This window comes from Prauserella muralis (assembly GCF_003202285.1).
Classification (GTDB): domain Bacteria; phylum Actinomycetota; class Actinomycetes; order Mycobacteriales; family Pseudonocardiaceae; genus Prauserella_B; species Prauserella_B muralis.
This window is the reverse complement of record NZ_MASW01000001.1, coordinates 109,652-557,986: the sequence shown is the minus strand read 5'-3', so window position 1 is coordinate 557,986 and position 448,335 is coordinate 109,652. Positions and strand designations below refer to the sequence as shown.

At 71.5% G+C, this 448,335-nt stretch carries 431 protein-coding genes, 5 tRNA genes, 1 other RNA gene, 4 pseudogenes and 2 riboswitches (2 of these 443 only partly in view); of the genes and pseudogenes, 229 read left to right on the top strand and 212 right to left on the bottom strand.

The window, feature by feature from the left end:
* From BAY60_RS03515 to BAY60_RS03465, 11 genes are all read left to right on the top strand, one after another.
* Positions 1 to 78, top strand: partial view of an ABC transporter permease gene (locus BAY60_RS03515; protein WP_112279365.1) — the final stretch only. Its footprint begins 924 nt before the window's first position; only the last 78 of its 1,002 coding nucleotides appear in the window; its start codon lies beyond the left edge, outside the window; it ends in the stop codon at positions 76 to 78.
* Complete coding sequence (locus BAY60_RS03510) at positions 71 to 1,120, top strand: ABC transporter permease (RefSeq protein ID WP_112279364.1); 1,050 nt, start codon at positions 71 to 73, stop codon at positions 1,118 to 1,120. Before BAY60_RS03515 ends, BAY60_RS03510 begins: the two co-directional genes overlap by 8 nt.
* Complete coding sequence (gene rhaS / locus BAY60_RS03505; RefSeq protein WP_112279363.1) at positions 1,117 to 2,205, top strand: rhamnose ABC transporter substrate-binding protein; 1,089 nt, start codon at positions 1,117 to 1,119, stop codon at positions 2,203 to 2,205. The genes BAY60_RS03510 and rhaS overlap by 4 nt, the downstream gene beginning before the upstream one ends.
* A 66-nt stretch (positions 2,206 to 2,271) precedes the next feature.
* Positions 2,272 to 2,604: an L-rhamnose mutarotase gene (locus BAY60_RS03500; protein ID WP_112279362.1), complete on the top strand. Its 333-nt coding sequence runs from the start codon at positions 2,272 to 2,274 to the stop codon at positions 2,602 to 2,604.
* Between the two features lie 24 nt (positions 2,605 to 2,628).
* Positions 2,629 to 3,795, top strand: a complete 1,167-nt coding sequence (gene rhaI, locus BAY60_RS03495) for an L-rhamnose isomerase (protein ID WP_112279361.1) — start codon at positions 2,629 to 2,631, stop codon at positions 3,793 to 3,795.
* Positions 3,796 to 3,800: 5 nt separating this feature from the next.
* Positions 3,801 to 5,846 carry a bifunctional aldolase/short-chain dehydrogenase gene (locus BAY60_RS03490; RefSeq protein ID WP_112280685.1) on the top strand — a complete coding sequence of 682 codons (2,046 nt, stop codon included), beginning with the start codon at positions 3,801 to 3,803 and terminating at the stop codon, positions 5,844 to 5,846.
* A gap of 13 nt (positions 5,847 to 5,859) precedes the next feature.
* Positions 5,860 to 7,269 (top strand): L-fucose/L-arabinose isomerase family protein, encoded by a 1,410-nt coding sequence (locus BAY60_RS03485; protein WP_112279360.1) that lies wholly within the window; start codon positions 5,860 to 5,862, stop codon positions 7,267 to 7,269.
* Between the two features lie 4 nt (positions 7,270 to 7,273).
* Positions 7,274 to 8,674 carry a rhamnulokinase gene (locus BAY60_RS03480; RefSeq protein WP_112279359.1) on the top strand — a complete coding sequence of 467 codons (1,401 nt, stop codon included), beginning with the start codon at positions 7,274 to 7,276 and terminating at the stop codon, positions 8,672 to 8,674.
* A complete protein-coding gene (locus BAY60_RS03475; protein ID WP_112279358.1) occupies positions 8,671 to 9,405 on the top strand; it encodes a (Fe-S)-binding protein in 735 nt (244 codons plus the stop codon). Before BAY60_RS03480 ends, BAY60_RS03475 begins: the two co-directional genes overlap by 4 nt.
* Positions 9,384 to 10,811, top strand: coding sequence for a LutB/LldF family L-lactate oxidation iron-sulfur protein (locus tag BAY60_RS03470; protein WP_112279357.1), 1,428 nt, complete (start codon positions 9,384 to 9,386; stop codon positions 10,809 to 10,811). Before BAY60_RS03475 ends, BAY60_RS03470 begins: the two co-directional genes overlap by 22 nt.
* Positions 10,804 to 11,412: a LutC/YkgG family protein gene (locus BAY60_RS03465; protein ID WP_112279356.1), complete on the top strand. Its 609-nt coding sequence runs from the start codon at positions 10,804 to 10,806 to the stop codon at positions 11,410 to 11,412. Before BAY60_RS03470 ends, BAY60_RS03465 begins: the two co-directional genes overlap by 8 nt.
* A gap of 114 nt (positions 11,413 to 11,526) precedes the next feature.
* On the opposite strand, the gene BAY60_RS03460 is transcribed toward BAY60_RS03465, so the two are convergent.
* Complete coding sequence (locus BAY60_RS03460) at positions 11,527 to 12,780, bottom strand: IS30 family transposase (RefSeq protein WP_112280684.1); 1,254 nt, start codon at positions 12,778 to 12,780, stop codon at positions 11,527 to 11,529.
* Between the two features lie 65 nt (positions 12,781 to 12,845).
* On the bottom strand, positions 12,846 to 14,246 hold the full coding sequence (locus BAY60_RS03455) for an ATP-binding protein (RefSeq protein ID WP_112279355.1): 1,401 nt from the start codon (positions 14,244 to 14,246) through the stop codon (positions 12,846 to 12,848).
* Between the two features lie 59 nt (positions 14,247 to 14,305).
* On the opposite strand from BAY60_RS03455, the pseudogene BAY60_RS38565 reads away from it, so the two are divergent.
* A pseudogene (locus tag BAY60_RS38565) lies at positions 14,306 to 14,374 on the top strand (hypothetical protein); the annotation flags it as partial.
* A gap of 31 nt (positions 14,375 to 14,405) precedes the next feature.
* On the opposite strand, the gene BAY60_RS03445 reads toward BAY60_RS38565, so the two are convergent.
* Positions 14,406 to 17,180: a sensor domain-containing protein gene (locus tag BAY60_RS03445; RefSeq protein WP_425466460.1), complete on the bottom strand. Its 2,775-nt coding sequence runs from the start codon at positions 17,178 to 17,180 to the stop codon at positions 14,406 to 14,408.
* A 147-nt stretch (positions 17,181 to 17,327) separates the two neighbouring features.
* Between BAY60_RS03445 and BAY60_RS03440 the strand changes: the two genes are divergently transcribed.
* On the top strand, positions 17,328 to 18,491 hold the full coding sequence (locus BAY60_RS03440; protein ID WP_112280683.1) for a beta-ketoacyl synthase N-terminal-like domain-containing protein: 1,164 nt from the start codon (positions 17,328 to 17,330) through the stop codon (positions 18,489 to 18,491).
* A 56-nt stretch (positions 18,492 to 18,547) separates the two neighbouring features.
* Here the strand turns inward: BAY60_RS03440 and BAY60_RS03435 are convergent, their stop codons facing one another.
* Both BAY60_RS03435 and BAY60_RS03430 read right to left on the bottom strand, forming a co-directional pair.
* Complete coding sequence (locus BAY60_RS03435; protein ID WP_112279352.1) at positions 18,548 to 18,982, bottom strand: OsmC family peroxiredoxin; 435 nt, start codon at positions 18,980 to 18,982, stop codon at positions 18,548 to 18,550.
* A 61-nt stretch (positions 18,983 to 19,043) separates the two neighbouring features.
* Positions 19,044 to 19,736 (bottom strand): TetR/AcrR family transcriptional regulator, encoded by a 693-nt coding sequence (locus tag BAY60_RS03430; RefSeq protein WP_112279351.1) that lies wholly within the window; start codon positions 19,734 to 19,736, stop codon positions 19,044 to 19,046.
* 108 nt (positions 19,737 to 19,844) lie between these two features.
* On the opposite strand from BAY60_RS03430, the gene BAY60_RS03425 reads away from it, so the two are divergent.
* Positions 19,845 to 20,297: a nitroreductase family deazaflavin-dependent oxidoreductase gene (locus BAY60_RS03425; protein WP_112279350.1), complete on the top strand. Its 453-nt coding sequence runs from the start codon at positions 19,845 to 19,847 to the stop codon at positions 20,295 to 20,297.
* 146 nt (positions 20,298 to 20,443) lie between these two features.
* Here the strand turns inward: BAY60_RS03425 and BAY60_RS03420 are convergent, their stop codons facing one another.
* The 5 genes from BAY60_RS03420 to BAY60_RS03400 all read right to left on the bottom strand — a co-directional run bounded on the left by BAY60_RS03420 (position 20,444) and on the right by BAY60_RS03400 (position 25,905).
* Positions 20,444 to 20,659, bottom strand: a complete 216-nt coding sequence (locus tag BAY60_RS03420) for a formate dehydrogenase subunit delta (RefSeq protein WP_112279349.1) — start codon at positions 20,657 to 20,659, stop codon at positions 20,444 to 20,446.
* A gap of 20 nt (positions 20,660 to 20,679) precedes the next feature.
* Positions 20,680 to 23,490 (bottom strand): formate dehydrogenase subunit alpha, encoded by a 2,811-nt coding sequence (fdhF, locus tag BAY60_RS03415; RefSeq protein ID WP_112279348.1) that lies wholly within the window; start codon positions 23,488 to 23,490, stop codon positions 20,680 to 20,682.
* A 2-nt stretch (positions 23,491 to 23,492) separates the two neighbouring features.
* Positions 23,493 to 25,040 (bottom strand): formate dehydrogenase beta subunit, encoded by a 1,548-nt coding sequence (locus BAY60_RS03410; RefSeq protein ID WP_112279347.1) that lies wholly within the window; start codon positions 25,038 to 25,040, stop codon positions 23,493 to 23,495.
* Complete coding sequence (locus BAY60_RS03405) at positions 25,037 to 25,519, bottom strand: formate dehydrogenase subunit gamma (RefSeq protein ID WP_112279346.1); 483 nt, start codon at positions 25,517 to 25,519, stop codon at positions 25,037 to 25,039. The genes BAY60_RS03410 and BAY60_RS03405 overlap by 4 nt, the downstream gene beginning before the upstream one ends.
* 125 nt (positions 25,520 to 25,644) lie before the next feature.
* Positions 25,645 to 25,905 (bottom strand): glutaredoxin domain-containing protein, encoded by a 261-nt coding sequence (locus BAY60_RS03400; RefSeq protein WP_281272705.1) that lies wholly within the window; start codon positions 25,903 to 25,905, stop codon positions 25,645 to 25,647.
* A gap of 94 nt (positions 25,906 to 25,999) precedes the next feature.
* Between BAY60_RS03400 and BAY60_RS03395 the strand changes: the two genes are divergently transcribed.
* From BAY60_RS03395 to BAY60_RS03385, 3 genes are all read left to right on the top strand, one after another.
* Positions 26,000 to 26,899: a hypothetical protein gene (locus BAY60_RS03395; protein WP_112279344.1), complete on the top strand. Its 900-nt coding sequence runs from the start codon at positions 26,000 to 26,002 to the stop codon at positions 26,897 to 26,899.
* Between the two features lie 125 nt (positions 26,900 to 27,024).
* The gene (locus BAY60_RS03390) at positions 27,025 to 29,268 is read left to right on the top strand and encodes a hypothetical protein (protein WP_112279343.1); all 2,244 of its coding nucleotides are present in this window, start codon (positions 27,025 to 27,027) and stop codon (positions 29,266 to 29,268) included.
* A 1-nt stretch (position 29,269) separates the two neighbouring features.
* On the top strand, positions 29,270 to 29,821 hold the full coding sequence (locus BAY60_RS03385; protein WP_112279342.1) for a hypothetical protein: 552 nt from the start codon (positions 29,270 to 29,272) through the stop codon (positions 29,819 to 29,821).
* Here the strand turns inward: BAY60_RS03385 and BAY60_RS03380 are convergent.
* Positions 29,818 to 31,272, bottom strand: coding sequence for an NAD-dependent succinate-semialdehyde dehydrogenase (locus BAY60_RS03380; RefSeq protein ID WP_112279341.1), 1,455 nt, complete (start codon positions 31,270 to 31,272; stop codon positions 29,818 to 29,820). The genes BAY60_RS03385 and BAY60_RS03380 overlap by 4 nt on opposite strands.
* 80 nt (positions 31,273 to 31,352) lie before the next feature.
* Between BAY60_RS03380 and BAY60_RS03375 the strand changes: the two genes are divergently transcribed.
* Positions 31,353 to 31,856: a hypothetical protein gene (locus tag BAY60_RS03375; RefSeq protein ID WP_112279340.1), complete on the top strand. Its 504-nt coding sequence runs from the start codon at positions 31,353 to 31,355 to the stop codon at positions 31,854 to 31,856.
* An 88-nt stretch (positions 31,857 to 31,944) separates the two neighbouring features.
* On the opposite strand, the gene BAY60_RS03370 is transcribed toward BAY60_RS03375, so the two are convergent.
* Positions 31,945 to 33,597: an ABC transporter permease gene (locus tag BAY60_RS03370; RefSeq protein ID WP_112279339.1), complete on the bottom strand. Its 1,653-nt coding sequence runs from the start codon at positions 33,595 to 33,597 to the stop codon at positions 31,945 to 31,947.
* Positions 33,594 to 34,505: an ABC transporter ATP-binding protein gene (locus BAY60_RS03365; RefSeq protein WP_112279338.1), complete on the bottom strand. Its 912-nt coding sequence runs from the start codon at positions 34,503 to 34,505 to the stop codon at positions 33,594 to 33,596. Before BAY60_RS03365 ends, BAY60_RS03370 begins: the two co-directional genes overlap by 4 nt.
* Positions 34,506 to 34,598: 93 nt before the next feature.
* On the opposite strand from BAY60_RS03365, the gene BAY60_RS03360 reads away from it, so the two are divergent.
* Positions 34,599 to 35,111, top strand: coding sequence for a GbsR/MarR family transcriptional regulator (locus BAY60_RS03360; protein ID WP_112279337.1), 513 nt, complete (start codon positions 34,599 to 34,601; stop codon positions 35,109 to 35,111).
* 10 nt (positions 35,112 to 35,121) lie between these two features.
* Here BAY60_RS03360 and BAY60_RS03355 read toward each other — a convergent pair whose 3' ends face one another.
* Positions 35,122 to 35,580: an SRPBCC family protein gene (locus BAY60_RS03355; protein WP_112279336.1), complete on the bottom strand. Its 459-nt coding sequence runs from the start codon at positions 35,578 to 35,580 to the stop codon at positions 35,122 to 35,124.
* 37 nt (positions 35,581 to 35,617) lie between these two features.
* Between BAY60_RS03355 and BAY60_RS03350 the strand changes: the two genes are divergently transcribed.
* Both BAY60_RS03350 and BAY60_RS03345 read left to right on the top strand, forming a co-directional pair.
* Positions 35,618 to 37,585 (top strand): FUSC family protein, encoded by a 1,968-nt coding sequence (locus BAY60_RS03350; RefSeq protein WP_112279335.1) that lies wholly within the window; start codon positions 35,618 to 35,620, stop codon positions 37,583 to 37,585.
* 56 nt (positions 37,586 to 37,641) lie between these two features.
* Complete coding sequence (locus BAY60_RS03345) at positions 37,642 to 37,881, top strand: antitoxin (RefSeq protein ID WP_112279334.1); 240 nt, start codon at positions 37,642 to 37,644, stop codon at positions 37,879 to 37,881.
* A 3-nt stretch (positions 37,882 to 37,884) separates the two neighbouring features.
* Here the strand turns inward: BAY60_RS03345 and BAY60_RS03340 are convergent, their stop codons facing one another.
* On the bottom strand, positions 37,885 to 38,871 hold the full coding sequence (locus tag BAY60_RS03340) for a prephenate dehydrogenase (protein WP_112279333.1): 987 nt from the start codon (positions 38,869 to 38,871) through the stop codon (positions 37,885 to 37,887).
* On the bottom strand, positions 38,871 to 40,100 hold the full coding sequence (locus tag BAY60_RS03335; protein WP_112280682.1) for a M20 metallopeptidase family protein: 1,230 nt from the start codon (positions 40,098 to 40,100) through the stop codon (positions 38,871 to 38,873). Before BAY60_RS03335 ends, BAY60_RS03340 begins: the two co-directional genes overlap by 1 nt.
* A gap of 73 nt (positions 40,101 to 40,173) precedes the next feature.
* Here BAY60_RS03335 and BAY60_RS03330 point away from each other — a divergent pair, with 73 nt between their 5' ends.
* The 3 genes from BAY60_RS03330 (at position 40,174) to BAY60_RS03320 (ending at position 41,248) form a co-directional block, all read left to right on the top strand.
* On the top strand, positions 40,174 to 40,656 hold the full coding sequence (locus tag BAY60_RS03330; RefSeq protein WP_112279332.1) for a tRNA adenosine deaminase-associated protein: 483 nt from the start codon (positions 40,174 to 40,176) through the stop codon (positions 40,654 to 40,656).
* On the top strand, positions 40,653 to 41,138 hold the full coding sequence (locus BAY60_RS03325; RefSeq protein WP_112279331.1) for a nucleoside deaminase: 486 nt from the start codon (positions 40,653 to 40,655) through the stop codon (positions 41,136 to 41,138). The genes BAY60_RS03330 and BAY60_RS03325 overlap by 4 nt, the downstream gene beginning before the upstream one ends.
* Positions 41,139 to 41,161: 23 nt before the next feature.
* Positions 41,162 to 41,248 (top strand) — tRNA-Ser (locus BAY60_RS03320).
* 48 nt (positions 41,249 to 41,296) lie between these two features.
* On the opposite strand, the gene BAY60_RS03315 is transcribed toward BAY60_RS03320, so the two are convergent.
* Positions 41,297 to 41,875, bottom strand: a complete 579-nt coding sequence (locus BAY60_RS03315; RefSeq protein WP_112279330.1) for a helix-turn-helix domain-containing protein — start codon at positions 41,873 to 41,875, stop codon at positions 41,297 to 41,299.
* Positions 41,876 to 41,975: 100 nt separating this feature from the next.
* On the opposite strand from BAY60_RS03315, the gene BAY60_RS03310 reads away from it, so the two are divergent.
* From BAY60_RS03310 to BAY60_RS03300, 3 genes are all read left to right on the top strand, one after another.
* Complete coding sequence (locus BAY60_RS03310) at positions 41,976 to 42,629, top strand: SAM-dependent methyltransferase (protein ID WP_112279329.1); 654 nt, start codon at positions 41,976 to 41,978, stop codon at positions 42,627 to 42,629.
* Between the two features lie 52 nt (positions 42,630 to 42,681).
* On the top strand, positions 42,682 to 43,188 hold the full coding sequence (locus tag BAY60_RS03305) for a DinB family protein (protein ID WP_112279328.1): 507 nt from the start codon (positions 42,682 to 42,684) through the stop codon (positions 43,186 to 43,188).
* A 113-nt stretch (positions 43,189 to 43,301) separates the two neighbouring features.
* Complete coding sequence (locus tag BAY60_RS03300; RefSeq protein WP_112279327.1) at positions 43,302 to 46,157, top strand: PQQ-dependent sugar dehydrogenase; 2,856 nt, start codon at positions 43,302 to 43,304, stop codon at positions 46,155 to 46,157.
* Here the strand turns inward: BAY60_RS03300 and BAY60_RS03295 are convergent.
* Genes BAY60_RS03295 through BAY60_RS03270 form a run of 6 tightly spaced genes read right to left on the bottom strand, consistent with a single transcriptional unit; the run spans position 46,151 to position 51,523 of the window.
* The gene (locus BAY60_RS03295) at positions 46,151 to 46,798 is read right to left on the bottom strand and encodes a hypothetical protein (RefSeq protein ID WP_112279326.1); all 648 of its coding nucleotides are present in this window, start codon (positions 46,796 to 46,798) and stop codon (positions 46,151 to 46,153) included. The genes BAY60_RS03300 and BAY60_RS03295 overlap by 7 nt on opposite strands.
* Complete coding sequence (locus tag BAY60_RS03290) at positions 46,798 to 47,505, bottom strand: SDR family NAD(P)-dependent oxidoreductase (protein WP_245992297.1); 708 nt, start codon at positions 47,503 to 47,505, stop codon at positions 46,798 to 46,800. Before BAY60_RS03290 ends, BAY60_RS03295 begins: the two co-directional genes overlap by 1 nt.
* Positions 47,506 to 47,509: 4 nt before the next feature.
* Positions 47,510 to 48,277: an SDR family NAD(P)-dependent oxidoreductase gene (locus tag BAY60_RS03285; protein ID WP_112279325.1), complete on the bottom strand. Its 768-nt coding sequence runs from the start codon at positions 48,275 to 48,277 to the stop codon at positions 47,510 to 47,512.
* The gene (locus BAY60_RS03280) at positions 48,270 to 49,601 is read right to left on the bottom strand and encodes an MFS transporter (protein WP_112279324.1); all 1,332 of its coding nucleotides are present in this window, start codon (positions 49,599 to 49,601) and stop codon (positions 48,270 to 48,272) included. Before BAY60_RS03280 ends, BAY60_RS03285 begins: the two co-directional genes overlap by 8 nt.
* A 55-nt stretch (positions 49,602 to 49,656) precedes the next feature.
* Complete coding sequence (locus tag BAY60_RS03275; RefSeq protein WP_112279323.1) at positions 49,657 to 50,535, bottom strand: polysaccharide deacetylase family protein; 879 nt, start codon at positions 50,533 to 50,535, stop codon at positions 49,657 to 49,659.
* Between the two features lie 4 nt (positions 50,536 to 50,539).
* Positions 50,540 to 51,523: an asparaginase gene (locus BAY60_RS03270; RefSeq protein WP_170160300.1), complete on the bottom strand. Its 984-nt coding sequence runs from the start codon at positions 51,521 to 51,523 to the stop codon at positions 50,540 to 50,542.
* 151 nt (positions 51,524 to 51,674) lie between these two features.
* On the opposite strand from BAY60_RS03270, the gene BAY60_RS03265 reads away from it, so the two are divergent.
* A complete protein-coding gene (locus BAY60_RS03265; RefSeq protein ID WP_245992295.1) occupies positions 51,675 to 52,703 on the top strand; it encodes a LacI family DNA-binding transcriptional regulator in 1,029 nt (342 codons plus the stop codon).
* Here BAY60_RS03265 and BAY60_RS03260 read toward each other — a convergent pair whose 3' ends face one another.
* From BAY60_RS03260 to BAY60_RS03250, 3 genes are all read right to left on the bottom strand, one after another.
* Positions 52,704 to 54,458: an ATP-binding protein gene (locus BAY60_RS03260; RefSeq protein ID WP_112279320.1), complete on the bottom strand. Its 1,755-nt coding sequence runs from the start codon at positions 54,456 to 54,458 to the stop codon at positions 52,704 to 52,706. It abuts the gene before it with no gap.
* A 111-nt stretch (positions 54,459 to 54,569) separates the two neighbouring features.
* Positions 54,570 to 56,990: a helix-turn-helix domain-containing protein gene (locus BAY60_RS03255; protein ID WP_112279319.1), complete on the bottom strand. Its 2,421-nt coding sequence runs from the start codon at positions 56,988 to 56,990 to the stop codon at positions 54,570 to 54,572.
* Positions 56,987 to 58,222, bottom strand: a complete 1,236-nt coding sequence (locus BAY60_RS03250) for an Hsp70 family protein (RefSeq protein WP_112279318.1) — start codon at positions 58,220 to 58,222, stop codon at positions 56,987 to 56,989. Before BAY60_RS03250 ends, BAY60_RS03255 begins: the two co-directional genes overlap by 4 nt.
* A 257-nt stretch (positions 58,223 to 58,479) precedes the next feature.
* Here BAY60_RS03250 and BAY60_RS03245 point away from each other — a divergent pair, with 257 nt between their 5' ends.
* The 4 genes from BAY60_RS03245 to BAY60_RS03230 all read left to right on the top strand — a co-directional run bounded on the left by BAY60_RS03245 (position 58,480) and on the right by BAY60_RS03230 (position 65,671).
* Positions 58,480 to 59,973 (top strand): IniB N-terminal domain-containing protein, encoded by a 1,494-nt coding sequence (locus BAY60_RS03245; protein ID WP_112279317.1) that lies wholly within the window; start codon positions 58,480 to 58,482, stop codon positions 59,971 to 59,973.
* 95 nt (positions 59,974 to 60,068) lie between these two features.
* Positions 60,069 to 61,871 (top strand): dynamin family protein, encoded by a 1,803-nt coding sequence (locus BAY60_RS03240; RefSeq protein WP_112279316.1) that lies wholly within the window; start codon positions 60,069 to 60,071, stop codon positions 61,869 to 61,871.
* A gap of 169 nt (positions 61,872 to 62,040) precedes the next feature.
* Positions 62,041 to 63,237, top strand: coding sequence for a hypothetical protein (locus BAY60_RS03235; protein ID WP_112279315.1), 1,197 nt, complete (start codon positions 62,041 to 62,043; stop codon positions 63,235 to 63,237).
* 52 nt (positions 63,238 to 63,289) lie between these two features.
* The gene (locus tag BAY60_RS03230; RefSeq protein ID WP_342769741.1) at positions 63,290 to 65,671 is read left to right on the top strand and encodes an endonuclease/exonuclease/phosphatase family protein; all 2,382 of its coding nucleotides are present in this window, start codon (positions 63,290 to 63,292) and stop codon (positions 65,669 to 65,671) included.
* Between the two features lie 23 nt (positions 65,672 to 65,694).
* On the opposite strand, the gene BAY60_RS03225 is transcribed toward BAY60_RS03230, so the two are convergent.
* The 9 genes from BAY60_RS03225 to BAY60_RS03190 all read right to left on the bottom strand — a co-directional run bounded on the left by BAY60_RS03225 (position 65,695) and on the right by BAY60_RS03190 (position 73,100).
* Positions 65,695 to 66,060 (bottom strand): hypothetical protein, encoded by a 366-nt coding sequence (locus tag BAY60_RS03225; protein ID WP_112279314.1) that lies wholly within the window; start codon positions 66,058 to 66,060, stop codon positions 65,695 to 65,697.
* On the bottom strand, positions 66,053 to 68,815 hold the full coding sequence (locus BAY60_RS03220; protein ID WP_112279313.1) for an FtsK/SpoIIIE domain-containing protein: 2,763 nt from the start codon (positions 68,813 to 68,815) through the stop codon (positions 66,053 to 66,055). Before BAY60_RS03220 ends, BAY60_RS03225 begins: the two co-directional genes overlap by 8 nt.
* Positions 68,816 to 68,821: 6 nt before the next feature.
* Positions 68,822 to 69,067 carry a hypothetical protein gene (locus BAY60_RS03215; RefSeq protein ID WP_112279312.1) on the bottom strand — a complete coding sequence of 82 codons (246 nt, stop codon included), beginning with the start codon at positions 69,065 to 69,067 and terminating at the stop codon, positions 68,822 to 68,824.
* A gap of 7 nt (positions 69,068 to 69,074) precedes the next feature.
* Positions 69,075 to 69,335: a hypothetical protein gene (locus tag BAY60_RS03210; protein ID WP_112279311.1), complete on the bottom strand. Its 261-nt coding sequence runs from the start codon at positions 69,333 to 69,335 to the stop codon at positions 69,075 to 69,077.
* Between the two features lie 207 nt (positions 69,336 to 69,542).
* Complete coding sequence (locus tag BAY60_RS03205; protein WP_112279310.1) at positions 69,543 to 69,995, bottom strand: DUF4383 domain-containing protein; 453 nt, start codon at positions 69,993 to 69,995, stop codon at positions 69,543 to 69,545.
* 60 nt (positions 69,996 to 70,055) lie between these two features.
* Positions 70,056 to 70,607 (bottom strand): PIN-like domain-containing protein, encoded by a 552-nt coding sequence (locus tag BAY60_RS38560; protein WP_425466459.1) that lies wholly within the window; start codon positions 70,605 to 70,607, stop codon positions 70,056 to 70,058.
* A gap of 77 nt (positions 70,608 to 70,684) precedes the next feature.
* Positions 70,685 to 71,383: a DUF433 domain-containing protein gene (locus BAY60_RS03200; protein WP_112279309.1), complete on the bottom strand. Its 699-nt coding sequence runs from the start codon at positions 71,381 to 71,383 to the stop codon at positions 70,685 to 70,687.
* Between the two features lie 138 nt (positions 71,384 to 71,521).
* Positions 71,522 to 71,608 (bottom strand) — tRNA-Ser (locus BAY60_RS03195).
* Positions 71,609 to 71,684: 76 nt separating this feature from the next.
* Entirely contained in the window at positions 71,685 to 73,100 is a 1,416-nt protein-coding gene (locus BAY60_RS03190; RefSeq protein WP_112279308.1) for a selenium-binding family protein, read from the bottom strand.
* Between the two features lie 176 nt (positions 73,101 to 73,276).
* On the opposite strand from BAY60_RS03190, the gene BAY60_RS03185 reads away from it, so the two are divergent.
* A complete protein-coding gene (locus BAY60_RS03185) occupies positions 73,277 to 75,130 on the top strand; it encodes a transketolase (protein ID WP_112280679.1) in 1,854 nt (617 codons plus the stop codon).
* Here the strand turns inward: BAY60_RS03185 and BAY60_RS03180 are convergent.
* Complete coding sequence (locus tag BAY60_RS03180; protein WP_112279307.1) at positions 75,120 to 75,614, bottom strand: hypothetical protein; 495 nt, start codon at positions 75,612 to 75,614, stop codon at positions 75,120 to 75,122. The genes BAY60_RS03185 and BAY60_RS03180 overlap by 11 nt on opposite strands.
* A 64-nt stretch (positions 75,615 to 75,678) precedes the next feature.
* Here BAY60_RS03180 and BAY60_RS03175 point away from each other — a divergent pair, with 64 nt between their 5' ends.
* The 8 genes from BAY60_RS03175 (at position 75,679) to BAY60_RS03140 (ending at position 83,780) form a co-directional block, all read left to right on the top strand.
* The gene (locus BAY60_RS03175; protein WP_245992293.1) at positions 75,679 to 76,854 is read left to right on the top strand and encodes a GAF domain-containing sensor histidine kinase; all 1,176 of its coding nucleotides are present in this window, start codon (positions 75,679 to 75,681) and stop codon (positions 76,852 to 76,854) included.
* Complete coding sequence (locus BAY60_RS03170) at positions 76,851 to 77,471, top strand: response regulator (protein WP_112279305.1); 621 nt, start codon at positions 76,851 to 76,853, stop codon at positions 77,469 to 77,471. The genes BAY60_RS03175 and BAY60_RS03170 overlap by 4 nt, the downstream gene beginning before the upstream one ends.
* Positions 77,472 to 77,624: 153 nt before the next feature.
* A complete protein-coding gene (locus BAY60_RS03165; RefSeq protein ID WP_112279304.1) occupies positions 77,625 to 78,437 on the top strand; it encodes an ABC transporter ATP-binding protein in 813 nt (270 codons plus the stop codon).
* Entirely contained in the window at positions 78,434 to 79,225 is a 792-nt protein-coding gene (locus BAY60_RS03160; RefSeq protein ID WP_112279303.1) for an ABC transporter ATP-binding protein, read from the top strand. The genes BAY60_RS03165 and BAY60_RS03160 overlap by 4 nt, the downstream gene beginning before the upstream one ends.
* Positions 79,226 to 80,104 (top strand): branched-chain amino acid ABC transporter permease, encoded by an 879-nt coding sequence (locus tag BAY60_RS03155; RefSeq protein WP_112279302.1) that lies wholly within the window; start codon positions 79,226 to 79,228, stop codon positions 80,102 to 80,104.
* Positions 80,097 to 81,272: a branched-chain amino acid ABC transporter permease gene (locus BAY60_RS03150; protein WP_112279301.1), complete on the top strand. Its 1,176-nt coding sequence runs from the start codon at positions 80,097 to 80,099 to the stop codon at positions 81,270 to 81,272. Before BAY60_RS03155 ends, BAY60_RS03150 begins: the two co-directional genes overlap by 8 nt.
* 2 nt (positions 81,273 to 81,274) lie before the next feature.
* Complete coding sequence (locus BAY60_RS03145; RefSeq protein ID WP_112279300.1) at positions 81,275 to 82,525, top strand: ABC transporter substrate-binding protein; 1,251 nt, start codon at positions 81,275 to 81,277, stop codon at positions 82,523 to 82,525.
* A 133-nt stretch (positions 82,526 to 82,658) separates the two neighbouring features.
* On the top strand, positions 82,659 to 83,780 hold the full coding sequence (locus tag BAY60_RS03140) for a 5-methyltetrahydropteroyltriglutamate--homocysteine S-methyltransferase (protein WP_112279299.1): 1,122 nt from the start codon (positions 82,659 to 82,661) through the stop codon (positions 83,778 to 83,780).
* Positions 83,781 to 83,859: 79 nt separating this feature from the next.
* Here the strand turns inward: BAY60_RS03140 and BAY60_RS03135 are convergent, their stop codons facing one another.
* Both BAY60_RS03135 and BAY60_RS03130 read right to left on the bottom strand, forming a co-directional pair.
* Positions 83,860 to 84,525 carry a potassium channel family protein gene (locus tag BAY60_RS03135; RefSeq protein WP_245992290.1) on the bottom strand — a complete coding sequence of 222 codons (666 nt, stop codon included), beginning with the start codon at positions 84,523 to 84,525 and terminating at the stop codon, positions 83,860 to 83,862.
* The gene (locus tag BAY60_RS03130; RefSeq protein ID WP_425466440.1) at positions 84,518 to 85,885 is read right to left on the bottom strand and encodes a TrkH family potassium uptake protein; all 1,368 of its coding nucleotides are present in this window, start codon (positions 85,883 to 85,885) and stop codon (positions 84,518 to 84,520) included. The genes BAY60_RS03135 and BAY60_RS03130 overlap by 8 nt, the downstream gene beginning before the upstream one ends.
* Before the next feature lie 118 nt (positions 85,886 to 86,003).
* Here BAY60_RS03130 and BAY60_RS03125 point away from each other — a divergent pair, with 118 nt between their 5' ends.
* Positions 86,004 to 86,801: an IclR family transcriptional regulator gene (locus BAY60_RS03125; RefSeq protein WP_112280677.1), complete on the top strand. Its 798-nt coding sequence runs from the start codon at positions 86,004 to 86,006 to the stop codon at positions 86,799 to 86,801.
* A gap of 13 nt (positions 86,802 to 86,814) precedes the next feature.
* Here the strand turns inward: BAY60_RS03125 and gndA are convergent, their stop codons facing one another.
* Positions 86,815 to 88,254, bottom strand: a complete 1,440-nt coding sequence (gene gndA / locus BAY60_RS03120; RefSeq protein WP_112279297.1) for an NADP-dependent phosphogluconate dehydrogenase — start codon at positions 88,252 to 88,254, stop codon at positions 86,815 to 86,817.
* Between the two features lie 77 nt (positions 88,255 to 88,331).
* Between gndA and BAY60_RS03115 the strand changes: the two genes are divergently transcribed.
* On the top strand, positions 88,332 to 89,189 hold the full coding sequence (locus BAY60_RS03115; protein WP_112279296.1) for a helix-turn-helix domain-containing protein: 858 nt from the start codon (positions 88,332 to 88,334) through the stop codon (positions 89,187 to 89,189).
* Between the two features lie 28 nt (positions 89,190 to 89,217).
* Here the strand turns inward: BAY60_RS03115 and BAY60_RS03110 are convergent, their stop codons facing one another.
* Positions 89,218 to 89,436, bottom strand: a complete 219-nt coding sequence (locus BAY60_RS03110) for a hypothetical protein (protein ID WP_112279295.1) — start codon at positions 89,434 to 89,436, stop codon at positions 89,218 to 89,220.
* Positions 89,437 to 89,680: 244 nt separating this feature from the next.
* Here BAY60_RS03110 and BAY60_RS03105 point away from each other — a divergent pair, with 244 nt between their 5' ends.
* The 3 genes from BAY60_RS03105 (at position 89,681) to BAY60_RS03095 (ending at position 92,219) form a co-directional block, all read left to right on the top strand.
* The gene (locus BAY60_RS03105; protein ID WP_112279294.1) at positions 89,681 to 89,932 is read left to right on the top strand and encodes a DUF397 domain-containing protein; all 252 of its coding nucleotides are present in this window, start codon (positions 89,681 to 89,683) and stop codon (positions 89,930 to 89,932) included.
* A gap of 108 nt (positions 89,933 to 90,040) precedes the next feature.
* Positions 90,041 to 90,133, top strand: an RNA gene (gene ffs, locus BAY60_RS03100) — signal recognition particle sRNA small type.
* Between the two features lie 55 nt (positions 90,134 to 90,188).
* Positions 90,189 to 92,219 (top strand): DNA polymerase III subunit gamma and tau, encoded by a 2,031-nt coding sequence (locus BAY60_RS03095; protein WP_112279293.1) that lies wholly within the window; start codon positions 90,189 to 90,191, stop codon positions 92,217 to 92,219.
* On the opposite strand, the gene BAY60_RS03090 is transcribed toward BAY60_RS03095, so the two are convergent.
* Positions 92,216 to 93,073 (bottom strand): N-acetylmuramoyl-L-alanine amidase, encoded by an 858-nt coding sequence (locus BAY60_RS03090; RefSeq protein ID WP_112279292.1) that lies wholly within the window; start codon positions 93,071 to 93,073, stop codon positions 92,216 to 92,218. The two genes, BAY60_RS03095 and BAY60_RS03090, sit on opposite strands and share 4 nt — an antisense overlap.
* A 71-nt stretch (positions 93,074 to 93,144) precedes the next feature.
* Here BAY60_RS03090 and BAY60_RS03085 point away from each other — a divergent pair, with 71 nt between their 5' ends.
* The 8 genes from BAY60_RS03085 to BAY60_RS03050 all read left to right on the top strand — a co-directional run bounded on the left by BAY60_RS03085 (position 93,145) and on the right by BAY60_RS03050 (position 100,601).
* Complete coding sequence (locus BAY60_RS03085) at positions 93,145 to 93,504, top strand: YbaB/EbfC family nucleoid-associated protein (protein ID WP_112279291.1); 360 nt, start codon at positions 93,145 to 93,147, stop codon at positions 93,502 to 93,504.
* A gap of 1 nt (position 93,505) precedes the next feature.
* Positions 93,506 to 94,102 carry a recombination mediator RecR gene (recR, locus tag BAY60_RS03080; RefSeq protein WP_112279290.1) on the top strand — a complete coding sequence of 199 codons (597 nt, stop codon included), beginning with the start codon at positions 93,506 to 93,508 and terminating at the stop codon, positions 94,100 to 94,102.
* A 10-nt stretch (positions 94,103 to 94,112) separates the two neighbouring features.
* The gene (locus BAY60_RS03075) at positions 94,113 to 94,649 is read left to right on the top strand and encodes a uridine kinase family protein (RefSeq protein ID WP_170160298.1); all 537 of its coding nucleotides are present in this window, start codon (positions 94,113 to 94,115) and stop codon (positions 94,647 to 94,649) included.
* A 212-nt stretch (positions 94,650 to 94,861) separates the two neighbouring features.
* Positions 94,862 to 96,544, top strand: a complete 1,683-nt coding sequence (locus BAY60_RS03070; RefSeq protein WP_112279289.1) for an ABC transporter substrate-binding protein — start codon at positions 94,862 to 94,864, stop codon at positions 96,542 to 96,544.
* 9 nt (positions 96,545 to 96,553) lie between these two features.
* A complete protein-coding gene (locus BAY60_RS03065) occupies positions 96,554 to 97,576 on the top strand; it encodes an ABC transporter permease (protein WP_112279288.1) in 1,023 nt (340 codons plus the stop codon).
* A gap of 1 nt (position 97,577) precedes the next feature.
* The gene (locus BAY60_RS03060; protein ID WP_112279287.1) at positions 97,578 to 98,558 is read left to right on the top strand and encodes an ABC transporter permease; all 981 of its coding nucleotides are present in this window, start codon (positions 97,578 to 97,580) and stop codon (positions 98,556 to 98,558) included.
* A 7-nt stretch (positions 98,559 to 98,565) separates the two neighbouring features.
* The gene (locus tag BAY60_RS03055) at positions 98,566 to 99,561 is read left to right on the top strand and encodes an ABC transporter ATP-binding protein (protein WP_112279286.1); all 996 of its coding nucleotides are present in this window, start codon (positions 98,566 to 98,568) and stop codon (positions 99,559 to 99,561) included.
* A complete protein-coding gene (locus BAY60_RS03050; RefSeq protein WP_112279285.1) occupies positions 99,558 to 100,601 on the top strand; it encodes an ABC transporter ATP-binding protein in 1,044 nt (347 codons plus the stop codon). Before BAY60_RS03055 ends, BAY60_RS03050 begins: the two co-directional genes overlap by 4 nt.
* Positions 100,602 to 100,607: 6 nt before the next feature.
* Here the strand turns inward: BAY60_RS03050 and BAY60_RS03045 are convergent, their stop codons facing one another.
* Entirely contained in the window at positions 100,608 to 101,498 is an 891-nt protein-coding gene (locus tag BAY60_RS03045) for an EamA family transporter (RefSeq protein WP_112279284.1), read from the bottom strand.
* 80 nt (positions 101,499 to 101,578) lie between these two features.
* Between BAY60_RS03045 and BAY60_RS03040 the strand changes: the two genes are divergently transcribed.
* Both BAY60_RS03040 and BAY60_RS03035 read left to right on the top strand, forming a co-directional pair.
* On the top strand, positions 101,579 to 102,487 hold the full coding sequence (locus BAY60_RS03040; RefSeq protein WP_112279283.1) for a LysR family transcriptional regulator: 909 nt from the start codon (positions 101,579 to 101,581) through the stop codon (positions 102,485 to 102,487).
* A 31-nt stretch (positions 102,488 to 102,518) separates the two neighbouring features.
* A complete protein-coding gene (locus tag BAY60_RS03035) occupies positions 102,519 to 103,436 on the top strand; it encodes an SDR family oxidoreductase (RefSeq protein ID WP_112279282.1) in 918 nt (305 codons plus the stop codon).
* Here the strand turns inward: BAY60_RS03035 and BAY60_RS03030 are convergent.
* The 3 genes from BAY60_RS03030 to leuA all read right to left on the bottom strand — a co-directional run bounded on the left by BAY60_RS03030 (position 103,427) and on the right by leuA (position 106,806).
* The gene (locus tag BAY60_RS03030) at positions 103,427 to 104,392 is read right to left on the bottom strand and encodes a helix-turn-helix transcriptional regulator (protein ID WP_112279281.1); all 966 of its coding nucleotides are present in this window, start codon (positions 104,390 to 104,392) and stop codon (positions 103,427 to 103,429) included. The genes BAY60_RS03035 and BAY60_RS03030 overlap by 10 nt on opposite strands.
* Positions 104,340 to 104,951 carry a DedA family protein gene (locus tag BAY60_RS03025; protein WP_112279280.1) on the bottom strand — a complete coding sequence of 204 codons (612 nt, stop codon included), beginning with the start codon at positions 104,949 to 104,951 and terminating at the stop codon, positions 104,340 to 104,342. Before BAY60_RS03025 ends, BAY60_RS03030 begins: the two co-directional genes overlap by 53 nt.
* A gap of 70 nt (positions 104,952 to 105,021) precedes the next feature.
* Entirely contained in the window at positions 105,022 to 106,806 is a 1,785-nt protein-coding gene (gene leuA / locus BAY60_RS03020) for a 2-isopropylmalate synthase (protein ID WP_112279279.1), read from the bottom strand.
* A 270-nt stretch (positions 106,807 to 107,076) separates the two neighbouring features.
* Here leuA and BAY60_RS03015 point away from each other — a divergent pair, with 270 nt between their 5' ends.
* From BAY60_RS03015 to BAY60_RS02995, 5 genes are all read left to right on the top strand, one after another.
* The gene (locus BAY60_RS03015) at positions 107,077 to 107,508 is read left to right on the top strand and encodes a hypothetical protein (protein WP_245992288.1); all 432 of its coding nucleotides are present in this window, start codon (positions 107,077 to 107,079) and stop codon (positions 107,506 to 107,508) included.
* Between the two features lie 104 nt (positions 107,509 to 107,612).
* Positions 107,613 to 108,179 carry a YbaB/EbfC family nucleoid-associated protein gene (locus BAY60_RS03010; RefSeq protein WP_112279278.1) on the top strand — a complete coding sequence of 189 codons (567 nt, stop codon included), beginning with the start codon at positions 107,613 to 107,615 and terminating at the stop codon, positions 108,177 to 108,179.
* A 22-nt stretch (positions 108,180 to 108,201) separates the two neighbouring features.
* The gene (locus BAY60_RS03005; protein WP_112279277.1) at positions 108,202 to 108,540 is read left to right on the top strand and encodes a hypothetical protein; all 339 of its coding nucleotides are present in this window, start codon (positions 108,202 to 108,204) and stop codon (positions 108,538 to 108,540) included.
* A complete protein-coding gene (locus BAY60_RS03000; protein ID WP_112279276.1) occupies positions 108,537 to 109,661 on the top strand; it encodes a hypothetical protein in 1,125 nt (374 codons plus the stop codon). The genes BAY60_RS03005 and BAY60_RS03000 overlap by 4 nt, the downstream gene beginning before the upstream one ends.
* Positions 109,592 to 110,371 carry a hypothetical protein gene (locus BAY60_RS02995; protein ID WP_342769740.1) on the top strand — a complete coding sequence of 260 codons (780 nt, stop codon included), beginning with the start codon at positions 109,592 to 109,594 and terminating at the stop codon, positions 110,369 to 110,371. The genes BAY60_RS03000 and BAY60_RS02995 overlap by 70 nt, the downstream gene beginning before the upstream one ends.
* 10 nt (positions 110,372 to 110,381) lie before the next feature.
* Here BAY60_RS02995 and BAY60_RS02990 read toward each other — a convergent pair whose 3' ends face one another.
* A complete protein-coding gene (locus BAY60_RS02990; protein WP_112279275.1) occupies positions 110,382 to 110,972 on the bottom strand; it encodes a nitroreductase family protein in 591 nt (196 codons plus the stop codon).
* Between the two features lie 154 nt (positions 110,973 to 111,126).
* Here BAY60_RS02990 and BAY60_RS02985 point away from each other — a divergent pair, with 154 nt between their 5' ends.
* Positions 111,127 to 112,389 carry an aspartate kinase gene (locus BAY60_RS02985; RefSeq protein WP_112279274.1) on the top strand — a complete coding sequence of 421 codons (1,263 nt, stop codon included), beginning with the start codon at positions 111,127 to 111,129 and terminating at the stop codon, positions 112,387 to 112,389.
* A gap of 2 nt (positions 112,390 to 112,391) precedes the next feature.
* Positions 112,392 to 113,456: an aspartate-semialdehyde dehydrogenase gene (locus BAY60_RS02980; protein ID WP_112279273.1), complete on the top strand. Its 1,065-nt coding sequence runs from the start codon at positions 112,392 to 112,394 to the stop codon at positions 113,454 to 113,456.
* A gap of 58 nt (positions 113,457 to 113,514) precedes the next feature.
* On the opposite strand, the gene BAY60_RS02975 is transcribed toward BAY60_RS02980, so the two are convergent.
* Positions 113,515 to 114,747, bottom strand: coding sequence for an acetamidase/formamidase family protein (locus BAY60_RS02975; RefSeq protein ID WP_112279272.1), 1,233 nt, complete (start codon positions 114,745 to 114,747; stop codon positions 113,515 to 113,517).
* Positions 114,748 to 114,773: 26 nt separating this feature from the next.
* Positions 114,774 to 115,928: a DUF418 domain-containing protein gene (locus BAY60_RS02970; RefSeq protein ID WP_112279271.1), complete on the bottom strand. Its 1,155-nt coding sequence runs from the start codon at positions 115,926 to 115,928 to the stop codon at positions 114,774 to 114,776.
* 127 nt (positions 115,929 to 116,055) lie between these two features.
* Between BAY60_RS02970 and BAY60_RS02965 the strand changes: the two genes are divergently transcribed.
* Entirely contained in the window at positions 116,056 to 116,433 is a 378-nt protein-coding gene (locus BAY60_RS02965; protein ID WP_112279270.1) for a hypothetical protein, read from the top strand.
* Here the strand turns inward: BAY60_RS02965 and BAY60_RS02960 are convergent.
* Complete coding sequence (locus BAY60_RS02960) at positions 116,372 to 117,532, bottom strand: MFS transporter (protein WP_112280673.1); 1,161 nt, start codon at positions 117,530 to 117,532, stop codon at positions 116,372 to 116,374. The genes BAY60_RS02965 and BAY60_RS02960 overlap by 62 nt on opposite strands.
* Positions 117,533 to 117,707: 175 nt before the next feature.
* Here BAY60_RS02960 and BAY60_RS02955 point away from each other — a divergent pair, with 175 nt between their 5' ends.
* From BAY60_RS02955 to BAY60_RS02945, 3 genes are all read left to right on the top strand, one after another.
* A complete protein-coding gene (locus BAY60_RS02955) occupies positions 117,708 to 119,231 on the top strand; it encodes a DHA2 family efflux MFS transporter permease subunit (RefSeq protein ID WP_112279269.1) in 1,524 nt (507 codons plus the stop codon).
* A complete protein-coding gene (locus BAY60_RS02950) occupies positions 119,212 to 119,820 on the top strand; it encodes an acyl-CoA-like ligand-binding transcription factor (protein ID WP_112279268.1) in 609 nt (202 codons plus the stop codon). The genes BAY60_RS02955 and BAY60_RS02950 overlap by 20 nt, the downstream gene beginning before the upstream one ends.
* A gap of 384 nt (positions 119,821 to 120,204) precedes the next feature.
* Positions 120,205 to 120,732: a hypothetical protein gene (locus tag BAY60_RS02945; protein ID WP_112279267.1), complete on the top strand. Its 528-nt coding sequence runs from the start codon at positions 120,205 to 120,207 to the stop codon at positions 120,730 to 120,732.
* Between the two features lie 96 nt (positions 120,733 to 120,828).
* Here the strand turns inward: BAY60_RS02945 and BAY60_RS02940 are convergent, their stop codons facing one another.
* Positions 120,829 to 121,890, bottom strand: coding sequence for an alpha/beta hydrolase (locus tag BAY60_RS02940; protein WP_112279266.1), 1,062 nt, complete (start codon positions 121,888 to 121,890; stop codon positions 120,829 to 120,831).
* Positions 121,891 to 122,015: 125 nt separating this feature from the next.
* Between BAY60_RS02940 and BAY60_RS02935 the strand changes: the two genes are divergently transcribed.
* Entirely contained in the window at positions 122,016 to 122,630 is a 615-nt protein-coding gene (locus BAY60_RS02935; RefSeq protein WP_112279265.1) for an NADPH-dependent FMN reductase, read from the top strand.
* Between the two features lie 47 nt (positions 122,631 to 122,677).
* A complete protein-coding gene (gene dps / locus BAY60_RS02930; RefSeq protein ID WP_112279264.1) occupies positions 122,678 to 123,154 on the top strand; it encodes a DNA starvation/stationary phase protection protein Dps in 477 nt (158 codons plus the stop codon).
* A 61-nt stretch (positions 123,155 to 123,215) separates the two neighbouring features.
* Here dps and BAY60_RS02925 read toward each other — a convergent pair whose 3' ends face one another.
* Positions 123,216 to 125,048 (bottom strand): prolyl oligopeptidase family serine peptidase, encoded by a 1,833-nt coding sequence (locus BAY60_RS02925; RefSeq protein WP_112279263.1) that lies wholly within the window; start codon positions 125,046 to 125,048, stop codon positions 123,216 to 123,218.
* 34 nt (positions 125,049 to 125,082) lie between these two features.
* On the opposite strand from BAY60_RS02925, the gene BAY60_RS02920 reads away from it, so the two are divergent.
* Complete coding sequence (locus BAY60_RS02920) at positions 125,083 to 125,805, top strand: methyltransferase domain-containing protein (RefSeq protein ID WP_112279262.1); 723 nt, start codon at positions 125,083 to 125,085, stop codon at positions 125,803 to 125,805.
* A gap of 298 nt (positions 125,806 to 126,103) precedes the next feature.
* Here the strand turns inward: BAY60_RS02920 and BAY60_RS02915 are convergent.
* The 3 genes from BAY60_RS02915 to BAY60_RS02905 form a co-directional block, all read right to left on the bottom strand.
* Positions 126,104 to 126,177 (bottom strand) — tRNA-Pro (locus tag BAY60_RS02915).
* Positions 126,178 to 126,206: 29 nt separating this feature from the next.
* Positions 126,207 to 127,148: a metallophosphoesterase gene (locus BAY60_RS02910; protein ID WP_112279261.1), complete on the bottom strand. Its 942-nt coding sequence runs from the start codon at positions 127,146 to 127,148 to the stop codon at positions 126,207 to 126,209.
* 116 nt (positions 127,149 to 127,264) lie between these two features.
* The gene (locus tag BAY60_RS02905) at positions 127,265 to 129,391 is read right to left on the bottom strand and encodes a transglycosylase domain-containing protein (RefSeq protein ID WP_245992407.1); all 2,127 of its coding nucleotides are present in this window, start codon (positions 129,389 to 129,391) and stop codon (positions 127,265 to 127,267) included.
* Between the two features lie 291 nt (positions 129,392 to 129,682).
* Here BAY60_RS02905 and BAY60_RS02900 point away from each other — a divergent pair, with 291 nt between their 5' ends.
* Positions 129,683 to 129,979, top strand: coding sequence for a WhiB family transcriptional regulator (locus BAY60_RS02900; RefSeq protein ID WP_112279259.1), 297 nt, complete (start codon positions 129,683 to 129,685; stop codon positions 129,977 to 129,979).
* 4 nt (positions 129,980 to 129,983) lie between these two features.
* Here BAY60_RS02900 and bagB read toward each other — a convergent pair whose 3' ends face one another.
* The 3 genes from bagB to BAY60_RS02885 are packed head-to-tail and all read right to left on the bottom strand — an operon-like array spanning position 129,984 to position 132,399.
* Positions 129,984 to 131,120: an ATPase BagB gene (gene bagB, locus BAY60_RS02895; RefSeq protein WP_112279258.1), complete on the bottom strand. Its 1,137-nt coding sequence runs from the start codon at positions 131,118 to 131,120 to the stop codon at positions 129,984 to 129,986.
* Complete coding sequence (gene bagA / locus BAY60_RS02890; protein ID WP_112279257.1) at positions 131,117 to 132,118, bottom strand: ATPase BagA; 1,002 nt, start codon at positions 132,116 to 132,118, stop codon at positions 131,117 to 131,119. Before bagA ends, bagB begins: the two co-directional genes overlap by 4 nt.
* A gap of 32 nt (positions 132,119 to 132,150) precedes the next feature.
* Positions 132,151 to 132,399, bottom strand: a complete 249-nt coding sequence (locus BAY60_RS02885) for a hypothetical protein (RefSeq protein ID WP_112279256.1) — start codon at positions 132,397 to 132,399, stop codon at positions 132,151 to 132,153.
* Between the two features lie 42 nt (positions 132,400 to 132,441).
* On the opposite strand from BAY60_RS02885, the gene sp36 reads away from it, so the two are divergent.
* Genes sp36 through BAY60_RS02855 form a run of 6 tightly spaced genes read left to right on the top strand, consistent with a single transcriptional unit; the run spans position 132,442 to position 136,544 of the window.
* Complete coding sequence (gene sp36, locus BAY60_RS02880) at positions 132,442 to 132,603, top strand: Sp36 family protein (protein WP_003068074.1); 162 nt, start codon at positions 132,442 to 132,444, stop codon at positions 132,601 to 132,603.
* A 5-nt stretch (positions 132,604 to 132,608) separates the two neighbouring features.
* Positions 132,609 to 133,064 (top strand): RidA family protein, encoded by a 456-nt coding sequence (locus BAY60_RS02875; protein WP_112279255.1) that lies wholly within the window; start codon positions 132,609 to 132,611, stop codon positions 133,062 to 133,064.
* A 3-nt stretch (positions 133,065 to 133,067) separates the two neighbouring features.
* A complete protein-coding gene (locus BAY60_RS02870) occupies positions 133,068 to 133,700 on the top strand; it encodes a hypothetical protein (protein WP_112279254.1) in 633 nt (210 codons plus the stop codon).
* Positions 133,701 to 133,736: 36 nt separating this feature from the next.
* Complete coding sequence (locus BAY60_RS02865) at positions 133,737 to 134,915, top strand: hypothetical protein (RefSeq protein WP_112279253.1); 1,179 nt, start codon at positions 133,737 to 133,739, stop codon at positions 134,913 to 134,915.
* Between the two features lie 40 nt (positions 134,916 to 134,955).
* Positions 134,956 to 135,768 (top strand): NUDIX hydrolase, encoded by an 813-nt coding sequence (locus BAY60_RS02860; RefSeq protein ID WP_425466439.1) that lies wholly within the window; start codon positions 134,956 to 134,958, stop codon positions 135,766 to 135,768.
* Complete coding sequence (locus BAY60_RS02855) at positions 135,765 to 136,544, top strand: MBL fold metallo-hydrolase (RefSeq protein WP_112279252.1); 780 nt, start codon at positions 135,765 to 135,767, stop codon at positions 136,542 to 136,544. Before BAY60_RS02860 ends, BAY60_RS02855 begins: the two co-directional genes overlap by 4 nt.
* Before the next feature lie 102 nt (positions 136,545 to 136,646).
* Here BAY60_RS02855 and BAY60_RS02850 read toward each other — a convergent pair whose 3' ends face one another.
* The 3 genes from BAY60_RS02850 to BAY60_RS02840 form a co-directional block, all read right to left on the bottom strand.
* Positions 136,647 to 137,888 carry an MFS transporter gene (locus tag BAY60_RS02850; protein ID WP_112279251.1) on the bottom strand — a complete coding sequence of 414 codons (1,242 nt, stop codon included), beginning with the start codon at positions 137,886 to 137,888 and terminating at the stop codon, positions 136,647 to 136,649.
* Positions 137,889 to 138,273: 385 nt separating this feature from the next.
* Positions 138,274 to 138,948 carry a Crp/Fnr family transcriptional regulator gene (locus BAY60_RS02845; RefSeq protein ID WP_005441764.1) on the bottom strand — a complete coding sequence of 225 codons (675 nt, stop codon included), beginning with the start codon at positions 138,946 to 138,948 and terminating at the stop codon, positions 138,274 to 138,276.
* Between the two features lie 277 nt (positions 138,949 to 139,225).
* Positions 139,226 to 139,477 (bottom strand): hypothetical protein, encoded by a 252-nt coding sequence (locus BAY60_RS02840; RefSeq protein ID WP_112279250.1) that lies wholly within the window; start codon positions 139,475 to 139,477, stop codon positions 139,226 to 139,228.
* Positions 139,478 to 139,586: 109 nt separating this feature from the next.
* Here BAY60_RS02840 and nth point away from each other — a divergent pair, with 109 nt between their 5' ends.
* From nth to BAY60_RS02820, 4 genes are read left to right on the top strand one after another with little or no spacing between them, the layout of a single operon-like run.
* Positions 139,587 to 140,357, top strand: coding sequence for an endonuclease III (nth, locus tag BAY60_RS02835; protein ID WP_425466438.1), 771 nt, complete (start codon positions 139,587 to 139,589; stop codon positions 140,355 to 140,357).
* Positions 140,354 to 140,962 (top strand): TlpA family protein disulfide reductase, encoded by a 609-nt coding sequence (locus BAY60_RS02830; RefSeq protein WP_112279248.1) that lies wholly within the window; start codon positions 140,354 to 140,356, stop codon positions 140,960 to 140,962. Before nth ends, BAY60_RS02830 begins: the two co-directional genes overlap by 4 nt.
* Positions 140,959 to 141,669 (top strand): NUDIX hydrolase, encoded by a 711-nt coding sequence (locus BAY60_RS02825; protein ID WP_112279247.1) that lies wholly within the window; start codon positions 140,959 to 140,961, stop codon positions 141,667 to 141,669. The genes BAY60_RS02830 and BAY60_RS02825 overlap by 4 nt, the downstream gene beginning before the upstream one ends.
* Positions 141,670 to 141,679: 10 nt before the next feature.
* Entirely contained in the window at positions 141,680 to 142,864 is a 1,185-nt protein-coding gene (locus tag BAY60_RS02820; protein WP_112279246.1) for a MarP family serine protease, read from the top strand.
* 3 nt (positions 142,865 to 142,867) lie between these two features.
* Here the strand turns inward: BAY60_RS02820 and BAY60_RS02815 are convergent, their stop codons facing one another.
* Genes BAY60_RS02815 through nhaA form a run of 3 tightly spaced genes read right to left on the bottom strand, consistent with a single transcriptional unit; the run spans position 142,868 to position 145,585 of the window.
* Positions 142,868 to 143,812 (bottom strand): alpha/beta fold hydrolase, encoded by a 945-nt coding sequence (locus BAY60_RS02815; protein ID WP_112279245.1) that lies wholly within the window; start codon positions 143,810 to 143,812, stop codon positions 142,868 to 142,870.
* Positions 143,813 to 143,833: 21 nt separating this feature from the next.
* Positions 143,834 to 144,364, bottom strand: a complete 531-nt coding sequence (locus BAY60_RS02810; protein ID WP_211330172.1) for a phage holin family protein — start codon at positions 144,362 to 144,364, stop codon at positions 143,834 to 143,836.
* Between the two features lie 12 nt (positions 144,365 to 144,376).
* Complete coding sequence (gene nhaA / locus BAY60_RS02805; protein WP_112279243.1) at positions 144,377 to 145,585, bottom strand: Na+/H+ antiporter NhaA; 1,209 nt, start codon at positions 145,583 to 145,585, stop codon at positions 144,377 to 144,379.
* 204 nt (positions 145,586 to 145,789) lie between these two features.
* Here nhaA and BAY60_RS02800 point away from each other — a divergent pair, with 204 nt between their 5' ends.
* Complete coding sequence (locus BAY60_RS02800) at positions 145,790 to 147,247, top strand: peptide MFS transporter (RefSeq protein WP_112279242.1); 1,458 nt, start codon at positions 145,790 to 145,792, stop codon at positions 147,245 to 147,247.
* Positions 147,248 to 147,317: 70 nt separating this feature from the next.
* Here BAY60_RS02800 and BAY60_RS02795 read toward each other — a convergent pair whose 3' ends face one another.
* A complete protein-coding gene (locus BAY60_RS02795) occupies positions 147,318 to 148,046 on the bottom strand; it encodes a VIT1/CCC1 transporter family protein (RefSeq protein WP_112279241.1) in 729 nt (242 codons plus the stop codon).
* Positions 148,047 to 148,141: 95 nt separating this feature from the next.
* On the opposite strand from BAY60_RS02795, the gene BAY60_RS02790 reads away from it, so the two are divergent.
* Positions 148,142 to 148,618 carry an OsmC family protein gene (locus BAY60_RS02790; RefSeq protein ID WP_112279240.1) on the top strand — a complete coding sequence of 159 codons (477 nt, stop codon included), beginning with the start codon at positions 148,142 to 148,144 and terminating at the stop codon, positions 148,616 to 148,618.
* 44 nt (positions 148,619 to 148,662) lie between these two features.
* Here BAY60_RS02790 and BAY60_RS02785 read toward each other — a convergent pair whose 3' ends face one another.
* On the bottom strand, positions 148,663 to 149,133 hold the full coding sequence (locus BAY60_RS02785; protein WP_112279239.1) for a DUF6319 family protein: 471 nt from the start codon (positions 149,131 to 149,133) through the stop codon (positions 148,663 to 148,665).
* Positions 149,134 to 149,614: 481 nt separating this feature from the next.
* On the opposite strand from BAY60_RS02785, the gene BAY60_RS02780 reads away from it, so the two are divergent.
* The 3 genes from BAY60_RS02780 to BAY60_RS38555 all read left to right on the top strand — a co-directional run bounded on the left by BAY60_RS02780 (position 149,615) and on the right by BAY60_RS38555 (position 152,023).
* Entirely contained in the window at positions 149,615 to 150,442 is an 828-nt protein-coding gene (locus BAY60_RS02780) for a L,D-transpeptidase (RefSeq protein WP_211330171.1), read from the top strand.
* Positions 150,443 to 150,536: 94 nt separating this feature from the next.
* Positions 150,537 to 151,274 (top strand): choice-of-anchor P family protein, encoded by a 738-nt coding sequence (locus BAY60_RS02775; RefSeq protein ID WP_112279238.1) that lies wholly within the window; start codon positions 150,537 to 150,539, stop codon positions 151,272 to 151,274.
* 335 nt (positions 151,275 to 151,609) lie between these two features.
* Entirely contained in the window at positions 151,610 to 152,023 is a 414-nt protein-coding gene (locus tag BAY60_RS38555) for an ATP-binding protein (RefSeq protein ID WP_112279237.1), read from the top strand.
* A 538-nt stretch (positions 152,024 to 152,561) separates the two neighbouring features.
* Here the strand turns inward: BAY60_RS38555 and acs are convergent.
* Entirely contained in the window at positions 152,562 to 154,541 is a 1,980-nt protein-coding gene (acs, locus tag BAY60_RS02765; protein WP_112279236.1) for an acetate--CoA ligase, read from the bottom strand.
* Positions 154,542 to 154,738: 197 nt separating this feature from the next.
* On the opposite strand from acs, the gene BAY60_RS02760 reads away from it, so the two are divergent.
* Positions 154,739 to 155,233: a phosphoribosyltransferase gene (locus BAY60_RS02760; RefSeq protein ID WP_112279235.1), complete on the top strand. Its 495-nt coding sequence runs from the start codon at positions 154,739 to 154,741 to the stop codon at positions 155,231 to 155,233.
* The gene (locus BAY60_RS02755; protein WP_112279234.1) at positions 155,230 to 155,976 is read left to right on the top strand and encodes a Fic family protein; all 747 of its coding nucleotides are present in this window, start codon (positions 155,230 to 155,232) and stop codon (positions 155,974 to 155,976) included. The genes BAY60_RS02760 and BAY60_RS02755 overlap by 4 nt, the downstream gene beginning before the upstream one ends.
* Before the next feature lie 14 nt (positions 155,977 to 155,990).
* On the opposite strand, the gene murQ is transcribed toward BAY60_RS02755, so the two are convergent.
* The 6 genes from murQ to BAY60_RS02725 all read right to left on the bottom strand — a co-directional run bounded on the left by murQ (position 155,991) and on the right by BAY60_RS02725 (position 164,413).
* On the bottom strand, positions 155,991 to 156,956 hold the full coding sequence (gene murQ / locus BAY60_RS02750; RefSeq protein WP_112279233.1) for an N-acetylmuramic acid 6-phosphate etherase: 966 nt from the start codon (positions 156,954 to 156,956) through the stop codon (positions 155,991 to 155,993).
* Between the two features lie 66 nt (positions 156,957 to 157,022).
* Positions 157,023 to 158,036, bottom strand: a complete 1,014-nt coding sequence (locus BAY60_RS02745) for a MurR/RpiR family transcriptional regulator (RefSeq protein ID WP_245992285.1) — start codon at positions 158,034 to 158,036, stop codon at positions 157,023 to 157,025.
* Positions 158,037 to 158,179: 143 nt separating this feature from the next.
* Positions 158,180 to 159,856 carry a serine hydrolase domain-containing protein gene (locus tag BAY60_RS02740; protein WP_112280669.1) on the bottom strand — a complete coding sequence of 559 codons (1,677 nt, stop codon included), beginning with the start codon at positions 159,854 to 159,856 and terminating at the stop codon, positions 158,180 to 158,182.
* Between the two features lie 64 nt (positions 159,857 to 159,920).
* Positions 159,921 to 161,186: an exo-beta-N-acetylmuramidase NamZ family protein gene (locus BAY60_RS02735; protein WP_112279232.1), complete on the bottom strand. Its 1,266-nt coding sequence runs from the start codon at positions 161,184 to 161,186 to the stop codon at positions 159,921 to 159,923.
* Between the two features lie 5 nt (positions 161,187 to 161,191).
* A complete protein-coding gene (locus BAY60_RS02730; RefSeq protein WP_112279231.1) occupies positions 161,192 to 163,000 on the bottom strand; it encodes a glycoside hydrolase family 3 protein in 1,809 nt (602 codons plus the stop codon).
* A 588-nt stretch (positions 163,001 to 163,588) separates the two neighbouring features.
* Complete coding sequence (locus BAY60_RS02725; RefSeq protein ID WP_112279230.1) at positions 163,589 to 164,413, bottom strand: HAD family hydrolase; 825 nt, start codon at positions 164,411 to 164,413, stop codon at positions 163,589 to 163,591.
* A 402-nt stretch (positions 164,414 to 164,815) separates the two neighbouring features.
* Between BAY60_RS02725 and ssd the strand changes: the two genes are divergently transcribed.
* The 8 genes from ssd (at position 164,816) to BAY60_RS02685 (ending at position 170,743) form a co-directional block, all read left to right on the top strand.
* The gene (ssd, locus tag BAY60_RS02720) at positions 164,816 to 165,895 is read left to right on the top strand and encodes a septum site-determining protein Ssd (RefSeq protein WP_112279229.1); all 1,080 of its coding nucleotides are present in this window, start codon (positions 164,816 to 164,818) and stop codon (positions 165,893 to 165,895) included.
* A 21-nt stretch (positions 165,896 to 165,916) separates the two neighbouring features.
* Positions 165,917 to 167,116 carry a TadA family conjugal transfer-associated ATPase gene (locus BAY60_RS02715; RefSeq protein WP_112279228.1) on the top strand — a complete coding sequence of 400 codons (1,200 nt, stop codon included), beginning with the start codon at positions 165,917 to 165,919 and terminating at the stop codon, positions 167,114 to 167,116.
* On the top strand, positions 167,110 to 167,934 hold the full coding sequence (locus tag BAY60_RS02710) for a type II secretion system F family protein (RefSeq protein ID WP_112279227.1): 825 nt from the start codon (positions 167,110 to 167,112) through the stop codon (positions 167,932 to 167,934). Before BAY60_RS02715 ends, BAY60_RS02710 begins: the two co-directional genes overlap by 7 nt.
* Positions 167,928 to 168,683 carry a type II secretion system F family protein gene (locus tag BAY60_RS02705; RefSeq protein ID WP_112279226.1) on the top strand — a complete coding sequence of 252 codons (756 nt, stop codon included), beginning with the start codon at positions 167,928 to 167,930 and terminating at the stop codon, positions 168,681 to 168,683. Before BAY60_RS02710 ends, BAY60_RS02705 begins: the two co-directional genes overlap by 7 nt.
* Positions 168,684 to 168,723: 40 nt before the next feature.
* Entirely contained in the window at positions 168,724 to 168,927 is a 204-nt protein-coding gene (locus tag BAY60_RS02700; RefSeq protein WP_112280668.1) for a DUF4244 domain-containing protein, read from the top strand.
* A 2-nt stretch (positions 168,928 to 168,929) separates the two neighbouring features.
* Positions 168,930 to 169,343: a TadE family type IV pilus minor pilin gene (locus tag BAY60_RS02695; protein WP_112279225.1), complete on the top strand. Its 414-nt coding sequence runs from the start codon at positions 168,930 to 168,932 to the stop codon at positions 169,341 to 169,343.
* Entirely contained in the window at positions 169,330 to 169,839 is a 510-nt protein-coding gene (locus tag BAY60_RS02690) for an Rv3654c family TadE-like protein (RefSeq protein ID WP_245992283.1), read from the top strand. The genes BAY60_RS02695 and BAY60_RS02690 overlap by 14 nt, the downstream gene beginning before the upstream one ends.
* 262 nt (positions 169,840 to 170,101) lie before the next feature.
* Positions 170,102 to 170,743, top strand: coding sequence for a bifunctional DNA primase/polymerase (locus BAY60_RS02685; protein ID WP_112279223.1), 642 nt, complete (start codon positions 170,102 to 170,104; stop codon positions 170,741 to 170,743).
* On the opposite strand, the gene BAY60_RS02680 is transcribed toward BAY60_RS02685, so the two are convergent.
* On the bottom strand, positions 170,707 to 173,316 hold the full coding sequence (locus BAY60_RS02680; RefSeq protein ID WP_112280667.1) for a DEAD/DEAH box helicase: 2,610 nt from the start codon (positions 173,314 to 173,316) through the stop codon (positions 170,707 to 170,709). The two genes, BAY60_RS02685 and BAY60_RS02680, sit on opposite strands and share 37 nt — an antisense overlap.
* 236 nt (positions 173,317 to 173,552) lie before the next feature.
* Between BAY60_RS02680 and BAY60_RS02675 the strand changes: the two genes are divergently transcribed.
* Both BAY60_RS02675 and BAY60_RS02670 read left to right on the top strand, forming a co-directional pair.
* Positions 173,553 to 175,838 carry a sodium-translocating pyrophosphatase gene (locus BAY60_RS02675; RefSeq protein ID WP_112279222.1) on the top strand — a complete coding sequence of 762 codons (2,286 nt, stop codon included), beginning with the start codon at positions 173,553 to 173,555 and terminating at the stop codon, positions 175,836 to 175,838.
* A 248-nt stretch (positions 175,839 to 176,086) separates the two neighbouring features.
* Positions 176,087 to 176,662 (top strand): hypothetical protein, encoded by a 576-nt coding sequence (locus BAY60_RS02670; RefSeq protein WP_146770969.1) that lies wholly within the window; start codon positions 176,087 to 176,089, stop codon positions 176,660 to 176,662.
* Positions 176,663 to 176,675: 13 nt separating this feature from the next.
* Here the strand turns inward: BAY60_RS02670 and BAY60_RS02665 are convergent, their stop codons facing one another.
* Positions 176,676 to 177,428 carry a MerR family transcriptional regulator gene (locus tag BAY60_RS02665; RefSeq protein WP_112279220.1) on the bottom strand — a complete coding sequence of 251 codons (753 nt, stop codon included), beginning with the start codon at positions 177,426 to 177,428 and terminating at the stop codon, positions 176,676 to 176,678.
* 34 nt (positions 177,429 to 177,462) lie between these two features.
* The gene (locus BAY60_RS02660; RefSeq protein ID WP_112279219.1) at positions 177,463 to 178,323 is read right to left on the bottom strand and encodes a S1 family peptidase; all 861 of its coding nucleotides are present in this window, start codon (positions 178,321 to 178,323) and stop codon (positions 177,463 to 177,465) included.
* 374 nt (positions 178,324 to 178,697) lie between these two features.
* Here BAY60_RS02660 and topA point away from each other — a divergent pair, with 374 nt between their 5' ends.
* The 4 genes from topA to BAY60_RS02640 all read left to right on the top strand — a co-directional run bounded on the left by topA (position 178,698) and on the right by BAY60_RS02640 (position 185,569).
* Positions 178,698 to 181,403, top strand: a complete 2,706-nt coding sequence (gene topA, locus BAY60_RS02655; RefSeq protein ID WP_211330241.1) for a type I DNA topoisomerase — start codon at positions 178,698 to 178,700, stop codon at positions 181,401 to 181,403.
* A gap of 113 nt (positions 181,404 to 181,516) precedes the next feature.
* Complete coding sequence (locus tag BAY60_RS02650) at positions 181,517 to 182,116, top strand: hypothetical protein (protein WP_112279217.1); 600 nt, start codon at positions 181,517 to 181,519, stop codon at positions 182,114 to 182,116.
* Between the two features lie 163 nt (positions 182,117 to 182,279).
* The gene (locus BAY60_RS02645) at positions 182,280 to 184,379 is read left to right on the top strand and encodes an MFS transporter (protein WP_170160296.1); all 2,100 of its coding nucleotides are present in this window, start codon (positions 182,280 to 182,282) and stop codon (positions 184,377 to 184,379) included.
* The gene (locus BAY60_RS02640) at positions 184,376 to 185,569 is read left to right on the top strand and encodes a DNA polymerase III subunit delta' (protein ID WP_112279215.1); all 1,194 of its coding nucleotides are present in this window, start codon (positions 184,376 to 184,378) and stop codon (positions 185,567 to 185,569) included. The genes BAY60_RS02645 and BAY60_RS02640 overlap by 4 nt, the downstream gene beginning before the upstream one ends.
* Before the next feature lie 108 nt (positions 185,570 to 185,677).
* Here the strand turns inward: BAY60_RS02640 and BAY60_RS02635 are convergent, their stop codons facing one another.
* Positions 185,678 to 187,372: a hypothetical protein gene (locus BAY60_RS02635; protein WP_112279214.1), complete on the bottom strand. Its 1,695-nt coding sequence runs from the start codon at positions 187,370 to 187,372 to the stop codon at positions 185,678 to 185,680.
* A gap of 136 nt (positions 187,373 to 187,508) precedes the next feature.
* On the opposite strand from BAY60_RS02635, the gene BAY60_RS02630 reads away from it, so the two are divergent.
* The 4 genes from BAY60_RS02630 to BAY60_RS02615 all read left to right on the top strand — a co-directional run bounded on the left by BAY60_RS02630 (position 187,509) and on the right by BAY60_RS02615 (position 190,073).
* Positions 187,509 to 187,585 (top strand) — tRNA-Thr (locus tag BAY60_RS02630).
* Between the two features lie 70 nt (positions 187,586 to 187,655).
* Entirely contained in the window at positions 187,656 to 188,174 is a 519-nt protein-coding gene (locus tag BAY60_RS02625) for a gamma carbonic anhydrase family protein (RefSeq protein ID WP_112279213.1), read from the top strand.
* Between the two features lie 65 nt (positions 188,175 to 188,239).
* Positions 188,240 to 188,680, top strand: coding sequence for an uL11 family ribosomal protein (locus tag BAY60_RS02620; RefSeq protein WP_211330169.1), 441 nt, complete (start codon positions 188,240 to 188,242; stop codon positions 188,678 to 188,680).
* Positions 188,681 to 188,686: 6 nt separating this feature from the next.
* A riboswitch (ZMP/ZTP riboswitch) is annotated at positions 188,687 to 188,775 on the top strand.
* A 29-nt stretch (positions 188,776 to 188,804) separates the two neighbouring features.
* On the top strand, positions 188,805 to 190,073 hold the full coding sequence (locus tag BAY60_RS02615; protein ID WP_112279212.1) for a serine hydroxymethyltransferase: 1,269 nt from the start codon (positions 188,805 to 188,807) through the stop codon (positions 190,071 to 190,073).
* Between the two features lie 78 nt (positions 190,074 to 190,151).
* On the opposite strand, the gene BAY60_RS02610 is transcribed toward BAY60_RS02615, so the two are convergent.
* A complete protein-coding gene (locus BAY60_RS02610) occupies positions 190,152 to 190,670 on the bottom strand; it encodes an inorganic diphosphatase (protein ID WP_112279211.1) in 519 nt (172 codons plus the stop codon).
* Positions 190,671 to 190,820: 150 nt separating this feature from the next.
* Between BAY60_RS02610 and dacB the strand changes: the two genes are divergently transcribed.
* From dacB to folK, 13 genes are all read left to right on the top strand, one after another.
* On the top strand, positions 190,821 to 192,746 hold the full coding sequence (dacB, locus tag BAY60_RS02605; protein ID WP_245992281.1) for a D-alanyl-D-alanine carboxypeptidase/D-alanyl-D-alanine endopeptidase: 1,926 nt from the start codon (positions 190,821 to 190,823) through the stop codon (positions 192,744 to 192,746).
* Positions 192,747 to 192,765: 19 nt separating this feature from the next.
* Positions 192,766 to 193,845, top strand: coding sequence for a zinc-dependent metalloprotease (locus BAY60_RS02600; RefSeq protein ID WP_112279209.1), 1,080 nt, complete (start codon positions 192,766 to 192,768; stop codon positions 193,843 to 193,845).
* Positions 193,842 to 194,855, top strand: a complete 1,014-nt coding sequence (gene tilS / locus BAY60_RS02595; RefSeq protein WP_112279208.1) for a tRNA lysidine(34) synthetase TilS — start codon at positions 193,842 to 193,844, stop codon at positions 194,853 to 194,855. The genes BAY60_RS02600 and tilS overlap by 4 nt, the downstream gene beginning before the upstream one ends.
* 3 nt (positions 194,856 to 194,858) lie before the next feature.
* The gene (gene hpt, locus BAY60_RS02590; protein WP_112279207.1) at positions 194,859 to 195,413 is read left to right on the top strand and encodes a hypoxanthine phosphoribosyltransferase; all 555 of its coding nucleotides are present in this window, start codon (positions 194,859 to 194,861) and stop codon (positions 195,411 to 195,413) included.
* A 153-nt stretch (positions 195,414 to 195,566) separates the two neighbouring features.
* Positions 195,567 to 195,935, top strand: coding sequence for a hypothetical protein (locus BAY60_RS02585; RefSeq protein ID WP_112279206.1), 369 nt, complete (start codon positions 195,567 to 195,569; stop codon positions 195,933 to 195,935).
* Between the two features lie 20 nt (positions 195,936 to 195,955).
* Positions 195,956 to 197,326, top strand: coding sequence for a WXG100 family type VII secretion target (locus tag BAY60_RS02580; RefSeq protein ID WP_112279205.1), 1,371 nt, complete (start codon positions 195,956 to 195,958; stop codon positions 197,324 to 197,326).
* Positions 197,327 to 197,329: 3 nt separating this feature from the next.
* Positions 197,330 to 198,121 carry an ESX secretion-associated protein EspG gene (locus BAY60_RS02575; RefSeq protein ID WP_112279204.1) on the top strand — a complete coding sequence of 264 codons (792 nt, stop codon included), beginning with the start codon at positions 197,330 to 197,332 and terminating at the stop codon, positions 198,119 to 198,121.
* A 79-nt stretch (positions 198,122 to 198,200) separates the two neighbouring features.
* Positions 198,201 to 198,983: an ESX secretion-associated protein EspG gene (locus tag BAY60_RS02570; protein ID WP_112279203.1), complete on the top strand. Its 783-nt coding sequence runs from the start codon at positions 198,201 to 198,203 to the stop codon at positions 198,981 to 198,983.
* Between the two features lie 197 nt (positions 198,984 to 199,180).
* Positions 199,181 to 201,631, top strand: a complete 2,451-nt coding sequence (ftsH, locus tag BAY60_RS02565; protein ID WP_112279202.1) for an ATP-dependent zinc metalloprotease FtsH — start codon at positions 199,181 to 199,183, stop codon at positions 201,629 to 201,631.
* 40 nt (positions 201,632 to 201,671) lie between these two features.
* Positions 201,672 to 202,262, top strand: a complete 591-nt coding sequence (gene folE / locus BAY60_RS02560) for a GTP cyclohydrolase I FolE (RefSeq protein WP_112280665.1) — start codon at positions 201,672 to 201,674, stop codon at positions 202,260 to 202,262.
* A 35-nt stretch (positions 202,263 to 202,297) separates the two neighbouring features.
* Positions 202,298 to 203,101: a dihydropteroate synthase gene (gene folP, locus BAY60_RS02555; protein WP_112279201.1), complete on the top strand. Its 804-nt coding sequence runs from the start codon at positions 202,298 to 202,300 to the stop codon at positions 203,099 to 203,101.
* A complete protein-coding gene (folB, locus tag BAY60_RS02550) occupies positions 203,098 to 203,460 on the top strand; it encodes a dihydroneopterin aldolase (RefSeq protein ID WP_211330168.1) in 363 nt (120 codons plus the stop codon). Before folP ends, folB begins: the two co-directional genes overlap by 4 nt.
* Before the next feature lie 7 nt (positions 203,461 to 203,467).
* Positions 203,468 to 203,965: a 2-amino-4-hydroxy-6-hydroxymethyldihydropteridine diphosphokinase gene (gene folK / locus BAY60_RS02545; RefSeq protein ID WP_112279200.1), complete on the top strand. Its 498-nt coding sequence runs from the start codon at positions 203,468 to 203,470 to the stop codon at positions 203,963 to 203,965.
* 36 nt (positions 203,966 to 204,001) lie between these two features.
* Here the strand turns inward: folK and BAY60_RS02540 are convergent, their stop codons facing one another.
* Positions 204,002 to 204,949 (bottom strand): MerR family transcriptional regulator, encoded by a 948-nt coding sequence (locus tag BAY60_RS02540; protein WP_245992279.1) that lies wholly within the window; start codon positions 204,947 to 204,949, stop codon positions 204,002 to 204,004.
* Positions 204,950 to 205,030: 81 nt separating this feature from the next.
* Here BAY60_RS02540 and BAY60_RS02535 point away from each other — a divergent pair, with 81 nt between their 5' ends.
* From BAY60_RS02535 to BAY60_RS02495, 9 genes are all read left to right on the top strand, one after another.
* Positions 205,031 to 205,492 carry a DUF3180 domain-containing protein gene (locus BAY60_RS02535; RefSeq protein ID WP_112279198.1) on the top strand — a complete coding sequence of 154 codons (462 nt, stop codon included), beginning with the start codon at positions 205,031 to 205,033 and terminating at the stop codon, positions 205,490 to 205,492.
* A 68-nt stretch (positions 205,493 to 205,560) separates the two neighbouring features.
* Positions 205,561 to 207,330 (top strand): DUF6779 domain-containing protein, encoded by a 1,770-nt coding sequence (locus tag BAY60_RS02530; RefSeq protein ID WP_112279197.1) that lies wholly within the window; start codon positions 205,561 to 205,563, stop codon positions 207,328 to 207,330.
* Between the two features lie 93 nt (positions 207,331 to 207,423).
* Entirely contained in the window at positions 207,424 to 208,530 is a 1,107-nt protein-coding gene (locus BAY60_RS02525) for a PrsW family intramembrane metalloprotease (protein ID WP_112280663.1), read from the top strand.
* Between the two features lie 116 nt (positions 208,531 to 208,646).
* Positions 208,647 to 209,573 carry a Rossmann-like and DUF2520 domain-containing protein gene (locus BAY60_RS02520; protein WP_425466437.1) on the top strand — a complete coding sequence of 309 codons (927 nt, stop codon included), beginning with the start codon at positions 208,647 to 208,649 and terminating at the stop codon, positions 209,571 to 209,573.
* Positions 209,570 to 210,484 (top strand): pantoate--beta-alanine ligase, encoded by a 915-nt coding sequence (gene panC / locus BAY60_RS02515; RefSeq protein WP_112279195.1) that lies wholly within the window; start codon positions 209,570 to 209,572, stop codon positions 210,482 to 210,484. The genes BAY60_RS02520 and panC overlap by 4 nt, the downstream gene beginning before the upstream one ends.
* Positions 210,485 to 210,497: 13 nt before the next feature.
* Positions 210,498 to 210,998: an aspartate 1-decarboxylase gene (panD, locus tag BAY60_RS02510; protein ID WP_112279194.1), complete on the top strand. Its 501-nt coding sequence runs from the start codon at positions 210,498 to 210,500 to the stop codon at positions 210,996 to 210,998.
* The gene (locus tag BAY60_RS02505) at positions 210,999 to 211,814 is read left to right on the top strand and encodes a type III pantothenate kinase (RefSeq protein ID WP_112279193.1); all 816 of its coding nucleotides are present in this window, start codon (positions 210,999 to 211,001) and stop codon (positions 211,812 to 211,814) included.
* A 56-nt stretch (positions 211,815 to 211,870) separates the two neighbouring features.
* Positions 211,871 to 213,376 carry a lysine--tRNA ligase gene (gene lysS / locus BAY60_RS02500; RefSeq protein WP_112279192.1) on the top strand — a complete coding sequence of 502 codons (1,506 nt, stop codon included), beginning with the start codon at positions 211,871 to 211,873 and terminating at the stop codon, positions 213,374 to 213,376.
* A 116-nt stretch (positions 213,377 to 213,492) separates the two neighbouring features.
* Positions 213,493 to 213,840 carry a histone-like nucleoid-structuring protein Lsr2 gene (locus tag BAY60_RS02495; protein WP_112279191.1) on the top strand — a complete coding sequence of 116 codons (348 nt, stop codon included), beginning with the start codon at positions 213,493 to 213,495 and terminating at the stop codon, positions 213,838 to 213,840.
* A gap of 76 nt (positions 213,841 to 213,916) precedes the next feature.
* Here the strand turns inward: BAY60_RS02495 and BAY60_RS36975 are convergent.
* Positions 213,917 to 214,024 (bottom strand): annotated as a pseudogene (locus BAY60_RS36975) (AraC family transcriptional regulator); the annotation flags it as partial.
* A 213-nt stretch (positions 214,025 to 214,237) separates the two neighbouring features.
* Here BAY60_RS36975 and BAY60_RS02490 point away from each other — a divergent pair.
* On the top strand, positions 214,238 to 214,861 hold the full coding sequence (locus BAY60_RS02490) for a TIGR03086 family metal-binding protein (RefSeq protein ID WP_112279190.1): 624 nt from the start codon (positions 214,238 to 214,240) through the stop codon (positions 214,859 to 214,861).
* Between the two features lie 42 nt (positions 214,862 to 214,903).
* On the opposite strand, the gene BAY60_RS02485 is transcribed toward BAY60_RS02490, so the two are convergent.
* Positions 214,904 to 215,737 carry a (2Fe-2S)-binding protein gene (locus BAY60_RS02485; RefSeq protein WP_425466436.1) on the bottom strand — a complete coding sequence of 278 codons (834 nt, stop codon included), beginning with the start codon at positions 215,735 to 215,737 and terminating at the stop codon, positions 214,904 to 214,906.
* Between the two features lie 377 nt (positions 215,738 to 216,114).
* Between BAY60_RS02485 and BAY60_RS02480 the strand changes: the two genes are divergently transcribed.
* The gene (locus BAY60_RS02480) at positions 216,115 to 218,667 is read left to right on the top strand and encodes an ATP-dependent Clp protease ATP-binding subunit (RefSeq protein WP_112279189.1); all 2,553 of its coding nucleotides are present in this window, start codon (positions 216,115 to 216,117) and stop codon (positions 218,665 to 218,667) included.
* An 80-nt stretch (positions 218,668 to 218,747) separates the two neighbouring features.
* Entirely contained in the window at positions 218,748 to 221,960 is a 3,213-nt protein-coding gene (locus tag BAY60_RS02475; RefSeq protein ID WP_112279188.1) for an AfsR/SARP family transcriptional regulator, read from the top strand.
* On the opposite strand, the gene BAY60_RS02470 is transcribed toward BAY60_RS02475, so the two are convergent.
* The 5 genes and pseudogenes from BAY60_RS02470 to BAY60_RS02450 all read right to left on the bottom strand — a co-directional run bounded on the left by BAY60_RS02470 (position 221,939) and on the right by BAY60_RS02450 (position 226,369).
* A complete protein-coding gene (locus tag BAY60_RS02470) occupies positions 221,939 to 222,739 on the bottom strand; it encodes an ABC transporter permease (protein ID WP_112279187.1) in 801 nt (266 codons plus the stop codon). The two genes, BAY60_RS02475 and BAY60_RS02470, sit on opposite strands and share 22 nt — an antisense overlap.
* The gene (locus tag BAY60_RS02465) at positions 222,736 to 223,710 is read right to left on the bottom strand and encodes an ATP-binding cassette domain-containing protein (RefSeq protein WP_112279186.1); all 975 of its coding nucleotides are present in this window, start codon (positions 223,708 to 223,710) and stop codon (positions 222,736 to 222,738) included. Before BAY60_RS02465 ends, BAY60_RS02470 begins: the two co-directional genes overlap by 4 nt.
* Before the next feature lie 73 nt (positions 223,711 to 223,783).
* Positions 223,784 to 224,599 (bottom strand): annotated as a pseudogene (locus tag BAY60_RS02460) (SIR2 family NAD-dependent protein deacylase).
* Positions 224,596 to 224,907, bottom strand: a complete 312-nt coding sequence (locus BAY60_RS02455; protein ID WP_112279185.1) for an antibiotic biosynthesis monooxygenase family protein — start codon at positions 224,905 to 224,907, stop codon at positions 224,596 to 224,598. Before BAY60_RS02455 ends, BAY60_RS02460 begins: the two are co-directional and overlap by 4 nt.
* 16 nt (positions 224,908 to 224,923) lie before the next feature.
* Complete coding sequence (locus tag BAY60_RS02450; protein WP_112279184.1) at positions 224,924 to 226,369, bottom strand: M1 family metallopeptidase; 1,446 nt, start codon at positions 226,367 to 226,369, stop codon at positions 224,924 to 224,926.
* 15 nt (positions 226,370 to 226,384) lie between these two features.
* Here BAY60_RS02450 and BAY60_RS02445 point away from each other — a divergent pair, with 15 nt between their 5' ends.
* A complete protein-coding gene (locus BAY60_RS02445) occupies positions 226,385 to 227,149 on the top strand; it encodes an alpha/beta fold hydrolase (RefSeq protein WP_112279183.1) in 765 nt (254 codons plus the stop codon).
* A 97-nt stretch (positions 227,150 to 227,246) separates the two neighbouring features.
* Here the strand turns inward: BAY60_RS02445 and BAY60_RS02440 are convergent, their stop codons facing one another.
* The 6 genes from BAY60_RS02440 to BAY60_RS02415 form a co-directional block, all read right to left on the bottom strand.
* Positions 227,247 to 228,203: a peptidoglycan recognition protein family protein gene (locus BAY60_RS02440; RefSeq protein WP_112279182.1), complete on the bottom strand. Its 957-nt coding sequence runs from the start codon at positions 228,201 to 228,203 to the stop codon at positions 227,247 to 227,249.
* Between the two features lie 56 nt (positions 228,204 to 228,259).
* On the bottom strand, positions 228,260 to 229,135 hold the full coding sequence (locus BAY60_RS02435) for an HhH-GPD family protein (RefSeq protein ID WP_112279181.1): 876 nt from the start codon (positions 229,133 to 229,135) through the stop codon (positions 228,260 to 228,262).
* A gap of 46 nt (positions 229,136 to 229,181) precedes the next feature.
* Complete coding sequence (locus BAY60_RS02430; protein WP_112280661.1) at positions 229,182 to 229,673, bottom strand: beta-class carbonic anhydrase; 492 nt, start codon at positions 229,671 to 229,673, stop codon at positions 229,182 to 229,184.
* A gap of 210 nt (positions 229,674 to 229,883) precedes the next feature.
* Positions 229,884 to 230,225, bottom strand: coding sequence for a HepT-like ribonuclease domain-containing protein (locus BAY60_RS02425; RefSeq protein ID WP_112279180.1), 342 nt, complete (start codon positions 230,223 to 230,225; stop codon positions 229,884 to 229,886).
* Positions 230,222 to 230,740, bottom strand: a complete 519-nt coding sequence (locus BAY60_RS02420) for a nucleotidyltransferase family protein (RefSeq protein WP_245992278.1) — start codon at positions 230,738 to 230,740, stop codon at positions 230,222 to 230,224. Before BAY60_RS02420 ends, BAY60_RS02425 begins: the two co-directional genes overlap by 4 nt.
* A 50-nt stretch (positions 230,741 to 230,790) precedes the next feature.
* Complete coding sequence (locus tag BAY60_RS02415) at positions 230,791 to 231,900, bottom strand: LacI family DNA-binding transcriptional regulator (protein WP_112279179.1); 1,110 nt, start codon at positions 231,898 to 231,900, stop codon at positions 230,791 to 230,793.
* Positions 231,901 to 232,089: 189 nt separating this feature from the next.
* Between BAY60_RS02415 and BAY60_RS02410 the strand changes: the two genes are divergently transcribed.
* From BAY60_RS02410 to BAY60_RS02400, 3 genes are read left to right on the top strand one after another with little or no spacing between them, the layout of a single operon-like run.
* Complete coding sequence (locus BAY60_RS02410; protein ID WP_112279178.1) at positions 232,090 to 233,109, top strand: metal ABC transporter solute-binding protein, Zn/Mn family; 1,020 nt, start codon at positions 232,090 to 232,092, stop codon at positions 233,107 to 233,109.
* Positions 233,110 to 233,925, top strand: a complete 816-nt coding sequence (locus BAY60_RS02405) for a metal ABC transporter ATP-binding protein (protein WP_112279177.1) — start codon at positions 233,110 to 233,112, stop codon at positions 233,923 to 233,925. It begins immediately after the preceding gene.
* Positions 233,926 to 233,930: 5 nt separating this feature from the next.
* The gene (locus tag BAY60_RS02400) at positions 233,931 to 234,824 is read left to right on the top strand and encodes a metal ABC transporter permease (protein ID WP_112279176.1); all 894 of its coding nucleotides are present in this window, start codon (positions 233,931 to 233,933) and stop codon (positions 234,822 to 234,824) included.
* Here BAY60_RS02400 and BAY60_RS02395 read toward each other — a convergent pair.
* Together BAY60_RS02395 and BAY60_RS02390 are read right to left on the bottom strand one after the other, a co-directional pair.
* Positions 234,799 to 236,106, bottom strand: a complete 1,308-nt coding sequence (locus BAY60_RS02395) for an alginate O-acetyltransferase AlgX-related protein (protein WP_112279175.1) — start codon at positions 236,104 to 236,106, stop codon at positions 234,799 to 234,801. The two genes, BAY60_RS02400 and BAY60_RS02395, sit on opposite strands and share 26 nt — an antisense overlap.
* A gap of 151 nt (positions 236,107 to 236,257) precedes the next feature.
* Positions 236,258 to 237,487, bottom strand: a complete 1,230-nt coding sequence (locus BAY60_RS02390) for a DUF445 domain-containing protein (protein WP_112279174.1) — start codon at positions 237,485 to 237,487, stop codon at positions 236,258 to 236,260.
* A 112-nt stretch (positions 237,488 to 237,599) separates the two neighbouring features.
* Here BAY60_RS02390 and BAY60_RS02385 point away from each other — a divergent pair, with 112 nt between their 5' ends.
* The gene (locus tag BAY60_RS02385) at positions 237,600 to 238,520 is read left to right on the top strand and encodes a DivIVA domain-containing protein (RefSeq protein WP_112279173.1); all 921 of its coding nucleotides are present in this window, start codon (positions 237,600 to 237,602) and stop codon (positions 238,518 to 238,520) included.
* A gap of 13 nt (positions 238,521 to 238,533) precedes the next feature.
* Here BAY60_RS02385 and BAY60_RS02380 read toward each other — a convergent pair whose 3' ends face one another.
* The 4 genes from BAY60_RS02380 to BAY60_RS02365 form a co-directional block, all read right to left on the bottom strand.
* Positions 238,534 to 239,985 carry an FGGY-family carbohydrate kinase gene (locus BAY60_RS02380; RefSeq protein WP_112279172.1) on the bottom strand — a complete coding sequence of 484 codons (1,452 nt, stop codon included), beginning with the start codon at positions 239,983 to 239,985 and terminating at the stop codon, positions 238,534 to 238,536.
* On the bottom strand, positions 239,982 to 241,319 hold the full coding sequence (locus BAY60_RS02375) for an MFS transporter (protein ID WP_112279171.1): 1,338 nt from the start codon (positions 241,317 to 241,319) through the stop codon (positions 239,982 to 239,984). Before BAY60_RS02375 ends, BAY60_RS02380 begins: the two co-directional genes overlap by 4 nt.
* A gap of 80 nt (positions 241,320 to 241,399) precedes the next feature.
* Positions 241,400 to 242,194 (bottom strand): DeoR/GlpR family DNA-binding transcription regulator, encoded by a 795-nt coding sequence (locus BAY60_RS02370; RefSeq protein WP_112279170.1) that lies wholly within the window; start codon positions 242,192 to 242,194, stop codon positions 241,400 to 241,402.
* Between the two features lie 178 nt (positions 242,195 to 242,372).
* Complete coding sequence (locus tag BAY60_RS02365; RefSeq protein WP_112279169.1) at positions 242,373 to 242,984, bottom strand: histidine phosphatase family protein; 612 nt, start codon at positions 242,982 to 242,984, stop codon at positions 242,373 to 242,375.
* An 84-nt stretch (positions 242,985 to 243,068) separates the two neighbouring features.
* On the opposite strand from BAY60_RS02365, the gene BAY60_RS02360 reads away from it, so the two are divergent.
* The 8 genes from BAY60_RS02360 (at position 243,069) to BAY60_RS02325 (ending at position 251,777) form a co-directional block, all read left to right on the top strand.
* Positions 243,069 to 243,758, top strand: coding sequence for an HAD family hydrolase (locus tag BAY60_RS02360; protein ID WP_112279168.1), 690 nt, complete (start codon positions 243,069 to 243,071; stop codon positions 243,756 to 243,758).
* On the top strand, positions 243,755 to 245,434 hold the full coding sequence (locus BAY60_RS02355) for a dihydroxyacetone kinase family protein (protein ID WP_112279167.1): 1,680 nt from the start codon (positions 243,755 to 243,757) through the stop codon (positions 245,432 to 245,434). The genes BAY60_RS02360 and BAY60_RS02355 overlap by 4 nt, the downstream gene beginning before the upstream one ends.
* 28 nt (positions 245,435 to 245,462) lie before the next feature.
* Entirely contained in the window at positions 245,463 to 246,497 is a 1,035-nt protein-coding gene (locus BAY60_RS02350) for a 2-hydroxyacid dehydrogenase (protein ID WP_112279166.1), read from the top strand.
* Between the two features lie 2 nt (positions 246,498 to 246,499).
* Complete coding sequence (locus tag BAY60_RS02345) at positions 246,500 to 247,954, top strand: FGGY-family carbohydrate kinase (RefSeq protein ID WP_112279165.1); 1,455 nt, start codon at positions 246,500 to 246,502, stop codon at positions 247,952 to 247,954.
* Positions 247,955 to 248,605 (top strand): class II aldolase/adducin family protein, encoded by a 651-nt coding sequence (locus tag BAY60_RS02340; protein WP_112279164.1) that lies wholly within the window; start codon positions 247,955 to 247,957, stop codon positions 248,603 to 248,605.
* Positions 248,606 to 248,714: 109 nt separating this feature from the next.
* Complete coding sequence (locus BAY60_RS02335) at positions 248,715 to 249,401, top strand: hypothetical protein (protein WP_112280659.1); 687 nt, start codon at positions 248,715 to 248,717, stop codon at positions 249,399 to 249,401.
* Positions 249,402 to 249,472: 71 nt separating this feature from the next.
* On the top strand, positions 249,473 to 251,083 hold the full coding sequence (locus BAY60_RS02330; protein WP_112279163.1) for an SLC13 family permease: 1,611 nt from the start codon (positions 249,473 to 249,475) through the stop codon (positions 251,081 to 251,083).
* Between the two features lie 220 nt (positions 251,084 to 251,303).
* Positions 251,304 to 251,777 (top strand): hypothetical protein, encoded by a 474-nt coding sequence (locus tag BAY60_RS02325; RefSeq protein ID WP_112279162.1) that lies wholly within the window; start codon positions 251,304 to 251,306, stop codon positions 251,775 to 251,777.
* Here BAY60_RS02325 and BAY60_RS02320 read toward each other — a convergent pair.
* Entirely contained in the window at positions 251,703 to 252,077 is a 375-nt protein-coding gene (locus BAY60_RS02320; RefSeq protein ID WP_112279161.1) for a DUF6223 family protein, read from the bottom strand. The two genes, BAY60_RS02325 and BAY60_RS02320, sit on opposite strands and share 75 nt — an antisense overlap.
* A gap of 201 nt (positions 252,078 to 252,278) precedes the next feature.
* On the opposite strand from BAY60_RS02320, the gene BAY60_RS02315 reads away from it, so the two are divergent.
* Positions 252,279 to 253,508 (top strand): sensor histidine kinase, encoded by a 1,230-nt coding sequence (locus BAY60_RS02315; RefSeq protein ID WP_112279160.1) that lies wholly within the window; start codon positions 252,279 to 252,281, stop codon positions 253,506 to 253,508.
* A complete protein-coding gene (locus BAY60_RS02310; RefSeq protein ID WP_112279159.1) occupies positions 253,505 to 254,197 on the top strand; it encodes a response regulator transcription factor in 693 nt (230 codons plus the stop codon). The genes BAY60_RS02315 and BAY60_RS02310 overlap by 4 nt, the downstream gene beginning before the upstream one ends.
* Before the next feature lie 17 nt (positions 254,198 to 254,214).
* Here BAY60_RS02310 and BAY60_RS02305 read toward each other — a convergent pair whose 3' ends face one another.
* The 7 genes from BAY60_RS02305 to BAY60_RS02275 all read right to left on the bottom strand — a co-directional run bounded on the left by BAY60_RS02305 (position 254,215) and on the right by BAY60_RS02275 (position 260,544).
* Positions 254,215 to 255,651, bottom strand: a complete 1,437-nt coding sequence (locus BAY60_RS02305; RefSeq protein WP_112279158.1) for an MBOAT family O-acyltransferase — start codon at positions 255,649 to 255,651, stop codon at positions 254,215 to 254,217.
* A 218-nt stretch (positions 255,652 to 255,869) separates the two neighbouring features.
* Positions 255,870 to 256,838 carry a 23S rRNA (guanosine(2251)-2'-O)-methyltransferase RlmB gene (rlmB, locus tag BAY60_RS02300; RefSeq protein WP_112279157.1) on the bottom strand — a complete coding sequence of 323 codons (969 nt, stop codon included), beginning with the start codon at positions 256,836 to 256,838 and terminating at the stop codon, positions 255,870 to 255,872.
* A gap of 3 nt (positions 256,839 to 256,841) precedes the next feature.
* Positions 256,842 to 258,221, bottom strand: coding sequence for a cysteine--tRNA ligase (cysS, locus tag BAY60_RS02295; RefSeq protein WP_112279156.1), 1,380 nt, complete (start codon positions 258,219 to 258,221; stop codon positions 256,842 to 256,844).
* Positions 258,222 to 258,238: 17 nt separating this feature from the next.
* Positions 258,239 to 258,925, bottom strand: coding sequence for an HAD family hydrolase (locus tag BAY60_RS02290; RefSeq protein ID WP_112279155.1), 687 nt, complete (start codon positions 258,923 to 258,925; stop codon positions 258,239 to 258,241).
* Positions 258,926 to 258,935: 10 nt separating this feature from the next.
* A complete protein-coding gene (gene ispF, locus BAY60_RS02285) occupies positions 258,936 to 259,403 on the bottom strand; it encodes a 2-C-methyl-D-erythritol 2,4-cyclodiphosphate synthase (RefSeq protein ID WP_112279154.1) in 468 nt (155 codons plus the stop codon).
* The gene (locus BAY60_RS02280; protein ID WP_342769766.1) at positions 259,400 to 260,032 is read right to left on the bottom strand and encodes an IspD/TarI family cytidylyltransferase; all 633 of its coding nucleotides are present in this window, start codon (positions 260,030 to 260,032) and stop codon (positions 259,400 to 259,402) included. The genes ispF and BAY60_RS02280 overlap by 4 nt, the downstream gene beginning before the upstream one ends.
* Before the next feature lie 20 nt (positions 260,033 to 260,052).
* On the bottom strand, positions 260,053 to 260,544 hold the full coding sequence (locus BAY60_RS02275) for a CarD family transcriptional regulator (RefSeq protein ID WP_009156479.1): 492 nt from the start codon (positions 260,542 to 260,544) through the stop codon (positions 260,053 to 260,055).
* Positions 260,545 to 260,854: 310 nt separating this feature from the next.
* Here BAY60_RS02275 and BAY60_RS02270 point away from each other — a divergent pair, with 310 nt between their 5' ends.
* Positions 260,855 to 261,400, top strand: coding sequence for a copper chaperone PCu(A)C (locus BAY60_RS02270; RefSeq protein ID WP_245992274.1), 546 nt, complete (start codon positions 260,855 to 260,857; stop codon positions 261,398 to 261,400).
* Between the two features lie 50 nt (positions 261,401 to 261,450).
* Positions 261,451 to 262,821, top strand: a complete 1,371-nt coding sequence (radA, locus tag BAY60_RS02265) for a DNA repair protein RadA (RefSeq protein ID WP_112279151.1) — start codon at positions 261,451 to 261,453, stop codon at positions 262,819 to 262,821.
* Between the two features lie 122 nt (positions 262,822 to 262,943).
* On the opposite strand, the gene otsB is transcribed toward radA, so the two are convergent.
* Genes otsB through BAY60_RS02250 form a run of 3 tightly spaced genes read right to left on the bottom strand, consistent with a single transcriptional unit; the run spans position 262,944 to position 268,497 of the window.
* Positions 262,944 to 265,472, bottom strand: a complete 2,529-nt coding sequence (gene otsB / locus BAY60_RS02260) for a trehalose-phosphatase (protein WP_112279150.1) — start codon at positions 265,470 to 265,472, stop codon at positions 262,944 to 262,946.
* 37 nt (positions 265,473 to 265,509) lie between these two features.
* Entirely contained in the window at positions 265,510 to 266,961 is a 1,452-nt protein-coding gene (locus BAY60_RS02255; protein ID WP_112279149.1) for an alpha,alpha-trehalose-phosphate synthase (UDP-forming), read from the bottom strand.
* Positions 266,962 to 266,985: 24 nt separating this feature from the next.
* Positions 266,986 to 268,497, bottom strand: a complete 1,512-nt coding sequence (locus BAY60_RS02250; RefSeq protein WP_112279148.1) for a threonine/serine exporter family protein — start codon at positions 268,495 to 268,497, stop codon at positions 266,986 to 266,988.
* A 184-nt stretch (positions 268,498 to 268,681) separates the two neighbouring features.
* Here BAY60_RS02250 and BAY60_RS02245 point away from each other — a divergent pair.
* A tRNA-Thr gene (locus BAY60_RS02245) sits at positions 268,682 to 268,754 on the top strand.
* Positions 268,755 to 268,833: 79 nt separating this feature from the next.
* Here the strand turns inward: BAY60_RS02245 and BAY60_RS02240 are convergent.
* From BAY60_RS02240 to BAY60_RS02150, 18 genes are all read right to left on the bottom strand, one after another.
* Positions 268,834 to 270,186 carry a tyrosine-type recombinase/integrase gene (locus BAY60_RS02240; protein WP_112279147.1) on the bottom strand — a complete coding sequence of 451 codons (1,353 nt, stop codon included), beginning with the start codon at positions 270,184 to 270,186 and terminating at the stop codon, positions 268,834 to 268,836.
* Between the two features lie 16 nt (positions 270,187 to 270,202).
* Positions 270,203 to 270,508: a helix-turn-helix domain-containing protein gene (locus BAY60_RS02235; protein ID WP_112279146.1), complete on the bottom strand. Its 306-nt coding sequence runs from the start codon at positions 270,506 to 270,508 to the stop codon at positions 270,203 to 270,205.
* A gap of 166 nt (positions 270,509 to 270,674) precedes the next feature.
* Entirely contained in the window at positions 270,675 to 272,141 is a 1,467-nt protein-coding gene (locus tag BAY60_RS02230) for a DUF3631 domain-containing protein (protein ID WP_112279145.1), read from the bottom strand.
* The gene (locus tag BAY60_RS02225; protein ID WP_112279144.1) at positions 272,141 to 272,575 is read right to left on the bottom strand and encodes an ASCH domain-containing protein; all 435 of its coding nucleotides are present in this window, start codon (positions 272,573 to 272,575) and stop codon (positions 272,141 to 272,143) included. Before BAY60_RS02225 ends, BAY60_RS02230 begins: the two co-directional genes overlap by 1 nt.
* The gene (locus tag BAY60_RS02220) at positions 272,575 to 273,339 is read right to left on the bottom strand and encodes a DNA cytosine methyltransferase (protein ID WP_112279143.1); all 765 of its coding nucleotides are present in this window, start codon (positions 273,337 to 273,339) and stop codon (positions 272,575 to 272,577) included. Before BAY60_RS02220 ends, BAY60_RS02225 begins: the two co-directional genes overlap by 1 nt.
* Positions 273,339 to 273,809, bottom strand: coding sequence for a WhiB family transcriptional regulator (locus tag BAY60_RS02215; protein ID WP_112279142.1), 471 nt, complete (start codon positions 273,807 to 273,809; stop codon positions 273,339 to 273,341). The genes BAY60_RS02220 and BAY60_RS02215 overlap by 1 nt, the downstream gene beginning before the upstream one ends.
* On the bottom strand, positions 273,809 to 274,333 hold the full coding sequence (locus BAY60_RS02210; RefSeq protein WP_112279141.1) for a hypothetical protein: 525 nt from the start codon (positions 274,331 to 274,333) through the stop codon (positions 273,809 to 273,811). Before BAY60_RS02210 ends, BAY60_RS02215 begins: the two co-directional genes overlap by 1 nt.
* A gap of 81 nt (positions 274,334 to 274,414) precedes the next feature.
* Complete coding sequence (locus BAY60_RS02205; RefSeq protein ID WP_112279140.1) at positions 274,415 to 274,840, bottom strand: hypothetical protein; 426 nt, start codon at positions 274,838 to 274,840, stop codon at positions 274,415 to 274,417.
* Positions 274,840 to 275,499, bottom strand: coding sequence for an HNH endonuclease family protein (locus tag BAY60_RS02200; RefSeq protein ID WP_112279139.1), 660 nt, complete (start codon positions 275,497 to 275,499; stop codon positions 274,840 to 274,842). Before BAY60_RS02200 ends, BAY60_RS02205 begins: the two co-directional genes overlap by 1 nt.
* A gap of 24 nt (positions 275,500 to 275,523) precedes the next feature.
* A complete protein-coding gene (locus BAY60_RS02195) occupies positions 275,524 to 275,973 on the bottom strand; it encodes a hypothetical protein (protein ID WP_112279138.1) in 450 nt (149 codons plus the stop codon).
* Positions 275,974 to 276,212: 239 nt separating this feature from the next.
* Entirely contained in the window at positions 276,213 to 278,432 is a 2,220-nt protein-coding gene (locus tag BAY60_RS02190; protein WP_112279137.1) for an FtsK/SpoIIIE domain-containing protein, read from the bottom strand.
* A gap of 15 nt (positions 278,433 to 278,447) precedes the next feature.
* Positions 278,448 to 279,635 (bottom strand): hypothetical protein, encoded by a 1,188-nt coding sequence (locus BAY60_RS02185; protein ID WP_112279136.1) that lies wholly within the window; start codon positions 279,633 to 279,635, stop codon positions 278,448 to 278,450.
* Positions 279,632 to 279,922, bottom strand: a complete 291-nt coding sequence (locus BAY60_RS02180) for a hypothetical protein (protein ID WP_112279135.1) — start codon at positions 279,920 to 279,922, stop codon at positions 279,632 to 279,634. The genes BAY60_RS02185 and BAY60_RS02180 overlap by 4 nt, the downstream gene beginning before the upstream one ends.
* Entirely contained in the window at positions 279,915 to 280,178 is a 264-nt protein-coding gene (locus tag BAY60_RS02175; protein ID WP_146770968.1) for a hypothetical protein, read from the bottom strand. Before BAY60_RS02175 ends, BAY60_RS02180 begins: the two co-directional genes overlap by 8 nt.
* A complete protein-coding gene (locus BAY60_RS02170) occupies positions 280,165 to 280,410 on the bottom strand; it encodes a hypothetical protein (RefSeq protein ID WP_112279133.1) in 246 nt (81 codons plus the stop codon). Before BAY60_RS02170 ends, BAY60_RS02175 begins: the two co-directional genes overlap by 14 nt.
* Positions 280,410 to 280,694 carry a hypothetical protein gene (locus BAY60_RS02165; RefSeq protein ID WP_112279132.1) on the bottom strand — a complete coding sequence of 95 codons (285 nt, stop codon included), beginning with the start codon at positions 280,692 to 280,694 and terminating at the stop codon, positions 280,410 to 280,412. Before BAY60_RS02165 ends, BAY60_RS02170 begins: the two co-directional genes overlap by 1 nt.
* A complete protein-coding gene (locus BAY60_RS02160) occupies positions 280,691 to 280,990 on the bottom strand; it encodes a hypothetical protein (RefSeq protein WP_112279131.1) in 300 nt (99 codons plus the stop codon). The genes BAY60_RS02165 and BAY60_RS02160 overlap by 4 nt, the downstream gene beginning before the upstream one ends.
* A 313-nt stretch (positions 280,991 to 281,303) precedes the next feature.
* A complete protein-coding gene (locus tag BAY60_RS02150; RefSeq protein ID WP_112279129.1) occupies positions 281,304 to 281,609 on the bottom strand; it encodes a hypothetical protein in 306 nt (101 codons plus the stop codon).
* A gap of 138 nt (positions 281,610 to 281,747) precedes the next feature.
* Here BAY60_RS02150 and BAY60_RS02145 point away from each other — a divergent pair, with 138 nt between their 5' ends.
* A complete protein-coding gene (locus BAY60_RS02145; protein ID WP_112279128.1) occupies positions 281,748 to 282,104 on the top strand; it encodes a winged helix-turn-helix domain-containing protein in 357 nt (118 codons plus the stop codon).
* Positions 282,105 to 282,124: 20 nt separating this feature from the next.
* Here the strand turns inward: BAY60_RS02145 and BAY60_RS02140 are convergent, their stop codons facing one another.
* Positions 282,125 to 282,319: a hypothetical protein gene (locus BAY60_RS02140; protein ID WP_112279127.1), complete on the bottom strand. Its 195-nt coding sequence runs from the start codon at positions 282,317 to 282,319 to the stop codon at positions 282,125 to 282,127.
* Between the two features lie 132 nt (positions 282,320 to 282,451).
* Here BAY60_RS02140 and BAY60_RS02135 point away from each other — a divergent pair, with 132 nt between their 5' ends.
* A complete protein-coding gene (locus tag BAY60_RS02135; protein ID WP_112279126.1) occupies positions 282,452 to 283,867 on the top strand; it encodes an NsdA family TPR-like regulatory protein in 1,416 nt (471 codons plus the stop codon).
* On the opposite strand, the gene BAY60_RS02130 is transcribed toward BAY60_RS02135, so the two are convergent.
* From BAY60_RS02130 to BAY60_RS02120, 4 genes are all read right to left on the bottom strand, one after another.
* On the bottom strand, positions 283,827 to 284,705 hold the full coding sequence (locus tag BAY60_RS02130) for a phosphotransferase family protein (protein ID WP_112279125.1): 879 nt from the start codon (positions 284,703 to 284,705) through the stop codon (positions 283,827 to 283,829). The two genes, BAY60_RS02135 and BAY60_RS02130, sit on opposite strands and share 41 nt — an antisense overlap.
* 124 nt (positions 284,706 to 284,829) lie before the next feature.
* Positions 284,830 to 288,348, bottom strand: coding sequence for a hypothetical protein (locus BAY60_RS36690; RefSeq protein ID WP_146770967.1), 3,519 nt, complete (start codon positions 288,346 to 288,348; stop codon positions 284,830 to 284,832).
* Positions 288,349 to 288,771: 423 nt separating this feature from the next.
* Positions 288,772 to 289,044 carry a hypothetical protein gene (locus BAY60_RS02125; RefSeq protein ID WP_146770966.1) on the bottom strand — a complete coding sequence of 91 codons (273 nt, stop codon included), beginning with the start codon at positions 289,042 to 289,044 and terminating at the stop codon, positions 288,772 to 288,774.
* Positions 289,045 to 290,239: 1,195 nt separating this feature from the next.
* Positions 290,240 to 291,409, bottom strand: a complete 1,170-nt coding sequence (locus BAY60_RS02120) for an RsbRD N-terminal domain-containing protein (RefSeq protein WP_146770965.1) — start codon at positions 291,407 to 291,409, stop codon at positions 290,240 to 290,242.
* Positions 291,410 to 291,484: 75 nt separating this feature from the next.
* Here BAY60_RS02120 and ureA point away from each other — a divergent pair, with 75 nt between their 5' ends.
* The 6 genes from ureA to BAY60_RS02085 all read left to right on the top strand — a co-directional run bounded on the left by ureA (position 291,485) and on the right by BAY60_RS02085 (position 298,354).
* A complete protein-coding gene (gene ureA, locus BAY60_RS02115) occupies positions 291,485 to 292,069 on the top strand; it encodes an urease subunit gamma (RefSeq protein WP_112279122.1) in 585 nt (194 codons plus the stop codon).
* Positions 292,066 to 293,742 carry an urease subunit alpha gene (locus tag BAY60_RS02110; protein ID WP_112279121.1) on the top strand — a complete coding sequence of 559 codons (1,677 nt, stop codon included), beginning with the start codon at positions 292,066 to 292,068 and terminating at the stop codon, positions 293,740 to 293,742. The genes ureA and BAY60_RS02110 overlap by 4 nt, the downstream gene beginning before the upstream one ends.
* Positions 293,743 to 293,754: 12 nt before the next feature.
* Entirely contained in the window at positions 293,755 to 295,383 is a 1,629-nt protein-coding gene (locus BAY60_RS02105; protein WP_112279120.1) for an amidohydrolase, read from the top strand.
* A gap of 16 nt (positions 295,384 to 295,399) precedes the next feature.
* On the top strand, positions 295,400 to 296,719 hold the full coding sequence (locus tag BAY60_RS02100) for an MFS transporter (RefSeq protein WP_245992270.1): 1,320 nt from the start codon (positions 295,400 to 295,402) through the stop codon (positions 296,717 to 296,719).
* Between the two features lie 157 nt (positions 296,720 to 296,876).
* Positions 296,877 to 297,587 (top strand): SIS domain-containing protein, encoded by a 711-nt coding sequence (locus tag BAY60_RS02095; RefSeq protein WP_112279118.1) that lies wholly within the window; start codon positions 296,877 to 296,879, stop codon positions 297,585 to 297,587.
* Positions 297,588 to 297,799: 212 nt separating this feature from the next.
* Positions 297,800 to 298,354, top strand: coding sequence for a TIGR03086 family metal-binding protein (locus BAY60_RS02085; protein WP_112279117.1), 555 nt, complete (start codon positions 297,800 to 297,802; stop codon positions 298,352 to 298,354).
* On the opposite strand, the gene BAY60_RS02080 is transcribed toward BAY60_RS02085, so the two are convergent.
* Complete coding sequence (locus BAY60_RS02080) at positions 298,295 to 299,335, bottom strand: sigma-70 family RNA polymerase sigma factor (RefSeq protein ID WP_112279116.1); 1,041 nt, start codon at positions 299,333 to 299,335, stop codon at positions 298,295 to 298,297. The genes BAY60_RS02085 and BAY60_RS02080 overlap by 60 nt on opposite strands.
* Positions 299,336 to 299,469: 134 nt before the next feature.
* Between BAY60_RS02080 and BAY60_RS02075 the strand changes: the two genes are divergently transcribed.
* Positions 299,470 to 300,981, top strand: coding sequence for an MFS transporter (locus BAY60_RS02075; RefSeq protein WP_112279115.1), 1,512 nt, complete (start codon positions 299,470 to 299,472; stop codon positions 300,979 to 300,981).
* 1 nt (position 300,982) lies between these two features.
* Here the strand turns inward: BAY60_RS02075 and BAY60_RS02070 are convergent, their stop codons facing one another.
* Together BAY60_RS02070 and BAY60_RS02065 are read right to left on the bottom strand one after the other, a co-directional pair.
* The gene (locus tag BAY60_RS02070; RefSeq protein WP_112280658.1) at positions 300,983 to 301,816 is read right to left on the bottom strand and encodes an aldo/keto reductase; all 834 of its coding nucleotides are present in this window, start codon (positions 301,814 to 301,816) and stop codon (positions 300,983 to 300,985) included.
* 45 nt (positions 301,817 to 301,861) lie between these two features.
* Entirely contained in the window at positions 301,862 to 302,260 is a 399-nt protein-coding gene (locus BAY60_RS02065; RefSeq protein ID WP_112279114.1) for a hypothetical protein, read from the bottom strand.
* Positions 302,261 to 302,401: 141 nt separating this feature from the next.
* Between BAY60_RS02065 and BAY60_RS02060 the strand changes: the two genes are divergently transcribed.
* Both BAY60_RS02060 and BAY60_RS02055 read left to right on the top strand, forming a co-directional pair.
* Entirely contained in the window at positions 302,402 to 303,295 is an 894-nt protein-coding gene (locus BAY60_RS02060; protein ID WP_211330167.1) for an amidohydrolase family protein, read from the top strand.
* Positions 303,296 to 303,308: 13 nt separating this feature from the next.
* The gene (locus tag BAY60_RS02055; RefSeq protein ID WP_112279113.1) at positions 303,309 to 303,767 is read left to right on the top strand and encodes a MaoC family dehydratase; all 459 of its coding nucleotides are present in this window, start codon (positions 303,309 to 303,311) and stop codon (positions 303,765 to 303,767) included.
* A 25-nt stretch (positions 303,768 to 303,792) separates the two neighbouring features.
* Here the strand turns inward: BAY60_RS02055 and BAY60_RS02050 are convergent, their stop codons facing one another.
* From BAY60_RS02050 to BAY60_RS02040, 3 genes are all read right to left on the bottom strand, one after another.
* Positions 303,793 to 304,665, bottom strand: coding sequence for a PaaX family transcriptional regulator (locus tag BAY60_RS02050; RefSeq protein WP_112279112.1), 873 nt, complete (start codon positions 304,663 to 304,665; stop codon positions 303,793 to 303,795).
* Positions 304,666 to 304,772: 107 nt separating this feature from the next.
* Complete coding sequence (locus tag BAY60_RS02045) at positions 304,773 to 305,093, bottom strand: STAS domain-containing protein (protein ID WP_112279111.1); 321 nt, start codon at positions 305,091 to 305,093, stop codon at positions 304,773 to 304,775.
* Complete coding sequence (locus tag BAY60_RS02040) at positions 305,090 to 306,700, bottom strand: ATP-binding SpoIIE family protein phosphatase (protein ID WP_112279110.1); 1,611 nt, start codon at positions 306,698 to 306,700, stop codon at positions 305,090 to 305,092. The genes BAY60_RS02045 and BAY60_RS02040 overlap by 4 nt, the downstream gene beginning before the upstream one ends.
* Before the next feature lie 108 nt (positions 306,701 to 306,808).
* On the opposite strand from BAY60_RS02040, the gene BAY60_RS02035 reads away from it, so the two are divergent.
* Entirely contained in the window at positions 306,809 to 307,528 is a 720-nt protein-coding gene (locus tag BAY60_RS02035) for a dienelactone hydrolase family protein (RefSeq protein ID WP_245992268.1), read from the top strand.
* A gap of 6 nt (positions 307,529 to 307,534) precedes the next feature.
* On the opposite strand, the gene ligD (BAY60_RS02030) is transcribed toward BAY60_RS02035, so the two are convergent.
* From ligD (BAY60_RS02030) to BAY60_RS02020, 3 genes are all read right to left on the bottom strand, one after another.
* Positions 307,535 to 308,440 carry a non-homologous end-joining DNA ligase gene (gene ligD / locus BAY60_RS02030; protein WP_112279109.1) on the bottom strand — a complete coding sequence of 302 codons (906 nt, stop codon included), beginning with the start codon at positions 308,438 to 308,440 and terminating at the stop codon, positions 307,535 to 307,537.
* A 3-nt stretch (positions 308,441 to 308,443) separates the two neighbouring features.
* Positions 308,444 to 309,862 (bottom strand): non-homologous end-joining DNA ligase, encoded by a 1,419-nt coding sequence (ligD, locus tag BAY60_RS02025; protein WP_112279108.1) that lies wholly within the window; start codon positions 309,860 to 309,862, stop codon positions 308,444 to 308,446.
* A 79-nt stretch (positions 309,863 to 309,941) separates the two neighbouring features.
* A complete protein-coding gene (locus tag BAY60_RS02020; RefSeq protein ID WP_112279107.1) occupies positions 309,942 to 313,151 on the bottom strand; it encodes a S8 family serine peptidase in 3,210 nt (1,069 codons plus the stop codon).
* 273 nt (positions 313,152 to 313,424) lie between these two features.
* Here BAY60_RS02020 and BAY60_RS02015 point away from each other — a divergent pair, with 273 nt between their 5' ends.
* A complete protein-coding gene (locus BAY60_RS02015; protein WP_112279106.1) occupies positions 313,425 to 314,210 on the top strand; it encodes a metal-dependent hydrolase in 786 nt (261 codons plus the stop codon).
* Between the two features lie 19 nt (positions 314,211 to 314,229).
* Here BAY60_RS02015 and BAY60_RS02010 read toward each other — a convergent pair whose 3' ends face one another.
* From BAY60_RS02010 to paaI, 11 genes are all read right to left on the bottom strand, one after another.
* Positions 314,230 to 314,688, bottom strand: coding sequence for a dihydrofolate reductase (locus tag BAY60_RS02010; protein WP_112279105.1), 459 nt, complete (start codon positions 314,686 to 314,688; stop codon positions 314,230 to 314,232).
* Positions 314,685 to 315,482 (bottom strand): thymidylate synthase, encoded by a 798-nt coding sequence (locus BAY60_RS02005; protein WP_112279104.1) that lies wholly within the window; start codon positions 315,480 to 315,482, stop codon positions 314,685 to 314,687. The genes BAY60_RS02010 and BAY60_RS02005 overlap by 4 nt, the downstream gene beginning before the upstream one ends.
* 10 nt (positions 315,483 to 315,492) lie before the next feature.
* Positions 315,493 to 316,635 carry a type III PLP-dependent enzyme gene (locus BAY60_RS02000; protein ID WP_112279103.1) on the bottom strand — a complete coding sequence of 381 codons (1,143 nt, stop codon included), beginning with the start codon at positions 316,633 to 316,635 and terminating at the stop codon, positions 315,493 to 315,495.
* A complete protein-coding gene (locus tag BAY60_RS01995; RefSeq protein ID WP_112279102.1) occupies positions 316,628 to 318,262 on the bottom strand; it encodes an IucA/IucC family protein in 1,635 nt (544 codons plus the stop codon). The genes BAY60_RS02000 and BAY60_RS01995 overlap by 8 nt, the downstream gene beginning before the upstream one ends.
* Positions 318,259 to 319,785 carry an IucA/IucC family protein gene (locus tag BAY60_RS01990; RefSeq protein WP_112279101.1) on the bottom strand — a complete coding sequence of 509 codons (1,527 nt, stop codon included), beginning with the start codon at positions 319,783 to 319,785 and terminating at the stop codon, positions 318,259 to 318,261. The genes BAY60_RS01995 and BAY60_RS01990 overlap by 4 nt, the downstream gene beginning before the upstream one ends.
* Positions 319,782 to 321,401, bottom strand: coding sequence for an IucA/IucC family protein (locus tag BAY60_RS01985; protein WP_112279100.1), 1,620 nt, complete (start codon positions 321,399 to 321,401; stop codon positions 319,782 to 319,784). The genes BAY60_RS01990 and BAY60_RS01985 overlap by 4 nt, the downstream gene beginning before the upstream one ends.
* On the bottom strand, positions 321,383 to 322,375 hold the full coding sequence (gene sbnB / locus BAY60_RS01980; protein ID WP_112279099.1) for a 2,3-diaminopropionate biosynthesis protein SbnB: 993 nt from the start codon (positions 322,373 to 322,375) through the stop codon (positions 321,383 to 321,385). Before sbnB ends, BAY60_RS01985 begins: the two co-directional genes overlap by 19 nt.
* Positions 322,368 to 323,375, bottom strand: a complete 1,008-nt coding sequence (gene sbnA / locus BAY60_RS01975) for a 2,3-diaminopropionate biosynthesis protein SbnA (protein ID WP_112279098.1) — start codon at positions 323,373 to 323,375, stop codon at positions 322,368 to 322,370. The genes sbnB and sbnA overlap by 8 nt, the downstream gene beginning before the upstream one ends.
* A 193-nt stretch (positions 323,376 to 323,568) precedes the next feature.
* On the bottom strand, positions 323,569 to 324,174 hold the full coding sequence (locus BAY60_RS01970; RefSeq protein ID WP_112279097.1) for a TetR/AcrR family transcriptional regulator: 606 nt from the start codon (positions 324,172 to 324,174) through the stop codon (positions 323,569 to 323,571).
* A 14-nt stretch (positions 324,175 to 324,188) separates the two neighbouring features.
* The gene (gene paaK / locus BAY60_RS01965; RefSeq protein ID WP_112279096.1) at positions 324,189 to 325,475 is read right to left on the bottom strand and encodes a phenylacetate--CoA ligase PaaK; all 1,287 of its coding nucleotides are present in this window, start codon (positions 325,473 to 325,475) and stop codon (positions 324,189 to 324,191) included.
* On the bottom strand, positions 325,472 to 325,849 hold the full coding sequence (gene paaI / locus BAY60_RS01960; RefSeq protein WP_112279095.1) for a hydroxyphenylacetyl-CoA thioesterase PaaI: 378 nt from the start codon (positions 325,847 to 325,849) through the stop codon (positions 325,472 to 325,474). The genes paaK and paaI overlap by 4 nt, the downstream gene beginning before the upstream one ends.
* Positions 325,850 to 326,049: 200 nt before the next feature.
* Here paaI and paaZ point away from each other — a divergent pair, with 200 nt between their 5' ends.
* From paaZ to paaE, 6 genes are read left to right on the top strand one after another with little or no spacing between them, the layout of a single operon-like run.
* Positions 326,050 to 328,086, top strand: coding sequence for a phenylacetic acid degradation bifunctional protein PaaZ (gene paaZ / locus BAY60_RS01955; protein ID WP_112279094.1), 2,037 nt, complete (start codon positions 326,050 to 326,052; stop codon positions 328,084 to 328,086).
* Positions 328,083 to 329,024: a 1,2-phenylacetyl-CoA epoxidase subunit PaaA gene (gene paaA, locus BAY60_RS01950; protein WP_112279093.1), complete on the top strand. Its 942-nt coding sequence runs from the start codon at positions 328,083 to 328,085 to the stop codon at positions 329,022 to 329,024. Before paaZ ends, paaA begins: the two co-directional genes overlap by 4 nt.
* Positions 329,021 to 329,305 carry a 1,2-phenylacetyl-CoA epoxidase subunit PaaB gene (gene paaB / locus BAY60_RS01945; protein ID WP_112279092.1) on the top strand — a complete coding sequence of 95 codons (285 nt, stop codon included), beginning with the start codon at positions 329,021 to 329,023 and terminating at the stop codon, positions 329,303 to 329,305. Before paaA ends, paaB begins: the two co-directional genes overlap by 4 nt.
* A gap of 12 nt (positions 329,306 to 329,317) precedes the next feature.
* Positions 329,318 to 330,184: a 1,2-phenylacetyl-CoA epoxidase subunit PaaC gene (paaC, locus tag BAY60_RS01940; protein WP_112279091.1), complete on the top strand. Its 867-nt coding sequence runs from the start codon at positions 329,318 to 329,320 to the stop codon at positions 330,182 to 330,184.
* Positions 330,178 to 330,681: a 1,2-phenylacetyl-CoA epoxidase subunit PaaD gene (gene paaD / locus BAY60_RS01935; RefSeq protein ID WP_170160295.1), complete on the top strand. Its 504-nt coding sequence runs from the start codon at positions 330,178 to 330,180 to the stop codon at positions 330,679 to 330,681. Before paaC ends, paaD begins: the two co-directional genes overlap by 7 nt.
* A gap of 1 nt (position 330,682) precedes the next feature.
* Positions 330,683 to 331,765: a 1,2-phenylacetyl-CoA epoxidase subunit PaaE gene (gene paaE, locus BAY60_RS01930; protein ID WP_112279090.1), complete on the top strand. Its 1,083-nt coding sequence runs from the start codon at positions 330,683 to 330,685 to the stop codon at positions 331,763 to 331,765.
* On the opposite strand, the gene BAY60_RS01925 is transcribed toward paaE, so the two are convergent.
* The 4 genes from BAY60_RS01925 to BAY60_RS01910 all read right to left on the bottom strand — a co-directional run bounded on the left by BAY60_RS01925 (position 331,753) and on the right by BAY60_RS01910 (position 335,370).
* Positions 331,753 to 333,000 (bottom strand): DUF222 domain-containing protein, encoded by a 1,248-nt coding sequence (locus BAY60_RS01925; RefSeq protein WP_245992266.1) that lies wholly within the window; start codon positions 332,998 to 333,000, stop codon positions 331,753 to 331,755. The genes paaE and BAY60_RS01925 overlap by 13 nt on opposite strands.
* Before the next feature lie 549 nt (positions 333,001 to 333,549).
* A complete protein-coding gene (locus BAY60_RS01920; protein WP_112279089.1) occupies positions 333,550 to 334,149 on the bottom strand; it encodes a TetR/AcrR family transcriptional regulator in 600 nt (199 codons plus the stop codon).
* Entirely contained in the window at positions 334,130 to 334,993 is an 864-nt protein-coding gene (locus BAY60_RS01915) for an alpha/beta fold hydrolase (RefSeq protein WP_112279088.1), read from the bottom strand. Before BAY60_RS01915 ends, BAY60_RS01920 begins: the two co-directional genes overlap by 20 nt.
* A gap of 74 nt (positions 334,994 to 335,067) precedes the next feature.
* On the bottom strand, positions 335,068 to 335,370 hold the full coding sequence (locus BAY60_RS01910) for a hypothetical protein (protein ID WP_112279087.1): 303 nt from the start codon (positions 335,368 to 335,370) through the stop codon (positions 335,068 to 335,070).
* A gap of 100 nt (positions 335,371 to 335,470) precedes the next feature.
* Between BAY60_RS01910 and BAY60_RS01905 the strand changes: the two genes are divergently transcribed.
* Together BAY60_RS01905 and BAY60_RS01900 are read left to right on the top strand one after the other, a co-directional pair.
* Entirely contained in the window at positions 335,471 to 336,574 is a 1,104-nt protein-coding gene (locus BAY60_RS01905) for a sensor histidine kinase (protein ID WP_112279086.1), read from the top strand.
* Positions 336,571 to 337,236 carry a response regulator gene (locus tag BAY60_RS01900; RefSeq protein ID WP_112279085.1) on the top strand — a complete coding sequence of 222 codons (666 nt, stop codon included), beginning with the start codon at positions 336,571 to 336,573 and terminating at the stop codon, positions 337,234 to 337,236. Before BAY60_RS01905 ends, BAY60_RS01900 begins: the two co-directional genes overlap by 4 nt.
* Here the strand turns inward: BAY60_RS01900 and BAY60_RS01895 are convergent.
* Positions 337,214 to 338,491, bottom strand: coding sequence for a hypothetical protein (locus BAY60_RS01895; protein ID WP_112279084.1), 1,278 nt, complete (start codon positions 338,489 to 338,491; stop codon positions 337,214 to 337,216). The two genes, BAY60_RS01900 and BAY60_RS01895, sit on opposite strands and share 23 nt — an antisense overlap.
* Before the next feature lie 104 nt (positions 338,492 to 338,595).
* On the opposite strand from BAY60_RS01895, the gene BAY60_RS01890 reads away from it, so the two are divergent.
* A complete protein-coding gene (locus BAY60_RS01890; protein WP_112279083.1) occupies positions 338,596 to 340,686 on the top strand; it encodes an MMPL family transporter in 2,091 nt (696 codons plus the stop codon).
* 21 nt (positions 340,687 to 340,707) lie between these two features.
* Here BAY60_RS01890 and BAY60_RS01885 read toward each other — a convergent pair whose 3' ends face one another.
* Together BAY60_RS01885 and BAY60_RS01880 are read right to left on the bottom strand one after the other, a co-directional pair.
* Positions 340,708 to 341,094 carry a VOC family protein gene (locus BAY60_RS01885; RefSeq protein WP_112279082.1) on the bottom strand — a complete coding sequence of 129 codons (387 nt, stop codon included), beginning with the start codon at positions 341,092 to 341,094 and terminating at the stop codon, positions 340,708 to 340,710.
* Positions 341,095 to 341,170: 76 nt separating this feature from the next.
* Entirely contained in the window at positions 341,171 to 341,626 is a 456-nt protein-coding gene (locus BAY60_RS01880; RefSeq protein WP_245992264.1) for a MarR family winged helix-turn-helix transcriptional regulator, read from the bottom strand.
* Between the two features lie 94 nt (positions 341,627 to 341,720).
* Between BAY60_RS01880 and BAY60_RS01875 the strand changes: the two genes are divergently transcribed.
* Together BAY60_RS01875 and BAY60_RS01870 are read left to right on the top strand one after the other, a co-directional pair.
* Positions 341,721 to 342,689, top strand: a complete 969-nt coding sequence (locus BAY60_RS01875) for a ring-cleaving dioxygenase (RefSeq protein WP_112279081.1) — start codon at positions 341,721 to 341,723, stop codon at positions 342,687 to 342,689.
* Positions 342,686 to 343,297 (top strand): alpha/beta hydrolase, encoded by a 612-nt coding sequence (locus BAY60_RS01870; protein WP_112279080.1) that lies wholly within the window; start codon positions 342,686 to 342,688, stop codon positions 343,295 to 343,297. Before BAY60_RS01875 ends, BAY60_RS01870 begins: the two co-directional genes overlap by 4 nt.
* Before the next feature lie 3 nt (positions 343,298 to 343,300).
* On the opposite strand, the gene BAY60_RS01865 is transcribed toward BAY60_RS01870, so the two are convergent.
* Positions 343,301 to 343,624 carry an ArsR/SmtB family transcription factor gene (locus BAY60_RS01865; protein ID WP_112279079.1) on the bottom strand — a complete coding sequence of 108 codons (324 nt, stop codon included), beginning with the start codon at positions 343,622 to 343,624 and terminating at the stop codon, positions 343,301 to 343,303.
* A 64-nt stretch (positions 343,625 to 343,688) separates the two neighbouring features.
* On the opposite strand from BAY60_RS01865, the gene BAY60_RS01860 reads away from it, so the two are divergent.
* From BAY60_RS01860 to BAY60_RS01845, 4 genes are all read left to right on the top strand, one after another.
* Positions 343,689 to 345,623 carry a heavy metal translocating P-type ATPase gene (locus BAY60_RS01860; RefSeq protein ID WP_245992262.1) on the top strand — a complete coding sequence of 645 codons (1,935 nt, stop codon included), beginning with the start codon at positions 343,689 to 343,691 and terminating at the stop codon, positions 345,621 to 345,623.
* Between the two features lie 146 nt (positions 345,624 to 345,769).
* On the top strand, positions 345,770 to 346,099 hold the full coding sequence (locus BAY60_RS01855) for a hypothetical protein (RefSeq protein WP_211330166.1): 330 nt from the start codon (positions 345,770 to 345,772) through the stop codon (positions 346,097 to 346,099).
* Between the two features lie 52 nt (positions 346,100 to 346,151).
* Positions 346,152 to 346,913, top strand: coding sequence for an Abi-alpha family protein (locus BAY60_RS01850; protein WP_211330165.1), 762 nt, complete (start codon positions 346,152 to 346,154; stop codon positions 346,911 to 346,913).
* Positions 346,914 to 347,142: 229 nt separating this feature from the next.
* Positions 347,143 to 348,399: a DUF445 domain-containing protein gene (locus BAY60_RS01845; RefSeq protein WP_112279076.1), complete on the top strand. Its 1,257-nt coding sequence runs from the start codon at positions 347,143 to 347,145 to the stop codon at positions 348,397 to 348,399.
* 41 nt (positions 348,400 to 348,440) lie between these two features.
* Here BAY60_RS01845 and BAY60_RS01840 read toward each other — a convergent pair whose 3' ends face one another.
* On the bottom strand, positions 348,441 to 349,148 hold the full coding sequence (locus tag BAY60_RS01840) for an alpha/beta fold hydrolase (RefSeq protein WP_112279075.1): 708 nt from the start codon (positions 349,146 to 349,148) through the stop codon (positions 348,441 to 348,443).
* Complete coding sequence (locus BAY60_RS01835; RefSeq protein WP_112279074.1) at positions 349,145 to 349,654, bottom strand: pyridoxamine 5'-phosphate oxidase family protein; 510 nt, start codon at positions 349,652 to 349,654, stop codon at positions 349,145 to 349,147. Before BAY60_RS01835 ends, BAY60_RS01840 begins: the two co-directional genes overlap by 4 nt.
* 81 nt (positions 349,655 to 349,735) lie before the next feature.
* Between BAY60_RS01835 and BAY60_RS01830 the strand changes: the two genes are divergently transcribed.
* The gene (locus BAY60_RS01830; protein ID WP_211330164.1) at positions 349,736 to 350,395 is read left to right on the top strand and encodes a winged helix-turn-helix transcriptional regulator; all 660 of its coding nucleotides are present in this window, start codon (positions 349,736 to 349,738) and stop codon (positions 350,393 to 350,395) included.
* Here BAY60_RS01830 and BAY60_RS01825 read toward each other — a convergent pair.
* Positions 350,392 to 350,763 (bottom strand): glyoxalase superfamily protein, encoded by a 372-nt coding sequence (locus BAY60_RS01825; RefSeq protein ID WP_112279073.1) that lies wholly within the window; start codon positions 350,761 to 350,763, stop codon positions 350,392 to 350,394. The genes BAY60_RS01830 and BAY60_RS01825 overlap by 4 nt on opposite strands.
* Before the next feature lie 148 nt (positions 350,764 to 350,911).
* Here BAY60_RS01825 and BAY60_RS01820 point away from each other — a divergent pair, with 148 nt between their 5' ends.
* Complete coding sequence (locus tag BAY60_RS01820) at positions 350,912 to 351,391, top strand: YciE/YciF ferroxidase family protein (protein ID WP_112279072.1); 480 nt, start codon at positions 350,912 to 350,914, stop codon at positions 351,389 to 351,391.
* 18 nt (positions 351,392 to 351,409) lie between these two features.
* Here BAY60_RS01820 and BAY60_RS01815 read toward each other — a convergent pair whose 3' ends face one another.
* The gene (locus tag BAY60_RS01815; protein ID WP_112280650.1) at positions 351,410 to 352,096 is read right to left on the bottom strand and encodes a hypothetical protein; all 687 of its coding nucleotides are present in this window, start codon (positions 352,094 to 352,096) and stop codon (positions 351,410 to 351,412) included.
* A 48-nt stretch (positions 352,097 to 352,144) separates the two neighbouring features.
* On the opposite strand from BAY60_RS01815, the gene BAY60_RS01810 reads away from it, so the two are divergent.
* Positions 352,145 to 352,654: a mycothiol transferase gene (locus BAY60_RS01810; protein ID WP_112279071.1), complete on the top strand. Its 510-nt coding sequence runs from the start codon at positions 352,145 to 352,147 to the stop codon at positions 352,652 to 352,654.
* 13 nt (positions 352,655 to 352,667) lie between these two features.
* Here the strand turns inward: BAY60_RS01810 and BAY60_RS01805 are convergent, their stop codons facing one another.
* Positions 352,668 to 353,240: an HhH-GPD-type base excision DNA repair protein gene (locus BAY60_RS01805; protein ID WP_112279070.1), complete on the bottom strand. Its 573-nt coding sequence runs from the start codon at positions 353,238 to 353,240 to the stop codon at positions 352,668 to 352,670.
* 300 nt (positions 353,241 to 353,540) lie between these two features.
* Here BAY60_RS01805 and ectA point away from each other — a divergent pair, with 300 nt between their 5' ends.
* The 4 genes from ectA to thpD all read left to right on the top strand — a co-directional run bounded on the left by ectA (position 353,541) and on the right by thpD (position 356,831).
* Entirely contained in the window at positions 353,541 to 354,083 is a 543-nt protein-coding gene (gene ectA, locus BAY60_RS01800) for a diaminobutyrate acetyltransferase (protein ID WP_112279069.1), read from the top strand.
* Positions 354,084 to 354,140: 57 nt separating this feature from the next.
* Positions 354,141 to 355,394 (top strand): diaminobutyrate--2-oxoglutarate transaminase, encoded by a 1,254-nt coding sequence (gene ectB, locus BAY60_RS01795; protein ID WP_112279068.1) that lies wholly within the window; start codon positions 354,141 to 354,143, stop codon positions 355,392 to 355,394.
* 31 nt (positions 355,395 to 355,425) lie between these two features.
* Complete coding sequence (locus BAY60_RS01790; protein ID WP_112279067.1) at positions 355,426 to 355,836, top strand: ectoine synthase; 411 nt, start codon at positions 355,426 to 355,428, stop codon at positions 355,834 to 355,836.
* Between the two features lie 92 nt (positions 355,837 to 355,928).
* Entirely contained in the window at positions 355,929 to 356,831 is a 903-nt protein-coding gene (thpD, locus tag BAY60_RS01785) for an ectoine hydroxylase (protein WP_112279066.1), read from the top strand.
* Between the two features lie 354 nt (positions 356,832 to 357,185).
* Here the strand turns inward: thpD and BAY60_RS01780 are convergent, their stop codons facing one another.
* The 5 genes from BAY60_RS01780 to BAY60_RS01760 all read right to left on the bottom strand — a co-directional run bounded on the left by BAY60_RS01780 (position 357,186) and on the right by BAY60_RS01760 (position 360,682).
* Positions 357,186 to 358,070 carry a hypothetical protein gene (locus BAY60_RS01780; protein ID WP_112280649.1) on the bottom strand — a complete coding sequence of 295 codons (885 nt, stop codon included), beginning with the start codon at positions 358,068 to 358,070 and terminating at the stop codon, positions 357,186 to 357,188.
* Positions 358,064 to 358,555, bottom strand: a complete 492-nt coding sequence (locus BAY60_RS01775; RefSeq protein ID WP_112279065.1) for a DUF6932 family protein — start codon at positions 358,553 to 358,555, stop codon at positions 358,064 to 358,066. Before BAY60_RS01775 ends, BAY60_RS01780 begins: the two co-directional genes overlap by 7 nt.
* 59 nt (positions 358,556 to 358,614) lie before the next feature.
* A complete protein-coding gene (locus tag BAY60_RS01770) occupies positions 358,615 to 359,013 on the bottom strand; it encodes a hypothetical protein (protein WP_112279064.1) in 399 nt (132 codons plus the stop codon).
* Positions 359,013 to 359,699, bottom strand: coding sequence for an OmpA family protein (locus tag BAY60_RS01765; RefSeq protein WP_112279063.1), 687 nt, complete (start codon positions 359,697 to 359,699; stop codon positions 359,013 to 359,015). Before BAY60_RS01765 ends, BAY60_RS01770 begins: the two co-directional genes overlap by 1 nt.
* Before the next feature lie 176 nt (positions 359,700 to 359,875).
* A complete protein-coding gene (locus tag BAY60_RS01760; protein WP_112279062.1) occupies positions 359,876 to 360,682 on the bottom strand; it encodes an SGNH/GDSL hydrolase family protein in 807 nt (268 codons plus the stop codon).
* A gap of 227 nt (positions 360,683 to 360,909) precedes the next feature.
* On the opposite strand from BAY60_RS01760, the gene BAY60_RS01755 reads away from it, so the two are divergent.
* Entirely contained in the window at positions 360,910 to 361,590 is a 681-nt protein-coding gene (locus tag BAY60_RS01755; protein ID WP_112279061.1) for a DUF3159 domain-containing protein, read from the top strand.
* Positions 361,591 to 361,628: 38 nt separating this feature from the next.
* Here the strand turns inward: BAY60_RS01755 and BAY60_RS01750 are convergent, their stop codons facing one another.
* Positions 361,629 to 362,591 carry an N-acetylglucosamine kinase gene (locus tag BAY60_RS01750; protein WP_245992260.1) on the bottom strand — a complete coding sequence of 321 codons (963 nt, stop codon included), beginning with the start codon at positions 362,589 to 362,591 and terminating at the stop codon, positions 361,629 to 361,631.
* Positions 362,588 to 363,604 (bottom strand): SIS domain-containing protein, encoded by a 1,017-nt coding sequence (locus BAY60_RS01745; RefSeq protein WP_112279060.1) that lies wholly within the window; start codon positions 363,602 to 363,604, stop codon positions 362,588 to 362,590. The genes BAY60_RS01750 and BAY60_RS01745 overlap by 4 nt, the downstream gene beginning before the upstream one ends.
* A 144-nt stretch (positions 363,605 to 363,748) precedes the next feature.
* Between BAY60_RS01745 and BAY60_RS01740 the strand changes: the two genes are divergently transcribed.
* The 3 genes from BAY60_RS01740 to BAY60_RS01730 all read left to right on the top strand — a co-directional run bounded on the left by BAY60_RS01740 (position 363,749) and on the right by BAY60_RS01730 (position 366,906).
* Positions 363,749 to 364,507 carry a GntR family transcriptional regulator gene (locus BAY60_RS01740; protein WP_112280647.1) on the top strand — a complete coding sequence of 253 codons (759 nt, stop codon included), beginning with the start codon at positions 363,749 to 363,751 and terminating at the stop codon, positions 364,505 to 364,507.
* Entirely contained in the window at positions 364,507 to 365,928 is a 1,422-nt protein-coding gene (locus BAY60_RS01735) for an MFS transporter (RefSeq protein ID WP_112279059.1), read from the top strand. Before BAY60_RS01740 ends, BAY60_RS01735 begins: the two co-directional genes overlap by 1 nt.
* 111 nt (positions 365,929 to 366,039) lie before the next feature.
* Positions 366,040 to 366,906 carry a hypothetical protein gene (locus tag BAY60_RS01730; protein WP_211330163.1) on the top strand — a complete coding sequence of 289 codons (867 nt, stop codon included), beginning with the start codon at positions 366,040 to 366,042 and terminating at the stop codon, positions 366,904 to 366,906.
* Here BAY60_RS01730 and thiE read toward each other — a convergent pair.
* Entirely contained in the window at positions 366,884 to 367,567 is a 684-nt protein-coding gene (thiE, locus tag BAY60_RS01725; protein WP_112279058.1) for a thiamine phosphate synthase, read from the bottom strand. The genes BAY60_RS01730 and thiE overlap by 23 nt on opposite strands.
* Before the next feature lie 32 nt (positions 367,568 to 367,599).
* A riboswitch (TPP riboswitch) is annotated at positions 367,600 to 367,705 on the top strand.
* Here thiE and thiO point away from each other — a divergent pair.
* The 4 genes from thiO to BAY60_RS01705 all read left to right on the top strand — a co-directional run bounded on the left by thiO (position 367,700) and on the right by BAY60_RS01705 (position 370,316).
* Complete coding sequence (gene thiO / locus BAY60_RS01720; protein WP_112280646.1) at positions 367,700 to 368,827, top strand: glycine oxidase ThiO; 1,128 nt, start codon at positions 367,700 to 367,702, stop codon at positions 368,825 to 368,827. Its footprint overlaps the riboswitch before it by 6 nt.
* Positions 368,827 to 369,027, top strand: a complete 201-nt coding sequence (gene thiS, locus BAY60_RS01715; protein ID WP_112279057.1) for a sulfur carrier protein ThiS — start codon at positions 368,827 to 368,829, stop codon at positions 369,025 to 369,027. The genes thiO and thiS overlap by 1 nt, the downstream gene beginning before the upstream one ends.
* 4 nt (positions 369,028 to 369,031) lie before the next feature.
* Entirely contained in the window at positions 369,032 to 369,799 is a 768-nt protein-coding gene (gene thiG / locus BAY60_RS01710; protein ID WP_112279056.1) for a thiazole synthase, read from the top strand.
* A gap of 88 nt (positions 369,800 to 369,887) precedes the next feature.
* The gene (locus BAY60_RS01705) at positions 369,888 to 370,316 is read left to right on the top strand and encodes a MarR family winged helix-turn-helix transcriptional regulator (RefSeq protein ID WP_112279055.1); all 429 of its coding nucleotides are present in this window, start codon (positions 369,888 to 369,890) and stop codon (positions 370,314 to 370,316) included.
* Positions 370,317 to 370,321: 5 nt separating this feature from the next.
* Here the strand turns inward: BAY60_RS01705 and BAY60_RS01700 are convergent, their stop codons facing one another.
* The 7 genes from BAY60_RS01700 to BAY60_RS01670 all read right to left on the bottom strand — a co-directional run bounded on the left by BAY60_RS01700 (position 370,322) and on the right by BAY60_RS01670 (position 378,204).
* On the bottom strand, positions 370,322 to 371,134 hold the full coding sequence (locus BAY60_RS01700; RefSeq protein ID WP_112279054.1) for an ion transporter: 813 nt from the start codon (positions 371,132 to 371,134) through the stop codon (positions 370,322 to 370,324).
* Between the two features lie 24 nt (positions 371,135 to 371,158).
* Entirely contained in the window at positions 371,159 to 372,022 is an 864-nt protein-coding gene (thiD, locus tag BAY60_RS01695; protein WP_112280645.1) for a bifunctional hydroxymethylpyrimidine kinase/phosphomethylpyrimidine kinase, read from the bottom strand.
* 65 nt (positions 372,023 to 372,087) lie between these two features.
* Entirely contained in the window at positions 372,088 to 373,782 is a 1,695-nt protein-coding gene (locus BAY60_RS01690) for a PstS family phosphate ABC transporter substrate-binding protein (RefSeq protein WP_112279053.1), read from the bottom strand.
* Positions 373,783 to 373,934: 152 nt separating this feature from the next.
* Positions 373,935 to 374,759, bottom strand: coding sequence for a bifunctional hydroxymethylpyrimidine kinase/phosphomethylpyrimidine kinase (thiD, locus tag BAY60_RS01685; protein ID WP_112279052.1), 825 nt, complete (start codon positions 374,757 to 374,759; stop codon positions 373,935 to 373,937).
* On the bottom strand, positions 374,756 to 376,405 hold the full coding sequence (gene thiC / locus BAY60_RS01680) for a phosphomethylpyrimidine synthase ThiC (protein ID WP_211330162.1): 1,650 nt from the start codon (positions 376,403 to 376,405) through the stop codon (positions 374,756 to 374,758). Before thiC ends, thiD (BAY60_RS01685) begins: the two co-directional genes overlap by 4 nt.
* Positions 376,406 to 376,570: 165 nt before the next feature.
* Complete coding sequence (locus tag BAY60_RS01675) at positions 376,571 to 377,497, bottom strand: S1C family serine protease (protein WP_425466435.1); 927 nt, start codon at positions 377,495 to 377,497, stop codon at positions 376,571 to 376,573.
* A gap of 92 nt (positions 377,498 to 377,589) precedes the next feature.
* Positions 377,590 to 378,204 (bottom strand): peptide deformylase, encoded by a 615-nt coding sequence (locus tag BAY60_RS01670; RefSeq protein ID WP_112279050.1) that lies wholly within the window; start codon positions 378,202 to 378,204, stop codon positions 377,590 to 377,592.
* A gap of 128 nt (positions 378,205 to 378,332) precedes the next feature.
* On the opposite strand from BAY60_RS01670, the gene napA reads away from it, so the two are divergent.
* Positions 378,333 to 378,656 (top strand): nucleoid-associated protein NapA, encoded by a 324-nt coding sequence (napA, locus tag BAY60_RS01665; protein WP_112279049.1) that lies wholly within the window; start codon positions 378,333 to 378,335, stop codon positions 378,654 to 378,656.
* Complete coding sequence (locus BAY60_RS01660) at positions 378,653 to 379,351, top strand: LytR C-terminal domain-containing protein (protein WP_112279048.1); 699 nt, start codon at positions 378,653 to 378,655, stop codon at positions 379,349 to 379,351. The genes napA and BAY60_RS01660 overlap by 4 nt, the downstream gene beginning before the upstream one ends.
* Positions 379,352 to 379,498: 147 nt before the next feature.
* Here BAY60_RS01660 and BAY60_RS01655 read toward each other — a convergent pair whose 3' ends face one another.
* From BAY60_RS01655 to moeA, 4 genes are all read right to left on the bottom strand, one after another.
* The gene (locus tag BAY60_RS01655) at positions 379,499 to 381,784 is read right to left on the bottom strand and encodes an AAA family ATPase (protein WP_112279047.1); all 2,286 of its coding nucleotides are present in this window, start codon (positions 381,782 to 381,784) and stop codon (positions 379,499 to 379,501) included.
* Between the two features lie 49 nt (positions 381,785 to 381,833).
* Positions 381,834 to 382,817, bottom strand: coding sequence for a CDP-alcohol phosphatidyltransferase family protein (locus tag BAY60_RS01650; protein ID WP_112279046.1), 984 nt, complete (start codon positions 382,815 to 382,817; stop codon positions 381,834 to 381,836).
* A 4-nt stretch (positions 382,818 to 382,821) separates the two neighbouring features.
* The gene (locus BAY60_RS01645; RefSeq protein ID WP_112279045.1) at positions 382,822 to 383,523 is read right to left on the bottom strand and encodes a phosphatidylserine decarboxylase; all 702 of its coding nucleotides are present in this window, start codon (positions 383,521 to 383,523) and stop codon (positions 382,822 to 382,824) included.
* A gap of 202 nt (positions 383,524 to 383,725) precedes the next feature.
* Complete coding sequence (moeA, locus tag BAY60_RS01640) at positions 383,726 to 384,931, bottom strand: molybdopterin molybdotransferase MoeA (protein ID WP_112279044.1); 1,206 nt, start codon at positions 384,929 to 384,931, stop codon at positions 383,726 to 383,728.
* A 73-nt stretch (positions 384,932 to 385,004) separates the two neighbouring features.
* Between moeA and BAY60_RS01635 the strand changes: the two genes are divergently transcribed.
* The 5 genes from BAY60_RS01635 to groL all read left to right on the top strand — a co-directional run bounded on the left by BAY60_RS01635 (position 385,005) and on the right by groL (position 389,943).
* Positions 385,005 to 385,682 carry a TIGR00266 family protein gene (locus BAY60_RS01635; protein WP_112279043.1) on the top strand — a complete coding sequence of 226 codons (678 nt, stop codon included), beginning with the start codon at positions 385,005 to 385,007 and terminating at the stop codon, positions 385,680 to 385,682.
* Positions 385,683 to 385,688: 6 nt separating this feature from the next.
* Positions 385,689 to 386,288: an AIM24 family protein gene (locus BAY60_RS01630; RefSeq protein ID WP_112280643.1), complete on the top strand. Its 600-nt coding sequence runs from the start codon at positions 385,689 to 385,691 to the stop codon at positions 386,286 to 386,288.
* A 124-nt stretch (positions 386,289 to 386,412) separates the two neighbouring features.
* The gene (locus BAY60_RS01625; protein ID WP_091803293.1) at positions 386,413 to 386,619 is read left to right on the top strand and encodes a cold-shock protein; all 207 of its coding nucleotides are present in this window, start codon (positions 386,413 to 386,415) and stop codon (positions 386,617 to 386,619) included.
* A 76-nt stretch (positions 386,620 to 386,695) separates the two neighbouring features.
* On the top strand, positions 386,696 to 388,111 hold the full coding sequence (locus BAY60_RS01620; protein WP_112279042.1) for a serine/threonine-protein kinase: 1,416 nt from the start codon (positions 386,696 to 386,698) through the stop codon (positions 388,109 to 388,111).
* A 203-nt stretch (positions 388,112 to 388,314) separates the two neighbouring features.
* A complete protein-coding gene (gene groL, locus BAY60_RS01615) occupies positions 388,315 to 389,943 on the top strand; it encodes a chaperonin GroEL (protein ID WP_112279041.1) in 1,629 nt (542 codons plus the stop codon).
* A gap of 76 nt (positions 389,944 to 390,019) precedes the next feature.
* On the opposite strand, the gene BAY60_RS01610 is transcribed toward groL, so the two are convergent.
* Positions 390,020 to 390,229 carry a PspC domain-containing protein gene (locus BAY60_RS01610; protein WP_112279040.1) on the bottom strand — a complete coding sequence of 70 codons (210 nt, stop codon included), beginning with the start codon at positions 390,227 to 390,229 and terminating at the stop codon, positions 390,020 to 390,022.
* A 135-nt stretch (positions 390,230 to 390,364) separates the two neighbouring features.
* Here BAY60_RS01610 and BAY60_RS01605 point away from each other — a divergent pair, with 135 nt between their 5' ends.
* Positions 390,365 to 392,743: a xanthine dehydrogenase family protein molybdopterin-binding subunit gene (locus tag BAY60_RS01605; RefSeq protein WP_112279039.1), complete on the top strand. Its 2,379-nt coding sequence runs from the start codon at positions 390,365 to 390,367 to the stop codon at positions 392,741 to 392,743.
* Between the two features lie 4 nt (positions 392,744 to 392,747).
* On the opposite strand, the gene BAY60_RS01600 is transcribed toward BAY60_RS01605, so the two are convergent.
* The gene (locus BAY60_RS01600; protein ID WP_112279038.1) at positions 392,748 to 393,710 is read right to left on the bottom strand and encodes an o-succinylbenzoate synthase; all 963 of its coding nucleotides are present in this window, start codon (positions 393,708 to 393,710) and stop codon (positions 392,748 to 392,750) included.
* Between the two features lie 77 nt (positions 393,711 to 393,787).
* Between BAY60_RS01600 and BAY60_RS01595 the strand changes: the two genes are divergently transcribed.
* Positions 393,788 to 394,366 carry a type 1 glutamine amidotransferase domain-containing protein gene (locus tag BAY60_RS01595; protein WP_112279037.1) on the top strand — a complete coding sequence of 193 codons (579 nt, stop codon included), beginning with the start codon at positions 393,788 to 393,790 and terminating at the stop codon, positions 394,364 to 394,366.
* A gap of 11 nt (positions 394,367 to 394,377) precedes the next feature.
* On the opposite strand, the gene BAY60_RS01590 is transcribed toward BAY60_RS01595, so the two are convergent.
* The 4 genes from BAY60_RS01590 to BAY60_RS01575 form a co-directional block, all read right to left on the bottom strand.
* Positions 394,378 to 395,277 carry a DUF72 domain-containing protein gene (locus BAY60_RS01590; RefSeq protein ID WP_112280642.1) on the bottom strand — a complete coding sequence of 300 codons (900 nt, stop codon included), beginning with the start codon at positions 395,275 to 395,277 and terminating at the stop codon, positions 394,378 to 394,380.
* Positions 395,278 to 395,432: 155 nt separating this feature from the next.
* The gene (locus tag BAY60_RS01585; protein WP_112279036.1) at positions 395,433 to 396,191 is read right to left on the bottom strand and encodes a DUF4253 domain-containing protein; all 759 of its coding nucleotides are present in this window, start codon (positions 396,189 to 396,191) and stop codon (positions 395,433 to 395,435) included.
* A 230-nt stretch (positions 396,192 to 396,421) separates the two neighbouring features.
* Positions 396,422 to 398,068, bottom strand: coding sequence for a DNA repair helicase XPB (locus BAY60_RS01580; RefSeq protein WP_112279035.1), 1,647 nt, complete (start codon positions 398,066 to 398,068; stop codon positions 396,422 to 396,424).
* Between the two features lie 161 nt (positions 398,069 to 398,229).
* Complete coding sequence (locus BAY60_RS01575) at positions 398,230 to 399,213, bottom strand: ABC transporter substrate-binding protein (RefSeq protein WP_425466434.1); 984 nt, start codon at positions 399,211 to 399,213, stop codon at positions 398,230 to 398,232.
* A gap of 175 nt (positions 399,214 to 399,388) precedes the next feature.
* On the opposite strand from BAY60_RS01575, the gene BAY60_RS01570 reads away from it, so the two are divergent.
* Positions 399,389 to 401,824 (top strand): sensor histidine kinase, encoded by a 2,436-nt coding sequence (locus BAY60_RS01570; protein ID WP_112279033.1) that lies wholly within the window; start codon positions 399,389 to 399,391, stop codon positions 401,822 to 401,824.
* Between the two features lie 20 nt (positions 401,825 to 401,844).
* Here BAY60_RS01570 and BAY60_RS01565 read toward each other — a convergent pair whose 3' ends face one another.
* Positions 401,845 to 402,396: a TetR/AcrR family transcriptional regulator gene (locus tag BAY60_RS01565; RefSeq protein WP_112279032.1), complete on the bottom strand. Its 552-nt coding sequence runs from the start codon at positions 402,394 to 402,396 to the stop codon at positions 401,845 to 401,847.
* A gap of 82 nt (positions 402,397 to 402,478) precedes the next feature.
* Between BAY60_RS01565 and BAY60_RS01560 the strand changes: the two are divergent.
* A pseudogene (locus tag BAY60_RS01560) lies at positions 402,479 to 402,736 on the top strand (nuclear transport factor 2 family protein); the annotation flags it as partial.
* Between the two features lie 4 nt (positions 402,737 to 402,740).
* The gene (gene mdlC / locus BAY60_RS01555) at positions 402,741 to 404,321 is read left to right on the top strand and encodes a benzoylformate decarboxylase (RefSeq protein WP_112279030.1); all 1,581 of its coding nucleotides are present in this window, start codon (positions 402,741 to 402,743) and stop codon (positions 404,319 to 404,321) included.
* Between the two features lie 80 nt (positions 404,322 to 404,401).
* On the opposite strand, the gene BAY60_RS01550 is transcribed toward mdlC, so the two are convergent.
* From BAY60_RS01550 to BAY60_RS01535, 4 genes are read right to left on the bottom strand one after another with little or no spacing between them, the layout of a single operon-like run.
* Positions 404,402 to 405,310, bottom strand: a complete 909-nt coding sequence (locus tag BAY60_RS01550; RefSeq protein WP_112279029.1) for an ABC transporter ATP-binding protein — start codon at positions 405,308 to 405,310, stop codon at positions 404,402 to 404,404.
* A gap of 1 nt (position 405,311) precedes the next feature.
* Positions 405,312 to 406,121 carry an ABC transporter permease gene (locus BAY60_RS01545; RefSeq protein ID WP_112279028.1) on the bottom strand — a complete coding sequence of 270 codons (810 nt, stop codon included), beginning with the start codon at positions 406,119 to 406,121 and terminating at the stop codon, positions 405,312 to 405,314.
* Positions 406,118 to 406,888 carry an ABC transporter permease gene (locus BAY60_RS01540; protein WP_112279027.1) on the bottom strand — a complete coding sequence of 257 codons (771 nt, stop codon included), beginning with the start codon at positions 406,886 to 406,888 and terminating at the stop codon, positions 406,118 to 406,120. The genes BAY60_RS01545 and BAY60_RS01540 overlap by 4 nt, the downstream gene beginning before the upstream one ends.
* A 1-nt stretch (position 406,889) precedes the next feature.
* On the bottom strand, positions 406,890 to 407,915 hold the full coding sequence (locus BAY60_RS01535; RefSeq protein ID WP_112279026.1) for an ABC transporter substrate-binding protein: 1,026 nt from the start codon (positions 407,913 to 407,915) through the stop codon (positions 406,890 to 406,892).
* Positions 407,916 to 408,509: 594 nt separating this feature from the next.
* Between BAY60_RS01535 and BAY60_RS01530 the strand changes: the two genes are divergently transcribed.
* The 6 genes from BAY60_RS01530 (at position 408,510) to BAY60_RS01505 (ending at position 414,550) form a co-directional block, all read left to right on the top strand.
* Positions 408,510 to 411,527, top strand: a complete 3,018-nt coding sequence (locus tag BAY60_RS01530; protein ID WP_112279025.1) for a nitrate- and nitrite sensing domain-containing protein — start codon at positions 408,510 to 408,512, stop codon at positions 411,525 to 411,527.
* A gap of 3 nt (positions 411,528 to 411,530) precedes the next feature.
* Positions 411,531 to 411,989 carry a roadblock/LC7 domain-containing protein gene (locus BAY60_RS01525; RefSeq protein WP_112279024.1) on the top strand — a complete coding sequence of 153 codons (459 nt, stop codon included), beginning with the start codon at positions 411,531 to 411,533 and terminating at the stop codon, positions 411,987 to 411,989.
* A gap of 57 nt (positions 411,990 to 412,046) precedes the next feature.
* On the top strand, positions 412,047 to 412,820 hold the full coding sequence (locus BAY60_RS01520) for a DUF742 domain-containing protein (protein WP_112279023.1): 774 nt from the start codon (positions 412,047 to 412,049) through the stop codon (positions 412,818 to 412,820).
* Positions 412,801 to 413,409, top strand: coding sequence for a GTP-binding protein (locus BAY60_RS01515; protein ID WP_112279022.1), 609 nt, complete (start codon positions 412,801 to 412,803; stop codon positions 413,407 to 413,409). The genes BAY60_RS01520 and BAY60_RS01515 overlap by 20 nt, the downstream gene beginning before the upstream one ends.
* A 114-nt stretch (positions 413,410 to 413,523) precedes the next feature.
* On the top strand, positions 413,524 to 413,943 hold the full coding sequence (locus BAY60_RS01510; protein WP_112279021.1) for a roadblock/LC7 domain-containing protein: 420 nt from the start codon (positions 413,524 to 413,526) through the stop codon (positions 413,941 to 413,943).
* Between the two features lie 4 nt (positions 413,944 to 413,947).
* Positions 413,948 to 414,550 (top strand): DUF742 domain-containing protein, encoded by a 603-nt coding sequence (locus tag BAY60_RS01505; protein ID WP_112279020.1) that lies wholly within the window; start codon positions 413,948 to 413,950, stop codon positions 414,548 to 414,550.
* A 38-nt stretch (positions 414,551 to 414,588) separates the two neighbouring features.
* Here BAY60_RS01505 and BAY60_RS01500 read toward each other — a convergent pair whose 3' ends face one another.
* Positions 414,589 to 416,829, bottom strand: a complete 2,241-nt coding sequence (locus BAY60_RS01500) for a helicase-associated domain-containing protein (RefSeq protein WP_112280641.1) — start codon at positions 416,827 to 416,829, stop codon at positions 414,589 to 414,591.
* Between the two features lie 76 nt (positions 416,830 to 416,905).
* On the opposite strand from BAY60_RS01500, the gene BAY60_RS01495 reads away from it, so the two are divergent.
* From BAY60_RS01495 to BAY60_RS01480, 4 genes are all read left to right on the top strand, one after another.
* A complete protein-coding gene (locus tag BAY60_RS01495; protein WP_112280640.1) occupies positions 416,906 to 417,097 on the top strand; it encodes a hypothetical protein in 192 nt (63 codons plus the stop codon).
* A gap of 98 nt (positions 417,098 to 417,195) precedes the next feature.
* Positions 417,196 to 418,596 (top strand): NAD-dependent malic enzyme, encoded by a 1,401-nt coding sequence (locus BAY60_RS01490; RefSeq protein ID WP_112279019.1) that lies wholly within the window; start codon positions 417,196 to 417,198, stop codon positions 418,594 to 418,596.
* Between the two features lie 89 nt (positions 418,597 to 418,685).
* On the top strand, positions 418,686 to 419,156 hold the full coding sequence (moaC, locus tag BAY60_RS01485; RefSeq protein ID WP_281272712.1) for a cyclic pyranopterin monophosphate synthase MoaC: 471 nt from the start codon (positions 418,686 to 418,688) through the stop codon (positions 419,154 to 419,156).
* Positions 419,153 to 420,109: a molybdenum cofactor biosynthesis protein MoaE gene (locus BAY60_RS01480; protein ID WP_112279018.1), complete on the top strand. Its 957-nt coding sequence runs from the start codon at positions 419,153 to 419,155 to the stop codon at positions 420,107 to 420,109. Before moaC ends, BAY60_RS01480 begins: the two co-directional genes overlap by 4 nt.
* A 172-nt stretch (positions 420,110 to 420,281) precedes the next feature.
* Here the strand turns inward: BAY60_RS01480 and BAY60_RS01475 are convergent, their stop codons facing one another.
* The 4 genes from BAY60_RS01475 to moaA all read right to left on the bottom strand — a co-directional run bounded on the left by BAY60_RS01475 (position 420,282) and on the right by moaA (position 423,704).
* Complete coding sequence (locus BAY60_RS01475; protein WP_112279017.1) at positions 420,282 to 420,926, bottom strand: transglycosylase family protein; 645 nt, start codon at positions 420,924 to 420,926, stop codon at positions 420,282 to 420,284.
* Between the two features lie 427 nt (positions 420,927 to 421,353).
* Positions 421,354 to 422,214, bottom strand: coding sequence for a phosphatidylinositol-specific phospholipase C/glycerophosphodiester phosphodiesterase family protein (locus BAY60_RS01470; RefSeq protein WP_112279016.1), 861 nt, complete (start codon positions 422,212 to 422,214; stop codon positions 421,354 to 421,356).
* Between the two features lie 116 nt (positions 422,215 to 422,330).
* A complete protein-coding gene (locus BAY60_RS01465) occupies positions 422,331 to 422,636 on the bottom strand; it encodes a MoaD/ThiS family protein (RefSeq protein WP_112279015.1) in 306 nt (101 codons plus the stop codon).
* Between the two features lie 3 nt (positions 422,637 to 422,639).
* Entirely contained in the window at positions 422,640 to 423,704 is a 1,065-nt protein-coding gene (gene moaA, locus BAY60_RS01460) for a GTP 3',8-cyclase MoaA (RefSeq protein ID WP_112279014.1), read from the bottom strand.
* Positions 423,705 to 423,809: 105 nt separating this feature from the next.
* On the opposite strand from moaA, the gene BAY60_RS01455 reads away from it, so the two are divergent.
* The 6 genes from BAY60_RS01455 to BAY60_RS01430 are packed head-to-tail and all read left to right on the top strand — an operon-like array spanning position 423,810 to position 428,510.
* On the top strand, positions 423,810 to 424,214 hold the full coding sequence (locus tag BAY60_RS01455; protein WP_112279013.1) for a TOBE domain-containing protein: 405 nt from the start codon (positions 423,810 to 423,812) through the stop codon (positions 424,212 to 424,214).
* On the top strand, positions 424,211 to 424,960 hold the full coding sequence (gene modA / locus BAY60_RS01450) for a molybdate ABC transporter substrate-binding protein (protein WP_112279012.1): 750 nt from the start codon (positions 424,211 to 424,213) through the stop codon (positions 424,958 to 424,960). The genes BAY60_RS01455 and modA overlap by 4 nt, the downstream gene beginning before the upstream one ends.
* The gene (locus BAY60_RS01445) at positions 424,947 to 425,762 is read left to right on the top strand and encodes an ABC transporter permease (RefSeq protein WP_112279011.1); all 816 of its coding nucleotides are present in this window, start codon (positions 424,947 to 424,949) and stop codon (positions 425,760 to 425,762) included. Before modA ends, BAY60_RS01445 begins: the two co-directional genes overlap by 14 nt.
* On the top strand, positions 425,759 to 426,865 hold the full coding sequence (locus tag BAY60_RS01440) for a sulfate/molybdate ABC transporter ATP-binding protein (protein ID WP_112279010.1): 1,107 nt from the start codon (positions 425,759 to 425,761) through the stop codon (positions 426,863 to 426,865). Before BAY60_RS01445 ends, BAY60_RS01440 begins: the two co-directional genes overlap by 4 nt.
* A 5-nt stretch (positions 426,866 to 426,870) precedes the next feature.
* Complete coding sequence (locus BAY60_RS01435) at positions 426,871 to 427,668, top strand: HAD-IIA family hydrolase (RefSeq protein WP_112280638.1); 798 nt, start codon at positions 426,871 to 426,873, stop codon at positions 427,666 to 427,668.
* A 38-nt stretch (positions 427,669 to 427,706) separates the two neighbouring features.
* Entirely contained in the window at positions 427,707 to 428,510 is an 804-nt protein-coding gene (locus BAY60_RS01430; RefSeq protein WP_112279009.1) for a metallophosphoesterase, read from the top strand.
* A 6-nt stretch (positions 428,511 to 428,516) separates the two neighbouring features.
* Here BAY60_RS01430 and BAY60_RS01425 read toward each other — a convergent pair whose 3' ends face one another.
* The gene (locus BAY60_RS01425) at positions 428,517 to 429,365 is read right to left on the bottom strand and encodes an SDR family oxidoreductase (RefSeq protein ID WP_112279008.1); all 849 of its coding nucleotides are present in this window, start codon (positions 429,363 to 429,365) and stop codon (positions 428,517 to 428,519) included.
* Positions 429,366 to 429,487: 122 nt separating this feature from the next.
* On the opposite strand from BAY60_RS01425, the gene BAY60_RS01420 reads away from it, so the two are divergent.
* Positions 429,488 to 429,874: a winged helix-turn-helix transcriptional regulator gene (locus tag BAY60_RS01420; protein ID WP_112279007.1), complete on the top strand. Its 387-nt coding sequence runs from the start codon at positions 429,488 to 429,490 to the stop codon at positions 429,872 to 429,874.
* A gap of 72 nt (positions 429,875 to 429,946) precedes the next feature.
* On the opposite strand, the gene BAY60_RS01415 is transcribed toward BAY60_RS01420, so the two are convergent.
* The 3 genes from BAY60_RS01415 to BAY60_RS36685 are packed head-to-tail and all read right to left on the bottom strand — an operon-like array spanning position 429,947 to position 431,601.
* Positions 429,947 to 430,342: a YccF domain-containing protein gene (locus BAY60_RS01415; RefSeq protein ID WP_112279006.1), complete on the bottom strand. Its 396-nt coding sequence runs from the start codon at positions 430,340 to 430,342 to the stop codon at positions 429,947 to 429,949.
* A gap of 17 nt (positions 430,343 to 430,359) precedes the next feature.
* Positions 430,360 to 431,118: a PhzF family phenazine biosynthesis protein gene (locus BAY60_RS01410; RefSeq protein WP_112279005.1), complete on the bottom strand. Its 759-nt coding sequence runs from the start codon at positions 431,116 to 431,118 to the stop codon at positions 430,360 to 430,362.
* Between the two features lie 48 nt (positions 431,119 to 431,166).
* The gene (locus BAY60_RS36685) at positions 431,167 to 431,601 is read right to left on the bottom strand and encodes a hypothetical protein (RefSeq protein ID WP_146770964.1); all 435 of its coding nucleotides are present in this window, start codon (positions 431,599 to 431,601) and stop codon (positions 431,167 to 431,169) included.
* A gap of 263 nt (positions 431,602 to 431,864) precedes the next feature.
* Here BAY60_RS36685 and BAY60_RS01400 point away from each other — a divergent pair, with 263 nt between their 5' ends.
* Positions 431,865 to 433,517 carry an AMP-binding protein gene (locus BAY60_RS01400; protein ID WP_112279003.1) on the top strand — a complete coding sequence of 551 codons (1,653 nt, stop codon included), beginning with the start codon at positions 431,865 to 431,867 and terminating at the stop codon, positions 433,515 to 433,517.
* A 93-nt stretch (positions 433,518 to 433,610) separates the two neighbouring features.
* Here BAY60_RS01400 and BAY60_RS01395 read toward each other — a convergent pair whose 3' ends face one another.
* The 3 genes from BAY60_RS01395 to BAY60_RS01385 form a co-directional block, all read right to left on the bottom strand.
* Entirely contained in the window at positions 433,611 to 434,642 is a 1,032-nt protein-coding gene (locus BAY60_RS01395) for an NAD-binding protein (RefSeq protein ID WP_112279002.1), read from the bottom strand.
* Between the two features lie 143 nt (positions 434,643 to 434,785).
* Positions 434,786 to 435,754, bottom strand: coding sequence for a R2-like ligand-binding oxidase (locus tag BAY60_RS01390; RefSeq protein WP_112279001.1), 969 nt, complete (start codon positions 435,752 to 435,754; stop codon positions 434,786 to 434,788).
* A gap of 16 nt (positions 435,755 to 435,770) precedes the next feature.
* Positions 435,771 to 436,379 (bottom strand): TetR/AcrR family transcriptional regulator, encoded by a 609-nt coding sequence (locus BAY60_RS01385; RefSeq protein ID WP_211330161.1) that lies wholly within the window; start codon positions 436,377 to 436,379, stop codon positions 435,771 to 435,773.
* 73 nt (positions 436,380 to 436,452) lie between these two features.
* Here BAY60_RS01385 and BAY60_RS01380 point away from each other — a divergent pair, with 73 nt between their 5' ends.
* The gene (locus BAY60_RS01380; protein ID WP_112278999.1) at positions 436,453 to 437,073 is read left to right on the top strand and encodes an HAD family hydrolase; all 621 of its coding nucleotides are present in this window, start codon (positions 436,453 to 436,455) and stop codon (positions 437,071 to 437,073) included.
* On the opposite strand, the gene BAY60_RS01375 is transcribed toward BAY60_RS01380, so the two are convergent.
* The gene (locus tag BAY60_RS01375; protein WP_112278998.1) at positions 437,051 to 437,284 is read right to left on the bottom strand and encodes a hypothetical protein; all 234 of its coding nucleotides are present in this window, start codon (positions 437,282 to 437,284) and stop codon (positions 437,051 to 437,053) included. The genes BAY60_RS01380 and BAY60_RS01375 overlap by 23 nt on opposite strands.
* Positions 437,285 to 437,444: 160 nt before the next feature.
* Here BAY60_RS01375 and BAY60_RS01370 point away from each other — a divergent pair, with 160 nt between their 5' ends.
* A complete protein-coding gene (locus tag BAY60_RS01370; RefSeq protein WP_112278997.1) occupies positions 437,445 to 437,831 on the top strand; it encodes a cold-shock protein in 387 nt (128 codons plus the stop codon).
* A gap of 7 nt (positions 437,832 to 437,838) precedes the next feature.
* Here BAY60_RS01370 and BAY60_RS01365 read toward each other — a convergent pair whose 3' ends face one another.
* The 3 genes from BAY60_RS01365 to BAY60_RS01355 are packed head-to-tail and all read right to left on the bottom strand — an operon-like array spanning position 437,839 to position 440,971.
* Positions 437,839 to 438,336: a DUF2771 family protein gene (locus tag BAY60_RS01365; RefSeq protein ID WP_112278996.1), complete on the bottom strand. Its 498-nt coding sequence runs from the start codon at positions 438,334 to 438,336 to the stop codon at positions 437,839 to 437,841.
* Between the two features lie 10 nt (positions 438,337 to 438,346).
* Positions 438,347 to 440,143 (bottom strand): MFS transporter, encoded by a 1,797-nt coding sequence (locus tag BAY60_RS01360; RefSeq protein ID WP_112278995.1) that lies wholly within the window; start codon positions 440,141 to 440,143, stop codon positions 438,347 to 438,349.
* A gap of 42 nt (positions 440,144 to 440,185) precedes the next feature.
* A complete protein-coding gene (locus tag BAY60_RS01355) occupies positions 440,186 to 440,971 on the bottom strand; it encodes a glutaminyl-peptide cyclotransferase (RefSeq protein ID WP_245992258.1) in 786 nt (261 codons plus the stop codon).
* Between the two features lie 52 nt (positions 440,972 to 441,023).
* On the opposite strand from BAY60_RS01355, the gene BAY60_RS01350 reads away from it, so the two are divergent.
* Both BAY60_RS01350 and BAY60_RS01345 read left to right on the top strand, forming a co-directional pair.
* Positions 441,024 to 441,788 (top strand): DUF3027 domain-containing protein, encoded by a 765-nt coding sequence (locus tag BAY60_RS01350; RefSeq protein ID WP_112278994.1) that lies wholly within the window; start codon positions 441,024 to 441,026, stop codon positions 441,786 to 441,788.
* Positions 441,785 to 444,598 carry a sacsin N-terminal ATP-binding-like domain-containing protein gene (locus tag BAY60_RS01345; RefSeq protein WP_112278993.1) on the top strand — a complete coding sequence of 938 codons (2,814 nt, stop codon included), beginning with the start codon at positions 441,785 to 441,787 and terminating at the stop codon, positions 444,596 to 444,598. The genes BAY60_RS01350 and BAY60_RS01345 overlap by 4 nt, the downstream gene beginning before the upstream one ends.
* Here the strand turns inward: BAY60_RS01345 and BAY60_RS01340 are convergent, their stop codons facing one another.
* Entirely contained in the window at positions 444,599 to 444,871 is a 273-nt protein-coding gene (locus BAY60_RS01340) for a DUF2530 domain-containing protein (RefSeq protein ID WP_112278992.1), read from the bottom strand.
* A 45-nt stretch (positions 444,872 to 444,916) separates the two neighbouring features.
* Here BAY60_RS01340 and BAY60_RS01335 point away from each other — a divergent pair, with 45 nt between their 5' ends.
* The gene (locus tag BAY60_RS01335; protein ID WP_112278991.1) at positions 444,917 to 446,374 is read left to right on the top strand and encodes an NCS2 family permease; all 1,458 of its coding nucleotides are present in this window, start codon (positions 444,917 to 444,919) and stop codon (positions 446,372 to 446,374) included.
* 93 nt (positions 446,375 to 446,467) lie between these two features.
* Here BAY60_RS01335 and BAY60_RS01330 read toward each other — a convergent pair whose 3' ends face one another.
* Positions 446,468 to 447,175: an ArsR/SmtB family transcription factor gene (locus BAY60_RS01330; protein ID WP_112278990.1), complete on the bottom strand. Its 708-nt coding sequence runs from the start codon at positions 447,173 to 447,175 to the stop codon at positions 446,468 to 446,470.
* A gap of 65 nt (positions 447,176 to 447,240) precedes the next feature.
* Here BAY60_RS01330 and BAY60_RS01325 point away from each other — a divergent pair, with 65 nt between their 5' ends.
* Together BAY60_RS01325 and BAY60_RS01320 are read left to right on the top strand one after the other, a co-directional pair.
* Positions 447,241 to 447,897, top strand: coding sequence for a hypothetical protein (locus tag BAY60_RS01325; RefSeq protein ID WP_112278989.1), 657 nt, complete (start codon positions 447,241 to 447,243; stop codon positions 447,895 to 447,897).
* Positions 447,894 to 448,335, top strand: the 5' portion of a protein-coding gene (locus tag BAY60_RS01320) for an isocitrate lyase/PEP mutase family protein (RefSeq protein WP_112278988.1). The gene runs 341 nt beyond the window's last position; the window shows 442 of its 783 coding nt (coding positions 1–442); its start codon is at positions 447,894 to 447,896; its stop codon lies beyond the right edge, outside the window. Before BAY60_RS01325 ends, BAY60_RS01320 begins: the two co-directional genes overlap by 4 nt.

Below are 448,335 nucleotides of genomic sequence, written 5' to 3'. Positions count from 1 at the left end.
GCGATCTCGCTCGACCGCGCCGTGATGCTGCGACTAGCCGAACGTCTCCGCAAGGAGAGGAGCCTGCGCCGTGCGTGAGAAGCTCTTTCGCTGGGAGTCCATCCTCGTGCTGCTGTGCGTCGCGGTGTTCGCGTGGGGCTCGGCCAGCACCCCTGGCTTCGCCGAAGCCGACAACGTCAGCTTCCTGCTGCTCGACTACACCGAGGTCGCGCTGCTCGCACTCGCGCTGCTGCCGATCATCCTCACCGGACAGATCGACCTCTCGGTGGCCTCGATCATCGGCTTCTGCTCGGCGCTGACCGGGGTGCTGTGGAACGCGGGCATGCCCTTCGAGACCATCGTGCCGATCGTGCTGGTGGCCGGTGCCGTACTCGGCTCGCTCAACGCGGCGCTCATCGTCAGGTTCGGGCTGCCCGCGCTCGCCGTCACCATCGGCACGCTCGGGCTCTACCGGGGCCTGGCGTACGTGGTGCTCGGCGACGGTGCGGTGACCGGTTTCCCGGAGAACTACCGCCCGATCGCCGCGGACAACCTGGGTGGCACGTTCCTGCCTTACGCCACGCTGCTGGTGCTGATCGTCGGCGTGCTCGTCGCGGTCGTGGTGCACCACACGCCGGTCGGCCGCTCCCTCTACGCCATCGGGCTCGGGGAGCAGACGGCCCGCTTCTCCGGCATCCGCGTCGACCGCATCAAGTTCACGCTCTACATCGTCTCCGGCGTGCTGTGTGCGATCGCCTCGCTGATCTACACGCTGCGCTACAACAGCGCCCGCGCCGACAACGCCTACGGCATGGAGCTCATCGCGGTGGCCGCGGTACTGCTCGGCGGCGTGTCGATCTTCGGAGGCCGGGGCACCGTGTTCGGCGTCGCGAGCGCCCTGCTGCTGATGGCCGGGCTGCGCAACGTGCTGTTCCTCAACGACGTGACCAACGAGATCCAGAACGTGATCAACGGCCTGCTGCTGATCGTCTCGGTCCTGGTGCCCGTTGTCGCGAACCTGATCCGCAGGCGGCGCAACCCGGCGCCCGCCGCGGAACCGGGACCCCCACCCCAGGAAACCCTGCCAGACCCCGTGGGGGCGACCGCTGCCCACGGTACCCCCGAGGAGGACCAAAGATGATCACCTCACTGCAGAGAAGGAAGCGTGCCGCGCTCGCGGTGACGAGCGCAGGTCTGGTGGCCGCGCTGATCGCAGGCTGCGGTGGCACGACGAAGGGCTCGGACGCCGCGTCCGACAGCGGCGGCTCCGGCACCGAGAAGACGGCCGATCCGAACGCCCCCATCAAGGAGGGCCTGAAGATCGCCTTCCTGCCCAAGGAGATCGACAACCCGTACGAGAACATCGTCGACAAGGGCGGAATCGCCGCGGTCGAGGAGCTCAAGGGCACCGGCAAGGAGGTCGGCCCCTCCGACGCGTCGGCGTCGTCGCAGGTCTCCTACATCAACACGCTGGTGCAGCAGAACCAGGACGCGATCGTCATCGCGGCCAACGACCCGAACGCCGTCGCGCCCGCGCTGAAGGACGCGATGGACAAGGGCATAGCCGTGGTGAGCTACGACTCCGACGCCGCGGTGGACGCCCGCCAGGTGTTCGTCAACCAGGCCGACTCCGAGGACATCGGCCGCTCGCAGATCAAGATGGTCTCCGAGCAGATCGGCGGCAAGGGCAAGATCGCGATCCTGTCGGCGACGCCCAACGCGACGAACCAGAACACCTGGATCGAGTACATGAAGGACGAGCTCACCAAGCCCGAGTACAAGGACATCCAGCTCGTCAAGGTGGCCTACGGTGACGACGACGACCAGAAGTCGTTCCAGGAGACCCAGGCGCTGCTGAAGTCCATTCCGGACCTCAAGGCGATCGTCTCGCCGACCACGGTCGGCATCTCGGCCGCGGCGCGCTACATCTCCTCGTCGCCGTACAAGGGCAAGGTCGTGCTCACCGGTCTCGGCACGCCGAACCAGATGCGCCAGTTCGTCAAGGATGGCACGGTGAAGGAGTTCGCGCTGTGGGACCCGGAGCAGCTCGGCTACCTGGCCGGCTACGCCGCGGCCGCACTGGCCTCGGGGCAGATCACCGGCAAGGAGGGTGAGGTGCTCAAGGCGGGTGAGCTCGGCGAGCGCACCATCGGCAAGAACGGCGAGATCATCCTCGGCCCGCCGACGGTGTTCAACGCCGACAACATCGACGACTACAACTTCTGACGCAGGGCGGGCGGTGGGCGCCCTGCCTGAGCGCCCACCGCCCCCGGCACGGCAAGGGGCTCGCACATGGAACGCCCGACCGCGAGGCGTGTCTGTTTCCTGCTGAAGGTGAAGGCCGACCGGATGGACGAGTACCGGCGGCGGCACGCCGAGGTGTGGCCGGAGATGCTCGCCGCGCTGCGCGAGACCGGCTGGCGGAACTACTCGCTGTTTCTCGCACCGGACGGCCTGCTCGTCGGCTACTTCGAAACCGAGGACCTCGACGCGGCCCTGCGGGGCATGGCCGCCACGGACGTCAACGCCCGCTGGCAGGCCGAGATGGCGCCGTTCTTCGAAAGCCTCGACGGCAGGCCCGACGAGGGCATCGCGCCGCTGACCGAGGTCTTCCACCTCGACTGACACCGACCACCCGGGAGGGACCCAATGACCGACCACTCGGCCGTCAAGGCCGCGCTGCGCACGCAGCACATCGAAACCCCCTCGTGGGCCTTCGGCAACTCCGGAACCCGCTTCAAGGTCTTCGCCCAGGAGGGCATTCCCCGCGACGCCTACGAGAAGATCGACGACGCCGCCACCGTCCACCGGTTCACCGGTGTCGCCCCCAGCGTGGCCGTGCACATCCCGTGGGACAGGGTGGACGACTACGCCGATCTGGCCCGGCACGCCAAGGAGGCGGGCGTAACGATCGGCGCCGTGAACCCCAACGTGTTCCAGGACGACGACTACCGCCTGGGCAGCCTCTGCAACCCGGACCCCGCCGTGCGGCGCAAGGCGCTGGACCACCTGCTCGAATGCGTCGACATCATGGACGTCACCGGCTCGCGGGACCTGTCGGTGTGGCTGGCCGACGGCCTCAACTACCCCGGCCAGGACTCCATCGCCGACCGGCAGGCCCGCCTGGAGGAGGCGCTGGCCGCCGTCTACGAGCGACTCGGTGAGCGGCAGCGGATGCTGCTGGAGTACAAGTTCTTCGAGCCCGCCTTCTACGCCACGGACGTGCCCGACTGGGGCACCAGCTACGCCCACTGCATCGAGCTGGGCGAGCGGGCGCAGGTGCTCGTGGACACCGGTCACCACGCTCCCGGCACGAACATCGAGTTCATCGTCGCGTTCCTGCTGCGCAAGCGCAGGCTCGGCGGCTTCCACTTCAACTCCCGCTTCTACGCCGACGACGACCTGATGGTCGGCGCGGCCGACCCCTACCAGCTGTTCCGCATCATGGTCGAGATCGTGCTCGGCGGCGGGCTCGACGCCTCGGCGGGAGTGGCGTTCATGCTCGACCAGTGCCACAACATCGAGCCGAAGATCCCGGCGCTGATCCGCTCGGTGATGAACGTGCAGGAGGCCACCGCCAAGGCGCTGCTCGTGGACGCCGGCGCGCTGCGGGCCGCCCAGGCCGACGGCGACGTGCTCGGCGCCAACGCCGTGCTCGTCGACGCCTTCTCCACCGACGTGCGCCCGCTGCTGGCCGAGCTGCGCGACGAGATGGGCCTCGACCCCGACCCGATCGCCGCCTACCGCCGCAGCGGCCACGCCGAGAAGATCCGCGCCGAACGTGTTGGCGGCAGCGCCGCCGGATGGGGAGCCTGAGCACCATGACCAGCCAACCGCATCCCGCCGTCGCCGAGCTGCTCGCGCGCTCGCACGAGCTCGGAGCCGACCGGAGGAACACCAACTACGCGGGCGGCAACGCCTCGGCCAAGGGCACCGCCACAGACCCGGCCACCGGCGATGACGTCGACCTGATGTGGGTGAAGGGCTCGGGCGGCGACCTGGGCACCCTCACCGAGGCCGGGCTCGCCGTGCTGCGGCTCGACCGGATGCGCGCGCTCGTCGACGTCTACCCCGGCGAGGAGCGCGAGGACGAGATGGTCGCCGCGTTCGACTACTGCCTGCACGGCAAGGGCGGCGCCGCGCCGAGCATCGACACCGCCATGCACGGCCTCGTCGATGCGCCGCACGTCGACCACCTGCACCCCGACTCGGGCATCGCGATCGCCACCGCCGTCGACGGCGAGGAGCTGACCCGCACGGTGTTCGGCGAGCGCGTGGTGTGGGTGCCGTGGCGGCGGCCGGGCTTCCAGCTCGGCCTCGACATCGCCGCGATCAAGGCCGAGAACCCGCGGGCCATCGGCTGCGTCCTCGGCGGGCACGGCATCACGGCGTGGGGCGCCTCGAGCGAGCAGTGCCGGCGCAACTCCCTGGAGATCATCCGCACCGCCGAGGCCTACCTCGCCGAGCACGGCGATCCGGAGCCGTTTGGCCCGGTGCTGCCCGGCTACGAGCCGCTGCCCGACGCGGACCGGCGGGCCCGCGCGGCCGAGTTGTTCCCCGTGCTGCGCGGGCTCGCTTCCACCGACGCGCCGCAGCTGGGCCACTTCACCGACTCGGCCGAGGTGCTGGAGTTCCTGTCCAGACAGAAGCACCCGGCGCTGGCCGCGCTCGGCACGTCGTGCCCCGATCACTTCCTGCGCACCAAGGTCGCCCCGCTCGTGGTGGACCTGCCCGCCACCGCGCCGCTGGAGCAGGTCATAGAGCGGGTCAGGGACCTGCACGCCACCTACCGCGAGGAGTACGCCGCCTACTACCAGCGGCACGCCACCGCCGACTCGCCGCCGATGCGCGGCGCGGACCCGGCGATCGTGCTGGTGCCGGGCGTGGGCATGTTCAGCTTCGGCCGCGACAAGCAGACCGCGCGCGTGGCGGGCGAGTTCTACGTCAACGCCATCAACGTCATGCGCGGCGCCGAGTCGGTGTCGACGTACGCGCCGATCCCGGAGTCGGAGAAGTTCCGCATCGAGTACTGGGAGCTGGAAGAGGCCAAGCTGCGGCGCATGCCCAAGCCCAAGCCGCTCGCCACGCGGATCGCGCTCGTCACCGGGGGTGGCTCCGGGATCGGCAGGGCCATCGCGCAGCGGCTGGCCGCCGAGGGCGCGTGTGTGGCCGTCGCCGACCGCGACGCCGAGGCGGCCGCGAAGGTCGCCGGGGAGATCGGCAACGCCGACAGGGCGGTGGCCGTGGCCGTCGACGTCACCGACGAGGACGCCGTGGCCGAGGCGGTGGCCGCCACGTCGCTGGCCTTCGGCGGCGTCGACCTGGTGGTCAACAACGCCGGGCTGTCGATCTCCAAGCCGCTGCTGGAGACCAGCACGCGCGACTGGGACCTGCAGCACGACGTGATGGCGCGCGGCTCGTTCCTGGTCTCGCGCGAGGCGGCCAGGGCGATGATCGCGCAGGGCCTCGGCGGCGACATCGTCTACATCGCCAGCAAGAACGGCGTGTTCGCCGGGCCGAACAACATCGCCTACGGCGCCACGAAGGCCGACCAGGCGCACCAGGTGCGCCTGCTGGCCGCGGAGCTGGGCGAGTACGGCATCCGGGTCAACGGCGTGAACCCGGACGGGGTGGTGCGCGGGTCGGGGATCTTCGCCTCCGGCTGGGGCGCCCAGCGGGCCGCCGTGTACGGCGTGCCCGAGGAGGAGCTGGGCGCCTTCTACGCCCAGCGCACGCTGCTCAAGCGGGAGGTACTGCCCGAGCACGTCGCCAACGCGGTGTTCGCGCTCACCTCGGGCGAGTTGTCCCACACCACGGGCCTGCACATCCCGGTCGATGCCGGTGTCGCGGCCGCGTTCCTGCGGTGACGAAGGAGTCCCCATGACGTCCAACACCAAGCGCAGGCCGACGATCGGCCTCGTCGCGGGCGGGCTCGGCGCGTACTGGCCGCAGTTTCCCGACCTGCTGCCGACGCTGAAGCGCTCGTCGGCCTACGTCAGCGAGCGCATCGCGGGCTACGACGCCGAGATCGTCGACGTCGGCTTCATCTCCGACGCCCAGGAGGGCGCCGCCGCGGCGGAGAAGCTGCGGGCGGCGGGCTGCGACCTGATCGTCGGCTTCCTCACCACGTACATGACGGCCACGATGCTGATGCCGATCGCGCAGCGCAGCGGTGCCCCGGTGCTGCTGATCAACCTGCAGCCGACCGAGTCGATGGACCACGCGAGCGTCGACACCGGGCAGTGGCTGGCCTACTGCGGCGCGTGCCCGCTGCCGGAGATGGCCAACGCCTTCCGCAGGGCGGGTGTCGAGTTCCGCAGCGTGTCGGGCCATCTGCGCGACGAGCGGGCGTGGGCCAGGATCGAGAACTGGATCTCGGCCGCGTCGGTGCGCACGGTCCTGCGCCACGGCAGGCACGGCCTGATGGGCCACCTCTACCCGGGCATGTACGACGTGTCGACGGATCTGACGATGGTGAGCGCCCACTTCGGCGGGCACGTCGAGGTGCTGGAGTTCGACGACCTGCGCGTCCGGGTCGAGCGGGTGACGGACGCGGAGGTGGCGGAGAAGGTCGCCGAGGCGGAGTCGGTGTTCGAGCTCGACGCCTCGGTGAACCGCGAGGACCTGGAGTGGGGCGCGAAGGTGGCGGTCGGGCTCGACCGGCTGGTCGCCGACTTCGACCTGGACAGCCTCGCCTACTACCACCGCGGCCTCGACGGCGAGCTGCACGAGCGGCTCGGCGCGGGGATGATCCTCGGCGCGAGCCTGCTCACCGCGCGCGGCATCCCCGCGGCCGGAGAGTACGAGCTGCGCACCAGCCTGGCGATGCTGATCATGGACGTGCTCGGCGCGGGCGGTTCGTTCACCGAGCTGCAGGCACTGGACTTCCAGCGCGGCCACGTCGAGATGGGCCACGACGGTCCCGCACACCTGGCGATCAGCGCCACGAAGCCGCTGCTGCGGGGCCTTGGCGTCTACCACGGCAAGCGCGGCTGGGGCGTGTCCGTGGAGTTCGACGTCGCGCACGGGCCGGTGACGCTGCTCGGAGTCGGGCAGGACCACCACGGGCGGTACTCGCTGATCGTGTCGGAGGGCGAGGTGGTCGACGGTCCGCTGATGAAGATCGGCAACACCACCAGCCGGGTCGACTTCGGCCGCGACCCCGGCGAGTGGACCGACGAGTGGTCGGCCAGCGGCGTCGCGCACCACTGGGCGCTCGGCGTCGGGCATCGTGCCGCGCGGTTGCGTGCGGTGGCGAGCCTGCTGGACGTGCCGGTCGTCGAGGTCTGAGCTCATGCCCGCGTTCGTAGCCGTCGACCTGGGGGCCACCAGCGGCCGCGTCATGCTCGGCGACGTCCGCGGCGGCGAGATCACGCTGACCGAGGTGCGCCGGTTTCCCACCGGCCCGCGCGAGCGGCCCGGCGGGGGCCTGCGGTGGGACGTCGACGAGATGTACGGCGAGATCCTGGCCGGGCTGCGCGACACCGCCGACGCGCACCCGGTGTCGATCGGCATCGACTCGTGGGCGGTGGACTACGGCCTGATCGGCCCGGACGGCACGCTCGACGGTGACGTGCGCTGCTACCGCGACCCGCGCACCGCCGGGATGGCGCAGCGGCTGCGGGAGAGCGTGGACGACGCCACGCTGTACCGGATCACCGGGCTGCAGTACCTGCCGTTCAACACGATCTACCAGCTGCTCGCCGAACCACCGGATCGCCTTGTCGACAAAACGATGTTGCTGTTGCCGGATCTGATCGGTTACTGGCTGACCGGGGAGCAGGGCGCCGAGGTGACCAACGCGTCCACCACCGCCCTGCTCGACGCGACCACGCGGCAGTGGTCGGCCGAGTTGCTGGAGCGTACGCCGATCCCGGGCACGCTGCTGCCGCCGCTGCGCCTGCCCGGCACGCGGATCGGCGAGGGCCCTGGCGGCACGCCGGTGGTGGCGGTGGCGTCGCACGACACCGCCTCCGCGGTGGCCGCCGTGCCCGCCTCGGGCGAGCGGTTCGGCTACATCTCGTGTGGCACGTGGTCGCTCGTCGGGCTGGAGCTGCCCTCGCCGGTGCTCACCGAGGCCGCGCGCGAGGCCAACTTCACCAACGAGGCCGGTATCGACGGCACCGTACGGTTCCTGCGCAACACCATGGGGCTGTGGCTGCTCAGCGAGTCGATGCGAGTCTGGCGGGAGCAGGGCCTGGACATGAGGCTCTCCGACGTGCTCGCGCAGGCCATGGCGGAACCGGCGTTCAGGTCCATCGTGGATCCCGACTCGCCCGAGTTCCTGCCGCCCGGTGACATGCCCGCGCGCATCGCCGCGGCGTGTGCCGGGTCGGGGCAGCCGGTGCCGCAGAGCCCGCCCGCCGTGGCGCGCACGATCCTCGAGTCACTGGCGGTGGCACACGCCGCGTCGCTGCGCACCGCATCCCGGCTGTCGGGCCGGGAGCTGGAGGTGGTGCACCTGGTGGGCGGCGGCGCGCTCAACGAACCGCTGTGCCAGTTCACCGCCGACGCGTGCGGGCTGCCGGTGCTGGCCGGCCCGGTGGAGGCCAGCGCACTCGGCAACGTGTTCGTGCAGGCCAGGGCCGCCGGCGTGGTGGCGGACGCGCCGGTGGCCGCGCCGCTGGCCCGCTACGAGCCGCGTGGTGGCACCGCCGCGTGGGAGTCGGCGGCCCGGCGGGTGGGTTTGCGATGAGCCGGCCGAGGGTGGCGCTGTTCGCCACCTGCCTCACCGACACGCTGTACCCGGACACCGCCAAGGCGATGCTGCGGCTGCTGGAACGGCTCGGCTGCGAGGTGGACTTCCCGCAGGAGCAGACGTGCTGCGGGCAGCTGCACTTCAACACCGGCTACCCCGGCTACGCCAGGCCGCTGGCCCGCGACTACGCCAGGATCTTCGACGGCTACGACTACGTGGTCGCGCCGTCCGGCTCGTGCGGCGGCATGGTCCGCGAGATCCACCCCGGGCTGTGCGGTCCGAGCCTCGCCGTGGAGCGCACCTACGAGCTGAGCGAGTTCCTCGTCGACGTGCTCGGCGTGGAGGACGTCGGCGCGTACTTCCCCTACCGGGTCACCTACCACCCGACCTGCCACTCGCTGCGGATGCTCGGGGTCGGCGAGAAGCCGCTGCGGCTGCTGCGTGCCGTCACGGGGCTGGAACTGGTCGAGCTGCCGCAGGCCGAGCAGTGCTGCGGCTTCGGCGGCACGTTCGCGCTGAAGAACGCCGAGACCTCCACGGCGATGCTGGCGGACAAGATGCGCTCCGTGCAGGACACGGCGGCGCAGGTGCTGACGGCGGGCGACAACTCCTGCCTGATGCACATCGGCGGCGGCCTGTCGCGGCTGCGCACCGGGGTGCGCACGGTGCACCTCGCGGAGATACTGGCGAGCACGAAGGAGGAGCCATGGGCGCCCGCAACCCCGTGACGTGGCTGGGCACCCCGGCGTTTCCGAAGGCCGCGCACGAGGCGCTCGCCGACCCCCAGCTGCGCCGCAACCTGCGCAAGGCCACCACCACCATCCGCACGAAACGGGCCGGGGTCGTCGCCGAACTGGACGACTGGGAGCGGCTGCGCGCGGCGGGCGAGGCGATCAAGGACGACGTGCTCGCCAACCTCGACCACTACCTGCTGCGGCTGGAGGAGTCGGTCATCGCGCGCGGGGGCGTCGTGCACTGGGCGCGCGACGCCGAGGAGGCCAACCGCATCGTGCTCGACCTGGTGCGCGAGCAGGGCGCCGACGAGGTCGTCAAGGTCAAGTCGATGGCCACCGCCGAGATCGGCCTCAACGAGGCGCTCGAGGCGGGCGGCGTGCGCGCCGTCGAGACCGACCTCGCCGAGCTGATCGTCCAGCTCGGCAACGACCGGCCCTCCCACATCCTGGTGCCCGCCATCCACCGCAACCGCGCGGAGATCCGCGACATCTTCGGCGGGCGGATGGCCGAGCAGCCCGCCTCCGACGAGCCGCGCGACCTCGCCGAGGCCGCGCGCAGGCACCTGCGGCGCAAGTTCCTGTCCACGAAGGTCGCCATCTCCGGGGCCAACTTCGCCGTCGCCGGCACCGGGTCGGTGGTGGTCGTGGAGTCCGAGGGCAACGGCCGCATGTGCCTGACCCTGCCGGAGACGCTGATCACCGTCATGGGCATCGAGAAGCTCGTGCCGACGTGGCAGGACCTCGAGGTGTTCCTGCAGCTGCTGCCGCGATCGTCCACAGCGGAGCGAATGAACCCCTACACCTCCATCTGGTCGGGCGTCACCCCCGGCGACGGGCCCGCGAACTTCCACCTGGTGCTGCTGGACAACGGCCGCACGGCCACGCTCGCCGACGAGGTGGGGCGGCAGGCGTTGCGCTGCATCCGCTGCTCGGCGTGTCTCAACGTGTGCCCGGTGTACGAGCGCACGGGAGGGCAGGCCTACGGCTCGGTGTATCCGGGCCCCATCGGCGCGATCCTGGCGCCACAGCTGGCCGGGGACCTGCACGACGAGCAGGCGGCCTCGCTGCCGTACGCCTCGTCGCTGTGCGGCGCGTGCTACGAGGTGTGCCCGGTGCGCATCAACATCCCGGAGGTGCTGACGCACCTGCGCGCGGAGGTGGTCGAGGCGAAGGGCAGGCGCACCCCGGAGGCGCTGGCCATGGCGGCCGCCGCGTGGGTGTTCGCCGACCCGAAGCGCTACGAGCGGGCGCAGAAGGCCGGCGCGCTGACGCGCTACCTCGCGCGGGACGGCCGGATCTCGCGGCTGCCGTGGCCGGGATCGAAGTGGACGGACGCGCGGGACTTTCCCGCCGTGCCGAAGGAGTCGTTCCGGGCGTGGTGGAGGCGCAACCGTGGCTAGCGCGCGGGAGGAGATACTGGCGAGGATCCGTGGTGCGGGCAGGCCGTCACCGGTCGCGGTGCCGAGGGACTACGAGCGTGCGCGGACCGTGCCGGACCCGGTGGGCCTGCTCGCCGAGCGGGTCGCCGACTACCAGGCGGTGGTGCACACCGTCGGCGAGAAGGCGCTGCCGGGGCGGATCGCCGGGTGCCTGGCCGAGCGGGGTGCGTCGACGATGGTGGTGCCCGCCGACGTGCCGCCGTCGTGGCGAGTCGAGGGCGTACGCTGGCGGCCCGACGACCCACCGCTTCAGTTGTCCGAACTGGACATCGTGGACGGCGTGCTCACCGGCTGCGCGGTGGCGATCGCCGAGACGGGCACGATCGTGCTCGATGCCGCGCGGGCGCAGGGCCGCCGGATGCTGAGCCTCGTGCCGGACTACCACCTGTGCGTGGTGCGGGCCGACCAGGTGGTGGTGAGCGTGCCGGAGGCGCTGGCGCGGTTGGAGCCGACGCGCCCGCTGACGTTCATCAGCGGACCGTCAGCGACGAGCGACATCGAGTTCGATCGCGTGGAGGGCGTCCATGGCCCGCGCACCCTGGAGGTCCTGATCGCCCGGTAGCGCCCACCCCTCTCCCGTCACCATCCAGACGGAGACGCTGCGCGCCGCGGTGCCAATGCGGACTTCCCCAATGCGGCATTGGTGGCGTTGGACGCAACGAATGCCGGGCGTGGTCTATCGGTGGTAGCAACGCGGTGGTGCTGCTGCCGGGTTGGCGAGCAGCTGGTCCAGCGCTTGGGCTGGGGTTTGTAGGTTCAGGGTAGGGCGTGGCCGGTTGTTGAGGGTGGCGGCGATGCGGTGGAGGTCGTTGCGGGTGTGGGTGGCCAGGTTGGTTCCTCGGTGGAACCAGAACCGCAGGAGCCGGTTGGTGTTTTCGTTGCTGCCGCGTTGCCAGGGGCTGTGTGGGTCGCAGAAGTAGACCGGCATGTTCAGGGCGAGCTGGATGTCGCTGTAGCAGGCGAGTTCCCGGCCGCGGTCCCAGGTCAGGGAGCGGCGGAGGTGCTCGGGCAGGTGCTGCATCTCGCGGATCATCGCGGCGGCGACGGTGGCCGCGTCGTGCCGCTGGGGCAGGTGCAGGAGCAGCGTGAACCGGGTCGTGCGCTCGATGAGGGTGCCGATCGCCGAGCGGTTCCCGGCGCCGAGGATCAGATCGCCCTCCCAGTGCCCGGGCACCGCCCGGTCGGCGACCTCGGCCGGTCGCTGGCTGATCGTGAACGCCTCGGCATACAACCGCGCCGACCCCGCTCGCGGGGTGGTGCGGGGCTTACGGCGGCGGCGTTTGAGGCTCAACTGGGTGTGCAGGTCAGCCCGCAGACGCCCCCGGGCCTGCACGTACAACGCCTGGTAGATCGTCTCGTGACACACGCGGTCCCTACTCCCCACCGGATGATCCTCAGCCAGCACCATCGCGATCAACCTCGGCGACCAGCCCTGATCCATCCACTCCTCGATCTGCCGGCACAGACCCGGATTGTCCTGCAGCTTGAACCGCTTCGGGCGGCGCCGCCGCTCGAACGCGGCCCGATGCGCCACCGGAGCCACATACGAGCCATCCCGGCCCCGGTTACGCTGCACCTCCCGCCAGACCACCGACCGGTCCCGCCCCAGCATCGCACCGATCTCGGCATACGAAAGCCCACACCGCAACCCCACCGCGATCTGACACCGATCCTCACCGGTCAACAACCGCCGCCGCCGACCACCACCCGCATCAGCCCCACCCGACACCACCGGCGGCGGCGACCCCGCCAACCCACCCCGCCGACCAACCTCCATCACTGTCTCCACAAGTCCCGAGCTTCGCCACCACCGCCCCGCCGTGGACGACGCCACGCCCACAGCCCGAGCAGCAGCCCCCAACGACCAGCCCGCACACACCAAAACGAAAAACCTCTCCCGCACCTCCACCGGAATCACCCGCCGAGCCATCCACAACACCACATTGGGGAAGTTGAACGCTACGAATGCCACATTGGGGAGCTTCTGGCGACGGCTCACGAATAGATGTCGGCGGGTGTGACGAGAGTCAGCAGCGGGTCGTTCTCGGCGTACGCCCGCAGTCGCGGGGTGAATCCCTCCCGCGAGCACAGGATCCTGTGCAGCTCGCCGCTGCTGCCGTCGATGTGGGGGCTCAGCCGGTCGAGCAGGTTCAGCTCGTCGAAATCGACGGCGGCCCTGGTCCACTTGCACATGCCAATCACGACCGGTTTCCGGTTGGCGTCGACGCCGACGATGTCGACCTCCCGTTCCTCCGTCCTTCTGCCGGTGCCCGTGGGCACCTGCCCCCACCACCGCCCAACCGTTGTCACGCCAGGCATCGTGCGCAGGACGTGCTCGCGGCAGATGTCCTCCCATGCTTCGGAGACATGGTGATCCAGCTGGGGCAGGACCGAGTCGCGGAGGTAGGCGTCCGCCAAGGAGCTCGTGCGCAGTTGCGATCGCGCGGGCTCGACGAACCGATAGTGGAACCGGAGAAACTGGTCACTGATCCGATAGGCCAGCTTCTTCGCTCGCTCCGACGCGGTGACCGGTCGCAACCGTTCGACGAGGCCGAGCCGCTCGAGTGAGCCGACTACCTTCGTGACGTAGGCGGGTTCGAGCCCGGTGCGCTGGCTGATGGTGCTGTTGCGGTTGTGGCCATGGGCGATCGAGCGTAGAACTGCCGTGTGGTTGGTGGGGTTGCTGATCGATTGCCTCAGCATCAGTTCCGCTTCGTCGTGGAGCAGTCCGGTGCGCTCGAACACCTCGGCGAGAAGATGCTCCTCAAGAGGGCTCGTGTCGGTGAACCGTTCCAGGTAGTAGGGAATGCCTCCGCACACCGAGAAGGTGCGGACTCGGTCAGCTGGTGAGTAGCCGGGGTGGAACAGCGCCGCCTCGCGAGCGAGGAACGGTGCGACCTTCAGCTGCCCTGTCCGCCTGCCGTAAAGGCGGCCTGCGAGAACCTCGTCTTCGAAGAAGGACAGTTCGCTTCCCGCGAGAACCAGAACGACAGGCAGGTTTCGCCCCGTCGTACGCCACCACCGGCTCAAGACGCTCTCGAGTTCGGGTGCCTGCGTGGCGAGTAGTTGGAACTCGTCCAGCACCACGAGCGTGCGCTGGTCCCCGACGAATCTCGCGATGGCAGCCAGCGCGGCTTCCCAGCTGGTGAGTGGCTGCGCGGCGAGAAGATCGTCGCCGGAAGCCCGTGCGAGCTCCGCCGTCAGGTCGTGGAGCTGTTCGGGGGTCACCGTGTCGGTCGCCTCGAAGTACAGCGAGCGGACGTTCGACGTGAGGTGGGTCAACAGCTCGGTCTTGCCGACTCGCCTGCGACCGTAGACGACGAGCAACTCGGCAGCGTCACTGGAAAGCCGCCGGCCGAGCATGGCCAACTCGTCGGTACGGTTAAGAAACTCCATAGGATTATCCTACACAGGATTATCTTGTCGAGGATAATCCTGTGTAGGGAGTTCCGTGGATGTTGTCGTGCGCCTGCGAGTACGCCGACCCCGCCGACCGCCGGTTTCCCGCCCAGCCGGTGTGCTGCCCGACGAGCCGATCGTCGACCGCGCCACCGGTCAGCGGCCCGGATGAACCACCGGGTCGAACAGCTCCTCGCGGGACACCGGTTTGCCGAAGTAGTAGCCCTGTGCCTGGTCGCAGCCGAGCTCGCGCAGGATCGTCACCTGCCGCTCGTGCTCGACGCCCTCGGCGATGACGGTCAGGCCCAGCGCGTGGGCCATCCGCACGATGCTGGTGACGATCGCCTCGGCGTCCTTGTGGTCGTCGGCCCCCAGGCCCGCGACGAACGAGCGGTCGATCTTCAGCGTGTCCAGCGGCAGCCGCCACAGCTGCGCCAGCGACGAGTAACCGGTGCCGAAGTCGTCGATCGCCAGCCGCACGCCGAGCGCGCGCAGCTGGGTCAGCACCTCGGCGGCCGCGTCCGGCTCCCGCACGAGCGCGCTCTCGGTGATCTCCAGGCACAGCGCGCCCGGGTCCAGCCCCGTGGTCCGCAGGGTCTCGCGCACCGTGTCCACCAGCGTGGCGTCGTCCAGTTGCCGGGCCGAGAGGTTGACCGTCAGGCGGGTGTCGATGCCGTTGCGCCGCCGCCGGGCCGCGATCTCGGCGGTGGTGGTGCGCAGCATGTAGTCGCCGACGTGGTTGATGAGGTCACTCTCCTCGGCGAGCGGGATGAACTCACCCGGTGGCACGGCGCCCTGCGTGGGGTGCTGCCACCGCATGAGGCCCTCCACCGCCACCGTGCGGCCGCTGCGCAGGTCCACCACGGGCTGGTAGGCCACCCACAGCTGCCCGTCCCGCAGCGCCTCCCGCAGGTCCTGCTCCAGCCGCAGCTCCCGCTGGATGCGCTGGCGCAGCTCGACGTCGAAGAACTCGTAGCGCCCCCGGCCCCGGGTCTTCGCCTGGTACATCGCCACGTCCGCGTCGCGGATGAGGTCCTCGGCCGAGCGCTCGTCGCCGGGCCCGGCGGTCACGATGCCCGTGCTCGAGTCGACGTGCAGCCGCCTGCCGTCGAGGGTGATCGGCTGGGTGAGCGTGTCGCGCAGGTGGGCCATGAGCGCCTGGATCTCCTCGACGCCGCGGGTGCCGAACGCCACGACGGCGAACTCGTCGCCGCCGAGCCTGCCGACGAGGTCCGAGGTGCGTACGCAGTACCTCAGCCGCTGCCCGACGATGCGCAGCACCTTGTCGCCGATGCCGTGGCCGAGGGAGTCGTTGATGACCTTGAACTTGTCCAGGTCGATGAACAGCACGCAGATCATGCCCGACCGGCGGGGGTCGCCGAGTGCGGCGTCGAGCCGCCTGAGCACGAGCGTCCGGTTGGCCAGCCCCGTGAGCGGGTCGTGGGTGGCGTCGTGCTCCAGCCGCTCGCCGATGGCCCTGCGCTCGGTGATGTCGGTGAAGGACGTGACGACCGTGGACGGCGGCGTCGCCTCAGGGTCGAGCGGCCTGCAGCTGATGGACAGCCACGCGGAGCGGCCGTCGGGCCGCTGCACGCGGACGACGATGGGTCCGTGCGGCCTGCCGGTGCGCCGGGTCTTCGCCGAAGGGTACTCGGAGGGAGGGACGCAGGTGCCCGACTCGTCGTAGAGCGGCAGCAGCGTCGGGGCGCAGCCGACCATGCGGCTGGCCGGCAGGCCGAGGATGCGCTGCGCGGCCGGGTTCGCCGACTCCACGCGCCCGTCGGCGCCGACCACCACCACGCCCTCGTCCAGTGCCGCGACGACGGTGCTGTACCGGCGCTCGGCACGCCGCCGCGGTGTCTCGTCGGCGCAGAGCAGCACGTAGCCGCCGTCCATCGCGGCCGCCGAGACCCTGATGGCCAGCGTGGCGCCCGCGGCGCTGCGGTGCACGGCGTCCACGACGCCGCCCTGGGCGAGGATGTGCGCCGGGTCGAGCGGCGCGCCGACCAGGTCGCCGACGGGCCGGCCCATGGCGTCGGCCTCGGCATGCCCGTAGACCGCCTCGGCTGCCGGGTTCCAGCTGGTCACGGTGCCGTCGGCGGCGGTGCCGATGATCGCGTCGCTGACGTGGGAGACGAGCGCGGCCTGGTAGCGCAGCGCGGACTCGGCAGCCTTCTGCGCCGTGATGTCGCGCATGATCACCTGAAATGCCGGCCGCCCCTGCCAGGTGGTCCGCACCGAGACCGACTCGACCAGCAGCGACCCGCCGTCCCACCGGCGCAGCGTGACCTCGGTGGGGTCCGAGGTCGCGCCCGGCTCGGTGAGCGAGCTGATGCGCGAGAGCATCTCCGGCACCGAGCCCGCGTCGACGAAGTCGGTGATCGGCCTGCCCAGGAGGTGCTCCGCCGCTGGCGCGCCGGAGAAGCGCAGCGCGGCCGGGTTGACGTAGACCAGCTTGCCCGCCTCGTGCACACAGATGGCGTCCGGGCTGAGGTCGACGAGCAGCCGGTACCGGTCCGCGAGATCGTTCAGGGCCTGCTCGCTGCCATGCCGTTCAGTCACGTCGCTGGCGATCCCCAGTAGCCCCTCCGTCTTGCCGTTGCCGTAGCTTCGGGCAAGGAACCGGATCCATTTCGCGTCGCCTTCGGGTGTCTGGTGGCGCTGTTCAAGGTCAAAATCCTGCCATACCGGGCAATTCCGTGCTGCCACGGTCATCGGCTCGACCAGTTGGAGCAACCCGCGCCGGATGTCTTGCTCTGCGGTGGCCGGCAACCCGAGCATACGGGGGAACTCGGGCGCCCACGTGACGGTGCGCTCGTCCAGTTCGACCCTCCACATTGCCGACGCGCTGGCCGACAGGGCCAGGTCGGTGAGCACGTCGATACCCGGGTCCCGCACCGTGAGCAGGCTGCGCTGGGCGTGCGCCTCCATCATCCGTCCATCCGCTGATCCATTCGGGATCTGATTACAACACGAAATGCCCGCTAGGCGAATAGGACGAATCGGGTTGTACTTCGAGTGACCGGCAACCCGTGTGGGTGCCGGCGCTATCCCCCGAAAAATGGAAGCGAGGCGAGCATCGTGTCACGCGGAATCGGAATCTGCGGGATCGGTGCGGTCACCGGCTACGGCTGGGGCCGCGAGCAATTGTGGGAAGGACTGGTGTCGGCGAAGCCCGCCGCGACGCTCACCGGCGGCTACGGCCGCAACCAGGACGAGAGCCTGTGGGTGGCCGCGGTACCCGAGGGCGGTGACCCCGCCGACGGCAGGGGCAGGTTCGCCAGGGCCATGCGCGCGTCCGCACGCGAGGCCATCGACGACGCCACGGCGCGGGGCTGGTCACCGGGCCGCAGAGTCGGCCTGCTCCACGCTGTCGTGATCGGTGAGGCCTACCTGTGGAAGGACTTCTACACGGTCGACGGCGGCAAGCTGCGGGTGCGCGACTACCTGGCACTGATGCCGTCGACGCCGATGTCGACGTTCATGCAGGAGTTCGGCTTCCACGGTCCGGCCATGAACGTCTCGGCGATGTGCGCGTCCGGCAACGCCGGCCTGCTCACGGCCAAGGCGTGGCTCGAAGCCGGGATCGTCGACGACGTCGTGCTCGTGGCGACGGACCTGTCCTTGACCCCGGAGAACGTGTCCCACTTCCTCCGGCTCGGCGTGGCGGTGGGCAAGCTGGAGCCGCTCGACGGCTGCCGCCCGTTCCAGGAGGGCAGCCGGGGCTTCATCATGGGCGAGGCCTCGGTGGCGATGGTGTTGTCGAAGGGCTCCGGCGGTGCCTACGCGATGGCGCTCGGCGGGGCCATGTCGCACGACGCCTACCACGTGACGTCGATCGACCCCGCCTTTCCCGAGGTGCGGCGCTGCTTCGCCGACGCGCTCGACAACGCGGACGTCGACCCCCGGGACGTCCGCTTCGTCAACGCGCACGGCCCCGGCACCCGGCAGTGCGACCGGACCGAGGCGACCATCGTGGACGAGTTGTTCCCTGCCGAGACCGGGGTCTACTCGGTGAAGCCGCTCACCGGGCACTGCCAGGGCGCCGCGTCCGCCGTGGAGATCGCGGTGGCCGCACTCGGCTACGAGCGCCGGGTCGTTCCCGCGCCTCCGCGGGTGGCGGAGGCGCACCCGCGGCTGCTGCACGGCGAGTTCCCCGTCGACGGCGGGCTGACCGTGAAGTCGTCGCTCGGCATGGGCGGCCACAACTCCGTGGTCGTGCTCGGCCCGGCCTCGGCGTGAGGGGAGCCCGGTGACCGGTGTGCTGCTCGATGCCGGTCACCGGCTTCGCGGGGGGTTCAGTGCGCGAGTGAGGCGTCGAGTGTGATGGCCGTTCCGGCCAGGGCCTTGCTGACCGGGCAGGTGTCCTTGGCCGTCGTGGCCAGCTCCTGGAACGTGGCGTCGTCGATGTCGTCGACCTCGGCACGCAGCGTGATGTCGATGGAGCTGATCGCGAGCCCGCCGTCGGCGGGTCCGACCGTCACCTCGGCGCTCACGTCGACGGTCTTGGGGGCGTAGCCGTTCTTCTCCAGCACCCCGGACAGGTTCATGGCGAGGCAGGACGACTGCGCGGCGGCGACCAGCTCCTCCGGGCTGGTCTGCCCCTCGGGGTCGCCGACACGGTGGGGGAACGAGACGTCGAACTGGCCCGCGTTGGACGAGTCGAGGGTGACCGAGCCCTTGCCGGAGTTGAGGCCGCCGGTCCAGTGGGTGGTCGCGTCGCGACTGGCCATGGTGTCTCCTTCGTCGAGGGGTGATCGAGGGACGTTCGTTCCCGACCCTAGGCGCGCACGCTCACGTCAGCCCGACGAAGCGGGTCATCTCCTCCACCGCGTGGGCGAAGAACTCGTCGGCCGGGTCCATGCTGCCCACGAGCTGGCCGGTGAGCTCGAAGCCGACCATGCCGAACAGCTGTGTCCACGCGATGAGCGTTCTCACCACGACGGCGTCCGGCAGCGCGACGCCGACGGCCGTGGTGACCACGCGGGCCTGCTCGCGCAGGCCGGGTGGCAGGTCCGGCGCGGACGGGGACTCGGTGAGCGTCCCGGCGGCCCAGCCGTCGTGGACCGTGCGGGCGAGCGCGACGGGCACCCGGCTGGCGGGGGTGATCGTGTCCTGGGGTGCCCGGTAGCCGGGGATGGGCGAGCCGTAGATCAGCGAGTACTCGTGGGGGTGGGCCCTGGCCCAGTCCCGGATGGCGTGGCAGATCGCCCGCCAGCGTTCGCGCGCGCCGGACTCCCGCGCGGCGGCGCGCTCGGCCTGCTCTCCGACGGCGTTGTAGGCATCGATGATGAGCACCGTCAGCAGGTCGTCGCGGCTGGGGAAGTAGCGGTACAGCGCCGAGGAGACCATGCCGAGCTGCCTGGCCACGGCGCGCAGCGACAGGCCGTCGGCGCCCGCGGTGGCGAGCTGGTTGCGGGCTTCCTCCTTGATCGCCGTGGTGATCTCGGCTCGGGCACGTTCCCTGGCGGTGCGATGAGCGGGCATGACGTCAGTGTGCCACAAAACGAGAGCACCGCTCTTGACAGTGAGCACCTGTCGCGTGTTCACTGATCTCAAGCGAGAGCACCGCTCTCGAACCAGAAGGAGGAGACCATGCCCGGTCAGTCCCGCTACCTCAAGCCGAAGAAGCCCACCAACGTGTTCAATCGCGCGGTGGCCGTGCTGGCCAAACTCGGGGTGAGCCTGTGGGGCAGCCGCATCCTGTCCGTGCGCGGCCGCAAGACCGGCGAGTGGCGCTCGACGCCGGTGAACCTGCTGGTCTTCGAGGGAGAGCGCTACCTGCTCGCCCCGCGGGGTCACACGCAGTGGGTGCGGAACCTGCGAGCGGCCGGCGAGGCGAAGCTGCGGCTGGGCAGACGGGAGGAGCGCATCGTGCCCGTGGAACTGACCGACGACGAGAAGGTCCCCGTGATCCGCGCGTACCTGAAGAAGTGGGCGTGGGAGGTCAGCGCCTTCTTCGACGACCTCAAGGCCACGTCGCCCGACGAGGACCTGCGTGCCGCGGCACCCGGCTTCCCGGTGTTCCGGCTCCCGAAGGAGAAGTAACCGCGCGAGTCCTGCATTCAGGCCCGCGAGTTCTGCACCCAGGCCCAGCCCGGCTCGCCGCCCGCACACCGGCCGCCGCCCGTGCGCACGGGTTCCCCGCCGTGCACACGGGCGACGCCGGCGGCTCACCGCGCCGCAGCCTCCGGTCAGCCGGACAGCTGCTTGGCGGCGGCCAGCGCGAGAGGGTCGAAGGAGCCGGAATCCTCGGTGGCGAGGCGTTGCAGCTCCGCCTTCATCCGGGGGTCCCAGAACATGCGGATGTGCTTGGTGATCGCCTCGACGGCCTCGTCGGCGGGCAGGTGATGGAACTGCACGGCGATGTCGTTGGCCATCCGGATCTGCGGTGACAGGGTCGATGTCATGCTGTGGGCGCCCTCCCGTCTCAGTCGGCCAGGGCCGGTTGCTCGTCGCGCGCGTCCTGGTGGGCGCTCGCGGCGTGCTTGAGCCCGACCTGCACCGCCGTCACCTTGTACTCTGGGCAGTTGGTCGCCCAGTCGGAGTTCTCCGTGGTCACCACGTTGGCGCCGGTGACCGGGTGGTGGAACGTGGTGTAGACGACGCCCACCGGCATCCGGTCGGCGATCCTGGCCCGCAGCGTGGTGGTGCCGACCCTGCTGGACAGCGTCACCTCGTCGCCGTCGGAGATGCCGCGCACGTCGGCGTCGTGCGGGTGGATCTCCAGCACGTCCTCCGGGTGCCAGGCGACGTTGGCGGTACGCCGGGTCTGCGCGCCGACGTTGTACTGCGACAGGATCCGGCCCGTGGTGAGGATCAGCGGGAACTTGCGGGTGCTGCGTTCCCGCGTGGCCACGAACGGCGTCTGGACGAACTTGCCCTTGCCGCGCACGAAGCTGTCGACGTGCATCACCGGGGTGCCCTCGGGTGCGGTGTCGTTGCACGGCCACTGGACGCTGCCGAGCTTGTCCAGCTTTTCGAAGGAGACTCCGGCGAACGTCGGCGTCACGGCCGCGATCTCGGCCATGATGTCGCGCGGGTGGTCGTAGTGCATGTCGTAGCCCATCGCCTGCGCGATCTCGCAGGCCACGCGCCACTCGTCCTTGCCGGTCTTGGGCGTCATCACCGGCCGCACGCGGTTGATGCGCCGCTCGGCGTTGGTGAAGGTGCCGTCCTTCTCCAGGAACGAGGTGCCGGGCAGGAACACGTGCGCGAACTTGGCGGTCTCGTTGAGGAACAGGTCCTGCACCACGACCAGCTCCATCGCGCCGAGCGCGGCGTTGACGTGGCCGGTGTTGGGGTCGGACTGGGCGATGTCCTCACCCTGGACGAACAGGCCCCGGAAGGTGCCGTCCACGGCGGCGTCGAACATGTTCGGGATGCGCAGCCCCGGCTCGGCCAGGATCGGCCGCTCCCACAGCTTCTCGAACACCTCGCGCACCGCGTCGTCGGAGACGTGGCGGTAGCCGGACAGCTCGTGCGGGAACGAGCCCATGTCGCAGGAGCCCTGCACGTTGTTCTGCCCGCGCAGCGGGTTCACCCCGACGCCCTCGCGGCCGATGTTGCCGCAGGCCATGGCGAGGTTGGCCATGCCCATCACCATCGTGGAGCCCTGGCTGTGCTCGGTGACGCCGAGGCCGTAGTAGATGGCGCCGTTGCCCGCGGTGGCGTACAGCCGGGCGGCGGCCCGCAGTTCCCGTGCCGGAACGCCGGTGATCTCCTCGGTGGCCTCGGGGCTGTACTCGGGCTGGGCGATGAACTCGGCCCAGGAGTCGAAGTCCTCGCAGCGGGCGTCGACGAACTCGCGGTCGACGAGGCCCTCGGTGACCACCACGTGCGCCATGGCGTTGACCACGGCCACGTTCGTGCCCGGGGCGAGCTGCAGGTGATGCTCGGCCTCGATGTGCGGCGAGCGCACCAGGTCGATCCGGCGCGGATCGATCACGATGAGCTTGGCGCCCTCGCGCAGCCTGCGCTTCATCCTGGAGGCGAACACGGGGTGCCCGTCGGTCGGGTTCGCGCCGATCACCACGATCACGTCGGACTGGGCGACCGAGCGGAAGTCCTGCGTGCCCGCCGAGGTGCCGAAGGTCTGCTTGAGGCCGTAGCCGGTCGGCGAGTGGCACACCCGCGCGCAGGTGTCGACGTTGTTGTTGCCGAACGCCGCGCGCACCATCTTCTGCACCACGTAGACCTCTTCGTTGGTGCAGCGCGAGGAGGTGATGCCGCCGATCGCGCCGACCCCGTGCCGGGCCTGGATGTCGCGGAACTTCTCGGCGGTGTAGGAGATCGCGGTCTCCCAGTCGACCTCCCGCCACTCGTCGGTGATCTTCTCGCGGATCATCGGCTTGAGCTGGCGGTCGGGGTGGGTGGCGTAGCCGAAGGCGAACCGGCCCTTGACGCACGAGTGGCCCTCGTTGGCGCCGCCGTCCTTGTGCGGCACCATGCGCACCAGCTCGTCGCCGCGCAGCTCGGCCTTGAACGAGCAGCCCACACCGCAGTAGGCGCAGGTGGTGAGCACCGTGCGCGTGGGCATGCCCAGGTCGACGACCGACTTCTCCTCCAGCGTCGCGGTGGGGCAGGCCTGCACGCAGGCACCGCAGGAGACGCACTCGGAGTCCATGAACAGCTCACCCGCGCCGGGCGAGACCTTCGAGTCAAACCCCCGGCCCTCGATGGTCAGGGCGAACGTGCCCTGCACCTCGTCACAGGCGCGCACACACCGCGAGCACACGATGCACTTGGAGGCGTCGAAGTCGAAGTACGGGTTGGAGGTGTCCTTCGGCGCGTCGAGATGGTTCTCGCCCTCGTAGCCGTAACGCACCTGCCGCAGCCCGACCACGCCGGACATGTCCTGCAGCTCGCAGTCACCGTTGGCCGAGCACGTCAGGCAGTCCAGCGGATGGTCGGAGATGTAGAGCTCCATGACGCCCTGGCGCAGCTTCTCCAGCCGCGGCGTCTGGGTGCGCACCTTCATGCCCTCGGCCACCGGTGTGGTGCACGAGGCGGGGGTGCCCTTCTTGCCGTCGATCTCCACCAGGCACAGCCGGCACGAGCCGAACGCCTGCAGGCTGTCGGTCGCGCACAGCTTCGGGATGTCGGTGCCGGTCATCGCCGCCGCGCGCATCACCGACGTGCCTTCCGGCACGGTCACGGGCACGCCGTCGATCTCGACCGACACCGTCGCCGGGCCCGGCTGGGCCGGGGTGCCGAGGTCGTGTTCCTTGAGCAAGCCCATGGCTATGTCGCCTCCTTCTGTGTGGCGGCGCCGGACGAGAAGTCGTCCGGGAAGTGGTTCAGAGCGCTGCGCACCGGGTTCGGGGTCAGCCCGCCCATCGCGCACAGCGATCCGTCGGTCATCAGTTCGCAGAGGTCGTTCAACAGGGCGAGGTTGCCGTCGCGGTCGTCGCCGCCGGTGATCTTGTCGATCACCTCGACCCCGCGCACCGCGCCCACGCGGCACGGCGTGCACTTGCCGCACGACTCCTCCGCGCAGAACTCCATCGCGAACCGGGCCATCGCCGCCATGTCGACGGTGTCGTCGAACACGACGATGCCGCCGTGACCGAGCATCGCCTCGGCCTCGGCGAACGCCTCGTAGTCCATCGGCAGGCCGAACTGGCCGGCGGGCACGTAGGAACCCAGCGGGCCACCCACCTGCACCGCGCGCACCGGCCGTCCCGAACGGGTACCGCCGCCGTAGCCGTCGACCAGCTCACCCAGCGTGATGCCGAACGCGGTTTCGAACACCCCGCCGCGGGCGATGTTGCCGGCCAGCTGGAACACCTGCGTGCCCCGCGAGCGGTCCACGCCCAGCTCGGCGTACGCCGAGCCGCCGTCGGCCAGGATCGCGGGGACGCTTGCCAGCGTCAGCACGTTGTTGACCACCGTGGGCTTGCCGAACAGCCCGGTGATCGCCGGGATCGGCGGCTTCGAGCGCACCATGCCGCGCTTGCCCTCCAGGCTCTCCAGCATGGAGGTCTCCTCGCCGCAGATGTAGGCGCCTGCCCCGACCCGCACGAACAGGTCGAAACTCGTGTCCGAGCCGAGGATGTTCTCCCCGAGCCAGCCGTGCGCGTAGGCGATGTCGATCGCCCGGCGCATCGTGGACACCGCGTCCGGATACTCCGAGCGGATGTAGATGTAGCCCTCGCTCGCGCCCACGGCGTGCGCCGCGATCGTCATGCCCTCGATCAGGCAGAACGGGTCACCCTCCATCAGCATCCGGTCGGCGAAGGTGCCCGAGTCGCCCTCGTCGGCGTTGCAGCACACGAACTTCAGCGGGCCCTGCGCGTCGAGCACCGTCTTCCACTTGATGCCCGCCGGGAACCCCGCGCCACCGCGGCCGCGCAGCCCCGACTCGGTCACCTCGGCCACCACCGCGGCCGGGTCCCGCTCCAGCGCCGTGCGCAGGCCTCTCAGCCCGCCGTGGGCCTCGTAGTCGTCGGTCGACAGCGGATCGATCACACCGACCCTGGCGAAGCACAGCCGCTGTTGCTCGGCCATCCACGGCAGCTCGTCCACCACGCCGTGACACAGCTCGTGGTCGGCTCCGGCCAGCATCCCGGCCTCGATCAGCCCCGGCACGGCCGCGGGAGACACCGGGCCGTAGCCGATCCGCCCGCGCTCGGTGACCACCTCCACCAGCGGCTCCAGCCACAACATGCCGCGCGAGCCGTTGCGCACGACCCGCACCGCATCACCCGCCTCGCGCTGGATCGCCGCGGCCACCTCGTCGGCGCCCACCGACACCGCCGCCGAGTCGCGCGGCACGAACACAGTGATCACGCCTCGGCTCCCTTCGCCAGGATCTCCACCAGCCGCGTCCGGTCCAGCCGGCCGTACATGCGGCCGTTGATCTGCGCCGCCGGGCCGAGTGCGCAGTTGCCGAGGCAGAACACCTGCTGCAACGTCACCGACCCGTCCGGCGTCGTCTGGCCCAGCTTCACGCCGAACACCTGCTCGGCGTCGGCGACCAGCTTCTCCGCGCCCACCGACTGGCAGGCCTCCGCGCGGCACAGCCGCACCGTCGCCGCCCCGGCGGGCTCGGAACGGAAGTCGGAGTAGAAGGTGACGACCCCGTGCACATCCGCCCGCGACAGGTTCAGCTCGGCCGCCAGAATCGGCACGACCTCGGGATCGATGTAGCCGAACTCGGCCTGGATGCCGTGCAGGATGGGCAGCAGCGCACCCCGCTCGTCCCGGTGCGCCTCGACGACGGCACGCACCCGCTCCGCGACCGAAGCACCGGCGCTCTCGACCGCCATACCGCCTCCTTGGTGTATACGGTATACACGAGCGATACTACTCGCGAGGTGACGGACACAACAAGGGTACGTTGACTCGAGGCTCACCACGATGCCGTTGCCGCTCCGTGGAAGCCGGAGAGGCGTCAGCGCTCCAGCAGCTCAGGGGCCTCGCTGCGCACCAGCTCGGTCACCTGGCGGATGTTCGGGTTGACCAGGGCGCGGTCGCCGACGAACACGGTGGGCACGGTCTCGTTGCCGCCTGCCACCGAGCGCACCCGCGCGGCGGCCGCGGAGTCCTCCCAGATGTTGATCTCGCGGACGGGCAGTCCACTGCGCCGCAACCTGCCCCGCAGCATCGCGCAGAACGGGCACCCGGGGCGCCAGTAGAACTCGACTTCCGTCACTGGGGCGTACCTCCTGCTCACATCCGGCGTCATCCGTGCCCCTTCAGGTCACCATAACCGCGCCCCTCCGTGGCCGGTGGGGGAAGCTGGGGGCATGAACGCCGACGCCGCGGACGCGATCGCCGACGAGCTGTACGCCCTGGACAGGGACGAGTTCATCGCGGCACGGGACAAACACGCGGCGGACGCCAGGGCGGCAGGTGACAAGGATCTCGCCTCGCGCATCAGGGCCCTCCGCAAGCCGACGCTGGCCGCCTGGCTCGTCAACCGGCTCGCCCGCGAGGAGCCGGACGAGGTCGCCACGCTGGCCGACCTCGGCGACGAGCTGCGGCAGGCGCACGCCCAGCTGGCCGGTGACGCGCTGCGCACGCTGTCGCGGCGGCGGCACGAGCTGGTCCGGTCGCTCACCGGCCGGGCCGAGCGGCTCGCCGACGGCGCGGTGAGCGAGTCCGTCAGCCGTGAGGTCTCCGAGACCCTCGACGCCGCACTGACCGATCCCGGCTCCGCGCGCGCCGTCACCGAGGGCAGGCTCACCACCGCGCTGAGGCCGGGCGACGTCTTCTCCGGCGACTGGCTGGCGGCCGCACCGAGCACGCCTGCCGTGCCACGCGCACCCGCCACCCCGAAGAAGACCGCCAAGGGGACGAAGCCCGCGGGCGAGGCGAAGCCCGCCAAGGGGCGCACGCCGTCGCCGGAGACGGCGGAGCGGGAGGCGGCCCGGCGCGCCGAACAGGAGCGGCAGCGCCAGGCCGAAGCCCGCAGGGAAGCCGAGAACGAGCGGCGGCGCAGGCGCGAGGAGCTCAAGCGCGCGCGGGAGGAGGCGGTGCGGGCCCGTTCCGACCGCGACGAGGCACGCCGCGCGCTGCGGGCCGCCGAGCGCGAGGAGGCGAAGGCGCGCAAGCGGACGGAGTCGGCGCGCCAGGCGTTCGAGGCGGCGCAGAGCCGCGTGGCCGATGCCGAGGCGGCCGTCGACGACCTCAACCGCACCCGCTGAACGACGTGCCTGCCGGACCGAAGATTCTTTTCAATTGGCCACCATCGGCAGCAGCTTTTCCCTTTCTCCGGGGAAATCGGGCGTAGTGTTATCGGGCCGGTTTTCACGGCGAGAGGGGAAAAATCATGCTCGGCGTATCCGATCCCACCATTGTCACGTCCGGGATGTTCGACCGGTTCGAGGACGCTCAGGACTACCAGGAGGAGGTTGCCGCCCTCGGCAACGGCGCATCGACGTCGGCGCCTGCCCCGGCGGAGGCCGAAGCCGAGGTGCCCCCGCAGCCCGCGCCGCCGAGGCCCGAACGGATCCAGGCGCCCTTCCCGAGGCCGCTGCGCACCCGCGCGGTGCGCGGTCGTTACCGCGGTGCGAGCGGCAACTGGCGGCTCGAACTGCGCGTCGACGTCGACGGGGAACGCCCCACCCGGCGCGTCAGCGGTGACTTCTTCTCCACCTCGGGCTCGACCACCGGCTACTTCGGATCGTTCGTCGTGCACGCACCGACGATCACCACCAAACCCGCGCACGTGCTCATCGAGGGCACCGGCAGCTTCACGTGGCGCGCGGCGGCGCCGAAGATCCGGCTGAGGATCCCGCGCGTGCCCGCGCACCAGCCGCAGCGACCCGCGACGCTGGAGTTCCGCACCGCATCGGACACGGCAGGCTCGGCCTACCAGTGCACGTACGAGTCCCGGTACTTCCGCACCGTCTCCTACGAGGAGGACTCGGTGACCGGGACCGTGCCGTTCGTCTCCTACGACACCGCGTCCCTTCCGCAGCCGGCAGGCAGCCCGGCCAGGGTGCTCACCGTGCCGAAGGCACTGGCGGAGGCCGGCATCGAGCTGCTCACCACCGGAGCGGCCAACGTCATCCCGACATCGGCCGCGGGCGCGAACGCCACCTGGAGCGACTCGGAGCTGCACGCGGCGATGGTCAACCACTTCAGCAGGTTCACCAACGCGCCCCGGTGGCAGGTGTGGATGCTCGTCGCCGGCGCCCACGACGGCGGCTACCGCGGCATCATGTTCGACTACGAAGACGCCTTCCAGCGCCAGGGCGCCGCGGTCTTCTACGACGCCATCAAGGGCACCGACGCGGCGAGCCGGCGTTCGCAGCTGCGGACCTACGTGCACGAGCTCGGCCACGCCTTCAACCTGATGCACTCCTGGCAGAAGGACCTCGCCGTGCCGCCCGCCCCGCTCGGCCCCAACGGCGGCCTCGCGGACCTGTCGTGGATGAACTACGACTGGAAGTACCAGCAGTCGCCGTCCGGGCCCGGCGGCGCGAGCGCCTACTGGGCGTCGTTCCCGTTCCAGTTCACCGAGAACGAGCTGGTGCACCTGCGGCACGGGTACTACCGCAACGTCATCATGGGCGCGAACGCGTTCTCGTCGGGTGCCGCCGACATCGACCCGGACCTGTTCGACGACCCGGTGCAGGACGCCTCCGGGCTGGCGCTGGAACTGCGCAGCCCCAAGCCGGCGTTCGCGTTCGGGGAGCCGGTGGTGGTCGAGCTGAAGCTGTCCGGCACCGAGCTGCGCGACCGGGAGACCCACGGCTACCTGCACCCGAACGATGACCTGGTCTCGGTGGCCGTGCAGCAACCCTCGGGCCGCACGAGGCTGTTCCGGCCGTTGCTGCGGCACTGCGTCGACACCGCCCGCACCGTGACACTCGGCGTGGGCAGGCCCGCCCTCTACGAGAGCGCCTACCTCGGCTTCGGCCGTGACGGCTTCCTGTTCGAGACACCCGGCACCTACCGGATCCGGGCATCCTATGTGGCCGGTGACGGCTCGCGCGTGCTCTCGCCGGTGCTGCGGTTGCGGGTGCGCCCACCCGCGACCGGGGCGGACGAGATCGTCGGCGAGCTGCTGCTCGGGGAGGAACAGGGTCAGCTACTGGCGCTGCTCGGCTCCGACGCGGCGACCCTGCGGGGCGGCATGACGGCCATCGACACGCTGGTCGACGAGCACCCCGATCACCCGCTCGCCGTGTACGGCAGGCTGGCGAAGGGCATCAACGAGCTGCGGGACTTCAAGGAGCTCACCGCCGACAAGACGCTGCGGGTCCGGCCCGCGCACGGCGCGGAGGCCGCCCAGCTGCTGGCCAGGGTGGTCGAGGACTCGGTTGCCGACACCGTGGGCGTCGACAACATCACCCTCAACATGGCCTTGCGCGCGAAGGCCCGCGCCGAGGCGAAGGCAGGCGACCTCGGCAGGGCCGTCGACACGACGCGCGACATGGTGCGCATGTTCGAGGGCAAGCACCTCAACCCGCTGGTGCTGGACGACATCCGGGCGCAGGCCGAGGCGACCTGGCAGGAGATCGGCGCCGACGACGGCGAGAACGGGCACCGCTCGTCCGAGGCCTGACATGCCCGGCAGGACCGGAGTCGCGGCGGTCTCCGCCTGGCTCTACGTCCCCGCGGGACGGCGCTGCGTCGTCGGCGCCGTCCCGCCCGTCGAGCTGCGGGTCGGCAACACGGGCACGGATGACGTGTGGTTTCCCGGGGTGCTCGACGGCTCCGAGACGGCGAGCAGGTTCCCGATCTACCGGCCCGCCGTGCTCGGCGCCACCGACGAGGTGGTCGCCGAGCCACCGGCTCCCGAGGACGGTCTGGTCGGGCCGCTGCGCCGCACCGACTTCCACCGGCTGCGGCCGGGCGAGACCTTCGACCCCACGTCGCGAGGACGGTTCCTTCCCCTCTCCACGTTCGCGACCTTCACCCCGGCAGTTCCCGGCACCTACCGCTACCGGCTCCTGATCGACACCACGGCGGAGGATCCGGGCGCCTGGCTCGGCAAGTTCGGCCAGCAGGCCTACACCGACGAGGTGCTGCCGCTGCTCGCCGGTGTGCCCAGGGTGCGCTTCGTGACCGCGCTCGACGTGGACGTCGGGCCGGCGGCGCCCGGCACCGGGTCCTAGGCGCTGACGGCCAGCGCCAGGTACTTCGTGTCGAGGTACTCGTCGATGCCCTCGTAGCCGCCCTCGCGGCCGAACCCGGAGGCCTTCACGCCGCCGAACGGCGCGGCGGGGTTCGAGACCAGGCCGGTGTTGAGACCGACCATGCCGGTCTGCAGCCGTTCGCCGACCCGGACGGCCCGGTCGAGATCGCGGGTGAACACGTACCCGACGAGGCCGAACTCGGTGTCGTTGGCGAGTGCCACGGCCTCGTCCTCGTCGCGGAAGGTGGTGATCGGAGCGACCGGGCCGAACACCTCCTCGCGCAGGATGCGGGCCTGCTCGGGCACTCCGGACAGCACCGTCGGCCGGTAGAAGAAGCCCTTGCCCTCCAGCGGCTCTCCACCCGTGGTGACCTCGGCGCCCCGGTCCCGCGCGTCGTCCACCAGCTCGGAGACCTTGTCGCGCTGGTCGGAGCTGATGAGCGGGCCGACCGACACCCCGTTCTCGGTGCCGTGGCCGATGCGCAGCGCCGCCATCTCCTCGGTCAGCCGCCGCGTGAACTCCTCGGCGACCGGCTCGGCGACATGGAAGCGGTTGGCCGCCACGCACGACTCGCCGTTGTTGCGCATCTTGGCGGTGACCGCGCCGCGCACGGCGGCGTCGACATCGGCGTCGGCGAACACGACGAACGGGGCGTTGCCACCCAGCTCCATCGACATGCGCTGCAGGTTCGGCGCGCACTGCTCGACCAGTTTGCGGCCGACCTCGGTGGATCCGGTGAACGACAGCTTGCGCACCCGGGGGTCGCCGAGCACGGGGTCGACGATCCGGGTGGCCGACGTGCTGGGCACGACGTTCAGCACGCCGTCAGGGAGTCCGGCCTCGGCGAGCAGCGCGGCCAGGTTCAGCATCGACAGCGGAGTCAGCTGCGGCGGCTTGACGATCATCGTGCAGCCCGCCGCCACCGCGGGGCCGATCTTGCGGGTGCCCATCGCCAGCGGGAAGTTCCACGGCGTCACCAGCAGACACGGGCCCACCGGCTGCCTGGTGACCAGCGTGCGACCGCCCCCTGCGGGGTTCACCGAGTAGCGGCCGTCGATGCGCACCGCCTCCTCGGAGAACCACCGGAAGAACTCGGCGGCGTAGCCGACCTCGGCACGGGACTCGGTGAGGCTCTTGCCCATCTCCAGGGTCATCAGCGTGGCCAGCTCGTCGGTGCGCTCGGTCATCAGCTGCCACGCCCTGCGCAGGATTTCCCCGCGCTCGCGCGGAGGGGTACGGGCCCAGCTCTCCTGCGCGGCGACGGCCGCCTCGACGGCGGCCTCGGCATCGGCGCCCTGCGCGTCGGCGACGTCGCAGAGCCCGCGCTCGGCGCCGGGGTCCTCGACTCCGAACGTGCTCCCTTCGGCCGCGTCGCGCCACTTGCCGTCGATGAAGAGCTGCCTCGGGATGCGCTCGATGATGCCGTCCATGACCGCGGGCTACCCGGAGGCGGGCGAAGCGACACCGCGCGCCGTGCAACCGGATGTCCGGTCTGCGCCGTCTTCCCGGCATGCGTGCACTGACCGCGTTCGCCCTGCTGCTGGTCGCCGGATGCGGAGCCTCCGCGGGATCCGGCGGCGAGGTCGCCTGCACCGAGATCGGTGCCCCCGCCGGGATCGGCGTCGACGTCGCGCCGCGGGAGCAGGGGCCGCAGGCCGAGGCCGCCACGGTGGAGGCCTGCTGGGGTGGCTCCTGCGAGACCGTCCGGACCGACCTGCGCCCCTCCACCACGGCGGGCCCGACGTCGTGCACGGGCGAGGGGCCGGATGCCGTGTGCTCGGCCGGGGTGCGGGAGACCGGGGGGCGCAACGGGTTCGCCGACATCGCCGGCCTCCCGGAACAGCCGGTGGAGCTGACCCTGACGGTGACCGCCGCCGACGGCACCGAGCTGGCCCGCCGCACGCTCACGGTCACGCCCGCGCCGGTGTATCCCAACGGGCGCGGGTGCCCGCCGCAGGGCCCCCAGGCCCAGCTCACCGTCACCGCCGACGGCGAGATCCGCGAACGGGCCTGAGCGCGGCGCCGGACAGGACGGGGCAGCACCGGAAAGGACCGGGCCCGGACTCCCCCGATGAAGTCCGGGCCCGGTCGTCGCCGGCTCGTCAGCCGATGTCGCGGGTGCGGAACCTCGCCAGGCCCGCCCCGAGCAGTGCCAGGGCCACCACGGTCAGCCAGACCAGCGGTGTCGCTGTGAAGTCGGCGCTCGGCAGCTTCGGCACGTGCTGGAACGGCGAGACGTTCAGCACCGCCTGGCTCGCTCCGACCGCGGGCCCGAACATGCTGATCAGCAGGAACAGCGCCGCGACCGCCCACGCGGTGGTGGCCGCCTTCGGCAGGAAGCCGAAGATCACCACGGCGGCGCCCGCGACGACCCAGATCGCGGGCAGCTGGGCCACCGACGCGCCGAGCACCGACGGCAGCTGCTCGCCGACGTCGTTGACGCGCAGTCCGTGCAGCAGGCCCATGAACAGGCCGGCAGTCGTCTGTATCAGCGCCGTCCCCAGCAGCACGAACGTCAGGTGGCTCGCGGCCCAGCCGAGCCTGCTGACGCGGGTGGCCAGCAGCGGCTCGACCCGGATGCCGACCTCCTCGGCGCGCATCCGCAGCGTGGCCTGGACGGCGTACAGCGACGCGATCATCGCCGTGATGCCGGCCGTGGCCGCGATGAAGGCGCGTTCGATGCTCTCCGAGCCGCCCATGCGCTGGATCATCTGCTCGGCCTGCGCGCTGTCGCCCAGCAGGTCGCCGATGCCCGCGGTGAGCGAGCCGTAGAGCGCGCCCATCACGGCGAAGCCGATCAGCCAGCCGATGAGCGCACCCCGGTGCAACCGCCAGGACAGGGCCAGCACCGAGTTCAGCCCTGGCGAGGCCTCGGCGGGGCCGGGCCGCGCCGGGATGAGGCTCAGGCCGACGTCGCGGCGGGGCAGCAGCCGGTAGCCGATCGTGCCGAGCAGCAGTGCCGCGCCCGCGAGCAGCACGAGCACCCACCAGCGCTCGTCGGCGTAGGCGCGGACCTGGGTGCCCCAGCCGATCGGTGACAGCCAGGACAGCCAGCTGATGTCGGTCGCCGAGTCACCGACGGCGCGGAACAGGAACGTCGCGCCGAGCACGGCGCTGGCGATGCCGTTGGCCGTGCGGGAGTACTCGCCGAGCTGGACGGCGATCGTCGCGACGCCGACGAACACCAGGCCGACGAGTGCCGTGCCCAGCCCGAAGGCCACCGAGCCCGCGGCGGGCAGCCCCGCTCCGGCGAGGGTCACGACCATCAGCAGGCCGGTGGCCAGGGCACCGATCCCCGCCGTGATCACGGCGGCGGTCAGCGGGGCGTAGCGGCCGACGACGGTCGACGACAGCAGTTCCTGCCTGCCGGTGTCCTCCTCCTGCCTGGTGTGCCGGGTGACGGTGAAGATGCAGGCCAGTGCGAGGAACAGCGGCAGCAGGGTGCCGTAGCGCCAGGCGGTGAACCCGCCCGCGGTGCTCAGGTCGAAGGCGGGCCCGTAGAGCAGGGTCAGCGACGGGTTGCTGCCCATGGTCGCGGTGAGCGCCGCGCGTTCGGCCTGGGTGGGGTAGAGCGTTTCGTAGGCTCCGGCGCCCGCGGCCGCCATCACGCCGATCACCAGCACCCAGAGGGGCAGCACGATGCGGTCGCGGCGCAGCGCGAGGCGCACCAGCTGGCCGGTGCCCGCGAGCAGGTTGCCCTTGGTGCCGACTCCGGGGGTGGGGCTCACCGCGCGGTCGAGGGTGGACGTGGTCATGACGCTGATGCCGCCTTGGAGTCCGAGGTGTCGGTGTAGTGCCGCAGGAACAGCTCTTCGAGCGTCGGCGGCTGGCTGGTGAGGCTGCGCACGCCGATGGAGCTGAGCTGGCGCAGCGCCTCGTCGAGCGCGCTCGTCTCGACGTCGAACCGGACGTGGTTGCCCTCGATCTTGAGGTCGTGCACGTGCTCCAGTCGCGACAGCCCGTTGGGGTGACCGGCCAGCTCCGCCGAGATCGTCGTGCGCGTCAGGTGCCGCAGGTCGGCCAGCGTGCCGGTTTCCACCGTGCGGCCGTTGCGGATGATGCTCACGCGGTCGCACAGCGCCTCGACCTCGGCGAGGATGTGGCTGGACAGCAGCACCGTGCGGCCCTTCTCGCGCTCCTCGGAGATGGCGTACTGGAACGTCGCCTCCATGAGCGGGTCGAGCCCCGCGGTGGGCTCGTCCATGATCAGCAGCTCGACGTTGGACGCGAGCGCGGCCACGATGGCGACCTTCTGCCGGTTGCCCTTGGAGTAGGTCCGGCCCTTCTTCTTCGGGTCGAGGTCGAAGCGCTCGATCAGTTCCTGGCGGCGCTTGGTGTCCAGCCCGCCGCGCAGGCGCCCGAGCAGGTCGATGACCTCCCCGCCGGAAAGGTTCGGCCAGAGGCTGACGTCGCCGGGTACGTAGGCGAGTCTGCGGTGCAGGCTCGCGGCGTCGTGCCACGGATCGCCGCCGAGCAGGTTCACCGTCCCCTTGTCGGCGCGGAGCAGGCCGAGCAGGACCCGGACGGTCGTCGACTTGCCGGAGCCGTTGGGACCGAGGAACCCGTGAACCTCGCCGGTGGCGACGGACAGGTCGAGGCCGTCCAGGGCCTTGGTCCGGCCGAAGGACTTGTGGAGGCCGGAGATGGAGATGGCGTTGTCCATGGCCTGAAACTAGTATGATTTCACAAACTTGTGAAGTTAAAAAAACGTATGGATTGAGTGATAGCACGTCGCGGGCTCGGAGAGGATGGAGTCATGTCGAGCAGGCCACAGTCTCAGCGCGACCCGGCCGAAGGGCGCGACGAGGAAGCAGTCCGCAACTACATCGAGAACCTCGCGCTGACGCTGACGCAGATCGGCCTGCAGCGCATGCCCGCGCGGGTGTTCTCCGCGTTGACGGTCTCCGACAGCGGCCGGATGACCTCCGCGGAACTCGCCGAGACGCTGTCCGTCAGCCCGGCGGCCATCTCCGGCGCCGTGCGCTACCTGGAGCAGGTGGGCTTCGTCGCCAAGGAACGCCTGCCCGGCGAGCGCCGGGACCACTACACCCTCTTCGACGACCTCTGGTACGCGTCCTTCCTCAAGCGCGACCGCATGATGCGGCTCTGGCGCGACGCGACCATCGAGGGTGTCGCCGCCGTGGGCGCGGACACCCCGGCGGGCCGGCGGCTCACGCGCATGGCCGACTTCCTCGACTTCATGGTCAAGGAGATCCCGGCCCTGTTCGAGCGCTGGCACGCCGAGCAGGAGCGGCGCGACGACGCCTGAGCCAGGCCTCTCAGCCCCGCCCTGCCTCCGCCGCGCGTACCAGCCGTGCCGACAGGAACCGGATCGCCGCGCGCAGCAGGGTCCGCGCGAGCGGGCCGGTGCCCGGCACGGCCTCGGTGAACGATCCGCGCCACAGCAGCTCCGTGCCGCCCGAGCCGTCGGGCGTGAGCAGCACCTCCGCGCGGTAGTCGCGCACCGGGGGGCGGGCACCGTCGAAGGTGTAGACGTGCCTGCGGTGCGGCTCGTACTCCACCGTGCGCTCACGAACGAGCAGCGGCCACAGCCCGACCTCGCGCACCGCGCCCGCACCGGCGGGCGCGGGGTCGCCCTCGCGCGCCCAGCGCGAGCGGGGTACCAGCGGCCTCGCCCAGCGCGACCAGCCCGCGCCGTCGGTCTCCAGCCGGAACAGCGTCTCCGGTGCCGCGCTGGTGACCCTGCGGACCTCGAACGTGAAGCGTCTCCCGATCATCGCCGGAACCCTAGTGTCCATGGGCGATGATGGCGGGGTGAGCTCGTCCCGCGCCGACTTCGCCGCCCCGCGCTGGCTCGTCCACCTGCTGCGCAGCGCCCCGGCTCCGGTGCCCTGGTCGAGAGCCGTGCGGGCGGCGATCGCGCTGGCCACCCCGCTCGCGGTCGCCTACGTGCTCGGGGACATCGCACTCGGCGCGCTGGCCTCCTCCGGCGCGCTGCCGACCGTGCTCGCCGAGTCGCCTGGCACGTATCGCTACCGGGCGCAGCGGCTCGGCGGTGCGGTGGTGGCCGCGGTGGGCGGCTTCGCGGTGGGCCTGCTCGCCGGAGCCGAAACGGCGGTCTCCGTCGCGGTCGTCGTGCTCATCGCCGCGGTGTCCGCGCTGGTCAGCGCGGCGGGCAGCAACGCGTCGGTGGCCGGGCTGCAGCTGTTCATCTTCACCGTCCTCGGCACCGGGCAGCACGGTGTCGCCGCGTTCGGGATCGTGCTGGGCTGCTTCGCCGCCGGTGCCGCGTGGGGGCTCGTCGTGGCGCTGTCCGGCTGGACCGTGCACGCCACCTCCCCCGAGCGCAACGCTGTCGCGCAGGTCTACATCGAGCTCGCCGCGATGCTGTCCGCGCAGGACGAGCCCACGTCGCTGGCGGCGCGCCAGCAGCTCACCGCCGCACTCAACACCGCCTACGACCGGCTGCTCACCGCGCGTTCGTGGCTGTCCGGCCGCGACACGACCTACCGGAAGCTGCTGAACCTGCTGGCCGCCACCACCCCGGCCGTCGAGGCCTCGGTGGCCATGGTCAACGCGGGCACCCGGGCGCCGCGCGAGGTGATCGGGCACTTCACGGACCTGGCCACCGCCGTGCTCGCCAACGCGCCGCTGCCGGAGCCGCCACGCCGGTCCGCACCCGGCGCCGACGACGCCGACGACCCGGACGACATCGACGGCACGGTGACCGCGCTCCACCACGCGCTGGCCAAGATCGGCACCGACGCCGAGCGGGCCCGCCGGGACCGCGTGCCACCGCTGCGGCGTCTGCGCGACTGGCTGGACTCGCTCACGTCCGGCCCGCTCACCTGGGTGGCGACGCTCCGGCTGACGCTGTGCGTGGCGCTGGCCGAGACGGTTAGCCTCGTCGTGCCGGTCGAGCGCTCGTACTGGATCACACTCACCGTGGGGATCGTGCTCAAGCCCGACTTCGGCTCCGTGTTCGGCAGGGCGGTGCTGCGTGGCCTCGGCACGGTGGTCGGCGTGGGCATCGGCGCGGCGGTCCTGGGCCTCGGCACCCGGGGCTTCGCGCTGGTGCTGCTGGTGGCGCTGTTCGCGGCGGGAGCCGCCATCGGCAAGGTGCGCAACTACGGCATCCTCAGCGCCTTCATCACCCCGCTGATCATCGTGCAGATGGACCTCTCGGCCGGCGGCGACTGGCCGCTCGTGCTGGCCCGGCTGGTGGACACCGGGCTCGGCTGCGCCATCGTGCTGGTGTTCGGCTACCTGCTGTGGCCGGGCAGCCTGCGGCCCCGGGTCGGCGGCAGGCTGGCCGACGTGGCCGACACGGTCGCCCGCTACGTCGAGCACGGGCTGCGCCCCGCCGAGACCGGCCAGGAACGCGCCGAGCGGTCGCGGCGCCGCCGCCGGGCCTACCGCGGCCTCGCCGACCTGCGGACCGCTTTCCAGCAGCTCGTCGTCGAGCCCTCACCCGCGGGGCGGCAGGCCGCGGCGTGGTGGCCCGCCATCGTCGCGCTCGAGCAGGTCGCCGATGCCGTCACGGCGGTGGTGGTGACCATCGAGCACGGCGCGGAGCCGCCGGAGCCCGACGATGTGCGACTGGTCACCTCGGCCCTCGCCGAACTGGCCACCGCCGTGCGTGAGCAGCGGGAACCCGCGGACGTCGACCTGCCCGCCGACCAGCGGCTCGCCGGAGTCAGTGACCAGCTCGAGTCGGCCTTCGACGCCGTGCGGGGGCCGGACCTCACCCGCTCGCGGTTCTCCCTGCGCAGGCGGCGCTGACCACCGACGGGGGCTTCGCGTTGCGGAACGGCGGCGTACCTGGTGGATTGGAACACATGGGTATCAATTTCGAGCAGATCAAGAACAAGGCGCAGGACGCGCTGACCAAGAACAGCGGCAAGATCGAGCAGGGCCTGGACAAGGCGAGCGGCGCCGCCAAGTCGAGGTTCGGCAAGCAGTCGGACAAGATCGACTCCGCCACGAAGAAGGCGAAGGAGTTCCTGCACAAGAACGCTGGCGGTGAGCACGGTGGCGGCCAGGGCGGCCAGCAGCCCCCGAAGCCCGGCCCGCAGTGAGGGTCAGGCGACCTCGCCGGTGAGGGCATCGCCGTCGATCGCGGTGATGCGCCCACCACGCTCTCCGAGCGCGGTCAACCCGTCCCTGGCGTCCGGCGCACCGAGGTCGATGCGGACCGCGGTGTGCGGGGCGTGGCGGTGCTCGTCCAGCGAACGCGCCGCCTTGTGACCTGCCTCGATCGTGGCGGCGAGGCCGCCGGTGGAGGCCAGCGAGCCGCGCGCGGCGCCGAGCTTGCCCAGTGCCTCGTCGAGCACGGGCAGCAGGGCGGCACGGTTGCCCTCCGTCATCGCCCGCACCAGATCCGGCCGCGTGCCCGCCACCCGGGTGCCGTCGGCGAACGAGCCCGCCGCGAGCGCTGCGGCGAGCGGGCCGCCGTGCGCCCCGACCGAGGCGAGCACCGCGGCGAGCAGATGCGGCAGGTGGGAGACGCGGGCCACCACCTCGTCGTGAGCCGCCGCCGTCACCGGCACCACGTGCGCGCCCACGCCCAGCGCCAGCGCGGCGGCCTCCCGCCACGCGGCCAGTTCCGTGTCCTCCTCCACGCAGACCACCCACGCCGCGCCGGTGAACAGCGTCGGTGAGCTCGCTGCCCAGCCGGAGTGAGCGGTGCCCGTCATGGGGTGCCCTCCCGCGAACCGCGCCCCGGGAACACGCCTGCGCACGGCCTCGCCGACCGGCCCCTTCACGCTCGTGACATCGGTGAGCAGGCACCGGGGCGCATGGTCACCGACCAGGCTCAGCACGGCCTCCACCGCGGGCAGCGGCACGGCGAGCACCACCAGCGCATCGGCCTCGGCCGCCCTGCGCAGGGCGGCGGCGACGTCGGTGGAGGTGTCGAAGCCGTCGTCGGCGGCCGCGGTGGCGTCCTTTGTGGAGTCGCTGGCGCCCCACACGGTTCTCCCGGTGTGGGCGGCCGAGCGCAGCAGGGAGCCGCCGATGAGCCCGAGTCCGATCACGCACACGTCTCGCACGGGGCCATCCTGCCTCATCAGCGCAGGCTGTCCAGTGCGAAGGCCGCGTAGAGGGCGACACCGCTGGCCAGCGCGTCCTCGTCGTAGACGACGCGGTTGGAGTGGTTGGCCTCGGCCTCGGCGGGATCGGTGCCCGGCGGGCAGGCGCCGAGGAAGGCGAACGCGCCGGGCACCCGCTGCAGCACGTAGGAGAAGTCCTCGGCGCCCATGATCGGCGCGGCCATCTCGGTGACGTGCTCGGCGCCGAGCACGTCACCGGCCAGCGACAGCACCCGCGCCGCCATGGCGTCGTCGTTGACGGTGGGCGGATAGCCGGGCTCGATGTCGGTGAGCACCCGGCAGCCGTAGGCGGCGCCGACTCCCTCGCACACCGTCGGCACCTCGGCCCGCACCCGGGCGCGGGTGCGCTCGGACAGCGTCCGGATGGTGCCCTCCAGCTCCGCGGTCTCCGGAATGACGTTGCTCGTGGTGCCCGCGGTGATGCGGGTGACGGACAGCACGGCCGGGTCGGTGACGTCGACCCGCCTGGTGACCATCGTCTGCAGCGCGCCGACCATGGCCGCGGCGGCGGGGACCGGGTCGAGGGCGTTGTGCGGCATCGAGCCGTGCCCGCCCTTGCCGATGACCCGCACGAAGAGGCGGTCGGCCGACGCCAGGATGGGGCCTGGCCGCGTCGCGATCGTCCCGCTGGGCAGGTTGGCGTAGGTGTGCAGGGCGAACGCGCGCTCCACGCGGGTTCCGGCCGCGTCCAGCACGCCGTCGTGGATCATGTGCCGCGCGCCGTGGAAGCCTTCCTCGCCGGGCTGGAACATGAACACGACCGAGCCGGCCAGCTCGTCGGCGCGCTCGGCGAGCAGCCGCGCCGCGGAGGCCAGCATCGCCACGTGCGTGTCGTGGCCGCAGGCGTGCATCGCGCCGGGCACCTCGGAGGCGAACTCGGCGCCGGTGTCCTCGGGCATCGGCAGCGCGTCCATGTCGCCGCGCAGCAGCACGGCCGGCCCCGGCCTGCCGCCGCGCAGCACCGCGGTGACCGACGTGGTGGACGTGCCGGTGGTGATCTCCAGCGGCAGACCGGACAGCGCCCGCAGGATGCTCTGCCGCGTCCTCGGCAGTTCGAGGCCCAGTTCGGGGTGACGGTGCAGCTCACGGCGCAGGGCGACGGTGGAGGGTTGCAGCGCGCGTGCCTCGGCGAGCAGCCCGGCGAGGCGGGCGTCGGGCAGGGACGGCAGCTCGGTGGGTCCGGTCATGGTCTCGATAGTGGCACGCACGGGGGTGCGTTTCGGCATTCGGAGATCCACCCGGCAGGTATACGGTGGGCGCATGGCGGTGAAGGAGCCGATCACGGGGTTCGCGGTGGCCGTCGTGCGCGAGGACGGCAAGTGGCGATGCAGCCCGCTCGACACGGCTGCGCTCGCCGAGCTGGACGCCGCGATCACGGAGCTGCGCAAGCTCCGTTCGACCGGTGCGGTATTCGGCATGCTCGCGGTGGACGACGAGTTCTTCGTCATCGTCCGGCCGTCACCGACGGGCGCCTCTCTGCTGCTCTCGGACGCGGCCGCGGCGCTCGACTACGACATCGCGGCGGACGTGCTCGACCTGCTGCGCGTGGACCCACCCGACGAGGACGACGACATGCTCTGGCCGGAGGGCGACCTGGAGATCCTGGCCGACCTGGGCATGCCCGGGCCCGAGCTCGAGGTGATCGTCAACGAGATCGAGCTGTACCCGGATGAGCAGCTGCAGATGATCGCCCAGCGCTGCGGCTTCGGCGACGAGTTCGCCAAACTGCTCGACGAGCTGTGAGGCCGGGCGAGTCCGACGCGGTGCGGGCGGCCCTCGAGGTCGCCCGGCGCGCGCGGGGCACGGCCGACGTCCCCATCGGCGCGGTGGTGTTCGCGCCGGACGGCGCGCTGCTCGCCGCGGCCCACAACGCCCGCGAGGAGCTCGGCGACCCCACCGCGCATGCCGAGGTGCTTGCTCTGCGCGAGGCCGCGAAGGTGCACGGGGACGGCTGGCGGCTCGAGGGCTGCACGCTCGCCGTCACCGTGGAGCCGTGCACGATGTGCGCGGGCGCGCTGGTGCTTGCGCGGGTCGCGCGGCTGGTGTTCGGGGCCTGGGAGCCGAGGACCGGTGCGGTGGGATCGCTGTGGGACGTGGTGCGCGACCGGCGGCTGAACCACCGGCCGGAGGTGATCGGCGGGGTGCTCGCCGAGGAGTGTTCCGCGCTCCTGGAGGACTTCTTCGCAGGGCAACGCGGCGCCCCGGGGCCGTTCGAGAGCCGCTGAGCCGCTGCTGTATCGTATCCGGCGGTAGCGTGTCCGAGCGGCCGAAGGAGCACGACTCGAAATCGTGTGACGGTTGACCCCGTCCGTGGGTTCAAATCCCACCGCTACCGCAGCCGGCCGGGGCGGGAACGAGCAGGCGTTCCCGCCCCGTCGCCGTTTCAGGTGGCGCGCGGTCTGACGTGGACGCGTTCGCCGTGCGGGCCGAACAGGATGAGCAACTCGACCGCGCGCCCGTCGGCCGATCCCAGCCAGTGCGCCAGCGTGGTGTCGAACTCCGCGGCCTCGCCCGGCGGCAGGGTCAGATCCCCGTCGCCCAGCACCAACCGCAACCGTCCGTTGAGGACATAGAGCCATTCGTAGCCGCTGTGGGTCTGCGGGTCCGGTTCGAGCGGTTCGCGGCTGCTCGGGATGAGCATCTTGTACGCCTGCACCCCGCCGGGCCTGCGGGTGAGCGGGATGAACGTCATGCCGTGCCGGTGGATCGGGCGCAGATGGATCCGCGGGTCGCCCGTACGAGGGGCGCCGACGAGGTGGTCCAGCGGCACGTCATAGGCGCGAGCCAGCGGCAGCAGCAGCTCCAGGCTCGCCCGCCGCCGCCCGCTCTCCAGCCGCGACAGGGTGCTCTCCGAGAAACCGGTCTTCGCCGCGAGTTCGGCCAGGGTGACGCCGCGCTGTCTGCGCAGGGCGCGCAGCCGCGGGCCGACCGTGTGCAGCACGCTCTCGATGTCGTCGCTCACGCCTCCAGTCTTGCGGTTCCGGCAAGTTTCCGTGCCCTCCACGCCGACCTGGGGTCAAGGTGGTTGCGCAAGCAACGACCGACGCAGGGAGACACCGACGATGGGCCAGGACACCACCGGCACGACCCCGGCCGCCGACGCCGCCCGGTTCTGGGACGAGCACTACCGCGCTCCCCGGCCGGCCCAGACAGGCCGGGTGAACCCTCTGCTGGCCGAGATCGCGGAGGCACTGCCTGCCGGGGCGGCTCTGGACCTCGGCTGCGGCGCCGGCGGTGACGCGCTCTGGCTGGCCGGTCGCGGCTGGCGGGTCACCGCCGTCGACATCTCCGGCAACGCCGTGCGCCACCTCGCCGAGACCGCCAGGGCGCGCGGCCTGCACGGGTTGCTGTCGGCGCAGCGCGCCGACCTGGCCGAGAGCTTCCCCGAGGGCAGCTTCGACCTGGTGTCCGCGCAGTACTTCCACACGCCGTTCGCGCTGCCCCGCGCCCGCGTTCTGCGCACAGCCGCGCACGCGCTCACCGTGGGTGGCCGGCTCGTGGTCGTCGACCACGGCTCCACGGCGCCGTGGTCGTGGAACCAGGACCCCGGCACCCACTACCCCACACCGGACGAGGTGTCCGCCGAGCTGACTCTGGACCCCGCCCGGTGGCACGTCGAGCGCGCGGACATGCCCCGGCGGCTCGCGACGGGACCCGATGGCCGGACGGCGACCGTCATCGACAACGTCCTGGTCATCCGCCGGGCGGCCGCCTGAGCGCCTGCCCGCCGCCCACGCCCGCCAGTCCTCGAACCCGAAGGGATCACCCATGCCACCGGCCCACCGCTCCACCTCCCGTCGCCGCGACGCGGGCCCGCCGAGGACCGGCCCAGGGGAGAAGGAGGTGCTGCTGGGCTTTCTCGACTACCTGCGCGCCTCGGTGATCGCCAAGACGCACGGTGTCGCCGAACCGCAGGTGCGCACCCCCGGTGTCCCGTCGGGAACGAACCTGCTCGGCCTCGTCAAGCACCTCACCCAGGTCGAGCGCCACTGGCTCCTCGGCGTTCCGGTCGCCGACTGGCAGGCGACCTTCCACCCGGAACCGGACGAGAGCGCCGACGACATCGTCCTCGCCTACCGGCAGACCTCGGCGCTGGCGAACGAGGTGGTCGCCGCCTGCGCCGACCCCGCCGCACCCGGCCCTCGTCCGGGCGGGCGGCCAGGGCCGGGGCCGTCCCTGCGCTGGACACTCACACACCTCATCGAGGAGACCGGCCGCCACGCCGGGCACGCCGACATCCTGCGCGAGCTCATCGACGGCGCCACAGGACGCTGAGCTGCCGGACCACCCGTCCATCCGGGCGGCCAGACTGATCACATTCGCATTGCGGTCCCGTGAAGCCACTCCGGCGCGTGAAACACCATCACCCGATCGAGCGAGAAAGAGGCATGCGAAGTGACGGAAAGCGCCTGCCTGCCCGCCTGCTCGCGGTTCTCACCGCCTGGCTGACCCTCACCGGGCTGCTCACCGCGGTGGCGGCACCCGCGGCCTCGGCGGCGCCGGCACTTCCGCCCGGCTTCGTGCTGAGGGACCAGCCGACCGGCTTCCCCGCCTACGAGCTCACCGACTTCGCCTACCTGCCCGACGGCCGCGGCCTGCTGGCGACCGGCAAGCAGGGCGGCATCCGCTGGGTCGCCCCCGACGGCACCAGCCGCCAGATCGCGACGCTGTCCGTCGTCGCCGAACAGGACCTCGGCCTCGTCGGGCTCGCCGTGGCTCCCGACTACGCCACCTCGCGGCACATCTACCTCGCCCGGTCCGTGCCGACGGGCGGCGGCGCGTACGTACTGCGGCTGGCCCGCTGGACGGTCACCGGCTCGGCCGAGCCCACCGGCATCACCCAGGAGCAGACGTTGCTCCAGATTCCCGGCGACAGCATCGTCCACGGCGTCACCGGCATCGTCGCCGCGGACGACGGCACGCTGTGGGTGTCCATCGGCGACGTCGCCGACTTCCGCAAGGTCGACCCGCAGGCCCTGCGCGCGCAGAACCTCGACCAGCCCCAGGGCAAGCTCCTGCACCTGAGCCCCACCGGCGCGGGAGTCCCGGGCAACCCCTACTACTCCGCGAGCGCGCCGAACGCCACCCGCAGCAAGGTGTTCGCCTCCGGATTCCGCAGCCCGTTCCGGTTCTCGCTCGACCCGCGCACCGGCCTGCCGGTGGTCGGCGACGTCGGCTGGAACACCTGGGAGGAGGTCAACGTCGTGCGGCCCGGCGCCAACCACGGCTGGCCGTGCTGGGAGGGCGACGCCCGCACGCCCGGCTACTCCGACCTTGCCGGCTGCGCGAACGTCTCCAACACCGCACCGCTGGTGAAGTTCCGGCACGGCAGCGGCGTGGACAACGGCAACAGCATCACCGGCGGTATTCACTACGCGGGCACCAGCTACCCCGAGCAGTACCGGGGCGACTACTTCTTCGGCGACTACACCCGCAACAAACTGTGGTCGCTGCGCTACGACGCGCAGGGCACGCTCACCGAGGCGCCGCAGAGCCCGCCGCTGGGCACCGACATCGGCGGACCGGTGAAGTTCGCGGCCGCCCCCAACGGCGACCTCGTCTACGCCGACATCCTCACCGGCAACCTGCGCAGGCTCAGCTACACCGAGGGCAACACCGCACCGGTCGCCAGTATCTCGACGAGCACCGACCCGGAGACGCGCACCGTCACCCTCGACGGGTCGGACTCGCACGACTTCGACGGCGACCCGCTCACCTACCGCTGGGACCTCGGCGACGGCACCGTCAAGACCGGCATGAAGGTCAGCCACGCCTACGCAGCGGGCACCGAGCGGTACACCGCGAAGCTGACCGTCCGGGACCCCGCAGGCGCGACGGACACCGCCGAGGTCACGGTGGTGCCCGGCAACCACTCGCCGGTCATCGTGCCCCGGCCCCCTGCGCAGGACCGCTACGCCATCGGCGAGCGGGTCAGCGTCGGCGCCACGGCCAGCGACGTCGAGGACGGCGCGCTCACCGTGCACTGGACGAGCGCGGTGCTGCACTGCCCCGAGGAGGCGACGTGCCACTCGCACCCGGGCCTCAGCGGCCAGGGCTCGTCGTTCACGCTGCCGTTCACCGACCACCCCGACTCGCGGATGGAGCTCACGGCCACGGTGACCGACAGTGCCGGCGTCTCGGCCACCTACACCTACACCGCGTGGCCGAGGGAGCACCGGCTGAGCCTGGTGAGCAATGTGCCCGCCGCGCTGGACATCGCGAGCGAGGGCGAGGGCAGCGGCACGGGTGGGCGCAGCTCCGCGCTGGTCACCGAGGGCGCCACGGTGACCGTCACCGCGCCGGGAACCGCCACCGACGGCGTCTCCACCTTCGCGGGCTGGTCCGACGGCGAGCAGGCGGCGCTGCGCAGCGTCACCATGGGCGGGCAGGACCTGACGCTGACCGCGAACTACACGACGCCGGTGGCGCAGCGCTACGACGCCGAGCCCGGCCTGCGGCAGGCGCTCGGGGCACCAACCGGGCCGGAGATCATCGAGGGTTCGCTGTACTACCAGGTCTACGAGCGGGGCAGGCTGTACTGGACGGCGCAGACCGGCACCCACGCCGTGCAGGGCGCGATCAACGCGAGATACGTCGCGCTCGGCGCACACGCGGCGTTCGGCCCTCCGGTCACCGACGAGCGCACCACCCCGGACGGCGTCGGCCGGTACAACCACTTCGCCGGGCTGCCCGGCGGGATGCCCGCGTCGGTGTACTGGACGCCGGGCACCGGCGCGCACGCGGTGCAGGGCGCCATCCGGGCGAAGTGGAGGGAGCTGGGCTGGGAGAACGGCCCGCTCGGCTACCCCACCACCGACGAGAGCAAGACCCCGGACGGCAAGGGGCGGTACAACCACTTCTCGAAGAACAGCTCGATCTACTGGAGCCCCGCCACGGGCGCGCACGGCATCTGGGGCTCGATCCGGGAACGGTGGAAGAACCTGGGCTGGGAGAACGGTCCGCTCGGCTACCCGACCACGGACGAGAAGAAGACCCCGGACGGTGTGGGCCGGTACAACCATTTCTCCAAGAACGGCTCGGTGTACTGGACGGGGCGGACGGGCGCCCGTGACATCTACGGTGCGATCCGCGACCGCTGGAAGGCACTCGGCTGGGAGCGCTCGTACCTCGGGTACCCGACCAGCGGCGAGTTCGCCATCTCCGGCGGGCGGCGCAACAACTTCCAGCACGGCTACATCACCTGGATCGCCTCGACCGGAAGGGTGACGGATCGCCGTTACTGAGCACCTCGCGGGGTCCGGTGCCGGGTCGTGGCTCGTACCACGTGCCCGGCCCGGACCTCGACGTCCAGTTCGTGCGGCCCGCCGAGCGGGCAGCGCGCGGCGATCGCCCGGTCGTCGAGCGCTCCCGCCTGGCGGGCCCACTCCAGCCACACCAGGACGTCGGCGGCCTCGCCGGTGACCACGTCCGGCGGCCCGCCCCACGGGGCGGTGACCCCGGTCAGGCCGGACAGGTAGTAGCGCAGCGACCAGGGCGGGGCGGCGAGGCGGGCGAGCAGGTGCCGGGCCGCCGCCTCGTCGGGGGCCGTGAACTCCGCGCGCCGCGCGGAGCCGACGCGCAGCACGACACCCTGCCGCGCATCGGGCCCGGGCACCGACAGCCGTCCCGGCCCGCCGGTGGCCGGCCCGGGAACGGGCGGGCCCCACGGCCGCACGGCGGCGACGAGCTCGGTGAGCCCGCCGCACGCCGTGCTCGTTCCCGTGGGCGTGGTGACCAGCCAGCCGCCGGGGCGGGGCACCACCCGGACGCCGGGGCGGGTGAGCAGGCGAGCCGCCGCGGCGGCCCCGGCCGCCCGCGCGGCAGGGTCGGCGAACCAGCCCCGCGCCCAGTCGGCCGTGGACCGCTCGCCGCACGCCCCGCACATCAGGGCATCACGTCGCCCGAGTTCGGGCCGAGCGTCTGCCCGACGAACAGGTTCCCGCCCGGCTCGCTGGCCAGCAGCACCGCCGTCGGCGCCACCTCCTCCGGCGTGCCGAACCGGCCGAGCGGCAGCTCGGCGCGCTTGGCCGCCTTCCACTCGTCGGTGATGCCCGCGACCATCGGCGTCTCGACGGGCCCCGGCGCGATCGCGTTCACCAGCACCCCGTGCTCGGCGACCTCCAGCGCCAGCGACTTGGTGAGCCCGATGACGCCGGCCTTGGCCGCCGCGTAGTGCGCCAGCGACCGGCCGCCCTTGATGCCGAGCTGCGAGGCGATGTTGATGACGCGGCCGAAACCGCGTTCCACCATGCCGGGCACGACGTGCCGGCAGCACAGGAACACACCGGTGAGGTCGACGGAGATCGTCTCCGCCCACGTCGCCGCGTCCATCTCCACCAGTGGAGCCTCGGTGAGGATCCCCGCCGAGTTGACCAGGACGTCGATGCGACCGAGCTCGCGGGTCACCTGGTCCACGGCCGCGCGCACCGAGTCCTCGTCGGTGACGTCGAGCGGGACGGCAGCGCCCGCGCGGTCGGCGACGGCCACCCGCGCACCCTCCCGCGCGAAGGACTCGGCGATGGCGCGGCCGATGCCGCTGCCGCCGCCGACCACGAGCGCCGTGCGGTTGTCCAGCACCGGCAACGAGATCACCTCCTCAGGTCGGCATCCGGACGGTCAGCCCGCCGTCGACGACGACGGACTGACCGGTGACGTACGAGGCCTCGGGCGAGGTCAGGAACCGGATCACGGCGGCGGCCTCGTCCGGCTCGCCCGCCCTGCCGAGCGGGATGTCCCCGCCCGCCTTCGCCAGGCCCTCGGGGCCGAGCGAGTTGACCGGGTCCAGCGACTGCGGCGTGACGATGTAGCCGGGGATGACGGTGTTGACGCGGATGCCGCGCGGCGCGAGCTCCACCGCGAGGCTGCGGCACAGCCCGAGCACCCCGGCCTTGGCGGCCGCGTAGTGGGCGTGGGCGCCCCAGCCGTACACACCGCCCGCGATGGACGACACGGCGACCATGGCGCCCTCGCCCGGCATGCACGCCGCCGCCGCGCGCAGGGTGCGCAGCACGCCGGTGAGGTCCACCGACAGCATGTCGTCCCACGCGGCGTCGGTCAGCTCGGCCAGTGGTGCCTCCCGCAGCACCCCGGCACCCGCCACCGCGATGTCGAGCCTGCCCCATTCGTCGAGCGCCCGCCTGGCGAACGCGTCCACCTGCGCCGGATCGCGGACGTCCACCTCGTGCACGACGCACTCGCCGCCCGCCAGCTCGACGGCCCTGACCGTCTCGAGTGGATCGTGCGGGTCGCCGGGGAACGTCCCGGCGACGGTGCGGATGCCCGCCCGCGCGTAGGCGACGGCGAGTGCTCTGCCGATGCCGCTCGCGGCTCCGGTGACGACCGCGACCCGTGCCTGCTCAGCCATCGAGCACCTCGGCCTTGCGGGCACCGAACATCACGAAACCGGAGAGGAACGTGCCGACGGCGCCGACGACGAGTGCCGAGGCTCCCCAGTCCGAACCGGACGCGAGCAGCCAGGTGACCAGCGCGCCTGCCAGGATCGCGCCGGGCTGCGACAGCGCGTTGAGGAACGCCGTTCCGGTGGCCCGGCACCGCGTGTCGTAGCACTCACCCATGTAGAACAGCAGCGCCGCGTACGGCCCGACGAGGAAGAACATGCCGAGCGAGTACAGCGTCACGACGGCGACCATGCCGTCGGCGACGGTGAGCATGAGCGCGAAGAACAGGCCGGAGACGATCCAGCCGAACGCGATCACGTTGCGCCGCCCCAGCTTGTCGCCGATCCAGCCGTGCGTGACGTAGCCGAGGTAGCCGACGGCGTTGACGACGATGAGCATGATGAGCGAGTTGGAGAAGCTGAGGTCCTTGGCCTGGGTCAGCACCGTGGTGCCCAGTACGCTGAACACCTGGATGCCGAACCAGTTCGTGAACCACGCGACTCCGAGCACGATCGTGTTGCGCAGCGCCCGGCCCTGGAAGATCGCCGCCAGCGGCGCGGACTGCTCGTTGCTCACGCCGTAGGCCCTGGCCAGCTCGGCGGCCTCGGCCGCCTTGCCCTGCTTGCGGAGCCTGCGCAGCCTCAGCTCCAGTTCGAACTGCGGGCTCTCCTTGAGGCCGCGCCGCATCAGCGCGATGAGCAGCGCCGGGAACACGGCGATCAGAAAGCAGCCGCGCCAGCCGACGAGCGGCAGGAGCACGGCCACGAACGCCGAGGCCAGCAGCACACCGAGCGGCCAGCCGCCCTGCACGAGGCTGTAGATGAAGCCACGCCGCTTCTTGATCTTCTCGTCCTCGGTGACGGCGTAGATCTCGTTGAGGTAGGTGGCGTTGACGGCCTGCTCGGAGAGCCCGAGCCCGCCGAGTGCCCGCACGCCGACGAGATACGCCGCGCCGGGCGTGGCCGCCGTCGCCGCCGACGCGAGCGCCGTTCCGGAAACGGTGAGGATCATGCCCTTGCGGCGGCCGATGCGGTCGACGACGGGGCCGACGCCGAGCGCGAAGATCGCCGTGCCGACCGAGACCAGTGTGGACACCAGCGACGCCATCGCCGGGTCCCAGCCGAAGTGCACGGAGATCTCCGGCAGCAGCGTGCCGAACATGATGTAGTCGAACACCGCGAACAGCCAGGCGAAGAACGCGATGATCGTCGCCTTGCGGGTGGCGCGCACGCCGATGCGGGGAAACGTTCTGGCCGGTCCGGCGGCCTCCACCGGGATGGCATTGGACATGGGGGTGCCCTTCTACGAAGACACGAGAACGAAAAAACGGTTCGGGAAAGGGAAATCAGCCGCGCGGGAAACGCGCCAGGTAGTCGTCGGCGATCTCGTCGAAGGTCGCCCAGCGCACGCCCTCGTGGCTGTTGATGTGGTCGATCAGCCGTTCCAGCATCAGCAGGGTCTGCGGCCTTCCGGACACGTCGGGATGGATCGTCATCGTGAACGCGGCATAGTCCAGCTCCCGGTACACCCAGTCGAACTGGTCGCGCCACAGCTGTTCCAGCTGCCTCGGATTGACGAATCCGTGGCTGTTGGCGCTGGCCTTGACGAACATCATCGGGGGAAGGTCGTCGAGGTACCAGTTGGCGGGGATCTCCACCAGGCCGGTCTCCTCGCCGCGCACGAGCGGCTTCATCCACTCCTGGGCGGGTTTGGCGTAGTCGATCTTGGTCCAGCTGTCGCCGACCCGCACGTAGTACGGCGTGAAGTCGTTGTGCATCAACGAGTGGTCGTACTTGATGCCGCGTTCCAGCAGCAGCTCGTTGGTGACCGGGGAGAACTCCCACCACGGGGCCACGTAGCCGGTGGGCGGGTTGCCGGTGAGCTTCTCGATCAGCTCGATGGAGCGGTCGAGGATCGCGCTCTCCTGGTCGCGCGTCATGGCGATGGGGTTCTCGTGGGAGTAGCCGTGCGCGCCCACCTCGTGGCCCGCGTCGACCACCATGCGCGTCTGGTCGGGGAACGTCTCCAGCGAGTGGCCAGGGATGAACCACGTGGTGCGCAGGTTCCTGCGCTCGAAGAGCGTGAGCAGGCGGGGCACGCCGACCTCGCCGGCGAACAGGCCGCGCGAGATGTCGCACGGCGAGTCCTCGCCGCCGTACGAGCCGAGCCATCCTGCGACGGCGTCCACATCGACACCGAACGCGACGAAGATTTCCTTGGGCATGAGCCTAGATCCTTTCCGTGAGCCGGGTACGGGAGCGCAGCCGCTCGGCGGTCTGCACCGGGTCGCGGTGGCAGCCGAGCAGCGCGGTGAGGAGCACGCGGGCCTGGGAGGGCCGGAGGTTCCCGGTGGGCACGGCGCCCGCCTCGACGAGATCCAGGCCGCCGCCGTTGCGGTACAGCTCGGCGACCGGCCCCGCGTGCACGCGGGTGGAGAGTGCGACGACCACGCCGGAGCGGGTGAGCCTGGCGACGGCGTCGCGGATGTCCGGGTTGGCGTTGCCGGCGCCGGTGGTCTCCAGCACGATGCCGGTCGCGCCCGCCGCCGCGACCGCGTCGAGCGCGACGGTGTCGGCGCCGGGATAGCAGGCCACGACGTCGACGCGCACGCCGTCGAGGTCGAAGGTGTCGAGGTCGAGCGCGGGCCACCGCTCGGGCGTGGCGCTGAACTCGACGCCGCCCTGCCCGACGCGGCCGATCGCGCCACCGTCCGGTGCGGAGAACGCGGCGGGCGCGAGTGTGTGGGTCTTGCGGGTGCCGCGCGCGGGGAAGATCTGCCCGTCGAAGGCGACGAGCACACCGCGCTCGCGCGAAGTCGTGGCCGCGGCCACCGTGACGGCGTCGGCGAGGTTGCGGGGGCCGTCGCTGTCGGTCGCGTCGGCGGGCCGCTGGGCGCCGGTGAACACCACCGGCCGCGCGTCGGCGTGGAACAGCTCGGTGAGGAAGGCCGTTTCCTCCATGCTGTCCGTGCCGTGCGTGACGACCACGCCCACCACGTCGTCGTCGCCGAGCGCGGCCCGGGCCTGCCGGGCCACCTCGCGCATGTCCTCGGGGGTGAGCAGGTAGCTGCCGAGGCAGAACACGTCGACGCCCTCGAGCTTCACGCCGAGGTCGCCGGGGAGGCGGCCCAGCAGTGCGCTCACGCTGTCGTGGGCGACTCCTCGCCGGGTGGCGATGGTTCCGCCGGTGGACAGGACGACGACCTTACGCACGCGATGACCTCCTTGGACCGACGCCGGTGCGATTGCCCAAACGTTTGGGCCAAACGTTTGGGTATCATGCACGCAGAGCCGGAGGGGAGTCAATGGAGTCGCTGTTACGATCCTCGAAACCACACACCGTGACGGAGGCGGAGCAGGCGAAGTGGGTGCCGACAGAACGTCTCCGGTGACGCTGCGGATGCTCGCCGATCGGCTGGGACTGCACGTCTCCACCGTGTCCCGCGTGCTGCACGCCAAGCCGGACGAGAGCCACCGGGCGGCCTCCAGTGCCACCGTGGAACGCGTGCGCAGGCTCGCCGACGAGCTCGGCTACCGGCCGAACCCGCACGCGACGAGCCTGCGCACGCAGCGCAGCAACCTCATCGGCGTGCTGGTGCCCCGGTTGTCGGACATCGTGCTGGCGACGATCTACGAGGGCATCGAGGAGGCCGCGGGCGAGCACGGGCTGTCCACGTTCGTCACCAACACCCGTGACGTGCCCGACTTCCAGCGCGCCCGCACCGACATGGTGCTGGCCCGCCGCGTCGACGGGATGATCTTCGGCGACGCCTACATCGACGCGGGCTTCCTCGGCGAGGTCGCCGCGCGCGGCGTGCCGTTCGTGCTCGTCAGCCGCAGGGCGGGCGACTACCCGTCGGTGACGTGCGACGACTACCTCGGCGGCCGGATGGTCGGCGAGCACCTGCTGAGCCTCGGCCACCGCGACGTCGCCGTGGTGGCGGGCGAGCCGTACGCCAGCACGGGTATCGACCGCTCCGCCGGGTTCGCCGACGCCTATGCCGAGGCGGGCATCGAGATCCCGGCCCACCGGTTCACGCACTCCCGCTTCGACGCCCGCGGTGGGCATGAGGCCACCGAGCGGCTGCTGGCGGCGGGCGATCCGCCGTCGGCGATTTTCGCGGTGAACGACTTCGCGGCGATCGGCGCGTTCGGCGCGGTGCGCGACCATGGCCTGCGTGTGGGCGCCGACGTCGCGGTGGCCGGGTTCAACGACACCCCGCTTGCCGCGGAGTTGCCCGTGCCGCTGACCACCGTGCGGTCCCCGATGCACGAGATGGGCAGGCGTGGCCTGGAACTGCTGGCTCGCCTGTTGCAGGGCGAGGAGGTCAGCTCGGAGCGCCTGCGCCCTGAACTGATGGTCCGCGCCTCGACGACGGCGGTCCTGACTTGATCACTCTTGGCCGAAGCCGTCGTCCAGCATGATCTTAGCGCTTCGCCGATAACTGACGGTGGGGCTCCGCAGGTGCCGTTCTGTTGGCTCCACCAGCCCTTCTTTGACCAAGAGCCGCAGCCATCGGGAAACAGTACGATCGGGTAGACCTGTCTTTGCGCCAAGCTCTGCGCGGGTCAGCTCTAAGCCGTCCAGAGCTGCCAACAACTCGGCCCGTCGATCGGCCCGCTTCCTCGGCGACCGTGGAGAACTGCCCGAATTGATCGTGGTGCGCACGTCGTCGGTGAGCCGGTACTGGGCATGCCGCCGGCCCCCCGCCGCCACGACAAGTCCCCTCGCCACCAGATCTCCGAGCTCCTCCGTCGCCACCCGCGAGTCGATGTTGTTCGCGTTGCGGTAAGCCTGGTTGTTCAGGATTTCGCCGTGATAAAGCATTGCCAGGCCATGACATTGGCTGTTGGTGAGACCAGGTTCTTGCAGCGAGTTGATCCAGCGGACGACATCCTCTCCCATCAGCGTGTGATTGGGGAAGGTAGCCGTGAACGAGGCGATATGGTCGGTGAAGCGAGGAGGGCTCAGCTTTGCCTGGCGTAGCGCTGCGATCATCGTTGGGATGCCCGATCCACGGTTTTCGCATACGGGTCGTTCTGAGCCGGGAAGTGGAACGTCTTCAAGCAGTTTGAGCAACGTAGCGTTGCGCGCAGAGGATATTCCTTCTTCGCCGAGGTCTTCTTCCCGTGCCACACCGTACAAGCCGCCGGGATTTCGAACCACAAGCCGGTCCGGGTACATCTCAACTTGGACCTGCGCGCCGTGCGACAACGGCGAATAGTCACGGTGCACCAATGCGTTGACGACGGCTTCACGTAACGCGCTCTCTGGATACTCCCAAGAGTCGGCGCGCCCGGGCCCGCGCACTGTCGACCGGCGGCTCATGTTCCTGCGCAGGGCAATAAGCGTCTCATCCACCATGACGGGAATCGGGCCCTCGGCGGCTACATTGTCGATGAACCTTGCTCCGCTGTGGGGGTCAGGACCCTCAATTGTGGGATAGCGCACGAGTGTCAGCATCAGTTGAGGGAAGAACTCCTGTGGGTAAGCTCCCAAGGCGAGTAAGCCCGCCAGTGACAGTTGTTCGTTGACGAGCACCTTGGCGCGATGAAGCGCCGCGCTGGTGTCCAGGCCCGCGAATGCTCGGGGACGGCGGGTGCGTAACCGATTCAGGAACGTGTCCACAAGCGCCCCGTCGAGATGTTCGATGCTCGTGCCCGGCACGGGCCGTTCGTCTTCGCGAGGCTGTCCTCGGTTTGCCAGCATTAGCTGGACCTCGTACGGCGTCAACCTCCGATCGCCGTCGCCGACCCGAATGAAGCTGCCCTGCGCCATGCTCGTCCCCCGGTAATGGCAAGGTCTCTGGGCGGCATCCAGTTCCGGCACCTCGGCGACTAAAAGATCAACGTCCTCAAATCGGTGTATCTGTATAAGGGGACGTAGCGGGGGCTCCATGCTTTCGGCGCACAACGCGCCCAGATCGGCAGCGAGCTTGGTCGCCTCCCGGACGCCAGTTGCGCGGAATCCTTGCGACTCGTCAAGTCCGAGGATCAGTACGCCTCCGGCGGTGTTGGCGAACGCGGACAGGGTCTCACGCACACTCTTTGGCAATTTTGTCTCGGCGCGCTTGGCTTCGACCGTCGCGTGGTCACCACCCAGCGTCCGGAGAGTGTTGACCATCTCGGCCAGGTCGTCGTCGAGCACTCTGTCCTCACTTCGCCACTTACTTCGCCACTTGCCAGGATATGGCGAAGTAAGTGGCGAAGTAAGTGGCGAAGTTCAGCTGCGGCCCACGTCCACCCGAACGTGGCGAAGCTACTCGCTGACCAGCACGCGCAGCTGGGCGAGCAGGTCGCCGCGGCTGGTCGCGCCGAGGCGCTGACGCATCCGCGCCATGTGGTGCTCCACGGTCTTCGCCGAGATGAACAGCTGGTCGCCGACCTGCTTGTAGGTCAGGCCCTTCACCACCAGCTCGGCCACCTGGCGTTCGCGCTCGCTCAGCTTCGGTCCGCCGCCGGGGTCGGTCACCGCATCGCCGGGCGCCCTGCCGCGCAGCACCCGCGCGCGGTCGAGCAGCGCCACCATCGCGGCGCGGTCGGTGGTGCGGATCGCGGCCTGCCCGGCCAGCCGCGCGCCGTCCCAGCGCAGCCCTGCGTCGTGCAGGCCCTGCGCCGCGTGCTCGACGGCCCGCGCGTCGACCCGGCCCGCCAGCACGTCCAGCCAGCAACGCGCCGCGGCGGCGAGCACCGCGTGGAAGCCGCCGCGCTCCTCGTCGCGGGCCAGCGCGGCCACGTGGTCGCGAGCCTCGTCGCCCTGCTCGGCCGTGATCGCGGCGTGCAGCCCGCTCCAGTGCACCGGCGCGGTCCACAGTGGAGGTTCACCGAGCCGGCGCAGCAGCTCGGCGGCCGAGCGCATGTGGTGGGCGAGGCGGTCGCGGTCGCCCAGCCGTGCGGCCGCCACGGCCAGCTCCCCGAACGGCAGCAGCGTGAACAGGTCCACCGGGTGGCGGATCACGGCGTCGCACGCCTCGGCCCAGATCCGGCGCAGCCCGGCCAGGTCGCTCTCCCTGCGCGCGAGCCCGGCCCGCAGGGCGACGGCGAACAGCCAGTCGCGTGGCGCCAGGTCCGAGCCCGCCGCCGAGAGCTGATCCGTCGCGGTCTCCGGCTCGCCGCGCAGCATCGCGATCCACCCGAGCAGCAGGCGGTGCCGTGCTCGCAGTGCCTCGCCACCCGGCTCCGCCGCGAGCGCGCGCTCCAGCAGGGTCTTGGCGACCTCCAGCTCGCCGCCGTGGATGCCCGCCAGCGCCCCGACCGCGGCCGGGCTGTCCGGCAGCAACAGCTCGCGCCCCACCGGCTCCAGCGTCTCCGCCGCGCCGACCACAGTGGACAGAGCACCCGTCTGGGGTCCGTCCAGTGATGCCAGCAGCCCGCCTGCCAGCCCGGCCATCGCACCGGAGAGCAGGGTCGGTGGTTCGTCGCCCGCGGGCAGGTCGAGCAACCCGCGGGCCTGTGCCGCCTCCCCGGTGCCGAGCAGGCACACCGCGGCGTAGACGGTGGACAGCCGGGTGCCGGACCAGCGGAACAGCTCCGCCGCCCGCCCGAGCTGTCCCCGGTGCGTGAGCGCGGTCGCGGCGATCCGCGCGGCCTCGGCCCGTTCCGGCGCGGAGACGTCGGCCACCACCTGATCGGCGATGCGCAACGCGGTGTCCAGGTCGCCCGCGCGTGCGGCGGCCTCGGCCCAGCGGGTGCCGACGGCGGTCGCCGGCCTGCCCGCCGCCACCGCCTCGCCGAAGAGCCGGGCGCCGAGCGCGGGGTCGGCGGGCGCCGCCTCGGATGCGGCGGCCTCGAACGCCGCCGCCGACTCCTCTCCGGTGAGCCCCCCGCCCAGCAGCGGCCGCACCAGTTCCAGCACGGGCCCGCCCCGGTCGAGCTGCGAGCGCACCAGCCGCTGGCACACGGCGAGCCTGCGGTCGGCGGGCACGAGCGTGGTGAGTGCCCGGGACACCAGCGGTGGCAGCGTGCCGTCGTGGCCGAGCAGGCCGGAGGCCCTCGCCGCGTCCACCGCGTCGGCCACCCCCTCGGGGCTTCTGCCGAGCAGCCCGGCCAGCAGGCCGGTGTCGAGTCCGGTTCCGGCCTGCGCCGCGAGCAGGAGCACCAGTGTGTCCGGTGCCAGCCGGTCGAGGTCGGCCTTGAAGTCGGCCAGCGCCGAGGGCGGCACGTCCGGCTCGGCGCCGAGGGTGCGGGCGAGCCGCGCCACGAGCCCCGGCACCCCCGCCGTCTCGGCGTGCACGAACTCGGCGAGGCCCGCCCTGGACGGCCCGAGCAGGGCCGCGATCCGGGCGCTCTCCAGCGGGCGCAGCACCACCTGGCCGCGCAGCCTCGCCAGCACGCCGTTCAACGCGGCGGGCCTCGGCCACGGCCGTGCCGCGATCACCAGCCCGCGGGCCTCGTCGTCGGCCAGCCTGCGCAGCTCTTCGAAGCCGTCGTCACCGAGCTCGTGGGCGTCGTCGACGAGGACGAACTCCGCGTCGGCGTCGTGCTCGCCGAACCGCGCCACCGGGCTGCCCGAGCGCAGGCGGCCCTCGGCGACGTGGTCGAGCACCGCCGTCTTGCCGTAGCCGCCGGGGGCGACGATCGCCAGCCTGGCCGGCGCGAGCCGGCCGCCCACGACGGCGGCGCACAGCTCGCGGGTCGGCTCGTCGAGCACCGGCTCGGTGCGACTGCTGCTGGCGATCAACGGTCCTCGTCTCGGTCGGGGGCCGAGGTGCCCTTGCGGGACAGCGAGAACCGCCGCTTCGGCGGCTCCAGCGGGGTCACCTCGACCGGCGGGCGCTCGGGCGGCGGCTCCAGGTCGTCGTCGGGCTGCCCGTACACGGCGGGCAGCTCGGGCCCGCCGCCAGGCACGAGTGAGCCGGACAGCTCGCCCTGCACGGGCGGAGGCGCGGGCCGCGGCTGTGCCGCCAGTGCGGCACCCCTGGCCAGCGCGGTGCCGGGGTCGTCGTCGACCACCACAGGGCACGACAGCATAGTGCGCGCCAGCTCCGCGGCGAGCGGGATGCGAGCCGTGCCGCCCACCAGGACCGCGGCGGTCAGCCCGTCGGCGGGCGCCGTGGCGGCGATGCGCTCCAGGTGCGCGACGGCCGCCGCGAGCACCGGCCGGGCGAGCGACTCGAACTCGGTCCTGCTCAGGCCCACCTCGCCGAGCACGGCCGCCTCCGGCACCTGGCAGAGGCGCTCCTTCGCCGCCGTGCAGGCCATGCGCAGGCGGGCCATGGACCCGGGGTCGTTCTCGTCGACCCCCGCCCGCGGCAGCACGTGCCGCACCAGCAGGTCGTCGAGCCGCGCCCCGGCGTCCTGTTCGGCCGCCTCGGCGTGCGCGAGCAGTTCGAAACCCCTCGGCCCCCTGCGCAGCACCGCCGTCTCGACGTGCTCGCCGCCGAGGTGGCACACGGCCAGCGCGGCGCCCTCGTCCACCGGCTCCCGGGCGTGGTGGCTCTCGGCGGCCGCGATCGGGCTCGGCAACGCCAGCACCCCGGGCAGCTGGGCCTGGTCGAGGGCGTCGTGCAGCAGCCCCCGCCGATAGGCCGACCAGCTGGGCGGGTGGGTCACCACGATCCGCTCGGCGTCGGCGCCCTCGGCCTCCGCCACGCGGTCGGCAACCCAGCCGATGAGCGCGGCGGCCAGCGACTCCGCCGGGTACGACGCCTCGCCGAGCACCACCGGCACGGGGTCGCCGGTGCGCAGGTGCGGTGCGCGGGCGATCCGTTCCGGCTCGGTCGGGGCATGCCGCAGCGCCGCCTGCCCGGCCTCCAGGGTCCCGTCGCGCCCGATGTACAGCGCGGAGTCGAGCCATGGGAGGCCACCCAGCAGGGGGACGGCTTCCGGCGTGCCCCAGGGGCCTCCCGCGGATCGGGACACCGCCGCCGTCGTGCGGGTGGCTCCGAGGTGAATACCCAGGACATAGCGCATCTGCGACGGATCCTCACGGTTCCTCGGGCGGGGGCGGACGGGTGCCCCCTTTCGTACCAAAGGGTTACACCCGAATGACAGCCCCGTAGGCCAAGCGTGGCCGATCCCCTAATCCCCTAACGCCGCGGCGTGGCGGTCCCGGCGACAACCCGGAGTGATCCCCGATGCCCTGCGGGCGGCGTGGACCTAACGTCTCGTGAAGGCGTATCGCGCCATCCCCGGAGAGGTTCCCCACATCCCACGAAGGAGAGAGTTTCTTGTCTATCCACGAGGAGCAGACCCTGCACGATTTCGTGCTGAACCTGCTGAATGACACCGCCGCGCGGTCCGCGTTCGCGCAGGACCCCACCCACGCACTCGAGTGCGCGGGCCTCGGTGACATCACCGCGCAGGACGTGCAGGAAGTGGTCCCGCTCGTCATGGACTTCGGCCAGCTGCCCTCGGCCGACTCGCTCGGTGGTGGCCTTGGCGACCTCCCGGCCGGTGCCGAGGGCATCGAGGGCGCGATCGCCCAGCTGCGCAGCGTCGCCGACGCCGCCGGTGAGCAGCGGTCCGACTCCGGTCTCGGCGACCTGGGCGGCTTCGACCTCGACGCCGAGGGCAGCGGGGACGGCCTGACCGGCACCGCCGAGGTGTTCAGCGAGCAGTTCGAGGGCGTCGGCGGCATCGGCGCGAGCCAGGACGGCGGCGCGGCCGCCACCGCGCTGACCTCGGAGGCCGGTGAGCTGGCCGGTGCGGGCAGCGCCGGGCTCGAGGGCGTCACGGGTTCGCTGGCCTGGGCCGGCGAGGCCTCCGGTGCGGGTGAGCTGACCGGCGAGGCGACCGCAGACGGCGTCCACCTGGGCTCGAGCTCCGACTCGGCCGCCGGGCACTTCGCGGCCGTCGGCGGCGGTGGCCTGGAGGGCTCCTCCGGCGGCGGCGCGTCGTACGAGGGCGCGCTCGGCAGCGGCAGCGGCACCCTCGACGCCGGCATGGAGGGTGCGACCGGCGAGCTGGGCTTCGACTCCGAGCAGGGCAGCCTTGCCGGGTTCGGCGCCGCCAGCACCGACGGTGCCACCGGCGGCGTCGCGCTGGGCAGCGACGAGCTCTCGCTCGAGGGCAGCGCGGCAGGCAAGGCCGACGCGCTGGCCGCGGGCGGCTCGGTCAACTCGCCGTTCGGCGCCTACGGCGTCGAGATGTCCGGTGCTCCCGAGACCCCGGCCGCGCCGGAGCTGTGCACCACCGGTGACCTCGCCGGTGCGCTCGACTCCGAGGCGCTCGGCCGCGGCAGCGAGTCGGCGGCCAGCACGCTGGCCACCTACATGACCTCGAACGGTGCCGCGCTCGGTGGCCTCGCCCCCGTGGACGTGCCCGCCGCGCCGCAGCTGCCGGACACCGGGTCGCTGCCGGTGGACGTGCCCGCGAAGCTGCCGACCGAGCAGCTGCCCGCCGACCTGCCCACGGAGCTGCCCGACCCGGCCCGTTCGCTGCCCGCGGAGACGGGCGAGCTGCCGGTGGACGTGCCCACCGACGTGCCCGCGAACCTGCCGGCGGACGACCTGCCCGCCGACCTGCCCGCCGAGCTGCCGGAGCTGCCGGTGGCCAACCCGCTGCCCGCTCCGCAGGACGTGCGGTCGGAGGTCGAGCAGGGCGTGCAGGACAACCCGGTGACCGACGCCGTCGGCTCCAGCCCGCTGGGCGACGTCGCCGGCCACCTGCCGACCCCGGACCAGGCGCCGAGCGTCGGCGACGTGGACCTCGGCGGGCTCTGACCCGCCGCCGGTTTCGCGGCGATAACAGGCGGGGCTCGGGAAAATCACGGACCCGCCTTCACTGCGGAGAGTGAACAGGGCACACTTTCCGTCCGATGATGGCTTCGCCCTGGCTCGACGTCCTGGATGACACCATCCAGGCGTGCGCGACGCACGACAGGCAGGATCTGGCGGCAAGCCTGCGGGCCCGCCGGTCCGACCTGTCCGGCTCTGGCGTGCGCGTTCTCGTCGTCGGCGAGTCGGGCCAGGGCAAGAGCCAGCTCGTCAACGGTCTGCTCAACGCGCCGGTGTGCGCGGTGGGTGACGACCTCACCACCTCCGTGCCCGCCGTCGTGCGGCACGCCCCGTCACCGGTCGCCACGCTCGTCACCGGCGAGGCCGCGCCGCGCGCCATCGAGGGCCCCGCTCCCGAGCCGGTCGCCGTCGAACAGGCCACCGCGCGCGCCAACAAGGCCACCGGTGTCGTGCGCGCGGAGATCGGGCTCCCACGCAAGCTGCTGGAGAGCGGCCTCGCACTCGTCGACACACCGCCGGTGGGCCCGCCCGCCGCGCAGCACACCCGCACCACGCTGTCGCTGCTTCCGCAGGCCGATGCCACGCTCCTGGTCACCGATGCCACGCGCGAGCTGACCGCCGCGGAGCTCGACCTGCTCGGCCAGGTGCTCCGGCTCTGCCCGACCGTGCTGGTGGTGCTCACCAAGATCGACCTCGTGCCGGGCTGGCGGCGCGTCGCCGAGCGCAACCGGGCCCGGCTCGCGCGCGACGGCCTTCCCGCCACCGTGGTCCCCGTGTCGGCGTCGCTGCGGCTGGCCGCCGCCCGTGCCGGGGACGCCGAACTGAACGAGGAGTCCGGGTTCGGCGCGCTCGTGCGGTACCTGCACCAGGATCTGATGGGCCACGTCGACCTGCTGCGCCGACGCTCGGTGGCCGCGCTCGGCCACGCCACCGTGGAGCAGCTGATGGCTCCGCTGCGCGAGGAGCTGGACGAGTTGCGGCAGGGCGGCACCGAGGAACTCACCGCACGGTGGCGCGCGGCCGGGCGCAAGGCCGAGGAGCTGCAGCGGGAGGCGGCCCGCTGGCAGACGGTGCTCTCCGACGAGGTGGCCGACCTCATGGCCGACCTCGACTTCGACCTGCGCGAGCGCACCCGGCGCATCCTGCGCGAGGCCGACGAGTTCTTCGACGTCGCCGACCCGGCCCGCGACTGGCCGCAGTTCGAGGAGTGGCTGCGTGACAACCTCAAGTCGGTCGCGGAGACCAACTCCAACTGGCTGCTCGACCGGTTCGAGTGGATCGCCCGCAAGATCGCCCGGCAGGTGGCGCCGCGGCAGGACGTGGTGCCGGAGTCGCTGCTCGGGTCGGCCCCGCGGGACCACATCGGTGAGCTGCGGATGCCCAACGTCGAGCGGTTCGGCATCGGGCAGAAGCTGTTCGTCGGCATGCGCGGCTCCTACAGCGGCCTGCTGATGTTCGGCCTCGCCACCACGCTGGCCGGGATGCCGCTGATCAACCCGATCTCCCTCGGCGCGGGTGCCGCCTTCGGCGCCAAGAGCGTGTTCGAGGAGCGGGGCAACCGGCTCAAACGGCGCCAGGCCACCGCCAAGACCGCGGCCCACCGCTACGTCGACGACTTCTTCCTCACCTACGGCAAGGAGTGCAAGGACACGGTGCGGATGATCCACCGCGAGCTGCGCGACCGCTGCACCGCCGTCGCGCAGGACCTGCGCGCCGAGATCGTCGAGACGGCACAGCGCATCAAGCAGGTGATCGACACCGAGACCGCGCAGCGCGGGGTGCGGTCCCGCGAGGTCAGCCGGAGCATGGAGGAGCTGAACCTGCTGCGCAGGCGGGCGCAGGCGCTCGCCGCCACCCGGCCGGTGCGCGGGCTCACCGCATGATGCGCACGGGGTGGAGCCGCGGCTGCCAAGCCGACCACGGCGCGCGCGTGGTGCCGACAGGCCCGCGATCGGGGCGGCAGGGCGCCATCGCACTTGACCTGACACGAGATGCTCACGGGCGCCCTGGCGACCCGATCGCGTGCGCGCGCGGACTCGCGGAGGACACCGCATGAGAGGCCTCGCCGACCGGACCTGGTCGTTGCTGAACCAGGTGCTCGACGCCTACTCCGACAGCCCGCGCGCCACGCACTGGCTGCGCGGGCACCTCGCCCGGTTCTCCGAGCCGGTGCGCCTCGCCGTGGCCGGGCCTCCGGGCTCGGGGCGCACCACCCTGGTCACGGCGCTCGGGCAGCAGCCGGAGCTGAACCTGCTCGACGCGCCCCCGATCGAGGCCGACCCGGAGCCCGGCGCCATGGAGCGGCTCTGCATGGAGTCCGACGCCGTGCTCTACCTGATGGGCCACCCGCACAACGCCGACCTCGCCTTCCTGCGGGCCATGCAGGACCACCCGGTGGCCAGGGCGGCGCCGGTGGCGTCGCTGGCCGTGCTGGCCAGGGCCGACGAGCTGGGCGGCGGCCGGGTGGACGCGGTGGTGTCCGCGCGGCAGGTCGCGCGCCGCTACCGGCGCGACGCGGAGCTGGGCCCGCTGTGCCAGGACGTCGTGGCCGTCGCGGGCCTGGCCGCGAGCGCGGCCCAGACCTTCGGCGAGGCCGACTTCGAGACGCTCGCGGCGCTGGCGTCGGTGCCGAAGGAGGAGCTGGAGCCGCTGCTGCTGTCGGTGGACCGGTTCGCGGGCGAGCCCGCGCGGGAGGAGCTGCTGTCGCGCTTCGGCCTGTTCGGCGTGCGGCTGGCCACGATGCTGCTGCGGCGCGGAGCGGACACCCCGGCCGCGCTGGCTACCCAGCTGCTCCAGCGCACGGGGCTCACCGAGCTGCGCGAGGCGATCGGGCTGTACTTCACCGACCGTGCGCCCGTGCTCAAGGCCCGCTCGGCGCTGATGGGCATCGAGGTCGTCCTGCGCATGGAGCCGAGACCGGCCGCGGCGCCGCTGGTGGCCGAGCTGGAACGGATCCTGGCGGGCGCGCACGAGTTCCGCGAGCTGCGCCTGTTGTCGGCGTTGCGGGCAGGCCGGGCGCGGCTGCCGGACGAACTGCGCGAGGAGGCGATCCGGCTCATCGGCGGCCACGGCTCCGATCCGGGCGCGCGCCTCGGCGTCGGCGCGTCCGGGCCCGAGGTGGCGGACGCCGCGGCCGGTGCGGTGCGGCTGTGGCGGGAGTACGCCGAGAACCCGGTCCTCGGCGCCGCCGAGCGGAGGGCGGCCTCCGTGGTGATCCGCAGCTGCGAGGGCCTGCTGACCGGTCATTGACCCGCCTTTCGTCGGCTTCCCGGCGTTCACACTTCTGGGTCAAGATGCGTCGGTGACCTCACTCCTGCGCAGAGCGACCCTCGTCTCGTCCGTGGCCTGCCTGTCCTTCGCCGCCGTGCCCGCCGCCGCGGCACCGAGCACCGGCCCGGTCATCGCCGAGGTCTACGGCGGGGGCGGCAACTCCGGCGCCACCCTCACCCAGGACTTCGTGGAGCTGGCCACCGTCGGCACCGGCCGTGCCGAGCTGGCCGGGCTGAGCGTGCAGTACCTGCCCGGCTCGCCGAGCGCGGCCAGCCGCTGGCAGGTGACCCCGCTGGCGGGCGGCGTCGAGCCGGGCGGCCGGTACCTGGTGGCGCAGAGCAGGGGCGCGGGCGGCACGGTCGCGCTGCCCGCGCCGGACGCCACGGGTGGCATCGCGATGGCCGCGGGGTCCGGCACGGTCGCGCTCGTCACCGGCACCGAGCCGCTGACCTGCCTCACGGCGGCCGCGTGTGCCGCCGAGCCGCGCGTCGTCGATCTCGTCGGCTACGGCAGTGCGGTGGTGCGTGAAACCAGCCCCGCGCCCGCCGCGAGCAACACGACGTCGGTGGCCCGCGCGGAGCTCACCGACACCGACGACAACGCCGCGGACTTCGCCGCGGGCGCCCCGACGCCGGTCAACGCGGCGGGCGAGACCCCGGGCGGGGAGGCGCCCGAGCCGGTCGACGCACGCGTCCACGACGTGCAGGGTGTGACGCGGCTGTCGCCGCTCGCGGGCGAGACGGTGCGCGTGCCCGGCGTCGTCACCGCCACGCGGACGTTCGGGTCGAGCCGCGGCTTCTGGCTGCAGGAACCCGAGCCCGACGCCGATCCGCGCACCAGCGAGGGCATCTTCGTGTTCACCGGCTCGGCGACGCCGTCGGTGGCGCCCGGCGACGCCGTGACCGTGACGGGCGAGGTCGCGGAGTTCTACCCGGACAACCCGGCCGGCTCGCCCTTCCAGTCCACCACCGAGCTGATCAGTGCACAGTGGACGGTGCGCTCCGCAGGCAATCCCGTGCCCGGCGCGCTGGCTGTCGGCGAGGACACCGTTCCGGACGAGTTGGCTCCGCTGCCCGGCGGCAACATCGAGCCGCTTGCGCTGGAGCCCGGGCGCTACGCGCTGGACTTCTGGGAGGCGCACGAGGGCGAGCTGGTGAGCGTGTCGGACGCGCGGCTGGTGAGCCGCAGCACCGACTTCAACGAGCTGTACGTGACGACCAAGCCGCAGCAGAATCCGAGCGCACGAGGCGGAACCGTCTACCTCGGCTACGGCCGGCCCAACACCGGCATCCTCAAGATCGAGTCGCTGATCCCGTTCTCCCAGCGGCCGTTTCCCGCGGCAAACACCGGCGACGTCCTCACCGGCGTCACCTCGGGCCCGGTGGAGTACGACCGGTTCGGCGGCTACACGTTGCTGGCGAACGTGCTCGGCGAGGTGAAGGACAACGGCCTCGAACGCGAGGTCACCCGTCCGCAGCGGCCGGGCGAGCTGGCCGTGGCCACCTACAACGTGGAGAACCTGTCGGCCGCCGACGAGCAGGAGAAGTTCGACACGCTGGCCGAGGGTGTCGTGCGCCATCTGGCCTCGCCCGACATCGTGACGCTGGAGGAGATCCAGGACAACAACGGCCCTGCGGGCACCGGCGACGGCGTGGTGGCGGCCGACGCGACGCTGCGCCGGTTCACCGACGCGATCGTCGCCGCGGGCGGCCCGCGCTACGCGTGGCGGCAGATCGACCCGCAAGAGGGTGCCGACGGCGGCCAGCCGGGCGGCAACATCCGCGTCGGCTTCCTGTTCAACCCGCATCGGGTGTCCTTCGTGGACCGTCCTGGCGGGGACGCGACGACGCCCGTGTCGGTGGTGACGGCGCGGCACACGCCGCACCTTTCGATCTCACCGGGCCGCGTCGCCCCCGGTGACGCGGCGTGGGAGGACAGCCGCAAGCCGCTGGCGGGCGAGTTCGTCTTCCGCGGCCGCACCGTGTTCGTCATCGCCAACCACTTCGCGTCGAAGGGCGGCGACCAGCCCCTCCACGGCCGCTACCAGCCGCCGACGCGCGGCTCCGAGGTGCAGCGGGTGCGCCAGGCGGAGGTGCTGCGGGCCTTCGTCGACGACCTGCTCGCCGCCGACCGGAAGGCCACCGTCGTGGTGGCCGGTGACCTCAACGACTATCCGTTCTCGCCTGCCGTGCGCACCCTCACCGAGGGTGGTGCGCTGCGGGCGCTGGTGGACACGCTGCCCGCGAACGAGCGGTACAGCTACGTCTTCGAGGGCAACTCGCAGGTCCTCGACCACATGCTCGTCTCCCGTGGCCCGCGCCGCGTCGACTACGACATCGTGCACATCAACGCCGAGTTCGCCGAGCAGGCCAGCGACCACGACCCGCAGGTGGTGCGGCTGTACCCGAGGTGAGTCGTCCGGGGCGGCCGTACGCGTTAGCGGGCTCGCCAGCCGAGTCGCAGGATCGCCTGCGTCAGCTCGTGGTAGGCGGTCCGGATGTCCTCGGCGTAGCGGTCGAGCCAGTCGCCACGCGCCGAGGACACCGGCTCCGGGTCCGCGCCCATGTCGAGCCAGGACAGCCGGGAGACGTTGTCGGCGGCCATCCGCCACCAGCGGGTGGCGCGCTCGGCGGTGACCTGCTCGCGTTCGGTGGCCGCCGCGACCTCCTGCTCGGCCGCGGCGATCGCCGAGGTCAGCTCCTCGGCTCTCGCCAGCTCCCAGGCCCGCAGGTCCTCGGCGGCCTTGCGGGCGAGCCCCACGATCTCCTTGTACCGTACGGCGGCGGTCGCGTCGTCACTCATCGTCGGCCTCCGGGCGGCGGAACGGGATGATGACCTCGGGCGCGGCGTGCGTGGTGCGGTCGAAGAACAGCGCCCGGCCCGGACGTGGCGCCCAGTGCACCACCTGGCCGCCGCAGAATGGGCTCAGTTCGCTGCCCTGCACGTCCAGCGCCGCCCAGGCTCCGATGTCGTCGGTGCCGCCGAAGCCGAGCGTGTCCTTCAGCCGGGCGATGCCGCGCCACCAGCCGAGCACGTGCAGCCGGTTGCCCGGCCCCTGCTTGAGCAGCGTCCGCAGGTGGTCGAGACCGCTGGGCTTGCCCGGCTCCTTGCGTTCCAGCAGCGGCAGCGCTCCGTCCACCCCGTAGAACACGAGGATGCGCGCGATGCCGCTGGTCGGCAGCTCCTCCACGAGGTTGCCCGCCAGTTCGGCCAGCTCGTCGGCGGCAACGACGCCCGCCTTGTGCCCCTCGGCGGTGAGCCGGTCGGCCAGCTCGGTGACGGCGGGAGCGCACGTGTCCACCGCGCAGCACAACACGAACTCGACGTCGCCGGGCTGGTACTGCCGGGCCAGTGAGCGCGTCGCCGAGTCGAGCACCGACAACGCCTCCTTCGTGCTCGTGCCCAGCACGGCCAGGTTGCGCCCCGGCGCGGGCGAGAGCTCCACGGCCTGCGCCGTGTCGGCGACGTCGATCGACTGGCCGACGAGCGCGCGCGGCCGTTCGGCGAGGCCGAGCCCGGTGAACGCCTCGGACGTCTCCAGCAGCGGCGCGTGCGCACCGTCGAACAGCCGGGGCTGACCGTGCCCGGCGGCGTAGCGCTGCCAGAGTTCCCGCTGCAGGGACGGAAAGACGCCCTTCGCGCTCGCGTCGGGCACGTGCGCCAGCTGGTTGCCGTGCGCGACCCCGGAGTCGTGGTTGATCACCGCATGCCAGCGGGGTGCCGCGACCGCGGCCTGGTTGGCCTCGGCCAGCACCCGCCGCGCCTTGGGCATCGCGATGCGCAGCGTGCACTGCTCGAACACCGCGGGCTTGCCCCAGAACGCCTCGATGCCCGCGATGTCCTGGCTGGCCAGGATCAGGTGGATGCCCTGAGAGCGGCCGCGCCGGGCCAGGTCCTCCAGCAGCGAGGTGGCGAGCGCGGTGACGCTGTCGCGGCCCGCGAACAGGTACTGGAACTCGTCGATCACCGCGACGATGCGGGGCCAGTGCCCTTCCGGGTCCTGCTCCCGCAGCTCGGCGATGTTGGTGACCTCGTGGTCCTTGGCCGCGGCGGAGCGCCTGCGCATCTCGTCGGAGAGGAACCGCAGCAGGGCGAGCCCGAACTCGCGGTCGGTGTTGACGTTCACGCCCACCAGCCTGGCGTGCGGCAGCCAGCTGGAGTCCTTGCGCCCCGGCGCGAGCCCCGCGAACGACACGCCCTCCTTGAAGTCGAGCAGGTAGAGCGCCAGCTCGTCGGGAGAGTACCGGGCACACAACGCGCCGATCAGCGCGTACAGGAAGTTCGTCTTGCCCGAGCCGCTGGGCCCGCCGATCAGCGCGTGCGGCGTGGCGTCGCCGATGACGACCTCCACCGGCTCGCCCTCGAAGAACCCCACCGGCGCGCGGAGCTCGCTCGCGGAGCTGTGCGTGCCGTACTCGGTGGGCAGCAGGTCGGCGAACGAGCGCGGCCCGCCCTGCTTGGCCACCAGAGCCTCGGCGATGCGGCTCGCGGCCGTGGTCACCTGGCCAGCGGGCAGCGGAGGGTCGAGGTCGACCACCAGCTCCGGCCCGGTCATGCTCGTGATCGCGCGCCGCTCGTCGAGCAGGCTGATCGTCTCGACCGAGCCGCCGAGCACGGTGGGCACGTCCACCAGGATCAGCGAGATGCCGGCGTCGAGCGCGCCACTGGCGACCCGCTTGAGGTCGCGCAACTGCTCCGGCTGCAGGTCCTCGCCGTTGCCGTAGAGCACACCGATGCGCCACGGCTCGGTGCGCTTGCCGGTGGCCGCGCGCAGCGCGCGCAGCGACGAGTACCCGGCCTGCATGGTGTAGCCGTGGACGCGGCGGATGTGCCCGGCGAACTCGTCGAGCAGGTCCACCAGCCGGGTGGGGTCGTGGACGGTGACGGCGCTGGTGCGGCTCAGCGCGTAGAAGTTGGGCAGCACGGCCGTGAGCTGGCCGACGTCCCACAGGTGGATCTTGACCGCGCCCGGCTCGAACGTGCTGAGCACGCGCATCAGCAGGTTCTCCACGATCGCGTCGACGGTGTCCCTCGTCCTCGGCGCCGAGGTGATCGCCAGGTGGGACTCGTCGAGCAGTGGCACGGCGACGTCGAAGGTCAGCTCGGTGCCCGGGGTGCGCCCGGCCGCTGATCCATCCACTGTGGACGAGCCGATGCGCCACAGCCCCGGCGCGGAAAGGCCCTGGCCCGTGCCGACCCTGCCCAGCCACTCGCCGGGAGGGCGGCCCGCTGGCCCGGGCGCCGTGGCGGACACCAGCTCACGGAGCCTGCTGGGGCCGTCGGCCCACTCGGCGTAGAACTGGTTGCGGACGCTGCCCAGCCAGGACAGCACGTCACGCATGGCCGGGTCGCGCAGGCGCTCGGCCAGCTCGGGGTCGGCCGCGGCCCGCTCCATGCCGGTGCGCACGACCACCTGCTCCAGCCGCAGCTTCGCCAGGTTCAGCTCGGCGGACTCCCGGGCGTTGCGGGAGGCGCCGAGCGCGAGGCCGATCTGGTGCCGCAGCTGGTTCAGCGCCCGCAGCACCCTGGCTCGTTGTTCGGCGGCCTTCCTGCCCATGATCGTCTACAGCCTCGCCTGGTAGTGCTCCAGCAGGTCACCGATGCCCGTCAGCCGGTCGCGCTGGCCATCCAGCTGTTCGAGGGCCTGCGGCAGCTGGGAGGGCAGCCACGGCTGGGCCTGCGCCTGCGACGCGACGATCACTCGCCGGTACTCCTCCAGCAGCTCCTTCGCGCGATCGGTGTGCGCCCGGGCGTCCGAGAGCCCGCTGTGGACCTCGTTGAGTGACTGCCGCAGCTGGTCGAGTGACATGGCGCCGTTACAGCCGGGCCGAGTAGCTCTCGGCGGACGAGATGCACGCCTGGATGGTGGTCTGGGTGCCGTTGATGCCCTGCAGCGCCTCGGCGAGCAGGCCGTGCGCCTGGTTGACCTCGTCCTGTGTGCTGCCGGACGTCGCCTGCGCCAGTGTCTGCTGGGCCTCTTCGAGCGACTGGGCTGCCTGCTGGAGGGCGGCGATGCTAGCGGAAGCCTTCTCGTTCGCGAGGGCGATCCCCGCGCGGATCTCTTCCACTCCGGGCATAGGGCGGACTCCTTGAGGAAGTCGGGTCGTTCGGTACCAACTTAGCGTGACCGAGTGACTCCGGACAGTCTGATGGCTGGGGGATGTGCTGGTTACTCTGTGCTTCGCAATAACTGAACGCCGGACCCTGGCGGATCCGGCGTTCAGTGGATGCGTTGGCTGAGAGGGTAATGGTTCCCCAGCGCAGGGCTCGAATCGGCCCCGTTCTCAGCCCGCCCTGCGGACGGCCGACCTGCGGAGGGCCACCCCCAGCCCGATCATGCCGACGGCGAGGCCGAGGTGCAGCCAGTCGTCGGCGTTGTTGAGCGGCACGAAGTTGGCCGCGCTGTTCTCCGCGACGAACAGCCCGTACAGCCACAGGGCCAGGTAGACGACCCCGCCGCCGACGAGGAAGGCGGTGGCGGCCGTGGCAGTCCTGGCCAGCGCGAGGCCGGCGACGCCGAACAGCAGGTGCACGATGTTGTGCAGGATCGACACCATGAAGACGCCGAACAGCATGGCCGTCGAGTCCGGCCCGGCGAACTCCATGCCGTCGTAGTTGGTGGTCACGCCCGGGATGAATCCCAGAACGCCGACGATGAGGAAGACGCCGCCGACCACGAGGGCGGCCATCTGTACAGGGGTGTAGCGGCGTGTGGACGCCATGCCCGGCTTCGCCATGGTTCCCTCCTGCCCGTGGGAGCGGATGTGAGATCCACGGACTACCCACCCTCGCGTCCGTTATGCACGGTTCCCGAGGGAAGCTTGCCCGGCGCCGGCGAGCCCAAGGTGACCTTGGGCACACGCCAGGTACCCAAGGTCACCTTCGGCTCGGCACGGTGGCGAGACGCCCTGGAGCGGGTTACCCGACGCGGGTGAACGGAACGCCGGTGGGGACCGTGATCGTCTTGCCGTGCTACGAGTGGTCGTCGGCGGGGAGACGCGGTGGTTTACCCGGCTGATAGTCCAGGCGGCGGGTCCGCAGCTTGGTGACTTCCAACCAGATGGGCCCTGTGCGCTACAGAGGTGTTCAACGGCCTCCCAGTGTGCGGCGAGCAGACGAACGAAGTCCCAACGGTTCGCATCCCGCCCGGGCGGCCGTAGACGAACGCAGCGCAAGCCACTCTTGAGAGCAGCGGCCGCTTCGTAGAAGCGCGTGCGAATATGCCGGTCATTGGTGATCGCTACCCATCCGTACCGGGCGACCGCGGGTATCCACTCCTCATCCTTCCGAGGTATGAGATCGGCGACCGGCTTGTGCGAGCCCGTCACAACGTCCTTCCGTAGTCGCATCAGGCCGAGCCCGACACCTGTGAGGTCCTCGTCGACGATGAACCTGACCTTGGCGAGCTCAGGGTTTGCCGGTCGCGTCACGCGATACGGGCGTGCAGCCGGTCGTAGTTGACGGCTTGGCGCACGTGGTCGACCGCCAGCCCATAGCAGTCGGCGACCTCCTCGGGGTCCTCTCCCGCGCGTACCAAGCCCGCGATCGTTGTCACCCGCACACTGCATCCGTCGACGACGGGCTCCCCGCCTCGGAGCGAAGGGTCAAGCCGAACCGCCGGGAAGTCAGGATCAGGACGGATCGCCGAGACCTCGCCGGAGCTGTCCTGGTCGAACTCGGCGGCTTCGACGAACTTCGACACCCACGGCGTCAGAAGCATCTGCCCGGAGCCGACTGCCTCGGTGAACATGCCGTGAAGTCCGGAGTCTTCCTGCGCCTGCCACAGTATTCGCCGGCCGGACGCCTGAACGTAGGGCGCCGCGTGCGCCAACGGATAGGTCTCGTCGAACCGCTCGCGTAACACCTCGACCACCCGCCGCAGCCGCTGCACCGGGATCTTGTCGATATCGCGGTACCCGGCAAACAGGCGTGTCTCGACGAATTCTCCCCAGCTCACCCAGCGCGTGCGCTTTGGTTCGGCACGCAGGATGGGTGGGTAGGACGTGCCCTTGCGCCGGTATCCGTTCAGCCACCGCAGGGCGGTACCTTCGGTCAGCCCGAGCACCCGGTCCACCTGTGGATAGGTGTACACCGGACGATCCAGCAGCGACACGATGTCGCCCATGTCCGCCCCGCCCCTTCCGTCCCAGTATGCGTAGCGCGATACCTCTACGAGGGGTAAAGCGCAGCACTGTTGCCCGAGACGACGAAACGCCGGGCTGCCCGACTTCCCGGGTGCCCGGCGTTTCGCCTGTTCAGAGAGCGGAGGATACGGGATTCGAACCCGTGAGGGCTGTTACACCCAACACGATTTCCAATCGTGCGCCTTAGGCCGCTCGGCCAATCCTCCGCCGAAGAGGGTAGCAGGGGGGTGCTCGGCGAAGCCCTGGCGGGTCGGCGCGCTCACCGGGCCCACCGGAGCGCGATCACCGGAAGCAGTACGAGTCGGACGAGGCGTCGCCACCTTGCAGCCGCACCTGGTGGGCCCGCAGCCCGCGGAAGTCGTCGCCGTGCGGGAAGAACCGCTCGTCGACGACGAGCCCGCCCCCGGCGTCCGGGTCGGTGTCCAGCTTGGCGAACCAGGCGCCGACCCCGTCCGGATAGAACTGGTCGTCCCACGCGCCGTACAGCGAGTTGGTGACGTAGACCCGCCGCCCGTCGCGGCTGACCTCCACCATCTGCGGCCCTCCCGACAGCGGTTCATCCGGCGCCGACGGGTGCGCCACCCGCCCGGTGATCCCGCCGAGCCGCACCGAGCCGGCCTCCCGGGGGTGCCCGGGATCGCTGACGTCGTACTGCTTCAGCTCACCGGTGCCCCAGCACGAGACGTAGAGGAACCGGTCGTCCACGGAGAGGTTGATGTCGGTAACCAGCGGAGGCACCGCCCCGAACGGCTTGAGCGCGGGCGGCAGGGCCTCGGCGTCCGCGGGCTCGGCCGGGATGGTGATCACCTTGTCGGCCTTCCACGTGCCGTCGTCGTCGCGGTGCCAGCGCCACACGGAGGCCGAAAGATCCTCGGTGCTGACGACGACACCGACGAAGCCCCACGTCGCCTCCGGGTCATGGGAGGGCCGCAGCTCCAGCACCATCTGATGCTGCTCGCCGAGGTCCACGCGCTGCAGGTGCCTGCCCTCGGCGAGGTCCCAGAAGTGCAGGGCGTGACCGTACTTGTTGCCGAGCAGCAGTTCCGGGTCGATCCCGTTCTCGATCATCGACGGCGTTCCCCACTCCGACGTGATCGCGGTGTTCTGGTTGAGGTGCCACCACGCGTCGTAGGCGAGGTACTGCGGCCCCCGGTCGGTCTCCCAGGCGCGCAGCACGCCGAACGTGTCGTGGTCGAGCAAGGCGATCCCGCCGGGACCGTCGTCGCCGTTCGCGCCGCCGAGGCAGGACAGGAAGATGCCCTCCGGCCCGCAGTGCAGCGTGTGCGGCCGCGAGTACCCGGCCCGCTCCGCGAGCTCGGCCGCCGTCACGGTGTGCACGAGCCGCGGCTGCCGGGGATCGGGCTCGGTGTCGTAGACGTGGATGTTGGACGAGCGCAGCCCGGGCAGCAGCAGGTAGCGGCGGCGCAGGCCGTCGGTGTGGTGACCGGCGTGGGCGAAGGCGCTGCTGCACGCGTTCCAGCCGAAGTGGTGCAGCTCGTCGCCGCGGGTCGGCAGGTCGGCCCAGCCGACGACGCGGCCGTAGGTGGCGGACGCGGGATCGGTGTCGACGACGGTGAGCGCGTCGGGGCGCCGGCCCGCGCGGTCGAACGCGACCACGTAGGCCAGGTGCTCCGGCGGCGCGGCGATGGCGTCGGAGGGGCTGCGGTAGAAGGTCGGATCGGTCGCGGCGTGGCTCATGGTGCGCCTCCTCGGCTGGAGTGAAACGTCCGGCAGCTTCGAGCGTCCTGCCCGCGCCGGGCTGGTGTCCAGGCCGGTCCGCATTCCGGAAGCGGTTGCGCCGTTTGGGTTTCCCACCGGCCGGGTACGCGAGGCAGCGGATGACCGTGCCGACGCCGACCGGGAAGAGGGACGCCGTGGCCGTGGCGACCGTGGACGCAGAGAAACAGGCGGCACTGGCGGAACTGGGGCAACAGCTCCGCGTCGACGCGATCCGGGCCGCCGACGCGGCGGGCTCGGGGCACCCCACGTCGTCGATGTCGGCGGCGGACCTGATGGCGGTGCTGCTCGGCAACCACCTGCGCTACGACTTCACGGCGACGCAGAACCCCGGCAACGACCACCTGATCTTCTCCAAGGGCCACGCCTCGCCACTGCTGTACGCGATGTTCGCCGCCGCGGGTGCCATCGCCGACGACGAGCTGCTCACCTTCCGCAGGGCGGGCAGCCGCCTGGAGGGTCACCCGACGCCGCAGCTGCCGTGGGTGGACGTGGCCACCGGCTCGCTCGGGCAGGGCCTGCCCATCGGGGTCGGCCTCGCGCTCGCGGGCCGCGACCTCGACCAGCTCGGCTACCGGGTGTGGGTGCTGTGCGGCGACAGCGAGCTCGCCGAGGGCTCCATGTGGGAGGCCTTCGAGCACGCCGGGCACGCGCGGCTGGACAACCTCGTCGCGATCGTCGACGTCAACCGGCTCGGCCAGCGCGGCCCCACCCGGCACGGCTGGGACACCGCCGCCTACGCCCGCCGCATCGCCGCGTTCGGCTGGCACACGATCGAGATCGACGGCCACGACGTCGGCGAGATCGACCGCGCCTACACCGAGGCGCTGGGCAGCGACCGGCCCACCGCGATCCTCGCGCGCACCCGCAAGGGCAAGGGCGTGGCCGCCGTCGAGGACAAGGAGGGCGCGCACGGCAAGCCCCTGCCCGATGCCGACGAGGCCATCCGGGAACTCGGCGGCCGCCGCGCCATCCGCGTCGAGGTGAACGCCCCGGACGGCAACGCCGCCCCGCCGAGGCCGGACACGGCTTCGCTGCGCATCCCGGCCTACGAGCAGGGCTCCGAGGTCGCCACCCGCACCGCGTTCGGCGAGGCGCTGGAGGCGCTCGGTGGCGTGCGGTCCGACGTCGTCGCGCTCGACGGCGAGGTCAGCGACTCGACCAGGCTCGGCTATTTCGCGCGCTCGCACCCGGAGCGGTTCTTCCAGTGCTACATCGCCGAGCAGCAACTGGTCGCGGCGGCGGTCGGCATGCAGGTGCGGGGCTGGGTGCCGTACGTGTCCACGTTCGCCGCGTTCCTCAGCCGGGCCTACGACTTCCTGCGCATGGCGGCGATCAGCGGGGCGAGCCTGCGGGTCGTCGGCTCGCACGCCGGCGTCTCGATCGGCGAGGACGGGCCGTCGCAGATGGGGCTGGAGGACCTGGCGTTCTTCCGCGCGCTGTGGCGCAGCGCCGTGCTCTACCCGTGCGACGCCAACCAGACGGCGCACCTCACCGCGGCCATCGCCGACCGCTCCGGCATCAGCTACCTGCGCACCACCCGCGGCGACACACCCGTGCTGTACGGGCCGGAGGAGACGTTCCCGATCGGCGGCAGCAAGGTGCTGCGCTCCTCGCCCGGCGACCGCCTGACGATCGTCGCGGCGGGCATCACCGTGCCCGAGGCACTGGCGGCGGCCGACCGGCTCGCCGCCGACGGCATCGCGGCGCGGGTGATCGACGCCTACTCGGTGAAGCCGATCGACGCCGCGACCCTGCACGAGGCCGCCGCCGACACCGGCCGCGTGCTGACCGTGGAGGACCACTGGCCGCAGGGCGGGCTCGGCGACGCGGTGCTCGACGCGTTCACGCAGGCCACGAGCATGCCGAGGGTGGCGAAGCTCGGCGTGCTGGCGCTGCCCGGCTCGGCGAGCCCGCAGGAGCAGCTCCAGCACGCCGGCATCGACGCCTCGGCCGTCGTGGACGGCGCGAGGGCGTTGCTCAGCGAGTGACGCGCGTGAACGACCACCTGCGCCGCGGCTCCGTCGCGGCGTAGGTCGCCGCCGTGACCAGTCCGTAGGCGAGGTGGGGGACGGCGTCGCTGACCCAGCCCTCGACGCCCCACTCGCGGGGGTCGGTGACCTTCATGGCGGTCATCGGAGCCGCGGAGCCGACCATCGCCCCCAGGCCGGTGACGACGCTGCCGACCAGCACGGACGGGCGCCAGCCCAGCCCGCGCGCCGCACCGTAGGCCGCGCCGATGGTCGTGCCGGAGAGCATGCCCATCAGCGCGCCCAGCCCGGACACCCGGCTCTGCCGGGTCTCCTCGTCGCCGGGAATGTCGGCGCCCGCGGTCTTCGCCATCTTCTCCACCGTCTGCTCGGGCGTGCTGCTGGAGGGACGGCCGCGCACGGCCATGTCCAGGTAGGTGGTGGCGTTCAGCGCGGTGGTGCCCGCGGCGCCCGCCGCGATGCCACGCAGTATGGAACCAAACATGGCCGGTGGATACCCGCCGCTTCGCTCCCTCACGCTCGCCCGGTCCAGGACTTATAGTGACGTCGTGGCGGCCGAGCAACGAAGCGCGACGGAGCGAGCCGTCGAGCACAGCAACGCACTCGACGCGCTGCTGCGCGAGCGCGACGGCCTGCTGACCGTGCTCGACCGCGTGGTGGCCCTGCACGGCACGGCCCGCCTCATCCGCGACACCCTCGGCACCGACTCGGGGTTCGTCGCCGAGGTGGACGGCCCGCGGCAGGCCGTCATCCGGTGGCTGTCCGGCACGAGAACCGACCAGCTGCGCAACCTCATCGTGCCCGTGGGCCACGGGGTCGGCGGGCGGGTCATCGCGCTGGGCAGGCCCGTCCGGGTCACCGACTACGTCAGCTCCCCGACGATCACGCACCAGTTCGACGCGCAGGTGCGCGGCGAGGGCCTCGGTGCGATGCTCGCGGTGCCGATTCTCGACACCGGCGAGGACAAGAACAAGACGGTCGCGGTGGCCTACGCGGCGATGCGCAAGGCCGCGGACTTCGGCGACGACGCGGTGTCCAAACTGGAGGGCATCGCGGGCAGGGCGGCCACCGCGCTGCGCATCGCCAGCGCCGCCGCGGCGTCGCGGGCCGACGCGGTGACCGCCGAGCGGCAGCGCATGCAGAGCGCGCTGCACGACTCCGTCGGCGCCCTGCTGTTCTCGATCGGCGTGCAGGTGCGCGACCTGCACGAGGCCATTCGCGACAACCCGGCGCTCGACCTGCGGCTGCGCAGGCTCGAGTCGGACGTCTCCGCCGCGTCCAGCGCGCTGCGCGAGTCGCTGCTCGCGTTGTCGGAGACCACCCCGGAGCGGGCGCTGCCCGTGGAGCTGGCCGAGTACACCCGCTCGTTCGAGGCCCGCACCGGCGTCCCGGCCCGGTTCGTGCAGCTCGCGCCGGTGCCGCCGCTCGATGCCGAGCGCACCGCGCTGCTCGTCGCCGTCGTCCGCGAGGGCCTGCTCAACGTGGAGAAGCACGCGCGGGCGTTCTCGGTGGTGGTGAGCCTCGGGCCGTGCGACGACGGCGTGCAGGTCGTGGTGGCCGACGACGGCGTCGGCGAGGCCGCGGAGCCGGAGGCCGCGAGCACCGGCATGGGCGTGCGGTCGCTGGCCGAGCGCGCCGCCCGCGTCGGCGGCAGGGTGAGCCTCGTGCGGGACGAGGACGGCGGCTGCACCCTGCGCGCTTGGCTGCCCGGTGTCCCGGCGTGACCGCGAAGATTCTGGTCGTCGACGACCACCCGGTGGTGCGCGACGGTGTGACGCTGCTGCTGCGCTCCGACCCCACGCTGGTCATCGCAGGCTCGGCCGAGTCGGGAAGGGCCGCCATCGAGCGGGTCGGCGAGCTGCTGCCGGACTTGGTGCTGCTCGATCTGCGGCTGCCCGACATGCTCGCGCCCGAGGTCATCGCCGGGCTGCGCAGAGCCCATCCCGGCGCCAAGATCGTCGTGTTCACCGCGCACGGCGACCACCAGGGCGTCGTCGCCGCACTGGAGGCCGGTGCGCACGGCGGACTGCTCAAGGACGTCGCGGGCACCGATCTGGCGACGGCGCTGCGCCGCGTGCTGCGCGGCGAGCGGGTGGTGGACCCCCGGATCATGCCCGACGCGGGGCAGCGCACCGACGCGCTCGCGCGCAGCGGGCTCACGCGGCGTGAGTACGAGGTGCTGCGGCTGGCCGCCCAGGGCAAGACCAACCCGGAGATCGCCGAGGCGACGGGGCTGACCCGCAACACCGTCAAGACCTACCTCCAGTCGGCGCTGCACAAGCTCGGCGCGCGCAACCGGGTGGAGGCCATCGGCAAAGCCAGCGAGGCCGGGCTGCTCTGACCAGCACCGTTTCCAGTTCGTTGCCCTTTCCCTCTCCAGGTGGGGGTATGGGAACTTCCCAAGCGCACGCAGGATAGCCGCCACTGGTAGTGACTGACGTCACACGACCGGAGGAGGCCGTGTGGGCAACGACGCCCCCACTTTGGACACGCTGTGTTGACGGTGCGGAACCTGCGCGTGCGGTACGGCCGCTCGGTCGCGGCTCTGCACGGGCTTGACCTCGACGTTCCCGACGACGGCGTGCTGGCCGTGCTCGGCAGCAACGGCGCCGGGAAGTCCACCCTGCTGCGCACGCTCTCGGGCACGCTGCGTATGCATCGCGGCGAGGTCGTCGAAGGCGAGGTGCGCTACGGCGACCGGCGCATCGATCGGCTGGACCCGGCGGCGATCGTGGGTCTCGGCATCGTCGGCGTGCCCGAGGGCAGGCAGATCTTCGCGCGGATGAGCGTCGACGAGAACCTGCGCGCCGGCGGCATCGGCGCCCGCTCCGCCGCCGAGCGCGCCGAGGCCAAGCAACGCGTGCACGAGCTGTTCCCCGTGCTCGCCGAGCGGGCGGGCCAGCGGGCCGGGCTGCTCTCCGGCGGCGAACAGCAGATGCTGGCCATCGGCAGGGCCCTCATGTCGAGCCCGCGCCTGCTGCTGCTCGACGAGCCCTCGCTCGGGCTCGCCCCCAAGATCGTCGAGCGCATCGCCGCCACCATCCGCGAGATCCACGCGCAGGGCACGGCCGTGGTGCTCGTGGAGCAGAACGCCGTGATGGCGCTCGCGGTCGCCGACACCGCCGTGGTGCTGGAGGTCGGCTCCGTGGCGCTGGCCGGTTCCGCCGCCGAGCTGGCGGGCAGCGAGGAGGTGCAACGGCTCTACCTCGGCGGGCACGCCGAGTCCGACGCCGATGCCGAGCGCGAGGCACAACAGGCGCGCGAGCAACGGGCCGGGATGCGCGGATTGTCGAGGTGGAGCGGATGACCACCGCGGAACTGCGGGTACGCGAGGTGACACTGCGCTTCGGCGGGCTCTATGCGCTGGACGACGTGTCCTTCACGGTGGCGCCCGGCGCCCTGCACGCGCTGATCGGGCCCAACGGAGCCGGCAAGTCCAGCTGTTTCAACGTGATCAGCGGCCTGTACAGGGCGAGCGCGGGGTCGGTGACGTTCGGCGAACACGAGCTGACCGCCTACCGGCCCAACCGCAGAGCCCGGCTCGGCGTCGGCAGGGCGTTCCAGAACGCCGCGCTCTCGCCGCACTCGACCGTGCTGGACAACGTGATGCTCGGCCGGTACGCGCTGACCCGCGGCGGGTTCCTGGCGTGCGGGCTGCGGCTGCCCTGGACGCGGCGCGAGGAGCGCAGGCACGCGGCACGGGCCGCGGAGATCTGCGACTTCCTCGGCATCGGCGCCGCGCTGCACACCCCGGTGGGCGGCCTGCCCTACGGCGCGGTGAAACGGGTGGACATCGCCCGCGCGCTCGCCGTGGAGCCGTCGCTGCTGCTGCTCGACGAGCCGGCGGCGGGCATGAACGCCGCCGAGACGGCCGAACTGGCAGGCACGATCCGCGACGTCCGTGACGAGCTCGGCATCTCGATCCTGCTCGTGGAGCACGACATGGGACTGGTCATGGACATCGCCGACCGGGTGACGGTGCTGGACTTCGGCCGGGTCATCGCCGACGGCACGCCCGCCGAGGTGCAGGCCGACCCCGAGGTGGTCAAGGCCTACCTGGGCACGGACAACACCGAGAGCACGGAGGCCGGGTAAGTGGAGACGTTCGTTCAGCTCGTGGTCAACGGGCTCGGCAAGGGCGCGGTGTTCGCCCTGCTGGCGCTGGGCTTCGTGGTGATCTTCAAGGCCACGGAGGTGGTCAACTTCGCGCACGGCTCGCTGGTGCTGTTCGGTGGCTACCTCGTGGTGGCGACGCGGGAGACGCTCGGCTGGGCGGGTGCGGTCGTCGTCGGCATCGTCGGGGCGGGCCTGCTCGCCCTGCTCGTGGAGCGGCTGCTGCTCTCGCGGTCCAAACTGGCCGACCCGTTCAGCCTCGCCCTGCTCACCATCGGCGTGGACGTGATCATCACCGAGGAGATCGTGCGCAGACTCGGGGTGTCGCTGCCGTTCATCGGCGACGCCTGGGACGCCCAGCCCATCCAGGCCGGTGGCGTCACGCTGTTCCGCACGCACCTGGTGGCGCTGGTGGTGGCGACCGTGCTGATCACGCTGTTCTTCATCGCGTTCCGGTACTCGAACTGGGGCATCGCCATGCGGGCGCAGGCCGAGAACAAGGAGGCGGCCGCGCTCGTCGGCATCCGCAGCGCGCGGGTCACCGCGACCGCGTGGCTGGTGGCGGGACTGCTCGCCGGTGTCGCGGTGCTCTTCATCGCCACGCAGGACTTCTCGGGCGCGGGCCTGTCCCGGGGCACCCACTCGATCGCGCTCGCCGCGTTCCCCGCCGCGATTCTCGGTGGTCTCGACTCCACGGCGGGCGCCATCGTCGGCGGCATCGTGGTCGGCCTCGTCGACGCGCTCTCCACCCACTACGTGTCGTTCGCCTTCTCCAAGAGCGCGGTGTTCCTCGTGATGCTGCTGGTGCTCGTGATCCGGCCGTCGGGCCTGTTCGGGACGAGGGAGACGACCCGTGTCTGACACCGGAACCGATGCCCGCGCCACCACGACGGCGCCGCCGGAGCCGCCGCAGGCGCCGCCGAGGCCCACGCCGCGCCGTGGCGCGCAGTGGTGGGTGCGCAAGGCGCTGTGGCTCGCGCTGTTTCTGGTGCTGCTCGCGCTGCCGCTGTACCTGGAGGCACAGTGGCTCAAGGCGGGGCAGTACATGATGGTCGGCGCCGTCGGCGCGATCGGGCTGACCCTGCTCACCGGTCAGGCGGGCCAGCTCTCGCTCGCGCACGCCTTCTTCCTGCTCGCCGGGGCGACCTCCTACACGGTCCTCTCGGGGCCCACCGGTGACCCGGAACTCGTCGGCTTCGGGCTCGACCCGTTGCTCGCCCTGCTCGGTGCCGTCGCCATCACGGCGGTGCTGGGCCTGGCGTTCGCGCCGGTGGCCGCGCGGCTGCGCGGCATCTACCTCGGTGTCGCCTCGCTGGCGCTCGTCTTCCTCGGGCTCTACTTGGGACAGTCGGCCGAGTCGCTCACCGGCGGCACGTCCACAGGACGCCCGCCCGCGACGTTCGAGCTGTTCGGGTTCCCGTTCTCCAACGACGGCGACCTGGAGATCGCGGGTGTCCCGATCCGCGAGACCGAGCGCGTCTGGTACCTGTTCCTCGCACTGGTCGTGATCGCCTTCCTGCTGGCGCGGGGTGCGGTGCGCGGACGCATCGGCAGGGCCTGGCGGGCCGTGCGGGACAACGAGGCGTCGGCCGCCGTGATGGGCGTCAACGTGCCGACGGTCAAGGCAGGGGTGTTCGCGGTGTCCTCGGCCTACGCCGGGCTCGCGGGCGTGATGACGGTGCTGTGGTTCGACATCCTCAAGCCCGACGAGAGCGAGTTCGGCACCTACGGCATCAACGTCTCCATCGCCTACCTCGCGATGATCATCATCGGTGGGCTCGGTTCGGTGCCGGGCGCGCTCGTCGGGGCACTGCTGGTCAACGGGCTACCGCAGGTGCTCGCGCTCTACTCCACACAGCTGGGCTGGTCCACCGGCACCGGCGAGGGCGCGTTCACGCCCATCTTGATCAGTTCGTTCGTGTACGGCGCGGCGATCATCCTCGTCGTGCTGTTCGAGCCAGGGGGTCTCGCGGCCATCGGCCGCAGGATCGGGCAACGCCTGACCTTCACGCGGCGCGGAAAGGAATGAACATGAAACGAATACTCGCCCTGGCCTGTGCCTCGGCGCTGGTTCTCGCGGGTTGTGGCACCAAGGGTGGCGGCTCGGACTCCGGCGGTGAGGGCGCGGGCGGCGTGCAGACCGACGTCGGCGTCACCGACTCCGAGATCACCCTAGGCGTCATGACCGACCAGACCGGGCCGTTCAAGAACCTCTCGACCGGCATCACGCACGGCAACGAGCTGTGGGTGAAGGACGTCAACGCGGCGGGCGGCATCTGCGACCGCCAGCTCAAGCTGCGGATCGTCGACCACGGCTACAAGGCCGACACCGCGAAGACGCTGTACCCGCAGATCGAGCCGAACGTTCTCGGGCTGGTGCAGCTCGTCGGCTCCCCTGTCACCGCGGCGCTCAGCGGGGATCTGGAGTCCGACGAGATGACCACCACGCCGGCGTCGTGGTCGTCGGAGCTGCTGAGCAACCCCTACCTGATGGTCGTCGGCACGACGTACGACGTGGAGATGATCGACGGCCTGTCCTACCTGCAAGAAGAGGGCATGATCTCCGACGGCGACACCGTCGGCCACATCTACATCGACGGCGAGTACGGCGCCAACGGCCTGCGCGGCGCGCGGTACTACGCCGAGCAGCACGACCTGAAGCTGCGCGAGGTCAAGATCACCTCGTCGGACAACGACCTGACCAACGTGGTGACGGGCCTGCGTGGCCAGGGTGTCAAGGCGATCCTGCTGACCACCACGCCCACGCAGACCGGGTCGGTGGCCGCGGCCAACAAGGCGCTCGGGCTCAACGTGCCGATCCTCGGCAACAACCCGACGTTCGACCCGCTGCTGCACCAGAGCCCGGCCGCGAACGCGCTGGACAAGCTCTACGTGGTGGCCAGCAGCGTGCCGTTCTCGGCCGACATCGACAAGGCCAGGGAGGTCGCGCGCAAGTACGAGGAGGCGGGCTTCACGGAGCCGCCGAACGCGGGCGTCCCCTACGGCTACGCGGTGGCCGAGGTGTGGGGCACGGTGCTGAGGAAGGCCTGCGAGAACAAGGACCTCACGCGGGCCGGTGTGCACAAGGCGCTGCAGCAGACGACGTCTGCCGAAACCGGCGACCTCGTGGCCGAGCTGGACTTCTCCCAGCCGGGCGCGCCTGCGACGCGGCAGGTGTACGTGGCGCAGCCGGACGCGTCGGTCGAAGGCGGCATGAAGTACGTCAAGCCGCTGTTCGAGTCCGAGGACGCGAAGGGCTACAAGGCACCGCATCAGCAGTGAGCGGTTTCCGCGGCGGCCCCGGAAAGGCCCGGGGCCGCCGCGGCCTTTCACTCACCGCAAGCCGCCTTCCGCCGGGCGGAAGGGATCGGCCCGCGTATTGAAGCCGCTCACATCGTCGTGTGAGGATTCGGCAATGAGTCAGCGTTCGACCCCACCGTTTCGCGCAGACCACGTCGGCAGCCTGCTGCGGCCCCCCGAGTTGCACAAAGCCAGGGAGAAGGCGGCGCAGGGCGCGATCACCGCCGAGGAACTCAAGGCCGTGGAGGACGACGCCATCCGGCGTGTCGTGGACCTCCAGCGCAAGGTCGGCCTGCAGCCCGCCACCGACGGCGAGTTCCGGCGCGCGTCCTGGCACATGGACTTCATCTACCAGCTCGACGGCGTCTCGAAGAGCGACGAGCGGCTGCACGTGAAGTTCCACAACGCCGCGGGAGATCTGGAGTTCAGCCCGCCGGGCCTGCAGGTCGACGGCAAGGTCGGACTGAGCGGGACCATCTTCGGCGAGCACTTCGGCTTCCTGAAGTCCGTTGTGGACCCCGGCGTGACGCCGAAGCTCACCATCCCCTCGCCGAGCATGGTGTACTACCGCGGCGGGCGGGCCGCCGTGGACGAGAACGTCTACCCCGATCTCGAGGACTTCTTCGCCGACCTCAGCGCGGCGTATGCGAACCAGATCAAGGGCGTGGGTGAGCTGGGCTGCACCTACCTGCAGCTCGACGACACGAGCCTGGCCTACCTCAACGACCCGAACCAGCGTGAGCTGGTGGCCCGCATGGGCGGCGACCCGGAGACGCTGCACCTGCGCAACATCAAGACGATGAACGCCGCCATCGCGGCCAAGCCCGAGGGCATGACCATCACGACGCACCTGTGCCGGGGCAACTTCCGGTCGTCGTGGGCCGCCGAGGGCAGCTACGACTTCGTCGCCGAGGCCCTGTTCAACGAGCTCAACGTCAACGGTTACTTCCTGGAGTTCGACGACGAGCGCTCCGGCGGGTTCGAGCCGCTGCGGTTCGTGCCGAAGGGCAAGTATGTCGTGCTCGGCCTGGTGACCACCAAGCGCGGCGAGCTGGAGTCGGTGGAGTCGCTGCAGCGGCGCATCGAGCAGGCCTCGAAGTACGTCGACCTCGACCAGCTCTGCCTGTCGCCGCAGTGCGGCTTCTCCTCCACCGAGGAGGGCAACGACATCACCGAGGACCAGGAGATCCGCAAGCTGGAGCGGATCGTCGAGACCGCGGCGAAGGTCTGGGGCTAGCGCACCAAGCCTTCGCGTCGGGCGAGCCGAAGGTGCCCTCGGGTACGCATGGTGTACCCAAGGGCACCTTCGGCTCGGCTCAGGTGAGGTCGGCGAAGGTCTCGACCTGCTCGCGGCGGCCCGCGACGACGAGGATGTCGGCGCGGTCGATCACGGTCTCCGCGGTGGCGTAGGTGAACCCGGTGCCGGGGCGCTTGACGCCCACCACCGTCACGCCGTACTTCACGCGCAGCCTGCTCTCGCCAAGCGGCCTGCCCACGGCCTCGGCGGGCGCGGTCGTCTTGACGATCGCGTAGTCGTCCTCGAACTCGATGTAGTCCAGCATCCGCCCGGTCACCAGGTGCGCCACGCGTTCACCCATGTCGTGCTCGGGCAGCACCACGTGGTGGGCGCCGACGCGTTCGAGGATGCGACCGTGCTGGCGGCTCACCGCCTTGGCCCAGATCGAGGGCACGCCGAAGTCCACGAGCAGTGAGGTGGTGAGGATGCTGGCCTCGATGTCGGTGCCGATGCCCACCACGGCCCTGCGGAACTCGGGCACGCCCAGCTGGGTCATGGCCTCGACGTCGGTGGTGTCGGCGACGGCGGCGTGCGTCAGCTCGTCGGCGTAGCGCTGCACGAGCCTGGGGTCGCTGTCGATGCCGAGCACCTCGCTGCCGCCCCTGACCAGCTCGATCGCGAGCGAGCTGCCGAAGCGGCCGAGCCCGATGACCACCACCCGGTGCCTGGAACTGCGGTTACCCAACGATCGGCCTCTCTTCCGGAAGTTCGTAACGCCGCGACCGCTCCCGCAGCGCGAGCGCGGAGGCGAGCGTGATCGGCCCGACCCTGCCGAGGAACATCAGCACGGTCAGCACCAGGTGTCCCCACGTGGTCACGTCGGCGGTGATCCCGGTGGACAAGCCCACCGTGCCGAACGCCGAGATCACCTCGAACAGCACCGCCTCCATCCGGAACGGTGTCAGCGTGAGCAGCACCAGCGTCCCGGCCACCACGGCACCGACGCTCAGCAGTGCCACGGTGAGCGCCTGCCGCTGCGCGGTCGCGGGCAGCTTGCGGCCCAGCACGTGCACGGTCGGCTCCCCACGCACCTCCGCGAGGATCACGAACGCCAGCAGCGCGAACGTGGTGACCTTGATGCCGCCCGCGGTGCCCGCGCTGCCGCCGCCGATGAACATCAAAACGTCGTTGACCAGCAGCGTGCCCGACTCCAGCTGGCCGACGTCGACGCTGTTGAACCCGGCGGTGCGGGGCATCACGCCACTGAAGAACCCGGCAAGCAGCTTGCCGCCGACCCCGAACCGGCCCAGCGTCTCGGGGTTGTTCCATTCGGCGACGGTGATGACGAGCGTGCCGATCGCCAGCAGAGCCGAGGTGGTGATGACCGTGATCTTGGCGTGCATGGACCAGCGGTGCCTGCCCCTGCGGTGCCGCCAGATCTCCACCCACACCGGGAAACCGAGGCCGCCGGCCAGCACCGCGATCGCGATCGGCAGGCACACCCACGCGTCGGTGGCGAACCGGACGAGGCTGTCCGGATACAGGGCGAACCCGGCGTTGTTGAACGCCGACACCGCGTGGAACACCCCGTGGTAGATCGCGCGCCCGGTGTCGTAGCCGTAGCCGGTGGCGAGCCGGGTGGCGAGCACCGCGCTGGTGACCGCCTCGAACGCGAGGCTCACCAGCACGACGCCCGCCACCACGCGGCGCACGTCACCCAGGTCCAGCGCCTTCGTCTCGGCCTGGGCGGTCAGCTGCAGCCGCAGTCCGAGCCGCCGTGACACCAGCAGCCCGAGCAGCGAGGCGATGGTCATGATGCCGAGCCCGCCCACCTGGATCAGGCCGAGGATGACCACCTCGCCGAAGGTGGACCAGTGGGTGGGCGTGTCCACGACGACCAGGCCCGTCACACACACCGCGGAGGTCGCGGTGAACAGCGCCGAGACGAAGTCGACGGACTCGCCGCCCTCGGTGGCCATCGGCAGCAGGAGCAGCACCGTACCGGCGCTGATCGCCAGCGCGAACGCGACGGCGACGATGCGAGCCGGCCTGCGCCAACTGGGAAGGAGCCTGCGCAGGGTGGGCCGGAGCAGCGCCTGCGCCACCGGGTCGCTTCCTTTCGTCGGCGGGTGTTTCGATGCCCAAGCTAACCATTCGCAGGCGGCCCCGCATCGGCACGGCGGCAGCTTGCACCGGGTGTGTCGACCGGCTTGGGTGGTCCGGGTGCGGCGCAACCCTGATGTCTCACCCACCGTGGTCGGCCGGGTGCTCGACGTGCTCGACGCCTTCAGCTCCGAGCGGCCCGTGCTCACTCTGTCCGAGCTGAGCCGCCGCGCCGGGCTGCCGCTGTCGACGGCGCACCGCCTGGTGCGGGAGCTGACCGCACGCGGCGCACTGGAGCGCGACGAGTCCGGTGGCTACCGGGTGGGGCTGTGGCTGTGGGAGATCGCCTCCCTCGCGCCGCACGGCACCGGCCTGCGGGAGGCCGCCCTTCCGTTCCTCGAGGACGTGTACGAGGCGACCCATCAGAACGTGCAGCTCGCCGTGCTCGACGGCGCCGAGGTCGTCTACGTCGAGCGGATCTCGGGGCGGGACGCGATCCGCATCCAGACGAGGGTGGGCGGCAGGCTGCCTGCGCACGTCACCGGCGTGGGCAGGGTCCTGCTGGCGTTCGCGCCACCGCAGGTGCAGGAGGACGCCCTGGCGGCGCCCCTCAAGCGCTACTCGGAGCGGACCATCTCCTCGGCCGACGAGCTGCGCCGCGTGCTCGCCGACGTGCGGCGCGACGGGTACGCGATCAGCGAGGGCCAGATCGAGCCGGACGCGGTGTCCGTGGCGGCCCCCGTGTACGGGCGCCAGGACACCGTCGTCGCCGCCATCTCGATCGTGGCCCCCGCCGACGCCACGGACCCGCGCACGGTGGTGCCCGCCGTGCGGGCCGCCGCGCGCGGGATCTCCCGGGCGCTGGGCGCCCCGAGGGCACGCACCCCCTTCGACGGTGTCCGCAGCGAGCCGCCGTGAGCGAGAACGCCCGTTACGCGGGCCGCTCGGCGCGCGCCTCGGTGGCCCACTCGGTGTGGAAGACGCCCTCGCGGTCGACGCGACGGTAGGTGTGCGCGCCGAAGTAGTCCCGCTGACCCTGCACCAGCGCGGCGGGCAGCCGGTCCGCGCGCAGCGCGTCGTAGTAGGCCAGCGCGGTGGAGAAGCCGGGTGTCGGGATGCCGAGCCGCACCGCCGTGGACACGACCGAGCGCCACGCGTCCTGGGCGTCCTCGACGGCCTTGCGGAAGTCGCCGCTCGTTAGCAGTGTGGGCAGCGCGGGCTCGGCCTCGTAGGCGGCGCGGATGTCGTCGAGGAACTTGGCACGGATGATGCAGCCACCGCGCCAGAGCGAGGCCACCGCGCCGAGGTCGATGTTCCAGTCGTACTCGGCGCTGCCCGCCTGGATCTGGTTGAACCCCTGCGCGTAGGCGACGACCTTCGACGCGTACAGCGCCTGCTCGACGTCGTCGGCGAAGCGCTCGGCCGCCGCGCCCGTCAGCGGTGTCCGTTCGGGACCGGCGAGCCCGCGCGTCGCGGCGCGAAGGCCGGTGTGCCCGGACAGCGAACGGGCGAAGGTCGCCTCGGCGATGCCGCTGATCGGGATGCCGAGATCGAGTCCGATCTGGACGGTCCAGCGGCCGGTGCCCTTCTGCTCGGCGGCATCGGCAACCACGTCGACGAACGGCTTGCCGGTGGCGGCGTCGGTGTGCGCGAGCACCTCGGCGGTGATCTCGATGAGGTAGGAGTCGAGCCGCCCGGTGTTCCACGTGCGGAACACGTCGGCGATCTGCGCGGGCTCCAGGCCCAGCGCGCCGCGCAGCAGGTCGAACGACTCGGCGATCAACTGCATGTCGGCGTACTCGATGCCGTTGTGCACCATCTTGACGAAGTGGCCCGCGCCGTCGGGACCGATGTGCGCGCAGCAGGGCGTGCCGTCGACCTTGGCGGCGATGTCCTCCAGCAGCGGCCCGAGCGAGGCGTACGACTCGGCCGACCCTCCGGGCATGATGCTCGGCCCGTGCAGGGCACCCTCCTCGCCGCCGGAGACGCCGGTGCCGACGAAGTGCAGCCCGCGTTCGCGCAGCGCGGCCTCCCGCCGCCGCGTGTCGGCGAAGTGCGCGTTGCCCGCGTCGACGATCACGTCGCCGCGCTCCAGCAGGGGCGCGAACTCCTCGATCACGGCGTCCGTCGGTGCGCCCGCCTTGACCATGATCACGATCTGCCGCGGCCGCTCCAGCGCGTCGACGAACTCCTGCGCCGAGTAGGCCGGGACGAACTCCCCCTCGGAGCCGAACCGCTCCACGAGTTCCCTGGTGCGTTCGCCGGACCTGTTGTGCAGGGCCACGGTGTGCCCGTGGCGGGCCAGGTTGCGGGCCAGGTTCCGGCCCATCACCGCGAGGCCGGTGACTCCGATGCTCGCCTTCTTGGTCATGAGACGCAGCCTACGCGCGCGCGAGACGGGATGGCGATTTCTCGTTGAGCACCGAAAACGGTAACGTCACCGGCGTCATGGCCAGCACCGTCACGTCCCGCCGCAAGCAGCTCGGCAACGAGTTGCGGCACGCGCGTACCTCGGCGGGACTCACCCAGCAGCAGGTGGCCGACATACTGGGGTGCACGCAGGGCAAGGTCAACAAGATCGAGTCCGGCGCGGTGGGCGTCAAGCTCGGGGACGTGCGGGCGATGCTGGACGCGTTCGGCATCGACGGCGACGAGGCCGAGACGCTGCTGAGCCTGGCAAGGGCCGCGGCGGGCCAGCGCGGGCACTGGTCCGGCTACCGCTCGGTTGTGCCGCACTGGTTTCGCACCTTCACCGATCTGGAGCCCGCTGCCGCCGAGATCATGACGTGGCACGGCGAGCGCCTCCCGGGGCCGCTGCAGTCCGAGCACTACATGCTCAAGCAGTTCACCGAGTTCGGCGCCACCGACATCACGTCGCTCGTGCGCAACCGGTTGGACCGCAAGGCCGTCTTCGACCAGCAGCAGCCGCCGTACTACCGGTTCATCCTGAGCGAGTCGGCGCTGCGCAGGGCGCCGGGCGGGCACGCGCCCGCAGTGATGCTCGACCAGCTGGAGCACATGCTGGAGCTGGAGCGCCGCTCACGCGTCTACATCCACGTGCTGCCGTTCGATGCCAAGCTGGCCTCGGTGCCCAACGACTTCACGATCATGCGGTTCCCCGACCGCACGCGGGACTTCGTCTACATCGAACACACGGCGGGCGGCATCTACCTCGACGACATCAAGGACTTCCAGCTGTTCGTCGACGCCTGGGACCGCCTGCGCGGTGCCGCGCTGGAGCGGCAGGAGACGCGGCAGTTCCTCGCCGACCTCGCCGAGTCCTACCGCGCGCAGCTCAACACGTAGAGGCCGCTCGCTCGGCCACGCGACGCGCTCAGGCGCGGCAGAGGTGACGGAGCGCGAAGTGGTCGTCCACCAGCATCAGCGCGCTGCTGTTCTTGCGCCCGAACAGCTCCCTGCCGTCGTCGCTGCGCCGGGACAGCTTGATCAGGCCGAAGCCGAGCCTGCGGCGCGGCCTGCGAGTGGTCTGTTCCTCCTCGGCGCCCGGCTCGCCGCCGGGCGCGATCGGCTCGACATCGAGTCGTACCGCCATAGCCTGCTCCATCCCCAGTGCGCCTGTTGCCGATCTCTCACGAGACCGACCCCGGATTTGCCCCCGGATCTCCCTACCGATAGGAATAATCCTAGTCGCAGATTAATCACGCTGTCGAGGCGATTGATCGAATGTCGCACGGATGGCGGCATGGGTCAGTCGAAGCGACGACTGGGGCGCGACGGAACGTGTGGTCGGACCACACGTCCGGCCGCGTCCGCCGACCGGGCACGGAGGTAACACCATGGCCGATTATGCCGCTCAAGCGGATTACGACCCGGCAACGGCAGGGAGCATGTTCGACGCGGCCGCCTGGCAGAAGTCGTTCGCGAGCGAGCCGAACGGGGGCAACTGCGTCGAGGTCAACCTGGCAGGCGACAAGGTCGGGGTGCGCGACACGAAGCTGGCCAACAGCCCGGTCTTCGTCTTCGACCCCGGCGAGTGGCAGGCCTTCCTGATCGCGGTCAAGGCGGGCCAGTTCGATCTCCCGGGCTAGCGGGGCGTCCACGCCGGTCCGTGCCGGTTCGCGCCGCCGGGAGCAGACCCGGGCCCACCGTCACCCTGCCCGCGTCCGAGGCGGGCCGAGCCTTCGCCTACACTGGGTACCGGACCCCCGCGGCGTCCACCCTGTGAACCTCCCCAGGGCCGGAAGGCAGCAAGGATAAGCAGGCTCTGACGGGTGCGGGGGTCCCCTTTTGTGCCTGCCCCGCACCGCGCAGGGATTCGTCGGAGCCTGCCGGTACGCTCGCGGCGTGGCTCTCGCGCTGTACCGCAAGTACCGGCCGGCAACCTTCGCCGAGGTCGTCGGGCAGGAGCATGTCACCGAGCCCCTGCGCACCGCGCTGGCCGCGGGCCGCATCAACCACGCCTACCTGTTCTCGGGCCCGCGGGGCTGTGGCAAGACCTCCAGCGCCCGGATCATGGCGCGCTCGCTGAACTGCGTCCAGGGCCCGACGCCGGACCCGTGCGGCGAGTGCGGCCCGTGCAAGGCGCTGGCCCCCGAGGGGCCGGGCAGCGTCGACGTCACCGAGCTCGACGCGGCCAGCCACGGCGGTGTCGACGACGCCCGGGAGCTGCGCGACCGGGCGTTCTACGCGCCCGCCGAGTCGCGGTACCGGGTGTTCATCATCGACGAGGCGCACATGGTCACCACGCAGGGCTTCAACGCCCTGCTCAAGATCGTGGAGGAGCCGCCGGAGCACCTCATCTTCATCTTCGCCACCACCGAGCCGGACAAGGTGCTCACCACCATCCGCTCGCGCACGCACCACTACCCGTTCCGGCTCATCCCGCCGAGCGCGATGCGGGAGCTGCTGGAGCGCAACATCGCCGCCGAGGGCGTTCCCGTGGAACCCGCGGTGTTCCCGCTGGTCATCCGGGCCGGTGGCGGCTCGGCCCGCGACACCCAGTCGGTGCTGGACCAGCTGCTCGCCGGTGCCGGGCCGGACGGCGTCACCTACGACCGCGCGGTGGCGCTGCTCGGGGTCACCGACGTCGCGCTCATCGACGGCATGGTGGACGCGCTGGCGGCCGACGACGCCAAGGCCGTGTTCGGCACCGTCGACCGGCTCGCCGAGGCCGGGCACGACCCGCGCCGCTTCGCCAGCGACCTGCTCGACCGGCTGCGCGACCTGATCCTGCTGCGCTCCGTGCCGGACGCGGCGAACAACGGCATGGTGTCGGCTCCGGAGGAGCAGCTGAGCCGCATGGTCGGGCAGGCCGAGCGCCTCAAGCCCGGCACGCTCACCCGGTACGCGGAGATCATCCACAACGGCCTGCTGGAGATGCGCGGCGCGACCGCGCCCCGGCTGCTGCTCGAACTGCTGTGCGCGCGGATGCTGCTGCCCGAGGTCGCCGACGACGAGCGAGCCCTGGTGCAGCGGCTGGAGCGCCTCGAGCGCAGGGTCACGGCAGGCGGCGCGGCCCCCGCCGGTGACGCGGGGGCTCCGGCCCCGGGGGCGGCCGCGCAGCCCGCGACGCCGGAACGGACGTTCCAGCGGCCGTCGCAGCGTCCCGAGCGGCCCGACCCGCCTGCCGCGGCCCCGCCGCAGCAGGCGGAACCGGACGCCACGCGGCAGGCTCCGCCCGCTCCGCAGGCTCAGCAGGCCCAGCCATCGGCGCCCGCGCAACGTCCGGCTCCGCGCCCGGAGCCCGAGGCCGCCGCTCCCGCCGCCGAGAGCGCCCCCGCCTCGTCGGCTCCCGGGCAGGTGGACGCAGCCGCGCTGCGCCAGTACTGGCCGCAGTTGCTCGCCGCCGTGCGGAAGCTGAGCCGCAGCACCGAGGCGATGCTCACCAACGCCACCGTGCACAGCGTCGAGGGCTCGACGGTGGTGCTCACCCACACCGCCGAGCCGCTGGCGCGCAGGCTCGCCGAGCCACGCAACGCCGACTGCATCGCCACCGCGCTCGGGCAGCTCATCTCGGGTGAGTGGACGGTGCGGTGCGTGCACGCGGGTGCCGTGAAGGCGGCATCCGCGCCCGGCGCGGGCCAGGCGCCTGCCGCGCAGGCCCCGGCGCGCCAGGAACGGCCCCCGCAGCAGGAGCAGCAGCGGTCGTACCTGCGGCCCTCGGCGTCCGCCGAGCAGGCGCAGGGCCGCAGGCCCGCGCCCGCGACCGGCGAGCCGGACATCCCGCTGCCCCCGGAGCCGGACGACGAGGAGCCCTACCCAGAGGCCGAGGTCTCGCCCGACGCGTCCGCCGCGCCCCCGTCCGTGCCCGTGGATCCGGACGAGGCGGCACACCGGCTGCTGTCCGACCACCTCGGCGCCCGTCCGATCGACTAGGTCGCGTCCACGTAGGCGAGCACGCCCTCGGCGATGGCCGAGGCATAACGCTGGCGTCCCGCTGGCGACGACATGGCGGCGGCCTCGGTGGCGTTGCGCATGTTGCCGCACTCGACCAGGACGGCGGGCCGTCGTGACAGGTTGAGCCCGGCGAGGTCGTCGCGAGGCGAGAGCCCGCCCTCGCCGAGATAGTCGGAGACGCCGAACCCGGCCGCGGACATGCTGGTCACCAGGGCTCTGGCCAGTCGGTTCGCCGGTGCGCCCTGCGCCTCGTTGAGCGGTGGGGCCGAGTAGGCGACGTGGAAGCCACCGGCATCGGCCGCGGCTCCGTCGGCGTGGATGGACACCACGGCGTCGGCGCCGGCCTCGTTGCCGATGGCGGCGCGCCGGTGGACACACGGTCCGACACCGTCGTCGGTGTCGCGTGTGAGGACCACCCGCACGCCCTGCGCCGACAGCAGGCGCGCGACCCGCCCGGCCACGTCGAAGGTGAAGGCATGCTCCGGGTAGCCGGAGTCGGTGGAGGTGCCGGTGGTGTTGCACGCCTTCGTGCGGCCCCGCCCGGCCGGAACCTGCCGGTTGATCGCCTCCGGCGCCGCGGCGTTGCCGCCGTTGTGCCCGGGGTCGAGGACGACGACCGGTGTGTTGGCCGCCCGCGTCGGTGTGTTGGCCCTCGGCGTCGTCGCGGTGGCCTTCGGCGTCGTGGTCGTGGCCGTGGGCAGGGCCGTGGTCGCGGTCGTGGGCGGGGCCGAACCGGACGCGGCGCCGCTCGCCCCGCCTCCCCCACCACCGGAACACCCGGTCAGCGCGAGCAGGATCGCCAGCGGCAGGAGGACACCACGCACGGCGTCCACCGTGCCACACGCTCTGCGACTAGGCTGGTGGGCACGTGCACGCCCAGCGCAAAGGAAGCGGAAGCCGAATCATGGTTCAACCCGGCGGCGGAATGCCCGACATGCAGCAGATCCTGCAGCAGGCCCAGCAGATGCAGGAACAGCTCGTCGCGGCGCAACAGGAACTGGCGGCTGCCGAGGTCACCGGCTCGTCCGGCGGCGGTCTGGTCACCGCGACGGTCAGCGGCGGCATGGAGCTCAAGAGCCTCACGATCGACCCGAAGGTCGTCGACCCCGAGGACACCGACACGCTCGCCGATCTCGTGGTCGCCGCGGTGCGCGACGCGACGAGCAACGCGCAGAAGCTCACCGAGGAGAAGCTGGGCCCCCTCGCGGGCGGCCTCGGCGGCGGTATGCCCGACCTCGGCAATCTCGGGCTGCCAGGGCACTAGCTTGTACGAAGGTGTCGTCCAGGACCTGATCGACGAGCTCGGCAGGCTGCCGGGCATCGGTCCGAAGAGCGCGCAGCGCATCGCCTTCCACCTGCTGGCCACCGACCCGGCCGACATCGCGCGGCTGCAGGAGATCCTCGGCAAGGTCAGGGAGGGCGTGCGGTTCTGCGACATCTGCGGCAACGTCTCCGAGGAGGAACGCTGCCGCATCTGCCGCGACGCCCGCCGCGACCCCGCCCTGATCTGCGTGGTCGAGGAGCCCAAGGACGTCCTCGCGGTGGAACGGACCCGGGAGTTCCGGGGCCGCTACCACGTGCTCGGCGGCGCGCTCGATCCGCTCTCCGGCGTCGGACCCGACCAGCTGCGGATCAAGGAGCTGCTGGCCAGGATCGGCGGGGAGGAGGTGTCGGAGGTCATCATCGCCACCGACCCGAACACCGAGGGCGAGGCCACCGCCACCTACCTGGTGCGGATGCTGCGCGACTTCCCCGGCCTCACAGTGACCCGGCTGGCCTCGGGCCTGCCCATGGGCGGTGACCTGGAGTTCGCCGACGAGCTCACCCTCGGCCGCGCTCTGTCCGGCCGCCGCGCCCTGTAGGCGCCCTGCCGTGCTGCGCGCCGTGCTCGCGGCTCCGGCCCGGCTGGGCAAGGTGCGGCTGCTCGCCATCGACGGACCGTCCGGCTCCGGCAAGTCCACCGTGGCGAGCGAGGTGGTCGCCGCGCTGCGCGAGCGGGGCGTGCCGACCGCGCTGGTGAGCACCGACGACTTCGCCACCTGGGACTGTCCCGTCGCCTGGTGGCCGAGGCTGGCCGACGGCGTGCTCCGCCCGCTGGTGCACGGCGGGCCCGGCCGTTACCGCCGCATGGAGTGGCCCGGTGGGCGGCCCCGGCTCGGCGCGCACGTCGACGTCCCCGTTCCCGACGTGCTGGTGCTGGAGGGCGTCTCGGCGGGCCGCGCCTCCGTGCGAGCCCGGCTCTCGGCGTTGTGGTGGGTGGAGGTGGACGATCCCGCCGAGCGGCTCGATCGTGCCGTCGCCCGGGACGGCGAGTGGTCCAGACCGTACCTCGCCGCCTGGCAGCGCTTCGAGCACGGTTGGTTCGCCGTCGACCGGACGCGCGACCACGCCGACACCCGGCTGGGCTAGCAAGACCCTACGAAAGTCGGTAGCGCCCTCCCGATTGTTCACTCAGCGTCGCTGTTCATGGGGTCGTCGGCAGACTTTCACCCACTGCGTAGCCCGATCGTAACCTCGGACCCTTAAGTGAGCGGTCGATAACCGCTAGGGTCTGCGACCATCCGTGCCCCCGGTCCGTCGAGGGCACGACCGAACTGATGCTCTCTCCAAGGAGTGCGAACATGCTCCACTTGCGGGTGACCCGAATGCGCCGCACGGTCCTGATCGGGCTGGCCGGCGCGCTCGCGGTGTCGTTGTCCGCCTGTGCCGAATCCCAGCGCGACAGCGGGGGTGGTCAGGACGGCGGAACCCTCGTCTTCGGGGCCACGGGTGCCCCGTCGAACTTCGACCCGTTCTACGCCTCCGACGGCGAGACCTTCCGCGTCACCAGGCAGCTGTACGAGAACCTGGTGGGGATCAAGCCCGGGACCGCCGAGCTGGAGCCCGAGCTGGCCACCGAATGGGAGTCCACGCCCGACGGCAAGACCTGGACCTTCACCCTCAAGGAGGGCGTGAAGTTCCACGACGGCACCGACTTCAACGCCGACGCGGTCTGCAAGAACTTCGAGCGGATGTACAACCAGACCGGCGCAGGGGCCACCGCGGCGCTGTCGTACTACTGGATCGAGAACTTCGGCGGTTTCGCCGACGGCAAGAACCCGTCGCTGTACAAGTCCTGCACCGCGGAGAACCCGACCACGGTCAAGCTCGAGCTGACCAGGTTCACCGCGGGCTTCCCCACGATGCTCAGCCAGGACTCGTTCGCCATGCAGAGCCCGGCGGCGATGGACAAGTACAAGGCCAATGACGTCAAGGCGCAGGGCGACAGCTTCGTCTTCTCCGAGTACGCCCGCTCGCACCCGACGGGGACGGGGCCGTTCAAGTTCGTCTCCTACGACGAGGCCAACGGCACCATCGAGCTGCAGCGCAACGACGACTACCACGGCGAGAAGGCCAAGCTGTCGAAGCTGATCTTCCGGGTCATCGAGGACGAGACCGCGCGCAAGCAGGCGCTCGAGGCCGGTGACATCGACGGCTACGACTTCCCCGCACCCGCCGACTGGGACGCGCTGAAGTCCAGCGGCAACAACCTGATGATCCGGGACCCGTTCAACATCCTGTACCTGGGCATCACCCAGAAGAACAACCCGGCGCTGAAGGACCTGCGGGTGCGCCAGGCGCTGGCCTACGCGATCGACCGGCAGAGCCTCGTCACGTCGGTCATGCCGGAGAAGGCCGAGGTCGCGAAGCAGTTCTACCCGTCGACGGTCGACGGCTACGCCGACGACGTGCAGGAGTACCCGTACGACCCCGACAAGGCCAAGCAGCTGCTCCGGCAGGCCGGGCACGAGAACCTGACCGTCGAGCTGTGGTGGCCGAGCCAGGTCACCCGCCCGTACATGCCGAACCCGCAGGCGATCTTCGGTGCGATCAAGGAGGACCTGGAGCAGGCGGGCATCAAGGTCAAGCCGATCAGCAAGCCGTGGGCCGGTGGCTACCTCGACCAGGTGGAGGTCGCCGACGCCCAGCTGTTCCTGCTCGGCTGGACGGGTGACTACAACTCGCCGGACAACTTCATCGGCACGTTCTTCGGCACCACGGAGAACCAGTTCTGGACCTCCGGCTCGCCGTGGGGCGACGAACTCGCCAAGGCCATCGACGAGGCGGACGCCACCGTGGACGACGCGGAACGCGAGGCCAAGTACCAGGAGATCAACCGCAAGCTGATGTCCGAGTACCTGCCCGCGATCCCGCTGTCGCACTCGCCGCCTGCGATCGTGGTCTCTCCCGAGGTCCAGGGGCTGGTGCCCAGCCCGCTGACCAAGGAGGAGTTCGCCCCGGTCAGCATGTCGTCGTCCGAATAAGCGAGAACGGTGCTCCGATACACGATCCGGCGGGTGCTGCAACTCGCGCTCGTCGTGCTGGTGCTGTCGGTGCTGCTCTTCGCCTGGCTGCGGGCGCTCCCGGGAGGGCCGGTCTCGGCCCTCCTGGGAGACCGCGGCACGGCGGAAAGCCGCGCCCAACTACGAGAGGCCCTCGGCCTCGACGATCCGATCTTCGTTCAGTACTTCGCGTTCCTCGGCAGGGCGCTCACCGGTGACTTCGGCACCTCGACGGGTGTCTCGCCGGGCAAGCCCGCGATGGAGCTGTTCCTCGAGCGGTTCCCCGCCACCATCGAACTGAGCATCGCGGCGATCGTCATCGCGCTGATCGGCGCGATCCCGCTCGGCTACCTCGCGGCACGCCGCCGCGGCGGCTGGTTCGACAACGCGAGTGTGGTCGGCTCGATGATCGGCATCTCGATCCCGATCTTCTTCCTGGCCTTCCTGCTCAAGTACCTGCTGGCGATCAAACTGGGCTGGCTGCCGACCGGCGGCAGGCAGAGCGCCGGCCTCGATGCCACCCGGGTCACCGGGTTCTTCGTCCTCGACGGGCTGCTCACCAGGGAGTGGGACGCCTCGCTCGACGCACTGCGGCACCTGCTGCTGCCCGCGCTGGCGTTGTCGTCGATCCCGTTCGCGGTGATCTTCCGCATCACGCGGGCGTCGGTGCTGGACGTGATGGACGAGGACTACGTGCGCACGGCCAGGTCCAAGGGGCTGGCCAAGCGGATCGTCCGCGACCGGCACATCCTGCGCAACGCGATGCTGCCGGTGGTCACCACGGTCGGTCTGCAGACCGGCGCCCTGCTCTCCGGTGCGGTGCTCACCGAGACGGTGTTCTCTTGGCAGGGCGTCGGGCAGGCACTGGCCGTCGGCTTCGAACGCAAGGACTTCCCGGTGCTGCAGGTCGTCATCATCGCGGCCGCGATGGCGTACGTACTGGTCAACCTCATCGTCGACCTGTCCTACGCCGCCATCGACCCGCGCATCCGCACGGCAGGGAAGGTGGGCTGAGATGACGTCGTCACGTGCGGCGAAGATCGACCGGCTCGCCGCGACGGCCGCGCACAAGCCGACGGCCGAGGGCGAGCCGCAGGCAGGCGGCAACGGGCCGAAATCCGACGCGGGAGTCAGCCTCGCGGCCTCCGCGTGGCGCAGGCTGCGGCGCAACCCGATGTTCCTGTCGGGAGCAGTGATCATCGGCCTGTTCCTGCTGCTGGCCTTGCTGGCTCCGTTCATCGCGCCCCACGATCCCGGGCTGCGGTTGCTCCAGGACCAGGTGGTACAGGCACGCAACCAGCTGCCGCCACCACAGCCGGGCCATCCCATGGGCGGCGACCAGTACGGGCGGGACTTCTTCTCCCGGATGCTGCTCGGCTCCCAGCAGACGCTGATGGTCGCCGTGCTGGCCACCGTGATCGGCCTGGGCGGCGGGCTGGTGCTCGGCACCCTGGCGGGCGCGTTCGGCGGCTGGGTGGACACGGTCGTCATGCGCATCGTCGACGTGCTGCTGTCCATTCCCTCCCTGCTGCTGGCCGTCTCGATCGGCGCGATGTTCGCGCAGCAGTCGCAGTTCACGGTGATCATCGCGGTCGCCATCGTGCAGATCCCGATCTTCGCGCGGCTGTTGCGCGGCACGATGCTCGGCGTGCGGGAGAGCGACCACGTGCTCGCGGCCCGCGCGCTGGGTGTGAAACGCAGGGCGATCGTGTTCCGGCACATCCTGCCGAACTCGCTGGGGCCGGTGATCGTGCAGTCGACGCTCGTGCTCGCGATCGCCATCCTCGACGCCGCCGCGCTGTCCTTCCTCGGGCTCGGCGCGGCGGACGACTCGACTCCGGAGTGGGGCCAGATGCTCGGCAACGCGCAGGACTTCTTCGACAGCCAGCCGCATCTGGCGTTCTGGCCCGCCGCGTGCATCATCGCGGTGGCGCTCGGGTTCACGCTCGTGGGCGAGTCGATGCGGGAAGCCCTCGATCCCCGGCAGCGGAGGTGATGCGGCCATGGCACTGCTCGAAGTTCGTGACCTCTCGGTCGTGTTCCGCCGCAAGGGCGAGGAGCCGACCATCGCCGTCGACGGCATCAGCTTCGACGTCGAACCCGGCCAGACGGTGGGCCTTGTCGGGGAGTCCGGCTGTGGCAAGTCGGTGACGTCGCTGGCGATCATGGGCCTGTTGCCCTCGCGCGGCGTCGACGTGTCCGGGTCGGTGTCGTTCGAGGGCACCGAGTTGCTGCACCTGTCGCAGCGGCGGCTCGACGAGCGGCGCGGGCGCGACCTGGGCATGGTGTTCCAGGACCCGCTCTCCTCGCTCAACCCGGTGGTGCCCATCGGCGTGCAGATCGCCGAGGTGCTGCAGCGGCACCGGGAGCTGTCGCGCAAGCAGGCCCGGTCGGAGGCGGCCGAGCTGCTCAACCGGGTCGGCATCCCCGACCCCGCGCGGCGGCTCGACGAGTACCCCCACCAGCTGTCGGGCGGCATGCGGCAGCGCGCGCTCATCGCGATCGCGCTGGCCTGCAGGCCGCGGCTGCTCATCGCCGACGAACCGACCACGGCGCTGGACGTCACCATCCAGGCGCAGATCCTGAACCTGCTCACCGAGCTGGTGGCCGACACCGACACCGCGCTGATCATGATCACGCACGACCTCGGTGTGGTGGCCGGCCTGTGCGACGAAGTCAACGTCATGTACGGCGGGCGCATCGTCGAGCGGGCCGAGCGGCACGCGCTGTTCACCGCGCCCCGGCACCCGTACACCAACGGGCTGCTGGAGTCGATCCCGCGGCTGGACGCGCCGCGCGGGGAACGGCTGGTGCCGATCAGGGGCTCGGTGGTGGACAACATCCCGTGGGCGGACGGCTGCGCGTTCGCGCCCCGCTGTCCCAACGCGATCGAACCGTGCTGGAGCGTCACACCCGCTCTGGTCGCCGACGACGGGCGGATGCTGCGCTGCCACAACCCCGTCGAGGTCCCGGTGACGGCCGGGGAGGGAGTCCGATGACTGACGACGTGCTCGTGACGGTCGACGACATCAAGGTGCACTTCCCGATCAAGCGGGGCGTCCTGCTCGACCGCACCGTCGGCCACGTGTACGCGGTGGACGGGGTCAGCCTGCAGGTACGGCGTGGCGAGACGTACGGCCTTGTCGGCGAGTCGGGCTGCGGCAAGACCACCCTCGGCAGGGCGTTGCTGCGGCTGGTCGAGCCGACAGGCGGCAGCGTCGTCTTCGACGGAACGGACGTGTCCACGCTCAAGGGCGAGGACCTGCGCCGGATGCGCCGCCGCATGCAGATGGTGTTCCAGGACCCGATGTCCAGTCTGGACCCCCGGCAGTCCGTGGAGTCGTTGCTGGTGGAGGGCATGCGGGCACATGGGCTCGACAAGGGCAAGCAGGCCACCCACCAGCGGCTCAAGGAGCTGCTTGCCGCCGTGGGACTTCCGGAGAGCGCGCTGCGCAAGTACCCGCACGAGTTCTCCGGAGGGCAGCGCCAGCGCATCGGCATCGCGCGGGCGCTGGCGGTGGAACCGGACCTGATCGTCGCGGACGAGCCGGTGTCGGCGCTGGACGTGTCGGTGCAGGCGCAGGTGCTGAACCTGCTGGAGGAACTGCAGGACGAGTTCGGGCTCACCTACCTCGTGGTGGCCCACGACCTGGCGGTGGTGCGGCACATCTCCGACCGCATCGGGGTGATGTACCTGGGTTCGCTGGTGGAGGAGGCCGGCTCGGACGAGCTGTACGAGCGGCCGATGCACCCGTACACGAAGGCGCTGCTGTCGGCGATCCCCGTGCCCGACCCGGAGGTGGAGGACACGCGGGAGCAGATCCTGCTCACCGGCGACCTGCCCTCGCCCGCGAACCCGCCCAGCGGCTGCCGTTTCCACACGCGGTGCCCGTGGCGGCAGCCCGCCCGCTGCGACACCGAGCGGCCCCCGTTGCGGGAGGTCGGCTCGGGCCACCGCGTGGCCTGCCACTACGCGGAGGAGATCCTGGCCGGCACGATCACGCCGCACGAGGTCGAGCCAGAACTGGCGCAGTCGTAGGAATCGCTAGGTGGGAACCGGTTGTGGTCGCCGGCTGCCGCGGGGTGCCCTGGTGCCCAGCAGCACGCCGGTGACCACCACCACGCTCGCGGCCACCTCGACGAGGGTGGGCCGCTCGCCGAGCAGCAGGAACGACAGCGTCATGCCGACCACGGGCACGAGCAGGGAGAACGGCGCCACGGAGCTGGCCGAGTTCCGGCGCATCAGCGTCGTCCAGATGCCGGAGCCCGCGACCGTGCCGCCGAGCACGATGTAGGCGAGCCCGGCGAGCGCGAGCCAGGCGTCGCCGATCGTCGTCAGCGACTCCCACTGCCGGGCCGGTCCCTCGAACACCAGCGACAGCAGGAACATGGGGATCGGCGGCACCACCGACATCCACAGGGCGAAATGCAGGGGGTTCTCGGGCCTGGCCTGCCGGGAGCACAGGTTGCCCGCCGCCCAGCTGAGCGCGCCGAGCAGCGTCAGGATCACCGGCAGCAGCGCGGCGTGCTCGGTGCGCTGCCACGCGATCGCGCTCATCCCGGCCACGGCGAGCAGGATCCCGGTGACCTGCCAGGAGTTGAGCCGCTCGCGCAGGAACACCGCCCCGAGCAGGACCGTGAACGGCGCTGAGGCCTGCAGCACCAGCGACGCGAGCCCGGTGGGCATGCCCGCTGCCATGCCGACGAACAGGAACGCGAACTGCAGGGTGCCGAAGCCGAGGCCGTACCCGATGAGCCACAGCGGGCGCACCTTCGGCCACGGCACGAGCAGCATCGTCGGGATCGCGATCACCACGAACCGCAACGCGCCCGCGAACAGCGGCGGGAAGTGCGTGAGCGTGGCGTGGATGGCGAGGAAGTTGCAGCCCCACAGCAGGGCGGTGAACGCGGCGAGCAGACGGTCCCGGACAACCACACCTCCAGCCTGGCCGGTCCGACCGTGAAGGACCAGCGAGAAAGTGTTCAACGACCTTGCAGATCTGCTTCACTGTCGCCATGGACATCGGCAGGCTCAGGACGCTGCGGGAGTTCGCCGACCGGGGCAGCGTGACCGCGGCGGCCGAGGCCCTGCACTGCACGCCGTCGGCGGTGTCCCAGCAGCTGCGGGCGCTGCAGGCCGAGGTCGGGCTGGTGCTCACCGAACCGGCAGGGCGGGGGCTGCGGCTCACCGACGCGGGGCGCGCGCTGGTGTCGCGGGCCGACGACGTGCTCGCGGCGGTGGAACGCGCGGAGGCCGAGCTGGACGCGTTCCGCAGCGCCCCGAGGGGCCGGGTGCGGCTCGCGATCTTCCCTTCCGCCGCGCTGATGCTGCTGCCCGGCCTGCTGCGCCGGTTCGAGGCGAGCGAGGGACTCGACGTCGAGGTCCGCGATGTCGACATGACACCACCGGAGGTGCCCGGCCTGCTCGCCGACTTCGACGTCGTCGTGGCCCACCGGGACGAACACGCGGCGCCGTTCGGCCCCGATCGCGTGGAGGTGGCCCACCTGCTGCGGGAGCCGCTGGACGTGGCGTTGCCGCCGGGACACCGGCTCGGCAGCGCCGAGCGCGTGGAGCTCGCGGAGCTGGCCGCCGAACGCTGGATCAGCGTGGACGTCGGCTTCCCCGTCGACGACGTGCTGCTGTCACTGGCCGTGCGCACCGGTGTCCGGGCGCGGATCGCGCACCGCATCAACGACTTTCGCATCACCGAGGCACTCGTGGCCGCGGGGCACGGCATCGCGTTGCTGCCCCGCTACACGATGGACACCCGGCGGGTGCTGCGCCGCCCGCTGGCCGGCATCCGTGCGGCGCGCCACGTCGAGGCGGTGCTGCGGCCCGGCTCGCTGGCCAGGCCCGCGGTGGCGGCGGTACTGGCCGCCCTGCGGGAACAGGCCGCGGACGTCGGCCGGGAAACCATGCCGTGAGCTGACAGGGTTCGCCGCCATCGTGGTGGTCATGAACGACGAACTCACAGGCAAGGTCGCACTGGTGGCGGGCGGCACCCGGGGGGCGAGCCGCGCGATCGCGGTCGAGCTGGGCAGGCGGGGCGCGTACGTCTACGTCACGGGCCGCACGTCCCGGCAGCACCGGTCCGAGGTGGACCGGCCGGAGACCATCGAGGGCACGGTGGAGCGGATCACCGAGGCGGGCGGCAGGGGCGTCGCGGTGCGGGTCGACCACCTCGACCGCGACCAGGTCCGCGCGCTGGCCGAGCGGATCGACGACGAGCAGGGCAGGCTCGACATCCTCGTCGACGGGCTGTGGGGCGGCGACGACTACCTCGGCTGGGGGCAGCCGGTCTGGGAGCACTCGCTCGACGCCTCGTTGCGCATGATCCGGCTCGGCATCGACTCGCACATCATCACCAGCCACCACCTGCTTCCGCTGCTGATCCGCGAGCCCGGCGGGCTGGTGGTGGAGATGACCGACGGCACCGCCGAGATCAACGCGACGTTCCGGGCCGGCACGTCGCTGGCCTTCTACGTCGCCAAGGCCGCGGCACACCACCTGGCGCTGGCACAGGCGCACGAGCTGGGCGAGTACGGCGCCACCGCCGTGGCCATGACACCCGGCTGGCTGCGCTCGGAGGCCATGCTGGAGGGCTTCGGCGTCACCGAGGAGAACTGGCGCGACGCGCTGGCCAAGGAGCCGCACTTCTGCATCTCCGAGTCGCCTGCCTTCGTCGGCAGGGCCGTGGCCTCGCTGGCCGCCGACCCCGACCGCGGCCGCTTCGCGGGACAGACCCTCGACAGCGGGCAGCTGGCCAAGATCTACGACTTCGACGACGTCGACGGCAGCAGGCCCGACGGGTGGCGCTACGTCAGGGAGGTGCAGCAGGCGGGCAAGCCCGCCGACCCCACCGGCTACCGGTGACGCTCGGCCATCCGCCGTGCGGCCTCGGCGAAGGCCGACCGCACGGCGGGCGGGCCCAGGATCTCCACGCCGGTGCCCAGCCCGAGCAGCTGCCCCGCCGCGATGTGCGGCTCCTCCATCGGCAGTTCCGCCTCGACCCAGCCGTCCTCGTCCGGTGGCCCCGCCGCGTCCAGCGCGGCCAGCGCCAGGTCGGCGTCGATCAGCTGCGGCAGTGCCCGCGCCGCACCCCGGCTGAGCCGCACGCGCACGAGCGTGCGGTTCAGCGACCGCTCGAACCGCGCCGAGGAGGCCGCCCACCAGCTCGCCAGGTCGAAGTCGGCGGGCCGCTCGAACCGCTCGGGCCGCTGCTCGATCCCCGCGATCCGGCTCACCCGGTAGGTGCGGAGGTCCTCGCCGGTGCGGGCGACGAGGTACCAGATCCCGGCCTTGAGCACCAGCCCGAGCGGATCGAGCACGCGCTCGACCGTCCCATCGCCGCGCCGGTAGGTGACCGCGAGCCGCCGCTGCTCCCACACGGCCTGAGCGACGGCCGCCAGGTGTTCGGCGTCGTCCTCGCCGCGGAACCAGCCCGGTGCGTCGAGATGGAACCGCTGGGCCAGGTGCTGCGCCTGCTCGCGCAGGGGCGCGGGCAGGGTCGCCGACACCTTCGCGTGCGCGGCCGACACGGCGCTGCCCAGCCCCAGCTCGGCGAGCGCCCTCGGCACGCCCATCGCGAAGATCGCCACCGCCTCGCGCGAGGTCAACCCGTCGAGCCGGGTGCGCCAGCCCTCGACGAGCCGCACCCCGCCGTGCCGCCCCGGCTCCGTCCACAGTGGCACGCCCGCGGCCTGCAACGCGGCGATGTCGCGGTGCATGGTCCGCTCGGAAACACCCAGCGCCTCCGCCAGCTCGGCCGCGGTCGCGCTACGCCGGCTCTGCAGGGTGAACAGCAGGGCCACCAGCCGTTCCGCTCGCATACCGCAGATCATGCCCTGAGTGGCGGCGCAGCACCGCCGCGGCCACGGCCGCGAGCAGCGCGGCCACCGCGAGGGACGCCCCGAGGCTGACGAACGGCTGCTGCACCAGCTCGCCACCGAGGTAACCGAGCAGGACCGCGTAGGTCACCCACAGCGTCACCCCAATGGCCGAGGCCACCGCGAACACCGAGCGCGGCCAGCGCAGCGAGCCCACCAGCAGCGAACCGGCCGTGCCGCCCGCGGGCAGCCAGCGGGACACCACCAGCACCGCCACCGGCCGCCGCCGGGCGTGCCGGGTGAGCCAGCCGAGGGTGGCCTCCGCGCTCGGCCGCCTCCGCACGCGGTCGAGCACCCACGATCCGCCGCCGTACCTGCCGAGCAGGTAGAGCCCGGCGTCGCAGAGCAGGCAGCCCGCGGTGGCGACGAGGATCACCGGCGCGAGGGACCCGCCCTGCTGCGCCGCGAGCATCCCCATGCCGATGAGGGTCAGCTCGGTGGGCGCGAGTGGCACCACCGAGATGGCGAACAGGGCCAGCAACGAGACCGTCGAGACGTCCACGTACTGCCCAACGCCGCGCGAACTGAGAACCCCTCAGTGATGTCCCCGAGGGGTTCTCGTCGTCCGGTGCTCAGCGGTGAGCGCGGTTGACGGCCGACACGACGGCGCGCAGCGAGGCGGTGACGATCGAGGGGTCGATGCCGACGCCCCAGTAGATCTTGTCGTCGATCGCGCACTCGATGTACGAGGCGGCCTTGGCGTCGTCGCCCGGCGTCAGCGTGTGCTCGCTGTAGTCCATGAGCCGCAGGTCGAATCCCACCGTGCTCAGCGCGTCGAAGAACGCCGCGATCGGGCCGTTGCCGCGCCCGGAGATCTCCTGCTCCTCGCCGTCCACGCGCACCGTGGCCGTCAGCGCGTACTCACCGTTGGCCGTGACGTGCTGGCGCACCAGCTCCAGCGGGGTGCGCGGCTCGAGGTACTCGGCGGAGAACGCCGTCCACATCGTCTCCGGGTCCACCTCGCCGCCCTCGGCGTCGGTGTGCCGCTGGATGGTCTGCGAGAACTCGATCTGCAGCCTGCGCGGCAGGTCGAGCTGGTGCTCGGTCTTCATGATGTAGGCGATGCCGCCCTTGCCGGACTGCGAGTTGACCCGGATGACGGCCTCGTAGGTGCGGCCGATGTCCTTCGGGTCGATCGGCAGGTACGGAACCTCCCAGGGGAACTCCTCCAGCGGCGTGCCCGCCTTCTCCGCGGCGGCGCGCAGCGCGTCGAAGCCCTTGTTGATGGCGTCCTGGTGGCTGCCCGAGAAGGCGGTGAACACCAGGTCGCCCGCCCACGGGCTGCGCTCGTGCACCGGCAGCTGGTTGCAGTACTCGACCGTGCGCTTGATCTCGTCCATGTCGGAGAAGTCGAGCTGGGGGTCGATGCCCTGGCTGAACAGGTTCATGCCCAGCGCCACCAGGTCGACGTTGCCGGTGCGCTCGCCGTTGCCGAACAGGCAGCCCTCGATCCGGTCGGCCCCGGCCTGGTATCCCAGCTCGGCGGCGGCGATGCCGGTGCCCCGGTCGTTGTGCGGGTGCAGCGACAGGATCACGCCGTCGCGGCGCTCGAGGTTGCGGTTCATCCACTCGATCGAGTCCGCGTAGACGTTGGGCGTGGCCATCTCGACCGTGGCGGGCAGGTTCAGGATCACCGGCTTCTCGGCGGTGGGCTGCCAGATGTCGGTGACGGCGTTGCACACCTCGGCCGCATAGGACAGCTCGGTGCCGGTGTAGGACTCGGGCGAGTACTGGAACCGGAAGTCGGTGTCGGAGTACTTCGAGGCGTACTCCACGACGAGGTCCGCGGCCTGCAGCGCGATCTTCTTGATGCCCTCGCGCTCCTCACGGAACACGACCCTGCGCTGCAGGATGGAGGTCGAGTTGTAGATGTGCACGACGGCGCGCGGCGCGCCCTCCAGCGCGGCGAAGGTGCGCTCGATCAGCTCGGGGCGGCACTGGGTCAGCACCTGGATGCGGACGTCGTCCGGGATCGCGTTCTCGGTGATGATCTCGCGAACGAAGTCGAAGTCGGTCTGGCTGGCCGCCGGGAAGCCGACCTCGATCTCCTTGAAGCCCATCCGCACGAGCAGCTCGAAGAACTTGCGCTTGCGGGCCGGCGACATCGGGTCGATCAGCGCCTGGTTGCCGTCGCGCAGGTCGACGGCGCACCACAGCGGTGCGCGCTCGATGCGCTTGTCGGGCCAGGTGCGGTCGGGCAGCGTGATGTCCTCCACCAGCCGGTACCAGGGCCGGTAGCGGTGGAACGGCATGGACGACCCGCGCTGCGGGTTCCAGCCCGGCTGGTCCGCTGGCGCCTGCCGGGACGGGGTGCGGATGCGGCTGGACGGGGTGATAGGCGAATCGGGCGTGCTCATCGGAAAGACAGGCTCCTGCTTCTCGTGGACTGCTCGGGAGCGACCGGCGGCACGGCGTTGGGTGAACAACCGGAAGCCCCGCGACGGGGAGCCGGTCTGAATCAGGCCCCGTCGCGGCAGCGAAGCAGAAGGGCGCGTGCCACGGAGCCGACTCTACTTCGCCCCCGTCCAGATGTAAAAGCCGGGCCGAGGCCAAACCGTTATCCACGTTCGCGCCATGTGGTTACTCGCGCGTAGCAATCGGCGGGCCCGCGTGGGAAACTGCGGGGCATGGGTGAGCACGCCGAGAGGAAAGACAAGGGCGAGGACGCCCCTCAGGCGAATCCTGCGGTCCCTTCCACCGCCTACGTACCCCCGGCCGAGGAGCCGGAGCAGGCGCCGAAGCGGCGGATCGACTGGCGATCGGTCAAGGACCAGGTCGTCGGCCTGCTCGCGGGGATCGCCCGCTGGGTGGGATTGGCGTTCGCGCTGATCCTCGTGCTGCACGTGATCTTCGTGATCGGTGAGGCCAACCCGGACAACGGCATCGTGTCGTTCGTCGCCGACTGGGCCGAGGGCCTCGCCCTGGGCTTCAAGGACCTGTTCCGGCCGGACGACCCCAAGCTCGACGTCCTGGTCAACTACGGCATCGCGGCCCTGTTCTGGCTGATCGTCTCCTCGATCGTGGCCCGGATCATCCGGAGGGTCGGCGGGGCCTCGTGACCCGGTGGCGGCTCGCTTGCCGCATCCGGTGAAACCGGCCTCGGCACCCGGGCGGACCTGCCATAATCACGCCACCTAACCAGGCGCTGCGCAGGGGAGAGGCGATGTCCGCCCACATGGATCAGTTGATCGCCCAGTTCGAGAGGTTCCAGGCCAAGGTGCGCCAGGCCGAGGCGCGCTTCGCCGGGGTCGGCGACATGCAGGAGCGGATCGCGCAGGTCGAGCACAGCGTGACGTCGCAGGACGGCACCGTCACGGTGGTCGCGGGCGCCGGTGGCACCGTGACCGACGTCCGGCTCACCCCGGCGGCCATGCGCCTCGACCCCGCCCGGCTCTCCGCGACGATCATGAGCACCCTGCGCCAGGCCGTCGCCGGGGCCGTGCAGCAGCAGGCCGGGATCGTGGACAGCACGTTCGGCGACGCGTTCGGCGTCAACATCACGGAGCAGGTCCGTCAGGCCCAGGCCGAGGCACTGGGAACCACGACGGAGGAGCCCCCGTCACAGCAGGAGCAGCCACGGCACGAGGCACCGCGGCAGCCGCCGGCGCAGCCGTCGCCGCCGTCGTCCCGGCAGGCACCCCCGCCGCCGGCGCCGTCCCGGCGCAGGCCGAGCCCTCCGGCCGACGACAACGACGACTACTTCGACCAGAACTCCATCCTCCGCCGCTGACCAGACCGAGAGGGTCCCTGCGATGCCAGACGGAATACAGACCAACATCGAGGCGATCTCCGCGTACGCCCGGCAGCTTCCCCACTACGAGCAGGAGGCCGGCAAGTTCGGCAACCTGATCGACAGCGCCGACGTGACCGACGAGGCCTGGGGCGTCGTCGGCATCTTCGCCAAACAGGGCTACACCGACCGGCTCGCCGAACTGCGCTCGCTGCTGACCGACCTCGCCGACGGCGTCGACGGGTTCATCACGAAGCTGAACAAGGCCGCGGAGATGTACCGCGACGCGGAGGACGCAGGAAAGATCACGTTCGGCAGGCACGAGGCGCAGATCGACGCGATGGGGGAGCCGGGAGCATGAGCGAGCAGGAAAGCATCGCCGACGCGCTGAACGTCCAGGCCTACGACGAGAGCACGAGCGCGAACCTCGATCGCGCGATGGGCCATGTGCCCGTGGCGGGCACGATCTACAACTCCGGCAAGTCGATCGCCGCGCACGCCCAGCAGGCGGCCGAGGCGGACAACCCGGCCGAGCTGGCCTCCGCCGGTGCGGCCCTGGTCGGCGACGGCGCGGCGTTCGTCGGCGCCGCCGCGGGCGACATGGTCACCTTCGCCATGGACCCGATCGGCTGGCTGGTCAGCCACGGGCTCAACATGCTGCTCGAACTGGTGCAGCCGCTGCAGGACGCGCTGCACCAGGTCACCGGCGACGGCCCGGCCATCGGCCACGCCTCCGACAACTTCGTCACGATCGCCCAGGGCTTCGTCGCGCTCGCCGAGGACTTCGAGCAGACCGGCGACACCGCGCTGGCCGAGTGGGTGGACGACGCGGGCAAGGCGGCCAAGGAGGCGCTCGGCGACTTCTCCTCCGGCATCCGCGGGATCGGCTCGGCCGCCGGGTCGGTGGCCGAGGTCCTGCAGATGTGGTCGATGGTCATGCAGGTCATCGAGGAGGTCATCAAGGCCATCATCACCGAGCTGGTCTCCTGGCTGATCACCATCTGGCTGCCCGCACTGGCCTCGTCGGTGATCAGCTTCGGCGGTTCGGTCGCGGCGGCGATGACCGCGTCCATCGCCAAGGCGGCCAGCGTGTTCCAGAAGGTCACCCGGTACCTGGGCAAGTTCGGCAAGCTGCTCGACGAGTTCATGCAGTTCCTGGTCCGGTTCTCCGGGAAGATGGAGACGTTCACCAGGAAGCTGCGGGTCGGGGTGATGCCGGGCGAGACCAAGTTCGGCTTCGGTGACGTCGCGCAGGGCTTCCAGCCGAGCAACCGGGTGCTCACCACGATGTTCGGCACCTCCGTCGGGGCGGGCCCGCTCGTGGCGGGCGCGGGCGTCAAGGCAGGCATCGGGGCGGGCAAGACCGTGTACGGCGAGGGCACCGAGGACGTCAGCCTGGGAGGGGACGAGCCGTGGTTCGACAAGAGCGAGATCGGCGGGGACCAGAGCCCGGAGGAGACTCGCCGGAATCTCGACATCTAGCCGCCGAGCTGGGCGCGTTCGCCGACGCGGCGCCGACCGAGGCGCGGCGGCAGGCCGCGCGGAAGATGTTCGCCCACGAGGCGCGCCTCGATGCAGGCCGGGAGCAGACTCTCGTTCGGCCGGGGTTCCGGGAACGGGTCGAGGAGCTGATGCGCGGCCTGTGGCGCGAGCCCGTCATCGTGCTGCGCCTTGCCGACGGCGGCCTGGTGTTCGAGGTTCCCGGCAGGCGGCCCGACGGCACGGTCGAGGGGACGAAGCTCGTCCGGCGGTTCTTCTGGAACCTCGTCCGCGGCATCGGCCGCGCGGCGGCCTACGTCCTCTTCCTGGCGCACAACTCGGCAGGCGGGGGCGGCAGGGGAAGGCCGGTCGTTCACGTCCGGGGACCGGCGAACGCGATGGCCCTCGACCTGGTCGACCGGCTCCGGCAGGCGAAGGCGCCCTGGCTGGTGTTCGCGCCGTCGGGCCTCGCGGTGGTGGACACCGGGCCGACGGTCCGCGACCCGGCCGGGGCGCCCCCGCCGCAGGTCGTCTGGCAGGCACGCGGCCCGCACCTCCCCGCGATCAGCTTCGCCAAGCGCACCCTCACCTGGCCGGACGGGTCGAGCTTCACGTTCGTCCTGCACGGCCGCACGGAGGAGCAGCACCTGCGCGCCCACCACGAGTTTCCGGAGATCATCCACTGGAACGGGCGGCCAGGGCAGGAACGGTGACCGGTCCGCGTCAGAACGCGGGCTCGTCCCAGTCGCGCAGCGCGAACTCCCCCAGCGGCAGCCGCTGGCGGGGCGCCGTCTCCCTGGCGATGGCCCGCTCGTCGCCAAGCACCTCCGGGTCGCCCAGTACGCCGACGGCGATCGCGACCACCGGCCGCACGCCCTCGGGCAGGGCGAACTCGCGGCGCACGGCGTCGGCGTCGAAGCCGGCCATCTGGTGCGCGACGAGCCCTTCGGCCACCGCCTGCAGGACGAGATTCTCGCCGGCGAGGCCCAGGCCGTACTCGGCGTAAGGAATGTCACCTTTTTCGTTGCGCATGAGCGCGAGGCCGATCAGCAGCACACCCGCCCGGTGGGCCCATGACTGGTTGCCGCGGCTGAGCGTGCCGAAAATCCGCTGGAAGGTCTCGTCGCCGCGGCGGCCGACGAGGTAGCGCGCCGGCTGCGTGTTGCCGTACGAGGGCGCCCAGCGTGCCGCCTCCAGCAGGGCCCGCAGCTGCTCGGCGGTCACCTCGGCCGACTCGTCGAGTGCCCTCGGGCTCCACCGGCGGGCGATCAGGTCGTGCACCGGCACACTCGTCTCCGCGTCCTTGTCGCTCATGGCTGCCTGTATACCCGGGGAGTGGCCGGCGCCACAAAGTCAGGTGTTGGTAAAACCGGGCACCGGTACCCTGTTTCGCAAGGTTAACGAGCCGGGCCTCTCTGGCGACCCAGCCCGGAGGTATGAGCCCGCTCAGGCGAGGAGGTTCGGGCTAGTGGCGCTCGTAGTCCAGAAGTACGGCGGTTCGTCGCTGGAGAGCGCTGACCGGATCAAGCGCGTCGCCGAACGCATCGTCGCGACGAAGAAGGCCGGCAACTCGGTCGTCGTCGTGTGCTCCGCGATGGGCGACACCACCGACGAGCTGCTCGATCTCGCAGAGCAGGTGAATCCCGTTCCCCCGGAGCGGGAGATGGACATGCTGCTCACCGCTGGTGAGCGGATCTCCAACGCGCTTGTCGCGATGGCGATCTCGGCGCAGGGCGCCGAGGCGTGGTCGTTCACCGGTTCGCAGGCGGGCGTGGTCACCACGTCCGTGCACGGCAACGCACGCATCATCGACGTCACCCCGAGCCGGGTGACCGACGCGCTGGAGCAGGGCTACATCGCGCTGGTGGCCGGGTTCCAGGGCGTTTCGCAGGACACCAAGGACATCACCACCCTCGGCCGCGGCGGCTCGGACACCACCGCGGTGGCGCTGGCGGCGGCGCTCGACGCCGACGTGTGCGAGATCTACTCCGATGTGGACGGCGTCTACACCGCTGACCCGCGCATCGTCCCCAACGCGCGCAAGCTCGACACGGTGCCGTACGAGGAGATGCTGGAGCTGGCGGCAAGCGGGTCGAAGATCCTGCACCTGCGCTCCGTCGAGTACGCCCGCCGCTACGGCGTGCCGATCAGTGTCCGCTCTTCCTACAGTGACAAGCCGGGCACGACCGTGACCGGTTCGATTGAGGAGATCCCCGTGGAACAAGCGTTGATCACCGGTGTGGCCCACGACCGGTCGGAGGCCAAGATCACGGTCACCGGTGTTCCGGACCACGCGGGCGCCGCGGCCCGCATCTTCCGCACGGTCGCGGACGCGGAGATCGACATCGACATGGTGCTGCAGAACATCTCCAACACCGCGGGCCGCACCGACATCACCTTCACGCTGTCCAAGGCCAACGGGCCGAAGGCCGTCGGGGAGCTGGAGAAGATCAAGAACGAGCTCGGCTTCTCGGCCGTGCTCTACGACGACCACGTCGGCAAGGTGTCGCTGGTGGGAGCGGGCATGCGCTCGCACCCGGGCGTCACGGCGTCGTTCTGCGAGGCGCTGGCCAAGGCGGGCGTGAACATCGAGATCATCAACACCTCGGAGATCCGGATCTCGGTGTTGATCAGGGACGCGCAGCTCGACGACGCGGTGCGCGCGATTCACGAGGCATTCGAACTCGGCGGCGACGAAGAGGCCGTCGTCTACGCGGGGAGTGGTCGCTGAACATGGCACCCACACTGGCACTGGTCGGCGCCACCGGCGCCGTCGGCACCGTCATGATCGACATCATCAACGGGCGCGAGAGCGTGCCGTGGGGTGAGATCCGGCTGATCGCCTCGGCGCGGTCGGCAGGCAAGAAGATCATGGTGCGCGGCGAGGAGCGCACCGTGGTGGAGCTGAGCCCCGAGGCGTTCGACGGCGTGGACGTCGCCATGTTCGACGTGCCCGACGAGGTCTCCGCCGAATGGGCGCCGGTCGCCGCCGCGCGCGGTGCGGTCGCGGTGGACAACTCGGGCGCGTTCCGCATGGACGACGAGGTGCCGCTCGTGGTGCCCGAGGTCAACTCCGGCGAGGTCGGCAACCGGCCGAAGGGCATCATCGCCAACCCCAACTGCACGACGCTGTCGATGATGGCCGCGCTCGGCGCGCTGCACCGCGAGTTCGAGCTGACCGAGCTGGTCGTCGCCTCGTACCAGGCCGCGTCCGGCGCGGGCCAGGGCGGCATCGACCGGCTGCACGCCGAGCTGGAGGCCGTGGCGGGCAAGGGCCTCGGCAGCAAGGCGGGCGACGTGCGCGAGGCACTGGAGGCCGCCGGGCTGCCGCTCGCCGACTCGCCGTTCGCGGGTACGCCGCTGGCGCTCAACGTGGTGCCGTCGGCGGGTTCGTACAAGGGCGACGGCTGGTACTCCGAGGAGCTGAAGGTGCGCAACGAGTCGCGCAAGATCCTCGGCATCCCCGGCCTGAAGGTGTCGGCCACCTGCGTGCGCGTCCCGGTGGTCACCACGCACTCGCTCGCGGTGCACGCCACCTTCGCCCGCGAGGTGACCGTCGACGCCGCCCACAAGGTGTTCGACGCGCAGCCGTCGATCGTGCTCATCGACGACCCGGACAACGGCAGGTTCCCGTCGCCCGCCGACGTCGTGGGCGGCGACCCGACCTACGTCGGCCGGGTCCGCCAGGCCCTCGACTTCCCCAACACGCTCGACTTCTTCGTGTGCGGGGACAATCTGCGCAAGGGTGCGGCGCTCAACACCTACGAGGTCGCCGAGCAGGTCATCGCGACCCTGTAGCCCGCGAGTCCTGCGCTCAGGCCCGCGAGTTCTGCGCTCAGGCCCGCGAGTCCTGCGCTCAGCGGCCGAAATCCGTCTTGCGGATGAGGCCGTGGATGCCGGTGGTGATGTCGACCACCTGGGACACCTGGAAGTCGGTGGCCGCGCTGAGATAGGCGTAGGCCACCGGCTCCGGCATCCCGCGTTCCTCGGTGAGGAACCGCAGGGCGCTGCGCACGGCCCGCCTCATGGCGACGTCCAGGCTGGTCACCTGACCGCCGACCGGTCCGTCCGGATCGGACAACCCGATCGGCACCCAGTGGCTGGGAGTCTCGCCGAACGGCTCGTCGAAGGCGAGTTTCGGCGCGGGCCCGCCGGGCGGGATCGCGGTGAGCCGGAACGTCGCCCGCAGGGAACCCTCCATCGCGGTCAGCGCCACCTCGCCGTCGCCCTGCGCCATGTGGGGGTCGCCGGTGAAGAACAGGGCGCCAGGTACGCGCACCGGCAGGTACAGGGTGCTGCCCACGCCCAGGTCGTTGATGTCGATGTTGCCGCCGGCGTCGGTCGGCGGCACCGAGTTGACCAGGTCGGAGGTGTCCCTCGCGACGCCCATGACGCCGAGGAACGGCGCCAGCGGGAACCGAGCGGCGCCGCCGGGAAGCACACCGACCAGCTCGCCGCGCCGGGTGCCGACCTCGGTGAACACGCTGACGTTGCCGCCGGAGTTGAAGTACGGCGCGAACTCCGCCCTGCCTGCCCACGCCTCCGGATACTCGCCGGGCAGCGCGCCCTTGCCGTGCCGGTTGGACACCACGCCGTACGGCACCCGCAGTCGCAGGTCCAGCACCTCGATCTTGAGGGTGTGGCCCGGCTCGGCGCCGCGCACCGCCACCGGGCCGGTGACCACGTGCGGGCCGGGGCCGTCGTGGGCCACCCGCGCCGCGACCTCGACGGCGTCGGTGAGCACCTGCGACGGCGGCACACCGTGCCCGGTGAAGTAGGCGAGCGGATCCCGGCCCTGGTCCTCGAGCACTCCCTCGTGCGAGATCGTGTCGATGGTGATCACCGAGCCGGAGTCGACCACCGTCGCCGGCGTGCTGTCGCGATTGGGGAGCCTGCCCCACGTCACGGTCTCCGGCCTCGCCGGGAGGTAGTGCCCGCGCGCCGGCCCGCGGTGCGGTTGCAGCACCACCGGGCCCCGGTGCCCGGTACCCGCCGCGGCGGTTCCGGCGGGCAGCGTGGCCGCACCTGCCGCGGCGAGCCCGGCGGCCGCCCTCAGCAGCATCCTGCGTTCCCATGTCGGCATCGTCATGCCGCGCAACCTCTCACCGCGGCATGTCAGCGCCGTTGCGTTCGCGTGAGTGCGGTGTTGCGCCGCTGCGGTGCGCGGTACGCCCAGTGCCAAGCCAGCTCCAGTGGCCCGCGCGAGAACCGTCGCAGCCACAGTGTGGCCAGCGCCATGAGCAACGCACTGAGTCCGATGTAGACGGCGATGACCCACCACGGCCGCGCGCCCGCGAACGTCCGCGCCAGACCCAGTCCCCAGCCATAGCACAGCACCGAGGCGAGCACGTTCTGCACCACGTACGCCGACAGCGCGGTGGTGCCGACGGTGGTGAGGCCCCTCCGCACCGGTCCCGGGCGGCCGCGCATCCGGTGCACCAGCCACGGCACGAGCCCCAGCAGCCCGAACGCCACCAGCGGCGCGGCCACGTAGCGGTCGACGAGGAACCAGCCGGGCCCGGCGAACGACGTCAGCAGGTTCAGCGGCAGCCCGCCGCCGAGTCCCCACGCGATCAGCCGTCGCTGGATGCGCCTGCCCCGCTCGGAGTCCTCCAGCACACCCGCCCGCCACAGCCGCGACCCGGCGAGGAACAACACCGTGCTCAGCGGCAGCACGAAGATCGCCTCGGCCCGGAACATCGCGGCCTCGGTGAGGCGGTGGCGCACCTGCCCTGCCCAGCTTCCGGTGCCGGGACCCGGCTCACCGCCGGACACCGAGACACCGGGGCTCAGCAGCACGGCCGTCAGCGCCCCCACGATCGCCAGGTGCACGGCCGCCTGCGCCGCCATCCAGCTCCGGACCACGCGGTCGCTGCGCCCCACAAGGTAGGCGACGAGCACCGACACCACCGCGTAGTACATGAGCACGTCGAACTCGAAGACCAGCACGTAGTGCAGCAGGCCCTCGACGAGCAGCAGCGCGGAGCGCCACAGGTACCAGCCCGGCCACCGGTTCCCCCTGCGCAGCGCCGCGCGGTACTGCAGCTCCAGGCCGATGCCGAACAGCAGAGACAGCAGTGCCAGGAACTTGCCGTTGCTGGCGAACCGCAGCAGTGTCTCGGCGAACCCGGCCGGTGTGCCGGGGTCGGGCAGCGCCAGGAAGCCCGCCGCGCCCCTGGGGTCGGTGAAGATCCAGATGTTGGTGCCCAGTGTGCCGAGGATCGCCACCCCGCGGGCCACATCGAGTGCCGCGACGCGTTCCCTTCGCATCCGTTCCCCTTCCGTCGCTGGTCAGCGTCGGTGGGGAGGGCGTGCCTGCGCGTCCCTCCCCGGGAGGAGGCGGGGTCGGCACAAGGGAGGAATCCGCGCGAAGCGGGTCCCCGGTAGGTTCGGTGCCATGCGAACGTGGAGCGCGCTGGCCGCGCTGGGAGCCATGGCCGTGCTGGCGACGGGATGCGCGGAGGTCAACGACGCCGCCGACCAGGTGAACTCGGCGGCGGGCAAGGCGAGTGTGTGCGCCGAGGCGCTGGGCGTGGCGGACCTCAACCCGAACGTCGACCCTGAGCAGGTGCGAGCCGACGCCGAGCAGAAGGCGAACCGCCTGCGCGAGCTCGGCGAGCAGGCCACGCAGCAGGACCTGCGGCAGACGCTGGTCGCGATGGCCGACGGCTATCTGGAGCTGGAGCAGGGCAAGCTCGACCACCTCAACGGCTTCAACCAGTGGCTGCAGCAGAACCTGCGGAATCTGGAGCAGCTGCGGCAGGCCTGCGCGTGACGACGCGCCGGTGCAGCAGCGCACCGGCGCCCGCGAAGAGCAACCCGCCCACGCCGGCGGCCACGAAACCCCAGCCCGGCGCCGTGTGGTCCATGACGAACCCCACGACGGGACTGCCCAGCGCCAGGCCGATCCGGGTCGCCGAGTCCTGAAGGCCCATCGCCTCCCCGCGCACCGACGGCGGGGCGAGCCTGCTCACCGACTCGGTGGTGGCCGCCAGCGTCGGCGCGCACATGAGGTTGGTCGGGACGAGGGCGAGCGCGAGCAGCCACCACGGCGCGCCGACCAGCCCGACCGGCACGACGAGTAGGGCGAGCAGCACCATCAGCCTCAGCTGGGACAGTGGCCTGGACACGGCGCCGTGCACCAGGCCGCCCGCGAGCGAGGCGACGCACATCACGGCGATGACCACACCGGTCCAGCTCACCTCACCCGCGGCGCGGAGGGTGGCGAGCGCGGCGAGTTCCGTGCCGATGAGCACGAACAGTGCGCCGACGGCGATGAGCAGCGTCGCGACGAGCCCCGGCGTCAGCCAGCTCAGGATCGGGGGCCGTGCCGTCCGCGGGGCGGCGGCCTCCTCGGCGGTCCGGATCGGCGGGTTGGTGAGGTAGAGGACGAGCGCCAGCACGCCGAACGCGACCCCGATGCCGGTGAGCGCGACCGTCGACGAGAGCTGGGTGCTCACCAGGACGCCCACGGCGGGGCCGATCATGAACGACGTCTCCAGCGAGATCGTGTCCAGTGAGTAGGCGGTGCGCCGCTGCCCTGGCGGCACGAGGGCGGTGACCACCTGCCGCGCGATCGAGCTCGCCGGCACGACGAGCGCGCCCGCCGGGAGCGCCACCACCAGCAGCGCCTCGAACGGCAGATGCGGTGTGCTCACCCAGAACGCCGCGGAGGCGGCGCCGCAGACGGCGACCACGGGCCGCAGGCCGTGCCGGTCGATCAGCCTGCCCACCGTCGGCGCGCCGAGCGCGGTGCCCGCCATGGTGGCGGAGCCGACGAGACCCGCCGCGCCGTAGCCGCGGCCGAGATCGCTGACGATGTGCAGCGTGAGCGTGATGCCCATGGCCGTCATCGGCAGCCGGGTGAAGAACATCAGCAGTATCGACGTCGGCACGCCCCGGATGCGAAGCACGGTCAGGTAGGGGCGCACTCGTCCGAGATACCGCAAGCTGGTACGCCCGTGCAACTTCTTTTCGCCGGGACATCGCTGGCGCCGGCATCAAATGAGAGCTACTGTCAAAAGACAGTAGCTCTCGAAAGGTGTTCCGATGGACACTCCACACCCCCGGCGCTGGTGGGCCCTCGGCGCCCTCGCCGTCGCCCTCCTCGCGTTCGGCCTGGACGTGACGATCCTCAACGTCGCCCTGCCGACGCTGGCCGTGGATCTGCGGGCCTCGACGAGTGACCTGCAGTGGTTCGCCAACGCCTACACGCTCGTGCTTGCGGCCGGCCTGCTGCCCGCCGGCCTGCTCGGCGACAAGTTCGGGCCGAAACGCCTGCTCATCGGCGGCCTCGTGGTGTTCGGGGTGGCCTCGGTCGCGTGTGCCTACGCCGGTACGGCGGAACTGCTCATCGCGGCTCGCGCCCTGCTCGGTGTCGGCGGCGCGCTGATGGTCCCGCTGTCGATGTCGGTACTCAACACGCTGTTCCCCGGCCCGGAACGCAGCCGCGCGATCGCCGTGTGGTCGGCGGCCCTGGCCATCGGCATCCCGCTCGGCCCGGTCGTGGGTGGCTGGCTGCTGGACAACTTCTGGTGGGGCTCGGTGTTCCTCATCAACGTCCCGCTCGTGGTCGCCGGAGTCGTGGCGCTGTCGGTACTGCTGCCCGCGTTGCCCGGCCGGGGTGAGCTGCGGATGGACTGGCCGGGCATCGGACTCTCCAGCGCCGGTCTGGTCGCGCTCACCTATGGGCTGGTCGAGGCGGGCGAGAGCGGGTGGAGCTCCGCGTCTGCCGTGGTGCCGATGGCCGTCGGCGTCGTGCTGCTGGCCGGCTTCGGACTGTGGCTGCGCCGCTCGCGGCACCCGCTGGTGAACCTGGCGCTGTTCCGCTCGGCCGGGTTCGCGTGGGGTGCGGTGCTGGCCACGCTGGCCTCGTTCGCCCTCATGGGCGCCATGTTCGTGTTGCCGCAGTTCTTCCAGGCCGTGGGCGGCGCGGACGCCCTCGGCACGGGGCTGCGGCTGCTGCCGATCGTCGGCGGGCTGCTCGTCGGCGTCCAGATCGCCGATCGGATCCGGCCGCTGCTCGGAGCGAAGCACGTCGTGGCGGCGGGCTTCGTGCTGATGGCGGCCGGGCTGGTGCTCGGCACCGGGACGCAGGCAGGTGACGGCTACGGCTTCGTCGCGATCTGGGTCTCGGTGATCGGGCTCGGTCTCGGCTTCTCGCTGCCGCCCGCGATGGACGTGGCCATGGGCGCGCTGAGCCCGGAGAGCGGGGGCGTCGGTTCCGGCCTGCTCCAGTCGATGCGCCAGGTGGGCGGCACGCTCGGTGTGGCGATCATGGGCACCGTGCTGAGTGCGGGTTACCGCGCGACGGTGGACGTGACCGGGCTTGCACCGCGGGCGGCGGAGGCCGTGCGCGACAGCGCGGCCTCCGGGGCCGGCGTGGCCGAGGCGACCGGGGCTCCGGACCTGCTGGCGTCGGTGCGCGAGTCGTTCGTCCACGGCATGAGCGGCACGCTCTGGGTGTGCGCGGGTTTCGCGGTGGCCGGGTTCGTGCTCACCGTGTTGTTCGTGCCGCAGCGACCGGAGGACGTCTCCGAGGCAGAATCTGAGCATGACTACGTCGCGCGATGACCGGCCTGCCGGGCTGCGGGAGCGGAAGAAGGCCAGGACCAGGGCCGCGATCCAGGACCACGCCCTGCGGCTGTTCATCGAGCAGGGCTACGCCGCCACGACCGTGGAACAGATCGCGGAGGCCGCGGAGGTGTCGCCGAGCACCTTCTTCCGCTACTTCCCCACCAAGGAGGAGACGGTCCTCTACGACCGGCTCGACCCGGTACTGATCGAGAGCTTTCTCAACCAGCCTCCCGAGCTGAGCCCCCTCGCGGCGGTGCGCGGGGCCCTGCACGCGATCTTCGACAGCCTGGACAGTGAGGAGTCGGAGCTGGAACGGGCGAGGCAGCGGCTCGTCTTCTCGGTGCCGGAGCTGCGGGCGCGGCTGCTGGACCAGGTCGCGGGCGGCTTGACGATGCTGAACGACGCGGTCGCCAAGCGGGTCGGCCGCGAGCCCGACGACTTCGACGTGCGCGTGTGGTCGGGTTCGCTGATCGGCATCCTCGTGGCGGCGTATCTGGCCTCGATCGAGGACGGCAGCGACGACTTCATCGGCTACTTCGACCGGGCGCTCACCAGGCTGGAGGAGGGAGTCCCGCTTCAGCCGTGACGCCGCCGCTGCGGACGGCAGGGTCCCCGTTCGCCCGCGCGGCGATTGCGACAAACGGGGGTGAATTGCGCCGTTGTGATTCACCTGGCCTGCTCACCACGACGGGGTGGTGAGGGCAAACGATCACCGAATACATCAGTGTGGGTTACCCGGCGTCCCCGTCGGGTGAGGGGTGTGCGCAGCGTAGTTTCGCGTCCCAGGTGGACGGAGCTTCCGAGCGAGGGGCAACCGGTCAGCGTTCATCAATTGTGGGTCTGTTGTCGCGAATTGAATTCGGCACGTAAGGGTCAGAAAGCGCGCGGCACGGTGATCGGCTGGTGGATCACCGACACGGTTGGTATCCAGTTATGCCGTTGGGTCTTTCGAAAGGCCGGGAGGTAGGAAATGAAAGGCAAATTGGGCCGCGCGATCGCGGCACTCGCCGCGGGAGCGCTGCTCGCCGTGACGGCGTCCGGCGTGGCCGCCGCAGGCACGTCGGGCGGCGGCAAGGGCACGTCCAGCACGCAGGCCGCCGCTGACCAGGTGCTGCAGCTGCGCGACGACCTGACGCGTGCCGCCTACGCGGGCGACGTGGGCCGCACGCAGGACACACTGGCCAAACTCGACCCCGTGCTCGCCGACCTTGCCGCTGGTCAGCAGTACTCCATCCAGGCGGACGCGCAGCAGCGGGCGGACACCGCACACCGGTACTCCACGGAGACCTCGCGCGTGCTGGCCGACCCGAACGCCGAGGTCGTGCAGGTGCCCGACGTGCCCCTGCCGGAGATCCCCGACCTGCCGCCGCCGCTCACCGCGGTCAGCGACCTGCTCAAGGCCGTGCTCGGCGCCGTCACCGGGCTGCTGAGTTCGCTGCTGGGCGGAGGCGTTCCCGCGCTGCCGGTGCCCGAGACTCCGGAGCTGCCCGCACCCTGATCCGTATTCACAGGGAGGGGGACGGAATCCGGCGTGGAAGCAATTCCACGCCGGATTCCGCTGTTTCTTCCCTGCCGTGTCCCTCCGGTTTTCGCGTCAGTTTTTCGCGTTCTTGCTCAGGCCCACCCGCAGCGCGCCCGCCGCTTCCGCCGTCGCCTCGGTGAACCGCCTCCCGACACCGAGGAAGTTGACGTAGCCGTGGATGAGGTCGGCCTGCCTGCTCAGCGCCACCGGCACACCGGCCGCCTCCAGCCGGGCCGCGTAGGCCTCCCCCTCGTCACGCAGCGGGTCGAACCCGGCCGTGGCGATGTAGGCGGGCGGCAGCCCGGCGAGGCTTTCGGTGAGCAGCGGCGAGAGCTTGGGGTCGCTGCGGTCGACGCCCTCGGGTGCGTAGCGGTCGAGGAACCACGTCATGTGCTCGTCGGTGAGGAAGAAGCCGTCGCCGAACAGCTCGCGGGAGCGGCGGCGCACGGTCGCGTCGACGCCGGGGTAGAGCAGCAGCTGGAACGCGGGTGCCGGACCGCCGCGCTGGGTGGTGACCTGCGCCGTCACCGCGGCCAGGTTGCCGCCCGCGCTGTCGCCGCCGACGGCGATGCGGCCGGGGTCCGCCCCCAGCTCGGCGGCCTTGGTGTGGGCGAAGTCGAAGGCCGCGAGCGCGTCCTCGGTCGCCGTGGGGAACGGATGCTCGGGGGCAAGCCGGTACTCCACCGACAGCACCCGCACCCCGGCGTGTTTGGCCAGGTAGCGGGCCGTGTTGTCATGGCTGGCGCGGGTGCCGATCACCCAGCCGCCGCCGTGGTAGAAGACCAGCAGGCCCGAGCCCTCCGGCAGGTGCTCGGGCGTGTACAGGGTCGCGGGCAGCTCGCCGTGCTCGGCCGGGATCGTCACCTCACTCGCGCGCACCGGCTGCACGGGCCTGCCGCTCACCAGATGACGCGAGACGTCCAGCGCCGCCCGCGCGGACTCGACCGAGTCACCGTCGACCAGTGAGGCGCCGGAAAGCTGTTGCAGCCGGAGCAGGAGCTGGGCGTCGAGGGCGAGCTCCTGCCCGTCGATCCGGATCGGCCTGCCCGCGACGAGCCTGCGCAGCGGCCTGGGCAGCGCGTAGAGCAGCTGGGCCGCCGCGGCCTGGATCCGGATCTGGAGCGGTAGGGCCATGCTTCCTCCTCGTCGGCGGTGACGACACTGAGGTTACTAACGAGTAGGCCACGGTGCCAGGTGTGATGGAGGTCCCCGCCCCGTGGGCTGGCCCTCGACCTAACTGGAGCGTCTAGCCTCGAGGGGTGACTTCCCAGAGTGCGATGAGGGTGCTCGGCATCGGCGGATCGCTGCGAGAAGGCTCGCAGTCGGAGCGGGCGCTGCGGATAGCGCTGGCCGGAGCGGAGGAGGCCGGGGCGCAGACCGTGGCCCTCGCGGGCTCGGCGCTGTCGCTGCCGTTCTACGACGCGGCCGTCGCCGAACGTTCCGCGGAGGCGCTCGCCCTGGTGGAGGCGGTGCGCACGGCCGACGGCGTGATCGTCGTCTCACCCGGCTACCACGGCGCCCTGTCCGGCCTGGTGAAGAACGCCCTCGACTACGTGGAGGACCTGCGCTCGGACGTCCGGCCGTACCTGCACGGCCGGGCGGTGGGCCTCATCGCGGTCGCCAACGGCTGGCAGGCGGCCGTCACCACGCTCGACCAGCTGCGCACGATCGCGCACGCGTTGCGCGGGTGGCCGACGCCACTCGGCGGGACGGTGAACACGGCGGAGGTCAAGTTCGACGAGGCAGGTGGGGCCTCCGACAGCCGGGTGGCCGACAAACTGCGGCTCATCGGCCGCCAGGTCGCTGAGTTCGGGCACTCCCGGCGTGCATGGGACGGCGTTTCGCCGGATGCTGGAGTGGGCACTCCTGAATGAGGTCGCCCACCGACTGACGCTCCACCACAGCGCAGAGAGGAAGCATGATGGCCAACTCGCCTATCACGAGCCCGCTCAAGGAGAGCGACAAAGAGGTGACGGCGAACGCCCTGCAGGCGACGCTGGTTGATCTGATCGACCTTTCGCTCATCGCCAAGCAGGCGCACTGGAACGTCGTGGGCTCGCATTTCCGGAGTGTGCACCTCCAGCTCGACGAGCTGGTGTCCGCCGCGCGCGGCTTCACCGACGACGTCGCCGAGCGAGCCAACGCCATCGGCGTGTCGCCCAACGGCAAGGCGAAGACGGTGGCCGATACCTCGGGCCTGCCCGAGTACCCGGACAACTGGCAGGCCGACACGGCGACCATCGCGGCCATCGTCGACATCCTGGCGCGCGTGATCGAGCGGATCCGCGCGCGGATCGACGAGACCGACAAGAGCGACCTCGTGACGCAGGACCTGCTCATCGAGATCGCCGCCGAGCTGGAGAAGCAGCACTGGATGTGGCAGGCCCAGCAGGCCTGACCCCGAAGCGACGAAGACCCCGGAGCCGTTCGCGGCGCCGGGGTCTTCGTGTGCGCGGGGTTCAGCGCAGCTTCAGCGCACGCAACGCGAAGTGCACCTCGATGGCGACCTGTTTCACGGTCTCCGCGGTGACCAGCGACCCGTGACCGGCGTCGTAGCGGTAGAACTCGTACGGCACGTCCCGCGCGGCGAGCCGGTCGAGGTAGTTCTCGATCTGCCGGATCGGGCAGCGCGGGTCGTTGTCGCCCGCGAGCACCAGCACGGGCACGTCGACGGCCTCGACGTAGGTGATCGGCGAGCACTCGTCGTACACGGCGGGCACCTCGGAGGGCGAGCCGCCGAACAGCGCCCGGTCGAACGCCCGCAGCTGCTCCATCTCGTCGGCGTAGGCGGCGACGTAGTCGGCCACCGGCACGCCAGCGACGCCGGCCGCCCAGCGGCCGGGCTGGGTGCCCAGTGCCAGCAGGGTCAGGTAACCGCCCCACGACGCCCCGCTCACCACGCACCGCTGCGGGTCGGTCAGGCCACTGCTGACGGCCCAGTCGTGCACCGCGGCGACGTCCTCCAGCTCCGTCAGGCCCGGCCTGCCCTCGATGGCGTCCCGCCACGCCGAGCCGTAGCCGGTGGAGCCCCGGTAGTTGACCTCCACCACGGCCAGCCCCGCGTCGAGCCACACCGCGCGGTAGGCCGAGAACCGGTCCTCGTCGGCGGCATGCGGGCCGCCGTGCAGCAGGAACACGGTGGGCAGCGGGCCCTCCGCGCCCGCGGGACGCGCCACGAGCGCGTGGATCCGCCCGCCGGGTCCCTCCACGAAGGCGTCGCTCACGGGGACCGAGCCCGGAGCCTTGTCGCCCGGCGGCTCCAGCAGCACGCTGTCGGCCCCGTCGGGCGTCCTGACCCGCACCACCGGCGGCTCGGCGGCGTTGGACCACGAGTACTCGATCGCCCCGTCCGGGCGCACGCCCGCGCCGCCGATCCTGCCCTTCGGGGTGTCCACAGCGGACAGCGTGCCGGTGGCGAGGTCGTAGCGGTGCAGCGAACTGCGGCCCTCGTGGAAGTGCACGACGAGCAGCGCCTCGGCGTCGGGGTACCAGTCGCCTGCCACCTCGCCGGGAAGGTCGAGGGTGAGCTCCTGCTCGGTGTCGTTCTCGACGTCCCAGATGAGCAGCTCTTCGCGGCCCCTGCGCTCGTGCAGCATCAGCAGGCGGGAGTCGCCGCCGCGGGGGGAGAACGCCAGCGCGGCGAGGCCCTTGCCCTCGCCGTCCCACTTGTCGGCGACGGTGGTGTAGCCGTCCGTGGCGAGCACGCGCACCGCGGGGTGGCGCGAGTCACCGTGCTCGGAGTGCGAGATCGCGAGCAGCCGCTCGTCCCGCGACAGCGCCGCGACCCCGGCGTCGTTCTCGTTGCTGTAGAAGCGGGCCGTCTCGCCGTCGCCGTGCCGGGCGTACAGCGTGCTGCCCTCGTCGGTGGACACGCCCAGCGCGACGAGCCGGTGCCCGATCTCCAGCCCTGCCGGGTAGCCGTCGGGAACCCCGGGCACCGCGGGCGCGGCCTCCGCGCCGCCGCCGAACGGCTGCCGTACCCATGAGCCGAACTCGTCGCCGTCGGTGTCGTCGAACCACCAGATCCAGCGCCCGTCCGGCGAGGTGGTGGCGTGCAGCGTGCCGTTGGGCCGGTCGGTGACCTGCCGGTGTTCACCGGTGGCCCGGTCCCAGGAGTACACCTCCCACACGCCGCTGGCGTTGGACACGTAGATGCTGGCGTCCGGTGCGTCGAGCGCCCAGTCGGGCACGGAGACCCGCGCAGCGAGGAATCGTGCCCGCCAGCGGGCCTCGGCCTGTGCGTCCTCGAAGAGCTGGTCAGGTACCGAAGCGTGCGGATGCTGTGTGGTCACCCCCCGATCCTGCCAGGTCCGTACTGTATGGGGCGTGCTGGAGGGTTACGCGGCGGACGCCGCAGGCTTCGTGCTGCCGTTGCTGCGGCCGGGAAACCTGGTGCTGGACGTCGGCCGTGGCGAGGCCACGCTCACGCTCGGCACGGCCGCCCATCCACTGCGGGTGCTCGGCGTCGACGCCGACCTGGCGAGGGCCGCGGGCGCACGTGCGGCGGCCCGCCGTGCCTCGGTGTCTACTGTGGATTACCTCGTGGCGGCGCCGGACCTCCTCCCGCTACCGTCGTCCTCAGTGGACATCGTCTACTCGCACGCGCTGCTGGGGGAGCTGGCCGATCCGGGGGCGGCGCTGACCGAGTTCGCGCGGGTGCTGAGGCCCGGCGGGACGCTCGCCGTCTCGGCCGCGGACTGGAGCAGGGCCAGGCTACGGCCGAAGACGGCGAATGTGGACGCCGCACTGCGGGGCAGGCACCTGTTGCACCGCCGGTCCGGAGGCGATCCGTTCGCGGGCAGGCGAGTGGCCGAGTGGGTGACGCGGGCCGGTTTCTACGACGTGCGTTCCAGGACCCGCTACCGGGAGGGCGTCGGCTACCAGGAGCTGGCCCGCCGGGTGGAGGCGCAGCTGGCGGCGGCGGTGCAGACCGACGAGGGCGCGCGCGACCAGCAGCTGGCCAGCGCGGCCCGCTCGGCGTGGATGTGGGCACGCGGCGGTTCGGGTGACTTCGCCCAGTGCTGGACCGAACTCCTCGCGACCAGGTAACGGCAACGCCGCTCCAAACGCCTACCTACCGGGGGGTCCGGGGGCGAAGCCCGTCCGGGTGGGGTGTGGGGGCTGCGCCCCCACAAGACACAAAGAAAGGGCTGTGCTTGCGCGTTCCGCAGACACGGCTTTCCCAGCTTCAAGGGTCCACCTGCGGCTCCCGCCTCGAGGGTCTACCTACCGGGGGGTCCGGGGGGCGAAGCCCGTCCGGGTGGGGTGTGGGGGCTGCGCCCCCACAAGACACAAAGAAAGGGCTGTGCTTGCGCGTTCCGCAAGCACAGCCCTCCCGGCACTTTCGTCGGGGTGGCGGGATTTGAACCCACGACCTCCTCGACCCGAACGAGGCACGCTACCAAGCTGCGCCACACCCCGAGGTACCGCTTAACGGGTCGGCATTCAGTCTAGCGGACGTCGCTCGGCGCCTGACGGCGGGCCGGTTTCTGCGGGTTCGGCACTCGCGTACCCCGCGGGACCAGCGTCAACAGGCTGGCTTCCGGCGGGCAGGCGAACCGCACCGGTGCGTACGGCGACGTGCCGAGTCCCGCGGAGACGTGCAGCCACATGTGGGCTCCCCAGCGGGACGCCCCGCGTGCCCGGGAGCGGTCCAGCTCGCAGTTCGTGACGAGTGCCCCGATGCCCGGCACGCGGAGCTGGCCGCCGTGGGTGTGCCCGGCGAGCACGAGGTCGTAGCCGTCGGTGGCGAAGGGGTCGAGCACCCTCGGTTCGGGTGAGTGCGTGATGCCGAGCCGCAGCACGGCACCGCCCCCCGGCCGCCCCGCGATGTCGCCGTAGCGGTCGCGGTGCAGGTGCGGGTCGTCGACACCGGCGGCGAAGACCTCCTGGCCCGCGATGCTGACCAGCCTGCGGACGTGGGTGAGGTCGAGCCAGCCTCGCTCGATGAACGCGGCGCGCAGGTCCCGCCAGGGCAGGTGCCTGCCGTGGATGCGCTTCTTGCGGCCTCTGGGCATCAGGTAGCGCGCCGGGTTCTTGGGCTTGGGCGCGTAGTAGTCGTTGCTGCCGAACACGAACACGCCGGGCCGGGCGAGCAGCGGCCCGAGCGCGCGCAGCACCGACGGCACGGCCTTCGGATGGGCGAGGTTGTCGCCGGTGTTGACCACGAGGTCCGGCTCCAGCCGGTCGAGCGCGGCGACCCAGCGTTGCTTGGACTCCTGGCCGGGGAGCATGTGCAGGTCGGACACGTGCAGGATCCGGATCGGCCGGGCGCCGGGGGCCAGCACCGGTAGTTCAGCCGTGCGCAGGGTCCAGTGCCGCCGTTCGAACCCGACGGCATAACCGAGTGTTGCGGCGCCGAGTGCAGCCGTGCCCGTCACGAGGCGTTTCATCATCATCCTTCGGAGCTACCTCTGTCACCCAGCGTACGCGCCCGATGCGAAATGCGTGGCGATCGAGGCCTTGGCTGCCAAATTGTGTCCAAACCCGCCCAGTCCGGGTGACCCGGTCACTCGTACCGCGGATCGGACCGGGGCAGTGGCAGCTTCGGCTGGCCTTCGAGCAGCGGCTTCATCGCCCCGAACCACGTCCGGGCGGGGGTCTTCCCGCCGAACATGTTGCCCACGGTGTCGCTGCCCTCCAGCGCCGTGACGTTGCCGGGACCGCCGTCGATGAGCCCGCCGTTCGGGTAGGTCGGCCGGAACACCATGGCGGCGCCCGCCATCTGCGGGGTCGCGCCGATGAACGCCGCCGAGCCGTTGTTCTGGGTGGTCCCGGTCTTGCCGATCATCGGCCGGTCCCAGCCCGCGGCGCTGGCGGCCGCCGCCGAGGTGCCGTTGCCGACGTCGTCCTTGCTCATGCCGACCGCGAGCGAGTTGGCCAGACCCTCGGGGACGGCCTGCTCACACTTGGCCTCCTTGATCGGCACCGGGTTGCCCTCCCGGTCGGTGATCTGCGCGATCGGGGTCGGCGGGCACCACACGCCGCCGCTCATGATCGTCGCCGCGACGTTGGCCAGCTCCAGGCCGCTCGTCGGGCTCACCCCCAGGGTGAACGCGCCCTTGCCCGGCGACCGTCCGCTCGGGCCGAAGAACTCGCGTTGCGTCTGGCTGTAGGCCGGATTCTCGTGGTCGGGCTGCACCGGGCCGCCGTTGGCTGCGTTCGACGTCATGGTCTTGCGCAGGCCCAGCTTGTAGGCCATGTCGACGACCGCCTTCATGCCCGCCTGCTCCTCCAGGATCACGAACGCGGTGTTGGGGGAGGTCGCGAGCGCTTCCTGCAGCGTCATGCTGGGCGGGTACTCGCCCGCGTTCACGACACAGTAGCCCCGCGTGTACTGGTCGATCATCGCGCAGTGATCGCCGCCGCCGACGAACACTCTCGACGTGTACGAGCTGGGTGACTGGACCCGCTCGTAGATGCCGGTGACGCCTCGCTCCAGCGCCGCGGCGGCGGTGAAGATCTTGTAGCTGGAGCCCGTTCCGGTCACGTTGGCGATGTCGGACGGCAGCGCCCACTCGGTCTGGCCGGCATCGGCGTTCGGCCCGTAGTCGCGGTTGGCGGCCAGTGCCACCACCTCGTGCCGGTTCTTGCCGGGCTTCACCAGCGACAGGGTGTTGGCGACGTTCGGCTCGGTCTTGTCCACCTGCGTCTCCGCGGACTCCTTGGCCAGGTGGTTCGCCCTCGGGTCCATGGTGGTGCGGATCGTGTAGCCGCCGGTGTAGAGCTGGTCCTCGGTCATGCCGTGGCTGAGCAGGTAGTCCTGCACGTACTGGCAGAAGAACCCGTTCTCCGGGCCCGCGCCCACGCAGTTCGACGCCGGCTTGTTCGGACCCTCGGGCACCACGCCCAGTGGCTCGGACTTGAGCCGCTCCGCGTCTTCCTTGGACAGCTTGAGGTTCTCGACCATCTTGTCGAGCACGAAGTTGCGCCGCTCGGTGGCCTTCTCCGGGTTGTTCCACGGGTCGTACACCGCGGGGTTGTTCACCATCCCGGCGAGCATCGCCGACTGGGCCACGTTGAGCTTGTCCGGCGTGGTGTTGAAGTAGGCGTGCGCCGCGGCGCCGACGCCGAAGATCCGCCGCGAGAACTCGACGACGTTGAGGTAGCCGGCGAGGATCTGCTCCTTGCTCATCTTCGTCTCGAGCTGGATGGCGATCCGCGCCTCCTTCAGCTTGCGGGCGATGGTCTGCTCCTGTGCCCGCTGCTGGCCGAGGTCGTCGTCGCGGTAGATGACGTTGATGAGGTAGTTCTTGACGTACTGCTGCGTCAGCGTCGAGGCGCCCTGCGTGTCACCACCCGAGGTGTTGCTGATGGCGGCGCGGATGGTGCCCTTCCAGTCGACGCCGGCGTGCTCGTAGAACCGGCGGTCCTCGACCGAGATCAGCGCCCACTTCATCGCGTCGGAGATCTGGTCGGGCGCGGTCGGGACGCGGTACTGGTCGTAGAGCGTCGCGATCGGCTGGCCGTTGCGATCGGTCACCGTGGTGACCAGCGGCGGCGGCTTGTCGGCCAGGTCCGAGGACATGGACTCCACGGTGTCGCTGGCCTCGTTCGAGATCACTCCCGCCGCGCCGACGACCGGGAAGAGAATGCCCGCCACGAGGACCCCCGCGAGCAGGCACAGGCCGAGCATCTTGAACAGTCCGTCCCTCACGCACGTCAGGGTACGCAAGGCGGCGTTGGACCGTCGTGACGTGTACGGCTCCCGGGCACCTTGACGGGAATGTGACATCTGGTAACAAAAGGCCACAAGGGGGTTGGCGGACGGAACCGGTGAGCCCTACAGTCCGTCAACATCTCACGAAAGTGGCGCCAGGGGAGGCGCTCACTGGAGGGACGTGAGCACACAAGACCTGCTCGCGGGGGGCGAGGTCCTGCACTTCGTGTCCTGCCTGCCGGTCACAACAGGGTAGGAGCTGGGGGTATGAACACCAACCAGTCGGACTGGCGGATCCATGCGGCGTGCCGCGACACGGATCCGGACGGCCTGTTCGTCCGTGGTGCCGAGCAGAACCGCGCCAAGCTGGTCTGCATGGGTTGCCCGGTGCGTACCGAGTGTCTCGCCGAGGCCTTGGACAACCGGATCGACTTCGGCGTCTGGGGTGGCATGACCGAGCGCGAGCGGCGTGCGCTGCTGCGCAGGCGCGCCGACGTCGCCAACTGGCGCGACCTGCTGGAGTCGGCGAAGCGCCAGTACGAGCCTGCCGAACGCGTGTCCTGAGTCCCTAGGTTCCCGCCGAGCCCGCCAGCCGGTCGCCGATGTCGCGCAGGCCCGCGATGTCGTGCACGTCGCTGGGCAGCGCGGGCACCCTGACGACGGGCACGCTGGGATGCGCGCGGGTGAACCGGGCGAGCAGCCGTTTCTCCCGCTCGGCCTGCACCACCCGGTCGGCGTGCAGCCGCAGGACCGCGGTGGCGAGTGGCGCGTTCCTGCCGCCGCGCTCCAGCGCCTCGGCGGCCGCGAGCGCGTCGATATCGGAAAGGTCGGCCAGCACGGGGTGGGTGCGGTTGGCGACGAGCCCCGACAGCGGCATCGACTCCTCGGAAAGCCGCTCGACGAAGTAGCTGGCCTCGCGCAGCGCGTCCGGCTCCGGCGCGGCGATCACCAGGAACGCCGTGCCCTCCGACCGCAGCAGCTCTGCGGTCTTGGTGGCGCGCTCGCGGAAGCCGCCGAACGTGGTGTCGAAGGCCTGCATGAACGCCGACGCGTCGGCGAGCAACTGCCCGCCGAGGATCGTCGACACGGCTTTGGCGAACATGGAGAACCCGGCGCTGACCACCTTGCGCAGGCCCCAGCCTCCCGCACGCGCAGGCCCGGTGAGCAGCCGGATCATCCGGCCGTCCAGCGCGGCCGACAGCCGGGTCGGCGCGTCGAGGAAGTCCAGCGCGGAGCGGCTCGGCGGGGTGTCGACCACGATCAGGTCCCACTCGCCTGCCGCGGCGAGCTGGCCCAGCTTCTCCATGGCCATGTACTCCTGCGTGCCGGAGAACGACGTGGAGATGGTCTGGTAGAAGCGGTTGGCGAGCAGTTGCTCGGCGCGTTCGGGGCCGGCGTGGCGGCGCACCATGTCGTCGAAGGTGCGGCGCATGTCGAGCATCATCGCCCACAGCTCGCCCTTCGGCTCGAAGCCAGGGATCACCACCTTGCGCGGGTGGTTGCCGAGCTCCCGCAGGCCGAGCGCCTGGGCGAGCCTGCGCGCCGGGTCGATGGTCAGCACCACCGTCTGCCTGCCGCGCTCGGCCGCGCGCAAGGCGAGCGCCGCCGCGGTGGTGGTCTTGCCGACACCACCCGAGCCGCAGCACACGACCACGCGCGTGCGCGGGTCGTCGATCAGCTCGTCGACATCCAGCGTGGTCGTCATCGGACTCCCTGCTCGACAAGGGCCTCGGCGAGTTCGTACAGCGCGGCGACGTCGACGCCACCGTTCAGCTCGGGCAGCTCGAGCGTCGGCAGGTCCGCCTCGGACAACTGCTCCCGGGCCCGCTGCTCGGCGTCCAGCCGGATGGCGTGCTCGACCGTCTCCTCCACCAGTCCGTCGATCGTCGACTCGGAGAGGTCCAGACCCGCCGATGCCAGCCCGGCACGCACCCGGGAGGCGTCCACCCTGCCGTCCGCGGCGGCGGGCACGGAACGTGCGGGCAGCCGCGGCGGGCGGACCCGGTTCACCAGCACGGCGCCGGGTCGCAGGTCCGCGCCGTCCAGCTCGGCGACGGCGTCGAGTGTCTCGCGGATCGGCATCTCCTCGAGCAGGGTCACCAGGTGCACGGCCGTCTCGCCCGAGTGCAGCAGCCGCACCACGCCCTCGGCCTGCGCCCCGATGGGGCCGGTCTTGGCGAGGTCGGTGAGGGCCTTCGTGACGTCGAGGAACTTCACCACGCGGCCGGTGGGCGGCGCGTCGACCACCACGGCGTCGTAGGTGTGCCGCCCGTCGGACTCGGTCCGGCCGACGCACTCCTTGATCTTGCCGGTGAGCAGCACGTCCCGCAGCCCGGGTGCGAGGGTCGTGGCGAACTCGATGGCGCCCATCCTGCGCAGCGTCCGGCCCGCGAAGCCGAGGTTGTAGAACATCTCGAAGTACTCGAGCAGCGCGGCCTCGACGTCGACGTGCAGCGCGCGCACCTCGCCGCCCCCCGGGGCCGACGCGATGCGCTGCTCGGCGTAGGGCAGCGGCTCGGTGTCGAAGACCTGCGCGAGGCCCTGGCGCCCCTCGACCTCGATGAGCAGCACCCTCCTGCCCCCGCTGGCCAGTGCCAGGCCCAGCGACGCCGCGAGTGTGGTCTTTCCGGTCCCGCCCTTGCCGGTGACGAAATGGAGCCGGGTCCGGGTGAGCTCGTCAGTCCAGCCAGCCAGCGTGGTCACCTACGCAGCGTAAGCCACGGCGGCGGACGCGTTCAGCTCGCGAGCGCGAGCACGCCGACGGTCGCCGCGACGGCGACGACGAGTCCCCAGGTCAGCGCGGCGGGCAGCACGGTGAGCGCGAGGACGCAGAGCACGGCGAGCGTGGTGAAGGCCACGAGGCCGGTCACCGCCACCGTGGCCGAGCTGCCGGTGCGCTCCCGCGCCTTGGCCATGACGATCAGCACGCCGACGACACCCACGACCGCCAGCAGCGCGGCAGCGACGATCCGCCATGTCTCCACACGCGGAGACGGTACTGGCCGCAGCCCGTTAGGGTGTCGGCCATGAGTGCCACGAAGTGGGAGTACGCCACCGTTCCGCTGCTGATCCACGCGACGAAGCAGATCCTCGACCAGTGGGGCGAGGACGGCTGGGAACTGGTCACCGTGCTGCCCAACCCGAGCGGCGAGCAGCACGTCGCCTACCTGAAGCGGCCGAAGGGCTGAGCCCGGTGAGCTGGAGCGCGAGGCTCGCGGAGCTCGGTATCGAACTGCCCGGTGTGGCCGCGCCGGTCGCCGCGTACATCCCCGCGGTGCGCACGGGCTCGCACGTCTACACGTCGGGGCAGTTGCCGTTCGTCGACGGCTCGCTGGCGGCCAGCGGCAAGGTCGGCGCCGAGGTGAGTCCCGAGGAGGCCAAGCAGCACGCGCGGACGGCCACGCTCAACGCGCTGGCTGCCGTGCACGGCCTGGTGGGCATCGACTCGGTGCGGCGCATCGTCAAGGTCACCGGGTTCGTGGCCTCCGCCGAGGGGTTCACCGGCCAGCCCGCCGTGATCAACGGGGCGTCGGAGTTGCTGGGTGAGGTTTTCGGGGACGCGGGTGCGCACGCCCGCGCCGCGGTGGGGGTCGCGGAGCTGCCGCTGGGCGCCCCGGTCGAGGTCGAGCTGATCGTCGAGGTGAGCTGAACTATGGATCCGGACATCGAGCACGCATGCCACGAACTGCTCCTGCGTCTGGCGGGCCGCATGCCCGACCAGATGCTCTGGCGGTTCCGCGACTGGCTGGGAGAGGGTGCGATGGGCACGCTCGCGCGCACCCTGCCGAAGTCTTTGCTCAAGCACAGGATTGACCTGGACCAAGCGGAGTATCGCCTGCTGGTCGCCGGTCTGATTCCCCATGGAGCCGACTGGCACCAGGTGAGTTCCACGCTTGGGGTAGACGCCTCTGCCGAGAACAGGTACACATTCACGACGGGTGCACCCGATTGGGTGAACACCGTCGATTCGGTGTCCGTGGTGGTTCACGCAACGTTGCGTGGCCGCCCGGATGTGGGAGAGGTCCGGGAGAGCTGGCGACACGACCGTGGTACCGGTGAGCATGAGCCCAAGCGCGTGCTGCTGGTCACCGCCGTGTCCGGGCTCCCGCGCCTCGCTGGGGAGCTGCAGCGGGTTCTCCGCGTGCTGGGCGACGAGGCGCCCAGCGTCGAGGTTCTGCCCGCACAGATGGACCTGCCCGCCTATCACCGGGCGGCGCTCGCGAACTCGCGGTTCGTGTGCGTGGGCTCCGTGGACGCCGGTCACCACGAACTCGTACCCGCGTAACGCTCGCTCGGCCAGCGGGCTGGAGGGAGACCGGCGATGGTGGATGTCCACGATGGCCTGCCCAAGGACGGCTTCGCGGTTCCGCTGCGACTGCACAACGTCCTGCTGGCGCTGGCAGGTCGCCTGGACGACAGCGCGCTCTCGGAGGCACGGGAGCTCGTCGCCCGCTCGCACCTGGACGACGCGGCCGAACTCACCACGGGCGCGCTGATCGCGGGCCGGATCATGGTCCGGCCACCCGAGCAGCGTGAGCTGGCCCTCGTGCTGGAGATGAGCCGGTCGGACGCCTCACTGGCCGACCAGCTCACCGTCGGCGAAGCCGTCCCCGGTTACACCCACCGGTTCAGCAGGGAGAACGAGCCGGAGCGGGGGATCTCCGAAGCCCTCGGGCGCACGCTGGAGGTGCTGCCGGACCTGCGTTCGGTGCACGCCGTGTGGCGCAACACCCCCGCGGGCAGCGTGCCCGGCCCACTGCCGACCCGGGTGGTGCTCGTCGAGGTCGGCCCCGAGGCGCACCCGCCCGCCGTCGCGTTCCGCGTCGACGACGCGCTGCGCCGGTCGGGTATCCGCTCCGTCGTCGAGGTGACCGGACCCGGCGCCGAGCGGACCGAGTACCACGAGGCGGCGCTGGCCGCGGCGACCCCGGTGTGGCTGGCCACGGGCCAGTCCTCCGGCGGTTCGGCGTCGTGGTCGTCCCGTGCGCCGCGGGCGAGAGCCGCGGGCGGCGCGCACACCGCCGCGGAGGCGTCCAGGGAACCCGCCCACGCCGCTCCCGACTTCGAGGAGCCTGCCGTAGCTGCCCCGAGGGTGGCTCAGCAGCCGGAACCCCAGCCCCAGCCGCAGTCCCAGCCTGAGCCCGCGCCAGTGGCGAAGGCCGAGTCCGGCGAGCAGGCCGAGCCCGAGCCCGGCCCCGCCGAGCGGGAGAACCGCGCCGCGGCCACCACGGAGATGACCAAGGAGGAGGTCGCGCAGCTGCGCGCGGCCATCGCCGAGGACCCGGAGAAGGGCCGCCTGATCGCCGGGGTCAACGGCGGGTCCGGCGACGTGGTGGAGCTACCGGAGCTCGACCTCGACGACCCGCAGCTGTCCGAGCGCGACCGGCAGCTGCTGCGGGAGCTGCACGCCGAGCTGGCCGAGCGCGAGCGCGCCGAGGCGGCCAAGGCCAGGATGAACGGTGCCGAACAGCATTGGGCGGACGGCTTCTCGGGTGCCTGACCACCGGCCGCCCTCCGGGGGCCGGGGTATCTTGCGGGACGTGTCCGCCACCTTTCACGTGCCCAAGGAGTCGGTGCTGTCCCTGCCGTCGAAGCCGCCTGCGCGGCCCGCGGAGCCCAGGGACGCCGCCACGGTGATGCTGCTGCGCGACGCGGGCGGCACCGACGGCGGCGGTGTCGAGGTGTTCCTCCAGCGCCGGGTCGCCGCGATGGCCTTCGCCGCCGGGATGACCGTGTTCCCCGGTGGCGGAGTCGACGAGCGCGACGCCGACGCGTCGGTGCGCTGGGCGGGTCCGCCACCGCGGCAGTGGGCCGAGTGGTTCGGCTGTTCCGTGTCCCTGGCCAGCGCGCTCGTCTGCGCGGCCGTGCGGGAGACGTTCGAGGAGTCGGGCGTGCTGCTGGCGGGCTCCGCGGAGGCGGTCGTCGGCGACACCGCCGACTACGCCGCCGCCCGGCGCGCGCTGGTGTCGCGCGAGCTGTCGCTGGCCGGGTTCCTCAATGACGCCGGCCTGACGCTGCGGGCGGACCTGTTGCGGCCGTGGGCGAACTGGGTGACCCCGGAGCAGGAGCCGCGCCGCTACGACGCGCGGTTCTTCGTCGCCGCGCTGCCGCGGGGCCAGCACGCCGACGGCGAGACCACCGAGGCGGAGTCGTCGGGCTGGCAGCGCCCGCGCGACGCGATCGCCGACGCCGAGGCCGGGCGCAGCATCCTGATGCCGCCCACGTGGTACGTGCTGGGCGAACTGGCCGAGTGCGCCTCGGTCGCCGAGGTGCTGGCCACGACGAAACCGATCCCGAAGATCACCCCGCGGCTGGTGGTCGACGGTGACCAGGTACGAGTGGAGCTGCCGTGACCCATCCCGCGTACGGCGTGCTGCGCCCGGTCTCGTCCGTGGCGTCGGTGCTGCTGGAGAACAACCCGTCGACGATGACCCTGGAGGGCACCAACACGTGGGTGCTGCGCGGCCCCGGCGCGCGCGGCTGTGTCGTCGTGGACCCCGGCTACGAGGATCCCGAGCATCTGGGCCTGCTCACCGAGCTGACCGGTGACGTCGAGCTGATCCTGCTCACGCACCACCACCCCGACCACTCGGAGGGCGCCCCCTGGCTGGCCGAGCGGGTGGGCGCTCCGGTGCGCGCGTTCGATCCCGGCCTGTGCCGTGGCGCCGCGCCGATCACGCACGAGGACGTCGTGACCGCGGCCGGGCTGGAGATCGAGGTGCTGCACACGCCGGGTCACACCGCTGACTCGGTGACCCTGCATCTGGCCCACGGCGGCCGCTCGCACGTGCTGACCGGCGACACGGTGCTCGGCAGGGGCACGACGATCCTGTCCGACCTCGGTGACTACCTGCGCTCGCTGCGGACGCTGCGCGCGCTGCCGGAGGGCGCGCTCGGCCTGCCCGGCCACGGTCCCGAGCTGGCCGACCTCCCGGCCACGGCACGGCAGTACTCACAGCACCGCGAGCAGCGGCTCGACCAGGTGCGAGCGGCGTTGCGGCAGCTCGGACCGGACGCGACACCGAGGCAGGTCGTGGAGGTCGTCTACGCCGACGTCGACCGGTCGCTGTGGGGCCCTGCCGAGGCGAGCGTGGTGGCCCAGCTGGAGTACCTCCGCTCCGAGCCCTAGCCCCAAGCTCCCCAATGCCACATTCGTAGCGTTGAGCGCCACCAATGCGGCATTCGTGGCGTTGAGCGCTACCAATGCCGCATTGGGGAGGTGTGTGGGGGCTCAGGCGGTCACCGGGGTCGGGCTCGGCTCCGGGGTGCGAACCGTGTGGCGCAGCAGCCACACGACCCCGGCCAGTACCAGCGCGCACCCGGTGGCGGCGAGGAACGCGGCGGGTGGCCCGCTGTGCTCCACCAGGTAGCCGCTCGCCGACTGGCCGAACGCCAGCCCCAGCGTGATCGCCGTGAGCACCCAGCCGAAGGCCTCCGCCGCCGTGCCCTCCGGAGCCACCAGCTCGATCGCCGCCGAGTGCGCCGTCGACTGCGGCGTGATGAGGGCACCCGCGGCGAGCATCGCCAGCGCCAGCCCCCACAGCGTCGACGGCACCGCCAGCAGGCCGACGAGCAGCCCGAACGCCGCGAGCAGGACGGGAAGCCGCACCCGCATCGGCCGTGGCCACGGGCGCAGGCTGTAGGCGACGCCGAAGCCCACCGAGCTCACCGACCACAGCGACAGCAGCAGCCCGCCGATCGCCACCGCACCCGCCTGCTCGGCGGCGGCGGGCACGGCGACCTCGACGAAGCCGATCACCATGCCGAAGCCGAGCGCGGCGAGGGCCAGCGTGCGCATCCCCGGGCTGGCGAGCGCTCCGAGCAACCGTCCTCCGGTGCGCTCGGCCGGGCCCCACGCCCGCACCGGAGGGCTCAGCGCGAACGACACCGCGCCCGTGACCATGCACGTCGCGCCGAGGACCATGCCCGTGCCCGGCCAGGGGGCGGTGATGAGCACCCCGGCCAGGCCCGGCCCCAGGATGAAGAACACCTCCATGCTGATGGCCTCGTACGAGAACGCGGCGTTACGTGTGGGTCCCGGCGGCAGCAGCCGCGTCCACAGCGCCCGCGACGCCGAACCCGTCATCGGTTCGGTGATGCCGATGCCCGCGGCGAGCGCGACCAGCACCGGCGCCGGCGCATGTGCCTCGATCGCGGTGACCACGGCGGCCATGAAGAGTGTGAACAACGCGGCCACCAGCAGCAGCGGCCGGGTGGGACCGAAGCGGTCGATGAGCCTGCCCTGCACCACCGAGCCCACGGACACCCCGACCAGCGAGCTTGCCGACACCAGGCCCGCGGTGGCGAAGGAGCCGGTCTCGTGCTGGACGTACAGCAACGCCGAAATGCCGATCATCGCGATCGGGAGGCGGGCGAGCAGCGACGCCACCACGGGACGCAACGCCCCGGGCGTACTCAGCGTCGCGCGGTAGTCGGCCAGCGTCGTGCGGCCGTCGGAAGCGGAGTGGGACACGCGTACCAGTATGCCTCACTGTGGTACGCAAGTACCAGTTATTTATTCGGTAGCGACACGCCTCGAGCAGGTGTGAAATACGTCCGATCGGGTATCACTGTCTCAGTTAGGTAACGGTGGGCCGGTTTCGGGCATCAAACCCGGCGGCCACGCGTCCTTGAGAGTGAACGGCCTTGAATTTCGGGGTAGGGGTCGTGCGATCGTTGACAGTGAAAAAGAAACCAAGTCTCCCTCCGGATTCGGGTCGGGGCCTACACCGGAGGGCGGGGAGCGCGGGCTGTCGGGGGATGGTCCGCGCATAGACAAGGGGCCGGTGCGCCACGTCGGGGGTGGCGCCCGGCCCCTTGCTCTGTCTTCGATGCCGTCTTCCTGACGGGCAGGCGGGTCAGCGTGCGCGGCGCGCGAGCCGCTCCGGGTCGAGGATCAGCACGCTCTTGCCTTCCAGCCGCAGCCAGCCACGGTGCGCGAAGTCAGCGAGCGCCTTGTTGACGGTCTCGCGCGAGGCGCCGACGTACTGGGCGATCTCCTCCTGCGTCAGGTCGTGCGTCACCCGCAGCAGGCCGGCCTCCTGGCTGCCGAACCGCTGCGCCAGCTGCAGCAGCGCCCTGGCCACGCGGCCGGGAACGTCCGTGAAGATCAGCTCGGCGACCATGTTGTTCGTGCGGCGCAGCCGCCGCGCGACCACGCGAAGCAGTTGCTCGGCGATCTCCGGCCTCGTCGAGATCCACTGCCGGAGCGCGGGGCGGTCCATCGTCACGGCGCTGACCTCGGTCACCGTGGTCGCCGTCGAGGTGCGAGGTCCGGGGTCGAAGATCGACAGCTCACCGAACATGTCGGAAGGCCCCATGATCTGGAACAGGTTCTCCCGGCCGTCCGCCGACTTGCGCCCGATCTTCACCTTGCCGGACTTGATGATGTAGAGCTTGTCGCCCGGCTCGCCCTCGTTGAAGATCACGTGGCCCCTGGGAAACTCCACAGTCTCCAAGGTCTGCGCGAGCGCCTCGGCCGCTGCCGGTTCCACACCCTGGAAAATGCCCGCCCGGGCCAGGGTCTCGTCCACCTCGTGCCTCCTTCGAGAAGCGACTGTCCCCTCGCCAGCGAGGAGCGTGTCGCCGATCACTACGTGCAGTGTAGGGCGTGCCCGCGAGATCGCTTCCCGGCTCGCCGCCGCGCGGGCAACCCACACCGTGCGGGTGACACCAGGCGTTCCTGTCCGCGTTCACGCGGATACTGCCTGTTGAAGCGGCATCCGGATCGATCTCGTCCGATCGGACAGCCTAACCTGCGACGCGCAGCGTCTCCGTTTGGGCGGTGGTGGTGGTGGGAGACGGGAGGGCCTAGCTGCGCACGCGCCGGGTCTTGAGCTTGGCGCTCCTGCCGCCGAGCCTGCGCAGCCGGAACAGTTCGAGCGCGCGGCCGATGCCGTGGCCGTAGAGGGCGCGCACCTCGTCGGGCTGCGCCTGCTCCAGGAACTCCTCGACGTCCTCGCCGCGCACCGACACGTGCCGCAGGCGGTTCTCCACGCGTTCCATCCCGAGGGCGAACAGCATGACCACGAGCGGCACCGCGATGACGAACCAGACGGTCATAAGACTCAGATCCTCACTCGTGGCGTCTCGGACGGTCGCCGGTTGTGTGGTGGCCGGGTCTCGGTGAAGCACGTGTCCACCGATCGGACGGCGCACGTAGGCTAGCGGGGTGTCGTCAGCCGTCGGTCAAGCCCCCCGGAAGGGTCGTTCGTTCGCCGCCGAAACCAGGCTGTCACTGGTGAGACGTGCGCGGCGAATGAAACGTCGCCTCGACGAAGCCTACCCGGATGCCCACTGCGAACTGGACTTCACCACGCCGCTCGATCTGCTGGTGGCCGTCATCCTGTCCGCGCAATGCACCGACGAGCGGGTCAATCAGGTGACCCCTGCGCTCTTCGCCCGCTATCCCACGGCGGCGGGCTACGCGGGCGCCGACCGCACCGAGCTGGAGGAGCTGATCCGCCCGACCGGCTTCTACCGCAACAAGGCGACCTCGCTCATGGGCCTCGGCGCCGCGCTCGTCGAGCGGCACGACGGCGAGGTGCCGGGCACGCTGGCCGACCTGGTGAAGCTGCCCGGCGTCGGCCGCAAGACGGCCAACGTGGTGCTCGGCGAGGCGTTCGGCGTTCCCGGCATCACCGTGGACACCCACTTCGGCAGGCTGGTCCGCCGCTGGGGCTGGACGTCCGCGGACGACCCGGTGAAGGTCGAGCAGGAGGTGGGTGACCTCATCCCGCGCAAGGAGTGGACGATGCTCTCCCACCGCGTGATCTTCCACGGAAGGCGCGTCTGCCACGCGCGCAAGCCCGCGTGCGGCGCCTGCCCGCTCGCCCGCGACTGCCCCTCCTACGGTGCGGGCCCGACCGAGTTCGAGGCCGCGGCCAAGCTGGTGAAGGGGCCGGAGCGGGAGCATCTGCTCGCGCTGGTGACGAAGCCTTGACCACGGCGACGAAATGGGCTCTGGCGGCGGGGGTGCTGGCGCTCGCCGTGCTGGTCGCGCTGCTGCCGCGAACCGGCTCGGATGGCGGCACGGCGCCCGAACCGGAGCTCGGACCGGCCCGCGAGCGGGCGGCCCTGCAACCCTGCCCTTCCGGGGGGACGGGACGGGTGGACGCGCTCGCCGGCGTGCGGGTCACGTGCCTCGGCGACGGCTCCACGGCCGATCTCGGCACCGCCCTCGCCGGGCGGGCGACCCTGGTCAACGTGTGGGCGACCTGGTGCGAGCCCTGCCGGGAGGAGCTGCCGTTGCTGCAGGACTACGCCGCGGGGCCGGACGCGGTGCGGGTCCTCACGGTGCAGGTGGAGAGTTCGGCCAGGGACGGGCTGGAGCTGCTGGCCGAGCTGGGCGTGCGCCTGCCCGCCGTGCACGACGGCGACGGCGCGAGCGGGCCGGTGCGCACGGCGCTGCGGGTCCCGCGGGCACTGCCCGCGTCGTACCTGGTGACGGCCGACGGCTCGGTGCGGTTCGTCCGCGACCCGCGGCTGTTCACGTCGGTGGGACAGATCCGTGAGACCGTGGCGGGGCTGCGGGGAGGCGCCCGGTGAGCGGCCCGCTCGTCGATCCCCACGAGACCCCGCACTGGCTCCGCCGGCTCGTCGAGATCAGCGGTGAGCTGGACGCGAGGACGTTCACGCGTTTCTCGCCGCCGCCGGGGGACGGCCGCGTCAGGGACGCGTCGGTGCTGATCCTCTTCGGCGACGACACGCACGGTCCGGACGTCCTGCTGCTGCGCAGGGCCGAGACGCTCGGCTCGCACGCGGGCCAGGTGGCCTTCCCCGGCGGCGGGGCCGAGGAGGGCGACGACGGCCCCGTGCACACCGCGCTGCGCGAGGCCGAGGAGGAGACGGGGGTCGACCCGTCGGGCGTGCGCCCGGTGGCCGTGCTGCCGCGGCTGTACGTCCCGGTGTCCCGGTTCGCCGTCACCCCGGTGCTCGCCCACTGGCACGAGCCCAGCCCCGTCCGTCCCGTCGACCCCGGAGAGACGGCCGCCGTGGCCAGGGTGCCGGTGGCCGACCTCGCCGACCCGGCCAACCGCTTCCTCGTGCGCAAGGAGGGTGCCGGCTGGAAGGGTCCCGCGTTCGAGGTCGGCGGCTTGTTCGTCTGGGGGTTCACAGCGGGTCTGCTTTCCGTCCTGCTCACGCTCGGTGGCTGGGAACGCGAGTGGGATCACACGGATGTACGCGACCTTGACGTAGCGTTGGCGCGTCACGAGGCCAGGGCCCGGCAGCTGGAACCGGGCGCCCGCGAGTAGGGAGAGATGCTTGAACTGGGTGGACGTCCTGGTGGTCCTGCTGGCCGTGCTGGCTGCGATCTCCGGAGCGCGTCAGGGCGTCGTGATCGCGCTGCCCGCGTTTCTCGGTGTCGTCGCGGGCGCGCTGCTGGGGATCGAGGTCGCCCCGGCGATCGTCGACTTCTTCGAGAACCCCGCCGCACGGGTGGCATTCGCCGTCGGCACCGTGGTGTTCCTCGTCGCGCTCGGTGAGACGTTCGGCGTCTGGCTCGGCAACAAGCTCAAGCGCAGGATCTCCTCTCCGAAGCTGTCCGGGGTGGACAGCACGCTGGGCGCGGTGGTGCAGGGTGTCGTGGTGTTCGTGGTCGCCTGGCTCATCGCGCTCCCGCTCACGAGCGTGGCGTCGTTGCCCGGCCTGGCGAGGGCGATCAACAACTCGGTGGTGCTCGGCGGCGTCAACTCGGTGATGCCCGACGCCGCGCAGGGCCTGCCGGGTGAGCTGCGCCAGTTGCTCGACGCGTCCGGCTTCCCGTCCATCGTGGAGCCCTTCCAGAAGGCGCCGGTGCGCGAGATCGCTCCACCAGACACGGCGCTGCAGAACAGCCAGGTCGTGCAGAACCTCCAGGACAGCGTGCTGAAGATCCGCGGCATCGCGCCCTCGTGCTCGCGCTCGCTGGAGGGCAGCGGCTTCGTCGTGTCGCCCGAGCGGGTGATGACCAACGCGCACGTCGTCGCGGGCACCGACGAGGTGGCCGTGGAGACCAGCCAGGGCAGGCTCGACGCCAGGGTCGTCTACTACGACCCGGGCACCGACCTCGCGATCCTCGCGGTGCCTGGCCTCGACGCGGAGGCGGTTCCGCTGCGGGCGGCGCCCGCACAGGCAGGCGACGACGCGATCGCGCTCGGCTACCCGCTGGACGGCCCCTACACGGCGTCGGCCCTGCGCGTGCGGGAGCGCATCAACCTGCGCGGGCCGGACATCTACGACGCCAGGACCGTGCAGCGCGACGTGTTCACCGTGCGCGGCCAGGTGCGCAGCGGTAACTCGGGCGGGCCGATGGTGGACCCGAACGGCAACGTGGTCGGCGTGATCTTCGGCGCCTCCGTTGAGGACCCGGACACCGGCTTCGTGCTCACCGCCGACGAGGTGCGCGACGAGGTGCAGGCGGCGCCGGGTCTCGGTGCCAGGGTCGGCACGGGCGCCTGTACGGCGTGAGGCTCAGCCGGGCCGCTGCGCGCGGAGGAAGGCGACGAGCAGCTTCGCGGTCAGCGCCGGCTCCTCGAGATGCGGGTAGTGGCCGACGCCGGGCAGGGTCTCGAACCGGGAGCGCGGGCCGAGCCACGGTGCCGAGTCGCGGGCGGTGGAGACCAGCACGCACGGGTCCTGCTCGCCGTGCAACTGCAGCACGGGCGTGCGCACCCTGGTGCCGACGGCGTCGGTGAACCGCCTGCCCTCACCGCGGAACTGGGCGCGGAACGCCCACCGGTAGTACTCGAGTGCGCTGTGGGCGACGCCGGGCACCAGCATGGCCTCCCGGAAGCGGCGCGCGGTGACGGCGAAGTCGTCGCTGTCCCGCCACCGCTCGCCCGACCAGGCGCGTTGCAGTGCTTCCACCGCGAAGGCGTCGTCGGCCACCAGCGTGCGTTCCGGCGCCATCGGCACCTGGAACCGCAGCAGGTGGAGCATCGCCCTGGCCTGGCTGTGGCGCCTGCGCAGCGCCGAGCGAGCGATGGCCGAGCGCAGCGCCAGCGGGTGGGCACCGCCGAGCACGCTCACCGTGGCGACCACCCGCGGGTGCAGCGCGGCCGCCGTCCACGCGAGCATGCCGCCCCAGGCGTGCCCGACGAGGTGGGCGCGCCGCTCGCCGAGTGCGCGCACCAGTCCCGCGACGTCACCGGCCAGCGTCCACGCGTCGTAGCCGCGCGGCGGCTTGTCCGAGTCGCCGTAGCCGCGCAGGTCGGCGGCCACCACCCGGAAGCCCGCGTCCGGCAGCGAGCGCAACTGGTGGTGCCACGCCCACCAGAACTCCGCGAAGCCGTGCAGCAGCAGCACCAGCGGCCCGCTGCCCGCCTCGGCGATGTGCAACCGGATGCCATTCGCCGAGACGTCGCGATGTGTCCAGGGGCCGTCGAGCCGGACGGCCGACGGGTCGGGAGCCTGCACGGTCGGCAGCGGGGAGCCGGGTCAGCGTCGGGCCGGCGCGTCCAGGTCCGGCACGGCGGGCACCTTCGGCTCCTCGTGCTCGGCCTGCCTGCGCGGCTTCAGCGCGGCGGCCGTCTCCTTGAAGCTGTCGATCGACCGCTGCGGGGCCCTGACCTTCTTCCACTTCCGGTAGCCGAGCAGACCGAGCAGCGCCGCGGTGACCAGCATCAGCAGGAACACGATGCCGAAGGCCGCCCAGCGCTGCAGCCACTCCGACAGCAGCTCACCGAGAAAGAAAAAGAAGAAGAAGGAGCTGTAGAGGGCCACGACACCGGCGATGACGAAGAAGACGCTGCCCTTGGCGGCCTTCTTCGCCTCGCCGACGGTCTCGGCCTTGACCAGCTCGACCTCGGCTCGGAACAGCGTCGACAGGTGCTGCGTAGCGTCCTTGACGAGCGCGCCGATCGACTGCCCGTCAGCCGCTTGCCCGTTCTCTTCGGACAGCGGGAGGTAGGGCACACGCGTCCCGTCGCCGTCGTTGAGTTCGTGTTTGGGGCTGCTCACGCGCCTCATCGTGCCATGTGGTCAGTTCGGCGGCTCGGTGGGCGCGCTTGTGGCGTGTGCCCTGCTGCGCCGGATCAGCAGCAGCGCGGCGGCCAGCGACGCGATCGCCGACGCGATGAGCACCGCGGCCTTGGCCAGCTCGGCAGGCTCGCCGTCGAGTGAGAGGTCGGCGATCAGCAGGCTCACCGTGAAGCCCACGGCGCCCAGCATGGACAGCGCGCCAAGGTCGATCCAGCGCAGGCTGTCGGGCAGGCGAGCGAGCCGCAGCCGCACCGCGAGGGCGCTCGCGCCCATGATGCCCACGACCTTGCCCACGAGCAGGCCCGCCATGACAGCGAGCGGAATGGGTTCGGAGAACACCGCGCTCATCGACTCACCACTGATCTCGACGCCCGCGGCGAACAGCGCGAACACCGGCACCGCGACGGCGGCCGACCACGGCTGCAGGCGATGCTCCAGCCGCAGCGCGGGCGGCTCGTGCTCGCCCTCGTCGCTGCGCACCCGCGTGAGCAGGCCGAGCACCACGCCGGCGATGGTCGCGTGGATGCCCGCGCCGTGCACGGCGGCCCAGGCCACGACGGCGAGCGGAACGTAGAGCCACCACGCCGTGACCCGCTTGTGCTGCAGGAACGCGTACACGGCGAACGCGGCGAGCGCGATGCCCGCGGCCACGAGATCGAAGGTGGCGGTGAACAGCACCGCGATGACGATGATCGCGCCGAGGTCGTCCACCACGGCCAGCGAGAGCAGGAAGATGCGCGCGGCACCGGGCAGGTTCGACCCGGTCAGCGCCAGCACACCGAGCGCGAAGGCGATGTCGGTGGCCACCGGGATGGCCCAGGCCTGGTCGATGCCCGGCTCGCCCCAGCCGACGCCGAGCGCGATCAGGGCAGGCACGATCATGCCGCCGACCGCGGCGAGGATCGGCAGAGCCGCGGCCTTGACGTCGGACAGCTCGCCGACCACCAGCTCGCGTTTGAGCTCCAGCCCGACGACGAAGAAGAACAGGGCCAGCAGTCCGTCCTTGGCCCAGTCCTCAATGGACAGGTGTAGGTGCAGCGCCTCCGGGCCGATCTCGAACTCGCGGACCTGCTGGTAGACGTCGCCGAGCGGCGAGTTGGCCCACAGCAGCGCGAGTGCGGTGGCCGCCAGCAGGATCATCCCGCCGGTGGTCTCCGTGCGAAGGAACCGGGCGAACTCGCCGGCCTGGTTCGGGCGTCGTGTACTCACGGGCGGCTCCACGGGTCGACAACGAGACGCCGACCAGACTTCCCGGCACACCTGGCCGTGACCCTAGCCGCCGTCAGCGGGCCGCGCCTGCCGAGGGTGGCGAGCGCCACCCGGCGTCACCACACCAGGCGAAAGTCTGACCAGACAGGTACATACCATGTGGTCTGTTCACGAAAGTCCACGGACAAGGACGGACACCTACCGATGCGGACCTCCACCGAGGCAGGCAGCGACACCAGGTTCTTCGGGCACCCACGAGGGCTCGCGAACCTGTTCGGCGTCGAGATGTGGGAGCGCTTCTCGTTCTACGGGATGCTCGGCATCCTCCCGATCTACCTCTACTACTCGGCGAGCCGGGGCGGGCTCGGCATCCCCGAGGCGACCGCGGTGAGCATCGTCGGCGCCTACGGCGGGCTCGTGTACCTCTCCACGATCGTCGGCGCCTGGGTGGCCGACCGGCTGCTGGGCGCCGAGCGGACGCTCTTCTACAGCGCCGTGCTGATCATGGTCGGCCACGTCAGCCTCGCCGTGCTGCCCGGGACGCTCGGCGTCGGCGCCGGGCTGCTGTGCGTGGCGCTCGGCAGCGGCGGGCTCAAGGGCAACGCGACCTCGGTCGTCGGCACGCTCTACGACGAGAAGGACGAGCGGCGCGACGCCGGGTTCACACTCTTCTACATGGGCATCAACCTCGGCGCGTTCGCCGGGCCGCTGCTCACCGGGCTCGCGCAGTCGGAGGTCGGCTTCCATCTCGGCTTCGGCCTCGCCGCCGTGGGCATGGCGCTGGGCCTGGTCCAGTACACGATCGGCAGGAAGAACCTCGGTGAGCGCGCGAGTGTGGTGCCCAACCCGCTGCCCGCGTCCCGCAGGCCCGCCGTGGCCGCGCTCGCCGCGGGTGTTGTCGTGCTGGCGGTGCTGCTCGTGCTCGTCGGCGCCGTCACGGCGGCCAACCTCTCCGACCTCACCGTGTGGATCATCGCGATCGCCTCGGTCGGCTACTTCGCGGTGATCCTCAGCAGCAGGCGGATCACCGCCGTCGAGCGGAGCCGCGTGCTGTCGTTCATCCCGATGTACATCGCCAGCGCGGCGTTCTTCGCGCTCTACCAGCAGCAGTTCACCGTCATCAACGTCTACTCCGACCAGCGGCTCGACCGGGACCTGTTCGGCTGGGAGATGCCGGTGTCGTGGGTCAACTCGATCAACCCGGTGTTCATCATCGCGCTCGCGCCCGTGTTCGCGGCGGTGTGGACGAGGCTGGGCGCCCGCCAGCCGTCGACGCCGATCAAGTTCGCGCTCGGCACGATCATCATGGGCTGTGCGTTCCTGCTGTTCCTGCCGATGGCGGGCGGGACCGGCAACAGCAGCCCGCTGCTGGCGATCATCGGCATCCTGCTGGTGTTCACGGTCGGCGAGTTGCTGCTCTCGCCGGTGGGCCTTTCGCTGTCGACCAAGCTCGCGCCCACCGCGTTTCGCACGCAGATGGTGGCGCTGAACTTCCTGTCCGTCGCGCTCGGCACCGCGCTGTCCGGCTCGCTCGCCGGCTACTACAGCCCGCAGGACGAGGCGCCGTACTTCGCCATCGTGGGCGGTGTGGCCGTGGCGATCGGTGTGCTGGTGGCACTGCTGTCACCGGTCATCACCAGGCTGATGCGCGGCGTGCGCTGAGCCGGGCGGGCGAGCCGAAGGTCACCTTGGGTGCACAGCACGTACCCAAGGTGACCTTCGGCTCGCGGCGTCAACCCGTGGTCACCCCGAACAGCAGGCCGACGAGGTAGGTCACGAGCATCGTCAGCAGGCCGACCCCGACGTTGCGGGCCACCGCCCGCCCGGCCAGCGCGTTGCCGAGGCGCGCGCTGGCCCAGCCGGTGATCGCGAGCCCCGCCACCACTCCGCCGATGCAGGCCCACACCCGCAGCGAGGCTGGTGGCAGCAGGATGGCGACGAACGGCAGCAGCGCGCCGACGGTGAACGCCGCCATCGAGGCGAACGCCGCCTGCCACGGGCTGGTCAGGTGGTCAGGGTCGATGTGCAGCTCGGCCTCGGCGTGTGCCTGCAGCGCGTCCTTCTCGGTCAGCTCCCGTGCCACGCGCGCGGCCAGCTCCGGAGAGAGCCCGCGGTCCTCGTAGATCTCGGCGAGCTCGCGCTCCTCCGCCTCGGGCATGGTGCGCAGCTCGTCCTTCTCGAGGCGGAGCAGCGCGCGTTCGGTGTCGCGCTGGGTGCTCACCGACACGTACTCGCCGCCCGCCATCGACAGCGCGCCCGCCACCAGGCCCGCGATGCCGGCGAGCATGATCGCCGCGCGGTCGGTCGTCGCGCCCGCCACGCCGACCACGAGGCCGGCGACGGAGACGATGCCGTCGTTGGCACCGAGCACCCCGGCGCGCAGCCAGTTCAGTTTGCCGCCGACGTCCGGATGGTGGCGCTCGCCCCGATGCGGAACCGGGCTTCCCGCTGTATCGCTCACAGGCCCATTGAACGCCGGGTGAGCCGACGCTGCGGCGCGCGGCACGCCGTTGCCGGTATACCGGAGCGGAAGGGTCGGCAGAAGGGGCGAGGCGAATGCGGGAACGCGAGCACAGCTACGGGCTCACGCTGCGGTGGACCGGCAACACGGGCACGGGCACGTCCGGCTACCGGGACTTCAGCAGGGACCACGAGGTGACGGCCGGGGGCAAGCCGGTGCTGTCCGGCACGGCGGATCCGGCCTTCCGCGGCGATCCGGCGCGCTGGAACCCCGAGGAGCTGCTGGTGGCCTCGCTGTCGCAGTGCCACATGCTGTGGTACCTGGCGCTGTGCGCACAGGCGGGCGTGGTGGTGACCGGCTACGTCGACGAGGCGGGCGGAACGATGATCGAGCACGCCGATGGCGGTGGCGAGTTCCGCGAGGTGGTCCTCCGGCCGGTCGTCACGGTCGCGGCGCGGGAGATGGTCGCGAAGGCGAGCGAGCTGCACACTCTCGCGCACGAGAAGTGTTTCATCGCGCGGTCGGTGAACTTCCCGGTCAAACACGAGCCGCGCATCGTCGTGGCGGGCTGAACGGGGTGCTCGCGGCCGCGTGGACGCCGCGAGCACCCCGCCGGTCAGCTCTCCAGCTCGGCGAGTGCCTGCTTGGCCCGCTCGAGCTCGGCCTCCAGCTCGGCCACCTTGGCCTGCTGCTGTTCGCGGGCCGCGTTGATGACCTCGTCGATGGGGCCGGACAGCTCGGCGTGCAGCTCCTTGGCGGCGCGGGACACCGCGGCCGCGGGGATGTCCAGCCCGCGGGCGACCCACTTGCTGCCGTGCTTGAGCTCCGCCTGCCACTCGCCGTCCGCCGTGCCGGTGACGGTGAGCGTGAGCTCGACGGTGCGGGTCTTGCGCGCGCCGCTGCCCTTCGGCCTGCCGCGCTTGGGCTTGTTCTCGGTGCTGTCTGCCGGAGCGCTCTCGCCGTTCTGCTTGCCCTCGGCGTTCGGCGCACCTTCGGCGGGCTGGGCGGGCTCGGCCGCCGCCGTGCTGTCCGCGGCGTTCTCGGAGCTCACCTGCTCCTCAGGGCTGATCGATGTGTCCAGGCTCATGGCGGGTGTGGTCTCCCTGTCGGTGGCGTCCGGCTACGACGGCCGGAAGTCTAGAACACACGTTCGAGATGTGCAGGCCCGGGTTCGGGCGCTGCCGATTGTTCCGCAGCGGTGACCCGGGTTCGGGCCCGGGGCGCGGCCGCCGCCCGATGTGGTGACCGACCCCCGCACGGGGGATCCCAGCGTGGTGACCCCGACCACGGTGTGACGACTCGGCGTGGAACCCGCTGTTGCGTCGAGTGATCCGAAGCAACACGTTCGAGTGAACCATGGGCATGTCGCTGAGCTGGGCGGATGCTGCATTTCCGCTGCTGGGAGCGGCACGGTGAAAAAGCAACGGGTTTGATCAACTGTTGGCCCGCGGTTAAGAATTCGCCGTCGCCTCGTGCGCAGCGGGTAGTCACGCATGCCTCCGGTGTGCTCACCAAGGACCCTGCGCACGCTCCACGGACGTAACGACTGCTTCAGGGGACAGTGATTGATGGACGACAGACGTGGCACCTCCCGCGCTCGCGGGAGGATTCGATCGGTGCGGCTGGTGGCCGCCGCGAGCGCGGCGCTGCTGGCCTTGCTCGTCTCCGCATGCGGGGGTGGCGGTGACGAGGGCACCGGCGGCGCCGGGGCGGTCAAGCCGGCCGCGATCAGCCAGGAGGACCTGACCAAGCTGCCCGACGCCACCACCTACGGCGACCTGCCCGGCGCCCCGAAGGATCCGGGCGGCGACGGCACCGGCACGGTGCTCCATCCCAAGCAGGACCTCGTCGTCTACTCGCAGGTCGACGGGGAGCCCATCGCCAAGCTGCCGACCCGCCAGGTCGGCTCACCGACCTGGGTGCCGGTGATCGCCGAGCAGGGCGAGTGGGCGCAGGTGCTCCTGCCGACCCGGCCGAACGGCGCGAGCGGCTGGGTCCACGCCACCGACGACGCCGTCGAGTCGGCGACCAACGACTATGCGGTCATCGTCGACCGCGACGCGTTCCGGCTGGAGATCACGAAGAACGGCGAGTCCCTCGGCAGCTGGACGATCGGCACCGGGAAACCGGAGCATCCGACGCCGAAGGGCCGCGCCTACATCATCGCCTCCATCAAGGAGACGGTGAACGACTACAGCCCCATCGTGCTTCCGCTGAGCTACCACTCGGACTCGCACGAGACGTTCGGCGGTGGCCCCGGCACCGTCGGAATCCACACGTGGCCCGACAACAGCTTCGTCGGCAAGGCCACCAGTGACGGCTGCATCAGGGTGACGCAAGAGGCCCTGGACCAGCTCGTCAAGCTTCCGCTGGGCACGATCGTCGACATCGTCTGATCGAGACCGCCCGGTCCTCACCGGAAGCTCGTTTTGTTCGCGTGAATCACCGTGAATCACGCAGCCATTGTTCGAACTGTCGAAGGGTAAAGAATTGTCCAGAAGACGACTCGCCGCCTGTGGCGTCAGCGCCGCATCCGTGGCGCTGACCGCCGGACTGCTGTTCGCCCCCGCGGCGAGCGCCGACGAGCCGCAGAACTCGGCCTTCGCTCTCGCGGCCTCCGGCCTGATCTCGATCGACCCGACACCTGCCGTCGACGACAGCAACGGTGCGTCGGAGGACTCCGTCGTCGAGGTCGCCGACCCGAAGGGCCTGCTGAAGGCCAACGTGCTCAACGCGCGCGCCGGTGACGGCTACGCGAAGTCGAGCGTCGCGGACCTGCGGCTCGACCTCAGCCCGCTTGGCGACCTCGGCCTGTCCAAGCCGCTGCTGACCGCGACGGCCATCGAGGCCCGCTGCGACGACGGCGAGGTCTCCTCCTCCCTGGCCGCCGCCAACCTCGGCGGTACCCCGCTCGACGTGGCGGCGCCGCCGAACACCGGTGTGGACGTTCCCGGCGTCGCCTCGGTCGTGCTCAACAAGCAGACCGAGAACCCCGACGGCTCGACGACGGTCACCGCGATCTCCATCAAGGTGAACAAGCTGCAGACCATCGACATCGCGTCGGCCACCTGCGCGGAGGGCTCCACGCCGACCCAGCCGCCGGGTGAGCCGACCACGCCGCCGGACAACGGCGACGACGGTGACGGTGGCTCGGGCGGCCAGGCCAACCCGGACGGCAGCGCCCCGGTCCCCACGCCCGTCGAGGGCCACCTGGACGTGACCGGCTGACGCAGCCGAACCGTTCAGGCACAACCGAAAGCGGCCCCCACCACGAGCAGGGTGGGGGCCGCTTTCGTCTGTCCGCACCGCGTGTTGGCCGTCCGCGGAGGTGTTGGCGGGGTTGCCAGCGCCCCAGGCGTCTATAGTTATCTACCATCCACGCCGTCAGTGGTGTGGTGATAGATAATTATGCATAACCTTGCAACCGCCGCTCTCGACACAGGTTCAGGCCGCCGACATCGACGGCACGCCCGTGCCCGCTGTCGAGGTGCCGGACAGTCCTCGTGTCGTCGGAACGTCTCAGGACTTACGTGCGTCGTGCCATCGGCGGTGACGGTCGTCCAATGTGCGTGCCCTGCCGCGCATGCCTTGGGGCTGGCTCTCCTCCGGTGAGGACGTCAGTATCGGTGCGCCGTTGCTCTTCGGCCGGACCGAATCCCTTCGCTTGTACGTTCCGACGCACGAAGCGGCATTTCACGTACTCCGTGGCCTGGACGTCGAGGTCGATGACTTCTCCCACGATCCGCTGTTTCGGTTGGCCGAGGAGATGTTCTCCCACTTCCGTGCCCGAGCTACTCCGAAACGGCCTCCTTGCGGATGCGTTCAAGCGGACGGGAATCGTGGAGCGGACAGGGCGGGGCATCAACAGGATGTTCGCTGAGCAACTTCGTGTCGGCCGCCCTGCGCCCGACTACGGCCGGACGACCGACCAACAGGTCGCCGCCATCGTGCCGGGCGGTCCGCGAACTTCGCCATGACCAGGTGGGTACTGGAACGGGAACGAGAGCGGGGGCACCCACTCGGTCTCGTGCAGTTGCAGGTGCCGGCGGAGCTGCTGCGGGAGAGACGCCTGAGTGCCGCCGACGTCGCGCCGGTCATCCAGCGCACCGAGGGTGAGACGCGGAGGCAGCTGACACACATGGTGGAGCTGGGTTGGGTCGAGGGCCGAGGTGAAGGCAAAGGCCGGACGTGGCACCTCTCGGCTTCGGTCTATCGCGCGCTGGAGTCGTCGGCCGGGTATGTCCGGACCCGTGGGTTCGAGCCTCTCCAGCAGGAACAGATGATCCTCGCCTACGTGACCGCGCACGGACGTATCGCCCGGGCACAAGCCGCCGAACTCTGTGCCATCACGCCCAGCAAGCCAGCAGACTTCTCGGGCGGCTCGCCGCGGAGAACAAGCTCGTCCAACGAGGCGAGCGCCGGGGGACTCACTACGAGCTTCCGTGAAGCCTGGCACGCCGGACACCCGAAGGGCGCCGGGCTTCCGCAACCCGGCGCCCTTCGTGGACGGTCGGTTTATTCGTCCGAACCGGACTTCAGGCCGCTGGAGATGAGGTCCATCACGGAGCTGTCGGCCAGTGTGGTGACGTCGCCGATCTCCCGGTTCTCGGCCACGTCCCGCAGCAGGCGGCGCATGATCTTGCCGGAGCGGGTCTTCGGCAGCTCCGGTACCACCATGATCTGCCTCGGCTTGGCGATGGGGCCGATCTCCTTGGACACGTGGTTGCGCAGCTCCTGGATCGCCGCGTCGCCGCGCGCCTGGTCCTCGGCCACGTCGCCCCGCAGGATCACGAACGCGACGATGCCCTGGCCGGTGGTCGGGTCGGTGGCGCCGACCACGGCGGCCTCGGCCACCGTCGGATGCGACACCAGTGCCGACTCCACCTCGGTGGTGGAGATGCGGTGCCCGGACACGTTCATCACGTCGTCCACCCGGCCCAGCAGCCAGACGTCTCCGTCGGCGTCGTACTTCGCGCCGTCACCGGCGAAGTAGTAGCCCTGCTCGGAAAAGCGCGACCAGTAGGTCTCCCGGTACCGCTCGTCGTCGCCCCAGATGCCGCGCAGCATCCCCGGCCACGGCTTGTCGAGCACGAGGTAACCGCCTCCGCCCTTGCCGACCTCGTTGCCCGCGTCGTCGACGACCTTCGCCGAGATGCCGGGCAGGGGCCGCTGCGCGGACCCGGGCTTGGTGTGGGTCACGCCGGGAAGCGGCGAGATCATGATCGAGCCGGTCTCGGTCTGCCACCAGGTGTCGACGATCGGGCAGCGGTTGCCGCCGATGTGCTCGCGGTACCACATCCAGGCCTCGGGGTTGATCGGCTCGCCAACGGAACCCAGCACCCGCAGCGACGACAGGTCGTACTTGGCGGGGATGTCGGCGCCCCACTTCATGAACGTGCGGATCAGCGTGGGTGCGGTGTAGTACAGGGAAACCTTGTACGTCTGGATGATCTCCCAGTGCCTGCCCTCGTGCGGGGTGTTCGGCGTGCCCTCGTAGACCACCTGCGTCACGCGGTTGGCCAGCGGCCCGTAGACGATGTAGGAGTGCCCGGTGACCCAGCCGATGTCGGCGGTGCACCAGTAGACGTCCTCGCCGGGCTTGTGGTCGAACACCGCGTGGTGCGTGTAGGCAGCCTGCGTCAGGTAGCCGCCGGAGGTGTGCAGGATGCCCTTCGGCTTCCCCGTGGTGCCCGAGGTGTACAGGATGTAGAGCGGGTGCTCGGAGTCGAAGGCCTCCGGCGTGTGCTGGTCGGACTGCGCCTCGACCAGCTCGTGCCACCACAGGTCGCGGCCGTTGTTCCACGGCACGTCGTCCTCGCCCGTGCGCCGCACGACGAGGACCTTCTCCACGCTCTCGGCTCCGGCGAGCGCTTCGTCCACGTTGGCCTTCATCGGCGCCGCCTTGCCGCGGCGGTACTGCCCGTCGGACGTGATGACGATCTTGGCCTGGGCGTCGTCGACGCGCTGCCGCAGCGCGCTGGGGGAGAACCCGCCGAACACGACGCTGTGCATCGCGCCGATCCGCGCGCACGCGAGCATGGCGATGATCGCCTCGGGGATCATCTGCAGCTGGATGGCCACCCGGTCGCGCGCCGTCACGCCGAGCGAGATCAGGCCGTTGGCCGCGCGCGAGACCTCCCGCTGCAGCTCCGCGTAGGTGATGTCGCGGGTGTCGCCGGGCTCACCGACCCAGTGGATGGCCACCTGGTCGCCGTGCCCGGCCTCGACGTGCCGGTCCACGCAGTTGTACGCCACGTTGAGCTTGCCGCCCACGAACCACTTGGCGAACGGCGCGTCCGACCAGTCCAGCACCTGCGACCACTTCGTGTCCCAGTGCAGGCGCTCGGCCTGGCGCGCCCAGAACGCCTCCCTGTCCTCGTTCGCTTCGGCGTAGGAGTCCGCGGTCGCATTGGCCTTGGCGGCGAACGCCTCGCTCGGAGGGAAGGTGCGGCTCTCGGTCAGCAGGTTGTCGAGTGCCGGCGACTGCTCTGTCATGGTGCATGGCCTCCTGATGTGCGATGAGTGGCTACGCCCGCGGCGGCGTTGGTGCCGGTAGTGACGTTAGTACGGCAAGTCCAAGGTTGCAGGCAGGTTGCGGGCGGGACAAGCCATGCACGACGAGCGGCTGACAAGCGGTCGACGGGCGCTGCCTATGCTCGGTGTACCCGGCGGTAACGAGAGGGGAACGGCGCATGGCGGAGCGTGAGGAGCTCACGTGGGAGAAGTTCGGGACGGCCAGCCGTGAGCTGGCGCGGCAGGTGGCCGACAGCGGGTTCGCGCCCGACCTGATCCTGTCCATCGCGCGTGGCGGGCTGTTCGTCGCGGGGGCCCTCGGCTACGCGCTCGACGTGAAGAACCTTCACGTGATGAACGTGGAGTTCTACACCGGCGTCAACGAACGGCTGGAGCTGCCGGTGATGCTGCCGCCGGTGCCCAATGCCGTCGACCTCGCGGGTGCCACCGTGCTGGTGGCCGACGACGTCGCCGACACCGGAGCCACCCTGAAGCTGGTCCGCGACTTCTGCGCCGACCAGGTGGCCGAGGTGCGCTGCGCCGTGGTGTACGAGAAGCCCACGTCGGCCGTGTCCTGCGAGTACGTGTGGCGGCGCACCGACAGGTGGATCAACTTCCCGTGGTCGACGCTGCCGCCGGTGGTCAGCCGCGAGGGTCAGGTGCTGGACGCGTGAGTGGCAGGACGGACCCGCTCGCTCCGCTGGCCGAACTGGACGGTGTCGCCGCCGCGGCGAAGGCGGCCCAGGACGCCGTGTTCGCCGTGCACCGGCACCGCGCCAACCTGCGCGGCGGGTCGGCGACCGCCGCCGAGGCGTCGGTGCGGGCCGCCCGCGCCTCCGCGGCCGTCGAGGGCGCCGACCCGGACATCCCGGAGGAGGGCGCGGTCAGCGATCCCGTGCTCGCCGGCGCGCTGCGGGTGGCGGAGGCCACCGAAAGCCTGCTGCCGACGTGGCGCCGCGCGCCACTGCAGGCGCTGGCGCGGATGCACGTCCTGGCTGCCGCCGACCTCACCGCCGACCCCGACTCGCTCGGCAGGCCCCGGCCCGCCGACGGGGTGGCGTCCCGGCTGGAGTTGCTCGCGCAGCTCACGACCGGCGCCACCGGCGTCGGCGGGCCGGTGCTCACCGCCGTGGTGCACGGGGAGCTGCTGACGCTGCGGCCGTTCGGCTCCGCCGACGGCGTCGTCGCCCGCGCGGCGGCCCGGCTGACGATGATCGCCACGGGTCTCGACCCGAAGGCGCTCACCGTGCCCGAGGTCGCCTGCTTCCGGCGCCTCAGGCGTTACCAGGCCGCGGCCGAGGCCTTCGCGAGCGGCGAACCGGACGGCGTGCGCGAGTGGCTGCTGTTCTGCTGCGAGGCCTTCGAGACGGGTGCCCGCGAGGCCACCAGCATCGCCGACGCCGCGGCGGGTTCCTAACGGCGCCGCCGGGCTCAGGACGCCCTGGCGCGCACGCAGTCCAGCGCGTTGCGGACATGCCCGCCCGTGGCGGCCAGCGCGTCGGTCGCCTCGGCGACATCCACCCCGGACAGCAGGTGCACCAGCGCGACCTTGAGGTCGCCGTCGGCCTTCGTCAGCGCCTCGTCGCAGTCGGTGGTGCTCATGCCGGTGGCCTCGCGCAGGATGCGCAGCGTCCGCCCCCGCAGCTTCGCGTTGGTGGCGCGCATGCTGACCATGAGGTTGGAGTAGGTGCGGCCCAGCCGCACCATCGTCGCGGTGGAGAACGCGGTGAGCACGATCTTCTGTGCGGTGCCCGCCTTCATGCGTGTCGAGCCCGCGATGGCCTCAGGGCCGGTGTCGATGGCGATGAGCACGTCCACCTCGGGCGGCACCGGGGCGCTCGGGTTGCCGGACACCAGGCCGGTGCGCGCGCCCCTGCGCTTGGCCGCCCGCAGCGCGCCCAGCACGTACGGGGTGCGCCCGGACGCGGTCAGCCCGAGTACGAAGTCGCCCGGTGCCGTCGTGGAGCTCAGCTCCGCCGCGCCGGCCGTCTCGTCGTCCTCGGCGTTCTCGACGGCCTGCCGCAATGCGCGCTCGCCGCCCGCGTGGTGCGCCACGAACCAGTCCGGCGGCACGTTGAACGTCGGGACCAGCTCGGCGGCGTCGAGCACCGCGAGCCGCCCGGACGTTCCCGCGCCGACGTAGTGGACGCGGCGACCGGTGCGCAGCGCGTCGACGGCGTAGTCGACCGCGGTCGCCAGCTGCGGCAGCACCGCCTGCACCGCCCTGGGGACGTCGCGGTCCTCGCTGTTGATGGCCGCGAGAATGCCTGCCGTGGACATCTGGTCGATGTCCACCGTGCGCGGGTTTCGCTGCTCCGTCGGCGACTCGACATGCACGATATGCGCTGCCGGGCCATAGCCGAGCCCCCTGCGGCTACCCGCCCCCACCTCCGTCATTCGCCTCACCGTCTTTTGCTCGCTGGGTCTGTGGCCCCCCGCCACTCGCTCACCGTCCGCGCACTGTCACTTGCCGGTCTCCCGCGGCCGCCGCCGGCCGTCCGGCCGCACACCCATCCGGTGGGTACCCACGGCGTCGCGGGTCGCATCGAGCGCGTTCACCGCGTCGTCCATGTGCCGCTGGGCGACACCGATGAACAGGCAGTCGATGACCGTCAGCTGCGCGATCCGGCTCGCCGTCGCGCCGGAGCGGAACGTCGTCTCGCGGGCCGCCGTCGTGAGCACGTGGTCGGCGACCTCGGTGATCGGGGAGCGCGGGAAGTTCGTCACCGCCACGGTGATGGCGCCGTGCTCCCTGGCCACGCGCAGTGCCTCGACGGTGTCGGTGGTGGCGCCCGTGTGCGAGATGCCCACCGCGACGTCGCCTGCCTTCAGCACCGCGGCGGAGGTGAGCATGATGTGCGTGTCCGACCACGCGAAGCTCACCCTGCCGATGCGGTGGAGTTTCTGCTGCAGGTCCGCGGCGACGAACGCGCTCGCGCCGACGCCGTAGACGTCGACTCTGCCCGCGGCGGCGAGCAGGTCGATGACTCGCTCGAGTTCGGCGATGTCGAGCTGCTCGGCGGTCTCCTCGACGGCCCTGGCGTCGGCGAAGCTCACCTTGCTCACCACCGAGGCGAGGTCGTCGTCCTGCGCGATGTCGCCGCCGAGATCGCGGACGGACCGCGCGGCAGAGCGGGCGGTGTCGGCGGCGAGCGCGATGCGCAGCTGTGGATATCCGCCCACGCCGATGGCCTTGCAGAACCGGGTCACCGTCGTCTCGCTGGTGTTCGCCGCGAGGGCGACCTCGGTGATGCTGCGCCGGGCGACCGCGGAAGGGTCGTCGAGCACCACCTTCGCCACCCGCTGCTCGGCGCGGGCAAGCCCGGGCAGCAGGGAACGGATCCGCACGAGCGGGCTCGCGTCGGCGTCCCGTTCGCCGGCTCCGGCTGGCCCGGCGATGACGTCCGAGCCCTCCGGAACCGCCGGGTCCTCGGACGCGACGTCACCGTTCGTGGGAAACTTACTAACCGTAGGCATCTGCGACAAGGTTACCCACACCTTCCCGAGTGATCGCAAGCTGAGCGTGTTCCCACGTCCCGGCCGTGCTGTCGTAGTTGCTGAGAAAGTCGCCAACCGGGTCCTGCTTGTTAACCTGGCTTGGCTAACGAAACTGCAACGTATTAGCGGCTGCGCAACTGAAAGCCATCAGTGGTCAACGCTGCGGGATCGTGCTCACCGTCGAGGAGCGGACCGTCGCTTTCGGTCACGCGAATCGCGTCCACGTGCACTCCGCGAGCCGTGTAGCTCCCATCCGTGGTGAATCGCCAACGTACGGTGACACCACCTCGGGCGGGCGCTGTCCCGTGAACTTTCCACCACGCGCGGTGACCGGTTCCGGACAGTGCGTCAACCGTTCCAGTCGGTGCACCGCGGCCGGACGCTCGCAGGCCCACCGGCTGCCACGTCGTGCCGCCGTCGGTGCTGGCCTCCAGCACGAGCCGGTCGGTGGCCTCCGAGTCGACGAACGCGGCGAAGCTCACCGACACGCGGCCGTCGTCGCTCGTGAGCCGAGGCGAGGTGAGCGTGGCCGTCGTCCCGTCGCCCGCGCCACTGAACCAGGAGTCGCGCCCCCGCGCCGGACGCACGGCGAGCGCACGGGCGAGGCCGGTGGCCCACGCCTGCCGCGCCGGGTTCACCGAGCCCCACGACCGCGTCGGATGCACGCGGTTGGTCAGCAGGATCGCGATCGAGCGGGACAGCGGATCGACGACGAACGACGTGCCCGTGTACCCGGTGTGGCCCGCCGTCGCGGGCGAGGTGAGCCCGCCCATGTACCAGAGCTGGTTGAGCTCGAACCCGAGCGCGTGGTCGTCGCCGGGGAAGGCGGCGGTGTAGTTGGTGAACAGCATCCGGACCGTCTGCTCGCGCAGGATTCGCTCGCCGCGGTAGACGCCGCCGTTGAGCAGTGCCTGTCCCAGCACGGCAAGGTCGTGTGCCGTGGAGAAGATGCCCGCGTGGCCGGCGACCCCACCGAGCGCCCACGCGTTCTCGTCGTGCACCTGGCCCCGGATCATGCCGCGGTCCGGCGCCGACTGGTACTCGGTGGCGGCGATCCGGTCCAGCTTCGCCCGTGGCGGGTTGAAGCCGGTGTCGCGCATGCCGAGCGGGCGGGTGATCCGCTCGGCGACAACGGTGTCCAATGTGGACCCGGTGAGCCGCTCCACGAGCACGCCGAGGGTGATGAGGTTGAGGTCGGAGTAGGTGTAGGTGGTGCCGGGCTCGTCGCGCGGGGCCACGTCCATGACCGCCTTGATGCGCGAGGCCCTGTCGGGCCAGTCGCGCCACAGTGGCAGGAACGGCTCCAGACCGGAGGTGTGCGTCAGCAGTTGCCTGACAGTGATGGACTCCTTGCCGTTGACGCCGAACTCCGGCAGGTACGTCGCGACCGGCGTCTCCAGGTCCGCCCTGCCGCGTTCCACGAGCTGCAGCACCGCGAGGGAGGTGAACAGCTTCGTCACCGATGCCAGGTCGAAGATCGTGCCGGCCCGCATCGGCACCTGCGCCTCCTCCGGCAGTTCCGTGCCGGAGCCGTCGGCGTAGCGCACGGCACTGCCGGTGGCGTAGGTGTCGACGATCCTGCCGTCGTGGGCGAGCAGGCCCACGGCTCCGGGGAAGAGGGGATGGCCGTCCACGGCATCGTCGGCGGTCCACGCGGCCAGCCGCCGCTCCACCGCCCGGATGGGGGCGGCGTCGAGCCCGGCCTGTTCGGGCTGGGCTTGCGTGAGCACGGTGGACGCGGGCGCGAAACCGTGAGCCGGGCGGTCGAAGCGCCCGGTGGTGGACCCGCTGTCGGCCATCGCACTCGCTCCCGTGAGGGCCAGTATCGCGGTCAGTGCCGCGATGCGCCGCCGCACGCCGGCCTCACCGGTAGCTCAGGTACGGCTCGCGCCGCCCCGTGAACTCGGCCAGCTCCTGCCGCCAGGAGCCGACGATCTCGTCGGTGCCCGCGCCGCGGTCGACCATCGTGCGCAGCCTCGCGGAACCGAAGAGCTTGTCGACGAAGCGATCCTCGCGCCAGCCGAAGATCGCGGGATGCAGGCGCCGTGCCGTCACGATCATCGCCACGGCCGTGCGGATGGCGTCGAACGCCCGCGGCTGCGTGACGACGATCTGCACGCCGCCGCACGTCTGGCCCGTGAACTTGCCGAACGTCGGCACGAAGTACGCCTCGCGGAACCGCACCCCGGGCAGGTCCTGCTCGCCCAGCTTCTCGCGCCAGCGCCAGTCGACTCCCGGCGCGCCGATGATCTCGAACGGGCGGGTGGTGCCCCTGGCCTCGGAGAACAGCGTGCCCTCGAACAGACAGGTGCCCGGATAGACGAGTGCCGTGTCGGGGGTGGGCATGTTGGGGCTCGGCGGTGTCCATGCCAGCCCGGTCTCGACGAACAGCTGGCTGCGCCGCCAGCCGCGCGTCTGCACGACCTCCAGTTCGGCCGGCCGCACGCCCTCGGCGGGCAGGAACTCGGCGGCGAAGAACCGGGCCAGCTCGCCGACGGTCATGCCGTGCTGTTGCACGATCGGTTTGAGGCCGACACCGGAGCTGAACGCCGGGTCGAGCATGGGCCCGCAGGCGGTGCCGCCGACGGGATTCGGACGGTCGAGCACCACGAACGCGGCGCCGGTGCGAGCGGCGGCCACCATCGCGGTGTACATCGACCAGATGTAGGTGTAGAACCGCGCGCCGACGTCGGCGATGTCGAACACCACCGTGTCCACGCCCGCCTTGGTGAACATGCCCGCCAGCGTCTCGGCGTTCGCGCCGTAGGCGTCGTAGACCGGTATGCCGGTGCGCGGGTCGGCGTAGTCGCCCTCGGAGCCGCCCGCCTGGGCGCTGCCGCGGAAACCGTGCTCGGGTCCGAACGCCGCCACCGGCCGCACCCCGGCCGCGACGAGCGAGTCGACGACATGGTCACCGTCGGCGAGCACTCCGGTGGGGTTCGACAGCACGCCCACCTTCCGCCCCGCGAGGCGGCGCCAGCCCTCGGCGGCGAGCCGGTCGGCGCCGGTGACCACAGGGCCCTGCTCGCCCGTGGGGGCCGGTTCGGCGGCGGCGAACCGCGAGCCGGTGGTGAGCACCGGGCTCGCCAGCGCGCTCGCGGCGAGGAAGAGGCGGCGGTTGACCGTCATCGTGGCTACCAGGTGAGTCCGTGGCCGAACGGGTAGAGCACGGTCCCGGCGTCGTCGCCCGCGGGGACGTTCACCGGCAGCGCTCCCCGTGGGGGGATCTCGCCGAGCAGCACCCTCGCCAGCGAGGTCATGGTCACGCTCCGCCAGTCGTAGGTGGCGACCCAGGTCGGCACGTCCGCGTAGCCGGGGTCGTACGGTTCCTGGACCGAGACTGCCACGACGGGCTTGCCCGTCGCCAGCAGAGCGTTCACCAGATCGATCTGTCCCTGGCTGCCGCGCAGGTTGTTGGTGAGCACCACCACCGTGCCGGCGTCGCCGGCGGCGCGCACGGCCTCGTCGATGGCGGCCGCGTCCGGGTTGGTGCCGGTCGGCAGCGCCCTCGCCGACGGCAGCGCGGCCGCGAGGGCGGCCACGGGCGCCGCCGGGTAGCCGGGATAGTCCGGGCGGCTCCAGCCGGTGACCAGCAGGTCGCGTCGGCCGGTCAGCGGAAGCAGGCCCGCGTCGTTGCGCAACACCGTGGTGGTGCGGTCGGCGATCTCCTGCACGCGGGACAGATTCCGCGGCGTGCCCACGGTGCGGCCGACTGCGCGCTCGTTCACCAGCGGCTTCGCGACGACACCGCGCGTGTACTTCAGCTCGAGGATGCGCTCGACGCTGGCGTCGATGCGCTGCTCGGTGAGCCGCCCGCCGCGCACCGCGTCGAGCACACCCTGGATGGCGATGTCGAGGTCGGGCGGCATCAGCATCTGGTCGACGCCCGCCTCGAGCGCGAGCACCGGGATCTCGGCGTCCGGGTGCAGCTCCCGCACGCCCTGCATCTGCAGGGAGTCGGTGACCACCACGCCGTCGTAGCCCAGTTCCTCCCGCAGCAGGCCGGTGATGATCGGCCGGGACAGCGTGGCGGGGTTCCCGGAGGGGTCGAGGCTCGGCACCGTGATGTGCGCGGTCATGATCGAGTCGACGCCGACCTCGACGGCGGCCCGGAACGGTGGCAGGTCGGTCTGGCGCCACTCCTGCTCGGTCCTGTCGATCACGGGCAGGCCGGTGTGGCTGTCGGTCGCCGCGTCGCCGTGGCCGGGGAAGTGCTTGGCCGAGGCCGAGACGGTCTCGGTGTTGCGCCCGGAGTCCTCGTAGCCCCGGACCTGCGCGGAGACGAACTCGCTCGCCAGCGCGGGATCGGACGAGAACGACCGCGAGCCGATGACCGGGTTGAGCGGGTTGGAGTTCACGTCGGCCACCGGTGCGAAGTCCTGGGCGATGCCCATCGCGCGCAGCTCGGCACCGCCGATCGCCGCCGTGGCCGCGGCGTCGGCGGCGCTGCGGCCCGCGCCGAGCGCCATCGCGCTGGGAAACTCGGTGGCCTCACCGGCGATCCGCGTGACGCGGCCGCCCTCCTGGTCGACCGAGATGAGCAGCGGCACCCGCGGCTCCGCGCGCAGCGCGGCGCGTTGCAGGCCGTTGGACAACCGCGCGAGCTGCGCCGGGTCGTCGATGTTGTCGGTGCCGGAGTGGTTGAAGTAGATGACGCCGCCGACGTGGTAGCGCGAGACCACCTCGGCGGGAGTTCCGACGCCGTACTTGGCCTGGTTGCCGGGGTGCGCCTCGTGCGCCGCCTTGCCCCACACGTCGGCGACGAAGAGCTGGCCCACCTTCTCCTCGAGGCTCATGCCGCGCAGCGTCCGCCGCGCCCAGGCGCTCGCTCTGTCCTCGATGCCGGCCTCGGTCGTGGCCACACCGGCATTCTCCGCGCCCTCCGCCGCGGCGGCTGCTGAGGGTACCGCGGGAGCGGTGGCTGCCAGGAGCCCGGCGAGCATCGTGGCACGGATTCTTCCGCGTGTGCGGCCAACGGTGGTCACGGCAGCCTCCCCGGTTGTCAGCGCGCGCTGTGGGTTATCCACGAGAACGCGGCGGCATCGGAAAGCTACTGACGAACGCACCCCTGGTCAACGGCCGAAAGGAGGGTGTCGGACGAGCCTGCGCCGGGGGCTCGGAGTGAGCCGGGCTGCGCATACGCTGGCGGCGCCCGCCGACGTGACCGTCAGCGGGCGCCGCCTGCTCGCGCGGACTGCTCGGGCGACCAAGCTGCAACTCGTGTCGTATTTACGGGGACTCGGCGTCCGGCGTCCCGTGGCGCAGTCCCTCAACGACAAGCCTCCCGCGGCGTGCCCAGCGTGGGTACCCGCAGCCCGCGCACGGAGATCTTCCCGGGGTGGACCAGGCTTCTCTGCTGCCTGGCCCCTGGCCGACAAGACGTCCGCACCTCTTTTCTACCCAGTGACGGGCGTCACTTCAAGGGTGCGAAAGGGTGCACCGGTACAGAGGCTCGATCCAGTGACCCGGCGGTGCGCCCTTCGTGACCGCGCCGCCCGCCCGGGGGCCAGGGTGAGGCATGTGGGTGCCGGCTACGCGTCTTTGCGGCGGCGCCGCGACAGCCCGTAGAGGGTGGCCCCCGCGACGGCGCCGACGCCGAGACCGACGGCCATCACCGCGGCCGACGACGACGGGATGCGGGCGCGCAGTGAGACGGGGTTCGCGAAGGTGTGCACCGGCCAGCCGCGCTCGGCGGCGAGCTTGCGCAGGGCCCGGTCGGGGTTGACCACGTGCGGGTTGCCGACCACCTCCAGCAGCGGCGCGTCGGTGCTCGAGTCGGTGTAGGCGTGACAGGCGGCGAGGTCGTAGCCGTACTCGGCGGCGAACCGTTCGGCGGCGACCGCCTTGTACTCGCCGTAGCAGTAGAAGTCGAGCTCCCCCGAGTACTTGCCGTCGACGACCTGCATGCGGGTGCCCATGCTGCGCGTGGCGCCCAGCATCTGCGCGATCGGCGTGACGACCTCTTCGCCGGTCGCCGACAACACGATGACGTCGTGACCCTGCTCCTTGTGCTCCGCGATCAGATCCGCGGCTTCCGCATACACCAGGGGTGCGACGACGTCGTGCAGCGTCTCGCTGACCACGGCCTTCACCTGCTCGACGTCCCAGCCCGCGCACATCGCCGAGATCTCGGCGCGCAGCCGTTCCGTGCGCGTCGCGTCGGCACCGGACAGGGAGAACACCAGCTGGGCGTAGGCGCTTTTCAACGCCGCCCGCCGGTTGATCAGTCCCTGCCGGAGAAACGGCTTGCTGAACGCGAGCGCGCTCGACGACGCGATGATCGTCTTGTCGAGATCGAAGAACGCCGCCACCGCGGGTGCGTCGCGCGCGCTCGGTGCGCTGCTGAGTTCGGCCACGGCTCCACGATAAGTGATCACACCGCCGGGCTTTGCGGACGCGCGCCGTTGGCGAGCGGCGGCGAGGAGTGGCCGCCGGAAAAACCCCATCACCTAGGGGGTTCCGGCTGCCCGTGCCGTTACCGAATCGCCGTGCTCGCCAGCGTTTTCCGCTCCTTGGGCGAGCTACAGTTGAGGGATCCGGTGGAAAACCGGAGCGGTTCAGCTCGACCCCCCGGAGCTGAACCTTCGGCGGCCCCCGCTCCTCCCCCCTGGCGGGGGCCGCTCCACGTCCGCCCACAGATCTGTCCACAGGCCCCCGGTTGTCCACAGGGCCACGGATCCGGCGTTGTCCGGCCTGCCCGCGTGGCGCGACGGTGGAGACCGATTCGCCAGCGACGTTCTCGTTTTCCGGGGGTAGCCGTGCAGACCGATCAACGCCCGCTCGTCGCCGTCGCCGACGGCACCGTTCTCGACGAGATACTGCGCCTCGCCGCGGCCGTGGGCTGCGAGCCCGAGTGCGTGAGCGATCTCGGCGCCGCGCGCGGCCGGTGGGCCCGCGCGCCGCTCGTGCTCACCGACGACGAGTCGGCCGCGAGCGCGGCCACAGCCGATCTGCCGCGCCGCACCGGAGTTCTGCTCGTCCGCAAGGGCCCGCCGGCGGCCGAGTCGTGGAAGCACGCGGTCACGGTCGGCGCCGATGCCATCGTGGCGCTGCCCGATGACGAGGACGCGTTGCTGGCGGCGCTGGCCGACATGGTGGAGGCGCCCGAACCCGGCGGTGGGCACGTGCTCGCCGTGCTGGGCGGCCGTGGTGGCGCGGGGGCGTCCGTGCTCGCGGCGGGCATCGCCGTCACCGCCGCGAGAGCGGGTGGCCGTTGCCTGCTCGTGGACTGCGATCCGCTCGGCGGCGGCATCGATCTCGTGCTCGGCGCGGAGCTGAGCGAAGGGCTTCGCTGGCCGGGTCTGCGCATCGGGTCCGGACGTGTGTCGATGTCCGCGCTCGACGACGCGCTCCCGGGCACAAGGCACGGCGAGGGCGCGCTGGCGGTGCTGTCCTGCGGGCGGGAAGGCCCTGGCCCGGACGACGCGGCCGTGGCCGCGGTCGTCGACGCGGGACGGCGCGCGGGCCGGCTCGTCGTCTGCGACCTGCCGCGCCGCCGTGGTCCGGGCACCGACGCGGTGCTGGAGCGGGCCGGTCTCGTCGTGCTCGTGGTTCCGGCCGAGGTGCGGGCGTGTGTCGCCGCCGCCCGCGTGCTCGCCGATCTAGGCGACCACGCCGGCAAGGTCAGGGCACTGGCCAGGGGCCCCGCGCCGGACGGGCTCACCTCCGACGACGTCGCCGACGCGGTCGGTGTCCCTTCGCTGGGCTGGCTGCGCCGCGACCGAGGGCTCGGCAGGGCGTTGGAGCGCGGCGTGTTCGACCCGCGCCCCGGTGGCGGGCTCGCGACGGCCTCGCGGGCCGTCCTCGGTGCACTGCCGGCTCCCGACCATCCACAGTAGAAAAGCCGAGGGGGGAACACGATGACGTCCACTGTCCAGTCGGGACAGAATCGGCACGACGGTGAGCTCGTCGCCAGGGTCCGCAGGCGGCTCGCGGGTGCCGGCTCCGGCACCGATCCGCGCACCGTGGCCGACGCGCTGCGCGCCGAAACCGGCGGAGTCACCGGCCATCTGGACCTGCTCGACGCGTTGCGGCTGTTGCGGCACGAGTTCGTCGGCGCGGGACCGTTGGAGCCGCTGCTCGCCGACCCGGCGGTGTCGGACGTGCTCGTCACCGCGCCCGACGAGGTCTGGGTCGACGGCGGGGCGGGGCTGGCCCGCACCGGCATCCGGTTTCCCGACGAGGAGGCCGTGCGACGGCTGGCGCAGCGGCTCGCGCTCGCGGCAGGCCGCAGGCTCGACGACGCGCAGCCCTACGTGGACGGATGGCTGCCCGGCGCCGGCCCGCACGGCAGGGTGCGACTGCACGCGGTGCTGCCGCCGATCGCGGCGAACGGCACCTGCCTTTCGCTGCGGGTGCTGCGCCCCGCGGCCCACGGCCTGGGTGCCCTGCGCAGGCTCGGCACCGTCGACGACCACGGGCTGGCGCTGCTCGGCGAGATCGTCACCGCCCGGCTGGCGTTCCTGGTCAGCGGCGCGACCGGCTCCGGCAAGAGCACCCTGCTCGCGGCACTGCTCGGTGCGGTCCCGCCTGCCGAGCGCATCGTCTGCGTCGAGGACGCCGGCGAGCTGCAGCCCGCGCATCCCCAGTTCGTGCGTCTCGTGGCCCGGCCGCCCAACGTGGAGGGCGCGGGCGAGGTGACGCTGCGGGAGCTGGTGCGGGAGGCGCTGCGGATGCGGCCCGACCGCCTGGTGGTGGGCGAGGTGCGCGGTCAGGAGGTCTGCGAGCTGCTGACCGCGCTCAACACCGGCCACGACGGCGGCTCGGGCACGCTGCACGCCAACTCACCCAGCGAGGTTCCGGCGCGGCTCGAAGCGCTCGCGGCCCTCGGCGGGCTGGGCAGGGCGGCGCTGCACAGCCAGCTGGCGGCCGCGGTGCACGTGGTGCTGCACATGCGCCGCCATGCCGACGGTCGCCGCGTGCTCGCGGAGATCGGCGTGGTCGAGCGGGCGGGTGACACGGTGCGCGTGCTGCCCGCCTGGCGCCCGGACGGCTGGGCCGAAGGCAGGGACCTGCTCGCCCGGCTGCTGGAAGCGGCCGGGGGTGGGCTGCCGTGCTGACCACCGCGCTCGCGTGTGGCGGGCTGGCGCTGCTGTGCTGGCCGCCCGCCGCGTCGGCGGCCCGGCTGGCGACGGTCACCGGCCGCCTCCGCGGTGCCTGCTGGACGGTGCGCCTGGGCAGGCGGCACGTGGGCATGCTCCTGGCGGCCGCGGCGGCGCTGGCGACCGCCGTGCTGGCCGGTCCGGCTGTCGCGCTCGCACTGACCGTGCTGGCCTGTGCGGCGGGCTGGTACCGGCGCGAACGGTGCGCGACCCGCGCGCGGCTCGCGGCGGCCGAGGGGCTGGCCGAGGCGGTGCGGGCGATGGCGGCCGAGCTCCGTACGGGCGCGCACCCGTCCGCCGCCGCGGACGCCGCCGCAGGCGACGCCGACCCCGGCGCGGCCGGGGTGCTGCGAGCCGTCGCGGCGTCCGCCCGCCTCGGAGGCGACCTCGACGCCGCGCTCGCCGAAACGGCCGCCGCGCGGGAGCCCGCCGTCAACCGGGATGTGGTCGCCCGGCTGGTCGCCGGGTGGGCGCTCGCGCGCGAGCACGGCCTCCCGCTGGCCGGTGTGCTCGACGCGGTGCGCCGCGATGTGGACGCCACCGTGCGTCTGGCGAAACAGATCGACGCGCGGATGGCGGGCCCCCGGGCGAGCGCGGGCATTCTCGCGCTGCTGCCGCTGGGCGGCGTCGCGCTCGGCGAGGCCATGGGCGCCGCGCCGCTGCGGGTCCTGGGTACCACTGCGGCCGGTCAGGTCCTGCTCGTCGCGGGCTGTCTGCTCGTCCTCGCCGGGGTCGCCTGGAGCGCCGCGCTGACCGGGCGGGTGATGGCATGCTGACCACGCTGAACGCCCCGAGCGTGGTGGCCGCGCTGCTCGCGGCGGCTGTGCTGGCGCTCCCGTCCGGGCGGGCGGCACGGCTGCGGGCGATCCTGCCCTCCACCCGGGCCCGGCCGCGGGCCCGGCTCGCGGCGGCGACCGCGTCACCGCACTGGCGGCCGGCGTGTGTGGCGGTGCCGGTCACGGTGTTCGTCGCGGCTGTGGGCGGCACCGTGGCGGCGGTACCGGTGGCGGTGGGTGCGGGTGCCCTCGCGTGGTTCGGCACCCGGAGATGGCTCGCCACAAGGGGCCGCACGGGTAGCTCCGAGCAGGCCCTGCGGCTCGCGGCCACCGGTGACCTGCTCGCCGCGTGCCTGAGAGCAGGCCTGCCCGTGCCGGTTGCCGTGCGCGCGGTGGCCGGTACCGCTCCGGCCGAAGCGGAAGCCGCGCTGCGCGCCACCTCCGAGCTGCTCGCGCTGGGCGCGGAACCTGCCGAGGCCTGGGAGCCCGCGCGCGGTTGTGCCGCGACCGCGGAGCTCGCCCGTGCTGCGTGCCGCACGGCGCGATCCGGCAGCGCGCTGGCCGGTGCCGCCGGGGAACTGGCCGAACGCGCCCGGGCTTCGGTGGCCGACGAGGCCGAGGCTCGAGCACAGCGCGCGGGCGTGCTGATCACCGGGCCGCTCGCCCTGTGTTTCCTTCCCGCCTTCCTGTGTCTGGGGGTGATCCCGGTCGTGATCGGCCTCGCCGGCCAGCTCACCGTCCTGCCCTGAACCCACCTCTTCACCCAGAAGGAGACCTGTCATGAACACCATGTTGACCCGCGCGGTGCTGCTCGTCCGGCCGTCGCGCGACGACGATGGCGACGCCGATGCCGGGATGAGCACGGCGGAGTACGCCATCGGCACCATCGCGGCCGCCGCGTTCGCCGCCGTGCTGTACGCGGTGGTCACCGGCGACTCGATCCTCAGCGGGCTCACCTCGCTCGTGGAGCGGGCGATCTCGGTGGACTTCTGACGATGGCCGCTTCCCCGGTTCCCTCGCCTGCGGCGGCCGACCGTGGCTCCGTGACGGTGGAGGGTGCACTCGCGCTGTGTTCTCTCGTCGTGGTCTTCGCCTTCGTGCTCGCCGGGACCGCGGCGGTCACCGGGCAGCTGCGGTGCACCGACGCCGCGAGGGAGGCGGCGCGGCTCATCGCGAGGGGGCAACCGGCGCTGGCCGCCGAGGCGGTGCGCACGCTCGCACCGTCCGGCGCCACGCTCGACGTGCGCGGCCAGGGCCGCACGGTGGCCGTCACGGTGCGCGCCGATCCTGCCGGTGGCCTGCTGCCCGGCGTCACGGTGGTGGCGAGCGCCCATGCCGAGCTGGAGCCCGGTGTCGCGGGCGTCTCCCGCGACGAGCCCGCAGAGGTGGGTGCCGGTGCTCCGCGCTGACGGAAGGACAGCCGGCGACGAGCGGTGCGGCGAGGCACGGGGCGACCGCGGCTCGGCCACCGTGTGGGCAGCCGGCGCCATCGCCGCTCTGCTGGCCGTCACCGGGCTGCTGTGGGCGCTGGGTGCGGCCGCGGTGACCCGGCACCGCGCGGCGAGCGCCGCCGACCTGGCCGCGCTCGCCGCCGCGGGACACGTCCAGGACGGTGCTGTCGAGGCATGCGGACACGCCACCCGCATCGCCGAGCGGATGCGGGTGGCCGTACGGGACTGCCGCCTCGAACAGTGGGACGCACTCGTGGTCGTCGAGGCGGAGGGGCCCGGCTTGCTCGCGGCGTTCGGCCCGGCGGTCGGCAGAGCCAGGGCAGGGCCTGCCGAGCCGATCGCGACGAGTGGACGAGCGGTCGGCGAACGGCACGGTGCCGGTGACCGGTTGGGCGCCGCCCCGGCCACCGCGCAGCGGTCGTCGGCACACGATGAACGGTCTCGCAGCGGGTGAGCAGCGCTGAACGCCCGCGTACCGCCCTGTTCGCCCGCGCCTCTGGCGTGCACCGGAGCTGCGACGAACGGCGAGGTCATCGGCCACTGAGCCCGATGATCGACGCCCGGCGTTCGGCCGGACCGTTGTGTCGATGCTCACTCGTCGTTTCGTGACTGCCGGTTGTCGACGGAGGGCTATCGCCGTCGTGCAACTTGCCGTTTATTCATATGTGACACCGCGCACGAGGCGGTGAAGGTTTCTGAGGAGGCTTGAGAAAGACATGTTGGACACGGAGTGGTCGGACAGCTGGCGCGGCGCGTTCCGCATCGAGTTGCGCGCCGAGGCCATCGGTCTCGCCTGGCGGGGCTGGCCCGTCCTGCCCGGCACCTATCCCGACACCGCCGACCGTCCGGAGCCCGGCTCCACGTGGACCCGGCCGGTGCCCGCTCACGACGACTGGCAGCAGCGGCTGGGCGCGCACCCGCGGCAGGTCGCCGCATGGTGGACCGGACGCCCGTACAGCCTCCTCGTGGCCACCGGCACCATGGTCGACGCGATCGAGGTCGACGACCGGCTCGGCCGCCGGGCCGCCACGTTGCTGCGCGCCACCGGCAACCCGGCGCCGATCGTGGCCATGCCCAACGGCCGCTGGCTCTTCCTGACCACCTCGGCGGAGCGGGTCCCGGCCGTGCTCGCCGAACACGAGGACGTCGAGTGGCACACGGAGGGCAGCTGGATCCCGCTGCCGCCCACGCCGTTCGAGCACGGCGTGGTGCACTGGCGGGTGAAGCCGGAGATCTGGGGCTGGCGGCTGCCCCGGGCCGAGGCCGTGCACGACGTGCTGGTGCGCGCGCTGCTCGGCGCGCATGCCGAGCAGCCGGTGGCTCAGCCGGTCTTCGCGGCCGGGTCCTCCGCAGCCTGAGTGACCACCATGTGGCCGTGCGAAGCATCGCGGTTCAGCGCCCCGAGCACGATGTCCAGCACGGTCACCGCCCCTGCCTTGTCCAGCGGATCGTTGCCGTTCCCGCACTTCGGCGACTGGACGCAGGACGGGCATCCCGCCGGGCACTCGCAGGAGACGATCGCCTCCCGCGTGGCGGCCAGCCAAGGGACGAGCGCGGCGAAGCCGCGGTCGGCGAATCCCGCACCTCCGGGATGACCATCGTGCACGAACACCGTCGCCTCCCCGGTGTCACTGTGCAGAGCGGTGGAAACCCCGCCGATGTCCCAGCGGTCGCACGTAGCGAACAGCGGTAGCAGGCCGATCGCCGCGTGCTCGGCGGCATGCAGGGCGCCGGGGATGCGCGCCGGATCAAGACCGGCGCCCCCCGGCGCCCTGCCATTCGCCGTGGATCCGTTGCCGCCCCGGGATGCCGCGCCGTTCGCGAGCAGTTCGTCGCTGTGTTCTCGCGGCTCTGCGCGCGACGTGATCGCGTCGCCGGGGCTTGGGCTCTCGTTGTTCGGCTGCGGTTCTCCGGCGGAGCGCCCCGCCGCCGCGATCGCGGGGCCCTCGGCCGGAGCGCGCTCGTGACTCGCCTGGGGTGCCGCGCCGTTCGCGAGCAGTTCGTCGCTGATCGTGTACCAGACCGCCCGCGTGCGCAGCACCTGTTCGGGCAGGTCGAGGGCCACGTGGTCCAGCACCTCACCGGACGGCAGCCGTCGCAGGTAGCCCACCACGCGCGACGTCACGGCGACCTCGCCGAGACACACCCGAACCCCGCCGTAGTGCTCCTCCCGCACCGTGTCGAGCACGGCGATGTCGATCACCTCGCGGGGCGTGGTGTTCCACTCCGGGTTCTCCTGGTGCACCAGCGCGAGCCCGTGTTCCAGGTCCAGCTCGTCCACGACGTACGACGTCCCCTGGTGCAGGTACACCGCCCCCGGATGCACGGTGCCGCACGCCGCCCCGGGGTCCACCGTGCCCAGCAGGCGGGAGGTGTCGGCCTCCACCACCGCCACCTGGTCGCCGCCCGAACCCCGGATGTCCACCTCGTGCTGCGGGCGGTCGCGCGTCGTCCAGTACCAGCCGGACGGCCTGCGCCGCAGCATCTTCTCCGCCACCAGGTCGTCGAGCACCTCCCGCGCCGCCTCACCCCCGAACGAGGGCAGATCCGCGGTGGTGAGCGGCAGCTCCGCGGCGGCGCACGCCAGTTGCGGCGCCAGCACGTACGGGTTCGCGGGGTCCAGCACCGCCGTCTCCACCGGCCGGTCCAGCAGTGCGGCCGGGTGATGCACCAGGTAGGTGTCGAGCGGGTCGTCCCGCGCGACGAACACCACGAGCGCCTCGTCGCCCGACCGGCCCGCGCGGCCGGACTGCTGCCAGAACGACGCCAGCGTGCCCGGATACCCCGCGAGCACCACCGCGTCCAGGCCCGCGATGTCCACGCCCAGCTCCAGGGCGTTCGTCGTCGCGACCCCGAGCAGCGTGCCGCCCAGCAGCGCCTTCTCCAGCGAGCGCCGTTCCTCGGGCAGGTACCCCGCGCGGTAGGCGGCCACCAGCCCGGTCAGCTTGCTGTCCACTTCGGACAGTATGCGCTTGGCTCCGAGCGAGGTCAGCTCGGCTCCGCGCCGAGAGCGCACGAACACCAGCGTTCTGGCGCCCTCGATGACGAGCTCGGCGAGGATGCGGCCCGCCTCGGCGCCGGCCGACCGGCGCACCGGCGCACCGTTCTCGCCTGCCAGCTCCTCCAGCAGTGGCGGCTCCCACAGGGCGACGGTGCGCGCGCCCCTCGGCGAGGCGTCGTCGGTGACCGCCACGCACGGCCCGCCCGTCAGCCGCTCGGCGAACGCGGCGGGCTCCGCGGTGGTCGCGGAGGCGAGCACGAACACCGGGTCCGCCCCGTAGTGCCTCGCCACCCGACGCAGCCTGCGCAGCAGCAGCGCAACGTGCGAGCCGAACACCCCGCGATAGCTGTGGCATTCGTCCACCACGACGTAACGCAGCTTGCGGAAGAACCGCGTCCAGCGGGCGTGCGCGGACAGGATGCCGCGGTGCAGCATGTCCGGGTTGGTGAACACCCAGCGCGCGTGCTGGCGCACCCAGTCGCGTTCGGGCAGCGGCGTGTCGCCGTCGTACGACGCGGGCCGGACACCGTCGACGCCCAGGTCGTCCACCGCGCGCAGCTGGTCGGCGCCGAGCGCCTTGGTGGGAGCGAGGTAGAGCGCCGTGGCCTTGCGGTCAGCCACCAGCGCCGACAGCACCGGCAGCTGGTACACGAGCGACTTGCCGGACGCGGTACCGGTGGCGACCACGACGTCGCTGCCGGACCACGCCAGCGACGCCGCCTCGGCCTGATGCGCCCACGGCCGCTCGACACCACACGCCCGGATCGCGTCCACGACCTCCCGCGGCGCCCAGTCCGGCCAGTCGGCGAACCGGGCGGGCCTCGCCGGGAGGTCGGCGACGTGCGTGACCGGGTTGCGCCGCTCGGGGATGCCCGCCGTCGCCCGGCGCAGCAGCTGCCGTGCTCGACCCGAATCCGTCGGCCCGCTCATGTGTTCGAGCATCGCACACCCGCTGCCGGGCACGAAAAGCCGTCGATGATCGGTTCAGTGAGCGGACTCACAGGCCTGCGCTGCGGAGACGAGGGTGGGACGCCTTGCCGCCGCGTCTGCCGCTACCAATAGACTCCGCGAAACCACACCAGAAGTGGTGTAGATCCCATGTCAGCGCCGGCACAGTGGCCAGTCCGCTCCGGCGCAGGCAACAGGCGACGTTTCCAGGAGGACGAATGTCCCGGCAATTCCTCGCGGAGGGCGGTCCCCAGCTCTCCGGAGGTGACTACGGCATCGTGGCCGTGGTCGCCGTGGTCGCCCTTGCTGCGATCGTCATTGGATATTTCCTGCTCAAGGAGGTTCTGGCCGCGGGCCAGGGCACCGAGAAGATGCAGGAGATCGCCAAGGCGGTGCAGGAAGGCGCGGCTGCCTATCTGAACCGGCAGCGGAAAACGCTCGCGATTTTCGGCGCGATCGTGTTCGTGTTGCTGTTCGCGCTTCCGGCGGAGGATTGGAACGAGCGCATAGGCCGTTCCGTCTTCTTCGTCGTCGGCGCGGTGTTCTCGTTCCTCATCGGCTATCTCGGCATGTGGCTGGCGACGCGCGCGAACGTCCGCGTCGCGGCGGCGGCACGTGAGCCGCAGGGCCGGGAGAAGGCGATGCGGATCGCGTTCCGCACCGGGGGCGTCGTCGGCATGTTCACCGTGGGCCTCGGCCTGTTCGGCGCCTCGGTGGTGGTGCTCGTCTACACGGGCCAGGCACCCAAGGTGCTGGAGGGCTTCGGCTTCGGCGCGGCGCTGATCGCCATGTTCATGCGTGTCGGCGGCGGCATCTTCACCAAGGCCGCGGACGTCGGCGCCGACCTCGTCGGCAAGGTCGAGCAGAACATTCCCGAGGACGACCCGCGCAACGCGGCCACGATCGCCGACAACGTGGGCGATAACGTGGGCGACTGTGCGGGCATGGCCGCGGACCTGTTCGAGTCGTACGCGGTGACGCTGGTCGCCGCGCTGATCCTCGGCAGCGCCGCGTTCGGCGCCGCGGGCTACGGCCTGGTGTTCCCGCTGATCATTCCGGCGATCGGTGTCATCACCGCCGTGATCGGCATCTACATCACCAAGGCCCGTGCCGGTGAGAGTGGGCTGACCACGATCAACCGCTCGTTCTACATCTCCGCGGTGATCTCGGCCGTGCTGTCCACCATCGCGGCGTTCGTGTTCCTGCCCACCTCCTTCGCGGGAGCCGACGGCAACCCGGCCGTCATCGCCACCGTGTCGGTGATCATCGGTATCGCGCTCGCCGGCGTCATCCTGTGGCTCACCGGCTACTACACCGGCACCGAGCACGGCCCGGTCAAGGACGTCGGCAAGACCTCGGAGACCGGTGCCGCGACCGTGATCCTGTCCGGCATCTCGGTCGGCTTCGAGTCGGCCGTGTTCACGGCGCTGGTCATCGGCGCGGCCGTGTACGGCGCCTACCTGCTCGGCGGCGCGGTGGCGCTGTTCGCGGTGGCGCTGGCGGGCACGGGCCTGCTCACCACGGTCGGCGTCATCGTCGCGATGGACACCTTCGGCCCGGTCTCCGACAACGCGCAGGGCATCGCCGAGATGTCCGGCGACCTGGAGGAGGGCGAGGGCGTGCAGATCCTCACCGAGCTGGACGCCGTCGGCAACACCACCAAGGCGATCACCAAGGGCATCGCGATCTCGACCGCGGTGCTCGCGGCGACCGCGCTGTTCGGCTCCTACTCCGAGGCCATCCTCGGCGCGCTCTCCGACGTGGGCACCGCGCTCGGCGAGGTTCCCGAGTCGTTCGTGGACAGCATCATCGAGCCGAACACGCTCGTCGGCGTGGTCATCGGCGCGGCCGTCGTGTTCCTGTTCTCCGGCCTTGCCATCAACGCGGTGTCCAGGGCCGCGGGTGCGGTGGTGTACGAGGTGCGCCGCCAGTTCCGCGACATCCCCGGGATCATGGAGGGCACCACCCGCCCCGAGTACGGCAGGGTCGTCGACATCGTCACCCGCGACTCGCTGCGCGAGCTGGCGACACCGGGCCTGCTCGCGGTGTTCGCGCCGATCGCCGTGGGCTTCGGTCTCGGCACCGGCGCGCTCGCCGGCTACCTCGGCGGCGCGATCGCGACGGGCACGCTGATGGCGGTGTTCCTCGCCAACTCCGGTGGCGCGTGGGACAACGCGAAGAAGCTCGTGGAGGACGGCCACCACGGTGGCAAGAACTCCGAGGCGCACGCCGCGACGGTCATCGGCGATACGGTCGGCGACCCGTTCAAGGACACGGCGGGCCCTGCCATCAACCCGCTGCTGAAGGTCATGAACCTGGTGTCGCTGCTCATCGCGCCCGCGGTGGTCCAGTTCACCGTGGGCCCGGACGCCTCGGTGGGCGTCCGGATCGCCATCGCCCTCGTGGCGGTGCTGATCATCGTGACCGCGATCGTGGTGTCGAAGCGCCGTGGTACGGCCATCGCCGAGACGCCCGCGCCGCAGTCGAGCAACACGAACGTCTAGCGCATCCGGCAGGAAAGCGGGCCCGGGACGCGGTGAACCGTGTCCCGGGCCCGCTTCGTGTCCGGGTGGTGCGGCGGGCGGCAGTGCGGTGATTTGCATCGCGTAACACGACCGGTACCGTCACAGTCGGTTGTGTCAGAGGACTGTCTGCGTCAGGAGGTGTCGGCGTGCGGCCCCGGATGACCGTTCTCGCCGCGGTGACCATGGCCCTGGGCCTTGGACTGGCGGGATGCGGTCAAGGCAGAGGCATGGACGGCGCTGACGGCCCGGTGGCACCGGGTGCGCAACCACAGGCCCGCGACGACGGGCCTGGCATGACGGCCCAGGAGGTGCGCAGGGAGGACGCCACCGTGGCCTGGGCCGACGACTACTGCGGAGCCGTGTCGGAGCTGGTGCAGTCGTTCTCCACGATGCCCGACATCGACCCGAGCACGCCGCAGCGCGCGTCCAGCACCTCCAGCCGCCTGCTCGGCGTGATGGTGAAGGGGCTGGACCGCACGCTGCGGCAGCTCGATGGCCTCGGCCCCGCGCCGGTGGCCGAGGGCGAGGCCATCAAGGCCGATGCCGTGTCCACCTACACCGGCATCCGTGACCGGGCACTCGGCGCCAAGCAGCAGCTCGACGCGGCCGTGGACGAGGAGCAGAGCCGGGCGGCGATCAGCGCCGTCCGCACGCCGCTCGAGGACATCGGCCGGATCAACCTGCTCAACGGCTTCGACACGGTGCCCGCGCTGAAGAAGGCGGCCGCGAAGGCGCCGTCGTGCCGTCAGCTCACCACGGACAGCGGTGCGCCGCGGTTCGACCCCGGCACCGCCGGCGGCTGAGGTGTGAGCCTTCTCACTCCAGGCGCTGCCTGGCGTAGGCCGCCATGGCGTCGCGCAGGTACGCCGCCAGTCCCGGCGCCTCACGGTCGATCGTGGCGGTGAACCGCTCGTCGTCCACGTACAGCTGCCCGAGGCCGGTGTAGGCCTCGGCGTTGGGCGTCCAGAAATGGCACACCCAGCGGTAGTGGGCATCGGTCGCCTCGATGGTGCGCGCGTCGTCCGCGGGCACGCCCGCGCGCATCAGGTCTGCGATCGCCCTCGAAGCCTCGGCTTCCGCGCGCTGGACGGCCTCCCATTTCTCCTCGGACCAGCCCTTGACCCGCTGGTGGGTGGCGAGTGCGCCCGGCCAGCGCTGCTCGGCCTCCTCGGCCAGCCGCTGCGCCTGCTCGGAGTCGCGGGCGAAGCCGGTGTACAACTCGTCGGCGTTCACGGTGTTTCCTCTTCTCAACTGCTCGATGGTGTTGCGTACCGTCCTGGCCAGCCGGTCGAACCGGTCACGCTCGGCCAGCAGCCACTCGTGGTGCAGTTCGAGCGCCGAGATGGGATCGGTCTCCTTGCGGAGAACGTCGCCGATCGCGTCCAGCCCCAGGCCCAGCTCCCGCAGCAGGAGAATCCGCTGCAGCCGCAGCAGCTGGTCGTGCTCGTAGTAGCGGTAGCCGTTGCTGCCCACGTACGCGGGTGGCAGCAGGCCGATCTCGTCGTAGTGCCGCAGGGTGCGCGAGGTCACCTTCGCCATCCGCGCGACCTGCACGATCGAGTAGGCCATGTGGTCGACGGTAGAGGTTGACGCTGCGTCAACCTCAAGCCGGAATGCGCGTGGCGCCGGTCACAGCGGCGGCGGGCGGCTTGGGCAGCGTGCACGCGGGTGCGTCGAACGCCGGGTCGTTCGCCCTGGTCAGGCAGCCGTAGAGCCCTTCGGTGTGCTGGCCGTAGTTCGCACCCCTGCGCACCGTGACCCGGCCCTGCTCGTCGACCTCGCACGGGTTGTTCATGGTGCACCGCCCGCCCTCGGTGTTGCCGGTGTTGTTGACGCCGACGACCTGACCGGTCGCCGTGTCGACGATGGGCGAGCCGGACGTGCCGCCGATGGTGTCGCAGGCCCGGGTGTAGCGGATGGAGTTCCGCCAGACGTAGCCGCCCTCGTGCAGCTCGTGCGCGAACCCGTCGACCGCGCAGGTGTATGTGCGCTTCCAGTAGCCGGAGGCCACGGTGATGCCGGTGCCGGGCGCGGGCCCCGAGGTGGCGAGCACCCGCGGCGTGATGCCGTGGGCACGTTTCAGGTCGGCGTAGCTGACGTCCAGCCGGTACAGCGAGACGTCGGTGTGGGTCATGGTCGCGTAGAGCAGCCGCTCGGCGCGCAGGGTGCCCAGCTCGCGTCCGTCGCCGCCGAGCAGCGCGAACGTGCGCTGCGACGGCCGATCGGCGATTACCTCGCCCGGCCTCGGGAAACCCGACTCGAGGCAGTGCCCGTTGGACAGCACCAGTGCGGGCGCCGTGTCCGGGGTGCCCGCCAGCTCGACGACGGAGCCCGAGCAGTTGGACAGCGCCACCGTGCCGGCGAGGTCGATCGTCTTCGCGTGCGCCGGGGCGGCGGTGACCAGAGACAACGTGAACAGAGCCGCCAGCAGGGCGCCGAGGATGCTGAGGAGGCTTCGGGGCATCGGCAGGCAAACCTTTCCGTGAGGCCTTCCGTGTGGCGGAGACTCGACGCAGCGTATCCGTCCGGATACGCACCGGCCCGGACGGCGTGAGGTGCGCGTCACGTGCTAGGTGTGGAAGAGAAACATCACCCAGGCGCACAGCGATGCGCTTGACACACGCTTTACGGCGTGTTGGGGCCACCTGAGAAGACACTGTCGCCCGGGAGAGTGCACACTGGCGGGTCGAACAGGTGAGTTGGAGCGGAGAGCGGGACAGCGTGGCTGGAGCGACGAAGGAGACTGAGGCGCAGGGCGCCGCCTCGAGAGGCGGTGGCCGGGGTAGCCGGTCGAAGAAGAACGGGACCGCGGCGAACGGCGCGGGCCGTCGGCGACTGGTGATCGTCGAGTCGCCCACCAAGGCCCGCAAGATCGCGCCGTACCTCGGCCGGGACTACGTCGTCGAGTCCTCCCGCGGCCACATCCGCGACCTGCCGAGGGGCGCGGCCGACGTGCCCGCGAAGTACAAGGGCCAGCCCTGGGCGCGCCTCGGCGTGGACGTCGAGAACGACTTCGAGCCGCTCTACGTCGTCTCCCCGGACAAGAAGGCCACGGTCACCGAGCTGAAGAGCCTGCTCAAGGACGTCGACGAGCTCTACCTCGCCACGGACCCCGACCGTGAGGGCGAGGCCATCGCCTGGCACCTGCTCGAAGCGCTCAAACCCAAGATCCCGGTGCGCAGGATGGTCTTCCACGAGGTCACCGAGCAGGCCATCCGCTCGGCCGCCGAGAGCACCCGTGAGCTGGACCCCGACCTGGTCGACGCGCAGGAGACCCGCCGCATCCTCGACCGGCTCTACGGCTACGAGGTCTCGCCTGTGCTGTGGAAGAAGGTCATGCCGAGGTTGTCGGCAGGCCGGGTCCAGTCGGTGGCCACCCGGATCATCGTGCAGCGCGAGCGGGAGCGGATGCGCTTCACGTCGGCGTCGTACTGGGACATCGCCGCGACGATGGACACCGGCGCGGGCGGCGACGCCGCGTCGCCACGCAGCTTCCCCGCGCGGCTCACCTCGGTGGACGGCGCGCGCCTCGCCACCGGCCGCGACTTCGGGCCGGACGGGCGGCTCAAGGCCTCCGCCAAGGACGTCACCACGCTGGACGAGCCCGAGGCGACCCGGCTGGCGCAGGCGCTGCGCGAGCGCGAGTTCGCGGTCACCAGCGTCGAGGAGAAGCCCTACACCCGGCGTCCCTACCCGCCGTTCATGACCTCCACGCTGCAGCAGGAGGCAGGTCGCAAGCTGCGGTTCTCGTCGGAACGGACGATGCGCATCGCGCAGCGCCTCTACGAGAACGGCTACATCACCTATATGCGCACCGACTCGACGACGCTGTCGGACACGGCGCTCTCGGCGGCGCGCAGGCAGGCCACCGAGCTGTACGGCTCGGAGTTCGTCTCCGACAAGCCGAGGCAGTACACGCGCAAGGTGAAGAACGCCCAGGAGGCACACGAGGCCATCCGCCCCGCGGGCGAGACGTTCCGCACGCCCGGCCAGGTTGCCGCCGAGCTGGAGACCGACGAGTTCCGGCTCTACGAGCTGATCTGGCAGCGCACCATCGCCTCGCAGATGGCCGACGCCAGGGGCACCACGATGTCGGTGCGCATCACGGGCACGGCCACCAGCGGCGAGGAGTGCGTGTTCTCCGCGTCCGGCCGCACCATCACCTTTCCCGGCTTCCTCAAGGCCTACGTCGAGTCCGTCGACAGCGAGACCGGCGGTGAGGCCGACGACAAGCAGAGCAGGCTGCCGCACCTCACGCGCGGGCAGGAGCTCACGGCCACCGAGCTGAACCCGGACGGGCACTCGACCTCGCCGCCGCCGCGCTACAGCGAGCCCAGCCTGGTCAGCAAGCTGGAGGAGCTGGGCATCGGCAGGCCCTCCACCTACGCCTCGATCATCAAGACCATCCAGGACCGCGGATACGTGTGGAAGAAGGGCTCGGCCCTCGTGCCGTCCTGGGTCGCCTTCTCGGTCGTGGGCCTGCTGGAGCAGCACTTCGAACGGCTGGTGGACTACGACTTCACCGCCGCGATGGAGGACGAGCTCGACAAGATCGCCGCGGGCGACGAGCAGCGCACGCGCTGGCTCTCCCGGTTCTACTTCGGCGGCGACCTGGGTGCCGACGGCTCGATCGGCAGGCTCGGCGGGCTCAAGAAACTCGTCGGCTCCGGGGTCGAGGACATCGACGCGCGTGAGATCAACTCGATCCCGCTGTTCGACGACAGCGAGGGGCACCCGGTGGTGGTCCGCGTCGGCCGGTACGGCCCCTACCTGGAGCGGGAGGTGAACGGCGAGTCGCAGCGGGCCAACCTGCCCGAGGACCTGCCGCCGGACGAGCTGTCATTGGAGATCGCGGAGAAGCTGTTCGCGACCCCGCAGGAGGGCCGCGTGCTCGGCACCGACCCGGTGACCGGCCACGAGATCGTGGCCAAGGAGGGCCGGTTCGGGCCGTACGTCACCGAGATCCTGCCCGAGCCGGAGGAAGCCACCGACGGCAAGAAGACCAGCAAGGCGAAGAAGCCCAAGCCGCGTACGGCCTCGCTGTTCAAGTCGATGTCGATCGAGGAGGTCACCCTCGACGACGCGCTGAAGCTGCTGTCGCTGCCGAGGGTGGTGGGCACCGACCCGGAGAGCGGCGAGGAGATCACCGCGCAGAACGGCCGCTACGGCCCGTACCTCAAGAAGGGCACCGACTCGCGGTCGCTGAGCACCGAGGAGCAGATCTTCGACATCACGCTCGACGAGGCGCTCAAGATCTACGCCGAACCGAAGCGCAGGGGCAGGCAGGCGGCCGCGAAGCCGCCGCTGAAGGAGTTCGGCCCCGACGCGGCGTCGGGCAAGCCGATCGTGGTCAAGGACGGCCGCTTCGGGCCGTACGTCACCGACGGTGAGTACAACGCCTCGTTGCGCAAGTCGGACAGCGTGGAGGACCTCACGCAGGAACGGGCGGAGGAGCTGCTCGCCGAGAAGCGAGCCAAGGGGCCCGCGCCGAAGAAGAAGACCACCACGCGCAAGAAGGCGTCGACCGCCAAGTCGAAGTCCTGATCCACGACACCCGGTGTCACCGTCCGTAGCCGTACGGTCGCCCTGTTGGGCGGATGCGTGAGGCCAGGGCGTGGCTACCCTGGATGCGAGGACGATCCGGCAAGGGAGGACGCGTGGCGAACGGTGACGGCACTCAGGCGCCCGAGCCGCCGCAGAGCTTCGCCGACCCGCTGGCCGGGTTGGTGAGCAGCGGCAGGCCGGAGTTCAGCGTCAAGACCGACCGCGACCAGTACAGCGACATCGAGATCGCCAGGCCGGTCGAGCCCGACTCGGAGATGGTGCGGGGCATGGTGGACGCGGCGATGGCCGGCGAGCGTGCGCAGGCGCCTGCTCCCCGGACGGCGGGCGACGACCAGGTCGGCGAGGACGGCCAGGACGACGTCGACGCCAACGCCACCACGGGGGAGCTGCCCGCCGTGGACGCCGAGCCGAAGCAGTCGGAGCAGCCTGCCGGTCTCTACCCGCAGCAGCAGCGGGCCTGGCCCGCGCGGTCGGCGCTGCTGCCGCCGATGCTGCGGCGCAGGCAGCTGGGCGCGCAGCGGGCGGAGAAGAAGGACGACCTCGCCGAGCGGCGCGACCGGGTGCCGTGGCGCAAGCCGTCCAGCGGCTCGGCCGGGCTCGCGGTGGCACTCGTGCTGCTGCTGGCGTTCGGTCTGGTGGCCGTGCAGTTCGTGACGAGCTTCGTGGAGAGCATCACCGGCCTGTTCGAGTGACCCGCCGCCGCGGCAGCCCCGGAACACGGAATCGCAGGTCGTCGCCGCTTGACTACAGCGGGTGTTTTGTGCCGTGGTCCCGGCGAACCGTCCGTGCCGGGCGATACCCTGGCTCCACAAGGGGTGTCGGGCGTTCTATGGGGTGGGCCACATCAGCGACGGAGTGCGGGATACATCCAGCGCCGACGCGCGTGCGTCGGCGCAGCGCGAGGCGTCCACCGTGCGCCGCGTGCGCCGCGTGCTCGCCATCAAGCCCTTCCGCAGGCTGTGGGGCGTCACCTACCTGTGCAGTGTCGCCGACTGGCTCGCGCTGCTCGCACTGACCGGCCTGGTCACGAAGTTCACCGACAACTACATGGCCCAGAACTTCGCGTTCGCGGGCGTGGTGCTCACCAACCTGCTGCCCGGCCTGCTGTTCGCCCCGCTCGGCGGGTTGCTCGCCGACCGCATCGACCGGCGCAAGGTCATGATCGTCGCCGACCTGGTGCGCTTCGGTCTGCTGCTGTCGATCGCGCTGGTGGGCTCGCCGGTGTGGCTGTTCATCGCCAACTTCCTCGTGGGTTCGGCGGCGATGATGTGGATCCCTTCCAAGGACGCCGCGGTGCCCAACCTGCTGCGCCGGCCCGACCAGGTGGAGACGGCCAACCAGCTCGGCATGTTCATGACCTACGGCCTTGCCGTGGTCACCGGCGCGGGCCTGTACTCGGTGCTCACCGGTATCCAGACGACCTTCAACCTGCCGCCGGACGTGTTCGGCACCTTCGGCATCGCCAACGCCGTCGTCATCATCAACAGCCTGCTCTACCTGGCCAGCGCGCTGATCGTGGCGACCCGCATCCCCGAGTTGTCGCTGCGCAACGTGCACCCGGTGCCCGCAGGCGGCGCCGCTCCGAAGCCGGCGCCCGCCGCGGGCGACGCGGACGGCGCGGACGCCGAGGAGCGCAAGCCCGGCCTGCTCGCGATGTTCCGCGACGGCCTGCGGTTCGTGCGCACGACACCACTGGTGCGGGGCCTGCTGATCGGCATGATGGGCGCGTTCGCCGCAGGCGGCGCCGTGATCGGCGCCGCGAAGCCGTACTCGTCGAGCCTGGGTGGCGGCGACTCGGCGTTCGGCCTGCTGTTCGTCGCCGTGTTCGTCGGCGCAGCGGTGGGGCTGGCCGGGGTGCCCAAGCTCGCGCGACGGCTCCCGCACGACCGGCTCTTCGGCATTGGCATCGTGCTGGCCGGGCTGGCGCTGAGCGTCGTCGCGCTGTCGCCCCACCTGGCCGTCTCGCTGGTGGCCGTGGCCGTGGTCGGCGCATGCGCCGGAGCCGCGTTCCTCACCGGCGTCACCATCATCGGCTCGCAGATCGACGACTCCATCCGCGGCCGGATCAACGCGATCTACCAGTCGCTGATGAAGATCATCATCTTCGGGGCGACCGCGACGGTGCCACTGCTGATCGGCCTGGTGCGGCCGCGCGTCGTCATCGTGTGGGGCAACGCGCTCACCATCGACGGCACCCGGCCGGTCCTGCTCGGCGGGGGCCTGCTGGCCGCGCTGGTCGGCGTCATCGCCTACCGGCAGATGGACTCCCGGCGTACCGAGCCGATCCTCGCCGACCTGCGCAACGTCATCCGGCGCAGGCCGCGGCGCGTCAACGGGCTGCTCATCGCCCTGGAGGGCACCACGGCCACCGACACCGCGACCCAGGCGACGCGGCTGGCCGACTGGCTCAGCGGCGGCCCGCGCAAGGTGGTGCTGGCCGCCGACCCCGCGCTCGACGACGCCCGGCTCGCCTCGCTCATCTCGGGTGCGTCACTGTCCGGGGCCAGGGCGCAAGCGCTTGCGGCCGCGGCCGTCCGGGCCGACATCGTCGAACGGGACGTGCAGCCCGCACTCGACTCCGGCGCGATCGTGGTGATGGAACGGTTCGTGGACTCGCCGCTGGCGCACCTGTCGACGGTGGCCGGTCTCGACACGACCGAACTGGAGGGGCTCGCCGACTGGGCCACCGGCAGGCTCCGGCCGGACATCACGGTGCTGCTCGACGCCGATCCGGGGGTACCCGCCGAACCGGGCACCAGCTCGGCCGAGCACCATTGGCGCGTGCAGCAGTTGCTCACCGAGATGGCGGCCGCCAACCCGGACAGGTACGTGGTGGTCGAGGCCGAGGGCCCCGAGGACGAGGTGGCGGCGCGGGTGCGTACCGCCGTGCAGACCGCGCTGGCAGGGCACCGCGTCTCCGGCTTCACACCCACGCTGGCCGTGGAGCCGACATGACAGGGCCGGTGTGGTCGCAGCTGGTCGGGCAGGAGCCGGCCGTCGAGGTGCTGTCCGCGGCGGCGAGGTCGGCGGCGGCCCTCGTGGCGGGCGAGACCGCCGACTCGGGCGCGATGACCCACGCATGGCTGTTCACCGGCCCGCCCGGCTCGGGGCGGTCGGTGGCCGCGCGGACGTTCGCGGCGGCGCTGGAGTGCTCGACGGGCACCGGATGCGGCGAGTGCACCGGCTGCCGGACGAGCCTGGCCGGGACACATGCCGACGTGCGGCTCGTCGTGCCCGAGGGCCTGTCGATCTCCGTGGCGGAGATGCGGGCGCTGGTGCAGACGGCGGCCCGCAAGCCGACGACCGGCCACTGGCAGGTCGTCATCATCGAGGACGCCGACCGGCTCACGGAGGGCGCCGCCAACGCGCTGCTCAAGGCCGTCGAGGAGCCGCCGGAGCGCACCGTGTTCCTGCTCTGCGCGCCGTCGGACCACCCGGACGACGTGACGGTGACCATCCGCTCGCGATGCAGGCTGGTCACGCTGCGTACGCCGCCGCCGGATGCCATCGCCCGCGTGCTCATGGAGCGCGACGGCGTGGCCGAGGAGATGGCGCGGTGGGCGGCGTCGGTGTGCGGCGGGCATGTCGGCAGGGCGCGCAGGCTGGCCACCGACGAGGACGCGCGCAAACGGCGGGACGCGGTGCTGCGGATCCCGCTCGGGCTGCGCAGGGCGTCCGACGTGTTCGCGTGCGCCGACGACCTGATCTCGACCGCCGAGGCGGATGCGGGCGAGGAGAGCAAGGCCCGCGACGAGGCCGAGCAGGACGCGCTGCGCACCGCGATGGGCTCGGGCGGCACCGGCAAGGGCGTCGCGGCGGCGAAGCGGGCCGCCGACGCGGCCGTGCGGCAGCTGGAGAAGCGGCAGAAGTCCCGCGCCACGCGCACCCAGCGCGACACCCTCGACCTGGCACTGGTGGACCTCGCGGGCTTCTACCGGGACGTGCTGGTGACGGGCAGCGGTGCACAGGCGACCCTGAACCATCCCGACCGCGCCGAGGACAGCGCCGTCGCGGCCCGGCAGTGGACCCCCGCGTCCACGCTGCGTCGCCTCGAGGCCGTGCTCGCCTGCCGCGAGGCGATCGAGTGGAACGTCAAGCCACGCATCGCCGTGGAAGCCATGGTCACCACCCTGCGCGAAGGCTGACCGCCCCAAGCTCCCCAATGCCACATTTGTTCCACTCAACGGAGCGAATGCGGCATTCGCTCCATCCAGTGGAGCGAATGCCGCATTGGGGAGATCCCTGGTGCTCGGTTACTCGGTGTCGTCGGTACGCGGGCGGGGTGACGGTGACGGCTTCGCGGGCTGCACGGTCACGGGCGCCTGCCTGCGGCGGCCCGGCAACCCGGCCACCAGGACGACACCGAGGAGCAGCATCGCCGTGCCGGTCCAGAACATCGGCACCGCCGAGTACGCGGCGTTGGTGTAGGCGAGCTTGTCCGGCCCGCCGGGCTGCTGCCCGCCGCCGGGTGGCGGCGGCGCCTGCGTCGGCGGGGCCGCGACGCTGCAGTCCACGCCGCCGGTGGGCGCGTAGGCCCTCGCCACCTGCTCGCCGAGCGACAGCTGCGCCAGCGACGACGGCAGCTTGTCGGCCGCGTCGGCGGGCAGCGCGTCCTTGAGCGCCTTGGTCGGCAGGATCTGCAGGTCGAGCATGCGGGCCGACGCCCCGAGCTGGTAGCCCTTGAACGGCGTCGTCTGCTGCATGCCCTTCTCGTCCAGCCCGGCGATGCTCAGCCGCAGCACACCGAGGTCGAGCACGAAGCCCTTGGCCGCCTCGGTGAGCGGCTTGGCGACGCCACCTGCCAGCTCGGCGGCGCCACCGATCACCGGCACGTCCTCCACCTGCCGGAAGCCGGGAACGTCCTCGAGGCCGGGCAGCGGGATGCCGATGGGGACGTCCTTGGTCGGGTTGGCGGCGTCGAGCTCGAAGAGCTTCTGGCCGCCGCGCTCCACGGCCAGCACCGGCGCCGTGTACTCCACCTTGGAGGTCTCCTTGTCACCGGTGGAGGTGACCCGCAGCGTCGGCTGGCTGACGACCTTGATCGTCAGGCCCAGTGGGGTGCCCTTGAGGATGTTGATGTCGGCCGCCTGCAGCGTCGAGGTCGCCTCGACCGCCTTGCGAGCCGTGCCGGGCATGTCCACCAGCCGCACGATCGACCGCGTCGAGAGGGTGTTGGGCATGCTCAGCACGGCACCCGTGCCATCGGCCCTGGGCTGCTCACCCGACGAGGCGCCCGAGAGCAGGCCGCCGAGGCCCGCGAGCGGTCCCGGCAGCGACTTGAGCCCCTCCTGCAACTGCGCGCTGGCGTCGGTGAGCTGGCTGACGTCCGGCATGGACGGGATCATGTTGAGCAGCGAGATGCTGCCCACGGACGTGCTCGAGTCGGCGATCGTGCCCACGCACGGGCCGAGCGTCTCGCTCCATCGTGCGTGCGCGCTTCCGTTGAGCAGGCCCACGTTGAGCAGCGGGTTCTCCGGGGCGTTGAACCCGGTGGTGACCGGCTCCGGGTTGTCGGGAAGCGCGGTCTGGACCAGGGAGCCGGGGCTCTGCGGGGCGTTGCCCGCGACCGAGAGCCCGAACGGCGACGCCTGCGCGATGGCTCGCTCGTAGGAGAGGTAGGCCTCGGAGTTGGCCTGTGCGCTGGAGATGCCGAAGCCGCCTTCGAGCGCGGACTGCCGGGGCAGTTCGTCGTCCATGCCGGGCAGGATGGCGTTGGTCGGCACCGCCTCGGGCAGCAGGCGCAGCATGGCGAGCGCGGTGCCCACGTCCGCGACGGCCTTGCCCCTCGGCGCCGGGTTCGGCGGCGACGAGATCGGGGCCTGGCCCGGGTTGGCCGGTTCCGGCACGGGTGTCGTCGGAATGGTCTGCCCGGCGGCGGGGGCGGCCGAGAGCAGGAGTACCGCGGCGGTGACGGGCAAGGCCAGCGTGCGGGGCAGGCGTCCGCGCATTGATCGAGTCCTCCAGAGCACCAGCGGACCCGGCCGCCGAGCGGCGCCGGTGTCCTGCCGTGGCTAACGAGGGTGGGGTGGGATAGTGACGCCGGAAGGCATCGTTATACTGGGAGCCAGCCGGGTTCGCCCGCGCGCCGCCTTAGCTCAGTCGGCCAGAGCGGCTCACTCGTAATGAGCAGGTCGGGGGTTCGATTCCCCCAGGCGGCTCCACCCGGCACCAGGGCCCTTCCGGACACCGGAGGGGCCCTGGTGCTTTCCGGCTCCGGCTAAGGTGACTGCCATGCCGACCTACGCCTTCGAGGGCATGAGCCCGTCCGTGCACCCCGACGCCTGGATCGCGCCCACCGCGACGCTCATCGGAGACGTCGTCATCGAGAAGGACGCCTCCGTCTGGTACGGCGCGGTGATCAGGGCCGACTTCGGCAGGATCGTCATCCGCGAGGGCGCCAACATCCAGGACAACTCGGTGCTGCACGTCAACGAGGGCGTGTGCGAGGTCGGCCGCAACGCCACCGTCGGCCACTCCTGCATCGTGCACGACTGCACCGTCGGTGAGCAGGCGCTGATCGGCAACGGCGCGACCGTGCTCGACAAGGCGACCGTCGGCGCCCGCACGCTCGTGGCCGCCGGGGCGACGGTCACCCCCGGCACCGAGGTGCCGCCCGAGGTGATCGCGATGGGCAGCCCGGCGAAGAAGTTCGTGCCGCTGACCGACTCGGCCCGCGGCTGGATCGAGTACAACGCCGAGGTCTACCAGCGCCTCGCCCGCAGGCACGCCGAAGGCATCGAGCCCCTCTGACGACGCGCGGGCCCGCGGAATCGGCGTTGACTCTCCAGTGACTGGAGTCCATAGCGTTCCGCCGCGTGCCACAGAGACAGCAGAAACAGAAGAAACCCGCCTTCCGGGCCACCCTCCAGCTGCCCGGCGGGGACGCGCCGGTCGTCGACCTCGGCAAGATGCTCGGGCAGACGGGCGTCAACCTCGTGGAGGTCAAGCGCGCCTACGACGCCGAGACGGCGGGGCAGCGCGGCGACATCGTGCCGGTGGTCGTCACCGTCTTCGAGGACCGTTCGTTCGAGCTGCGGCTCAAGACGCCGCCGACGGCGTTCCTCATCCGCAAGGCGCTCGGCGGCAAGGGCGCGGCGCGGCCGGGACACGAGACGGCCGGGACGCTCACGGCCGGGCAACTGCGGGCCATCGCCGAACGCAAGCTCGATGACCTCAACACCGACGACGTGGAGGCGGCGATGCGGATCGTCGCGGGCACCGCTCGGTCGATGGGCGTCCGGGTCGGCGTGGACTAACATCGCAGGCGGCAGAGCGACTGGCGCCATCGAGGTGGAGCACCACCGGGGAGCGATCACGTGAGCGGCAGGCACCGCGCGCCTGGGTGCCCCGCCGTGCACCGCCATGCCAGGAGTGAGCGATATGACGCACCAGCCGGCCATTACCGCGCTGTCCGCCGCCGACCCCGAGATCGCGGGCCTCATCGAGGCCGAGGCCGCCCGCCAGCACGACAAGGTCCGCCTGATCGCCTCGGAGAACTACGTCTCGCAGGCCGTGCTGGAGGCCACCGGCACGGTGCTGACCAACAAGTACTCCGAGGGTTACGCGGGCAAGCGCTACTACGAGGGCCAGCAGAACGTCGACCCGCTGGAACAGCTGGCCAGCGAGCGGGCCAAGGCGGTGTTCGGTGCCGAGCACGCCAACGTGCAGCCGTACTCCGGCTCGCCCGCCAACCTCGCGGCGTACCTGGCCTTCGCCGAGCCGGGTGACACCGTCCTCGGCATGGCGCTGCCCGCGGGCGGGCACCTGACGCACGGCTGGTCGGTCTCGGCGACGGGCAAGTGGTTCAACGCCGTGCGCTACGGCGTGCGTAAGGAGACCGGCAGGATCGACCTGGACGAGGTGCGCGACCTCGCGCGGGAGCACCGGCCGAAGCTGATCTTCGCGGGCGGTACCGCGATCCCGCGCACGATCGACTTTCCCGCGTTCGCCGAGATCGCGCGCGAGGTCGGGGCCGTGCTCGTGGCCGACATCGCCCACATCGCCGGGCTGGTGGCCGGCGGCGCGCACCCGTCGCCCGTCGGGCACGCGCAGGTGATCACCACCACCACGCACAAGACGCTGCGCGGCCCGCGCGGCGCGATGATCATGACGGACGCCGAGCACGCCAAGGCGATCGACAAGGCGGTGTTCCCCGGTTTGCAGGGCGGGCCGCACAACCACACCACGGCCGCCATCGCGGTGGCGCTGGCCGAGGCGGGCAGGCCGGAGTTCCGCGACTACGCCCACGCCATCGTGGCCAACGCCAGGGCCCTGGCCGAGGCACTGATCGAACGCGGCTTCGACCTCGTGTCCGGCGGCACCGACAACCACCTGCTGCTGGTCGACCTCACCCGCAAGGAGATCGGCGGCAAGCCCGCCGCGCAGGCGCTGGACCGGGCAGGCATCGAGCTGAACTACAACACGGTGCCGTTCGACCCGCGCAAGCCGTTCGACCCCTCCGGCATCCGGCTCGGCACCGCCGCGATCACCACGCGCGGCCTGCGGCCGGAGCACCAGCCCGCGATCGCGGAGTGGATCGACCGGACGGTCACCGCCGCGCTGGCGCAGGACGAGGCCGCGCTGCAGACGATCGCCGCCGAGGTGCGCGAGTTCCTCGCCGCCTACCCGATCCCCGGCTACCGGGCCTGAGCCCCGCTGACGGCAGCGACCCGGTGCCGGCGAGCCTCGCCGGCACCGGGTCGCTGCTGACGTCGGTGGCGCTCGTGCCTAGTGGTGGCCGCCGGCGTCGGCGGCCTGCTTCTCCAGGCGCTCGGCCTCGCGCTCGTAGGAGCGCTTGATCTCCTCCTCGGCCTCGGAGCGGCTGGCCCACGTGGAGCCCTCGACGCTCTTGGCCGGCTCGAGGTCCTTGTAGACCTGGAAGAAGTGCTCGATCTCGAGCTTGTGGAACTCGTTGAGGTGGTGGATGTCCCGCAGGTGCTCCAGGCGCGGGTCGTCCGACGGCACGGCGAGCACCTTGTCGTCGGGACCCTTCTCGTCGGTCATCCGGAACATGCCGATCGCGCGGCAGCGGATGAGGCAGCCGGGAAACGTCGGCTCCTGAACCAGCACGAGCACGTCGAGTGGGTCGCCGTCCTGGCCGAGCGTGTTGTCGATGAACCCATAGTCGGCCGGGTACTGGGTGGCCGTGAACAGGGTGCGGTCGAGTTTGATCCGCCCCGTCTTGTGGTCCAGCTCGTACTTGTTGCGTTCCCCGCGGGGAATCTCGATTGTGGCGTCGAACTCCACGGCGTCCTCGCTGCCTTCGTCGGCGCCGCTTCCGGGCGGCTCACATTTACCTTGTCCTGTCCTCACTAGTGTGGACCACGTACCCGGCGGGTGCGGCACCGATGGTGTGCAAGTGTGATGTCGGCCCCGCCACAGGGCGAGGAGGGGTGTGTGCCAGGAAGCGACGAGACGCCAGAACCCGCGTGGCCGTCGGACGATCACGACGACAACCGCTCGGACGGCGCGACGAACCAGCTCCCTGTGCCCAATGTCACCTCCACCGATCCGCCGACGGTGTGGGTGCGCGCGCCGGGGCAGCCGGCCACGCCCCCGCCGGCACCACAGCGGCCGCCGCAGGTTCAGCCGCAGGCCCCGCAAACCCCGCAGACCCCGCAGCCGCCGCAGCCGCCGCAGCAACGGCCTCCGCATCCGCAACGCCCGCCCCAGCAGCAACACCAGCAGCGGCCGCCGCAGCGCCAACAGCCACAGCCACAGCCGACCGTCGTGGTGCACCCGCCGCGGCCCGAGACGGCGCCACCCCCGGCCACGCAGGCCCGGCCGATGCGGATCGAGCCGGACGGCAGGCAGCACCCGGCCCCTGTGAGCACCGGCTCGGACACGCCGCCCGCGGACCCCGGCGGCGCCGCCGAGAGCGGGACCTCCGGCGACACCGGGCACGCCGCGGACACCGAGCCCGCACCGAAGCGCACGCGGCGGCGAGGCCTGCTGCTCACCGGCCTCGCGCTGCTGCTCGTCATCGCCGCGGGCGTCGTGCTCGCGCTGCCCGACGTCTCCAACCGGCTGGCCCTGCCGTGGGCGCCGAACGCGCCGCAGGGCGATCCGCCAGAGCCCATCGCGGTCACCACCGAGCTGCACGGGCCGGCTGAGTCCGCCCCGGCGCCGACACCCGCCGGGGTGGCCGCCGCGCTCGACGGCCCCGCGTCCGACCCCGCGCTGGGCACCCTCACCGGCAGCGTCGTCGACCCCGCCACCGGCACCACGCTGTGGGCCCGCGACGAGAGCAGGACACTCACCCCGGCCTCCACCACCAAGCTGCTCGTCGCCGGAGCCGCCCTGCTCAAGCTCGACCACGGCAGGCAGCTGACCACCAAGGTCGTGCAGGGCCCGGAGCCGGGCTCGGTCGTACTCGTCGCGGGCGGCGACGTCACGCTGTCGTCGCTGCCCCAGGGCGAGGAGTCCATCTATCCGGGCGCCGCCCACCTGGACGACCTCGTCGAGCAGGTCCGGCAGGCCACCGGCGGCGACGTGAGCAGCGTGCAGCTCGATCTCAGCGCCTTCGCCGGCGACACCACCGCACCCGGCTGGGCGCCCGGCGACGCGCCCTCCACGTTCGCCGCGCCCGTGGTGCCCGCGATGCTCGACGGCGGCCGCAGCGACCCGAAGGACGAGCACTCGATGCGGGTTGCCAACCCGGCGGGCACGCTCGCGCAGGAGTTCGCGCGCAGGCTGGGCGCCCAGGTCGCTCCGCAGACCACCACCACCGCGCCGCAGAACGCGCGGGTGCTCGGCGAGGTGAGGTCCGCTCCGCTGGCCGAGCTGGTGGACCAGATGCTGCGGAGCTCCGACAACCTGCTCGGCGACGTCCTCGCCAGGGTCGTCGCCAACGCGGAGGGCAGGGAGCCCTCGTTCGAGGGCGGCGCGCAGGCCACCCTCGACGTGCTCGCCCGCAACGGCTTCGACGTCTCCGACGTGCGGCTCTCCGACGGCAGCGGGCTGTCCACCCTGAACAAGGTTCCCGCCACGATGCTCAGCGACCTGCTCGCCTCCGCCGCCGCGCCCGGCGACTCCGATCCCAACACCGCGAAGCTGCGGCCGATGCTCGGCGGACTGCCCGTCGCGGGCGGCAGCGGCACCCTCGCCACCCGGTACACCGAGCCCCCCGCCACCGAGGGCCGCGGCTGGGTCAGGGCCAAGACCGGCACGCTCTCCGGCGTCAACACGCTCGCCGGTGTGGTGCTCGACACCGACGGCAGGGTGCTCGTCTTCACGCTGATGTCCGCGGGCGCGGACACCGGACCCGCCAGGGCCGCGCTCGACGACGTGGCCGCCCAGCTACGCGGCTGTGGCTGCCGCTGAAGCCGGGTAGCGTCGAATCATGGCGAGTCAGCAGACGACGACGCGGGCCAGGGGCGGCAACCCGCTGGTGGACTGGTCCCTGGCGGCGAACACGGGCGCGTTCCTCGTGCGCGGCGGGCCTGCGGTGCCCAGGGACGAGGCCCAGCGGGCCGTCCGGGAGCTGCGCGAGCTCACCGTGGACGCCGAGCGGCACGTGCGCGAGCTGACCGGTCTCGGCGCCGACCTGCCCCTGCTGCCCGGAGACGTCGTCGACCGGCCCGGCTGGGTGCGGGCGGCGGCCTCCGGCCTCGACGAGCTCACCAGCAGGGCGCTCACCGGCGAGGCCGAGCCCAAGGCGGGACCGTTCACCCCGCTCGTCGCGGGTGGCGCGGGCGTGCAGACCGGTGTGGTGCTGGCGTTCCTCGGTGCCCGCGTGCTCGGCCAGTACGACCCGTTCGGCGGCGAGGACAGGGCGGGCAGGCTGCTGCTCGTGGCACCCAACGTGGTCACCGCGCAGCGCGCGATGGGTGTGCACGGCAGGGACTTCCGCATGTGGGTCTGCCTGCACGAGTGCACCCATCGCCTGCAGTTCACCGCGGTCGACTGGCTGCGCGACTACTTCGCCGACGAGGTCGGCCTGCTCGTCGGCGGGCTCGCCGACACCGAGGGCCTCGCCACCGTCGTCGGCAGGTTGCCGGATGCCGTGCGCGAGGCGCGCCGCAGCAAGGACGACGGCTCGCTGGCCCTCGCCGAGCTGCTGCAGTCGCCGAAGCAGCGCGAGGTGTTCGACCGGCTGCTGGCGCTGTCCACCCTGCTGGAGGGGCACGCCGACTACGTCATGGACGCCGTTGGCCCGGACGTCGTGCCGAGCGTGGCCACGATCCGCCGCCGGTTCACCGTGCGCCGCAAGGGCGGTGGCCTGCTCGATCGCCTGCTGCGGAGCCTGCTCGGCGTCGACGCCAAGATCAAACAGTACGCGCTGGGCGCCGCGTTCACGCGGCACGTCGTGGACGCCGTCGGCATGGCGGGCTTCAATGCGGCGTGGACCTCGCCGAACACCTTGCCGACCAGAGCGGAGATCAGGGACCCGCGCGCGTGGGTGCGACGCGTTCACGGGTGAGCGGTCCGGCGGTCGTCACGGTGCGCCGTGCCGTGCGCGCGTTCCTCTCCGCACACGAGGCACACCTGCGCTGCGGCGAGCTGTTCGTCGCGGTGTCCGGCGGTGCCGACTCGCTCGCACTGACCGAGGCAGCCGCGCACGTGGGGCACCGGCTGGACGTCCGGGTCAACGCGGTCGTCGTCGACCACGGCCTGCAGGCCGACTCGGCCGAGGTCGCCGCCACGGCCGCGCAGGCCGCGCTCCGGCTCGGCGCCGACGACGCCAGGGTCGTCGGCGTGACCGTGTCCGGACCCGGCGGCCCGGAGGCCGCGGCCCGCAAGGCCCGTTACGCGGCCCTGCGCAGGGCGCTGCCCGCGGAGGCGGCGCTGATGCTGCTCGGGCACACCCGCGACGACCAGGCCGAGACCGTGCTGCTGGGGCTCGGCAGGGGCTCCGGCCCGCGTTCGGTGTCCGGGATGCGCCCGCTGGATGCGCCCTGGGCGAGACCGTTGCTGGACGTGCCCAGGTCGGTGACCCGCGACGCGTGCACCGAGCTGGGTGTGCGGCCGTGGTCGGACCCGCAGAACGCCGATCCCCGGTTCACCAGGGTCCGGCTGCGCACCGAGGTGCTGCCGCTGCTCGAGGACGTGCTCAACGGCGGGGTGGCCGCCGCGCTGGCCAGGACCGCCGCCCAGCTGCGGGAGGACAGCGAGGCCCTCGACGCGCTGGCCGGCGAGCTCTACAGCCGCGCCGAGCAGCGGGGCGAGCTGGACGTGGCCGAGCTGGCGCCCGCACCGTCCGCCCTGCGCAGGCGGGCCCTGCGCCGCTGGTTGCTCGGCGCGGGCGTGCGCGAGCTGACCGATGCGCACCTGCGCTCCGTCGACGCACTCGTCGCCCGCTGGCGCGGCCAGGGCGGCGTCTGGCTACCGGGCAATTTTGAAGCGCGCAGGTCGCGTGGAAAGCTCTGCGTCAGCATCGGCGACACTGCCGAGACCGGCGAAACTGGCCAACCCACCACCAGAGGGGACTGACCCGTGTACGAAGGCGACATCGCCTCCGTGCTCATCACCGAGCAAGAGATCAAGGACAAGATCGCCGAGCTGGCCGAGAAGGTCGCGGCGGACTACCCCGCGGAGGGAAGGGCCTCCGATCTGGTCCTGGTCGGCGTGCTCAAGGGCGCGGTGATGTTCATGACCGACTTCGCGCGCGCCCTGCCGATCCCGACGCAGCTGGAGTTCATGGCGGTGTCGTCGTACGGCTCGGCCACGTCCTCGTCCGGCGTCGTGCGCATCCTGATGGACCTCGACCGCGACATCGCGGGCAGGGACGTGCTGATCGTCGAGGACATCGTCGACTCGGGCCTCACACTGTCGTGGCTGCTCAAGAACCTGGCCGCGCGCAACCCCGCGTCGCTGCACGTCTGTTCGCTGCTGCGCAAGCGGGAGGCCGTCAAGGTGGACGTGCCCGTGAAGTACATCGGGTTCGACATTCCCAACGAGTTCGTCGTCGGCTACGGCCTCGACTACGCGGAGCGATACCGGGACCTGCCGTTCATCGGAACACTCGACCCCCGGGTTTACTCCTCGTAACCGCAGGTCGACGCGTTGCTTACGGACGGAGAATAGGGAACCCTGTCGCTGGAGAACGCGTCATACCGGCACAGCTGTTGCGTTAACCTAAGCGAAGATCGCAGGCGCGAGGCCGGCATCCGTGCCGGGCTGGGGACAGGAGTGAAGCGAAACATGGGGAACAGCAGCTACGCGGATGCGGCGGCGTTCCGCAACGCGGCGGCCACCGGGCAGATCGGCATCGACCCCGACGCCGCACAGACGGTGCTGAGCAAGATCCGTAACGGCAAGGACATGATCGAGCGGCTGCTCGGCGACGCGCCCTCGCTCGCGACCGCCCCGCGAATCGGCGCGAACCCCGTCGGCAACGCCATCGCGGCCAAGTTCTCCGACCGGGCCGCGGGGGGCGGCGACTCCTACGGTCAGGCGCTGCGCAACCTCTACGACCAGTACGACCAGGCCGAGCAGGCCATCACCACGGCGATGAGCCGCTACCACGAGATCGACCAGGCCGGCGCCGAGCCGTTCAACGGGCGCGCGTGAGACCAGGGGGACTTGCGAACATGGACATCCAGACTCCGCAGCCGGGCGACGGTGGCACGCCGGTGAAGCTGGGGGACAACGCCGAGGTCAGCGACATCGTCCAGCAGGCGCGTGGCCGCGCCGACGGCTTCCTCTACGGCGACGACAGGGCGATCGGCGACCGGCCCAACTGGGCCTCGCAGGACAGCCAGCAGCTCTACCGCTACGCCACGGTCAACAACGTGCCCGGCACGGCCGAGGAGATCGGCCAGACGTGGTCGGGTCACAGCACGAGCCTGCGGGAAGCCTCCGAGAACCTGTACAACGCGATCTCCGAGCTCGGTGCCGCGTGGATCGGCCAGGGCGCTGGCGCCGCGCAGGGCTCGCTCGTCGCCATCGCCAACTCCAGCGCGCAGGCGTCCGAGGCGGCCGACACGATGAGCCAGCGGCTCAAGCAGCAGGCCGCTGCCGCCGCCGAGCTGAAGAAGATGCCGCAGCCGCAGGAGTTCGACCCGGCCAAGGAGACCGCCGCCATGCTGGCAGGCGGCCCGGCCGCCATGACCAAGGACATGAAGGAGCAGTTCGACGCCGCGCGGGAGGTGAAGGCCCAGCAGGTGGCGTACCTGGAGGCCTACACCGCCGCGATGTCGGAGATCGACGGCAGCACGCCGAGCTTCGGTCCCGAGTCGATCGGCCTCAAGCCCGGCGGCAACGCCTCCGGCCTCAACGCGGGCGGCGTCGGTTCCGTGGGCAGCTACGGCATGCCGGGTGGCGCGGGCTTCGCCGGTCCGTTCGCCGGGCTCGGCAGCACGCCGGCCATCGGCGGGCCCGGCGGCGCCGACAACGCCGTCGCGGCCTCCGGCCTCGGCCAGGGCGCGCACGGCGGCCCCCAGCACGCCGGCGGGCCGTCCTCCCCGGTGCACGGCGCTCCGGCCGCGGGCCCGGCCCAGGGTGCCACCACCGGATCCGGCCAGGCCGCGGCCGCGGCCGGTTCGGGCGGCGGGCTCAGCGCAGGCCAGGCGCTCGGCGCGGCGGTGGCGGGCGGCGCACTCGGTCTCGGCGGCGCGAAGGCGCTCGCCAAGGGGGCGCGCAGCGGCAGCACCAAGCAGTCGTCCTCGGAGACGTCGGCGTCGGCCAACCAGCAGGCGGCCAGCGCCGCCTCCGTGCAGCCCCAGAACCAGGGCATGGTGGCACCCGGCGGCACCATCGGCGGTGGCGCGCAGCAGGCTCCGATGGGCGGTGCCCCGATGGGCGGCATGGGCGCGGGCGCGGGCCAGCAGGAGCAGGAGAAGGAGCACACCCACGCCTCCTTCCTCATCGAGCCCGACCCCGACGACGCGTTCGGCGCCACGGTCGCCACGCCGCCGCCGGTGCTGGGCGCCTGGGGGCCCGACGACGACGAGGAGCGGTAACCGGTGGCGCAGCGCCTCACCCCACTGGAGCTGGACTTCCTCTGGGAGTCGTTCGGGGAAGGAGAGCTGCCGTACCCGCTGGAGGCGCGCTCCCACGGCGAGACGATGGAGGAGCGCGCCACGCTGCGGCAGCGCGTGCTGGCCGAGGCGGCGCAGCGCGGGCTCGCCGACTCGGGAGGAAGGCCGCAGCCGCAGGTCGAGGACTGGTTCGGGGTGCTCGCGGCGCCCGACGTGAGCCTGGACTCCGTGCAGATCAGCGCACCGGACGCCGAGCCGCAGCTCGCCGTGGCCTCGGCGCTCGGCGGCCAGGGCGTGCTCGCCGTGCAGGACCAGCAGGGCCTCTACCTGGGTGACGTCCCCGTCGACGGGCTGGCCAGCGCCATCGTCGGGCTGCTGCCCGGCGCGCCCCGCGGCGCCGAGAAGTCGATCACCGTGCCCCTGGAACAGCTGCTCTCCGGCCCCGGCGTCGACTTCATGCAACGTCGCGTCCCGGCCCCCGACGGCGGGCGGGCCAGCGTGGACGAGGACCGCAAGGCGCTGGCGCGGCTGCACGCCCAGCCCAGGCTGCGCGGAGGCCAGATCGGCGCCAACGCCCGCAGCCGTACCGGCAGCAAGACGCGGATGCCCGTGCTGAGCTGGTTCGACACGGAGTCGGGGCGGTACTTCACGCAGGCGACCCGGGGTCGCGACGGCAGGGACTGGATCACCATCGCGCCCGCCGACGCCCCCACGCTGAGGCACCGCTTGTCCGAGATGCTCGCGAGCGCGGTGAACTCCACGGCGGCGCCGCTGTGAGTGCCGGCGCCCCGGCCGCGTCCGCTACTCTGCGGTAGTCCAGCTGGCACGCGCCGTCGCCAGGAGCCATCGGAGGATCGTGTCCACCCAGGAGTTCTTCACCCCGGTCGCCTTCGACTTCCTGTGGGAGGCGGCTGGTGCCGGTGAGCCGCCCTACCCGCTCCGCGTCCACTCGCACGGCGAGACCGAGACCGAGCGCGCCGCCCTGCGCGCCAGGGCGGAGCTGGAGTTCTCGGCCAGGCGCCTCGAGGACTCGCCGGTCCCGGAGTGGCTCCAGCTGCTGGCCAGGCCCTCGGCCAGCGTCGACGCCCTGCACATCCCCGAGTTCCAGGCCGCTCCGGTCGCCGCGCTCGCGGCGACCGACGGCAGCACGGCCGTGCTCGCCGTCCAGGACGCCGACGGCGTCTGGCTGCGGCCGATCTACCCCGACGGGCTCGCGTCGGCGGTGGTGAACCTGCTCCCGGCGTGCTCGCGCGGCTCGGAAGCCTCGATCACGCTGCCCATCGACCAGGCCGTGCGCACCCAGCCGTCCCGCACCGGGGTCGTGTCCGGTGCTCCGCCTGCCTCGCGGGAGCGCAGGCGCGCGGGCCTCGCGGAACGGCCCGCCGACCCGGGCCAGGCGTACGCGCAGCTCATCGCGCAGCCCCGGCTGCGGGGTGGTCAGCTGGCCGCGAACGCCAGGGACGAGCTGGGCAGAAGGAACCGCTCGCCGGTGCTGGCGTGGTTCGACACCGCCACCGGCCGCTACCTGAGCCTCTCCCGGGCGGGCACCGACGGGCGCGAGTGGGTCACCGTGTCGCCCGCCGACGAGAAGACCCTGCGTACGAGGCTGGGCGAGATGCTCGCGGCGGTCACGGGTTAGGCCGTCCCCAGCCTGCGGGAACACCACCATGGTGGTCACCGTTGACTTGCTGAGGATCGCCCGGCTGCTCACTCGGACCGGGCGGTACCCTGGTGGGACGGTTAGCTCCGTGCCCCATGCAGTTGTCAACACCGTGACGGCGGATGTCACACCTACCGCCTAGCCAGGGAGGGTCGAGGCCACCACGGCCGGATCTAATGGACCGCAAGCGCCTGCTCAAGAACCCACTGCTGTGGATAGTCGCGGTTCTGCTGCTCTATTTCGCCTTCAGCATGATCTTCGACGGTGACAGGGGGTACACGCATGTGCCCACGTCGCAGGCCGTCGAGCAAATCCGCTCCGGCAACGTCACGGAAGCGAACCTGGAGGACAAGGAGCAGCAGCTCAAGCTCACCCTGGCGGATCCGATCGGTGTCGATGGCCAGCAGGTCAGCCAGATCATCACGAAGTTCCCCGCGGGGGCGTCCGACCAGCTCTACAACGCGCTGATCACCGCCCGCAACGGCGACCAGGACGTCCGCTTCGACACCACCGTCACCCAGGACTCCTTCTTCACCCAGCTGCTGATCTACATGATCCCGCTCGGGATCCTGTTGCTGCTGCTGATGTGGATGATGAACAACGCGCAGGGCGGCGGTAACCGGGTCCTCAACTTCGGCAAGTCCAAGGCCAAGCAGCTCAACAAGGACATGCCGAAGACCACGTTCACCGACGTGGCGGGCGCCGACGAGGCCGTCGAGGAACTGCACGAGATCAAGGACTTCCTGCAGAGCCCCGGCCGCTACCAGGCGCTTGGCGCCAAGATCCCCAAGGGCGTGCTGCTCTACGGCCCGCCCGGCACCGGTAAGACGCTGCTCGCGCGTGCCGTCGCGGGCGAGGCGGGCGTGCCGTTCTACACGATCTCCGGTTCCGACTTCGTCGAGATGTTCGTCGGTGTCGGCGCCTCGCGGGTGAGGGACCTGTTCGAGCAGGCCAAGCAGAACGCGCCCTGCATCATCTTCGTCGACGAGATCGACGCGGTCGGCCGTCAGCGTGGCGCCGGCCTCGGCGGCGGGCACGACGAGCGCGAGCAGACGCTGAACCAGCTGCTCGTCGAGATGGACGGCTTCGACTCCCGCGGCGGGATCATCCTCATCGCCGCCACCAACCGGCCCGACATCCTCGACCCCGCGCTGCTGCGTCCCGGCCGCTTCGACCGGCAGATCCCGGTGTCCGCGCCCGACCTGCGAGGCCGCAGGGCGATCCTGGAGGTGCACTCCAAGGGCAAGCCGCTGGCCCAGAACGTGGACATGGAGGCGCTGGCCAAGCGCACCGTCGGCATGTCCGGTGCCGACCTGGCCAACGTCATCAACGAGGCGGCCCTGCTCACCGCGCGCACCAACGGGCACGTCATCACCGACGCCGCGCTGGAGGAGTCGGTCGACCGCGTGATCGGCGGCCCCGCGCGCAAGAGCCGGATCATCTCCGAGAAGGAGAAGAAGATCACCGCCTACCACGAGGGCGGGCACGCGCTCGCCGCGTGGGCGATGCCGGACATCGAACCGGTGTACAAGCTGACGATCCTGCCGCGTGGTCGCACCGGGGGGCATGCGTTGCTTGTGCCCGAGGACGACAAGGAACTGATGACCCGGTCGGAGATGATCGGCAGGCTGGTGTTCGCGATGGGCGGGCGCACCGCGGAGGAGCTCGTGTTCCACGAGCCCACGACGGGCGCGGTGTCCGACATCGAGCAGGCCACCAAGATCGCCAGGTCGATGGTCACCGAGTACGGCATGAGCCCGCGGCTCGGCGCGGTCAAGTACGGCCAGGAGCAGGGGGACCCGTTCCTCGGCCGTTCGGCCGGCAGGCAGCCGGACTACTCCCTCGAGGTCGCGCACGAGATCGACGAGGAGGTCCGCAAGCTCATCGAGACCGCGCACACCGAGGCGTGGGAGGTGCTCAACACCTACCGCGACGTGCTCGACGACCTGGTCGTGGAACTGCTGGAGAAGGAGACCCTGCAGCGCAGGGACCTGGAGCGGATCTTCGCGGCGGTGGAGAAGCGGCCGAGGATCACCGCCTTCAACGAGTTCGGTGAGCGGCTGCCGTCGAACAAGCCGCCGATCAAGACACCCGGCGAGCTGGCGATGGAGCGCGGGGAGCCCTGGCCGCCCGAGCCCGAGCAGCCGGAGCGTCCCGAGCGCGAGCCGGAGCCGGAGCCGACCCCGGTGGCCACCGCGCCCGGCGGCAACGAGCTGCCCGGTGGTCCGCCGTACGGCGGCCCGCAGCAGCCCTCGCCGCAGAATCCGCCTCCGCAGTCGGGCGGCTACAACCCGTACGCTCCGCCGCCGAGCGGGTACCCGAACGGCAACCGCCGGTACAACGGCGGCCAGAACGGGCCTGGTCAGAACGGCCCTGGTCAGAACGGCCCCGGCCACGGCGGTGGCGGGCAGCAGGCTCCGCGTCCCTACGGCGGCGGCCAGCCGGGCGAGTATCCTGCGGGACCGCCGAACTACGGCGCACCTCCCGGCTGGACCCCGGCCACCTCACCCGGTGGCAGCAGGCCCAGCCAGCCGCCGTGGCGGCCCGCCCCGCCCGACCCCTCGCCACAGCAGGGTGAGCGGCGGGGCGAGCGTGATCCCGACGAGCAGGACGGTCAACATCGATAGCGATGTCGAGGGCAACGGGCACGGCATCCTCCCCGAGGACATGCCGGTCGCCACGGGCCGGATGTTCGACCAGGCACGTGCCGAGCGGGCCGTGCGCGAGCTGCTGCTCGCGTGCGGCGAGGACCCCGACCGGGACGGCCTGCAGGAGACGCCTGCCCGCGTAGCGCGCGCCTACCGGGAGATGTTCGCCGGGCTCTACAACGACCCGGATCACGTCCTGGACCGGACGTTCGACGAGAGCCACGAGGAACTGGTGCTCGTCACCGACATCCCGATGTTCTCGACGTGCGAGCACCACCTGGTGCCCTTCCACGGGGTCGCCCATGTCGGCTACATCCCGAACAGCCAGGGCAAGGTCACCGGCCTGTCCAAGCTCGCGAGGCTGGTGGACCTCTACGCCAAGCGGCCGCAGGTCCAGGAGCGGCTGACGTCGCAGATCGCCGACGCCATCGACCGCAAGCTCAAGCCGCGCGGTGTGATCGTCGTCGTGGAGGCCGAGCACCTGTGCATGGCCATGCGTGGCATCCGCAAGCCGGGCGCGCGCACCACCACGTCCGCCGTCCGGGGTCTGCTCAAGACCTCGGCCTCGTCGCGGGCGGAGGCGCTGGACCTCATCAAGGGCCGCCGGTGAGCAGCGCATTGCCGTCGCCGGGCCGGTGTGCCGTCATGGGCATCCTCAACGTCACGCCCGACTCGTTCTCCGACGGGGGCCGCTACCTGAGCCGGGAGGACGCGCTCGCCCACGCGCACGCGATGTGGCGGCGGGGCGCCGACATCATCGACGTGGGTGGCGAGTCCACCCGGCCCGGTTCCCTGCGCGTGGACGCCGAGACCGAGCAGGCTCGCGTGCTGCCGGTGATCAGGGCGCTCGCCGCCGACGGGCTGCTGCTGTCGGTGGACACCACGCGCGCGGCCGTGGCCGCCGCCGCCGTCGAGGCGGGCGCGGCCGTCATCAACGACGTCTCGGGCGGGCTCGCCGACCCGGACATGGCCCGCGTCGCCGCCGACGCCGGAGTGCCGTGGGTGCTGATGCACTGGCGCGGGCACAGCAAGGACATGAACGCGCTCGCCACCTACGACGACGTCGTGGCGCAGGTGCGCGACGAGCTGAGTGCCCGGGTCGACGAGGCGCTGGCCGCGGGGGTCGCCGAGCGCTCGATCGTGCTCGATCCCGGGCTCGGGTTCGCCAAGACCGCCGGGCACGACTGGGCGCTGCTGCACAACCTGGACGTGCTGCTGGCCATGGGCTTTCCGGTGCTGGTCGGGGCATCCCGCAAGCGTTTTCTCGGCAAGCTGCTCGCCGATGCCGAGGGCGACCCGCGCCCGCCGTCCGGCCGCGAGGTGGCCACGGCAGCGGTGTCGGCGCTCGCCGCGCAGGCGGGTGCGTGGTGCGTGCGGGTGCACGACGTCGGCGCCTCGCTCGACGCCGTGCAGGTCGCCGCGGCGTGGGGACGCGGTGGCGACAAGTGAGCGGTGACCACATCACGCTGACCGGCCTGCGCGTGTTCGGCAGGCACGGCGTGTTCGAGCACGAGAAGCGCGACGGGCAGGAGTTCGTCGTGGACATCACCGCCTGGCTCGACCTGACACGCGCGGCGGCGTCCGACGAGCTCACCGACACGCTGCACTACGGCGAGCTGGCCCAGCGCGCGGCGGACATCGTCGGAGGAGAGCCGTGCGACCTCATCGAGAGCGTCGCAGGCCGGATCGCCGACGAGACGATGAAGGACGCACGGCTGCGGGCCGTCGAGGTCACCGTGCACAAGCCGTCGGCACCGATTCCGCTGACCTTCGCCGACGTCGCCGTGACGATCCGGCGCGAGCGGTGAGGCTCCGATGAGCAGGGCGGTGCTCTCGCTGGGGTCCAATCTCGGCGACCGGCTCGGCTTCCTGCGACTGGCGGTCGACGGCCTGCGCGACGCGCTCGTGGCCGTGTCCGCGGTCTACGAGACGGAGCCGTGGGGAGTGTCGGACCAGCCGGACTTCCTCAACGCGGTGTGCATCGTGGATGATCCGGCCCGCGACCACTGGGCGTGGCTGCGCGCCGGGCAGGAGCTGGAGCGGCGGGCCGAGCGGGTGCGCGAGCAGCGCTGGGGCCCGCGCACCCTCGACGTGGACGTCGTGACCGTCGACGACGTGCGCTCCGAGGACCCCGAGCTGCTGCTGCCGCATCCGGGCACGCCCGAGCGGGCCACGGTGTTGATCCCGTGGCTGGAGATCGACCCGCACGCCGAGGTGCCGGGCCACGGCAGCGTGGCCGGCCTGCTGGCCGCGCTGCCGCGGGCCGACCGCGACGGTGTCCGCCGCCTCCCGGAGCTCACCCTGCTGCCCTGACGCCACCGGCGCCGGCGGCCGGCACACTCGGCGGGGTCAGGCCGCCGAGGCGCGGATCGCCGCGACGATCCACTGGGCGGCGGCGTTGCGGCTCGGGATCGGCGGCCAGCCGTTGATCACGGCGAGCAGCTGCCAGTAGCGCTCGGCACGCGGGTCGGCGCCCGAACCGATCAGCTCCGCCAGCCGCGTCCGGAACTCCGGACCGTCGGTGTCGCCCTCGCCCAACGAAACGTGGACGACATCGTCGGCCAGCTGCCTGCCCTGCGGGGAAGCAGGCTCCAGCCCCGCGCCGAGCGCGTCCTCGGCCCGCTCGATCCAGCCGCACCAGTGCTCCTGCTGCGCCCTGTTGCGGGCGTCGGTGTCCTCGCCCGCGTCCCGCCGGCGTGCCTGCTCCTCACCCATGCCACGGATCAGCCGCCGGAAGTCGGAGTCCTGCACGAGTTCGGCGAACTCGAGCCACGCCTCCAGCTGCTCCGGCGAGGGGTCGTCGGGCAGCTCCGGCTTGGCCGAGCGCATGCGCGCGTAGAACTCGGAGTTGACGTCCAGCCCCTCGCTCACCTCGTGCCAGAACTCGTCGACGAGCCGCTTGCGCTCCTCGTCGGGCATCGACGCCAGCCTGTTCATCAACTTCACCTCGTCCAGCTCGGATTTCCGTTTCGCCACCGCGCGCAGCACCGCACGGCGCAGCCGCAGCACGCGGATCTGCTCGTCGAGCACCTCCACGTGCTTGGCGGCCAGCGCGGAGACGCTCTGCGCACTCGCCAGCACGCCCTCCACGTCCGCGAGCCCGATGCCCAGCTCCCGCAGTGTCCGCACCAGTTCGAGCCTGGCGAGCGCGGCCGCGTCGTAGAGCCGGTACCCGGCGTGCGTGCGATCGGTGGGCGGGAGCAGGCCCTCGTCGGAGTAGAACCGGATCGTCTTGACGGACAGCCCCGTCCGCCGCGCCAGCTCACCGATCGTGAACACGCTGAACCTCCCCCGCACGGATCCATGCTGAAGTCTCCAGTCGGTGGAGAGTCAACCACGAGGCCGAAGCCGGTGCGGTGACTCGCCTACGGTGGAGGCATGCACTTCACACGGCCTCGGGAGCTGCTCGTCGCCGGGATCATCGGCCTCGGACTCGTGTACCTGATGTTCGAGGTGGCCTACGAGTCGGTGCCCAGGCTGCCTGCGCTGGCCGGGGTGACGCTGCTCGTGCTCGCGGCGGTCGAGGTCGTGCTCGCCTACGTGATCCGCGACCGCATCCGTTCGGGCCGGGTGGTGACGGGTGTCGGCATCGCGCGCGCCGTCGCGCTGGCCAAGGCCTCGTCACTGCTGGGCGCGCTCATGCTCGGCGCCTGGCTGGCCGGGGTGGTCTACCTGGCGCCGAGGGCGGAGGAGCTCACCGCGGCCTCCGCGGACCTGCCCGCCGCCATCGTGGGCGCCTGTTGCGCGGCCGTGCTGATCGCCGCCGCCCTCTGGCTGGAGCACTGCTGCCGCGCACCGGAGCCACGTGATCGGGACGACGATCGGAGAGTGACCGGTTAACGCTTCGTGCCCACCGCTCGAAGTACCGACGAGGTCTCAGATGGATTACCAGAAGGTACGGTGTGGGCATGACTGGCGTGGGTGACGACTCGCGCGGCCAATCCGTGGGTAGGCCGTGGCTCATCATGGGCGTCGTCCTCGCCGTGGGCTCGACGCTGGCGCTGGTGCTGACCAACGACCTGCGCTGGCTGAAGCTCGGCATCGTCGCCGCCCTCTGGGCCGCCCTCATCGGAGCCTTCGTCGCCGCCCGCTACCGCAAGCAGGCTGCCGCAACGGAAGAGTCCGCTGCGCAGGCGCAGGAGATCTACGAACTGGAGCTGGAGCGCGAGATCGCCGCTCGCCGCGAGTTCGAGCTGGAAGTCGAGGCCGACACCCGGCAACAGGTCGAGGAGGAGGCGCGCGAGGAGCTGGAAGCCCTCCGCGCGGAGGTCACGGCGCTGCGGGAAAGCCTGCAGGCGCTTTTCGGCGGTGAGGTGCTCTGGGAGCGGGTGGCCCTCACCGCGCAGTCGACCCGCATGCGTTCGATCGGTGAGGAGCCGAGGCTTGTGACCGCTGCGGAGCCGAACGGCAAAGCCCCGGCACAGATCACCACAGCCAAGAAGGCCGCCGAGGGGACCGACCGGCCGACGGAGCTGATCGGCAAGATCCGTGACCTCGACGACGCGGCGGCCGCCAGGGCCCGCCGGAAGCCGCCCGCGCCGCAGGAGCCCGCGCCTGGCCAGTTCGTGCCGCGCCCGTCGCGGCCGCACGAGGACAGCAGGCCGTCGGTGCGGCCGGTGGAGCGCCAGCCGGATCCGCCGACCCGGCGGGTGCGGCCCGCCGAGGGCTCCGGCCGGGTCGCGGCCAGCGTCGCCGAGGCGGCGAGCCGGGCGCGGGCCGAGCGCTCGCGCCCCCAGCAGGCCCCGGCGGAGCAGCCTGCCCCGCCACCGGCGAAGCCCGTGCAACCCAGGCCGGCCCAGCCCGCCGAGCGGGCCGGGCACACGCCCGCGCCCCCGTCGAGACCGGCACGGCAGCCCGCGCCGAGCGAGCCGACCAGGCCGGCCATGGAGCACGTGGCTCGCGGCAGGCCCGCCTCCAGCGTGGCGCCGCCCTCGCGCCAGCAGGGCGCCCCGGAACCACCGACCACCTACACGCACAGCGTCGACCCGGACCGGGCGCCCGGCTGGGAGCGGCCCGGCGACCAGCGGCCGGAGCCTTCGGCCCGGCCCGAGCCGACCCGGGCCGAGACCCGCCGGGCCGAGCGGCCCGTACGCCCCGCCCAGCCCGGCCGTCCCGCCCCGCCGTCCGTCGGAGAGCGGGCGCCGCGCGCCGAGACGCCCGAGCGCCCGGAACCTGCCCAGCGTCCCGACCCGGTGCAGCGTCCCGAGCCCCGGTTCGACAGCGCCGGGAGCGCGGGCTCCCACCGCAAGCCCGAGCAGCCGGCCGAGCCGAACCCCGAGCCTGAGGCCGCTCCGCAGCCCAACCCGACGCTCCCGCCCGCCATTCGTGACCTGCAGGGCAGGCCGGGTGGTCGCAGGCGCAAGCCCGAATCCGACGACGACGCCGCCCACTCCGCCCCGGCGTCCGCCTCCGGCGGCGGAGGGCGGCGGCACCGGCCCGAGGGCGAGCCGCCGCCGTGGGAAAGCCTCGCCGCCGGTTCCGGCGCCAGCGGCAACGGCTCCCGGCACTCGACAGGCGAGAGCAACGGCAGCGGTGGCAGGCGGAGGGCGCCCGAGCCCGCTGACGAGCCCGCCGAACCGAGGGGTTCCCACGCCGAGGGCCGCTCGGTGAGCGAGCTGCTCGCCGCCCACGGGGCGGGCGGCTCGGTGCCGCGCCGGAGGCGCCGCGCCGACGACTGACGGCGGGCTGGTTAGGGTGCCCGCGTGACGACGGGAGCCAAGACCAGCGAGCCCGCGCGCCCGCCGCGCAGGCACACGCCGCGCCGAATCACCGTGCTGTTGCCGGTTGTCGGTCTCACCGGCGTCGCCCTGTGCGGCCTGCTGGTGTTCGGACTGGCCACCGTGCGGGTCGGCGTGCTCGCCGTGGTGATCGGGGTCATCGCCGCCGTGGTGCCGGTGGCGCTGGTGGTCGCCACGTTCCTCTGGATCGACCGCTGGGAGCCCGAGCCCGCCAAGCTGCTGCTGCTGACGTTCCTCTGGGGCGCGTGTGTGGCGACGCTTATGGCGCTGCTCATCAACGACACCGCGGCGGCCGTCGGGGACCTGCTGCTCGGCTCGGGCAACGGCGGCAAGGTCAGCGCGATCGTCTCGGCGCCGCTGGCCGAGGAGGCCGTCAAGGCCGTGCCGCTGGTGCTCATCTTCTGGCGGCGCAGGCACGAGCTCGACGGCATCGTGGACGGCATCGTGTACGCCGGGTTCTCCGCGGCCGGGTTCGCCTTCACCGAGAACATCTACTACTTCGGCCGCGCGTTCGCCGAGCAGGGCTTCGGCGACGACATGAGCTCCGGGGTGGTGGCGGCGTTCATCCTGCGTGGCGTGCTGTCACCGTTCGCGCACCCGCTGTTCACGGCCATCACCGGCATCGGGTTGGGCTACGCCGCCCGGCTGCGCGAGCGGAGCCTCAAGATCGCCGTCCCGCTTGCCGCCTACCTCGGGGCCGTGTGCCTGCACGCCCTGTGGAACGCCGCGGCCACGCTCGGCGGCGCGTCGACCTTCCTCAACGTCTACTTCCTGATCATGGTGCCGATGTTCGTCGCGGTGGTCCTGCTCGTGCTGTGGCAGCGCCGCCGCGAGCAGCGCGTCATCGCCGCCGCCCTTCCCGGGCTCGCCGCGGCGGGGCTCATCGCCCGCTCCGAGGTCGACCTGCTCGCCGACCTCTCCGCGCGCAGGCGGTGGCGCAGGCAGGCGCGCAGGGAGTCCGGGCGGCGCGCGGCCAGAGCGGTCGGCGAGTACCAGGCGAGTGTGAGCGAGGTCGCGTTCCTGCGCCGCAAGGCGGCCAGAAGCGGCGAGGTCCGCGCCCACTACGAGGAACTGCTCGACGTCGTCAGGGCCAGCAGGGCCGAGGCCGTGCGGCTCGCCAGCGGCCGCGGGCAGGGGTGACCCTGCTCGGGTGAAGCTCATCACCTACCTGCGGCGGCCCGGCGTTGCGGGAGCTACCCTCGCGCCGTCGTCTGGTACCCGCGACCGAAGAGCGGGACTGGAACGAGGCATGGGAGTTGTGGCATGAGCGTCCCCCGGAACGCGCGATGACGCGCCCCGCCCGGCTTGCGGTCGGCGTGGTCTCCGCGGGCAGGGTCGGCAGCGTTCTCGGCGCCGCCCTCGCCAGGGCCGGGCACACCGTCGTCGCGGCGTCGGGAGTCTCCGAAGCCTCCGTCCGCAGGGCCGAGCGCATGTTGCCCGGCGTGCCCCTGCTGCCGCCCGACGAGGTCGCGCGGCGGGCCGACCTGGTGCTGCTCGCCCTGCCCGACGACACGCTCGCCCCCATGACCGCGGGCCTCGCCAAGGCGGGTGCCTTCCGCGCGGGCCAGATCGTCGTGCACACCTCCGGCGCGCACGGGGTGAGCGTGCTGGCTCCGGCCACCGAACTCGGCGCGCTGCCGCTGGCGCTGCATCCCGTGATGACCTTCGCGGGCAGAAGCGAGGACCTGGAGCGGATGGCCTCGTGCAGTGTCGGCGTCACCGCCGCGGAGGGCGACGAGGCCGGCTGGAATGTCGGGGAGGCGCTGACCGTTGAGATGGGCGCGGAACCGGTGCGGATCCCGGAGGCGGCGAGGCCGCGCTACCACGCCGCGCTGGCCCACGGGGCCAACCACCTCGTGACACTGGTCGCCGACTGTGCCGAACTGCTGCGGGAGGGTGGGGTCGCCAATGCCGAACGTCTGCTCGCCCCGCTGCTGTCCGCCGCGCTGGACAACGTGCTGCGGCACGGCGACCGCGCGCTGACCGGGCCGGTCGCGCGGGGCGACACCGGCACCGTCGCGACGCACCTGCGGGTGCTGGCGGAGCAGGCGCCGGACGTGGCACCGACCTATGCCACGCTTGCCCGGCGCACGGTCGCGCGCGCCACCGGCGCGGGCCTGCTCGGCGCCGGCGCGGCGGCCGAGATCACCGAACTCCTCGACAACGGACGTGAGAATCCATGACCGCCCCCCAGTTCACCCGAGGCACGCTCAATGTCTACCGGGCGCCCGCCGACGTCACGAAGGTGACCTCGGCGCTGCGCGCCGTGGGGCGCAACGTCGCGCTGGTGCCGACGATGGGCGCCCTGCACGCGGGTCACCGGGAGCTGCTGCGCCGCGCGAAGCGGCTGCCGAACACGATCGTGGCGGCCTCCATCTTCGTCAATCCGTTGCAGTTCGGGGAGGGTGAGGACTTCGAGGCCTATCCGCGCCCACTCGAGCGTGACCTCGACGTGCTCAGGGAACTGGGCGTGGAGATCGCGTTCACGCCGGAGGCCTCGCAGCTCTACGAGGACGGCGCCGCCGTCACCGTGCATCCCGGGCCGCTCGGCGACGAGCTGGAGGGCGCGTCGAGGCCCGGTCACTTCACCGGCGTGCTCACGGTGGTGGCGAAGCTGTTCAACGTCGTCCGGCCGCACTACGCGCTCTTCGGGGAGAAGGACTACCAGCAGCTCGTGCTGATCAAGCGGATGGTGCGCGACCTGAACGTCGACACCCGCGTGCTCGGTGTGCCGACCGTGCGGGAGCCGGACGGTCTGGCGCTGTCCTCGCGCAACGTCTACCTCACGCCCGAGCAGCGGGAGCAGGCCGTGGCGCTGTCGGCGGCACTCGGGGCGGGTGCGCGCGCCGGGCGGAACGGGCAGCGGGCGGTGCTCGACGCCGCGCGGGCCACCCTGGCCGAGTATCCCGGGGTGGCTGTGGATTATCTGGAGTTGAGGGGAACCGACCTGGGGGCCGCACCCGTCGATGGGGAAGCGCGCCTGCTGGTCGCCGCGAGGGTCGGGGCAACCCGGCTCATCGACAACACCGGTGTCCTGCTCGGTCTCGCGGCCGAGCGGGGGCTGGAGCGGTCCACAGAGGACGCAGGGGTATAGAGGAGAGTCCGCCATGTATCGCACGATGCTGAAGTCGAAGATCCACAGAGCCACTGTCACGCAGGCCGACCTGCACTACGTCGGTTCGGTGACGGTGGACGAGACGCTCATGGAGGCGGCCGACCTCCTGCCGGGCGAGCAGGTGTCCATCGTGGACATCACCAACGGCGCCCGGCTGGAGACCTACGTCATCAAGGGCGAGCGGGACAGCGGGGTCATCGGCATCAATGGCGCCGCGGCGCATCTGGTGCACCCCGGTGACCTGGTGATCCTCATCGCCTACGGGCAGATGGACTCCGCGGAGGCCGCGTCGTTCGAGCCGAGGATCGTCTTCGTCGACGCCGACAACCGCATCGTCCAGGCGGGCAGTGACCCGGCCGAGGCGCCGGAGGGCTCGGGGCTGGTCAGCGGCGCGCTGCCGATCGGCGGGCAGAACGACGGTGGCCAGACGTTCCCGGTCGCCGAGACGGTCGACGCCGCGAGGCTCGACGCGTTGCTCCACGCGGAGAGCTAGTTGCTGCTCACCGTCGACGTCGGCAACACGAACATCGTTCTCGGGCTGTTCTCGGGGAGGGGCGAGCAGGCCGAGCTGGTTCGTGACTGGCGGATGCGCACCGACGCGCGCATCACGGCCGACGAGCTGGCGTTGACGATGCGCGGCCTGCTCGGCGAGTTCGCCGACGCCGTTACCGGCATCAGCGCGCTGTCGACGGTGCCCGCGGTGCTGCGTGAGCTGCGGGTGATGCTCGGCAGGTACTACCCGAGGGTGCCGAAGGTGGTGGTGGAGCCCGGGGTGCGCACCGGGGTTCCGCTGCTGGTCGACAACCCCAAGGAGGTGGGCGCCGACCGGCTGGTGAACACGCTCGCCGCGCACCACCTGCACAACACGGCGTGCGTGGTGGTGGATTTCGGCACCTCCACGAACGTGGACGCCATCTCGGCGAAGGGCGAGTTCCTCGGCGGGGCGTTCGCGCCCGGCATCGAGATCTCCGTGGACGCGCTGGCGGCGCGCGCGGCCGCGCTGCGCAAGGTCGAGCTGGTGCGGCCGAGGTCGGTGATCGGCAAGAACACCGTGGAATGCCTGCAGTCCGGCATCCTCTTCGGCTTCGCAGGCCAGGTCGACGGGCTGGTGCGCCGGATAGCCCACGAGCTGTCCGCGGGGGGTGGCGGCCCGGTGGAGGTGATCGCCACCGGCGGCCTGGCGCCGTTGATGGTCGGCGAGGCGGAGACGATCACCGAACACGTGCCGGAGCTGACCCTGCTGGGCCTGCGGCTGGTGTACGAGCGCAACATCAACGCTCCCGGATCCCGCCACGCTTCCCGGGCCTGAGCGCAACCGCCAACCGGTTCACGCCGGTCGCGGGGGTGTTCGTACCCTAAAGCCCCATGAGCGATGTTCCCGAGCACCCGAAGACAGAGGACGACCTGCCGGAGCAGATGCGGGTGCGCCGGGAGAAGCGTGACCGGATCCTCGCCGAGGGCCACGAACCCTATCCGGTGGAGGTTCCGCGCACCCACACGCTGGCCGAGGTCCGCGCCGCGCACTCCGGCCTGCCCGCCGACACGCAGACGGGCGAGACGGTCGGTGTCACCGGTCGCGTGATGTTCCTGCGCAACACCGGCAAGCTGTGCTTCGCCACGCTGCGCGAGGGCGACGGCACGGAGCTGCAGGCCATGCTGAGTCTCGCGAAGGTCGGCGAGGAGGCGCTGTCGGCGTGGAAGTCCGACGTCGACCTCGGCGACCACGTGTTCGTGCGCGGCGAGGTGATCACCTCACGGCGTGGCGAACTGTCCGTGCTGGCCGACGAGTGGCAGCTCACGGCGAAGGCTCTGCGCCCGCTGCCCGTCGCGCACAAGGAGCTGGCCGAGGAGACGCGGATTCGCCAGCGCTACGTCGACCTGATCCTGCGGCCGAAGGCACGCGACGTGGTGCGCACGCGGGCCACCGTGGTCCGCGCGCTGCGGGAGTCGTTCCACCGGCGCGGCTACACCGAGGTCGAGACGCCGATGCTGCAGACGTTGCACGGTGGTGCGTCGGCCCGGCCGTTCGTGACGCATTCCAACGCCTTCGACATGGATGTGTACCTGCGGATCGCGCCGGAGCTCTACCTCAAGCGTTGTGTGGTCGGGGGGATCGAGAAGGTCTTCGAGATCAACCGCAACTTCCGCAACGAAGGCAGTGACTCCTCGCATTCTCCCGAGTTCGCGATGCTCGAATACTACGAGGCGTATGCGACCTACGACACAATTGGCGTGCTGACGCGCGAGGTGGTGCAGGAAGCGGCGGAGGCAGCATTCGGTTCCCAGGTTGTCACGCTCAATGACGGAACCGAGTACGACCTGTCCGGCGAGTGGGCGGCAATCACAATGTACGGTTCGCTCTCGGATGCGCTCGGCGAGGAGGTCACGCCGGAAACATCGGTGGAGAAACTCCGGTCTTTCGCCGACGCGCGCGGGCTCGAGGTGGATCCGGCGCTGGGGCACGGCAAGCTCGTCGAAGAACTGTGGGAGCATCTGGTCGGCGACCATCTGCACGCGCCGACATTCGTCAGGGACTTCCCCGTGGAAACGTCGCCGCTCACCCGGCAGCACCGCAGCCAGGAGGGCGTCGCCGAGAAATGGGACCTCTACGTCCGTGGATTCGAGCTGGCGACGGGGTACTCGGAGCTGGTCGACCCGGTGGTGGAGCGGCAAAGGCTCACCGAGCAGGCCCGCCTCGGCGCCAAGGGCGACAGCGAGGCGATGCAGCTCGACGAGGATTTCCTGCGGGCGCTGGAGTACGGAATGCCGCCCACCGGTGGTGCCGGAATGGGCGTGGACCGGTTGCTGATGGCGCTGACCGGTCTCGGTATCCGGGAAACGATCCTGTTTCCGCTGGTCCGTCCTGAATAGTGCTTTACGGATTTGCCTTTGCTGGTGCCAACCGGTATCAATGTGCCTAGTCAAGACTTTCGACAGGGCGTGGGCATGCACGCTGTCCTGGTTACGGCTTAAACAGGAGGAAACTGATGGCGCAGAAGGTCCTTGTCTCTCTGATCGACGACCTGGACGGGTCGGAGGCGGAAGAGACCGTCGAGTTCGGCCTCGACGGCGTGAGCTACGAGATCGACCTCTCCGCGGAAAATGCGGAGGAATTGCGTGACGCTCTCGCCCAGTATGTCGAGCACGCGCGGCGGGCGGGTGGCCGGAAGCGTCCTTCCGGCAGGGGCAACGCGAAGCAGGCTTCGCGTCCTGCCTCGGTGGACAGGGAACAGAACCAGGCCATTCGCGCGTGGGCGCGCAAGAACGGTTACGAGGTTTCCGACCGTGGCCGGATTCCTTCCGAGGTCGTCGAGGCCTACCACAAGAAGAACTGAGGCGGATGTCCGCCCGTGAGAACGGCCTCCCGGCAACCTGGTTCCGGGAGGCCGTTTCGCGTGTGCGGGGTCCGGCTCAGACCCGGCCGCGGGCATAGGCGGCCGGAGGGGCGCCGACGGCGGCCGCGAAGTCCCGCGTGAAGTGCGCCTGGTCGCTGTAGCCGAGCTCGGCCGCCAGCGCCGCGGGCTCGTGCCGCGTCAGCTCGAACCCGGCCGTCCGGTGGCCCGCCAAGCAGCCCCTGGGGGATGCGCACCACGCGACGACCCTAACCACGTCCCGCGAGTCCTGCGTTCAGGCCCGCGAGTCCTGCGCCCAGGCCCGCGAGTTCTGCGTTCGAGGCCGCAGCCTGGCGCCTTTGTTCAAGGCGCGTGCGGCAGCGTGCGGTGTGCTGGGGGCATGTCCGGCCTTGCCGAACCGATCGCCACGGCGGCCGCGGAGTTCCGCGGCGTCGTGCGCGGCCTGCGCGCCGACCAGCTGTCCCTGCCCACCCCGTGTGCCGAGTACGACGTGCGCGGTCTGCTCAACCACCTCCTCTACTGGGCCCCGAGGCTGCTGGCCGCCGCACGCAAGGCGCCGCCCCCGCCGCCGGAGCCGCGCGAGGAGGCATCCCGGCTGGTCACCGGCGACTGGTCCGATCGGCTCGTCACCTGCGCCGGCGAGCTGGCCTCCGCATTGCGACAGCCGGAAGCGTGGCAGGGCACCACCACGATGGGCTGGAGCGAACTGCCCGCGTCGATGATCGGCCGGATGGTGCTGTGCGAGTTCGTCGTGCACGGCTGGGACCTGGCGACGGCCACCGGGCGGCCGCTGCGCTGCGAGCGATCCGTCGCCGTGGCCGCCGAGCGGGTCATGCGCGAGCTGGGCGAGTCGGGGCGCGCGAGGAACGTCTTCGGCCCCGAGGTCCCGATCGCCGCGGACGCACCCGCGCTGGAGAAGGCGCTGGCCATGTCGGGCCGGGACCCCTCCTGGAGGTCCTCAACGCAGAACTCGCGGGTCAGAGCGCAGAACTCGCGGGCCTGAGCGCAGGACTCGCGGGTCTGAGCGCAGGACTCGCGGGTCGGGTCACGGCTTCGGGCTGCGGCGGGGGCAGGCGTCGCATTCGGTGCGCCCGGGCAGCAGGTAGGTGAAGCAGCAGCTCTCCCTGCGCCGCGCCCACACCCGCCTGTCGTCCTCGCCGGTCTCCATGCGCAACGTCGAGGCCGAGGTCAACGGCGGAAACCGGGACTGGAGCACGAGCGCGGCGTCGGCGACGCCGGCGCCCTCGTCGCCACCGTCGAGCCCGGCCCACCACAGGCAGGCGTCGAGCGCGTCGGTGGCGCCCGCCCAGAGCATCCGGGTGCCCAGCGGGCTGATCGGGGCGTACGCGCGCACGAACCGCGCCGCGTGCGCGGTGAACCGTGCCCTCAGCACCGCGGCCAGCGCGCGCTCGTCGGCCACCACGGTCGCCTCCGGCCTGGTCGCGCCGGGGTCGAACGGCAGGCAGTAGAACGAACCCCCGAGCACCGCGATGCCGTCCGGTTCGGGCCTGCCCCTGCCCGCCGTGCGCACGGCCAGCTCCTCGGGCCGCAGCGAGGGCACCCTCCGCTCGTGGTGCAGCAGCAGCGCGCCGACGTGGGCGGGCACCCGCAGGTACCAGGACATGACGTAGCTGGCGGTGGTCCTGGCGTCGGCGTCGCCGTACTCCTGGCGCAGCCAGCGCGCGAGCCGCGCCCGCCACTCGCCCAGCCTGCGCGGCTGAGCGAGCAGGTCGGAGCAGCGTTGCCAGCCTCCGCCCGCGAGCCCCGTGGTCAGCTCCACCCGCCGCTGCAGGCCCGCGACCCTGGCGATCGACCCGCCGAGCGTGTCCAGATCGACGCGAGTGTGTCGAGCATCACGGAGAGACCGGTCAACGGTCACGCGCTCGCCTCCACTGCTCCGTCCAGGTAATTAGGGATGCCTTACCTTACCGTTCGTGGCAGGGGGCGCCAGCCCGGGCGCCCGATCGGGCGACGCCTGGTCGGCTCAGCCTGTTCGCGGTGAGCGGACAGCGGCCCGAACCGGAATCGGGTGCGGGCCGTGTGCGTTGTTCCAGACGTCAACAGCCAGCAACAAGTCGACTGTGTGTGCGGCGCGCAACCGCTCGCCGGCCGATGCGAGTGGTGTCCAATCCGCCCTGGCGGTACGCCGACACGTGCGCTTGGCTACTACAGTGGTCTTACGGTGCCGGACTCGTCGACCTTCTCCGGAAGTCGCGACGAGGTCGGGCCGCCGGCGCAGCAGTCGAGGGAGTGGGAATGTTCGAGAGGTTCACCGACCGCGCGAGGCGGGTGGTTGTCCTGGCCCAGGAAGAGGCCCGGATGCTCAACCACAACTACATCGGCACCGAGCACATCCTCCTGGGTCTGATCCACGAGGGTGAGGGTGTCGCCGCCAAGGCGCTGGAGTCGTTGGGTATCGCGCTGGAGGGCGTCCGCCAGCAGGTCGAGGAGATCATCGGCCAGGGGCAGCAGGCCCCGAGCGGGCACATTCCCTTCACGCCGCGTGCCAAGAAGGTGCTGGAGCTGTCGCTGCGCGAGGCGCTGCAGCTCGGCCACAACTACATCGGCACGGAGCACATCCTGCTCGGCCTCATCCGTGAGGGCGAGGGCGTCGCTGCGCAGGTGCTCGTCAAGCTCGGCGCCGACCTCAACCGGGTCCGCCAGCAGGTACTGCAGCTGCTGTCCGGCTACCAGGGCAAGGAGCCTGCCGAGGCGGGCGCGGGCCGTGGTGAGGGCACCCCGTCGTCCTCCCTGGTGCTCGACCAGTTCGGCCGGAACCTCACCGCGTCCGCGCGGGAGGGCAAGCTCGACCCGGTCATCGGTCGCGCCAAGGAGATCGAGCGCGTCATGCAGGTGCTGTCGCGCCGGACCAAGAACAACCCGGTGCTGATCGGCGAGCCGGGCGTCGGCAAGACGGCCGTCGTCGAGGGCCTTGCCCAGAACATCGTCAAGGGCGAGGTGCCCGAGACGCTGAAGGACAAGCAGCTCTACACGCTGGACCTCGGGTCGCTGGTCGCCGGTTCCCGCTACCGTGGTGACTTCGAAGAGCGCCTGAAGAAGGTGCTCAAGGAGATCAAGACCCGCGGCGACATCATCCTGTTCATCGACGAGCTGCACACGCTCGTCGGCGCGGGTGCCGCCGAGGGCGCGATCGACGCGGCGAGCATCCTCAAGCCGATGCTGGCCCGTGGCGAGCTGCAGACCATCGGCGCCACGACGCTCGAGGAGTACCGCAAGTACATCGAGAAGGACGCCGCGCTGGAGCGCCGCTTCCAGCCGATCCAGGTCGGCGAGCCCTCGCTCGAGCACACGATCGAGATCCTCAAGGGCCTGCGCGACCGGTACGAGGCACACCACCGTGTCTCGATCACCGACTCGGCGCTGGTCGCCGCCGCGACGCTGGCCGACCGCTACATCAACGACCGGTTCCTGCCGGACAAGGCGATCGACCTGATCGACGAGGCAGGCGCCCGGATGCGCATCCGCCGCATGACGGCCCCGCCGGACCTGCGCGAGTTCGACGAGAAGATCGCCGACGTGCGCAGGGAGAAGGAGTCGGCCATCGACGCGCAGGACTTCGAGCGGGCCGCCCGCCTGCGCGACGAGGAGAAGACCCTCCTCGGCCAGAAGTCCGAGCGCGAGAAGCAGTGGAAGGACGGTGACCTGGACGTCGTCGCCGAGGTCGACGACGAGCAGATCGCCGAGGTCCTCGCCAACTGGACCGGCATCCCGGTGTTCAAGCTCACCGAGGAGGAGACCACGCGTCTGCTCCGCATGGAGACCGAGCTGCACAAGCGGATCATCGGCCAGGAGGACGCCGTCAAGGCGGTCTCGCAGGCGATCCGGCGTACCCGCGCCGGCCTGAAGGACCCGAAGCGGCCGTCCGGCTCGTTCATCTTCGCCGGCCCGTCCGGCGTCGGTAAGACCGAGCTGTCCAAGGCGCTGGCCAACTTCCTGTTCGGTGAGGACGACGCCCTGATCCAGATCGACATGGGCGAGTTCCACGACCGCTACACCGCCTCGCGGCTGTTCGGTGCCCCTCCGGGCTACGTCGGCTACGAGGAGGGCGGCCAGCTCACCGAGAAGGTGCGCCGCAAGCCGTTCTCCGTGGTCCTGTTCGACGAGATCGAGAAGGCCCACCAGGAGATCTACAACACCCTCCTCCAGGTGCTGGAGGACGGTCGGCTCACCGACGGCCAGGGCCGCACGGTCGACTTCAAGAACACGGTGCTGATCTTCACCTCCAACCTGGGCACGCAGGACATCTCCAAGTCCGTGAGCCTCGGCTTCTCTTCCGGCAACGACGAAGGGTCGCGCTACGAGAAGATGAAGCAGAAGGTCAACGAGGAGATGAAGAAGCACTTCCGGCCCGAGTTCCTGAACCGCATCGACGACATCATCGTCTTCCACCAGCTCACGCAGGACCAGATCATCGAGATGGTGGACCTCATGGCGACCCGGGTCGAAGAGGCGCTCAAGGGCAAGGACATGGAGCTCGAGCTCACCGAAAGGGCGAAGGCGCTGCTCGCCAAGCGCGGTTTCGACCCGGTGCTCGGCGCCCGTCCGCTGCGCCGGACCATCCAGCGGGAGATCGAGGACCAGCTGTCCGAGAAGATCCTGTTCGGCGACCTGCAGCCGGGCCAGATCGTGATCGTCGACGTGGACGGCTGGGAGATCGGCGACGAGCGTGACGACAAGGCCACGTTCGTCTTCCGCGGCGAGTCCAAGCCGATGGACGTGCCGGACGCTCCGCCGGTGAGCATCGGTGCCTCCAGTGGTGAGGAGACCGGCGAGGCCGAGAACGAGTAGTCGTCCTCGCGATACCGGACGAACCCGACGCCCCCGCGCACCGCGCGGGGGCGTCGGCGTCTTTCTGGAAAGCTTGACCCGTGCGGATAGCGTTGCTCGGCCCGCTGCGGGTCACCGGCGCCGACGCCACCCCGGTGGCCGTCGGCGGCTCCCGGCTGCGCATGCTGCTCACCCGGCTCGCGCTCGACGCCGGGCGCGGCGTCAGCACGGAGGCGCTCGTCGACGGGCTGTGGGGCGGTGACCCGCCGTCGGACGCCGCCAACGCCCTCCAGTCACTCGTGTCGCGGCTGCGCAAGGCCCTCGGTTCCGACCTCGTGCGCTCCACCGGCACCGGTTACCTGCTCGCCGTGGAGCCCGGCGACGTGGACGTGCACCGCTTCGAGGAACTCGCCGCGCACGGCGCACGCGAGCTGGCCGCCGGCCGCGCCGCCGAAGCGGCCGAGCTGCTCACCAGCGCCCTCGATGTCTTCGCGGGTGAGCCACTCGCCGACGCGGCGGGCGCTCCGTTCGCGCGGGCTCCCGCCGCCCGGCTCGCCGAACTGCGGCTGAGCACAGCCGAGGACCTCTTCGACGCCAAGCTGCGCCTGGGCAGGCACGCCCAGGTGCTGGCCGACCTGGAGACCGCCGCGGCGGAGCATCCGCTGCGGGAACGGCTGGCGGCCCTGCACATCCGGGCGCTGGCCGCGGCGGGCAGGCAGTCGGAGGCGCTGGCCGCCTACGAGCGGGTCCGCGTGACGCTGGCCGACGAGCTCGGCATCGACCCCTCGACGGAGCTGGCCGAGGCCCACCTCGCTGTCCTGCGCGGCGAGTCGCCTGCCACGCCGAGCCCGGCGCCACCTGCCCCGCCCGGGCTCGCCGGGACCGAGCTTCCGGGCCGGCTGACGAGCTTCATCGGCAGGGAGCGCGAGCTGGCCACGCTCGCGCGGCTGTTGTCCGAGGCGCGGCTCGTGACGCTCACCGGGCCCGGTGGGGCGGGCAAGACCCGCCTTGCCGTCGAGACCGCCGCACGCCACCCGGCTCACGAACGCGGGCGGGTGTGGTTCGTGCCGCTGGCCGGTGTCCGGGACGAGCGCGACGTGCCGGGCGCGGTGCTCGGCACGCTGGAGCCGCGCAGGCTGCACACCGCCCCGGCGCCCGACGCCTCCGCGGAGGCGATCGACCTGGCGGTGGAGGCGCTGCGGGGAGGTGAGGCGCTGCTGGTGCTCGACAACTGCGAGCACGTGGTCGATGCCGCCGCCCGGCTCGCGCACGACCTGCTCTCGCGGCTGCCCGCGCTGCGCATCCTGGCCACGAGCAGGGAGGCGCTGGCGATCGGTGGCGAACAGCTCGTGCCGGTGGGGCCGCTGGAGCTGCCCCCTGCGGACGCGGAGCCCGCCGAGGCGGCCGGATCCGCCGCCGTGCGGCTGTTCGTGGACCGCGCCGCCGCCGTGCGGCCAGGGTTCACGCTCGACGACGACTCGACCGCGGCCGTCGTGGAGATCTGCACCCGGCTCGACGGGATGCCCCTCGCGCTGGAGCTGGCCGCGGCACGGCTGCGGTCGATGCCGCCGGCCCACGTCGCCAAGCATCTCGACGACCGGTTCCGGCTGCTGACGTCCGGGAGCCGGATCGCCCTGCCCCGGCAGCGGACCCTGCGCGCGGTGGTCGAATGGAGCTGGGACCTGCTGGACGAGCCCGAACGCATGCTCGCCCGCAGGCTCGCGGTCTTCACCGGCGGCGCGACGACGGCCGCGGCGGAGGCCGTCTGCGCCGACGACGGTCTGCCGGAGGCCGACATCGTGTACCTGCTCGGCTCCCTGGTGGAGAAGTCGATCGTCGAGCAGGTCGGTGAACTCGCCGACCAGCCCCGGTACCGGATGCTGGAGACCATTCGCGCGTACGCGCGGGAGCGACTGGCCGAGGCAGGCGAGACGGCGGCGGTGACGGAGCGCTTCGCCGCGTACTTCCTGCGGGTGGCCGAGGAGCAGGAACCGGCCCTGCGCGGCGAGGGCCAGGTCGGCGCACTGGCCTTGCTCGACACCGAGCACGGCAACCTCATCACGGCCCTGCGCGCCGCGCTGGACGCGAACGATGCCGACACCGCGTACCGGATCGCGGCGGCCCTGTGCTGGTACTGGGTGCTGACCCGCATCATCGGCCAGCCGGTGCGGCTGCTGAACGAGGTGCTCAGCCGGGCCGACGGCGACCGGTGCCCCGCCCGCTCGGCGATCGAGGCGTTTCGCACTCTGCTGGACTTTCTCGGCTGCGCTCCCGGGGCCCCCGAGGTGCGCGAGGTCGCCGAGAACTGCCGTCACACGAGGGCGGCCGAGCGCTACCCGGGACTGGCGGTCGTGCTGCCGATGCTGGCACTGCTGAGCAGGAACAGCGAGTTGGTACGCGAGGAACTCGACCGCGCGCTGGCCCATCCCGACCCCTGGGCCCGGACGGTCGCGCGCTGGGCCGAGGCGCTCCGGCTGGACGACGTCGGTGACCTGGCCGGCGCCCAGCGGATCCGCGACGAGGTACTGCGCGGGTTCACCGCGGTCGGCGACCGCTGGGGACAGGCCATGACGCTGGCGATGAAGGCCCAGGGCCACACACTGCGGGGCGATCACGCCGCCGCCCTGGACGCCCTCGAGCGCGGGCGTGCCGTCGCCATGGAACTGGGCACCGGCGACGACGCGGTGCAGCTGTCCCTGCGGGCGGTCGAGGAGCATCTGCGGCACGACGACATCGAGTCGGCACGGCGCGGCCTCGACGAGGCCCGCCGCATCGCGGCCGGGGTGGGTCAGCGCCAGGTGCAGGTGTACGTGGAGCTGACCGCCGTGGAGCTGGCCCGGCGCACCGGCGACTTCGCGCACGCCCACCGGTTGCTGGACGACATCGGCAGGGCGATGACCACCCTCGACTTCGGCAGCGGTGTCGGCCGCGAATGGCTGGCGACGGCCGAGACGGCCCTGCTGCTGTCGGAGGGCAGGACGGCCGAGGCCAGGCAGGCCCTGGCCGAGACGGTGCAGGCCGCGGCAGGGCGGGGAGACATGCCCGACACCGCGAGAGCGGCGGAGCTGCTCGCGGGCCTGCGCCACCAGGAGGGCAGCCCGGAGGAGGCCGCCGCGGCGCTCGGGCTGAGCCACGCGATCCGCGGTGTCTTCGACCACGGCAGCCCCGAGCTGCGCGAGCTGACGGAGCGGCTGGTGACCGACCTCGGCCTGCGGCGCTACCGGGCCGCCTACGACGAGGCGGCCCGGCTGCCGAGGGAGGACGCGGTGCGTGTCCTGCGTGAGCAGGCCGATCAGGCGAGCCGCTTGCGGTAGGCCCGCATGGCGAGCGGGAAGAACACCGCCAGGATCGCCGCCATCCAGGCGAGCGCACCCAGCAGCGGCCCGGCGACCGGGCCACCGTTGAGCAGCCCGCGCAGTGTGTCGGCGAGCAGGCTCACCGGGTTGACGTCCGACCACGCCTGCAGCCAGCCGGGCATGGTCTCGCTCGGCACGAAGATGTTGCTGCCGAAGCTCACCGGGATGATGAGCACCGCCATGAGCCCCTGCACGGTGCCCGGGTTGGGCACGAGCATGCCGACCCACACGGCGATCCAGCAGAACGCGAGCCCGAACGCCATCATCAGCGCCATCGCGACCGGGATCGCCGCGACGCTGGTGCCCACCCGATAGCCCATGATCGTGGCCACGACCAGCAGCACCACCAGGCACACGAGGTAGCGGACGAGATCGGCGAGCACCGCGCCGATCAGCGGCGCCGAGCGGGCGATCGGCAGGCTGCGGAACCGGTCGAACACGCCCTTGCTGACGTCGGTGTTCAGCGCGATGCCGACCGTGACGCTGGCCTGGATGGTGGTCATGACCATGATGCCGGGCACCACGAGCTGCAGGTAGCTGCTCGTGTCCCCGGAGATGGCGCCGCCGAACAGGTACACGAACATGACCAGGAACAGGATCGGCATGATCGTGACGTCGGCCAGCTGTTCGGGGTTCTTGGCGATCTTGAGTACGCCGCGCCGGGCGAGTGTCAGCCCGTGCCGCAGGGCCTTGGCCGCGCCGATCCGCGTCGCGGGCGGGGCTGCGAGCGTGGTCACACCAGGCTCCTTTCGGGTTCGGCGGGCCGGGTGGCGGCGTCGCCGGTGAGGGCGAGGAACACCTCGTCGAGGCTCGGCAGGCGCAGGGCCAGCTCGTCGGCGGTGATGCCGGCCTCGTCGAGCCGGCGGACCATGGCCGACAGCAGGGTGGGGTCGGACACCGGCGCCGTGAGCAGCGCGGCGTCGTCGTCGCGGGCCGGGGAGGCGCCGGTGAGCTCGGCGAGGATGCGCTCGACCAGGTCGAGGTCGGAGCGCACGGTGGGGCGCACCTGCAGCGTCTGGCCGCCGACGCGGCGCTTCAGCTCGTCGGAGCGGCCGTCGGCGACCACCCGGCCGTGGTCGAACACGGTGATGCGGTCGGCCAGCTGGTCGGCCTCCTCCAGGTACTGCGTGGTGAGCAGCGCGGTGGCGCCCTCGTCGACCAGGCCGCGCACCACCTGCCACACCTCGTTGCGGGCGTGCGGGTCGAGGCCCGTGGTCGGCTCGTCGAGGTACAGCACCCTCGGCCTGCCGACGAGGCTCGCCGCGAGGTCGAGCCGCCTGCGCATGCCGCCCGAGTACGTCTTGATGGCCCGCCCGCCCGCGCCGGTGAGCTCGAACCGGTCCAGCAGCTCGGCGGCGCGGGCGCGGGCGGCGGCCTTCGGCAGGTCGAGCAGCCTGCCGATGAGCGTCAGGTTCTCGGCGCCGGTCAGGTCCTCGTCCACCGACGCGTACTGGCCGGTGAGCCCGATGACCGAGCGCACCCCAACCGGGTCGCGGCGCACGTCATGGCCGCAGACGGTGGCGTGCCCGGCGTCGGCCTGCAGCAGGGTGGCGAGGATGCGCACGGCGGTGGTCTTGCCCGCGCCGTTGGGCCCGAGCACGCCGAGCACGGTGCCGGTGGGCACCTCCAGGTCCACGCCCGCGAGCGCCGTGGTCTCCCGGTAGCGCTTGACCAGGCCCTCGGCCCGGATCGCGATGTCGTCGTTCATGCCTGCCACGATGCGCGCGGTCGCTGGCAGCCCGCGCACAGCGCGCTGTCAGCCCGCTGGCACGGCGGCGACGTCAGGACAGCAGCGCGTCGATCCGGGTGAGGGCGTCCAGCGCGCCGAGGGGCAGCGAGACGCCGCGGCCGTGCCGGACCTCCGGCTCCCTCGGGTTGATGCGGACCAGCGCGGCGGTGGCGGCGCTGGCCAGCTCCGCCTGCCTGCGCACGGTCGGCACCGCCCGGCCCGCGCCCAGCTACACCACCGCCGCCCTGGGGTGCTCGCGCCGCCAGGCGCGCAGTGCGTCGAGCTGGCGCTCGGTGCGCTCCGGCAGCCAGTCGAGGTCGCCGAACATGAGGATGTTGGGCCGCGCGGGGCCGCCACACCGCAGGCACGACGGCAGCGGTGGCCTCGCCCGCATGGTGTCCTCGTCCACGTCCACCTCGACGTCGTCGGCAGGCCAGATGTCGTCGCCGCAGCGGGCGAGGCACTGCAGGTGGTGGATCGAGCCGTGCACCTCGGCGACCTGGCCGAACCCGGCCTTCTGGAACTGCCCGTCGACGTTGGACGTGAAGACGTGCACCCCGCCGGGTCTGGCCTCGCCCCACTCCCGCAGCAGCCGGAACCCCTCGTGCGGCACGGTCCGCCGGTACAGGTGCAGCCGGTGACCGTAGAAGCCCCACGCCAGTTCGGGATCGTCCGCGAAGTGGCGGGGGTCGGCCAGCTCGGCGAAGTTCAGGCCGAGCCGGGCATAGGGCGGGTAGGCCTGCCAGAAACCCTCGCTGCCCCGGAAGTCCGGGAGGCCCGAGTCGACGCCCATGCCCGCGCCCGCGCAGATGAGCAGCGCGTCGGCGTCCGCGATCAGCGTCGCGGCGCGCTCCAGCTCGGCCCTCACTCCGTCGCGGGCACCGAGCTCTGCACGACCTCGAACTCCAGCAGGCTCGCGCCGCTGGCCACCGGCTTGGACCGCTCGCCTGCGTGCGCCTCCTTCGCGGGGCCCTCCGCCCACGCCTGGAAGTGCTCCTCCGACTCCCACTTGGTGTAGACGAAGTAGCGGTTCTCCCCGGAGACGGGCCGGAGCAGCTCGAAGCCGAGGAAGCCGGGCTGCGAGTCCACGGCGTGCAGCCGCGCGGCGAAGCGCTTCTCCAGTTCCGGCCCCGCGCCCTCGGGCACCTCGATCGCGTTGATCTTCACAACAGCCATGGGTTCAGGGTAGGGCTCAGCGGCCCAGCGAGCCGGGAAGGAGGTACTCGTCACCGGGCCGCTCGGTACCGCGGAACCAGGCGTCGAAGAACTCGCGCAGATCCTGCCCGGACACGCGGCCGACATAGCGCTCGAACTCGGGCCAGCTCGCGTTGGCGTCGCGGTGCCGTGCGGGGAACTCCCGCAGTACCCGGCCGAAGACATCCTCGCCGATCTGCCTGCGCAGCGCGTGGATGGCGAGGATGCCCTTGTCGTAGACGCCGGTGAACTCGTTGCCCGCGCCCATGTCGTACAGCCTCGGTGCCCAGAAGCCCTGGTCCTCGGCGAGCCGGTCGAGTGCTCGGTGGTAGCGGGCGTCCAGGTCGTCGCCCTGCTTGCCCTCCGCCCAGAGCCACTGCGAGTAGCTGGCGAGGCATTCGTTGAGGCAGATGTCGGCCCACGACTGGACCGAAACGGTGTTGCCGTACCACTGGTGGGCCAGCTCGTGCACGATCGTTTCCAGGCCGGCCGAGCGGGTGTAGGTGGGCCTGCCCTGGGTCTCCAGCGAGTAGCCGATGTCCTCGCCGAGATAGATCCCGCCCGCCACGGTGGCCGGGTACTCGCCGAACCAGCCGGAGAGGAACTCGATGATCTCGCCGACCCTGCGGGCGTCGCCGCGGATGCCCTCGGCGCCGGGCGCGTAGGCGTCGAGCACGGGCGTGCCGTCGGCGAGCCTGCGGCGGTCGACGGTGAACCGGTCCACCGCCAGCGTGGTCAGGTAGCTGGCCACCGGGTCTGGCTCGGTCCACGTCGTGGTGGTCCAGCCCTGCCCGGTGGTGGTGCGGCCCTGCCGCCCGATCGACACCGCCGACCAGCCCTCGGGCACGCGCACCGTGAGCCGGAACGGCGCCTTGTCCCTGGGATGCTCGTTCACCGGATACCAGTACGACGCCGAATGCGGCTCGCCGAGGACGAAGGCCGCGCCGGAGGGTGTGCGGTGCCAGCCGTTGCCGCCGAGCTGCGCGCTGGACGCGCTCTGCGGCCTGCCGTGGTAGCGCACGCGGGTGCGGAACGCCTGGCCCTCGGCCACCTGCCGGGCCGGGGTGACCACCAGCTCGTGGGCGCCGCGCCGGGTGAACTCCGCGCGCTGCCCGTCGACCTCCACCGAGGCGACCGTGAAACCGCGCAGGTCGAGGTTGAACCGCGTCAGCGTGTGCGTGGCCGTGGCGGTGACCGTCGTGTCGCCGTCGAGCCGCCCCGTGCGGGGCTGATAGCGCACGGAAACCGCGTAGTCGGTGGCGTCGTAGCCGCCGTTGCCGTCGGTGGGGTAGTACGGGTCGCCGATCCCCGCCGCGCCCGGTGCGGGCCCCTCCGGCGCGGGCGGGGTTGTCCGCTCCTGGCGTTCGGGCTGCGGTGCCGTGCACGCGGCTAGGGTGCAGACCAGACCGGTGAGCAGGACTGTCCGCACGCGACGGTTGAGCATGGGAAGAGAGCCTAGATGCATCCCCGTGAGGGCCTGGTTGACTTCGGCGGCGAGGGACAGCCGATCGTGCTGCTGCACGGCCTGATGGGCCGCGCCACGACGTGGTGGCGGGTCGCGCGCTGGCTCACCGCGTACGGGCACGTCGTGGGCCTGGACGCGCGGGGCCACGGTCGCGCCCGGCGGGACGGGCCCTGGAGCACCGAGGACTTCGTCGCCGACGTGGCCGAGCTGGTGACCGGCCTCGGCGAGGGCCCGGCCGTGGTGATCGGCCACTCGATGGGCGGGCTGCACGCGTGGGTGCTCGCGGCGACCCACCCGGAGCTGGTGCGCGCGGTTGTGGTGGAGGACATGGCGCCGGACCAGCGCGGCCGGACCGTGGAGACGTGGCGCGGGTACTTCGAGTCGTGGCCGGTGCCGTTCACGTGCCTCGCGCACGTGCGGGAGTTCTTCGGCAGCACCGGCGACTACTTCGCCGAGTGCGTCGAGGAGCGTGCCGACGGCTACCACCTGATCGCCGACCTCGAGGACCTCTACGAGATCGCCGCCGAGTGGGGCCGCCGCGACTATTGGTCCTTTGTGGACAAGGTGCGGTGCCCGCTGCTGGTGGTGGAGGCCGGTGACACGGCGATGCCTGCCGGGCAGCAGGCCGAGCTGGCCGGCCGCGTGCCCGGCGGCAGGCACGTGGTGATCCCCGGTGCCGGGCACGTGGTGCACGACGACGCACCGCAGGAGTACCGGGGCGCGGTGGAGGCGTTCCTCTCCGAGGTCCTGGCCCGCTGACCCGAGGCGGCCGCGATCGCCGGTAGCGGCCGAGCCGAAGGGCACCGTGGGCTCGCATTGTGTACCCGCGGTGCCCTTGGGCTCGGTGCCGTACGGGTCAGCTCGCGAGCCGCGCCTGGGAAACGCCCAGCAGTGGCCAGATGTCGGCGCCGAGGAAGCCCCGTTCGCCGGCGTGCGCCGAGCCGTGGCAGGTCGGCCCCGCGACGCCGTTGGCCTCGGCGAAGGCGGCCACCGCCTCGCGCGTCGCGGGACCGAACACGCCGTCGGCCTCGACGTCGGCTCCCCGCTCCCGCAACAGCCGCTGGGCGAGCAGCACGTGCTCGCCGGTGTCGCCGGGCCGCAGCAGCGGCCACTGTCCCGGCTGGCTCACCCGCACGCCCAGCAACCCCGCGACGGCCTCCCGCAGTTCCGGCAGCCGCGCGTACAGCACGTCGCCGGGGCACTGGGTCGAGTTGAAGTCGCGGTGCCCGCGGATGAGCTCCGGCGGGATCCCGTACTGGTCGGCCATGTAGGCGACCAGCCCGACCAGCGAGTCCCACAGCGCCCTCGGCACGTCGACCTCGGTGTAGAGGCCCTCGTTCTCGATGCCGATGACCTCGCTGTTGTGACCACCGACGTTGGCGCCGACCACGTGCTGCTCGCCACCGCGCAGGATCTCCAGGCTGCGGTGCCTGCCCTCGGTGATGTGGCCGCCACGGCTGTTGGTGAACTGCTGGCCCGAGTCCAGCCAGCCCCGGGTGTCCATGTGGAAGTTCTGGATGTCGCGGGAGATGCGGAACGCTCGCTCCCGCGAGTAGTCGTCGGTGTTGCCGGGCTCGACGGTGTGGTGGACGACGATGTAGGTGGGCTTGCGGTCGATGACGTCGATGGGGCCGTTCGGCGGCCGGGCTCCCCAGTCGGTCGTGCCGTAGATGACCGGTTCCGCGACCTTGCGCGAGCCCGCGGCATGGGCAGGGACCGCGGAGAGGGCGGACAGTGCGGGCACCGCGGCGGCGGTGACGGCCAGACCCCCCTTGAACAGCGCGCGCCGGTCGAGTCCAGGCTTGTCAGCCATGTCGATCTCCCTCGCTCTCCGGAGGGAAAACGCTAACAAGAAATCAGCACTTCGGGTCAATGTTCGCCGGGAAGGGCGAACCTGCCGTCGGCGGTCTGTTCCACGAGACCGTCGACCAGCAGCGAGTCGAGGCAGCGGTCGCGCTGCCCTGCCTGCGACCACACGATGTCCAGGCGGCTCTTCTCCACCGGCTCGCTGGTGCTGCGCAGCACCTCCAGCAGCAGCCCGCGGACGTACCGGTCGGTGCCCGCGTACCGCTGCACCGGCTTGGCCGGGCCCGCGTAGGCCGGCCTGCCCGCGTGCTGCCACGCGCACCCCTCGGTCAGGGGACAGTCGGCACAGCGGGGCGAGCGCGCCGTGCACACGAGCGCGCCGAGCTCCATCAGCGCGGCGGAGAACCGGGCCGCGCGGGCGTCCCCGGCGGGAAGGAGCGCCTCGACGTCGGCCATGTCCCGGGTGTTCGAGGGCGGGCCCGCGTCGCCCGCGCCGTGCACGGCCCTGGCCACCACGCGCCGGACGTTGGTGTCCACCACGGGCGCCCGCCTGCCGTAGGCGAACGCGGCGACGGCGCGGGCGGTGTAGGCGCCGATTCCGGGCAGCGCCAGCAGTGTGTCGACGTCGGAGGGAACCTCGTCGCCGTGCTCGCGGGCGATGGCGTCGGCGGCGGCGTGCAGGCGCAGCGCACGGCGGGGGTAGCCGAGCCTGCCCCAGGCACGCAGCACCTCGCCCTGGCCGGCGGCGGCCAGCGCCGAGGGGCGCGGCCAGCGCGCCAGCCACTCCTCCCAGATCGGCTGCACCCTGGCCACGGGCGTCTGCTGGAGCATGATCTCGCTGACGAGCACGCCCCACGGGGTGCAGCCGGGGCGGCGCCACGGCAGGTCGCGCCCCTGCTCGGCGAACCAGTCGATCAGGACGTCGGAAGAGATGGGCACGGCCCCATTACAGCAGCGGCGGCCTGGGCCGCCCGTGGGGTGGTGGCTAGGACACCTCGGTGAGCTGGCCGGTGCGCACGTCGTAGACGAACCCCCGCACCACGTCGGTGTGCGGCAGGTACTGGCTGGTGCGTACCCGGCGGATGGACTGCCGGACGTTGTCGTGCACGTCGCGGAACGCCTCGACGGCCCACGGCGGCCGGATGCCCGTGTCGGCCTCCAGCTCGTCCTTGAAGCTGTCCTCCGTGACGGCGTTGAGGCCGCACTCGGTGTGCTGCACGATCAGCACCTCCTTGGTGCCGAGCTTGCGCTGGCTGAGCGCGAGCGACCGGATCATGTCGTCGGTCACCACGCCGCCCGCGTTGCGCAGTACGTGCGACTCGCCCTGCAGCAGCCCGAACAGCTCGAACACGCGGATGCGCGCGTCCATGCAGGTCAGGATCGCGACGTGGAGGGAAGGACGCGGCGAGGAGCGGTCCCCGCGCACGGCGTCCTTCAGTTCGGCATTGCGCTTGAGCAGCAGGTCGATCGCGGCCATGCGGTCCATTCCAGCGATCCCGGGGCGCGGGCACAAGTCGATCCGGATGAACGTCACCAGCCGCGTGACGGCCGTGGTCGTGCGCTCGGCGCCGAGCCGAAGGGCACCGCGGGTGCCTGGTGGGTACCCAGGGTGCCCTTGGGCTCGCCACGCCGGCGGCATCACGGTCCGAACCAGCGCTCCTCGGCGGTCCTCGGGGGTGCCGCAAGTTCACAGTCGGCGACGTGTGGTCTCCTCGAGGAGCCGCTCAACGGCTGCGACGAGCGGAGGCAGATCCTCGGTGATGGTGGCCTGGACGATGGCGTGCGCAGTGTCGAAATAACGATGTGCGAGGTGGTTGCGCATCGCAGCGATGTCGACCCAGGGGACATCGGGTTCATGGGCGAGGAGTCCACGGTCGATGGCTTTGACGGCCTCACCGATCTCGAGCAGGCGGATTCGCACGGCGTCGAAGACGAGGCCGTCATCGAGGCCGCCGCGACTGACATGGTCCTCTATGGCGGCTGCGGCAGCCAGGATGTCAGCCAAGCGCTGGTCGTTGTGCCGGCTCACAGCGAGATTGCCTCCGCGAGAACCTGATCCCTGATGGCCCGTTTCAGTGTCGAGGCGGGAACGACATCGACATCGACGCCGAGCAGTTCGGCGAGCTCTCTCTTCAGCCCTGCCAACGCGACCAGGCCGACGTTGTCGTCAAGATCCATCAGTAGGTCGATGTCGCTGTCCGCGGTGTCCTCGCCACGCGCGACACTGCCGAAAACCCGGACGTTTCGAGCTCCTCGCTGAGCGGCCAGTTCGAGGACCGTGCGGCGGTGGCGGCGCAGGCGGCGGCCCAGCCGGGTGTCAGGAAGCCCCAGCCTGCCGCGCGGGGCGGGAATCAGCTCGACTGACAACTCGTGGCCTGTCGCCTCGATCAGCCTGTTCAACATGCGGATCCCGGGCTCTCGGCGGTTCGATTCGTAGGCGCTGATGACTGACTGCGCCACACCGGCGCGTCTCGCCAGGTCGTTTTGTGAGAGTCGCGCCCGGCGTCGCGCTTCGCGAAGCAGCGAGCCGGAGGTGCCGTCCACGCTTCAAGGGTATCACGCATTGTCTATAGGAAGACGCCACGCCGGCGGCATCACGGCCCGAACCAGCGCTCCTCGGCGGTCCTCGGGGGCGCCGACGTCGTGCCCACCCTCAGCTCGGTGGGCAGGGTGATGACCTTGGGCGTCACGCGATCGCCCGCGCCGAGCAGCAGCCTGCCCGCAGCCTTGCCCTTCTCCAGCACCGGCTGGTGGACGGTCGTGAGCCCGGCGCGCGTGGCCTCGGCGATGCCGTCGAAGCCGGTGATCGTCAGGTCCGCGGGCACGCGCAGACCGCGCCTGCCCGCCTCGGCCATCGCGCCGAGCGCGAGGATGTCCGAGGTGCAGATCAGCGCCGTCACCCTCGGGTAGGCGTCGAGCAACTGCCGGGCTGCCGAGGCGCCGTCGTCCACGGTGTGCTCGAACCGTTCCACGACCGGCACGCTCTGCCAGTCCACGCCCGCCGCCTCGAACGTGTCCGCGAGCGTGGCCAGGCGGGTGCGCTGCACGTGGTAGTGCGCCTCCTGCTGGCGCGAGATCGGCACGAAGCCGTCGTTGCGGTCGCGGGCGAGCCGCATGCACAGCACCCCGACCTGCCGGTGCCCGAGCTCCACCAGGTGCCCGGCGAGCGTCGCGGTGGCCGAGGCGTCGTCGGGCCCGACCCGGTCGACGCCGTCGATCTGCGGCTGGTCGACGATCACGGTGGGCACCGGGCGCTGGAGCACGGCGGCCAGGTGCGGGTCGTCGTCGGGCACCGAGTAGACGACGAAGCCGTCGACGCCCGCGCGGTGCACGGCGGCCGTGGTCTCCCTGTCCTCGCGGCCGGGGCTGGCCGGCACGAGATGCAGACCCACCCCGGCGTCCTCACAGGCCAGTGCCAGCCCCTCCAGTACACCGACGGCGGCGGGGTCGCGGAAGGCGTAGGACAGGTTCTCGGTGAGCAGCAGGCCCACGGCCCCGGCCTTGCGGGTGCGCAGCGACCGGGCCACCGGGTCGGGGCCCGGGTAGCCGAGGCGGCGCGCCGTCTCCAGCACGCGCCTGCGCAGCTCGGGTGACAGCTGGTCCGGCCGGTTGTACGCGTTCGACACCGTTGTCCTGGACACGCCCAGCTCGGCGGCGAGTGACGCGAGCGTCGCCTGCCGCCGGGTCCGTATCGGCCGGTTCATGAACAAACCGTAACGGTTCAGATGGGGATGCCAAAGCTCTACCCAGTGTGCGTCACATCTGACGCTGTGTCGTGGCACTCATCGCTGAGCTGTGGGTTCGCCGTCCGGATGGGGTATGTTTCATCTGACAATGGTTTCCATTATCTACACTGATAGTGACTGGTCCCGACTGACGGAGTGTGGTTGTCGATGAGAGCGTCCCGTGCGAGGCGCCTGTTCCCCGTGGTGGCGACCGCCGCTGTGACGGCACTCGCCCTCGCCGCGTGCGGTGGTGGCGACGGCGGCGAGAGCGGCGGGCAGTCCGGCGGCGAGGGCAAGATCCAGGTGGTCGCCTCGACCAACGTCTGGGGCAGCGTCGTCAGCGCCGTGGGCGGCGACCGGGTGGCCGTCAAGTCGATCATCGACGATCCCTCCGGCGACCCGCACTCCTACGAGGCCAGTGCCGAGGACGCCGCCGACGCCCAGTCGGCGCAGCTGCTCGTCTACAACGGCGGCGGCTACGACGAGTTCTTCGGCCAGCTCGCCGAGCAGGCTCCGGACGCCAGGAAGGTCGTGGCGTTCGACCTCTCCGGCAAGGGCGACGACGCCGGAGAAGGTCACTCCGAGGAGAGCCCCGAGAGCCACGAGAGCCACGCCGAGGAAGGCCACGCCGACGAGGGCGGCCACGGGCACGAGCACGGCGAGGTGAACGAGCACGTCTGGTACGACCTGCACACCGTCGAGCAGGTCGCCGACGCCGTCGCCACGCGCCTCGGCGAGGCCGACCCGCAGGGCAGGCAGGCCTACACGGCCAACGCGGAGTCGTTCAAGACCGAGCTGGCCCAGCTCGAGACGCGGATCTCGGACATCGGCACCCGGCACCCGGACAGCAGGGTCGTCGCGACCGAGCCGGTCGCCCACTACCTCCTGGAGGCCGCGAAGGTCACCGACGCCACGCCGCGCGACTTCGCCGAGGCGGTCGAGAACGAGACCGACGTTCCCGTGGCCGCGCAGCAGGAGATGCTGGAGCTGGTCTCCGGCAGGAAGGTGGACGCCGTGGTCAACAACGTCCAGACGGTCACCCCGGCCACCGAGAAGGTCATCGGCGAAGCGCGCGGCGCCGGGCTCGCCGTCGTCGACGTGACCGAGACCCTGCCCGAGGGCACCACCGGCTACATTGCCTGGATGAGCGGCCAGGTGGACGCGTTGGCAGGAGCACTGAGCAAGTAGATGAGCACACCCGTCGAGATCAGGGGCGCGGCGCTCGGGTTCGGCGACCGCACCCTGTGGTCGGCGCTCGATCTCGACGTCGCCCCCGGCGAGTTCCTCGCCGTCCTGGGCCCCAACGGGTCGGGAAAGACCAGCTTGCTGCGCGTGCTGCTCGGGCTGCAGCCGCTCACGGCGGGCAGGGCGCGGGTCGCCGGCGAGCCGCCCGGCGGTGCCAACCGCCGGGTCGGCTACATCCCGCAGCAGCGCTCCGCCGACCAGGGGCTCACGCTGCGCGGCACCGACCTCGTCGGTCTCGGCCTCGACGGGCACCGGTGGGGCACCGGCCTGCTGGGCCTGCGCAGGCGCAGACGGCTGGTCGCCTCGGCGGTCGAGGCCGTCGGCGCCACGTCGTACGCAGCCTCACCCATCGGCAGGCTGTCCGGGGGCGAGCTGCAGCGGCTGCGGGTGGCGCAGGCGCTGGTCGGCGAGCCCGAGCTGCTGCTCTGTGACGAGCCGCTGGCCTCACTCGACCTCACCCACCAGCGCATCGTCAGCGAGCTGATCGACCAGCGCAGGCGCACCGCGGGCACCGCGGTGCTGTTCGTGACCCACGAGATCAACCCGATCCTGGCCTATGTGGACCGCGTGCTGTATCTGGTCAACGGTCAGTTCCGCGTCGGCAAGCCCGACGAGGTGATGAACTCGGCCACGCTCACCGAGCTGTACGGCACCCGGGTCGAGGTGATCAAGGTCGGCGGGCAGTTCCACGTCGCGGGCGCGCAGAGCGCGCTGTGCGAGGACGAGGTGCACCACCACGAGAGCGAGCGGGTGTCGTAGCGGCCATGGAGAAGATGTTCGACCTCGAGCTCACCGCGCGCCTGCTTGGGCTGGACTTCGTGCAGACGGCGCTGCTCGCGGCGGCCGTGCTCGGCCTCGTCGCCGGGCTGCTCGGGCCGCTGATCGTGATGCGCAGGATGTCCTTCGCCGTGCACGGCACCGCCGAACTGGCCTTCACCGGCGCGGCCGCCGCGCTGCTGCTGGGCATCGGCGTCAGCTACGGCGCGCTGGCGGGCGCCGTCGTGGCCGCGCTGCTGCTGGGGCTGCTCGGCTCCCGCGAACACGACCGCGACTCCGTGATCGGGGTGATCCTGTCGTTCGGGCTGGGCGTGGGGGTCCTGCTGCTCTGGCTGTACCCGGGCCGGTCGGTCAACAAGTTCGGCATCCTCGTCGGGCAGATTGTCGCCGTCGACTTCGCCGACCTCGCGGCGCTGATCGTCTCGGCGGTGGTGGTGCTGGCCGTGCTCGCCGTGATCTACCGTCCGCTGCTGTTCGCCAGCGTCGACCCCGGCGTCGCCGTGGCGCGCGGGGTGCCGGTGAACGTTCTGTCGCTCGTGTTCGCCGTGCTGGTGGGCATCGCCTCGGCGCTGGGTGTGCAGATCGTCGGGGCACTGCTCGTGGTGGCGCTCATGGTGACGCCCGCGGCCGCGGCCGCCAGGGTCACGGCAAGCCCGGCGCGGGCGACGGTGCTCGCGGTCGTCTTCGCCGAGGTCGCCGCCGTGGGCGGCATCGTGCTCTCGCTCGCCCCCGGCGTTCCGGTGAGTTTCTTCGTCACCGCGATCGCGTTCACCATCTATCTGGTGTGCCGCGCGGTCGCCGCGCTGCGAAGCCGGGCAAGGCCGGGCGGGCCCGCGGAGCCCGCCGAGCCCGTGGTCAGCGCACCGGCCGCTCGGCCATAGCCCTGCCGACCTTGTCGATGAACGCCGGGTCCGTGAACGGGAGCCTGCCGTCGGCCATCGAGCGCTCCACGACCTCCACCACGACCACGTCGGCGTTGACGAAGGCGTCGACCGCGGCCTGCAGGTCCTCGCCCATCGTCGCGTAGCCGAGGATCGTCAGGTCGCTGAACGCCGCGGGCAGGTAGCGCGACGACGCCAGCGTGAACGAGTCGCCCAGTACGAGCGCGGGGTCGTTGACCGTGCCGTCCATGGGTGGCGCCGTCTGGTGAACCGGCTCCTCCAGGTGCGGCAGCTGGTCCCTCGTGCGGTCGGTCTCGCCGTCGGGGCGCAGGTCGTACTTGATGGTCGTCTTCTGCTCGCTCCTGCCGATCATCGGCGGCAGGTCGGCGCCCGCGGTGATCCAGCCGTCGCCCTCGACGACCCAGGAGTCCGTGATCCCCGGCTGGACCGCCTCGGCGAGCACGCGGGTCATCGCCAGTGCGCCCTCGTCCATCCAGTGGGTGTCGTTGGGGTAGTAGACGGGCTTGCCCATCCGAGCCTGCAGTTCGGCCAGGGCAGGCCGCAGGTCCACGGCGTCGGTGTGCTCGTCGATGAGCTGCCAGAGCCGCGAGGTGGCGGCTGCCGAGCACTCCTTGCCCGCGTAGGAGCCCGGCAGGTTCTGCGGAACCATCGTCGTCTTGTCCGGCGCGACCGTGAGAACGAACCGGCGCCCCGATGCCTCCACGGCCTGGCGCAGGCGGTCGATGCCCTGCAGCGTCTGGGCGAACGGGCGGGTGGGCTCGCACTTGGCTTCGACGTCCCTGCCGTAGTACAGCCAGTTGTCCCTGCCCTCGAGCACCCGGCGGTAGCCCGCGTCGCTGTCGGAGGGGCTCGGGCCGCCCGTGCCGCCGGTCCCTCCCGTGCCGGGGGCAGGTGTGCCCGGCAGCGGACCGGTGTCGCCGCCCTGGTCGAACGGTGCGGGCTCACCGAACAGGCCCCTGCTGATGGCGTCGGCGGCCTCGATCGCCCCGGCGCGGAAGACCAGGTGGTCGGTGGCCCACGCGGGCAGGCCGGTGAAGAGGCCCCAGCCCTCGGTGACGGCCGGGAAGCCGGCCAGCCGGTGGTTCTCGATCTCGCCGGGGCGGGCCCCGAACACCCACATCAGGGCCGGGGTGACGAAGAAGACCAGTGCACTGATCAGGGCGGTGAGCTGGCGCCCGCCGTGGCGGGGGCGGTGCAGTGCGTGTTCCCTCGGCAGCCACGCCTCGTGCACCGCAGGCAACTGCTGCTCGCGGTTCGTCACGGCCCAACGGTATCCATCGGCGGCCCGCCGTGTGGCCGGTACACAGGGTTTCGCGCCGAACCGAGCCCAAGGACACCTTCGGTACCAACCGGGTACCCAAGGTGCCCTTCGGCTCGCCGCCGGGCGTTCGAGGGGACGCGGCGCCGTCCCGTCAGTGCAGCATCAGCAGCACCTGGAGTTCACCGACGACGAAGCCGATCACCCCGCCAACGGCGATGAGCTTCCACTCGTCCTGGCGGAACGCCGGGCGCAACAGGCCCTCGTACTCCACGGGGGTCAGGCGCAGCATCCGCTCCTCGACCATGTTCGCCACGTCCATGGCCGTGGTCAGGTAGCCCTCGGCGTGCGAGACGGTGTCCGGAAGGCGCCGGATGGCCCGCTCGGCGGCGGCCTGTTTCATCTCGGCCAGCCGCTGGTCGCCGATCGCCACGCTCACCAGCGGCCGCGCGGCGGCGGCCTGCGTGTCGACCGCCTCGGCGACCATGCGCCGGATCATCAGCATCAGCCGGTCGGAGCGCGGGCCCCGGAGCAGCGCGTTCATCAGGTTGGGCACCGTGAGCACCTCGCGCGCGATCAGCTCCCCGTACTGGCGGGCCACCTCGGCGCGGCGGCGCTGGAACTTGCCCTGCAGCGTGAACCGGTTGAACAGCCGCACCGGCTCCCTCGGCACGAAGATCAGCTTGATGGCGAGCCAGTCGGTGAGCAGGCCGATGCTGGCGCCGAAGATCGGCATGACCCACGGCTCCTTGGTCAGTGCCCAGACCACCGACTGCACCACGCCGAGCACGAAGCCGAAGTAGATGCCGGAGCGGGCGATGAACGCCATCTCCGGCCGGGACGTCTCCCGGATGAGCCGCACCAGCAGCGCCTTGTCCCTGGTGAGCTGCTGCACGGTCATGTGCTTGACGTCGAGGACGTCGTCGAGGTTCTCGCGCAGCTCGTCCACCAGCCTGCGCACCAGCTGCGGCGAGGACGCCTGGAGCTGCTTGACCAGCAGGTCGCGGGCCATCGCGGGCAGCCGTTCCCACAGCCGCGGATGGCACTCGCGCAGCACCTCCCTGGCGATCTCGTCCACCGACCGCAGCAGCGGCTGCTCGATCTCGCGCGTGATGCGCTCCGGATCGATCCTGGCGAAGACGTCGGAGATGTCGAGCAGGTTGGCGGTGAGCAGGTCGGTGGCGATCGCCGCCATCCGGCCACCGTGGCGCGGCACGACGCCCTGCCAGCCGAGAACGGTGCCGGGGACACCCACGAACTCCAGCGGCCGGAACATCATCTCGATGGCGACGCGCTTGGTGACGTAGCCGATCAGGGCGGCGACGAACGGGATGGCGGCGTACAGCGGCCAGTGCGCCGCGAGGTCGGCCAGCACCGCGTCCATTTCGGACCTCCTCCCTGCGTCGCCGACCGCTGCACGCACAGTATCGGGCGCCGGCAGAATGCGTCCGTTTGGAGGTATGGGATTCGGCCTGAGGACTCATTAAGGTTGCCGAATGGCAGAAGCCGGAGCATCCCCCAACCCCACCAAACCATCCCAGTTCACGACCGTCTTCCGCGGCTATGACCAGGTCCAGGTCGACGAGTACGTCAAGAAGGTGGCCGCCGAGCTCAAGCAGCTCACGCGCAGCCGGGACGACGTCAGCGCGTCGGTCACCGACCTCACCAAGGCACTGAGCTACGCACAGCAGGAGCTCGCGGACGCCAAGGCCGCCCTGACCCGCATGGTCGAGGATCCCTCGGGGCCCGCCGCCATGAGCGAGCGCGTCAAGACGATGATGCAGCTCGCCGAGGAGGAGATCGCCGACCTGCGGAAGAAGGCGGAGGACGAGGCCGCCGCGACGAGGTCGGCCGCCGACTCCTACGCCGACAAGACGCGGGAGAAGGCGCGTGCCGACGCCGAGCAGCTCGGCAAGGAGGCCGAGCAGCGCCGCAACCAGCTCGACAAGGAGGCCGAGGAGCGGCGCGCGGCGGCCGAGAAGGCCTCGGCCGAGAAGATCGCCGCCGCGGAGAAGGCGTCCGCCGAGAAGGTCGCGGCCAACGAGAAGACGTCGGCGGAGACCATCGCGGCCAACGAGAAGACCTCGGCCGAGAAGATCGCGGCGGCGGAGAAGAAGTCCAGCGAGGAGATCGCGGCCGCGAAGGCCGAGGCCGAGCGCGTGGCGAACGAGCTGCGGTCCACCGCCAAGCAGCAGGCCGACCAGATGATCGCCGAGGCCGAGCGCAAGCTCGCCGAGGCCAACGCCAAGCGCACCGAGGCACTGGCCCTGCGCGGCAAGGTCGCCGAGCGGCTCGCCGCCAGCCACACCGCGCTGCAGGAGGCGATCGAGCGCCTCGGTCCCTCACCCGAAGCCGAGGCCGAGGAGCAGGCGGCGCCCGCCGCCGGCGACAAGAAGCCGGCGAAGCAGCCCGCCTGAACCCGGTGCGCGCTCAGCGACAGGCGACGGCGTACAGCTCGTCGTCGATCCAGCCGCGCTCGTGGAGCCGGGCACAGAACCGGTGGTAGGACGCCGTCAGCGCGTCCGACTCCGCCGGTTCCGGCTCCACGAGCGCACCAGGATTCCCGGCGCGCCCGCACACCTCGCCGAGCCCGCCCGGCGCCGTGGCCGCGGCGGCCAGCAGCGCGGCACCGTAGCCCGTCTCGGCGTGCGCGGAGACGCGCAGTTCCAGCCCGGTCACCGTGGCCCGGATGCGGTTCCACAGCGGGCTCCGGCTGCCCCCGCCCGCCGCGAGCAGGGGCCCGGTGACCGGGACGCCCAGCCGTCGCAGGTGGTCCAGCGCGAGCCGTTCCACGAAGGCCACCCCCTCCAGCCTGGCCCGGTGCAGCTCCACCTCGTCGCGGGCGGCGGGCTCGACGAACCCGCGCGCGTCCTTCGCCGCGAAGGGGAAGCGCTCGCCCTGCCTGCACAGCGGGTAGGCCACCACGCCGGCCGGGCCGTGCCGGTCCGCGGCCTCGTCCAGCTCCGCGAGCCGCGGCGTGCCTGCCACGGCCTCGCCGCCGGTGTTGGAGGCTCCGCCCGGTAGCCACCAGCCGTCCGGATGCCGATGGCAGTACAGCGTGCCAGCCGGGTCCCGCACCAGGTGCTCGGTGACGCCCTTGAGCACGTAGGTGGTGCCGAGGATGCCCGCGAACGCCCCCGGCGTCGCCGCGCCGCATGCCAGCTGGCCCGCGCAGCCGTCGGTCATGCCCGCCACCACCAGGCACCCGGGCCGCAGCCCCGCGACCGGGGCTCGCACCTCGCCGAGGACCGTCGTCGGCCGGACCACGCGGGGCAGCCACTCCGCTGGCACCCCGAACGCCCCGAACACCTCGTGCGGCCACTGCCCCGCGAGCGCGTCGTAGCCGCTCTTGAGCGCGTGCGAGGAGTCGGTGGCCACCTCGTCGCCGGTCAGCCGCGCGCACACCAGGTCGGCGGTGTGCCGGATGCCCGCTGCGCCCGGCATGTGGTCGCGGATCCAGGCGATGCGGCCGAGCGCGTCGGTCGGCGAGACCGTGCGGCCGAGGCTCGCCCAGCGTTCGGCGCCGAACTCGCGTGCCTTGGCGTTGTACGGCGCGGCGCGCCGGTCGTCGTACATGAGCGCGGGTCCGAGTGGCTCGCCGTCGCGGCCGACCGCCACGATCGTTCCCGACGTGGCGGCGACCGCGACGGCGGTCACCTCCGCGCCGCGGCCGGGCAGCGCGGAGGTGAGCTCGGAGAGCGCGGAGACGACGGCGGGCCACCAGGCCGTCGCGTCCTGCTCGCTGCGGCCCTCGCCCGCACCGCCCGGCCGCGCGGGAGGGGGCAGGGCGGCGGAGGCGGAGCCCAGGACGGCACCGTCGTCGCCCACCGCGAGCGCGCGGACCCCCGCGGTGGCGACGTCGATGCCCACGGTGACGCTCACGAGGCGGGCACCTGCCCGGCCACCTGCTGCAGGCTGGCGTCCTGCTCGGCGGCCTTCCTGGTCGCTTCGGGCAGGGTGAGGAACCGCGTGAGCACGGCGGCCACCACGTACAGGGCCGCGAACACGATCACCACGCCGCCCGCGCCGAGCGGGCCGAGGAACAGGCTCACGATCGCCGGGCCCGCGAAGGCGGCCGCGCCCGCGCCGAGGTTGAGCAGCGCCATGGCGCCGCCCTTGTTCTCCGGTGCCAGCGAGGGCAGCAGTGCCGAGATCGGCACGAACCCGGCCAGCGTCGCGCCGTAGAGCGCGCCGACGACGAGCGCGACCCAGTAGTAGTCCGCGCCGAGGGTGAGCGGCACGAAGTACAGCAGCAGGATCGAGATGGCGCAGCCGATGGCGCCGAACCAGAAGATCGTGGTCCGCCAGCCGATCCTGTCACTGAGCACGCCGAAGATGAGGTTGAAGAAGATGTTGGTGCCGTAGATGACCGACACCAGCAGCAGCCATTTGCTCTCGCCGAAGCCGATCTGGGTGATGAACACGGTCGGAAAGAACACCAGCATGCCGAACTCCGGCGCGGTGTTGATGACGCGCACGATCATGCCGATGCCCACCCTGGGCTTCTTCCACGCGATCGACGCGCTGTTCACCAGGCTCTGCACGGGCTTGACGTCGGGCGGCGCGAGCCGGTGGAAGCCGGTGCGCTCGCGGACGCCGAGCAGGCAGACGAGGCCGCCGAGGCCGAGGATGCCCACGGACAGCCACAGCGTGCCGTAGTGGCCCAGGACCGGGTTGGTGAAGCTCGCGACCAGGGAGCCGAGCGTGGGCAGGCCGCCGGTGAAGGCGAAGTAGAACCAGCCGACGGCGGCGCCGAGCCTGGCCACCGGCGCGACCGCGGTGATCCAGACCAGGAAGCCGAAGGCGAACATCGGGTAGCCGAAGCCGCGGATGCCGTAGGTCACGAGCATGAGCGTGTAGTTCTCGCCCGTGACGGCCACGGCGAGGAACAGCACGTCGAAGACGAGCCAGATCGTGAGACCGACCAGCATCACCCTGCGCGGGCCCCACAGTTCGGAGAGCGCGCCGGACAGCCACGACGCCAGCATCACCGCGACGCCGTACACGGTGATGACGTACGACGCCCGGATGTCGTCGCCGGCCCCGTGCCCGGCCATGAACGGCGCGATGAAGCCGGACTCGACGCCGTCGCCGATCATGAACAGCAGCAGGCCGACGTAGCCCAGGAACAGCGGCGCGGGCAGCCCCCAGCGGTTGAGCAGCCTGGCGAAACCGCTCTGCGCCCCGTCCGATGGTGGTGTCGTCGTTGAAACCATGATGCCTCCGTCCTTGTACCCGAGGCATCATGACTTGTGTTAAATTAACGCGCAAGGTGTTAGCCGAGATTGGTCCGGTGTTATTTCGGCGCGACCTCGACCTCGATGCGGCTGCGGACCTCCTCGACGAGCTGCGCGGGCGCGTCCGAGTCGACGATGAGGCGGTCGTAGCCGGAGACGGGCGCGAGCCGGTGCAGTGCCGAGCGCGGCATCTTGCTGGAGTCCATGAGCAGCACCCTGGTCTGCGCGCTGGCGAGCATGGCCCGCTTGACCAGCACGATCTCCGGTTCCTGGTGGTAGGTCATCTCCGAGGTCATCGCCGAGGTGGACACGAACGCGATGTCCACGCTGATCCGTTCGATGGCTTCGAGGCACGGCATGCCGAGGAACGAGTCGTGGGTGCGCGAGTAGTCGCCGCCGATGCAGATGAGGCGGATCTCCTCGTTGTCCTTGAGCGCGTCGATGGTGCGCAGGTAGTTGGTGGCGACCGTCAGCGGCGAGACCTCGCGCAGCAGCTGCGCGACGGCCAGCGCGCTCGTCGAGTCGTCGAGCATCACCGACATGCCCGGCTCCACCAGCTCCTTCGCCCGTTTCGCGATGGCGTTCTTGGCCTCGACGTGGGCGTTGAGCCGGTACTCCGCGTTGCTCTCGAACACCGTCGACGGCTGGGCGGAGACGCCGCCCCGGAACTTGCGCAGCAGGCCGCGGCGCACCAGTTCGTCGATGTCGCGGTGCACGGTCATGTGGCTGACACCGGTGAGCTCCACCAGTTCGGTCACCTGCGCCGAGCCGTGATCGATCACGTAGTCGGTGATGCGCTGCTGCCGCATGGTGCGGGATCGCGCACTGCCGCCCGCCGGTGTCTCACTGCTCATGTGAACAAGGATCTCAGCATCCGACAGAGAACGCGCAACACGTCCGTGTCGCCGGGGCTCGGACATGTTCTCGTCGGTGGCTGTCCGCGGCGGGAGGCGCCCCGCCGCCACGCGCGTGGGGCTTCGCCGGGCGCGTCGAGTAGTCGCCACGGGTCGGCGGCTCTGCGGTCGCGTGCTGTCACCCCGTGGGCAGATTGAGCCTCAGCAGGCTCGTCCGCGTGCCGTCGACGCGGATCTCGGTGAGCGCGCAGTTCTCCAGCCGGGGCAGCACCACGCGGTACTCGCGCAGCGGGATGCCCAGCAGCAGGCACAGGGTCAGCCGCAGCAGCGTGTTGTGCGCGACGACCAGGACCGGCCCCGCCTCGGTCTCCGCGATGGCGCGCAGCGCGGCGGCGCCCCGCTCGGCGGCCTCACCCGGCGGCTCGGCACCCGGGAACGCCCCGGCCACCGGGTCGGCGGCGAACGCCTCGGCCGCCGCAGGGTCGTCGGCACGGACCTCCGCGAGCGTGCGGCCCTCCGCGATGCCGAAGTGCACCTCACGCAGGTCGCCGGCCACCGACGGCACCAGCCCGAGCGCCTTCGCCGAGGGCTCGGCGGTGCGCAGGGCCCTCGGCTGCGGCGAGCAGTACAGCGCCGCGGGCGGCTCGGCGAGCGTTCGCACGTGCTGGGCGAGCGCGTCGGCCTGCGCGGCCCCGCGCGCGGTCAGCGCGACGTCGCTCGTGCCCGCGTAGCGGTTCTCGGCATGCCATTCGGTCTCGCCGTGCCGGGCGAGCAGCAGGCGCACGCTCATCTCGCTCTCCTTCACATCGGGGCCGTGACAAGTCGCGGCCGTGGTGTTAATTTAACACGAACGATGTGAAGGGGGCTGGATCAGATGACACTCGCCGCGGTCGTCTTCGACCTCGACGGCGTCCTCGTGGACAGCGAACACCTCTGGGAGGAGAACTGGGTCGCCTACGCCGCCCGGCACGGCGTCCAGTGGACTCCCGGGGACACGGCGACGGTGCAGGGCATGAGCGCCCCCGAGTGGGCGGCCTACCTCGCGCGGCACAGCGGCACCTCCGAGAGCGTCGAGGAGGTCGAGCGGGCGGTGGTCGACGGCATGATCGAGGCCGTCGAGGCGGGCAAGGCCCCGCTGCTGCCCGGAGCGGCCGACATGGTCACCGAGGTCAGCGCGCGGGTGCCCGTCGCGCTCGCCTCGTCGGCCACCCGCAGGGTGATCGACGCCGTGCTTGCCACCTACGGCCTCACCGCCGAGTTCTCGGCCACGGTGTCCAGCGCCGAGGTGCCCAGGGGCAAGCCCAGCCCGGACGTCTACCTGGAGGCCGCCGCCCGGCTCGGGCACGCGGGCAGTGACTGCCTCGCCGTGGAGGACTCCAGCAACGGCATCCGGGCCGCCGCGGCCGCCGGGCTCACCGTGGTGGCGCTGCCCAACCGCACGTACCCGCCCAAGCCGGACGCGCTGGAGCTGGCCAGCGCCGTGGCGGGCACCAACGACGAGGCCCGCCGCACGCTGCTGGCCTATCTGGCAGGTGAACCCGTGACTTCGAAGGGGACGTCATGACCACCACGCTCACGCCGGCCGAGACGTTCAAGCGCGACTGGCTCGACGGCTTCGTCGGCGCCTACGGCCGCACGGTGCGCAAGGTGCCCGGCGCCTACGGCGTGGTCGGCAGGCACGTGCCGCGCCCGGGCAAGGTCGCGGTCGTCATCGGCGGCGGCTGCGGGCACTACCCGGCCTTCGCCGGGCTCGTCGGCCCCGGCCTGGCCGCGGGTGCGGTGGTCGGCGACGTCTTCACCAGTCCCAGCGCCGAGCAGGTCTACCGCACCGCGCGGGCCGCCGACGGCGGCGCCGGTGTGCTGTTCGCCTACGGCAACTACCAGGGCGACGTGCTGCACTTCGGGCTCGCCGCGCGCAGGCTGGCCGCCGAGGGCATCGACAGCAGGACCGTGCTCGTCACCGACGACATCGCGAGCGGGCCGCCCGAGGCACCGGAGGGCCGCAGGGGCGTGGCCGGGGACCTGCTGGTGTTCAAGGTCGCGGGCGCGGCGGCCGAGCGGGGCGACGACCTCGCCGCGGTACAGGCGGCCGCGGAGCTGGCCAACGCCCGGACCCGCACGTTCGGCGTCGCCTTCGACGGCTGCACGCTGCCCGGGGCCCGCGAGCCGCTGTTCACCGTCGCCGAGTCGCAGATGGAGGTGGGGCTCGGCATCCACGGCGAGCCGGGCGTGCGCACGGTCCCGCGGCTGTCGGCGACCGAACTGGCTGACGTCCTCGTCGACGGGTTGCTGCCCGAGCTTCCCGGCACCGACCGCAGGGTCGTCGCCGTGCTCAACGGCCTCGGCCGCACCAAGTACGAGGACATGTTCGCCACCTACGCCCGCATCCACCAGCGGCTGGCGGCCGAGGGGCTGAATCCGGTGCACGCCGAGGTCGGCGAGTTCGTCACCTCACTGGACATGGCGGGTGTGTCGCTGACGCTGCTTGAGCTGGACGACGAACTCGCCGAGCTGTACGCCGCGCCGTGCGACACGCCGGCGTTTCGCAGTGGCGGCGCCGTGCTCGATGCCGTCGAGCCGCACGTCACGACCGACGCGGCGCTCGCCACCGTCGACGGCGAGGCGGGCGAAGGCGTCGTCGACCGGGCGCTGACGGCGGCGCTGAGGAGCCTGGAGCACCACGAGGGGGAGCTGGGCAGGCTCGATGCCGTCGCGGCCGACGGTGACCACGGGCTCGGCATGACGAGGGGGATGCGCGCCGCGGTGGCCGCGGCCAGGCAGGTGCCGCCGGACGATCTCTCCGGCGCCCTGCTTGCCGCGGGCACCGCGTTCGCCGACGCGGCGGGTGGCGCGTCCGGTGCGTTGTACGGTGTGCTGCTCGCCGAGACGGGCGCGGGCCTGCGTGGGACCTGCCCGGACACGGCGACGCTGGCCGACGCCGTCGACGCGGCCGTGCGGGCGTTCACGGAGCTGGGCAGGGCCGAGCCGGGGGACAAGACGATGCTCGACGCGATCGAGCCGTTCCGGCAGGCGCTGCGCGAGCAGGCGCGAGCCGCGGCGAGCGTGGCGCAGGCCTGGCGGGTGGCCGCCGAGCGTGCGGCCAAGGCGGCCGAGGCCACCGCCGACCTGCTGCCCACGAGGGGCAGGGCGGCCCGGCTGGCCGAGCGGAGCAGGGGGCACGCCGATCCCGGGGCGACGTCGTTCGCCTTGCTCGTCACGGCCGTCGGAGAAACCCTCTAAACACATCCGGTTCAGAGAGGAACCACCAGTGCGGATACTCGCTGCGGGAGACGAATTCGTCGGTACGGACCTGCTGAAGGCGGCCGTGCGCGCGGAACTGGGCACCGAACCGGAGTTCGGTGAGCTGTCGCTGCCCTGGCCGGTGGTGCCGTTCGGCCCGGTCGGCGGCGTCAACGAGGCCAGCGGCACCGAGGATGAGGTCATCGAGGCGCTGGGCGGCGCCGAGGTCGCCGTCACGCAGATGGCACCGTTCACCAAGAAGGTCTTCGCCGCCGCGCCCGGGCTGAGGCTCGTCTCGGTGTGCCGGGGCGGACCGGTCAATGTGGACCTCACGGCGGCCACCGAGGCCGGGGTCGCCGTCACCTACGCGCCCGGCCGCAACGCCGCCGCGGCCGCCGAGTTCGCCATCGGCCTGTTGCTGGCGGCCCTGCGCCGCATCGCGACGTCGTCGGCGGAGCTGCTGGCGGGTACCTGGCGCGGTGACTACTACGCCTACGCCAACGCGGGCATCGAGCTGGAGGGCACCACGGTCGGCCTGGTCGGCCACGGCGCGATCGGCTCGCGGGTGGCGAGGGTGCTGGCCGCGTTCGGCGCGCACGTGCTGGTGGCCGACCCCTACGCCGACCCGGCGAAGGTGGCGGCCGACGGCGCCGAGCTCACCGGCCTCGACGACCTGCTGCGCCGCAGCTTCGCGGTGAGCCTGCACGCCCGGCTCACCGAGGAGACCCGGCACCTCATCGACGCGGACAAGCTCGCGCTGCTGCCCGAGGGGGCCGTGCTGGTCAACTCCGCGCGCGGCGGGCTGCTCGACTACGCGCCGCTCGCGGAGGCGCTGCGCTCCGGCAGGCTCGGCGCGCTCGCGCTCGACGTCTACGACGTGGAGCCGCCGCCGCCGGACTGGCCGCTGCGCGACGCGCCCAACGTGATCGCGACCCCGCACCTGGCAGGGGCCAGCAGGCAGACAGCCGACCGCGCGGCCGCGATCGTCGCCGCCGAGGTCGGCCGGTACGTGCGCGGCGAGGCGCTGGCCAACGTGGCCAACCCCGACGTGCTCGGGCGGTAGCCATGCGCGGGATCATCGGTGTCGACATCGGCACGTCGCTGACGAAGGCCGTGGTGTTCGACGAGGCGGGCGCCTCGATCGCGCAGGCGTGCACGCCGTCGAAGGTGCACCACCTGCCGAAAGGTGCCGTCGAGCAGGACTTCGAGCAGGTGCTCGGCACCGTCGCCACCGTGGTCAGGGACGTCGCCGCGCAGCTCGACGGCCCCGTCGAGGCGCTGGCGCTCACCGGGCAGGGCGACGGCGTGTGGCTGCGCGACGAGGCGGGCTACCCGGTGCGGCCCGCCATCTCCTGGCTGGACGGCAGGGCCAACGCGCTGCTCACCGAGTGGCAGGCCAGCGGCGTCACGCGGGAGGTGTTCCGCCGCACCGGATCCGGAATGTTCCCCGGCTGTGCCGCCGCCATCCTGTCCTACCTGGACACTCACGAGCCGGACGTGCTCGACCGGGCCGCCGTGGCGGGCTACTGCGTGGACGCCGTCGTGCAACGGCTCACCGGCGAGATCACCGTGGACATCTCCGATGCCTCGCTGCCGTTCGTCGACCCGGTGACCCGGCGCTACGACGAGCAGGCCATCGCCGCGTGCGGGCTCACCCACCGCCGGGGGCTGCTCGCCGAGCCCGCGCCACCGAAGACGGTGTTCCGGCTGGGAGCCGCCGGCGCCGCGCTGCTGGGCCTTCCGGAGGGCCTGCCCGTCACGGCGGGGCCGTTCGACCTGCCCGCGTGCGCGATCGGTGCGGGGGTCCGCGAGCCGGGCGACGGCATCCTCACCGCGGGCACCACGCTCGCCTGCCAGGTGCTCACGCGCGACCCGACGTTCGACCCCGAGGGCGAGCCTGCCGGGATGTTCCTGTGCACCCCGAACGAGGCCGACTACCTGCGGGCCATGCCCGCGATGGTGGGCACGGCGGGCCTCGACTGGGCGTGCAGGCTGCTCGGCATCGAGGTGACCGACATCGGGCCGCTGCTCGCGGCGAGCGCGCCCGGCGCGAACGGCGTGCGGGCGCTGCCGTTCCTGTCCTCGTCCGGGGAGCGGGCGCCGTTCGTGGACGCCGCCGCCCGTGCGCAGTTCAGCGGGCTCAGCCTGGAGAGCTCGCGTGCGGACGTGGTGCGCGCGCTGTGCGAGTCGATCGCCTTCGCGGCGCGGCACTGCTTCGAGGCCGCAGGGCTGTCCGGCACGCTCTACGCGTGTGGCGGCGGCGTGCGCTCGCCCGAGTGGACGCAGATCTTCGCCGACGTGCTCGGCCGCCCGATCGTCATTCCCGGCGATCCGGGCGTGGGTGCCCGCGGCGCCGTGCTCGTCGCGGGAGAGGCGCTGGGCGAGCCGTTCGACGTGGACCTGTGGGCGGGCAACTCGCGTACCGTCGAGGTCGTGCCCGCCAATGTGGAGCACTACGAGCGTGGCTATGCCGAGTACCAGACGTCGCTGAACGCGGCCCGAGATCACTGGACGTTGTGAATGCTGCTTGCCGAGGAACGCGAGGCCGTCTGCGACTACGCCCGGCGCATGGTGGCCGACGGTCTCGTGGTGGGCACGTCGGGCAACGTGTCCGCACGCGCGGGTGAGCTGGTCGCCGTCACCCCGACCGGGGTCGACTACGACACACTGACTCCCGGCGACATCCCGGTCGTCGACCTTGCCGGTTCCACAGTGGATGGATCGCTGCGGCCGACGAGCGAGCTGCCCATGCACCTCGCCGTGTACGGCAAGGCCGAGGACCCGGACGGACACGAGATCGGGGCCGTGGTGCACACCCATTCGGTGCACGCCACGGCGGTGTCCACTGTGGCCGCCGAGGTGCCGCCGATCCACTATCTGGTGGCACTGATCGGGCCCTCGGTGCGGGTCGCGCCCTACGCCACCTACGGCACCGGGGAGCTGGCGGCGTCGATGCTCTCCGCGCTGGAGGGCAGGCGGGGCTGCCTGCTGGGCAACCACGGCACGGTCACCTACGGCGCGACGCTGCACGACGCGTACCACCGGGCGAGCCAGCTGGAATGGCTGTGCCAGGTGTGGCTCGCCGCGCGCGCGGCCGGCGAGCCGAGGCTGTTGCCGAGGCCCGAGATCGAGCACGTGGTGGACAAGCTGCGCGGCTACGGTCAGAAGTAACGGCCCTTCGTCCTTTGCGGATCGCGGGTGAGAGCGGCGTAACGCGGGGTAAACGGCAGCTTGGTAACGCCGAGCTGCCGATTCGGCGCTCAGCGTGCACTATTTCCGGGTGAACTCGGACGCTGTCGAACAGAGATCGCTGCCCGTCGACTTTCCCGTTCACGGGGTCGGACCGCAGTTCCAGGGCGCTCGCTGGGTCGATTTCTTCGAGGGACTGCCCGGAGAGGCGCCGTGGGCGTTGTGGCTCGGCCATCGTGAACGCGACTCGGAGCACGGTGTGCGCGTCGGGAGCCTGCCTCGCCGCCGGTACGCCGACGCGATGTGTCCCGGCGGGGGCGACCCGCTCGCCGAGGTGGCGTTCAGCGGTGCGTTCGGGCTGGTCAACCTGACCCTTCCGGACAGTTCCGTGCCGCGGCCGGACGGGCTCATTCCCGCGCTGGTGGAGCATGCCGAGCGCCAGGCGAAGCTGCATCGCGACTGGGCCAGGGTCGGCTGGGACGTCGACGGCACCCGCGTGGGGGCCAGGGTGTGGCGCTTCGCCGGGGCGTGGGCGGGTTTCACGGACGCGCTGGAGGAGACCTACGTGGTCGCCGTCGGCATCGGTGTCGAGCCGGAGGGGCTGCGGCTCGACAGGGTCACCGGCACCGCCGCCTACGGCATCGACTTCGGTGCCCCGCTGAGCCTCGTCGAGCTGGGCCGGTACAAGAGCACCCGTCCGGACACGTGGCTGCCCCCGCCGCAGCGGGACGCGTTCCACCCGGACCAGCTCGCGCGGATGCCGTCGACCGCGAGCTGAGGCATCGATCCAGGGCCACGGCCCCCGCTTGGCTCTAGTGATGTGGATCACTGACCAGCTACAGTGCCGCCATGGCAGCCACCGACGAGAACGAAGGCGGGCGCACGCAGAGCGTCACGCAGGCGTTACTGTCCGGAAGTACCTATCGTGGGCTGGCGGAACAGAAGCTGTCGCCTGCGGAGGAACGGTTCGAGCGAGCGCGGCGCACGGTCGGCTTCGTGCTCGCGCCCCTGGTGACGATCGTCTTCCTGTTCGTGCCGACCGCGCTCGATCCCGCGCAGCAGAAGCTCGCCGCCGTGCTGCTCGGTGTGGTGGTGCTGTGGGTGTGCGAACCGGTGCCCATCCCGATCGGTGGGCTCATCGGCGTCTCCGCGATCGTGGTGCTGGGCGTGCTGCCTGTCGACGACGTGCTGGCGCCGTTCGGCTCGTCGACGGTGTTCGTGTTCATCGGCGCGTTCATCCTCGCCCAGGCCATGTTGCGGCACGGGCTGGCGCGGCGCTTCGCGTTCCGCATACTCGCCGCGCCCGGCGTGGGGCGCAGCACGTGGCGGGTGATCGTCGCGCTGGGCTTCGTGACCTGCGTGCTGTCGGCGTTCATCTCCAACACGGCGACGGTCGCGATGCTGCTGCCCACCGCGGTCGGGCTGCTGTCGGTGATCGCCGAGCTGGTGCGCGCCCAGACGCCGGAGGGGAAGGACTTCGATCCGCTGCGGCTGCGGATCGGCATCGCGCTGATGCTCGTGCTCGCCTACGGCGCCAGTGTCGGCGGTCTGCTCACGCCCATCGGCTCGCCGCCCAACCTCATCGGCAGGGAGCTGATCGCGGAGGCGACGGGCGAGGAGATCTCGTTCCTGCAGTGGACGGTGACGGCGCTGCCGATCTGTGCGCTGATGTTCGTGGTGCTGGTCGCGGCGCTGATCCTGCTCAACCGGCCCGAGATCAAGCGGCTCACGGGCGTGGAGGAGTACGTGGCGGCGGAGCGCGCGAAGCTGGGCAAGCTGTCGCGGGCGGAGTGGAACACCCTCATCGCGTTCGGCGTCACCGTGACCCTGTGGATCGTGCCCGGCATCGTGGCACTGGTGGCGGGCAACGACTCGGCCGCCTACGAGGCGGTCAGCGACCGGCTCGACGAGGGCATCGTCGCCGTCATCGGTGCGGCGCTGCTGTTCGCGTTGCCGACCAACTGGCGGGAGCGGCGGTTCACCCTCACGTGGTCGGAGGCGGCGAGGATCGACTGGGGCACGATCCTGCTGTTCGGCACCGGCATCATCTTCGGTTCCCTGCTGTCGGACACCGAGCTGGCACAGCGGGTCGGCAACGGGCTGGCGAACGCGTTCGGGCTGACGAGCACCGTGGCGCTCATCGTGTTCGCGGTGCTGCTGGCGATCGTGGTGTCGGAGACGACGTCCAACACGGCGTCGGCGGCCGTGGTGGTGCCGATCGTGATCCCGATCGCGGCGTCGGCGGGCATCGATCCGTTCGTCCCGGCGCTGGCGGCGACCTTCGCGGCCTCGTTCGGCTTCATGCTGCCGGTGTCGACGCCACAGAACGCGATCGTCTACGGCTCCGGCGCGGTGCCGATCACGAAGATGATCCGTTCGGGCTCGGTGTTCGACGTGGCGGGCGCGGTGCTGATCATGCTGCTGATCCCGCTCATGGTCGCGGCGGTGGGCCTGGGCTGACCCGCGAGTCCTGCGCTCAGGCCCGCGAGTCCTGCGCTCAGGCCCGCGAGTCCTGCGCTCAGGCCCGCGAGTTCTGCGCTCGGGCCCGCGAGTTCTGCGTTCAGGTCCGTCGTGCGGACCCGGCATCGCGGGTCTTTCGCCTCAGGCGCGCACCGGCCGCGGCGGTGCACCATCGACGCACGTCCGGCGGTGGGTCCTGCCGCCGGAAGGAGGTGCGGCCATGTACAAGGCGGCGGCGTTGCTCGCGTGGGTGCTCGGGCTCGGCTTCGGCGTGCCCGGTGTCGTGGCCATCTGGCATTTCGCTCGCGATGGTGCCGTGTGGACACTGCTGGGACTGCCGACGTACGGCCACGGGCCGTTCGAGGCGATCGGGCTGCCCACCTCCATCCCGTTGCTCGCGGCGTTCGTCGTGGTGTGCGTTGCCGAGGTCGTCACGGGCGGTCTGCTGTGGGCGGGGCGACGATCCGGGGTCGTGCTGTCGTTCGCCGTGGTGCCGTTCGAGCTGGCCTTCTGGATCGGCTTCGCGCTGCCCTTCGGCCCGCCGGTGGGACTGCTTCGTGTCGTGCTGGTGCTGCTCGGCCTGCGCGCCGGCGCCGGACGCAACGCATCCCCAGGCGCTTCAGTGCACACTTCGGCTGGTGCGGCGGGAACGACTCAGCGCCAGCCCACCGAGGGCCATGCCGAGCAGCCCTAGCGCCACGGCGGCGACGGCGCCGGCGAGACCGTTGCCGGTGCCGTAGCCGCCGGCGGCGTTGGCGCCATGCAGTCCGCCGACGACCACGCTGAGCAGTCCAAGAGCGGTGGCCACGATGACCCCGGCTCGCCCGGTGCCGGTGCGGCGAGAACGAGCCACCGCCAGGCCGCCGACGATCACGCCAATGAGCCCCAGGACGGCGGCCGCGGTGGGCACGGTTCGCCCGACACCGAGTTCGTAACCGGCGGCAACGGAAAACGGCGTGGCCGCCGGTGCGGCGAGCGTGTGCAGGACGAGCATGGTCGGTCCTTTCGTCGGAGGACGGGTAGCCACTGAACGCAGGTCATCGTCGCGCCGGGTGCCCCGCCTGTCCTCCGCCGGCGGGCGGGAACGGGGTACGAAGCTCGGCGTAGCAGGCCGGTACGCAACCGCGCTCGCCGACGTAGGCGGCCGCGCCTCTGGTGGGAGCCGGGTCCGCGCGGAGAGCTCTAGGATCACCAGATGCAGCACCGCATCCCGTTGCTCCGCCTGCCTGCCTGGGCGCAGGACGTGCTGCTGGCGGCGTTCGTCACCGTGATGCAGGTGCAGGGCACGGTCGTGCGTAACAGCGGGGAACCCGAACTGGTGCTGCGTCCCCTCGCCGACCTCGGCTACCTGGGATACGTCCTGCTGGTCGTCAGCGGCGCGGTCGTGGCTGTGCGCCGCCGCTGGCCGGTCGCGGTGTTCGGCGTCACCGCGCTGGCGAGCGTGGTGTACTACGTCCTCGACTTCCCGGACGGACCCGGATGGCTCGGGCTGTTCGTCGCCATCTACACCCTCACCGCCCTCGGCGACGGACGCCGCTCGCTGGCGGCGGCCGGGGCAGGAATCGCTGCACTGGCCACGTGCTGGCTGATCGCCGCCGCCGACATCGAACCACCAGCCGCCATCGGCTGGGTGTTCTTCCGGATCGGCGCTTCGGTCATGAGCGCCACCCTCGGCGAGAGTGTCCGTTCGCGGAGGTTCATCGCGGCCGAAGCGCTCGAGCGCGCCGAGCTGGCTGAACGAACCCGTGACGAGGAAGCCCGCGCGAGGGTCGACGAGGAGCGGCTCAGGATCGCGCGGGAGGTCCACGACACCGTCGCGCACGCCATCGCCGTCATCAACGTCCAGTCCGGCGTCACCGCCCACGTGCTCGACAAGCGGCCGGACCCTGCCCGCGAGACCTTGGAAGCCATCGAGCAGACCAGCTCCCAGGCGTTGCGGGAGATGCGGACCATCCTCGGCGTGCTGCGTGACGACAACGAGGGCCGCGTCCCGCACCCCGGCCTTGGGCAGATCGACGAGCTGACCGCCACGGCGCGCGAAGCCGGGCTCGACCTCGACCTGGAGGCCGGTTCGCCGCCGCCGTCGGTGCCCAGTGCGATCAGCAGTGCCGTGTACCGGATCCTGCAGGAGTCGATCACCAACGTGATTCGCCACGTCGGCCCGACCCGGGTCACGGTGGCGCTGGACTACGGCGCCGACAGCGTGGAGGTCCGCGTGCGAGACGAGGGCCGACGAGGAGGGCCGGGAGACGACGAAGCAGCGCCCGGGCTCGCAGGCCGGGACAGGCCCGGACGCGGGATACTGGGAATGCGTGAACGGTGCCGACTCCTGGGCGGAGACCTCGACGCGGGCCCGCTCCCGGGCGGAGGGTTCGCGGTCACCGCCCGACTGCCCCTGGCCCCCAGCGGAACGGCGAACGCATGAGCACCACGACAGGCGCGTCGAGCGGCGCCGCTCCCATCAAGGTCCTGCTCGTCGACGACGAGCGGCTGGTGCGTTCCGGCTTCCGGCTCCTGCTCGACGTCGAGGACGACATCACGGTGGTCGGCGAGGCCACCAACGGCGCCGAAGCCGTGGAACAGGCCCGGGCCACGCGCCCCGACGTCGTGCTCATGGACATCCGCATGCCGGTGATGGACGGCATCCAGGCGACCAGAGAGATCGCCGCCACGAAGGGCCTGCATCAGGTCCGCACCCTCATTCTCACCACTTACGACACCGACGCCTACGTGTTCGAGGGCCTGCAGGCCGGCGCCAGCGGGTTCCTGCTCAAGGACGCGGGCCCGGCCGAGCTTTTGCACGGCATCCGCGTCATCGCCGCCGGAGACGCCCTGCTCGCGCCACGCATCACCCGCCGCCTCATCGCCCAGTTCACCACTCGCCGAACGGCCGACAAGGCCGCCGAGCAGCGGCTCGCCGTGCTCACCGACCGGGAACGGGAGGTGCTGGCGCTGGTCGGTCAGGGCATGAGCAACGACGAGATCGGCGCCGAACTCGTCCTCAGCCCCGCCACCGCCCGCACCCACGTCAGCCATGCCATGGTCAAGCTCGGTGCCCGCGACCGCGCGCAGCTGGTCGTCATCGCCTACCAAACAGGACTGGTCGCTCCGTAGGCCGGGCCACCTGGTCGCTAGAACTGGTAGTACAAAAACGGGCTGAAGGTTCCGGTCGCCACGAGGATCGCGGCGTAGGCGAGGCCCACCGTCATGATGCCGACCCGCAGCACGGCGGCAGGCCTGCTCCGCGCCGACTCCAGCAGGGGACCCGTCACCGGATGGGCGGGCAGGACGAAGATCGCCAGCGCCGCCAGCAGGATCACCAGCCGTTGGTTGGTGAGCGCGGCCTCCACCACGTCGGTCAGCCCGTCGAAGTCGGGGAGCAGCATGTGGCCGAGCATCGTGAATGCGTGGCCGAGGTCGGGGGAGCGGAAGAACACCCAGCCGAACACGGCCAGCACCAGCGTGAGCGCCCGCCGCGCGATGCGGGCGCGGAGCTCGTCCGGCGTGCGGTCCCAGCCTGTGGCGCGCTCGATGATGAGCAGCGCGCCGTGGTAGACGCCCCACACGACGAACGTCCAGGCGGCGCCGTGCCAGAACCCCGTGAGCACGAAGACGATGGACAGGTTGCGGTACGTCTTGCGGGCGCCGGCTCGGTTGCCGCCGAGCGGGATGTAGACGTAGTCACGGAACCAGCGCGACAGCGACATGTGCCAGCGCCGCCAGAACTCCGTGATCGTCACCGACGAGTACGGCCGCGCGAAGTTCTCCGGCAGCCGGAACCCCAGCATGCGGCCCAGGCCGATGGCCATGTCGGAGTAGCCGGAGAAGTCGAAGTACAGCTGCAGCGTGTAGCCGATGGCGCCCAGCCACGCGATCGCGAACGTCATCTCGTCGGCAGGCGTCGCGAAGCACGCGTCCACCATGGGCGCCAGCGAGTCGGCGATGACGGCCTTCTTGCACAGGCCGAGCGCGAACCGGGGGAATCCGGCGGCGATGTCGTCCAGGCGGTGGGAACGGTGCTGGGGCAGCTGGTCGGCGATCTCCCGGTAACGCACGATCGGGCCGGCCGCCAGCTGCGGGAACATCGAGATGTAGGTCGCGAACGACACCGGGTTGCGCAGCGCGTGCCGCTCGCCCCGGTAGATGTCGACCACGTACGAGATGTGGTGGAACGTGAAGAACGAGATGCCGATGGGCAGCGCCAGCTCGGCGATGGGGAAGTCGCCGCCGAACAGCTGCGCGAACCAGGCGATCTGCTCGGTCGCGAACCCCGCGTACTTCCACACCAGCAGGATCGAGAGGTCGAACGCGATGACGCCGATGAGCAGCCAGCGGCGGCGCGGGGCGGGCCGCAGGCCCCACTCGTCGGGTTCCAGCCCCGGCCCGGCCGCGAAGTTGACGACCATGCACGCGAGCAGCAGCAGCGTGAACGCCCCGGCGCCGGTGGCGTAGAAGATCAGGCTGCCGACGGCGACGATGCCGTTGCGCCAGCTGCGGGGGCACACCAGCACCGCGAGCAGCACCGCGGGCATGAAGTACCACAGGAACAGCGGCGAGACGAACGACATCCGGTGGGCCCCCTGGTCACGGTCAGCATCGTGACCCTAGCCGAGCGCGCTACGCGACGGAGCCGATACCGAACCCGAGTGGCCTTCGCCATTCACCCGGTCCAGACGACACGAACGGAGCCGTTCACCCCGCAAAAGCGGGAGCGAGGGACCTTTACTCTCGTTTTGTGGGAGTAAACCTCCCCTGCTCCCGCGCGGGCGGGAGGAGCGGGGTGCGGTCAGACGCGGCCGGTGGTACGGCGGCGCCGGGCGACCTCGGCCAGCAGGACCGCCGCGGCCACGGAGGCGTTGAGCGACTCCACGCCGGGGGCCATCGGGATCGACACCGTCACGTCGCACGTCTCCCGCACCAGGCGCGAGAGCCCGCGGCCCTCGGAGCCGACCACCACGACCAGCGGATCGGTGGCCATGTCGAGCGAGTCGACGGTCATCGGGGCGTCGGCGTCGAGCCCGGCGATCATCAGGCCGTCGTCCGCCCACGCGCGCAGCTGCCGCGTGAGGTTGGTGGCCATCGCGACCGGAAGCTTCGCCGCCGCGCCCGCGCTGGTGCGCCAGGCGACCGCCGTCATCCCGGCGCTGCGCCTGCTGGGCAGCAGCACGCCGTTGGCGCCGAACGCGGCCGCCGAACGGATCACCGCGCCGAGGTTGCGCGGGTCGGTCACGCCGTCCAGCGCCACGAGCAGCGGCGCGTCACCCGCGTTGCGCGCGATCTCGAGCAGATCATCCGGATGGGTGTACTCGAACGGCGGAACCTGCAGTCCCAGCCCCTGGTGCACCGCGTTGCCCGTCTTGCGGTCCAGCTCGTCGCGCGGCACCTCCAGGATCGAGATGCCCCGGTCGGCGGCCATCCGCACGGCCTCCTTCACCCGGTCGTCGGCGTCGATGTTCAGCGCGACGTACAGGGCCGTGCCCGGCACCTCCGCCCGCAGCGCCTCCACGACCGGGTTGCGACCCGCGATGACCTCCGGACCCTCGGCGGCCTTCTTGGCGGCGGTGCGCTTCTTCTCGTTGCGCGCGGCAGCGGCGGCCGCCCTGCGCTGCGCGGGATGCCCCGGCCGCTGCTCGGCCTTCGGCGTCGGGCCCTTGCCTTCGAGCCCCTTGCGCCGCTGGCCACCCGAGCCGACCACCTGGCCCTTCTTGGTGCCCTGCTTACGGATGGCGCCTCGGCGCCGCGAATTGCCTGCCATACCTCAGTCTCTTACTGTCCACAGGGGACCGTTGGGCGTGTCCTCGACGGCGATGCCGGCCTCGACGAGCTGGTCGCGGATGGCGTCCGCCTGCGCGAAGTCCCGTTCGGCGCGGGCCTGCTGGCGGCGGGCCAGGAGGGTCTCGACGAGCGAGCCGAGCGCCTTCGCCTCCACACCGGAGCTCTCCGCCCAGCGCTGCGACAGCGGATCGATGCCGAGCACGTCGGTCATCGCCCGCACCGTCTCGGCCAGCTCCCGCGCCTTCGCGGCGTCGCCCGCGTCGAGGGCGGCGTTGCCGTCGCGGACCGTGTTGTGCAGCACGGCGAACGCCTGCGGCGTGCCGAGGTCGTCGTCGAGGGCCGCGGCGAACTCCCCGGGGACCGTGCCGATGCGGACCGCGTCCGTGCCGGCCGCCGCCCGCCGCAGGAACTGCTCGACCCTGCGGTAGCCCTGCGCCGACTCGGTCACCGCCTCGTCCGAGTACTCGATGGTCGAGCGGTAGTGCGGCTGGATCAGGTAGTACCGCAGCTCCACCGCCCGGAACCGGCGCAGCATCTGCGGGATCGACACGACGTTGCCCAGCGACTTCGACATCTTCTCGCCGGAGAGCGTCACCCACGCGTTGTGCAGCCAGAACCGGGCGAAGCCGTCGCCCGCGGCCCGCGACTGCGCCCGCTCGTTCTCATGGTGCGGGAACACCAGGTCGACGCCGCCGCCGTGGATGTCGAACTCCTCCCCGAGGTAGTTCGTCGCCATCGCCGAGCACTCCAGGTGCCAGCCGGGCCTGCCGTGCCCCCACGGCGTCGGCCACGACGGCTCACCCGGCTTGCCGCCCTTCCACAGCGTGAAGTCGCGCGGGTCACGCTTGCCCTCGGCCTGCGACTCGCCCTGCTGGACCTCCTCCAGCCGTTGCCCGGACAGGGCGCCGTAGCCGGGAAACGACGTCACCGAGAAGTACACGTCGCCGCCCGCCGCGTAGGCGTGCCCCTTGTCGATCAGCCGCTGCATCAGCTCGATCATCTGCGTGATGTGGCCGGTCGCGCGCGGCGCGATCGACGGCGGCAGGCAGCCCAGCGCGTCGTAGGCCTCCTCGAACGCGCGTTCGTGGGTCGCCGCCCACTCCCACCACGGCCTGCCCGCGTCGGCGGCCTTGGTGAGGATCTTGTCGTCGATGTCGGTGACGTTGCGCACCATCCGCACGTCAAGTCCATTGTGGACCAGCCAGCGCCGGAGGACGTCGTAGTTCAGCGCGCCCCGGACGTGCCCGATGTGCGGGATGCCCTGCACCGTGGCCCCACACACGTACATGGACGCCGTTCCGTCGCGCGCGGGCCGGAACTCCCGCACGTCCCTGGTCTCGGTGTCGAAAAGATGAAGGGCCACACCCGAAATGGTACGGGTCAGAGCACGGCGTGCTCGCGCAGGGCGGTCAGCAGGCCGTCGGTCCGCTCGGCGGTCGGCAGCGGCTCGACCAGCGCGAACGGGCAGCCCAGCTCGCGGGCTCCGCCGTCGGCCGACCTGCTGTCACCGACCATGAGGGTGCGCTCCGGTGCCGTGCCCAGCCGGTCGAGCAGCATCCGGAAGATCGCCGGGTCCGGTTTGATGGCCCCCACCTCGAACGACAGCACGAAGTCGTCGACATAGGTGTCGAGCCCGCGCTCGGCGAACGCGGGCCGGATGTCGAAGGCGATGTTGCTCAGCACCCCCACGCGCACACCCCGGTCGGCGAGTGTCTTGAGCACCGGCTCCGTGTCCGGGTAGGGCGTCCACTCCGCGGGGTCGATCAGCCGGTTGTACAGCGCCTTCGCCTGCTCGACCTGCGGGATCCCGGACTGCCGCAGCACCTCCAGGTAGACCTTCCGGTGCAGCCCGGGGTCGAGGTCGCGGTTCTCCCACGCGTGCTGGAGTTCGCCCTCGAGCTCCACGACCTGGGTCACCGGCGCCGTCATCCTGCGCATCAGCTCGGCCTGCGCCTCGATGTCGAGCGGATCGCCCTCGTGGTCGGTCAGGTCGTCCAGCCACGTCTCGTCCTGTTCCAGCCGGAACAGCGTGCCGGAGAAGTCGAACATCACGGCCTGGATCGTCACGGGAACCAGGCTACCGAGTCGTCAGCAGCAGGGCCGTCGCGATCGCGGCGATGCCCTCGCCACGCCCGGTCAGCCCGAGCCCGTCGGTGGTGGTCCCGGACACGCTCACCGGCCCGCCCGCGGCCTCGCTGAGCACGCGCTGCGCCTCGTCGCGGCGCGTTCCGATCCTCGGCGCGTTGCCCACCACCTGCACCACGGCGTTGCCGAGCCGGAATCCGGCCTCCTCGACGCGCCTGCGCGCCTCGGCGAGCAGCTCCGCGCCGTGGGCGCCTGCCCAGCGCGGGTCACCGGTGCCGAAGACGGCTCCCAGATCCCCGAGACCGGCGGCCGACAGCAGCGCGTCACACAGGGCATGCGAGGCGACGTCACCATCCGAATGGCCGGCGCAGCCGTCGACGCCCTCCCACAGCAGCCCCGCGACCCAGCAGTCCCGCCCGGGTTCGATGGGGTGCACGTCGATGCCCTGGCCGATCCTCACGGGGTGCCCTCCGCGGTGAGCAGCGCCTCCACGACAGCCAGGTCGAACGGGGTCGCCAGCCGCATGCCGTGCGGATGGCCGGTGACGGTGTGCACCTCCGCGCCCAGCTCGGCGAGCGGGTCGGCCGAGTGCGCACCGAGCAGCACCTTGGCGAGGAAGGCCTGCGGAGCCTGGACCGAGCGCAGCCCCCCGCGATCGCGGGTGCCGCGGATGACGTCGTCGGAGTCGACGACCTTGATGGTGTCCGTGACCGGCTCGACGGGGACGGCCGCGACGGCCCCCGCCCGCACCTCCTCGACGACGGCACGGATGGTCGTGGCCGGGGTGAACGGCCTCGCCGGGTCGTGCACGAGCACGACGTCCGACGGCTGCGCAGCGCTCGCCGTGAGCGCCGACCGCACCGAATCGGCGCGGCCGGCGGCCCCGGCGACAACCTGCGCCCGCGTGTCCCCGGCCGGCTCGACGGCCTCCGAGTACGCGGCTTTGTGCCGTGCCGGACCTGCCACCACGACCCGGTCCACCACCCCGGATCTCAGCAGGCCGCGCACGGCATGCGACAGCAGCGGCTCACCCCGGAACCGGAGCAGTGCTCCGGAATGGTGCTCGTCCCGATCGCCGAGGGGAACCAGTGCGATGACGTTCAGAGTTGCTAGACCGCCGCGGTTTCCAGGACCTCGTCGAGAAGCACCTCGGCCTTGCCCTCGTCGGTGCCCTCGGCTAGCGCCAGCTCACTCACCAGTATCTGCCGCGCCTTGGCCAGCATCCGCTTCTCACCTGCGGAAAGGCCACGGTCCTTCTCACGCCGCCAGAGGTCGCGCACCACTTCGGCCACCTTGTTCACATCGCCGGAGGCGAGCTTCTCCAGGTTGGCCTTGTACCGACGGGACCAGTTCGTGGGCTCGTCGGTGTGCGGAGCCCGCAGCACGTCGAAAACGCGGTTCAGTCCGTCCTGGCCCACGACATCACGCACGCCGACGATCTCGGCGTTGTCTGCGGGAACGCGAACCGTGAGATCACCCTGCGCGACTTTGAGGACGAGGTACTGCTTCTCCTCGCCCTTGATCACGCGTGTCTCGATCGCTTCGATGAGTGCGGCACCGTGGTGCGGGTAGACGACGGTCTCTCCGACCTTGAAAACCATGTGTCCTCTGCCCCTTTCGCTGTATCAAGCTTAGCACGGAGCCTCAAGGTGCAACCAGCCACCCGCACTCGTCCTCGCAGGTCAGTGGCCTGATGAGCCGGGCGCCGGGGGTTGACAAACCGGCAATTCGCGTACTCACGCAGGTGGGGCGGCGATACGATTCCCGCGGGCTGTAAAATCCACTGTGGACTATTTCCCGTGGCCGGAGGTGAGCGGCGCCACCGGAGACGGCTACCACGTGCCGGGGCCGATGGGGCAGCGGGATAGTCTGCGCGGCAGGGCATGACCCTAGGTAGGAAGGACTCGAGAAGTGAAACGTCGCATGCTGGGCGCGGCCGTGCTCGGCCTCGGTGCCGCGTTGTTCCTCACGGGATGCGGGGCCGGTCAGATCACACAGACGGACACCCAGGCGGCGGCGATCAACGGGGCCAACGCGCAGTCCGGCAACATCGCCATTCGCGACGCCGAGCTCGCCTACCCGGAGGGCACCCAGCCCGCCGCCTACGTCCAGGGCGCCAACGCCGAGGTGATGCTGAGCATCGTCAACCAGGGCGGCACCAACGACCAGCTGGTGTCGGTGAGCTCCCCGGCCGCGTCCGGCGTCTCCGTCACGGGCGACCGTGCCGTGCCCGCCGACTCGACGCTCGTGGTCGGCCCGGCGGCACCCGGTCTGGACAACCGCCTGCACGCCGAGATCGTCCTGGAAGGACTGAAGCGGCAGGTGCGCCCCGGACAGACCGTGGATGCCACGTTCACGTTCCGTGACGCGGGCCCGGTGGAGGTCGAGCTGCCGATCTCGGCGCCGGACGAGCCACGGGAGTCGGAGGAGGGCCACGAGGCCGAAGGCGGTCACTGAGGCCTTCGAGCCCGCTACGCGCTGTCGGGGGTTGCGGCTACGGTCGGCGCGTGGCGAAGAAGGCAACGACGAGCTACCGGTGTGCCGAGTGCGGCATCGAGGTCGCGAAGTGGGTGGGCCGCTGCCCCGAGTGCCAGGCGTGGGGCACCATCGAGGAACGTGGCGAAGGGCGCCCGGCGCTCGCCCGGGTGGCGGCCGGTGCGCCGAGCGCGCCCGCGCGGCCGATCGCCCAGGTGGACATCGAGACGTCCCGCGCGCGCCAGACAGGGGTCTCGGAACTCGATCGCGTGCTCGGGGGCGGCCTCGTCCCCGGGGTCGTGGTCCTGCTGGCCGGTGAGCCCGGGGTCGGCAAGTCGACCCTGCTGCTGGAGGTCGCCTACCAGTGGGCCGCCGGAGCCGACAGCGCGGCCCTGTACGTGACCGGAGAGGAGTCCGCCGGACAGGTCCGGCTGCGGGCCGAGCGCACCGGCAACGTCCACGAGCGGATGTTCCTGGCCGCCGAGAGCGACCTGTCGGCCGTGCTCGGCCACGTCGACGACGTCAAGCCGGGCCTGCTCATCGTCGACTCCGTGCAGACCATGACGTCGCCGCAGGCGGAGGGCGCTCCTGGCGGCGTGACCCAGGTGCGGGCCGTGGCCGCGGGCCTCGTGGCGCTCGCCAAGGAGCGCGGCCTTCCCGTGGTGCTGGTGGGGCATGTCACCAAGGACGGCTCCGTGGCCGGGCCGCGCGTGCTGGAGCATCTCGTCGACGTCGTGCTCCAGTTCGAGGGCGACCGCCACTCGACGTTGCGCATGGTGCGCGGCGTGAAGAACCGCTTCGGCGCCGCCGACGAGATCGGCTGCTTCGAACTGCGCGACGACGGCATCGTCGGCGTTCCCGACCCGTCCGGGCTGTTCCTCAACCGGCACACCGAGGCGGTGGCGGGCACGGCCGTGACGGTCACCGTCGAGGGCAAACGCCCGCTGCTGTGCGAGGTGCAGGCACTCGTGGGCGACTCGGCGCTGCCGCAGCCGAGGCGGGCCGTGAGCGGCCTCGACTCCGCGCGGGTGAGCATGGTGCTCGCCGTGCTCGAGAAGCGCGCCGACACGCAGTTCAAGGGCAAGGACGTCTACACGGCCACGGTCGGCGGGATGAAGGTCACCGAACCCGCCGTCGACCTGGCGGTGGCCCTGGCCGTGCGGTCGGCGTGCGAGGACGTCGCCCTGTCACCGCGGCTCGTGGCGATCGGCGAGGTGGGCCTTGCCGGCGAGGTGCGCAGGGTCACCGGCGTCGGCAGGCGCCTGGCGGAGGCCGTGCGGCTGGGCTTCACCCACGCCCTCGTGCCCCCGGACCCCGGCCCGCTGCCTGACGGTATCAAGACCCTCGAGGTGAGCGACCTGAGCCGCGCCCTGTACGCCGTGCAGTACGTGCCGATGGACTGACGGGGCCGGGATGTCCCCCGACGACACCCCGGACCCGTGCTGACGTCCCGGTCGCGGATGTGACGCGACCGGGACGGCCTGATGTCGGAGTCCGGGGCATTTTGTGGCGCAGCTCACACAGGCTACTGGGCGAGCAGGCGTGCGCAGCGGATCAGGCCGATGTGGGAGTAGGCCTGCGGATGGTTGCCCAGTGAGCGCTCCGCCACCGGGTCGTACTGCTCCGGCAGCAGGCCCGTGGGGCCCGCAGCGTCCACCAGCTGCTCGAACAGCTCCTGCGCCTCGGTGCGCCTGCCGGTCAGCAGGTACGCCTCGATCATCCACGCCGCGCACAGATGGAAGCCGCCCTCGCCGCCGGGCAGGCCGTCGTCGCGGTGGTAGCGGTACACGGTCGACCCGCTGCGCAGCTCCGCCTCGATCGCCGTCACCGTGGACTGGAACCGCTCATCCTGCGGGTCGATCAGCCCGGCCAGCCCCACGAACAGCGAGGCGGCGTCCAGGTCGGTGCCGTCGTAGGCGGTGGTGAACGCACGCACCTCGGAGTTCCAGCCGTGCTCCAGCACGTCGGCGGCGATGGTGTCGCGCAGCTCCGGCCAGCCGTTCGGCACCGGGCGGTCGTAGACCTCGGCGAGCTTGATCGCCCTGTCCAGGGTCAGCCAGCACATCACCCGCGAGTACACCCGGTGGCGCGGCATGTGCCGCTCCTCCCAGATGCCGTGGTCGGGCTCGTTCCAGCGCCGCTTCACGGCCTCGGCCATGGCGCGCACCATCTGCCAGTCCGCGTCGTGCAGCTCCCCCCGGGCCTCGGCCAGTGTCACCACCAGCTCCACCACGGGCCCGAACACGTCCAGCTGCACCTGGTGGTTGGCCAGGTTGCCGACGCGCACGGGCCGCGAGCCCTTGTAGCCCGGCAGCGAGTCGATCACGGCCTCGGCGCCGAGCTGCGCCCCGCCCAGCGTGTACAGCGGGTGCAGCCGCTCAGGACCGGCCAGCGTGGCGAGCACGCCGTGCAGCCAGCGCAGAAAGCCCTCCGCCTCCTCCAGCGAGCCGAGCATGACCAGCTCCCGCACGGTCATGGCGCCGTCGCGGATCCAGCAGTAGCGGTAGTCCCAGTTGCGGACGCCGCCGATCTCCTCGGGCAGCGAGGTGGTGGCGGCGGCCATCACGCCGCCGGTCTCCATGTCGGCGAGCCCGCGCAACGTCAGCGCGGAACGTGCCACCAGCTCCGGTTCCACGGCGGGCAGCTTCAGTGTGGAGGACCAGGAGCTCCAGTACTCGCCCGCGATCGCGCGCCGTTCGATCTCCGGCAGCTCGTGCGGGCCGAGGTCGGTGGTGCCGCAGCGCAGCTCGAGCACGACCGGCTTGTCCGGCTCCGGCTGCACCAGCGCACTCGCCGTGTCGTGCAGACCGTCGCTGGTGATCTGCCACGTCACACCGGGCGCACGGAGCACGAACGGCTCGGAGGTGCCCAGCACCCGCAGGCCGTCCTCCTCCTGCAGCAGCCGCACGGGCACACCACCGAACTCGGGCCGCGGCGCGAACACGATCGACGCGGGCGCCTCCCCGGAGATGACGCGCACCAGGTCGGTGCGGTGCGCCGGGCTCTCCGGTTCCAGGTAGTCGGTGACCAGAAGCCGCGACCAGCGGGTCTCGACGGTCATGGTGTTGGGCAGGTAGCGCTGGCCGAGCGGCAGACCGTTGCGGTGCGGCTTGATGGTGAAGTGCCCCGCGCTCTCGCCGCCGAGCAGGTCGGCGAACACGGCCGGCGCGTCGGGTCCCGGGTGGCACAGCCAGGTCAGCTTCGCATCCGGCGTGACGAGAGCCACCGAGCGCGCCGAGGCGAGCATCGAGAGGCGCTCGATGGGCGGCGACTGCTCGCCGTAGAGCCAGTTGCGCCGCTCCTCGAGCATGAACGCCAGCACGGTGGCCACCTGCTCGGTGTCCGGCACCCGGTACTGGGCCGCGCTCTCGCCGTCGCCGACCTTGATCCCCAGGTCCGGCCCGGACAACCGGGCGAAGGCCTTCTCGTCCGTGACGTCGTCGCCGATGAACACCGCCGCCGTCGCGCCCACCTGGTGGCGCAGCGTGTCGAGCGCCTTGCCCTTGTTGGTCTGCACGACGGACAGCTCCACCACCTCCTTGCCGTCGGTGGTGGAGACGCCGTCCCAGGTGCAGGGGCCGCCGTGGACCTGCTCGATGATGCGCCGCGCGTCCTCGCGGGAGGCGCGGCGGACGTGCACGGCGATGCTCGCGGGCTTGACCTCCAGCGCCGCGCCCGGCGCGCCGTCGACGATGCGATCGAGCTCCGCCTCGACCCGCCGGTGCAGGTTGCGCGCCTCGGCGTCGAGCTCGTGCACGAAGCCGATGTCGAACTCGGAGCCGTGGCTGCCGACGAGGTGCACCTCGGAGGGAAGTCTGGAGAGCGTGGCGAGGTCACGCAGGGCGCGGCCGGAGATCACGGCGGCGGTCGTCTCATGCAGGCTCGCGAGCGAGCGCAGCGCTCCGACCGACTCGGGACGCGGGCGGGCCTCGTCCGGGTTCTCCATGATCGGCGCCAGTGTGCCGTCGTAGTCGCAGGCGACCAGCAGGCGCGGCGTCCGCGCGATCTGCATGATCGCACGCCGCAGCTCAGCGGGCAGGGCCTCGGCGGTCAACACTCCTCCTTAAGGAGCTTCGCAGTGTCTCTGGGGATCAGGCGGCCGTCTCGGACCCGAGAGCTTCGAGGAACGAGCGCGCCCACCTGTCGACGTCGTGCGTCAGGACCTGACGACGTAAGGCGCGCATCCTACGCCGACCTTCCGCGGGGTCGAGCGTAATGGCCTGTTCGAGGGCGTTCTTCACCCCGTCCAGATCGTGCGGGTTGACCAGGAAAGCGCTGCTCAGCTCAGCGGCGGCCCCGGCGAACTCGGACAGCACGAGCGCGCCGCCGAGGTCGTGCCTGCAGGCGACGTACTCCTTGCAGACGAGATTCATCCCATCGCGTAGTGGCGTGACCACCATGACGTCGGCCGCCGAGAAGAAGGCCGCGAGCTCCTTGCGGTTCACCGACTGGTGCAGGTAGTGCACGACGGGATGGCCGACCCGGGCGAACTCGCCGTTGATGCGGCCCACCATCTGCTCGATCTCCGAGCGCATCTGCTGGTAGTGCTCGACACGCTCGCGGCTCGGCGTGGCCAGCTGGACGAAGGTGACCTCCTCCGGCTTGACCCTGCCCTCCTGCAGGAGCTCGTGGAAGGCCTGCAGGCGCAGGTCGATGCCCTTGGTGTAGTCGAGCCGGTCGACGCCGAGCAGGATCGTCCTCGGGTCGCCGAGGTCGCTGCGGACCTGCGCGGCCCGCTCGGCCACCTCCTTGGTGCGCGAGAGCGCGTCCAGCCCGGCCGCGTCGATGGAGATGGGGAACGCCCCGACCCGCACCGTGCGGTCGCCGACCTGCACCATGCCCGGCCTGGAGCGCACGCCCACCGAGCCACGGCTCGGCTCCAGCCCGATCAGCTGCCGGGCCAGCCAGAGGAAGTTCTGCGCGCCACCCGGCCGGTGGAACCCGACGAGATCGGCGCCGATGAGCCCGCGCACGATCTCCGCCCGCCACGGCATCTGCATGAACAGCTCGACCGGAGGGAACGGGATGTGCAGGAAGAAGCCGATGCGCAGGTCCGGCCGCAGCTCGCGCAGCATGGTCGGCACGAGCTGCAGCTGGTAGTCCTGCACCCACACGGTGGCGCCCTCGCCCGCGACGGCCGCGCTGGCCTCGGCGAAGCGCCGGTTCACCCGCACGTAGGCCTCCCACCAGCTCCGGTCGAAGATCGGCCTGGCGACGACGTCGTGGTAGAGCGGCCACAAGGTGGCGTTGGAGAAACCCTCGTAGTAGTCGCGGACATCGGTGGACGTGAGCGTGACCGGATGCAGCACAAGGCCGTCGTCGGTGAACTCCTCGACCTCCACGTCGGGGACACCGGGCCAGCCGACCCAGGCGCCCTTGCGGGAACGAAGGAACGGCTCCAGCGCGGACACGAGCCCGCCGGGGCTCTGTGTCCAGCGCTGGGTGCCGTCGGCCCCGCGTTCGAGGTCGACGGGTAACCGGTTGGCGACGACCACGAACTCGGCTCTGGCCTCAGATGTCTCCGTCGTTCCCGAGGTCGGCATACCTAGAACACTATCGCGACAACGTCAGTCCAGGCGGCGGCCAGGATCGAGGGGACCGGCCATCCGGGGGCCCGCCAGCTTGCGTTCCAGCCGCCCGAGACCGGTCCGGAGCGGTTGCGCGAGGAACTCCCCGAGCACCACTCCCGCGGCCAGTGCCAGCCCGATCGCGACCGCGCCCATCAAGGTGCTGATGTCGCCGCCGTCGGCCAGCTCCGACAGCCCGCGGTAGGTCGCGAGGCCGGGAAGCAGCGGCGTGATTCCGGACACGGCCACCACGAGCGGGGTGACCCTGAGCCTGCGGGACAGGACTCCGCCGCCGAGACCGACGAGCGTGGCCGCGGTCGCGGAGGCGAGGATCTGGCTCGCGCCGAATCCGGTGAGCAGGCCGTAGGCGAACGCGCCGACGGCTCCGGCCACCGCCGCCACGAGCAGCGGCCGCAGCCGCGAGTACGACGCCAGCGCGAAGCACGCCGCCGCGCCGCAGCCCGCCAGCACCACGATCAGCAGGTTCAGCGCATCCAGGCTGGGCACCCACGGCGCCGGGGTGCGGGACGCGCCCAGGCTCGCCGCGACGTTGATGGCGAACGCGACACCGCTGATGAGCCCGGCACTCATCAGCACCACCTCGAGCGTTCTGCCCGCCGCCGTGACGTAGTAGCCCGTGATGGCGTCCTGCACGGCGGACACAGTGGACAGGCCGGACAGCAACACGGTCAGGGCGGCGGCCACCACAAGCGTCGGTTTGTCCAGGGGGAAGAACTCCAGGTTGACGATCGCGATCGCGGAGAGCGTCGCCACGAACCCGCCCATCACCTGCTGGAAGAAGAACGGCAGCCGCACCTTGTTCAGCAGCCTGCCCACCCGGTCGACGACGGCACTGATCACGAACGCGACGAGCGAGGCCCACCCGGTGCCGCCGAGCAGCATGGTGATGGAGGCCGCCATGCCACCCCAGGCCAGCGTCGCGACCCAGCGCGGGTACGGGTGCGTCGCGTTGGTGATGCGGTGCAGCTCGGTGTAGGCCTCCTCGGTGCTGATCCGGTTGCGCAGCAACTGCTGGACCAGCCGCTCGGTGTCGGAAAGCCGCGTGTAGTCGAGGCTGCGCGAACGCACCACGCGCACGGCCGTGACCGGAGGCAGGTCACTGCCCCGGTGACAGCTGACCGTGATCGACGTGAAAATGACGTCGACCTCACAGTGAGGTAGACCCAGGGCCCGGGTCAGCGCCAGAATCGTCGCCGTCACGTCGGAGGCGCCAGCGCCGCTGGCCATCTGGACCTCGCCGATGCGCACGACGAGATCCAGCACCAGGTGGACGGTCGCCTCGTCGGGTAGCTGAGGACCCATGGCCGCCGTGGGTTCGACGGCAGGCAGTTCCCCGGTCGGTGCCTCGAGAATGTGCCACGCCCGCTGGCGCGGCTTGCGACCCCGGTGCTGGCGGGGGGTTCGCTTGTCGTTGTGATCGTCGGCCGGTGCTTCCAGGATCTGCCACGCGTGCCGGTTGATCACCGTTCTCGCGCGCGGCCGGAGTTTCATTCGCCCACCTCCTCGCAGGTTCCCGCAGAGCATCGACCGACATGCCCTTGCCGTTGCATACTGGCGACAGTGGCGTCCGCCACGTTGCTAGATCACGACCCCCGTCGACCCCCTGCCAATTTAGCTCGCCGGTCACCGGTGAGCACTCGTGTGAACCGGCGGCGGATATAGTGAGATCCGCAAGGCCGGTATAGCTCAGTTGGTAGAGCAGCTGTCTTGTAAACAGCAGGTCGCAGGTTCGAGTCCTGTTGCCGGCTCACTCCTGACCAGGGGGTTTCCGTAATCCGGAAACCCCCTGGTCTGCGTTCGTCTCAGTTTCCGTCTCAGTTGTCCTCTTCAGGCGGATGCCCCAGCGCCCTCCGGGTCGTCGTCACCGCCCTCGCCGGAGGCTTGCCACAGCAGCCCGCCGAGCTGGGAGGCGATGTTGCGGCGGAGTTCGTCAGGTACGTGCTGGTAGCGCTGAGCCATGTCGATCTTCGACCAACCCATGACGTCCATCACCGCGCGCTGGGCCACGCCGAGCACGAGCAGGAACGTGGCGGCCGTGTGCCGGGCATCGTGTAGCCGGGCCTCTCGCACACCCGCCGCTTTGAGCACGTCCTTCCACTCGCCGTAGTCGGCGCGTGGATCGGTCGGCTTGCCGGTTGGTTGTGCGAACATCCAGCCGCCGTCGTGCCACAGGTCCGCCGCACGCACCCGTTCCTCGTCCTGTGCTTGCCGGTGCTCCAGCAGGGCGAGCACAAGGGGAGGCGGGACGCTGACGACGCGACGACCGGCCCGCGACTTCGGCTCCACGACGACCAGCCCGCCGCTGTGCCTCTTCGGACAGTCGGCTCCGCGCTTGCGCCCGCAGCCGTCACCCGGCTCACAGCCATGCTGCCAGCTCTGCCGTTGCAACGCCCGGCGTACGGTGAGCATTCCTGTGACCTGCGCCTGTGGGCAGGCACGCGCGCTGCCCTCTCGACACGGGTTGTCATTCGAGCAGCCGTGGTGCCATTCGACGGCCAGGTCCGCCCACTTGAGCCCCAGGGCCTCTCCCTGCCGAAGCCCGAGCGCTAGCGCCACGGCCCAACGGACGCCGTTCCTCCGTCCGTGCGCGACCCGCAGAATCGCCTTCGCATCGTCCACGGTCAGTGGCTCGATCTCGGTTTCCTCGATCTTGGGAGCGCGGACGGCCCGGATGGGGTTACGTGTCAGCCGCTCACGTCGCTCGGCCTCGTTGAGCGCGGCCCGGAGGGCGATGTGCACTTGTTGCAGCGTCGCGGACTTGGCGCCCTGTTTGCGCAGGCGTGCGTACAGCCGTTCGATGTGCTCTGGCTCCAACCTGCTGAGCTTGTGTGCCCCGATGCCCGGTACGAGATACTTCTCTACCGCTGTTCGGTAGTAGGCCTGCGTCTTGTAGCGGACGTTCGGGACCGCGATGTGCTCGTACCAGTGGAGCAACCACCGCTCGATGGTCCATTCCTTGCCTGGCTTGCGCACCGTGCCCGCGTCGCGTTCGCGTTCGAGCTTCCGGACTTTCCGGGCCACCTCTGCCTGCGTCATGGCTTGGACGTGCCGCCGGTCGGGCTTGCCGTTGTCTTTCACGCCGACGGTGACTCGGCCGTGCCAGTAGCCGTCGTTGCCTTGGTAGATGCTGCTCGTGCCGTTCGGGGCGCGGGTGCCCTCTGTGCGTTTTCTTCCGGCCATGCGTCTCCCTGGTGCCTCAGGCGGCGTGCGTGGTGGCGGTGCCGTTGATGAGTCGTGTGGCGTAGTCGTGGACTGCGGTGGCGGGTATGCGGCGGAGTCGGCCGATGCGGACGGATTCGATCTCGCCGTGTCGGATGAGCCGGTAGATGAGGGTTCGGCCGATGCCGAGTCGTTCGGCGGCTTCCTCGGCGGTGAGCATGATCCGTTCGGGTGTCGGCTTGGGTGCTGGTTGCTCGGGTGGCGCGGTCTCGCGTTCGGCGATGGTGTCGGCGAGCTTGGCGAGGGTCGCGGCGAGCTGGCTTAGTTCCTGTGCGGTGGCCATGCGTGGTGTGTCTCCCCGGTGTGGTGGCTGCGGTGGCGGGTGATGAACACGGGGGCCTCCTCAGGTATCGGTTGGCGGGGGCTGGTGGTATCCGCTACCTCCGCTACCGGCGCTACTTGCCTGGTCAGTGGGGTAGCGGATGGATCGGTGGTAGCGGATGTATCCGCTACCCGTCCGGTTCGGGCTCGGGTGGCTCGGTGGTGGGGGTAGCGGATGTATCCGCTACCGGTTCGGTATCCGCTACCGGGTTGACCTGCGGGGCAGCGGTGGTAGCGGAGGTAGCGGCTACAGGCAGGTAGCGGCTCCAGGCGTCGGCGAGGCCGCCGTCGCCGTCGAGGCGGTAGCCCTTGGCGACCCCGCCGCCGGTTTGTTTGATGTTGGTCGAGCGCACGCCGTACTTGCCGAGCAGCTTGCCCAGCCGGCGGGCGTCGAGGGGTTTGCCTTGGAGGTCGGCCCAGGGTGATTCGTCGTGGCCGTGGAGGGCGGTGAGGATGTCGGCGGTGGTCATGCGGTCGGTGTCGCGGGTGGTGAACAGGGTTTGGAGGTCGGCGAGCAGGCGGATGCCGATGCTGTCGGGTTGGGTGGCGGCGTGGGTGACGAAGTGTTGGCAGGCGGTGCGGGCGGTGGTGGGCCAGTGGTCTCCGGCGGCGTCGGCGATGGCGATGAGGGGTCGCCAGATTTCGGCGGGGCGGTCGCGCACGCCGGTGGGCATGTCCGGCCGTGACCGCCCGACGTGTTCGGCGATGGTTTCCATCCAGGCGGCCAGGGCGTCGCGGATGGGGCGGGCTTCGCGTTCGACGTCTTCTTCCCAGAACTCGGCGACGGGTTCGTCGGCGCGGCGGCGTTTCATGTGCACGGTGATGGCGCGGGTGGTGATGGTGGCGGGCATGTGTCCGGCGATCCCGGCAAGGGCGGCGGGCGCGTAGACCGGGAACTTTTCGACTTTCATGGCGCGGGCGTCGCCGACGCAGCGGGCGATGGTGGCGGAGCGTTTGTATCCGGCGTTGAGCAGGGCGCGCAGGTCTTCGTGGTTGCCTCCGTTCTTCAGGTTGAAGATCGCGTCCACTTCGTCGAAGAGGATGGTGATGGGGCCGTCGGCGACCATGCGGAACAGCGCGGCGGTGGTGGCGGAGATGGTCATTTCGGGTGCGCGGACGAGGAATTGGGCGACTTCGAGCACGCGGGTTTTGCCGCTGCCGGGTTCGGCGGAGTCGAGGATCAGCCGGGGGGTGACGTAGAAGTGGTCGGCGGCGTGGGTGTGGGCGTACCACAGCGCCAGCATCGCGGCGCAGTGTTCGCTGGGGAATGCCGAGTAGCGGGCGACGAACTCGCGCACGGTGTCCAGCACCTCGTGCCCGGCCCGCGCGCCCGCCGGGGCGGGGCCGAGCCAGGTGAGGGGCCGTGCGGGGGCGGCTTCGGGCAGGGTGGTGTCCGGTGCCGCGCCGCCATCGGTGACCCCGCCGGTGTCGGTGTCGGCGAGGTGCCAGCGTGTCTGGCACTCCTCCGAGCAGAAGTCCGGGGAGGGCGAGTCACCGCGTGGGTTCCCGCAGCACGCGCACGGCGCGGACCAGTCCGGCTCGGCGACGTCGGCGAGGGCGGTGTCGATCGCGGTGACGGCATCCGGGTTCGTCATCAGGCAACCTCCTCCACGGCACGCACGGTGGCGTGGGTGGTGATGGCGGTGGGCGGGGTGTAGAGGCCGCGTTGGCCGGGTGCGCGGATGGGTTCGGCGAACGCGCGGGGGTGGGTGAGTACCCAGTGCCACACGCCGGGTTCGCTCCATGCGGTGCAGCCACCGCAGTCGCGGTCGTGGTGGACGTCGGCGAGCACGGCGGTGCCGAGGTAGGCGCCGGTGGGTGGGCTGGTGATGCCGTAGCGGGCGGCCAGGGTGGTGGCGTGGGGGTCGGGGCGTTGTCCGGCGTGCAGCAGCAGCACACCGCGCCAGCGGGTGCCCCAGGTCCGGTTTTCGACCGGTTTGTGTCCGGCCAGGATCAGCGCGGCCCAAGGTTGGCGGATCGACAACGCCCGCCGACCCTCGACAGCGCGTGTGGCGGTGTGGGTGGTCATTAGGCGGCCTCCTCGGCTTGGTCGCTATGCGTGTGGTGAGAGCGCATGATCAGGTGGCCGATGTGTTCGGCGACCTGGGGCACGACTGCGTTGCCGAGTGCGTGGACGCGGGGGCCGTCCAGCTCTGGGGGAACCCCATCAGCCATTCCAGTTGAGTCGGGTGGGGTCGCCAGCAGCCCGTGGATCGGATCAGGCCACGGATGCGGGCCTCCACGTCGGGGCGGTAGCGGCCGCCCGTGCCCAGGCCCCAGCCGCGGCGGCCCATCGAGGCTGTGGGGGTGGGCCAGGAGGAACAGGCGTTCGCGTGTGTGTGGGGCACCCACGGCGCACGCCGAGAGCACTGACCACTGCGCATCGAACCCGAGCGCGGCCAGGTCACGCAGGACCCATCCGAAGGCGTCGCCGTCATCAAGCAGAGCTGCGACGTTTTCCACGAGGACGTAGCGGGGTCGAACCAGGCGAATGACTCGTTCCATCCAGGGCCAGCCCCAGCGTTCGTCGGCGACGCCGCGCCGGCGCCCGGCGCTGGAGAAGGGTTGGCAGGGGAATCCGCCGGCGACGAGGTCGACGGCGGGTCGAACAGCGCTTGCCCACCATTCGGGGGTGGTGCGGACGTCGTCATGCTGGGGTACCTCCGGCCAGTGACGGGCGAGGATGGAACGGCAGAACGGATCGAGTTCGACTTGGCCGACAGTGGTCATTCCGGCCCGTTCCAGGCCGAGTTCGAGCCCGCCGATTCCCGAGAACAGCGAGAGGACGTTCATCAGGCGGCTTCCTCCAGGCGTTGGTGGTGGGCGCGGTAGCGGTCGATGGTGCGGGGGCTGAGGTCGAGCCGTTGGGCGATCTGGACCGAGGTCAGTCCGGCGCGGGTGAGCCGGGCGACGGCCACCGCGCGTTGGCGGGTGGCGGCGTGTCCGGGTTGGCGGGTGCGCGGCAGTTTGCGGGTGCTCAGGCCGCCCCAGATGCCGTGTCGCTCGCGGTGCCGTTGGGCGTGGGCCTGGCATTGCTGGCGCACGGGGCAGGCCGCGCAGATCCGTTGGGCTTGGGCCGCCTGGCGGGGTTCGGGGAAGAACAGGTCCGGGTCGATGTCGGGCGCGGCGCAGGCGGCGTGGGTTTGCCAGTCCAGCTCACCCGGTTGGAGGCCGAAGTCGGCCCAGGACAGGCGGGGCACGGTGGCGCGGCCGGGGACGTGGACGGCGCGGGTGGGGCCGGTGTGGGTGCGTCGGGCGGGCATCAGGCGGCCACCTCCAGCCGGTTCGGGGCCACCTCGGCCAGGGCCTGGCGGTAGCGGGTCCAGAGTTCGTCGGCGGCTTCGGTGTCGTCGGCGAGCTCGGCGAGCAGCTCGGTCGGCGTGTGCTCGGTGGCGTGCAGCAGGCGCCGGGCGTGGGTGGTGAGGGCGCGGCGCCAGGCGGCCTCGAGGACGGCGGTTTTGAGGTGCCAGGCGACATCGGGCACGGGGGTGGGGGTGTGGCTGTAGGTGTCGGCCAGCCAGCGGGCGAGCCAGTGGCGGCGGTGCTCGCCGGGGGCGTGGCCGGTGGCGGTGGCGTGGGTGTAGACGGTGACCGGTGCGGGCGCCTGCCCGGCGGCCACAACCTCGATCACCAGGTGTAGGACGTGTGCGGTCATGGGGTCGGCCAGGTCGGTGGCGCGCATGCCGGCCAGCACCGCGCGGGCGGTGTGGTGGGGCAGCCAGAGCAGGCAGCCGACGAACTGGCGTTCCGGGTCGGTTAGCGCTACAGCGGTGGCAGTGGTGTTCAACGGGTTCCTCCGACGTGGGGTGGTGTGGGGGCTGCCGGGCCGGTGAGGCTCCGGGGGCCGGTCATCGGCCCGGCAGCGGCTTTAGAGGGACAGGCGGCCCTTGACGATCAGCCGCGGGGCGGCGGCGAGGATCGCCGCGTAGTGCCGGTTGATGTGCTTGCGGGCCAGGGCGCGGGCCTTGCCTTCGGACAGGCGGTCGTTGCCCAGGGCGCGGTTGACGTGGCGGAAGTTCTTGATGTCGTGGCTGGAGTGGTAGCGGCTGGCGCGCTTGCCGTGGGTGCGCATCCACTTGTCTTCGGCCTCGAATCCGCCCCAGCAGCCAATGGCGTAGCCGAGGAGGTTGTCGTCGTCCCAGCGGACGTTGACGTAGCCGCTGTCGCCCTCGTGCACGATTTCCTTGATCCGGAACCCGGCGGCCTTCCAGGCGAATGCGTGCCCCAGCTCGTGCACGGCGATCTGCAGTTGCCGGGGGTCCTCGGGGTCGCGGCGTGGCCCGAACAGTCCCATCACCGATCACCCCCGCAGCGGGCGAGCACGCCGCGCAGCGCGGCGGCCTCGGCGGGATCAACAGTGAGTCGGTAGCGGTGTTTGACCGCGACCCAGCGCTGCACGTAGCCGCAGCGGTCGCGGTCGGGCAGCCAGTGCGCGGGGTCCTGGTCGCCCTTGGCGCGGTTGCTGGCGGCGGTGACGGCCACGAGCAGCGCGGGGTCGTTGGCGTAGGCCTCGCGCTGGGCCTCGCTCCAGTGGCGGGTGCCGGAGCGGGCGGCTTCGGCCAGCGGCACCACGTGGTCGATGTCCAGCTCGGACGGGTCGGTGACGACCTGCCCGTCGTAGGCGCTGGTCCACTGTCCGGCGGTGATGCGGCAGTCCTCGCCGACCCGGACGCCGTGGCCCTGCTCGCGCAGAACCTCGTCGCGGGTGTCGCAGCCGTCGCCGACGTAGTCCCAGTGCGGCCACTGGTCCCGGTCGTAGGGGGCGCCGGTGTCTTCCGGCGCGACCCGCAATCCCGCCACGTCAACGGCGCCAGCGACCGGGGTGGCCGCGGGTGCGGGGGTGGTGGTGTGTGTGGTGGGTAGGCGGCATCCGGTGAGGGTGAGGGTCGCGGCGAGTGCGGCGGTGGTGGCGAGCACGGCCCGGCGGGTGCTGTGGGTGGTGTGGGTGTGCATGGATCGGGTGCCTTTCGTGGGTGGTTAGACGCGGGAGGTGGTGAGGCGGCCGGTGGCGTGCAGGGTGTGGGCGGCGCGTTGGATGCGGCCCCAGTGGCGGCGCACGCGGGTGGCGGCTTCGCGGCGGGCGCGGCTTTCGCTGATGCCGGTGCCGCGGGCGTCGCGGCGGAAGGCGGCGAGGTCGTCGCGGGCGCTGCCGCGGGTGCGGCTGCGCGCCTGGCCGGTGCTGTAGCCGCCGTGTTGGACGAGGAACCGGGTGGCGGCCTCGTGTCCGGCGAGCAGCATGGCCAGCCAGTCGAGCGGCCGGTCGGGGTGCGGCCCGTTCTCGCGTGTGGTGATGTGTCCGGCGTCGTCGGCGGTGAGCCGGGCGGTGCGCAGGCGGCCCCCGGCCGCGCAGTGCACGACGGCGTGCCCGGCTTCGTGGAAGGCCGACACCCAGCGGGTCAGGTCCTCGTGGTCGCGGTAGCGTCCCATCTCTCGTCTCCAGGCTTGGTTACGGTGTGTAGTGGCGTGTGGGTAGGGGGTGCCGGGGCGGCGTCCCCGGGGAGGGAGCCACCCGGCGGTGTGCGGGTGCGGGTTCTGGCGTGGTCGAGGGGGTGTGGGGGGCTGGGTCCCTGGCCTCCCTTGGCCGTTGTCGTGGCTGTTCAGGTCGGGGGAGGTGGGGTGAGGGAGGCGGTGAGGGAAAACTCCCTCAACTCCGCTGCCTCCCTGGCCTAGATGCCCTCGGTGTCGTCGGGTTCGTCGTCGCTGTCGTGGTTACGTTCGGTGATGGCTTGGTGGATGCGGGCGGCGGAGACTTGCATGGCTCCTTCGGTCTTGTAGGGCTCGGCGTCGTGCTCGGCGAGGTAGGCGGTGAGCCGGTGCGGGGTCCAGTCGCGGTAGGCGGCCGGGTTGCGCTGGGCGAGCTGTTGCAGCACCTCGCGGGTTTTCATCCGCGCCCGCTCGCCCAGCACCGCCGCGATGTCGGCCAGCGGATCGACCGCCGCGCTGATCTCGACCGGGGCGGGGGTGGTGGTGATGCCGTGCTCCTCGCGCAGCGCCAAAGCGCGCTGCACCACCGGGGTGATCTCGTCGATGCCCTTCTCTTTGCGGACGTAGTGGGCGCGGATCAGGCCCGGCACCTTGGCGAACCCGGCGGCCATCGCGGTGCCCACGTCCTCCCCGGCGACGAGGGTGGTGGCGGAGTAGCCGCGTTTGTGCATGCCGGTGCCGAGGATGGCGTCGTTGCCCTGGTGGTCGTTGATGGCGAAGGCGACCCGGTTGGAGGCGGTCTTGGAGATCCCGCGCGGCAGGCTGTTGGCGTCGGCGTCGGGGGTGACCCAGAGCATGGTGATGCCGGTCTTGCGGGCCTTCTTGGTCACCTTCAACGCCAGCTCTTTGGCCTCGGTGCCGTGCTGTTTGTGCGTGAACAGCTCGTGCACCTCATCGAAGACCACCACCCGCGGCCGCATCCGCTCGTCGCGCTCGGCGATCTCGCGGGTCAGCTTGGCTTCCTCTCCACCGAGTTCTTCGAGGATGCGGCCCCGCTCGGACACCTCGCCCGCGAGGGTGCGCAGGGTGGTCATGGCGGCCTCGATGTGCTCCTCCTCATCGCCCTTCACCAGCGACCGGAGGCGGGGTTTCATCGGGTCGTAGTCGACGTTGTAGGCCAGCACGTGCACGTCGATGTCCACCAGCGGATCGAGCATCGCGCCGAGGAGCAGGCAGATGACCAGGGACGATTTGCCGGAGCCCATGATCCCCGCGATGAGGTAGTTGCGGGCCATCAGCCGCCCAATCACCTGCTCCCCGCGGGCATCCACCGCTACCGGGACGCCGGTGAAGTAGTCGCAGGTGCCCTCGTGCAGCAGCGGCCACGGGTCCACCGGCCCGGTGAGGATGCCCTGGTCAGCGACCCACAGGTCGAGCACCCCGGGCTGGTCCTTGGGTTCGGTGGGCCAGACCTCGATCGGCTTGCGCAGCAGGTTGTGCGCGAGCACGGTCTTGCGTTTGGCGATCTCCTCCACCGGCACCTGCCGCGGCAGCAACAACTGGGTGTGCCAGCCGCGCCCGACGCGGGTGGTGGGGGCGACCCACCGCGGCTGCCAGCCTTCCTTGAACGCGCTGGTCAACGGCCCATACCCGAGCGTGCGCAGCGCCGAGAGGATCGCGCCCTCGTCCGGCACCACATCCCGGTCCGGATCGACCGGGGTGGTGTCCGGGGTGGCCCAGGTCGGCACGGTGCCGTGGGTCTTGCCCAGATACCGCAAGCCCGCTACCGCAGCTACCGACCCGCCGATGAGGAACAGGAACCCCCAGGTCACGGCGAACCAGTAGGTCCAGGTGATGGCCTCGATGACGCCGTTGATCGGGGCGAGGATCAGCCCCGGGTCTTTCTGCGCGACGGCCAGCACGATGCCGAGGGCGAGCAGCGCCCCGGCGAGGGCCGCCGAGCCGACGCACAGGGCTTTGACCAGGGCTTTCGGGGCTTCGGTGAGCAGTTCCATGCGGCGGCGGTGCCGGTGCTCGCGGGCGCGTTCGCCGCGTTCCTCGATCTCCAGATACAGCTCGGTGTTCCCGGCGGCGCGGGCCTCCCGCAGATCGCGCTGGTAGCCGGAGTTGGTCTTGGCCTGCCACACCCGCGCGGCCGCGACGACGGTGCCCTTGCCCAGGTAGTACAGCTCCCGGCCCAGCACTTTCGTGCCCCGCTTGGCCACCGGCGCCGTGCGATGGGTGATGACCACGGCCCTCTCGGCGCGGCGGGCGCGGGTCATCTCCGAGGGGCCGTGCAGCAGCCGCGTGCCCCACGTCGGGCGGGGTTCGGTGGTGACGATCTCCCCCTCAATCGCCTCCCCCGACCCCACCGGGTCGTGGTCGTTGGTGCGGGTGGCGGGCAGGTAGTGCACCCGCGCCAACCCCCACTCGCCCTGCTCGTCGTGCTCGTGTGTGTCCATTGGTGTCCCCCGGGGTTACTGGTGGTGGTTGCGGCGGTAGTCGTCACGGAGCTGGCGGGCGGTCTTGGCCGCACACCGCAGGGTCTTGCGGATCGACTCCGCCGACGTCGGATCGACCCGGCCCGCCTCGACCGCCGCCGCCAGCTCCACGCGGAGCTGCTCGATCGAGCGGCCCGGACGCGGCTCGATCCGCGCCGAGTTGGGGGTCGACTCTTGCTGGCCAGGCCCGTGGTCGAGGGTCGCCACCGACCCCGACCCACCGGCGTCGGTAGTCGGGTCGTCGCCGGGGTCGGCAGGCCTCGACTCCACCCCGGCCCCGTGGCTGCCAAGGAGGTCGGCCAGTTCCCGATCCAGCCCGTCCAGGTCCGCGTCGACAGCGGACGGGACAGGTAGGCCGGGCACGATGGCGGCCTCCAGTCGACGCCGCACCGCCAGACGACGCGGGCGGGTGAGGACGTAGCGGCCGGGGGCGTAGACCAGCCGGGCGGCGCCGTCCGGGCCGATCTCGGCGACCGCTTGGCGCACCGCCGCCTTCCGCACCCGGGCGACCTTGCGGGCGGCGACCTTCTCGATGCGGGCGGTGTCGCGCTCGGTCCGCGTCTTGCGGGGTCCGGCGGTGATGAGCTGGTGCGCCACCACCCCGGCCACCGACACCAGGCCCATCGCCACCCCGGCCGACAGACCCGATTCGAGGCCGTGCAGCAGGTTGAGGGTGAAGTTCACCCCGGCGAAGAGCCACACCCCGACCTGCAGCGCCCACACCGGCCGCTGCGGTGTGCGGTGGCGGGTGACCTGCACGGCCAGGGCGAAGGCCCACATGCCCAGCTCTGAGAGCAGTGGCAGCACCAGCCCGATCGCCATGCCGTACAGGGCGTGGCCGTAGGCGGCCATCGCCGGAACCGCCATCACCGCGCTCACCAGGGCGAGCGGGTAGATCAGCAGATCCACCACATGCGCACCCGCCCACGCCCGCAACCCCGCCAGAGCCGCCGTGCGGCGCTCGCGGCGCGCCTGCCTGGCCGCAGCCCGGTCGGCGCGGGCCTGCCGCGCCAGCGCGTGCTGCTGTTCGGTCGCGGCCCGCTGCGCCTCCGTCATCGCCGCCGCCCGGATCGCCTCCGCCTCCGCCGCGGCCAGCGCATCAGCGCGCTTCACTTCGGCCTCGGCGGCCCGGTCCTTGCGGCGCTCCTCCCGCCACGTACTCATGCGCTCGCCTCCTCACCACGAGCGCCCTGACGGGCGTGCTCGCGCTCCTGCTTCTGCTTGCGGGGGTTGGTGGTGGCGTGGCGCTGGCGGGCGCGGTGCACCTCGCGGGCGATCCACAACCCGCCGGCCAACACCGCCACCCCCAACAGCCACCAGGTGATCGCGACGGCGAGCAGCAGCGGCAGGCCCACGGCGGTGAGTTCGCCGATGTGCCAGCCGATCCACGACACCACCCGATCCGTGCGCGTGGCCTCGCCCGCCACCGCGCGACGCTCCAGCTCAGTCACGACCCGGCACCTCCCCTCGCGACCGCCACGCGGCCACCAACGCCACGGCGGCGTAGAACGCATCGCCCAGCACCACGCCGAGCAACAGCACCGTCCAGAACACCCAGCCGCCGTAGAAGTTCGTGGTCAGCCACCACAGCAGGCCCCCGGCCACGGCGGCCCCGGCCAGCACGTGGGTGTTGTGCCACACGCACTCCCGCCGCTCCTCGGCTGCCGCGGTGGCCTCATCCGTGGTGTAAAAGTCAGGCGTAGACACCCGTGGCCTCCTCCCCCGAGTGATCGAAGTAGTGATTGATCGGCCGCCGCGGCGGCCGCGACGCCTGCCGCGCCGCGTAGGCGTCAATCCGGCGCATCGCGATCTCCAGCACCCGCGCCAGCAACACCAGCGGAATCCGGGCCAGGTGCAGCAGCAAGAACAGCACCACCGCCCCCACAAACCGCAGCAACGCCGCCGTGCCATAACGGGCCAAAACGTCGAACGTGGACATCACCGCTCACCCCCCACGTGCGCGCTGTCGCGCTCGAAGCGGGCGATGCTGGCGCTGATCTGGCCGTACAGGCCAATCGCGTCCCAATACGCCGGATCACCCAGCACCTCATCCGCCGTGCCACCACCGACGCGCTGCTCGGCGACCTGACGCAACAGATCCGTCCAGCCACCCAACACCCGCAACGCGGCCTCCAGCTCGGCGAGCGCACGCAGGCGGGCGGCCTCGATCTCCACAACGGTCGGCACCCGTCGCACCGCCGTGTCTGTCGTGGTGGGGGTCATCGGGTGGCCTCGCTTCCGGCCAGGCCCGCCGCGGCGAGCTCGCGCCCAGCCAGCTCCTCCAGCTCCACCGCTTCGCTGGCGTGCCACTGCCGCTCAAACGCGGTCACACCCGCATCCTCAGCACACCAGGCGTGCCAGGCGGCGCGTTCCCGCAGCCGCCCCGCCACCTCCCGCGCCGTCACCGTCGAGATGAGCCGGTTCAGCGCGTGCGGGCAATACGTCACGCTGTCCTCTGTGGCGGCGCGGGCCAGCCGAAGGGCCGTGGCACCCAGCACCGCGCGCAGCTTGCCTACCATGGGATTCCTTCCCGTTGAGTCCGTTGCTGGCTGAGTGGGAAGCCCCGGCCCGGTGGGCGCGTTCTTGGCGGTTCGGGCCGCCGAGCCGGGGTCCGGCACATTTATCCGGACCACGCCGCGACCCCCAACCGCCGGGCGCGCTCCAACGCAGCCCGCGCCTGCTCCCGAGCGGCCGTCGAACCCTCCGCGGCCAAGTGCTCCAACACCCGCGCCTTGCGCGCGTACCAAGCCGCCACCACCGATTCCGGCGCGTCCAGCCCCGGGCGTGCCAGCTGCAACGCGGCCAACTCGCTCACCGTGTTCGGCCTGCCCATCACGCCGCCTCCCCCTCACCACACGCGGACACACCCAGACGAGTCGGCAGCGACCGCAACACCGTCCGATCCGCCCGGCGATGCGTCCGCCGAGCCCGGACCTGATCGGTGAAATCCCGCGACACCCGCAGCGACTCCACCCGATCCGCAGCAGCCCACTCCCGCTCCATCTCCTCCACCAGCGCATCAATCTCCGCGACCTCAGCCGCCATCGCTTCCTCCCTCGCCACCGCAGAAACGTCCTCGTCCAGCAGCGGGAACAGCGCCTTACGTGCCGTCTTGCTGGCGATCCGTGCGGAACTCATTAATCTCCCATCCGTTGAGCTTCCTGAGATCTGGCCTAGGCCAGACGTGCAAATTGAGACAGTAAGTGGGCCAGATGCTTGTGTCAAGGGTCTGGCCTAGGCCACCGCTAGACTGGGCAGGCCGCGAAAGGGGATTGCATGGGTGCGAGCAGGGACGACATCGCTGGGCCGCTGCGTGAGCGCATCGTCGCGGGCGATCTCAAGCCAGGGGACAAGCTGCCGAGCTTCCGAGCGCTCGCCAATCAGCACGGCGCGGCGCGGGGAACCGCCTCGGAGGCAGTCCACCTGCTCGAGCGGGAAGGGCTGGTTGAGATCAGGGACAAGAGCGCGGCCGTTGTCCTGGCGCCGCGCGAGGGCGGTCGCACACCGGAGGCAAGGCTGACCGACGCGCGAGCGGAGTTGCTTGCCCTCCAACAGGATGCGAAGGAGTTGGAACGGCGCGCACACGACCTCGCCGAGCGTCTGTCCGCCGCCCTGTCCCGGCTCGGAACGTAGCCTCGCGGCGGCGGCCCGGCTCAGAGTTGCTGTACGAACGAGACCAGGCCGTCCAGCGCGCTGTCGAGCCATCTGCCGATCGCATTCGCCCAGCTCGCCGCCTCGTTCGGGTGCTTCACAATGATCGCGAGCGATGCCACGATGACCAAGGTGGCGATGAGCTTCGGTGCTGTCCGCCCCTTGGTGGGCATCGGCATCAGGCTTTTGCGGGCCATGGATACCTCCCAGTGCCGGGTTCTGTGTGTTCCCGTTCGCTGCCATGACTCCAGGAAACCGCAGCCTGACCAGGCAAAACAGGGCACACTAGGGGGCACACTTGAACACTCGGGGCACAGTCGGGGCCTGACGTGGAAGGCAACGAGCGTCTCGCCGCGCTGATGCATGAGGCCGGATTCCTGCGGGATGACGGGTCGGTCGGGCTCAAGGTGTTCGCGCGCGCGGTCGGGCAACATGCCGGTCGGACCTACACCCACACCTACGTACGCCGCTGGCTCAACGGCATGGTTCCGCGCGACTCCGCTACGCGGCAGGCCATCACCGGCGCACTCGGTGAACGGCTCGGGCGGCAGGTCGGGCTCGATGAGGTCGGGTTCAGCGCGGCGGAGAAGGTGCCGGGCGACCTGGGCTTGGCCTATCCCGACGACATGTCAAACGGCATCGCCACGGTCACGCGCTTGTGGCAGGCCGACCTTGATTCCACCTCAGTCGTGCTGTCGGCTCCGGCCAACGTCGCGGCGTGGAACGAGGCCTCCCTGTCCTGGCTCGTCGCCTCCCGCGAAGACATGTTGGGGCACAAGGGCAAGCGCAAGGTCGGCCCCGGTGACATCGCTGGCCTGCGCAGCACCACAGAGATGTTCGACCAGCTCGACGGCCAGCACGGAGGCGGTCACGCTCGCCGAGCATTGATCGAGTTCTTGCGGACCGATCTGGCTGCGCTGCTACAGGGTTCCTGCACCGACGAGGTCGGTCGCGAGCTGTTCAAAGCCGCTGCGCAGGCGACGTTGCTGGGCGCGTGGATGTCCTACGACGCTGGGCTGCACGGGCTCGCCCAGCGGTATTTCATCCAGGCGCTTCGCCTTGCTGAGGCGACCGGCGACCGCCTACTCGGCGCGAGCATCCTCGACGCCATGAGCCACCAGGCAACGTTTCTCGGCAACTACCGCGAGGCGGCCAACCTCGCCCGTGCTGCGCGGATGGGCACCGAGACCGCGGGCTCTCCCAGCGCATCGGCCCACTACTACGCCATGGAAGCCCGCGCCCTGGCCCGGCTCGGCGACGCCGCCGCATGCGACCGCGCCATGTCCGCGGCCGTGCGCGAGTTCGAACGCCGCAACCCGCACGACGACCCCGCCGACTGGTTCGACTACTTCAACGAAGCCGAGCTTGCCGCCGAGCTGGGCCACTGCAACCGCGACCTCGGACGGGCTGCCGACGCCACCACCTACGCCACACAATCCCTCGGGCCAACCGAAAGCGGCTACATACGCAGCGACTTCTTCGCCACCATGGTGCTCGCCGACGCCTACCTCGACCAGGGCGAGGCGGAGCAGGCCTGCCAGGTAGCCCTAGATGCCCTGCATATCGGCGAGCAACTCAAGTCAGCCCGCTGCCACGCCTACGTCGGCGAGTTCCGCGAACGGCTCGCCCGCGTCGGCCGAAGCCCGGTCGTCGCCAACTTCATCGAGCAGGCCACGAACACGCGGCTCTGGCTCCCGGAAGACGCTAGAAGGGCGCCCACTCGCGGCGGCTCCCGCCAGTCCTGAGCGTCTCGACCCGCTTGCGCACCTCGGCGGCGGCCCGCTCATCGGACCCGGCCTTCCCACACAGCCACATCGTCATCGAGATCTCGCGGTAGTCGGCGAGCACCGGGTACCCAGGCCATTCCATGATGTCGAAGCCGTACGCCTCGACAAACGAGCGGTACTCCTCCTCCGTGTGCCAGCCGAACCGCTCGTAGAACAGGGCCGTCTGCACCAGGTCCCACTCGCGCGGGCCAATGCTGAAGCTGTCGAGGTCGATCAGCACCGGGTTGCCCTCGCGGTCAAGGATGACGTTGCCGACGTTGGCGTCGCCATGGATCACACCGGGTGAGAGTGCGAAATCAACACTCTGATAACTTTCCCGCAAAAAATCAATGCGATCACGAAGAAATGCGGCGTCGTCAGGATGGAGGTTGCCGAGTGCGCCCGCCTGTTTGTCTAGCTTCGCAAACGGGCGCGTCTCATCCAATTGCAGCGATCCGGGCGGACTAAGTGCATGCAGGCAACGCAGCAGGGTTCCGACCTGGGATAAAGGTGCGTACCGCTCGCTGTCTGAGGCAGACTCCCAGTACGTCACTGGATGACCGCCCAGGTCAACTGGCTGAGCGACCTTGAGCGCTCTCGCTGCAGGATACCCTTCAGTCTCAAGCCAACGCGCGACGGCCACCTGCTTGGCCGCGTCGCGCATACCACCGACATCACGGCCGATACGAACGATCGTCGCCTTCTTAAGGCGAAACACCGCATTCGAACCTAGCCGAACTAGCACACTCCCAGTGGGGTCGAGGCCCACCCTCTCGCAGGCGGCAACCACGGCCTTTCTTGCCGACTCTTCCGTCATGGGTGCGCTCGTCGTCAATTTCTCAAGGCCCTTCGTGTCTCGGCTCAGGTGTACGAGAATTCCGCAGGCGTCGCACATTCTAAGGGTACCGATATTCGGCGAAACCTTGGTGATCTGTCACGAGTTATCTATCCAAGCCTTGCCTCCGACGTTCCGCCTCTGCTTCGTTCCGCCGAGCTTCTGCCGCATAAAGCTCTCCGACCCTCTTTAGCAATCTTCGTGTCCTAGGCCACTCCCGGGCCTGCTCGGAATGTAGCTCGAACGCTTCTGCCAGTTGTCGCTCTTGGGCGCCACCCTCCGTGATGCCGCGTACAGTCGTCCCGCGAAGATTGTAAATGCCGATCTCAATTCCGCGTTCAATGTCAGCACTACAGAGTTCCTCGATAATATCGCGGACGATTTCATTTATCGGTGCACCATTGCTGGTGGGTGGCGAGTTCGCAAGGAACTCCCCGATTTGCCGGTCGCCAGCAGTCACTCTATCGGCAGCTCTTAGCTGGGTACGCGCATCATGGACCCATGAACGCAACGTGGCTGCGTCGATTTCGCCATCGGCAGTAACCCCAGGGCACCGCCTACATGATCTCAAGACTTCGTATGCGCGCGATGCAAGTGCTCGTCTGCGCTCCTCCATGCCATCTTCTTCAGCTTCGCTCTGGTTGTCCGGTCTGTGAGAGTAGGCGACCAGTTCGCAAAAGAAGGCGGGGTTCTCCACGATGGCACGATGAAGTGTCGGGGCATCGGTCTCAAGTGTCATGATAGGGAAGAGTTGCCATTCGAGGTGGACCACTCTTTGAAGCCCGACCGCATCCCGATACCGTGAGAGAATTCCGAACAGTCTTTCGAAATCGTGAGCCTGGAATTGTCGCACTTCGGGATCATCCTGGCCGCTCTCAACTAGCGCTTCGAGTCCGCTCGCGATAATTTCGGCGACTTCAATACCCGGGTCGTCAGTTCGCGAATAAAGTTGAATCAAGTCGAGTGCCGCAGCTGCTCGCCCGACATCGAGAAGTGCCCAGGCTGCCTCGCATGCATGTGCGAAGTCGTGGCCCAGGCCATAGTAAACGAATTCACGCCAGTAGTGCTCCCGAACCGTTGGGCTCAATTCGCCAAGTTTTTCCCAGGACTCCGAAGGTCTTCTCATTAATCGGAGAACCCTGGCCTGGGTTAGGTGGTCATGGGTGTTGGAGATAAGTCGGTCCCGCAAGTCTGTCCCGGCGTGCCGCAAGCGTTGACTGATATAGCCGGACGCCACGTCCCGTTCGGGGCTCTCATTGTCTGGCAGCTTCGCGAGCATGTCTTCGTCGTAGCCGTCCGAGTAATTCGCGAGGGCTATTCCTATAAGGCTGGGATGCAGCACTTGTGCGGCCAGGTCCATCAGCGCACTGACGCCACCTTGCGTGAGGATTTCACCGACCGCCCTTGAGCGATAGTTGCTAACCTGCCGCTCGTGTGCCTCGAAGTCGTCACGCCTGCTCGTCTCGCCGAGCGTGATCCAGTCTTTTCGGAAGAGCCATGCGTGACGCAATACCGGATTGCTCGGCGTCAACGCGGCGCATGCTTCTTGCAACTTGGAAAGTTGGTCCTGCGGTAAGGCCCACTCTGTGTCGGAATACTCCTGATGATACGCGATCTTTTCTCGTAAGGCCTCAAAGGCGCGGGTCTTCGAATCGCCGTCCGACAATTCTGTTCCTAGTGCTTTCAGGCGGTCTGTGATAAGAAGTCTGGAGTTAGGCGGAACAAGGTCAATTTTGTCGATTAGATCGACGCACATATTGACTTCCGTGTCTATCATTTCCGTTGCGAGTTCGACAACGGTCTTTATCACGCAATCGAGGTCGCCGTAAGTGATCGTCGTACTACGTTCCCAGTCCCTATATTTTGGGCCCGCGTGAGCCGTTTGGAACGTGTGTCTTTCGGGGATTAGTGCGGGCAGCAGACGTCTTGCCACTCGTGGCTCCCGACGTGCAATTCGCCGGATACATCGGATCCGGTCTTCGGCGTTGGCCGTCGTGTTCGGGCACCAGGCACTGAGAATCCCGACCAGGCTAGATAGTGGTCGGTTAGCGATACGGCCGCCAGGGTCCATCGCTGCGAGTGCGGTAAGCACTTCGACGACTTCGTCAATATATTCGGGCTTCCACGCGAGAACCTCGAGTGCCCAAAGGAAGTGGATATGCGGCGAACGAGAGCCGAGACCGAAAGCGTCTTCTTGGTCTTCGGTGAACATGGCTACATGTGCTGGTGCGTCGCCAGACATTCCGATTCTCATGGCGTCGAGAAACTCGTCCGGTGCCGCTTCGGCAAGCAATGTTAGGATGTCAGAAATTGAGAGCCAAAGCCGGTAGCTATCGTCGGCATTTGCTTGATTCAGGAGGTCGGCAACTATGTGGCGAGCGAACTCTGCCGTCGTCCTGCCGACGGTGCCCTGAATAGTGGAGTCAACGACGGCAAGCAAAACCAGCGACTCCGCGAGTCCCGTCCGTAACGTATGCGAGAATCTCCGTGTTGTTCCGTAAAACCCTGCCATCCATCGCTCGCTGGGCGCCATTTCGAGCACCGGGTCAAGCTCGGTAAAGACCTCAAGGGCAGCTCCTCGGAAGGCCTGGAGGTCGTCGGCTGTCATTGCTGACGCAAGCAACGTCCAGGCGTCTTCGCTTGAAAGCACATGCCAAATGTCATCGACACGGCCAACGAAGGGCTCGTCGGGTCCTTGAGATAGCTGCTGGGCCGTCTCGTCGACCTGCTCATAGGATTGCCCGGTGAGCTCGGCAGCAATCCTGCGATCCTCGTCATGCCCGGCGCGCCAAGAGTTCACAAGAAGTAGTCTGCGCATCATCTTGTTTGGTTCGCGTGCCCACGCGGGGGTAAGCGTGTCCGGGTAATATGCGAGGGCTCTTCTCAGGGCAAGAAGACTTCGCCGACCGAGATTGCCGAGCCGCGATACTTGATCATGCGAAACACCAGCGACTCGAAGTTCCGTAGCGATAATCTCGCTATCGAGCCGCGGAACCGTGACATCAGGTTGTTGTCCTGGAGCGGCGTTTACGATTAGCTGATGCGAATGTCCAACAGGAAGATCCCGTGCCAACGCAGCGTCGTCGAGGGCCAGGATGAGCGGCTGTGGTTGGGCCACCAGGCGCGCAAGGCTCGTAGCGTCGGTAACGGAGAGTGATCGGGCTCCTGCGCGACTGGCATCAATAGAGGCTGTGCGTTCTAATGCTGCTGCGATGAATGCGCGCGCTTCGTCCGGTCGAAGATCACTGCTTAGCTTAATCAGGCGACGTCCAGTACTGAGCATTGCAGCCAGGTCTTCTGCTGCCTTTTCTCTGCCAGCAAGCACGATCGTTTGGTTTAAGGGAACGCGAGTCGACGGTAGCCATGTCTCGGTCCACCAAGCTCCGATGCTCCGGACTCCCGGCAACGCCTTGCCCACTTGGGCCGCTAACCAGGCTGTTGTTGCGGGGGCGTGATCGAGCCATGCGTGGATTTTGTCGAGGTTGTATGCGCGAACCTCGCGCCAGCGTCCTTCTCTGTTCTTCTCAGTCGCCCAGGCCCTTGCCTTGGTCCATGGCACGAGCAGCGCTTCGATGTACGTCACGTCCTGCGTTGCCATATCGCTGGGACCGGCCAACCGCTTCACGTAGTCTTCTTCAGCCTTCGATTGCCCTCCGCCCACTGACAGTTCCCACACGGAGGTCCCAGAAGGCACAAAGACGCTCGAGTCGTCGCACCGCACGACTCCATCGAAGCCACCGGTGGCAGTCCCGGATCCTCCGGGCATGTCCAAATCCGCCAAACCGTTGGCAGTCTCCGCAATTAGGCGACGTACCAGAAGAGGGAACACGGTATCGAATCCAGCGGAGGTAGCTGCTGCCTTCAGATCGTCACGCGTGACCGGCGGCCAATGATCCATCCAACAGACGATATACCGCACTCCCGGCAGGAGCCATCCCCGACGATGTTCGTCTTCCGTTGGCGAGATGCGGCGCCGCAGGTCTAAACCGCTGCTCGGGTGACGGCTGGCTGCAGGCGGAGACCAAGAGGACCAACGAACCTAGGCGGTCTAACGCCCGAACTTGCCGATGGTTCGCTTCGACTCCCACCGGCCGAGTTCGTGCAACGCCATCCGGTCGTAACCAATGGATGCCATGGCCTCTTTGACACGGTCGACGCTAAGGCCTGCCTTGTGAATGTCGCCCATGAGATTGGGCATGATCTCTTCGGTCTGCGGGTTTCGCGCCCAGCCGTTGTTGCCGAGATCATCGAGGAAGTCCAAGAGCTCCGCTTGCGCTTGGTTGTATCCCGGCCAGGAGTGGTCTTGTGCTCTTCGCGCCATGCGGCCAAGGTACCCGGTCATCGACCATGCAGCGGGGTTGAGTGCACGGCCCCTATGCATGGCCAAGGTGCTCAAACTAGGTCTCATTCATCGCCGGTCGCGAGGGGTCACGTGCGGCCTCAGTAGGTCGTTGACCTGGGCATATTCCGCCGGAGACCTATGGTGAACTCGTTACCCGAGACCTGAAAAGCGGAAGGCCGCCGACTCGACCCGGGTATGACAGTGCGCAACGTGCACTCCAACGATCATCGCGCCAACCTTCCGCCGGAAACCAGCCATCCTCCAGTCCGACGTCAGCAACGCCGTGGCCCCATCCAGCTAACCCGCGGCACAGTCGTTGAGTGGTTGGCCGGTTCTCGCGCAGTACTCCTCGTAGGTCTCGCCGTTGGCGTCTGTCATGGTCGCCCTGGACTCGGCAGCTTCACGCTCTAGCTGCTCGGCGTATGCACGTTGCGCGCGGCTGCGTTCGGCGTTCAGCTCGGGGCAGTTCTTGTTGGTGATGATGTTCGGGTTGTTGGGGTCCTCGAACTTTGCCGGGGCGGTCGGCTCGCACGAGTAGAGCGGCTCGGCTACGTCCGCTGGCTCGCTCGTCTGCGGCGGCGGGGTTGTCGTCGTTACGACAGGTGGCGAGCTGGTAGTCGTGGGCGCGGGCGTCGTGGTGGTAACGACAGGTGGGGATGGCCTGGATGGCACGGGTGGCGGTTCCGGGCGCGTAGCGGTGCACGCCGAGATCAACAGGAGTCCTCCGAGCACCGTGGCTACGAGGTGACTTCTCATTCGGTTCCCCCAAGGTCTCGCCACGAAGTCGTGCGCGGACCAAGCCGTGTTACGCCTGCCCGTCGTCGTCTCAGTTGTCGTCTCATTCGCGCACGGTCAGCGGCGATCGGCTGGGGCCATCTCCGCTGCTTTACCACGTGTTTCGCCATGTGGGGTACTGCGGCGAACACGGCATCCAACAGCTTGTAAACAGCAGGTCGCAGGTTCGAGTCCTGTTGCCGGCTCAGTGCCGGCCGGGGCGGCTCCGAAGCGGAGGCGCCCCGGTCCGCGCTCGTCTCGTTTGTCCGTGTGCGGACGTTGCCCGGACTCTGCCGCCGTAACGCACGACGTGCCCCGCGCATTCCTGCGCACGGCGTCTACATCGGAAGACGCCGCCCCGGCGGGCCGGGAACCGGACCGGACGGCCCGGCCACCCGGCTCACCCGGCCGGTTCGCGGGCGGCCAGCGCCACGCGCAGCAGCGCGGCCTGCTCGGGGCGCGTGACGTCGCAGCCGGTCAGCTCCGTGAGCCTGCGCAGGCGGTTGAGCACGGTGTTGCGGTGGCAGAACAGGGCACCCGCCACGTCCCCGACCGAGCCCGAGCGCAGGTACGCCATGGCCGTCTCCACCAGCCGCTCCCGTTCCCTGGTGCCGGTGCCGTCCAGACCGGACAGCACCTCGGCCGCCAGCGCCTCGCCGAGTTCGCCGAGGCGGGTGGCGACGAGCGCGGGCCACACGTCGGTCAGGCCCCGCGGCCCCGGCTCGCCGCTGGGCAGCGCGGCCAGCTCGACCGCGGTGCGCACGGCCTTCGGCACCTCGGTGAGCGACGCCGCGACGGGCGCGAGCCCGCACGGCACACCTCGCAGCCACCGGGCCGGGACCTCGCCGATGCCGGGTGGCAGCTGCACGATCAGCACGGGCCTGCGCTCGACGTCCTGGACGTGCACGGTGAGCCCGGCGGCGCGCAGGTCCTCCGCCGCGTGCCGCAGCGGCCTGCTCTCCGCCAGCGGCGCCGCCGCGACGGCGAAGCGGGCACTCGCGCTGACGCTGAGTGCCGTGGCCACCTGTGCCACGACCTGCGGATCCCTGGCGTCGGTGGCGAGCAGGCGCCCCACCAGCTGCCCTCGCTCGTGCTCGCGCTCCCTGGCCAGCACCGCGGCCTCGGAGAGATAAGCCAGATGGATGCGCGTCGTGTGGTGGTCGACGGCCGCCCAGACCCGCACCGCGCTGCGCACGAGCGACGGCAGCTCCTGTTCCGTGACGCGGCGGACCAGCGCGTCCCACAGCACGCGGAAGTCGAAGCGCACCGCGTGCAGCAGTACCTCCAGCGGCACACCGCGCTGAGCCCTGCTCCGGCCGATTCGCTCGCACAGGTCACCGAGCCGGTCCGGCACCGGCAACCCCCCGATGAGCCGCAGCAGCAGCTCCAGGCTGCCCTCCGCGTGCTCGCGCAGCTCCGGCCACGGCACGGCGTCGCTGGCGTAGGGCTCCAGCGTGCGGAGTTCGGCGAGGAACACCGCCACCAGCTCGTCGAGCTCGTCGAGGCACGCGTGCACCAATCGGCGCAGTGGCTCGTCCGGAGTAACGGACGCGTGAAGCGGAGTGTGCATAGGCACAATCTAGGCGCTCAACACGGCGGCGATTGGCCATTGTGTTGGGCCGGTGACCAGGGGACCGTGCTCAGCATGCACCTGACCCCCCGGGAACAGGAGCGGCTGACGTTGTTCACCGCCGCCGAACTGGCCCGCCGCAGGCTGGCCAGGGGCGCGCTGCTGGGCGCTCCCGATGCCATCGCCTACGTCTGCGACGAGATCTTGGAATGGGCCTGGGACGGCGTGGAGCTGGACGAGATCGTGCGCAGGGCGGGTGAGCTGCTCACACCCGACCGGCTGCAACCCGGTGTGGCGGCGGCCGTGCCCGCCATCCAGGTGGAGGCGCTGTTCCCGCACGGCAGCGCGCTGGTGCACGTGCCACAGCCGTTCGGCCCGCCCGGCCCCGGCGCGCCCGGCTCGGTGCGCGCGGCCGAGGGCGAGATCGAGCTGGCCGCGGGCCGCGAACACCGGGTGGTCACCGTGCACAACAGCGGGCATCGAGCCGTGTGGATCTCCTCGCACTTCCCGTTGCACCAGCTCAACCCGGCCGTCCGCGCCGAGACCGACCTCACCGGCTACCGGCTGGCCATCCCCGCGGGCACCGCCGTGCGGCTCGGTCCCGGCGAGCGGCGCCAGGTGACGGTCGTGGCCGTCGGCGGGCGGGGAGGTGCGGCATGACGGCCCGGCTGCCGCGCGACCGCTACGCCGCCCTGTACGGGCCCACCACCGGCGACCTGGTGCGGCTCGCCGACACCGACCTGTGGGTGCGGGTCGAGCACGACGACAGCGAGCCCGGCGAGGAACTGCTCGGCGGGTGCGGCAAGACCGCCCGCGACGGCCTGCTCGTCACGCCGAGGGCGGGCCGCGACAGCGCGCTGGACCTCGTGGTGCTCGGTGTGCTGGTGCTCGACCCCCTGCTGGGCGTGCGCAAGACCAACATCGGCGTCAAGGACGGCCGCATCGTCGGTGTCGGCAGGGCGGGCAACCCGGACGCCATGGACGACGTGGAGCTGGTGGTCGACTCGCACACCGCGATGATCACCGGCGAGGGCATGATCGCCACGCCCGGCATCGTCGACTCCCATGTCCACCTTTCCAGTCCCGAGGTGGTGCCCTCCGCGCTGGCCGCGGGCGTGACGTCGCTCGTCGGCATGGGCCTCGGCGGCGTGTGGGACGTGGGCGCCAACCCCGCGCACAACCTGCACACGATGATCGACTCCTGGCGGGACCTCCCCGTGAACGTCGCGTTCCTGGCCCGCGGCTCCTCGTCGTCGGACGACCTGCTGGAACAGGCCGTGCTCGCGGGCGCGGGCGGGTTCAAGATCCACGAGGACTGGGGCGCGACACCCTCCATCGTGGACACCTGCCTCGCCGTCGCCGAGGACGCCGACCTGCCCGTCGCGTTGCACACCGACACGCTCAACGAGTCCGGCTACCTCACCGACACCCTGGAGGCCACGCGGGGCCGCACCGTGCACGCCTACCACGTCGAGGGCGGCGGCGGGCATCCCGACCTGCTGGAGATCGTGGGCAGCCCGCACGTGCTCACATCGTCGACGACGCCGACGCTGCCGCTCACTCCGGCCACCGTCAGCGAGCTGCTGCCCATGACGATGACCGTCCACAGGGGACACGCACTGCTGGACAGTGACCACGCCATCGCGGGCAGCCGCGTGCGCGAGCACGCCATCGCCGCCGAGAACGCCCTGCACGACTCGGGCGCCATCAGCATCGTCAACTCCGACTCGATGGGTATGGGCCGCATCGCCGAGACGGCGCGGCGCACCTGGCAGCTCGCGCACGTGCAGGCCACGCTCGCGGGGGAGACGGGACCGGACCGGCCCGCCAACGAGCGGGTGCTGCGCTACCTCGCCAAGATCACCCTGAACCCGGCGATCGCGCACGGCATGGCCCACGAGGTCGGGTCGCTGTCACCGGGCAGGCTCGCCGACATCGTGCTGTGGCAGCCGGCGTGGTTCGGCGCCGAGCCTGACCTGGTGATCAAGTCCGGGTTCGTGGCGTGGGGTGCCAGCGGCTCCGGGTCGGGCTCGACGCGGCTCACCCAGCCGAGGGTGATGCGCCCGTTCTTCGGCGGGCTCGGTGCCGCGCCGCGTGCACTGTCCACTGTGTTTGTCGCCGACGCGGCCGAGCGGGCGCGGCTGCCCCGCGGTCCGCGCTACGTGCCCGTCCGGGAGAGCCGCAACCTCACCAGAGCCGACATGGTCCGCAACACGGCCACGCCCCGCGTGCAGGTGCCGGTGGAGCCGGGCCCGGTCCACGTCGACGGCACCGCCGTGGACGTGCACCGAGCGCCTACGCTGCCGCTGACACGGTTGCACCACCTGGCCTGAGAGGAACCTGCTGTGCTTGACCTGCTGCTGCGCGACGTGCGAGCCCTGACCATGACCAGCGAGCGGCCGACGGCCGGCACGGTCGGGGTGCTGCACGGGCGGATCGTCGGCGTCGACGATGAGGTGGCCGACGTCCCGGCGCGCGCGGTCGTGGACTGCGACGGCGCCGTGCTCGCCCCCGGCTTCGCCGACTCGCACAACCACATGGTGTGGTACGGCCTCTCGCTGGCCGAGCTGGACCTGTCCGGGCTGCGCAGCAGGGAGGAGCTGTACGACGCGGTGGCGGCGCGCGCGGCGGCGCTGCCCTCCGACGGCTGGGTGATCGGCTCCGGTTACGACGACTTCGTGCTCGGCGGGCACCCGAGCCGCGCCGAGCTGGACCGCGCGGGCGGCGGCCGCCCCGTGTGGCTCAAGCACCGGTCGGCGCACATGTGCGTGGCCAGCAGCGACATCCTCGCGCAGGCCGGTGTGCTGGACGGTTCGGCGACGGTGCCCGAGGGCGGGGTCGTGGAGCGCGACGAGCAGGGCGAGCCGACCGGCCTGCTGGCCGAGCAGGCACAGCAGCTGGTGGACGCGCTGGTGAAGCCCTACCCGGTGGAGGAGCTGGCGGCCGCGATCGCGCGCGCCGCGCGGGTCTACGTGGCCGAGGGCCTCACCCGCGTCACCGAGGCGGGCATCGGCGGGGGCTGGATCGGCCACAGCCCGGCCGAGGCGGCGGCCTACCAGCTGGCCCGGCTGCGCGGTGACCTGCCGCTGCGCGTGGAGCTGATGCCGGCGAGCGAGGTGCTGCACCCGGTCGGGCCCGACGCCCATGGGCTCGACCTCGGCCTGCGGACCGGGTTCGGCGACGACTTCCTGCGCATCGGGCCGATGAAGATCTTCACCGACGGTGCGCTGTCCAGCCGCACCGCCGCCGTCACCGAGCCGTTCCACGGACACGGCGGTGTGGGCGTGCTCGGCGACGACCCCGAGGTGCTGCGCCAGCGGATGCTCGCCGCCCACCACGGCGGCTGGCGGATCGCCGCGCACGCCATCGGCGACCGCGCCATCGATCTGACGCTGGACGTCTTCGAGCAGGCACAGCGGGAACTGCCGAGGCCAGACGTGCGCCACCGCATCGAGCACGCCGCGATGGTGCGGCCCGACCAGCTGGAGCGCATGGCGGCGCTCGGGGTCATCCCCGTGCCGCAGTCGCGGTTCCTCTACGAGATCGGCGACACCATGGTCGAGGCGGTCGGCCCCGAGCGGGTGCCGTGGCTGTACCGGCACAAGTCCTTTGTGGATGCCGGATTGATCGTGCCGGGCAGCTCCGACCGGCCGTGCGTTTCGGTCGGCGCGCCCCTGCTCGGCATGCGCTCCATGGTGGAGCGGCTGAGCAAGGCCGGTGCCGTGCTCAGCGCCGACGAGCGCGTCGACGCCTACGAGGCGCTGCGCGCCTACACCGTCCACGCCGCGTGGACGGCACACCAGGAGCACGTGCGAGGCCGCATCGCCGCGGGCATGGCCGCCGATCTCGTGCTGCTCGACGACGACCCGACCACCGTGCCTGCCTCGGCGATCGGCGACATCGGGGTGCTCGCCACCCTCGTCGCGGGCCGTGCGGTGCATGGCGCGGACAAGTTCGCCAACGTCCCCACCTGAGGCACAGGGAGGCACCGTGACCGAGACGACCGGACACCGCACCACCCGATCCGCCGCCGATCCCGCCGAGGCCCGCAAGGTCGCGTTCGCCGCGTTCGTCGGCACGGCGCTCGAATGGTACGACTACTTCCTCTACGGCACGGCTGCCTCCATCGTGTTCGACCGGCTCTACTTCGCCACCGAGGACGCCGCGGTGGCGACGCTGGCCGCGTTCGCGTCGTTCGCGGTCGGCTTCCTGGCGCGGCCCGTCGGCGCGGTCGTGTTCGGGCACCTCGGTGACCGCATCGGCCGCCGCCGCACGCTGCTCATCACGGTGACGCTGATCAGCGTGGTCACCGGAGCGATCGGGCTGCTGCCCGACTTCGCGGCCATCGGAGTCGCCGCGCCGCTGCTGCTGACCCTGCTGCGGATCCTGCAGGGTGTCGCCGTCGGCGGCGAGTGGGGCGGCGCGGTGACCCTGGCGGTGGAGCACGCGCCTCCGGAGCAGCGTGGCCGGTTCGCCGCGTTGCCGCAGATCGGCTCCCCGATCGGCACGCTGCTCTCCTCCGGAGGCTTCTACCTCGTCGCGCTCATGCCCGACGAGACGTTCGACGCGTGGGGCTGGCGGCTGCCGTTCCTCGCCGCGTTCCCGCTGCTCGGCGTCGCCCTGTACCTGCGGCGCAGGGTCGGGGAGTCCCCGCTGTTCGCCGAACTGCTCGCCGAGCACGACCGCGCGTCGATGCCCGCGCTGGAGCTGTTCCGCCGCTCGTGGCGGCAGGTTCTCGTCGGGCTGGCCGCCTCGCTCATCGGCATCGGCGGCTTCTACCTGCTCACGACGTTCGTCATCAGCTACGGCACCAACCAGCTGGGCCTGCCCAAGTCGCTGATGCTCGGCGCGACGCTGGTGGCCGCGGTGGTCGAGATCGGCACGCTGCTCATTGGCGGCAGGCTCGCCGACCGGTTCACGCCCGGCAAGGTGTGCTTCTGGGGCGGGGTGGTCTCGGCGCTCGCGGCGTTCCCGGTGTTCTGGGCCATCGACACGCGCAACCCGGTGCTCGTCGTGCTGGCCGTGGCCGTCGGCATCAACTGCGCGTCGGTGCCCTACGCCGTGTCCGGCGCGCTGCTGGCCGGGCTGTTCCCGGTGAAGCTGCGCTACAGCGGTGTGGCGATTTCGTCGAACCTCGCCGGCATGGTGAGCGGGTTCGTGCCGCTGGTGGCCAGCGCCCTGCTCATCGCCAGCGACGAGAAGTCGTGGTCGGTGGCACTGGTGCTCGTGGCCCTCGCACTGGCGACCGCGCTGGGTGGCCTGCTCGCGCTGCGCCTCACCCACCGGGACGAGGTCACCGTCCACAGCTGAGCAGCCCGCCGGTGCCGAGCCGAAGGTCACCTTGGGTGCATCCTGGGTACCCAAGGTCACCTTGGGCGCGGCTGGCCGGAATTGGTCTGGACAACTCCGTGGACTCCGCTCTAGCGTGGCACCGGGAGCTGGGGTGTCGGAGTGCGGGAGGCGTCGCATGCGGAAGAACGTTCGGGTACTGCTCGACGAGCTGGACGCACGGCAGGCGGAGCTCACCCGCGCGGCCACCGTCCTGCTGGACACCGTCGCCGGCGACGGCATCGTGTACGCGGCGGGTGCGGGGCACTCGTTGGCCATGGTGTGCGAGACGTTCTACCGGGCGGGCGGTCTCGCGGCGGTGCGGCCGCTGTGGGACCCGGCGGTGCTGCCGCTGGGCGGGGCGCTGCGCAGCTCGGCGGTGGAGCGTGAGCCGGGCAGGGGCCGGGCTCTGGTCAAGGCGGCGGCCCCGGTGCCGCCGGACGCGGTGGTCGTGTTCTCCACCAGCGGGCGCAACCCGTATCCGGTGGAGATCGCGCAGGAGGCGCTGGCCAGGGACGTGCCGGTGATCGCCGTGACGTCGCTGCCCGCGTCGGCGGCGGCGAGCGACCGGACGGGAACCCGGCTGGCCGAGCACGCGACGGTCGTGCTCGACACCGGCGTGCCGCCGGGCGACGTCGTCCACCCGCCGGAGGCGCCGGTGACCTCGGCGGTGTCCACGGTGCTCGGTGCCTATCTGTGGTCGGCGCTGCTCGCCGAGCTCGACCGGCTGGCCGGGCAGCGCGGTGTGGAGCTGCCGCGCTGGACGAGCGCGAACGTGCCGGGCGGCGACGAGCGCAACGCCGAGCTGGTCGCCCGCTACCGGGACCGGATTCCCGAGCTGGGGGCGTGAGGGCACACCTCGCGAGTCCTGCATTCAGGCCCGCGAGTTCTGCATTCACGACGATGCCGCAGGCCGCCAACGCAGAACTCGCGGGCTGGAGCGCAGGACTCGCGGGCCGGAGCGCAGGACTCGCGGGCTGGAGCGCAGGACTCGCGCGGGTGCGATGAGTTTCCCCTCCCTGACGGGTCAGTACCGGGGACCGCCTGCGAGAGGGAGGGCCGATGGCCGAAGGGCTCGCGCTTCTCGAACGCGCCGTGGGCTACGCCCTCGGCGGCCTGCGGCACGTCTCCAGCGCGGCCCTGCCCCGCCCCACGCCGTGCCACGAGTGGGTCCTGCGCGACCTGCTGTGGCACATGACCGACTCCCTCGCGACGTTGTGCGAGGCCGCCGACCTGGGCCACATCGGGCTGAAGCCGTCCGGCGACGAACCCGCCGACCTGGTCGGCGGCCTCTGCGAGCGGGCCTGCGCCCTGATCCACGGGTGGGCGGCCGTCGAGCGGGAGGCGGCCGTCTGGGTCGCGGACCGGCCCCTGCCCGCCGACATCGTCGCCGCCGCGGGCGCGGTCGAGATCACCGTGCACGGGTGGGACGTCGCCAGGGCGTGCGGGCTGGACCGTCCCGTCCCCGGCGACCTCGCAGAGCCCCTGCTGGAGCTCTCCCCGCTGTTCGTCACCGACGCCGACCGGCCGGGGCGCTTCGCCGAGCCGGTCGCCGTGTCACCGCGGTGCGAGCCCGGCGACCGGCTGCTCGCCTTCCTCGGCCGCGACCCGGGCTGAGCCAGGGACCGGCTGCCTGCGCGGCAGCCCGAACAGGTCGAACACCGCGGCGTCCATGAAGTTCGCGACGTGGCTGATGCGGGCGCCGTCGATGGTCAGCACCTGCAGCGTGAACGCCGCATAGTCACCGCGCTCGGGATCACGCAGGTACATCGCGAACGCGGGCTGCCCGTTGGCCCGCACCGGGAGCATGAGCACTCCGCCCGGCCGGGCGGGGCAACGTTCGGCGAGATGCCAGGCGACCGTGTCCGTACCGGCGTACCAGGCGGCGTAGGGCGGCATCTCCCACACGACGTCCTCGGTGAACAGCGACACCAGCTGGTCGATGTCCTTGCGCTCGAACGCGGAGACGTAGCGGTCGAGCAGCTGGCGTTCCTCCTCGGCGGTGGGCTCGGTGATCTGGTCCTGCTTCGGCGCGGCCTGCGCGAGCTGCGCGCGAGCCCGCTGGAGGATGCTGTTGACCGCCGCGGTGGAGAGGCCCACGGCGTCGGCGACCTCCGCGGCGCGCCACTTGAGCACGTCCCGCAGGATCAGTACGGCGCGCTGCCGGGGCGGCAGATGCTGCAGGGCGGCGACGAGGGCCAGCCGGATGCTCTCCCGTTCGGTGACGATCGCGGCGGGGTCGGTGTCGTCCGCGCCTGCCCGTGCGTCCGGGATGGGTTCGAGCCACGGCACCTCTCGCCGTTCCGCCAGGTCGTCGCCCGGGCCGGAGCTTGCCCCGAGACCCGTCGGCATGGGCCTGCGGCCCCGGCTCTCCAGCGCGGTCAGGCAGGCCGTCGTGGCGATCCGGTGCAGCCAGGTACGCAGCGAGGAACGGCCCTCGAACCTGTCGTAGGCCCGCCACGCGCGCAGGTACGTCTCCTGCACCAGGTCCTCGGCGTCGTGCGGCGAGCCGAGCATGCGGTAGCAGTGCGCAAGCAGCTCCCTCCGGAACGGATCCGCCTGCCGCAGAAAGTCGTCGTCGACCTCGGTATCGGCCATGGCCGTGCCCTTTCGTCCCCTGCTGAGGTCCTCATCCTGACAGACCACCCCGACAGAAAGAACTCATCGCGGCGGCGGCGATGAGTTTGCGGCGCGGCCCCGGTCTGTCCCCCCGAACCGACGAGGAGGACGAGATGGCCACAGCGACCACCCAGCCAGGGGACCTGCGCGCGGGGCGCCGGGAATGGATCGGGCTCGCCGTGCTGGCGCTGCCGACCCTGCTGGCTTCACTCGACATGAGCGTGCTGTTCCTGGCGCTGCCGCACCTGAGCGCCGACCTCGGCGCGAGCGGCGTCCAGCAGCTGTGGATCCTCGACGTCTACGGCTTCCTCATCGCCGGGTTCCTGGTCACCATGGGCACGCTCGGCGACCGGATCGGACGCAGACGCCTGCTGCTCGCAGGCGCGAGCGCGTTCACCGTCGCGTCGCTGCTCGCGGCGTACTCGGTGAGCGCGGAGATGCTCATCGCCGCCCGTGCGCTGCTCGGCATCGCGGGGGCGACGCTGATGCCCTCGACGCTGGCGCTGATCGGCAACATGTTCGCCGACGCCCACCAGCGCGCCGTCGCGATCGCGGTGTGGATGAGCTGCTTCATGGTCGGCACGGCCATCGGTCCCGTCGTCGGCGGTGTGCTGCTCGAGGCGTTCTGGTGGGGCTCGGTGTTCCTGCTCGGCGTGCCGGTGATGGTGCTGCTGCTCGCCGTGGGCCCGATCCTGTTGCCGGAGTACCGCGACGCCGGGGCCGGCCGCATCGACCTGCTCAGCGTGGGCCTGTCGCTGGCGGCCATCCTGCCCGTCGTCTACGGCCTCAAGGAACTGGCCAAGCACGGCTGGCAGCCGTCGTCGGCGGGCGCCGTCGCCGCCGGGCTCGCCGTGGGCGTGGTGTTCGTGTGGCGGCAGCGCAGGCTCGCCGACCCGCTGCTCGACCTGCGCCTGTTCCAGGCCCGCGCGTTCAGCACCGCCCTGCTGATCATGCTGCTCGGCGCCGTCGTGATGGCGGGGACGTTCCTGTTCGTGCCCCAGTACCTGCAGCTCGTCACCGGGCTGTCGCCGCTGGTCGCCGGACTGTGGCTCGTCCCGCAGGCGCTGGCGATGATCGCGAGCACGCAGCTGTCGCCGCACCTGGCGAAGCGGTTCCGGCCCGGCCCGGTCATGACGGCGGCGCTGCTGGTCGCGGCGGTGGGCTGCCTGCTCATCACGCAGGTCGACGCCGGTGGCACCGGGGCGGCCGTGCTGCTGCTCGCGGGGTTCACGCTCGCCTGCGTGGGCGTCGCACCGCCCGCGACACTCGGCACCGGCCTCGTCATCGGCTCGGCGCCGCCGGAGAAGGCCGGCTCGGCGTCGTCGGTGTCGGAGACCAGCAACGAGTTCGGCATCGCGCTCGGCCTGGCCACACTGGGCACCATCGGCGCGGCGGTGTTCCGCGACCGGGTCGTGCTGCCGGAAGGGGCTCCGGAGGCCGCGGGCGACAGCCTCGCCGGTGCCGTCAACGCGGCCCCGGACCTGGTGGGCGATGCCGGAGCCGCCCTGCTCGACTCGGCACGCGCGGCGTTCACCGGGGGGCTCAACGCGGTCGGCTGGGTGGGGGCGGCGGTGTTCGCCGGGCTCGCGGTGCTCGCCGCGCTGCTGCTGCGGGAACGGGCCTGAGTCAGAGCATCTCCAGCGGCGTGGCCGTGCTCGGCGCCGGAAACCGCCGGTCCAGGTCCGCGAGGTCCTGCTCGGTGAGCGCCAGCTCCAGCGCCGCCGCGTTCTGCTCGACGTGCTCCCGCGTGGCCGCCTTGGGAATGGCGCACACGAGCGGCTGGTGCAGCACCCACGCGATGGCCACCTGCGCCGGGCTGGCGCCGTGCCGGTCCGCCACCGTCCGCAGCACGTCGTCGTGCAGCAGCCTGCCCTGCTCGATGGGCGAGTACGCCATCACGGGCATCCGGCGGTCGCGGCACCACGGCAGCAGGTCGAACTCCGGGCCGCGCCGCGTCAGGTTGTACAGCACCTGGTCGGTCCCGGCCTGCCGCCCGGCCGGGTGCTCCCACAGCTCGGCGAGGTCGGCGGCGTCGAAGTTGCTGACGCCGAAGTGCCGGATCTTGCCCTCGGCGCGCAGCCGTTCGAAGGCCTCCAGCGTCTCGGCCAGCGGCACCCCGCCGCGCCAGTGCAGCAGGTACAGGTCGAGGTGATCGGTGCGCAGGGCGGTGAGGCTGCGCTCGCACGCCTCGACGGTGCCGCGCAGGCCGGCGTTGTGCGGCAGCACCTTGCTGACCAGGAACACCTCGTCCCGGCGGCCCCGGATGGCCTCGCCGACCACGGCCTCCGCGCCGCCGTCGCCGTACATCTCCGCCGTGTCGATCAGGCCGAGCCCGAGGTCCAGGCCGTGCCGCAGCGCGGCCGCCTCGGCCTCGGCGTCCCTGCGCCGCTCGCCCATGTGCCACGTCCCCTGCCCGAGCACCGGCATCCGGTCCCCGGAGCCGAGCGTCACGTACCGCATCGCCATGCCCCATTCTCTCCATGGCCGCCAACGGCGGGCCCGCCCTCACAGCGGCGGGGTGAACTCCAGCCGCCAGCTGCCGTCCCGTTCGGCGACGGCGACCCGGTAGGCGAAGGTGCCTCCGCCCGCCAGCCGCCCGCTGACCTTCGCCACGCGCGGCGCCGCGGTGCCCGGCTCCAGCGTCACCTCGATCGCGTGGGCGCCCGTGTCGTCGAGCCTGGCGACGTAGGCGCCCGCGAAGTCCTCCACGTGGCCCGGCGGGTAGCCGAGCACGCCGGTCAGCTGCTCGGCGTCCCGTTCGTTGAGGGCGTGCTCCAGCTGGGCCCGCAACCGTTGTGGCGACTCCACACCGATCTCGGGCTCCCTGGCGATCAGCACGGTGACCACCACGAGCCAGGTCACGATGATCGCCACGACGCCGATGAGCAGCCTGTTCCTGCGCATGGCCCGCACGCTATCCCACACCGGCGCGTGCGGTTGCGGGGAAGAACTTCCGCCCTGCGGGCATCCTGTTGACGGCCGTTACGAAGATGGCTAACTTCCAGCGCATCGGGGTTCGCCAGCCGACCGTCTTTCGGGAGCCACATGACCGTCTACACCGAGCCCGCCATCGATCCGGCCGCCGTCACGGCCATCGACGTCCATGTCCACGTGCACGCCTCGGTGGACGGCAGCGCCGTCGACGAGGAGTCCATGAAGCAGATGGCCGAGTACTTCCGCACCGACGACGTGCGGCCCGGCAACACGCGCGACATCGCGGCGTACTACCGCGAGCGGGCGATGGCGGCGGTGGTGTTCGGCGTCGACTCGGTGCACCGCGACGGTGGCGTCACCAACGAGGAGGTCGCCGAGCTGGCCGCGGAGAACGCCGACGTGCTGATCCCCTTCGCCAGCATCGACCCTGCGCGCGGCGCCGAGGGCGTGGCCATGGCGCGGCGGCTCATCACCGACTACGGCGTGAAGGGTTTCAAGTTCCACCCCAACACGCAGGCGTTCTACCCCAACGACCGCTCCGTCTACCCGCTGTACGAGGTGATCGCCGAGCACGGCAGGATCGCGCTGTTCCACAGCGGGCACACCGGCGTCGGCGCGGGAACGCCTGGCGGTGGCGGCGTGCGTCTGAAGTACTCCAACCCGATGTACGTCGACGACGTGGCCGTGGACTTCCCCAGCATGCCGATCATCCTGGCCCACCCGTCGTTTCCGTGGCAGGACGAGGCTCTCTCGGTGGCGCTGCACAAGCCGACCGTCCACATCGACCTGTCCGGCTGGTCGCCGAAGTACTTCCCGCCACAGCTCGTCCAGTACGCCAACACGCTGCTGCGGCACAAGATGCTGTTCGGCTCCGACTATCCGGTCATCACGCCGGAGCGCTGGCTGCGGGACTTCGACAAGCTCGACATCCGGCCCGAGGTCCGGCCGCTGATCCTCAAGGACAACGCCGCGGCACTGTTCGGGCTGGGCAAGGGCGACAGCTGAGAAAGGAGCGCGGATGGGTGCGACCGTTGCCGTCGGTGTCGACGGAGTCAGGGAACTGGAGGGCAGGGAGCTCGGCGTGAGCGACTGGCTGGAGATCACCCAGGAGCGGGTGAACACCTTCGCCGACGCGACCGGCGACCACCAGTGGATCCACGTCGATCCCGCGCGGGCGAAGGAAGGGCCGTTCGGCGGCCCGATCGCGCACGGCTACCTCACCCTGTCGCTGGCCCCGGTGTTCCTGCCGCAACTGCTGGAGCTGCGCGGGTTCTCGATGGGGATCAACTACGGCTGCGACCGTGTGCGGTTCCCTTCACCGGTGCCGGTGGGCAGCAAGCTGCGCTGCGGGGCGACGGTCGGCGAGGTGACCGAGGTCGAGGGCGGCGTGCAGCTGCGGGTGACGCTGACGTTCGAGGCCGAGGGCCAGGACAAGCCCGCGTGCGTGGCGACGCTGGTGCTGCGCAGCTACGTCTGACACGGCTGGGGCCGCGGCGCCGGGGTCAGGCGGTGCGCCTGCCCGGTCGCCGTGCGGGCTCGTCCTGCGCGAGGGGCAGGCGCTCGACAAGGGCCTCCACCTCGCGCTCGGCGTGCGGGGCGAGCGCCGAGCGCATGCGCAGGAAGACGTGCTCGGCGCGTACCGCGGGCCAGTCGGCGGGCAGGTGTTCCACCGGAAGGCCGGGATCGTTGCGCAGCAGCAACGTCCACTCGGTGTGCATGAGCAGCTGCCGCGCCAGCACGTCCCCCTCACGGGCCGTCGACTCGGCACCGTCCCAGCGCCGCAGGAAGCCCCGGTAACCCTCGGCCAGCTCGGCAAGGTCCCACGTCTCGGCGATCATGTCCTGGATGTCGGTGGGGGCCAGCGTGGTGGCCCGGAACGCCTTCACGTGCTCGCTGACGTCGAGACCGTCGAGCAGCTGGTCGATGTCGACCTGGCGCGGCGTGATCCACAACCCGTTCTGCAGCGGCCCGAACCCGGCCCACGCCAGCCGGGAGCGCAGGAGGTGGCGGTCGGCCCTGCGGGTCTCGGGCAGCGAGAAGCCCAGCACGGTCCAGTGGCCGTCCCAGTTGCGGTTGACGGCCTGCCGGACGCGGTGGCCGCCCTCCTCCAGCACGCCGACGGTGTAGCCGGTGAGTCCGAAGTACACCCGCTTGCCGGAACGATGCCGTTCCAGCAGGCCGCGCCTGGTCATCCTGGACAGCGTGGAGCGGGCGGCGTGCTCGCCGACCCCCACCCGCGCCAGCACGTCGATGAGGCTGCCGGAGTAGATGGCCTCCGAGCGGCCCAGCAGGTGTGCGGCGAAGAAGTTGAGCAGCAGCGCCTGCGGGCGTTGCCAGGGCGTGCCGCCGGAGCCGGCCTCGTCGTCGGTGTCCATCCGACCTCCCGGTACCTGTGTCCTCGAACACGGATGAGGCCCATCATGATACCCCGCCGTTCGGCATTTTGCTGACGGTCGTCACACCGGCGGCGAAGGCAGGACTCTCAGGCGTCGACGGTGACCAGATTGTCCAGCCCGGACAGCTCGATCACGCGCCGGGTCGGCGAACCGAACGGGGCCACGATGATGCACGACGTCTGGAGCAGGCGCAGCCGGTCGGCGAGCGCGAACAGGATACGCAGGCCCGCGCTGTCGAGGTAGGTCACGCCCGCCAGGTCGATGCGGACGGAGAGGAGGCGGTTGGTGATGGCGGAGAAGACGCCGTCCTGGACCGAAACGGCGTTGGAGAGGTCGATCTCGCCGCTGATCGCGATGTCGACCGACGTCTCGTCCTGTGCTCGTACCTCGACGTGCGCGATGGTCACGGGGGATCGCCACCCGCGAGGCGCCGCCGGATGTGCACCGTCGTTCCGTGCGGATCGTGCTCGACGTGGAGCTCGTCGCTGAGCTGACGCATGAGCTGAGTTCCCTTGCCCCGGAGCCGGCCACGCGGTTCGCGCCAGTTGCCCGAGTCCTTGACGGTGACCCGCACCTCGTCCTCCCCGGCTTCCAGTCGGATGTTCAACGGACCGCCCCTCGGTCCGTAGGCATGTTCGACCGCGTTGGCGCACGCCTCGCCGACGACGACCAGCAGGTCGGCGACGTCGTCCTCCGACGCTCCCACCGCGGGCAGCCAGCGGCGCAGTGCCGAGCGGATGTCCGACAGCGACTCCGGCACCGCGTCGACGTCGAGGTCCATCGTGCGCAGCTCCTCGGGAGTCTGCCTGCGCAAGGCGAGCACGGCGATGTCGTCGTCGGTGGGGTCGTTGCCGACCAGCCGCGCCATCACGGTGGAGCACACGGTCTCGGTCGGTCCGCTGACGACGCTGTCCCGCAGCAGTTTCAGGCCCGCGTCGAGTGGCCGGTGCCGCCGTTCGACCAGGCCGTCGGTGTAGAACAGCACGGTGGCGCCCGGCGGCACGTCGATGACCGTGGTGTTCCTGCGCAGGGGAGCCGAGCCGACGCCGACCGGAGGGTCGATCGGCACCTCGGCCAGCGCCGCGACCCCGCCGGCGGGCGCCATGACCGGAGCCAGGTGCCCGGCCAGCGACAGGTGCATGCGCTCCAGCGACGGCTCCCACATGGCATAGGCGATGGTGGCCATGGTCTGCGGCTCGAAATGCCGCACGTGCCGGTCCGCTTTGCTCAGCGCCTCGCTGGGGTCGGCGGAGTCGATCGCGAACGATCGCATGGCGGTGCGCATGCGGCTCATCACGGTCGCGGCGGTGAGGCCCCGCCCCACCACGTCGCCGATCGCCACGCACAGCCAGCCCGACGGCAGGGTGAACACGTCGTACCAGTCGCCGCTGACGCTGCCGCCCTCGCCGGGCGCGTACCGGGCGGAGAGCTCCAGCCCCGGTATCCGGGGCAACCGGGCGGGCAACAGCGATCGTTGCAGCGCCGACGCGGCAGCCCGCTCCACGTGCGAGCGCCGGGCGCGGGTGGCCAGTGCCACCCGGTCGGCGGCCAGTTGCAGCAGCTCCACGTCGCGGCTGGTGAACGGGTCGCCGCTGATCCTGCCGATGTGCAGCACGCCGAGCAGCTCCCCGCCCGCCACCAGCGGCACCCCGGCCAGCGACTGGATGCCCTTCTGCCACAGCAGGGGGTTGGCCACCGTCGCGGGGCTCACCCGCTCGAGCACCAGCGGTTCGCGCCGCGCGGCGATCCGGCCCGCGAATCCCCGGCCGACCCTGATCCGCACACCCTGCCGCACCTCCTCCTCGATTCCGGACGACGCCGTGGCGATGAGGTTCTGCCCGCCGCCGTCGACGAGAAGCACGGTGGCGGTATCGGCATCCAGGATGTCGCGGACTCGCTTGAGCAGCTCCTCCAGCAACTCCTCAACAGCAAGATGCGCCAGCGTGGTGTCCGTGACCGCCTCGATACGGCGGAGTCGTTCCTCGGCGTTGTCGGAGCCGACCGACCTCGACATGCCCGGAGCATAACCGCCCTGCGGCGGCCGAGCAGTGGACAGTCCGCTGGCCTGCGACTTCGGTGCCGGGGCTTGGCAGGCGGGCGGCGAAACGAGACGATCATCGTCGTGGTCACCACTCGGTACGTTCACCTCGCCGCGGACGGCGGTGGCGGGTTCGACGCCTTCTGCGCGGTCCCGGACGCAGGCCGTGGACCGGGAGTCCTGCTGCTGCAGGAGGTCTTCGGCATCAACGACAACATGCGGTCGCTGGCTGAGCGGCTCGCCGGACACGGCTACGTGGTGCTCGTGCCGGACATGTTCTGGCGGCTGCGGCGACGGTTCGAGAGCAAGGACGAGTCGGGGCTGGCCGAGGGCATGGAACTCGCGCAGCAGCTCGACCTGGACGCCGCCTGCGCGGACATGGCGGCGACCCTGCGGTCGATGCGTGAAATGTCCGAATGCACCGGTCTGGTCGGCGGAATCGGGTTCTGCCTCGGCGGAACGCTGGCGTACCTGCTCGCCACCTCCGTCAGGGCCGACGGCCGGGGCCCCGACGCGGTGGTGTCCTACTACGGCTCGGGCGTGCACGCGATGCTGGACCGGGTCGGCAGCATCGAGTGCCCCATGATGTTCCACTACGGCGACGCCGATCCCTACATCTCCGCGGAAGCGGTCGCCGCCGTCGAGGCGGCGGTGGCGAACAGGCCGGACATCACCGTGCACCACTACGACGCCGGGCACGCGTTCTCGAACTTCGACGCTCCGTCGTTCTTCCAGCGGGAGGCGGCCGACCTGGCGTGGGGCCGCACGCTGGCGTTCCTCGACGACCACCTGAAGACCCGGTGACCACGGTCAGAGCCGGGGCCTGTCCTTGGCCAGCAGCGGCTCGAACAGGTCTCCCAGGTCCTCGATGCGCTCCAGCACGTCCTCGGCGGTGAACACCAGATCCTCGGGCACCTCGCACTCGGCGACCTCGTCCCACGTCAGTGGCGTGGACACGGTGGGCTGTGGGCGGGCCCGCAGTGAGTACGGCGCCACCGTGGTCTTCTTCGGGTTGTTCTGGCTCCAGTCGATGAACACCTTGTGCGGGCGCAGGTTCTTCGCCATCCGCGAGACCACGAGGTCGGGCATCGCCTTCTCCAGCCGTTCCGCGAGCCCCTTGGCGTACTCGCTGGTGCGTTCGGCCGAGCGCACGCGCACCGGGCAGTACAGCTGCATGCCCTTGGAGCCGCTCGTCTTGGGATAGGCGGTGAGGCCGTCGTCCTCCAGCGCGTCACGCAGCCGCAGCGCCACCCGGCAGCACTCGACGATCGTGGCCGGAGCGCCCGGGTCCAGGTCGAACACGAGCAGGTCGGGCACCCGCTTCGCCCCCCGCGGCCCCACTGTCCACTGTGGGACGTGCAGTTCCAGACTCGCCAGGTTGGCCGCCCACACCAGGGTCGGCAGGTTCTGCACGAGCGCGTAGTCGGCCTTCTCGGACCCGCGTGAGCTGCCCGGTGTCTCGATGCACACGGTGCTCACCCAGTCGGGCGCGTGCCGCGAGACGTCCTTTTCGAAGAAGGAGTTGCCGTCGACACCGTTGGGATAGCGCTTGAGCGTCAGCGGCCGGTCCTTCAGGTGCGGCAGCAGGATCGGCGCGACGCGGGCGTAGTAGTCGATCACCTCGCTCTTGGTGAAGCCGACCTCGGGATAGAGCACCTTGTCCAGGTTGGACATCCGCATCCTGCGGCCGTCGACCTCCACGAGTGGTCCCGTCATCGGCTACAGCTCCCCGGGGTCGAGATCGGGCCGCAGCCCGCGCCAGGCAGGCGCGCGCAGCCTGCCGTCGTCCGTCCAGTCCTTGAACACCACCTCACCGACCAGCTCGGGACGCACCCAGTGCGCGCCCTTCGCCCGGTCGCGCGGCACCTCGGTGTGAAACGGCGACCGTTCCGTCTCCAGCTCGCTCAGCGCGGCGAGCAGCTCGCGCAGCATGTCGTCGGTGAAGCCGGTGCCGACCTGGCCGATGTAGCGCAGGCCGCCGTCCTCGGGAAGGCCCAGCATGAGCGAGCCGAACGTGTCCGAGCGCCTGCCCTCGCCGGGCCGCCACCCGCCGATCACGGCGTCGAGCGCGTGCAGGTCGGTGATCTTCACCCAGTCGCCGGAGCGCTGGTCCGGCTGGTACGGCGAGTCCAGCCGCTTGGCCAGCACGCCCTCCAGCTCCTGCTCGGCAGCGGCCTCCACCACGGCGGCGCCCTCGCCGGTGAAGCTGGGCGAGAGCTGCCAGTGCACGCCACCCAGCTCCAGCTCCTCCAGCAGTTCCCTGCGCTGGCGGTACGGAAGGCGCAGGCACGAGTGGCCCTCCAGGTGCAGCAGGTCGAAGACGAGGTAGGTCACCGGCTGGTGCTTGGCGAGCTGCCGGGCGCGCTGCTCGCCGGCATGCATGCGGGCCTGCAGCGCCTTGAAGCTCGGCTTGCCGCCCTTGAGCGCCACGATCTCGCCGTCCAGCCACGCCTGCGTGCTGCCGAGCTGCGGGCCGAGACCACGCAGCTCGGGGTAGGTGTCGGTGATCTCGGTGCCCCTGCGGGAGAACAGGGTCACGCGCCCGCCTTCGACCCTGGCGAGCGCGCGGACACCGTCCCATTTGAACTCGTAGCCCCAGTCGTCGTCCTCGGCGACGGGCGGCAGCGTGCCGCTGACGGCCAGCATGGGCCGCAGCAGCTCCGGCAACGGCTCCCAGCCGGGGTCCGCGGGCGGGTCGGACCGGATGACCTGCCAGTCCTCGCCGCTGCGGAAGAAGACGTACTTGCCCTGGGCGCGCTCACCGTGCAGCACCACGGAGACCTCGCGGTCGGACCACTTCAGGGTCTCGTAGTGTCCGGAGTCCCAGATGGTCATCCGGCCCGCGCCGTACTCGCCCTTCGGGATCTCGCCCGAGAAGGTCGCGTACTCCAGCGGGTGGTCCTCGGTGTGCACGGCGAGGCGTACCGTGCCGGGCTCCGGTGGCAGTCCCTTCGGCACGGCCCACGAGACCAGCACGCCCTCGCGCTCGAGCCGCACGTCCCAGTGCAGCCGCCGGGCGTGGTGCTCGTGGATGACGAACCGGTCGTCGTCACCCACGGCACCATCGCCGTCCGGCAGCGGCTCGGGCGTGCGGCCCGCGCGCCGTTTGCGCCGGTACTCCTCGAGCTTGCCGCCCATACGACCGGTCTACCCGATCAGGCGGCCCGAGTCACCTGGGCCGCGTCCGACAATCCCGTTGAGGATTATCGGACACGACCTAGGAGACCGACTCGACGATCACGACCCCCGTGCCGACCCGCGTGTTCTCCGTGGTCCGCACGGTCACCAGGCCGCGCAGCACCCGGCCGTCGCCGGGCTGCGCGCCCGCCGTGACCGTCGCGGGCACCGTCCACGTCGTGCCGCTCGGGCGGGCGGCGTCGGTGTCGCTGACCTCGATCGCACCGAGGCCGGGCGCGGCGTAGGTGTCGAGGTAGTCGAACTCCGTGCTGCCCGAGGGCACCGCGTAGCCGTCGATCTCCACCCGCCAGGTGCCCGCCGCCGGGTTGGCGACGGTCACCGACTCCTCCGAGTCGCCGTCGGCGCTGTAGCCGGCAAGGCCGCACGAGCCGCTCGTGCAGTTGTAGACGTAGAGGTCGAGGTCGGCGCCACCGTCGGAGGTGTTGCCGATGGTGGCCGTCAGCGCGGTCGCGCCCGGTTTCACCTCGATGTCGTACGTCCGCGCCTCACCCTCGCCGATGCTGGGCCGGTCGACGCGGGCACTGTCGAGCGGCCCGCCGGTGAGCCTGCCGGTGAACGCGCCGAGTGTGCTGGTGACCGTGTACTCGCGGGCGACGGCCTCGCCTTGCGTCGCCGAGGCGATCACGTCCGGGTTCGGGGTGATCTCGGTGCCCTGCACCGACGCCGTGAGCGACCAGTCCGAGGACGGCGCGTCGGATGTGCGCCGCGACTCGATCACGATCTCCCACACACCGGGCATCGGGTCGGTCGCCGTCCGGCTCGACGGTGAGCCGGTGGGGCAGCCACCGCCCGCGTCCGGGTTGTAGCAGTACACGGTGGACGTCGGGTCCACGGGCACGCCCGTCGGGTCGTAGCGCAGGAACCGCACCTGGCCCGCGCCCGGCTCCGGCCCGCCCGCGGCGAGGTCGATCCGCAGCGAGCTCGCACCCTCCGGTACCCGCACGAACACGCTGGTGGTCTGGTTGCGCTGGACGGTGCCCGAGGCCTGCACCTCGTAGCCGCCCGTCTGCGTGAACTCGTGCGGCGCGAAGACGGTGTTCATCGTGAGCACGTCGATGCCGGGAGTGCGCACGTCGTCGAGCCGCAGCAGCGCCGAGTGCGTGCCCGGCGTGCGGGGGCTGATCCGCACGTCGAACGTCACCGGCTGGTTCAGCGGCAGCCGCACCGTACGGGGCGAGGAGAACGTGCCGTCGTTGCCGACCCAGCTCGCCCGGTACCGCACGGGCCGGTCGGCGCCGGTGGTCCTGGTGAGGGTGTAGGTGCGGGTGTAGGCCTCGCCGACGGTGACGCCCTCGCGGTCGTGGATGCCCACGCCCGTGTGCGGCGTCCGCAGTTGTCCGGAGAGGACGGTGTCCACGGGCACGGACGTGGTGACCGCGTCGTGCCGGTCACCCCGCAGCGCGACCAGCGCGCGGAAGGTGTCGATCAGGCCCGCGCCCTGCGCGTTGGCGGAGATGCCCTCGACGAAGCGTGCCGTGGACGACATCGCCGAGCGCAGCGACGCCACCGAGGGCCGCTCGCCCCTGTGCAGGCCCTTGTAGGCGCTCACCAGCAGTGCGGCCGCGCCGGTCGCCTGCGGCGCCGCCATCGAGGTGCCGTTGAACATGCCGTAGCCCGCGGGCAGCTCGTAGGTGCCGGGCACCGGCTCGCCCGCCTGCCAGCGTGGGATCGTGGAGACGGCCGCGCCGGGTGCGACGAGGTTCGGCTTGAACCCGCCGTCCTCCCTCGGCCCGCGCGACGAGAACGGGTGCAGCGACTCCGCCACCGGCGACTCGGAGCCGTAGTTGGACAGCCACGTGTCGTCGGTGATGTAGGAGCCGACGCTCACCGCGTCGGTGGCCACGGAGGGGTCGCCGACCGAGTTGGCGCCCGCGCCGCTGTTGCCCGCGGAGATGAACAGCTGCACGTTGAAGGTCTCGATGACCCGGTTGTACAGCTCGGCGCGGGCGTTGTTGCCGTCGTTGAGCGCGGGCAGACCGCCGATGGAGATGTTGACGACGTCGGCGCCGTTCTCGGCGGCGTAGATCACGCCGTCGATCAGCCCGCTCGCCGTGCACGACGGGGTGGAGAGGCAGACCTTCACCGACATCAGCTTCGCGCCGGGCGCCGCGCCGTCCATGGCACCGCCGAAGAGGTCGTTGCCTGCGGCGATGCCCGCGACGTGCGAGCCGTGTGCCGCGCCCGCGATGCCGATGTTGACGTAGCCCTGGCGGTCGGTCTGCACGACGAACGGGACGCGCTCGGCGACACCGGTCGCCGGGTCGTCCACGCCGAAGTGACCGACGTCGTGGTTGACGGCGTAGTCGATCATCGGCTGCTCGTCGGTGAAGTCGCCGTCGCCGTCGAGGTCGACGCGCACCTGCTTGGACGCGGTGTCCTGCAGCACGCCCCAGCGGTCGGTGCGGTCGCCGTCGCGGTTGAGGTCCCCGCCGGTGTCGCTCGCCGCGGTGCCGAGGTCACCGGCGACCTCGGTGAACAGGCCGAACGAGTAGGAGCCCTGCTCCGGCGCGGTCCATTCCCGACCCCCAGCCGAGAACGAACCGGCGAACGTCTCCTCCGACATGCCGACCCACGTGCCGTCGCCGGACGTCGGCGAGTTGGCGGTGTAGAAGTCGACGATCTTGCGCTCTCCGGTGCTGGTCCTGGCCAGCGCCGGGTGGTCGAGGTCGACACCGGTGTCCAGCACCGCGATCGTCGTGCCCCTGCCGTCCCAGAACGGGAAGGTCCTGCCGAACTGCGCCGCCTTGGTGTCGCCCGTGGGCAGGTAGGGGTTGACCCGCGGCGTGTCCTCGTCGGGAGCGGGCTGCGGCAGGGGGTCGGACGCGCCGACGGGAGCGGGCTCGTCGCGCTTGATGAGCCCGTCGACGTCCACCGCGTCCACCGAGCGGAGCTTCGGTGCCCGCTCCGCCTCGCCGATGGGCACGGTGACCTTCAGGTAGTCGAGCTTGCGGTCCGTGGACTGCACCACGCCGCCGATGGAGGCCAGCTCACCCGCTGCGGCGCCGGCGCGCCCTCGCTGCGCCGCGACGAGCAGGGTGACTGTCGACTCGCCCCGCCGCTCGGCCTGCTGGAGCAGCTGACGATCCTGCTGATCGAGGTGCCGCTCGTCGCCGGGCCGCGGCGGCTCCGGCTCCTGCGCGACCGCCTGCGGCGCACCGAGTCCCAGTGCTCCGACGGCGGTGATGAGCGCCAGGACGCCTGCGCGTCCCGACCACTGTCTCTTACCCACTACCTGAACCTCCCGCCTGCGCGTGTCCGAACCATCACCACGGACCTCACAAACGTTTCACATTCGGGTGATGATGGGCGAAATTCCCGACTTTCGTAGGGGTCGCCGCAAGCTCCCCAATGCGGCATTGGTTCCACTGGATGGAGCGAATGCCGCATTGGTTCCGTTGAGTGGAGCGAATGCCACATTGGGGAGCCTTGGGCCGGGTTGTCGGTGGGGTGCTGGAGACTGTCGCGGTCGCCGTTGTCGATCTTGGAGGAGGGCTCCCCACCGATGATGGGCCGCACGCACGCGCTCACCGGCTGGTGCGCAGGACTGGCCGTCGCCCCGCTCGTCGGGGTGAACACCCTCGCGCAGGCGGTGGTGTTCGCGGCGACGACGGCGGGCTACGCCCTGCTGCCCGACCTCGACCATCCGGGAGCGCGGGCGTCGACGTTGCTCGGTCCGCTGACGGGCGGCCTGTCCTGGCTGCTGCGCAAGGCCTCGGCGGGGCTGTACGCGGTGACGAAGGGTCCCCGGGACGAGGACTGCACGGGCACGCACCGGCACCTGTCCCACACGCTGCTGTTCGCCGTCGCACTCGGCGCCGCCGCCGCGGCGGGCACCGAGGCGGGCGGGCCGTGGGCGGTGGCCGGTGTCGTGCTGCTCGGGCTGCTGCTCGCCGAGGACGCGCTCGGCGACTGGCTGCTGCCCGTGGCGGGCGGCGCGGTGGTGTGGTGGGTGTACGAGAACAACCCGGGCGCGCTCGGCCAGCTGGACGCCGTCACGGGGTTGCTCGGGATCGCCGTCGGTCTCGGCTGCTTCACCCACTGCCTCGGCGACGCGCTCACCGAGTCCGGCTGCCCGTTCCTGTTCCCGCTGCCGATCGCCGGTGAGACCTGGTACGAGCTGCGCCCGCCGTCGCTGCTGCGCTTCCGCACCGGCAAGGGCGTCGAGAACGGGCTGGTGTTCCCCGTGTTCTCGGTGCTTGCCGTGGTGCTCGTGCCCGGCGTGTGGCCCGCGCTGGCCGGGCTGGTCACCGATCTGCTCGACGGGGCGACCGTCGAGGCAGGGCCGTGAGGCCGGGGAGTTCCCGGCCTCAGTGCCAGGTCAGGAACCGGTAGTGCAGCCCGGTCGACGACTCCTGCCAGGCGCCAACCGAGTCCGGCGGGCGGCCGACGTCCGGCGCGTGCGTGTCGCCGTCGAAGCACTCGCGGATGTCGGTGACCACGATGCGGTCCGCCAGCGGCAGCGCCGCCCGGTACACGGCCGCCCCGCCGATCACCCACACGTCTCCGGACGCCGTGGCCAGCGCTCGCGTCAGGTCGGGAAACGTCTCCACGCCGTCCTGCGGGGTGCGGGACAGCACGAGGTTGCGCCTGCCGGGCAGCGGCCGGAACCGGGGCGGCAGCGACGCCCAGGTACGGCGGCCCATGAGCACGGTGGCGCCCGCGGTCAGCGTGCGGAAGTGCTTCAGGTCCTCCGGCAGGTGCCACGGCAGCGCGCCGTCGCGGCCGATGACACCGTTCGCGGACTGCGCCCAGACGAGCCCGATCACACCGCCACCGGTGCCTTGATGCCGGGGTGGGGATCGTAGCCGTCGAGCGCGATGTGCTCGTAGGTGTAGTCGAACAGGCTCGGCGCCGGTGTGAGGCTCAGCGTGGGAAACGGCCGCGCCTCGCGGGCGAGCTGCGTGCGCACCTGGTCGGTGTGGTTGTCGTAGATGTGGCAGTCGCCGCCGGTCCAGATGAAGTCGCCCACGCCGAGGCCCACCTGTTCGGCGATCATGTGTGTCAGCAGCGCGTAGCTCGCGATGTTGAACGGCACGCCGAGGAACAGGTCGGCGCTGCGCTGGTACAGCTGGCAGGACAGCGCGCCGTCGGCGACGTAGAACTGGAAGAACGCGTGGCACGGCGGTAGCGCCATGCGCGGGATGTCGGCGACGTTCCACGCGGACACGACGATCCGCCGGGAGTCGGGGTTCTCGCGCAGGGTGCGCAGCACCTCGCTGATCTGGTCGATGTGCCCGCCGTCCGGGGCCGGCCACGACCGCCACTGCACGCCGTAGACCGGGCCGAGGTCGCCGTCCGGCGCCGCCCACTCGTCCCAGATCGTGACGCCGTGCTCGCGCAGCCACGTGACGTTCGCGTCGCCGCGCAGGAACCACAGCAGCTCGTAGGCGACCGAACGGAAGTGGACCTTCTTCGTCGTGATCAGCGGGAACCCGTCGGCCAGCCGGTAGCGGAGCTGGTGTCCGAAGATCGACCGCGTGCCTGTGCCGGTGCGGTCGGCTTTGCGGGTGCCCGTGTCGAGCACATGGCTGAGCAGGGCCTCGTACTGCGTGTCCGGCATGGGCGCGAGCCTAGACGAACACCTGCTCGGGGTGCGGATGGCTGAGGAAGTCGTGGTGGGAGATCTCCCAACCGTAGGCGCCCGCGTACGCGAACTCCAGCACATCACCGGGCCGCACCCGATCGACCACGACGTCGCGGGCCAGCACGTCCTTCGGGGTGCACAGCTCGCCGACGACCGTCACCGGCTCGCCGCGCGCCTCCGGCCGGGGCAGCCCCGGTGGCCACGCCTCGACCGGCCGGACCGTGAACGGGTGACTGTGCTGCCACGACACCGGCAGCCGGAAGTGATGGGTGCCACCGCGCACGAGGACGTAGCAGAGGCCGTGGTTGCGTTTGACGTCCAGCACCTCGGTGAGATAGCTGCCGCACGCGGCGACGAGGAACCGGCCGCACTCGAAGTCGATCTCGCGCCAGTGCCCGGGGAACGTGTCGACAAGTCTCCGCAGGCCGTCGGTGAAGCGGGCCCAGTCGAACTGCGCGGCCAGGTCCGCGTAGTTCACACCGATGCCGCCGCCGACGTTGACCACGTCGCAGCGCAGCCCGAACTCGGCCTCCCAGCCGGTCACGGTCCGCCGGTACAGCTCCAGCATCTCCAGGTGCGCCTCGGGCGAGAGATTGTTCGACAGCGAGTGCAGGTGGAACCCGGCCAGGCGGAGGCCGGGCAGCTCCTTCGCCGCGACCACGGCCTCGGTGACGAGCCGTTCGTCGATGCCGAACTGCGTCGGCCGCCCGGCCATCGCCAGTGTCGCGGCGGGAAACGGGCCCGCGAGGTTCACCCGCAGCAGCACGTCGGCGACCCGGCCCGCGCGGGCCGCGATCGCGGAGATCCGGTGCAGCTCCAAGATGCTCTCGACGTGCAGGCGTTCGACGCCCTCGTCGAGGGCTTCGGCGATCTCCGCGTCGGTCTTGGCGGGCCCCCCGAACAGCACGGGAGCGCCCGGCGCCGCCGCCCGCGCCTTGGCGAGCTCGCCACCCGAGGCGACCTCGAACCCGGCCACCAGCGGCGCCAGCGTCCGCAGCAGCGGCGCGGCACTGTTGGCCTTCATCGCGTAGAACATGCGGCACCGCGCGGGCAGCGCCGCGACCACCTCCCGTACGTGCCGGGCCAGCGCGCCCAGGTCGTACTCGTAACGGCAGACCGGCTCACGCATGGCGGGCCAGTGGGTTGGGCGCGTCGTGCAGGCGCAGCTCCGTGTCGGGCAGGAGCCTGCGCGTGGTGAGCTTCTCGACGGCGACGGCCGGCTTGCGCACATCGAACCGGGGATTCGGAAAACGGTCCAGATAGGACTCGACGCCGCCGCGGACGAGGTCCCAGAAGTCGCGTTCGGCGAGGCCGTAGGCGTCGGCGAGGAAGATCGCCAGCTCCCCGACGTTGACGAAGAGGTGCGCGTCGAGCATGAAGTCGGCAACCAGGCCGGGGTCGTCGGTCTCCACGAACGAGTTGCGGTTCTGGTGCTGCGGTGGCGTTCCGCGCAGCGGCGGGCACAGCTCGGGCTCCGCGAGGCGGGACCTGGAGAACCGCACGCCGTCGTGGAAGTCGCGCAGTGCCACCCGCGTCGGCAGGCCCTGACGGTGCAGCAGCACCATGTTCTGCGCGTGCGCCTCCAGCGCGATCCCGTGTGCGCACAGCAGGTGCACCACCGGCACGACGGCGGCCGTGACCAGCCGCCGCACCCACCGGTTCAGGCCGTGCGTACTGACCCAGGGATCGATCAGTGGCGTGCCGTCCGGCTCGCGCGCCGTCAGCCCGGTGAACGGCACCGCGCGCTCCCCGTCCTCGAGACGCGGCGGCAGGCTCTCCCTCCAGATACAGGCCAGCGCGCCGTAGGTGTCCTGCCCCAGGAGGTCCGGTGGCGGCGTGACGACGGTGCCCCGTACCTCCCCGAGCAGTACCGTGCGCAGCTCGTCGCGCAGGAACGGGTCCTTGTCGGCGATGCCCTTCAGCCAGCCCGAGATCAGCGGCGCGTTGTGCACGGTATGCGGTGCCAGCACCCGGCTCGTGGACGTGTTGACCAGCGACATGGCCAGCTTCAGGTAGGGCCGTGCCGGATCGTCCACACAGGAGAGGGTGCGAATCGACTGCTGCGCGGTGAACGTGTGCGGGTCCTCGCCGAGAACGACGAGCTCGCCCGTGCGCAGCTGGGTGGCGAACGCCCGCGCCACGTGGTTGGTCCACTGCCACGGGTGCACCGGGATCGCCGTGTACCCGGGTGGCGGTGTCAGGGGTGTCAGCGCTTGTTCCCCTGCGCCGGTGACCTCCGTGATCGAGTGATGCGCGGCCAGCCACAGTGGACGGACGGGCCGCGCGAACTCCGGTCCGTAGGCGAGGTTGTCGTCGATGTCGAAGCCGATACGCGACTTGTAGGCGGGGTGGTAGCGGTGCCCGTCGGTGATCGCGCCCTCCAGCGTGTCGAAGTCCAGTCCCGCGAGCGCGCCCCGGCGCACGTGCTGGGCGAGCGCGTCCTTGAGCACGGTCTCCTCCAGCTCCCTGGCGAACCGGGTCAGGCACGCCGGGTCGGCGTCGAGTGCGCCCGCCACGTCGGTGAGGAACCGGGTGACCGATTCGGGTTCGGCGCCGTCGCGGGTCACCGCGTCCACGGTGATCCGGTCGAACGTGGCCCGCCGCCGCGCGGTGATGGCATATCCGGCCGCGCGGGCGGCCTCGACGCTCAGCACGCCCTCGTAGAGCAGCGACTCCACCAGCTGGTGAATGACCCTGCGCCGCACCGCCTCGAAGCCGGGGCCGGTCAGTGCGCGCTGGACGAGGTCGTGGTTCATGGCAGCTCCCGCAGCGGGTTGGGAACGTCGACGTACAGGGGCCGCTCGCCGCGTCCGGTGAACCGGCTCAGCAGGTTGGCCTTGGCGGGCAGCGCCGGGCGGGCGAGCAGGTCGGCGGCCTCCGGCCAGGTGGCCAGCCGGTCGCGGGTGAGGCGCCACAGGCGGTCCTCCCCGGCACCGCCGTGCCTGCCGAGCACGTGCAGCAGCTGGCCGAGGTGGTTGGTCACCACGTGGTAGTGCAGCCGCAGCCGCGCCTCGTCCTCGGTGTACAGGAGCGGGCTGCCCGGATTGACGTGCGCGGCGGCGGCGCCCGTGCGGCTCACCGCCGTGCCCTCCATGTCGCGCACCCAGAACCGCGAGGGCCAGCCGCCGTCCGTGCACAGCAGCGAGTTCTGCACGTGCGCCTCGAAGCTGACGCCGTGGGTGGCGAACAGCGACAGCAGCGGCCGCAGCGCGAGATCGAGGTAGCGGCGCAGCCACTCCTCGACGTCGCCCGCGCCGGCCACGAGTCCCAGCAGCAGTTCCCCCTGATCGTCCAGCAGGCCCGCCACTACCCGTGGCGACTCTCCGTTGTGGGCGAACGGGTTCTGCCGGTACAGCACGGCGACGTCCGCGGCCAGGGACTCGTCGGCGTCGATCGTGCGGTACCCGCTCTCGGCCAGCACGCCGAAACCGGGGTGCGGCGGCAGGTGCGGCAGCAGGGCGCTCGCGTCGGCGGCGCGCCGCAGGTGCTCGGCGGGGTTGTTGCGGAGGAAGTTGGTGATGCGTACGTGCAGCGGCAGCTTCCACGAGGTCGGTGACGCCGGGGCGCACACGGTGCGCACGGACGACGTCGGGTAGACCGCCGGGCCGAGGGGGCCGAGCGGCCGCAGTACGTCCCGCGCGACGAGCCGGGACACCTCGGCCCGCGCCAGCAGGTACCTCACCTGCCACGGGTGCGCGGGCAGCACCTCGTATCCGGCGGGAACCTGCGCGGCCACCTCGTCCGGAACCCACTGACCGGGCGCGACGCGGACCTCGCGCACCAGCTCGCGCGCCACGGCGAGGTAGTGCGGCACGAACGACGCGCCCAGCTCGGGCGCGTACCGGGCGAGGTCGGCGTCGGTGAACCCTTCGGCGCTCTTCGGCGTCGGGTGGAACGGGTGGCCGAGCCGCACGGACTGCTCGGCGTGCCGGGTGGCCCCCTGCGGCTCGGCGGGCGGCGCGGATCGCGGCCGGGCCAGGTAGCGGGCGGTGCGGGTGACGCTGTTGCCGATCTGCGCGGCGAGCTCGGCCGCGCCCGCGCTGCCGGTGCTCGCCTCCAGCTCGGCCAGCAGCGCCGCGACGAGCCCGTCGTGACCCGGCTGGGTGTGCTCGCCGTAGTCGTGGTGGCCGGTGGGGGAGCGGTGCCGGACGTCGACCACGAGCCGCCGTCCGGTGGCGGGCAGCGGCACGGCGAACGCGCCGAGCGGCACGTCGTGGATCCCGGTTTCGCGCAGGTAGGCGTTGAGCAGCCGCCGCCGCGCCTGCGCGCGCGCCGTCACGGCAGCAGCGGGTTCGGCACCGCTCCGGTGCTCGCGGGCATGCTCACCCCCGCCGAGCGGCCCTGCCGCAGCAGCGGGCCGAGCACCTGTCTGCTCGGCCACGTCGGCGCGTGCAGGAGCAGCCTGCGCACCTCCTCCGGCAGCGGGATCCGGTCGAGGCAGGCCGTGAGCGCGGCGCGCAACTGGTGCCACAGTGTCCCCTCCGTGATGCCGTGGTGCCGGGACAGCGCGTCGGCGATCCCGTAGAGATTCACCTGCAGGCCCAGTGTCTGCAGGTAGCCGACGAGCCGCTCGGGCTCGTCGATGCGCAGCGACTGGGGCGCGCCCGGCCGGACGCGGTAACCGGGGTCGGCCACACCGGCCTCGCACATCCACTGTGGATGGACGCGCAGCGTGTCGTGGTCGCGCAGCACGAACCGCGCCGGTGCACCGTCGGAGAGCACGACCGCCACGTTCTGCCCGTGCAGCTCGGGCAGCACGCCGTAGCGCAGGAAGCCGAGCGCCAGCGCGCAGAAGCCCTCGGCCACCCGCCGGAAGAACGCCACCGGATCGCCACCGGGGTCGGTGCCGGGCACGGCGAAGGCGGCCATCGGCACGGCGTCGAGCACGTCGGCGGGATAGGTGCGGACCTGAGCGGCCAGCTGGCCCGGCCGGTCGGCGAACTCGTCGCCCGCCCAGCCACACCACGTTCGCTCGTCGCACACGGCGACCAGCGCGGCCAGGCCGGCGTCCCGGTGCAGGATCGTGCGCATCGTGTGCTCGGCGCGCTCGCCGTTGTCCAGGTAGCGCGGCGGCAGCAGGCGCGCGGCGCCGAGGGTCGCGATGCCCAGCGGGAGCTTGACGTGCCGCGCCGGGTGCCGCGTGGCGAGCGTGCGCAGCGACGCGGTGGGCCGGAACTCGCCCACGCCGCGCGCGACCGGCCGGACGTCCCCGGCGGCCAGTTCGGCGGCGAACTCGCGCGGCAGCACGTGGTCGAACTGCCACGGATGGACGGGCAGCAACCGGAAGCCGGGATCGAGGGTGGCCTCGACCCGTTCGCGATCGGCCTCGCCGAGCAGCAGCGACGCCAGTTCGTGGGAGCCCGGTCCGGAGCCGTACCGCAGGCGGTCGGCGCGCACGGCCACCCAGTCCAGCCCCAGCGGTGTGTCCCGGGTGGTGCCGTACTCGGCGAGTTCGGCGGCGCTCCAGCCCACGGCGGCGCGGGAGGTGGGGTGGAACGGCCGGTTGCGCAGCGCCGCGAGGCGTTCCCCGGCCGGCATCCCGTGCGGAACCCGGACGGCCGTGCCGCGCGCCACGACGCCGGCATGCTCGACGGCGCACCGCAGGTCGCCGGCCACCTGGCCCGCGTACGGCTCGCCCCCGGCGACCAGCTCCAGCAGTCCGGCCGGGGACAGCTCACGGTCGCCGTGCAGCACCGGCCCGCCCGCGAAGCGGTGCCGTTGCAGAGCGCCGCCGTCGCGCACGCGCAGCCGCACCTCGCCGACCCGGTACCAGCCGTCGCCTTCCGGTACACCGTCGGCGAAGCCGCCCAGCCGTTCCTGGATGAGCGTGTCCACGAGGTCGCGCATCACCGCCTCGGTGGCGAGGGCGCGGTCCGTCAGTACAGGCTGAGCCATGTGCCGACGCCCTGGTCCCTGGCCCGCCGGTACACCTCGGCGGCGCACGCGATGTCCTCCACCGCCATGCCCATCGGGTTCAGCAGGATGATCTCGTCGTCGCTCTCCCTGCCCGGCCGGGTGCCGCCCAGAACCTCGCCCAGCTCGGCGTGCAGCTGCTCCCGCGAGAACGAGCCTTCCAGCACGAGCTGGTTGATGATCTTCTTCTCGCGGTTGCTCTGCTCCCAGTCGTCCACGACGACCTTGTCGGCGCGCAGGAACACGTCCTTGTGGACGTCCATGATGGACACGTTGGCCACGAACGCGCCCGGCTTGAGCCAGGAGTAGCCGAGGTACGGCGTGTCGGTGACCGTGCACGGCACCACGACGTCGCCCGCCCGCACGGCGTCCTCCGCGCTCTCCGCGACGCGGACCGTGACCTGGCCCGCGAACCGTTCGGCGAGTGCCCGCGCGGCCTCGGTGTCGAGGTCGAAGGCGTGCACGGTCTCGAGGTGGGCGAACTGCTGGAGCAGCGCGGCGATCTGCGTGCTGCCGATGAGGCCGCAGCCGACGAGAGCGACGTCGGTGAAGCCGGGGCGGGCGAGGTGCCGCGCGGCGAGGCAGGTGACGGCGGCGGTGCGCCACGCGCTGATGAGCGCGCCTTCGAGGATGGCGATCGGGTAGTTCGTCGCCGGGTCGTTGAGCACCACGACGGCGCTCGCGCGCTCCAGCCCGGACGCGGGATTGTCGTGCTTGCTGCCGACCCACTTGAGGCCGGAGATGCCGGGGTCGCCCACGTGGGCGGGCATGGCGATGATCCGGTCGGCGATGTGTCCCGTGCCCACGCGCAGGTACGGCTTGAGCGGCTGCACGGTCTCACCCCGCGCGTGCGCGACGAGCGCGGCGTGCAGGGCCTCGACGTAGAGGTCGGAGTGGGCGCCGCCGACGGCGGTGACGTCGCCGCGCGTGAGGAACAGGATGCTGGGGTCAGGCACGGGGTTCTCCTCCGGTGTCGGCACGGCGGGCGCGGGCGGCGGCCAGCCAGTCGTCGTCGTAGACCAGGTCGAGGTAGCGGTCGCCGCGGTCGGGAAAGATCGCCACCAGCCGGCACGGCCGGGGCAGGCGCGGCAGCACCCTGCCGATCGCGGCGACGACCGAGCCCGTCGAGCCTCCCGCGAAGATGCCCTCCTTGGCCAGCAGTTCGCGGCAGCCGAGGGCGGCGTCCACGTCGTCGACGCGCACCACCTCGTCCACCTCTTCGGGCCTGCACAGTTCGGGCACGCGGCTGGAGCCGATCCCGGGGATCTCGCGACGGCCTGGCGTTCCGCCGAAGATCACCGAGCCGGCGGCGTCGACGGCGACCACGCGCAGGCCGGGGAAGCGCTCGCGGAGGCGCCGGGAGCAGCCGAGGATGCTGCCGGTGGTGCTGACGGCGGCGAACAGGTAGGACGGCGGCCGCACGAGCTGCGTGGCCAGTTCGGCGCCGGTGCCGTGGTAGTAGGCCTGCCAGTTGCGGTCGTTGGCGTACTGGTTGACCCAGATGGCTCCGGGGATGCCCGCGAGCAGCTCCTGGACGCGGCGGATGCGGGTGAGCAGGTAGCCACCCGCCTCGTCGACCTCGGTGACCTGCTCCACCTCCACGCCGAGGCTGCGCAGGATGGCGAGGTTGGCGCTGGTGGTCTTCGGGTCGACCACGCAGGTGAAGCGCAGGCCGTGCACGCGCGCCGCCATGGCGAGCGCGATGCCGAAGTTGCCGGAGCTGCTCTCGACGAGGTGGCTTCCGGGTGCGAGGGAACCGTCGCGCAGACCGCTCTCCACGATGAAGCGGGCCGTGCGGTCCTTCATGCTGCCGCCCGGGTTCATCAGCTCGAGCTTGGCGATGACCTCGACGTCCGGATCGGGGAACAGGCGGCGCAGTGCCACGACGGGGGTGTTGCCGACACAGTCGAAGACGGATGCGCCGACGGACTCGGCCACGGACGGAGCGGCGGTCACAGGACTCCTCGGCTCGGCAAGCGCTTTGTGTAAGGCAAGTCTTACCTTACCGAGGGTGTCACTGTCGATAAGGGTAGCGACACGGCCGGTGACAAAGCTCCCCAATGCCACATTTGTTCCACTCAACGGAGCGAATGCGGCATTCGCTCCATCCAGTGGAGCGAATGCCGCATTGGGGAGCTTGGGGCGAGGGTTACGAACGGAGGCGGATGCCGTCGAAGGCGATCTTGGCGACGACGTCGGCGATGTCGGTGTCGCCCTTGCGCGGCCGGTACCACTCGATCAGCGAGTTCACCATGCCGAACAGCAGGCGTGCCGTGACGGCCGGGTCGACGTCCGGCCGGATGTCGCCTTCGGTCTCGGCACGCGCCACCAGCTCGGCCACGATCCGGTCGAACTCACGCCTGCGCGCGAGCGCCGAACGCTCCACCTTCGTGTTGCCGCGCACGCGCAGCAGCAGCGTCACGAACGGCAACCGCTCCACGAGCACGCCGACACTGCCGCGCACCAGGAACTCCAGCTGCTCGACGGCCCTGCCGTCGACGGCCTTGGCCTCCTCGGCGACGGCGAAGAGGCCGTCCAGGGCACGGTCGACGGCGAGCCGCAGCAGCTCCTGCTTGCTGGGCACGTGGTGGTAGATGGCCGACTTGGTGATGCCGAGCCTGCGCGCGAGGTCCTCCATGCTGGTGCCGTCGTACCCGCGCTCGTTGAACAGCTTGACCGCGATCCGGAGCACCGACTCGAGGTCGTAGCCGGGTCTGCCCCTGCGGGTCGTCCTGGCCTGCGGCGCGGTGCTCATGGGGTCGCAGTATCTCAGTCGCCGCGCCGGTCGATCACCCGGCGCATCTTGCCCACCGAGCGCTCCAGCGTCTCCGGGTCGACGACGTTGACGGCCACGGAGACCCCGATGCCGTCCTTGACCTGCTCGGCGATCTCCGCCTCGGCGGCCTTCCTGCGCTCGGCAGGCGTGCCGTCGGCGGCTTCCACGTGCACCGTGAGATGGTCCATCCGGTCGCGCTTCGTGAGCTCCAGCTGGAAGTGCGGCGACAGCCCTGGCACGCGCAGCACGATCTCCTCGACCTGCGTGGGGAAGAGGTTGACCCCGCGCAGGATGATCATGTCGTCGCTGCGGCCGGTGACCTTCTCCATCCTCCGGTGCGCCGGGCGGGCACTGCCGGGCTGGAGGCGGGTCAGGTCACGCGTGCGGTAGCGGATGATCGGCAGCGCCTGCTTGGTCAGCGAGGTGAACACCAGCTCGCCGTGCTCGCCGTCGCCGAGGACGGTGCCCTCCAGCGGGTCGATCACCTCGGGCAGGAAGTGGTCCTCCCAGATGTGCAGGCCGTCCTTGGTGTCCACGCACTCCTGGGCGACGCCGGGGCCCATCACCTCGGAGAGCCCGTAGATGTCCACCGCGTCCAGGCCCGCGCGCTCCTCGATCTCGGCGCGCATCCGCTCGGTCCAGGGCTCGGCGCCGAAGATGCCGACCTTCAGCGAGCTGGTGCGCGGGTCGATGCCCTGGCGCTCGAACTCGTCGAGCAGCGTGAGCATGTACGACGGCGTCACCATGATCACTTCCGGCCGGAAGTCGGTGATGAGGCGCACCTGCCGCGCCGTCATGCCGCCGGAGGCGGGGATCACCGTGCAGCCGAGCTTCTCCGCGCCGTAGTGCGCGCCGAGACCGCCGGTGAACAGTCCGTAGCCGTACGCGACGTGCACCTTGTGGCCGGGCCGCCCGCCCGCCGCGCGGATGGAACGGGCCATGAGCGTGGCCCAGTTGTCGAGGTCGGTCTCGGTGTAGCCGACGACGGTCGGCTGGCCCGTGGTGCCGCTGGAGGCGTGGATGCGGCGCACCTGCTCCTGCGGCACGGCGAACATCCCGAACGGGTAGTTGTCGCGCAGGTCGTGCTTGGTGGTGAACGGGAACTTCGCCAGGTCGTCCAGCGTGCGGCAGTCGTCGGGGTGCACCCCCGCATCGGCGAACTTCTGCTTGTAGAACGGCACGTTGTTGTAGGCGTGCCGGAGTGTCCACTGCAGACGTTCGAGCTGGAGTGCGCGCAGCTCGTCGACGCTGAGGCGTTCTGCGGGATCGAGATGGGTCATCGGACTTCCTTGTCAATGACGCGGCTGCGGCCGCGGAACTCGGCCACCACGGTGTCGCCGCGGCGCACGGTGACGTCGTAGATGCCGTTGCGGCCGAACCGCGTGCGCTCCTCCGCGGTGGCGACCAGCACGTCGCCGAGCCGGGCCGAGGCGACGAACGAGATCTCCGCCCCCGCGGCGACGGTCACGGGCCCGTGGCTGTTGCACGCACACGCGAAAGTGGTGTCGGCGAGCAGGAACACGTAGCCGCCGTGGGCGATGTCGTGGCCGTTGACCATGGTCTCGGTGACGCGCATGCTGGCGGCCGCCCTGCCGTCCCCGGCCTCGAGCAGCTCGATGCCGAGCGCCCTGGAGGCGGCGTCCACGGCGAACATGTCGTAAGCGGCGTTGCTCGTCACTGACCGTCCCTGGTAACTGACCGATTGGACGGTTAATACTCTGCGTCGGCATCGGCCGGTGTCAAGGGTGAGTCTCCGAAGATCGGCATTGCCCTCTGCGGGGCGGCGACCTACCATTAATTACTGAACGGACGGTTGGTAATTCGGCCTGGTGATTCGACGAGGAGGTCGCGCCGATGGGTTTGCTGCGCAGCTACGTCTCCGGTGGATGGCGGACGCCGTCAGGGGAGGGCGCGCCACTGCATGACGCGGCCACGGGCGAGGAGGTCGCCCGGATCTCCTCCGAGGGCATCGACATGGGCGCGGCCCTGGAGTACGGCCGCCGGGTGGGCGGCCCCGCCCTGCGGGAGCTGACGTTCCACCAGCGGGCGAGCCTGCTCAAGGCGCTGGCCTCGCACCTGCGGGAGCACCGCGACGAGCTGTACGCGCTGTCGGCGCGCACGGGCGCCACGCTGGGCGACTCGAAGTTCGACGTCGACGGCGGCATCGGCGTGCTCTTCGCCTATGCGAGCAAGGGCAGGCGGGAGCTGCCCAACGACACCATCCACGTCGAGGGTGCCGTGGAGCCGCTGAGCAAGGGCGGCACGTTCGTCGGCCAGCACATCGCCACTCCGCTGCGGGGCGTGGCGGTGCAGATCAACGCGTTCAACTTCCCGGTGTGGGGGCCGCTGGAGAAGCTCGCCCCCGCGTTCGTCGCAGGCGTGCCGAGCCTCATCAAGCCGGCCAGCCAGACCGCCTACCTCACCGAGAAGCTGGTGGAGCTGATCGTCGAGTCGGGTCTGCTGCCGGAGGGCTCGGTGCAGCTCGTGTGCGGCGGCGCCGGTGACCTGCTGGACCACGTCGGCCCGCAGGATCTCGTGTCGTTCACCGGTTCGGCGTCGACGGCGCAGCGGCTGCGCGCGCACCCGGCGATCGTGCGGCACTCGGTGCGGTTCAACGCCGAGGCCGACTCGCTGAACTGCTCGATCCTCGGCCCGGACGCCACGCCCGGCACGGCCGAGTTCGACCTGTTCGTCAAGCAACTGGTCACCGAGATGACCGTCAAGGCGGGACAGAAGTGCACGGCCATCCGCCGCGCCCTCGTGCCCGCCGAGCGGATGGACGACGTCGCGCAAGCGGTGAGCGAGCGGCTCGCCAGGGTCACCGTCGGCAACCCGGCGAGTGAGGACGTCCGGATGGGCGCGCTCGCGAGCCTCGAGCAGCGCGAGGAGGTGCGCCGCTCGCTGAAGGCCCTGCTCGACGCGGGCTCGATCGTGTTCGGCGACCCCGAGCGGGTCGACGTCGTGGACGCCGACGCGGAGCGTGGCGCGTTCGTCTCCCCGGTGCTGCTGCGGGCCGACGACCCCAACCGGGCCGAGCCGCACGAGGTGGAGGCGTTCGGGCCCGTGTCCACCCTGCTGCCCTACACCTCGACCGGGCAGGCGGTGGAGCTGGCCGCGCGCGGCCAGGGCAGCCTCGCCGGGTCGGTCGTCACCGGCGACGCGGACTTCGCCCGCGACGTGGTGCTGGGTCTCGCGCCGTGGCACGGCAGGCTGCTGGTGCTCGACGCCGACGACGCCAAGGAGTCGACGGGACACGGCTCGCCGCTGCCCGCACTGGTGCACGGCGGCCCCGGCAGGGCAGGCGGCGGCGAGGAGATGGGCGGCATCCACGGCGTGCTGCACCACCTGCAGCGCACGGCCGTGCAGGCCAGCCCGAAGGTCCTTGGCGCGGTCACCGGCCGGTGGGTGCCGGGCGCGCCGCGCAACACCGGGGACGTGCACCCGTTCCGCAAGTCGCTGGCCCAGCTGCGCGTCGGTGACACCGTGGTGGCCGGCCCCCGCCGGGTCACCGAGGAGGACGTGGCCCACTTCGCGGAGTTCACCGGCGACACCTTCTACGCGCACACCGACGAGGAGGCGGCGAAGGCGAACCCGCTGTTCGGCGGGATCGTGGCGCACGGCTACCTGGTCGTGTCGTTCGCGGCGGGCCTGTTCGTCTCGCCGGAGCCCGGCCCGGTGCTGGCCAACTACGGGCTGGAGAACCTGCGGTTCCTGACGCCGGTCAAGCCTGGCGACGAGCTGACCGTCACGCTGACCGCCAAGCAGATCACCCTGCGGGAGAACGCCGACTACGGCGAGGTGCGCTGGGACACCGACGTGACCAACGCCGACGGCGAGTCGGTGGCGAAGTACGACGTGCTGACCCTGGTGGCCAAGGAGGCGACCCGATGACCGCCACGATGCCCGACCTCGAGCAGCAGTTCGAGCAGACCATCGAGCGCGACCAGCGCATCGAGCCGAGGGACTGGGTGCCCGAGGCCTACCGCACGACGATGATCCGGATGATCGCGCAGCACGCGCACTCCGAGATCATCGGCATGCAGCCGGAGGGCAACTGGATCACCCGCGCGCCGTCGCTGCGGCGCAAGGCGATCCTGCTGGCGAAGGTGCAGGACGAGGCAGGGCACGGGCTGTACCTGTACTCGGCCGCGGAGACGCTGGGCGCCGACCGGGGCGAGCTCACCGCCAAGCTCATCGCGGGCAAGCAGAAGTACTCGTCGATCTTCAACTACCCGACGCTGACGTTCGCCGACGTCGGCGTGATCGGCTGGCTGGTGGACGGCGCGGCGATCTGCAACCAGGTGCCGCTGTGCCGCAGCAGCTACGGGCCCTACGCGCGGGCGATGATCCGGATCTGCAAGGAGGAGTCGTTCCACCAGCGGCAGGGCTACGAGCTGCTGATGACGATGATGAGGGGCACCGAGGAGCAGCGCCGGATGGTGCAGGACGCCACCAACCGCTGGTGGTGGCCGTCGCTGATGATGTTCGGGCCTCCGGACGCCGACTCGTCACACACGGCGCAGTCGATGGCGTGGAAGGTCAAGCGGCACACCAACGACGAGCTGCGCCAGCGCTTCGTGGACATGACGGTGCCGCAGGCCGAGGCGCTCGGTGTCACGCTGCCCGACCCGCACCTGCGGTGGAACGCCGAGCGGGAGCACTACGACTTCGGCGACATCGACTGGAGCGAGTTCAAACAGGTGGTGTCGGGCAACGGCCCGTGCAACGCCCAGCGCATCGCGCACCGGAGGAAGGCTCACGAGGACGGCGCGTGGGTGCGGGAGGCCGCCGCCGCGCACGCCGCGAAACTGCGGGAGAGGACGGCATGAGAAGCGACTGGCCCTTGTACGAGGTGTTCGTGCGCGGCAAGCGCGGCCTCAACCACGTGCACGTCGGCTCGCTGCACGCCGCCGACGACGAGATGGCGCTGCACCACGCCCGCGACCTCTACACGCGGCGCAACGAGGGCGTGAGCATCTGGGTGGTGAAGGCCGCCGACATCACGGCGTCGAGCCCGGACGAGAAGGACCCGTTCTTCGCGCCGAGCGCCGACAAGGTGTACCGGCACCCGACGTTCTACGACATTCCCGACGACGTTCCCCACATGTGAGCGTGACCTGTGATGGTTTTCGACAATGCCTACGAGGCGATCACGGAGGAGAACGACTCCCGTTGGGCGTTCGGCACCGGGTTCACCGATCCACTGGAGGGCGTCGACACCTCGGTTCCGTCCGGTGTGGACGCCGGGGAGCTGGAGGCCTACTGCCTGATGCTCGGCGACGACGCACTCGTGTTCTCGCACCGCCTGCAGGAGTGGTGCACGAACGCGCCGGAGCTGGAGGACGAGGTCGCGATCGCCAACATCGCCCTGGACCTGCTCGGCCAGGCTCGGCTGCTGCTCGCCAGGGCGGGGGAGCGCGGCGAGGATTCCTACGCCTTCTTCCGCGGCGAGCACGAGTTCCGCAATGTTCGGCTCGCCGAGCTGCCACACGGTGACTTCGGCGAGCTGATCGCGGCACTGCTCGTGTTCTCCACCTGGCGGCTCGCGCTGTTGCGGCGGCTCACCGAGTCGCGCGACCCGGTGCTGGCCGCCATCGCAGCCAAGGGCGTCAAGGAGGTCACCTACCACCGCGACTACGCGGCACAGTGGACGGTGCGGCTCGGCGACGGCACGGACCACTCGCGCGAGCGGATGGCCGCGGGGCTGGCCACCGGGTGGCCGTATGTCGACGAGCTGTTCACCCCGCACGAGATCGAGGTGTCGCTGGCGGCCTCCGGGGTGGCTGTGAACCCGGCCGAGTCCCGCGCCGAGTTCGACGAGGTGCTCGCCCAGGTGCTGCGTGCCGCGACGCTCGACGTGCCCGAGGTGCCGGGCATCCCCGGCGTTTCGGGTCGCACCGGCCGGGACGGCGTGCACACCGAGTCGATGGGTTACCTGCTGGCCGAGCTGCAGAGCGTGGCCCGAGCGGATCCGGAGGCGACATGGTGATGACCCGCGGCCGGGCCAGGGTGGTCGCCGAGACGGTGACCGATCCGGAACTGCCGATGCTCACGCTGGCCGACCTCGGCGTGCTCCGCGACGTTGCCGAAGAGGACGGACGGGTGGTCGTGTCGATCACGCCGACCTACACCGGCTGCCCCGCCATGGACACCATGCGCGACGACCTCGTGCACGCGCTGCGGGCCGAGGGCTACGCCGACGTCGAGGTGCGCACGGTGCTGCATCCGCCGTGGAGCACCGACTGGATCACCGAGGACGGCCGCCGCAAGCTCGCCGAGGCCGGGATCGCCCCGCCCGGCGCCGCGCCGAGGCCTGCCGAGGGGCCTGTTCCGCTCACCCTGGGTCCGACGGTGCGCCGCGTGCGCTGCCCGCGTTGCGGGTCGGCGGAGACCGAGGAGCTGTCCCGCTTCAGTGCCACGGCCTGCAAGGCGTTGCGCCGCTGCCGGGCCTGCGCCGAGCCGTTCGAGCATTTCAAGGAGATCTGACGTGACCGCAGCAGCACCGGCCCGAGCGCGCACGACCTTTCACCAGCTCACGGTTGCCGACGTCACGCGCCTCTGCGACGACGCGGTGGCCGTGACGTTCGACGTGCCGCCGGAGCTGGCCGACGAGTACCGGTTCCGGCCCGGCCAGTCGCTGACGTTGCGCAGGACGATCGACGGCCGCGAGGAGCGCCGCTCGTACTCCATCTGCGCTCCGGCGGGCGCCGCTCCTCGCGTCGGGGTGCGCGAGGTGCCGGACGGCCTGTTCTCCACGTGGCTGGTGCGCGACGTCCGGCCCGGCGACCGCATCGAGGTCGGCACTCCCACCGGCACGTTCACGCCGGACCTCGACGAGCCCGGCCATCACGTGCTCGTCGCGGCGGGCTCGGGCATCACGCCGGTGCTGTCGATCGCGGCGTCGCTGCTGCGGAACCCGGCGACGAAGGTGACGCTGTTCTACGGCAACCGCCGCACCGACACCGTGATGTTCGCCGACGAGCTGGCCGACCTGAAGGACCGCTATCCCGCCCGGTTCGAACTGGTGCACGTGCTGTCTCGCGAGCCGCGCGAGGTGGAGCTGTTCACCGGCAGGCTCGACGCGGAGAAGCTCACCGATCTGCTGCGTCTGCTGCCCCAGCCGGTGCAGGTGGACCACTGGTGGCTGTGCGGGCCGTACGGCATGGTCACCGACGCCCAGGACGTGCTCGCCCGCCACGACGTCCAGCCGCGCCGCGTGCACCAGGAGTTGTTCTTCGTCGACGACGTGCCGCCCGAGCCGGTGCGCCACGCCGAGGCCGTGCTGACCGGCGAGACCAGCGAGATCACGGTCAAGCTCGACGGCCGCCTCACCACCGTGCTCATCTCGCAGGACACCGCCGTGCTCGACGGCGCCCAGCGGGCCCGCCCGGACCTGCCGTTCGCCTGCAAGGGCGGTGTGTGCGGCACGTGCCGTGCGAAGGTGACCGACGGCGAGGTGCACATGCGCCGCAACTTCGCGCTGGAGGCCGACGAGGTGGAGAAGGGCTTCGTGCTGACCTGCCAGTCGCGGCCCCTCACCGAGAAGGTCACCGTCGACTACGACGTCTGAGGCGCTCCCCGGGGCTCGATAATCGGTTCGGGTCGGGTGGTGTGGGTTTTGCCGGCTGGTGTGGTGATGTGTAGTTCGCCGGTGTGCTCGTCGAGGTCGAAGTGCCAGCCGGGTTGGTCTTTGAGGTGGTGGTGGTGGTGGTGTTCGCAGAGGCAGCACAGGTTGCAGGCGGCGGTGCGACCGTTGTGGTGCCATTCGTGGTTGTGGTCGAGGTCGCAGTGCTGGGCGGGCCGGTGGCAGCCTGGGGCGCGGCATTCCCGGTCGCGGACCCGCGCGAAGTCGGCGAGTGCGGCGGGGGGCCGGTAGCGGGTGCGGCCGACGTCGAGCACGGCCCCGGAGGCGGGGTCGGTGGTGACCTTGCGCCACACGCTGCGCGGGTCGGCCATGATCTGCCGCGCCAGCGGGGCCGGGATCGGGCCGTGCCCCGCCAGTTCGCACCCCCGTTCGCTGACCTGCAGCGCGGCGTCGAGGGGCACGTGCACGAACACCTGCGCCGCTGCCCGGCTGCCGGTGGCTTTGCCGAGGATCAGGTCGGCCAGCACGTCGGCCCGCAACTGGTCCAGCGTGCGGGGCTCACCGCTGGTCTTCAGTGACCGGGCGAGGGTGTCGATGCGGGTGTAGCAGGCGGAGCCGGTTTCGGCCGGCAGATACGCCCACAACGAGCTCATCGCGTCGTCCTCGTGGGCCAGCTCTACCCGCCGCTCCCGGCGGCGCCGTGCGGCGCGTTCGGCCGCGCCGTGCGGGTCGACGGCCTGCACTGCGCGTCGGGCGGTGCGCCGGACTCCGGCCGGGTCCTTGCCGGCGACCCGGCCCGCCAGCCGCGCATCCACCTCGCGGGCGTGGGCGTCGGACAGGGGTGCGGTGACCTCGGCGATCTTGCGGGCCTTGACCGCGTCGATCTGTCCGACGTCCATCGCCGCCAGCATCGCCGGCAACCGGGTGCACAGATCCGCCGCCACCGCCACCTGGGTGTGCGCGGCCTGCCGGGACACCCCGAGTTCGGGGGCGATCTCGTCGGCCACCCACCGCGATCCCTGCCGCAGGGTGGCCAGGTGGTGGATGGCGCGGGCCTGCACCGCCTGCGCGCGGCAGATCAGCCGCTGCGCCGAGGTGATCACATCCAGGATCACCCGATCCGACATCTCCGCGATCTCGTCGTCCCGCAACCCGAAAAAGGCGCCGGAATGACAGTCCACGGTGTCCGGATCGATCAGCCAATCAAGAACCCCAGTCACAGTAGCAGTCTACCAACAAGGTTCACGGAATGCACACCCGAAACACTTTCAAAAAGGCGCCAGAAACGGAACGCAACCCGACAACGAAAACCGACTCCTGCCCACCTCCCCAGCCCTCTGTAAACCGGACCACCTGCAAACCGGCGCTCGCAGCGGGATATGCGGTAGGCGCCGCAACGGAACGCAAGCCGAACAGCAAAACCCAGCCACCCCCACACCTCCCCAGCCCTCTGTAAACCGGACCACCTGCAAACCGGCGCTCGCAGCGGGATATGCGGTAGGCGCCGCAGCGGAACGCAAGCCGAACAGCAAACCCAGTCACCCCCACGTCTCCGCAGCCGTCTGTAAACCGGACCACCTGCAAACCGGCCCGCAGCGCGACATGCGGAAGGCGCCACAACGGAACGCAAGCCGAACAGCAAACCCCAGCCACCCCCACACCTCCCCAGCCGTCTTTAAACCGGACCACCCACAAAACCGCACCGAACAACCAGCGCAAAAACAGCACGCAAAAAGAACAAACGAAACGCCACCACCACGATCCGGCCCCTACTGAACGACCAATCCCGACAACAGGGCGACCAGTGCCTGCTGAGCCCGGCCCTTGGCGGCTTCGCTGTCCTCCGCGTGGGCGATCAGCAGGGCCGCCTCACCGCACGCACTGAGCACCAGCTGGGCCAGTTCGGGAACCGGCACCGGGATCAGTTTTCTCGCTGTCGCGGCGGCCTGCAGGGTGTCGGTGATGAGGCCGAGGCCGTACCGGGCCTCGATCTCGCGCCAGGCCTGCCAGCCCAGCACGGCGGGCGCGTCGGTGAGCGCGATGCGCACGACCTCGTCGCGGCGGCAGACGTCGAGGAACCGGTCGAGCGCGGCGAGGCCGCCGGTCCAGGGGTCGTCGGCCGTCTCCGTGACGGCGACGATCTCGGCCATGATCTCGGCCTCGAGCTGCTCGACGACGGCCCGGAACAGGCCCTGCTTGTCGTCGAAGTGGTGGTAGAGCGCGCCCCGGGTGACGCCGGCGGCGTGCACGATGTCGTCGGCGGGCACGGCGGCGTATCCGTGCTGGGCGAACAGGGCGCGGGCGGTCTGGATGAGCGTCGCCCGCGTGGTGCGGGAGCGTTCGGCCTGGCTACGTCGTGGCGTGGGCACGCAGGAATTCCACCAGCAGGCCGGTGAGCTGCTGCGGCTGGTCCTCGGGAACGAACGTGTAGGAGTCGGCGATGGTGCGCAGGTGCGCGTTGGGCAGGGTGGTGGCGAGCCGGTGCGCGAGCGACATCGGGAAGTGCTTGTCCTCGGGTGCCCAGGCCAGCAGCACCGGCTGCGGGAAGCCGCGCAGCCGCTCGGCGGCGGCGAGCGTGTGGCGGCGGTGCACGCCCACCAAGAACCGGCGGAGGTCGTGGCGGATGGCGGGGTCGCGCCTGCACCGCAGCAGGTAGGCGTCCAGGATGTCGTCGCGGATCGGGTGTTTCGCGACCCAGCCCAGCCCGGTGGCGCGCAGGAGCCGCCGCGCGCGGAGCGCCTGGGTCATCACCCGGTCGGCGCCCGGGATGCGGGCCAGTCGCGGCAGGGCGGCGAAGGCGGGCGGGAAGAAGCGCTCGAAGGAGTCGGACGGCGTGAGCACGACTCGTCCGAGCCGCTCGGGATGGTTCGCCATCAGGATCTGGCTGAGCGCGCCGCCGGTGTCGTTGGCGACGACGGTGACGTCGGTGAGGTCCAGCACGTCGAGGAAGCGCGCGATGAGTGCGGCGACGCCGGGCGGGCTGAGGTCCGCGTGGGGCACGGGGATCTCGTGCGAGCCCAGCGGCCAGTCCGGCACAAGGCATCGGTACCCGGCGTCGGCGACGGCGGGCGCGACCTTCCGCCACAGCAGGCCGTTGACCAGCAACCCGTGGACGAACACCACGGGCGGACCTTCGCCGAGGTCCCGGTACCGGATCCGGGCGCTGCCCAGGTCCGCCTCGTGAACGGAACCCATCCCGTCGATGCCTGGCATGCCGACCTCCCGCGCTGGACTGCCTCAAACATACATGCACCATGTATGTTCTTCCAATGCGCAGGTGGTGCGGACTACGAGTTGGTGCGCAACACCCGCTCCGAACCGGCCATCCAGGCGGCGAACGCGAGGTACCCGGCTTCGAAGGCCAGCAGGTCGGCGCCCCAGTCGTCGCCGCCGTTGCGCCGGGAACGCCGGAGCAACAGCGCCCCGGCAGCGAGGTTGAGCCCCGCCCATACCGCGTTGGTCGCGGGCCCGGATTCGCGGCCGGCCAGTGGAGTCAGATGCCGCCGCCCGGTGATCGCCGTGGCCAGGTGGGGAGCGCTGTTGGCGGTCAGCAGGCCCGCCGCGAAGGACTGAACGCGAGATCTTCTCATGTGGCGATGCTAGGGGCACCGTGGACCGCACCCGGGCGAGCACGCCCCTCAGGGGAAGTCCCGGATGCGGGAACCGGTCGACGTCTGTCACTGTGCTGCCATGGCTGGTCTGTCGGTCGGGCTGTCGACCCGCGTCCGCGACGTGCTGCTCGCGCTTTCGGTCGCGGTCGGCGTGGCGGGCGTGACGCTGTTGCAGGCGAGGCTGGGCGACACCCCCGGCTCGTTCAGTGTGTGGTCCTGGGCGTTGCTGCTCGGCGTGCCCGCCACGCTCGTCGTGCGCCGCCGGTTCCCGGCCGCGGTCGCGGTGGCCACGCTGGCCGGCTCCGCCCTGTACTACACGCTCGTCGGCCCGGACGGCCCGATCGTCGTGGCGTTCGTGGTCGCCCTGTACTCCCTGGCCGCCATCCGGCCGCTCGCCGTCGCCGTGGTGATCGGCGCCGTCGCGCTCGCGGCCACCGCCTACGGGGAGGCCATCAGCCCCCGGCCCCACCTGGACACTCCGGGCCTGCTGCTGCTCGGCGGCTGGATCGTCGCCAGCGTGGCGCTCGGCAGGGCCCGCCGCGCGCACGTCGCCTACCTGCGCGAGGCGGAGGAGCGCGCGGCCACCGAGGAGCGCCTGCGCATCGCCAGGGAACTGCACGACGTGCTCGGGCACAACCTCAGCCTCATCAACGTGCAGGCGAGCGCCGCGCTGCACCGGCTCGACGCCGATCCCGGGCAGGCCGGGCGCGCGCTCACGGTGGTGAAGGAGGCGAGCCGCGACACCCTGCGCGAGCTGCGTGGCACGCTCGGCGTCCTGCGGCGCGACGAGGCGGCCCGTCCTCCGGGGCTGGCGCACCTCGACCGGCTCATCGAGCAGGCACGTGCCACCGGGCTCACCGTCGTTACCGAGGTGGACGGCGAGCCCCCACGGCTCGCGCCGGACACCGACCTGGCCGCCTACCGCCTGGTGCAGGAGGCGCTGACGAACGTCCGCAAGCACGCCGGCGCGAGCACCGCCACCGTCCGCATCCGCTACACACGCCGCGAGCTGCGGGTGGAGGTCACCGACGACGGCGCGGGCGGTGGACCGATGCCCGCGGGCAACGGCATCAAGGGGATGAGCGAGCGCGTGCGCGCGCTCGGCGGCGACCTCAGCGCGGGCAGCAGCGCCGACGGCGGGTTCCGCGTGAGTGCCCGCCTGCCTCAGGGAGCCGCGACATGATCGGCATCGTGCTCGCCGACGACCAGCACCTCGTGCGCGCGGGCTTCAAGTCCATCCTGGACGGTGAGGACGACTTCACGGTGGTCGGCGAGGCCGCCGACGGCGAGGCCGCCGTCACGCTCGCCCGGCAGCACCGGCCGGACGTGGTCCTCATGGACATCCAGATGCCCGGCGTCGACGGTCTGGAAGCCACCCGCCGCATCGCGGCCGACGAGCGGCTCGCCGGGGTGAAGGTCGTCATCCTCACCACCTACGACGTGGACGAGTACGTGTACGGCGCGCTGCGGTCCGGGGCCAGCGGGTTCCTGGTCAAGGACACCGAGCCCGCCGAGCTGATCCACGCGGTGCGGGTGGTGTCGCGGGGCGATGCGCTGCTGGCGCCGTCGGTGACGCGCAGGCTCATCGCGGAGTTCGCGGGCCGGGTGGCGCCACCGTCGCCGAGCCCGGTGCTGAACTCGCTCACCGAGCGGGAGCGCGAGGTGCTGATGCTGGTGGCAGGCGGCCTGTCCAACGACGAGATCGCGCAGCGCCTCGTGCTGTCGCCCGCCACGGCCAAGACGCACGTCAGCCGCATCATGACCAAGCTGCACGCCCGCGATCGGGCCCAGCTGGTGGTGCTGGCCTACGAGTCGGCGATGGTCACGCCAGGCTGGCTCGGCTGACGGTGCCGATCCGGCGCGCCGCGGTGGCCGACACGCCCCGCGCTGTCACCGCCACGTCGGCCAGCAGACCCGCCACCAGAGCGAGGGCGGCGGCCGCCACGCCTGGCAGCCCGCTCAGCCCAAGGCAGGAGACGGCGCCACCCAGCACCGCGACGTGCGCCGCGCTCGCGGGAACGAGCCATCCGGTCGCGCCCGCGGCCATGAGCACACCGTGCAGGTGCGCCCTCAGCACCCACAGCGCGGGCACCGCGAGCAGCACGGGAGCCCAGCTCAGTCCCAGGGTCGCCGCGTCGGCCGGTACCGCCTCGACACCTCGCAGGTAGCCGTCGGCCGCGCCGGTGCCGAGCACCGCCGCGAAGGCGGCCGTGAATCCGGCCGCCAGCCACCAGGCCACCCGGCGAGGCGAGCGCGACCGCGGGGTCTCCCGCAGCGCGGTCGCGCTCACCGCCTCCCAGTCGCTGACCGGTGACGCGAAGAGCATCAGCAGTTCGTACAGCGCGGGCCACACCACGAGTGACAGGGCGGCGTACGGCGCGTGCGCGATGCCCGCTGTGGTGAGCAGCAGCGGCAGCATCGCCAGCAGGCGGTTCGACGACAGGTGCGCGTGCCGCCGCAGCAGCGAACGCGCCCGGGCCGAGCCGGACGGCACGGCGAAGGGCCGCGCCGCGACGGCGAGCATCGCCGCCTCCACCACGGCGCCCACTGACAGCGCCAGCCCGCCGACGAGCGTTCCGTGCTCGGGCCACCACGCGATCCCGGCGAAGGCGAACGCGCCGCTGGCCGCGATGCGCACCAGGGTCGCACGCAGGATCGGCCGCGTCCGGCCCGTGTGGATGCAGCGGCCGTGCAGGTACCGCCGCAGCGCCACACCCAGGCTGTTGGGGACCAGGCCCAGCAGCCCGCCGCGCACCTGGGCGAGCAGCCCGGCGTCGAGCCCGAACGCCGCGCCCAGCAGGTTCGCCGCGGCCGGGGTGAGCGCCAGCGCACCCAGCAGCAGGGTGCCCACCGCGCCGACGCCCGCGGTGTAGGCGAGCAGCGTGGCGGCGCGGTGCCGATCGTGTTCGGTCGCGACGAGCGGGGCGAGCGCGAGCGCCGGCGTGTTCACCACGACGAGCAGCGCGAGGCAGATGCCCATCGCCGCGAGGCCACGGGCACCACTGTCCGAACGGGCGACCGCGGCGTACACCAGGGGCACCTCCACCACGAGCATGGAGGCGCCGAAGGCCGTCGGCAGCCACGTGGAGAGCAGGGACAACTCCCGGCCTACGGGATCGCCCCGAGGGGACAACCGGTGTAGCACGGCAAGTGGGTACCCGCGCGGGACGCCAGGACTCCCGCCGCTGCCACACGCTGCGTGCCATGAACACACGCACGCTCAACCCCAGCCGCCTGCAGCGGCTGGCCGCGTGGTCGCAGCGCCGCCGCTGGCTCGCACTCGGGGTGTGGGTCCTGCTGCTGGCGACGATCACGGTCACCTCGCAGGCGCTGGGCGCCGACTACCACGACGATCACGCGCTGCCCGGCACCGAGTCGCAGCGCGTCGCCGACACCTTCGCCGAGCGGGCACCCGCCCGTGCGGGCGAGACGGTCCAGCTCGTGGTCGCCGCCGACCAGGGCGTCACCGCCGTGCGCGACCGGGTCGCCGGCCTGCTCGACGAGGTTCGCGCGCTGCCGCACGTGCAGGCCGTGCAGAGCCCGTACGAGTCGCGTGCGGCGATCTCGCGGGACGGCACGATCGCCTACGCCACGGTCCAGCTCGATCCGGGCGCGCCCGCCGAGGACGTGCGCACGCTCATCGACACCGCCGAGCAGGCCGAGGGCGGCGGGGTACGTGTCGCGCTCGGTGGAGCTGCGATCCGGGAGGCCGAAGAGGGCGGCGGTGGCGCCGCCGAGGGCGCGGGCATGCTCGCCGCACTGGTGATCCTCGTGTTCATGTTCGGTTCGCTGCTCGCGGCGGCCGTTCCCATCGTCACGGCCGTCTTCGCCGTGGGCAGCACCATCGGGGCCATCGCGCTCGTCTCGCACCTGCTGGACATGCCGTCGTACGCGCCGCCGCTGATGATGCTCGTCGGCCTCGGCGTCGGTATCGACTACGCGCTGCTGATCTTCTCCCGCTTCCGCGGCGAGCTGCTCGGCGGCGCCGACCGCGACGCGGCCGCGCGCCGCGCGCTCGACACCGCGGGCCGCTCGGTGCTGTTCGCGGGCTGCACGGTGATCATCGCGCTGCTCGGGCTGCTGGCGCTGGGCCTCGGCTCGCTGCGCGGGGTCGCCTTCGCGGTGGCGCTGACCGTGCTCGTCACGATGGCCGCCTCGATCACCCTGCTGCCCGCACTGCTGTCGGTGTTCGGAGGGTGGATCGAGCGCGCGGTGCGGCGCAGGGCGCGGCGCCGGGAGCAGGGTGCCGCGTGGCGGCGCCTCGCCGCCGGGGTGCAGCGCCGCCCGCTGGCGCCGCTCGTGCTGTCGGTCGCCGCGCTCGGCGTTCTGTCGCTGCCCGCGCTCGATCTGCGGCTCGGCTTCGCCGACGCGGGCACCGAGTCGCGCGAGGCGACGAGCCGCCAGGCGTACGACCTGCTTGCCGAGGGCTTCGGGCCCGGGTTCAACGGGCCGCTGATCGTACTGTCCGGAGGGGACACCGGACCGCTCCAGCGCACCCTGGAGCAGACGCGGGGCGTGGCGAGCGCGACGCCGCCCCAGCCGCTCGGCGGTGGCGTCTCCACGACGCTCGTGTATCCGGACACGGCGCCGCAGTCGGAGCAGACGCACGAGCTGCTCGACCGGCTGCGCGCCGACGTGCTGCCCGGTCTCGCCGAGCGCACGGGCTCGACGTACCTGGTGGGTGGCTCGGTGGCCGCGGCCGACGACTTCGCCGCCGCCGTCGGTGACCGGCTGCCGCTGTTCATCCTCGTCGTGGTCGGCCTGTCGGCGTTGCTGCTGGCGCTGGTGTTCCGCTCGGTGCTCATCCCGGTCAAGGCCGCGGTGCTGAACCTGCTCAGCATCGGTGCCAGCCTCGGCGTGGTGACGCTGGTGTTCGGGGAGGGGTTGTTCGGCGCGCTGCCGGGGCCGATCGAGGCGTTCGTGCCCGTCATGATCTTCGCGATCGTGTTCGGGCTGTCCATGGACTACGAGGTGTTTCTCCTCTCGCGGATGCGCGAGGAGTGGCGCCGCACCGGCGACGCGGTGCACGCGGTGCGGGAGGGGCTGGCCGCCACGGGCGGGGTCATCACGGCGGCCGCGGCGATCATGATCGTCGTGTTCGGCGCGTTCGTGCTCAGCCCCGACCGGATGTTGCAGCAGTTCGGCCTCGGGCTTGCCGTGGCGGTGCTGCTGGACGCGTTCGTCATCCGCTGCCTCATCGTGCCCGCGGTGATGCGCCTGCTCGGTGCCCGCGCGTGGTGGCTGCCCCGCGCCGTCGACCGCAGGCTGCCCGAGGTGGCGCTCGAACGCACGTGAGGCCGGGCGCCCGCCCGGTGGTCAGCGTGTGACGGCCTGGTGCAGGCAGAGCACGTTGCCCTCGGTGTCGTGGAACCACGCGGCGAGCTCGTCGCCCAGGTTGGCGATGTGGTCGACGGTCCGCAGCTCGTCGCTGTCGAAATCGGAGAACCGCACGCCCCGGCTCTCCAGGTCGGCGATCTCGGCGGCGAGGTCGGGCACCTCGAAGCTCAGCGCGGTGTGCTCGCTCTGCGCCCCCGGCGGCATGGGGCGCAGGGCGAGCATGTCGCCCCCGCCCGTGGCGAAGTGCACCGAACCGTCGGAACCGGTGCCGGTGCGCTTGAGCCCGAGCGACTCCGCGTAGAACTGGCTGGCCCGGTCCACATCGGTCACCGGAAGCAAGGTCGTGATGGTGGCTGTGGTGAGCATGGCGGCCTCCTCATCGCTCGCCGCTCATGCTGCGCTCGCGTCGCGGCGGTCACAACGGATCGCCGCGCCGGGTTTTTCACCCCGCGCTGTTGACCTCGCGCAGCGTCCGCATGGCTTCGGCGAGTGACTCCGCGGCCTCGGGGCCGAGCGGGCTCAGCACGGTCTCGCGCAGGATGTCGGCGCAGGCCTTGCGGGCCTGCTCGGCCACGTCGCGGCCGTGGTCGGTGAGGCAGGCGAACGTGACGCGCCGGTCCTCGGGGCTCGGCAGCCTGCGGATCAGGCCCGCCGCGACGAGGCGGTCGGCGACCTTGGTGAATCCGCCGCTGGACAGCGCCGCCTCGTTGGCCAGGCGCGTCATCGGCATGCGGTGCTCCGGCGAGCGGACCAGCCTGAGCAGGATGTCGAACGACGCGGGTGCGAGGCCGAAGCGCTCGGCGATCTCGCCCATCAGCCGGTCCTGCGTGGCCACGTAGCCCTCGATCACCAGGCCCCACCAGGTGACGATGGCGTCGTCGTCGGGTTCGGTCGGCACCGGACGAGTGTAGCGCAATATCTCTCCGGAATATATCTTGCGCGCGAGAGGTTTCGGGGTTACGTTCGGATACAACCGGCCCAAGGAGGCAGCCATGCCGTTCCAGACCAGCGGACTCCACCACGTCACCGCCATCGGCGGCGATCCGCAGCGCAACGCCGACTTCTACCTGCGCACGCTGGGGCTGCGGCTGGTGAAGACCACCGTCAACTTCGACGACCCCGGCACCTACCACCTCTACTACGGCGACGAGTCCGGCAAACCCGGCACGCTGCTCACGTTCTTCCCGTGGCGGGACGCCCCGAGCGGCCGGATCGGCACCGGGCAGGCCACCACGACGTCGTTCTCCGTGCCGGAGCACTCGCTCGGCTGGTGGAAGCAGCACCTGGAGATCTCCGGCGTCGAGGTGAGCCAGGTGACCAGCAGGGACGACGAGGAGACCCTGACCTTCCGCGACCCGGACGGGCTGCAGCTGGCGCTCGTGGCGCACCCGCAGGGCGACCCGCGCGACCCGTGGGACACGCCACTCGTGCCCGGCGAGCACGCCATCCGCGGGCTGCACTCGGTGACGCTGTCGGTGTCGCGCGAGGACGCCACCGCGGGCATGCTCACCGAAGGCCTCGGCCTGTCGTTCAGCAGCCAGGACAGCAACCGGTTCCGCTTCAGCGCAGGCGAGGGCGGACCGGGCGCGATGGTGGACGTGCTCGTGACGCCGGACGCGCCGAAGGGTCTCGTCGCCGCAGGCACCGTGCACCACGTGGCCTGGCGCGCACCCGACGAGGCCACGCAGGCCGCCTGGCGCGAGGAGCTGACAGGCCGCGGCGTCGGCGTCACGTCGATCATGGACCGCCAGTACTTCCGGTCGATCTACTTCCGCGAGCCGGGCGGCACGCTGCTGGAGATCGCCACCGACCAGCCCGGCTTCTCGATCGACGAGCCGCTGCTGGAGCTGGGCAGGGCGCTCAAGCTGCCGCCGTGGCTGGAGCCGAACCGTGAGCAGATCCAGGCCGCACTGCCCGCGCTCGACCTGCCCGCCGAGAACAACCCGGTGACCACCCGATGAGCGCGCTGACGCTGGACCACCGGTACGTGGAGGGGGCCGACGACGCGCCGGTGCTGTTGCTGCTGCACGGCACCGGCGGCAGCCCCGCCGACATTCTGCTGCTCGGCAAGGAACTCAGCCCCGAGTCACCGATGATCGCCCCGGCGGGGCCGGTGTCGGAGCACGGCGCGGCGCGCTGGTTCCGGCGGCTCGCGGAGGGCGTCTTCGACACCGAGGACGTCCTGGCCAGGGCGGGTCAGCTCGCCGAGTTCATCGTCGCCGCGCGCGAGCGGTACGGGCTCGCCGGGCGCAGGCTCGTCGCGGCGGGCTTCTCCAACGGCGCCAACATCGCGGCCGCGGTGGCACTGCTGCGGCCGGACGTGCTCACCGAGGCGGCGCTGTTCTCGACCATGCTGGCTGTGCCCGACCCTCCGGAGCACGACCTCAGCGGCACCCGGATCTTCCTGTCCAACGGCCGCCACGACCCGATGGCCCCACTCGCCTCCAGCACGCGGCTCGTGCAGCTGCTGCGGCAGCGCTCGGCCGAGGTCACCGAGGACTGGCACGACGGAGGCCATCAGATCACCGCCGACGGTCTCGCGGCGGCGAGGGCCTGGCTCACGCGCTGACCGTCAGCCCTGCGGCAGCTGCTCGCCCTGGAACAACGCCTCGGTGAGCAGCCGCCGCACGTGCTCGTCGGCGGCCGTGTAGTAGATGAACGTCCCCTCGCGGCGGCCGTGCACCAGTCCGGCAAGGCGCAGCTTCGCCAGGTGCTGGCTGACCGCCGTCGGCGCGGCGCCGACCAGCTCGGCGAGGCAGGCCACGGACGTCTCGCCCTGCAGCAGCGCCCAGAGGATCTTCACCCGCGTCGGGTCGGCCAGCAGCCGGAACTGCTCGGCCGCCACCTGCACCTGCTCGTCGTCGGGCATGTGGAAGTCCGGCAGGGACGTGTGCATGTCCCGAGTGTAAGCGGGCCCGCTACTTGCGTATCTGCGTGAGTGCGCAGGTATTGTCCGAGGCGTGACTTCGATCTGGCGGCTTGCTGAGATCCGTTGGGCCGCGCTCGCCACGGCCCTGTTCGCCGCGGGCGCGCTGACCCAGCTCGCCGGTGGCCCGGCCTGGGCCTGGTGGTCGCTCTACCTGGCCTGCTACCTCGCGGGCGGCTGGGAGCCCGCGCTGGCCGGGCTGCGCGCGCTGCGCGACCGTTGCCTCGACGTCGACCTGCTGATGGTGGTGGCCGCGATCGGCGCAGCGGCGATCGGTCAGGTCTTCGACGGCGCGCTGCTCATCGTCATCTTCGCCACCTCCGGTGCGCTGGAGGCGTTCGCCACCCGGCGCACCGAGGACAGCGTGCGCAGCCTGCTCGACCTGGCGCCGCCGCGCGCCACGCTGCTCACCGGCGACGGCGGCGAGCAGGTGGTGGACACCGCCGAGCTCGGTGTCGGCGACCTCGTGCTCGTCCGGCCCGGCGAGCGCATCGGCGCCGACGGCCTGGTGGTCGGCGGGCAGAGCGAGGCGGACCAGTCGACGATCACGGGAGAGCCGCTGCCGGTGGCCAAGGCCGAGGGCGACGAGGTGTTCGCGGGCACGCTCAACGGCGCGGGCACCCTCACGGTCAAGGTGAGCAGGCCCGCCGCCGAGACCGTCGTGGCGCGGATCGTCGCCATGGTCGAGGAGGCGTCGGCCACCAAGGCGCCGACGCAGCTGTTCGTGGAGCGGATCGAGCAGCGCTACTCCGTCGGCGTCGTGGTGGCCACCCTTGCGCTGTTCGGCATCCCGCTGCTGCTCGGCGCCGACCTGCAGTCGGCGCTGCTGCGGGCCATGACGTTCATGATCGTGGCCTCGCCGTGTGCCGTGGTGCTGGCGACGATGCCGCCGCTGCTCGCGGCCATCGCCAACGCCGGGCGGCGGGGCGTGCTGGTGAAGTCGGCGGTGGTGCTGGAACGGCTGGGCACCGCGACCACGGTCGCGTTCGACAAGACCGGCACGCTCACGACCGGCGTGCCCCGGCTCACCGGTGTGTACCCGGGCGACGGTTTCGGCACGCAGGACCTGCTCGCGCTGGCCGCCGGCGCGGAGCACGCGAGCGAGCACCCACTTGGCCGCGCGATCGTGGCCGCCGCCAGGGCGGACGGCGTCGCGGTGCCCCGCGCAGGCGAGTTCACCGCCCTGCCCGGCAGGGGCGTGCGGGCGCGCGTGGGTGAGCACCTCGTCGAGGTCGGCAGCGCGACCCGGCTCGGCGGCGCCGAGGCCGCCGCCGGGGTCGAGAGTGCCGGCCAGACGGCGGTGGTCGTGCGCGTCGACGGGCGGCTCGCCGGGGTGCTGGCCCTGGCCGACCAGGCGCGGCCGGACGCCGCGGCCTGCGTCGCCCGGCTGCGATCGGTGACCGGCCGGTCACCGGTGCTGCTCACCGGCGACAACGCGCGGGCCGCGCAGCGGCTCGCCTCCGAGACCGGCATTCGTGACGTGCGGGCGGGGCTGTTGCCGGAGGACAAGGTCGCCGCCGTGCGGCAACTCGAGGCGGCCGGTGAGCGGGTGCTGGTCGTCGGCGACGGGGTCAACGACGCACCGGCCCTGGCCGCCGCGCACGCCGGGGTCGCCATGGGGCAGGCAGGTGCCGACGTCACGCTGGAGACCGCCGACGCGGTGATCGTGCGGGACCGGCTGGCCATGGTTCCCGAGGTGCTCGAACTGTCCCGGAGGGCCCGCCGGTTCGTCCGCGCCAACCTGGTGCTCGCGGGCACGTTCATCGTGGTGCTCGTGGCCTGGGACATCCTCGGCCACCTCCCGCTGCCGCTCGGGGTGGCCGGGCACGAGGGCTCCACGATCCTCGTGGCGCTCAACGGTCTGCGCCTGCTGCGCACGAAACGCCGGCGAAACGTCGATGCCGACGATCGGAGTAGTGCGGTTCCCACTCGATTGCCGGAATCAGCGCGCAAACGGTCCAGCCGATAATCAGCGCGTCGGGGTCGTGTGCTTTCCGATCTATCATGGTGTGGCTTTCACCGGGGTTGGGGGAAGGTGCACGATGGACTTCGGCGACATGGTTGACTGCCCGCGCTGCCACGGCTCCGGGCTGGCCCCCAACCGGAAGGATCCGTGTGGCAACTGCGGAGGGCTCGGGCAGGTCCCCAAGTAGCGACTGCCCGTTGTGTCACGGCTCCGGGGAGCTGAGCTGGCAGCAGCCCCAGCCGTCGTCCGGCGTGCTGCGCACGGTGGAGATGCCGTGCCCGCACGGGTGCGGGGACCACTGGAAGCACCCGCACGCCGAACGCGACCGCGTGGTGGAGCAGCGGCCGGACGCCGAGACCGGGAGCCCGGAGCGCGTGGCGGGCAACGCCGCCGAAGCCAACCGCATCGGCGCCGACTTCATCCGCGACGCGCTGGAGAACTGGGGCTTTCTCGGCGACGGCCGTCGCCGGCCGGAGTAACCGTTTCGGACACCGAGGCTGCGGGCCGGGCGGCGGACATTAGCCTGTTGACGTGAACTCGGACGATCTGGCACGGCGCGCGGGCAGGATCGCGGGGTGGGCCGCGCGGACGGGCTACACGCTGGGCAAGCGCCTGCCCGGCGCGGACGCCGCGGAACGGAACCTGCGGTCGCTGGAGCACAGGGCGCTCAGCGAGCTGCGCAGGCGGCTGGAGGCGGCCGACGACCCCTACCTGGCGACGCTCAAGGAGGCGCCCGCGGCGACCCACCAGGTCAGCGGTAACGGGCGCGGCACCACGGTGACCGTCGTGGCGCCGCCCGACCCGCTGCGGGCGGCGATGGCGGAGTTGCTGAACCGCTCGGCCAACCTCACCCGCGAGCGAGCCCGCGACTACCTCTACGCCGTCATTCTTCGCCAGCTCACGCCGGACGAGGCGCGCATCCTGTCCGCCCTGTCGGACGGGTCGCCGTTTCCGCTGGTGGACGTGGCCGAGCGCGCCGGACTCGGCGCTGGCCGGGTGGTGTTGCGCAACGCCTCGACCGTCGGCAAGGCCGCCGGGGTGTCGCTGCTCGACCACGTTCCCGCCTATCTCACTCGCCTCGTCGGCTTCGGGCTTGCCGACATCGACGAGGAGGCACCGGCGCTGAGCACGCAGTACGAGATCCTGCTGACCGACGAGACCGTCCGGGCCGCGGAACGCCTGGCCAAACGCCCACGCTTCATCCGCAGAACGGTGCGCATCTCCCCGCTCGGCGTGGCCTTCTGGCAGGCCTGCGACCCGTCCCGCACGGGAGCCGAGCCACCGAGCCGATAACCCACCGGAACCAATCCCGGGAAACTCCCCAATGCGGCATTGGTGGCGCTCAACGCTACGAATGCCGCATTGGGGAAGTTGAACGCTACGAATGCCACATTGGGGAGCTTGGGGCGACCCGGGGCACACAACGGCCGCTAGCTGGGGTTATGCCGGTGCAAGCAGGTGCGTGACGCCCACATCCGTGTGATCATGTCCCCCACATCGGTGGAGACGACGGTGGTGCCGGATGGGCGAGTTCCTGCGCGGGGTCGTGGACGACTTCCTGCAGCACTGGCCCGTCTATGCCTCCATCCCCGTGGTCGCCGCGCTGATCGGCTACCTCACCAAGCTGGTCGCCATCCGCATGATGTTCCAGCCACTGGAGTACGTCGGCCTCAAGGCGGGCAACCGGCGCCTGCTCGGCTGGCAGGGCATCGTCCCGAAGCGCGCCGCCCGCATGGCGAGCATCGCCTGCGACACCATGACCCAGCAGCTCATCCGGCCCGCGGACGTGGTGGACCGGCTCGACGCCGAACGCATCGCCAAGGAGATCGAGCGGCCCCTGCTGGCCGCCACCGAGGAGATCGTCACCGAGATCGCCGCCGAGTACCAGCCCGGGCTGTGGGAGTCGCTGCCCCGCCGCGTCCAGCGCCTGGTGATCAGCCGGGTGCAGGCGGAGGCGCCGAAGATGGTCGCCTCCGTGCTGGAGGCCATCAAGGCCGACGTCGAGTCGGTGTTCGACCTCAAGGACATGGTCGTCACCAGCCTCGTCAAGGACAAGGCGCTGCTCAACCGCATCTTCCGCGAGGCAGGCCGCAAGGAGTTCCAGTTCATCGCCCGCTCCGGGCTGTTCTTCGGCGGGCTCATCGGCATCGTCCAGCTCGTGGTCTGGCTGCTGTTCAAAGTGCCGATCATCATGCCGCTGTTCGGCCTCTTCATCGGCTGGTTCACCGACTGGCTCGCCCTCAAGATGATCTTCCATCCGAAGCAGCCGGTGCGGTACTTCGGGCTGTTCGAGTGGCAGGGCCTGTTCCTCAAACGCAGGGCCGAGGTGTCCGAGGCCTACGCCGGCCTGATCGCGAAGGAGATCATCACCCCGCACAACGTCATCGAGGCGGTGCTGCGCGGCCCGCTGTCGGACAAGGTCGTCGGGCTCATCCAGCGGCAGGTGGACGACGAGCTGGCCAGGCAGGCGAGCTTCGCCAAGCCGCTCGTGGTGATGGCCGTCGGCAGCAGGCGCTATCAGGAGATGAAGCTGCGCATCTCCGAGCTCATCATGGCCCGGCTGCCGGAGACCATGCACTACATCGAGGACTACGCCTCCGACGCCATGGACATCCGCAACACGCTGGTGGCCAAGATGCGCGACCTGGACTCCGACGAGTTCGAGGGCCTGCTGCGCCCGGCGTTCCAGCAGGACGAGTGGATCCTGATCCTGACCGGTGCCCTGCTCGGTGCCCTCTGCGGTGAGCTGCAGGTGCAGGTGGTGCTCCACCTCACCTAGCCGCGGCGACACCGGCAGGCCACAGTGGACGCCAGGGTGGCTCAGCCGCGCAGCGCCACCCAGTAGCCGTGCAGGCGTTCGGCCAGCTCGACGGGCCTGGCCAGTGCGGGCAGGTGCCCGCCGTCCATCTCGTCGGGCACGATGCCAAGCCGGTCACGGACCACGCGGCGCTGGAACTCGGCGGGAAACAGCCGGTCGTCGCGGCACAGCAGGAACCTCGTCGGCACGTCCGGCCACGCGGCCAGGGGCCACGGCTTCGCGAACGGCGTGCCGGACTGCTCCTTCTCACCCCTGGCGAACGCCTCCGCCACCACGTCGTCGGGCACGTCGTGGAAGAACAGCTCCTTCAGATCCGGCTCGCCACCCACCGGCCTGCCCTCGCGCTCGGCTTTGGCGCGCGCCGCCTCCGGCTGGCCGGTGGCCTCCCACCACTCGCCGGGTGACTCGCCCGGAGCCGGGGTCATCGCGGCGACCAGGATCATCAGCTCCACCGGCACCTGCTCGCACACCAGCGGCGCGGTGAACCCGGCCATCGACTGCGCGACGAGCACGACCTGGCGGCGCTCACCGATCACGGAAACGACCGTGGCGGCGTACTCGGCCAGCCCGGCGGCGTCGTCGTCACACGGCAGGTCGACGGCGAGCACCTCGTGCCCCCGATTCCGCAGCTCGGGCACCACCCGGTGCCAGTACCAGGAGTCGGAGCCGGCGCCGGGCAGCAGGACGAAGGTCGCGCTCGCCGTGGTCATGCCAGTGCCTTCGACAGCGGAGCGGGCAGCCGGGTCTGGAAGTCGATCACGCCGACCCACGCGGGGCGCAGCGCGATCCGCACCATGCGCGCACCCATCCGCCGCGCGTCGGCGGTGGCCGCCTCGGCCTGCTCGGCGCCGTAGTAGCGGCGCTGCGCGAGCACGTACTCCTCCAGCACACCGTCTACTTCGGTCAGCTCGGCCCTGCCGCGCAGCAACAGCACCTCGGGCGGCGCCGCGGTGGTGTCGATGGTGACCGCGAGATCCGGCTTCGCGCGCAGCGCGGTGACCTTCGCGCTGGGGGCGAAGGTGGGCAGGACGAGTTCCTCGCCAGTCCAGTGGAACAGCATGGGCAGCACGCGGGGCGTGCCGTCGTGGGCGACGTAGGCGATGCGGGCGAGTTCGCGGGAGGCGAGCAGCCGCTGGGCGACCTCCGTCTCCAGCAACCCGACGTCTCCCTGGGGCAGTCTCAACGCGTCGGCCGGGCCACGCTCCTGAGGTGTCATGGTGCCTCCTCCTCTGCGGGAGTCCTAAATTAGCACCGATGGTTCCTATTTTGGAAGTGGACAGTGCGATAGAGTTACCGCATGGCGGGCAAGCGCAACTACGACGATCCGTGCGGGGTGGCCAGGGCGCTGAACCTCGTGGGTGAGCGCTGGGCTCTGCTCGTGGTCCGGGAACTGCTGTTCGGCCCCAAACGGTTCACCGACCTGCGCGCGGGGTTGCCTGCCGCGAGCCAGAACGTGCTGTCCACCCGGCTCAGGGAACTGGAGGAGGCCGGGATCGTGGCGCGCAGGCGGCTCGGGCCACCGGCGAGCACGTGGGTCTACGAGCTGACCGAGCTGGGGCGGGGGCTGGAGCCGGTGCTGCTGTCGCTCGCCACCTGGGGCAGCAGGTTGCCGAGGCCGGAGGGGTCGGAGCTCAGTCTCGACGCGCTCATGCTCGCCCTGCGCACCACCTTCGACCCCGAGCGGGCCGGGCAGCTGCGCGTGTTGTGCGAACTGCGACTCGGCGAGGACACCTTCCATGCCAGGGTCGCCGACGGGGCGTTCCGCGTCAGCCGGGATGCGTCCGGCAGGCCCGACGCCGTCATCGAGACGACGGCGCCCGCGCTGCGTGCCCTGGTCTTCGGCGGCGCCCGGCTCACCGCGGCCGTCCGGCGCGGCGACGTCCGCGTGGAGGGCGACCGCATGGCCGCGGAGCGGTTCCTCGGGTTGTTTCCCCGCCCCGCGACCCTCGCCCGCTAGGACCGCGGCGGGAGCTGCTGCACGGCCCAGGAGTTGCCGTCCGGGTCGGAGAAGAACAGGAACCGCCCCCACGGGAAGTCCTGCACGTCGCCCACGTCCACGCCCCGGCCCGCCAGCTCGGCCCTCGCCGCCTCGATGTCGGAGACCACCAGCTGCAGGCCCTCCACCGAGCCCGGCGGCCTCTCGGTCAGCCCGGTCCCGATCGCGATCGAGCACGCCGAGCCGGGCGGGGTCAGCTGCACGAACCGCAGGTTGTCGTCCACCTGGTGGTCGTGGTCGGCGACGAAGCCCACCTGCTCGGTGTAGAAGGCCTTCGCCTTGTCCACGTCGGATACCGGGACCGCCACCAGCTCGAGCTTGAAATCCATCGTCACGTCTCCTCTCGATGTGCCGTTCACGCTACGGCGCATTGCGGTCATGTCCCGTCCGCAATCAAGGTCGTTTGTCGCCGGAACGTCGCCGGGTAGCCACAGCCCGGAATCCGACAGCCGACATCGTGCGGAAAGGAGTGTGCTGATGAGCAGTCGCGACCAGCTGATCACGTGGCTCAACGACGCCTACGCCATGGAGCAGGCGCTCGAGGAGACCCTGCGCGGCCACGCCAAGGACGCCAAGGACGAGCCCGACGTGCAGGCCCGCATCGAGCAGCACATCGAGGAGACCCGGAGCCAGGCGACGGCCGTGCGCGAGTGCATCGAGTCGCTCGGCGGCAGCGTCTCGGGAGCCAAGGCGGCGTTCGCCACGATGTTCGGCTCCATGCAGGGGCTGGCCAACAAGCCGATGGGCGACACGATGGTCAAGAACGCCATCGCCGACTACGCCGCCGAGCACTTCGAGATCGCCACCTACCGTGCGCTGATCGACGCCGCGAACGAGGTCGGCGAGCAGGAGGTCAGCAGGCGGCTCACCGAGATCCTGCGCCAGGAGGAGGAGATGGCGCGGTTCCTGGAGCAGAAGCTGCCCGGCGCGGTGAAGGGCGCACTCGCTTCGGCCTGACCCGCCGGTCCGGTGACCTCAGCGGCGGCGGGCCGTGAACAGCGAGTCCGGCATCGGCTCGTCGACCGCGTGGATCACCACCTCGTGGCCCGCGCCGGCGTGTGAGCCGCCCAGTTCCTCGGTGTAGACGCAGACCCCGGTTGCGGCATCGAGGCGCACGCGGTGCGCGTCGGCGTAGCGGAGGCCGGGGTCGCGTTCGCGCAGCACGGGGCCACCGGCCTCGGCCTCCCAGTTCTCGCTGACCTCGGAGAACAACAGCGGGCAGCAGGAGCAGCGCGGATCGTAGGCGGCTGTCGGGAGGAGATCGGCCTGCCACGCCGTCCTGCCGTGCGCGGTGACCTCGGTGAGCCTGCTGATCCACACCGGCGCGACGGCGGGATCACGCGGGGTGTCCTCGCCCACGCCGTCCGCCAGCTCCACCGGGTCGAGCATGGCCACCCAGTGGTAGGTCTGGTACATCGGGTCGCCATCCGGGTCGGGATCGATCCCGGCCTGGAGTACCCGGCCATCGATGCCCTCCACCCGCAGGGCGTCCGGCCTGCGCAGCCACGCGCGCACCGCCGAGGTGTGGGAAGCGCCGACGGGATCAGCGGCATCAGCAGCATCAGCGGCACTGTCGCGCCACGTGACCGTGAAGCGCAGCGTGCGCCAGCGCTGGCGGGAGGAGCGGGCCAGGGCCCGGAAGCGGTCGGGTGTCAGGTCCACTCCGGCGAGTGTGCAGCAGAAGCCGGCGACTTCAAACACAATTGAGGCATGGGCAGTGTCGAACTCCTCAGCGACGCCTTCGGCCGGGTCCGCGAAGTGGTGCACGACGCGGTGAGCGGGCTGGACGCGGACGCGCTGGCCTACAGGGCCGACGACGAGGCGAATTCCATCGGCTGGCTCGTGTGGCATCTCACCCGCGTGCAGGACGACCACATCGCCGACGTCGCGGGCACCGACCAGGTCTGGACCGCGCAGGGCTGGGTCGAGCGCTTCGGTCTCGACCTTCCCACCGAGGACATCGGTTTCGGGCACACGCCCGACGAGGTGGCCCTGGTCCGCGTCGAGAACGCGGACCTGCTCACCGGCTACCACGACGCGGTCTGCGAGCGGACGCTCGACTACGTCAGCGAGCTGGTCGACGCCGACCTCGACGTCGTGGTGGACGAGGCGTGGGACCCGCCGGTGACGCTCGGCGTCCGGCTGGTCAGCGTCATCGGCGACGACCTGCAGCACGCGGGGCAGGCGGCGTTCGTGCGCGGGCTGCTGGAGCGCCGCTGACGGCCAAGGCGGCTCAGCTCTTCGCCGCGGCCTTCGCGGCCTTCTTGAACGCGCGGACCTCGGCCAGCGTCTCCGCGCTCGTGACGTCGGCGATCGAGCGCCGGGAGCCCTCCTCGCCGTAGGCGCCCGCAGCCTCCCGCCACCCCTCCGGGGTGACGCCAAGCTGCTTGCCGAGCAGGGCCACGAAGATCCGGGCCTTCTGGTCGCCGTAGCCGGGAAGGGCCTTGACCCGGCGGAGCACCTCCTTGCCGTCGGGCTTGCCGGACTTCCAGATCCGGTCCGCCCTGCCCTCGTAGTGCTCCAGGATGTAGTGCGCCAGCGTGTGCACCCTGCGGGCCATCGAGCCGCCGTACCGGTGAATCGCGGGCGGCTGGACGCACAGCTCCACGAACTCCTCGACGGGTGTCTCGGCGATCCGGGTGATGCTGAACTCGCCCATCCGGTCCGCGATCTTCTTCGGCCCCGCGAAGGCGTGTTCCATCGGGAACTGCTGGTCCAGCAGCAGCCCGGTGAGCAGCGCGAACGGATCGCTGCTCAGCAGCCTGTCCGCCTCGGCGTCGCCGGTGAGGTTGAGCTTCTTCGGCATGAACCCATCCTGGCACGGCGGGCCCCCGCGCGGACGGTTCTCCTGGTGAGCCCACCTGGTCACGCAGCGTGTTCGCCCGGCTGCCCTCTCGCGAAGTGGCCGATCTGCCACTACCGTGCTAGGCGAGCCGCTGGCGACGCCAGGGGTCAGCCGTGCTGTGCTCGCTACCATACCCGCCCCCATGATCGGTAGCTTCCTGTCGGCATTCTCACAGGTGTTTCTGTGTCATTGCAGGTAGGTACGTTGCCTGTGAGGTCGCCGGGCTGAGAGCGCTAACGCACTCTGTTACGTTGCATGAATATGTCCGGAAAGCACTCAATGCGTGCCAACGGCGACAATCAATCGGCGGGCCGCGTCGTGATCGAATCGCCGTCCAAAGCGGACGGAGCGTCCCTTTGGCGAATAGCGCGCGATTCACAAAAGCTTGATCTCAACTCGTCCTACGCGTACCTGTTGTGGTGTCACGATTTCGCTGACACGTCCGTTGTGGCGCGCGTCGACGGGGAGACTGTGGGCTTTGTCATCGGCTATCGCAGGCCGGGCACACCGGACAGGGCGCTGGTGTGGCAGGTCGCGGTCGACGACAGCCAGCGAGGGCGCGGCCTGGCCGGCAAGCTGCTCGACGCGCTGTTCGCCCGGCTCGTCAGCGAGGGAGTGCGGTACCTGGACACCACGGTGACGCCGGACAACGAGGCGTCGATCCGGCTGTTCCAGTCGTTCGCCAAGAGGTGGGACGCCACGCTGGAGCGGTCGGAACTGTTCGCCGCCGCTGATTTTCCGGATGCGCACGAGCCCGAGGACCTGTTCAGTATCGGTCCGCTCGCGCATCCCCCTCGTCAGTAGCGCGAGCCGTGCAAAGAAAGCGTAACAATTCGTCCGATATTGCGGGAGACGGAGCAAGTGAGCATCTTCGAAAAGCTCGAATCCGAGGTGCGCAGCTACAGCCGTGGCTGGCCCACCGTGTTCGATCGGGCGCAGGGCAGTTGGCTGTACTCCGAGGACGGTAAGGCCTACCTCGACTTCTTCGCCGGCGCAGGCGCGCTGAACTACGGGCACAACAACCCGGTGCTGAAGAAGGCGCTGATCGACTACATCGAGCGCGACGGGGTGACCCACGCGCTGGACATGTACACCGTGGCCAAGCGCGACTTCCTCGAGGCGCTGGACGAGGTCATCCTGCGGCCGCGCTCGATGGACTACAAGGTGATCTTCCCCGGCCCCGGCGGCGCCAACGCCGTGGAGGCCGCCCTGAAGCTCGCGCGGAAGGTGACCGGCAAGGAGTCGGTCATCAACTTCACCAACGCCTTCCACGGCATGACGCTGGGCGCGCTGTCGGTGACCGGCAACTCGATGAAGCGCGGCGGCGCGGGCATCCCGCTCGTGCACGCCACGCCCATGCCGTACGACAAGTACTTCGACGGCGCCTACCCGGACTTCCTGTATTTCGAGCGGCTGCTGGAGGACTCCGGCAGCGGCCTGAACGAGCCCGCCGCGGTGATCGTGGAGACCGTGCAGGGCGAGGGCGGCATCAACGCCGCGCGCCTGGAGTGGCTGCAGGGGCTTTCCGAACTCTGCGAGCGCCACGACATCCTGCTCATCCTCGACGACGTGCAGATGGGCTGCGGCCGCACCGGCCCGTTCTTCAGCTTCGAGGAGGCGGGCATCAAGCCGGACATGGTCTGCCTGTCGAAGTCGATCGGCGGCTACGGCCTTCCGCTGGCGATCACGCTGATCAGGCCCGACCTCGACGTGTGGTCGCCGGGTGAGCACAACGGCACGTTCCGTGGCATCAACCCGGCCTTCGTCACCGCCGCACAGGCCCTCCGCACCTACTGGAGCGACGACGAGCTGGAGAAGGGCACCAGGGCCAAGGGCGAGCGCGTGGCGGCCGTGTTTGAGGAGCTCGTCGCGCGGTACCCCGACACCGGCCTCATCGCGAAGGGCCGCGGCCTCGCCCGGGGTCTGGAGTTCCCCTCCGGCGAGGTGGCCGGGAAGGTGTGTGCGGCGGCGTTCGACCGCGGCCTGCTGATGGAGACCTCCGGTCCCGACGGCGAGGTCGTGAAGCTGCTGCCCGCACTCACCACCACCGACGCCGAGATCAAGCAGGGGCTGGACATCATCACCGAGTCCGTCGACGCCGTCCTGTCCCACTGACCCGGCAACGCACTACAGGAAGGAACGCGCCTTGATCGTCCGTAGCCTCGACGAGATCACCGACACCGACGCCGACATCAAGACTCCCAACTGGCGAAGCAAGCGCATCATCCTCGCCAAGGAGAAGGCCGGTTTCTCGGTGCACGAGACGACCTTGTACGCGGGCACCGTGAACGACTTCTGGTACGCCAACCACATCGAGGCGGTGTTCGTCATCGAGGGCGAGGGCGAGATCACCGACAAGGAGACCGGCGAGACCCACCAGCTCAAGCCCGGCTCGCTGTACCTGCTGAACAACCACGACAAGCACCAGGTGCGGCCGAAGACCGAGATGCGGACGCTGTGCGTGTTCAACCCGCCGGTCACCGGGCGCGAAGTCCACGACGAGAACGGCGTGTACCCGCTGGTCCGCGAGGACGAGGAGCCGGCGACGACTTCGTGAGGTCTCGGCCCGCGGGCCATCCCTCACGACCACCCCGAGGGGGCGCAACACCAACACCAACACAACAGTGGCACTCGTAGGAGGCGAGTAACTTGACTCTCACAGAGAGCCGGATTGAGGACACGTACCCGACCCGCGTCGCCGGTGAGGCGAAGCTGCTCGAACGCACGGACCCGACCGTGTGGGGAACGGAGAGCGACGGCCCGATGGACGCGGCCGCGCTCGCCTCGCACGACGCGAAGGGTTTCTCGATCATCGAGGGTCTGCTGTCGCCCGCCGAGGTGCAGGGCTACTGGCAGGAACTCGTGCGGCTCTCGTCGGATGAGCAACTCAAGGCCGACGAGCGCGTGATCACCGAGAAGAAGTCGGGCGACGTCCGGTCGATCTTCGAGGTGCACAAGATCAGTGAGCTGATCAGCGAGCTGGCGCGCGACCCGCGCGTGCTCGACAGGGCGAAGCAGATCCTCGGCTCGGAGGTCTACCTGCACCAGAGCCGGGTGAACTACATGCCCGGCTTCAAGGGCGCCGGCTTCTACTGGCACTCCGACTTCGAGACGTGGCACGCCGAGGACGGGATGCCGAAGCCGCGTGCGGTGAGCTGCTCGATCGCGCTGACCGACAACTACCCCTTCAACGGTGGCCTGATGGTCATGCCGGGCTCGCAGCGCACGTTCGTGCAGTGCGTGGGTGAGACGCCGGAGGACCACTACAAGGCGTCGCTGAAGGAGCAGGAGATCGGCGTGCCGAGCCAGGACGACATCACCAAGCTCGCCGCCGAGTGTGGGATCGAGCAGTTCACCGGGCCTGCGGGATCGGCGCTGTTCTTCGACTCGAACATCATGCACGGTTCGGGCAGCAACATCACGCCGTACCCGCGCAGCAACATCTTCCTGGTGTTCAACAGCATCGAGAACGCGCTCGTGGAGCCCTTCGCCGCCAAGGCTCCGCGCCCGACGTTCATCGGCGCGAGGGACTTCACCCCGCTGACCCGCTGACCCGGCGGTACCCGACTGGTTGCAGGCTGTGCAGGGGCGGTTGTAGCCGTCTCTGCGCAGCCTGTTACCGTGTCGCCACCTCGTTGGGCGTGATGAACGAGGCAGTTGTTGCCAAAGTGGCGCGGGGTGTTCCTTTGCTCGGGGTGAGCCTCGCGCCTTCGGGGTGGTGACGACGAAGTACCACCGAGTACGGCCCCGCGCCATCAGATCGGGACTGATGGCACGGGGCCGTATTCGTCTGTCCACCTGGCGTCGGGTGGTACCCCGGCGTCGTGCTGGCGGACTCCGCGGTTTCGCGCGTTCCGCGTACTGCCTACCGACAGCTGACCTCCGGCCTTCCGGTTCGGCAGGCCGTCAGGAGACCTCGAACAGGCCGGTCTCGGAGTGGATCTGCAGCAGCTCGTACACGGGACGCCCACGACGGCCGTCGATCGTGGTCGTGCGCACCACGCGCAGGCGCGCGGTCACCGGCCGGTCGAGGTTGAGCTTGATCTCGTCGAGCAGGTCGGGCGCCACGGCGCCCTGGATGGTGCTGCCGGTGTCGCGCTCCAGGTAGAAGATGCGCCGCCGGGTGCGCACGCCGTCGAGCCTGCCGGTCACCGTCTCGTAGCCGACGTCCTCGCGCGACTCCCGCAGGCTGCTCTGCAGCACCCTGGCCTGCTCGGTGGTCATGCTGCGGGTCAGGTCCTCGCCCGCCGTCGGCGTGAGCGACAGCCCGATGCCCGAGTTCTTGGTGACGGCGTTGACGATGTCGCTCACCGCGTTGCGCACGGTGTCGCGCTGGAGCAGCACGGCGTCCAGCGCGCCGTCGTCGGAGCCGTTGGCAGGCAGGAAGTCGCACAGTTCCTTCACCGCCCGCTCGGACAGCGTCTCGATGCCGTCGGAGATCAGCGCGTCCGGCGCCGACGTCTCCGGGAAACCGAAGAACATCGCGTTGCCCGCGAGGCCGCGCTGGATCAGCGGCGCCTTCTCCCGGTCGGCTGGCTGCACGTAGGTGATCTCGCCGTGCGGGTTGCGGATGATGTGCCCGATCTTGGCGGTGGCGTCCTGCACGGCCTTGCTGATGTCGGAGAAGGTGTAGGCGTCGACCTGCGTGGAGCCCAGCAGCGACACCCGCAGCAGCGGGGAGCGGCAGGTGCGCTCGAACTTGGCGTGCGCGGCCATCGCCGACGCCCTCGCCAGGTCGTCGAGCCACGTGCCGCCGGGGATGTTCTCGGACAGTTCGCGAAAGCTCACCAGGTCACCTCCGCGAAGCCCTTCACCGAGCCCGGGCTCAGCCCCCGCGACCAGGTGGCCTCCCAGATCTCCTCGTCGCCCGGATGGCACAGGAAGCCGTCGAGCAGGCCGCCGACCGGCTGCACCTGCTCCAGGTACATCGCCGGCTGCTCGGCGATCACGCCGCGCAACGTGAGCATCCCGTAGAGGGCGGCCCTGGCGGGCCCGTCGAGCCGTTTGAGGCTGCCCCAGTCGTCGGGGATGAGCACCACGTCGACGTCGTTCGGGATCTCCTCGGTGCGGGTGGTGATGCTGCCGCCGACCCAGGCCCGGCCCGACGGGATCAGCCTCGCCACCACACCGAGGTAGCCGCTGAGCGCGCTGAACAGGATCTCCCGCTCGTTGCGGTACGGGGCGTCCCAGACGAATCGCTCGTACAGGTCGGAGAGATCAGCGGGATGCCGACCCGGTGGAAGAACGTTCTCCGAGGTCCAGTGCGGGAGCGGCATTCAGTGCGTTCCTTACCTAACCTGCCTTGACCTGGTTGAAGGAACTTATCAGCCGCACCTCAGCCGCTGTGGCGCGGCCGCCAGTCCTCGCTCTCGGCGACGTCCTGCTCGTCCGGCCACTCGTTGCGCTGATGCCACTCGCGGCGGGTGGGCAACGTGCCCTCGCGGTGCCCGAGGTCCGGTGGCCCCGCCTCGTCCGGTCCGGGCTCCGGTTCGGGGCCCGGACCGGGCTCCGGCGCGCGCGTCGCGGCGGTGGGCAGCTGCTGGGTCTCCTCGGCGGCGAGCGGCGGGTTGACCGGCGGGGGCGCGGGCGCCGGAGCCTCGCCGGCCGGTTCGCCGGCCTGCTCGCGGTCTCGCGTGCGCCCGCGCGTCTGGGTGAGCACCAGCGCCGTCAGACCCGCACCCAGCGCGAAGGAGAGCAGCAGCCAGAGCCAGATCTGGCCGAACAACCACAGCATCAGTCCCCACCCCTCACCGTGATCTCGACGCGGCGGTCGGCGCTCTGGTCGCCCGTCGGCGTGCGAGGCCGGGTGTCGCCGTAGCCGACGGCGCTCACGCGGTCGTTGGCGATACCGGCCGCGATGAGCCGCCGTGCCACGGTGTCGGCCCGCTGCCGCGACAGCTCCCGCGCCGCCCGAGGGTCGCCGCCCGGCACGCGTGCGACGTGCCCGCCGACCTCGAACTCCAGGTCGGTGGGCGCGGAGCCGAGCACGTCGACGACGTCCGACACCGCCTGCTCACCCTGCGGGGTGAGCACGGCGGTGTCCGGCTGGAAGGTGATCGGCTGCCCGGCGAGCACGCCGTCGAGCTCGGCCTGTAGCCGGTCCCTGGGGTTTCGCGGCTGGGCCGGTGCCTCCCGGGCGGGCGCGCCGGGCGACTCCACCGTGCGCACCCCCTCCACCGCGGCCACCACGTCGGCGGCGCGCCGCGCCTGCTCCGGCGCGACACCGCTCACCGCGGCGTCCCTGCCGTCGAAGGTGACGGTGGCGCCGGGGAGTCCGGCCGAGGCGAGAGCGCCCCTGGCGCGGCCGGCCAGGTCGGACTCGATGCGGTCGGCGCCCAGCCACGTGGCCGCGACCGCGAGCGCGCCCGTCACCACCAGCGCGAGCGGGACCAGCCACAGCCAGCCACGACCACCGGACATGAACCGACTGTAAACGGACGGGACGAGCGGCGCGAAACGAGCGAAACGCCAGCGTGGCGCGTCGCGGCCTCCCCGGATCGCCCCGCAGGCGCCGAGCCGAAGGGCACCTTGGGTACACCCGGTGTACCCGAGGTGCCCTTGGGCTCGCCGGCGGGCCCAGCTCCGGGCGCCGGAACCTAACCGTCGGCGGACTCGACCAGGTTCGACGGCGCCGCGCGCTCGGTGAGCGGCGCCAGCCGCGGACGCTTGGGGGCAAGGCCGTCACCCATCGACTGGCCCCGCAGGTGCCTGCGGATCCACGGCAGCAGGTGCGTGCGCGTCCACTCGAGGTCGGACCGGCGCAGCGTCAGCCAGGTCGCCTGCTCGGACGCGGCAGGCCACGGTTCCCTCCAGTTTTGCCCGGTGGGCACACCGAGCACCTCGGCGGTGCGCAGGGCGATCCGGCGGTGACCCTCCGCCGTGAAGTGCAGCCGGTCGTCGCTCCAGGCACGCACGTCGTGCAGCACGTCCATGGCCCACAGGTCGACGACCTTCGCCCCGTGCCGCTCCGCGATCGCCCACAGATGCGCGTTGTAGATCCCGACCTTGCCGCGCAGCATGCTCATCACCGACATCTGCTTGGTGTCGGGTCCGGTGAAGATCACGACCTCGATCCCGGCGGCCCGCAGCGTCGCGATGCCCTCCTCGAACGCCGCGGCGACGGCGTCGACGTCGGCGCCGGGGACGATGATGTCGTTGCCGCCCGCGCACACGCTCACCAGGTCGGGCTTGATGCCGAGAGCCACCGGCAGCTGCTCGGACATGATCTCGGCGAGCAGCTTGCCGCGCAGCGCGAGGTTCGCGTACCGGAATCCGGGCCTGCCCGCGGCGAGGATCTCGGCCAGCCGGTCCGCCCACCCCCGGAACGAACCGTCGGGCCACGGGTCGTGCAGCCCCTCGGTGAAGCTGTCACCGATCGCCACGTAACTGTCGAATCCGCTCACGAGCGTGTCTCCCTCCGCCAGCGCCCTGTGAAATTCATGCCCCGTCGATCAACAACCGAGGGTGCTCTTTCCATCCCCACCTACGCCACCGTCGGTTTGCTCGGACGTCATAGTTTCTTCCTCAGTCGGTGCGCCTCGCATCCGTATTACGGAATCGTGAGGTTTGCTGTGGCACGGATCGCCAGGCAAGGGTGACCTAACCTCGCTTTTCAGGCAGGCTTGGGGGCGTGACCGACAGTCCGACGACCGAACCTTCGCCGCAACGCGAGTCGCTGGCGAGCCTGCTCGGCGGGCGCAAGGGCGCGATCGACGCGAGCCTGCCGCCCGTGGCGTTCGTGGCGGGCTGGCTGGCCGCCGACCGTTCCATCGCGTGGGGAGCGGGCGTCGCCATCGCTGTGAGCGTGCTCATCGGCGGCTTCCGCCTGCTGCGGGGCGACCGGGCCAGGGCCGTGGTCGTGAGCCTTGCCGCCGTCGTCGCCGCCGCGCTGATCGCCCTGCACACCGGCCGCGCGGAGGACTTCTTCCTCATCCAGCTGCTGTCCAATGTGGCCAGCGCGCTGCTGTGGGCCGCGAGCATCGTGGTGCGCTGGCCGCTGCTCGGCGTTGTGGTCGGCTTCGCGCTCGGGCAGAAGACCCGCTGGCGCAAGGACCCGGAGCTGCTGCGCGCCTACTCGCGGGCGAGCTGGGTGTGGGTCTTCGGTCAGTACACCCTGCGTGTGCTCGTGTACGGATCGTTGTGGTGGGCGGGTCAGGTCGTGGCCCTCGGCGTGGCGCGCACGGTGCTGTCCTGGCCGCTCGTGGCCGTCACCATCGCGGTGAGCGGCTGGGTGCTGTACCGGACGCTGCCGGAGGGGCACCCGGGGCTGCGGCATCCACGACCTGCGCCTGCTCTGCGCGCCGACGAGTAAGGGGCCCCCGGCGAGGGGGAGGTCCGGGGGCCCGCTTCCTACGGTACTCGGTCCGGACGCGGTGCGTGCTCGCCGAACGCATCCACCGCGGCCAGCCAGGCGGCGCCGAGCACGCCGTCCGCGCTGAGCAGCACCGGCAGTCCGGACAGCCGTTCGCGCACGAGTGTGCCGACCGGGCTGGCCTCGCCCAGCACGCTGCCGGCCAGCACCACGGGCGTGTGCTCACCAGGCTCCCTGGTGGCGAGGGCCAGCCTCGTGAGCGCGTCGGCGGCCTGCTCGATGATCCGGCCCGCCACCGGGTCACCATCGTCGGCGGCGGCACTGACCAAGGGCGCGAAGCGGGCCAGCCGCACGGGCGGCTCGGCGTTGGCCGCCGTGATGAGCCGGTGTGCGGCGCCGGGTGCCGCGGGGCCGACACCGGCCTCGGCGAGCACCGCCCTGCCGAGCGGGCCGAGGTCGCCGGAGCCGTACAGCGCGTCCAGGGTGGTGCGCACGGCCTGCCTGCCGATCCAGAATCCGGAGCCCTCGTCGCCGAGCAGCCAGCCGTAGCCACCCGCGACCGAGGCCAGGTGGCGCTTGCGGATCCGGGCGGCGATCGAGCCGGTGCCCGCGACGACGACGGTGCCGTCCGGCTCGGCGGTGGCCGAGGCGAACGCCGCCTCGGCGTCGGACACAGGGCGCGGCCGGGCGCCGAGCCCCAGCCGGCCCCAGGCGCGCTCGAACTCGGCGGCGACGGCCGGGTCGGTGAGTTTGCTGGTGCCTGCCATGCCCACCACGCAGGCCAGCACCGAGGCGGGGGCGAGCCCCGTGAGCGCGCCCGCGATCGCCTCGGCGATGGCCGCGGCGGCGCGCTCAGGCGGGTGGGAGTTCGGGTTGCCGCCGCCCGCGCCACCGGTGCCCAGCACCCGCCCGTCGGCGGCCACGGCCAGGGCGCGGGAGGCCGTGCCACCCGCGTCGACGCCGACGACGATGCCCTCGTCGCTCCGAGATCCGATGCTCACCGCGTCTTCGTCACCTTCCGCAGCCCACGCGGGTTGTCCGGGTCGCCGCCCCGGGCCAGTGCCAGGCCGAGCGCCATGCGCTGGACCGGCAGCACCTCCAGGATCGGGGCCACCTCCTCGGCCGTCTCCGGCACCGGGATGCGCACGGCGGCGGGCATGCGCTCGGCCGCGGAGCCGACCGTGAGCACGTCCGCGCCACGGCTCGCCACCGCGTCGAGCACGTCGTGCATGGCCGCGCCGCCCTTGCCCGCGCTGGTCACGGCGAGCACCGCCGTCTCCTCGTCGACGGCGGCCACCGGCCCGTGCAGCAGGTCGGCGCCGCTGTAGGCGCGAGCGGCGAGGTAGCTGGTCTCGGCGAGCTTGAGCGAGGCCTCCAGCGCGGTCGCGTACGAGTACCCGCGGCCCGCGGTGATGACGCGGTCGGCGAAGCGGTACCGGTCGACGGCCCTGGCAACGCCCTGCGCGGACTCGTCCAGGGTGCGCCGGGCCAGGGTGCCGATGTCGCGCACGTCCTGGCCCTCGCCTCCGCGCACGGCATCGACGAGCAGGTAGAGCGCCAGCAGCGTCGCCGTGTACGTCTTGGTGGCCGCCACCGCCTGCTCCTGGCCCGCGCGCACGTCCACGGCCAGCTCCGCGACGCCGGTCAGCGGGGACGATGGTGTGTTGCTCACCGCCACCGTCAGTGCGCCGCGGCGGCGGGCGGCCTCGGTGACCTCCACCAGGTCCGGGGAGCCGCCGCTCTGGCTCACCGACACCAGCAGCACGTCGGCCAGGTCGGGGTTCGCACCGTAGAGGGTCGTGCTGGACGGCGAGACGAGCCCGGCAGGCAGCCCCAAGAGTACCTCGATCAGGTATTTCGCGTAGAGCGCGGCGTGGTCGCTGGAACCGCGGGCGGCGAGCAGCGCGAATCGTGGGGGGCGGGCGGCGATGGACCGGGCGACAGCGGCGATGTCGGCCCGTGCGGCCACGAGGCCGGCGAGCACATCGGGCTGCTCGGAGATCTCGGCCGTCATATTTCGGCCCGCGCTGCCCTCTATCACGGTAGTCCTTTCGTCACCCGACAAGGTCTAGACCAATAGTAACCACGAGCACGGCCTTCCGTGCAGGGTAGTTTTGCAGGTGAGCACAGCGTGAGGCGTTCGATGAAGGAGTCGGTCATGTTGGAGGCGGTTTCCGGCGGGGGGTCGGGTTCGGTGTCCGGCACGCGAGGCCAGCGTGAGCCGAAGTACTGGGCGCTCAAGCAGCACCTGCTGGATCTGCTCGACGCGCTTCCCGCCGGCTCGCCCATCCCCACCGAGCGGGCACTCGCGGGCGAGTTCAGCGTCTCCCGCACGACCGTCCGCCAGGCCCTCGCCGACCTGACGGCGGAGGGCAGGCTGCACCGGGTGCAGGGCAAGGGCACCTTCGCCGCCGAGCCCAAGCTGGCGCAGCGGCTCCAGCTGTCCTCCTACACCGAGGACATGCTGGCACAGGGGCGCGAGCCGTCGTCCCGGCTGCTGGAGATCGAGGAGATCGTCGCGGAGGGTGAGCTGCCGAAACTGCTCGGTATCCGCACCGGCGCGAAGGTGCTGAAGCTGCGCAGGCTCCGCCTTGCCGACGGCGAGCCGATGGCGCTGGAGACCACCCACCTTCCGCTGGCTCGCTTCCGTGGCCTGCGCAAGCAGATCACGGAGGGCGGCTCGCTCTACGCCGCGTTGCGGGAGCGCTACGGAGTGGAGATGGACCGCGCGGAGGAGACCATCGAGACCTCGCTCGCGGGCCCGGAGGAGGCCGAGCTGCTCGGCGCCGACGTCGGCATGCCGGTGCTGCTGCTCTCGCGGCACTCCTTCGCCACCGACGGCAAGCCGGTGGAGTTCGTGCGCTCGATCTACCGCGGCGACCGGTACAAGTTCGTCACCACGCTGACCCGGCCCTGATGACCGTCCGCTGGGGCAGTGCCGCCGGACGCGGTGTCCTGGCCACCACCATCCTGGGTTCCGGGATGGCGATGCTGGACGGCACCGTGGTCAACGTGGCGCTGCCCCGGATCGGCGCGGAGCTGGACGCGTCGGTCACCGGGCTGCAGTGGATCCTCGACGGCTACCTGCTGGCGCTGGCCTCGCTGATCCTCATCGCGGGCGCGCTCGGCGACCGCCACGGGCGGCGCAGGGTGTTCCAGCTCGGCGTCGTCTGGTTCGCCACGGCGTCCCTGCTGTGCGGGGTGGCGCCCAGCACCGAGCTGCTGGTCGGCGCCCGCGTGCTCCAGGGCGTCGGTGGCGCGCTGCTGACGCCGGGCTCGCTGGCGATCCTGCAGGCCTCCTTCGCTCGCGAGGACCGGGCGCGGGCGATCGGCGCGTGGTCGGGCCTCGGCGGCATCGCGGCGGCCATCGGCCCGCTCGTCGGCGGCCTGCTGGTGCAGGCGTGGTCGTGGCGGCTGGCCTTCCTCATCAACGTCCCGATCGCCGTGGTGTGCGTGTGGCTGGCCCGCCGGTACGTGCCGGAATCGTGTGACGAGCGGCGGCACGGCAGGCTCGACCTCCGCTCGGCGCTGCTCGGCGCCGCGGGGCTGGCCGGGATCACCGGCGCGCTCGTCGAGGCGCCGCCGCGCGGATTCACCGACCCGCTGGTGCTGGCCTGCGCCGGGCTCGGGGTGCTCGGGCTCGCCGTGTTCGTCGTCGTGCAGGTGCGCTCGGCGGATCCGCTCGTGCCGCCGTCGCTGTTCGCCGAGCGCACCTTCACGCTGGCCAACGGCCTCACCCTCGTCGTCTACGCGGCGTTGGGCGGGGTCATGATGCTCATGGTCCTGCAGCTGCAGACCTCACTCGGCTATTCCCCGCTGGCGGCGGGCGCGGCGGGACTTCCCATCACCGGGCTCATGCTCCTGCTTTCCGGACGCTCCGGTGCCCTGGCGCAGCGGATCGGGCCCCGGTTACAGCTCGTCGTCGGCCCGCTGCTCATCGGCGTCGGCATGGTGCTGCTGCGCCGCGTGGTGCCCGGTGCGTCCTACCTCGAGACCGTGCTGCCCGCCGTCGCCGTGTTCGGGCTCGGCCTGGCCACCGTGGTGGCGCCGGTGACGGCGACCGTGCTCGCCGCCGCCCCCGACCGGCACGCCGGAGTGGCCTCCGGTGTCAACAACGCCATCGCGCGCACCGGCACCCTGCTCGCCGTCGCGGTGCTGCCCGCCGTCGCCGGGCTCACCGGCGAGGCCTATTCCGATCCCGAGGCCTTGACGCGGGGTTGGCGAACGGCATTGTGGGTATGCGTAGGGCTCGTGGTGGCCGGATCCGCGCTCGCCGCGGGGATTCGCGGCAACGTGCTCGGCTCCGCCTCGTCACGTCAAGAGAGTGTGAGTTCCTGAAAGTCCACTGTGGACTTCGTGTTCGTGCTCACTTCCGGCAACGCCGGGAGCGTTTCCGGCGATGAATTCGTTGAGGGGTTGAGACGGGGGAGTGCGACGTGAATCGGGATCATGGCTGAGGAGAAGACGAAAGAAAAGGAAGACAGCTCGGAGAAGAAGTCCGGGCTGCGACCGGCCCAGGTCATCGCGGCTGGGCTGGCGGCCGTCACGGCCGCCTTCCTGGGTTCGTCGCTCGGGGTGTACGGCACCGTGCTGGGCGCCGGTCTGATCAGCGTCGTGACCACAGTGGGCAGCGAGCTGTACCTGCGCTCGCTGGAGACCACGAAGGGGGCCACGAAGAAGGCGAAGGCACTCGCCTCCGCCATCACCGAGGCCAGGGGCTGGCAGACCAGGGTGAAACCGTCCGCGTCGGTGGCCGATCAGCCCACCGTGCCCACGGCGCGGCTTCCGATGCCGGGCCTGGGAGCCGGCGACGCCGAGGCGGCCACGGTGTACCTGCCCAAACCCGGCGAGGAACCCGAAGGCGAGAACGGGAAGCGGCAGTGGTGGAAGCGGCGGTGGCCGCTGATCCTGGCCACCAGCGCGGTCGGCTTCGTCATCGCCATGGCGCTCGTCACCGGCATCGAGGGCATCACCGGCAAGTCGCTTTCCGGAGGCCAGGGTGTCACGGTGGGCAGGCTCGTGAGCGGCTCGGGCAACACCGGCGGCACCGAGGACGGCAACCAGAACCAGACGCCCCCCTCGGATGAGCAGGCGCCCTCCGAGACGGAGGAACCGACGGAGACCGCGCCGACCACCGAGGAGCAGGAGCCCACCTCGGAGGAGCAGGAGCCCACCGAGACCAGCGAGCCCACCACCTCGGCACCGACCGAGGAGGCCCCGCCCACGCAGGAACAGGGCGCGGGCGGCGAGGCAGGCGCGGGCGCGGGTTCCGATTCCGGGGCCGGCGCCCAGGTCACCCCGGACGCCGTGCCGTGAGCGCCTCGCGCAGGGACGCCGCGGCGGCCCGCGGGTCCTCGGCCTCGGTGATGGCCCGCACCACGACGGCGCGCTCGGCGCCCGCGGTCAGCACCTCCGGCACGCGGGCCAGGTCGATGCCGCCGATCGCGAACCACGGCCGGACGGTGGCCACCTCGTCCGCCACCGAGCGGACCAGGCCGAGGCCGGGCGCCTCCCTGCCCGGCTTCGTCGGCGTCGGCCAGCACGGACCCACGCAGAAGTAGTCGACGCCCGGCTCCGCGGCCGCCGCCCGCGCCTGCTCCAGGGAGTGTGTGGACCGGCCCACGACCGGGTCGTCGCCGAGCACCCGCCGTGCGACGGCCACCGGCAGGTCGTCCTGCCCCAGGTGCAGCACGTCGGCGCCGACGGCGAGCGCGACGTCGGCGCGGTCGTTCACCGACAGCAGCGCGCCGTGCCGAGCGCAGGCCTCGGCCAGCACCTCCAGCGCCTCGATCTCCTGCCGCGCCTCCAGCGGCGCGCCGCCGGTCTTGTCGCGCAGTTGCACGATGTCCACCCCGCCCGCGAGCGCGGCGTCGGCGAACTCGGCGAGGTCGCCGCGCGTGCGGCGGGCGTCGGTACACAGGTACAACCGGGCGCCGGAGAGTCGCTGCCTGATCTGGTCACCGTTGAGGCCGGGCATGGCGTCACCGTAGTACGGCCCTGTACCGTGGGAGACGTCCGCACGGGAGCCCGAGGCACGGGCTGAGAGGGAGCCGCCGCTCCGACCGTGGAACCTGATCCGGGTCATGCCGGCGCAGGGAGCGTGATTCTCATGACCGAAAGACCACAGTCCGGCACCGCCGTCGCCGTGGTGGGCGCCGGGGTCATCGGCCTTGCCGTCGCCTGGCGGGCCGCGGCGGCCGGGCACAGGGTGACCGTGTTCGATCCCGGTCCCGGCCGGGGCGCCTCCTGGGTGGCCGGGGGCATGCTCGCGCCCGTCACCGAGGCGTGGCCGGGCGAGGAGGCCGTGCTCGAGCTCGGCGAGGAGTCGCTGCGCCGCTGGCCTGGCTTCGCCGCCGACCTGCGGGCCGAGGGCTTCGACCCCGGTCTTTCCCTCGCCGGGACCGTCGTCGCCGGGTTCGACCGTGCCGATGCCGAGCAGCTGGAGATCCTGGCGGGCTACCTGCACGGGCTGGGCCGCGAGGCAAGGCTCGTCACCGGCCGGGAGCTGCGGCGGGCCGAGGCCGGGCTGGCCGGGGCCGTGCGGGCCGGGCTGCTCGTGCCCGGCGACCTCGCCGTGGACAACCGCAGGCTGCTCGACGCGCTGCTCGGCGCCGCGCGCGCCCGCGGCGCCGAGTTCGTGGCCGAGTCCGCCGCAACCGTCTCCGCCGGGGCCGTGAGCACCGCGTCCGGGACGCGCGAGTTCGGCGCCGTCGTGCTGTGTGCCGGCGCGTGGAGCGCCCGGCTGGTCCCCGAGCTGGCCGGGCGGGTGCGGCCGCTGAAGGGCGAGATCCTGCGGCTGCGTGCGCGGCGCGGATGCCTGCCGCCACCCCGGCGCACGGTGCGCGCCAGCGTCGAGGGCAGGCCGGTCTACCTGGTGCCGAGGGACGGCGGTGAGCTCGTGCTGGGCGCCACCCAGTACGAGGCCGGATTCGACGACACTGTCACGGCCCGCGGCGTGCGTGAGCTGCTGGAGGCCGCCGAGCGGATCTTCCCGAGCGTCGCGGAGTACGAGCTCACCGAGGTCACCGCGGGCCTGCGCGCAGCGAGCGCGGACAACCTGCCCTACCTCGGCGCGCTGCCGGGCGGTGTGCTGGCCGCGGCGGGCCACCACCGGCACGGGCTGCTGCTGGCGCCGGTCACCGCGGACGCGGTGCTCGCGCTGCTCGACGGCAAGCCGCTGCCGCCCGGCGCGGCGGCGGCGCATCCGGACCGGACACACAGCGAGGAAAGAGTGTGATGGAAGTTCAGGTCAACGGCGACGACCGGGAGTTCCCCGACGGCAGCACGGTGGCGGACGTCCTGGACGCGCTCGGCACGGCGCGCCAGGGCGTCGCCGTCGCGCTCGACGGCCAGGTGGTCCGGCGCGCCAGCTGGGCGGAGGTCGTGGTGCCGGACGGCGCACGGCTGGAGATCCTGACCGCGGTCCAAGGAGGGTAGAGAGATGATCGACGAGTCCGGCGACCACCTGGTGATCGACGACCACAAGCTGACCTCGCGGCTCATCATCGGCACCGGTGGCGCCGCCAACCTCAGCGTGCTGGAACGGGCGCTCGTCGCGTCGGGCACCGAGCTGACCACGGTCGCGATGCGCAGGGCCGACACCGAGGGCGGCTCCGGCGTGCTCGACCTGCTGCGCAGGCTCGGCATCAGGATCCTGCCGAACACGGCGGGCTGCCGCAGCGCCGCCGAGGCGCTGCTCACCGCGCAGCTGGCGCGGGAGGCGCTGGGCACGGACCTGGTGAAGCTCGAGGTGCACGCCGACGACCGCACCCTGCTGCCCGACCCGATGGAGACGCTGGACGCCGCGGAGCAGCTCGTCGCCGACGGGTTCACCGTCCTGGCCTACACCAACGACGACCCCGTGCTCGCGCTGCGGCTGGAGGAGGCGGGCTGCGCGGCCGTCATGCCGCTCGGCGCGCCGATCGGTACCGGGCTGGGCATCCGCAACCCGCACAACATCGAGCTGATCGTGTCGCGCGCGAGCGTGCCGATCATTCTCGACGCGGGCATCGGCACGGCTTCCGACGCCGCGCTCGCGATGGAACTGGGCTGCGACGCGGTGCTGCTGTCCACGGCCGTCACGCGGGCGCAGGACCCGGAGCGGATGGCGTACGCGATGCGCTCGGCGGTGACCGCCGGGCTGCTGGCCCGGCAGGCGGGCCGCATCCCCCAGCGATTCTGGGCGCACGCCTCCAGCCCGCCACGCTGACAGCGATCGGGTTCACGCCGGCCCGCCCCGTGCACAACGTAGGGTGAACGGCAATTTCCGGCCGTATGCGGACCCGAAGGAGCGCTAGGTGACCGAGTCGTCACAGGATGTCCCCGGCAGGCTGTTCCTCGCCATCGGGCGGCTGTCGCGCTCGCTGCGGCAGGCCGGCGCGCCCGGACCGGGCCACGGCGCGATCTCGGCGCTGGCCACCCTGAGCGCGTACGGGCAGCTGCGGCTCGGCGACCTCGCCGCCAAGGAGGGCGTCGCCGCCGCGACCATGTCGCGGATCGTGGCCGCACTGGTGGAGGCCGGATACGTGCGCCGGGAGTCCGACCCGGTGGACCGCAGGGCGTGGCTGGCGACGGTCACGGAGGAGGGCGAGCAGATGCTCTCCGGCGTGCGGTCGACCCGCGTGCACGAGCTCGGCAAGCGCATCGAGCGGCTCTCCCCCGAGCACCGGCAGGCTCTCGCCGCGGCGCTGCCCGCGCTGGAAGCCCTGCTCACCGACGAGGACTGAACCGCTCAGCCGGGGTCCGGCTCGCGCTGTCGCAGGGCGGCCACCTCGGCGCGCAGTGCCCGCAGCTCGGTGAGGATCTCCTGGTTCACCGCCGCCTGCTCGGCGGCGTGCCGGTCCTCCTCCTCGCGCATCTCGTCACGCAGCTGGTCCTCCATCGCGCTGACGATCACGGCGATGAACAGGTTCAGCACCGCGAAGCTGGACACCAGGATGTAGACGACGAAGAAGATCCACGCCAGTGGCGCCTCGGCCATGACCGCGTCGGCGATGTCCGGCCATGCCTCGCCGGTCATCACCTGGAACAGCGTGAACAGCGACGCGCCGAGGCTGCCGAAGTCGCCGGGGGAGATCGCGCCGAACAGCTTGGTGGCCATCACTCCCGCCACGAACACCACGAGCCCGAGCAACGCGGCGATCGAGGCCATGCCGGGCACGGCGGCCAGCAGCCCCGCGACCACCTTGCGCATCGAAGGCACGAGCGACACCAGCCGCAGCACCCGCAGGATGCGCAGCGCCCGCAGCACCGCGAGCGGACCGGTGGCCGGGATGAGCGCGATGCCGACGACCACGACGTCGAACACGTTCCACGGGTCGCGGAAGAACCGGCTCCGGTGGACGTAGAACTTGGCGAGCAGCTCGACGACGAAGATGCCCAGCGCGAGGTAGTCGAGCGTGTGCAGCAGGTCGCCGAACGCGGCCAGGATGCGCTGCGACGTCTCCAGTGCGAGCGTGCCTGCGTTGAAGATGATCACCGCGATGATGAAGTTCTGGAACCGCCGGTCCTCGACCAGCCGTCGCAGCCGCTCGCGTGTCGTCACGGCCGAATCCTATTGATCGTTCAGCTACCCGGGAACCTCGCGCGAGGCCTGCCGGGGCTCCGGTGCCAGCCGCCAGAAGGCCGACACGGGACCGACCTTGGCGCCCATGGGGTAGGAATGCCGGACGGCGTTGCTGACGAACCACTTGCCGAACCTGGCGGCTTCGGGCACCGGCATGCCGCGGGCCAGCCCCGCCGTCAGCGCGGAGGCCATCGCGTCGCCCGCGCCGTGCGTGTGCGGGGTGGGCAGGCGCGGCCCCGGCAGCTCCAGGAACGTCTCGCCGTCGTAGAGCAGATCCACGCATTCCGGGTCCTCCACCAGGTGCCCGCTCTTGACGAGCACATGCTGCGGCCCCAGTTCGTACAGCGCGACCGCGGCGTCGCGCATCCGCGCGCGGTCGGTGACCTCGATACCGGTGAGCAGCCGCACCTCGTCCAGGTTCGGCGTGGTCACGGTGGCCCGCGGCAGCAGCTCCTCGCGGAGCGCGGCGAGCCCGGCGTCGTCGAACAGCGGATGCCCGTGCATGGACGCGGCGACCGGGTCGACCACGAACGGCACGTCCGTGCCCGCGCCGATGCCCGCCGTGTCGCACGCCCGCGCCACGGCGCGGATGATCTCGGCCGAGGCGAGCATTCCCGTCTTGGCGGCCTGCAACCCCATGTCGGCGGCCACGGCCTCGATCTGGCCCGCGACGATGCGCGCGGGAATGTCGGTGCGGTCGTGCACGCCCAGCGTGTTCTGCACGGTCACCGCCGTGACGGCCACCAGGCCGTGCACGCCGCACGTGAGGAACGTCTTGAGGTCGGCCTGCAGCCCGGCGGCGCCGCCGGAGTCGGACCCGGCGATGGTCAGCGCAGCGGGCGGCGCGGCATGGTTCTGGGCGCTCATCCCTCCAGTGTCGCGCCCTTCGATCGGCGCGGGCCAACCGGTCGCCGGGAGCGCGGACGGCTCCGTCACCCGCGGCACAGCGGATGCAGGCTGCCGTCCGTGCCGACGCACGGGGTGTAGCCCGCGCTCTGCAGCTCGTCGCGCGCGGTGCCGCTGCGCAGGTATCCGAGGAACCGGGCCAGCAGCGAGCCCTCCTCCGGCGTGCCCCTCGTGTAGAGGTACTCGATGGTCCAGAACGGATAGCCCGCCGCGATTCCGTTGACGTCCGGGTACTCGCCGTCCAGTTCCAGCGCCGTCACGGGCAGGCCCTGCGCCCGCGCGGCGCTCGCTGACGACAGGTCCACGTAGCCGATCGCGCCGTCGGTGGCCGCCACCTCGTCGAGCACCTCGGCTTCGCTGCTGCGCTCGCACCGGATGGTGGGTTCCGGCGAGCCTCGGTCGCGCCGTTCGCACGAGTCCGAGGACAAGGCTCCCTCGCTGGCGCCGAGCACCGTCTGCTCGAAGGTGCGGCGCGAACCGGACTCCTGGCCCCTGCCGACGATGCGGATCGGCAGCGAAGGCCCGCGCCGCAGCTCGTTCCAGTCGCGGTAGCGGCCGGTGTAGATACCCCTGAGCTGCGCGAGCGTCAGCTCGTCGACCCCCGCGGAGTCGTTGACCACGCTCGCGTACACGATCACGGCGAGCGGTCTGGCGACGAGGCCGCCCGCGTCGCCCGCCCTGCCGTCGGACAGCGCGGCGAGCTCGTCCCGCTCGTCCTGGTCCGCCAGCCGCAGGGCGCGCACGCCTGCGATGCTGCCCGTGGGCTCCGTGTCCACCTGCGCCTCGCCGCAGGCCCGCGAGTACGCGTCGGCGATGTTGCCCATGATCGGTGAGAAGGCGCTGGAGCCGACGACGCGCACCTCGCCAGCGCCGCAGGCCAGCGCGGGATCGGCGGCGGGCCGTGACGTGTTGGCGAGCAGCGTCGCGAGCAGCACGCCCGCGAGCAGTGTCCCGACGGTCGCGGTCGCCCTTGGCCAGGTGATCCGGCGCTGCTCCTTCTCGTTGACGATGCGACCGCCGGACAGGTGCCCCGACCAGTCGACGTCCTTGGTCAGCTCACCGGTGCCGTTGCTCTCCGGCTCCCGCAGCACCACGACGAGCTTGAACCGTTCCTTGCGTTGCAGGTCGAGCCCGTCGAGGGAGACGCCCTGCCACCTCGGTGTCGCCACCTCCCCCGCGGCCTGGGGGGAAGGGCGGAACCAGCCGATCATCCGTTTGCCGAGCGACGTCCGGACCTCGTCGAGCCGGTCGACGTGCCCCGGGGCCTGCTCGCTGTCCTCGGCGGTGGAGAACTCGAGGATCTTGCTCAGCTTCGCGCGGTGCTCCTCCACCGACGGTTCGGAGATCCGCGCGTTCCAGATGGTCCTGCCGCCGAAGGTGAACGTCAGCGGCTGGTCGTCGAAGTCCTCCTTGCGGATGTCCTCGACACCGGTGTTGCGGATGCGGATCACGACGATGGTCATCCGGTCCAGCAGCTCGGCGATGGGCTTGAGCTGCGGGTCCGCGTGTTTGACGGGGCCGTCGTCGTCGCGGAGGTCGATCGGGCTCAGGCCGATCTTCGAGTTGTACTGCACGCGGTAGGACAGCCGCTTGCGCCGCAACAGGTAGCGGTCGGCGAACGGGGTGGCGATGGTGAGCACCGAGGCGGCGAGCAGGCCGAGCAGGCCCTGCGCCGACCCGAGCAACTCAGCGAGCGACTGCACCGTCTCGGTGACTCTCATCCCGGTTACTCGTCTCCCGGCGTCGTGGCTGTTGTCCCGCGGGACCCACGAGCCTACGAGTCGATCACCGTTGCCGGGCCTGGACGAACCGGGTGTTCATCGGTCGTTCACCGGCGGCTCAGCGTGCGGGCCCTTCGCACGCGACGGGCCGCTCACTCGGGCACGGCGATCCGCCAGAACGGCGACACCGGGCCGATGCCCTGCCCCAGCGGGTAGGACTCGGCCACCGAGCGCTCGATGAACCGCTTGCCCTGCTCCACCGCGTCCGGCACGCCCAGCCCCTTCGCCAGCGACGCCGTGATGGCCGAGGCGAACGTGTCGCCGCCGCCGTGGGTGTGCTCGGTGTCGTAGCGGGGGCCGTCCAGCTCGATGTACTGCGTGCCATCGGTGAGCAGGTCGAGGCAGCGCGGGCTGTCGTAGAGGTGGCCGCCCTTGACCAGGGCCCAGCGCGGGCCGAAGTCCAGCAGCGCCGTCGCGGCGGCGCGCTGGCTCCGCTCGTCCGTCACGTGGATTCCGGTGAGCAGCCGGACCTCGTCCAGGTTCGGCGTGACGAGCGTGGCCCGCGGGAAGAGCTCGGTGATGATGGCGTCCAGGGCTTCCTCGCGCAGCAGGGGGTCGCCGTGCATGGACGCGGCGACGGGGTCCACGACGAACGGCACCTGCGCGTCGCGTCCGATGTGGACCTCGTCGAGGGTCTTCGCCACCGCCTGGATGATCTCGGCCGTGGCGAGCATGCCCGTCTTCGCCGCGTCGACCCCCATGTCGCCGGCCACCGCCTTGATCTGCGCGGTGACGATGTCGGCGGGGATCTCGCTGAAGCCCTGCACGCCGAGGGAGTTCTGCACGGTGACCGCCGTGACGGCGGACATCCCGTGCACCCCGCACGCGAAGAAGGTGCGCAGGTCGGCCTGGATTCCCGCACCACCGCCGGAGTCCGATCCGGCGATGGTGAGGGCGGTCTTCGGCGTCGGGGTCATCCCCGGTCCACCACCGGCAGGTAGACCTGGTTGCCGTGCTCGCCGAACTCCTCGGCCTTCTCGCGCATCCCGGCCTCGATGGCGTCCACGGTGGACAGTCCATGCTCCTCGGCGTACTTGCGCACGTCCTGGGTGATGCGCATGGAGCAGAACTTCGGCCCGCACATCGAGCAGAAGTGCGCCGTCTTGGCAGGCTCGGCGGGCAGCGTCTCATCGTGGAAGGCACGCGCGGTGTCCGGGTCGAGGGAGAGGTTGAACTGGTCGTTCCACCGGAACTCGAACCGGGCCTTGGACAGCGCGTCGTCCCACTCCTGGGCGTACGGGTGGCCCTTGGCGAGGTCGGCGCTGTGCGCGGCGATCTTGTACGTGATCACGCCCGTCTTCACGTCGTCGCGGTTGGGCAGGCCCAGGTGCTCCTTCGGTGTGACGTAGCAGAGCATCGCCGTGCCGTACCAGCCGATCTGCGCCGCGCCGATGGCCGAGGTGATGTGGTCGTAGGCGGGGGCGATGTCCGTGGCGAGCGGGCCGAGCGTGTAGAACGGCGCCTCGCCGCAGAGCTTCTCCTCCAGCTCCACGTTCTCCTTGATCTTGTGCATCGGCACGTGGCCGGGACCCTCGATCATCACCTGCACGTCGTGCTCGCGCGCGATGTGCGTCAGCTCGCCGAGTGTCTCCAGCTCCGCGAACTGTGCCCGGTCGTTGGCGTCGGCGATGGAGCCGGGCCGCAGCCCGTCGCCGAGCGAGAACGTCACGTCGTAGGAGCGCAGGATCTCGCAGAGCTCCGAGAAGTGCGTGTAGAGGAACGACTCCTCGTGGTGCGCCAGGCACCACGCGGCCATGATCGACCCGCCACGCGAGACGATGCCGGTGACGCGGTTGGCCGTCAGCGGCACGTACCGCAGCAGCACGCCCGCGTGGACCGTCATGTAGTCCACGCCCTGCTCGCACTGCTCGATCACCGTGTCGCGGTAGACCTCCCACGACAGCTTCTCCGGCTCGCCGCCGACCTTCTCCAGCGCCTGGTAGATCGGCACCGTCCCCACCGGGACGGGCGAGTTGCGCAGGATCCACTCGCGGGTGTCGTGAATCCGCTTGCCGGTGGAGAGGTCCATGATCGTGTCGGCGCCCCAGCGGGTCGCCCACACCATCTTCTCGACCTCCTCCTCGACGGAGGACCACACGGCCGAGTTGCCCATGTTGGCGTTGATCTTCACGAGGAAGTTCTTGCCGATGATCATGGGTTCGGACTCGGGATGCCTGCGGTTGACCGGGATCACCGCCCTGCCGCGCGCCACCTCGGACCGGACGAACTCCGGGTCGACGCGTTCCCTGGCGGCGATGAACTCCATCTCCCTGGTGACGACTCCAGCCCTCGCCCAGCCCAGCTGGGTGCGGTGTTCGCGGCCGTCGCTCCAGCCCGCGCGCAGGGGATGGAGTCCGGTGTGGACGTCGATGGTGGCATCGGGGTCGGTGTACGGGCCGGAGGTGTCGTAGACGTCGAAGTGCTCGCCGTTGGAAAGATCGATCCGCCGGGCCGGGACGCGCAGCCCGGACTCGGTCTGGTGGTAGACCTTGCGGGAGCCCGTGATGGGGCCGGTGGTGACGGAGAGCGCAGCGCCGGTCGCGCCGTTTTCCAGTGTCGTCAACGTAATCCACTCCCTACGCTGGCATTACCCAGTCAGGTTCCTGCGGTCGGCGACGCCGGGTCCTCCAGAACCGGACACCAGTCGCCCTCTCAGCCCGCCAAGGCGCGAGCTCCCGCGAATGTGCAGTTGTTGTCTCCTCGACCATGCCACGCCGGGCGGCAGACCTCAACCCACGAGTTCGGTCGGAGTCGCGAAGACGTCGACCATCGCGCCGTTGCGCAGCACCGTCACGGCGAGCCGCGTGCCGATCACCTCGGCGAAGAGCTGTCGCTGGATGCCCTGCGCGTCGGCGACCCGCTCGCGTCCGACCGTGAGCACGAGGTCGCCCGCTCGCAGCCCCGCCCTGTCGGCCGGCCCGCCGGCCACCACCTCGACCACCCGCAGGCCCGCGGACTGGCCGGTGCGCTCGGCGACGTCGTCGGGCAGCGGCGCGGGCACCCCCACTACGCCGAGGTAGGCGCGGCGCACGTGGCCCTCCACCAGCAACGTGTCGATGATGCGCCGGGTGGTGGCGTTGACCGGAACGGCGAGGCCGAGCCCGAACCCGGCGACGGCCGTGTTGACGCCCACCACCCGGCCTGCCGAGTCGGCGAGCGCGCCGCCGGAGTTGCCGGGATTGAGCGCGGCGTCGGTCTGGATGACGTCCTCGATCACGCGGGCGGCCCGGCCCTGCCGCACCGGGATGGCCCTGCCGAGCGCGCTCACCACCCCCGCCGTGACCGAGCCGGAGAAGCCGAGCGGGCTGCCGATCGCCACCACCAGCTGACCGACGACCAGCTGGTCGGCGTCGCCGAGCACGGCGGCGGGCGGCGCCTGCCCTCGCACGCGGAGCACGGCGAGGTCCGAGAGCGGGTCCGCGCCGACGACCTGGAACGGAGCCTCGGCACCGTCGGCGAACGTTGCCGTGCCGCCCCGCTCCCGGCCCACCACGTGGGCGTTGGTGAGCAGGTAGCCGTCGTCGTCGAACACCACGGCCGAACCGCCGCCCCTGCCGAGCCGGACACTGGCGACGTGTGGCGTCACCGACCTGGCGACGGAGCTCACCGCCCGGGAGTACGCGTCGAGCGCGTCGGAGTCGTCCCTGTCGGGCACCGCCATCACCGCCTTGCGCCGATTACACCGTTACACCCGTGGTCCGATTGTGCGCTCGGAGCCGATGCCGGTGCCGCGCGTTCGCCAGCGGCTTAACCTCGGGTGTCGCCGTTGTCGCCGGTGGGCCGGGTGTCCTTGGTGTCCTCGGTGCCGGGCAGTGGCTCGGGCAGCCAGCTGTTGCCCGGAACGCCCCACTTGTTGGCCTTCAGCATCTTCTTCGCGGCCCGCGCGTGGCGGCCGACGAGCCGGTCGAGGTAGAGGAACCCGTTCAGGTGATCGGTCTCGTGTTGCAGGCAGCGTGCGAAGTAGCCGGTGCCCTCGACCTCGACCGGGTTGCCCTCCAGGTCGGCGCCGGTGACCCTGGCCCAGGACGCCCGCCCCGTCGGGTACGACTCACCCGGCACCGAGAGGCAGCCCTCCCAGTCGTCGTCCGGGTCCGGCATGGTCTCCGGGACCTCGCTGGTCTCCAGCACGGGGTTCACCACGACGCCCCGGTGCCGCACGCCCTCGTCGTCGGGGCAGTCGTACACGAAGATCCGCAGGTCGACGCCGATCTGGTTCGCCGCCAGCCCGACGCCCTCGGCCGCGTACATCGTCTCGAACATGTCGTCGGCGAGCCTGGCGAGCTCGGCGTCGAACGCCTCCACCTCCCGCGTCGGGTGGTGGAGCACGGGGTCGCCTGCGATGCGGATCGCGTGAACGGTCACGAGGCGCAATCCTAGGAGATCGGCACCGGGACGCGCCGGGCGTGGTCCAGGCGTCTGTCGGTGCCTCGTGATCTAATGGCGCAGCGGAACGACAGCCGTGTGATTTCGCCGAGATTGCGAGGAGCCAGATGGACGCCGCGGAGTCGATGGCCCACCAGGGCCAGCCGTCCCCGCCCGCCCCAGCCGGTCAACCCGCGAACGGGCTCTCGCAACGGGAGCAGGCGGTGCTCGCCTTCGAGCGCCAGTGGTGGAAGTACGCCGGCGCCAAGGAGCAGGCGATCCGCGAGTTGTTCGGCATGTCGCCGACCCGCTACTACCAGATCTTGAACCGGCTCATCGACAAGCAGGAAGCCATGCGTGCGGACCCGATGCTGGTCAAACGGCTCCGGAAGCTGCGCGCCGCGAGGCAGCGCACCCGTGCGGCACGGCGGTTGGGGATTGAACTGCCATGAGCGTCTTCGACGGGCTGTCCAGGCCGATGCGCGCCGCCGGGCTGGGGCTGCTCGCGGTCGCGGTGATCGCGGCCGTCATCGGTGGCATCACGCTGGCCACGGGAAACGGCGACGGTGACCAGAACGCGTCGCCGACGCCCACGGGCACGGCCCAGCCCACGCAGGGTCCCGGCGGTACGACGGAGCCGTCCGCGACGTCCTCGCCCGGCTCGCCGACGAACGGGCAGCCGTCGAGCCCGGGTTCGCCGACCCGATCGCCCGGCGGCACGGGTACCCCGGCGCCCGGCCAGGGCGACGGCACCGGTGACGGCAACGGCAACGGCGATGCGGGCGACGGCCAGGCCGGGGACGGCGACGGCGACGGAGCGAACGGGCAGGACCAGCAGGCGTCCGCCAAGTGGGTCGCCGTGCGCGTCTACAACAACAGCACCATCAAGGGGCTGGCCAGCGAGGCCGCCGAGGACTTCCGCTCGCAGGGCTGGAACGTCGTCGACGTCTCCAACTACTCGTCGGGGGTCATCCCCACCAGCACCGCCTACTTCCGGCCCGGCACCGCCGAGGAGACCGCCGCCAGGTCGCTGGCCGGGATGTTCGGGTTGCGCGCCGAGCCGCGCTTCGAGGGCATCGCCGACTCCAGCGCCGGCGTCATCGTGATCGTCACCAAGGACTACCAGGGCGTCAGCAAGGGCAAGTAGCCGCCAACGCCACCGGTAACAACCCGCGCCAAGCTCCCCAATGTGGCATTGGTGGCGCTGGGCGCTACGAATGCCGCATTGGGGAAGTTGAACGCTACGAATGTGGCATTGGGGAGCTTTGGGCTCCGTGGGTGGCGGCTCCGGCTCCTACTGGGTGGTGGTGGTCGGAGAGCGGCGGGCGTAGGCCTCCAGGGCCGCCAGTTGTGCCGGGTCGAGGGAAGGGCGCACCACGTCACGCGCCTTCGCCAGGTGGGCGGCGGTGACCTCGGCGGCCTCCAGTGACTCCCGCATGGCCGTGAGCGCGGCCTCCCTGATCAGCGCCGCGCAGTCCGCCGCCGAGTAACCGTCCAATGTGGATGCCAGCTCCTCGAGGTCCACATCGGAGGACAGTGGCGTGTTCCGTGCGCTCGCGCGCAGGATCGCCACCCTGGCCTCGACGTCCGGAGGTGGAACGTAGATCAGCCGCTCCAGCCTGCCCGGCCGCAACAGCGCCGAGTCCACCAGCTCCGGCCGGTTCGTCGCACCCAGCACCACGACGTCGCGCAGCGGCTCCACACCGTCCAGTTCGGTCAGCAGCGCGGCCACCACCCGGTCGGACACCCCGGAGTCGCTGGACTGCCCGCGCCTCGGCGCCAGCGCGTCCACCTCGTCCAGGAAGATCAGCGCAGGCGCCGCCTCGGCCGCCCTGCGGAACAGCTCGCGCACCGCGCGCTCCGATTCGCCGACCCACTTGTCCATCAGCTCGGCGCCCTTGACGGCGAAGACGTTGAGCGCGCCCGTGCCGGCCAGCGCGCGCACGAGAAACGTCTTGCCGTTGCCGGGCGGGCCGTACAGCAGCACACCGCGTGGCGGGGCGACCCCCAGCCGCGCGAACGAGTCGGGGTACCGCAGCGGCCACAGCACCGACTCGGTGAGCGACTGCTTCACCTCGGTCATGTCGCCGACGTCGTCCAGCGAGAGTCCTCCGGTGGCCAGCGTGTCCGAGGCGGACATCGAGAGCGGCCGCACCGACTCCAGCGCGTCCAGCAGATCCTGCTCGGCGATCCGGGGCTCGTCGTCGCTGTCGCGGTGCCGCAGAGCCGCGCGCAGCGCCGCATCCCTGCGCAGGGCGATCAGGTCGGCGGCGACGAAACCCGGGGTGCGCTCGGCGATCGACCCGAAGTCCACACCGGACTCCACGGGCGTGTCGCGCAGCAGGACGCGCAGCAGTTCCGTGCGGGTCTGCCCGTCGGGAAGGCCCAGTGTCAGCTCCCGGTCGAGCAGATCGACACCGCGCAGGCGGGGATCGACGGACTCCGGATGCGCCGTGGTGGCCACGAGCGCGAACCCGGGCCTGCCCAGCGCGGCGCGCAGCCGGTCGAGCACCACGGTGGCCACCGGCGGCGGCTGGTGCGCGGGCAGCAGGGCGTCGATGTCGGTGAGCAGCAGCACGCCCTTGCCCTCACCCGAGGACGCGGCGTCGACGGCCCGTGCCACCCGCGTGAGCGCGGCGTCGGGTTCCAGCACGGCGACCGTGGGCGCGGCGAGGCTGACCACCCGCACGCGCTCGGCGTGGGCGACCGACCGGACCAGCGTGGCCTTGCCGACGCCCTCCGGCCCGGAGAGCAGCACACCGAGCCTGCCGGACGTCCCCAGCCGTTCGAGCAGGTCGGGCCGGTGGAAGGCGAGGTCGAACCACTCGGCGAGCCTGCGCGCGGCCGAGGCGGAGCCCGCGAGGTCGGCCATGGGCGGAGGCGCCTCCTCCGGCTCGTCCTCGATCGCCCCGGCGACCTCGGGGAACTCGGGGAACTCGGTGACCTCGGCGGCGTTGGGATCGGCGGCCTGGCGTGCCGAAGCGGGCCGTCCTGCCGGTTCCGGCGCAGGGGCACCCCGCCAGCCGACCACGGTGGACTGCCCGACGGCCACCGGACCAGCCGGGTCGGTGGCGGTGACGGTCAGTAGCTCGCTGGTCCAGCTCGCGCCGATGGCCCTGGACAGCTGGCCGCGGACGGCGATGACGTCGGAGCCGGGCGGGGGCGCCAGGTCCTGCGGAAGCAGCGAGACGGCGTCGCCGACGGTGAGCACCTTGCCGATCAGCGCCAGTCGCAGCGTGTGCGGGTTCAGCGACAGCCGGGCGAGCCGCGAACCGGAGACGGTCACCGTGCGCGCCACCGTCACCTCGCACGGTGCGACGACCACCTCCGCGCCCTCGGTGACGCCCAGGTTGGCCATCGTGACGTCGTCGGCGAGCACCACACCCGGTGCACCGCCGTCGGCCGCGGGCGCGGCGAGTGCGGCGCTGACCCGCGCGCCGGTGAGCCGCACCGCGTCCCACGCCCGCAGCCCCAGCGCGTCGAGCACCTCAGGATGCAACCGGACCACACCGCGCCGCGTGTCGAGCGCCGAAGCGGTGTGCCGGACGGTGAGCGCGATCTGCGGCTGGGCTGACGTCACGCCCCCAACCTTAGGGCCGCCGCGGGTGCCCGCGTGGAGGAACGCCCCTTCAATCCCCGCGCTGGCGCAGGCCGATGCGCCGCCAGCTTCGCCGCCGCGGCCGCCGCTCGCCTGTCCGCGCGGACGGCGCGGCGGCCTCGGCAGGGTAGACCCTCGGCACGTGCTGTGTCGGCGGCCTCGGCCGCAGCACCGCTCGCCGCGCGACACCCGCCACGCGGCGGAACTGCGGCCTGCGCAGGCCGAGCCGTCGCTGGCTGCGAGCCCGCCGGATCGCCCTGCGCTCACGGGCGGGCACGTCCCACGCCTCGGGGTGGTTGGCCAGCCAGTGGTAGCGGCGGACCGAGTACGGAATGTGCGCCAGATACAGCAGCAGTGCGCTGGCGAGCGCGATCAGCGGGTACTGGATGATCGCCGCGGCCACCAGTCCCACGCCGACGAGCAGCGGCGCCACCGCCCGAGCGGGCGCGCGCAGCCGCTTCAGCGACAGCGTCGGGATACGGCTGATCAGCAGCCCCGCCACCGCGACCGTCCACAACCACACCACGATCTCCGACGACCACCAGCTCTCGCCGAACTGCAGCGTCAGGATCACCGGCATGAGCGCGAGCAGCCCACCGGCGGGCGCGGGCACGCCGACGAAGAACTCGCCCGCGTACGGCGGCTGCTCGGCGTCGTCGAGCAGCGTGTTGAACCGCGCCAGCCGCAGCACCATGCACACCGCGAAGATCAGGGCGGCGACCCAGCCGAGTCTGCCGGCGTCGGGCAGCCAGATGTAGAGGACCAGTGCGGGCGCGACCCCGAAGGAGATCGCGTCGGACAGTGAGTCCAGCTCGGCACCCATTCTCGACGTCGCGTCGAGCAGGCGCGCGATGCGGCCGTCGAGACTGTCGAGCACCGCCGCGACACCGATGGCGCCGATCGCCAGCACGTAGTCGCCCACGAACGCGAACTGCACCGCCGAAAGGCCCGCGCACAACGCGAGCACGGTGATCGCGTTCGGCAGCAGCCGGACGCCTGGGGTGGTCCGGGCCATGCGGTCAACCCTCCTGCGTACCGGGGACCTCGGCCAGCGGCGTCTCGCCGCCGATCGTGCGCTGGCCCTTCTCGACCAGCACACGGCTACCGGGCGGCAGGTACGTGTCCACCCGGGAGCCGAACCGGATCAAGCCGTACGTCGAGCCTGCCTCGACGCGCTCGCCCTCACCGACCTGGCACACGATACGCCGCGCCACAAGCCCGGCGATCTGCACGACGACGATGCGGTGCCCGTCACGGGTACATACCAGCAGGGAGTTGCGCTCGTTGTCCTCGCTGGCCTTGTCGAGATCCGCGGACAGGAACTTGCCGGGCCGGTAGGCGACGCGTTCGATCGTGCCCGTGACCGGCGCGCGCTGGACGTGCACGTCGAACACGGACAGGAAGACGCTGACCCGCGTGCGCGGCTCGGCGGGCAGGCCCAGCTCGGCGGGCGGCACCGCGTCCTCGATGAGGGAGACGAGGCCGTCCGCGGCGGCGAGCACGAGCCCCTCCCGCCGCGGTGGCACGCGGCGTGGCTCGCGGAAGAACGCGGCCGTGGCGAGTGTGCCGACGCCGGCGAGCAGCCCGAGCGGCTTGGAGATCGTGCGGAGGGCGAGGGTGGCCGCGACGCCGCCGAGCACGAACGGCCGTCCGGCCGGATGCAGGGGAGGGAGAGTCTCCCGGGCGAGCTGCACGGCGTGGCCAAGCGAATTGGCGCTCATGTGGTCTGTTTTTCCCGGTATGTCTGGTGGGAGTGACACTTCCACGCTACGCCAGCGCCGCGGACTGGACGGGCCGGGTGGCGTCCGCCCCCCGACGCCGTACGCCACCCGGCCGCGGACGGCCGATTTTATGGGTGCGGGCCTGCGCTGATAACCCCTGGTGCGGAAAACGTTACAAAGAGTTGTCGAGTTGGTGGCGCTCCTAGAGCAGCAGCACGTCCACCTCCGAGCCCTCGGCCGCCTCCGTGACGTCCTCCGGCAACACGATCAGGCAGTTCGCCTGCGTGAACGCGGCGAGCAGATGCGAGCCGGGCCCGCCCCGCGGTCCGACGATCCCGGTGACCTCCCCCTGCGCCTGGGTGTAGTAGCCGCGCCGGAACTGGCGCTTGCCCTTCGGCGACTGCAGCGTCTCGATGAGCCTCGCCCGCACGTGCTGCCGGTCGGTGCCGCTGTGGCCGAGCGAGGCCAGCAGCGCGGGACGCAGGAACGCCTCGAACGACACCAGCACGCTCACCGGGTTGCCGGGCAGCGTCACCACCGGCACGCCGTCCCACCGGCCGAGCCCCTGCGGACCGCCGGGTTGCATGGCCACCTTGCGGAACGACACGCCCGCGCCGGTCAGCGCGTCCTTGACCACCTCGTACGCTCCGGCGCTCACGCCGCCGGAGGTCACCACGAGGTCGGTGCTTGCCAGCCGTGGCTCGATCGCGGCGCGGAAGGTCTCCACGTCGTCGGCGACGCTGCGGATCGACTCGACGTGGCAGCCCAGCGCCCGCAGGCCCGCCACCAGCATCACGCTGTTCGACTCGTAGATCTGGCCGTGCCGCAGCTCGTCCGGCGGCAGCACCAGTTCGGTGCCGGTGGACACCACGAGCACCCTCGGCGGCGCGTGCACCAGCAGCCGGTCGAGCCCGACCGCGGAGGCCAGCCCCAGCTGCGCGGGCCCGAGCACGCTGCCCCTGGCCAGCGCCACCGAGCCCGCCGCCACGTCCTCACCGGTGCGGCGCACGTGCGCGCCGGGGGCCGCGGCCGCGAAGATCCGCACCTTGCCGGTGCCGCCGTCGGTGCGCTCGACCATGACGACACTGTCGGCGCCCGGCGGCATCGGCGCGCCGGTCATGATCCGGTGTGCGGTGCCGGGCAGCAGCGCGGGGACGTCGGTGCGGCCTGCCGGGATGTCCTCGCTCACCGGCAGCTCGACGGGCGAGTCGTCACTCGCCTCCACGACGTCGACGGAACGCAGGGCGTAACCGTCCATCGCGGAGTTGTCGAAGGGCGGCAGGGCCACACCGGCGCGGACGTCGCCGGCCAGCACGAGTCCTGCGCAGTCGGCAAGCGGAAGCTCCACGCCGGGACGGGTGCCGAGCAGCTCGGTCACCGCGGCGCGGTGTTCGTCGACGGAGATCACGCGGACCATCCTCCCTCCCGGCGGCGGCCGTGCAAGACTCTCCCCGCTGACGCGAGGTGACAGGGGAGGATCAATGCAGGTACAGCTGCGCCACCAGCCTGCGTTCACCGTGGCCCGGCTCATGCTGGCCCCCGGCGAGCCGTGCCAGGTGGAGTCGGGGGCGATGTCGGCGACCAGCTACGGCGTGCACGTCCAGTCGTCCACCCAGGGCGGCATGATGAAGGGGCTCGGGCGTGCCGTCCTCGGCGGCGAGTCGCTGTTCATCTCCACCTACACCGCGCCGCAGAACGGCGGCTGGGTGGACGTCGCGCCGCACCTCCCCGGCGACGTCCAGGTGATCAACCTCGACGGGCGCACCGGCTGGTGCGTCACCCGCGGCTGCTGGCTGGCCTCCTCCTACGGCGTGCAGACGCAGACCAAGTGGGGCGGCTTCAACAAGCTGTTCGGCGGTGAGGGTGGCTTCCTGACGTACGCGACGGGGCAGGGCCCGCTCGTCGTGGCCTGCTACGGCGCCATGGACCTGGTGACGCTCCAGCAGGGCGAGATGGTCACGATCGACTCCGGACACGTCGTCGCCTACGCCGAGACGGTGCAGTCGCAGCTGCGCAAGGTGTCCTCCGGCATCATCCAGTCGCTCAAAAGCGGCGAGGGCTTCGTGTTCGACTTCGCCGGTCCCGGCCAGATCCTCACCCAGACGCGGAACCCCTCGGCGCTCGCCGCGTGGGTGATCGCGCAGGTGCCCTCCCGGTAGGTGAGGATGCAGGTCCACACGCGGCACACGCCTGCGTTCGGGGTCGCCAGGATCGTGCTCGCGCAGGGCGAGGCCGTGGAGGCCGACCCGGACACGATGATCGCGAGCAGCTTCGGCGTCACCGAGAGCAGGCAGGTGCGGGGCATCCGGGGACGGTCGGTCTTCACCGCGCCCGCGAACGGTGGCTGGCTCGATCTCGCGCCGAGCCATGCGGGCGACGTCTACCCGCTGGAGTTCGACGGGCGCGCGGGCTGGTGTGTGGCGGCCGACCGGGTGCTGGCGCGCCCGGCCACCGTGCGCAGGGACCAGCCGTGGCCCGCGCTGCAGGCGTTGTTCGGCGGCGACTCCGGGTTCCTCGAGCACTACGGCGGCTCCGGCCAGCTCGTGCTCGCCTGCCACGGTCCGGTGGACGCGCTGACGCTGGAGGCGGGCGAGGTGATCACCGTGCGACCCGCGTTCCTGCTGGCCTACCCGGACTCGGCGCAGGTGCGGCTGCGGGCGCTCGATCCCTCCGGCCCGCAGTCGGTGCGCACGGGCGAGGGGCTGGCGCTGGACTTCGCGGGGCCCGCGACGGTGCTGGTCCAGGCTCGCAGGCGCGCGCAGTAAAACCGCTCGGCGCAGTTACCGCAAATTGACCATTGCCCAGGCGCATTATTCCGGTAGCGTGATCGACGCTTGGAACGGGGCAGGCGGGACTGCCGCGTTTGCGTTTTGTAACAAGGAGGACGCCGTGGCTGTCGGCACGGTCAAGTGGTTCAACGCGGAAAAGGGTTACGGCTTCATCGAGTCCCCCGAGGGTCCCGATGTGTTCGTACACTACTCCGCGATCCAGGCGGACGGTTTCCGGACCCTCGACGAGGGTGACCGGGTCGAGTTCGAGATCACCGCGGGACGGGACGGCCGCAGCCAGGCCGCCGACGTCCGCAAGGTTTCGTAGCACCAGGGACAGGTCGCGAACCTGAACTACCGACAGGTCGCGCTCCACATCGGGCGTGGGCGTTAGGCTGCGCTCTGTGACAGGCGATGTGTCGGGGGACCTCACCGGTCGGCGGCTGGGCAACTACCGCATCGACGGTGTGCTCGGCCGGGGCGGCATGAGCGTGATGTACAAGGCCACCGACGTGCGCCTTGGCCGCAAGGTCGCGCTCAAGGTGATCGGCGAGCACCTCGGCGCCGACGCGGAGTTCCGCGAGCGGTTCGTCGACGAGGCCCGCAACACCTCGGCGATCGACCACGCCAACATCGTGCCGCTATACGACTTCGGCGAGCTCGACGGCATGCTCTACATCGCCATGCGCCTGGTCGACGGGTCCGACCTGGCCAGCCTGATCGGCGGTTCGCCAATGGAGCCGCAGCGAGCTCTCGGCCTGCTCGAACAGGTCGCCGACGCGCTCGACACCCTGCACAACCGCGGACTCGTCCACCTGGACGTCAAGCCGGCCAACGTGCTCGTCACGAGTCGTGAGTCGCACCGCGAGCACGTCTACGTCGCCGACTTCGGGCTGACCCGCCGGGGCGCCACCGGCCACCGCACGCGTGGTGGCGACTTTCTCGGCTCGCCGACCTACGCCGCGCCGGAGCACCTGCGGGGCGAGCCGCTCGACGGCAGGACCGACCAGTACGCGCTCGCCTGCATGCTCTACGCGTGCCTCACCGGGAACCCGCCCTTCCAGGGTGACGTGCAGACCGTGATCAAGGGGCACCTCAGCGGGGAGGCGCTGCCGGTGTCGCGGATGGTTCCCTCGGTGCCGCCCGCCGTCGACGACGTCGTCCGCAGGGGAATGGCGAAGAGCCCCGGCGACCGGTACGCAGGCTGTGTCGACCTGGTCCTCGCCGCGCGCAAGGCTCTGGACGCCGAGCCCGCGCTGTCGAAGACCCTGCCGGGCAGGCAGGCGGTCGCCGTCGCACAACACGGAGAGGGGGGCCCGGTGCATCCCTACGGTCAGCAGCCGGGACAGCAACCAGGACAGCCGGGCCCGCAGGGGCATCCCGGGCAGCCGATGCCACCGGGGACCCCTGGCCCGCCGCCGGGATACGGCCGGCAGCCACCTCCCGGATACGGCCAGCAGCCGCCGTACGGCATGCCCCCGCAGGGCCCGCCGCCCGGCTACGGGCCGCCGCAGGGCGGGGGCTCCGGATTTCACCAGCCGCCGCCGAAGAAGGGCGGCAAGGCATGGATCATCTGGGTGATCGTCGCGGTGGTCGTGATCGCCGGCGCCGTCGTGGCGGTCGTGCTGCTCACCGGTGACGACACCGGCGGCGAGCAGAACCAGCCTGGTGCGCGGACGGAGACCTCGCAGGCGCCCGACATCCCGGTCGGGCCCGGCCAGTCGCAGGGTGCGGAGCCGAGCGAGCCGGACTCCGGTGACACGGGCGGGAACAACCCGCCGCCGACCTCGATTCCGGTGGTTCCGGGCACGGGCGGGTGACCCCCGCTCCTTGCACTCTCACCCTGAGAGTGCTAAACACGGAATTGGCACTCGGCACCGTCGAGTGCTAGGCGGCTGGTCGCCGACCACCCGCCTGAAGGTCGGGACGGTGAGGCCAGGTTCGGCACTTTCCGAACTGGTCGTCCGTCGCGGGCACCGAGCCTGGCCGAGGACGTGTCCGATTACCGGAGGACCACACCGCAATGGCCAAACTGATTGCGTTCGACGAGGACGCCCGCCGCGGTCTCGAGCGCGGCCTGAACACCCTCGCCGAAGCCGTCAAGGTGACGCTGGGCCCCCGTGGCCGCAACGTCGTGCTCGAGAAGAAGTGGGGCGCGCCGACGATCACCAACGACGGTGTCTCCATCGCCAAGGAGATCGAGCTCGAGGACCCGTGGGAGAAGATCGGGGCCGAGCTCGTCAAGGAAGTCGCGAAGAAGACCGACGACGTCGCCGGTGACGGCACCACCACCGCCACCGTGCTCGCCCAGGCCCTGGCCAAGGAGGGCCTGCGCAACGTCGCCGCCGGCGCCGACCCGATCGCGCTGAAGCGGGGCATCGAGCAGGCGGTCGAGGCCGTCACCGAGCAGCTGCACAAGCTGTCGCAGGAGGTCGAGACCAAGCAGCAGATCGCTGCCACCGCCTCCATCTCCGCCGCCGACCGCACCATCGGTGAGCTCATCGCCGAGGCGCTGGACAAGGTCGGCAAGGAAGGCGTCGTCACCGTCGAGGAGAGCAACACCTTCGGGCTCGAGCTGGAGCTCACCGAGGGCATGCGCTTCGACAAGGGCTACATCTCCGGCTACTTCGTGACCGACGCGGAGCGGCAGGAAGCCGTCCTGGAGGACCCCTACATCCTCCTGTTCGGGTCGAAGATCTCGAACGTCAAGGACATGCTGCCGGTCCTGGAGAAGGTCATGCAGTCCGGCAAGCCGCTGCTGATCATCGCCGAGGACGTCGAGGGCGAGGCCCTGGCCACCCTGGTCGTCAACAAGATCCGCGGCACCTTCAAGTCCGTCGCCGTCAAGGCCCCGGGCTTCGGTGACCGCCGCAAGGCGATGCTGCAGGACATGGCCATCCTCACCGGTGGCCAGGTCATCAGCGAGGACGTCGGCCTGAAGCTGGAGAACGCCGACATCTCGCTGCTGGGCAAGGCCCGCAAGGTCGTCGTGACCAAGGACGAGACCACCATCGTCGAGGGTTCCGGCGACGCGGACCAGATCCAGGGCCGGGTCAACCAGATCCGCGCCGAGATCGAGAACAGCGACTCCGACTACGACCGGGAGAAGCTGCAGGAGCGGCTGGCCAAGCTGGCCGGTGGCGTGGCGGTCATCAAGGCCGGCGCCGCCACCGAGGTCGAGCTCAAGGAGCGCAAGCACCGCATCGAGGACGCGGTGCGCAACGCCAAGGCCGCCGTGGAGGAGGGCATCGTCGCCGGTGGTGGCGTGGCCCTGCTGCAGGCCTCCAAGGCCGCCTTCGACAGCCTCAAGCTGACCGGTGACGAGGCCACGGGTGCCAACATCGTGAAGCTGGCCGTCGAGGCTCCGCTCAAGCAGATCGCGGTCAACGCCGGCCTCGAGGGCGGCGTCGTCGCGGAGAAGGTCAAGGGCCTGCCCGTCGGCCACGGCCTCAACGCCGCGACCGGCGAGTACGAGGACCTGGTGGCCGCGGGCGTCATCGACCCCACCAAGGTGACGCGCTCCGCGCTGCAGAACGCCGCCTCCATCGCCGGCCTGTTCCTGACCACCGAAGCCGTGGTCGCGGACAAGCCGGAGAAGGACAAGGCCCCGGCCGGTGACCCGACCGGTGGCATGGGCGGCATGGACTTCTGAGTCCGGTCCTACCCGTATGAACCCCGGGGCGAGTTCGCTCGCCCCGGGGTTCGTGCTGTGTACGGAGGTTTCCGGGTCACGAGCCGTCGTCCTCCGGCATCAGCAGCCAGCACGCGGCGTAGACCAGCACCGGGGTGCCGAGGCCGAAGATCGTCGTGGCGACCAGCCCGATGCGGATGATCGCGGCGTCGACCCCGAGGTAGCGCGCCCAGCCACCGCAGACGCCCGAGAGCATGCGGTCGGTTGTGCTGCGGCGGAGCTTCTTGACCGTCACGTTGTTCGTCATGCCTCCATGCTCCGCGCACGCGGGCCCGGCGACATCGGGGAGCGACCCGGAACGAACCCGGAGACGGCGACCCTGAGCCACTCCTCGAGTTGCTCCACCTGGGCATGATCGGCGCACGCGGCTAGGGTCGGGTGCATGCCCGGATCACTGCTCGGAACCGAGGTGCGCAGGGTCGAGGACCCGGAACTGCTGCGCGGCGAAGGTTCCTATGTCGACAATCTGGCCATCGAGGGTGTGCTGCACCTGGCGTTCGTCCGCTCGCCGTTCGCGCACGCCGAGATCACCGGCATCGACGTCAGCGAGGCCGAGAAGGCCGACGGCGTTGTCGCCGTCTACACCGCCGCCGACCTCGGCCTGCCGCCGGTGCGGCAGTTCATGGAGGTCAACCGCGACTGCGTGCGGCCGCCGCTGGCCGAGGGCCGGGTGCGCTTCGTCGGCGATCCGGTGGCCGTCGTCGTCGCCGAGACCCGCGCGGCCGCGGCCGACGCGACCGAGCTCGTCGACGTCGACTACGAGCCGCTGGACGCCGTGGTCGACCCGGAGAGCGCGGTGGCGCCGGACGCGCCGCTGCAGTTTCCCGAGCTGGGCAGCAACATCGCGGCCGGGGAACGCGACGAGATCGGCGCCGGTGTGCTCGACGGCGCGGACGTGGTGGTGCGGGCCAGGATCGAGAACCAGCGCGTCGCCGTCGTGCCGCTGGAGGGCAACGCCATCGCGGTCGTCCCCGGTGGCCCCGGTGACGAGCACGACCTCACGATCCACGTGTCCACGCAGGCGCCGCACGCGTTGTGGGTGGCGGCGGCCAAGACGTTCGGCCTCGATCGCGAGCGGGTGCGGGTCGTCGCCCCGCACGTCGGTGGCGCGTTCGGAGGCAAGTTCGGGCTCATCGCGGAGTACGAGGTCGCGGTGGGCGTGGCGCGCAGGCTCGACCGGCCCGTGAAGTGGGTCGAGACGCGGTCGGAGAACCTGCAGTCGATGCCGCACAGCCGGGCCCAGGTGCAGTACGCCGAGCTGGGGCTGACGGCCGACGGCGAGATCACCGGCCTGCACTGCCGCGTGATCGGCGACTGCGGCGCCTACGCCGGGTTCGGCGGTGGCTTCGCGCTCGGCCCGACGCGTACCATGTCGCAGGGCGTGTACCGCATCCCCAGGATCAGCTTCGGTGCGATCGCCGCGCTGACCAACACCACGCCCACCGGCGCGTTCCGTGGCGCGGGGCGGCCGGAGGCTGCCGCGATGCTGGAACGCCTGATGGACCTGGCCGCCGCGGAGCTCGGCATGGACCCGGTGGAACTGCGGCGGCGCAACTTCCTGCGACCCGACGAGTTCCCGTACACCACCGTGGTCGGCGCGACCTACGACTCGGGCGACTACGACCTGCCACTGCGGGAAGCGCTGCGGCTCGCGGGCTACGAGGACCTGCGCGAGGAGCAGGCACGCCGCATCGAGGCGGGCGAGCAGGTGCTGCTCGGCATCGGTGTGAGCACGTACGTCGAGATCACCGGCGGCGGTGGTGGCGGTGAGTACGCCTCCGTGGAGATGAGCCCGGAGGGCAGGGCCACCATCAAGGTCGGCACGTCCGGGCACGGCCAGGGGCATCCCACGTCGTTCGCCATGCTGCTGTCGGACAAGCTCGGCATTCCGCTGGAGTCGGTGGACTTCGTGCAGTCGGACACCGCGCGGATCCCGCGTGGCGGCGGCACCGGCGGGTCGCGCTCGCTGCAGGTCGGTGGCAGCGCGGTGCGCGAGGCAGGTGAGCTGTTGCTGCGCAAGGCGAAGGAGCTGGCGGCCTCGCGGCTGGAGGCCGATGTCGCCGACGTCGAGCTGACCGCCGACGGCAGGCTGGGTGTCGCGGGTGTGCCGACGGCGTCGCTGAGCTGGGCCGAGCTGGCCACGGCCGCGGCGGAGGACGGTGAGCGGCTGGAGGCGAACACCGACTTCACGCCGGGTGGGGCCACCTTCCCGTTCGGCGCCCACGTGTCCGTGGTCGAGGTGGACACCGAGACCGGGTTCGTCCGGCCGCTGCGGCACATCGCCGTGGACGACTGCGGCCGGGTGCTCAACCCGCTGATCGTGCGCGGGCAGCAGCAGGGTGGTGCGGCGCAGGGCATCTCGCAGGCGCTGTGGGAACAGGTGACCTACGACGAGGACGGCAACCCCGTCACCGGCACGCTCGCCGACTACCTGGTGCCGTCGGCGGTCGAGATCCCGGCGCTGGAAACGGCGAACACCGAGACCGAGACGCCGCACAACCCGCTGGGGGCCAAGGGCATCGGCGAGTCGGCGACGATCGGCTCGACCCCCGCGGTGCAGAACGCCGTCGTGGACGCGCTCAAGCACCTGGGGGTGCGGCACGTGGACATGCCACTCACCCCGCAGCGGGTGTGGCGGGCCGTCCGCGACGCGCGGGCGGGCACGCTGCCCTCGCCGTGGCGGGAGCCGCCGCAGGCGTTCGACACGCTGCCGGTGCGCGCGGAGGGTCCCAACCCCCATGCGGACGAGGCTGCCGTCTAGGTTCCTAGATCCGCTCCGCGATCGCGCGTACCCGGTCGAGCCTGGCCAGCCACCGGTCCCGGGTCTCGTCGCCTGCCTGTACGGCGGGGGCGAGGTCCGGTTCCGGTGCCCGGCCCGGCACCGGCAGGTGACCGTCCATAGAGGACAGCGAGTGGGTTGTCACGTCGGTGGTGAGCAGCGACATCGTGCCGAGGCCGCACGCGAAGTCCAGTGACGGCAGCGCGGCGGCCAGTGCCAGTTCCGCGGCGAGGCCCACGCTCGTCTCCACGGCGGAGGAGACCACGCACGGCAGCCCGCAGGCCTCGGCGACCCGCAGCGCCCGCCGGACGCCGCCGAGCGGTGCCGCCTTCAGCACGGCGACGTCCGCCGCCCCGGCCACGGCGACCCGAAGGGGATCCTCCGCCCTGCGGATCGACTCGTCGGCGGCCACCCGTACGTCCACCTTCCGCCGGACGCGCGCCAGCTCGTCGATGGACGGGCACGGCTGCTCGACGTACTCCAGTCCTCCCGCGGCACGGTCCAGCTCGCCGATGGCGGCGACGGCCGTGTCGACGTCCCAGGCGCCGTTGGCGTCCACCCGGACGGCACCGCCGGGACCGAGCGCGTCACGGACCGCGGCCACCCGCTCACAATCGTCCACAAGCGACGATCCTGGGTCGGCCACCTTGACCTTCGCGGTGCGGCAGCCGGAGGCGGCGACCAGCTCGTGGGCGCGGTCCGGTGCCACCACCGGCACGGTCGTGTTGACCTCGACCCGGTCGCGCACCGGCTCCGGCCAGCCCTGGTCGGCGGCCTCCATCGCGGACGCCAGCCACGGCACGCACTCCGCGTCGGCGTAGTCGGCGAACGGGCAGAACTCACCCCAGCCCGCCGCGCCCTTCAGCAGCACCCCCTCCCGGACGGTGATGCCCCGGAACCGGGTGCGCAGTGGGATGGCGTAGACGAGGGGCGTGGTCACGGCCACCATTGTCCCGCCATGCCGCCGCGTTTCGCGCCCGGTGCCCGCTGGGTAGGCCCGGAGTGAACAGCAGAGCGAGAGGAGTGGTGAACGTGGCCGAGACACTCACGGGTCGTCGGGTCGCCTTCGTGGTGGCACCGGAGGGCACCGAGCAGGTCGAGCTGACGGAGCCCTGGAAGGCCGTGAAGGAGGCAGGTGGACAGCCGGAGCTCATCTCGTTCCAGCCCGGCAGCATCCAGGCCTTCAACCACCTCGACAAGGGTGACACGTTCCCGGTGGACAAGGTGGTCGCCGAGGCCTCGGTGGACGACTACGACGGGCTGGTGCTGCCCGGCGGGGTCGCCAACCCCGACCTGCTGCGCACCAACCCGAACACCGTGCGTTTCGTCGGCGAGTTCTTCGCCAAGCAGAAGCCCGTCGCCGTGATCTGCCACGGCCCGTGGACCCTCATCGAGGCCGACGTCGTGAGGGGCCGCAGGCTCACCTCCTGGCCGAGCCTGCAGACCGACCTCCGCAACGCCGGTGCCGAGTGGGTCGACGAGCAGGTGGTCGTGGACCAGGGCCTGGTCTCCAGCCGCAAACCGGACGACCTGCCCGCCTTCTGCGACAAGCTGGTGGAGGAGATCGCCGAGGGCGCCCACGCCGGGCAGGCCAGCAGCGCCTGAGCCTCCGCCGGTCAACCAGCATCCGGTGCCGCGTCACGCAGGCCCAGGAAACGAGCCAGCGTGATGGCGTCGCCGGGTGCCTTCACCTTCATGTCGTTGTCGAAGTAGACGAACACGTCGCGGGGCCGCCGTGATGCGGGCTCCGCCACCGTGCGCGTGGTGACCGGACTCTCGCCCGCATTCCACGCCGCGATTCGCGCCGTCCAGTTCCGCAGGGCCGCATCGGTGTAGCCACTGGCGTACAGCTCCTGGTCGCCGTGCAGACGGACGTAGACGAAGTCGGACGTCACCTCCTCCAGATAGGGCCAGGTTCCGGCCGTGTCCGCCACGACGAGGGCGATGTCGTGTTCGCGCAGCAGGCGGACACAGTCGGGCGTCGCGAAGCTGGGGTGGCGCACCTCCAGCGCGTGCCGGATGGGCCGGTCGCCGCCGGTGTGCAGGTACGGCTCGAACGTCAGCTTGTCGTCGTGGTGTCTCGCCAGCTCAGCGGCTTCGGCGGTGCTGCGCGGCAGGATCGCGAAGAACCCGGAGAGCCGCTCGGGATCGAACCTCAGCCTCGGCGGCAGCTGCCACAGCACCGGCCCCAGCTTGTGGCCCAGCGCGAGCACGCCGGAGGCGAAGAAGTTCGCCAGCGCCGCCTCGACTCCGCGGAGCTGCTTCATGTGCGTGATGAAGCGGCCACCCTTGACCGAGAACACGAAGTCGTCCGGCGTCTGCTCGAACCAGCCCCGATAGCGCTCGGGCCGCTGCAGCGAGTAGAAGGAGCCGTTGATCTCCAGGCTGTTGACCTGCCTGGACAGGTACTCCAGCTCCCGGCGGTGCGCGAGCCCCCGCGGATAGAAGGTGCCACGCCACGCCGGATACAACCAGCCCGACGTGCCGACGCGAAGCTGCGTGCCCTGCCGCGGAATGGTCACCTCCCGAGCGCGCTGGGGCTTCGTCACCTGTGGCCGGCGGGCCGTGTGGCCCCTGCCCGCAGGCCGGCGCACGGTGAAAACGGCTCACTGCGCCGCACCGATCATTCTGCGGCACGCGCCGCCGCCCTGCCGGGCTGCTGGCGCCGCGCTCAGTCCCACCAGAACCGCCACAGGCGGCGCCCGGTGAGCCCGGCTGCGAACTCCCGGAGCGTTCCCGGCTGGGCGGAGAACTCGTCCGGGCAGAACGCACGGTGTTCCGCCGCCACGGCCAGCGACCGCTCGCGGGTCTTCGGCGGCGCGGCGACCGACAGGTCCAGCGTGTCGAAACCGAGCCCGATCAGCACCGCGCCGAAGCGCTCCTCCCAGCTGCGCAGGACCGCCGACAGCGCGGCCACCCGATCGGTCATCGTGCGCATTCCCTGCCAGCCGAGCGCGGCCGGTACGTCGGCGGGCCGGGCGGCTTCGACCAGGCCGAGCCTGCACTGCCCGTGGCTCGCGATCACCGACCCGGTGTTGCCTGCCTCCGCGAGCGGGTCGGCACGGCTTGGTGACCTGCGTGCGAGACCGGGGAAGGCGGCGCCGTAGGGATCGAGGCAGTGCCCGTCGCAGCACGGCTCCGGCCACCATGCGGCGAGCGTGTCCCGCGGGTCGTTGAGGTGGATCTCGTCGGCGGCGGGCGGCAACCAGCCCCGGTCCTCGATCCAGTCCTCCCCGGTGAGCTCGAATCGGGCGTCCCGGGGGATGAGCACCGGCCAGTGCCCGGTGCGCGGATAGGCGGCGACGCACGCCAGGTACAACTCGGGCACGGCGAGCTCCTCGTCCGAGACCCACATGCGCCCTCGCATGCGGCCTGCGGGCAGCGTGAGCTGGGACAACGGATCGGGCGAGCGGAACTGCACCACGGTCATGAGCGAACCCCTTCCAGACAGGCGGCCATCAACGGACTCGAACACTAGTTCGAGGGTCCGACAGTTCTCCGGGCGCGGGACAGGGGACGGTACTGGTTCACTCGGTCGGGTGGCGGTGGGCTGATCCGTGGTTGCGGCGCCGCCCGACCCGAGCGCAGAACTCGCGGACCTGAGTGCAGGACTCGCGGACCTGAGCGCAGGACTCGCGGGCCTGAGTGCAGGACTCGCGGTCAGAGGGGGCGCAGGAGGTCGTCGGCGTCGACGATCCGGTACGCGTAGCCCTGCTCGGCGAGGAAACGCTGCCGGTGCGCGGCGTAGTCGGTGTCCAGCGTGTCCCTGGACACGACGGAGTAGAAGTGCGCCTGGCGGCCGTCGGCCTTGGGTCGCAGCAGCCTGCCGAGTCGCTGGGCCTCCTCCTGGCGGGAGCCGAACGTGCCCGACACCTGGATGGCCACGGCCGCCTCGGGCAGGTCGATCGAGAAGTTCGCGACCTTCGACACCACGAGCTTGTCGATCTCACCCTTGCGGAAGGCGTCGAACAGCGCCTCGCGTTCCCTGTTCTTCGTCGAGCCCTGGATCACCGGAGCGTCGAGCTCGGCACCCAGCTCCTCGAGCTGGTCCAGATACGCGCCGATCACCAGGGTCGGCTCGCCCGCGTGCTTGTCCACGATCGACTTCACGACGCCGGTCTTGGTGTGCGCCGTCGAGGCCAGGCGGTATCGCTCGTCGCTCTCGGCCGTCGCGTAGCTCAGCCGCTCGGCGTCGGTGAGCGTCACGCGCACCTCGATGCACTCCGCCGGCGCGATCCAGCCCTGCGCCTCGATGTCGCGCCAGGGCACGTCGTAGCGCTTCGGCCCGATCAGCGAGAACACGTCGCCTTCCCTGCCGTCCTCGCGCACCAGCGTCGCCGTCAGGCCGAGCCTGCGCCGGGACTGCAGGTCGGCGGTCATCCGGAACACGGGCGCGGGCAGCAGGTGCACCTCGTCGTAGACGACGAGCCCCCAGTCGCGCGAGTCGAACAGCTCCAGGTGCCGGTACTCGCCCTTGCTCTTGCGCGTGATGACCTGATAGGTGGCGATGGTGACGGGGCGGATCTCCTTCTTCTCGCCGGAGTACTCCCCGATCTCCTCCTCGGTCAGTGACGTCCTGGCCACGAGCTCGCGCTTCCACTGCCTGCCCGCGACGGTGTTGGTCACGAGGATCAGCGTCGTGGCCTCGGCCTGCGCCATCGCGGCGGCGCCGACCAGCGTCTTGCCCGCCCCGCACGGCAGCACGACCACACCGGAGCCGCCCGCCCAGAACGCCTTCGCGGCCTGGCGCTGGTACTCGCGCAGCGCCCAGCCGTCCTCCCGCAGGCTCATCGGATGGGACTCGCCGTCGACGTAGCCGGCAAGGTCCTCCGCGGGCCAGCCCGCCTTCACCAGCGCCTGCTTGAGCCTGCCGCGCTCGGAAGGGTGCACCACCACGGTGTCGTCGTCGATGCGGGCGCCCAGCATCGGGTTGATCTTCCTGTTGCGCAGCACCTCTTCGAGCACGGCGCGGTCGGTGGTCGACATGACCAGCCCGTGCGCCGGATCGTTCTGCAGCTGCAGCCTGCCGAACCGGCCCATGGTGTCGACGACGTCGATGAGCAGCGGCTGCGGGACAGGGAACCGCGAATGGGTCGTGAGCGCGTCCACCACCTGTTCCGCGTCGTGGCCCGCGGCACGCGCGTTCCACAGCGCCAGCGGCGTGATCCGGTAGGTGTGCACGTGCTCCGGTGCGCGTTCCAGTTCCGCGAACGGCGCGATCGCCACGCGAGCGTCCTCCGCGCGCTCGTGGTCGACCTCGAGCAGCACGGTCTTGTCGGACTGGACGATCAGAGGGCCATCACTCACGCCCTCCTTTATACGTTCCCTCCCCGGAGCCTGGCCCAGTGGTGAGGCAGCCGTGCCCCCGCCTGCGCCGAGCCGAAGGGCACCTTGGGTACACCAGACGTGCCCGCGGGCACCGTGGGCTCCGTTGGTGTCCCACTCGGGCGAACCCCTTGCGCCCGGTGCTACGACAGTTCCGGCTTGGGCAGCAGGCTCTGCACGTCGAGGCGCTCGGCCAGCAGGCCGGAGCCGTGCATGAGATCGGCCACCCGCTGCAGCCGCACGCCGTTCAGCGAGGTGGGGTAGGTGCCGAGCGACACCAGCGACGCCGTCGTGGGGTCGATGTCGGCGAGGCCGGGCAGCGCGCGCCGCACGGCCGACTCGTCGGCGCCCCGCTGTTGCGCCGTGCCCAGCAGCTCGCGGAACAGCGCCAGCGTGCGCGGGTTCCGCTCGGCGAACTCGGCACTGCTGGCGTAGGCGGACATCGGGAAGTCCTGCGTGTCGCCCCTGGCGCAGTCGGCGAGCACGATCGCGCCCAGGTCCTTCTGCGCCGCGGTGAGGTACGGCTCGACCATCCAGGCGGCGTCCACCTCGCCGCCGGCCAGCGCGGCCGCCATGTCCTGCGGCGCGCGCTCGGTGAACGTCACGGTTTCCGGGTCCACCCCCGCGGTGCGCAGGACCGAGCCGGTGGTCAGCGTGCCGAGGCCGTCCTGGCGGTCGACGGCGATCGTGGGCGCGGACAGCTCGCTCGGCTCCTCGTAGCCCGAGGACGGCACTGTGACGAGGGCCATGGAATCGGTGCCCGCCGTGTAGGCCTCGCCCTGCAGCCGCAGTGCCGTGCCGGTGGCCGCCGCCGTGAACAGCGCGGCGTCCCTGCCGAAGACGACGTCCAGCTCCCCGGCCGCCAGCTTGGCGAGGCCGTCATCCTCGTCGGCCTGTTCCACGAGCTCCACGCGCAGCCCGCCGGCCGCGAACTCGCCCGCGGCGACGGCCATCCGCAGCGGCGCCGTCTCGATGACGTTGCCGACGCCCACCCGCAGCGTGGTGCGTTCCGGTGCGGGTGGTTGCTCGTCGGAGCCGAACACCGAGCACCCGGTGACCACGAGCAACGCGGTGAGCAGGGGGAGCAGTCGCCTGCGGGAACGGTTGATCGGGTCCTCCAAGATCACAAGCGAGACTGCCCGATCCGGTGGAGTCCGGGCAGGCAAAACCAATACCATCGCCCGCGACCCCGCCGAGCTGCGGGCGCCTTCCGGATCATCACGAGTGCCGCTACCCTCCAGTGGTTTCCCCGGGGACGTGCCCTGACTGCGGTTTGACAACAGGTTCGACAGAGGAAGCCAGGTGACCCGTCGCAGTAACCGTCCCCACCGGGATGACGCGACGGATCCCGGACGTGCCGGGGGGCGCTGGAGGCTCCGCAACTGGCGGCTGCGCACCAGGTTGGTGGCCGCACTGCTGATCCCGGTGCTGGCCGTCGTCGTCCTGGTGGGTCTTCGTATCGCGGACGATCTCGGCAGGGCGTCCGGGTTCGCCGAGGGCGCGCAGCGCGTGCGGGTGGACACGACCGTCGCCGACCTCGTGCACGAGCTGCAGCGCGAACGCGACCTCACCGTGCGCTACGTCGGTGCGGGCAGGCAGAGCGGGCTGCGGGAGCTGCGCGAGCAGCGGGGCAAGGTGGACGCCGCGATCGGCGCGTTCGACCGCGAGCTCTCCGCCGCGACGCCCGATCTCGCGCCGGAGGCCGTGGCCGCCTTCCAGCAGGTCGAACGCAGGCTGGACGTGCTCACGGGACTGCGCTACGCGGGCGAGAACTCGCAACTGCCCGCCGACGCCGTGCTGCGCTCGTACGGCGGGCTGATTTCCGGTCTGCTCGACATCGGCGACCAGGCCGTGTCCGGCATCGAGGACGACCAGCTGGCCCGGACCCGGCTGGCCGCGGGCGCGCTCGCGCGGGTCAAGGACCAGATGTCGGTCAAGCGGGCCATCGTCGCCGAGGCGCTCGCGAGCGGCATCCTCACCGAGGACAGGGAACGGGCGCTGCTGGGCGCGGAGGCCGAACTCGACGCCGCCCGCAACGACTTCCGGAAGTTCGCCACGCCGCGGCAGCGGCGGATGTACGACGACACGATCATCGGTCTGGTCGTGGACATCGGCAACGGCATGGTCGAGTCGGTGCTGCGGCGGGCCGGTGCCGACCAGGACCTCGCGGGACTCGACCCCGCTCAGTGGGACACCGCCGCCACCTACACGGTGAACCTCGCGAAGCGGGTGCAGGACGCCCTGCACGTGCAGATCCAGCAACGGTCCGACGCGCTGGCCACCGACGCGCGCCGCTCGGCGATCATCGACGCGGGCATCGTGCTCGGGGTGCTGGCGGTCGCGGCGGTCCTCGCGATGCTGATCGCGCGGTCGCTGCTCGCCCCGCTGCGGCTGCTCCGGCAGAACGCACTCGACGTGGCACAGCACCGGTTGCCGGACGCCGTGCGGGGCATCCTGGCCGACCCGGACCCGCGGCCGGAGGAGGCGCATCGCAGGGCCGTCGAGCCGGTGCCCGTGTTCAGCAGAGAGGAGCTGGGCCAGGTCGCGAGGGCGTTCGACGCCGTGCACGGCGAGGCGGTGCGGCTCGCGGGCGAGCAGGCCATGCTGCGCGAGAACGTCAACTCGATGTTCGTCAACCTCTCCCGGCGCAGCCAGGACCTGGTGGAGCGGCAGCTGTCCGTGCTCGACCGGATGGAGGAGCACGAGCAGGACCCGGACATCCTGAGCGGCCTGTTCGAGCTCGACCACCTTGCCACGCGGATGCGCCGCAACAGCGAGAACCTGCTGGTGCTCGCGGGACAGGACGTGGGGCGCCCGCTGCCGGGCGCCGTGCCCGCCGACGAGATCATCGGAGCCGCGCTGTCGGAGGTGGAGCACTATCCCCGGATCAAGATCGCCGCGACGCCCCGGCTGAGCGTGCTCGGTGAGGCGGTCGGCGACCTGGTGCACGTGATCTCGGAGCTGTTCGAGAACGCCACCGCCTACTCCGGCGACGAGACGCCCGTGTCGGTGGTCAGCTCGGTGACCCCGGACGGCGAGTGGCGGATCGACATCACCGACCGTGGCGCGGGGATGCCCGATGCCGAGATCCGCAGGGCCAACGAGCGGCTCGCCGAGCCGCCCGAGGTGGACGTCGAGGTGTCCCGGCGGATGGGGCTCTACGTGGTGGCCAAGCTCGCCAGGCGGCACGGCATCCGCGTGTGGCTGTCGGCGGCGGACATCCGGGGGCTCACGGCGACCGTGGTGGTGCCCGCGGAGCTGGTGCAGTTCGAGCCGACGCCGCGCCCGATGCCACCTGCGCCCGCCCCGGTGGCCGCCCAGCCGGCCACCCCGCCGGTGCCGGCACCGGAGCCCGAGCCGGAGTGGCATCCGGAACCGGACCCCCAGCCGGAGCCCGAGCCCGAGCCCGAGCCCGAGCCTGCCGACGTCTGGCAGGAGCCGCCCCTGCGCGCCCCCGTGCGGCCGGAGCCGGCGCCCGAATGGCCCACCGAGCACGACCAGGAGGAGTACGCGCTGTCCGAGGACACCCCGACCGACCGGATGCCCGCGTACCAGGAGGTGCTCACGCAGTGGTTCCGGACGGGCGAGGCGCCCGGAGCCGAGGACGTGGCCTGGCCTTCCGAGGACGCGGAAGAGGAGCGGCAGGCCGTCGTGAGCCGCGCGCCGGAGGACGTGCGCTCCCGGATGGCGAGCCTGCAGAACGGCGTGCGCCGCGGCAGGCACGCGCGGGCGGAGTGAGCCCGCGGCCCCGGCGGGCCTCAGTGCGGCCGCATCCCATCCAGGAACACGTTGAGCGTGCGGGCGCGCATCGACACGTCGAGCGTCTTCCCGATCGCCTGAGAGGCGCCGACCAGCAGCGCGATCACCTCGTCGATGCCGATGTCGTCGCGGATCCCGCCCGCCTGCTGTGCACGGGCGAGCAACTCGCCGAGCGCGGCGCGGAGCTCGTCCTCCACGGGTGAGGCCGACTCGCGGACGTCCACGCCGGCCTCGGTGAGCGCCTCGGCCAGGGCCTGCTTGGCGCCCGAGTCGGCCACCAGCGTGCCGAACAGCTCCCGGAACGCCTCGTCCGGCGCCTGCCGGGTGGCCATGGTTCTGGCCTGCTCGCCGACCCGGCGAAGGCGTTCGGCGAACACGGCCTCCAGCAGCAGTTCCTTGGTCGGGAAGTGCCGGAACACGGTGCCGATGCCCACGCCGGCGCGCTTGGCGATCTGGTCGGTGGAGGCGTCGGTGCCGTGCTCGACGAAGACCTCGTCCGCGGCGGAGAGCACCTTCGCGCGGTTGCGCACGGCGTCGGCGCGCGGGCTCATCGCGCGGCTTCCTTGACAAGCGGAGTCGGCGCTCCGTCCGTTTGAAGCGGAGTCACGGCTCCGATAATAGGAGGGCAGGGACCGGATCCGGCAGCACCTTGCCGCGGCCTCGCGGGTCCCGATCACCCTGCGGGCCGAGCGGCTGGAGATCCGCGAGACCACGGACCCGGAGGTGATCGTCGCCGAGTGCGACTACGACGTCACGGTCACCACGACGGGGGCCCGGCTGACGGTGCGGAACATCTTCGTGGTGCGCGTACGGGACGGGAAGATCATGTGGTCGCGCGATTATCACGATCCCACGATGCTGGTCGAGGCGCTGGATCATCCGATAGCGTGAGGCGGTGGGATCCGTACGCGACGTCACGCGCGAGCTGCTGCGCGAATGGGGACTGACCACCGTCTTCGGGAATCCGGGCACCACGGAGATCCCGTTCCTCACCGACTGGCCGTCGGACTTCCGCTACGTGCTGGGGTTGCAGGAGTCCGTGGTGGTCGCGATGGCCGACGGCTACGCGCAGGCCGCCCGGGAGCCGGTGCTGGTCAACCTGCACTCCGCTGGCGGGGTCGGGCACGCCCTGGGCAGCATGTTCACCGCGTATCAGAACCGCTCACCGCTGATCGTGGTGGCGGGACAGCAGACCCGTTCCCTGCTGCCGGAGGACCCGTTCCTCGGCGCGACGGACGCGGCGCTGTTTCCGCGCCCGTACGTGAAGTGGAGCTGTGAGCCTGCCCGCGCCGAGGACGTGCCCGCGGCGCTGGCGCGCGCCTACCACATCGCGACGCAGCCGCCGTACGGTCCGGTGTTCCTGTCGGTGCCCGCCGACGACTGGGACGCCGAGGCGCGGCCGGTGCGGGCCCGGCCGCGCGTGCCGGGCTTCGCCGCCGATCCGGACGCGCTGGCCGAGCTGGCGGCGGCACTCGAGCGCAGCACGGCGCCGGCGTTCGTCGTCGGCGCGGCCGTGGACCAGGACGGCGTCGTCGAGGAGCTGGTGTCGCTCGCGGAGCGGAGCAGGGCCGGGGTGTACGCCAGCCCGATGTCGGGCCGGTGCTCGTTCCCCGAGGACCACCCGCTGTTCCTCGGTTTCCTCACGCCGGAGCGCATCGCTCTGGCGGACACGCTGGCCGCGCACGACCTCGTGGTGGTGATCGGCGCGCCCGCGTTCACCTATCACGTGTACCGGGGCGAGCCCGAGCGGGAGCTGCCGCCGACGTTCGTGGTCTCCGACGACGAGCAGGTGCTCGCGCGGGCCCCGCATGGCACCGGCGTGCGAGCCACGCCCGCGCTCGCGGTGCGGCAGCTGGCCGACGCCGTGGGGGACACGACGAGGGCGGCGCCCGCGCCGCTGGCACGGCCCGCCCGCCCGCCGGAGACGACGCCGGTGTCGGGCGGCTACGTCTACAGCGTGCTCGCCGAGCTGCTGCCCGACGACGCGATCGTGGTGGAGGAGGCGCCGAGCCACCGCAACGTCCTGCACGACCACCTGCCGATCTCCTCGCGCGACACCGGCTTTCTCGCCGCCGCGAGCGGAAGCCTCGGCTGGGCGCTGCCCGCCGCGATCGGCGCGGGACTGGCGCGGCCGCGGCGCAAGGTCGTGAGCGTGCTGGGCGACGGCTCCAGCATGTACAGCATCCAGGCACTGTGGACGGCGGCCACCGAGCAGGTGCCGGTGACGTTCGTGGTCCTGGACAACACGCAGTACGCGGCGGTGCGCATCCTCGGCGAGGCGATCGGCGGCGAGAAGCTGCCGGGTGTGGACCTCGGTGGTATCGACTTCGCCGCGCTCGCCAGCGGCATGGGCTGCGCCACCTACCACGCCGAGCAGCCCGGCGAGCTGAAGGCCGCGCTCAGCGCCTCGCTCGCCGACCCCAGGCCGAGCGTCGTGCATGTCCGCGTCGACCCGGCCCCGGAAAAGATCTACTGAGCAGGGAGCAAGGGACCTTTACTCTCGTTTGGCGGGAGTAAAGGTCCCTTGCTCCCGGTGGGGGCGGGTGGGGCGGCGGCTCAGTGAGGCTTCGAGGCCGGCTCGCCCGCGGTGTTCGCCTGCTCCGCGGCGTCGGCCTCCGTCAGGTCGGCCCTGGCCTGCTCCGCTTCGGGCGCGTCCTCGGCCGCGGGTGCGCCCTCGGCGGTGACGGGGCCCGCGGTGCCGCTGCCGTGCAGCAGCTTGGCCACCTCACTGCGCATCGAGACGAACGCGGACGAGGCCCGCGTGGCGATCTGGTCGCGCTCGGCCGGCAGCTCCACCGGAAGGTCCGCGACGATCGACGCCGGGGACTTCGACAGCACCAGCACGCGGTCGCCGAGGTAGACGCTCTCGTCGATGTCGTGCGTCACCAGCAGGATCGTGCTGCCGTGCTTGACCTGCACCGTGCGCAGCAGGTCCTCCAGCTCGAACCGGGTCTGCGCGTCCACCGACGCGAAGGGCTCGTCCATGAGCAGCAGGGCGGGACGCCGCGCGAGAGCCCGCGCGATCGACACCCGCTGCTGCATGCCGCCGGACAGCTGCCACGGGTACTTGTTGCCGACACCGGGCAGGCCGACCCACTCCAGCGCCTCCACCGCCCGTTCCCTGCGTTCGGCGCGGCTGAGCTTCTTCCAGCGCAGCGGGAACTCCACGTTCTGCCGCACCGACAACCACGGGAACAGTGACCGGCTGTAGTCCTGGAACACCACGGCCAGGTCCTCGGGCACGCCGTCGACCTCGTCGCCGTGCAGCCTCACCTCACCGTCGGAGGGCCGGATCAGCCCGGAGATGCACCGCAGCAGCGTCGACTTGCCACAGCCGGAGGGGCCGACGATGCACGCCAGCTGCCCGGTCTCCACCGTGAACGTCAGGTCCCGCACGGCGACATGCTCGCTCTCGCCGCTGCCGTAGCGGTGATTGAGCCCGTTCACCTCCAACATCGTTGCCATATCAAGCTCCCGTGGTCTGGGCGCGCGCGGCGCCTCGTGTCGGCTGCCAGTCGAGCATCCGCCGCTCGACCGCCAGCAGCAGTGCGTTCAGCCCGTAGCCCAGCACGCCGAGCAGCACGATCCAGGCCCACATCGCGGGGAAGTCGAACCGTTGCTGCGCGAAGATCAGCTGGTAGCCGATGCCGTCGGTGGCGCCGACCATCTCCGAGACGACCATCAGGATCAGCGCGAGCGACAGGCTCAGCCGCAACCCGGCGAAGATCTTCGGCAGTGCCGCGGGCAGCACGACCATCGTGACCCAGTACGCCTTCGGAGTGCGAAACGACTCCGCCGTCTCGCGCTGGGTCGTGCTCACCGAGCGCACGCCGTCCACGGTGTTCAGCAGGATCGGCCACACCGACCCGAAGACGATCGTGGCGAGCTTCATCGGGGTGCCGATGCTGAACAGCACCAGGAACACCGGCACGAGCGTGGGCGGCGGCACCGCACGCATGAACGCGAACAGCGGCCCCACGTAGTCCATGCCGGTCTTCGACCGCCCGAGGAACGTGCCGAGCCCGACGCCCACGAGCACGGCGATCAGCCAGCCGCCGAAGACCCTGCCCAGGCTCGGCAGGATGTCGTTGAAGACGCTGCCCGTGAGCAACAGGTGGCCGGCAGGGCCTGAGAACCACAGCTGTCCCGCCGTCTGCAGGATCGTGGTCGGCGGCGGGAAGAACGGGTCCTCGGCGAGCCGCGCGGCGAGCTCCCAGAGCACCACCGCGCCGAAGAACAGCGACCAGCGCTGCAGGAAACCGGTGACTGGCCTCATACCGCCTCCGTCGTGGTCGCCGCGTGCCAGCGGAACAGCCTGCCACCCAGCCGTTCGAGCCCGTCGTTGACCAGGTAGCCGAGCAACCCGGCCACGATGGTGCCCGCGAGCACCAGGTCCATCCGTCCTCCGCCGGACGTGGCGTCGAGGATGAACCGGCCGATCCCGGTGGAGGCCCCGGCGATGAACTCGGTGCTCACCACGAGGATGAGCGCGACCGCCGCCGACATCCGGATGCCCGTGAAGACGAACGGCGCCGCGTGCGGCAGCGCCACCGAGGCCAGTACCCTGCCGCGCTTGGCCCCGCACGAGCGCGCGGTGTCGATCAGCAGCGGATCGATCTCGGTGAAGGCGTAGATCGTGTTGTACAGGATCGGCCACACCGAGGCGTAGATCGCCAGCGCGATCTTCGACTCCGGCCCGCCGCCGATGACCAGGATCGCCAGCGGGATCAGCGCGACCGACGGGATCGGCCGCAGGAACTCCACGATCGCGGTGGTCGCCGTCCGCAGGCCGGGAAGGCTGCCGAGCAGCAGGCCCGCGGGCACGGCGATACCGATCGCGGCGAGCATCGCGATGGCCCACGCGAGCATGCTGGCGATGACGTCCCGGAGGAAGTCCTCCTGGCCGAGCAGCTCCACGGTGCGGGTCAGCACGACGCTCGCGGGCGGTACGTACTGGTCGTTGATCAGGCCGAGCCTGACCGCGGCTTCCCAGACTCCCAGGAAGGCGATCAGGCCGGCCAGATTCCGGTAGATCGGTCGCACGTTACGTGACTGCCTGCTTCGCGATCATCGGAGCGACGTCCATCTTCTCCGGGATGATGCCGAACTCGGTCATCAGGTCCGCCACCCGCTGGATGCGCGCGGCGTCCAGGGTGGACTGGAACTTCGGCAGCTTCAGCAATGCCGCCGTGTCGGCCTCCACCTTGGAGTACTCGGTGACCATCTTCTCGACCTTGCTGCGGTCCTGCGCCTCGTCCGTGGCCTTCTTCATGGCCCGCTGGAATGCCGCGACCGTCTCCGGGTTCTCCTCGGTGAACTTGGTCAGCGCACCGTATCCGGCGAGCGGGAAGTCCTTCGTCGGGCCGGTGGCCGCGTCGACGAGCGGCACCGTGCCGGTCGAGCTCGAAGCCTGCGTGAGGAACGGCTCGATCATCAGTGCGGCGTCGACGTCACCCCGCGACAGGGTGGCCGCCATGTCCGGGAAGGACACCGGGACGAAGTTGACCGAGTTGGGGTCGAGGCCGTTCGTCTTCATCACCGACTTCACCATCGCGTCCGAGATGGTGTTCAGCGCGGAGACGGCGACCTTCTTGCCCTGCAGCTGCTTGACGTTCTTCACCGACGAGTTCGGCATCGTGACGATCTGGATGGAGTCCGGGGTCGTGGACACCGCGTCGGCGACGAACTTGATGTCCGCGGCGCCCTTGTTCTGCGCCACCAGGAACGGCACGTAGCTGGAGAACGTGATGTCGGCGTCACCGCTGATGAGCTTCGTCAGCGCGGCCTGGCCGCTCGCGGCCTGGTCGATCTTGACGTTGAGCCCCTCTTCCTTGAAGTAGCCGTTCTTCACAGCGAGATGCAAGGGGGCCACGTCGATGGCGGGCAATGTGGCGACGGTGATGTCGCTCTTCTCGACCGAACCGTTGCCCTCGGAGGACGACGAGTCGTCCTCGCCGCTCAGCAGACCGCACCCGCTGACCGTGGCCAGGAGCCCGATGCTCGCGATGACGGTGGCCAGCCGCGCGCGTCTGCGCGACCCGCCGACGGGGGAAGTGCCGTGTCGAAGCAATGCCACTCCTCGTGTATGAGGCCATTGAGCCGTTGGTATGTAGGTGAGGCCGACTGAGCGTGAAGCCGCCCCGGACTCAGCGGGCCACGGGTGGCTACTGTAGAGATCCCGCAGGATCATCACAATGCGTGCCGATCTCGGGTCGGTGAGTACCGTAGACCACCCGAATGGGCGGCTACTAGTGTGGCCTAATTAACTCTAGGTTTACTTCTGTCGGGTAGAAGGTGCCTTGGCAACACTGCAGTGTGGCAGGGTTCGCCGTCATTTGGCCTGTGAGGGTTACATCCTTCCCTGGTCTTCGCTACCTTCTGTGTTCGCGCGGAAATCAAGCCACCCAAGTAGCGACGAAAGAGTGACTGAATGGCGGAGTCGGCGTCTACCCTGCCTCGACCTGGGGTTGCTCGCCAGGGTGGCCTGGACCGCGGGCGACGGTGGTCCGGCGGTGTCTTGACCGGTGCGGTCGCACGACGGGATGCTGCTCCGCGATCCCCGGCACGGGTGAGGCTAGCGGGCTGATGTGCGCGATGCGTACGCCGAAGGCCCGGCCAGGACGCCGGGGTCTGATCCGGCTCGGACGACGATGGTGGTAGAGCGGTGCCGAACAGAGAGACCGCGGCGGTAGACGGGCCCGACCCTGCGCAGGAGCAGGGCGGTCCGCAGCAGACGGCGGCGGAAGCCAGCACCTCGCGGTGGAAGCTGCGCAACTGGCCCCTGCGCACCAAGCTCGCCGCCGTGCTGATCATCCCGCTGGTCACCGCGCTGACCTTCGGCAGCCTGCAGGCGCTCAACGAGGCCGGCCGGGCCGGCGACTTCCAGCGCACCGCCGACCAGGTCGAGGTCGCCACCCGCGTGACGGCTGTGGTCCAGGCCATCCAGGACGAGCGCACCCTGGCGGTGGCCAGGATGGCCAACGGCTTCGCCGACAGGGAGGCGCTCGACGCGCAGATCGGCAGGGTCGACAGTGCCGTGCGCGACCTCCGCGGCGCCGTTGACGGACTCGACGTCGGCGACGAGGACACCGCCGACCGGTACGAGCAGGCGCTGCAGCGGCTCGACGCGCTCGTGCCGCTGCGCGCGAAGATCAGCAACACCGCCTTCCCCGACCTGGCGGCCTTCGTCACGTACACGTCCATCCTGGACACCCTGGTGCAGCTGGGCCGCGAGGTGAACCTGTCGGTCACCGACAGGGAGCTGCTGCGCAGGGGCACGACGCTGCAGGCGCTCGGCGAGGCCAAGGAGTTCGTCGCAAGGCAGAACGCCGCGCTGCAGATCGCGGCCGGGCGCGACGGCTTCCCCGCCGACCTCCTCGAACGGACCTTCGCCGCCCAGGCCAGCGCCAGTGCCGCACTCGACACCTACGAGGCCAACGCGAACCTCGACGAGCAGCAGCTCTACTCCGACACCGTCGCTGGTGCCGAGGTCGACAGCCGGGAACGCATCCAGGCCACGGCCTTCGCCAACGCCCAGGCGGGCGAGGCGCTCGACATCGACGTGCCGAGGCTGACCGCCGACGGCACGGCGACCACCAACAAGATGCGGCAGGTGGAGCGCGCCCTGCTGGACCGCATGCTCGGCCAGGCCACGACGCTCGCCGACGACGCCACGCAGGCGGCCTGGACCTTCTTCGCGATCATGCTCGCCGCGCTGGTCGGCACGCTCGTGCTGATGCTGGTGATCGCAAGGGCACTGCTCAAGCCGCTGCGCACGCTGCGGACGAGCGCACTGGAGGTCGCCTACGTCCGGCTGCCCGAGACCGTGCGCCGCATCCTCGCCGACCCGAACCCCATCGAGGCCTCCCGCAACGCGGTGGCCCCGGTGCCCGTCTTCACCCGCGAGGAGATCGGCGAAGTCGCGCGATCCTTCGACGTGGTGCACGAGCGCGCCATCCGGATGGCGGCCGAGCAGGCGCTGCTGCGCGAGAACGTCAACGGCATCTTCGTCAACCTCTCCCGGCGCAGCCAGCGCCTCGTGGAACGCCAGCTCGGCGTGATCGACCGGCTGGAGGCCGACGAGCAGGACCCGGACCAGCTCGCCAGCCTGTTCGAGCTGGACCACCTTGCCACCCGGCTGCGGCGCAACGGCGAGAGCCTGCTGGTGCTCTCCGGCGCCGGGCTGGCCAAGTCGATGTCCAAGCCGGTGCCCGCCGCCGACGTCATCGGCGCCGCCGTGTCGGAGATCGAGCAGTACGCCCGGGTCGAGGTGGGCTCGGTGCCGGAGGTCGCCGTGCAGGGCCGCGCCGTGCACGACCTGGTGCACCTGCTCGCCGAGCTGCTCGACAACGCCACCTACTTCTCCGAGCCGGAGACCAGGATCAGCGTCCGTGCGGTGGTGACCCGCAGGCACGCGCTGGCGGTCCAGATCACCGACCGCGGCGTCGGCATGACCGAGCAACAGCTCAACGAGGCCAACGAGCGGCTGGCCGACCCGCCGGACCTGGACGTGTCGGTGACCAGGCGCATGGGCCTGTACGTGGTGGCCCGCCTCGCCAAGCGGCACGGCATCGAGGTGCGCCTGCGGGAGAACGAGGACATCGAGGGCGGTGTCATCGCCCGCATCGTCGTGCCGACCGAGCTGCTCACCAGCCAGCCGCACGGTCTCGACCACATCCCGTCGCGGCCACCGGCACAGGAGATCTCCTCGCCGTCGCTGCCCCCGCTGTCGTCGGCGAGTTCGCCGGACCTGGCGAGCATGCCGGACCTGCGGGAGACCACGACCCTGCCCGCCGCGCCGTCGGCGGCCCCGGAGCCTGCCACCAACGGCGAAGGGGGCCTCACCCCGCTCGCGCAGCCGATCAGCCTCGACGACCTGGTCGGCGGCAGCTCCCGGGCGGCGGGACCGTTCCTCAGCCCCGCGCCGCCGGAGCCATCCTCGCAGCAGGAGCCCGAGGAGCCGCAGTGGCCCGCCGAGCATCCGGAACCGGAGCCCGTCAACGGCAACGGCTACGGCAGGGGCGGCGGGCGCACCAGCGACGACTACCAGCTCGCGCTGCCCAAGCGCGAGCCGAGATACGTCCCGGTGGCGCCCGAGCAGCAGCCCGAACCGGAGCCCGCCGGGAGCGACGGCAGCGCGCTGGAGGACGACGTGCCGACCAGGCGGCTGCCCATCTACCAGTCCGTGCTCTCGCGCTGGTTCAGCGAGGAGTCAAGTCCGGAGCCGTACGAGGAGCAGGGCGTCGAGCCTGAGCAACGGGCGGAGGCGGAGGCTGACGACGTGAACGACGCCGGACACGACGCCGGGACCACCGAGGACGACGACGACTGGCGCAGTGTCTCCGACAGCGGCTGGCAGGCCGCGCACTCGCTGCTGGAGCCCAAGGGTGAGGAGATCACCCCTGCCGGGCTGCCCAAGCGGGTGCCCAACGCATACTTGGTGCCGGGTTCCGTTCGTCCTTCCGAGGGGGACGCGTTTGCCGACACGACTGTGGGCCAGCCTGGTCACAGTGCGATCGCCAGGTCGGCGGACGCGGCGCGGAACCGAATGGCGAGCTTCCAGCGTGGCTACCAGAGTGGTCGTCACGCACTCAGAGAGCCGTCCGCCGAGGCGGGGGAGTTCGATTCTGTTGGGTCGAGCGGCCGGAACGACTGGTCGGCCGACAACGGAGCGAAGGAGTAACAGTTGACACGGGCGGGTTCAGCGCAGCCGGGTGCGCCTAAGCAGGGAAACTCCGGCCAGAAGGGGAGTTTCGCCTGGCTGATCACGGACTTCGTGCACCGGGTTCCCGGGGCCGCGCACGCCGTCGTCGTCTCTGCCGACGGTCTGCTGCTCGCGGCGTCCCGTGGGCTGCCGAAGGACCGGGCCGACCAGCTCGCGGCCGTGGCGTCGGGGCTGACCAGCCTCGCCCGCGGCGCCGCGCAGGTGTTCGAGGGCGGTGCGGTGGCGCAGACCGTCGTGGAGATGGCCAACGGGTTCCTGTTCCTCATGTCGGTGTCGGACGGCTCCTGCCTTGCCGTGCTCGGCTCCCCCGACAGCGACATCGGGCTGGTCGTGTACGAGATGACGTTGCTGGTCGACCGCGTCGGCCAGCAGATGACGCCGGAGCTCCGCGCCCAGCTGCAGGGCGCGAACCGGCGGTGACCCGACCGGCCGGGCAACCCGGCATCCGTCCGCTGACCGAGCACTGAGGAGACCGCCGTGGATTCGGGGCACTGGCGAGGTGACCGACGGCTCGACAGAGACCGCCTGGCCGGTCGCTGGCCGAGCGAGTCGGACAACGACAAGGCCTACCACGACCGGGACGACCGGGACTGGCGCCCGCGTCGGCCGGGCGGCGACCAGACGCTCGACACCGGCGAATGGCTGCGTTCGCTGGAGGAGGGTGCACAGGGACCCGCCGACTTCGACGTCAACGACTACCGGCAGCGGCTGATGAGCGGGCCGGGCTCCGAGCTGTACGGCATGGGTGGCGGCGGGCTGTCCGAGCCCGACGAGTCGGCGGCGTTCACCGCGTTCGCCGAGCGCTCGCTCGACGGCGGGCCGTCGTCCCTCGGCGGCGGGCCGCCCTCGCAGGACCTCGTGCCGTCGCCGCTGCCCCGGCAGGCCAACGTCGAACCGGAGGGCCCCTCGGAGACCTCGGGGCTCGTCCGGCCCTACTTCCGCACCAAGGGCAGGACCAAACCGGACTACGACCTGGCGCTCGAGGCATTGGTCTCGACAAGCGAGCGGGGCAGGATGCTCGACCGGGTCCGGGTGCCGGAACACCGGTCCATCTGCGGGCTGTGCCTGGACACCCGCTCGGTCGCGGAGGTCGCCGCGCACCTGCGCCTTCCGCTGGGCGTGGTCCGCGTTCTCGTTGGTGACGTCGCCGGTCTCGGACTCGTGCTTGTGCACTCCGCGACCTCCATGGTGGGAGACCGGCCCAGTATCGAGTTCATGGAAAGGGTTCTCAGTGGGCTTCGGAGAATTTGACTCCGACGCGAACACGTCGGTGGCCGCTGGACCCACCCAGTCGGCGAAGATCGTGGTCGCGGGCGGGTTCGGGGTCGGAAAGACGACTCTGGTGGGCGCGGTCTCCGAGATCGCGCCGCTGACGACGGAGGCGTCGATGACCGAGGCGAGCGTGTCGGTCGACGACCTTTCGAAGACGCCGAACAAGATGACCACCACGGTCGCGATGGACTTCGGCCGGATCTCGCTCGACTCCGACCTGGTCCTGTACGTGTTCGGCACGCCGGGCCAGCACCGGTTCTGGTTCATGTGGGACGACCTCGCCTACGGCGCGATCGGTGCCGTGGTGCTCGTGGACACGCGGCGGCTCGCCGACGCGTTCCCCTCGATCGACTTCTTCGAGAACCGCAAGCTGCCCTACATCGTGGCGATCAACTGCTTCGACCGGCTGCTGCACCACCAGATCGAGGACGTGCGCCACGCGCTGACCATCTCGCCGTCCGTGCCGATCATGGCGTGCGACGCGCGGGACAGGGAGTCGGCCAAGCAGGTGCTCATCTCGGTCGTCCAGCACGCGATCCAGCACGACACCGCGCTACAGGCCGGCTGACTCCCTGCGCCGCGGGCGTGAACCGGGCACGCGGACGGGGGACTTGCCTCGAAGCGGTTTGACCAGGCTAATAGTCTGACCGCTGAGACGGGCGGGTGCAGGCGAGGAGGGACAGTGACGGCTTCGGCCCAGCAGGGGAGTTTCGGGTGGCTCATCACCGACTTCGTGCGCAGGGTGCCGGGTGCCGCCCACGCTGTCGTCGTCTCGGCCGACGGGCTGCTCCTCGCCGGATCGGAAGGGCTGCCGAGGGAACGGGCCGAGCAGCTCTCCGCGGTGGCCTCCGGGCTCATCTCGCTGACACTGGGCGCCGCGCGCTGCTTCGAGGCGGGTGAGGTCAACCAGACGGTCGTCGAGATGGAGCGCGGCTACCTGTTCCTCATGTCCATCAGCGACGGGTCCTGCCTGGCCGTGCTGGCCGCACCCAACTCCGACATCGGCACCGTGGCGTACGAGATGACGCTGCTGGTGGACCGCGTCGGGCAGCAGCTGACCCCGGAGCTGCGCGCGCAGCTCCAGGGCGGCGTGCGCGGGTGACGCCGTGGATGCGTGGGAGGCCCTGAACCAGGGCACGGGCCGCGAGGCCTTCGACGCGCCCGACCGATTCGACCTCAGCAGCCTGACGGCGCTCACCCGCAGGAAACCGGCCTCGGTGCGGCAACCACCGCGGGCCCGCCCCGCCGAGGCGCCGCCGTCCGCGCGGCCCTCGCCGCCACCGCCATCACCGTCGCCGCCCTCGCCGCCGCGGGCGCCGAGGCACGCGGCCCCGCCGCCGGCCGAGCGGGCCCCCGCGCCGCGCCTCGCGTACCGGTCGCTGGTCCGGCCCTACGCGCGCACCGGCGGCAGGACCAGGCCCGGCCAGGACCTCAACCTGGAGTCGCTGGTGTCGACCACCGTGCTCGGCCGCCGTTACGTCGGTGCCGACACCACCGACCAGCGGTTCATCTGCGACCTGTGTGCCGACGTGCGCTCCATCGCCGAGATCGCCGCCTACGTGCGGCTGCCGCTCGGGGTGGTGAAGGTGATCGTCGGCGACCTCGCCGAGGCCGGCGCCGTGGAGATCCACCGGCCCGGTTTCGTGGTCTCCGACCGCTCCTCCCGCGACTTCATGGACCGGATCCTGGAGGGTCTGCGCGCCCTCTGACCGTGTGTTGGCCACCCGCGTCGCCATGCCGCGCCGAGCTAGTCCTCCACGAGGGCGGCCGACGTGATGCGGTGCAGCGGGTAGCGCTCGTTGTCGGAGCTCTCCAGGATGCCGCCGCCGACGCGCACCGGGGTCACCACACGCTGGCTGGCGGTGCCGTGGGCGTCGACGAAGCCGATCCAGACCTCGCGCTGCTCGCGGGTGGCCTGCGACAGCAGCGCCAGGGTCGCCGAGGTGTCGGCGCCGCCGCCCGCGGGCAGCCGCACCGTCGTGCCGCGGCGGGTGGTCGCCGCGCGGTCGCCCGCCCGCACGTGCGTGAGCACGGCGCGCAGCTGCTCGGCGCTGATCGCGGGCAGCCCGCCGGTCGCCGCCCTGGCCGGTGGTCTGCGAGCGGGGATGCGGCGCCCGCTCGGCCGCAGGTCCATGATCCGCCCGTCGGGTCCCTCGGCGGCCGGGGCGAACCCCGCGGCACGCAGACCGTCCAGCAGCTCGGCCAGCGGGTAGGGGCTCACGAGCACGGTCGGCGCGATCCGGCGCAGCTCGAACTCCCGCGCCACCTGGTTGCCGAGCACCTCGGCCACCAGCACCTCGTCGTCACAGCGCAGGAACGCCGCCGCGACCCCGCCGCGCAGCCGCCCGTGCCTGCGTGCCACGTCGTCGATCAGGTACTCCAGCGCTTGCGGAACGGGCGTCGCCGACCGGCTGCGGAACAGCTCCTGCAACTCGCCGGCCGTCCGCCCGGTGTCGAGCGCACGGCGTACCGACGCCTCGGTCACCCGGTAGACGGTGGCGTGCCCGGCCGACTCCACGTCGGCCACCGCCTCCACGTCGGCGGCGAGTTCGGGTTCGAGCGGCCCGGGCGCCACGACCGTGAGGTCGGCCTGCACCAGTACCTGGTCGACCGGCTGCGGCATCGCCTCGGCCATCGCGCTGGCCGCGCCGTGCGGGTCGTCGCCGAGCAGCGCGCCCGACGCCGACGTCAGCGCACCCAGGGCCACGACGCCGATCGCCGACGCCTCCGCCATGGCCCAGCGCACCATGTCGTCGCGCAGCCTGCCGCCGCGCCGGGGCGCGCGCCACGCCAGCAGCCGCACCAGCTCCTCGACGCCCTTGACCCCGGCACCGGACGGCAGCTCGGCGAGCGTGTCCAGGACCCTGCGGCGGGCCGCGGGCGCGAGTGGGCGGCGCAGGTCCTCCGACAGCGGCGCGAGCGTGCGGTCCCTGACGTCCTTCTGACCCGCCAGCCCGGGCAGGCGCGGCAGGTCGAGCCAGGACTGGGCGACCACCAGCCAGCGCCCGCTCGGCGGTGACGACAGCCACGAGTCGGTCAGCGTCGTCGGCACCCACTCCGGTGAGCTGTCCTCGCTCGCCGCGACCAGCCCGGCCCCGAACGCCAGTTCGGCGAGCAGCGTCACGCGGGTGTCGTCGGCGTCCAGTTCGCGGCCGAGGCGGCGCACCTCGCGCACGCCGAGCCCGCCCGACTTCAGCACCGGCGACGGCTGCGCCGACCACAGTCGCAGCAGCGCCTCCAGCCGGCGCAGGAACTCCATGGCCTCGCCGGCGGCCGTGGCGTCCACGGTGGACTGCTGGTGCGGGTTGGTGGGCAGCTCGGGCTCGCTCAGGTGCTCCGGCGGGTGCACGTGGCCGCCGCGCAACGCGAGGCCCAGCTGCTGCGGCAGCTCGACCGTCTGGTCGTCCCTGCGCAGCAGCAGCCCGCGTGCGAGCAGCCTCTGCACCGGCGTGCTTGCCGAGGCCAGGGTCACGGCGGCCGCGGCGTCGCGGGTGCGCCCGATCGGCGGGCCCGCGGCCAGCGTGCCCAGCAGCGCCCGCTCGTCCTCGCCTGCCTCGGCCAGCGCCGCATCGAGGTCCTTCTCGTCCAGCCCGGGCGCGGGGGCGCCGAGCCCGGCCGGATAGGGCCCGAACACCTCGCGGGCGCCGGGCGCGACGCTCAGCGCGTCGTCCTCGCCCCAGGCCAGCGCGAGGCCGCGCAGGCGGTCGAGCTGCTCGGGCAGGTCGGCACCCAGCAGGCCCGCGATGCGCTGCCTGCCGACCGGCTCGGTGTCGGCGCCTGCCACCAGCAGCGCCTCCAGGACGGCGAGGGTGGCGGTGTCGAGGTTCTCGCAGGCCCGTGCGATCGAGCCCGCCGTGCCCGCCCTGGTGGCGAGCACGCCGGAGTCGGCGGGCGGAGGGGTGGCGAGGTCACGCCGGGCGCGCAGCAGCTCCGTCAGCAGGTCGTCGGAAGCCGAGCGCAGCCAGTCCGCGAGAGAGGTGGCGGCCATCGTGACCACGATATCCGGCGCTTCCGGGCATCCGGCAGACTGTACGCACCCATGGTCTGCAGTTGTGGAGGACGACGTGGCGAAGGCCGACAAGCGGAAGCGCAACCGGATCGACCCGAACTGGCCCGAGGTGCCCGCAGGTGAGCATCCCGTCTCGGAGCTGGCGGCGGATCGGCAGGGAGCCCTGTCTCCGTTCGGCGACGTGACGTTCCCGCTCGAGACCGTGCCCTACGAGCACCCCGAGACGGAGATCAACAAGAACCCGTAGGGGTTACCGGCCAGTTCCAATCCTGGTCGTGGGTGGCCCTCGTCACGGGGCTAGTGTTCGACCCGTATCCAGCTGATCTCGATGCGGGGGTAGTCCAGATGCCCGTTCCCGGTCCCGGTTACTCGATCACCGTGCGGCTCGAGGCGCCGCCGTCGGCGAGCGCGGCCGGTGATCTCACCACCGCCGTCGGCCGGGTGGGCGGCGTGCTCACCGCGTTCGACGTGGTCGAGTCGCACGCGGACGCCATCGTGGTGGACATCACCGCCAACGTGCTGTCCGCCGATCACGCCGAGGACATCACGAGCGAGCTCGACTCGCTGCCCGGCGTGCACGTGCGCAAGGTGTCCGACCGCACCTTCCTGATGCACCTCGGCGGCAAGCTGGAGGTGTCCCCCAAGGTCAACCTCCGCAACCGCGACGACCTCTCCCGCGCCTACACGCCGGGCGTCGCGCGGGTGTGCCAGGCCATCGCGGCCAACCCCGAGGACGCGCGCAGGCTGACCATCAAACGCAACACGGTCGCCGTGGTCACCGACGGGTCGGCGGTGCTGGGGCTGGGCAACATCGGCCCGGCGGCCGCGCTGCCGGTGATGGAGGGCAAGGCGGCGCTGTTCAAGAAGTTCGCGGGCGTCGACGCGTGGCCCGTGTGCCTGGACACGCAGGACACCGAGGAGATCATCCGCACGGTGCGGGCACTCGCGCCCGTCTACGCGGGCATCAACCTGGAGGACATCGCCGCGCCTCGGTGCTTCGAGATCGAGGCGCGGCTGCGGGAACAGCTGGACATCCCCGTCTTCCACGACGACCAGCACGGCACGGCGATCGTCGTGGTCGCCGCGCTGCGCAACGCGCTGCGAGTGGTACGCAAGCCCATCGAGAACTGCAAGATCGTGGTCAGCGGTGTCGGAGCGGCGGGCTCGGCCATCATCCGCCTGCTGCTGCGCAAGTCGCCCGGCGACATCGTGGCGGTCGACATCGACGGCGTGGTCCACCCCGGCCGCGAGGACATGGACGACAACCTGCGCTGGGTGGCCGAGCACACCAACAGGGACAAGGCCACCGGCACGCTGCACGACGCGCTCGTCGGCGCGGACGTCTTCATCGGCGTCTCCGCGCCCAACCTCTTCGGCGCCGAGCAGGTCGCCACGATGGCCGACGACGCCGTCGTCTTCGCGCTGGCCAACCCGGACCCGGAGATCGATCCGCTCGAGGCCCAGCAGCACGCGGCGGTGGTCGCCACCGGGCGCAGCGACTACCCGAACCAGATCAACAACGTGCTCGCCTTCCCCGGCGTGTTCCGTGGCCTGCTCGACGCGCACGCCCACCACATCGACGACGAGATGCTGCTTGCGGCGGCCAACGCCATCGCCGACGTGGTGGACGACCGGCTCAACGCCTCGTTCATCGTGCCGAGCGTCTTCGACGCGGCGGTGGCTCCCGCCGTCGCCGAGGCCGTCCGAGCCGCCGCACGCAGGGAAGAAGTAGCCTCGACGGCGTGAGCGACAACACAGCCGAGAGCGGCGGCGACGCGCGGGCAGCGACCGCCCACCCGAACGACCGTGTCGCGCCTTCTCAGACGACGACGGCACTGAGCCACGTCGACGAATCGGGTGCGGCCCGCATGGTCGACGTCTCCGCCAAGGACGTCACGGCACGCACGGCCGTGGCCACCGGCACGCTGCGCACCACCGGGGAGGTCATCGGGCTGCTGTCGGCCAACGGCCTGCCGAAGGGCGACGCGCTGGCCACCGCGCGGATCGCCGGGGTGATGGGCGCCAAGCGCACCTCGGAGCTGATCCCGCTGTGCCACCAGATCGCGCTGACCAAGGTGGACGTCGGATTCGAACTGGGCTCCGACAGCGTGCGCATCGAGGCCACCGCGCGCACCAGCGACCGCACGGGCGTCGAGATGGAGGCGCTGACGGCCGTGGCGGTCGCCGGGCTCACCCTGCACGACATGATCAAGGCGGTGGACCCGGCCGCCACGCTCGACGGTGTCCGGCTGGAGGCCAAGGACGGCGGCAAGACGGGTCGCTGGCGCCGGGAGGAGAACGCATGACACGCACGGCCAGGGTGATCGTGGCGTCCAACCGGGCCGCCGCGGGCGTGTACGCCGACCAGACGGGCCCGGTCATCGCCAAGTGGCTCACCGAGCGCTCCTACGACGTGCCGGAGCCCCTCGTGGTCAGCGACGGCGAGCCGGTGGCACAGGCGCTGCGCGACTGCCTCGCCGAGGACGTCGACGTCGTCATCACCACGGGCGGCACGGGGATCTCCCCGACGGACCGCACGCCGGAGGCCACGCGGCCGCTGCTGGACTTCGAACTGCCGGGGCTGGCCGACGCCGTGCGTGCCGCGGGGCAGGACACGGTGCCCACGGCGATGCTCTCGCGGGGGATCGCCGGGGTCGCGGGCGGCACGCTGGTGGTCAACCTGCCCGGTTCGCGCGGCGGCGTCAACGATGGCCTCGACGTGCTCGCGGACGTGCTGGACCACGCCGTCGACCAGCTGGCGGGCGGTGACCATCCCCGGCACGGCGGGCAGCCACAGCACGCCGAGGAGCCGCAGGACGCCGCGAGCAGCACACCGGCGAGGGTTGCGCTGGCCCAGGTGACGGAGACGGCCCTTTCCGTCGAGGAACACGCCCGGCTGGTCCGCGACGCCGGAGCGGGCGCCGTGGTGACGTTCGGGGGCGTGGTGCGCGACCACGATGACGGGCGCTCGGTGACGTCGCTGTACTACGAGGGCCACCCGACGGCAGGGGACGTGCTCGCCCGGGTGGTGGCCGAGGTCGCGGCGCACCGGGCAGGACTGCGCGCGGTGGCGGTGAGCCACCGGCTCGGCGCGCTCGAGATCGGGGATGTGGCGCTCGCCTGTGCCGTGGCGGCCGACCACCGTGCCGAGGCGTTCGCCGCGTGTGCGGAGCTGGTGGACGAGATCAAGGCCCGGCTGCCGGTCTGGAAGCACCAGCACTTCGCCGACGGCACCGACGAGTGGGTCAACTCGCCCTGACCAGCCTGCGTGACCGGCAGCGGCCGCGGTGCCGCTCCGGCTGCCCGCGTGCGGGCTCCTCAACGGCGAAGACCCCACCGTCCGGGGGACACGGTGGGGTCTTCTGCGCCGGCCGTTCAGCCGGCGCCCGCGCCGTTGAGGGACGTGACCCTTCGGGACAGGGTCACTCGCGTCACTTGGTGGCGAGCTTCTGGCCCACCACGATGTAGTCGGGGTTCGAGATGAAGCCCTTGTTCAGCTCCACCAGCTTGGTGTAGCCGCCCTTGACGCCCTTCTCCTTGGCGATCTTGGAGAGGGTGTCGCCGGACTTGACGGTGTAGTCGCCCTTCGGGTTCGACTTGGCCACACCGGTCACGACCGGAGCCGGGGCGGGAGCCTCGTAGGAGGACGCCGAGCTGGTCTCCTCGGCGGAGCTGCTGGTCTCGGCGGAGCCACCGGTGTTGTAGCCCGAGTAGCTGCCGGACGAACCGGCCTGGGCGCCGCACACCGGCCACGCGCCGATGCCCTGGCCGTCCAGGACGCGCTCGGCCACGGCGATCTGCTGCTCGCGGGAGGCGTTGGCCGGGTTGCCGGAGCCGCCGTAGGCCTCCCAGGTGCTCTGGGAGAACTGCAGGCCGCCGTAGTAGCCGTTACCGGTGTTGATGCTCCAGTTGCCGCCGCTCTCGCACTGGGCAATGGCGTCCCAGTTGACGCTGTCGGCCTGCGCGGGGGTCGCAGCGATCGACAGCGGGGCACCCACCGCCAGGCCCGCGACAGCCACGCGAGCCAGGTGACGGGACGCAGCGGAGGTCTTACGGTGCTTGCCTCGATAAGCCATTTTCGACTCGGTCTCGTTCTTCCGCGCCTCCGTGCAGCGAGGCAGGCCGCAAGGACCTGGCCGGCTCTGCAAGCCGGCTCCCTTCGCCGTCAGGCTCCGTTCCCTCTCGTCCCAGTCCGGAAGTTCTTTCGCTCGGGGTTCGGGTCGGGATCCCGCCGGACTGGGCTCGGCGCAACGGGATCCCGGTCTTGCTCTGGTCGGTCGGGGCCAACCGAGAAGCGACGGTACGTAACGACGAGCGTGATCGGAAATTATTGCGACCGTGACCTAGATCACAGTAACAGCACGCAACCTCGAACGATTTCGCAGTTTTCGCTGGTCAGCGAGCCGTTACCCGGCCGTTTCCTACTCGAGATATTTCACCGTAAGTGAGGCCTGTGTCACGTGGTTTTGGCGCTTCTGCTCCGTTCGTGACGACCACTTTGCGCTACCGCGTCGCGCGGAGAAAGCCCGCGAGACCCGACAGGTCGTCGGTGTTGATGTGGTCCACGTCCGCCTCGACGAGAGCCTTCCAGAGCGCCGTGCGGGCCGGGCCGGGGGTGTCCGGCGTCGCCCAGAAGCGGACCCGCTGACCGGCCGCGTGAGCGGCCCGCACGATCTCGCGCAGGCGGGCTCGCTCCCCGGCCGGGAAGGGCCCTTCGCCGGTCCAGGTGAACAACCGGGTCCAGTTGTCCGACACGAGCGGCGTCAGCCGTGCGTCCGAGCCGGGGCCAAGGTCGCTGGTGTCGACGATGCGGCCGTCGTAGAACGCCAGCCGGTACCGCTGGGCGGCCAGCACGGCCCTCGGCCGGTTGCCCGACAGCACCACCGTGACGGCGCGCTGCTTCACCTTGCCCCGCGCGTAGCCGCTGAACAGGAACGAGTACCTCGGCATGCGCAGCAGCCCGTCCAGCGCCGCGTACGTGCTCTCCGCGTCGCTCTTGATGTCCACGAGCAGCTGGAAGGCGGTCCGGCGGGGGTAGACGTGGCCGTGGTTGGCCAGCACGCGCTGCCGCAGCGGCTCCAGGTACAGCGCCTGCAGCGTGCGCCCGGGGGTGAGGTCCTCCGGGTCGTGCCCGACGAGCAGTTCGCCGTCCACGAGGTGGATGTCGGCCTCGACGCTCGTGAAGCCCTCGGCGAGCGCGTCATGCAGCGGGCGTGGGTGCTCATAGTCGTTGTGGGCGTGGGCGCGCGCGAGTGGCTGGAGCGTGCCCTCGAGGCGGCCGTGGGCCGAGGCCGGGGCGGTGACCAGGCCGACGAGAGTCAGGATCGCGATCAGGGTGGCCACAACGCGGCGGGAGAGCAGCATGGCGGCCAGCGTCGGCGTGGTGAGGGGCCACCAGGTGAACAGCTGCCCGCCAGGCGGTCAACAACGAACGAAAATCACTCTTGTCCGTTTCGGATGCCAATACCCGCGGGAGAAGTTCAGCCGCCCGCGAACGGCGGGAGCACGTCGAGCTCGCCTCCGTCGGGCAGTTGCCGCGTGACATCGCGCACGGCGATGCCGTCCAGCAGGAAACTCGCGGCGTCCAGAATGCGGGGAAGCTCGTCCGGATGCAGCTCGCGCAGCCGCTCCACCGCGTCGGCCACCGTCGCGCCGGCGGGCAGCCGCAGCACTTCCTCGTCCACGCCACTCGCCGCGCGCGCCGACGCGAAGTAGCGCACGAGCACGGTGGTCTCGTGTTCCTGGCCCTGGGTGACCGACACCGGTCCCGGTGACACCGAGCCCAATGCTCAGCCTCCGATCGCGCTCATCGGCCGGATCGGCTGTGCGAAGCCGGCCTCGTTGATCTCGTGGCCCGCGAGCTTGCCCCACATGGTCGCCCGCCAGGTGTTCGCGATGTCCTCGTCGCTGCCGCCGCCGCGCAGCAGGGCGCGCAGATCGGTCTCCTCGGTGCTGAACAGGCACGAGCGGATCGCGCCGTCGGCGGTGAGCCGGGTGCGCTCGCACGCGGCACAGAACGGCCGCGTCACCGACCCGATGACGCCCACCTCGCCGGGGCCGCCGTCGACCAGCCAGCGCTCGGCGGGTGCGCCACCGCGCTTCGCGGGGCTCGGCGTCAGCGTGAACTCCGTGCCGAGCAGGTCGAGGATCTCGTCGGCGGTGATCATCTCCGCGCGGTTCCAGCCGTGCTGGGCATCGAGCGGCATCTGCTCGATGAACCGCAGGTGGTAGCCGTTGTCGAGCGCGAACCGCAGCAACGCCGTCGCCTCGTGCTCGTTGACGCCCCTGATCAGCACCGCGTTGATCTTCACGGGCTCCAGGCCCGCGTCCTTGGCCGCCGCGAGGGCGTCGAGCACGTGGCGCAGCCGGTCGCGCCGGGTGATCCGCTCGAACGTCCGCCGGTCCACCGAGTCCAGTGACACGTTGATCCGGTCGAGCCCCGCCTCGGCGAACGCGGCGGCCCGCTTGGCGAAGCCGATGCCGTTGGTGGTCATCGACAGCCGGGGCCTCGGCCGCAGCTGCGCCATGCGCGCCACCAGGTTCTCCAGTCCGGGGCGCAGCAACGGCTCCCCGCCGGTCAGCCGGATGTCGGTGACCCCGAGCAGTTCGACGGCGATGCGCAGGAGCCGGACCAGTTCGTCGTCGGTGAGCACCTGCTCGCCCGGCATCCAGTCGAGTCCCTCGGCGGGCATACAGTACGTACAGCGCAGGTTGCACTTGTCCGTCAGCGAGACCCTCAGGTCGGTGGCCACCCGGCCGAAGGTGTCGATGAGGGCAGGATTGTCCGGGCGCGGCGCACTGGGCGTGTCGCGAGCGCCGGGCACCCGCGGGGTGCCGAGATCTACCGCTGTCATCTTCTCCAGACTAGTGCGGGAACCGGCTCACCTGTGAGCGTCGAAACGGACAAAGATCGGCTCGATGGATGGCCTTTCCGCAGTTGCGGCGATAATGTCCTCACCATGCCGCAGTTTCGGTTTTCGGAGGCGGCCCGGCTGCTGGGCGTCAGTGACGACACCGTGCGCCGCTGGGTCAGGGCCGGCCAGCTGGCGGCGGGCGAGGACGCCGCGGGACGCAAGGTGGTCGACGGCGCCGAGCTCGCCGCGTTCGCCCGCAGGCAGGCCGAGGAGTCGCCGGACCCCTCGGAGGTCGGCCGCTCGGCGCGCAACCGGTTCGTCGGGCTGGTCACCGACGTCGTCACCGACGCCGTCATGGCGAAGGTGGAGCTGCAGTGCGGTCCGCACCGCGTGGTATCGCTGATGAGCACCGAGGCCGTGCACGAGCTCGGGCTGCGTCCCGGCGTGCTGGCGGTGGCCGTCGTCAAGGCCACACAGGTCATTGTGGAAACCCCGGGAGGTAGCAGGTGAAGAAGGTGCTCGCGCTTGCGCTGGCCGCCGTGCTCACGGCGTCGGCGTGCGGCACGTCGTCCGGTGAGGGAGAGCGCACGCTGCGGGTGTTCGCGGCGGCGTCGCTCACCGAGGTGTTCGGGGCGCTGGAGCAGCGTTTCGAGGACGACCATCCCGGCGTCGACGTGCAGCTGAACCTCGCGGGCTCCTCACGGCTGGCTCAGCAGATCAACGAGGGCGCACCCGCCGACGTGTTCGCCGCGGCCGACGAGGCGAGCATGGGCATCGTCCGGCAGACCGGCGCCCTGACCGGCGACCCGATGATCTTCGCGTACAACCGCATGACCATCGCGGTGCAGCCGGGCAACCCCAAGAACATCAACTACTTCACCGACCTGCAGCGGCCCGACCTGACCGTCGTCGTGTGCGCGCCGCAGGTGCCGTGCGGTGCCGCCACGCAGAAGCTGCAGCAGAACACCGGCGTCGTGCTGAACCCGGTGAGCGAGGAGCAGGACGTCAAGGCGGTGCTCAACAAGGTCGCGATGGGCGAGGCCGACGCGGGCATGGTCTACCACAGCGACGTGGTCTCCGCCGCCGGCAAGGTCGAGGGCATCGAGTTCGCCCGGTCGTCGGGCGCGATCAACCGCTACCCGATCGCCGTGCTCGCCGAGACCGGGCAGCCGGATCTCGCGGGGGCGTTCCGTGACCTCGTGTTCAGCGAGACGGGCAAGGCCGAACTGCGCAAGGCGGGCTTTGGCACGCGGTGACCTGGCCTGCCGGCGCCGCGCGGTCGGCCAGGCGTGGGTGCTGTGGATCCCGGCCGGGCTGGCGCTGGCGCTCGTGGTGCTGCCCGTGGCCGGGCTGCTGGTGCGCACCGACTACGCGCGCCTGCCCGCGCTGCTCACCTCCAGCGCGTCGCTGAACGCGCTGCGGCTCTCGCTCGTCACCGCCGGTGCGTCCACAGTGGCGTGTGTGCTGCTCGGCGTGCCGCTGGCGGTGGTGCTCGCCAGGGCGACGGGCCGGGGAGTGCGGGTGCTGCGGGCGGTGGTGCTGCTGCCGCTGGTGCTCCCGCCGGTGGTCGGCGGCCTGGCCCTGCTCTTCCTGTTCGGCAGCAACGGCTTTCTCGGCAGGCTGCTCGCCGAGGTCGCCGACGTGCGGATCACCTTCACCACGGCGGCCGTGGTGCTTGCGCAGACGTTCGTCGCGATGCCGTTTCTCGTCGTCAGCCTCGAGGGCGCGCTGCGCGGCGCAGGCGACCGCTACGAGCAGGTGGCCGCGACCCTCGGGGCACGCCCGTGGACGGTGTTCCGCAGGGTCACGCTGCCGCTGCTGCTGCCCGCGCTCGGATCGGGAGCGGTGCTCAGCTTCGCGCGGGCCCTGGGCGAGTTCGGGGCGACCATCACGTTCGCGGGCAGCCTGGAGGGCGTCACCCGCACTCTGCCGCTGGAGGTCTACAACCAGGCCGAGGCCGACGTGGACAGCGCGGTGGCGCTCGCACTCCTGCTCATCGTCGTCGCCGTGGTCGTCATCGCCGTGGCCCGGCCGAAGGCAGTGGAGGGGCGGACGTGACCCTGCGTGCCGAGCTGGAGCTGAGCCGGGGCGAGTTCGCCCTGTCCACGACCTTCGACGTGCCCGCGGGGACGGTGCTGGCGCTGCTGGGGCCCAACGGCTCCGGCAAGTCCACCGTGCTCGGCTGCCTGGCCGGCCTGCTGCGGCCGGACCGGGGGGCCGTGACGCTCGGTGGGCGCGCACTCACTCGCACACCCCGGGTCGACGTCCCGCCGCACCGGCGCGGTGTCGGCCTGCTTGCCCAGGACCCGCTGCTGTTTCCGCACCTGTCCGTGCTGGACAACGTGGCGTTCGCGCCGCGCTCACGTGGCACGTCGCGGAGCCGCTCGCGCGAGCTTGCCCGGCACTGGCTGTCCGAAGTGGATGCCGCCGAGTTCGCCGAGCGCAGGCCCGCGCAGCTCTCCGGTGGCCAGGCGCAACGCGTGGCACTGGCCCGCGCGCTCGCGGGCGAACCGGAGCTGCTGTTGCTCGACGAGCCGCTCGCCGCGCTGGACGTCGACGCCGCACCCGCCATCCGGGGCCTGCTGCGCAGGGTGCTGCGAGCCGCCGGTGCCCGTTCGGCGAGGGCGACCGTGCTGGTCACCCACGACCCGCTCGACGCGCTGGCCCTCGCCGACCACGTCGTGGTCCTCGCCGACGGCGGGATCGTCGAGCGCGGCGTCACCAGGGACGTGCTCGCCGCGCCCCGCACCGCGTTCACCGCTCGCATCGCCGGGCTCAACCTGGTCACGGGCACGGCCGAGGGCGGCGCGCTGCGGACGGCCTCGGGCGGGGTGGTCAGCGGCGTTCCCGCGCCCGACGTGGTCGACGGCGGGCCCGCCGTCGCCGTGTTCTCCCCCGGTTCGGTGGCGGTGTACCCGGGGGACGCCGCACCCGCTGGCAGCCCGCGCAACTCGGCGACGGGTGTGGTCGCGGCGCTGGAGCCGCACGGACCCGTGGTGCGGCTGCGCACCGAGGACGGTGACGACTGGGCCGACGGGGTGGCCGCCGACCTGACCCCCGCCGCGGTGGCCGAGCTGGCGCTGGAGCCGGGCACGCCGGTGTGGCTGTCGGTCAAGGCCGCCGCGGTGGCCATCCATCCGGTCGGTGACGAAATAGGGTGAGGACCATGAGCGATGACCAGCGGTGGAACTACCTGACCGACATGGACGGTGTGCTGGTGCACGAGCAGCACCTCATACCCGGCGCGGACGAGTTCCTTGCCGAGTTGCGTGCGAACGGCGCCCGCTTCCTCGTGCTGACCAACAACTCGATCTACACGCCCCGCGACCTGCGGGCACGGCTGCTGCGCACCGGCCTCGACGTGCCCGAGGAGTCGATCTGGACGTCGGCGCTGGCCACCGCGAAGTTCCTGCACGACCAGCGGCCGGGCGGCTCGGCGTTCGTCATCGGCGAGGCCGGGCTGACCACCGCGTTGCACGAGGCGGGCTACGTGCTCACCGACACCGACCCGGACTACGTCGTGCTCGGCGAGACCCGCACCTACAGCTTCACCGCCATCACGAGGGCGATCCGGCTGATCGAGGCAGGCGCGCGGTTCATCGCCACCAACCCCGACCCCACCGGTCCGAGCAGGGAGGGCGTGCTGCCCGCCACCGGGTCGATCGCCGCGCTGATCGAGCGCGCCACCGGGCGCTCGCCGTACTACGTGGGCAAGCCGAACCCGCTGATGATGCGCTCGGCGCTGCGGGCGCTGGGTGCGCATTCCGAGCACACGCTGATGATCGGCGACCGGATGGACACCGACGTGCACTCGGGGATCGAGGCGGGGCTGCAGACGGTCCTGGTCCTGTCCGGCATCTCCACCCGGGAGTCCGCCGAGCGCTACCCGTTCCGGCCGACCCTGGTGGTGGACTCCATCGCCGACCTCGTGGGGCGCACGAAGGACCCGTTCGGGGCGGCCTGATCACGGGCGCGCCCGGCGCGGGGCCTATCGTCGCAGGGGTGAAGGAGGACCCTACGTTCGTCGTCGGTGACGTGCACGGTCACCGCGACGAGCTGGCCGAGGCTCTGCGTGAGCACGGCCTTGTCGACGCCGCCGACGACTGGTCGGGCGGCTCGGCACACCTGTGGTTCCTCGGCGACTTCGTGGACCGCGGACCGCAGGGCGTGGCCGCCATCGACCTCGTCCGCAAGCTGCAACGGCAGGCACCGGAGGACGGCGGCGCCGTGGAGAGCCTGCTCGGCAACCACGAGATCCTGCTACTGGGCATGTACCACTTCGGCGACACTCCGGTGCCGTCGGACTTCGGTCCGCGCAGCTTCGCGCGCAGCTGGGAGATCAACGGCGGGCAGCTCGCCGACCAGGACGACCTCACCGACGAGCACGTCGAGTGGCTGACGTCACGGCCGGTGGCCGCCGTCGCCGCCGATCACCTGTTGCTGCATTCGGACACCCTCGAGTATCTCGAGTGGGGCGAGACGGTCGAGGAGATCAACACCGCCGTGCGCGAGGTGCTCGAGGGCCACGACCTTGAGCAGTGGTGGGACGTGTGGCGCCGGATGACCACGCGGTATGCGTTCCGGGGCCCGCACGGGCAGGCCGCGGCCGACATCCTGCTGGAGCACCTCGGTGGCGAGTGCGTGGTGCACGGGCACAGCGTCATCGCCGATCAGCTGGGCATCCAGCCTTCGCAGATCGAGGCGCCGTACCTCTACGCGGGCGGCAAGGCGCTCGGCATCGACGGCGGTCTCTTCGTCGGTGGCCCCTGCCTGGTGGTCCCGCTGCCCTGGGAGCCCGAGGACTGACCGCGCTCAGGCGTCCTTGACGACGGTGCGGACCGTGTCGCCGAGCGGGGTGGTCGGGCGGCCGATGAGGTCCCGCAGCTCGCCGGTCGTCCCGGCGAGCGTACCCTCGGCGGTGTTGCGGTCCAGCGCGACGATGGTCTCGACGGCCTGCTCCGGCAGCCCCGCGGCGTCGAGGATGGCCTTGTGCTCCTCCGGGCTCACGTCGCGGTAGCGGACCTCCGTGCCGGTGGCGGCGGAGATCTCGGCGGCCAGGTCGGCGTAGCTCCAGGCCACGTCGCCGGACAGCTCGTAGGTCCTGCCCTCGTGACCCTCGCCGGTGAGCACGGCCACCGCGCCCGCGGCGTAGTCGGCCCTGGTGGCGCTCGCGACCCGGCCGTCGCCGGCGCTGCCGACGTAGCTGCCGGTCTGCGCGGCCTGGGCGATGCCCTGCGCGTAGTTCTCGGTGTACCAGTTGTTGCGCAGGATCGTGAACGGCAGCCCGGAGGCGCGGATGGCCTCCTCGGTGGTCTTGTGCTCGGGCGCGAGGACGAGCGAGGTCGTGTCGGCCTTCGGTGCGCTCGTGTACACCAGGTGCCGGGCCCCGGCCTGTGCGGCGGCCTGGATCGCGGCCGTGTGCTGGGGCACGCGCCTGCCCACCTCGCTGCCCGAGATCAGCAGCACCTTCTCGGCGCCGGCGAACGCGGCCGCCAGCGTCTCCGGCCGGTCGTAGTCGGCCTCCCGGACCGGCACGCCCAGGTCGGCGGCCTTCTCCGGGGTGCGCACGGCGGCCACGATCCGGTCCGCGGGCAGCACGCTCTTCAGCCCCTCGACGACGAGCCTGCCGAGCCCGCCGTTCGCACCCGTTACGACGATCATGTTCGTTCACTCCTTCGCGGTCGGAAACTACCCTTGGATCCTGTACTAACTTTTCGAAAGTGCCAACCAGGAGTTAGTACAGTCACACCGCACGGTGCTGTGCGCGAGGTACCGTGAGGGGTATGGATGAGCTCGACCAGCTGGTTCCGGACGTGTTCGCCCGTGACTGCGCCTCGCGTCCTGTGCTGGAGCACGTGGCCGGGCGCTGGGCCATCCTCGCGCTCGCCGCCCTGCGTGAGGGCACGTTCCGGTTCAACGCCCTGCGCCGCCGGGTCGACGGCGTCAGCGAGAAGATGCTGGCGCAGACGTTGCAGACGCTGGAACGCGACGGGTTCGTGCACCGCAGGGCGGAGCCGACGATTCCGCCGAAGGTCGAGTACAGCCTCACCCCGCTCGGCGAGGAGACCGCCGACAAGCTCGCCGACCTCATCGAGTTCGTCGAGGCACGGCTGCCGGACGTCCTGGCAGCCAGGCAGGCCTACGACGAGGCCAGGGCCGCCCACGCCTAGCCCCGCCGGCGAGCCCAAGGTCACCGTGGGTACACCCCAGGTGCCCACGGTGACCTTGGGCGCGGCGCGTGGTCAGATGTCGCTGCGCTGGTGGTCGGGCACGGGCACGATCTCGCGGCCGAGCGGCACCAGCGCCACCGGCACCAGCTTGAAGTTCCCGAGACCCAGCGGGATGCCGATGATCGTGATGCACAGCAGCGCACCCGTCACGAGATGCGCGAGCGCGAGCCACCAGCCCGCGAAGACGATCCACAGGACGTTGCCGACCAGCGAGGGCGCCCCGGCGTCGCGCCGGTCGGTGAGCGTGCGCCCGAACGGCCACAGCGCGTAGTTCGCGATGCGGAACGAGGCGATGCCGAACGGGATCGTGATGATCAGGATGCAGCAGACGATCCCCGCGAGCAGGTAGCCGAGCGCCAGCCAGAAACCCGACAGCACCAGCCAGAGGACGTTCAGCAGCGGTCTCATGGCTCCATTGTCCCGGCTCAGACGCGCAGTGTGCCGTCCACGACGGTCACCGCGCCGCCGGAGAGGGTGACGCGCTCGCCGTCCAGCCGCAGGTGCACGATGCCACCCCTGGCCGAGGCCTGTTCGGCGGTCAGTGCGTCGCGGCCGAGCCTGCGCGCCCAGTAGGGGGCCAGCGTGCAGTGTGCCGAGCCGGTCACCGGGTCCTCGGGGATGCCCACCGCGGGCGCGAACACGCGGCTGACCACGTCGATCCCGGCCCGGTCGCCGGGTGCGGTGACGATCAGGCAGCGCGCGCCGAGCCCGGCGACGGCGTCGAGGTCGGGGCGCAGGGCGCGGACCTCGCCGCCGTCCCGCAGCACGGCGAGCAGGTCCGTTCCGCCGCGCAACACATGCTCGACCGTGGCACCCGGCAGCGCGGCGGCCACGTCCTCGGCCACGGGCGTGGGCGGGTCGGCGGGGAAGTCCATCGCGACCCGGCCGTCCTCGGCCCGGCAGTGCAGCACCCCCGAACGCGTGCCGAACGCCTGCTCGCCGCCCAGTACGTGGGCGGCGGCGAGCGTCGCGTGGCCGCACAGGTCCACCTCGGTCTCCGGAGTGAACCAGCGCAGCGGTTTCGGCTCCTCGGCCGTCACCACGAACGCCGTTTCGGAATGCCTGAGCTCGGCGGCCACGGCCTGCATCCACGCCGCCTCCGCCGGGGTGTCGAGCAGCACGACACCCGCGGGATTGCCCCGGAAGGCCGAATCGGTGAACGCGTCGACGACGAACAGCCTCACGGGCCGAGCCTACTGGCTTCGCAGCCCTGTGCGCGTGTGCCGGCGCAGCTACGGGCCCCGCACCGCCGAGGGCGTGTACGGGGCCTCCGGTTCCGGCGCCAGCGTGCCGAGATCGATGCCGGGATCGTTGTCCGCCTCGGAGATGTCGGCCTCGACGCCGGGCGCGATGTACGGCGTGGCGGGAGGCCTCGGCTGCGGGACCATCGCGATGCTGTCGACGTGGTCGGCACGCCAGTCCCCGCCGGGCCCGCCGTCCGAGCCGCCCGCGGGCGCGGCCGGTCCGGCAACGGCGGCCTGCTCCGTGGAACGGACCTCCGGAGGCGCGCTGGGCGGCGGTGTGGTCGTGGCCCGGGGTTTCGGGCGCGACGTCGTGGCGGGCCGGGACGACGAGGCGCTGGACACCGTGGGAGCGGCGGGCTCGGGTCCCTCCGGCGGCGCCTCGGCCGCGGGCAGCAGGGTGATCGCCAGGGCGGTCGCGGGCACGACGGCCGCCAGGATCGCGAGTGAGATCCACCGTGTTCGCCTGCCCGGCCAGGAGCGCATGGTCGTCGTCGGCCTTTCCGTCGGTGAGCGGCCACGCCTGGGCGGCACCTGGCGCGCTGGGTCAACCTATCACCCGATCGGGTCACCGCCGCGCGTTCGTGGTGCTCGCGAGGGGCCTGCCCCCTCCATGTGCAGATGTCGGCGGGTGGACGGCGTTTCTAGACTCGGGTGAGCCGTCACCGCCGACGCCGAGGAGGGCCCACATGGCAGCGACGCCCGCTGTTCCCAGCTACTCGTCCGGCATCTCGCACACCCCGCTGCTCGGGGACACGATCGGTGACAACTTCGATCGCACGGTCGCTGCGTTCGGCGACCGGGACGCCCTCGTCGACCACGGCCGGGGCCTGCGCTGGACGTACCGGGAACTCGCGGCCGAGGTGGACGCGCTGGCGCTCGGCCTGCTGGAGCTCGGCATCGGCAAGGGCGACCGGGTCGGGATCTGGGCGCCCAACTGTCCGGAATGGACGCTCACGCAGTACGCGACCGCGAAGATCGGCGCGGTCCTGGTCAACATCAACCCCGCCTACCGCTCCCACGAGCTGGAGTACGTGCTCAACCAGGCGGGGATCACGCTGCTGATCGCGGCGCCGAAGTTCAAGACGTCCGACTACGCGGGCATGATCGACGAGGTGCGCCCGCGTTGCCAGGCGCTGGCGCACGTGGTGCTGATCGGCGGCGAGGACTGGACGAGCCTGCTGGAGCGCGGTCGCGGCGGCGACGCGGGCAGGCTGCGCGAGATCGGGCTCAGCCCCGACGACCCGATCAACATCCAGTACACGTCGGGCACCACGGGCTTTCCCAAGGGCGCGACGCTGTCGCACCACAACATCCTCAACAACGGGTTCTTCGTCGGTGAGCTGTGCGGCTACACCGAGGCCGACCGCATCTGCATCCCGGTGCCCTTCTACCACTGTTTCGGCATGGTCATGGGCAACCTCGCGGCGACGAGCCACGGCGCGTGCATGGTGATCCCGGCGCCGTCGTTCGAACCCAAGGCCACGCTGGAGGCGGTGCAGGCCGAGCGCTGCACGTCGCTGTACGGCGTCCCGACGATGTTCATCGCCGAGCTGGCCGAGCCGTCCTTCGGCTCCTTCGACCTTTCCTCGCTGCGCACGGGCATCATGGCGGGCTCGCCGTGCCCGGTCGAGGTGATGAAGCAGGTGATCGAGCGGATGGGCATGAGCGAGGTGGCGATCTGCTACGGCATGACGGAGACCTCGCCGGTGTCCACGCAGACCCGCGCCGACGACTCGATCGAGCGCCGCGTGTCGACGGTCGGCCGGGTCGGCCCGCACCTGGAGATCAAGGTCGTCGACCCGGAGACCGGGCTCACCGTGCCGCGTGGCACGCCGGGCGAGCTGTGCACGCGTGGGTACTCGGTGATGCTCGGCTACTGGGAGCAGCCCGACAAGACGGCCGAGGCCATCGACGCCGCCCGCTGGATGCACACGGGCGACCTCGCGGTGATGGACGACGAGGGCTACGTCAACATCACAGGGCGGATCAAGGACATGGTGATCCGCGGCGGCGAGAACATCTACCCGAGGGAGATCGAGGAGTTCCTCTACACTCACCCCGACATCCTCGACGCCCAGGTGGTCGGCGTGCCCGACGCGAAGTACGGCGAGGAGCTCATGGTGTGGGTGCGGATGCGCGAGGGCGCCGAGCCGCTCACGGCCGAGTCGCTGAGGGAGTTCTGCACCGGCAAGCTCGCCCACTACAAGATCCCGCGTTACGTGCACGTGGTGGACGAGTTCCCCATGACCGTCACCGGCAAGATCCGCAAGGTGGAGATGCGCGAGAAGTCCATCGACCTGCTGGGCCTCGGCGACACGGCAGCCCAGCGCCACGCCTAGCCCCAAGCTCCCCAATGCCACATTTGTTCCATCCAGTGGAGCTAATGCGGCATTCGCTCCATCCAGTGGAGCGAATGCCGCATTGGGGAGCTTTCAGCCGGCGCGAAGGGCTGCGGTGATCTGCTCGGTGCTCAGTGGCTGGGAGCTGATGTAGTACAGGACCGCGCCGGGTGGCAGTTCCGACTGCCAGTCCGGGTTGACGATGAGCTGCCCGTCGGCACGCACGGCGAGCATCGTCGCGCCGTGCTGCCTGCCGAGGGCCACGCGGCAGCTGTCGACCAGCACCGGGCCGAGCGACTCCGGCAGCGTCACCGAGTAGGTGTTCGCGCCGCCGTGCGTCATCAGCTCCGCGTAGACCTCCGTGATGCCCGGCGACTGCAGCTCCTCGGTGATCATGCGCGGCGTGTGCCACTGGACACAGTGGACGTGGTCGCCGAGGTAGCCGAGCAGCGACGCCCGCGCCATGTCCCGCAGCGCCACCACGGTGTGCGTTTCCGGGGCGACATGGTCGGCGGCGATCGTCACGGCGAGCGCCTCGTTGTCGTCCCTCGCGTCCACGAGGACGGCCTTGGCGCGGTGCACTCCCGCGCGCCGCAGCACGTCGTCGTCGGTGAGCTCGCCCCGCACGAAGTCGACCGGCTCCTCCGGCATCGGATGGTTCGGCGTCTCGTTCCACGCGCACAGCACCACGCGTTCGCCGCTCGTGCCGAGCAGCTCGCCGACGATGCGTTCCGTGCGGTCCGGGGTGTAGCCGATGAGGACGATGTGACCGGACGCGTCCACCGTGCCGGAACCCTGCATTCGCCGTCCTTTCGCCTGCTCCAGAACCGAAGCCATCTTGGTGAACACCGTGGTGAGGGTGACGATGCCGCCGATGATCACGTACGCGCCCACGACGTGGCCCGCCGCCGACTCCGGGAAGTAATCGCCGTAGCCGACCGTCGCCGCCGTCACGACGAAGTACCACCAGTAGTTGGCCGGCTGAACCAGCTCGCTGCCGTCGGGCTCGGCGAGCGTCATGAGCGGCCAGCTGGTGACGAAGACGAACACGATCACCACGACCGGCGTCACCCAGCTGCTCAGCACCGCGACGCGAGCCAGCAGCCGGGAGAGGAAGTAGGGCAACGCGTCCTCCCCGGGTAGGCGGCCTGCGATCACCCTAACCGGACATCTCGGATGTCAGCGTGGTGAGGTCCCGGCGGAGCGGCCGACCGTCCTGGGCGGACGGTCCCGACGGCGGCGCCGGGACCGTCCGCGCGAAGCGGTGGTCAGGCCGGCCTGCTCGCGGCGAAAGCCTTCTCGTCCTCCTTGCCGAAGGTCTCCTCCAGTTGCTCGGGGGAGTAGTCGAGGTCGATGTCGGCGACGTTCGCGCCCCGCGCCGACTCGATGGCGCCCAGCCTGCGCTGCGCACGGTCGGCCGCGTACTGCACGAACTCCTGGTTGTCGATGCCGAAGGGCATCTCGTCGAACTGGTCGTTGACCCACTCGATCATGCCGAGCGCGTGCGGCAGCAGCTCACCCATGCGCTGCTGCACGACGTCCCACAGCGAGTCGTCGGCGGCGACGTGCCTGCGGCAGGTGAACGTGCCCCACGCCATGTGCCTGCGCTCGTCGTCGCCGATGCGGCGCACCAGTTCCTGCATGCCCGGAAGGATGTCGCGGGAGGTGCACACGTTCTGCCACGCGTAGTACCCGGTGAGCGCCAGGCTGCCCTCGATGACGTGGTTGTAGGTGACGCTCGCGCGGATCTGGTTGGCCGGGCTCGGGTCGTGCTCGAGCACATGCAGCGACTCTGGCAGCTCCTCGTAGAACAGCTTGCGGTAGTGCGGGTTCTCCGCCACGTAGGAGTGCAGGTCCTCGGTCAGCCCGACGGCGTCCATCCAGCGGCGGAAGACCTCGGTGTGCTTGGCCTCCTCGAAGCAGAACTGGGTCAGATACATCTCGTCGGCGAGCCGCCCCTCGGCGGCCATGGCCTTCATGAACGGCTGGATGTCCTCGGTGACGGCCTCCTCGCCCGCGATGAACTGCGCGCACAGATACGTCGCCGAGCGCCGTTCCTCGTCGTTGAGCGACTCCCAGTCGGCGCGGTCGGAGCCGAAGTCGATGTCGGCCGGGTTCCAGAACTTGCGGTTGCCCTTGACGAACAGGCGCAGCGGGAACGAGTCCCAGTTCAGCCCTCCCCGGCGCAACGACTGGAAGCCCTCCCGGTGGTGCGGTTGTGCCATGGTGCCGGTCATTGCTCTCTCCTTCTGGTCACGGACGTTGTGGACGGCGGATGAGCGCGGCGAGCACCCCGCGGACGCTGTCCGCGGCCTCGCTCGGCGAGTGGGTCGGAAGCACGAGATGGCTGAGGGTGAGCCGCACCATGGTCTCGGCGGCGAACGCCGGGTCGGCCAGGTCCGGCACGCGTTCGCCGAGGTAGCTCTCGGCCGATTCGGTGGCCGCCCGCAGTATCGGCTCACCGCGCGTGGTGAGCAGGGGCAGCAGGTCCTCGCCGACGTCGGTGCCGAGTGCCGCGGCCACCAGCCGGTTCTCCCTGGCGTGCTCGATGGTGTACACGGTCGCGGCGTGGATGCCGGCGAGTACGTCGTCGGCGGCGTGCAGCCGCTGCTGCACGCCCTCGAGGAACTCCGCCGCCGTACGCAGTGCGACTGCCTGCACGAGGGCGGACTTGCTGCCGAACTCGTTGTAGACGGTCTGCCTGCTGACGCCGACCCGCTCGGCGACGTCGGCCATGCGCAGCCGCGCGTAGCCCTGACCTGGAAGCAGCTCCGCGGCCGCGTCCAGCAGTTCCTCGCGCAGCGATGCCCGCGCCCGTTCCGTGAAGCTCGTGATCTGCGCCACGTCCTCAGCTTGACACATGAGGAGTTGGTGTCAAGTCATTGGACGTCCGCCATATGGCTGTCAAGCCACGGCGGCCGGTTACCGTGGGCGCGTGGGGATCTGCATCGGTTTCGACCTGGACATGACGCTGATCGATCCGCGGCCCGGCATGATCGCGGCCATGGAGCAGCTGGCGGAGGAGAGCGGCTTCGCCCTCGACGGTGAGTACTTCGCCGCGCATCTCGGCCCGCCGCTCGATCACGTGCTCCGCGGGTTCGAGACACCGGAGGAACGCATCCCCGGGCTGGTCGCCCGGTTCCGCGAGATCTACCCCGACATCGTCGTTCCGCGCACGACCGCGCTGCCGGGAGCGGCGGCCGCCCTCGACGCCGTTCGCGACGAGGGCGGGACGATTCTCGTGGTCACCGGCAAGTACGAGCCCAACGCGGCGCTGCACGTGAAGTCACTCGACTTCGCCGTGGACACGCTCGTCGGCGACCTGTGGGCCACCGGGAAGGCGGCCGCGCTCAAGGAGCATGGGGCCGTGGTCTACGTCGGCGACTACACCGGGGACATGGAGGGCGCCCGCGCGGCGGACGCGCACGCGGTGGGCGTGGTCACCGGACCGTGCACGCGAGAGCAGCTCGTGGAGGCCGGCGCGCACGTGGTGCTCGACTCGCTGGCCGAGTTCCCGGCCTGGCTCGCGGCGTTCAGCCGCGGCGATGCTCCCTGACCAGGGAGATCAGGCCGAGACCCAGACCCAGCGGGGTCACCACCCCGGCGACGACCGACAGCCAGACCGGCAGGTCGGACAGCCCGGCGGCGAACATCACGAACACCGCCACCACCGCCAGCATGCCCACGGCGAACAAGGCGATGCCCACGCGCATCAGCGCGGGTGTCCGGCCCCTGGCCGGGGACTTGTCGCGGACGGCGTTCTCCATGCGCCCCATCTTAAGGCGGGCAATCGGCTTCTCCCTACCGTGTGTGGCGAGATACGCTTGATGGACGCGCGTCCTGGGTACGCACCTGGGGCGCGTTCGTCGTGCGAGGCCGGTGGGGGCGCCGGGCTCGCTGCCGCAGAGTGAAGGAACGGTGAGGGCAGTGCCGACCGGCAAGGTCAAGTGGTACGACGCGGACAAGGGGTTCGGCTTCGTCACGCAGGACGGCGGCGAGGACGTCTACATTCGCAAAGCCGCGCTACCGCAGGGCGTGGAGGCCCTCAAGGCCGGGCAACGGCTGGAGTTCGGCGTCGCCGACGGCAGGCGCGGCCCGCAGGCCCTTTCCGTCCGGCTGCTGGACCCCCCGCCGTCCGTCGCCGAGGCGCGCCGCCGTCCCGCCGAGGAACTGCACGGCCTCGTCGAGGACATGATCAAGCTGCTCGAGATGCGGGTGCAGCCCGACCTGCGCCGCGGCCGTTACCCCGATCGCAAGCACACCAAGCGGATCGCCGAGGTGATGCGCGCCGTCGCCAGGGACCTCGACCCCTGACGGGCGTTCAGCTCGCGTAGTCGATCCGGAGGGACCACACCCCGCGCACGACCAGCTGGGGCTGCCCGTTCTCGTCGAGAATCGGGTTGCCCCTGCTGTCGGCCGCGTACGCCGCGCCGAGCTGCTGGATCTCCACCACCACCAGCTGGTCGCGGGGAGAGCCGGGCGTGACGGTGTAGGCGTGCTGCGTGCCGTCGGTGAACACCTGCTGGCGCACCGGCTGCGGCCTGCCCTGGGCGTCGAGGTACTGGACGTTGAGCGCCCACGGTGTCTCGGACACGTCGGAGGGCAGCGACACCTGTACCGGCTTGCCGGGCCGCACCTTCAGCGACGCCGGTTTCCCGCCGCGCTCACAGGACTCGAGCAGGGCGTCGCAGTAGATCAGCGGATCGGCCCGGATGCTGTCGCCGTCGGCGAAGAACGTCACCTCGGGCGGACCCGGTGCCGAGCACCCCGCCAACGCCAGCGCGCCGCAGGCCAGCAGCGCCCCTACACGAGCTCGCATACCGCGCAGACTACGGTTCGGCCCGCGCTCCGGCGGGATCGGGGCGCAGCGGGCGGTCGCCGCCGAGCCCGGGAATCAGCGAGGTTCCCTTGCGCACCAGCCACGTCTGGGTCAGCCCGAGCGCGAGCAGGATCGAGACGACGAGGAAGCCGATCCAGTAGGTCGGCGGGAGCAGCAGGCCCACCGCGCCGCCGAACACCCACGCCAGCTGGAGCACGGTCTCCGAGCGCCCGAACGCCGACGCTCTCGACTCGTCCGGCAGGTCGTGCTGGATCACCGCGTCGAGGCTGTTCTTCGCGAGCGCGCTCGCGGTGGCGCCCACCAGGCCGACCACGGCCGCCGTCGGCAACCCGGCGAGCAGTGCGGCGAGCACCGTGGAGACCAGCGTGGCGCTCAGGCAGCCGAGCACCACCTGGTCCGGCTTGCCGAACTGCATGCGGGAGCCGAGCGCGTTGCCGAGGAACCCGCCCGCGCCCGCCGCGCCACCGATGATGCCCAGCATCAGCAGCTGCATGAACGGGCTGTAGCCGCCGCTCTCGGTCTGCGCTTTCACCGCGAACGCCGCGAACATCATCAGGAACCCGGTGAGCAGGCGGATCGAGCCGTTGCCCCACAGCGCGACCACGACATGCCTGCCCATCGGCTGCCGTTTCTTGCGGGCGGGCCGGTGGGCGGTCAGCGAGGCGGGCACCTCGCCCTCCGTGACCTCCACCCAGGACGGGATGCGCATCGCCTGCACCGCGCCGACGACACAGATCACCGCGGTGAACCACAGCGCACCCGCCGAGCCGACGAGCGAGTTGAACCCGGCGGCAACGGCACCGAACGCGCCGCCCGCCGCGAGGCCGAACACGGCCAGCCGCGCGTTGGTCTTCGACAGGGTGATCTCCGGCGGCAGCACCCTCGGCGTCACCGCCGCCTTGAGCACCATGAACGACTTGGAGAGCACCATCTTGCCCAGCGCGGCCGGGTAGAGCGCCCACGTCTCGAAGTTGAGCGCCATCAGCACGCACATCAGCGCCTGGCCGGCCGAGGCCACGCACATGGCGAGCCTGCGCCCTCGCTGGATGCGGTCGAGGGCGGGCCCGATCACCGGCGCGACGAGGGCGAACGGCGCGATGGTGATCAGCAGGTACAGCGCGACCCTGCCCCGGCTCTCGCCGCTGCTGGCCGCGAAGAACAGGGTGTTGGCCAGCGCGACGGCCATCGCGGCGTCGCTGGCGTAGTTGAGCATCACCGCGTAGGTCAGCGACGTGAGCCCGGACTTGTCGGCACCGTCGGCGCGCGCTGCCCTGCGGAAGGCGTCGACGGCCTGCCCGGACAGCTGGCGGCCCCGCAGTGCGGCGACGCGGGTGACCGTGAGCTTCTTCGGTAGCCGGGGCGCGCCCTGGCCGCCGCTGTCGAACCGGTGCTCGGCGCGGGTGCGCGCGTCGGCGTCCGGCCCGCCCGGCCCTCCCGTCTCGCCCGTCTCGCCGGAGGGGCGCGGCTGGCCTGGCGCGTAGCCGCCGGTGTCGTAGCGCTCGTAGGCGCCACGTTCGCGTTCGTCAGGCGGCGGCTGGTTCCACGGCCGCGGCCGAGGCGGCGGCGGGGGTGGGTACGGGCGTGCGCCCCTGGGCGGCGGGGGTGCCGAGGCCGAGGGCGGAACGTGCACCGCGCCGGTCGGGGCCTCGTCGGCGGTCGGGGCGGGTGCGGGCCGCTGGACCCTCGTCGGCCGCACGGGCGGCTCGGCGCGGGTGCGGTCCATCGGCGGCTGGCTCGCCCCAGGCTCGGGCGTCCATTTCCGCTTCCCCTTCCGACCCGAACGCATGACCCCAATCCTGCCGTATCCGGCACCACATCGTCCGGGTGATCACGCCATCCGGACGAACCTCACCCGGAACATCTTCGGCCACAGCTTTCCGGTGACGAGGAACTGGCCGTCCCGGCCTGTCGCCGCGATGCCGTTGAGCACGTCGGCGTTCTGCCGTTCGGCGGGATCGAGCAGGCCGGAGGCGTCGATCCGGGCGGTGACGGCGCCCGAGGAGGGGTCGATCCGCACGATCTCGTCGGTCTGCCAGACGTTGGCGTACACGGCGTCGCCGACGCACTCCAGCTCGTTGAGCTGGTCCACCGGCTCGGCGCCGTCGGTGACCCGGACCGTGCCGGTCTCGGCGAAGGTCGCCGGGTCGCGGAACGTCAGCACGGACGAGCCGTCGCTCATCACCAGGCGGTCGCGGCCCCGCTGATGGCACAGCCCCCAGCCCTCACCGGTGTAGCCGACCCTGCGCCGTTCGCGCAGCGTGGTGGCGTCGCGTTCGACGGCGATGCCGCTGCGCCAGGTCAGCTGCCAGACGCGGTCGCCGACCACGGTGATGCCCTCGCCGAACAGCGGCTCGGGCAGCGAGACGACGACGTCCGGCTCCTCGCCGACGGGGCCTGCGCGCACCGTGGACCGCCCGACCAGGCCCGTGCCCTCGTACAGGGTGCCGCCCGAGAGCTCGAGGCCCTGGGTGAAGGCCTCGGGGTCGTGGGGAAGGGCCTCCAGCACCTCGGCGCGCATCCGCACCGGCTCGCCCTGCCCCTGCTCGGGGCTGGGCGCGGCTCCGCACGCCGCCAGCGTGGCCACGACCGCGAGGATGCTCAGCACGCGTCTCACCCCACCAGCCTGGCACGAACGCGGCAACTCACGTGCTGCACAATGGGGACCTATGACCCTGCTGCTCACCCTCGACGACGGCGCCATCCGCCGGAAGCTGGTCGACGCGGTCGAGTTGGCCCGCGACGCCGCGGTGCAGGACGCGGGTGCCGAGTACGTCGGCGAGCACGTCGATGTCGAGCACGAGGACGCCGTGTCGGCGACGCACCTGTTCGCCTCGACACTGCCCGGATACCGGGGCTGGCGCTGGTCGGTGACGGTGGCCGTCGCCGACCAGGACGCGCCCGTGACGGTCAGCGAGGTCGTGCTGACGCCCGGACCCGACGCGCTGGTGGCTCCCCGCTGGGTGCCGTGGGAGCGTCGTGTGCGGCCCGGCGACCTCGGCGTGGGTGACCTCTTCCCCTCCGACGCCGACGACCCGCGGCTCGTGCCCGCGTACCTGGCCTCCGACGACCCGCAGGTCGAGGAGGTCGCCAGGGAGGCAGGCCTCGGCAGGCACAGGGTGATGTCGCGCTACGGGAGGCAGGAGGCCGCCACCCGGTGGTACCGCGGTGAGTTCGGGCCCCGCTCCGACATGGCCCGCAGCGCGCCGGACACCTGCGGCACGTGCGGGTTCTACCTCCAGCTCGGCGGTTCGCTGCGCGGCGCGTTCGGGGTCTGCGGCAACGAGATCTCGCCCGCCGACGGTCACGTGGTGCACACCGAGTACGGCTGCGGTGCGCACTCGGAGATCGAGGTCGAGGTGACGTCGTCGGTTCCCGTCGCCGAGCTCGTCTACGACGACTCGCTGCTCGACATGGAACCCGCCGGCGGGTGAGTCCCGAGGGTTCGTTCGGCATCGAGGCACTGCGGTCGGCGGTGCTGCGGGCCTGGCAGGACTCGCCGACGCGGTTCACCGAGGACACCAACGCCGAGCACGACCTGCGCGTGGGCGGCTACCGCGACCGGCTGTTCGTCGAGCTGGCGCAGAACGCCGCCGACGCCGCCGCCGCGGCCGGGACACCCGCGACGGTGCGGGTCACGGTCACCGGCGGTGAGCTGCGTGTGGCCAACACCGGAGCGCCCCTGGACGCGCGGGGTGTCGCCGCGCTCGCGTCCCTGCGGGCCTCCGGCAAGCGGGAGGGCGCGGTCGGGCGGTTCGGTGTCGGCTTCGCCGCGGTCCTCGCCGTGACCTCGGCGCCCCGCGTGGTGTCGCGCACCGGCGGGGTCGCCTTCTCCGAGGACCGCACCCGCGCCGCCGCGGGCCGCGACGGCGCCGTCCCGATCCTGCGCCTGCCGTGGCCGCTGCCCGCCGACGAAGCGGCCCTTCCGGACGGCTTCGACACGGAGGTCCGGCTGCCGCTGCGCCCCGGCGTGGACGCCGACGCCCTGCTGGCGCGCCTGCGCGACGAGGTGCCCGACCTGCTGCTGGCCCTGCCGTGGCTGGCCGAGATCCGCGTCGGCGAGTCCCGGTGGACCCGCGGCACCGGTGCGGACACCGTGGAGCTGACCGCGCCGGACGGGCGCACCACGCGCTGGCTCACGCACGCCGGTGCGGCCTGCGTATGGGCGGTGCCGGTCGACGCCGAGGGCGTGCCCGAGCCGCTGGAACAGGACGTGCTGCACGCGCCGACGCCGTCGGACGAGCGGCTGTCGCTGCCCGCGCGGCTGCTGGCGGCGGTGCCGGTGGAGCCGTCGCGCCGCCGCGTGCTGCCCGGCGCACAGACCAGGCAGGCACTGGAGTCGGCGGCCGCCGCCTACCCCGGGCTGGTGCGGCTGCTGGCGCCGGAGCACCGGCTCGCGCTCGTTCCCGCCCCGGGCTTTCCGCTGTCCGATGTCGACTCGCTGCTCCGCGACGCCGTCCTCGCCCGGCTCGGCGCCGAGGCGTGGCTGCCCGGCGCGGCCGGTGGCGAGGTGCCGGGGGAGCGGGCGCGCGTGCTCGCCGTCGACGTGCCCGGGCTGCCGGACCTGGCCGCCGGCGTGCTGCCGGGTCTGGTGGCCGCTCCGCACTGCGGCCCTGGCGCAGCCCGGACCCTGGCTGCCGTGGGCGCGACGCCCGCGGGCGTGGCCGAGCTGGTGGACGCGCTCACCGGGATCGAGCGTGAACCGTCGTGGTGGCGCTCGCTCTTCGACGTCCTGCTCGCCGGTGTCGAGCAGCGCACGGTCGACACCGGTGAACTGGGCGCGCTGCCCGTGCCGCTGGCCGACGGCCGCACCGTCCCGGGCCCGCGTGGCGCGCTGCTGCTGGACGACGCCGACCCGCTGGGGGACATCGGCGTCGTCGGCCTGCACGTGGTGCATCCGGTCGCCGCCCACCCGCTGCTGGAACGGCTCGGCGCCACGCGGGCCGGTCCCCGTGAGCTGCTGGAGGCTCCCGCGCTGCGCGATGCCGTCGAGCGCAGTGTCGAGGATGCACTGTCCGGTGTGGACGTCCGACCGCTCGCGGAAACGGTGCTGCGGCTGGCGTCGGCCGCCGGCGCGGAGGGGCTCGGCGCGCTGGCGCTGCCGGGACGCGACGGCTGGCGACGCGCCGACGAGCTCGTGCTGCCCGGTGCCGCGCTGCTGGAGGTGCTCGACGAGGAGGCCCTCGGCGACGAGGCGCCGCTGGACGTGCTCGACGACGACGTCGCGGCCCGCTGGCCGCATGAGGTGCTCACCGCGGCCGGGGTGCTGGAGACGTTCCCGGTGGTGGACGACGAGGACCCGGCAGGTCCCGAGCACGACCTGCCGGACGAGGACGAGTGGTGGGAGACGCTGCCGGAGCCTCCCGTGCGCGTGCTCGCCGTGCGCGACCTCGACCTGGTGGCCGACGACGCGTGGCCTGCCACCGTGCGGCTGCTGGCGTCGCGGCCGGAGACGTGGCGGGCGCTGAGCGTGCCCGGCGGGCACACCCGGTGGTGGCTGGCGCGGGCGGCGCTGTTCGACGGCAGGGCGCCCGGCGAGTACCGGTTGCCCGAGGCGGACGAGCTGGCCGGGCTGTTCGACCCGGTGCCCGACGTCGGGCTGTCCAGCGAGTTGCTTCTCGCCGCGGGGGTGCGCGGCGACCTCACGCTGGCGGGCGCGGAGGACGCGATGCTGTTGTGCGAGCGGCTGGCCGATCCGGAGCGCGAGATCCCGCCCGGCCTGGTGCTGCGGGCCCACCGGGCGCTGGCGAGCGTGCCCGCCGACGACGTGGACCCGCCGACGCGGGTGCGCGCGCTCGACGGCTCGATCGCCGAGGCCGCCGACGCGCTCGTGCTGGAGGGGCCGTGGCTGCTGGGGCTGTGGCCCGCGGCGCGGCTCGTCGCCGCCGACGACTACGCGGTGGCCCGCGACCTCGCCGACGTGCTCGACCTGCCGCTGGCGGGCGACGAGACGCGCGCGGAGGTGGGCAGCGAGGGCGAGTACGTTCCGTGGTCACAGCTGCCCGCGATCGTGCAGGTCGCCGACCTGCTCGGCCTGTCACTGCCCCGGGGTGGCGTGCTGATGCACGACACCCTCGTCGTCGGCGAGCGCACGGTGCCGTGGTGGTACGACGGGCGGCTGCACGCGGGCGACGCGCCGGACGCGCTGGCGCGGGCGTTCGCGTGGGCGGCCCGCCGGTGGGATCTGAGGCTCCTCGTGGCGGCGCTGCTGGACGACCCGGACCCGGCCGTGCTGCTGGGGTAGCTAGAGTCCCCGCTGGGCGCCCCGGGTGCCCCGGCGGGACGCGGCGCGCTGCCAGGCCATGATGCCCATGCCCACGAAGCCCAGCCCGCCGCCGGCCAGCGTCGTCCACCGCCAGACCCCGTCCACCCCGGCAAGCAGCAGGACGACGAACGCGACGAACCACAGCACCGTGCCGATGATCACCGGCGCCCACAGGCCCGCGAGCCGCTTCGGCAGTTCCGGGGTGGGTTGAAACCGTCCCGTAACGTCGGCAGAGTTGCTCGGTTCGTCCACGTAGGACAGGCTACCGCTGCCGGACCCGACTCGAGGCAGGTGACGATGGCAGAGGCGAACACCGAGCGGCCGGTCGCTCGGTCCCGGCTCGACGGCTTCTTCAAGATCAGCGAGCGTGGCTCCACCGTGAGCAGAGAGGTGCGCGGCGGGCTGGTCACCTTCGTGACGATGGCCTACATCGTCGTGCTGAACCCGCTGATCCTGGGCAGTTTCGCGGCCGACGCGCCCGGCGCCAACACCGACTCCACCGGCGCGATCCTGCCGGTGCCGCAGGTCGCGGCGGTGACCGCGCTGGTCGCCGGCGCGATGACGATCATCATGGGCATCGTCGCGAACTACCCGTTCGCGATGGCCACGGGTCTCGGGATCAACGCGCTCGTGGCGGTCAGCATCGCGCCGCAGATGACCTGGCCGTCGGCGATGGGCCTGGTGCTGGTCAACGGTCTCGTGGTGCTGCTGCTCGTGCTCACCGGCGTGCGCACGATGGTCTTCAACGCCGTCCCCGCCGGGCTGAAGGTGGGCATCGCCGTCGGCATCGGCCTGTTCATCAGCCTCATCGGGCTGGCCGACGCCGGGTTCGTGCGGCCGGGCTCGGGCACCCTGGTGCAGCTCGGGATCGACGGCTCCATCGCCTCCTGGCCGACCACCGTGTTCGTCGTCACGTTGATCATCATGGCCGTGCTGGTGGCGCGCAACGTCCGGGGCGGGATCCTGCTCGGCGTGCTGACGGGCACGGTGCTGTCGATCATCGTCGAGGCGATCGTCGACGCGGGGCCGTCCGCAGGGGAGAACCCGAAGGGCTGGAGCCTCGGCTACCCGGCACTGCCCGACGACGTCTTCGGGATACCGGATCTGTCGCTGGTCGGCCAGGTGGACTTCAACGCGTGGGTGCAGGTGCCCGCGATCACGGCGGCGCTGCTGGTGTTCAGCCTGGTGCTCACCGACTTCTTCGACACGATCGGCACCATGACGGGCCTCGGCAGGGAGGCCGGGCTGATGGACGACAAGGGCAGGCTGCCGAACACCGGCAAGGCGCTGTTCATCGACTCGCTCGGCGCCGTCGCCGGTGGGGCCGCGTCGTCCAGTTCCAACACCGTCTACATCGAGTCGGCCTCCGGCATCGCCGAGGGTGCGCGCACCGGCCTTGCCAACGTGGTCACCGGGCTGTTGTTCATCGCGGCGATGTTCTTCACCCCGCTGTACGAGGTGGTGCCGATCGAGGCGGCGGCTCCGGCGCTGGTCATCGTGGGCGCGCTGATGGTACGGCAGATCACCGAGATCGACTTCCGCGACTTCGCGGTGGCGCTGCCCGCGTTCCTGACGATCATCGTCATGCCGTTCACCTTCTCGATCGCCAACGGCATCGGCGTCGGTTTCATCAGCTACGTGCTGCTGCAGGCGGCCACCGGAAGGGCCCGCACCGTGCACCCGCTGATGTGGGTCGTCTCCGCCGCGTTCGTCGTCTACTTCGCGATCGGCCCGATCCAGGCCGCCCTCGGCTAGAAGCTCCCCAATGCGGCATTCGCTCCACTGGATGGAGCGAATGCCGCATTCGCTCCGTTGAGTGGAACGAATGTGGCATTGGGGAGCTCTGGGCTAGGCGGTGAGGGGCTCCGGGTCGAGGTTCAGCAGATCACGGAGGGCGTCGGCGCCGGACGGGGTGAGGCGCACCGCGCGGTCACTGCCCACCCGGCGTACCCAGCCGCCCGCGAACAGCCGCGAGCAGACGACGGCGCCGGCCACCCCGGCGAGATGCGTGCGCCGCTCGGTCCAGTCCAGGCACGCTCTGGCGAGCGGCCTGCGGGTGCCGCGCAACTGCCCCGGATCGGCGCCCAGCGGCCCGGTGAGCCACGTCGTGCCGTCGGCGGTGAGCGCGCAGCCGCCGGTCAGCTCCAGCAGGCCACGGGCGGCCATGGCGTCGGTGATGGCCACGCCGAGCCGCCCGGCGAGGTGGTCGTAGCACGTCCGGCCGCGCGCCAGCGCCTCGCTGACCCGGGAGCCGCGCAGCGTGCGCGGCGGGTCCGGGACGGCGTCGAGCCGCGAGGCGAGCAGCTCCACCAGCTCCGCCGCCCTCGGCCCGGCCAGCTGCACGTACCGGTGCCTGCCCTGCCGCCGCTCCACGAGCAGGCCGCCGCGGACGAGGCGTCCGAGATGCTCGCTCGCCGTGGACGGCGCCACTCCGGCGTGCGCCGCCAGCTCACTCGCCGTCCACGCCCGCCCGTCGAGCAGCGCCAGGCAGAACGCCGCCCTGGTGTTGTCGGCGAGCAGCGCCGCGAGCGCGGCGAGCTGGGCTGACCGGGACATGGCTCGATTGTTCCCCCGCGACAGTTCGGCCGCCGCCGAAACGTCCGCGTTCTAGCGTCGGTGTCATGACCAATGCCCTCACAGATGCCCGGTTCACCGTCCCGCCGGTGCCTGCCGCGCAGTCCGACATGGCGTGGCTGCGGTCGGCCGTCGCGCGGTTCAGCTCCGGCGAGCCGCACCGGAGGCGACGTGCGCTGGCGGTCGCCGAGCTGGCCGCCGTCCCGCCCGCGACACTGCGCGCAAGCGCTTGCGCGGCCGGGCCGTGGCATCGAGACCTCCCGGTGGCGCTGCTGGCCGGGGCGCTGGGTCTGGACGTCGACCCCGGCGACGTGGTGGCGGCCGCCCGGCACTACCAGCCGCACACCGGCGACGGCCACGCCGCCGACGCGGCCGTGCAGCGGCTCGTCACCGCCTGCGGCGGGATCGCCGACGAGCACACTGCCGCACGGATCGGGCTGCTCGTGCAGGCCTGCGTGGCCACCGCCGACCTCGCCGAGAGCGTGCTGCGGCGGCCGGGGCCGGTGGAGGAGGTGGTCGTCCTCGTGCTCCGGGAGGAGCCGCCCGTCCGCGCGACCCGGAGGGTGGGGCCGGACGGCGCCGAGGTGGTGGTGGACCTCGCCGGTGCCGGGCTGCCCTTCGGCGCGGGCGAGCACGCCTGTCCCGGGCGGGAGCACGCGCTGGCCCTCGTCGCCGGGATCGCGGAGGGGGTGCGGTCCCGGTGAACGCCTTCCACGACCTGCACCACGCGGCGACGCCCCTGGTGCTGCCCAACGCCTGGGACCACGCCTCGGGCGCGGCACTGGCCGCCGCCGGGTTTGCCGCCATCGGCACGACCAGCCTCGGCGTGGCCGCCGCGCACGGGCTCGCCGACGGCGAGGGACGGACCAGGGAGCCCACGATCGCGCTGGCCCGCAGCCTGGCGAGCCTGCCATGCCTGCTCACCGTCGACCTCGAAGCCGGGTTCAGTGACGACCCGGCCGAGGTCGCCGGCCTCGCCGCCACCGTCGCCGAGGCGGGTGCGGCCGGGATCAACCTCGAGGACGGCCGTGACAACCGGGCGCTCGCCGATCCCGGGAGGCAGAGCGAGCTGATCGCGGCCGTCAAGCAGCGGGCGCCGGAGCTGTTCGTCAACGCCAGGACCGACACGTACTGGCTGGGCA

Excerpts from the sequence above, each read along its gene's own strand:
- BAY60_RS02140 (WP_112279127.1), bottom strand. The coding sequence starts at position 282,319 with ATGGCCCGCAAAAGCCTGATGCCGATGCCCACCAAGGGGCGGACAGCA.
- BAY60_RS01865 (WP_112279079.1), bottom strand. The coding sequence starts at position 343,624 with ATGCACACGTCCCTGCCGGACTTCCACATGCCCGACGACGAGCAGGTG.
- BAY60_RS01890 (WP_112279083.1), top strand. The coding sequence starts at position 338,596 with ATGAACACACGCACGCTCAACCCCAGCCGCCTGCAGCGGCTGGCCGCG.
- BAY60_RS02220 (WP_112279143.1), bottom strand. The coding sequence starts at position 273,339 with ATGAACGTCCTCTCGCTGTTCTCGGGAATCGGCGGGCTCGAACTCGGC.
- BAY60_RS02975 (WP_112279272.1), bottom strand. The coding sequence starts at position 114,747 with ATGACGATGCCGACATGGGAACGCAGGATGCTGCTGAGGGCGGCCGCC.
- BAY60_RS03050 (WP_112279285.1), top strand. The coding sequence starts at position 99,558 with ATGACTGACGACGTGCTCGTGACGGTCGACGACATCAAGGTGCACTTC.
- BAY60_RS01970 (WP_112279097.1), bottom strand. The coding sequence starts at position 324,174 with ATGAGCACCGCGCCGCAGGCCAGGACGACCCGCAGGGGCAGACCCGGC.
- thiE (WP_112279058.1), bottom strand. The coding sequence starts at position 367,567 with ATGCCCGGCCTCAACGGTGACCAGATCAGGCAGCGACTCTCCGGCGCC.
- BAY60_RS02085 (WP_112279117.1), top strand. The coding sequence starts at position 297,800 with ATGGCCGAAGGGCTCGCGCTTCTCGAACGCGCCGTGGGCTACGCCCTC.
- BAY60_RS02695 (WP_112279225.1), top strand. The coding sequence starts at position 168,930 with ATGGCCGCTTCCCCGGTTCCCTCGCCTGCGGCGGCCGACCGTGGCTCC.
- BAY60_RS02660 (WP_112279219.1), bottom strand. The coding sequence starts at position 178,323 with ATGCCCCGAAGCCTCCTCAGCATCCTCGGCGCCCTGCTGGCGGCTCTG.
- BAY60_RS02040 (WP_112279110.1), bottom strand. The coding sequence starts at position 306,700 with ATGTCGAGGTCGGTCGGCTCCGACAACGCCGAGGAACGACTCCGCCGT.
- BAY60_RS02665 (WP_112279220.1), bottom strand. The coding sequence starts at position 177,428 with ATGGCCTACTCGATCGTGCAGGTCGCGCGGATGGCGAAGGTGACCTCG.
- BAY60_RS01900 (WP_112279085.1), top strand. The coding sequence starts at position 336,571 with ATGATCGGCATCGTGCTCGCCGACGACCAGCACCTCGTGCGCGCGGGC.
- BAY60_RS03240 (WP_112279316.1), top strand. The coding sequence starts at position 60,069 with ATGATGGCTTCGCCCTGGCTCGACGTCCTGGATGACACCATCCAGGCG.
- BAY60_RS02615 (WP_112279212.1), top strand. The coding sequence starts at position 188,805 with ATGACGCACCAGCCGGCCATTACCGCGCTGTCCGCCGCCGACCCCGAG.
- BAY60_RS03030 (WP_112279281.1), bottom strand. The coding sequence starts at position 104,392 with ATGCGAGCGGAACGGCTGGTGGCCCTGCTGTTCACCCTGCAGAGCCGG.
- BAY60_RS02150 (WP_112279129.1), bottom strand. The coding sequence starts at position 281,609 with ATGAGTTCCGCACGGATCGCCAGCAAGACGGCACGTAAGGCGCTGTTC.
- BAY60_RS01825 (WP_112279073.1), bottom strand. The coding sequence starts at position 350,763 with ATGGATTTCAAGCTCGAGCTGGTGGCGGTCCCGGTATCCGACGTGGAC.
- BAY60_RS02940 (WP_112279266.1), bottom strand. The coding sequence starts at position 121,890 with ATGGCCCTACCGCTCCAGATCCGGATCCAGGCCGCGGCGGCCCAGCTG.
- BAY60_RS02745 (WP_245992285.1), bottom strand. The coding sequence starts at position 158,036 with ATGCCTACGGTTAGTAAGTTTCCCACGAACGGTGACGTCGCGTCCGAG.
- BAY60_RS02230 (WP_112279145.1), bottom strand. The coding sequence starts at position 272,141 with ATGACGAACCCGGATGCCGTCACCGCGATCGACACCGCCCTCGCCGAC.
- BAY60_RS02240 (WP_112279147.1), bottom strand. The coding sequence starts at position 270,186 with ATGGCCGGAAGAAAACGCACAGAGGGCACCCGCGCCCCGAACGGCACG.
- BAY60_RS02810 (WP_211330172.1), bottom strand. The coding sequence starts at position 144,364 with ATGAGGCGCGTGAGCAGCCCCAAACACGAACTCAACGACGGCGACGGG.
- BAY60_RS02345 (WP_112279165.1), top strand. The coding sequence starts at position 246,500 with ATGCGCGGGATCATCGGTGTCGACATCGGCACGTCGCTGACGAAGGCC.
- BAY60_RS02740 (WP_112280669.1), bottom strand. The coding sequence starts at position 159,856 with ATGGCCGACAGCGGGTCCACCACCGGGCGCTTCGACCGCCCGGCTCAC.
- BAY60_RS03235 (WP_112279315.1), top strand. The coding sequence starts at position 62,041 with ATGAGAGGCCTCGCCGACCGGACCTGGTCGTTGCTGAACCAGGTGCTC.
- BAY60_RS03220 (WP_112279313.1), bottom strand. The coding sequence starts at position 68,815 with ATGGGCAGGAAGGCCGCCGAACAACGAGCCAGGGTGCTGCGGGCGCTG.
- BAY60_RS02585 (WP_112279206.1), top strand. The coding sequence starts at position 195,567 with ATGGGGAACAGCAGCTACGCGGATGCGGCGGCGTTCCGCAACGCGGCG.
- BAY60_RS02000 (WP_112279103.1), bottom strand. The coding sequence starts at position 316,635 with ATGCGTGAGCCGGTCTGCCGTTACGAGTACGACCTGGGCGCGCTGGCC.
- BAY60_RS01390 (WP_112279001.1), bottom strand. The coding sequence starts at position 435,754 with ATGACCGGCACCATGGCACAACCGCACCACCGGGAGGGCTTCCAGTCG.
- BAY60_RS01325 (WP_112278989.1), top strand. The coding sequence starts at position 447,241 with ATGACCAATGCCCTCACAGATGCCCGGTTCACCGTCCCGCCGGTGCCT.
- BAY60_RS02165 (WP_112279132.1), bottom strand. The coding sequence starts at position 280,694 with ATGACCCCCACCACGACAGACACGGCGGTGCGACGGGTGCCGACCGTT.
- BAY60_RS01630 (WP_112280643.1), top strand. The coding sequence starts at position 385,689 with ATGCAGGTCCACACGCGGCACACGCCTGCGTTCGGGGTCGCCAGGATC.
- BAY60_RS03300 (WP_112279327.1), top strand. The coding sequence starts at position 43,302 with ATGCGAAGTGACGGAAAGCGCCTGCCTGCCCGCCTGCTCGCGGTTCTC.
- BAY60_RS02095 (WP_112279118.1), top strand. The coding sequence starts at position 296,877 with ATGCGGAAGAACGTTCGGGTACTGCTCGACGAGCTGGACGCACGGCAG.
- BAY60_RS02215 (WP_112279142.1), bottom strand. The coding sequence starts at position 273,809 with ATGCCCGCCCGACGCACCCACACCGGCCCCACCCGCGCCGTCCACGTC.
- BAY60_RS01775 (WP_112279065.1), bottom strand. The coding sequence starts at position 358,555 with ATGCCGCTCCCGCACTGGACCTCGGAGAACGTTCTTCCACCGGGTCGG.
- BAY60_RS03070 (WP_112279289.1), top strand. The coding sequence starts at position 94,862 with ATGCTCCACTTGCGGGTGACCCGAATGCGCCGCACGGTCCTGATCGGG.
- rlmB (WP_112279157.1), bottom strand. The coding sequence starts at position 256,838 with ATGGCAGGCAATTCGCGGCGCCGAGGCGCCATCCGTAAGCAGGGCACC.
- BAY60_RS02385 (WP_112279173.1), top strand. The coding sequence starts at position 237,600 with ATGGCAGAAGCCGGAGCATCCCCCAACCCCACCAAACCATCCCAGTTC.
- BAY60_RS02015 (WP_112279106.1), top strand. The coding sequence starts at position 313,425 with ATGATGGGCCGCACGCACGCGCTCACCGGCTGGTGCGCAGGACTGGCC.
- folE (WP_112280665.1), top strand. The coding sequence starts at position 201,672 with ATGCCGGTCGCCACGGGCCGGATGTTCGACCAGGCACGTGCCGAGCGG.
- BAY60_RS02360 (WP_112279168.1), top strand. The coding sequence starts at position 243,069 with ATGACACTCGCCGCGGTCGTCTTCGACCTCGACGGCGTCCTCGTGGAC.
- BAY60_RS02065 (WP_112279114.1), bottom strand. The coding sequence starts at position 302,260 with ATGCGCAGGAACAGGCTGCTCATCGGCGTCGTGGCGATCATCGTGACC.
- BAY60_RS02865 (WP_112279253.1), top strand. The coding sequence starts at position 133,737 with ATGGTGGATGTCCACGATGGCCTGCCCAAGGACGGCTTCGCGGTTCCG.
- BAY60_RS01885 (WP_112279082.1), bottom strand. The coding sequence starts at position 341,094 with ATGCTCACCACAGCCACCATCACGACCTTGCTTCCGGTGACCGATGTG.
- BAY60_RS03250 (WP_112279318.1), bottom strand. The coding sequence starts at position 58,222 with ATGCGCTATGTCCTGGGTATTCACCTCGGAGCCACCCGCACGACGGCG.
- BAY60_RS03225 (WP_112279314.1), bottom strand. The coding sequence starts at position 66,060 with ATGAGTGACGACGCGACCGCCGCCGTACGGTACAAGGAGATCGTGGGG.
- sp36 (WP_003068074.1), top strand. The coding sequence starts at position 132,442 with ATGAGTGCCACGAAGTGGGAGTACGCCACCGTTCCGCTGCTGATCCAC.
- folP (WP_112279201.1), top strand. The coding sequence starts at position 202,298 with ATGGGCATCCTCAACGTCACGCCCGACTCGTTCTCCGACGGGGGCCGC.
- BAY60_RS03420 (WP_112279349.1), bottom strand. The coding sequence starts at position 20,659 with ATGACATCGACCCTGTCACCGCAGATCCGGATGGCCAACGACATCGCC.
- BAY60_RS01365 (WP_112278996.1), bottom strand. The coding sequence starts at position 438,336 with ATGCGAGCTCGTGTAGGGGCGCTGCTGGCCTGCGGCGCGCTGGCGTTG.
- BAY60_RS01645 (WP_112279045.1), bottom strand. The coding sequence starts at position 383,523 with ATGAGCGCCAATTCGCTTGGCCACGCCGTGCAGCTCGCCCGGGAGACT.
- BAY60_RS01845 (WP_112279076.1), top strand. The coding sequence starts at position 347,143 with ATGGGCGAGTTCCTGCGCGGGGTCGTGGACGACTTCCTGCAGCACTGG.
- BAY60_RS02390 (WP_112279174.1), bottom strand. The coding sequence starts at position 237,487 with ATGGACGCGGTGCTGGCCGACCTCGCGGCGCACTGGCCGCTGTACGCC.
- thiO (WP_112280646.1), top strand. The coding sequence starts at position 367,700 with ATGACCGAAAGACCACAGTCCGGCACCGCCGTCGCCGTGGTGGGCGCC.
- ectA (WP_112279069.1), top strand. The coding sequence starts at position 353,541 with ATGTCCGGAAAGCACTCAATGCGTGCCAACGGCGACAATCAATCGGCG.
- BAY60_RS03425 (WP_112279350.1), top strand. The coding sequence starts at position 19,845 with ATGCCCGGTCAGTCCCGCTACCTCAAGCCGAAGAAGCCCACCAACGTG.
- BAY60_RS03205 (WP_112279310.1), bottom strand. The coding sequence starts at position 69,995 with ATGGCGAAGCCGGGCATGGCGTCCACACGCCGCTACACCCCTGTACAG.
- BAY60_RS03305 (WP_112279328.1), top strand. The coding sequence starts at position 42,682 with ATGCCACCGGCCCACCGCTCCACCTCCCGTCGCCGCGACGCGGGCCCG.
- BAY60_RS03345 (WP_112279334.1), top strand. The coding sequence starts at position 37,642 with ATGGGTATCAATTTCGAGCAGATCAAGAACAAGGCGCAGGACGCGCTG.
- BAY60_RS03335 (WP_112280682.1), bottom strand. The coding sequence starts at position 40,100 with ATGACCGGACCCACCGAGCTGCCGTCCCTGCCCGACGCCCGCCTCGCC.
- BAY60_RS02235 (WP_112279146.1), bottom strand. The coding sequence starts at position 270,508 with ATGGCCACCGCACAGGAACTAAGCCAGCTCGCCGCGACCCTCGCCAAG.
- BAY60_RS02870 (WP_112279254.1), top strand. The coding sequence starts at position 133,068 with ATGGATCCGGACATCGAGCACGCATGCCACGAACTGCTCCTGCGTCTG.
- BAY60_RS02050 (WP_112279112.1), bottom strand. The coding sequence starts at position 304,665 with ATGGACACCGACGACGAGGCCGGCTCCGGCGGCACGCCCTGGCAACGC.
- BAY60_RS02840 (WP_112279250.1), bottom strand. The coding sequence starts at position 139,477 with ATGACCGTCTGGTTCGTCATCGCGGTGCCGCTCGTGGTCATGCTGTTC.
- BAY60_RS02675 (WP_112279222.1), top strand. The coding sequence starts at position 173,553 with ATGTCCCGGCAATTCCTCGCGGAGGGCGGTCCCCAGCTCTCCGGAGGT.
- BAY60_RS02785 (WP_112279239.1), bottom strand. The coding sequence starts at position 149,133 with ATGAGCCTGGACACATCGATCAGCCCTGAGGAGCAGGTGAGCTCCGAG.
- BAY60_RS02705 (WP_112279226.1), top strand. The coding sequence starts at position 167,928 with ATGCTGACCACGCTGAACGCCCCGAGCGTGGTGGCCGCGCTGCTCGCG.
- BAY60_RS02160 (WP_112279131.1), bottom strand. The coding sequence starts at position 280,990 with ATGGTAGGCAAGCTGCGCGCGGTGCTGGGTGCCACGGCCCTTCGGCTG.
- BAY60_RS03500 (WP_112279362.1), top strand. The coding sequence starts at position 2,272 with ATGGAACGCCCGACCGCGAGGCGTGTCTGTTTCCTGCTGAAGGTGAAG.
- BAY60_RS02970 (WP_112279271.1), bottom strand. The coding sequence starts at position 115,928 with ATGCGAAGGGAACGCGTCGCGGCACTCGATGTGGCCCGCGGGGTGGCG.
- BAY60_RS01810 (WP_112279071.1), top strand. The coding sequence starts at position 352,145 with ATGGGCAGTGTCGAACTCCTCAGCGACGCCTTCGGCCGGGTCCGCGAA.
- BAY60_RS01840 (WP_112279075.1), bottom strand. The coding sequence starts at position 349,148 with ATGACCACGGCGAGCGCGACCTTCGTCCTGCTGCCCGGCGCCGGCTCC.
- paaK (WP_112279096.1), bottom strand. The coding sequence starts at position 325,475 with ATGACCCATCTCGATCCCGCAGAACGCCTCAGCGTCGACGAGCTGCGC.
- BAY60_RS03180 (WP_112279307.1), bottom strand. The coding sequence starts at position 75,614 with ATGTTTGGTTCCATACTGCGTGGCATCGCGGCGGGCGCCGCGGGCACC.
- panC (WP_112279195.1), top strand. The coding sequence starts at position 209,570 with ATGACCGCCCCCCAGTTCACCCGAGGCACGCTCAATGTCTACCGGGCG.
- BAY60_RS01420 (WP_112279007.1), top strand. The coding sequence starts at position 429,488 with ATGGATGAGCTCGACCAGCTGGTTCCGGACGTGTTCGCCCGTGACTGC.
- paaI (WP_112279095.1), bottom strand. The coding sequence starts at position 325,849 with ATGTTCGCCGTGGACGCCGCCTCCAGGGCGCTCGGCATCGAGCTGCTC.
- BAY60_RS02960 (WP_112280673.1), bottom strand. The coding sequence starts at position 117,532 with ATGTTCTTCACCCGGCTGCCGATGACGGCCATGGGCATCACGCTCACG.
- BAY60_RS02780 (WP_211330171.1), top strand. The coding sequence starts at position 149,615 with ATGGACGACAGACGTGGCACCTCCCGCGCTCGCGGGAGGATTCGATCG.
- ftsH (WP_112279202.1), top strand. The coding sequence starts at position 199,181 with ATGGACCGCAAGCGCCTGCTCAAGAACCCACTGCTGTGGATAGTCGCG.
- BAY60_RS03375 (WP_112279340.1), top strand. The coding sequence starts at position 31,353 with ATGCGTGCACTGACCGCGTTCGCCCTGCTGCTGGTCGCCGGATGCGGA.
- BAY60_RS02170 (WP_112279133.1), bottom strand. The coding sequence starts at position 280,410 with ATGTCCACGTTCGACGTTTTGGCCCGTTATGGCACGGCGGCGTTGCTG.
- moaA (WP_112279014.1), bottom strand. The coding sequence starts at position 423,704 with ATGACAGCGGTAGATCTCGGCACCCCGCGGGTGCCCGGCGCTCGCGAC.
- BAY60_RS02465 (WP_112279186.1), bottom strand. The coding sequence starts at position 223,710 with ATGAACGACGACATCGCGATCCGGGCCGAGGGCCTGGTCAAGCGCTAC.
- BAY60_RS03435 (WP_112279352.1), bottom strand. The coding sequence starts at position 18,982 with ATGGCCAGTCGCGACGCGACCACCCACTGGACCGGCGGCCTCAACTCC.
- BAY60_RS02375 (WP_112279171.1), bottom strand. The coding sequence starts at position 241,319 with ATGGTTTCAACGACGACACCACCATCGGACGGGGCGCAGAGCGGTTTC.
- BAY60_RS01605 (WP_112279039.1), top strand. The coding sequence starts at position 390,365 with ATGCCCGGATCACTGCTCGGAACCGAGGTGCGCAGGGTCGAGGACCCG.
- BAY60_RS01470 (WP_112279016.1), bottom strand. The coding sequence starts at position 422,214 with ATGCTGCTCTCCCGCCGCGTTGTGGCCACCCTGATCGCGATCCTGACT.
- BAY60_RS03295 (WP_112279326.1), bottom strand. The coding sequence starts at position 46,798 with ATGTGCGGGGCGTGCGGCGAGCGGTCCACGGCCGACTGGGCGCGGGGC.
- BAY60_RS02670 (WP_146770969.1), top strand. The coding sequence starts at position 176,087 with ATGGACGGCGCTGACGGCCCGGTGGCACCGGGTGCGCAACCACAGGCC.
- BAY60_RS02990 (WP_112279275.1), bottom strand. The coding sequence starts at position 110,972 with ATGAGCGACAAGGACGCGGAGACGAGTGTGCCGGTGCACGACCTGATC.
- BAY60_RS01660 (WP_112279048.1), top strand. The coding sequence starts at position 378,653 with ATGAGCGTCTTCGACGGGCTGTCCAGGCCGATGCGCGCCGCCGGGCTG.
- BAY60_RS03355 (WP_112279336.1), bottom strand. The coding sequence starts at position 35,580 with ATGATCGGGAGACGCTTCACGTTCGAGGTCCGCAGGGTCACCAGCGCG.
- BAY60_RS01650 (WP_112279046.1), bottom strand. The coding sequence starts at position 382,817 with ATGGCCCGGACCACCCCAGGCGTCCGGCTGCTGCCGAACGCGATCACC.
- BAY60_RS01480 (WP_112279018.1), top strand. The coding sequence starts at position 419,153 with ATGACACGCACGGCCAGGGTGATCGTGGCGTCCAACCGGGCCGCCGCG.
- BAY60_RS02640 (WP_112279215.1), top strand. The coding sequence starts at position 184,376 with ATGACAGGGCCGGTGTGGTCGCAGCTGGTCGGGCAGGAGCCGGCCGTC.
- paaB (WP_112279092.1), top strand. The coding sequence starts at position 329,021 with ATGAGAAGCGACTGGCCCTTGTACGAGGTGTTCGTGCGCGGCAAGCGC.
- lysS (WP_112279192.1), top strand. The coding sequence starts at position 211,871 with ATGAGCGATGTTCCCGAGCACCCGAAGACAGAGGACGACCTGCCGGAG.
- BAY60_RS03040 (WP_112279283.1), top strand. The coding sequence starts at position 101,579 with ATGGACATCGGCAGGCTCAGGACGCTGCGGGAGTTCGCCGACCGGGGC.
- BAY60_RS01385 (WP_211330161.1), bottom strand. The coding sequence starts at position 436,379 with ATGTGTCAAGCTGAGGACGTGGCGCAGATCACGAGCTTCACGGAACGG.
- thiS (WP_112279057.1), top strand. The coding sequence starts at position 368,827 with ATGGAAGTTCAGGTCAACGGCGACGACCGGGAGTTCCCCGACGGCAGC.
- BAY60_RS01425 (WP_112279008.1), bottom strand. The coding sequence starts at position 429,365 with ATGATCGTCGTAACGGGTGCGAACGGCGGGCTCGGCAGGCTCGTCGTC.
- BAY60_RS02125 (WP_146770966.1), bottom strand. The coding sequence starts at position 289,044 with ATGGCGCGAAGAGCACAAGACCACTCCTGGCCGGGATACAACCAAGCG.
- BAY60_RS02325 (WP_112279162.1), top strand. The coding sequence starts at position 251,304 with ATGTACAAGGCGGCGGCGTTGCTCGCGTGGGTGCTCGGGCTCGGCTTC.
- BAY60_RS01870 (WP_112279080.1), top strand. The coding sequence starts at position 342,686 with ATGAGCGCGCTGACGCTGGACCACCGGTACGTGGAGGGGGCCGACGAC.
- BAY60_RS03405 (WP_112279346.1), bottom strand. The coding sequence starts at position 25,519 with ATGGCGGTCGAGAGCGCCGGTGCTTCGGTCGCGGAGCGGGTGCGTGCC.
- BAY60_RS01635 (WP_112279043.1), top strand. The coding sequence starts at position 385,005 with ATGCAGGTACAGCTGCGCCACCAGCCTGCGTTCACCGTGGCCCGGCTC.
- BAY60_RS02080 (WP_112279116.1), bottom strand. The coding sequence starts at position 299,335 with ATGGCCGATACCGAGGTCGACGACGACTTTCTGCGGCAGGCGGATCCG.
- BAY60_RS02955 (WP_112279269.1), top strand. The coding sequence starts at position 117,708 with ATGGACACTCCACACCCCCGGCGCTGGTGGGCCCTCGGCGCCCTCGCC.
- paaC (WP_112279091.1), top strand. The coding sequence starts at position 329,318 with ATGGTTTTCGACAATGCCTACGAGGCGATCACGGAGGAGAACGACTCC.
- BAY60_RS02145 (WP_112279128.1), top strand. The coding sequence starts at position 281,748 with ATGGGTGCGAGCAGGGACGACATCGCTGGGCCGCTGCGTGAGCGCATC.
- BAY60_RS02635 (WP_112279214.1), bottom strand. The coding sequence starts at position 187,372 with ATGCGCGGACGCCTGCCCCGCACGCTGGCCTTGCCCGTCACCGCCGCG.
- fdhF (WP_112279348.1), bottom strand. The coding sequence starts at position 23,490 with ATGGGCTTGCTCAAGGAACACGACCTCGGCACCCCGGCCCAGCCGGGC.
- BAY60_RS02310 (WP_112279159.1), top strand. The coding sequence starts at position 253,505 with ATGAGCACCACGACAGGCGCGTCGAGCGGCGCCGCTCCCATCAAGGTC.
- BAY60_RS03000 (WP_112279276.1), top strand. The coding sequence starts at position 108,537 with ATGAGCGAGCAGGAAAGCATCGCCGACGCGCTGAACGTCCAGGCCTAC.
- BAY60_RS01585 (WP_112279036.1), bottom strand. The coding sequence starts at position 396,191 with ATGACCGTGGTGCAGTTCCGCTCGCCCGATCCGTTGTCCCAGCTCACG.
- BAY60_RS02535 (WP_112279198.1), top strand. The coding sequence starts at position 205,031 with ATGCACTTCACACGGCCTCGGGAGCTGCTCGTCGCCGGGATCATCGGC.
- BAY60_RS02800 (WP_112279242.1), top strand. The coding sequence starts at position 145,790 with ATGCGGACCTCCACCGAGGCAGGCAGCGACACCAGGTTCTTCGGGCAC.
- BAY60_RS38555 (WP_112279237.1), top strand. The coding sequence starts at position 151,610 with ATGTGCGTGCCCTGCCGCGCATGCCTTGGGGCTGGCTCTCCTCCGGTG.
- BAY60_RS03445 (WP_425466460.1), bottom strand. The coding sequence starts at position 17,180 with ATGGAGGCGCACGCCCAGCGCAGCCTGCTCACGGTGCGGGACCCGGGT.
- BAY60_RS02700 (WP_112280668.1), top strand. The coding sequence starts at position 168,724 with ATGTTGACCCGCGCGGTGCTGCTCGTCCGGCCGTCGCGCGACGACGAT.
- BAY60_RS01995 (WP_112279102.1), bottom strand. The coding sequence starts at position 318,262 with ATGAACCACGACCTCGTCCAGCGCGCACTGACCGGCCCCGGCTTCGAG.
- BAY60_RS02430 (WP_112280661.1), bottom strand. The coding sequence starts at position 229,673 with ATGGCCGCGATCGACCTGCTGCTCAAGCGCAATGCCGAACTGAAGGAC.
- ligD (WP_112279108.1), bottom strand. The coding sequence starts at position 309,862 with ATGGGCGGCAAGCTCGAGGAGTACCGGCGCAAACGGCGCGCGGGCCGC.
- BAY60_RS02200 (WP_112279139.1), bottom strand. The coding sequence starts at position 275,499 with ATGCACACCCACACCACCCACAGCACCCGCCGGGCCGTGCTCGCCACC.
- BAY60_RS02320 (WP_112279161.1), bottom strand. The coding sequence starts at position 252,077 with ATGCTCGTCCTGCACACGCTCGCCGCACCGGCGGCCACGCCGTTTTCC.
- BAY60_RS03285 (WP_112279325.1), bottom strand. The coding sequence starts at position 48,277 with ATGGCTGAGCAGGCACGGGTCGCGGTCGTCACCGGAGCCGCGAGCGGC.
- BAY60_RS02120 (WP_146770965.1), bottom strand. The coding sequence starts at position 291,409 with ATGCACACTCCGCTTCACGCGTCCGTTACTCCGGACGAGCCACTGCGC.
- BAY60_RS03455 (WP_112279355.1), bottom strand. The coding sequence starts at position 14,246 with ATGGAGTTTCTTAACCGTACCGACGAGTTGGCCATGCTCGGCCGGCGG.
- BAY60_RS01545 (WP_112279028.1), bottom strand. The coding sequence starts at position 406,121 with ATGAGGCCAGTCACCGGTTTCCTGCAGCGCTGGTCGCTGTTCTTCGGC.
- BAY60_RS02450 (WP_112279184.1), bottom strand. The coding sequence starts at position 226,369 with ATGCTCAACCGTCGCGTGCGGACAGTCCTGCTCACCGGTCTGGTCTGC.
- BAY60_RS02495 (WP_112279191.1), top strand. The coding sequence starts at position 213,493 with ATGGCGCAGAAGGTCCTTGTCTCTCTGATCGACGACCTGGACGGGTCG.
- BAY60_RS01820 (WP_112279072.1), top strand. The coding sequence starts at position 350,912 with ATGAGCAGTCGCGACCAGCTGATCACGTGGCTCAACGACGCCTACGCC.
- BAY60_RS02315 (WP_112279160.1), top strand. The coding sequence starts at position 252,279 with ATGCAGCACCGCATCCCGTTGCTCCGCCTGCCTGCCTGGGCGCAGGAC.
- BAY60_RS02205 (WP_112279140.1), bottom strand. The coding sequence starts at position 274,840 with ATGGGACTGTTCGGGCCACGCCGCGACCCCGAGGACCCCCGGCAACTG.
- dps (WP_112279264.1), top strand. The coding sequence starts at position 122,678 with ATGGCCAACTCGCCTATCACGAGCCCGCTCAAGGAGAGCGACAAAGAG.
- BAY60_RS03010 (WP_112279278.1), top strand. The coding sequence starts at position 107,613 with ATGTCCGCCCACATGGATCAGTTGATCGCCCAGTTCGAGAGGTTCCAG.
- BAY60_RS02405 (WP_112279177.1), top strand. The coding sequence starts at position 233,110 with ATGAGCACACCCGTCGAGATCAGGGGCGCGGCGCTCGGGTTCGGCGAC.
- BAY60_RS02950 (WP_112279268.1), top strand. The coding sequence starts at position 119,212 with ATGACTACGTCGCGCGATGACCGGCCTGCCGGGCTGCGGGAGCGGAAG.
- gndA (WP_112279297.1), bottom strand. The coding sequence starts at position 88,254 with ATGACCAAGAAGGCGAGCATCGGAGTCACCGGCCTCGCGGTGATGGGC.
- BAY60_RS03115 (WP_112279296.1), top strand. The coding sequence starts at position 88,332 with ATGGCCAGCACCGTCACGTCCCGCCGCAAGCAGCTCGGCAACGAGTTG.
- BAY60_RS03470 (WP_112279357.1), top strand. The coding sequence starts at position 9,384 with ATGGGCGCCCGCAACCCCGTGACGTGGCTGGGCACCCCGGCGTTTCCG.
- BAY60_RS01360 (WP_112278995.1), bottom strand. The coding sequence starts at position 440,143 with ATGCGTTCGGGTCGGAAGGGGAAGCGGAAATGGACGCCCGAGCCTGGG.
- BAY60_RS01600 (WP_112279038.1), bottom strand. The coding sequence starts at position 393,710 with ATGGTGGCCGTGACCACGCCCCTCGTCTACGCCATCCCACTGCGCACC.
- BAY60_RS02900 (WP_112279259.1), top strand. The coding sequence starts at position 129,683 with ATGAACACCAACCAGTCGGACTGGCGGATCCATGCGGCGTGCCGCGAC.
- BAY60_RS03370 (WP_112279339.1), bottom strand. The coding sequence starts at position 33,597 with ATGACCACGTCCACCCTCGACCGCGCGGTGAGCCCCACCCCCGGAGTC.
- BAY60_RS03490 (WP_112280685.1), top strand. The coding sequence starts at position 3,801 with ATGACCAGCCAACCGCATCCCGCCGTCGCCGAGCTGCTCGCGCGCTCG.
- BAY60_RS02400 (WP_112279176.1), top strand. The coding sequence starts at position 233,931 with ATGGAGAAGATGTTCGACCTCGAGCTCACCGCGCGCCTGCTTGGGCTG.
- panD (WP_112279194.1), top strand. The coding sequence starts at position 210,498 with ATGTATCGCACGATGCTGAAGTCGAAGATCCACAGAGCCACTGTCACG.
- BAY60_RS02370 (WP_112279170.1), bottom strand. The coding sequence starts at position 242,194 with ATGAGCAGTGAGACACCGGCGGGCGGCAGTGCGCGATCCCGCACCATG.
- BAY60_RS02965 (WP_112279270.1), top strand. The coding sequence starts at position 116,056 with ATGCGAACGTGGAGCGCGCTGGCCGCGCTGGGAGCCATGGCCGTGCTG.
- BAY60_RS02110 (WP_112279121.1), top strand. The coding sequence starts at position 292,066 with ATGACGGCCCGGCTGCCGCGCGACCGCTACGCCGCCCTGTACGGGCCC.
- BAY60_RS01400 (WP_112279003.1), top strand. The coding sequence starts at position 431,865 with ATGGCAGCGACGCCCGCTGTTCCCAGCTACTCGTCCGGCATCTCGCAC.
- BAY60_RS01500 (WP_112280641.1), bottom strand. The coding sequence starts at position 416,829 with ATGGCCGCCACCTCTCTCGCGGACTGGCTGCGCTCGGCTTCCGACGAC.
- BAY60_RS01740 (WP_112280647.1), top strand. The coding sequence starts at position 363,749 with ATGTTGGAGGCGGTTTCCGGCGGGGGGTCGGGTTCGGTGTCCGGCACG.
- BAY60_RS02680 (WP_112280667.1), bottom strand. The coding sequence starts at position 173,316 with ATGAGCGGGCCGACGGATTCGGGTCGAGCACGGCAGCTGCTGCGCCGG.
- BAY60_RS01350 (WP_112278994.1), top strand. The coding sequence starts at position 441,024 with ATGACCCTGCTGCTCACCCTCGACGACGGCGCCATCCGCCGGAAGCTG.
- BAY60_RS02185 (WP_112279136.1), bottom strand. The coding sequence starts at position 279,635 with ATGAGTACGTGGCGGGAGGAGCGCCGCAAGGACCGGGCCGCCGAGGCC.
- BAY60_RS01565 (WP_112279032.1), bottom strand. The coding sequence starts at position 402,396 with ATGAGCCCGCGCGCCGACGCCGTGCGCAACCGCGCGAAGGTGCTCTCC.
- BAY60_RS01745 (WP_112279060.1), bottom strand. The coding sequence starts at position 363,604 with ATGACGGCCGAGATCTCCGAGCAGCCCGATGTGCTCGCCGGCCTCGTG.
- BAY60_RS03390 (WP_112279343.1), top strand. The coding sequence starts at position 27,025 with ATGCTCGGCGTATCCGATCCCACCATTGTCACGTCCGGGATGTTCGAC.
- murQ (WP_112279233.1), bottom strand. The coding sequence starts at position 156,956 with ATGACGGAGGTGGGGGCGGGTAGCCGCAGGGGGCTCGGCTATGGCCCG.
- BAY60_RS01435 (WP_112280638.1), top strand. The coding sequence starts at position 426,871 with ATGAGCGATGACCAGCGGTGGAACTACCTGACCGACATGGACGGTGTG.
- BAY60_RS03360 (WP_112279337.1), top strand. The coding sequence starts at position 34,599 with ATGTCGAGCAGGCCACAGTCTCAGCGCGACCCGGCCGAAGGGCGCGAC.
- BAY60_RS01735 (WP_112279059.1), top strand. The coding sequence starts at position 364,507 with ATGACCGTCCGCTGGGGCAGTGCCGCCGGACGCGGTGTCCTGGCCACC.
- paaD (WP_170160295.1), top strand. The coding sequence starts at position 330,178 with ATGGTGATGACCCGCGGCCGGGCCAGGGTGGTCGCCGAGACGGTGACC.
- BAY60_RS02250 (WP_112279148.1), bottom strand. The coding sequence starts at position 268,497 with ATGAAACTCCGGCCGCGCGCGAGAACGGTGATCAACCGGCACGCGTGG.
- thiD (WP_112280645.1), bottom strand. The coding sequence starts at position 372,022 with ATGAGCGCCCAGAACCATGCCGCGCCGCCCGCTGCGCTGACCATCGCC.
- BAY60_RS02070 (WP_112280658.1), bottom strand. The coding sequence starts at position 301,816 with ATGCGGTACGTGACGCTCGGCTCCGGGGACCGGATGCCGGTGCTCGGG.
- BAY60_RS03145 (WP_112279300.1), top strand. The coding sequence starts at position 81,275 with ATGAAACGAATACTCGCCCTGGCCTGTGCCTCGGCGCTGGTTCTCGCG.
- BAY60_RS01915 (WP_112279088.1), bottom strand. The coding sequence starts at position 334,993 with ATGCCAGGCATCGACGGGATGGGTTCCGTTCACGAGGCGGACCTGGGC.
- BAY60_RS02905 (WP_245992407.1), bottom strand. The coding sequence starts at position 129,391 with ATGCTCGGCCTGTGCCTGCTCGCGGGGGTCCTCGTGGCGGGCATTCTC.
- paaZ (WP_112279094.1), top strand. The coding sequence starts at position 326,050 with ATGGGTTTGCTGCGCAGCTACGTCTCCGGTGGATGGCGGACGCCGTCA.
- BAY60_RS02580 (WP_112279205.1), top strand. The coding sequence starts at position 195,956 with ATGGACATCCAGACTCCGCAGCCGGGCGACGGTGGCACGCCGGTGAAG.
- acs (WP_112279236.1), bottom strand. The coding sequence starts at position 154,541 with ATGACAGAGCAGTCGCCGGCACTCGACAACCTGCTGACCGAGAGCCGC.
- BAY60_RS02055 (WP_112279113.1), top strand. The coding sequence starts at position 303,309 with ATGGGTGCGACCGTTGCCGTCGGTGTCGACGGAGTCAGGGAACTGGAG.
- BAY60_RS02355 (WP_112279167.1), top strand. The coding sequence starts at position 243,755 with ATGACCACCACGCTCACGCCGGCCGAGACGTTCAAGCGCGACTGGCTC.
- BAY60_RS01875 (WP_112279081.1), top strand. The coding sequence starts at position 341,721 with ATGCCGTTCCAGACCAGCGGACTCCACCACGTCACCGCCATCGGCGGC.
- BAY60_RS02130 (WP_112279125.1), bottom strand. The coding sequence starts at position 284,705 with ATGACGGAAGAGTCGGCAAGAAAGGCCGTGGTTGCCGCCTGCGAGAGG.
- BAY60_RS02980 (WP_112279273.1), top strand. The coding sequence starts at position 112,392 with ATGGCACCCACACTGGCACTGGTCGGCGCCACCGGCGCCGTCGGCACC.
- BAY60_RS02275 (WP_009156479.1), bottom strand. The coding sequence starts at position 260,544 with ATGGTTTTCAAGGTCGGAGAGACCGTCGTCTACCCGCACCACGGTGCC.
- BAY60_RS03365 (WP_112279338.1), bottom strand. The coding sequence starts at position 34,505 with ATGGACAACGCCATCTCCATCTCCGGCCTCCACAAGTCCTTCGGCCGG.
- BAY60_RS01985 (WP_112279100.1), bottom strand. The coding sequence starts at position 321,401 with ATGGCTCAGCCTGTACTGACGGACCGCGCCCTCGCCACCGAGGCGGTG.
- BAY60_RS01475 (WP_112279017.1), bottom strand. The coding sequence starts at position 420,926 with ATGGCTTATCGAGGCAAGCACCGTAAGACCTCCGCTGCGTCCCGTCAC.
- BAY60_RS03140 (WP_112279299.1), top strand. The coding sequence starts at position 82,659 with ATGAGTCAGCGTTCGACCCCACCGTTTCGCGCAGACCACGTCGGCAGC.
- ligD (WP_112279109.1), bottom strand. The coding sequence starts at position 308,440 with ATGACGGGACCACTCGTGGAGGTCGACGGCCGCAGGATGCGGATGTCC.
- BAY60_RS02530 (WP_112279197.1), top strand. The coding sequence starts at position 205,561 with ATGACTGGCGTGGGTGACGACTCGCGCGGCCAATCCGTGGGTAGGCCG.
- BAY60_RS03210 (WP_112279311.1), bottom strand. The coding sequence starts at position 69,335 with ATGCCCGGAGTGGAAGAGATCCGCGCGGGGATCGCCCTCGCGAACGAG.
- BAY60_RS03015 (WP_245992288.1), top strand. The coding sequence starts at position 107,077 with ATGGGTGAGCACGCCGAGAGGAAAGACAAGGGCGAGGACGCCCCTCAG.
- BAY60_RS02190 (WP_112279137.1), bottom strand. The coding sequence starts at position 278,432 with ATGGACACACACGAGCACGACGAGCAGGGCGAGTGGGGGTTGGCGCGG.
- BAY60_RS01455 (WP_112279013.1), top strand. The coding sequence starts at position 423,810 with ATGCCGCAGTTTCGGTTTTCGGAGGCGGCCCGGCTGCTGGGCGTCAGT.
- BAY60_RS03035 (WP_112279282.1), top strand. The coding sequence starts at position 102,519 with ATGAACGACGAACTCACAGGCAAGGTCGCACTGGTGGCGGGCGGCACC.
- groL (WP_112279041.1), top strand. The coding sequence starts at position 388,315 with ATGGCCAAACTGATTGCGTTCGACGAGGACGCCCGCCGCGGTCTCGAG.
- BAY60_RS02735 (WP_112279232.1), bottom strand. The coding sequence starts at position 161,186 with ATGACGGTCAACCGCCGCCTCTTCCTCGCCGCGAGCGCGCTGGCGAGC.
- BAY60_RS03085 (WP_112279291.1), top strand. The coding sequence starts at position 93,145 with ATGGTTCAACCCGGCGGCGGAATGCCCGACATGCAGCAGATCCTGCAG.
- BAY60_RS03310 (WP_112279329.1), top strand. The coding sequence starts at position 41,976 with ATGGGCCAGGACACCACCGGCACGACCCCGGCCGCCGACGCCGCCCGG.
- BAY60_RS03485 (WP_112279360.1), top strand. The coding sequence starts at position 5,860 with ATGACGTCCAACACCAAGCGCAGGCCGACGATCGGCCTCGTCGCGGGC.
- BAY60_RS02600 (WP_112279209.1), top strand. The coding sequence starts at position 192,766 with ATGGCGAGTCAGCAGACGACGACGCGGGCCAGGGGCGGCAACCCGCTG.
- BAY60_RS03110 (WP_112279295.1), bottom strand. The coding sequence starts at position 89,436 with ATGGCGGTACGACTCGATGTCGAGCCGATCGCGCCCGGCGGCGAGCCG.
- BAY60_RS03395 (WP_112279344.1), top strand. The coding sequence starts at position 26,000 with ATGAACGCCGACGCCGCGGACGCGATCGCCGACGAGCTGTACGCCCTG.
- BAY60_RS01610 (WP_112279040.1), bottom strand. The coding sequence starts at position 390,229 with ATGACGAACAACGTGACGGTCAAGAAGCTCCGCCGCAGCACAACCGAC.
- BAY60_RS03105 (WP_112279294.1), top strand. The coding sequence starts at position 89,681 with ATGGCCGATTATGCCGCTCAAGCGGATTACGACCCGGCAACGGCAGGG.
- BAY60_RS03190 (WP_112279308.1), bottom strand. The coding sequence starts at position 73,100 with ATGAGCCACGCCGCGACCGATCCGACCTTCTACCGCAGCCCCTCCGAC.
- BAY60_RS03380 (WP_112279341.1), bottom strand. The coding sequence starts at position 31,272 with ATGGACGGCATCATCGAGCGCATCCCGAGGCAGCTCTTCATCGACGGC.
- BAY60_RS03055 (WP_112279286.1), top strand. The coding sequence starts at position 98,566 with ATGGCACTGCTCGAAGTTCGTGACCTCTCGGTCGTGTTCCGCCGCAAG.
- BAY60_RS01765 (WP_112279063.1), bottom strand. The coding sequence starts at position 359,699 with ATGTCCGGTGGTCGTGGCTGGCTGTGGCTGGTCCCGCTCGCGCTGGTG.
- BAY60_RS01835 (WP_112279074.1), bottom strand. The coding sequence starts at position 349,654 with ATGACACCTCAGGAGCGTGGCCCGGCCGACGCGTTGAGACTGCCCCAG.
- BAY60_RS01730 (WP_211330163.1), top strand. The coding sequence starts at position 366,040 with ATGGCTGAGGAGAAGACGAAAGAAAAGGAAGACAGCTCGGAGAAGAAG.
- BAY60_RS02685 (WP_112279223.1), top strand. The coding sequence starts at position 170,102 with ATGTTGGACACGGAGTGGTCGGACAGCTGGCGCGGCGCGTTCCGCATC.
- BAY60_RS03430 (WP_112279351.1), bottom strand. The coding sequence starts at position 19,736 with ATGCCCGCTCATCGCACCGCCAGGGAACGTGCCCGAGCCGAGATCACC.
- BAY60_RS02195 (WP_112279138.1), bottom strand. The coding sequence starts at position 275,973 with ATGGGACGCTACCGCGACCACGAGGACCTGACCCGCTGGGTGTCGGCC.
- BAY60_RS02410 (WP_112279178.1), top strand. The coding sequence starts at position 232,090 with ATGAGAGCGTCCCGTGCGAGGCGCCTGTTCCCCGTGGTGGCGACCGCC.
- BAY60_RS02760 (WP_112279235.1), top strand. The coding sequence starts at position 154,739 with ATGGCGGAGCGTGAGGAGCTCACGTGGGAGAAGTTCGGGACGGCCAGC.
- BAY60_RS02910 (WP_112279261.1), bottom strand. The coding sequence starts at position 127,148 with ATGAAACGCCTCGTGACGGGCACGGCTGCACTCGGCGCCGCAACACTC.
- BAY60_RS02365 (WP_112279169.1), bottom strand. The coding sequence starts at position 242,984 with ATGAGCGTGCGCCTGCTGCTCGCCCGGCACGGCGAGACCGAATGGCAT.
- BAY60_RS01805 (WP_112279070.1), bottom strand. The coding sequence starts at position 353,240 with ATGCCGAAGAAGCTCAACCTCACCGGCGACGCCGAGGCGGACAGGCTG.
- BAY60_RS03275 (WP_112279323.1), bottom strand. The coding sequence starts at position 50,535 with ATGCCCAAGGAAATCTTCGTCGCGTTCGGTGTCGATGTGGACGCCGTC.
- BAY60_RS03200 (WP_112279309.1), bottom strand. The coding sequence starts at position 71,383 with ATGGGCGACATCGTGTCGCTGCTGGATCGTCCGGTGTACACCTATCCA.
- BAY60_RS01550 (WP_112279029.1), bottom strand. The coding sequence starts at position 405,310 with ATGGCAACGATGTTGGAGGTGAACGGGCTCAATCACCGCTACGGCAGC.
- BAY60_RS02455 (WP_112279185.1), bottom strand. The coding sequence starts at position 224,907 with ATGGCTGTTGTGAAGATCAACGCGATCGAGGTGCCCGAGGGCGCGGGG.
- BAY60_RS03060 (WP_112279287.1), top strand. The coding sequence starts at position 97,578 with ATGACGTCGTCACGTGCGGCGAAGATCGACCGGCTCGCCGCGACGGCC.
- BAY60_RS02225 (WP_112279144.1), bottom strand. The coding sequence starts at position 272,575 with ATGACCACCCACACCGCCACACGCGCTGTCGAGGGTCGGCGGGCGTTG.
- BAY60_RS02340 (WP_112279164.1), top strand. The coding sequence starts at position 247,955 with ATGCTGCTTGCCGAGGAACGCGAGGCCGTCTGCGACTACGCCCGGCGC.
- BAY60_RS03005 (WP_112279277.1), top strand. The coding sequence starts at position 108,202 with ATGCCAGACGGAATACAGACCAACATCGAGGCGATCTCCGCGTACGCC.
- BAY60_RS01330 (WP_112278990.1), bottom strand. The coding sequence starts at position 447,175 with ATGTCCCGGTCAGCCCAGCTCGCCGCGCTCGCGGCGCTGCTCGCCGAC.
- BAY60_RS03215 (WP_112279312.1), bottom strand. The coding sequence starts at position 69,067 with ATGTCACTCGACCAGCTGCGGCAGTCACTCAACGAGGTCCACAGCGGG.
- BAY60_RS02625 (WP_112279213.1), top strand. The coding sequence starts at position 187,656 with ATGCCGACCTACGCCTTCGAGGGCATGAGCCCGTCCGTGCACCCCGAC.
- leuA (WP_112279279.1), bottom strand. The coding sequence starts at position 106,806 with ATGAGCACGCCCGATTCGCCTATCACCCCGTCCAGCCGCATCCGCACC.
- BAY60_RS01905 (WP_112279086.1), top strand. The coding sequence starts at position 335,471 with ATGGCTGGTCTGTCGGTCGGGCTGTCGACCCGCGTCCGCGACGTGCTG.
- BAY60_RS01415 (WP_112279006.1), bottom strand. The coding sequence starts at position 430,342 with ATGAGACCGCTGCTGAACGTCCTCTGGCTGGTGCTGTCGGGTTTCTGG.
- BAY60_RS02255 (WP_112279149.1), bottom strand. The coding sequence starts at position 266,961 with ATGCCGACCTCGGGAACGACGGAGACATCTGAGGCCAGAGCCGAGTTC.
- BAY60_RS02730 (WP_112279231.1), bottom strand. The coding sequence starts at position 163,000 with ATGCTCGCCGGGCTCCTGGCAGCCACCGCTCCCGCGGTACCCTCAGCA.
- ureA (WP_112279122.1), top strand. The coding sequence starts at position 291,485 with ATGCACCTGACCCCCCGGGAACAGGAGCGGCTGACGTTGTTCACCGCC.
- BAY60_RS38560 (WP_425466459.1), bottom strand. The coding sequence starts at position 70,607 with ATGCGACTACGGAAGGACGTTGTGACGGGCTCGCACAAGCCGGTCGCC.
- BAY60_RS02790 (WP_112279240.1), top strand. The coding sequence starts at position 148,142 with ATGCGGGAACGCGAGCACAGCTACGGGCTCACGCTGCGGTGGACCGGC.
- BAY60_RS03475 (WP_112279358.1), top strand. The coding sequence starts at position 8,671 with ATGAGCCGGCCGAGGGTGGCGCTGTTCGCCACCTGCCTCACCGACACG.
- BAY60_RS02440 (WP_112279182.1), bottom strand. The coding sequence starts at position 228,203 with ATGGCTGACAAGCCTGGACTCGACCGGCGCGCGCTGTTCAAGGGGGGT.
- BAY60_RS02490 (WP_112279190.1), top strand. The coding sequence starts at position 214,238 with ATGTCCGGCCTTGCCGAACCGATCGCCACGGCGGCCGCGGAGTTCCGC.
- BAY60_RS02480 (WP_112279189.1), top strand. The coding sequence starts at position 216,115 with ATGTTCGAGAGGTTCACCGACCGCGCGAGGCGGGTGGTTGTCCTGGCC.
- BAY60_RS03385 (WP_112279342.1), top strand. The coding sequence starts at position 29,270 with ATGCCCGGCAGGACCGGAGTCGCGGCGGTCTCCGCCTGGCTCTACGTC.
- rhaI (WP_112279361.1), top strand. The coding sequence starts at position 2,629 with ATGACCGACCACTCGGCCGTCAAGGCCGCGCTGCGCACGCAGCACATC.
- bagB (WP_112279258.1), bottom strand. The coding sequence starts at position 131,120 with ATGACGACCACGCTGGATGTCGACGAGCTGATCGACGACCCGCGCACG.
- BAY60_RS02305 (WP_112279158.1), bottom strand. The coding sequence starts at position 255,651 with ATGTCGTTCGTCTCGCCGCTGTTCCTGTGGTACTTCATGCCCGCGGTG.
- BAY60_RS01830 (WP_211330164.1), top strand. The coding sequence starts at position 349,736 with ATGGCGGGCAAGCGCAACTACGACGATCCGTGCGGGGTGGCCAGGGCG.
- BAY60_RS02445 (WP_112279183.1), top strand. The coding sequence starts at position 226,385 with ATGCATCCCCGTGAGGGCCTGGTTGACTTCGGCGGCGAGGGACAGCCG.
- rhaS (WP_112279363.1), top strand. The coding sequence starts at position 1,117 with ATGATCACCTCACTGCAGAGAAGGAAGCGTGCCGCGCTCGCGGTGACG.
- BAY60_RS01690 (WP_112279053.1), bottom strand. The coding sequence starts at position 373,782 with ATGAGAGTCACCGAGACGGTGCAGTCGCTCGCTGAGTTGCTCGGGTCG.
- paaA (WP_112279093.1), top strand. The coding sequence starts at position 328,083 with ATGACCGCCACGATGCCCGACCTCGAGCAGCAGTTCGAGCAGACCATC.
- napA (WP_112279049.1), top strand. The coding sequence starts at position 378,333 with ATGGACGCCGCGGAGTCGATGGCCCACCAGGGCCAGCCGTCCCCGCCC.
- BAY60_RS01770 (WP_112279064.1), bottom strand. The coding sequence starts at position 359,013 with ATGCTGTGGTTGTTCGGCCAGATCTGGCTCTGGCTGCTGCTCTCCTTC.
- thiG (WP_112279056.1), top strand. The coding sequence starts at position 369,032 with ATGATCGACGAGTCCGGCGACCACCTGGTGATCGACGACCACAAGCTG.
- BAY60_RS02005 (WP_112279104.1), bottom strand. The coding sequence starts at position 315,482 with ATGCCGGACACGCAGTACGAGGCCCTGCTCAGCCATGTGCTCGACACG.
- BAY60_RS02945 (WP_112279267.1), top strand. The coding sequence starts at position 120,205 with ATGAAAGGCAAATTGGGCCGCGCGATCGCGGCACTCGCCGCGGGAGCG.
- BAY60_RS02060 (WP_211330167.1), top strand. The coding sequence starts at position 302,402 with ATGACCGTCTACACCGAGCCCGCCATCGATCCGGCCGCCGTCACGGCC.
- BAY60_RS03460 (WP_112280684.1), bottom strand. The coding sequence starts at position 12,780 with ATGGCTCGGCGGGTGATTCCGGTGGAGGTGCGGGAGAGGTTTTTCGTT.
- BAY60_RS03280 (WP_112279324.1), bottom strand. The coding sequence starts at position 49,601 with ATGTCCAATGCCATCCCGGTGGAGGCCGCCGGACCGGCCAGAACGTTT.
- folK (WP_112279200.1), top strand. The coding sequence starts at position 203,468 with ATGAGCAGGGCGGTGCTCTCGCTGGGGTCCAATCTCGGCGACCGGCTC.
- BAY60_RS02330 (WP_112279163.1), top strand. The coding sequence starts at position 249,473 with ATGGCAGCCACCGACGAGAACGAAGGCGGGCGCACGCAGAGCGTCACG.
- BAY60_RS03340 (WP_112279333.1), bottom strand. The coding sequence starts at position 38,871 with ATGAGGCAGGATGGCCCCGTGCGAGACGTGTGCGTGATCGGACTCGGG.
- BAY60_RS01335 (WP_112278991.1), top strand. The coding sequence starts at position 444,917 with ATGGCAGAGGCGAACACCGAGCGGCCGGTCGCTCGGTCCCGGCTCGAC.
- BAY60_RS03480 (WP_112279359.1), top strand. The coding sequence starts at position 7,274 with ATGCCCGCGTTCGTAGCCGTCGACCTGGGGGCCACCAGCGGCCGCGTC.
- thiD (WP_112279052.1), bottom strand. The coding sequence starts at position 374,759 with ATGACCCCGACGCCGAAGACCGCCCTCACCATCGCCGGATCGGACTCC.
- BAY60_RS02715 (WP_112279228.1), top strand. The coding sequence starts at position 165,917 with ATGACGTCCACTGTCCAGTCGGGACAGAATCGGCACGACGGTGAGCTC.
- BAY60_RS03330 (WP_112279332.1), top strand. The coding sequence starts at position 40,174 with ATGGCGGTGAAGGAGCCGATCACGGGGTTCGCGGTGGCCGTCGTGCGC.
- BAY60_RS01490 (WP_112279019.1), top strand. The coding sequence starts at position 417,196 with ATGCCCGTTCCCGGTCCCGGTTACTCGATCACCGTGCGGCTCGAGGCG.
- BAY60_RS03160 (WP_112279303.1), top strand. The coding sequence starts at position 78,434 with ATGACCACCGCGGAACTGCGGGTACGCGAGGTGACACTGCGCTTCGGC.
- BAY60_RS01910 (WP_112279087.1), bottom strand. The coding sequence starts at position 335,370 with ATGAGAAGATCTCGCGTTCAGTCCTTCGCGGCGGGCCTGCTGACCGCC.
- BAY60_RS02075 (WP_112279115.1), top strand. The coding sequence starts at position 299,470 with ATGGCCACAGCGACCACCCAGCCAGGGGACCTGCGCGCGGGGCGCCGG.
- BAY60_RS01375 (WP_112278998.1), bottom strand. The coding sequence starts at position 437,284 with ATGGAGAACGCCGTCCGCGACAAGTCCCCGGCCAGGGGCCGGACACCC.
- BAY60_RS02415 (WP_112279179.1), bottom strand. The coding sequence starts at position 231,900 with ATGAACCGGCCGATACGGACCCGGCGGCAGGCGACGCTCGCGTCACTC.